This is a genomic window from Hazenella coriacea (assembly GCF_004341825.1).
In the GTDB taxonomy this organism is placed as follows: domain Bacteria; phylum Bacillota; class Bacilli; order Thermoactinomycetales; family Thermoactinomycetaceae; genus Hazenella; species Hazenella coriacea.
In genome coordinates this window covers 346,030-710,711 of sequence record NZ_SMAG01000001.1, presented here as the reverse complement: position 1 = coordinate 710,711, position 364,682 = coordinate 346,030, and the positions used below count along the sequence as shown (strand labels likewise).

Annotated in this window: 334 protein-coding genes, 8 tRNA genes, 1 rRNA gene, 1 pseudogene, 2 riboswitches and 1 other annotated feature (1 of these 347 running past the window's edge); of the genes and pseudogenes, 234 read left to right on the top strand and 110 right to left on the bottom strand. The window is 39.0% G+C overall.

What is annotated here, in order from left to right; genetic code table 11:
• Window positions 1-404 (top strand): 16S ribosomal RNA (locus EDD58_RS03330); the annotation flags it as partial.
• A 129-nt stretch (window positions 405-533) separates the two neighbouring features.
• Here the strand turns inward: EDD58_RS03330 and EDD58_RS03325 are convergent.
• From EDD58_RS03325 to EDD58_RS03315, 3 genes are read right to left on the bottom strand one after another with little or no spacing between them, the layout of a single operon-like run.
• Window positions 534-1,316, bottom strand: a complete 783-nt coding sequence (locus tag EDD58_RS03325) for an undecaprenyl-diphosphate phosphatase (protein ID WP_131923401.1) — start codon at window positions 1,314-1,316, stop codon at window positions 534-536.
• Window positions 1,317-1,345: 29 nt separating this feature from the next.
• Window positions 1,346-1,774: a TlpA disulfide reductase family protein gene (locus tag EDD58_RS03320; protein WP_131923400.1), complete on the bottom strand. Its 429-nt coding sequence runs from the start codon at window positions 1,772-1,774 to the stop codon at window positions 1,346-1,348.
• Between the two features lie 46 nt (window positions 1,775-1,820).
• Window positions 1,821-2,669, bottom strand: coding sequence for a DMT family transporter (locus EDD58_RS03315; protein ID WP_131923399.1), 849 nt, complete (start codon window positions 2,667-2,669; stop codon window positions 1,821-1,823).
• Window positions 2,670-2,885: 216 nt separating this feature from the next.
• Here EDD58_RS03315 and EDD58_RS03310 point away from each other — a divergent pair, with 216 nt between their 5' ends.
• Both EDD58_RS03310 and EDD58_RS03305 read left to right on the top strand, forming a co-directional pair.
• Window positions 2,886-3,581: a hypothetical protein gene (locus EDD58_RS03310; protein ID WP_165875771.1), complete on the top strand. Its 696-nt coding sequence runs from the start codon at window positions 2,886-2,888 to the stop codon at window positions 3,579-3,581.
• Window positions 3,582-3,599: 18 nt separating this feature from the next.
• A complete protein-coding gene (locus tag EDD58_RS03305; RefSeq protein WP_131923397.1) occupies window positions 3,600-4,184 on the top strand; it encodes a DUF1802 family protein in 585 nt (194 codons plus the stop codon).
• Between the two features lie 87 nt (window positions 4,185-4,271).
• On the opposite strand, the gene EDD58_RS03300 is transcribed toward EDD58_RS03305, so the two are convergent.
• The gene (locus EDD58_RS03300) at window positions 4,272-4,556 is read right to left on the bottom strand and encodes a hypothetical protein (protein ID WP_131923396.1); all 285 of its coding nucleotides are present in this window, start codon (window positions 4,554-4,556) and stop codon (window positions 4,272-4,274) included.
• Window positions 4,557-4,726: 170 nt separating this feature from the next.
• Here EDD58_RS03300 and EDD58_RS03295 point away from each other — a divergent pair, with 170 nt between their 5' ends.
• The 4 genes from EDD58_RS03295 (at window position 4,727) to EDD58_RS03280 (ending at window position 9,247) form a co-directional block, all read left to right on the top strand.
• Window positions 4,727-5,713, top strand: a complete 987-nt coding sequence (locus tag EDD58_RS03295; protein ID WP_131923395.1) for an NAD(P)H-quinone oxidoreductase — start codon at window positions 4,727-4,729, stop codon at window positions 5,711-5,713.
• Window positions 5,714-5,824: 111 nt separating this feature from the next.
• Window positions 5,825-6,184, top strand: coding sequence for a carboxymuconolactone decarboxylase family protein (locus EDD58_RS03290; protein WP_131923394.1), 360 nt, complete (start codon window positions 5,825-5,827; stop codon window positions 6,182-6,184).
• A gap of 409 nt (window positions 6,185-6,593) precedes the next feature.
• A complete protein-coding gene (locus EDD58_RS03285; protein WP_131923393.1) occupies window positions 6,594-8,387 on the top strand; it encodes a M3 family oligoendopeptidase in 1,794 nt (597 codons plus the stop codon).
• A gap of 133 nt (window positions 8,388-8,520) precedes the next feature.
• Window positions 8,521-8,658: riboswitch (cyclic di-AMP (ydaO/yuaA leader) on the top strand.
• 115 nt (window positions 8,659-8,773) lie between these two features.
• Window positions 8,774-9,247, top strand: a complete 474-nt coding sequence (locus tag EDD58_RS03280) for a CBS domain-containing protein (RefSeq protein WP_131923392.1) — start codon at window positions 8,774-8,776, stop codon at window positions 9,245-9,247.
• A gap of 322 nt (window positions 9,248-9,569) precedes the next feature.
• Here EDD58_RS03280 and EDD58_RS03275 read toward each other — a convergent pair whose 3' ends face one another.
• Window positions 9,570-10,121: a hypothetical protein gene (locus EDD58_RS03275; RefSeq protein WP_131923391.1), complete on the bottom strand. Its 552-nt coding sequence runs from the start codon at window positions 10,119-10,121 to the stop codon at window positions 9,570-9,572.
• A gap of 445 nt (window positions 10,122-10,566) precedes the next feature.
• Between EDD58_RS03275 and EDD58_RS03270 the strand changes: the two genes are divergently transcribed.
• A complete protein-coding gene (locus EDD58_RS03270) occupies window positions 10,567-11,397 on the top strand; it encodes a CPBP family intramembrane glutamic endopeptidase (RefSeq protein WP_131923390.1) in 831 nt (276 codons plus the stop codon).
• 100 nt (window positions 11,398-11,497) lie between these two features.
• On the opposite strand, the gene EDD58_RS03265 is transcribed toward EDD58_RS03270, so the two are convergent.
• Both EDD58_RS03265 and EDD58_RS03260 read right to left on the bottom strand, forming a co-directional pair.
• Window positions 11,498-12,454 carry an L-lactate dehydrogenase gene (locus EDD58_RS03265; RefSeq protein ID WP_131923389.1) on the bottom strand — a complete coding sequence of 319 codons (957 nt, stop codon included), beginning with the start codon at window positions 12,452-12,454 and terminating at the stop codon, window positions 11,498-11,500.
• A 325-nt stretch (window positions 12,455-12,779) separates the two neighbouring features.
• Window positions 12,780-12,968 carry a hypothetical protein gene (locus EDD58_RS03260; RefSeq protein ID WP_131923388.1) on the bottom strand — a complete coding sequence of 63 codons (189 nt, stop codon included), beginning with the start codon at window positions 12,966-12,968 and terminating at the stop codon, window positions 12,780-12,782.
• Between the two features lie 321 nt (window positions 12,969-13,289).
• Between EDD58_RS03260 and sufC the strand changes: the two genes are divergently transcribed.
• The 9 genes and pseudogenes from sufC to EDD58_RS03215 all read left to right on the top strand — a co-directional run bounded on the left by sufC (window position 13,290) and on the right by EDD58_RS03215 (window position 23,479).
• Window positions 13,290-14,078, top strand: a complete 789-nt coding sequence (gene sufC, locus EDD58_RS03255; RefSeq protein ID WP_131923387.1) for a Fe-S cluster assembly ATPase SufC — start codon at window positions 13,290-13,292, stop codon at window positions 14,076-14,078.
• Between the two features lie 17 nt (window positions 14,079-14,095).
• On the top strand, window positions 14,096-15,403 hold the full coding sequence (gene sufD / locus EDD58_RS03250; protein ID WP_131923386.1) for a Fe-S cluster assembly protein SufD: 1,308 nt from the start codon (window positions 14,096-14,098) through the stop codon (window positions 15,401-15,403).
• Complete coding sequence (locus tag EDD58_RS03245) at window positions 15,400-16,620, top strand: cysteine desulfurase (RefSeq protein ID WP_131923385.1); 1,221 nt, start codon at window positions 15,400-15,402, stop codon at window positions 16,618-16,620. Before sufD ends, EDD58_RS03245 begins: the two co-directional genes overlap by 4 nt.
• Window positions 16,607-17,035, top strand: a complete 429-nt coding sequence (gene sufU, locus EDD58_RS03240; protein WP_131923384.1) for a Fe-S cluster assembly sulfur transfer protein SufU — start codon at window positions 16,607-16,609, stop codon at window positions 17,033-17,035. The genes EDD58_RS03245 and sufU overlap by 14 nt, the downstream gene beginning before the upstream one ends.
• 25 nt (window positions 17,036-17,060) lie before the next feature.
• On the top strand, window positions 17,061-18,485 hold the full coding sequence (gene sufB, locus EDD58_RS03235; protein ID WP_131923383.1) for a Fe-S cluster assembly protein SufB: 1,425 nt from the start codon (window positions 17,061-17,063) through the stop codon (window positions 18,483-18,485).
• A gap of 216 nt (window positions 18,486-18,701) precedes the next feature.
• Entirely contained in the window at window positions 18,702-19,175 is a 474-nt protein-coding gene (locus EDD58_RS03230) for a hypothetical protein (RefSeq protein ID WP_207903238.1), read from the top strand.
• Window positions 19,176-19,290: 115 nt separating this feature from the next.
• Window positions 19,291-19,569 (top strand): annotated as a pseudogene (locus tag EDD58_RS03225) (SufD family Fe-S cluster assembly protein); the annotation flags it as partial.
• Between the two features lie 494 nt (window positions 19,570-20,063).
• A complete protein-coding gene (locus EDD58_RS03220) occupies window positions 20,064-21,197 on the top strand; it encodes an AAA family ATPase (protein WP_131923382.1) in 1,134 nt (377 codons plus the stop codon).
• A 32-nt stretch (window positions 21,198-21,229) separates the two neighbouring features.
• Complete coding sequence (locus EDD58_RS03215; RefSeq protein ID WP_207903237.1) at window positions 21,230-23,479, top strand: S8 family peptidase; 2,250 nt, start codon at window positions 21,230-21,232, stop codon at window positions 23,477-23,479.
• Window positions 23,480-23,698: 219 nt separating this feature from the next.
• Here EDD58_RS03215 and EDD58_RS03210 read toward each other — a convergent pair whose 3' ends face one another.
• Entirely contained in the window at window positions 23,699-23,902 is a 204-nt protein-coding gene (locus EDD58_RS03210) for a toprim domain-containing protein (protein WP_131923380.1), read from the bottom strand.
• A 448-nt stretch (window positions 23,903-24,350) separates the two neighbouring features.
• The gene (locus EDD58_RS03205; protein WP_131923379.1) at window positions 24,351-25,505 is read right to left on the bottom strand and encodes an iron-containing alcohol dehydrogenase; all 1,155 of its coding nucleotides are present in this window, start codon (window positions 25,503-25,505) and stop codon (window positions 24,351-24,353) included.
• A gap of 400 nt (window positions 25,506-25,905) precedes the next feature.
• On the opposite strand from EDD58_RS03205, the gene EDD58_RS03200 reads away from it, so the two are divergent.
• The 6 genes from EDD58_RS03200 to EDD58_RS03175 all read left to right on the top strand — a co-directional run bounded on the left by EDD58_RS03200 (window position 25,906) and on the right by EDD58_RS03175 (window position 57,441).
• On the top strand, window positions 25,906-26,925 hold the full coding sequence (locus tag EDD58_RS03200; protein WP_131923378.1) for a serine hydrolase domain-containing protein: 1,020 nt from the start codon (window positions 25,906-25,908) through the stop codon (window positions 26,923-26,925).
• Window positions 26,926-27,163: 238 nt separating this feature from the next.
• On the top strand, window positions 27,164-32,908 hold the full coding sequence (locus tag EDD58_RS03195) for a non-ribosomal peptide synthetase (protein ID WP_131923377.1): 5,745 nt from the start codon (window positions 27,164-27,166) through the stop codon (window positions 32,906-32,908).
• 1 nt (window position 32,909) lies between these two features.
• Window positions 32,910-37,163 carry a type I polyketide synthase gene (locus EDD58_RS03190; protein ID WP_131923376.1) on the top strand — a complete coding sequence of 1,418 codons (4,254 nt, stop codon included), beginning with the start codon at window positions 32,910-32,912 and terminating at the stop codon, window positions 37,161-37,163.
• Window positions 37,164-37,379: 216 nt separating this feature from the next.
• Entirely contained in the window at window positions 37,380-41,900 is a 4,521-nt protein-coding gene (locus tag EDD58_RS03185; protein ID WP_131923375.1) for a non-ribosomal peptide synthetase, read from the top strand.
• 134 nt (window positions 41,901-42,034) lie between these two features.
• Window positions 42,035-45,151 carry a cyclic peptide export ABC transporter gene (locus EDD58_RS03180; RefSeq protein WP_131923374.1) on the top strand — a complete coding sequence of 1,039 codons (3,117 nt, stop codon included), beginning with the start codon at window positions 42,035-42,037 and terminating at the stop codon, window positions 45,149-45,151.
• Window positions 45,152-45,177: 26 nt separating this feature from the next.
• Window positions 45,178-57,441, top strand: a complete 12,264-nt coding sequence (locus EDD58_RS03175; RefSeq protein WP_131923373.1) for a non-ribosomal peptide synthetase — start codon at window positions 45,178-45,180, stop codon at window positions 57,439-57,441.
• A gap of 129 nt (window positions 57,442-57,570) precedes the next feature.
• Here EDD58_RS03175 and EDD58_RS03170 read toward each other — a convergent pair whose 3' ends face one another.
• From EDD58_RS03170 to EDD58_RS03130, 9 genes are all read right to left on the bottom strand, one after another.
• Window positions 57,571-58,425, bottom strand: coding sequence for a dimethylarginine dimethylaminohydrolase family protein (locus EDD58_RS03170; RefSeq protein ID WP_243648631.1), 855 nt, complete (start codon window positions 58,423-58,425; stop codon window positions 57,571-57,573).
• A gap of 124 nt (window positions 58,426-58,549) precedes the next feature.
• Window positions 58,550-59,563, bottom strand: a complete 1,014-nt coding sequence (locus EDD58_RS03165; protein WP_131923372.1) for a fatty acid desaturase family protein — start codon at window positions 59,561-59,563, stop codon at window positions 58,550-58,552.
• A 415-nt stretch (window positions 59,564-59,978) separates the two neighbouring features.
• Window positions 59,979-60,668 carry a hypothetical protein gene (locus EDD58_RS03160; protein ID WP_131923371.1) on the bottom strand — a complete coding sequence of 230 codons (690 nt, stop codon included), beginning with the start codon at window positions 60,666-60,668 and terminating at the stop codon, window positions 59,979-59,981.
• A 140-nt stretch (window positions 60,669-60,808) separates the two neighbouring features.
• A complete protein-coding gene (locus EDD58_RS03155; RefSeq protein ID WP_131923370.1) occupies window positions 60,809-61,105 on the bottom strand; it encodes a hypothetical protein in 297 nt (98 codons plus the stop codon).
• Window positions 61,071-61,643, bottom strand: a complete 573-nt coding sequence (locus EDD58_RS03150; protein ID WP_131923369.1) for an RNA polymerase sigma factor — start codon at window positions 61,641-61,643, stop codon at window positions 61,071-61,073. Before EDD58_RS03150 ends, EDD58_RS03155 begins: the two co-directional genes overlap by 35 nt.
• A 188-nt stretch (window positions 61,644-61,831) precedes the next feature.
• On the bottom strand, window positions 61,832-62,959 hold the full coding sequence (locus tag EDD58_RS03145; protein WP_131923368.1) for an N-acetyldiaminopimelate deacetylase: 1,128 nt from the start codon (window positions 62,957-62,959) through the stop codon (window positions 61,832-61,834).
• A 12-nt stretch (window positions 62,960-62,971) separates the two neighbouring features.
• Window positions 62,972-64,180 (bottom strand): aspartate aminotransferase family protein, encoded by a 1,209-nt coding sequence (locus EDD58_RS03140; protein ID WP_131923367.1) that lies wholly within the window; start codon window positions 64,178-64,180, stop codon window positions 62,972-62,974.
• A 64-nt stretch (window positions 64,181-64,244) separates the two neighbouring features.
• Window positions 64,245-64,955: a 2,3,4,5-tetrahydropyridine-2,6-dicarboxylate N-acetyltransferase gene (gene dapD / locus EDD58_RS03135; RefSeq protein WP_131923366.1), complete on the bottom strand. Its 711-nt coding sequence runs from the start codon at window positions 64,953-64,955 to the stop codon at window positions 64,245-64,247.
• Window positions 64,956-65,200: 245 nt separating this feature from the next.
• Window positions 65,201-66,535, bottom strand: coding sequence for a tetratricopeptide repeat protein (locus tag EDD58_RS03130; protein WP_243648644.1), 1,335 nt, complete (start codon window positions 66,533-66,535; stop codon window positions 65,201-65,203).
• A gap of 215 nt (window positions 66,536-66,750) precedes the next feature.
• On the opposite strand from EDD58_RS03130, the gene EDD58_RS03125 reads away from it, so the two are divergent.
• Window positions 66,751-67,569, top strand: coding sequence for a YihY/virulence factor BrkB family protein (locus EDD58_RS03125; RefSeq protein ID WP_131923364.1), 819 nt, complete (start codon window positions 66,751-66,753; stop codon window positions 67,567-67,569).
• 134 nt (window positions 67,570-67,703) lie between these two features.
• Window positions 67,704-68,792: an AI-2E family transporter gene (locus EDD58_RS03120; protein WP_131923363.1), complete on the top strand. Its 1,089-nt coding sequence runs from the start codon at window positions 67,704-67,706 to the stop codon at window positions 68,790-68,792.
• A 203-nt stretch (window positions 68,793-68,995) separates the two neighbouring features.
• Here the strand turns inward: EDD58_RS03120 and EDD58_RS03115 are convergent, their stop codons facing one another.
• The 3 genes from EDD58_RS03115 to EDD58_RS03105 form a co-directional block, all read right to left on the bottom strand.
• A complete protein-coding gene (locus tag EDD58_RS03115; protein ID WP_131923362.1) occupies window positions 68,996-70,507 on the bottom strand; it encodes a solute symporter family protein in 1,512 nt (503 codons plus the stop codon).
• A complete protein-coding gene (locus EDD58_RS03110) occupies window positions 70,504-70,839 on the bottom strand; it encodes a DUF485 domain-containing protein (RefSeq protein WP_131923361.1) in 336 nt (111 codons plus the stop codon). Before EDD58_RS03110 ends, EDD58_RS03115 begins: the two co-directional genes overlap by 4 nt.
• 397 nt (window positions 70,840-71,236) lie before the next feature.
• Window positions 71,237-71,545 carry a monooxygenase gene (locus EDD58_RS03105; RefSeq protein ID WP_131923360.1) on the bottom strand — a complete coding sequence of 103 codons (309 nt, stop codon included), beginning with the start codon at window positions 71,543-71,545 and terminating at the stop codon, window positions 71,237-71,239.
• 928 nt (window positions 71,546-72,473) lie between these two features.
• On the opposite strand from EDD58_RS03105, the gene aceB reads away from it, so the two are divergent.
• Both aceB and aceA read left to right on the top strand, forming a co-directional pair.
• A complete protein-coding gene (gene aceB / locus EDD58_RS03100; RefSeq protein WP_131923359.1) occupies window positions 72,474-74,081 on the top strand; it encodes a malate synthase A in 1,608 nt (535 codons plus the stop codon).
• 125 nt (window positions 74,082-74,206) lie between these two features.
• Window positions 74,207-75,490, top strand: coding sequence for an isocitrate lyase (gene aceA / locus EDD58_RS03095; RefSeq protein ID WP_131923358.1), 1,284 nt, complete (start codon window positions 74,207-74,209; stop codon window positions 75,488-75,490).
• A gap of 91 nt (window positions 75,491-75,581) precedes the next feature.
• Here aceA and EDD58_RS03090 read toward each other — a convergent pair whose 3' ends face one another.
• Both EDD58_RS03090 and EDD58_RS03085 read right to left on the bottom strand, forming a co-directional pair.
• The gene (locus EDD58_RS03090) at window positions 75,582-77,066 is read right to left on the bottom strand and encodes a nicotinate phosphoribosyltransferase (RefSeq protein ID WP_131923357.1); all 1,485 of its coding nucleotides are present in this window, start codon (window positions 77,064-77,066) and stop codon (window positions 75,582-75,584) included.
• 4 nt (window positions 77,067-77,070) lie between these two features.
• On the bottom strand, window positions 77,071-77,502 hold the full coding sequence (locus tag EDD58_RS03085) for a M67 family metallopeptidase (RefSeq protein ID WP_131923356.1): 432 nt from the start codon (window positions 77,500-77,502) through the stop codon (window positions 77,071-77,073).
• A gap of 202 nt (window positions 77,503-77,704) precedes the next feature.
• Between EDD58_RS03085 and EDD58_RS03080 the strand changes: the two genes are divergently transcribed.
• The 3 genes from EDD58_RS03080 to EDD58_RS03070 are packed head-to-tail and all read left to right on the top strand — an operon-like array spanning window position 77,705 to window position 80,873.
• On the top strand, window positions 77,705-78,553 hold the full coding sequence (locus EDD58_RS03080; RefSeq protein ID WP_131923440.1) for a DUF72 domain-containing protein: 849 nt from the start codon (window positions 77,705-77,707) through the stop codon (window positions 78,551-78,553).
• 28 nt (window positions 78,554-78,581) lie between these two features.
• Window positions 78,582-79,412 (top strand): sulfite exporter TauE/SafE family protein, encoded by an 831-nt coding sequence (locus EDD58_RS03075; RefSeq protein ID WP_131923355.1) that lies wholly within the window; start codon window positions 78,582-78,584, stop codon window positions 79,410-79,412.
• A 15-nt stretch (window positions 79,413-79,427) separates the two neighbouring features.
• Entirely contained in the window at window positions 79,428-80,873 is a 1,446-nt protein-coding gene (locus EDD58_RS03070; protein ID WP_131923354.1) for a bifunctional metallophosphatase/5'-nucleotidase, read from the top strand.
• On the opposite strand, the gene EDD58_RS03065 is transcribed toward EDD58_RS03070, so the two are convergent.
• A complete protein-coding gene (locus EDD58_RS03065; protein ID WP_207903235.1) occupies window positions 80,870-81,340 on the bottom strand; it encodes a QueT transporter family protein in 471 nt (156 codons plus the stop codon). The genes EDD58_RS03070 and EDD58_RS03065 overlap by 4 nt on opposite strands.
• A 245-nt stretch (window positions 81,341-81,585) precedes the next feature.
• On the opposite strand from EDD58_RS03065, the gene EDD58_RS03060 reads away from it, so the two are divergent.
• Window positions 81,586-81,843 (top strand): DUF6154 family protein, encoded by a 258-nt coding sequence (locus EDD58_RS03060; protein ID WP_131923353.1) that lies wholly within the window; start codon window positions 81,586-81,588, stop codon window positions 81,841-81,843.
• A gap of 81 nt (window positions 81,844-81,924) precedes the next feature.
• The gene (locus tag EDD58_RS03055; RefSeq protein WP_131923352.1) at window positions 81,925-82,227 is read left to right on the top strand and encodes a YunC family protein; all 303 of its coding nucleotides are present in this window, start codon (window positions 81,925-81,927) and stop codon (window positions 82,225-82,227) included.
• 55 nt (window positions 82,228-82,282) lie between these two features.
• Here the strand turns inward: EDD58_RS03055 and EDD58_RS03050 are convergent, their stop codons facing one another.
• The 4 genes from EDD58_RS03050 to EDD58_RS03035 all read right to left on the bottom strand — a co-directional run bounded on the left by EDD58_RS03050 (window position 82,283) and on the right by EDD58_RS03035 (window position 84,860).
• Entirely contained in the window at window positions 82,283-83,188 is a 906-nt protein-coding gene (locus tag EDD58_RS03050; protein WP_131923351.1) for an RluA family pseudouridine synthase, read from the bottom strand.
• Between the two features lie 127 nt (window positions 83,189-83,315).
• Window positions 83,316-83,924 (bottom strand): methyltransferase domain-containing protein, encoded by a 609-nt coding sequence (locus tag EDD58_RS03045; RefSeq protein WP_165875770.1) that lies wholly within the window; start codon window positions 83,922-83,924, stop codon window positions 83,316-83,318.
• A 126-nt stretch (window positions 83,925-84,050) separates the two neighbouring features.
• The gene (locus EDD58_RS03040) at window positions 84,051-84,257 is read right to left on the bottom strand and encodes a cold shock domain-containing protein (RefSeq protein ID WP_044641027.1); all 207 of its coding nucleotides are present in this window, start codon (window positions 84,255-84,257) and stop codon (window positions 84,051-84,053) included.
• Between the two features lie 177 nt (window positions 84,258-84,434).
• Window positions 84,435-84,860 (bottom strand): DUF2621 family protein, encoded by a 426-nt coding sequence (locus tag EDD58_RS03035; RefSeq protein ID WP_131923349.1) that lies wholly within the window; start codon window positions 84,858-84,860, stop codon window positions 84,435-84,437.
• Between the two features lie 936 nt (window positions 84,861-85,796).
• On the opposite strand from EDD58_RS03035, the gene EDD58_RS03030 reads away from it, so the two are divergent.
• The 11 genes from EDD58_RS03030 (at window position 85,797) to EDD58_RS02980 (ending at window position 101,284) form a co-directional block, all read left to right on the top strand.
• A complete protein-coding gene (locus tag EDD58_RS03030) occupies window positions 85,797-87,386 on the top strand; it encodes an ABC-F family ATP-binding cassette domain-containing protein (protein WP_131923348.1) in 1,590 nt (529 codons plus the stop codon).
• Between the two features lie 230 nt (window positions 87,387-87,616).
• Window positions 87,617-89,881, top strand: a complete 2,265-nt coding sequence (locus EDD58_RS03025; RefSeq protein ID WP_131923347.1) for a DUF7408 domain-containing protein — start codon at window positions 87,617-87,619, stop codon at window positions 89,879-89,881.
• On the top strand, window positions 89,878-90,846 hold the full coding sequence (locus tag EDD58_RS03020) for an ABC transporter ATP-binding protein (protein ID WP_131923346.1): 969 nt from the start codon (window positions 89,878-89,880) through the stop codon (window positions 90,844-90,846). The genes EDD58_RS03025 and EDD58_RS03020 overlap by 4 nt, the downstream gene beginning before the upstream one ends.
• The gene (locus EDD58_RS03015; RefSeq protein WP_131923345.1) at window positions 90,815-91,729 is read left to right on the top strand and encodes an ABC transporter permease; all 915 of its coding nucleotides are present in this window, start codon (window positions 90,815-90,817) and stop codon (window positions 91,727-91,729) included. Before EDD58_RS03020 ends, EDD58_RS03015 begins: the two co-directional genes overlap by 32 nt.
• The gene (locus EDD58_RS14740) at window positions 91,726-93,366 is read left to right on the top strand and encodes a hypothetical protein (RefSeq protein ID WP_165875769.1); all 1,641 of its coding nucleotides are present in this window, start codon (window positions 91,726-91,728) and stop codon (window positions 93,364-93,366) included. Before EDD58_RS03015 ends, EDD58_RS14740 begins: the two co-directional genes overlap by 4 nt.
• 19 nt (window positions 93,367-93,385) lie before the next feature.
• Entirely contained in the window at window positions 93,386-94,390 is a 1,005-nt protein-coding gene (locus EDD58_RS03005; RefSeq protein WP_131923344.1) for an AAA family ATPase, read from the top strand.
• A 6-nt stretch (window positions 94,391-94,396) separates the two neighbouring features.
• Complete coding sequence (locus EDD58_RS03000; RefSeq protein ID WP_131923343.1) at window positions 94,397-95,305, top strand: DUF58 domain-containing protein; 909 nt, start codon at window positions 94,397-94,399, stop codon at window positions 95,303-95,305.
• Window positions 95,306-95,332: 27 nt separating this feature from the next.
• Window positions 95,333-97,135, top strand: a complete 1,803-nt coding sequence (locus EDD58_RS02995; protein WP_243648641.1) for a VWA domain-containing protein — start codon at window positions 95,333-95,335, stop codon at window positions 97,133-97,135.
• On the top strand, window positions 97,125-100,004 hold the full coding sequence (locus EDD58_RS02990; protein WP_131923341.1) for a VWA domain-containing protein: 2,880 nt from the start codon (window positions 97,125-97,127) through the stop codon (window positions 100,002-100,004). Before EDD58_RS02995 ends, EDD58_RS02990 begins: the two co-directional genes overlap by 11 nt.
• Before the next feature lie 126 nt (window positions 100,005-100,130).
• Entirely contained in the window at window positions 100,131-100,823 is a 693-nt protein-coding gene (locus EDD58_RS02985) for a DUF3891 family protein (RefSeq protein ID WP_131923340.1), read from the top strand.
• Window positions 100,824-100,891: 68 nt separating this feature from the next.
• Window positions 100,892-101,284 (top strand): VOC family protein, encoded by a 393-nt coding sequence (locus EDD58_RS02980; protein ID WP_131923339.1) that lies wholly within the window; start codon window positions 100,892-100,894, stop codon window positions 101,282-101,284.
• A gap of 305 nt (window positions 101,285-101,589) precedes the next feature.
• Here EDD58_RS02980 and EDD58_RS02975 read toward each other — a convergent pair whose 3' ends face one another.
• Window positions 101,590-102,084, bottom strand: a complete 495-nt coding sequence (locus EDD58_RS02975; protein WP_131923338.1) for a DnaD domain-containing protein — start codon at window positions 102,082-102,084, stop codon at window positions 101,590-101,592.
• Window positions 102,085-102,261: 177 nt separating this feature from the next.
• Here EDD58_RS02975 and EDD58_RS02970 point away from each other — a divergent pair, with 177 nt between their 5' ends.
• The 13 genes from EDD58_RS02970 to EDD58_RS02910 all read left to right on the top strand — a co-directional run bounded on the left by EDD58_RS02970 (window position 102,262) and on the right by EDD58_RS02910 (window position 116,604).
• Entirely contained in the window at window positions 102,262-102,528 is a 267-nt protein-coding gene (locus tag EDD58_RS02970; protein ID WP_131923337.1) for a DUF1731 domain-containing protein, read from the top strand.
• A 120-nt stretch (window positions 102,529-102,648) separates the two neighbouring features.
• The gene (locus tag EDD58_RS02965) at window positions 102,649-103,581 is read left to right on the top strand and encodes a YbgA family protein (protein WP_165875768.1); all 933 of its coding nucleotides are present in this window, start codon (window positions 102,649-102,651) and stop codon (window positions 103,579-103,581) included.
• Window positions 103,582-104,168: 587 nt separating this feature from the next.
• Entirely contained in the window at window positions 104,169-105,080 is a 912-nt protein-coding gene (locus tag EDD58_RS02960; RefSeq protein WP_131923335.1) for a hypothetical protein, read from the top strand.
• Window positions 105,077-105,721: a class D sortase gene (locus EDD58_RS02955; protein ID WP_243648630.1), complete on the top strand. Its 645-nt coding sequence runs from the start codon at window positions 105,077-105,079 to the stop codon at window positions 105,719-105,721. Before EDD58_RS02960 ends, EDD58_RS02955 begins: the two co-directional genes overlap by 4 nt.
• Before the next feature lie 2 nt (window positions 105,722-105,723).
• The gene (locus EDD58_RS02950) at window positions 105,724-106,629 is read left to right on the top strand and encodes a conjugal transfer protein (RefSeq protein ID WP_165875767.1); all 906 of its coding nucleotides are present in this window, start codon (window positions 105,724-105,726) and stop codon (window positions 106,627-106,629) included.
• A gap of 3 nt (window positions 106,630-106,632) precedes the next feature.
• Window positions 106,633-106,893, top strand: coding sequence for a hypothetical protein (locus tag EDD58_RS02945; protein WP_131923333.1), 261 nt, complete (start codon window positions 106,633-106,635; stop codon window positions 106,891-106,893).
• Window positions 106,890-107,282, top strand: coding sequence for a TcpE family conjugal transfer membrane protein (locus EDD58_RS02940; protein WP_131923332.1), 393 nt, complete (start codon window positions 106,890-106,892; stop codon window positions 107,280-107,282). The genes EDD58_RS02945 and EDD58_RS02940 overlap by 4 nt, the downstream gene beginning before the upstream one ends.
• The gene (locus tag EDD58_RS02935) at window positions 107,279-109,798 is read left to right on the top strand and encodes a helicase HerA-like domain-containing protein (protein ID WP_131923331.1); all 2,520 of its coding nucleotides are present in this window, start codon (window positions 107,279-107,281) and stop codon (window positions 109,796-109,798) included. Before EDD58_RS02940 ends, EDD58_RS02935 begins: the two co-directional genes overlap by 4 nt.
• Window positions 109,799-109,860: 62 nt before the next feature.
• Complete coding sequence (locus tag EDD58_RS02930; protein ID WP_131923330.1) at window positions 109,861-111,327, top strand: CD3337/EF1877 family mobilome membrane protein; 1,467 nt, start codon at window positions 109,861-109,863, stop codon at window positions 111,325-111,327.
• Window positions 111,328-111,352: 25 nt separating this feature from the next.
• On the top strand, window positions 111,353-111,922 hold the full coding sequence (locus EDD58_RS02925) for a hypothetical protein (RefSeq protein WP_131923329.1): 570 nt from the start codon (window positions 111,353-111,355) through the stop codon (window positions 111,920-111,922).
• Window positions 111,906-113,051 (top strand): peptidoglycan DD-metalloendopeptidase family protein, encoded by a 1,146-nt coding sequence (locus tag EDD58_RS02920; RefSeq protein ID WP_131923328.1) that lies wholly within the window; start codon window positions 111,906-111,908, stop codon window positions 113,049-113,051. The genes EDD58_RS02925 and EDD58_RS02920 overlap by 17 nt, the downstream gene beginning before the upstream one ends.
• Before the next feature lie 137 nt (window positions 113,052-113,188).
• Window positions 113,189-115,792: a type IV secretory system conjugative DNA transfer family protein gene (locus EDD58_RS02915; RefSeq protein WP_131923327.1), complete on the top strand. Its 2,604-nt coding sequence runs from the start codon at window positions 113,189-113,191 to the stop codon at window positions 115,790-115,792.
• A 494-nt stretch (window positions 115,793-116,286) separates the two neighbouring features.
• Complete coding sequence (locus EDD58_RS02910) at window positions 116,287-116,604, top strand: hypothetical protein (RefSeq protein WP_131923326.1); 318 nt, start codon at window positions 116,287-116,289, stop codon at window positions 116,602-116,604.
• A 6-nt stretch (window positions 116,605-116,610) separates the two neighbouring features.
• On the opposite strand, the gene EDD58_RS02905 is transcribed toward EDD58_RS02910, so the two are convergent.
• Together EDD58_RS02905 and EDD58_RS02900 are read right to left on the bottom strand one after the other, a co-directional pair.
• On the bottom strand, window positions 116,611-117,258 hold the full coding sequence (locus tag EDD58_RS02905; RefSeq protein WP_131923325.1) for an ABC transporter ATP-binding protein: 648 nt from the start codon (window positions 117,256-117,258) through the stop codon (window positions 116,611-116,613).
• Window position 117,259: 1 nt separating this feature from the next.
• On the bottom strand, window positions 117,260-117,934 hold the full coding sequence (locus EDD58_RS02900; RefSeq protein WP_131923324.1) for a hypothetical protein: 675 nt from the start codon (window positions 117,932-117,934) through the stop codon (window positions 117,260-117,262).
• Window positions 117,935-118,067: 133 nt separating this feature from the next.
• Here EDD58_RS02900 and EDD58_RS02895 point away from each other — a divergent pair, with 133 nt between their 5' ends.
• The 8 genes from EDD58_RS02895 (at window position 118,068) to EDD58_RS02860 (ending at window position 129,867) form a co-directional block, all read left to right on the top strand.
• Window positions 118,068-119,210, top strand: a complete 1,143-nt coding sequence (locus EDD58_RS02895; RefSeq protein ID WP_131923323.1) for a type III polyketide synthase — start codon at window positions 118,068-118,070, stop codon at window positions 119,208-119,210.
• Entirely contained in the window at window positions 119,210-119,776 is a 567-nt protein-coding gene (locus EDD58_RS02890; protein WP_243648629.1) for an isoprenylcysteine carboxyl methyltransferase family protein, read from the top strand. Before EDD58_RS02895 ends, EDD58_RS02890 begins: the two co-directional genes overlap by 1 nt.
• Before the next feature lie 126 nt (window positions 119,777-119,902).
• Window positions 119,903-120,931, top strand: coding sequence for a helix-turn-helix transcriptional regulator (locus tag EDD58_RS02885; RefSeq protein WP_165875766.1), 1,029 nt, complete (start codon window positions 119,903-119,905; stop codon window positions 120,929-120,931).
• A gap of 431 nt (window positions 120,932-121,362) precedes the next feature.
• A complete protein-coding gene (locus EDD58_RS02880) occupies window positions 121,363-123,753 on the top strand; it encodes an MBL fold metallo-hydrolase (RefSeq protein WP_131923321.1) in 2,391 nt (796 codons plus the stop codon).
• A complete protein-coding gene (locus EDD58_RS02875) occupies window positions 123,734-125,134 on the top strand; it encodes a hypothetical protein (RefSeq protein WP_131923320.1) in 1,401 nt (466 codons plus the stop codon). The genes EDD58_RS02880 and EDD58_RS02875 overlap by 20 nt, the downstream gene beginning before the upstream one ends.
• Window positions 125,135-125,169: 35 nt before the next feature.
• Window positions 125,170-126,924, top strand: a complete 1,755-nt coding sequence (locus EDD58_RS02870; RefSeq protein ID WP_131923319.1) for an Hsp70 family protein — start codon at window positions 125,170-125,172, stop codon at window positions 126,922-126,924.
• A gap of 13 nt (window positions 126,925-126,937) precedes the next feature.
• The gene (locus EDD58_RS02865) at window positions 126,938-128,635 is read left to right on the top strand and encodes a hypothetical protein (protein WP_131923318.1); all 1,698 of its coding nucleotides are present in this window, start codon (window positions 126,938-126,940) and stop codon (window positions 128,633-128,635) included.
• Between the two features lie 26 nt (window positions 128,636-128,661).
• The gene (locus EDD58_RS02860) at window positions 128,662-129,867 is read left to right on the top strand and encodes a hypothetical protein (RefSeq protein WP_131923317.1); all 1,206 of its coding nucleotides are present in this window, start codon (window positions 128,662-128,664) and stop codon (window positions 129,865-129,867) included.
• Between the two features lie 58 nt (window positions 129,868-129,925).
• Here EDD58_RS02860 and EDD58_RS02855 read toward each other — a convergent pair whose 3' ends face one another.
• A complete protein-coding gene (locus EDD58_RS02855; protein WP_165875765.1) occupies window positions 129,926-131,413 on the bottom strand; it encodes an FAD-dependent thymidylate synthase in 1,488 nt (495 codons plus the stop codon).
• A gap of 197 nt (window positions 131,414-131,610) precedes the next feature.
• Here EDD58_RS02855 and yunB point away from each other — a divergent pair, with 197 nt between their 5' ends.
• The 6 genes from yunB to EDD58_RS02825 all read left to right on the top strand — a co-directional run bounded on the left by yunB (window position 131,611) and on the right by EDD58_RS02825 (window position 138,269).
• Entirely contained in the window at window positions 131,611-132,360 is a 750-nt protein-coding gene (yunB, locus tag EDD58_RS02850) for a sporulation protein YunB (protein ID WP_165875764.1), read from the top strand.
• A 215-nt stretch (window positions 132,361-132,575) separates the two neighbouring features.
• Window positions 132,576-133,586, top strand: a complete 1,011-nt coding sequence (locus tag EDD58_RS02845; protein WP_131923314.1) for an ABC transporter ATP-binding protein — start codon at window positions 132,576-132,578, stop codon at window positions 133,584-133,586.
• The gene (locus EDD58_RS02840; protein WP_131923313.1) at window positions 133,555-134,517 is read left to right on the top strand and encodes an ABC transporter ATP-binding protein; all 963 of its coding nucleotides are present in this window, start codon (window positions 133,555-133,557) and stop codon (window positions 134,515-134,517) included. Before EDD58_RS02845 ends, EDD58_RS02840 begins: the two co-directional genes overlap by 32 nt.
• A 102-nt stretch (window positions 134,518-134,619) precedes the next feature.
• Complete coding sequence (locus tag EDD58_RS02835) at window positions 134,620-136,233, top strand: ABC transporter substrate-binding protein (RefSeq protein WP_131923312.1); 1,614 nt, start codon at window positions 134,620-134,622, stop codon at window positions 136,231-136,233.
• Between the two features lie 111 nt (window positions 136,234-136,344).
• Window positions 136,345-137,361: an ABC transporter permease gene (locus EDD58_RS02830; RefSeq protein ID WP_131923311.1), complete on the top strand. Its 1,017-nt coding sequence runs from the start codon at window positions 136,345-136,347 to the stop codon at window positions 137,359-137,361.
• A gap of 2 nt (window positions 137,362-137,363) precedes the next feature.
• The gene (locus EDD58_RS02825) at window positions 137,364-138,269 is read left to right on the top strand and encodes an ABC transporter permease (RefSeq protein ID WP_131923310.1); all 906 of its coding nucleotides are present in this window, start codon (window positions 137,364-137,366) and stop codon (window positions 138,267-138,269) included.
• 205 nt (window positions 138,270-138,474) lie between these two features.
• Here EDD58_RS02825 and EDD58_RS02820 read toward each other — a convergent pair whose 3' ends face one another.
• Window positions 138,475-140,247, bottom strand: a complete 1,773-nt coding sequence (locus EDD58_RS02820; protein ID WP_131923309.1) for a UbiD family decarboxylase — start codon at window positions 140,245-140,247, stop codon at window positions 138,475-138,477.
• Between the two features lie 264 nt (window positions 140,248-140,511).
• Here EDD58_RS02820 and EDD58_RS02815 point away from each other — a divergent pair, with 264 nt between their 5' ends.
• The 3 genes from EDD58_RS02815 (at window position 140,512) to EDD58_RS02805 (ending at window position 142,543) form a co-directional block, all read left to right on the top strand.
• On the top strand, window positions 140,512-142,032 hold the full coding sequence (locus EDD58_RS02815; RefSeq protein ID WP_131923308.1) for a sodium-dependent transporter: 1,521 nt from the start codon (window positions 140,512-140,514) through the stop codon (window positions 142,030-142,032).
• Window positions 142,011-142,127, top strand: coding sequence for a MetS family NSS transporter small subunit (locus EDD58_RS02810; RefSeq protein WP_131923307.1), 117 nt, complete (start codon window positions 142,011-142,013; stop codon window positions 142,125-142,127). Before EDD58_RS02815 ends, EDD58_RS02810 begins: the two co-directional genes overlap by 22 nt.
• Window positions 142,128-142,306: 179 nt before the next feature.
• Window positions 142,307-142,543 carry a glutaredoxin family protein gene (locus EDD58_RS02805; RefSeq protein WP_131923306.1) on the top strand — a complete coding sequence of 79 codons (237 nt, stop codon included), beginning with the start codon at window positions 142,307-142,309 and terminating at the stop codon, window positions 142,541-142,543.
• A 2-nt stretch (window positions 142,544-142,545) separates the two neighbouring features.
• On the opposite strand, the gene EDD58_RS02800 is transcribed toward EDD58_RS02805, so the two are convergent.
• On the bottom strand, window positions 142,546-143,568 hold the full coding sequence (locus EDD58_RS02800) for a M23 family metallopeptidase (protein WP_131923305.1): 1,023 nt from the start codon (window positions 143,566-143,568) through the stop codon (window positions 142,546-142,548).
• Window positions 143,569-143,878: 310 nt separating this feature from the next.
• Between EDD58_RS02800 and lipA the strand changes: the two genes are divergently transcribed.
• Together lipA and EDD58_RS02790 are read left to right on the top strand one after the other, a co-directional pair.
• Window positions 143,879-144,775 (top strand): lipoyl synthase, encoded by an 897-nt coding sequence (gene lipA / locus EDD58_RS02795; RefSeq protein WP_243648628.1) that lies wholly within the window; start codon window positions 143,879-143,881, stop codon window positions 144,773-144,775.
• A 254-nt stretch (window positions 144,776-145,029) separates the two neighbouring features.
• The gene (locus tag EDD58_RS02790; protein WP_131923303.1) at window positions 145,030-145,305 is read left to right on the top strand and encodes a YutD family protein; all 276 of its coding nucleotides are present in this window, start codon (window positions 145,030-145,032) and stop codon (window positions 145,303-145,305) included.
• A 189-nt stretch (window positions 145,306-145,494) separates the two neighbouring features.
• Here EDD58_RS02790 and EDD58_RS02785 read toward each other — a convergent pair whose 3' ends face one another.
• The 4 genes from EDD58_RS02785 to EDD58_RS02770 all read right to left on the bottom strand — a co-directional run bounded on the left by EDD58_RS02785 (window position 145,495) and on the right by EDD58_RS02770 (window position 147,219).
• Complete coding sequence (locus tag EDD58_RS02785) at window positions 145,495-145,767, bottom strand: DUF3055 domain-containing protein (protein WP_131923302.1); 273 nt, start codon at window positions 145,765-145,767, stop codon at window positions 145,495-145,497.
• A 64-nt stretch (window positions 145,768-145,831) separates the two neighbouring features.
• Window positions 145,832-146,467 carry a MerR family transcriptional regulator gene (locus EDD58_RS02780; protein ID WP_131923301.1) on the bottom strand — a complete coding sequence of 212 codons (636 nt, stop codon included), beginning with the start codon at window positions 146,465-146,467 and terminating at the stop codon, window positions 145,832-145,834.
• A 165-nt stretch (window positions 146,468-146,632) separates the two neighbouring features.
• Window positions 146,633-146,974 (bottom strand): spore coat protein, encoded by a 342-nt coding sequence (locus EDD58_RS02775; RefSeq protein ID WP_131923300.1) that lies wholly within the window; start codon window positions 146,972-146,974, stop codon window positions 146,633-146,635.
• 14 nt (window positions 146,975-146,988) lie between these two features.
• Window positions 146,989-147,219, bottom strand: a complete 231-nt coding sequence (locus tag EDD58_RS02770) for a hypothetical protein (protein ID WP_131923299.1) — start codon at window positions 147,217-147,219, stop codon at window positions 146,989-146,991.
• 301 nt (window positions 147,220-147,520) lie between these two features.
• On the opposite strand from EDD58_RS02770, the gene EDD58_RS02765 reads away from it, so the two are divergent.
• The 5 genes from EDD58_RS02765 to EDD58_RS02745 all read left to right on the top strand — a co-directional run bounded on the left by EDD58_RS02765 (window position 147,521) and on the right by EDD58_RS02745 (window position 151,346).
• Window positions 147,521-147,964: a DUF86 domain-containing protein gene (locus EDD58_RS02765; RefSeq protein WP_131923298.1), complete on the top strand. Its 444-nt coding sequence runs from the start codon at window positions 147,521-147,523 to the stop codon at window positions 147,962-147,964.
• Window positions 147,965-148,007: 43 nt separating this feature from the next.
• Entirely contained in the window at window positions 148,008-148,679 is a 672-nt protein-coding gene (locus EDD58_RS02760; RefSeq protein ID WP_131923297.1) for a helix-turn-helix transcriptional regulator, read from the top strand.
• A gap of 93 nt (window positions 148,680-148,772) precedes the next feature.
• Complete coding sequence (locus EDD58_RS02755) at window positions 148,773-149,021, top strand: hypothetical protein (protein ID WP_131923296.1); 249 nt, start codon at window positions 148,773-148,775, stop codon at window positions 149,019-149,021.
• 302 nt (window positions 149,022-149,323) lie between these two features.
• Window positions 149,324-150,055 (top strand): class I SAM-dependent methyltransferase, encoded by a 732-nt coding sequence (locus tag EDD58_RS02750; protein ID WP_131923295.1) that lies wholly within the window; start codon window positions 149,324-149,326, stop codon window positions 150,053-150,055.
• Between the two features lie 328 nt (window positions 150,056-150,383).
• Entirely contained in the window at window positions 150,384-151,346 is a 963-nt protein-coding gene (locus tag EDD58_RS02745) for an MBL fold metallo-hydrolase (RefSeq protein ID WP_131923294.1), read from the top strand.
• Window positions 151,347-151,647: 301 nt separating this feature from the next.
• Here EDD58_RS02745 and EDD58_RS02740 read toward each other — a convergent pair whose 3' ends face one another.
• A complete protein-coding gene (locus EDD58_RS02740; RefSeq protein ID WP_131923293.1) occupies window positions 151,648-152,163 on the bottom strand; it encodes a phosphatidylglycerophosphatase A family protein in 516 nt (171 codons plus the stop codon).
• 181 nt (window positions 152,164-152,344) lie between these two features.
• Between EDD58_RS02740 and EDD58_RS02735 the strand changes: the two genes are divergently transcribed.
• The 4 genes from EDD58_RS02735 (at window position 152,345) to EDD58_RS02720 (ending at window position 156,903) form a co-directional block, all read left to right on the top strand.
• Complete coding sequence (locus EDD58_RS02735) at window positions 152,345-153,124, top strand: SDR family oxidoreductase (RefSeq protein WP_131923292.1); 780 nt, start codon at window positions 152,345-152,347, stop codon at window positions 153,122-153,124.
• Window positions 153,125-153,413: 289 nt separating this feature from the next.
• Entirely contained in the window at window positions 153,414-154,502 is a 1,089-nt protein-coding gene (locus EDD58_RS02730; RefSeq protein WP_165875763.1) for a phosphotransferase, read from the top strand.
• A gap of 126 nt (window positions 154,503-154,628) precedes the next feature.
• Window positions 154,629-156,521, top strand: a complete 1,893-nt coding sequence (locus tag EDD58_RS02725) for an OPT family oligopeptide transporter (RefSeq protein ID WP_131923290.1) — start codon at window positions 154,629-154,631, stop codon at window positions 156,519-156,521.
• A gap of 16 nt (window positions 156,522-156,537) precedes the next feature.
• On the top strand, window positions 156,538-156,903 hold the full coding sequence (locus tag EDD58_RS02720; protein WP_243648626.1) for a PqqD family protein: 366 nt from the start codon (window positions 156,538-156,540) through the stop codon (window positions 156,901-156,903).
• A 94-nt stretch (window positions 156,904-156,997) separates the two neighbouring features.
• On the opposite strand, the gene EDD58_RS02715 is transcribed toward EDD58_RS02720, so the two are convergent.
• Complete coding sequence (locus EDD58_RS02715; RefSeq protein WP_131923289.1) at window positions 156,998-157,363, bottom strand: DUF3899 domain-containing protein; 366 nt, start codon at window positions 157,361-157,363, stop codon at window positions 156,998-157,000.
• A gap of 174 nt (window positions 157,364-157,537) precedes the next feature.
• Between EDD58_RS02715 and EDD58_RS02710 the strand changes: the two genes are divergently transcribed.
• The 6 genes from EDD58_RS02710 to EDD58_RS02685 all read left to right on the top strand — a co-directional run bounded on the left by EDD58_RS02710 (window position 157,538) and on the right by EDD58_RS02685 (window position 165,348).
• On the top strand, window positions 157,538-159,205 hold the full coding sequence (locus EDD58_RS02710) for a peptide ABC transporter substrate-binding protein (protein WP_131923288.1): 1,668 nt from the start codon (window positions 157,538-157,540) through the stop codon (window positions 159,203-159,205).
• 498 nt (window positions 159,206-159,703) lie between these two features.
• On the top strand, window positions 159,704-161,326 hold the full coding sequence (locus EDD58_RS02705; RefSeq protein ID WP_131923287.1) for a peptide ABC transporter substrate-binding protein: 1,623 nt from the start codon (window positions 159,704-159,706) through the stop codon (window positions 161,324-161,326).
• Between the two features lie 114 nt (window positions 161,327-161,440).
• A complete protein-coding gene (locus EDD58_RS02700; RefSeq protein WP_131923286.1) occupies window positions 161,441-162,370 on the top strand; it encodes an ABC transporter permease in 930 nt (309 codons plus the stop codon).
• Between the two features lie 7 nt (window positions 162,371-162,377).
• Complete coding sequence (locus EDD58_RS02695; protein WP_131923285.1) at window positions 162,378-163,304, top strand: ABC transporter permease; 927 nt, start codon at window positions 162,378-162,380, stop codon at window positions 163,302-163,304.
• A gap of 14 nt (window positions 163,305-163,318) precedes the next feature.
• Entirely contained in the window at window positions 163,319-164,338 is a 1,020-nt protein-coding gene (locus EDD58_RS02690; protein WP_131923284.1) for an ABC transporter ATP-binding protein, read from the top strand.
• Window positions 164,335-165,348, top strand: coding sequence for an ABC transporter ATP-binding protein (locus EDD58_RS02685; protein ID WP_131923283.1), 1,014 nt, complete (start codon window positions 164,335-164,337; stop codon window positions 165,346-165,348). The genes EDD58_RS02690 and EDD58_RS02685 overlap by 4 nt, the downstream gene beginning before the upstream one ends.
• Before the next feature lie 112 nt (window positions 165,349-165,460).
• Here EDD58_RS02685 and EDD58_RS02680 read toward each other — a convergent pair whose 3' ends face one another.
• Window positions 165,461-165,682, bottom strand: a complete 222-nt coding sequence (locus EDD58_RS02680) for a NifU family protein (RefSeq protein WP_424321642.1) — start codon at window positions 165,680-165,682, stop codon at window positions 165,461-165,463.
• A 308-nt stretch (window positions 165,683-165,990) separates the two neighbouring features.
• On the opposite strand from EDD58_RS02680, the gene cysK reads away from it, so the two are divergent.
• The 4 genes from cysK (at window position 165,991) to EDD58_RS02660 (ending at window position 168,907) form a co-directional block, all read left to right on the top strand.
• Window positions 165,991-166,917, top strand: a complete 927-nt coding sequence (gene cysK / locus EDD58_RS02675; protein WP_131923281.1) for a cysteine synthase A — start codon at window positions 165,991-165,993, stop codon at window positions 166,915-166,917.
• A gap of 6 nt (window positions 166,918-166,923) precedes the next feature.
• Window positions 166,924-168,057, top strand: coding sequence for a bifunctional cystathionine gamma-lyase/homocysteine desulfhydrase (locus EDD58_RS02670; RefSeq protein WP_131923280.1), 1,134 nt, complete (start codon window positions 166,924-166,926; stop codon window positions 168,055-168,057).
• A 118-nt stretch (window positions 168,058-168,175) separates the two neighbouring features.
• A complete protein-coding gene (locus EDD58_RS02665) occupies window positions 168,176-168,502 on the top strand; it encodes a DUF1462 family protein (RefSeq protein ID WP_341539259.1) in 327 nt (108 codons plus the stop codon).
• 165 nt (window positions 168,503-168,667) lie between these two features.
• Window positions 168,668-168,907: a YuzB family protein gene (locus EDD58_RS02660; RefSeq protein ID WP_131923279.1), complete on the top strand. Its 240-nt coding sequence runs from the start codon at window positions 168,668-168,670 to the stop codon at window positions 168,905-168,907.
• Window positions 168,908-169,008: 101 nt separating this feature from the next.
• Here the strand turns inward: EDD58_RS02660 and mqnE (EDD58_RS02655) are convergent, their stop codons facing one another.
• Together mqnE (EDD58_RS02655) and mqnE (EDD58_RS02650) are read right to left on the bottom strand one after the other, a co-directional pair.
• The gene (mqnE, locus tag EDD58_RS02655) at window positions 169,009-170,109 is read right to left on the bottom strand and encodes an aminofutalosine synthase MqnE (protein WP_131923278.1); all 1,101 of its coding nucleotides are present in this window, start codon (window positions 170,107-170,109) and stop codon (window positions 169,009-169,011) included.
• 21 nt (window positions 170,110-170,130) lie between these two features.
• The gene (gene mqnE / locus EDD58_RS02650) at window positions 170,131-171,222 is read right to left on the bottom strand and encodes an aminofutalosine synthase MqnE (protein WP_243648625.1); all 1,092 of its coding nucleotides are present in this window, start codon (window positions 171,220-171,222) and stop codon (window positions 170,131-170,133) included.
• 367 nt (window positions 171,223-171,589) lie between these two features.
• Between mqnE (EDD58_RS02650) and EDD58_RS02645 the strand changes: the two genes are divergently transcribed.
• Together EDD58_RS02645 and erpA are read left to right on the top strand one after the other, a co-directional pair.
• Entirely contained in the window at window positions 171,590-171,829 is a 240-nt protein-coding gene (locus EDD58_RS02645; protein ID WP_131923276.1) for an aspartyl-phosphate phosphatase Spo0E family protein, read from the top strand.
• Window positions 171,830-171,912: 83 nt separating this feature from the next.
• The gene (gene erpA / locus EDD58_RS02640; RefSeq protein ID WP_131923275.1) at window positions 171,913-172,269 is read left to right on the top strand and encodes an iron-sulfur cluster insertion protein ErpA; all 357 of its coding nucleotides are present in this window, start codon (window positions 171,913-171,915) and stop codon (window positions 172,267-172,269) included.
• A 43-nt stretch (window positions 172,270-172,312) separates the two neighbouring features.
• Here the strand turns inward: erpA and EDD58_RS02635 are convergent, their stop codons facing one another.
• Both EDD58_RS02635 and EDD58_RS02630 read right to left on the bottom strand, forming a co-directional pair.
• Entirely contained in the window at window positions 172,313-172,573 is a 261-nt protein-coding gene (locus EDD58_RS02635; protein WP_131923274.1) for a hypothetical protein, read from the bottom strand.
• Between the two features lie 115 nt (window positions 172,574-172,688).
• Complete coding sequence (locus EDD58_RS02630) at window positions 172,689-173,690, bottom strand: NAD(P)/FAD-dependent oxidoreductase (RefSeq protein WP_131923273.1); 1,002 nt, start codon at window positions 173,688-173,690, stop codon at window positions 172,689-172,691.
• A 301-nt stretch (window positions 173,691-173,991) separates the two neighbouring features.
• Here EDD58_RS02630 and EDD58_RS02625 point away from each other — a divergent pair, with 301 nt between their 5' ends.
• Window positions 173,992-175,182 (top strand): NAD(P)/FAD-dependent oxidoreductase, encoded by a 1,191-nt coding sequence (locus EDD58_RS02625; protein ID WP_131923272.1) that lies wholly within the window; start codon window positions 173,992-173,994, stop codon window positions 175,180-175,182.
• A 301-nt stretch (window positions 175,183-175,483) separates the two neighbouring features.
• A complete protein-coding gene (locus tag EDD58_RS15325; RefSeq protein ID WP_165875774.1) occupies window positions 175,484-175,657 on the top strand; it encodes a YuiA family protein in 174 nt (57 codons plus the stop codon).
• A 139-nt stretch (window positions 175,658-175,796) separates the two neighbouring features.
• Here the strand turns inward: EDD58_RS15325 and EDD58_RS02615 are convergent, their stop codons facing one another.
• Window positions 175,797-176,561, bottom strand: a complete 765-nt coding sequence (locus EDD58_RS02615) for a chlorite dismutase family protein (RefSeq protein ID WP_131923270.1) — start codon at window positions 176,559-176,561, stop codon at window positions 175,797-175,799.
• Between the two features lie 206 nt (window positions 176,562-176,767).
• On the opposite strand from EDD58_RS02615, the gene EDD58_RS02610 reads away from it, so the two are divergent.
• Window positions 176,768-177,028, top strand: coding sequence for a YuiB family protein (locus EDD58_RS02610; RefSeq protein ID WP_131923269.1), 261 nt, complete (start codon window positions 176,768-176,770; stop codon window positions 177,026-177,028).
• Between the two features lie 96 nt (window positions 177,029-177,124).
• Here the strand turns inward: EDD58_RS02610 and EDD58_RS02605 are convergent, their stop codons facing one another.
• The 3 genes from EDD58_RS02605 to EDD58_RS02595 form a co-directional block, all read right to left on the bottom strand.
• Window positions 177,125-177,952: a cobalamin-binding protein gene (locus tag EDD58_RS02605; protein ID WP_131923268.1), complete on the bottom strand. Its 828-nt coding sequence runs from the start codon at window positions 177,950-177,952 to the stop codon at window positions 177,125-177,127.
• A gap of 21 nt (window positions 177,953-177,973) precedes the next feature.
• Window positions 177,974-178,459 carry a divergent PAP2 family protein gene (locus tag EDD58_RS02600; protein ID WP_243648624.1) on the bottom strand — a complete coding sequence of 162 codons (486 nt, stop codon included), beginning with the start codon at window positions 178,457-178,459 and terminating at the stop codon, window positions 177,974-177,976.
• 256 nt (window positions 178,460-178,715) lie between these two features.
• Window positions 178,716-179,891 carry a PhoH family protein gene (locus EDD58_RS02595; RefSeq protein ID WP_165875762.1) on the bottom strand — a complete coding sequence of 392 codons (1,176 nt, stop codon included), beginning with the start codon at window positions 179,889-179,891 and terminating at the stop codon, window positions 178,716-178,718.
• Window positions 179,892-180,076: 185 nt separating this feature from the next.
• On the opposite strand from EDD58_RS02595, the gene EDD58_RS02590 reads away from it, so the two are divergent.
• Together EDD58_RS02590 and EDD58_RS02585 are read left to right on the top strand one after the other, a co-directional pair.
• Window positions 180,077-180,161 (top strand) — tRNA-Leu (locus EDD58_RS02590).
• A 5-nt stretch (window positions 180,162-180,166) separates the two neighbouring features.
• A tRNA-Leu gene (locus EDD58_RS02585) sits at window positions 180,167-180,255 on the top strand.
• A gap of 105 nt (window positions 180,256-180,360) precedes the next feature.
• Here EDD58_RS02585 and EDD58_RS02580 read toward each other — a convergent pair.
• The 3 genes from EDD58_RS02580 to EDD58_RS02570 all read right to left on the bottom strand — a co-directional run bounded on the left by EDD58_RS02580 (window position 180,361) and on the right by EDD58_RS02570 (window position 182,538).
• The gene (locus EDD58_RS02580) at window positions 180,361-180,696 is read right to left on the bottom strand and encodes a hypothetical protein (protein WP_131923266.1); all 336 of its coding nucleotides are present in this window, start codon (window positions 180,694-180,696) and stop codon (window positions 180,361-180,363) included.
• A gap of 124 nt (window positions 180,697-180,820) precedes the next feature.
• Window positions 180,821-182,008 carry a chromate transporter gene (locus EDD58_RS02575; protein ID WP_131923265.1) on the bottom strand — a complete coding sequence of 396 codons (1,188 nt, stop codon included), beginning with the start codon at window positions 182,006-182,008 and terminating at the stop codon, window positions 180,821-180,823.
• Between the two features lie 272 nt (window positions 182,009-182,280).
• Window positions 182,281-182,538 carry a MarR family transcriptional regulator gene (locus tag EDD58_RS02570; RefSeq protein ID WP_131923264.1) on the bottom strand — a complete coding sequence of 86 codons (258 nt, stop codon included), beginning with the start codon at window positions 182,536-182,538 and terminating at the stop codon, window positions 182,281-182,283.
• A 393-nt stretch (window positions 182,539-182,931) separates the two neighbouring features.
• Here EDD58_RS02570 and EDD58_RS02565 point away from each other — a divergent pair, with 393 nt between their 5' ends.
• From EDD58_RS02565 to EDD58_RS02535, 7 genes are all read left to right on the top strand, one after another.
• Window positions 182,932-183,279, top strand: coding sequence for a hypothetical protein (locus tag EDD58_RS02565; protein ID WP_131923263.1), 348 nt, complete (start codon window positions 182,932-182,934; stop codon window positions 183,277-183,279).
• Window positions 183,280-183,299: 20 nt separating this feature from the next.
• Window positions 183,300-183,638, top strand: coding sequence for a hypothetical protein (locus EDD58_RS02560; protein ID WP_131923262.1), 339 nt, complete (start codon window positions 183,300-183,302; stop codon window positions 183,636-183,638).
• 142 nt (window positions 183,639-183,780) lie between these two features.
• Entirely contained in the window at window positions 183,781-185,889 is a 2,109-nt protein-coding gene (locus tag EDD58_RS02555; protein WP_131923261.1) for a hypothetical protein, read from the top strand.
• Window positions 185,882-186,769, top strand: coding sequence for an ABC transporter ATP-binding protein (locus EDD58_RS02550; protein ID WP_131923260.1), 888 nt, complete (start codon window positions 185,882-185,884; stop codon window positions 186,767-186,769). The genes EDD58_RS02555 and EDD58_RS02550 overlap by 8 nt, the downstream gene beginning before the upstream one ends.
• The gene (locus tag EDD58_RS02545; protein WP_131923259.1) at window positions 186,747-187,388 is read left to right on the top strand and encodes a hypothetical protein; all 642 of its coding nucleotides are present in this window, start codon (window positions 186,747-186,749) and stop codon (window positions 187,386-187,388) included. The genes EDD58_RS02550 and EDD58_RS02545 overlap by 23 nt, the downstream gene beginning before the upstream one ends.
• 295 nt (window positions 187,389-187,683) lie before the next feature.
• Window positions 187,684-188,007: a cytochrome P450 gene (locus EDD58_RS02540; RefSeq protein ID WP_165875760.1), complete on the top strand. Its 324-nt coding sequence runs from the start codon at window positions 187,684-187,686 to the stop codon at window positions 188,005-188,007.
• 69 nt (window positions 188,008-188,076) lie between these two features.
• The gene (locus EDD58_RS02535; RefSeq protein WP_165875759.1) at window positions 188,077-188,616 is read left to right on the top strand and encodes a TetR/AcrR family transcriptional regulator; all 540 of its coding nucleotides are present in this window, start codon (window positions 188,077-188,079) and stop codon (window positions 188,614-188,616) included.
• A 92-nt stretch (window positions 188,617-188,708) separates the two neighbouring features.
• Here the strand turns inward: EDD58_RS02535 and EDD58_RS02530 are convergent, their stop codons facing one another.
• The 4 genes from EDD58_RS02530 to EDD58_RS02515 form a co-directional block, all read right to left on the bottom strand.
• Complete coding sequence (locus EDD58_RS02530) at window positions 188,709-189,434, bottom strand: class I SAM-dependent DNA methyltransferase (RefSeq protein WP_131923256.1); 726 nt, start codon at window positions 189,432-189,434, stop codon at window positions 188,709-188,711.
• 87 nt (window positions 189,435-189,521) lie between these two features.
• Complete coding sequence (locus tag EDD58_RS02525) at window positions 189,522-190,649, bottom strand: hypothetical protein (protein ID WP_131923255.1); 1,128 nt, start codon at window positions 190,647-190,649, stop codon at window positions 189,522-189,524.
• A gap of 15 nt (window positions 190,650-190,664) precedes the next feature.
• The gene (locus tag EDD58_RS02520) at window positions 190,665-191,060 is read right to left on the bottom strand and encodes a GNAT family N-acetyltransferase (protein WP_243648623.1); all 396 of its coding nucleotides are present in this window, start codon (window positions 191,058-191,060) and stop codon (window positions 190,665-190,667) included.
• Window positions 191,061-191,433: 373 nt separating this feature from the next.
• On the bottom strand, window positions 191,434-191,907 hold the full coding sequence (locus EDD58_RS02515; protein WP_131923253.1) for a GNAT family N-acetyltransferase: 474 nt from the start codon (window positions 191,905-191,907) through the stop codon (window positions 191,434-191,436).
• Window positions 191,908-192,225: 318 nt separating this feature from the next.
• Between EDD58_RS02515 and EDD58_RS02510 the strand changes: the two genes are divergently transcribed.
• Entirely contained in the window at window positions 192,226-193,215 is a 990-nt protein-coding gene (locus EDD58_RS02510; RefSeq protein WP_131923252.1) for a phosphotransferase, read from the top strand.
• Window positions 193,216-193,301: 86 nt separating this feature from the next.
• On the opposite strand, the gene EDD58_RS02505 is transcribed toward EDD58_RS02510, so the two are convergent.
• Window positions 193,302-193,727, bottom strand: coding sequence for a VOC family protein (locus EDD58_RS02505; RefSeq protein WP_131923251.1), 426 nt, complete (start codon window positions 193,725-193,727; stop codon window positions 193,302-193,304).
• Between the two features lie 204 nt (window positions 193,728-193,931).
• Between EDD58_RS02505 and EDD58_RS02500 the strand changes: the two genes are divergently transcribed.
• The 5 genes from EDD58_RS02500 to EDD58_RS02480 all read left to right on the top strand — a co-directional run bounded on the left by EDD58_RS02500 (window position 193,932) and on the right by EDD58_RS02480 (window position 200,061).
• Complete coding sequence (locus EDD58_RS02500) at window positions 193,932-196,007, top strand: thioredoxin domain-containing protein (RefSeq protein WP_131923433.1); 2,076 nt, start codon at window positions 193,932-193,934, stop codon at window positions 196,005-196,007.
• 517 nt (window positions 196,008-196,524) lie between these two features.
• Window positions 196,525-198,429, top strand: coding sequence for a heavy metal translocating P-type ATPase (locus EDD58_RS02495; protein ID WP_341539261.1), 1,905 nt, complete (start codon window positions 196,525-196,527; stop codon window positions 198,427-198,429).
• Window positions 198,430-198,704: 275 nt separating this feature from the next.
• A complete protein-coding gene (locus EDD58_RS02490; protein WP_131923250.1) occupies window positions 198,705-199,265 on the top strand; it encodes a hypothetical protein in 561 nt (186 codons plus the stop codon).
• On the top strand, window positions 199,252-199,683 hold the full coding sequence (locus EDD58_RS02485) for a hypothetical protein (RefSeq protein WP_131923249.1): 432 nt from the start codon (window positions 199,252-199,254) through the stop codon (window positions 199,681-199,683). Before EDD58_RS02490 ends, EDD58_RS02485 begins: the two co-directional genes overlap by 14 nt.
• A gap of 24 nt (window positions 199,684-199,707) precedes the next feature.
• Complete coding sequence (locus tag EDD58_RS02480) at window positions 199,708-200,061, top strand: hypothetical protein (RefSeq protein ID WP_131923248.1); 354 nt, start codon at window positions 199,708-199,710, stop codon at window positions 200,059-200,061.
• A 209-nt stretch (window positions 200,062-200,270) separates the two neighbouring features.
• On the opposite strand, the gene EDD58_RS02475 is transcribed toward EDD58_RS02480, so the two are convergent.
• The 3 genes from EDD58_RS02475 to EDD58_RS02465 form a co-directional block, all read right to left on the bottom strand.
• On the bottom strand, window positions 200,271-201,848 hold the full coding sequence (locus tag EDD58_RS02475) for an MFS transporter (protein WP_131923247.1): 1,578 nt from the start codon (window positions 201,846-201,848) through the stop codon (window positions 200,271-200,273).
• Window positions 201,849-201,983: 135 nt separating this feature from the next.
• Window positions 201,984-202,199, bottom strand: a complete 216-nt coding sequence (locus EDD58_RS02470; RefSeq protein ID WP_131923246.1) for a YhzD family protein — start codon at window positions 202,197-202,199, stop codon at window positions 201,984-201,986.
• A 74-nt stretch (window positions 202,200-202,273) separates the two neighbouring features.
• Window positions 202,274-203,062 (bottom strand): mechanosensitive ion channel family protein, encoded by a 789-nt coding sequence (locus EDD58_RS02465; protein ID WP_131923245.1) that lies wholly within the window; start codon window positions 203,060-203,062, stop codon window positions 202,274-202,276.
• A gap of 274 nt (window positions 203,063-203,336) precedes the next feature.
• On the opposite strand from EDD58_RS02465, the gene EDD58_RS02460 reads away from it, so the two are divergent.
• Window positions 203,337-204,536: an MFS transporter gene (locus tag EDD58_RS02460; protein ID WP_131923244.1), complete on the top strand. Its 1,200-nt coding sequence runs from the start codon at window positions 203,337-203,339 to the stop codon at window positions 204,534-204,536.
• A 3-nt stretch (window positions 204,537-204,539) separates the two neighbouring features.
• Here EDD58_RS02460 and rnz read toward each other — a convergent pair whose 3' ends face one another.
• Together rnz and recQ are read right to left on the bottom strand one after the other, a co-directional pair.
• Window positions 204,540-205,481 carry a ribonuclease Z gene (gene rnz, locus EDD58_RS02455; RefSeq protein WP_131923243.1) on the bottom strand — a complete coding sequence of 314 codons (942 nt, stop codon included), beginning with the start codon at window positions 205,479-205,481 and terminating at the stop codon, window positions 204,540-204,542.
• Window positions 205,482-205,848: 367 nt separating this feature from the next.
• Window positions 205,849-207,999 carry a DNA helicase RecQ gene (gene recQ, locus EDD58_RS02450; protein ID WP_243648622.1) on the bottom strand — a complete coding sequence of 717 codons (2,151 nt, stop codon included), beginning with the start codon at window positions 207,997-207,999 and terminating at the stop codon, window positions 205,849-205,851.
• Window positions 208,000-208,129: 130 nt separating this feature from the next.
• On the opposite strand from recQ, the gene lplA reads away from it, so the two are divergent.
• Window positions 208,130-209,122: a lipoate--protein ligase gene (lplA, locus tag EDD58_RS02445; RefSeq protein ID WP_131923241.1), complete on the top strand. Its 993-nt coding sequence runs from the start codon at window positions 208,130-208,132 to the stop codon at window positions 209,120-209,122.
• A 177-nt stretch (window positions 209,123-209,299) separates the two neighbouring features.
• Here the strand turns inward: lplA and EDD58_RS02440 are convergent, their stop codons facing one another.
• The 7 genes from EDD58_RS02440 to EDD58_RS02410 are packed head-to-tail and all read right to left on the bottom strand — an operon-like array spanning window position 209,300 to window position 216,105.
• Window positions 209,300-209,545 (bottom strand): hypothetical protein, encoded by a 246-nt coding sequence (locus tag EDD58_RS02440; protein WP_131923240.1) that lies wholly within the window; start codon window positions 209,543-209,545, stop codon window positions 209,300-209,302.
• Between the two features lie 53 nt (window positions 209,546-209,598).
• Window positions 209,599-210,747 (bottom strand): GNAT family N-acetyltransferase, encoded by a 1,149-nt coding sequence (locus EDD58_RS02435; protein WP_131923239.1) that lies wholly within the window; start codon window positions 210,745-210,747, stop codon window positions 209,599-209,601.
• A gap of 17 nt (window positions 210,748-210,764) precedes the next feature.
• Window positions 210,765-212,090 (bottom strand): F390 synthetase-related protein, encoded by a 1,326-nt coding sequence (locus EDD58_RS02430; RefSeq protein ID WP_131923238.1) that lies wholly within the window; start codon window positions 212,088-212,090, stop codon window positions 210,765-210,767.
• Window positions 212,087-212,935 carry an MBL fold metallo-hydrolase gene (locus EDD58_RS02425; RefSeq protein ID WP_131923237.1) on the bottom strand — a complete coding sequence of 283 codons (849 nt, stop codon included), beginning with the start codon at window positions 212,933-212,935 and terminating at the stop codon, window positions 212,087-212,089. Before EDD58_RS02425 ends, EDD58_RS02430 begins: the two co-directional genes overlap by 4 nt.
• A complete protein-coding gene (locus EDD58_RS02420; RefSeq protein WP_131923236.1) occupies window positions 212,932-213,921 on the bottom strand; it encodes an NAD-dependent epimerase/dehydratase family protein in 990 nt (329 codons plus the stop codon). The genes EDD58_RS02425 and EDD58_RS02420 overlap by 4 nt, the downstream gene beginning before the upstream one ends.
• Window positions 213,918-215,099: an ATP-grasp domain-containing protein gene (locus tag EDD58_RS02415; protein WP_131923235.1), complete on the bottom strand. Its 1,182-nt coding sequence runs from the start codon at window positions 215,097-215,099 to the stop codon at window positions 213,918-213,920. The genes EDD58_RS02420 and EDD58_RS02415 overlap by 4 nt, the downstream gene beginning before the upstream one ends.
• Window positions 215,089-216,105 carry a beta-ketoacyl-ACP synthase III gene (locus tag EDD58_RS02410; protein WP_131923234.1) on the bottom strand — a complete coding sequence of 339 codons (1,017 nt, stop codon included), beginning with the start codon at window positions 216,103-216,105 and terminating at the stop codon, window positions 215,089-215,091. The genes EDD58_RS02415 and EDD58_RS02410 overlap by 11 nt, the downstream gene beginning before the upstream one ends.
• Before the next feature lie 517 nt (window positions 216,106-216,622).
• On the opposite strand from EDD58_RS02410, the gene EDD58_RS02405 reads away from it, so the two are divergent.
• Complete coding sequence (locus EDD58_RS02405; protein ID WP_243648621.1) at window positions 216,623-218,032, top strand: GntP family permease; 1,410 nt, start codon at window positions 216,623-216,625, stop codon at window positions 218,030-218,032.
• A 94-nt stretch (window positions 218,033-218,126) separates the two neighbouring features.
• On the opposite strand, the gene EDD58_RS02400 is transcribed toward EDD58_RS02405, so the two are convergent.
• Window positions 218,127-218,978, bottom strand: coding sequence for a class I SAM-dependent methyltransferase (locus tag EDD58_RS02400; RefSeq protein ID WP_165875758.1), 852 nt, complete (start codon window positions 218,976-218,978; stop codon window positions 218,127-218,129).
• A gap of 191 nt (window positions 218,979-219,169) precedes the next feature.
• On the opposite strand from EDD58_RS02400, the gene EDD58_RS02395 reads away from it, so the two are divergent.
• The 14 genes from EDD58_RS02395 (at window position 219,170) to EDD58_RS02330 (ending at window position 230,586) form a co-directional block, all read left to right on the top strand.
• Window positions 219,170-219,757, top strand: coding sequence for a TetR/AcrR family transcriptional regulator (locus EDD58_RS02395; protein ID WP_131923232.1), 588 nt, complete (start codon window positions 219,170-219,172; stop codon window positions 219,755-219,757).
• A 5-nt stretch (window positions 219,758-219,762) separates the two neighbouring features.
• The gene (gene paaA, locus EDD58_RS02390; protein WP_131923231.1) at window positions 219,763-220,695 is read left to right on the top strand and encodes a 1,2-phenylacetyl-CoA epoxidase subunit PaaA; all 933 of its coding nucleotides are present in this window, start codon (window positions 219,763-219,765) and stop codon (window positions 220,693-220,695) included.
• A 17-nt stretch (window positions 220,696-220,712) separates the two neighbouring features.
• A complete protein-coding gene (locus tag EDD58_RS02385) occupies window positions 220,713-221,066 on the top strand; it encodes a phenylacetic acid degradation protein (protein ID WP_131923230.1) in 354 nt (117 codons plus the stop codon).
• Between the two features lie 31 nt (window positions 221,067-221,097).
• The gene (gene paaC, locus EDD58_RS02380; RefSeq protein ID WP_131923229.1) at window positions 221,098-221,874 is read left to right on the top strand and encodes a 1,2-phenylacetyl-CoA epoxidase subunit PaaC; all 777 of its coding nucleotides are present in this window, start codon (window positions 221,098-221,100) and stop codon (window positions 221,872-221,874) included.
• Window positions 221,875-221,879: 5 nt separating this feature from the next.
• Window positions 221,880-222,344 (top strand): 1,2-phenylacetyl-CoA epoxidase subunit PaaD, encoded by a 465-nt coding sequence (gene paaD, locus EDD58_RS02375; RefSeq protein WP_341539258.1) that lies wholly within the window; start codon window positions 221,880-221,882, stop codon window positions 222,342-222,344.
• A 19-nt stretch (window positions 222,345-222,363) separates the two neighbouring features.
• A complete protein-coding gene (locus EDD58_RS02370; protein WP_131923228.1) occupies window positions 222,364-223,686 on the top strand; it encodes a phenylacetate--CoA ligase family protein in 1,323 nt (440 codons plus the stop codon).
• Window positions 223,687-223,706: 20 nt separating this feature from the next.
• Entirely contained in the window at window positions 223,707-224,018 is a 312-nt protein-coding gene (locus EDD58_RS02365; protein WP_131923227.1) for an EthD family reductase, read from the top strand.
• Window positions 224,015-224,881, top strand: a complete 867-nt coding sequence (locus tag EDD58_RS02360; protein ID WP_243648620.1) for a 3-hydroxyacyl-CoA dehydrogenase NAD-binding domain-containing protein — start codon at window positions 224,015-224,017, stop codon at window positions 224,879-224,881. Before EDD58_RS02365 ends, EDD58_RS02360 begins: the two co-directional genes overlap by 4 nt.
• Window positions 224,871-225,605, top strand: a complete 735-nt coding sequence (locus EDD58_RS02355) for a 3-hydroxyacyl-CoA dehydrogenase family protein (protein ID WP_131923226.1) — start codon at window positions 224,871-224,873, stop codon at window positions 225,603-225,605. The genes EDD58_RS02360 and EDD58_RS02355 overlap by 11 nt, the downstream gene beginning before the upstream one ends.
• Complete coding sequence (locus EDD58_RS02350) at window positions 225,602-226,810, top strand: thiolase family protein (RefSeq protein ID WP_131923225.1); 1,209 nt, start codon at window positions 225,602-225,604, stop codon at window positions 226,808-226,810. Before EDD58_RS02355 ends, EDD58_RS02350 begins: the two co-directional genes overlap by 4 nt.
• Before the next feature lie 57 nt (window positions 226,811-226,867).
• The gene (locus EDD58_RS02345) at window positions 226,868-228,367 is read left to right on the top strand and encodes an aldehyde dehydrogenase family protein (protein WP_131923224.1); all 1,500 of its coding nucleotides are present in this window, start codon (window positions 226,868-226,870) and stop codon (window positions 228,365-228,367) included.
• Between the two features lie 10 nt (window positions 228,368-228,377).
• Window positions 228,378-228,770: a thioesterase family protein gene (locus EDD58_RS02340; RefSeq protein ID WP_131923223.1), complete on the top strand. Its 393-nt coding sequence runs from the start codon at window positions 228,378-228,380 to the stop codon at window positions 228,768-228,770.
• Between the two features lie 717 nt (window positions 228,771-229,487).
• On the top strand, window positions 229,488-230,207 hold the full coding sequence (locus EDD58_RS02335) for a hypothetical protein (RefSeq protein ID WP_131923222.1): 720 nt from the start codon (window positions 229,488-229,490) through the stop codon (window positions 230,205-230,207).
• Entirely contained in the window at window positions 230,197-230,586 is a 390-nt protein-coding gene (locus EDD58_RS02330) for a DUF7674 family protein (protein WP_131923221.1), read from the top strand. The genes EDD58_RS02335 and EDD58_RS02330 overlap by 11 nt, the downstream gene beginning before the upstream one ends.
• Before the next feature lie 515 nt (window positions 230,587-231,101).
• On the opposite strand, the gene EDD58_RS02325 is transcribed toward EDD58_RS02330, so the two are convergent.
• Complete coding sequence (locus EDD58_RS02325; RefSeq protein ID WP_131923220.1) at window positions 231,102-231,554, bottom strand: nucleoside deaminase; 453 nt, start codon at window positions 231,552-231,554, stop codon at window positions 231,102-231,104.
• A gap of 222 nt (window positions 231,555-231,776) precedes the next feature.
• Here EDD58_RS02325 and EDD58_RS02320 point away from each other — a divergent pair, with 222 nt between their 5' ends.
• The 7 genes from EDD58_RS02320 to EDD58_RS02290 all read left to right on the top strand — a co-directional run bounded on the left by EDD58_RS02320 (window position 231,777) and on the right by EDD58_RS02290 (window position 234,026).
• On the top strand, window positions 231,777-232,040 hold the full coding sequence (locus tag EDD58_RS02320) for a metal-sensitive transcriptional regulator (RefSeq protein ID WP_131923219.1): 264 nt from the start codon (window positions 231,777-231,779) through the stop codon (window positions 232,038-232,040).
• 131 nt (window positions 232,041-232,171) lie between these two features.
• Window positions 232,172-232,399, top strand: coding sequence for a sulfurtransferase TusA family protein (locus EDD58_RS02315; protein ID WP_131923218.1), 228 nt, complete (start codon window positions 232,172-232,174; stop codon window positions 232,397-232,399).
• 281 nt (window positions 232,400-232,680) lie between these two features.
• On the top strand, window positions 232,681-233,166 hold the full coding sequence (locus EDD58_RS02310; RefSeq protein WP_131923217.1) for a DsrE/DsrF/DrsH-like family protein: 486 nt from the start codon (window positions 232,681-232,683) through the stop codon (window positions 233,164-233,166).
• A gap of 235 nt (window positions 233,167-233,401) precedes the next feature.
• Window positions 233,402-233,614, top strand: a complete 213-nt coding sequence (locus tag EDD58_RS02305; protein WP_131923216.1) for a phage holin — start codon at window positions 233,402-233,404, stop codon at window positions 233,612-233,614.
• A gap of 89 nt (window positions 233,615-233,703) precedes the next feature.
• Window positions 233,704-233,780: transfer RNA gene (locus EDD58_RS02300), tRNA-Pro, on the top strand.
• A 47-nt stretch (window positions 233,781-233,827) separates the two neighbouring features.
• Window positions 233,828-233,904: transfer RNA gene (locus EDD58_RS02295), tRNA-Pro, on the top strand.
• A gap of 45 nt (window positions 233,905-233,949) precedes the next feature.
• A tRNA-Pro gene (locus EDD58_RS02290) sits at window positions 233,950-234,026 on the top strand.
• Window positions 234,027-234,074: 48 nt separating this feature from the next.
• Here the strand turns inward: EDD58_RS02290 and EDD58_RS02285 are convergent.
• Complete coding sequence (locus tag EDD58_RS02285; protein ID WP_131923215.1) at window positions 234,075-234,920, bottom strand: Cof-type HAD-IIB family hydrolase; 846 nt, start codon at window positions 234,918-234,920, stop codon at window positions 234,075-234,077.
• A gap of 139 nt (window positions 234,921-235,059) precedes the next feature.
• Here EDD58_RS02285 and rnhA point away from each other — a divergent pair, with 139 nt between their 5' ends.
• The 3 genes from rnhA to EDD58_RS02270 all read left to right on the top strand — a co-directional run bounded on the left by rnhA (window position 235,060) and on the right by EDD58_RS02270 (window position 237,338).
• Window positions 235,060-235,491 carry a ribonuclease HI gene (gene rnhA, locus EDD58_RS02280; protein WP_131923214.1) on the top strand — a complete coding sequence of 144 codons (432 nt, stop codon included), beginning with the start codon at window positions 235,060-235,062 and terminating at the stop codon, window positions 235,489-235,491.
• 37 nt (window positions 235,492-235,528) lie between these two features.
• Complete coding sequence (queG, locus tag EDD58_RS02275; protein ID WP_131923213.1) at window positions 235,529-236,677, top strand: tRNA epoxyqueuosine(34) reductase QueG; 1,149 nt, start codon at window positions 235,529-235,531, stop codon at window positions 236,675-236,677.
• A gap of 121 nt (window positions 236,678-236,798) precedes the next feature.
• Window positions 236,799-237,338 (top strand): GNAT family N-acetyltransferase, encoded by a 540-nt coding sequence (locus tag EDD58_RS02270; protein WP_165875757.1) that lies wholly within the window; start codon window positions 236,799-236,801, stop codon window positions 237,336-237,338.
• Window positions 237,339-237,469: 131 nt separating this feature from the next.
• On the opposite strand, the gene EDD58_RS02265 is transcribed toward EDD58_RS02270, so the two are convergent.
• Window positions 237,470-238,801 (bottom strand): APC family permease, encoded by a 1,332-nt coding sequence (locus tag EDD58_RS02265; protein WP_131923211.1) that lies wholly within the window; start codon window positions 238,799-238,801, stop codon window positions 237,470-237,472.
• A gap of 474 nt (window positions 238,802-239,275) precedes the next feature.
• On the opposite strand from EDD58_RS02265, the gene EDD58_RS02260 reads away from it, so the two are divergent.
• From EDD58_RS02260 to yhbH, 6 genes are all read left to right on the top strand, one after another.
• Window positions 239,276-239,815, top strand: coding sequence for a methylated-DNA--[protein]-cysteine S-methyltransferase (locus EDD58_RS02260; protein ID WP_131923210.1), 540 nt, complete (start codon window positions 239,276-239,278; stop codon window positions 239,813-239,815).
• Between the two features lie 118 nt (window positions 239,816-239,933).
• A complete protein-coding gene (locus tag EDD58_RS02255; protein ID WP_165875756.1) occupies window positions 239,934-240,476 on the top strand; it encodes an amidase domain-containing protein in 543 nt (180 codons plus the stop codon).
• A gap of 141 nt (window positions 240,477-240,617) precedes the next feature.
• Window positions 240,618-241,082: a tRNA (cytidine(34)-2'-O)-methyltransferase gene (locus EDD58_RS02250; protein WP_131923208.1), complete on the top strand. Its 465-nt coding sequence runs from the start codon at window positions 240,618-240,620 to the stop codon at window positions 241,080-241,082.
• Window positions 241,083-241,122: 40 nt separating this feature from the next.
• Entirely contained in the window at window positions 241,123-241,845 is a 723-nt protein-coding gene (locus tag EDD58_RS02245) for an HAD family hydrolase (protein ID WP_131923207.1), read from the top strand.
• A gap of 303 nt (window positions 241,846-242,148) precedes the next feature.
• A complete protein-coding gene (locus EDD58_RS02240; RefSeq protein ID WP_131923206.1) occupies window positions 242,149-244,047 on the top strand; it encodes a PrkA family serine protein kinase in 1,899 nt (632 codons plus the stop codon).
• A gap of 36 nt (window positions 244,048-244,083) precedes the next feature.
• Window positions 244,084-245,241 carry a sporulation protein YhbH gene (gene yhbH, locus EDD58_RS02235; RefSeq protein WP_243648619.1) on the top strand — a complete coding sequence of 386 codons (1,158 nt, stop codon included), beginning with the start codon at window positions 244,084-244,086 and terminating at the stop codon, window positions 245,239-245,241.
• Window positions 245,242-245,369: 128 nt separating this feature from the next.
• Here the strand turns inward: yhbH and EDD58_RS02230 are convergent, their stop codons facing one another.
• Window positions 245,370-245,771, bottom strand: coding sequence for a hypothetical protein (locus EDD58_RS02230; RefSeq protein WP_131923204.1), 402 nt, complete (start codon window positions 245,769-245,771; stop codon window positions 245,370-245,372).
• Between the two features lie 318 nt (window positions 245,772-246,089).
• Between EDD58_RS02230 and EDD58_RS14735 the strand changes: the two genes are divergently transcribed.
• The gene (locus EDD58_RS14735) at window positions 246,090-246,326 is read left to right on the top strand and encodes a hypothetical protein (RefSeq protein WP_165875755.1); all 237 of its coding nucleotides are present in this window, start codon (window positions 246,090-246,092) and stop codon (window positions 246,324-246,326) included.
• Here EDD58_RS14735 and EDD58_RS02225 read toward each other — a convergent pair.
• The gene (locus EDD58_RS02225; protein ID WP_165875754.1) at window positions 246,268-246,690 is read right to left on the bottom strand and encodes a helix-turn-helix domain-containing protein; all 423 of its coding nucleotides are present in this window, start codon (window positions 246,688-246,690) and stop codon (window positions 246,268-246,270) included. The genes EDD58_RS14735 and EDD58_RS02225 overlap by 59 nt on opposite strands.
• Before the next feature lie 31 nt (window positions 246,691-246,721).
• On the opposite strand from EDD58_RS02225, the gene EDD58_RS15320 reads away from it, so the two are divergent.
• From EDD58_RS15320 to EDD58_RS02210, 3 genes are read left to right on the top strand one after another with little or no spacing between them, the layout of a single operon-like run.
• Complete coding sequence (locus EDD58_RS15320; RefSeq protein WP_131923202.1) at window positions 246,722-247,045, top strand: multinuclear nonheme iron-dependent oxidase; 324 nt, start codon at window positions 246,722-246,724, stop codon at window positions 247,043-247,045.
• Between the two features lie 15 nt (window positions 247,046-247,060).
• On the top strand, window positions 247,061-248,047 hold the full coding sequence (locus tag EDD58_RS02215; protein WP_131923201.1) for an iron-containing redox enzyme family protein: 987 nt from the start codon (window positions 247,061-247,063) through the stop codon (window positions 248,045-248,047).
• A gap of 14 nt (window positions 248,048-248,061) precedes the next feature.
• Window positions 248,062-248,748, top strand: coding sequence for a thiaminase II/PqqC family protein (locus tag EDD58_RS02210; RefSeq protein WP_165875753.1), 687 nt, complete (start codon window positions 248,062-248,064; stop codon window positions 248,746-248,748).
• A gap of 55 nt (window positions 248,749-248,803) precedes the next feature.
• Here EDD58_RS02210 and def read toward each other — a convergent pair whose 3' ends face one another.
• The 5 genes from def to EDD58_RS02185 form a co-directional block, all read right to left on the bottom strand.
• Window positions 248,804-249,313 (bottom strand): peptide deformylase, encoded by a 510-nt coding sequence (gene def / locus EDD58_RS02205; RefSeq protein WP_131923199.1) that lies wholly within the window; start codon window positions 249,311-249,313, stop codon window positions 248,804-248,806.
• Between the two features lie 621 nt (window positions 249,314-249,934).
• Window positions 249,935-250,264 (bottom strand): hypothetical protein, encoded by a 330-nt coding sequence (locus EDD58_RS02200; RefSeq protein ID WP_131923198.1) that lies wholly within the window; start codon window positions 250,262-250,264, stop codon window positions 249,935-249,937.
• Window positions 250,265-250,283: 19 nt separating this feature from the next.
• The gene (locus EDD58_RS02195; RefSeq protein ID WP_131923197.1) at window positions 250,284-250,721 is read right to left on the bottom strand and encodes a competence protein CoiA family protein; all 438 of its coding nucleotides are present in this window, start codon (window positions 250,719-250,721) and stop codon (window positions 250,284-250,286) included.
• Between the two features lie 16 nt (window positions 250,722-250,737).
• On the bottom strand, window positions 250,738-251,277 hold the full coding sequence (locus EDD58_RS02190; protein WP_131923196.1) for a hypothetical protein: 540 nt from the start codon (window positions 251,275-251,277) through the stop codon (window positions 250,738-250,740).
• Window positions 251,278-251,347: 70 nt separating this feature from the next.
• Entirely contained in the window at window positions 251,348-251,761 is a 414-nt protein-coding gene (locus tag EDD58_RS02185) for a hypothetical protein (RefSeq protein WP_131923195.1), read from the bottom strand.
• A 581-nt stretch (window positions 251,762-252,342) separates the two neighbouring features.
• On the opposite strand from EDD58_RS02185, the gene EDD58_RS02180 reads away from it, so the two are divergent.
• Window positions 252,343-252,528, top strand: coding sequence for a hypothetical protein (locus tag EDD58_RS02180; RefSeq protein WP_131923194.1), 186 nt, complete (start codon window positions 252,343-252,345; stop codon window positions 252,526-252,528).
• Between the two features lie 86 nt (window positions 252,529-252,614).
• On the opposite strand, the gene EDD58_RS02175 is transcribed toward EDD58_RS02180, so the two are convergent.
• Both EDD58_RS02175 and EDD58_RS02170 read right to left on the bottom strand, forming a co-directional pair.
• Window positions 252,615-253,157, bottom strand: coding sequence for an endonuclease domain-containing protein (locus EDD58_RS02175; RefSeq protein ID WP_243648618.1), 543 nt, complete (start codon window positions 253,155-253,157; stop codon window positions 252,615-252,617).
• 38 nt (window positions 253,158-253,195) lie between these two features.
• Window positions 253,196-253,579, bottom strand: a complete 384-nt coding sequence (locus EDD58_RS02170) for a hypothetical protein (protein ID WP_165875751.1) — start codon at window positions 253,577-253,579, stop codon at window positions 253,196-253,198.
• 203 nt (window positions 253,580-253,782) lie between these two features.
• Here EDD58_RS02170 and EDD58_RS15210 point away from each other — a divergent pair, with 203 nt between their 5' ends.
• From EDD58_RS15210 to EDD58_RS02160, 3 genes are all read left to right on the top strand, one after another.
• The gene (locus EDD58_RS15210; RefSeq protein WP_279389084.1) at window positions 253,783-253,914 is read left to right on the top strand and encodes a hypothetical protein; all 132 of its coding nucleotides are present in this window, start codon (window positions 253,783-253,785) and stop codon (window positions 253,912-253,914) included.
• A gap of 476 nt (window positions 253,915-254,390) precedes the next feature.
• The gene (locus EDD58_RS02165) at window positions 254,391-254,972 is read left to right on the top strand and encodes a TetR/AcrR family transcriptional regulator (RefSeq protein ID WP_131923192.1); all 582 of its coding nucleotides are present in this window, start codon (window positions 254,391-254,393) and stop codon (window positions 254,970-254,972) included.
• Window positions 254,973-254,996: 24 nt separating this feature from the next.
• A complete protein-coding gene (locus EDD58_RS02160; protein WP_131923191.1) occupies window positions 254,997-256,199 on the top strand; it encodes an MFS transporter in 1,203 nt (400 codons plus the stop codon).
• Window positions 256,200-256,712: 513 nt separating this feature from the next.
• Here EDD58_RS02160 and EDD58_RS02155 read toward each other — a convergent pair.
• On the bottom strand, window positions 256,713-257,270 hold the full coding sequence (locus tag EDD58_RS02155; protein WP_131923190.1) for a hypothetical protein: 558 nt from the start codon (window positions 257,268-257,270) through the stop codon (window positions 256,713-256,715).
• 139 nt (window positions 257,271-257,409) lie between these two features.
• Between EDD58_RS02155 and EDD58_RS02150 the strand changes: the two genes are divergently transcribed.
• A complete protein-coding gene (locus tag EDD58_RS02150) occupies window positions 257,410-257,646 on the top strand; it encodes a hypothetical protein (protein WP_131923189.1) in 237 nt (78 codons plus the stop codon).
• Window positions 257,647-257,875: 229 nt separating this feature from the next.
• Here the strand turns inward: EDD58_RS02150 and EDD58_RS02145 are convergent, their stop codons facing one another.
• Window positions 257,876-258,832: a DNA-3-methyladenine glycosylase family protein gene (locus tag EDD58_RS02145; RefSeq protein WP_131923188.1), complete on the bottom strand. Its 957-nt coding sequence runs from the start codon at window positions 258,830-258,832 to the stop codon at window positions 257,876-257,878.
• 138 nt (window positions 258,833-258,970) lie between these two features.
• Here EDD58_RS02145 and EDD58_RS02140 point away from each other — a divergent pair, with 138 nt between their 5' ends.
• From EDD58_RS02140 to EDD58_RS02100, 9 genes are all read left to right on the top strand, one after another.
• Window positions 258,971-259,537 (top strand): bifunctional transcriptional activator/DNA repair enzyme AdaA, encoded by a 567-nt coding sequence (locus EDD58_RS02140; RefSeq protein WP_243648617.1) that lies wholly within the window; start codon window positions 258,971-258,973, stop codon window positions 259,535-259,537.
• A 108-nt stretch (window positions 259,538-259,645) separates the two neighbouring features.
• Window positions 259,646-260,182 (top strand): methylated-DNA--[protein]-cysteine S-methyltransferase, encoded by a 537-nt coding sequence (locus tag EDD58_RS02135; protein WP_131923186.1) that lies wholly within the window; start codon window positions 259,646-259,648, stop codon window positions 260,180-260,182.
• Between the two features lie 481 nt (window positions 260,183-260,663).
• Entirely contained in the window at window positions 260,664-261,626 is a 963-nt protein-coding gene (locus tag EDD58_RS14990; RefSeq protein WP_131923185.1) for a sporulation protein, read from the top strand.
• A 24-nt stretch (window positions 261,627-261,650) separates the two neighbouring features.
• Window positions 261,651-262,343 (top strand): thermonuclease family protein, encoded by a 693-nt coding sequence (locus EDD58_RS02125; RefSeq protein WP_131923184.1) that lies wholly within the window; start codon window positions 261,651-261,653, stop codon window positions 262,341-262,343.
• A gap of 300 nt (window positions 262,344-262,643) precedes the next feature.
• A complete protein-coding gene (locus EDD58_RS02120; protein WP_131923183.1) occupies window positions 262,644-263,540 on the top strand; it encodes a hypothetical protein in 897 nt (298 codons plus the stop codon).
• A gap of 392 nt (window positions 263,541-263,932) precedes the next feature.
• Window positions 263,933-264,448 carry a hypothetical protein gene (locus EDD58_RS02115; protein ID WP_131923182.1) on the top strand — a complete coding sequence of 172 codons (516 nt, stop codon included), beginning with the start codon at window positions 263,933-263,935 and terminating at the stop codon, window positions 264,446-264,448.
• A 32-nt stretch (window positions 264,449-264,480) separates the two neighbouring features.
• The gene (locus EDD58_RS02110) at window positions 264,481-265,359 is read left to right on the top strand and encodes a metallophosphoesterase family protein (RefSeq protein WP_131923181.1); all 879 of its coding nucleotides are present in this window, start codon (window positions 264,481-264,483) and stop codon (window positions 265,357-265,359) included.
• A gap of 598 nt (window positions 265,360-265,957) precedes the next feature.
• Window positions 265,958-267,718: an ABC transporter ATP-binding protein gene (locus EDD58_RS02105; protein ID WP_131923180.1), complete on the top strand. Its 1,761-nt coding sequence runs from the start codon at window positions 265,958-265,960 to the stop codon at window positions 267,716-267,718.
• The gene (locus EDD58_RS02100) at window positions 267,715-269,430 is read left to right on the top strand and encodes an ABC transporter ATP-binding protein (RefSeq protein ID WP_131923179.1); all 1,716 of its coding nucleotides are present in this window, start codon (window positions 267,715-267,717) and stop codon (window positions 269,428-269,430) included. Before EDD58_RS02105 ends, EDD58_RS02100 begins: the two co-directional genes overlap by 4 nt.
• Window positions 269,431-269,525: 95 nt before the next feature.
• Here the strand turns inward: EDD58_RS02100 and EDD58_RS02095 are convergent, their stop codons facing one another.
• A complete protein-coding gene (locus tag EDD58_RS02095; protein ID WP_131923178.1) occupies window positions 269,526-270,374 on the bottom strand; it encodes a DegV family protein in 849 nt (282 codons plus the stop codon).
• A gap of 123 nt (window positions 270,375-270,497) precedes the next feature.
• Complete coding sequence (gene mutT / locus EDD58_RS02090; protein WP_207903241.1) at window positions 270,498-270,896, bottom strand: 8-oxo-dGTP diphosphatase MutT; 399 nt, start codon at window positions 270,894-270,896, stop codon at window positions 270,498-270,500.
• A gap of 29 nt (window positions 270,897-270,925) precedes the next feature.
• On the opposite strand from mutT, the gene EDD58_RS02085 reads away from it, so the two are divergent.
• The 5 genes from EDD58_RS02085 to EDD58_RS02065 all read left to right on the top strand — a co-directional run bounded on the left by EDD58_RS02085 (window position 270,926) and on the right by EDD58_RS02065 (window position 274,816).
• Window positions 270,926-271,480, top strand: coding sequence for a GNAT family N-acetyltransferase (locus tag EDD58_RS02085; protein WP_131923176.1), 555 nt, complete (start codon window positions 270,926-270,928; stop codon window positions 271,478-271,480).
• A gap of 73 nt (window positions 271,481-271,553) precedes the next feature.
• Window positions 271,554-271,847, top strand: a complete 294-nt coding sequence (locus EDD58_RS02080; protein ID WP_131923175.1) for a YciI family protein — start codon at window positions 271,554-271,556, stop codon at window positions 271,845-271,847.
• 320 nt (window positions 271,848-272,167) lie between these two features.
• Window positions 272,168-272,659 carry a hypothetical protein gene (locus EDD58_RS02075; RefSeq protein WP_131923174.1) on the top strand — a complete coding sequence of 164 codons (492 nt, stop codon included), beginning with the start codon at window positions 272,168-272,170 and terminating at the stop codon, window positions 272,657-272,659.
• A gap of 105 nt (window positions 272,660-272,764) precedes the next feature.
• The gene (locus tag EDD58_RS02070; RefSeq protein ID WP_131923173.1) at window positions 272,765-273,337 is read left to right on the top strand and encodes a hypothetical protein; all 573 of its coding nucleotides are present in this window, start codon (window positions 272,765-272,767) and stop codon (window positions 273,335-273,337) included.
• 282 nt (window positions 273,338-273,619) lie between these two features.
• Window positions 273,620-274,816, top strand: coding sequence for a S8 family peptidase (locus tag EDD58_RS02065; RefSeq protein ID WP_165875750.1), 1,197 nt, complete (start codon window positions 273,620-273,622; stop codon window positions 274,814-274,816).
• A 275-nt stretch (window positions 274,817-275,091) separates the two neighbouring features.
• On the opposite strand, the gene EDD58_RS02060 is transcribed toward EDD58_RS02065, so the two are convergent.
• Together EDD58_RS02060 and mgtE are read right to left on the bottom strand one after the other, a co-directional pair.
• Window positions 275,092-276,375 (bottom strand): M14 family metallopeptidase, encoded by a 1,284-nt coding sequence (locus EDD58_RS02060; RefSeq protein ID WP_207903233.1) that lies wholly within the window; start codon window positions 276,373-276,375, stop codon window positions 275,092-275,094.
• 282 nt (window positions 276,376-276,657) lie between these two features.
• Entirely contained in the window at window positions 276,658-277,953 is a 1,296-nt protein-coding gene (mgtE, locus tag EDD58_RS02055; protein ID WP_424321648.1) for a magnesium transporter, read from the bottom strand.
• 165 nt (window positions 277,954-278,118) lie between these two features.
• Window positions 278,119-278,284, bottom strand: a riboswitch (M-box (ykoK) riboswitch).
• 379 nt (window positions 278,285-278,663) lie between these two features.
• Here mgtE and EDD58_RS02050 point away from each other — a divergent pair.
• From EDD58_RS02050 to EDD58_RS02015, 8 genes are all read left to right on the top strand, one after another.
• Window positions 278,664-280,073 carry a SpoVR family protein gene (locus tag EDD58_RS02050; protein ID WP_131923427.1) on the top strand — a complete coding sequence of 470 codons (1,410 nt, stop codon included), beginning with the start codon at window positions 278,664-278,666 and terminating at the stop codon, window positions 280,071-280,073.
• Between the two features lie 144 nt (window positions 280,074-280,217).
• Window positions 280,218-281,090: an ABC transporter ATP-binding protein gene (locus EDD58_RS02045; protein WP_131923170.1), complete on the top strand. Its 873-nt coding sequence runs from the start codon at window positions 280,218-280,220 to the stop codon at window positions 281,088-281,090.
• A complete protein-coding gene (locus EDD58_RS02040; RefSeq protein WP_131923169.1) occupies window positions 281,083-283,239 on the top strand; it encodes an ABC transporter permease in 2,157 nt (718 codons plus the stop codon). The genes EDD58_RS02045 and EDD58_RS02040 overlap by 8 nt, the downstream gene beginning before the upstream one ends.
• Window positions 283,236-283,928 carry a hypothetical protein gene (locus tag EDD58_RS02035; RefSeq protein ID WP_131923168.1) on the top strand — a complete coding sequence of 231 codons (693 nt, stop codon included), beginning with the start codon at window positions 283,236-283,238 and terminating at the stop codon, window positions 283,926-283,928. Before EDD58_RS02040 ends, EDD58_RS02035 begins: the two co-directional genes overlap by 4 nt.
• Window positions 283,929-283,958: 30 nt before the next feature.
• On the top strand, window positions 283,959-284,570 hold the full coding sequence (locus tag EDD58_RS02030; RefSeq protein ID WP_131923167.1) for an RNA polymerase sigma factor: 612 nt from the start codon (window positions 283,959-283,961) through the stop codon (window positions 284,568-284,570).
• Window positions 284,521-285,333: a hypothetical protein gene (locus EDD58_RS02025; protein WP_131923166.1), complete on the top strand. Its 813-nt coding sequence runs from the start codon at window positions 284,521-284,523 to the stop codon at window positions 285,331-285,333. Before EDD58_RS02030 ends, EDD58_RS02025 begins: the two co-directional genes overlap by 50 nt.
• 7 nt (window positions 285,334-285,340) lie before the next feature.
• Window positions 285,341-286,210 carry an ATP-binding cassette domain-containing protein gene (locus EDD58_RS02020; protein WP_131923165.1) on the top strand — a complete coding sequence of 290 codons (870 nt, stop codon included), beginning with the start codon at window positions 285,341-285,343 and terminating at the stop codon, window positions 286,208-286,210.
• A gap of 190 nt (window positions 286,211-286,400) precedes the next feature.
• Window positions 286,401-287,084 carry a C40 family peptidase gene (locus EDD58_RS02015; RefSeq protein ID WP_243648616.1) on the top strand — a complete coding sequence of 228 codons (684 nt, stop codon included), beginning with the start codon at window positions 286,401-286,403 and terminating at the stop codon, window positions 287,082-287,084.
• A gap of 74 nt (window positions 287,085-287,158) precedes the next feature.
• Here the strand turns inward: EDD58_RS02015 and EDD58_RS02010 are convergent, their stop codons facing one another.
• From EDD58_RS02010 to EDD58_RS01990, 5 genes are read right to left on the bottom strand one after another with little or no spacing between them, the layout of a single operon-like run.
• Window positions 287,159-287,632, bottom strand: a complete 474-nt coding sequence (locus EDD58_RS02010; RefSeq protein WP_165875749.1) for a GNAT family N-acetyltransferase — start codon at window positions 287,630-287,632, stop codon at window positions 287,159-287,161.
• 20 nt (window positions 287,633-287,652) lie between these two features.
• Window positions 287,653-288,864: a YheC/YheD family endospore coat-associated protein gene (locus EDD58_RS02005; protein ID WP_165875748.1), complete on the bottom strand. Its 1,212-nt coding sequence runs from the start codon at window positions 288,862-288,864 to the stop codon at window positions 287,653-287,655.
• Window positions 288,865-288,878: 14 nt separating this feature from the next.
• Window positions 288,879-290,261: a YheC/YheD family endospore coat-associated protein gene (locus tag EDD58_RS02000; RefSeq protein WP_165875747.1), complete on the bottom strand. Its 1,383-nt coding sequence runs from the start codon at window positions 290,259-290,261 to the stop codon at window positions 288,879-288,881.
• A gap of 10 nt (window positions 290,262-290,271) precedes the next feature.
• Entirely contained in the window at window positions 290,272-291,381 is a 1,110-nt protein-coding gene (locus tag EDD58_RS01995; RefSeq protein ID WP_131923160.1) for a YheC/YheD family endospore coat-associated protein, read from the bottom strand.
• Window positions 291,378-292,829 carry a YheC/YheD family endospore coat-associated protein gene (locus EDD58_RS01990; protein WP_131923159.1) on the bottom strand — a complete coding sequence of 484 codons (1,452 nt, stop codon included), beginning with the start codon at window positions 292,827-292,829 and terminating at the stop codon, window positions 291,378-291,380. Before EDD58_RS01990 ends, EDD58_RS01995 begins: the two co-directional genes overlap by 4 nt.
• Before the next feature lie 211 nt (window positions 292,830-293,040).
• Here EDD58_RS01990 and EDD58_RS01985 point away from each other — a divergent pair, with 211 nt between their 5' ends.
• On the top strand, window positions 293,041-293,730 hold the full coding sequence (locus EDD58_RS01985) for a metal-dependent hydrolase (protein ID WP_131923158.1): 690 nt from the start codon (window positions 293,041-293,043) through the stop codon (window positions 293,728-293,730).
• 125 nt (window positions 293,731-293,855) lie between these two features.
• On the opposite strand, the gene EDD58_RS01980 is transcribed toward EDD58_RS01985, so the two are convergent.
• The 3 genes from EDD58_RS01980 to EDD58_RS01970 form a co-directional block, all read right to left on the bottom strand.
• Window positions 293,856-294,605 (bottom strand): arylamine N-acetyltransferase family protein, encoded by a 750-nt coding sequence (locus EDD58_RS01980; RefSeq protein ID WP_131923157.1) that lies wholly within the window; start codon window positions 294,603-294,605, stop codon window positions 293,856-293,858.
• Window positions 294,606-294,842: 237 nt separating this feature from the next.
• On the bottom strand, window positions 294,843-295,046 hold the full coding sequence (locus tag EDD58_RS01975; protein ID WP_131923156.1) for a DUF4017 family protein: 204 nt from the start codon (window positions 295,044-295,046) through the stop codon (window positions 294,843-294,845).
• 725 nt (window positions 295,047-295,771) lie between these two features.
• Complete coding sequence (locus EDD58_RS01970; protein WP_165875746.1) at window positions 295,772-297,082, bottom strand: helix-turn-helix domain-containing protein; 1,311 nt, start codon at window positions 297,080-297,082, stop codon at window positions 295,772-295,774.
• Window positions 297,083-297,306: 224 nt separating this feature from the next.
• Here EDD58_RS01970 and EDD58_RS01965 point away from each other — a divergent pair, with 224 nt between their 5' ends.
• The 5 genes from EDD58_RS01965 to EDD58_RS01950 all read left to right on the top strand — a co-directional run bounded on the left by EDD58_RS01965 (window position 297,307) and on the right by EDD58_RS01950 (window position 299,722).
• Entirely contained in the window at window positions 297,307-297,606 is a 300-nt protein-coding gene (locus EDD58_RS01965; RefSeq protein WP_131923154.1) for a hypothetical protein, read from the top strand.
• 140 nt (window positions 297,607-297,746) lie between these two features.
• Window positions 297,747-297,899, top strand: a complete 153-nt coding sequence (locus tag EDD58_RS14725) for a hypothetical protein (RefSeq protein WP_165875745.1) — start codon at window positions 297,747-297,749, stop codon at window positions 297,897-297,899.
• A 282-nt stretch (window positions 297,900-298,181) separates the two neighbouring features.
• The gene (locus EDD58_RS01960; RefSeq protein WP_131923153.1) at window positions 298,182-298,727 is read left to right on the top strand and encodes a hypothetical protein; all 546 of its coding nucleotides are present in this window, start codon (window positions 298,182-298,184) and stop codon (window positions 298,725-298,727) included.
• A gap of 52 nt (window positions 298,728-298,779) precedes the next feature.
• Window positions 298,780-299,247, top strand: coding sequence for a hypothetical protein (locus EDD58_RS01955; RefSeq protein WP_243648615.1), 468 nt, complete (start codon window positions 298,780-298,782; stop codon window positions 299,245-299,247).
• Window positions 299,248-299,317: 70 nt separating this feature from the next.
• Complete coding sequence (locus tag EDD58_RS01950; protein ID WP_207903232.1) at window positions 299,318-299,722, top strand: contact-dependent growth inhibition system immunity protein; 405 nt, start codon at window positions 299,318-299,320, stop codon at window positions 299,720-299,722.
• Between the two features lie 83 nt (window positions 299,723-299,805).
• Here EDD58_RS01950 and EDD58_RS01945 read toward each other — a convergent pair whose 3' ends face one another.
• Together EDD58_RS01945 and EDD58_RS01940 are read right to left on the bottom strand one after the other, a co-directional pair.
• Window positions 299,806-300,498, bottom strand: coding sequence for a hypothetical protein (locus EDD58_RS01945; protein WP_131923152.1), 693 nt, complete (start codon window positions 300,496-300,498; stop codon window positions 299,806-299,808).
• Between the two features lie 12 nt (window positions 300,499-300,510).
• Window positions 300,511-301,095, bottom strand: a complete 585-nt coding sequence (locus tag EDD58_RS01940) for a matrixin family metalloprotease (RefSeq protein WP_131923151.1) — start codon at window positions 301,093-301,095, stop codon at window positions 300,511-300,513.
• A 616-nt stretch (window positions 301,096-301,711) separates the two neighbouring features.
• Here EDD58_RS01940 and EDD58_RS15085 point away from each other — a divergent pair.
• The 4 genes from EDD58_RS15085 (at window position 301,712) to EDD58_RS01920 (ending at window position 305,004) form a co-directional block, all read left to right on the top strand.
• On the top strand, window positions 301,712-302,569 hold the full coding sequence (locus EDD58_RS15085; RefSeq protein WP_243648614.1) for a hypothetical protein: 858 nt from the start codon (window positions 301,712-301,714) through the stop codon (window positions 302,567-302,569).
• Between the two features lie 55 nt (window positions 302,570-302,624).
• On the top strand, window positions 302,625-302,906 hold the full coding sequence (locus tag EDD58_RS01930) for a hypothetical protein (protein WP_131923150.1): 282 nt from the start codon (window positions 302,625-302,627) through the stop codon (window positions 302,904-302,906).
• A 360-nt stretch (window positions 302,907-303,266) separates the two neighbouring features.
• On the top strand, window positions 303,267-303,572 hold the full coding sequence (locus EDD58_RS01925; protein ID WP_131923149.1) for a hypothetical protein: 306 nt from the start codon (window positions 303,267-303,269) through the stop codon (window positions 303,570-303,572).
• A 121-nt stretch (window positions 303,573-303,693) separates the two neighbouring features.
• Window positions 303,694-305,004: a DRTGG domain-containing protein gene (locus EDD58_RS01920; RefSeq protein WP_131923148.1), complete on the top strand. Its 1,311-nt coding sequence runs from the start codon at window positions 303,694-303,696 to the stop codon at window positions 305,002-305,004.
• A 101-nt stretch (window positions 305,005-305,105) separates the two neighbouring features.
• On the opposite strand, the gene EDD58_RS01915 is transcribed toward EDD58_RS01920, so the two are convergent.
• The 4 genes from EDD58_RS01915 to EDD58_RS01900 all read right to left on the bottom strand — a co-directional run bounded on the left by EDD58_RS01915 (window position 305,106) and on the right by EDD58_RS01900 (window position 306,587).
• Window positions 305,106-305,405 carry a YtpI family protein gene (locus EDD58_RS01915; protein ID WP_131923147.1) on the bottom strand — a complete coding sequence of 100 codons (300 nt, stop codon included), beginning with the start codon at window positions 305,403-305,405 and terminating at the stop codon, window positions 305,106-305,108.
• 72 nt (window positions 305,406-305,477) lie between these two features.
• The gene (locus tag EDD58_RS01910; protein WP_131923146.1) at window positions 305,478-305,663 is read right to left on the bottom strand and encodes a YtzJ family protein; all 186 of its coding nucleotides are present in this window, start codon (window positions 305,661-305,663) and stop codon (window positions 305,478-305,480) included.
• 57 nt (window positions 305,664-305,720) lie between these two features.
• A complete protein-coding gene (locus EDD58_RS01905) occupies window positions 305,721-306,254 on the bottom strand; it encodes a hypothetical protein (RefSeq protein WP_131923145.1) in 534 nt (177 codons plus the stop codon).
• 3 nt (window positions 306,255-306,257) lie between these two features.
• Window positions 306,258-306,587 carry a YtrH family sporulation protein gene (locus EDD58_RS01900; RefSeq protein ID WP_131923144.1) on the bottom strand — a complete coding sequence of 110 codons (330 nt, stop codon included), beginning with the start codon at window positions 306,585-306,587 and terminating at the stop codon, window positions 306,258-306,260.
• 121 nt (window positions 306,588-306,708) lie between these two features.
• Between EDD58_RS01900 and EDD58_RS01895 the strand changes: the two genes are divergently transcribed.
• The 10 genes from EDD58_RS01895 to EDD58_RS01850 all read left to right on the top strand — a co-directional run bounded on the left by EDD58_RS01895 (window position 306,709) and on the right by EDD58_RS01850 (window position 319,412).
• Window positions 306,709-310,173, top strand: coding sequence for a DNA polymerase III subunit alpha (locus EDD58_RS01895; RefSeq protein ID WP_243648613.1), 3,465 nt, complete (start codon window positions 306,709-306,711; stop codon window positions 310,171-310,173).
• 253 nt (window positions 310,174-310,426) lie between these two features.
• Entirely contained in the window at window positions 310,427-310,948 is a 522-nt protein-coding gene (locus tag EDD58_RS01890; protein WP_131923143.1) for a phosphatidylglycerophosphatase A, read from the top strand.
• Window positions 310,949-311,120: 172 nt separating this feature from the next.
• On the top strand, window positions 311,121-312,362 hold the full coding sequence (ystJ, locus tag EDD58_RS01885) for an NADP-dependent malic enzyme (RefSeq protein ID WP_279389085.1): 1,242 nt from the start codon (window positions 311,121-311,123) through the stop codon (window positions 312,360-312,362).
• A 26-nt stretch (window positions 312,363-312,388) separates the two neighbouring features.
• Window positions 312,389-313,069 (top strand): FadR/GntR family transcriptional regulator, encoded by a 681-nt coding sequence (locus EDD58_RS01880; protein ID WP_131923141.1) that lies wholly within the window; start codon window positions 312,389-312,391, stop codon window positions 313,067-313,069.
• A 249-nt stretch (window positions 313,070-313,318) separates the two neighbouring features.
• Window positions 313,319-314,173, top strand: coding sequence for an acetyl-CoA carboxylase, carboxyltransferase subunit beta (gene accD / locus EDD58_RS01875; RefSeq protein ID WP_131923140.1), 855 nt, complete (start codon window positions 313,319-313,321; stop codon window positions 314,171-314,173).
• Window positions 314,174-314,212: 39 nt separating this feature from the next.
• On the top strand, window positions 314,213-315,145 hold the full coding sequence (locus EDD58_RS01870) for an acetyl-CoA carboxylase carboxyltransferase subunit alpha (RefSeq protein ID WP_131923423.1): 933 nt from the start codon (window positions 314,213-314,215) through the stop codon (window positions 315,143-315,145).
• A gap of 166 nt (window positions 315,146-315,311) precedes the next feature.
• Window positions 315,312-316,271, top strand: coding sequence for a 6-phosphofructokinase (gene pfkA, locus EDD58_RS01865; protein ID WP_131923139.1), 960 nt, complete (start codon window positions 315,312-315,314; stop codon window positions 316,269-316,271).
• Between the two features lie 24 nt (window positions 316,272-316,295).
• Window positions 316,296-318,050, top strand: coding sequence for a pyruvate kinase (gene pyk / locus EDD58_RS01860; RefSeq protein ID WP_131923138.1), 1,755 nt, complete (start codon window positions 316,296-316,298; stop codon window positions 318,048-318,050).
• 526 nt (window positions 318,051-318,576) lie between these two features.
• Complete coding sequence (locus EDD58_RS01855; RefSeq protein ID WP_131923137.1) at window positions 318,577-319,002, top strand: acyl-CoA thioesterase; 426 nt, start codon at window positions 318,577-318,579, stop codon at window positions 319,000-319,002.
• Window positions 319,003-319,034: 32 nt separating this feature from the next.
• Window positions 319,035-319,412: an FxsA family protein gene (locus EDD58_RS01850; RefSeq protein WP_243648612.1), complete on the top strand. Its 378-nt coding sequence runs from the start codon at window positions 319,035-319,037 to the stop codon at window positions 319,410-319,412.
• Between the two features lie 102 nt (window positions 319,413-319,514).
• On the opposite strand, the gene ytvI is transcribed toward EDD58_RS01850, so the two are convergent.
• A complete protein-coding gene (gene ytvI / locus EDD58_RS01845) occupies window positions 319,515-320,627 on the bottom strand; it encodes a sporulation integral membrane protein YtvI (protein ID WP_165875744.1) in 1,113 nt (370 codons plus the stop codon).
• 482 nt (window positions 320,628-321,109) lie between these two features.
• Between ytvI and citZ the strand changes: the two genes are divergently transcribed.
• The 6 genes from citZ to pnpS all read left to right on the top strand — a co-directional run bounded on the left by citZ (window position 321,110) and on the right by pnpS (window position 328,437).
• Window positions 321,110-322,225: a citrate synthase gene (citZ, locus tag EDD58_RS01840; RefSeq protein ID WP_131923134.1), complete on the top strand. Its 1,116-nt coding sequence runs from the start codon at window positions 321,110-321,112 to the stop codon at window positions 322,223-322,225.
• A gap of 134 nt (window positions 322,226-322,359) precedes the next feature.
• A complete protein-coding gene (gene icd, locus EDD58_RS01835) occupies window positions 322,360-323,655 on the top strand; it encodes an NADP-dependent isocitrate dehydrogenase (protein ID WP_131923133.1) in 1,296 nt (431 codons plus the stop codon).
• A gap of 160 nt (window positions 323,656-323,815) precedes the next feature.
• Entirely contained in the window at window positions 323,816-324,757 is a 942-nt protein-coding gene (mdh, locus tag EDD58_RS01830) for a malate dehydrogenase (RefSeq protein WP_131923132.1), read from the top strand.
• Window positions 324,758-324,898: 141 nt separating this feature from the next.
• Complete coding sequence (locus EDD58_RS01825) at window positions 324,899-325,435, top strand: hotdog family protein (RefSeq protein WP_131923131.1); 537 nt, start codon at window positions 324,899-324,901, stop codon at window positions 325,433-325,435.
• Between the two features lie 525 nt (window positions 325,436-325,960).
• Window positions 325,961-326,671, top strand: coding sequence for a response regulator transcription factor (locus tag EDD58_RS01820; RefSeq protein ID WP_131923422.1), 711 nt, complete (start codon window positions 325,961-325,963; stop codon window positions 326,669-326,671).
• A complete protein-coding gene (gene pnpS, locus EDD58_RS01815; RefSeq protein ID WP_131923130.1) occupies window positions 326,668-328,437 on the top strand; it encodes a two-component system histidine kinase PnpS in 1,770 nt (589 codons plus the stop codon). Before EDD58_RS01820 ends, pnpS begins: the two co-directional genes overlap by 4 nt.
• Window positions 328,438-328,519: 82 nt before the next feature.
• Here pnpS and EDD58_RS01810 read toward each other — a convergent pair whose 3' ends face one another.
• Both EDD58_RS01810 and EDD58_RS01805 read right to left on the bottom strand, forming a co-directional pair.
• Window positions 328,520-329,992 carry a flotillin family protein gene (locus EDD58_RS01810; protein ID WP_131923129.1) on the bottom strand — a complete coding sequence of 491 codons (1,473 nt, stop codon included), beginning with the start codon at window positions 329,990-329,992 and terminating at the stop codon, window positions 328,520-328,522.
• A gap of 15 nt (window positions 329,993-330,007) precedes the next feature.
• On the bottom strand, window positions 330,008-330,511 hold the full coding sequence (locus EDD58_RS01805; RefSeq protein WP_131923128.1) for an NfeD family protein: 504 nt from the start codon (window positions 330,509-330,511) through the stop codon (window positions 330,008-330,010).
• Between the two features lie 296 nt (window positions 330,512-330,807).
• On the opposite strand from EDD58_RS01805, the gene EDD58_RS01800 reads away from it, so the two are divergent.
• Window positions 330,808-331,422: a PH domain-containing protein gene (locus tag EDD58_RS01800; RefSeq protein WP_131923127.1), complete on the top strand. Its 615-nt coding sequence runs from the start codon at window positions 330,808-330,810 to the stop codon at window positions 331,420-331,422.
• 209 nt (window positions 331,423-331,631) lie between these two features.
• Here EDD58_RS01800 and EDD58_RS01795 read toward each other — a convergent pair whose 3' ends face one another.
• Entirely contained in the window at window positions 331,632-332,183 is a 552-nt protein-coding gene (locus EDD58_RS01795; protein WP_131923126.1) for an AAA family ATPase, read from the bottom strand.
• A 472-nt stretch (window positions 332,184-332,655) separates the two neighbouring features.
• Between EDD58_RS01795 and EDD58_RS01790 the strand changes: the two genes are divergently transcribed.
• The 13 genes from EDD58_RS01790 (at window position 332,656) to EDD58_RS01730 (ending at window position 346,443) form a co-directional block, all read left to right on the top strand.
• Window positions 332,656-333,600 carry a GNAT family N-acetyltransferase gene (locus EDD58_RS01790; RefSeq protein ID WP_131923125.1) on the top strand — a complete coding sequence of 315 codons (945 nt, stop codon included), beginning with the start codon at window positions 332,656-332,658 and terminating at the stop codon, window positions 333,598-333,600.
• A 334-nt stretch (window positions 333,601-333,934) separates the two neighbouring features.
• Window positions 333,935-334,873: a PstS family phosphate ABC transporter substrate-binding protein gene (locus tag EDD58_RS01785; RefSeq protein WP_131923124.1), complete on the top strand. Its 939-nt coding sequence runs from the start codon at window positions 333,935-333,937 to the stop codon at window positions 334,871-334,873.
• Between the two features lie 93 nt (window positions 334,874-334,966).
• Window positions 334,967-335,902 carry a phosphate ABC transporter permease subunit PstC gene (pstC, locus tag EDD58_RS01780; protein ID WP_131923123.1) on the top strand — a complete coding sequence of 312 codons (936 nt, stop codon included), beginning with the start codon at window positions 334,967-334,969 and terminating at the stop codon, window positions 335,900-335,902.
• A complete protein-coding gene (gene pstA / locus EDD58_RS01775) occupies window positions 335,902-336,825 on the top strand; it encodes a phosphate ABC transporter permease PstA (RefSeq protein ID WP_131923122.1) in 924 nt (307 codons plus the stop codon). Before pstC ends, pstA begins: the two co-directional genes overlap by 1 nt.
• Before the next feature lie 37 nt (window positions 336,826-336,862).
• Entirely contained in the window at window positions 336,863-337,621 is a 759-nt protein-coding gene (gene pstB, locus EDD58_RS01770) for a phosphate ABC transporter ATP-binding protein PstB (RefSeq protein ID WP_131923121.1), read from the top strand.
• Between the two features lie 13 nt (window positions 337,622-337,634).
• Entirely contained in the window at window positions 337,635-338,291 is a 657-nt protein-coding gene (phoU, locus tag EDD58_RS01765; protein ID WP_131923120.1) for a phosphate signaling complex protein PhoU, read from the top strand.
• 200 nt (window positions 338,292-338,491) lie between these two features.
• Entirely contained in the window at window positions 338,492-339,373 is an 882-nt protein-coding gene (locus EDD58_RS01760; protein ID WP_131923119.1) for a sulfite exporter TauE/SafE family protein, read from the top strand.
• Window positions 339,374-339,853: 480 nt separating this feature from the next.
• Window positions 339,854-342,511: a DNA polymerase I gene (polA, locus tag EDD58_RS01755; protein ID WP_131923118.1), complete on the top strand. Its 2,658-nt coding sequence runs from the start codon at window positions 339,854-339,856 to the stop codon at window positions 342,509-342,511.
• A 22-nt stretch (window positions 342,512-342,533) separates the two neighbouring features.
• Window positions 342,534-343,361, top strand: coding sequence for a DNA-formamidopyrimidine glycosylase (gene mutM, locus EDD58_RS01750; protein ID WP_131923117.1), 828 nt, complete (start codon window positions 342,534-342,536; stop codon window positions 343,359-343,361).
• 59 nt (window positions 343,362-343,420) lie between these two features.
• Window positions 343,421-344,089: a sporulation membrane protein YtaF gene (ytaF, locus tag EDD58_RS01745; protein WP_243648611.1), complete on the top strand. Its 669-nt coding sequence runs from the start codon at window positions 343,421-343,423 to the stop codon at window positions 344,087-344,089.
• 18 nt (window positions 344,090-344,107) lie between these two features.
• Window positions 344,108-344,722, top strand: coding sequence for a dephospho-CoA kinase (gene coaE / locus EDD58_RS01740; RefSeq protein WP_131923115.1), 615 nt, complete (start codon window positions 344,108-344,110; stop codon window positions 344,720-344,722).
• Window positions 344,723-344,766: 44 nt separating this feature from the next.
• Window positions 344,767-345,297: a lytic transglycosylase domain-containing protein gene (locus tag EDD58_RS01735; RefSeq protein WP_243648610.1), complete on the top strand. Its 531-nt coding sequence runs from the start codon at window positions 344,767-344,769 to the stop codon at window positions 345,295-345,297.
• Between the two features lie 120 nt (window positions 345,298-345,417).
• Window positions 345,418-346,443: a glyceraldehyde-3-phosphate dehydrogenase gene (locus EDD58_RS01730; protein ID WP_131923113.1), complete on the top strand. Its 1,026-nt coding sequence runs from the start codon at window positions 345,418-345,420 to the stop codon at window positions 346,441-346,443.
• 120 nt (window positions 346,444-346,563) lie between these two features.
• Here the strand turns inward: EDD58_RS01730 and EDD58_RS01725 are convergent, their stop codons facing one another.
• Complete coding sequence (locus EDD58_RS01725; RefSeq protein ID WP_131923112.1) at window positions 346,564-347,037, bottom strand: GyrI-like domain-containing protein; 474 nt, start codon at window positions 347,035-347,037, stop codon at window positions 346,564-346,566.
• Between the two features lie 291 nt (window positions 347,038-347,328).
• On the opposite strand from EDD58_RS01725, the gene EDD58_RS01720 reads away from it, so the two are divergent.
• Window positions 347,329-348,279 carry an EamA family transporter gene (locus EDD58_RS01720; protein ID WP_131923111.1) on the top strand — a complete coding sequence of 317 codons (951 nt, stop codon included), beginning with the start codon at window positions 347,329-347,331 and terminating at the stop codon, window positions 348,277-348,279.
• Between the two features lie 56 nt (window positions 348,280-348,335).
• Here the strand turns inward: EDD58_RS01720 and EDD58_RS01715 are convergent, their stop codons facing one another.
• Window positions 348,336-349,955, bottom strand: coding sequence for a peptide ABC transporter substrate-binding protein (locus EDD58_RS01715; RefSeq protein ID WP_165875742.1), 1,620 nt, complete (start codon window positions 349,953-349,955; stop codon window positions 348,336-348,338).
• Window positions 349,956-350,357: 402 nt separating this feature from the next.
• Between EDD58_RS01715 and nrdR the strand changes: the two genes are divergently transcribed.
• From nrdR to EDD58_RS01675, 8 genes are all read left to right on the top strand, one after another.
• Window positions 350,358-350,849 (top strand): transcriptional regulator NrdR, encoded by a 492-nt coding sequence (gene nrdR, locus EDD58_RS01710; protein WP_131923109.1) that lies wholly within the window; start codon window positions 350,358-350,360, stop codon window positions 350,847-350,849.
• A 102-nt stretch (window positions 350,850-350,951) separates the two neighbouring features.
• Window positions 350,952-352,424, top strand: coding sequence for a replication initiation and membrane attachment family protein (locus tag EDD58_RS01705; protein ID WP_131923108.1), 1,473 nt, complete (start codon window positions 350,952-350,954; stop codon window positions 352,422-352,424).
• Complete coding sequence (gene dnaI, locus EDD58_RS01700; protein ID WP_131923107.1) at window positions 352,421-353,356, top strand: primosomal protein DnaI; 936 nt, start codon at window positions 352,421-352,423, stop codon at window positions 353,354-353,356. The genes EDD58_RS01705 and dnaI overlap by 4 nt, the downstream gene beginning before the upstream one ends.
• An 84-nt stretch (window positions 353,357-353,440) precedes the next feature.
• Window positions 353,441-353,516: transfer RNA gene (locus tag EDD58_RS01695), tRNA-Phe, on the top strand.
• A gap of 5 nt (window positions 353,517-353,521) precedes the next feature.
• Window positions 353,522-353,596: transfer RNA gene (locus EDD58_RS01690), tRNA-Gly, on the top strand.
• A gap of 4 nt (window positions 353,597-353,600) precedes the next feature.
• Window positions 353,601-353,689: transfer RNA gene (locus EDD58_RS01685), tRNA-Leu, on the top strand.
• A 207-nt stretch (window positions 353,690-353,896) separates the two neighbouring features.
• A complete protein-coding gene (locus EDD58_RS01680) occupies window positions 353,897-355,069 on the top strand; it encodes a DUF819 family protein (RefSeq protein ID WP_131923106.1) in 1,173 nt (390 codons plus the stop codon).
• A 34-nt stretch (window positions 355,070-355,103) separates the two neighbouring features.
• Window positions 355,104-355,694: a nitroreductase family protein gene (locus EDD58_RS01675; protein ID WP_131923105.1), complete on the top strand. Its 591-nt coding sequence runs from the start codon at window positions 355,104-355,106 to the stop codon at window positions 355,692-355,694.
• A 94-nt stretch (window positions 355,695-355,788) separates the two neighbouring features.
• Here EDD58_RS01675 and EDD58_RS01670 read toward each other — a convergent pair whose 3' ends face one another.
• Entirely contained in the window at window positions 355,789-357,288 is a 1,500-nt protein-coding gene (locus EDD58_RS01670; protein WP_131923104.1) for a thioredoxin-like domain-containing protein, read from the bottom strand.
• Window positions 357,289-357,630: 342 nt separating this feature from the next.
• Between EDD58_RS01670 and mqnC the strand changes: the two genes are divergently transcribed.
• From mqnC to rplT, 7 genes are all read left to right on the top strand, one after another.
• A complete protein-coding gene (mqnC, locus tag EDD58_RS01665; RefSeq protein WP_131923103.1) occupies window positions 357,631-358,743 on the top strand; it encodes a cyclic dehypoxanthinyl futalosine synthase in 1,113 nt (370 codons plus the stop codon).
• 149 nt (window positions 358,744-358,892) lie between these two features.
• Complete coding sequence (locus EDD58_RS01660; protein ID WP_165875741.1) at window positions 358,893-359,528, top strand: metal-dependent hydrolase; 636 nt, start codon at window positions 358,893-358,895, stop codon at window positions 359,526-359,528.
• Window positions 359,529-359,652: 124 nt separating this feature from the next.
• Window positions 359,653-360,546: a putative sporulation protein YtxC gene (gene ytxC / locus EDD58_RS01655; RefSeq protein ID WP_131923101.1), complete on the top strand. Its 894-nt coding sequence runs from the start codon at window positions 359,653-359,655 to the stop codon at window positions 360,544-360,546.
• 344 nt (window positions 360,547-360,890) lie between these two features.
• Entirely contained in the window at window positions 360,891-362,801 is a 1,911-nt protein-coding gene (gene thrS / locus EDD58_RS01650; RefSeq protein ID WP_131923100.1) for a threonine--tRNA ligase, read from the top strand.
• Window positions 362,802-362,966: 165 nt separating this feature from the next.
• Window positions 362,967-363,102, top strand: a sequence feature (ribosomal protein L20 leader region).
• Between the two features lie 47 nt (window positions 363,103-363,149).
• Window positions 363,150-363,644: a translation initiation factor IF-3 gene (gene infC / locus EDD58_RS01645; RefSeq protein WP_131923099.1), complete on the top strand. Its 495-nt coding sequence runs from the start codon at window positions 363,150-363,152 to the stop codon at window positions 363,642-363,644.
• An 18-nt stretch (window positions 363,645-363,662) separates the two neighbouring features.
• Window positions 363,663-363,860: a 50S ribosomal protein L35 gene (gene rpmI, locus EDD58_RS01640; RefSeq protein WP_131923098.1), complete on the top strand. Its 198-nt coding sequence runs from the start codon at window positions 363,663-363,665 to the stop codon at window positions 363,858-363,860.
• Window positions 363,861-363,896: 36 nt separating this feature from the next.
• Entirely contained in the window at window positions 363,897-364,256 is a 360-nt protein-coding gene (gene rplT, locus EDD58_RS01635; RefSeq protein ID WP_131923097.1) for a 50S ribosomal protein L20, read from the top strand.
• Window positions 364,257-364,336: 80 nt separating this feature from the next.
• Here rplT and EDD58_RS01630 read toward each other — a convergent pair whose 3' ends face one another.
• Window positions 364,337-364,682, bottom strand: the 3' end of a protein-coding gene (locus EDD58_RS01630; RefSeq protein ID WP_131923096.1) for a S8 family peptidase. 3,956 nt of this gene lie beyond the right edge of the window; the window shows 346 of its 4,302 coding nt (coding positions 3,957-4,302); its start codon lies beyond the right edge, outside the window — the gene reads right to left on this strand; its stop codon occupies window positions 364,337-364,339.

The window sequence follows — 364,682 nt, the reverse complement described above, 5'->3', positions numbered from 1 at the left end:
AGTTGGGCACTCTAGAGAGACAGCCGGTGAAAGCCGGAGGAAGGTGGGGATGACGTCAAATCATCATGCCCCTTATGTCCTGGGCTACACACGTGCTACAATGGCTGGTACAATGGGTCGCTATCCCGCGAGGGGACGCTAATCCCATAAAACCAGTCTCAGTTCGGATCGCAGGCTGCAACTCGCCTGCGTGAAGCCGGAATCGCTAGTAATCGCGGATCAGCATGCCGCGGTGAATACGTTCCCGGGCCTTGTACACACCGCCCGTCACACCACGAGAGTTTGCAACACCCGAAGTCGGTGACGTAACCGCAAGGAACGAGCCGCCGAAGGTGGGGCAGATGATTGGGGTGAAGTCGTAACAAGGTATCCCTACCGGAAGGTGGGGATGGATCACCTCCTTTCTACGGAGTATCTTTATGATACATGACGAAACGAATTTTCTCTCTCAGGTCATGCTTTTACTCACTCTTTAGTTTTCAGGGAATACGTAAAAACCTCTAGTCTTTAAAAGGACTAGAGGTTTTTTTATTTCAAAAAATCCCTAACCATTGAGCGCCTAAAATAACTCCCCCTAATAGCCAAACATAGACGGCAAATCCCTTTAACGAGCCTTTCTGTAAGATGGAGATCATCCATTTGACAGCCATATAGCCAAATACTGCGGAAAGTGCTGTTCCGATTAGCAAGCTACTGAGTGGCAACATTTCTGATCCACCTTCAAACAATTTCTTTCCTTGTAACAGAAAGGCACCTGTAATAGAAGGGATGGAGAGAAGAAATGAAAAATAGGCAGCAGTCGCTTTATCAATATTACGAAAAAGGGCAGTAGCAATGGTAAGTCCTGATCGGGAAAGGGCTGGCATGATCGCAGCCCCTTGAAAGATTCCGATCCAAATGGCATCTTTGTACTGAATCTGCTCTAACTGTTTAAACCCACGATCTTTTCGTGCATCAGCAAACCATAATACAATTCCAGTTATAAGAAACTCCCACCCGATCGTGACTCCTGTTTGCGAGACTGCTTCAAAAAAATCCTTGAAGCAAAGACCGATGATGACGGTGGGGATGGTTCCAACGATGATTAAACGGCTGAGGCGACTCCAAGGATTGCGAATGATGGAGATGATTTCACGCCAGTAAACAGTTAAGACTGCAAGTAGAGTACCAAAGTGAAGCATCGTATCTAGAAAAAGCCCCGCTTCGTCTAGTCCAAAAAGATGACGTCCTAGGTATAAATGGCCTGTACTACTGATCGGTAAAAACTCAGTCAAGCCTTGAATAATTCCTAAAATAGCAGCTTCTAACCAATCCAATACTGATTCACCCTGTCTGCGTATAAAATTCAAACAGACGAGAGGAGTTTCCCCACTTGTTGAATGATATCTGTGATCGGAGTAGTCTCATCATAGATCCCATGAATTTCGCCTTGTTGATTAATTAATACACTAGCTGGAACAGAAGTAATTCCATAGGCATCGTATGTTTCACACCCTTGATCTTTGAGGATCGGAAACTGATATCCCATCTGTTGAGCAAACGTTTGGACACGCTCAGGTTCTGCTTCTCGACCTGTAACGTTAATCGTAAGAAAGCATAGAGAAGGATGATTGTAAGAACGATATAAGAGATTTTTCCGAGGTAAGGTTTGTTGACAAGCTGGACACCAAGTAACCCAAAATTCCAACCAGATTATTTTTCCGAGCATAGACTTCAAGGAATAATTTTTCCCATGGAGGTCTTGTAATTCAAACCTTGGAGCTGTTGGAAGCATAGTAAGATCTTCTCCTTTGATGATGAAATGTTATGATCGTCTTCGATTAAAGACGGATCGAAACTAATCCTATAAATAGGAGAATGAGTGAGATGGTTTGAACGAAAGAAAGTCTTTCACGATAGATCAGGATCGATAGAAGAGCTACAATCAGGCTGTTGGTAGCAAAGATTGGTGCAACGATACTTGCTGGTCCTTCTTCCAAGGCAATGGCATAAATTTGCATTCCTCCAAAGCTAAAGATCCCAGAAGCGAGTCCCCATCCAAGTCCAGTTTTTACTTGTGATCTAGTTCGTGCTTCTTTTTTGCGTAGGATGGCAAATGTAAACCAGACGAGTCCAAACAGATAACTGATAAATAAAATCGTGGCATTTGGTAGCTTCATCTCTTCTGTGATTTTAAGTCCACCATTTCGTAAAAAGAAGAGTAGCGTAGCTGTTAATACTAATACATACCATCGGATATTACGAATACGTAAATCTTCATTGGGATCAATGGGCAACAATACAACTGCACCAACTAGTAGAGCAACTCCCAATGTTTCAGATATGCTCAAGCGTTCCCCATATAAAAGAATGGATAACCCGATGGTGAGAACAATGTTACTGTTTACCAATGGTGAGGTTAAGCTGGCAGGGCCGTAGTCTAGTGCCTTCATAAACAATAGGTTCCCGATTGCAGAACCAAAACCAATCACGATGCCAGCGATCCAGATCGGTAACGAAAAAGTAACGACATTGGTTTGAAATATCCACCATAAAAAACAAAGCGTTCCTGAAAGATAAAGACCCCACAGCAAGTGATCCGTGGAACCGCGTTTCGCAGAGCTGACTTTCATCATAAAGCCAGCTAAGCCGAATGAAACAGAGCTAAGTAATGCGAAGATAAACCACATGATGAATGATCCTCTCTACATAATGAAGTCCATTTATTATAACTTGTGTTCTTTTTTTCATCCATCTTGAGGTTGTCTCTGTATATTCCATGTGTATGTAGTAATTGGACAAATATTATTTAAAGCAAACGGACTCATTCGGAAAGTTGACACCGTATGTAGTAAATGGGCATGCTACAATTGAAGCAAGGAATCTAACATGGAGGAAGAGAGTCCATGCATATGGAGACATTAAAACAAGAGTCAGAACAATTAGTAGGGCATCGTCTACCTAAAGAGACGTTTATGGATTTTACGCATCCTAATAACCGTATGCTAGTAGGTGTCACATGCTTAAGAGCCGGATTTGTGGATGTAGCCTATCATTTATTTTCATCCATTGCTCAAGAGGGCCCCAAAGAGAATCCCAACCACCAGTTTGCGTTTGTACGTAGCTTAGTTGAAATGGCAGAGATTGACGCAGAGCGGGAAAACTTTTCCCTTGCTGCTGAATCGATGAAGCGAGCTTTAGAAGAGTTTCCTGAATCGATGAGCTATATGATGAGTCGGGTTCATCTAGAAGTTTATCTTACCTATTATTTGTATCTATCTGGTGAAAAAGAAGTCGGGATGCAAAGGATTCAAGAAATTGTGGAGCGGGAAAAACAGCAGTTTGTTGAATTACCTAGAAAAGATGCGGTCAGCTTGATCGGACCGGGACTTTGTTATGCTATTCATCAATGGTCGCTTTTTCTGGCCCTTGAAGGAGAATGGGAACTAGCGATTGATCAGTTTAAAGAAATGGTGCCTTATACAGTTAATATAGACTCTGAGAAGTGGGATGAAGCAGAGCGAATCAGGCAGGTTGGTACCGCAGAAGAAGCTTATCATGCTTATGTCAGTGCAGTCCAATATAATGATAATCAAAGCTAGTGGAAAGGGGAATGAGTCATGAAAACTTCTACACAGATCGCTCTAAAAGATTGGGCAGTAGCAATTGAAGCATTAGGTTTAGGGAAACAGATTCTTTTGATGCGTAAGGGAGGAATTCGTGAAGAAACACGACATTTTGAGTTGCAAAGCGATGAATTTTTCTTATATCCAGCTTATGAACATCAAAAGGAAGAATTATTAAAACCTGAATTTCAAGGTGAAGTTGCAAAAACTCTTAAAAACTGGTCCAAAGATGACCAAACAACCACGATTAAGTACTATGCAAAATTATATGAGGACATTGAAGTGATGGATGAGAATGCTCTACGTCGTTTAGCACCTACTCATATTTGGACAGACAATTTTGCGACAGAGAGACTCAAGTGGAAAAAGACCCTTCCTCTCCATCTTCTATTAGTGCGAGTGTATCGGTTGGATCAACCTGTAGAAGTGGAAATTCGCCCGGAATATAATAGTTGTAAATCTTGGCATATGTTTCCCGAGAACTTACAATCTTTATCCGCAGAGCCAGTTCTGACAGACGAAGAATTTATGACCCAAGTAAATAAAGTTAAAGAACTTTTAGCCAAGGTTACACCTTAATTAGACCTAACTCTTCAAAAAAAGAGGATCTTAGCTTTCACGCAAGATCCTCTTTTCCCTTTAAACAGTGTTTATGTATGAGTTTACTTAGTCCTCATTTTTTACTGTTAATACTTGATTTTCAATTTCTAAAAGGATTTCATCGAGAGTCATTTGTTCTTCAACATAGACTTTCATTAACTTAAATAAAATATCTTGATTTTCTTCAGGGATTTCTAGAGCATTTAACATACTTTGAAAGGGGTCAAAATAACGGTGGATGATATGAATGCTACTTGAATCAAACATGCTTTCTAACTGAGTGGTTTTAGCATAAACATCCTTTAGCATGATAAGAATAATTGCAATCAATTGTCTTTTTTGTTGGTCCATTTGAGCACCTTCTATTCGGATTTTTAAATTATGATTATTTGATATTATAACAAACTCTTTGCAGTTTCTGTACTGTTTCAATTGGACCGTTTTTGTAGAGGTGTGAAAAAAGGCGAATTTCATAACTTTTATTAGTAAAAAAATATTTTTTTAATAGGGAGGGATCATTATTGAAAGCGGTTCTGATCAAACAACCTGGAGGAGTCGAACAGCTTTTGTTTGGAGAAGTTCCGACACCAAAACCTCAAAAAGATGAAATTTTGGTCAAAGTAAAAGCAACGGCATGTAACCGAGCAGATATCTTACAGAGAAAAGGAAAATATCCGCCTCCTTTGGGAGCGAGCCCCATTCTTGGTTTGGAAATGGCTGGAATCATTGAAGAAGTTGGGGAGAAGTGTCGAAGTGATTGGAAGGTGGGGGATCGTGTATTTGGATTGTTGCCAGGAGGTGGCTATGCTGAGTATGTAACGATCCCAGGAACCTTAGCGATGCCTATTCCTGATTCTCTTTCTTTTGAGCAAGCAGCTGCCATTCCAGAAGTTTATCTCACTGCATTTCAAGCTTTGTTCTGGGTAGGGCGTTTACAACGCAAAGAAAAGGTACTCATTCATGCAGGAGCTAGTGGAGTAGGAACTGCTGCCATTCAGCTGGTTAAACAGAATGGTTCTAAAGCGATCGTCACTACGGGTTCAGAAACAAAGTGTCGAGCATGTCTAAAGTTGGGGGCAAGTCACGCTTTTAACTATAAAAAAGAACCATTTTCCAAAAGAGTATTACAAGTGACTGAGGGAAAAGGTGTCGATCTCATTCTTGATTTTGTAGGAGCTGCCCATTGGGAACAAAATATAGATGTCTTACAAGTAGATGGGCGGCTAGTGTTAATTAGTACTCTGGGAGGAGCCAAAGTCCCAACGTTTAATCTCGCCAAAATAATATCCAAACGACTGCAAATTACAGGAACTACTTTACGAACTCGAGATCATGCCTATAAAGCAGAACTAACTCATCAATTTTCTTCTTATGCCTTACCTCTTTTTCAAACAGGAGAGCTGAAGCCAGTGATTGATCGTATTTTTTCTTGGGAGCATGTCAAAGAAGCTCATCAATATATGGAGCAAAATAAGAATATTGGGAAGCTCATCCTCCGTATGACTTAGATTAAAGGGAACTGCACCTTTTGTATAACCCTCCATCCTGATGAATGGTTCAAAAAACAACTGGGTAAGATAGCAAGGATGAATTTGAAGGTTAAGGAGGCATCGTACAAAATGGAAGGTTCAATGATTCAGCAATCTTTACAAGAATATAAAGAAGGTGTTGGGAAGTTAGTTAAACAACTTCCTGATGTAATTGGTAAGTATAATCAATTTACGGAAACTTGTTTTGCTGAAGGGGAGTTATCTACCAAGATGAAACATCTAATTGCTTTGTCGTTAGGTGTTTATAGTAATGATGAATATTGTATCATTTATCATACCAAGGGTGCTGTTGATCAAGGGGCTAGCGAACAGGAAATATTAGAAGCAGCCACCGTTAGTAGTGCATTTGCAGGTGGAATGGCCATGTCACAAACTGTTACACTTGTACAAGATGCATGTAACCAGTTTCAAAATAGAAATATCCACTAAGAATGAAGACCACCTATGGAAAATTAGGTGGTTTTTTGAACTTGTTTATTTTATTTACAGTATTATATATGCCGATTAAATACATATGATGAAAATAATAATAGTAGATCGTATATTTTATTGAAAAATTATATAAATATTTTTAAATAAAAAATGTTTGACTCCATGGGTGGTTTGTCTTTAATCTTATGATTTGAAAAAATGGATATAAGGTATATAAGAAAGGAAGAGATATTTTTATTACACGAGCACTAGTAAATGAATAACTATTTATTTCCTTTATTCGCCAAACTAATCTAGTTGGTTTGATAATAAATGAAATGTTCTCTTGAATGGTGAATGAAAGACCGAGTACAATGATTTTAGAGATATTTTATAATTAGAAAATTTTTTGTTAGGGTGATTATCATTGTCGCAAACATACTCGCAAGTTTGGGATCTAGATGTTATTTTTCCTGGAGGTAGTACCTCGAGCTCTTTAGACCAACATTTGAAAGCAATTAAAAGAGATTTTCCAGCTCTGAAGGAGAAAATTTTGGAATTAGATATCACAACGGATGATATTGATGCTTCTGAGTGGATTCATTGTATTAATGGATTTCAGGAAATAAGCGGGAGGATTTCAGAGGCTAGTGCATTTATCAGTTGTTTAAATGCACAAAATGCTCGAGATGAGCAAGCACAGTTATTAAGAGGGAAAAGTACACAGTTATTAGCTTGTTTACAATCAGTTCAAACTTCGTTAGAAAGTAAAATTACTAAGCTTACAGACCAAGCGTGGAATCGTTTAATTGATGATGAAAGGCTTCAGCCCATCTCTTATCAGCTGTCCGAGATTCGAACATTGGCTAGGAAGAAATTATCAGCTGAACAAGAAGCGTTGGTCAGTGATTTGTCTGTAGATGGTTATCACGCTTGGGGCCAAATGTACAATAAGATTGTTGGTCAAATTCAAATTCCTATAGAAGAAAATGGGGAGGTGGTTCACCTTTCAGCAGGTCAAGCGGCTAATAAAATGGATCACCCAGATCGCTCCGTTCGTCAAAAGGTTTTTAAAGCATGGGAAGCTGCTTGGCAACAGGAAGCACCCATTCTCTCTACGGTATTAAATCACCTTGCAGGTTATCGTCTTCAATTATACAAACATCGTGGTTGGGATTCCTTTTTAAAAGAGCCTTTAGATGATAATCGGATGAAGAAAGAAACTTTAGAGGTCATGTGGTCAGCGATTGAAGATGCTAAACATCAATTAATCCCTTATTTGGAGAGAAAAGCTGGGCTTTTAGGAGTTAAACGATTAAGTTTTTCAGATGTTTATGCTCCTCTTCCAGGTGATCAAACATCGTTTACTTATGAAGAAGCTGCTCAATTTATCTTCGAGCAATTTAAAACATTCCATCCAGATATGGCTCATTTTTCAAGAAAAGCATTTGAACAACGCTGGATTGAGGCAGAAGACCGCCCAGGAAAACGACCAGGAGGTTTTTGTACCAGTTTTCCATTGAAAAAACAAACGAGAATCTTTATGACGTTTGCAGGGACAAGTAATAATGTTTCTACACTTGCTCATGAATTAGGTCATGCTTATCATCAATATGTGATGACAGATTTGCCGTTGATGGCACAGAAATATGCGATGAATGTAGCTGAAACAGCTTCTACCTTTGCTGAGTTACTAGTAACAGATGCAGCGATTAAACAATCTCAATCGAAAGAAACAAAAATCACTCTTCTTGAAGAGAAACTCCAACGAGCTGTTGCTTTCTTCATGGATATTCATACACGCTTCTTATTTGAAACTCGTTTCCATGAAGCTAGAAAGCAAGGACCAGTCAGTGCTGATGACCTATGCTCATTGATGATTGATGCACAGAAGGAAGGATTTGCTGGCATCCTTGATGATTATCATCCTCACTTTTGGGCTTCCAAACTTCATTTCTTCAATACTTATGTTCCTTTTTACAATTTTCCATATACATTTGGGTTTTTATTTAGTATGGGGATCTATGCTCAAGCTTTATCTGAAGGTGATTCGTTTGCGGAGAAGTATGTTCAACTACTTAGAGATACAGGAAGTATGACAGTTGAAGATCTTGCTATGAAACATTTAGGAGTAGACCTTACTCAGAGACACTTTTGGGATCATGCAGTTCAATTAGTTCTTGCAGATGTTGAAGAGTTTCTTGCTTTGACAGAGTCATGAATTGAAAGTAGATTTTTGGTGAACCCCCAGGTAATTAGGTAGAACCTTGAAAAAATAATACCTTATAGGTTATTGACAACCCATGTTGACAGGGGTAACATGATGGAGGAAGTAAATATTACCTTTGAGCGCCATTCCAAATTCGCTGAGTCCATCTGGAGCGGGGGAACCATTTTTGGGGTGAATCCTGTGAACATGAGCAGGTAGGGTTATCTCTCAGTAAAGACCCGAATCCGTCAGCTAACCTCGTAAGCGTTTCGAGAGAAGAGTGGGGGTTATTTTTCGTGGCAAACAGCCAGCAGAGTTATTAACCACTCTGGTGGTTTTTTTATGCACAAAAATATAATGAACCCCTTTGGATAAGGGGGATTAAGGAGTTTTTGCGCATGCCAAGTCAACAAGCTGGTTACTTATTCTCAAGAGAAATTACCCCTCTGATTATCCCGAAAGAACAGGTGGTAGTCATCGATCCAGATTGGTCATTGGAACGAGCGTTATTGGTATTAACTCGGAAGGGGACCAACTCGGTTCCAGTGATTAATCAATTGGGTCAAGTAGAGGGATTAATCGGTAAAACGGAAATTCTTGACTTTATGCTTCGTTTGGGGACAGGTAATGATATCGACTTTTCTAGCTTAAGTAAACATAAAGTGTATGAAGCTATGGATTTAAACCATTCCGGGATTCTAGCCAATTCAATATTTTCATTCGCTTTTGAAGTGCTAGTTAACCGTTCTTATATTCCGATTATCGATATCAAAGGTCAATTTGTAGGAATTTTAACACGTAAAGTGATGATGGAAAAAGTGATTGAGTATTTTAAAGAAGAGTATATGGAAACCGTTGCAAATCGCTCATAAAGAGTTTGTGATTACCCATAAGGGTTAATGTTGTAGAGTAATATTATAAAGACCAACCCATTTGGTAGATGGGTTGGTCAAGAATATTAATATAAAGCAAGAAGCTTTTCTACTAAAAGAACAGAAAAGAATACATATATGTTATCGTTATAATTTTGTGTTGATCTATTATCGTTTAAAATGATTTTTGAAGAAATTTGATTCTAAAATCAAACATGGAAGGGGAATAGATAATTAGATAATAGATGAGGGCGTGGCGAAGCGCGAAGATGAAAAAAGGAAATGTATGAGAACGAAGCTTCGCAAACATGATGATGGTTGATTACTTGCTCATTTCTCCATTCAAGAGTTCTTCAAGCGATTGAAACTGAGAAAAGTGTTGAAAGTAATCCATGATCTCATCCCAATAAACCATATCCCAATGCTTATTTAGTGTTTGAGCGATCATCTTTGAATATTGAATCCAACTGAACAATGTAAATGGAATTAGTGGTGCATCGAAATCTTCTTCATAGGAGGTAATCATACACGATTGTAATTCCGTGTAGACGTTTCGATAGATGAGCTGTTCAATGAGCTCTGGAAGGTTTGGTGCTGCTTTGACGAGTGCTCGTTTGCTTTTCCAAATGGTTAATAGACGCTTTTTCATAAAACTTGCTAGGTATCGCTCTTGATCCTTTTTTTCTAAGGAAACACGAATTTTGGTCGTTCGATCTGCTACTCCCGAATGATGTGCAAATAGCGAAGAATACAAGGGTACAGTTGGTACAGAAAAATCATCTAAACAAACTAGATCATGTATTTCGATGGGAGAATGATGAATCTGGGGGGGAATCTGGGCTCTCCCGGACTTAGGAAATGAGTAGTTTTTCATTTTATACGCCTCCTACAAGAGCGGCTTCTAGGTCGGACAAAAACATTGGTTATAATAAATAAAATAAAGAGAGGAACAATGGATAAGTACAATTTGATTTTAAATTTTTCCTAAATTCAAAATCAAATACAAATAAATCATATACCCATATTTTGCAATAAAATTGGCAGAAGGGCAAGGGGACAAACTTTATTAAGTCAGTAAAATAGGAAGAAAAAATAAGGATATTTTGTGAACTTAAAAAGTACAGCGTTTTTATACATTCTCGAACATATGTTCTTGTATTATAATTAATAGTTGGATGTTTTTTGGGTGAAGAGTTCACCTTTCTAGTGTATCAGAGATCCACAGATAGTATTCATAAAAAAGTATGTCCTCCATCACATTTCATATATTAAAATAGAGGAAGGATTTGTTAAAACCAACAATATGATGGAGGAATTTCATGCTACTAAAAATAGGCGAAGTGATGGGGAAGATTCTTTTTCTAATCCTTTTATTTACCATCATTTTTGCATTACCTGTTAGCTTTTTTATGGATGAGCTATTGTTATCGGGGATTTGGCAAAATATTGCTTTTGTTATTGCAGTCCTCACGATGTACACTCTATTTGAAACAAAACGAGGTTGGTCTTTGGGATTACAACAGAGTCAGCCAATTCTCCATTTTTTTAAGGGAGCAGGACTGGGGATTCTGCTTATGAGTCTTGCTTTTGGATTTATCCTCCTTTTAGGTGGAGCTAAAATAGAAGGGTTTGATGGATCTTTAGTGTTTTGGAAGGCATCTAGTTCTTTCCTAGCTCTTTTTGTCATGGTGGCAATTGGTGAAGAGGTTGTTTCACGAGGTTATATACAGGGGTTGTTGCGCTATCGATTTTCCACAATGATAGCTTGGATTGTCTCTTCGCTCTTATTTGCTTTAATGCATTCACTTAATCCAGGAATTTGGGAAGCTGCATTTCCCATTATCAATCTTTTTTTGGCTGGGATTTTGTTTGCGGTCTATCGAGATGTATCTGGAGGAATTTGGGGACCCATTGGGCTTCATTTTACATGGAATTTCTTTCAAGGTCCCATTTTTGGTTTTCGTGTGTCTGGATTGGAAAATACTTCATTGATTCAGATGGAACCTCATGGTTCTGCTATAATTTCAGGGAGTAATTTTGGTGCAGAAGGTAGTTTACTGGTTACAGCGATTTTAATCGGAGCTATATTATGGTACAGAAGAAAGTTTTATTTAATGCAGAAAAAAGAAACGAATACAGCGGATTTATAATAACTTATGATATTTGCAGATGAATGATTTTTACTTGAGCTACTGTAAAATAATGAAATAACCCTTCTGTTAACGGAACAGAAGAGTTGGAAACTACTTTTTAACGAATGAGAATCTTACTCATAGATCTTTTAAGAATGTTTGCAGAGTAACGAAGTTTTTCCTTTTCTCTTAAAGGAAGATTTAATTCAATAATTTCTTGAACCCCCGTTCGATTTACAACTGCGGGTACACTGATATAGAGATTACGAAGATCATACTCACCTGATAATAAGCAGGAGACAGTAAGGACGGAGTGTTCATCGTGAAGAATGGCACGGGTGAGACGAACTAATCCCATAGCTTCTGAGTAAAAAGGAATTCCTTTTCTCTCTGTGATATGAAGTGCAGTATCTCGCACATTTTCGAATATTTGGTCCAGTTCTCTCTGAGATGGGCCTTTATCTGTTTTTAGATGATCAGCGATGGATCTTCTCCCTATATCAGCATGACTCCACACAGGAAATTCAGTCTCCCCTTGTTCTCCCATAATATAGGCATGTACATCGATTGGATTGACTTGGTATACTTGTCCCAGAAGATATTTTAATCGAGCGGTATCCAGAATCGTGCCCAAGCCTATAATCCGATTAGAGGGTAAGCCCGAGTATTTCCAACTGACATAGGAAAGAATATCGGTAGGATGGGTAGCGATTAGAAAGATACCATCAAAGCCGCTGGCCATGACGTGATCTACAATATCACGAATCATCTGGGCACTTTGTTCCAATGAATCATCTTGTGTTTCATCTAGTAACGGGTCAGCGCAAGTGGTTATGACAACAATGTCAGCATCTTGGCAATCCGTATAGTCACCAGCCCAGATTTTGATGGGATGGGCAAATGGGAGTCCGAAATTGAGATCCATGGCATAACCTTCTGCTTTTTCATGATTTTGATCAACTAGCACCAACTCTTCACAAAGTCCCTGATTCATCATCGTAAAAGCATAGCTAGTACCGATCAAACCTGTCCCGACAACGACAATTTTACTCCCCCTACTCCTGAACGTTAACATATCGAATCATCCCTTCACTCCTTGTTCAACTACGAACACGAATACTCATAAAAACAAAACTACTTTACGTATCTTTTAGCATGTTCTTAGTTAAAAACGGTCTATTTTCTTCGTTTCATTATATAACAGAACCGGTTAGGGTTGTTTTACCGATATGTGAAACTATTCACATTCGCAGGGCGGTTTCTTTAAATTGTTTAAACTCCTTCTTAAATACTTCACAATTGGCTTTATTTTGAGATGATGATACATAAAATAGCTAATCACTTTTGATGATGCGAAGCGATTAGCTATGGAGAAGGAAGGTCAAAGAAGGAAGTGTGATCTAATCGTTACTTTCTATTTCATTAGATTTCCCGTTCTTGTTGGAGGACAGATTAGATTCATCAACTTTTACAAACCAACCGTCACCGATCGAGCGATAATTAGGGCGGTTCTTTTTATGAAGGGGACAAAATTGGCATCTCCCTCCAGGTCGGTGTTTATAACACTCGATACAGCGAATCGGATTCATATGGAAGATCTCCTTTATGAGGATCATCGTTTTAATCATTAGGACTTTAATGTTAATTAGGCATGAAATTGGTGTTTTGTCAATAGGTGTAGGAAATAATACAAGCAACTGTACATTCTTCTCTTGATATAGGAATACATGTAGAGTAGAATGAAATGAGAATCATATGATAATCACTTTAAAAAGGGTCTATCATGTGGTTTTTGGTTTTACTTGTAGGGCCCTTTGTTCTTAGGGTTGACATCTGCTAGTCTCCGTTGATGTCTAAGGAATCATCGGTTTATGAATAAGACGTAAAACTTTGATGGAGGAATGAAAGGTATGCCAACAGCGCCAAAGTTAACAATAAAAGACTTACATGTCTCAATCGATGAAAAGGAAATTTTGAAAGGGGTTAACCTTGAAGTCAAAGGCGGCGAAGTCCATGCAATCATGGGACCGAATGGAACAGGAAAAAGTACACTCGCCTCAGCTTTGATGGGACATCCTCGTTATGAAGTAACAGGTGGTCAAGTCACAATCGATGAAGAAGATTTGCTTGAGATGGAAGTGGATGAAAGAGCACGTGCAGGACTGTTTCTTGCCATGCAATATCCAAGTGAGATTAGCGGAGTGACCAACTCTGACTTTATGCGGAGTGCGATCAATGCTAAACGTGGTGAAGGTAATGAAATTTCTTTGATGAAGTTTATTCGTGAGATGGATAAAAAGATGGCTACGCTAGAGATGGATGAAAAATTTGCAACTCGTTATTTGAACGAAGGATTCTCTGGTGGAGAGAAGAAACGAAATGAAATCTTGCAAATGATGATGATTCAGCCACGTATCGCTATTCTTGACGAGATTGACTCTGGTTTGGATATTGATGCTTTGAAGGTTGTAGCAAGTGGAGTTAATTCGATGTTAAGCCCTGAGTTTGGAGTCTTAATTATTACTCACTACCAACGTCTACTCAATTATATTAAGCCAGATCATGTTCACGTATTTATGCAAGGACGGATTGTTAAGTCAGGTGGCCCTGAGTTGGCAGAGCGGTTAGAAGCAGAAGGTTATGATTGGGTAAAAGAAGAGTTGGGTATTGAAGATGAAACTGTTGGTCAAAAGGCATAAGGGTGGTGTCATTGAAGATGAGTGTAGATGTAACGAAGATCCCATTTACCATTGATGAAGTCACACAACTCTCTCAATTGAACCAAGAACCTAAATGGCTTCTACAAAACCGCTTGGAAGCTTTAAAAGGTGCCACCAACTTACCTTTACCCAAGTTAGAAAAAACAAATATTGAACGATGGAACTTTACCAACTTTAAGGCTCTGAACCAAGAAACAAGTATTCAAAGTTTAGAAGGATTACCTAACACAATTCGTGAGTTTATCTTTGATGAAGCAACAGCTCAAGTATTAGTACAAAAAAACTCGAATGTTATTTTCCAACATATTTCCGAAGAGCTGTCCAAACAAGGTGTTATTTTTACAGATCTAGCAACAGCTGCTCGTGATCATGAAGATCTGGTTAAAAAGTATTTGAACCAAGGATTTAAGAAAGACGAACACCAACTAGCTGCTCTACATGCTGCATTACAATCGGGTGGAGCTTTTCTATATATCCCACGCAACATAGAATTGAAAGTACCGATCCAAGGCTTATTCTGGTTAGCTGGAGAACAAGCTGCGATCTTACCTCATATCCTCATCGTTGCTGAAGATCATAGTCGTTTAGACTTTGTGGCTAACTTTGTAGGAGAGCCCCATGACACTTCTACACTAAACAATAGTGTGGTTGAAGTATTTGTTGGTGCCAACGCACAGGTTCGGGTGGCTACAGTCAATCACTTGCCAAAATCAGTGGTCGATGTAACGTATCGTCGTTCCTATGTAGAGCGTGATGGTCACTTGGAATGGATTATTGCTGACTTAAGTGAGGGGCGAATCATCTCTGACAATACTACTCACTTGGATGGATCAGGTAGTACAGTCCATGTAAAAACTGTGGTGATGGGTGCTGACGAAATGCGTTCTAATGTAACCTCGTCGATTCAACATTGGGGTACTCATACAGCCAGTGATATTAATGCTCGTTCGGTGATGAAAGATGCTGCCTCTTGTATATTGAACAGTATTACCAAAATCGAAAGAGGTGCAACGAAATCAGATGGGCAACAATCTGGTAAAGTGCTGATGTTAAATAAACAAGCACGTGGTGATGCGAACCCGATTCTGCTCATTGATGAAAATGATGTAACCGCTGGACACGCAGCAAGTGTCGGACGGATTGATCCTTTACAAATGTATTACTTGATGTCTCGGGGAATTAGTCAAGCAGAAGCAGAAAAGTTAATTATCTATGGCTTCCTAGATGCTGTTATTTCTGAAATTCCTTCCGAATCTTTACAGAAACGGATTCACCAAGTGATTGAAAGGAAATTTCAATCATGAACGCGTTGAAAAAAGACTTCCCCATTCTTCATCAAGAAGTTCATGGACATCCGCTTGTTTATTTAGATAGTGCTGCTACGTCGCAAAAACCGTATCCAGTGATTGAGGCGATTGAAGCCTACTATAAAGGTTATAATTCCAACGTTCATCGTGGTGTTCATACGTTAGGAACCAAAGCAACAGATGCATACGAAGGTGCTAGAGAAAAGGTTAAAGATTTTATTCATGCACAATCAACCAAAGAGATCATTTTCACTCGTGGAACCACGACTGCAATTAATCTGATCGCTCAAAGTTATGCTCATCCCCGTCTTTCTGAGGGGGATGAGATCATCCTCACTCCCTCAGAACATCATAGTAATTTGATTCCATGGCAACAAGTAGCAAAGGCGACAGGAGCAACCCTGAAATATTTCCCACTTGAAGAAGATGGCGTGTTAGATATACAAAAAGTAAAAGAAACAATTACTCCGCATACTAAAATCGTCGCCATCCAACATATGTCGAATGTATTGGGAACCGTTCATCCGATTAAAGAGATTGCGTCCCTAGTTCATCAACAAGGTGGGATCATCGTTGTTGATGGTGCACAGAGTGTTCCACATATGAAAGTAGATGTTCAGGAACTAGATGTCGACTTCCTTGCTTTCTCGGGTCATAAAATGTGTGGACCTACCGGCATTGGTGTCTTATACGGGAAAGAAAAGTGGTTGGAACAGATGGATCCGATCGAGTTTGGTGGTGAAATGATCGACTTCGTTGACTTGTATGATTCAACGTGGAAGGAGCTCCCATGGAAGTTTGAGGGAGGAACTCCGATCATTGCAGGTGCCATCGGCTTAGGCGCGGCGATTGATTATTTGACTTCGATTGGGATGGATACAATTGAAAAACATGATCGTCATTTAGCAACATATGCATATGAGCGGTTGAGCGAGATCGAGGGAATTGCGATTTATGGATCTAAGCAAAATCGAACAGGATTAGTCACCTTTAATCTAGATAGTGTACATCCTCACGATGTAGCTACTGTACTTGATGCGGAGGGAATCGCCGTTCGAGCTGGACATCATTGTTGTCAACCTTTGATGCGGTGGTTAAATGTTTCAGCAACAGCAAGAGCTAGTTTTTATCTGTATAATGATGAATCGGATATTGATCAACTCGTCAAAGGTTTACTCAAGACAAAGGAGTATTTTGGACATGTCTTTAGATGATTTATATCGGCGTGTGATTATGGACCATTATCAACGTCCACGGAATCGAGGACAGCTTGAAGATGGTGCAATCACCATTGAGCTCAATAATCCTACTTGTGGTGATACGATTTCTCTACAATTACAAGTGGAAAATGGCAAGATCGAAGCAGCTAGGTTTACGGGAGAAGGTTGTTCGATTAGCCTCGCCTCTGCATCGATGATGACTGAGGCAGTAAAAGGCTTAAATGTAGATCAAGCCTTAGAGCTTGTAGATCTCTTTTCGAAGATGGTCCAAGGGGAAGAAGTGGATCTAGATAAATTTCCTCTTGAAGATATAGAAGCTTTAACCGGAGTTAGTAAATTTCCAGCACGGATCAAATGTGCAACTCTGGCATGGAAAGCATTAGAAAAGGGAGTACACTCCCATCAGTAATTTTAAATGATAAGGGGGATGAATCATGGCCAAGCAAATACCTGAACTCTCAGAGTATCAATATGGGTTCCATGATAAGGACGTTTCTGTTTTCCGCTCGAAACGTGGGTTGAGTCGTGAAGTCGTCGAAGAGATTTCACGGATGAAGGGCGAACCAGATTGGATGTTAGAGTTTCGCTTAAAATCATTAGAGCAATTTTACAAAATGCCGATGCCTAGCTCACTCAATAGTAAATGGTTTTCTCTTTTACCCGGGAAATTGGATGACTTGAACTTTGATGACATCACATACTATGTAAAACCATCTGAGCGTCAAGGGAAAACATGGGAAGAAGTACCTGAAGAGATCAAACAGACCTTCGATAAACTAGGGATTCCAGAAGCAGAGCAGAAGTTTTTAGCAGGTGTTTCAGCCCAGTATGAGTCGGAAGTTGTTTACCACAACATGCAAAAAGAGTTAGAGGATCAAGGGGTTATTTTCTGTGATACCGACACAGCCCTTCGCGAACATCCTGAACTTCTTAAAGAATACTTTGGAACAGTCATTCCTCCTGCTGATAACAAATTTGCAGCCTTGAACAGCGCGGTTTGGAGTGGCGGAAGCTTTATTTATGTCCCCAAAGGTGTGAAATGCGAAGTTCCATTACAAGCATATTTCCGGATTAACTCTGAAAACATGGGACAGTTTGAACGGACCCTGATCATTGCTGACGAAGGTAGCTTTGTCCATTACGTAGAAGGATGTACTGCTCCAATCTATAGTACAGACTCTTTGCATAGTGCGGTCGTAGAAATCATCGTAAAGGACAATGCTCGTTGTCGCTATACCACTATCCAAAACTGGGCTCCTAACATTTACAACCTAGTAACCAAACGTGCAGTCGCTGAACGTGGCGCTCATATGGAATGGGTAGACGGAAATATTGGTAGTAAATTAACGATGAAGTATCCAGCTGTTGTCATGACTGGAGAAGGAGCAAAAGCAGATATTCTATCGATCGCCGTTGCAGGTAAAGACCAACACCAAGATGCTGGGGCAAAAGTAACAGCACTCGCTCCTAATTGTACATCTACCATTATTTCTAAGTCGATCAGTAAACATGGTGGGAAAGTAACTTATCGTGGACTATCAAGCTTTGGTCGCAACTCAGCAGGCTCCAAAGCCAATATCAAATGTGACACCTTGATCTTAGATAATGAATCCACTTCAGATACCATTCCATACAATGAAATTAAAAATGATGACATTACCCTTGAGCATGAGGCTACCGTTTCTAAAGTGAGTGAGGAGCAACTATTCTATCTCATGAGTCGCGGACTTACTGAAGATGAAGCGACTCAGATGATCATCATGGGCTTTATCGAGCCATTTACCAAAGAATTGCCGATGGAGTATGCAGTAGAAATGAACCGTCTTATTAAGTTCGAAATGGAAGGTTCGATCGGATAATATACAATAACCCTTGTCACAACAGCGTTTGTGGCAAGGGTTATTTTTTGTTTTTGAGTCTGAGCTTCTTTTGTGGTGTTGTTGTCTCGTGTGTTGTTTGTATTATTACCATTAAACGGTTTTCTTTAATTAAAACAATAGTTTTTAGCTTTTAACCATAGTAATATATATATTGATATAATAAAATATTTCGACAAAGGTTTGGTGAATAACATTATGAAAAATCGCATTTGGTTGTACCTAGGTTTCATACTTATGTTGTCTGTCCTCCTAAGTGCATGTAGCCAACCAGCCTCAACTGATCAGAAAGAAACAACAACTGATATCAAAACATCCAACTCGGAGGCTCAAGAATCATCAAGCAATGAAAAAAAGCCAGAATATCTTCCTGATGATTTTCCACTTCCAACGGATGCTGAAATTACTACATCCCAATCCAATATGGAGGATGGGAAAAAATCCGCACTTCTCATCTTTAAAACTAAAGCAAGTATGACAGATGTAACAAAAATGTATAAGGAATATTTTAAAACCCAAAATCTATCGGATGACGCGCAAACATTCGATGATAAGAATATCATTATTCAAGGTATAAATGAGCATAAGAAGCACGATTGGTCCATAATTGGAGGTTCCCTGTCTAGCCAAGATGGTATCATTGAGTTTCAAGTTACTTGGGCTGAATTGTAATCCGACACTAATAGACAGTTAAGAGTTCGAAAAGGTGGATCTATCCACGTATTCTATCAGTCAACTGATCGTGGACTATCTAGATTTGATCGTAACTCTTCTGGTTCCAAAGCCAAAATGTGAGACTTTGATCTTAGATAATGAATCTACATCATTTTTGATTCCATACAATGAAATCAAAAATGATGATATTAGCCTTGAGCATGAGGCTACCGTTTCTAAAGTGAGTGAGGAGCAACTATTCTATCTCATGAGTCGCGGACTTACTGAAGATGAAGCGACTCAGATGATCATCATGGGCTTTATCGAGCCATTTACCAAAGAATTGCCGATGGAGTATGCAGTAGAAATGAACCGTCTCATTAAGTTCGAGATGGAAGGTAGTATCGGATAATATACAATAACCCTTGTTACAACAACATTTGTGGCAAGGGTTATTTTTTTTGAAAAATTATTTCCACCATGATAATTTAAAAATCACAGCTCTCTTTGCAGTTGTTTTACAATAAAAAACATTCTAGGAATCATCAGGGTATTTTCGATAAAGTAAATATTTTAATGGTTGTATTTTTTGGATCTAATAAATGTGTGAACTTTGGTAGCCAATTTCTAAAAACGGATAGGTTAGTTAAATTGAACGATTTGTAATAGATAGCTTTTTTTATGGAAAAATGTTAAAAAGAATAGTTGAAAATGAAAGATAAGCTCAGGCTTTAATTATCTCATATTGCAGAAAAAGAGTTTATTTTATAAAATGGTTATTCCAGAAATCGTTCTTTATTAAATGTCATTCGTTCGTAATTGATTGTGGTTTTTATTTATAAAAGTAATTGTCGTTCTTTACATTGTCATTTCGTTCGAATATAATGACTGTGGAGGTGCTTGTTTATGCGGTACTCAATTGAAATAGGTAAAATAGTTGAAGGTGCACTGAAATATAATCAAACAATGGTTTTGAATTATACAAAGCAGCTTATTCAGAAATTGCAGGAAGATGGAGAAACAAGAGCTGTAAATAAATTTTCTAAACTATTAAATGGTAAAAAAAAATCAACTTTAACAGCAATGGGAAACAATAAAGAAATGAGTGTACCTGTAGATTCTGAATCAAGAACGACACTTGCAGAAGTCATTTATCCAGATTTAAACGATGTAGACGTAATATTATCAAAGAATAATGTTGAAAAACTAGAATCGTTTATATTGAGTTATAAAAATGCAGACAAGTTGAATGAGATGGGTATAGGAGTTTCTAATACTTTGTTATTATATGGCCCTCCCGGTTGCGGTAAAACAAAAAGTGCTTACTTAATTGCAAAGGAATTAAATTTACCGCTTGTAGTAGCTAGATTAGATAGTATTATATCTTCCTATTTGGGGACAACTGCTAAGAATATTCGGACATTATTTGAGTTTGCACAGAAAACACCATGCGTTTTATTTTTGGATGAATTTGATGCTATTGCTAAAGCCCGAGATGATGGAAATGAATTAGGAGAACTGAAACGAGTTGTTAATAGTTTGCTACAAAATGTTGATTCTATGAGTAAGGATAGTTTATTATTAGCGGCAACTAATCACGAGAATCTTCTTGATTCAGCTGTTTGGAGAAGATTTGATTATAAATTAAAAATTGATTTACCAGATCAAGAATCTATTCTTAAAATGATTGAATTATTTATAAAAAGTGGTTCTCAATTTACAAAAAGAGACAAAAATGAGCTGTCAATCGCTTTTTTAGGTCTTAGTGGGTCTGAAATTGAAGAAATTATAATTAAAGCAATACGAAATTCTATAATTTTTGAGAAGGGATTTACAAAACAGTCAATATTTGATGAGTATTTTATTTTTAGAAATTTAACTTTACAAAATGCAAATACCGAAAGGGATTTGTTGAAAAAGAAAGCTAAATTTTTAAGGAGCTGCGATGGAAAAGTCTTTAGTTATTCAATTATTTCAAGGATATTGGGTGTTTCAAAGACTATGGTAGCTACTCTATTAGGAGAGGAGAATGATGATTAGTGAGTAGAAAGAATTTACCAATAAAATTGGTTATGCAGAAACAGACAGATATTAAAAGAAATACAGGGGGAGGTGGGAATAAGTTTTTTGGAGAAGTAACATCTGAGTTGCAAACTAAACTTATTGATAAATTTAATGATGTACTCGAATATTATGAAGATGTGTTTAGTGAGAACAAAAATATCCCTGCAGTAGGTAAAATAGTAATGAAACCGAATGCTATTGCTAAATCACATAAACCAGTGGATCTTTGTCGAAATTGCCCAATAATAGGTTCTGAAGATTTGGATGAAATATATATCAAACTAACAAAAACATCTATTGAAAAAACAGTGAGCTTGATACAAAATCCAACCTCTAAAAAAATCAGGGCAAATATGACTGCTATTTCAGATGTTAAACCAATCACAGTACAGGATAAAATATCTAAAGGGTTAAGTGGGATTTCAGAGCAACATCAATTCGAAGTTGTAAAGTCAAAGATTAAAATAAAGTGGTTTGACTTCGATGATGATTACGATAATGAACAAGTTATAAATTATATTAAAAATAAAATAGATTTACTTGGTTTTTCGAAAAACTTAAAAATAATCCAGTATGGTGAAGATATAAAGTATATTAAAGTTGAAGTTGAGAGTTATGATGATATATTAAAAATTGCTGATATAAATGGTATTAAGTCAATTGATTTTTTTCAAGAGTACTCATTGCCTTCAAATCGAAAAATTCCAACTGATCTAGATGGAATTTTGAATGAAGTTTCGATAGAAAATTCAGAAACTATTATAGGTATTATAGATAGCGGAATAAGTTCTGATAATGAATTTCTAGCTCCATATGTTTTGCATAGGGAAGAATATGTTGCTAAAGAATATCAAAATCCAAGTCATGGTACATTTGTTGCTTCGACTATTATATTTGGAAACGAGTTAAATAATATTTATACAGAAAATAACAAGAGATTTAAACTTGTAGATATTGTTGCTATACCTAATGGAAATGAAGAATATGGATTAACTGATTCGATTGGTGAAGAGGAGTTAATGGAGATAATTGAAGACGTTATGAATAAATACTCCGGAAATGTAAATATATGGAATTTATCATTAGGGATTGAACAACAAGTTTGCCAAGGAAGCATGTCAGATTTAGGAATATTTTTAGATTATATTCAAGATGAATACAAGGTACAGTTTTTTGTTTCAAGTGGAAACTTGAATGAACCACCATTAAGAAGTTGGCCCCCAAAAAGTAATATTGATGTTAGTGATAGAATAGTTGCACCTGCAGACTCAGTAAGAGCAATAACTGTAGGTTCTCTAGCACTAAAGGAGTCTAAAAATTCATTAGTGAAAAAACATGAGCCATCACCATTTAGTAGGAGAGGACCTGGTGCTAATTATATTGTGAAGCCAGACGTAGTTGATTTTGGAGGGAACATAGATAATAACCATAATATATCAGGGTTAGGAGTCGTGGGGCTAGATTCTCAAGGTAATATCGTGGAAGGAGTGGGAACAAGTTATTCCAATCCTAGAGTAGTTCAAAAGTTTGCTTCTGTATACGATGAAATGATAGAGAAAGATTTGTTACTTGCTAAAGCACTGACCATTCATTCAGCTAGAATGAATTCACGTGAATTGTTAGATGTAAGTCAAAATAATATAAATTATTATGGATTTGGTATGCCTTCAGAAAATGCTAACGACATTCTTCAATCTAGCGAGAATGAAATTACCTTAGTTTTTAAACAAAGACTTATCGAAGGCACATATTTAGAATTATTTGATTTCCCATACCCAACTTCTTTAATTAGAAATGGAAAGTATTTTGGCGAAATTTGTATGTCACTTGTTTATTCACCGAAGTTAAATAGAAATTATGGAACTGAATATTGTAGAAGTAACATCGATGTCAGTTTTGGAACATACGAACTCAGTGATGGCGAAAGTCCTAAGTTTAAAGGACAAGTCCCATTAGAGAGATCTTGGCATGATAAATTTGAGAAAGAAAGGGTTGAGAATGGATTTAAATGGAGTCCAGTGAAATCTTACTTTAGAAGAATTACTAATGGTCTCGATGTAAAAGATGGATGGAAGTTGCGTATTGACATGACATCTAGGAGTGGGGAGATTATCGAAGAACTTGAGTTTGTTTTAATTGTAACAATTAAAGATGTAGAAGGAAGTGATATTTATTCTGAAGTGTTGAATGGTTTAAGAGAAAAAGGTTATATTACTAACGATTTAGAAATTAAGCAACACATACGTTATCGTCAGTGATGGTGCACTGTTATGATTATTATATGTTGATTAAAAAGCGTGTCTCAATTTTAAGCGCGTTTTTTAATTTTGAAATAAAACTTTGAAAATGTTCAGGAGGAAATAATACTGAATATAGTAATTTTAGCAGAGAAACTGAGTCAGACAAGAGATTATGCGAAAACTTTAAGAAAACAAATAGTAAAGTTGAGTATATTGAAATTTATGGTGATGAACATTTTAATGGAAAAGCATAGAGCTAGCTCTTTCTATACGTATAATACTTCTTGCAATATTTTCTCCCTCACGATTTGGATCAGTTATAACAATAATTTCGGTTGCTTCATTCAATAATTTCTTCACCACGTTAAACTGCTTTCTCTTTGAAGGAGAAACAGTAAATTTAAATTTTTTGGTAACATCGGAAGGAGATTTATCGACCATTTCTCCCTTTCAGGGTTGCATTCTTTCGGTTGAACAAGTTCTACCAAATGCCCAACTCCGCAAGTTAAAAGGTTGCCAAAAGGCATAGATAGAATCTTAACAGTAAAAATGGGAAGGTTTTACTAATGCCTTGATCAAGGAATTTATCGCCTGGAGACACAAAGACTCTTGTGTTACACAAAAGAATTGAAGACCTAGAATTACCCTGGGTAGAAAACAGCTAGAAATTGAAATATTAATTGTTACATCTATGTTTGTGGCAAGGGCTATAGTGTTTTTATTTCCAGCGATTACTCATCGGATGTTGACATTGCAGTTATGTGAACTCGAGGAAAATCACTCAACATATAAAAACAAGCGAAGAGAATAATCATTTTCTTCGCTTGTTTCGTTTTAAGGGATATTTTAGACAGTCCCCTTATTAAATATTATCGTATGCAACAATTTCTTAGTATGCTGCTTTGAAAATATTAATAATATCTTGTTCTTTACCTTGAATTGGGTTGCTTATAGCATTACCATCTTCAAGAGAGAGTTTTGCCATTTTTTCGAAGTCTTCTTCTTTAACACCTAGATCACGTAGGCTAGATGGAATGTTAACATCTTCGGATAATTTACGGATCGCTGCAATTGCTTTATCTGCCGCTTCACGAACGGATAAGCCTTCAATATTTTCACCCATGAATTCTGCAATATCGGCAAACTTCTTAGGGTTTGAGATAATATTGAATTCTTCAACGTGCGGAAGCAAGACAGCGTTTGCAACACCGTGTGGAATATCATATAAACCACCTAATTGGTGTGCCATCGCATGAACATAACCCAAACCAGCGTTGTTAAACGCCATACCAGCTAATAGTGAAGCATGAGCCATGTTTTCACGTGCTTCGATATTTTTACCATAAGCGACTGCTTGACGTAAGTTGGTAGAAATTAATTTAATCGCTTGGATCGCCATTGAATCTGTTACTGGGTTTGCTCCTAAAGAAACATATGATTCTATCGCGTGTGTTAAAGCATCCATTCCTGTAGCTGCTGTTAAGCCAGCAGGTTTACCAACCATTAATTCAGGGTCATTAATAGATACGAGTGGTGTGTTTCTCCAGCTTACGATAACGAACTTGACTTTCTTTTCTGTATTTGTAATCACACAGTGACGCGTTACTTCACTTGCAGTACCAGCAGTTGTGTTCACACATACAATTGGAGGAAGTGGATTTGATAATGTTTCAATTCCTGCATAATTTTCATAAAGATCCCCTTCATGAGTCGCAGCAATTCCAATTCCTTTTCCACAGTCATGGGAACTTCCGCCACCAACAGTGACAATTAAATCACAATTTTCATCTTGAAATACTTTAAGTCCATCACGAACATTCGTGTCTTTTGGATTTGGCTCTACTTCATCATAAAATGCGTAGGAGATCCCAGCTTCATCTAATGATTCTGTTACTTTTTCTACGGGACCTCCAGGTAAGGAACGTAAGAAACCATCTGTTACGATTAGAGCTTTTTTACCTCCAAGAATTTTACAGCGTTCACCAGTCACTTTTACAGCACCACGACCGAAAAAGTTTACATTAGGCATAAAAAAGTCATACATATGTAGGTCCTTCTTTCTGTGGAGTTTATATTATTAGTCTTAACGCCATATTTTGTTAGTAGTATGGTGTCAATATAACCTTATTATACAGCTTAATATTACGAGTGACACATATGTTCCCTTATTAAAATAACTGTGACTGTTCACCGAATTGGGATATTCAAAAATTGCATTCTGAATTCTTTTTTTAGCGAAGGTCCCATTTAAAATGGAATGCATTATTTTAATCGTATAAGGTGATATAGTCATTTTATTCATTAAATAACGCCCTTTTCGCCCTTTTTTAAATATGGTAAAATAAAAGAATCTTCTTTAACGTAGAGGATAAATCTCAATGGGCTCTTTATTAAGAATCGTTTTTTCTCTGGCAATATATGTGAAGAAAGGAAGTTTCGGATAGATGGAAGCGATACAAATAGAGAAAATTGTTAAGGAACATTGTGAAAACTTCCCGTTTTCGGGTGCCATTCTGGTTCAAAATGATGAACATACGATTTTTGAACAGGGCTATGGTTATGCAAATCGAAGTGAACAAATCCCCAATACACCCCATACAAGATTTGGTATGGCATCTGGCTGTAAGATTTTTACCTCAGTAGCTATTTGTCAACTGGTTGAAAAAGGACTTTTAACCTTTGATACATATATTAAAGATTGCCTAGATATCTCTTTTCAAAACTTCGACCCCAACATTACGATTCATCATTTATTAACCCATACTTCAGGGATCCCAGATTATTTTGACGAAGAAGTCATGGACGATTTTGAAGAATTATGGAAAGAAGTACCTATGTACTCAATCCGTTGTCCTAAAGATTTTTTACCCATGTTTCAAAGTGATCGTATGAAATTTAAACCTGGAAGTGAATTTTCTTACAGTAATTCAGGATTTATTTTACTTGGATTGATTGTAGAGAAAATGACGGGAAAATCCTTTCCGAAGTATGTGGAAGAAAATATCTTCCGCGTTTGTGACATGAATGACTCTGGATATTTTCGTATGGATCAATTACCTGAACGAACAGCGCTAGGTTATATTGATAGTGAAGATGGTAGTAGTTGGCGAACGAATATCTATTCCGTTCCGGTTGTGGGGGGACCCGATGGTGGGGCTTTTACAACCGTTCATGATCTAGCAAAGTTTTGGAACGCTTTACTAAATACGAAACTATTGAACAAAGAGTATACAGATCAACTACTTACCCCACACATCCATAATGATGGTGATTTTTACTATGGATATGGTGTTTGGATTTTGAAACGTAATAATGAAGTATTTAAATGCTTTATAAGTGGAAGTGATCCTGGAGTAGGATTACAATCATCGGTATTTATTAAATCTAGAATACAGTCACATATAGTGGCAAATAACGATAGTAAACCAGGAATGATCGGAAGAGAAATTAATGGACTACTTTGAGTGAGCTATATGATCTGAATATGGAAGGCTGGGATGAGTATCTCTCAACAAGAGAAATACTCATCTTATTTATCCTGAGAGTGAATATAACATAACTACTTTATCATGCTATTCAAAGAGAAAAGATGTGCAGACAAATTATTTACCATTTACAACATTTTGTTTATACAAAGTATACTAAAAATGGTAGAATATTAATTAGATTTAGTAGCCAACAATCGCTATTAAGGAGGCTTTTATGAGTAAATCTAATTATGGTCTTGGTCAATTAACAGATGAAGAAAAGTATTGGTTAGACCAGTTGTCATCTGAGATCAATATGAGTAGTTTTGTTACTTGCAATCCGACATACTCCGAAAGAATAAATCAAGATTTCCGTTACATATTTCCTGAGGAAATATCCAGTAAGATCATTAGTATGAGTAATCGATCTGAACATGGGGTACTCATCATTTTATTGAGTGGAATTCAGTATTTGTTATCGATATATACAGGCCAAAAAGATGTTGCCATTGGTGTACCAGCAATTAAATCAAAGTCAGGTGTAGCTTTTCAAGATCATAACTTAATCATACGAAATAAATTTCGTGAAAAAATGTCTTTTAAAGAATTTTTGCTTGAAGTGAAACAAAAGATTTCAGAAGCAAATAAACATCAGCGAGTGTCCCAAGATCAGCTGGCAAAGCTTCTAGGTCTCGATTCATCTAGTGATGAACTGAAACCTAGAACGATTGTCTTATTAGAGAATATTCAAGAGAATAACAGTGATCATCATCGATATGCAGATACAATTTTTAGATTTCGCTTGAGTGGTGAACAAATTGAATGCTGTATCTCATACAAAGCAGATGCGATGGGGAACTTAGTCGAAAAGATTACAGAACAGTTAACCCATTTCTATAGTTCAGTTATAAGTAATCCTCGTATACTTCTTTCCGAAATCGATATTTTATCAGAAGATCGAAACCGCATTCTATTTGAGTTTAATCAGACCGCTTCAGATTATCCCCAGGAAAAATCAGTTGTAGAATTGTTTGAATCACAAGTAGAAAGAGTCCCCGATCATATAGCTGTAGTATATCAAGATCAACAATTAACCTATAAGGAATTGAACGCTAAAGCAAATCATATTGCCAAAACATTAGTCGATCATGGAATCAAAGAAAATAGTGTAGTAGGTGTTATGGTTGAAAGATCGCTTGAAATGCCAATCGGATTTTTGGGGGTTTTAAAATCTGGAGGAGCGTATCTACCTATTGATCCCAATTATCCAGAGGATCGCATTAAATATCTTTTGCGTAGTTCAAAAGCAAAAGTCCTTTTGAAATGTAGTCATTTACATAGTGATTTTTCTTATCCAGGAATTGAGATTATGGATATTGATACGATATTGAATGAGGGAATATCAGGCGAAACAGTGAATCTAGGTTTAAAGTATGACCCAGAAGGTTTAATGTATATTCTTTATACATCAGGAACTACAGGAGAACCCAAAGGGGTTATGGTGAAAAGGCATTCATTTGTAAATCTACTAAATTGGTATACGACTGAATTTAATATTAAAGAGACCGACCATGTAATGCTCATTGCCCCAATTAGTTTTGATACAGCCCACAAAAATGTATTTGCCCCTTTAATTAAGGGAGGACGATTATATTTATATACGGCTGGACGATACGATTATAATGAAATGTCAGATGCTATTGAGCTTAATGAAATTCATTTAATCAACTGTACACCTAGCGGATTTTATCCTTTAGTGGATTACAATAAAAATACTGATTTCCGAAAGTTAATGACACTTAAACAAGTGATCGTTGGTGGAGAATCAATGAATCTAAAAAAATTGAAACCATGGGTTGAATCACCTAATTTTAGAAGTGAAATTGTGAATACCTATGGGCCAACCGAGTGTACAGATCTCGTTTCTTTTTACAGGATACATCCTCAAGAAATGAAGCAGTTAAAGACAGTCCCGATTGGAAAGCCGCTTAATAATACTCAAATTTATATTGTTGATAAAGACATGAATCCAGTGCCTATTGGCGTTGCTGGTGAGTTGTGTATTGGTGGAGTAGGTTTGTCTCATGGTTATTTTAATGCACCAGATTTAACTGAAGCAAAATTTGTGGAATGTGAGCTTCCAGGGAAAAAGGTTTATAAAACTGGGGATCTGGCCAAGTGGATGCCTGACGGTAATATTGAATTTATCGGTCGAAAGGATCACCAAACAAAGATCAGAGGTTATCGGGTGGAGTTAGAAGAAATAGAAACTCTACTTCTAAAACATGATGATATAGAAGAAGCAGTAGTTATAGCTATGAATGACTCTGATGGCTCTATGATCTTAAGTGCCTACTTTGTATCACATGTGAAATTAAAAAATTCGCAATTGAGGGGTTTCCTTTCAAAAATCCTGCCTGACTTTATGATCCCTGCTTATTTTACACAGCTAGAGAAAATGCCACTAAGTCACAATGGAAAAATTGATCGGAAAGCTTTGCCGGTACCTGACTTGGAAACATCAACAAGCTCTGACTACATTGCACCCGAAAATCAAATAGAACAACAGATAGCAGAGATTTGGGAAGAAGTTCTAGGATTTAAGAAAATAGGAGTCTATGATAACTTTTTTGAGTTAGGTGGACACTCCTTAAAAGTTGCTGCCATCGTATTGAAAATGAATCTGGAATTACAAGTCGATTTGCTGTTGAGTGATGTATTTAGAAATCCAACGATTAAAGAGCTAGCTCTTTATGTAATGGAGAAGCAAAAACATGAAACTTCGCTGATTTTCCCTTCAGAAGATCAGAAATACTATCCTGTTTCATCTCAACAGAAAAGACTATTTATTTTGTGGCAATTTGATCGCAACTCTGTAGCCTACAATTTGCCTTCAGCAACAATGATAGAAGGAAGTCTGGATCAACAGAAATTGATTGAAACTTTTAAACAGCTTGTTGATCGTCATGAATCATTGCGGACATCATTTGCATTCGTAGACGACCAATTGGTGCAACGTGTTCATCAAAATATAGAATATACTGTCGACTTCATAGAGGCTAAAGAAGATGAATTAATGAAGACCTTGAATAGCTTTATAAAGCCATTCGACTTAGAAAGTTCCCCATTGTTTAGGATCAAGGTTATCAAATATGGGGCAGATCGGCATCTGCTATTCACTGACTTCCATCATATTATCTTTGATGGTACTTCGATCGATATTATCATGAAAGAGTTCTCGGACTTATATTCAGGGACAACTCTACCCAACCCATCGTTACAGTACAGGGATTATGCGGTATGGCAGACAAAATGGTTCGAGACGGATGACTTTAAGAAGAAGGAATCTTATTGGCTTGATAGATTTAAAGATGATATTCCAGTACTTAATATCAATACAGATTATCCACGTCGATCCGTTCAACAATTTGAGGGGAACTGTCTATCGGTTACAGTAGACCAAGATTTAAAGTCTCGCTTGGAAGCAATAGCTGTGGAGAATAGGACAACCTTGTACACAGTGTTGCTTGCCGCACTCAATGTACTCATGTCCAAATATACTGGGCAAGAGGATATACTGATTGGTTCACCAACCGTGGGAAGAACCCGCCCCGGACTTGAGCAGATGATCGGCATGTTTGCTAATACGGTTGTAATGAGAAACTTTCCTTGCAATGATAAAACTTTTTGCGAGTTTTTGGATGAAGTAAAAGAAAATACATTGAAAGCACTTGACTATGATGAGTACCCGTTTGAAGTATTAGTGGATCAGTTGGGGATTCAACGGAACACAGGAAGAAATCCACTGTTTGATATCATGTTCTCCTTGGAGAGTGAGGAGAACACATGGGTAAATACAGATGAGTTGTCTTTTCATAGATTCCCATTGGAAAGTAATGTGACACAATTCGATATCGCTATCGATGCATTTGTAAAGGAGAAAACTATTGATTTAACATTCAAATACTCCACCCAATTATTTGCTGAGGAAACAATAAAGAGAATGGCTGATCATTTTCTTCGCTTGCTTTCAGAAGTGGTACGAGATTCGGATCTACCATTACAAGCGATTCGTATTTTATCCGAGCGAGAAGAGCAAACCATGTTAGTTAACTTTAACCGTACCCAGACGGATTATCCTTCTCATTTGACCCTTCAAGAGCTATTCATGCAAAAGGTAAAGGAGACCCCTTTCGAAATTGCAATCGAATTTGAGGATAATAAGTTAACTTACTCTGAATTAGATGCGAAATCCAATCAACTGGCTAGGTTTTTGAGAAAAAAGAATGTTGGAAGAGGCGATTTGGTTGGAATTGTTACAGAGCCTTCCTTGGAAATGATTATCGGAGTTCTTGGTGTATTAAAAGCGGGAGGTGCATATTTTCCGATCGATCCCAACTTTCCAATAAGCAGGGTAGAATATATGTTGGAAGACAGTCAATGTTCGTTAATATTAGCACAGCAACATTTAAAGGAAAGATATATTTTTGAACAGGAAGTCATCAGTTTGGATGACGAAACCATTTACAATGAAGATGATCTGGAGCTTAAAAACCTTAATCAACCTGACGATTTGGCATATGTCATCTATACTTCAGGTACAACAGGAACACCGAAAGGGGTTATGATCGAACATCGCAATATTGTGAATCAGATGGTGGGATTGATCGAGACATTGGATTTTGATCAAGAAGATCGTCATTTGTTACTTGCTAAATTCACATTTGATGTATCTGTGCAACATATGTTGCTTCCGATCTTATCTGGTGGTAAATTGTTCATTCCTGGGGGAGATTTGGTTAAAGAGCCGAAAAAACTTTGGAATTTCATCGTACAAAACCAGATCGGTGTTTTGGGTACTGTACCGACTCATATGAGAGTTCTGTTGAATCATTTGGATAAAAGTCATCAACTTCGGTACGTCCTCTTGGCAGGAGAAGTTTTCACAAAGAACTTGTACAATGAATTACAAAGAGTTGCCAATATCGAAAAAATCGTAAATTTATATGGACCAACCGAAACAACCATTTATACTACCTATCATATTTGTGATGGAAATGAAAAAAGTACGATTCCTATAGGAAAGCCCTTAAATAACTATAAAGTTTATATCCTGGATCAACATCTTCGTCCTGTACCTGTTGGGGTAACAGGAGAGTTGTGCGTCTCGGGTGCAGGAGTAGGGAGAGGGTATCTGAACAAACCGAATTTAACCAATGAACAGTTTGTTCCAGTAACTTTCCTTGAAGGTGAACGAATGTATAAAACAGGTGATCTTGCCCGATGGCTTCCCGACGGAAGCATTGAATATATTGGAAGACTTGACTACCAGGTAAAGATTAAAGGAGTCCGGGTCGAGCTGGATGAAATAAAAAATATTATTTTGAGCCACGGAAATGTGATGGATGCTACTGTTGTTGCAAAACAGAGTGAGTCTAATGAAAATTACTTATGTGCATATATAGTATCAGAGAAAGATTTGACCGTAACTGAATTAAGAGCATTTTTGGAGAACCATTTACCCGAATATATGATCCCCTCGTATTTTGTGAAGCTAGAAAGTATGCCCTTAACCGCTAGCGGCAAAATGGACATCAAAGCTTTGCAAACGAGAAACGAAGAGCACTATCTGTTGCCAGGATCTGAGTATTCTGCTCCAACAACTCCTTTAGAAAAGAACATTGCGGAAATATGGAAACATGTACTTGGGATGGGGCGAGTGGGGATTCATGATCGTTTTTTCGAGCTCGGAGGTAATTCGCTTAACATTATTCAAGTCAATGAGCGGTTAAAAGAAGAGTTAAACATCGATCTGCCCGTAGTGGAGTTGTTTAAACACCCCACGATTTATTCTCTCACTCAACAATTAAAAGTGAAGGAGGATAAAACTGAATTGACAAAGGCGGTGTCAGACCGAAATCAGGTGATGGAGGAATCGAAAAGAAGGCTGAAACAGAGAAGGCAAAGAAAGAGGGATTAAAATGGATCGTGGGACAAAGTTACCAGATGGAAACGGGTTGGAGATCGCGATTATTGGTATGTCATGTAGGTTTCCAGGTGGAAATAATATAGATTCATTTTGGGAGCGTTTACAGAATGGAACGTGCTCAGTCTCTTTGTATACAGATGAAGAGTTACGGGAAGCAGGAGTTAACCAAGAGGATTTACAAAATCCCCATTACGTGAAGGCGGGTGGAGCGATCACTCATACGGAATGGTTCGATACTCATTTGTTTCATTACTCACCTCGGGAAGCAGAAGTGATGGACCCGCAGTTAAAAGTTTTACACGAATGTGCATGGGAAGCACTAGAAAATAGTGGTTATTGTTCGGATCGTCATAACGGGTTAGTAGGAACTTATATCGGAAGTTCGACCAATCTGTATTGGATGGACACCGTTTACAGAGAAGCGAGCGACTTTTTAAAAGAGGCTGAGTTATTGAATGGCTCGCAGTTCTTTAGTACTAGATTGTCACATCAGCTAAATTTGAAAGGACCTAGTTATACTGTTCAAACGGCCTGCTCCTCTTCATTAGTTGCAGTTCATCTGGCATGTCAGGCGCTTTTGAGTGGGGATTGTGATTTAGCTCTAGCAGGTGGCGTTTCTATTACTTTGCCAGAGAAGAGGGGTTATTTATATCAGGAAGGCATGATCCTCTCACCTGATGGGATCTGTAGACCTTTTGATTCGAATGCGAAAGGAACTGTAAATGGAAACGGTGCTGGGATCGTCGTCTTAAAACGGTTAGAGGATGCCCTTGCTGATGGAGATTTTATATATGCGATTGTAAAGGGGTCTGCGATAAATAACGATGGCTCTTATAAAGTGAGTTTTACTGCACCGAGTGTTGAAGGACAAGCCAGTGCGATCAAAGCTGCTCATATGATGGCGGAAGTAGAACCTGAAAGCATTACTTATGTTGAAGCTCATGGTACAGGAACTATACTTGGCGACCCGATTGAAATCGAAGGATTGAAATTAGCATTTAATACAGAGAAAAGAAAGTTTTGTGGTATTGGTTCTGTGAAAGCGAACATTGGTCATCTGGATAACGCGGCCGGTGTTGCCGGTTTAATTAAGACCGCTCTCTCTCTTCAAAACTGTATGATTCCACCAACTATTAATTACGAGACACCCAATGAAAAAATTGACTTTGAAAATAGCCCATTTTACGTTAACACCGAATTGAGGGAATGGAAAAATTCTGAGTTTCCTTTACGAGCGGGAGTCAGTTCATTTGGAATTGGTGGAACAAATGCCCATGTTGTATTGGAAGAAAGTATAGATAGAGGAGTTTCAGATCCTGGAAAAAAGAATCAGCTACTCTTTTTTTCAGCCCAAACAATGAAATCTCTTGATGAAATGACCCGAAAGTTAGTTAACTATATGGATCAAAATTCTCATGTGAATCTAGCAGATATCGCCTATACACTTCACGTGGGGAGAAAACATCTGAGATACCAGAGGATGTTGGTCGCTTCCGAGCTAGAAGAGGCAAAACGAGAACTATCTCAACTAAACCCAGCAAAAGTGCACACCGCAATGTCTGAACAGACTAGCCGTCCAGTGATCTTTATGTTTCCTGGACAAGGATCTCAATATATGAATATGGGATTAGACTTATACAGAGAAGAGAAGGTATTTCGTGATGAAGTAGATCGTTGTTGCCAGATTCTAGAAAAGATACGAGGAACCGATTTGAGACATGTATGGTATCCACAGGATCAAAAGGTAGAACTGATGGATGAGATCAACCAGACCTCAAATGCACAGCCTGCTATTTTTATATTCGAATATGCATTGGCAAAAATGTTCATGGAATGGGGAATCCATCCTGATGGCATGATCGGGCATAGTATAGGCGAATATGTGGCTGCTTGTTTGTCAGGGGTACTCTCTCTCGAACATGCATTGACGTTGGTTTCAGAGCGTGCTGATCTCATGCAACAATTACCGAAGGGTTGTATGTTGAGTGTGATGGCTCCAGAGAGTAGAATTTTTCCATATTTAACAGCCAATTTGTCGATCGCAGCTGTAAATGGTCCATCATTCTGTGTCGTTTCTGGTTCATTTGAAGAGATCGAAAGCTTGGAGGAAGTACTACATCGCGAAGGTCTTCGATATAAAAGATTACAAACTTCTCATGCCTTTCACTCTACAATGATGGAGCCGATTTTAGATTCTTTTGGAGAGAAAGTGCAGGAGATAGAACTTCACAAACCCTTAATTCCTTACATTTCTAATGTCTCAGGAACATGGATCACGGCGATCGAAGCTACAGATCCACAATATTGGGTGAAGCATTTACGACAAACAGTTAAGTTCTCTGATGGTATCAATCAACTTTTAACAGATGCTCCAGCGAATATTTTCATTGAAATGGGTCCAGGTAGAGCATTAAGTACCTTGGTTCGGCAGCAGATTCGGGAAGAATCAGACCATGTGATTGTAAACACTGTAAGATCTCATGTAGCAAATATTTCGGATGATAAATATTTGCTACAGAGTCTTGGTAAGTTACAAATCCAAGGAGTAGGGGTCGATTGGCAAGAATATTATGCACAAGAACGAAGGTTTCGTTTACCTTTACCCACATATTCTTTTGATCGTCAGCTTTTTAGTATTCGTTCGGATGATGAAAATCGAACCATCCAGATTGCAACAGATGAGTTTATTGTCGAAGATCAAGGAACCCAATATCATGCATCAATGGAAGTGAATCATGATGTTGCTCCACAGTTGGATAAAGAACAAAAACTTATTGAAGCATATGAGAAGGTTACAGGTGTCAGGGATGTTAACCCCTATGACGACTTTTTTGAACTGGGAGGCAATTCGTTAAGTGCAGTCAATGTAGTGGCAAGGTTGCAAGAAGAGTTTCATATATCAGTTAGCCAATTGTTCGAGTATCCAAGAGTAGCTGATTTGGCGCAACAGATCACCGATAAGAAAGATAAAAATAAAGTTCCTAAAGAGATGTTAAAAAACTATTTGGTTGCGATGAGAGAAAGGCATCAGATCAGTGAAAATGGTGGTCAAGAATTTGCAGAGACCCGTCAATCCTATGAAGTGAGAACCCAAACATATCATTCACTGGATCTTTCTCGCCGATTGAATTATACAGATATTCTGTTGACAGGAAGTACAGGGTATCTGGGTGTTTATTTGCTACGCGATTTATTACAAAAGACTGATAGCAATCTCCATCTTATTATTAGAGCAAGGAGCCGAACTGAGGCTGAAAATCGGATCAAAGGTCAGCTCAGCTTTTATTTTGGTCCAGCTTTCTATGATCAATGTAAATCGAGAATGTTCGTCTATAATGGGGATTTAACCAAAATCCAAATGGGTTTGGATGTAAATGTGTATCAAAAGTTATGTAAAACGATTCAATGTGTGGTACATTCAGCAGCTGATGTTAGTCATTATGGAAAATATGCTGAAATCCATGAAGCCAATTCTGTGGCAACAAATAATTTGATCGATTTTTCGTTGAGTGGTAATAGAAAAGATTTTAATCATATTTCCACGATGGCTGTAGCTTCTGGTAAGGTGGAAGACCAAAAGGAATTATTATATACAGAATATGATCATGATCTTGGACAAGTGATCACTAATCCTTACCCCAAAACAAAGCTAGAAGCAGAGAAGCTATTAGTCGAAGCAAGAAAAAAAGGAGTACATGTCAATATTTTTCGCGTGGGCAATGTGGTATTTGACTCACAAACGGGTAGGTTCCAGAAAAACATAGAACAAAATGCATTGTATTCGATGATTCAATCGTATGTAAAGATTGGTCTAGTTCCAGAAATAGAAAGAGATACTGATTTTTCATGTGTGGATGATGTAAGTCGGTCAATTGTTTGTCTCTTTGATCAAGCTGAGCTTGTCAATGAGACCTATCATATTTTTAATCCTAATTATGTTAGCTTATCAGAGCTTTTAACGATTCCAAACCTGGAATTAGGTGTAAAACAGACATCCATAGAGGATTTTTTGGATTACATCTATGATGAAAAGCAAGCAAAGAGATTTTCGACGGAAATTTACAACATACAGCTACATAGTTTAGGAGACGAATTGAATTTAGATGTGGATCATCCAACCATATTCCACGTCACCTCTGATAAAACGACTATGTTGTTAAAGAAAATGGGTTTTGGATGGAAAGAAATGAATGAACAACAAGCACGAAAAATGATTGAGTATTGTCAAAGCGTAAATTTTTTCTAGATGATTGATCGAGGGGAAAAAAAGCAACTCATGATGGAGATGCTTATATACTATTTGCCATTCCCCAAACCTAAGAGAGGGGAATGGACTTTTCCTCTTCCTCAAAGTTTATGCACATGAGGAGATGAGATGTTGAGCTATAGATTGACCTAAGTAGATCATTTACGCCTATAGCTACGATGGATCAGCGAAGAAGAGCAGAAAGGTGTCGATAAGATGAACAGAGCTCAGGATCTCAATCATAGAGAAAAATTCCCTTTAAGCCACCCGCAAAAAAGAATCTGGTACATGGAGAAAATTAACCCTGATCAGCCATTTCATAATGTTGGTGGTACAGTCAGAATCAAAGGTGAAGTAAATTTCAACTTCCTTGAGCAAGCGATTAATCAGTTTGTAAAAGAGAATGAAGGGTTTAGGCATCGACTTGTAGAGAGCAATGGGGAAGTTCAACAATATGTAGAGGAATATCAAAAGCTCCACCTACGTTTTTTTGACTTTAGTTCACAAGAGAATAGTGATGAAGCATTTAAAAATTGGGTTCAAGAAGAGGCTACCCAACCCTTTCAGATTTATAATCATGCTTTATTCCACTTTGCATTATTCAAAATAAATGATCATGATAGCGGTTATTTTGTTAAAGCCCACCATTTAATTGCTGATGGATGGTCTATGAATATTTTAACCGAACAGATTTGTAATTCATATGTGAAGCTTTTAAAAGGTGAAAGACTAACAGTACAGGATCATGAGCCTTATACCTATTATCTTACACAGGAGCAAAAATATTTGAAGTCTAGGAGGTTTTTGAAAAACAAGCAATTTTGGAATGAAAAATTTGAAACGATTCCAGAGATAATTCGCGAAGCAGGCCTGGAGTGTGCAGAGGGAATCAGAAAAACTTATCATCTATCTTCTGATCAATCAGAGCGTATCAAATCATTTGTCGCTAACCAAGAGTCTTCGGAATTTGCCTTTTTTGTTGCTCTCTATCTGATGTATCTTAATAAATTAACAGGGAAGGATGACATCGTTATTGGTTTGCCTCTCTACAATCGATCAGGGAAAAAGGAAAAAAATATTGTGGGGATGTTTACTAGTACCATGCCTTTTCGCTTTCAGATTGATGGTGAGATGTCTGGACAACAACTAATCAAAGAGGTAAATAGTGAACTAATCCGTTGTTATTACCATCAGAAGTATCCTTATGATCTTCTCGCTCAAGACTTGAAGTTGCAAGAAAGGGAAAATGGACAATTATTGAATACATGTATTAATTATTACAATACCAATCTAGTCAATGAAGTAGACGGAACTCCCATAGAAAATAAGGAGTTTTACAACGGAAAACAACTTTATTCTCTCCAGCTCATTATTAGGGAGTGGTCAAGTTCCAATGAGATGGATTTGGATTTTGATTATAAGATTCAAGATTATACAGATGAACAAATTGAACAAATGTATCATTGTCTGCTCCACTTAACGAATCAACTAATCGCAAATCCTGATCAAGAGCTGGATCAATTCACTCTGTTACCCGATGACGAATGGAATAAGCTGATTTACGAATTTAATGTGACAGATCAGGATTACCCCAAGGAGAAAACCATATACCAACTCTTTGAAGAACAAGTAGCAAAAACACCTGAGCACATTGCACTCTGCTTGGATGATAAAAAACTCACTTATCGTGAACTGAATGAGCGATCAAATCAATTGGCACGATTTCTTTTAAAGAGAAATCTAAAGAAAGGCTCAATCGTTGGTCTATGTACTACACACTCACTAGAAACTATCATTGGAATTTTAGGGATTCTCAAAGCAGGAAGTGCATACCTGCCGATTGATCCAAACTATCCACCTGAACGAATTAAATACATACTCAAAGACGCGTCGATCTCTACACTACTAATAAACAGTCCAGTCTCTAACCATACGGAGTTGTCATATTTTAAAGGGGATATTATTCAATTAGACTCCACAGATATTTATACAGAAGATACTTCAAATCTTGGGGCTCTTAATGGATCTTCTGATCTGGCTTATGTGATATATACATCAGGTTCTACTGGACTTCCCAAAGGAACGATGATTGAGCATCAAGGATTAGTAAACTATACATGTTGGGCTAAGCAGGTATATATGGGCTCCAGTAAAAATGAGGTTTTTCCTTTCTATTCTTCCCTAGCGTTTGATCTTACGGTCACATCCATCTTTACACCTTTGATTAGTGGCAATCAGATGAGGATTTATCCAGAAGATGAAGATGAATATGTATTATATAAGATATTTAGAGAAGGGAAAGCAAGCATCATTAAGTTGACACCTTCTCACTTGTCCTTACTGAAAGAGATTGATCTTGAAACGTGTTCAATCAAGAAAATGATCGTTGGTGGCGAGCAACTGAAAGTAAGTCTAGCTAAAGATATTGTGGATCGTTTTGCTGGAGAGATCACTATTTACAATGAATATGGTCCTACAGAGACGGTTGTAGGATGTATGATTCACCCATATGATGTGGGAAAGGATACAGGAATCTATGTTCCTATTGGGGTGCCAGTACAAAATACAAACATATATTTGTTGAATAAGGATCTGAATCCGGTCCCACTCGGAGAAGTTGGAGAAATTTATATTTCCGGAGATGGAGTTGCGAGAGGTTATCTAAATAAGCCTGATTTGACACAAGAAAGATTTATGGAAGACCCCTTCAGGAAAAAAACACCTATGTATAAAACGGGTGATTTGGCGAGATTTATCGATGGGACAAAGATAGAATATCTTGGTAGAGCCGATGATCAGGTGAAAATTCGTGGATATCGTATTGAACTAGGCGAGATTGAAAAATCCTTATTGCTATACCCTAGCATCAAAGAAGCGATTGTTGTAGATCAAGAGGATCAAAATGGAAGTCCATATCTTTGTGCTTATTATACCGGGAAAGATACGATTTCTTCGTCGGAATTGCGAAGCTTTTTGGCTAAGAATTTACCAGCATATATGATTCCTACACATTTTTTCCAGCTCCATCGTATCCCGTTGACAATCAATGGGAAAGTTGACAGAGGCCAGTTACCAGCACCTGAAATGATTAGAAATGATATACATGTTGATGAAGTAAGAAATAACAAAGAAGAGGTTTTGCTCCAAGTCACTAGGGATCTATTGAATGTTAAAGTCAATCTGGAAGATAACTTCTATCATTTGGGTGGAGACTCTATTAAAGCGATTCAGCTTTCCTCTAATTTGGTTAATCAAGGGTTTAAAATTAGAGTGAAGGATATTTTGGCTCATCCAGTGATTAAAGATATGACTTTATACGTAGAGGAAGTGAGTCGAGGATCTTCCGAAAATAATCGTCCTTGTGAAGGAACCATAAAGTCTCTTCCATCTACTTCATGGTTTTTCTCACGAAATCTGCCCAATGTTCATCATTATACACAATCCTTATTGCTAAACCTAAAAAAGGATGTTGATATAAGCCTAATTGAAACAGCCCTTTACATGTTAGTCAGTCATCACGACTCCTTCAGATTAAATTACAATGACAAAACAGACACTTTATATTTCAATGCAGAGAACCTTACGAAAAAGGTTGAAATGGAAACTTTTGATTTATCAGATGTTTCTGCTTCGGAACAGCAATCGCAAATAGCGAAAATGGGAGAAATGTTAAAATCAAGTTTTGATATTAGAAATGATGTCTTGATTAAAGCTTGCCTTTTCCACCTAAGAGATCATAGTTTCAAGCTATTGCTCACGGCTCATCATTTAGCCGTGGATGGGGTATCATGGCGAATTATTTTGGAGGACCTGAACCACATCTACGAACAGTTGCATAAAAGCGAAAATGTCTCATTGTTACCAAAAACGAATTCGATTCAGGATTGGGCTCATGAATTGGAACAATTTAGCCAACGAATTGACGAAAAGGATCGTCAATATTGGAAGCATGTTTATGAACATCGGATGGAATCATTGAATGATTTTGATTTGGGTACAGATGAGATGGAGCATTGTGAATCATTCGTTCAAACATTAACTGAAGAACAAACAGAACAGCTTTTACTCAAAGCAAACGATGCCTATCGTACAAAACCTGATGAGTTGATGATCATCGCATTAGCACTTCTGATGAAAGATTATACTCAAAAAGATGACATCGTTATTGAAGTTGAAGGACACGGTCGTGAAGAGATCACAGAATATATCGATGTTTCAAGAACAGTTGGATGGTTTACCAGCTTATATCCAATCCAGTTAACAGTTCAAAATGTGGATCTTTCAATGCAAATCAAGCTGTTGAAAGATCAGTTGAGAAGGATTCCTAATAAAGGACTTTGTCATGGTGTTTTAAAGTATATTTCAGGCGAGTTGCCTAGTAACCCGCAAAAGTTAGTGAGGTTTAACTACTTGGGTGACTTTAATACTACATTTTCAAACGGAATTTTTGAATTTGCGGAGGAATATTCAGGTCAAGAAATGAGTGATCAAAATGAGATGGATTGTCTCTTAGATCTTGTTGCATACTCTGTCAATCAAAAACTAAAGATAACCATTTCATACAGTCGAAACAAATTTAAGCGAGAGACCATTGAACAATTTGCTCATGCTTATATCAAACAATTGCAAAGTTTAATTAATCATTGCTGCGATAAGGAGATTACTGAATTTACACCCACTGATTTTGAAACTACGAATCTCTCAATGGAAGATCTTGATCAAATTTTTAATGACTAGTCATCAATTGAACTAGGTTTCAAGTAGAAGTCGTGTGAGTGATGTTATCGCGTAGGAAGGAGGATGATGAAGGTCATCCTCTCTAACATCCTCATTAAAGTCAGATCTTAACATAGGAGAGGAGCACATCAGTAATGATTAGAGTAAAAAATATTTTGCTCATTCTTATGGTGATTTTACAATTGCAGCTAATCCCCACAGGGGTTGAGGCATCTAGTAATACGAAAGGCTTACCAAGTAATTATGAAGAACAAGTAGAAGCTTTGATTCACAAGCAAATGGCTGATGGGAAAATTCCAGGTCTATCAGTAGTGATTGTTAAAGGGGATCAAGCCATTTATAAAAAGGGTTTTGGCTACTCTGACCTTGAGAGCAAAAAGCCCATGACAAATCAAACCTTATTTGAAATTGGTTCAAATAGTAAAGCATTTACAGCTGTTGCGGTTTACGATCTTGTCGAGAAAGGCTTCATTCAATTAAATGATCCAGTACATAAATATTTACCTTGGTTTCAGATGAAATATATTGGTGAGTATAGAGGCCAGAAAGTGAACGGACCTGTAGATATAACCATCGAACAACTTTTACATCATACAAGTGGAATTCCGTTCAACTCCATTGGAAAAATTCCTGCGGCGACTGATGATGGTGCACTTGAAAAAACGGTAAGGGCATTATTGAATCAAGAGTTAGCATCTTATCCAGGTGAAGAATTTAGTTATGCCACTATCAACTATGATATTTTAGGACTCGTTATACAAAAAGTATCGAATCAGTCATTTGAAAGCTATATGGAGGAACACATTTTAAAGCCATTGCAACTCCAGCATACTTATTTGTTCCGTTCAGAAGCTGCTCAGCATGATCTATCTAAAGGTTATAAAATTGGCTTCCTAAGACCGATGGAGTTTGATGCTCCTATGTATCGAGGCAATACTCCAGCTGGCTATTTTATTTCAAATGCTGAAGATATGGAAAAGTGGCTCCAGATCCAGCTGGGTACATATACATTGAAGGATGCTGAGCAAAAATCGATTGAAAACACACATGTGCCCAACCGTTTGGTAGCCCCATCCCCAGATGGCTCTTCCTATGCGGGAGGATGGCAAGTATATCAGAAAGGTACTGGTGAACTTTCTCATGAGGGAAGCAATCCAAACTTCTCCTCCTTTATTGCATTTCGACCCCAAGAAGAGTTAGGGGTTGCTGTTATGGCAAATTTGAATTCAACTCATACCACCACGATTGGTCAGGGAATCATTGATCTTATGCAAGGGGATCCTTTGGCTGAGAATACAGGTGATATGTATAAAAGTATAGATGCAGCTTCTTTTACCGTGATCTTACTATTGATTCCGTTCATCTGTATTACGCTGTATTTTATTATTCTAACTCTCGTACAGATCATTAAGAAAAAAAGAAGATTAGAGAAAAATCCAGCTAAATATATAAGTGTTTCCTTGGCGTCACTAGCTTTTCTTCTAGTATTGGGATATTGCCTTTATAAAGTGCCCTCAGTCTTCTTTGATGGACTTTCTTGGGATTTTGTCAACGTTTGGGCACCTATTAGTTTAATCATTGCAGTGGGAACAGTGTTCTTAGCAGCGGTGCTGTTCTGTTTCTATCTATCTTTAGTATTTATGTTTCCACATCACAAAGGAAGAGATTTATTTCTACTGATTTCGCTCAGTATTACCAGTGGTTTCGGAAATGCTTTTATCATTTTTATCATCAATGAAGCCCTAAACCGAACCGGACAATCAGGAGAGAGTTTGTTTTTATACTTTGCATTAGGAATCATTATTTATGTAGTGGCCCAGAAGTTGGTTCGTACCAAACTAATCACTCTGACAAACAATTTGATCTATGAGATCAGGATTGATCTACTAGACAAAATTCTCCATTCTCCATATGAGAAGGTTGAGCAAATGGAGACAGGGGTCGTACAAACAACTTTAAATAATGATACTGAAGCAATTAGCAATCACGCTGCTTCTCTGATTACTGGTTTAACCGATTCTATTACTTTATTGTGTTGCTTAGTTTATTTGGGAATTATTAATGTCTATGGATTGCTAGTCTCTATTGTAGTAATTTTAGTTGCAGCTGGATTGTATTATGTGGTGGGAAATTCGGCGGACAAGTTATGGGAACAAACGAGAAGTATTCAAAATGTCTTTTTCAAATATATCAACGATTTGATTGGTGGATATAAAGAATTAAGTATGAATCAATCCAAGCGAGACCACTTTCGAGCGGATATGAAAGAAAGTTGTCACTCATATAAGAGTAAGAGAATTCAGGGTGGTCTTAAATTTGCCAATGTATTTATTATTGGGGAACTATTATTTACACTGGTAATCGGAGCCGTTACATTTTTGTTTCCGATCCTGTTCCTAGAGGTTGAAAGTCAGTCTTTGAAAAGCTATGTCTTTGTATTTCTTTACATGACAGGACCAATCCACAGTATACTCAACTCTATTCCTCATGCGGTACAGATGAAAATTAGTTGGAAGAGGATCCAAGGATTTGTAAAGCATTTAACAGATTTTGAAGTCGATCATGAAAAAACAAAATCTACGCCCCATTGTAAGGATGAGTTAACAATAGAGCTCAAAGGTGTAGAGTATGCCTATCATAATGAACATGGTGAATCGTTTTCAGTTGGACCATTAGATTGTCAATTTCAATTGGGGGAGATTGTTTTTGTTACAGGTGGGAATGGAAGCGGAAAGTCCACGTTGGCTAAGTTGATCACTGGTCTTTATTCTTGTGGGAAAGGCGAGATATTAATTAATAACCAAAAGATTAGACCAGATGAATTGGGCGAATTATACTCTGTGATCTTTAGTGATTACTACCTCTTTCATAAAATATATGGAGTGGATTGTGATGCTAAAGCAGAAGAGATCGAACAATATTTAAAGATATTACGGATTGATCAAAAGTTACAAATAGAAAATGGAGAATTTAGTACAACGAAACTCTCGACAGGTCAAAGAAAAAGGTTAGCTTTATTGATCAGTTATTTAGAAGACAAACCGATTTATCTGTTTGACGAGTGGGCAGCAGACCAAGACCCAGAATACAGGGAATTTTTCTATATGAACTTATTACCTAGATTCAAGGAAAAAGGAAAATGTGTGATTGCCATCACTCATGATGACCGATATTTCCATCTTGCTGACCGGGTCATTAAGATGGAGAGAGGGAAAATTATTGAAGAAAAGCAAGCGAATATGATCTCGTAAATAAGTTCAATTGGAGGAGAACATGGATGGTGAAACTATCAAAAGAAAATGTGGAAGATATTCTTAGTTTAACACCTATACAAGAGGGAATTTTGTTCCATCACTTGAAAAATCCCCATAGTGATGAGTATTTTGAACAACTCTCGATCGAGATTACCGGGGAAGTAAATGAAGGTATCTTTCGGCAAGCATGGGAGTCAGTGATTAGAACCAATGAAATGTTACGCACACTGTTTCGATGGGAGAAAGTAACAGCTCCTGTGCAAATTATTTTGAAAGAATATCCATTACAGTTGGAAATCTATGATTTACAGATGAATGACGAGGAACAAAAGCGAGCTATTCTTGAGAAAATAAAAGTGAAAGATCGAGATAAGAAGTTTGATCTCAACGATGTTCCATTTAGGATTACCTTGTGTAAATTAGAAGAAGAAAAGTATGAAATGATGATTAGCAACCACCATATTTTATATGATGGTTGGAGTAATGGAATTCTACTGAAGGAATTTTTAAATGCCTACCATCGGTATAACCAGTCAGAATCTTATGTCCTCCCTATAAAGAAAAAATACAAGGAATTTGTCAAATACATGAAGGATTTGGATCGAGGGCAACAAAAAGCTTTTTGGCAGGAGTATTTAAAGGGGTTTGATTTACAAACTAGGCTGGTTTCTAAAAACGTAAAAGATTCAATGGTACGAAGAGATCGTCATTACAAGATTCAATTTCCTAAAGAACAACTAGAGGAGTTTGCTAGAAAAAATGAAATTACCCTAGCAGCATTGATCTATAGTGTGTGGGGAATTGCATTGCAAAAGGCTAATAACTGTGAAGATATTGTCTTTGGTACAACAGTCTCTGGTCGATCAGAAACCTTTAATGGGGTCGAAGATCTTGTTGGATTATTTATCAATACAATCCCTTTACGGGTGAAAAGAAGCACCGATGAATCAGTTATTGATCTGATAAAAAGAGTGAACCAGACATTACAAAAGAGGAAAGAGCATGAAAATACCCCTCTTGTAGATATCAAAAAATATAGTGAGTTAGACGATAAGTCCAATTTATTTGATACCATTGTTGTTTTGGAAAACTATCCATTGGATCAATCTGTTATTAATAAAAATGATGGTTTGACCTTTACTTCGTATTCTTCATTTGAAATGACCAACTATGATTTGACCATAGGCGTGACCGTTTTGGATGATATTGAGGTTTGTTTTAGTTACAATGAGCAATTATTTGATTCATCAACCATTGAACGCTTGGCACATAGTTTCTCTTTAATTATGGATGGAATGATGCATCATCCCGAGCAAAAGGTAGAACAGATTGAAATCATAACGAAAGAAGAGAAAGAGCAAATTCTTAATGATTTTAATCATACTCGAGTCGATTTCTCCGAAAATAAGACGGTATGTCAATTATTTGAACAACAAGTTAGAAAGACCCCTGAACAAATCAGTGTGGTGTGCAAGGAGAAATTCGTCACTTATAAAGAGTTAGATGAGATGTCTAACCGTTTGGCCAATGTGTTGATCAAAAAGGGAGTTCAAAAAGGTGAGGTTGTCGGCATCATGGTGGAGCGTTCCATCGAAATGCTTGCAGGGATTATTGCTATCTTAAAAGCAGGATGTGCTTATTTACCGGTTGATCCTACATATCCTGAATCTCGAAAAAGACATATGTTTCAGGATAGTCATGTCCATCTCTTGTTGACTCAAAAACATTTAATAGACAGCTCTATATCTAAAGAGTTTACGGATCAAACGATTTTATTTTTGGATGATAGTGAGTTGTTTTCGGGGAATTCGAACAGACCAAACGTTGACTCTGATCCCACTGACTTGTTTTCCATCTTCTATACTTCGGGTACAACTGGAAAGCCAAAAGGGGTTATGGTAGAAAACCGTAATGTGGTTAATATTATTCGTTGGTTTGGTCAGAATTTCCGTGTAACAGAAAACACTAATATCTTACAAATGACTGATTATATTTTTGATCCCAGTATCGAGGACTTTTTTGGAACCTTGGTACATGGAGGGACATTGCATATTGCTGAAAAGGATGTCATCCTTAACAAACAGCAATTTTGTGACTATGTAGATCAACATCAAATCCATCTTATTAACTTTATACCAACAGTTTTAAAAGAATTACTATGTCATGATCGGAAATTGGAAAGTTTGCGTACAGTCATATCGGGTGGAGAGCCAATGGAAGAGTCTTTAAAAGACGAACTGATCGATAAAGGATATGAATTATATAACATTTATGGACCAACCGAAACAACGATTGATGCTTTATGCTGGAAATGTTCAACGAGTGAAAAGGTACTCTTAGGAAAGCCAGTTTCAAATGTAAGATGTTATATCCTTGATCAAGACCAAAATCTAGCTCCGATTGGATTCCCTGGTGAGTTATATATTGCAGGAGCAGGTGTAACCCGTGGATATTTGAATATGCCTGAATCTACCGATGAGAAATTTTTAAGTGATCCTTATATGCCTGGTGAAAGAATGTATAAAACAGGTGATCTTGGAAGGTGGCTTCCTACTGGAGAGATTGAGATGATCGGGAGGATCGATCATCAGGTTAAAATCCGGGGATATCGAATTGAGCTTGGGGAAATTCAACAGCAATTGTTAAGAGATGAAAAGGTGAAAGAGGCTGTCGTCGTTGATCAAGAAAATAAAGATGGCAAAAAGGTTCTTTGTGCGTATATCGTTTCTGAGACTCAAGTGGATGTAAAAGAGCTAAAAGAGTTTCTGGCTGTAGAACTGCCAGAATACATGATCCCTTCATATTTTGTTCAATTGGATCAGTTACCTTTAACACCAATCGGAAAAATTGACCGGAAGGCATTACCCGCTCCCGATCTGAATCACAAAAATAGTACTGTAGCTCCTCGGAATCAAACGGAGGTAGAGTTAGTCGAAATATGGTCTTCGGTTTTAGGAATCGAGAAAGAAACGATAAGTATCTATGATAATTTTTTTGAGTTGGGTGGAGACTCTATTCTCAGTATTCAAGTTGCTGGTAAAGCGATGCAAGTAGGATTACAAGTGACCGTAAGCCAAATGTTCCAATACCAGACAATCATAGAACTTGCACGTGTGGTTGATCGAAAACAAATGAAGCAGGAAGAGACAAATACACCAGAAACAGGAGAAGTTCTACTTACACCAATCCAAAAATGGTTTTTTGAGCAGGATTTAGAAAATCCTCATCATTGGAATCAATCAGTCTTGCTTGAAACGGAGCACAATATGAACTCTGAGTGGTTGAAGCAAAGCTTTCAGATATTGGCACGTTATCATGATAGCTTGAGGCTTCGCTATCATCAGCGAAATGGGGAGTGGAGTCAAGTTTATTCAGACTCTGATCCACATGTGTTATTTGATATTTATGATTTGTCGGATACGCCAATCATGGAGCGTCATGACAAAATGAGTCAGATTTTATCTGATCTTCAGTGTAGATTGAATATTACCGAAGGTCCAATCATGAGAGCAGCATTTTTTGATTATGGAAAAGAGCAGCGCGGAAAGCTGTTTATGACTGCGCATCATCTTGTTGTAGATGGTTACTCATGGCGGATTATCATTGAAGACTTACAAGGTATATATGAACAACTGAAAAATAAGGAGACCGTACAGCTTCCTCCAAAGAGCCTTTCTTTTAAGAAATGGTCAGAGTATTTATATGAGTATGCCCATTCCACTTCACTCAAGGAGGAGCTAGGTTATTGGTTGGACAAGGCTTCATCTTCAATCCATTCGATCCCTGTGGATCTCAAGAAAGGATTAAATACAGAGAAGTCCGCCCGTACGATTTCCGTTAAGTTGAGGAAGGACGAAACCCAATACTTGTTGTCTGATATTCATTCCGCATTCAAAACGAGGATTGATGATATTCTGCTTACGGCACTCTCTTTTACCTTTTCTTCATGGAATGGAGCAACACTGATTGATTTAGAAGGGCATGGAAGGGTTCCATTATTGAAAGAACATGATGTCTCCCGTACGATCGGTTGGTTTACCTGTGTGTATCCAATGGTTCTACATGGAGTCAATCCCGAAGAGCCAATGGCTAATTTAATAAAACAAGTGAAAGAAGATCTTCGGAAAGTTCCTCATGGTGGAATTGGATATGAACTTTTATATTATTTAGCAGATCAAGAAATTCGTGAAAAAATTACATCTAAACCAAGGGCTCAAGTAACTTTTAATTACCTTGGACAGTTTGAGCAGATATTAGAAAAGAGTAAGCTATTTAAAATTTCAGATGTAAATACAGGTTCTGCACGCGATTTAAATGGGATCAGAAGCCATTTGATCGATATCGATTGTATGATTGTCGATGGTGAGCTGAACATCGAGTGGAAGTATAGCACTCATAAGCATTTGCCAGAAACGATTCAGCGTTTAGCAGATGATTTCGTGTACCACTTGAGAAATACCATCCAATACTGTAAGGCGCAAACAATCTGCCAATTTACCCCCTCAGATTTTCCGCTAGTCGAGGTTGGGCAAAAGAAATTGGATGATTGGGTCGTACAATATAAAAACATCGAAGATATTTATCCACTTTCACCTGTCCAACAGAGTATGGTTTTTCATCACATTTATTCACCGGATTCATCTGTAACGGTAGAGCAAACGGTCTTTACGATCCACTCTCACCTAAATATCGAAGCTTTTAAAAAGACTTGGCAGACTCTGTTGGATCGACACGAGAGTTTAAGAGCTTCATACCATTGGGATGGATTGAAAGAGCCGATACAAGTGATCCATAAAGATATAAAAGTTCCTTTTGAAGTGATCGATTGGAGTGACATTCCAGAAGATGAGAGTCAACAAAAGCTAGATCATTTGCTCGAGGAAGATCGTAGAAAAGGATTTGACTTATCATCCACTCCATTGATGAGAGTGTTGGTCGTGAAGCGGAAAGATTCTCTTTATGAAGTGGTTTGGACACACCATCATCTTCAATTTGACGGTTGGTCTTCAGGGATCCTCCTCAAAGAGATTGGTTTGCTTTATAAGGCTTATTGTGACGGGGATTCTCTTAACCTAAACGATGCACTCTCTTTGAGAGAATATGTGAAATGGCTGCAAAAACAAGACCTAGAAAAAGCAGAAGACTTTTGGAAGCAAGCATTAAAAGGGTTTCAAACACCGATCCGGTTTAACCATATTTTCCCGACAAAGGTAAAAACGCAAGCAATATCCGCTTACGGGGATGTTGTTTATGAAGTGTCTGATGAAATCCAAGAAAAAATGAAATCATTTGCGAAAAAACATCGCATTACATTAAATACAATCGTGCAAGGTGCTTGGGCAATCCTTTTAAACCGTTATTCTGGAATCAATGATGTGGTTTTTGGTACCACTTCATCAGGTCGACCCGTGGATTTAAATCAATCGGATTCTATCATTGGATGTTTGATGAATACACAGCCATTTAGAATCAATGTGGATGATCATTACAGCCTTAAAGATTGGCTACAGAATTTACAGTTGAAACAAGCTGAAATGCGCCAATTTGAATATACTTCTCTCGCCGACATTCGGAATTGGAGTGAAGTTCCGAGGGATACAGCTCTCTTTGATCTATATGAAAGCATCGTTATTTTCGAAAATTATCCTTTTGAACTAGCATTAAAAGAAGGATTAGGATCTTTAAATGTGGCATCGATGCGAGTAGAGGAACAAATGGACTATCCCTTAACTGTCTATTGTAATTTACATCCGAAATTACACGTAAAGATTTTATTTGATCACCATTATTTAGATGAAGCTGAGGCCAATCAAATTCTTGGTCATCTGGTTCATATCATTCAGCAGATTTTGGCGTGTGAATCAGGTACCTTGGGTCAGCTTTCGATGATGTCCGAGCAAGAGATCCATGAAATTTTAGTCGGACGCAATCATACCTTGATGTATTATCCCAAAGAACAATGCTTTAACGACTTGTTTGAAGCACAAGTAAAGCTACACCCGCACCATACAGCGGTTATGCAGGATGGTGAGCGCTTATCTTATAGGGAATTGGATGTCCTCTCCAATCAATTGGCTCACAAGCTCATAAAAATGGGGGTTGGTCCAGAAGTACCTGTTGGGGTGTATGTGGAACGTTCGCTAAAGATGATCGTCGGAATTCTTGGGATCTTGAAAGCAGGAGGAGCTTTCCTACCTATTGATGTGAATTATCCTACTGAACGGCTCAAAATGATGTTAGAAGATGCAGAGGTACCTGTCTTGCTAACTGAGAATGCTCTCAAGTCCAAAGTTCAAAATGATGCATGTCAAACGGTCTGTTTGGATACTGAGTGGGACTTAGTTGTTCGAGAGCCAGAGACTCATCCTAAATCCAAGGTTCGCCCTGATCATCTGGCATATATCATTTACACTTCAGGTTCATCTGGAAAACCGAAAGGTGTGATGATGCCACATGAAGCAGTGGTTAGCCATTCGATTGACATGATCCACCGTTACCAAATCACACCAGAGGATCGTATTCTCCAGTTTTCTTCGATCAGTTTTGATATATCACTCGAGCAAATTCTTACGACATTGGCTGGAGGAGCGACTCTTGTTCTACGGGATCATAGCATTTGGACACCTTATCAATTTGCGAAAAAATGTGTGGAACTAGGGCTTACTGTGACGAATCTTCCTACCTCTTATTGGAACGAGGTCGTGCAAGAGTGGCATAATCGCCCAGAAATTATTCCAACTAGCAAGTTACGGTTAGTTGTTGTTGGTGGGGAACAGATGCCGGCGGAGAAAGTGTCACTTTGGGAAGAGCTTCCTTTGGAGCATATTCTTCTTTTAAATGCTTATGGGCCAGCTGAAACGGCGATGACCAGTACCTTGTATCCTGTTTCAGGAAAAGGAAACAAGAGTGCACATTTGAAATTCATTCCAGTAGGGAAGCCGCTTGCCAATCGACGGATTTATATTTTGGATGAGAGCATGAAACCACTTCCTGTTGGAGTCAAAGGTGAAATTTTCATCGGCGGAATTCCTTTAGCGAGAGGTTATCTAAATCATCCAGAGTTAACGAAAGAAAAATTTATTGAAGATCCATTTTACGATGGCTACGGTCAACGACTTTACCAAACTGGGGATCTAGGAAGGATGCTTGAAGACGGTAGTATTGAGGTTTTAGGAAGAAAGGATGATCAGACAAAAATTAGAGGTCATCGCATTGACATTGGTGAAGTGGAAACCGTTTTGAACCGATGCGCTCTTGTAAAAGATGGAGTTATCGTTGTGAAAGAAGGTAGTACAAGAGATAACTATCTGGTGGCTTATTATGTTGCTATAGACCCTGAAGGAGATAAAACATCGGAAATAAGAGAATTTCTACAGAATAAGCTTCCAGAGTACATGGTGCCATCATTTTTTATCCAAGTAGATCAGTTTCCTCTCAATCCAAATGGGAAAATCGATCGCAAAGCACTTACTCATATGACCATCATCACGAAACCTGAGGAGGAATTAGAGGTTCCACAAACGGAAATACAGAAGAAATTGGTTCAAATGTGGGAGGAACTCCTTGAAGTTGATGAAGTAGGAATGAATCAACACTTTTTTGAAATTGGTGGTCAATCTTTAAAAGCGATTACGCTCATTTCTGAAATACACAGGAAGTTTGATGTGGAGCTTCCATTGGCTAAAGTCTTTGAAATGCCAACCATTAAAGAGTTATCTGTACTGATTGAAGAAGCTTTAAAAAAGAAAACCACATACATGTCGATTGATCCTGTTGCAGAGCAGGAATTTTATGAAGTGTCGGCCGCTCAAAGACGAATGTACTTCGTTCATCAGCTCGGCGGAATGAGTACTAATTATAACATGCCCAGTGCTGTTATCATTGAGGGTAAAGTGGATCAAGAGCGAATGGAAAAATCGTTTAAAGCGTTAATCAACCGACATGAAATACTGAGAACTTCTTTTGAGCAGGTCGAGGGACAAATATTTCAAAGAGTGCATCAGAACGTTGACTTTGAACTTCAACGTTTAGAGATGAATAAAAATGATATAGATCGTTGGATGGAATCGTTTATTCAACCTTTTGCGTTGGAACATCCTCCTTTGTTCCGTGCTGCTATTGTTGAATTGTCACCATCAAAGTTTTTACTGATGTATGATATGCATCATATTGTGTCGGATGGTTTATCCATTAGTATTTTGATTAGAGAGTTTTTCAGTTTGTATGAAGGAAGAGAGTTGCCAGAGCTAAACTTACAATATAAAGATTTTGCAGCTTGGCAGAATGACTTGATTCATTCAGGGATACAAAAGCAAGAGGAATATTGGTTAGATCAATTTTCTCAAGAAATTCCACTCTTAGATCTGCCTACAGACTATCCTAGATCCGATGAACAAACATTTGAAGGCGATGAAGTGAGACTGAAATTAAGTAGTCGCTTAACATCAGAATTAAATCGGATCACTGTGGAACAAGGTGTCACCCTGTACTCAGTCTTATTATCGGCGTTTAATGTATTGTTGCACCAGTATACTTCTCAAGAAGATATTGTTGTAGGAAGTCCAGTGGCAGGAAGACGACATGCTGATTTGGAAAATCTAGTAGGAATGTTTGTTAATACACTTGCACTTAGAAATGATCCTAAACCTGAAACTACCTTGAAAAGTTTTATCAAAGAGGTGGCGAAAAATTCATTTGAAGCTCTTGAAAATCAGGACTATCCATTTGAGATGCTTGTCGAAAAACTAAATTTAAACAGAGATTTGAGTCGTCATCCTTTATTTGATGTGATGTTTGCATTTGAGAATGTTGACCTAAATAAGGCGCAAGTGGATGATTTTGATGTGATCCCTTACGAACATAAAAATAGAACGGCAAAATTTGATTTAGAACTGAAAGTGACTGAACTAGATGGTGAACTCGATTTGGTGATGGAGTATAGAACAGGTCTATTTAGCAACAGTACTATTGAGCGAATGACCCAACATTTGATTCGTATTCTTGAAGCTATGGTAGAGGATCTCACGATACCTATTGGGGAAATCGACCTGTTAACAACAGCAGAAAGAGACTTGTTGCTATTTGATATAAATCGTACAACCGTTCCATATCCTACATCAAAAACAATCAAAGAGTTATTTGAAGAGCAAGTGGAGCGAGATCCAGACCGTATAGCCATCGTATCGGGAGCAAAGAAGATAACTTATAAGGAACTGAATGAAAAATCGAATCAATTGGCAAGACACCTGATCGAAAAGGGAGCAAAACCAAATACAGTGATCGGAGTATTGGCGGAGCCTTCCATTGAAATGATTGTTGGTGTATGGGGCGTTATTAAGAGTGGAGCTACTTATCTTCCGATTGATCCTGAGACTCCAGAAGAACGGATTTGCTTTATACTTGAGTCCAGTGAATCAATGGCTCTTCTGACTCAGGCGCATTTATTACCAACAGTTACTGATTATCCAGGTGAAAAAATAGTACTAGAGAATCCAAAGTGGTTCACTGGCGATTGCTCAAATCCTAAAGATGTTGGTCAATCACATGATCCGATTTATTTGATTTATACTTCTGGAACCACGGGTCTGCCAAAGGGAGTACCCGTAAAAAATCAAAGTTTGGTTAACTACATTTCTTGGTTTACTCGTCAAGTAGCGATTAAAAGTAGTGATCGAACCATGTTGTTATCCTCTTTTGCATTTGACTTAGGATATACAGGCTTGTATTCAGCTTTGCTAAATGGATGTGAATTACATGTAGCGCCCAAGGATTTTTATACTGTTCCAGAAAACTTGCTAAAGTATTTAACAGATAACAAGATCACGTATATCAAGCTGACTCCATCCTTGTTTAACCTGATGGTTCATAACCCAATGATTGGGAAAGATCACAATCATTACGCATTAAGATTAGTAGTATTGGGTGGAGAAGAGGCCAAATACACTGATATTGTAAAATTTAACAGCTTATATCCTGAAGTAGAAATCATAAATCATTATGGACCTTCAGAGGCTACTATTGGTTCAATTGCGCATAAAATAAATGTTGCTCAACTGGATTGGCTTCATCATCGAACTATCATTGGAAAGCCGATCGATAATGTGAAGGTGTTTATTTTGAATTCTTATCTAAAACCTGTTCCAATCGGAGTAGCTGGGGAAATCTGTATTGCGGGTGATGGTTTAACAGAAGGCTATCTAAACCAAAATGAGATGAATGATGACCTGTTTGTTGAAGTCTCTTTTGGGGGTTATGAAAAAATTAGACTCTATCGAACAGGTGATTTAGGTAGATTTAACTCTCACGGAGAGATTGAATTTTTAGGACGGATAGATAGACAGCTTAAAATACGTGGATTCAGAGTAGAGCCAGATGAAATTGCTTCGATCCTGGTGCAACATCAGGCTGTATTAGATGCAATTGTTGTTGGTAAAAAAGATGGACACAACTTCAATGATCGTCTATGTGCGTATCTCGTGTTGCAAGAGGATATTGATGGATTGGAATTAAGACAATTCCTTTTAAACAGGCTTCCTTACTATATGATGCCATCTTCATTTATCAAGGTGGATCAAATCCCTCTCACGCCAAATGGGAAAATTAATTATCGAGCTCTTTCTGAACAAGTCGATCAGAGTGTGATCACAGTAGAGTATGAGACACCTATAGATCCGATTGAACAAAAAATCGCAGAAATTTGGTCAGAAATACTTGAGGTTGAACGAGTGGGTGTGAATGATCATTTCTTTGAACTTGGTGGAAACTCTTTAAAGGCTATGTTGTTAACAGCGGAGGTTCATAAGCAACTTCATGTCAATATTCCAATGCGTAGAGTGTTTCAAGCACCCACAGTTAAAGGAATGGGAGAGTATATAAAAGAAGCAGCTAAAAGTATTTATGCATCTCTCAAGCCATTAAAGAATTGTAAGCAATGTGAGCTTTCATCAGCCCAAAAAAGGTTGTATATCCTTAATCAGCTTGAAGGGATTGGTACAACATACAATATGCCAAGGGCGATCTTACTTGAAGGAGAGATCGATCTAGAAAGATTGAAAAAAGTGTTTACCAAGCTTGTCAATAGACACGAAGCATTTCGGACATTCTTTGAAATTGTAGATGGTGAACCGAAACAACGAATCCAAGAACATGTGGAAGTAGAAGTTGAGTATACCCATTGGGAAGAGGAGCTGAAGATCCATCCTGATGAAGAGATGGATGATCAGTTAAGAAAAATGATTGACTCATTTGTGCGACCTTTTGATTTAAGTCAAGCTCCTTTGCTAAGAGTAGGGATCATACGACTCCGTCCGGATCTACACATTCTGTTAACAGATATGCACCATATCATATCTGATGGACATTCAGTTCATATTTTGACCCGTGAATTTATGAATCTCTATGAAGGTAAAGAGATACCTGAGCTACAATTGCAGTATAAGGATTTTGCAGTGTGGCAGAATGAGTTTTTGAAGACAGAAGCTGCAGATCAACAGGAGAAATACTGGTTGGATGTACTTTCTGGAGAACTACCTGTGTTAAATATGCCAACCAATTATCCTAGACCTGTTTTGCAAAGCTTTGAAGGAGATCATTTAAACTTTGTGATCGGTAAGGACTTAAAAGAGCGGTTGGATCAGTTGTGTATGGAAACGGATGCAACACTTAATATGACTCTACTTGCGGCTTATACTGTTCTATTGTCTAAGTATACTTCACAGCAGGACTTGATTATTGGCTTACCCATTCTGGGGCGAACCCATTCAGATTTACACAATATTATTGGTATGTTTGCTAACACATTAGCGATTAGAAGTTTCCCTGAAAAGAATAAATCTTTTCTTCAACTGCTGTTAGAGGTGAGGGAAAACTTACTCAAAGCAGTTGAAAATCAAGATTACCAATTTGATTTACTTGTAGATCAGTTAAATATCAAAAGAGACCCAAGTAGAAGTCCTATCTTTTCAACTATGTTTGCCTTCCAAGATGCTCAAAAGACTCAAAATGTTATGGGGGATATTAAATTAACACCGATCAGTTATCGAAACCCTATTTCAAAGTTTGATCTGTTACTTTATGCAGAAAGTAGAGAAGACAACATTCATTTTGAGCTGGAGTATTCAAGCAAGCTGTTTGAAAAAGAGACGATGAAGAGAATGTCACAAGACTTTATTTCTGTCTTAGAGATGATTAGTTTGAATCGAGAAGTAACCATCGATGAGATCGAGATTGAAGGATTGGCAATCGAAAACAATGAAATTGAAAATGTGATCTTTAACTTTTTAGACTAGAAGTCAACTGTTTCAATCCCCTGCTCTTGAGAAAAGATCAGGGGATTCTATATGTAATGAGTGTTGTTAGATCAAAGATAAGAGGCTACAGACCTAAATTTTGGTCAGCAGCCTCCATAATAAATTTATTTATCTTCTACGAACAAGAGGCATAGTAATACAGCGAAACCCTCCACCTGATTTTATAATTTCTGAAATATCAACATGGACTAAGTGGAAGCCTCTTTGTTCTAATTCACGATTTAATTCATGGTATAGGGGTTGAGTGACAACTTTTTTCTCCCCAAGGGCGATCAGATTCACACAAAGTTGGAATTGTTCTTTCTCTGTCACTTCAATCAAGTCGTAACTGTCAGAAAGTAAATCTAATGATTCTTGAGGAAAAGCAGGTGAAAATATTAGAGCTTCATGGGCCGATATGGGGTTAAACACACAATCTAAATGTAAATACCTAGGATTAAAGGGGACAGGGGTTATATGATAGTCAGGCAATAAATTTTGTAATTCCCGTAAAACGGGTTCGCTGCTTCGATTTCCAATGCCGATCCAGACTTTTTTATCATCAATAATGACATCTCCACCTTCAATGGTCCCAGACTTTAGAGTGTGGTAGGAGATTCCACGTTGATCCAACATGTTTTGAAATATTTTTTCTTCGCCATTACGAATAGTCGTTTGCATGTTGCCGATAAAAATATTTTCCCCAATCGTAAAGGCGATATCTCGTGTAAATACTTGTTCGGGTAATTGGGAATCTGGAGGTATTAAGATGACTTCTACTTGGGCTTCTTCTAATGTAGATACTAATTTTTGATGTTGTTCGATGGCTACGTTCACCTGTATATTTTCTTCCACATAAGATCGTTGAGTTTCATTGATAATGTCAACAATGCGCATATACTGAGGTGTACATAACACGACTTGCTCAAGTTGACCATATTCTGAAAAGCAACGAGGTGTTTCTGCGATTTTCTGATGATCCAAGTGATGACCTCCTTTGAATTCCTAGTATGTAATTGTGGTCATTGATTAGCCAATATTAACACAAAGAAGACAATTAAACATCTTTCAGCTATGGCTGAAATCTAACAAGGATAGAAGGTTCATCTTATGAAATAGATTGATCAACATGATGATGGATTGTTGATCCATTTCCCTTTTGAATATCTTCAATAACAGATGGAAATCCGGGACTGAAAGGCTTGAAAAAACCCATACAATGGTGAGCTTTCCGATACTCATCAAACTCCATAAGAATTAAGTGAGCTTTTTTGATATTGTAATGTGGAACGGCTGGATACAAGTGATGAACGAGATGATATGGATCGTTGTGTGGATGAAAAAGAAATCGGGAAAGAAAACCACCAAATGAGTTTCGTGAAGCAAACAGGGCATTTTGACTTTTTAAACCTGCATGTTCCCCCATTTCAACCCAATAGCTAATGACTTGGTAGGTCGTTAGTAATGGAACCAACCAAAACAAAATCAATTCTTTCCAAAAACCAAACAGAATAGAAGCACTTATAATTAAAAGCCAATATCCTATGCGAATGCATCGTTCACTGATCGTTTCATCTTGAGAGAAAAAGTTGGCACTGATCGCTCCTTTGATGTAACCAGGTACATGAATTAAGATGAGTGGTCGAATCACATGTTTGAGTATAAATCGCCATCCTTTTTCCACAGGTTGATCTAAACCATTTAATTTGTAACGAATAAAATCAGGGTCTTTTTCAGTCCATAAATGACGGTGGTGCATAAAATGGGATTTTCGATACGTAGAGAAAGACTTAAGTACAGGAAAAGTGGCAAAAAAAGAGGAAATCCATCTATTCAGAAACCTGTTTTTGAACAACATGGCATGACTGGCCTCATGTGTCATATTGTCTAAACCGCGCATTCGGCTACCGATTAGTACGATACTAATGAGATACATCCAAATCGTAGGTATGATGTGAGCTAAATAAATAGCTATAGCAATGATGAGCCAATCCATAGCAAGAGCAAAAAAACCATACCAATTATTTCGAGTCTGTAACTTTCGAACTCGTTGTTCAATATCTTTAGGTATGGGTGTATTTGCAAGATATTCTTCAGGTGTTGAATGCAAAGTTGTATTCATTCTGACCTCCAATAGTTAATCAAGTTTATAGTTTTCTAATCTAATGTCTGGTTATTCATTTTAAAACAAACCAACTGACAAAAGCATAACCTCCAATCTCTAATGAAAATTGTCTAGCAACTTCATACTCTTTTCATTAAGTATATATGGAAACGTTTTCAAATTATAAAAAGAGTAAAAAGAGTTACTCAATTTAAATGGTAATACTTTATTATTCCAAATTCAATAAAATATAGTACCGAAATTTGCTTTATTGTACAAAATTTATTCTCTATTAAATTAGACTTATATATTTATAAAATGTAATTTTTAAATTGTTATATCAGTATAATTTAAGTTGAACCACCTAGTGTGAAACTACATACTAGGTGGTGTGGAATTTTCGGACTACTTACTCCTCTTATTTACATCAAATCTAGTTGATTGACTTAGTATTTTTCTTTTTCCTATATTGATATTCAAAGATAGGTAAAAGGATGGATATGACTACAAATATCCCCATAACGACCAAGAATGAGGGGAGTCCCCATTGTTTCATGATAAAAAAGCTACTTACTCCTACAAGTGGTCCTAAGATACTAAGAGTTATTGTGGTAATGGGCATTGAGTTCTTTGTTGTTGATTTTTTATTCCAAGATATGGACTTCCTTATCATCCAGTTCGGAATTTGTATGGGTTGATCCTGATCTGATTGATGTAAGCGGATCACAAACCAGAAGCGCTGTAAGATTAAAATAGAGCTAATCAAAATTAAGATGAAACTTGTTAACAATAAGCCATAGTTGACAGGCACAACATCAACTCGGACAATTTCCGATGTGATCATCTCGATAAATGAAACAATGAGTCCACATAGGAGGAGGAGTAAACCATACAACAAAACACCTACATGGAGTGTATCAAGATTTGTCCAAGATCGGAGATAGGAACAACGTTTGATCAACATTTGATTACATTCTTGGGGGTCTTTGGGTAGCTGGTCGAGTCCTAGGTCATTCAGTACTTTCTTCTGAAATGATCTTTGAACAATGATTGAGATCGCTCCAATGACAGCACCGCTTGAACTCATAAAAATAATATATAGAATATCTAGGATACTTAACATTTGGTACTCCTTTCGAATTTAGGTAATGGAAATTTCGGTCTAGGGTAAGTTGTGAGTCGTCTTAGGTTTGGATTAGTGGTTATCCACATGCTAGCTGGCTTATTCTTTATCTCGCTGAAGTGAATCTTTTTTGTGGAGAGCTATAGGAACCATAGGATGAGTGCGGGACAAATAATCCCAGTCATTATTGCAGCTACTCCAATGGATAGTGGAAGTTGGGATATAAGGTTGGGAATAAGCGAGTTTGAGTGAGTTAACCAATCACCAAGCTGATCGAACCAGGATGGAGAGGAGCTAGGGGGTTGGAAAGATTCAGGCCAATCAATCTGATGTTGGATGAAGTCTAATTGTTGTTTTAGTTCTGGCTCCTCCTGCTTTAGTTGTTCAATCATACTTTGGATCTCATCGAGCTCTTTCGGGCTTGGGTTTTGGTTCATGGACAGAGCCCTCCCTGAATGAATTTTTCAAAAACTGAATGGAATAATGTAGCTTTGATTTCACAGTCCCTAGGGGGAGGTGAAGAATCTGTGCGATTTCTTTCCCCTTAAAACCTTGGAAATAAGCTAATATTAAGACTGAGCGATTGGGTTCGTCTAATAGATTTAAGCATTGTTGGATAATCATCTTCTGTTCAATCATTTCCTCAGTTTGAAAGGACTTCAACCTGTGTTCAACCTCTTGTAAAGAAACTCTTTTACTCTTTGCCTCTTTTCTCATTTCATCAATAAATAAATGATAGGCAATTCGATGAATCCATGTCCGAAACTGTGCTTTTTTTGGATCAAAAGTAGTTTTGTTCTTTAATACTCGTATAAAGGTTTCTTGGACAATCTCTTCAGCTAGGCTTCGATTGGGCATGAGTAGATAAATATATTGATAAACATCCCGAGCATACTTTTGATAAAGTATAGTAAAAGCTTCGGAAGAGCCCTCTTGCCAGCGTCTGATCCATTGTTGCTCAGTGAGCTGGTTCATTTTAGCCTCCTAATCAAGTTCTATAAACATATACGATTGTGGAGGTGAAAGGGTTCAAAAAGAAATAAAATTTAAGTTGTAGATACGATAAGAATTGTTGTGTTGAGCAAAAAAGGCGACTTCGATGTGAGAGTCGCCTTTTTAAATGATTTAATTTAATGGAATAAGTATTTTATATAGGTGAAAGATCATAAGGATTGAATGTATTGAGTCATGAGCTCGATGGCTATGGGGATGGCTTCTTCGTTGGGCTCGATTTTGGGATGGTGAAGACCATAGGGGGTTTCGACTCCGAGCCAAAACATGAACCCAGGAATTTCTTGTAGGAAATAACCAAAGTCCTCTCCAGTCATCGCTTCTTTACATTCGATCAGTTGGTAAGATGTATTTGTTTTCACCCAGTTCATAAAAGAGTGGGTCCATGTCTCTTCGTTGAAGACTTGACAGTAGTTAGCTCCCCAATCAATATTTGCTCGACAATTCAAACCTGTTTCGATCCCTTGAACGCATGAGGTAATTCTTTGTTTTACTTGTTCCATAGACTCCATGGAGCATGTTCGAATCGTCCCTTCGAGGCGAGCATGGTCCGCAATAATATTTTGTTTCGTACCTGCACTCATTTTTCCGATGGTAACGACTACTGAATCAAGTGGATCGATGTTACGCGAAACAATGGTTTGTAGTTGGATGGCTAATTGGGAAGCGGCAATCACCATATCATTTGCTTGATGGGGATAAGCGGCATGTCCACCTTTTCCATGTAAGTCAATAAAGAGTTCAGAGGTATTCGCAAATAAAATTCCTGGACGAGTAGCAATGGTTCCGACTGGGTACTCAGGAGCGATATGCAAGGCAAAAATGACATCAGGTTTCCAAGCGTGAAACTCTTTACTGGCTAACATAGGTAAGGCACCACCAGGACCTTCTTCAGCAGGTTCAAAAATAATAATCAGATCATCGTCGATCGGATGTTCAACAAAATAAGAGAGAACACCAAATGCGATGGCCATATGAAGGTCATGCCCACATGCATGCATATATTCCTCATGTTGAGATCGGAAGGGATAGTTGGTTTGTTCTACGATGGGTAAGCCATCCATGTCAGCACGATAACCGATCCGACGCTTTGGAGATTTACCACGTATTTTGACTAATATACCTGTCCGCCAAGTTTGAATCTCGATTCGATGGGTAGGGAGTCGCTTTAAATAAGTGAGTAATAGATTTTGAGTTTTTACCTCAGCAAATCCGGGTTCCGGAATTTGGTGTAGCTCTCTACGTAACTGAATACATGAATCGTTAATCGCTGATCGCATATGGAAACTCCTTTAGGACAACAAATATTCTTGGATATACTCTTCTAAAGAGTGAGTAAAGAAATGAATCTCATCTGTAGTAAGAGTGAGTGGAGGAAGAAGGCGAATCACTGTTTTAGCGGTCACATTGACTAATATTCCTTTTTTCATCAGTGTGTGTTGTAAATGAGCGACTTGTTCTTGTGTACAATGTGTGCGAATACCAATCATCATTCCACGCCCATCCATATCATCGATGACTTGAGGATAGGTTTCTTGTAAACGATTTAGATTCTTCCATAGTTCTTGTGCAATTTGGTTGCCTTGTTCCAAGACCCCATCATCAAGTAAGGCGTCTAATACAGCATTGCCCATCGCTGCACTTAATGGTGAAGGAGCAAATGTGGTTCCATGATCACCTGGTTGGAAGATGTGAGCTGTTTTTTCATTGGAAATGATACCTCCAAGTGGCAATCCTCCACCAACTCCTTTGGCAAAAAGAATGAGGTCTGGTTGTAATCCTAATCCTTGATAGGCAAAGAGCGTCCCTGTTCGTCCCATACCTGTTTGAATTTCGTCTACACAGAATAACATTTGATGCTGAGTGCAAAGGGTTTGGACTGTATGTAAAAACTCTTTACTAAGACTTACAACTCCTCCAGCCCCTAAGATCGGTTCAACCAGAACGGCTGCAGGTTGGTGTAGCTCACATACTTGTCTGAGTTCATCAGTTGAATAGGCATCAACTTCATAGACAGGGAAGTCCAATTGGGGATAATCTTGATAAACAGAGGGCTGTCTAGTTAAACGCATGGCACCAAGAGTACGACCATGAAAACTGTTTCTGATGACTACAATGCCACTTTTTCCATGATTCTCTTTAACGGTCCATTTGAAAATCAGTTTGATCGCGGCTTCGGTGGACTCTGCACCTGAATTACAAAAGTATACTTTCCCTTGACCCAATGAATTCTTAACCAAGCGCTCTGCAAGTTGAATAGCTGGAGGGTTTAAAAATAAATTGGAAATGTGTAAGAAACGATGACCTTGCTCATCAAGGGCTTTCATGACACGTGGATGAGAATGTCCAAGAACGTTGACAGCTAAACCCGTAAATAGATCTAAGTAACGAGTTCCATGGGTGTCATAAAGATAATTTCCTTTTGCTCGATCAATGGCAAGGGGTAAGCGTTTGACAGTAGACATGATATATTGTTGATCTAACTGATTCCAATGAGACATAATGACTCCTCCTCATACAAAAGAAGGCCCCAAAGGGCCAATAAATGAATATTTCCAATGAAACTTAGAGTTCACGTAAAGCTTGAATCACTTCTGTTTTTGAACGAGTCCGCTCATCGGCCTTTTTAATGACACGTGCGGGAGTGCCAGCTACAACAGAGTTTTCAGGAACGTCGTCAGTCACAATTGCACCAGCGGCAACGACGGAACCTTTTCCAACACGTACTCCCTCTAAAATCACAGCATTTGCTCCGATGACGACTTCGTCTTCAATGATCACAGGTGTTGCAGATGGAGGCTCAATCACTCCAGCAATGACAGCCCCTGCACCAATATGACAGTTGTTTCCGATCGTTCCCCGACCGCCAATGATCGCATTCATATCGATCATGGTGCCTTCACCGATTACAGCCCCAATATTAATGACTGCACCCATCATAATTACAGCGTTTTTACCAATTTCTACATGATCACGAATGAGTGCTCCAGGCTCGATTCGAGCATGAATGTGTTTGAGATCTAAAAGGGGGATTGCGGAATTTCGGCGGTCTTGTTCGATGACAAAGTCCTCAATCTTATCTTGGTTTTCAATTATTATGGGTTCTATCACTTTCCAATCACCAAAAATGATTCCTACATGACCATTGATAAATGTTTGTATTTCGTCGCCGAAATTAATTTCAGCTAATTGTCCTTTCATATGTACCTTAATAGGTGTTTTCTTTTCACTTTTTTGGATAAATTCAATAATTTGTTGTCCATCCATCCACTTCATATCATCAGGCATCCTCTCTGCACAAAGGTCATTCAGAAGTCAAGATGAGTATAGCATAATCAATCACTCATCAAAAGAAGCGAAAAATAGGTAAAAAAAAAAAGCAGCAATTAGCTGCTAATTATAGACCACCTGGTTCACTACTTGATGCATTGATGTAAGTATCTGATGCTACTTGATGAGAATCAACTTGTCCTAGAGAGGCAGCGAACACTGTAGAGAAAACCAGCGTTGCGATTACAAAACTAAATAGTTTCTTCACTAAATTCTACCTCCAAAGATTTTTTATATTCTTTTTTTACATTATACATGTTCCGTATGCAATTTTCAAATTGTTCTTCATCTTTTTCTTCCCAACAACGGGCAAGGCTGAACCAGATTTGAAATTCTTTATCTTTATAATCGTGTTTTTTGGCGATCTGTAGGGCTTTTTGATAGTAGGAGACAGCCTCATCAATTTTATAAATGATTTGACAAAGATCCCCCATGATGAGCAAGCTGGAGCTTAGTCGAGGTGCATCATCAAATTTTTCAGCATATTGGATGGCGGTAAGGAGAGATTGATACGCCTCTTCATTTCGACCTTGCTTCATATAAAGAATTCCAAGACGAGAATAGGCAGTGGTGAGACGTTGGTCATCAGGGAATTTTCCTTCTAGTTTTAAGGCCATTGAAAATGAAACTTCTGCGGTTGCCCATTCTTTCAATGAAGTATAGACACTTCCCAACACAACCCAAAGATCAAACATACTGTCATAAACTTTGTTGCGGCGAGAAATATCAATACCTTCTTCGGCGACTTGAATGGCTTCGTCTGACATGCCAGAAAGGCGTGAAAATTCAGCGCGTAACCAATAAAATCCTAAACGGGTTGTGATGTCATCGATGATTTTGATCTCACTCCAAATCTCTTGGATGAGACGCATGCCTTCTGTAATCCGACCTAAACGTTGTAGATAGACACCTTTGTTTCGATAAAGTAAGCTTTTGATATGTTGATTTTCACCGTTTTCAACGAAAGCATTGATTCCTTCATTAGTGTAATCTAATGCTTGCTCTAGATTGTTTTGATAATAGCTGACTAATCCAAGTAAAAGATAACTAGCAGATTCCATGTTATTCTCTTTATAAGGATTTTGCTGAGAAATTCTTAACGCATTATAGAGAGCACGTTCTCCCTGCTTCCATTTACGTTTTCCAAGGTAACATTTGCCTTTGAGATAAAAGGCTTGGGCGATGTAAGGATGGTTATCATCTAGTTCAAGTTCTTCTAATTTTTCAAGAGCCTCATTGATTTGACCAATTTTTCTGAGAGTTGAGACGGTAAGCAATTTAAACTTTACTTTTCTTAATTCTTCTTGTTCTTTTACCAACATTTCAGGAAGTTTATTCATGGGGAGGTCCAATTTTTCCAAAAGATATGTAATTTTCTCAGGGCTTACATGGGCCACCCCACGTTCGATGTTACTAACTGTTGCTGGAGAGATATTATCATCAGCTAGGTCTTCTAAACGTAAACCACGTTCTTTACGTACTTTACGAATGACCTCGCCCATTTCGTGTAGGGCTAGTTGTTTCATACCGATCACCTCGAAATAGAGTTCTGAATAATATTATAGTACACCTTTTTAAAATAATTGGGAATGGATATTTTTTAATTTTTTTAAAGCTAAACTTAAATAGGTCTAAATAAATGTTTATTTACCAGTCTATAGTCCCAGATGTTGATAATTTGTTTGAAAAAGGTAATAAAAATAGTAAGGGTTTTTTTGTTATTGACGGGAGGTATTCATGAATGATCAAGCCATTTTTTTTTGAGTTTATACGCCGGCTAAAAGAACAGCAGATTTTTGACCTTTCTGCGCAATTAGCATACTACTTTCTAATGTCTATATTCCCTTTTTTACTGTTAGCAGTCACCTTACTCGGTTATTTACCCATTTCTAGTAAAGATATTCTACAGTTTGTACGACCTTATGCACCTGAAGATACATACCTACTACTTGCCTCTAATCTGGCTACGATCTTAGATGAACAGCGTGGAGGGATTCTGTCCTTTAGTATTATTGCGACTACTTATCTGGCATCAGCAGGGTTTCAATCGATTGTTCGTATTATGGATACAGCATACGAAGTGGAAGAAGATCGTCCTTTTTGGAAGGAGGCGGTTCTTGGTTTTTTCTTGATGTTGGGGATTTTGCTTGCTTTAATTATTTCGCTGGTCCTCCCTGTGTTTGGAAAGATGATTGGGAGTTATTTATTTGCTTTATTAGGTCTGACAGATGGAACTTTTACTCTGCTCAACTGGATCCGTTGGATTTTAAGTAGTGGCGTTTTATTGATTGCCTTTATCAGTTTATACAAATTTTCTCCTAATATAAAAGTGAAATTTAGGCAGGTGCTCCCCGGTTCTTTATTTGCCACGATTGGTTGGCAGTTAAGTTCCCTAGGTTTTGCTTACTATGTTTCACCAACGAGATATTCTCATATCTATGGGAATCTTGGGGGGCTAATCGTCCTAATGATCTGGTTCTATTTGACAGCCATGATTTTAATTTTGGGAGCTCTGATCAATGCAACATTAAGTAAAGTAAGGTCTAAAAGTATGAGTTAGGTGATGATTATCAATCCGCATTCTACCGGTGCTCAATTTTCGCAAAATAAATGGATGAGATGAATGGTGATATATGGTATGTTTATCAGTATAAAAGAGGAAACAATCTCAAAAAAAGATAAATAGGTGATGAAATGCCACAGTCACGACCTTTTTTAATTGGATATGGAACGATCATAGCTTTAGTTATCATTTTTTTGGCCAATAAGGTCAGTTTTATTTTTCAACCGATTGTGATTCTTGTTCAAACCCTTTTCTTTCCTTTTTTAGTATCGGGAGTTCTATATTATTTGTTTCGACCGATTGTTAATTACTTATATTCACTTCAAGTACCTAGGTTAATCTCTATTTTATCTATTTACATATTGTTTATTGGGCTCTTGGTTTTGTTAGGTTTTCTTTTAGGTCCTCCTTTGAAAGAGCAATTGACTCGATTGATTGAAAATTTCCCTCATATTTTGGAAACGGCTCAAAAGAAATTTATTGAATTAAATCAACAACCGTGGGTCAGCCAGAATATTGATTGGAATGAGATATCTAAAAATGTAACCAACTATCTGAAAGATAGCTTTGTTTCCATAGGGGCTAATATCGCTGGTTTCTTTGGCTTGATTGCTAACATCGTTGTTGTGTTTGTAACGGTTCCCTTTATTTTGTACTACATGTTGAAAGAAGGAGAGAAAGCTCCTTCATATATGTTGCGAATTTTACCGAAGAAGGAAAGAGAAGAAGGATTAAAAATTTTATCTGCGATGGATAGTGCACTTAGCTCTTATATTAAAGGACAGATTTTAGTAAGTGTTTTTGTGGGAATCATTGTCTACATTGGTTATTTGATTATTGGCATTGATTACGCTTTGATCCTTGCCTTGGCTACGATGTTAACCAATGTCATCCCCTTTATTGGTCCGCTGATCGGAATGGTTCCCGCCTTGATCGTTGGCTTTATTGATTCACCCATTATGGTCGTAAAGGTTTTGATTGTTGCAGTAATTGCACAGCAATTAGAAGGGAATCTTGTCTCACCTTATGTGATGGGGAAGAGTCTAAACATCCACCCATTAACGATTATTGTGATTTTATTGGTTGCAGGTAGTTTGGGTGGCTTCCTAGGCTTATTGCTCGCTGTTCCAACTTATGCTGTTCTTAAAGTAGTTATCTATCATATTTATCGCTTATGGCGATTGCATCAGTGGAATAGACGTGGAGAAAAGTCTTTATAGTAAGTGGAGCGACCTATCGAGCAGGACATCATGGGGGAATAGCTCGCTAGATCTTTTAGAATGATCATTAAGTTGTTCAAATCCCCTATTTGAAGTCTACTCAAATCTAATTAAATGGTTTTCAACGAATTGGAGTTTTGTATACAGAGAGCCGATCACCACAAGTGAAAGTGGTGATCGGCTTTGTTTTTTAGATTTGTTGCCTATTTCTCTGCACCAATTCCAGTATTGGATCTAACATATAGTTCTGTAAACTTCTCTTCAGCTTCTTGATCACGTGCAAGAAGAGTTCCAATGATTGCTCCCAGAAATCCGATCGGGACAGAAAGAAGTGCTGGATTTTTCAAAGGGAAGATAGCGCTTTCAGGATCCATGATATTAGGACTGATCAGTACTAATATCAGAGAACTAAATAGACCTGTAAGGATTCCTGTAACGGCTCCAGTCGTATTGAAGCGCTTCCAAAATAGACTGAAGACAATGACGGGTAAATTTGCACTAGCAGCTACAGCGAAGGCGAGAGAGACTAAGAAAGCTACGTTTTGATCCTTAGAAAGTAGTGCTAATACGATTGAAGCAATTCCTACACCTACAGAGGCCCATTTGGCTACTTTCATTTGTTCGGCTTCAGTGGCTTTACCACCTCGAAGTACATTGGAGTAAAAGTCATGTGCAAAGGCTCCTGCCGCCGAAATGACGAGACCAGCCACTACAGCTAGGATGGTAGCGAAAGCGACAGCTGAAATTAAGGCTAAGAACAAGTCGCCACCGATCGCTTCTGCTAATAGAGGAGCAGCCATATTCCCTGCTTTATCAGCAGCAATAATATCACTTTGTCCAACCAATAAAGCAGCTCCAAAACCAAGGAAGGTGGTCATGATATAAAAGGCTCCTATGATAAACATGGCCCAAACAACAGAGATCCGTGCTTCTTTGGCTGTGGGAACCGTATAAAAGCGAATTAAGATGTGGGGAAGTCCAGCTGTTCCAGCAAGTAAGGCTAATCCAAGAGAGATGTTATCAAGTGGATTTTTGTAGAGAAGTCCAGGCTCTAAAAATTCTTGCCCAAATTGAGTTGAAATCTGATTAAACATGCCATTTAAGCTAAATCCAAATTTAGAAAGAACTAAGAGGCTTAGCAAGATCGTTCCAGCCATTAATAGGACTGCTTTTACAATCTGAACCCATGTGGTTGCAAGCATCCCACCAAAAACGACATATAGTATCATCAAAATTCCGATAATGATTATCGAAACTTCATAATTGATTCCAAGTAATAATTTGATAATTCCACCTGCACCTACTAATTGAGCGATCATATAAAAAGTAGAAATAGCCATGGTACTTAAAGCAGCAGCTGAGCGGACAGGCTTTGCTTTCATTCGATACGCAAGCATATCAGCTAATGTGTATCGACCTGAATTTCGTATCGGTTCAGCTACCACAATTAATACAACTAGATAGGCCACAAGCCAACCGACCGAGTATAAAAAACCATCAAATCCATATAAAGAGATCAGCCCCGCAATTCCAAGGAATGAAGCAGCAGACATATAATCTCCAGCGATAGCAATTCCATTTTGCCAACCGCTGATGGATCGACCTGCAGCATAGAAGTCAGTGGTGTTTTGGGTTCGTTTGGAAGCCCAGTAAGTGATGACTAATGTTGCCAATACAATTAATATAAAGAGACTAAATGCAAGTAAGTTATTCACGAGGCTTTCCTCCCTTGCTGTTCCACAAGCTCTTGTACAAGTAGATCAGTCTTATTGGCATGACGTACATACAGAATGGCCAAAATCCATGCCATGAAAAATTGGGAGAGTGCAAATAGATAAATACCATTGATGGATCCGATGATGGGAGTGTTTAAAAATGATGTGTAACCTGCGGAGACTGGTAAAGCAAAATAATAGAGAGAAAAAAAGATAGTAGAGAAGATGATAAAACGCTTTTTCTTTTTCATGAGCAGTTGAAACTGAGGAGAGTTTGCAATCTGCTCCCAGTCTGGGTGGGTGGGGTTCATTTTTTTGTTGGTTCCAGACATGAACATTCCTCCTAGGATTGAAAGATTGTACAATGATGATTTTGTCTATAAAGCTATTCATTTTATATTCATAAATATAACACAATTCTATTAATTATGGTTCACCTTTTTGTGATTTTTTAGCCAATTTAAAGTCAAAAAGTCCTACTTATTTTCGTTTCTTCTGTCGTGATTATAAAAAATTCTGATGTTTCTATAGTCATTTACTCTGTAGTAGATCAAAGCCATATTTTCTATTAGAAAAGCAGTGCAGATGGGACTATTGAAGTTTCTGTAAAATGTTTTAGAAGTCATTATCAATTAATAAGAGTTCCTTAAGAGGCATAGGTTTAATAAAGAGACCTTATGCCTGTTATGATCTCTAGGACTAAGGTCTCTTTCACACTAAGATACATCATTACTTTATGTTGAATTTTGTAATTTCCGACAGAGATGAGTTGATATCAAAGATTTTTGAACGGATATTTTGAATGCCAAAGGATTCTAAGCGAGCTGTATGTTCAGCAAGGTAACTTCTAGCACTTGCTTCATCTTCAAATAAATAAATTCCCCCAGCTTCACCTGTTTTCTTATTTTCAGTCCAGATCTTCCATAAAAGTCCAGGTGTTTTAGAAATATGAGTAGCTAAGTCTGCGTAAGCTTTACTCATCTCCTCACCCCAAGGCCCTTCTGTAGGAAAGTCAATTTGTAATAGTTTCACTGACATGAAATTCAACTCCTTTTTCAAGTTTGATACTTAGATCGTTAGAAGGGTATCAACTAATAGGATTTACCCGATTTTTATATTTCATAACAGCTAAGAGTTTTGCAAAAGACCAAAGTGGATGTTTACCATGTGTTGGTCTCTAACAAAATGATTATTACCTCCTTGATCGTATCGACTTCCCATAAGTTAGGAATCGAAATTTCGCCTGAAATGACATTGTGCCACAACTTAGCGGAACCCTGATGGAGGAGAAGAGGAGGCAATCTTTTATTGAGTTTCTTCTATGCCTTTTGCATCTCCTAGAATCGAAGGATGGAGCGGAAATTTCCTCTTCTTCGCAAGCTACAAGCTCATGGAAGGTGAAAATCGAGCTCCACGCTCTAAAGTTTTGGTTTATCACCTCATCAACAGTACTTTATGGACAAATCTCTAATGAATCTTAAAATAATTTTAAACTTCTTTTGAACGTTTCGTTAATTGTTGTTATATTTAAATTAGTTAATAATAAAGAAAAGAGGGAAAAATAAAAAAGGGGAAAGAATTAATTAATTGCTTTACAGAAAGGAGGGATTCATAGTGAACCAAAAGGACTTATTCGACTTAGATATCCATTCAGAAGAAATGGATTTAGATATCCAAGGCTTTGAAGTTGATCTAGAAGTAAATGAATCACAAATTGATTTGGAAATTTAGGCTTTTATAGGAGATTGATGATGGAAAGTCTCATAAATGATATGTAAGGATTCTTCAATGTTTTGTTATTATTATTTATAATCTGCGATGACCCCCAAACTACCATAGTAGTGAGAGTTGGGGTTTTTTATTTTACCTATTGTTATATAACAGCGTCTGTGTTAATATAGTCACTGAAAGGAACATCTGTTATATAATAATGGTAAGTTGAATTTAACAAAGGGGGACAGCGTCAGTGGGAGATCATGCACGTTTGTTACCCGCAGGAGTGGAAATTCTCGGATCTATTTCTGCCCAAGCGGAAGAAATTTTAACACCCGAAGCACTGCAATTGGTTGCAAAACTAACGAGGAAGTTTGCAAAAACAAGAGAAGAACTGATGTATAACAGGGGGCTTCGGCAGAAAGAAATTGACCAAGGGAAGTTGCCAACCTTTTTACCTGAAACAAAGGAAATTAGAGATCGTGAATGGTCGATTACTCCCTTGCCTAAAGATCTTCATGATCGAAGGGTAGAAATTACAGGACCTGCAGGGGATCGAAAAATGGTGATCAATGCACTTAATTCAGGTGCAAAGATCTTTATGGCAGACTTTGAGGATTCTAATTCACCCACATGGGAAAACACGATTCACGGACAATTAAATTTACGAGATGCGATTCGTAAAACCATATACTTTAAAAATGATAACAACGGAAAAGAATATCATCTAAATGATGAAGTTGCTGTTTTAATCGTTCGTCCGCGCGGCTGGCATTTAGAAGAGAAACATGTGCTTGTGGACCAAAAGCCAGTTCCGGCAGGAATTTTTGATTTTGCACTCTACTTTTATCATAATGTTCAAACTCTGTTGGAACAGGGATCTGGACCCTATTTTTATCTACCTAAGATGGAAAGCCATCTGGAAGCGAGACTGTGGAATGAGATTTTTATTATGGCTCAAGATGAATTAAGTATTCCACAAGGGTCCATTCGAGCCACTGTGCTGATCGAAACGATTATGGCGGCTTTTGAGATGGATGAAATTTTATTTGAGTTAAGAGAACACTCTGCCGGTTTGAATTGTGGACGATGGGATTATATTTTTAGTTATTTAAAACGGTTAAGAAATCAACCTGATGTTATTTTACCAGATCGTTCTTTAGTTACCATGACGGTGCCATTTATGCGAGCTTATACTCAGTTAGCGGTTAAAACTTGTCATAAACGGAATGCACCTGCGATTGGTGGGATGGCTGCTCAAATTCCAGTGAAACATGATCCTAAGGCTAATGAAGAAGCGATGGCTAAAGTACGAGCAGATAAAGAGCGAGAAGCTAGGGATGGACATGATGGTACATGGGTTGCACACCCAGGCTTGGTTCCCGTTGCGATGGAAGTATTTGATCGAATCATGCCACAACTCAATCAGATTGACAAAAAACGTGAGGATGTCCGTGTGACAGCAGAAGATCTCCTCCGTGTACCTGAGGGTCCGATTACGGAACAAGGCTTGAGAACAAATATTTCGGTAGGCATTCAGTATATTGCTGCTTGGCTGTGCGGATTTGGGGCTGTAGCCATTAATCATCTGATGGAGGATGCAGCAACCGCTGAAATTTCTCGTGCACAAGTATGGCAATGGATTCGTCATCCTAAAGGGGTCCTCGACGATGGTAGAAAGGTAACGATGCAGTTATTTCACGAAGTTTTAGAAGATGAAATGAATGTACTACAAAAGAAGCTAGGTTCCCAACGATTTGAACAAGAGAAGTATCCTGAAGCTCGCCAATTGTTTATTGACTTGACGGAAAATGACGAATATATCGAGTTCCTTACGATCCCAGGTTATCAGTATCTTTAATCTTTTCGCATAATCAAGGAAGGTAGTGTATTTGGAAAGTCGTCCGCCAGTGAAACATCTCCCCGCACAATGAATTGGATAAAAAATATTTTTTAATTACTTCAATCAATGAGGAGGAATTATCAATGACTTATCAACAAGAAGTAGCAGCTTTAAAAAAAGAGTGGGAATCTTCCTCACGTTGGCAAGGTGTTCAACGTCCATATACTGCTGAAGAAGTACTAAAGCTTAGAGGTTCACTAAAAATAGAATATACATTGGCACAAAAGGGTTCTGAGAGACTGTGGGAGCTTTTAAATCATGATCCATTTGTACGTGCTTTAGGGGCTTTAACTGGAAACCAAGCCGTACAGCAAGTAAAAGCAGGATTGAAAGCGATTTATTTAAGCGGATGGCAAGTAGCGGCTGATGCGAATCTATCTGGACATATGTATCCGGATCAAAGTTTATATCCAGCCAATAGTGTTCCTCATGTGGTAAAACGAATTAACCAAGCTTTACAGCGAGCAGATCAGATTGAGCATGCTGAGGGAAAGCATGATCGTCAATGGTTTGCACCGATTGTTGCTGATGCAGAAGCTGGATTTGGTGGACCGTTAAATGTTTTTGAATTGATGAAAAGCATGATCGAAGCTGGAGCAGCAGGTGTTCACTTTGAAGACCAATTAGCTTCAGAGAAAAAATGTGGTCACTTGGGTGGAAAAGTATTAATCCCGACCTCACAAGCTATTCGCAATTTAGTGTCCGCACGTCTGGCTGCCGATGTGATGGGCGTACCTACCATTCTCGTCGCTCGTACAGATGCAAATGCTGCTGAATTATTAACCAGTGATGTAGATCCCCGTGACCAAGAATTTGTAACTGGTGAGCGTACTCCAGAAGGTTTCTTCCGGATTCGGTCAGGATTGCAAACTGCGATTGCTCGTGGCTTGGCGTATGCACCTTATGCAGATTTGATCTGGTGTGAAACGTCTGAGCCTAATTTGGAAGAGGCTCGTCAATTTGCGGAAGCGATTCATGCTAAATATCCAGGCAAACTTCTTGCATACAACTGTTCCCCATCGTTTAATTGGAAAAAGAAATTGGATGATGCAACCATTGCTAGCTTCCAAGAGGAACTAGGTAAAATGGGCTATAAATTCCAATTTGTCACCTTAGCTGGTTTCCATGCGTTGAACCATAGCATGTTTCAATTGGCTAAAGGATATAGTGAAAAAGGAATGGCAGCATACTCTGAGCTACAACAAGAGGAGTTTGCTGCGGAAGTAGATGGATACAGTGCTACACGTCATCAACGGGAAGTGGGTACAGGTTACTTTGACGAGGTTTCCATGGTGATTACAGGTGGAACTTCTTCTACTACTGCTCTTGCTGGCTCTACTGAAGCAGAGCAATTTACTTCCAAATAGGTTTAATCCAAATCATTGATAAATATAAAGAGGGAAAACGCCAAGTATATGGTTGCTTGGCGTTTTTCTATGGTAAAAGAGCTTTGGTTGTTCATTCTGGGTGGTTATGGTTTTGCTTTGTATCTACTTTAATTTGCTGATAAATGGTTTGTAAGAGATCCTGTTTTTGTTGCCACAAGGGTTCTGATAGATTAACATAGTATTCTTCTGGATTTAAGGTGCGTAAATATTCTTCCCAGAATAATTTTAATTGCTCTTCATGATAGTCTCTAATTTGATTCAGAGTAGGAACATCATATACTAACTGTCCATTTTGGAAGATGTTTTTCAACAAAGGAACCGCTGTATAGTTGGTTACTTCTTTGCGACGGAAAGTATGAACGGGATGAAAAAGAACTAATGGCTTATTCTCATCGAGCGCTTCATCTACTTTGGTAATGTAGTCCGCACGTGCTTTTCCTGTCTGGTTATTAATGATACGAAAGACATTTTTTCTTCCGGGTGTGGTCACCTTTTCTGGATTTGAAGAGATTTTCAAAGTGGGAACCCAGTGGTCATGTTCATGTCGGGCAACCATTTTATAAACGGCTCCTAAAGCGGGTTTGTCGAAAGCAGTGATCAATTTGGTTCCTACTCCCCAAGACTCGATTTGGGCTCCTTGTGACTTGAGATTCAAGATTGTAAATTCATCTAAATCGCTAGAAGCAACTACCTTGGTATCTGTGAGACCTGCTTCATCTAGCATCTTTCTAGCTTTTTTTGATAAATAAGCCAAATCACCACTATCTAAGCGGATTCCGATTAAGCGTTTGCCTTTTTGTTTAAGCTCCAAACCAACTTTGATTGCATTGGGAATGCCACTTTTTAAAGTATCATACGTATCTACTAGTAAAATGGCGTTATCTGGGAAGGTTTCGGCATAAGCTCGAAATGCTTCTAGCTCGGAATCGAAATCCTGGACCCACGAATGAGAATGGGTTCCGCTTGTAGGAATATTGAACATTTTTCCAGCCAGTGTATTGGAGGTGGAATGAAAGCCAGAGATATAGGTAGCTCTTGCACCCCAAACAGCCGCGTCCATTTCTTGAGCGCGACGGGTTCCAAATTCCATCAGCATGTCTTCACCCGCGATATGACGGATTCTTGCCGCTTTTGTGGCGATCAAGGTTTGAAAGCCAATGAAGTTTAGTAAAGCCGTTTCGATGAGTTGCAGCTCCATAATATTTCCTTCAAGGCGAATGAGTGGCTCATTGGGGAAAACGATGGTTCCTTCAGGCATGGCATACACATCGCCCCTAAAACGGAAATTGCGTAACATGTTTAAAAACTCAGGGTCAAACGATTCATCGAGTGATTGAAGGTATTCAAGGTCTTCTTCAGTAAAATGAAGTCCTTCTAAATATTGAATGGCTCTCTCTAATCCAGCAAAAACCGCATAACCGTTCCCAAAGGGTAAGGAACGAAAATAAAGATCAAAGGCGCGCCGATGTAGATGAGTTCCTCGTTTCCAATGACTATACATCATTGTGATTTGATATTTGTCTGTATGCAAAGCAGATATGGTTGGTGTGATCATGACATTATAAACTCCTGTCTGTCAGGGTTTGTCCAGTTATCTGATAGATAATTGGAATGACTTGTTCTTGTTGAATAGAGTAGGCACATAAATCGTCTTCCCCATTTTTAAACGAATAGACCCAGAAGCTTTTATGATGGAAGCTCCATTGTTTTAGGTCACGTGGAGACGGATAAGCTGAGATGAATGGATGAGAGTGGATAACTCCGATCCATGTTAGCTGTTGAACTTTCATCTGTTTGATCGTTTCCAAATAGACTTTTGGATCGAATTCAAAAGAGCATGGACTTTGATCATGATTAGGAATTGGAAAAAAATGAGTGATCTCTGTGGTTGTTCCCGCTAGGATTCCGTATCCCTCATAAGGTAAGCAGTTATAACAATAATCCCGGATTTGCTCAATGACGGAGATCTGGATCGATAAAAAAAATTTCACTCACATCTCTCCTTATTGGAATTGGAAGATCATCCAAGGCTCTGATATCTTATTTTATATTTTATTACTGACCCCGTCTAATTTAATCAAAAATCAAAGGAAGAAGGAATAGAACTTCATATGATACAATGGTGTCAATTATAGAATGAGTTAAAGAGTGTATGGGCTCAATCTTTTAAAGAAAGGGGCGGATCTTGTGAACCTGATCCAGATTGGTGTATGTGGTTGGGGAGATCATCATGAACTCTATCCGCCAGGAACATCTGCAAAAAAGAAACTTGCTCTTTATGCAGGGCATTTCCCCGTTGTAGAAGTAGACAGTACCTACCATGCGATTGCATCGGCTGAGCGGATGGAAAAATGGGTTTTAGAAACACCTGATTCATTTCGTTTTGTTATTAAGGCATATCGGGAGTTGACTGGACATGGTCGCTTAGAACGTGCCCCCATCCGGACATGGCAAGAAAATGTAAATGAAATGATTCTTTCGATTCAGCCCATGATCCAATCAAATAAACTTTCTATGATGTTGTTTCAGTTTCCACCTTGGTATGATTGCACACAAAAACATGTAAAATATATTCGTCGGTTACGTGAAGCGTTCCGTGATATTCCGATGGCTATAGAATTCCGTAATCGGAGTTGGTTTCGAGCCGAATATCATGATCAAACGTTGCAATTTCTTGAACGAGAAGAGCTCATTCATGTGATTTGTGATGAACCCCAAGCAGGTGAAGGATCAGTTCCGATCGTGTTAGAGACAACTCACCCCGACCATACACTCGTGCGCTTCCATGGTCGGAATGTTCAAGGTTGGAATCATCAAGGACAACCCAACTGGCGGGATGTCAGATATGCTTATCGTTACTCTGAAGAGGAGTTAGCTGAATGGGTGCAGCGTGTGGAAGAGTTAAAGGAGAAAGTCAAACAAATCACTCTATTGTTTAATAATAACTCTCAAGGAGATGCTGTACATAGTGCCAAACAAATGAAGGAACTATGTGGAGTTTCTTTTGAAGGTCTTGCACCTAGACAATTGGAATTTTTTTAGCTTAATCTAAAAGACAGGGAGAGAATGAATGTTAGTTGAAGGACTCATTTTATTACTAGTGGGGTTGGCTGCTGGAACGATTGGTAGTTTAGCTGGTTTAGGCGGTGGTGTGATTATCGTTCCAGCCCTTCTTTTTTTGGCTTCTGTAAATCCACAATTCTCGATGATTACACCACCGATAGCGGTAGGAACTTCAATGTTGTTAATTGTTATCACTGCATTGTCTTCCACACTTTCTTATTCAAAGCAGAAACGAGTCGATTTTCGAAGCGGGATTGTTTTCTTCTTAGGTTGTGGACCTGGAGCCATGGTTGGTGCTTATTTAACTCGTTTCTTTCAAGAAACTGATGTTTTTTTTGCTACATTTGGCTTTGTTTTGATCTTGATCTCATTTATGTTAAATGTAAAAGAAAAAGGAAAGCCAAAGGCCATTCAGTGGGATGTGCTTCGTTCTTTTCAAGAGCCGAGTGGGGTAACATACGAGTATGGCTATCATCGTATTACTGCATTTATCCTCTCTTTTTTCATAGGAATTCTCTCAGGCTTATTTGGAGTTGGAGGGGGTTCCATGATGATGCCTATGATGCTCCTTTTATTTGGATTTCCACCTCATGTAGCCACAGCTACCTCGATGTTTGTTATTTTTTTAACTGCTATTATGGGAAGTTTTACCCATGTCATTCAAGATAATATTCATTGGCTCGCAGCCGTTTTTCTTGCTCCAGGAGCTTGGTTAGGGGGGCGTTTTGGAGCTTGGGTTTCCTTAAAGATGAACGGAAGAGCTCTCGTTATCGTATTTCGCTCTTTTTTATTCATCATTGCCATCCGTATGGTTTTGGATGGTCTTCACATTATATAAAGTGGGAGGTTTTTCATGAGCGTTATTCAACGATTTCATCTCCTACATACGAATGATATCCACAGCCATTTAGAGCAAACCTCTCAAGTATATACCTTAGTATCACGGTACAGGCATGAATGGGAATCGAATGGTGAACCTGTCTGGATGTTAGATATTGGAGATCATACAGATCGAGAAAGAATGGAAACAGAAGGCACAGATGGTCAAATTAACAACAGAATCTTGGAAGCTACTCAGTATGATTTGATTACTCTCGGTAATAACGAACTCCTCACCTTTTCAAAGCCACAACTAAATCAGTTGTATCAAGATGCAGGGTATCGAGTGATCAGTTCTAACGTAGTACATAAAGAGACAAGGCAGCCCCCTCTATGGATTCACCCGAGATGGATTGAAGAAAGAGGTGGAGTTCGTTTTGGATTCTTGGGAGCTACGGTTCCTTATCCTGTTGTATACGACTTGATGGGATGGCAAGTGATGGAACCAATCGAGGCATTAGAAAGGCAAGTGAAGCAATTAAAGGGTCAAGTCGATGTGTTAATCATTCTCTCCCATCTAGGGCTTCCCTCCGATCGGATGATGGCTGAAAAGATTGAGGGCATTGATCTGATTTTAGGTGCTCACACTCATCACTTATTAGAAGTACCTGAACAGATTGGAGATACTTGGATTGCAGGAGCCGGGAAGTTTGGTCGTTATGTAGGACATATATGGATTGATTATGATCAAACAAAGGGACAGATTGAACAGGTTCATGGGGAATGCTTTCCGACTGCTGAGGAGTTGCCATCGAGTCGAATTGACGAGTTGATCAGTGAAGAAAGAAGACGAGCCAAAAATGTGTTGTCTAAGCGTATTACAGAGTTGGCGATCCCTTTAGTGGTGAATTATTATGAAGAGTCACCACTTGGGAATTTGTTAGCAGATAGTCTTCGTCAATGGACAAAAGCTGATATCGCGATCGTAAATAGTGGACAACTTCTAGGTTCATTACCTATGGGTCCTGTGACTTTGGAACAACTTCATCAAATATGTCCTCATCCGATTAATCCTGTTTTGCTTCGTATTCAAGGAAGAGAAATTTATCATGCCTTGGAGGATTCTTGTCTTCAAGAGATCGTAGAGAAAGAAGTTTATGGATTTGGCTTTCGGGGAAAAAATCTTGGCTCGCTCTGTGTTTCAGGAATGACGATTGTTTATGATCCAGAGAGCAAGCCAAGAAGAAAAATCTGCTCTGTCCAGATTAATGGCAAGCATTTAGCTGAAGATGAAGAAATCATAATTGCAACCGTAGATATGTTTACGTTTGGAGCTGGTTACTCACAGTTTAAAAAGGGTCAAGTCATTCGATACTTTTTACCTGAATTTCTTAGAGATTTACTTGCGTGGCGTTTGCAACAAACGAATGCTATTTCTCAAGCAGTTCAAAATCGTTGGCAAACGGCAAAAGACGTTTAAAGTTTTGGAAAAAGATGGCGATACCGTTCTAGGATGAGCAAGAAGGGAAGACCAAGCCCATAACAGACACCTAATTGTCCTAAACCGACCCATAACATAGCCATCGGAATGCTTAACCCAGGTATGTCTGCAATGCCACCTAACATGGCTCCGATAATAACTGCATTGACAATCACAGGTGGTAGAGGTGCTAACCATCGATTCGGCATTTTGGAGGTTAACCAGGCAGCTAAAAATGAAGCGAGCCCTCCAAAAATTACATCAATGATACCAAATGAACTATACCAATTGGAGATCACTGCTCCAATAAATAATCCTGGGACAGCTAAGGGTGTAAAAAATGGAAGAACAGTTAGGACTTCTGAGATGCGAAACTGTAGATAATTAAATGACAAAGGTGCAAATAATAAGGTGAGAACCACATAAAGAGCTGCAATGAGAGCGATGATCGTCAATTTTCTAGCCAATGAATCATTCCTCCTACCAAGATATTCATAGACATTTTATTTTAACGGTAGTTACCTAAGTTGTACATAGAGCTTGATGTATTCATCGATCCAATGTTTGGCTATGACCGAGATATAGTGAAGTTTCTTCACTATACTAGTCACCATTTTTAAACATTTTTATCCGTATTGTACCGTAATCGCCTAGATTCTATCTCGTCAATTTGAAAGAACTGAGCTACAATAGCTGTTGAGGAGGATGACCGATGAGCTTTGTGGATGATGTATATTCCTTGTATAGAGATCAACTCAATGATGAAGAAGAAGATGCTGTAGCCATCGTATTAAGTATTTTAGAGGAGCAAAATAGGGATCATGTCATGCAGTTGATTACCGAGATGAGTGATGATGAGATTATTCAGATGATGGGTGTTTATCTTGTTGAAATGTTAAAAATGAAAATGATTCAAGATGGAAAGCTACCCCAATGGAAAACTACCGTAGTCCCTTCTCGTTTTCATTAAAAAACCATTAAATCAGCTTCACACTTTATAGGTCTAATTCATATGTTGTATTGTATGTGTGATGGCATGGGAGGAGATTTAATGGTTCAACTCAAACCTCTTGAAATCGATGGACAGACAGTTTTAGGCATAGAAGTTAAGTTACCGAAAACCACATTACTGGTGATTACTACAGATCAAGGCTATATCATGTGTGGAGCGCTCGATGTATCTTTACTCAATGAGCGCTTATCAGACCGCCATATTGTTGCCGCAAGGGCATTAGGGGTTCGTAGTCTAGATGATTTATTGGAGGCGCCGCTAGAATCGGTCACTGATACAGCGAAGATGATGGGGATCATGCCAGGAATGACAGGTAAAGAGGCATTAAAAAGAATGATGTGAAAAGACCTGTGGAGAATAAAGTCTCCACAGGTCTTTTTGATATACAGTTCAAAGTTTAATGAACCAATTGTCGATACACTCTTTCTAGGTCTTCGGGGAGATCAGCAGAAAAAGACATTTGTTGTTGGGACAAAGGATGGATCAATGATAGAGATGCAGAGTGAAGGGCTTGTCGTGTGATCCATGTTGAATCCCCACCATATAATCGATCTCCCAATAGTGGATGTCCAAGATGGGAAAAATGAACACGGATTTGGTGGGTACGACCTGTTTCTAACTCAACTTGAACGAAAGAAATATCATTCCGTTGCTTTAACAGACGGTAGTGAGTAATCGCATCATCACCACTTTGTTTCACCATTCTACGAGTTGGATGGTGGGGATCACGTCCAATGGGAAGTTGTATGACTCCTTCATTGTCTTGAAGTGATCCAGCTACAAAAGCTTGGTATTGGCGAGATATTCTATTTTCTCTTAGTTGTCGGTCTAAAAGTTGATGCATATAAGCATTCTTAGCAACAAGAATGAGACCTGAAGTATATTGGTCAAGTCGATGAACAGGGCGAGCAATCCCTGTTACTCCTTGTTGTTGCCAGTGATAAATAATTCCATGTGCCAGAGTGTGAGTATCTTTCTCACGGACAGGGTGAACGAGAATTCCCGCCGGCTTATTGACTACCATTAGATCTGTATCTTCAAAAATCACCTCAAAAGGAACGGATTGTGGAGGCAACTCACTTTGTTCTTTGGGGCGAATGGCGACTTGGATACGGTCACCTAATCTGACTTGTTTTTTTAAGAATGGAGTCCGTCCGTTTAGGCGAATTCCTTTTCGGCGAGTGAGTCGGTTGATCATTCGATTGGATACCATCAGTGGACCTTTAAGGACTTCTACCACAGTAGCCTGATCCCATTCGGGGGTGATTGTAAATGTAATCCACTCATCATAGCGTTTTTTCATAAGGTAATCTCCAATTCGTTCCTTTTGATAAGGTGTTTAATCAAAAAGACTTGATTTTCTTGCATTTTATTCCGACAAGGCAATGGCACGATGCTTATGTAAAATGACTTTGGAGCCTATGATCTGCTTAGTTAACCTCTTTTCTTGCTATCATTTCCTGTACAGCATGATCATGAGGGACACCACTAGAATGACATTCGAAAATGTATTCATTACAGTATAAAATGTTCCAATCCCAATAGTATTGGAGTAGCTCTCCACTTCGATACAAGTATTCATCGTTGGTTGCGTCAGGAGGAGGAGAGATCCAAGGTTTTACGATAAATACAAGAAAAGAATGTATTCCACCAAGATGGGTATTAATTTTGTAGTGTGAAAATAGATTTTGTCGTTGGTGAGGAGGTAGGTACTGTAATGTACCGGCAGAATAGATGAAATCAACAGGGTGCTCAAGTCGAAAGGATTGAATATCAGCTTGTATCGTTGAAATGCTTAGACTTTCTTCTTTCGCCCAACGTTCTGCTTTTACCAACCCTGTATGAGCAAGATCCATACCTGTTACAGATCCCCCTTGTTTTGCAAAGTAAATGGAATCCCTACCTTCTCCACAACCAAGGTCAATGAGTGTTTTCCCATTTATATTTCCAGCAACTTCAACGAAGCGTTTAGCTAGTTGATTGGGTTCCTTTCCCCAATAAAATGATGCTTGTCGATAGTTTTTTTCATATTGTGTCATCCAATCACCTCTAAAATAATATAAGGGGTGACGTAAGGGAAATGTAAAGGAGTTATGGGATTGGATCATACTAAAAAGCACTTCCCCATAAGAGGGAAGTGCTTTTAAAGCATATTTGGCTTAATATTAAGCGTGGTTTAGACGAACAACGTTAGCGGATTGAGGACCACGGTCACCTTCTACGATATCGAACTCAACTGGTTCGCCTTCTTCGAGGGTTTTGAAACCTTCAGTTTGGATTGCGGAGTAGTGTACGAATACGTCTCCACCATCTTCACGCTCGATGAAACCATAGCCTTTTTCTGCGTTGAACCATTTAACTTTACCCTTCATACTTGGGGCCTCCTTCTTCAATTAAAAAGCGGACGTACTTTCAAGCACCTGAACCTATTGTTAAAACAAGAGGCCACAAGATGAAACTTGACTTTCACAAACCCGCTTTTTAACGTTGTATTCGAATCATATCATAGTATGGGAAAAATTTCAACCGATAAATAAAACAATGGATGTTTAAAACAGATGTTGATAAGGGGATAGATCTATGTTTTTCTTTTTAAGGGTTTTAATTAAGAACTTATGATCTCGTTTAGGTGTAGCTTGAATATACCCTCTAATAATGAGTTCCTGAGTCATTTGTTTCGCTTGAGCATCTAAAGCTAATTGTCCGATCTTCCCAGCGATTGTTTGTTTGGCTGCATCACGGAATGGTGGAGGAACAGGTTGTACTAGATCATTTAACAAGGCTTTCTGTTCATCATTCCATAGGTGTAAGGTTTCCTTTATATAATAGTCTTGCCAGTCCAATGTGGATTTACCATCCGCTTGGGGAAGGGATTTTAAAAATTTCCGAAACATAAAAAATCCGCCAATAGCCATTAAACTTATGAGTGCAATCCAAAATAACAGGTAAAACCATTGTAACCAAATATCTGGCACGGTATTCACCTCTTTCCATGTGTATCAACTTATTATTATAAAAGAAGGGATCAGGTCAGGCAAGACTTGGCTGATCTACCAAGTAGAGTTTGACACTTGAGGAGTAGGAGAATAAAAAAACCCTCCATGTTGAAGGGTTAAACCATTTTCGTTGTGAAGTTAGATGAAGATACTGACCCCAAAGTAGATAATTCCCCACAATGGGATACTAAACAAAGTTGCATTTACAATACCTACCACTGGATTATTCATATGAAATTCCTCCTCGAATTATGTATGTCTTGCAATATATATAAACGATCATAAATGTCAAAATTTAGGATTAAGAAATCATTAAGTGAATGGTATAAGTTACGATTCCCCACATTGGGAGACTGAGTAAGGTTGCATGAAAGATTCCAATTGCTACGTTGTTCATCATTGTTACCTCCAAGTAACCTCTTATTGATTTTTATTATATTCAGTTGGTTACGGGTTGTCTTTGTTTTTTGTAAATTGTAATCTGAATGTAAAGTTGCAGTTATACAAGAGAAACAGTAAAACAGAAGTATGACACATCTTTTTTTCGAAAATTGCTGATGACACGTATATAAAATAGTGTTTCGCATTGATTTGATAGTTCAAGTATGTTTCAAATGCTTGAAGAAACTATCTAAAATCGCTTTTAGTGAGATGTATATCCCGCCTCTTGTGTAATGTTCGAAGTGGATGTAAACCCTCCTAAGGATCTGAAATCTAATTGTAACAATAAGAATTTAGTCATACTAGTTGACCCATCGATGGGGATCGATCAGTCATTGGGTTTTGTTCATGATCGACACCATGAAGTTAACTTGTCGTATGATGATAAAAGATTGACTTCTACACAATCTTGCTCGAAACATAAACCATGGTACAATAGACAAGGAAATAAGACGTAAACGGAGGAACAAAGGATTGATACATGTACAAGGTGTCGGTTTGAGATATGGTGGGCGTAAACTATTTGAAGATGTTCATATCAAGTTTACTCGTGGCAATTGTTATGGTGTCATAGGTGCAAATGGTGCTGGAAAATCCACCTTTTTGAAGATTTTATCAGGGGAAGTGGATCCAAATACAGGGGATGTCATCATGACTCCTGGAGAGCGGTTAGCAGTTTTAAAACAGGATCATTTCCAATATGAAGAAGAAGTTGTATTAAATACAGTTATTATGGGGCATAGCGCTTTGTATCAAATCATGGTAGAGAAGGAAGCGATCTATGCGAAGCCAGATTTCTCAGATGAGGATGGCATGCGTGCGGCTGAATTGGAAGGAGAATTCGCAGAGTTAAATGGTTGGGAAGCTGAATCGGAAGCAGCGATTTTGTTATCTGGCTTAGGAATTGCAGAAGATCTCCACCACAAAAAAATGAAAGAGTTGTCTGGAGCTGAAAAAGTGAAAGTCCTTTTAGCTCAAGCATTGTTTGGAAAACCAGACATATTGCTATTAGACGAACCTACGAACCACTTAGATATTCAAGCAATTCGTTGGCTAGAGAACTTTCTATTTGATTTTGAAAGTACAGTGATTGTGGTTTCGCATGATCGTCACTTTCTGAATCAAGTCTGTACACATATTGTAGATATTGACTTTGGTGAAGTAAAACTATATGTGGGTAACTATGACTTCTGGTATGAGTCTAGCCAGTTAGTGTCACAGTTAGCCAAAGAGAAAAATAAGAAGCTAGAGGAGAAGCGGAAAGAGTTAGAAACGTTTATTGCGCGTTTTAGCTCCAATGCCTCTAAAGCACGGCAAGCGACTTCGAGGAAAAAGCAATTAGAAAAACTCACACTAGAAGATATTAAGCCTTCTTCCCGTCGTTATCCCTATATTCACTTTGAACCAGAGCGCGAAGCTGGGAATGATTTATTACGTGTTGAAGGGATCAGTAAAACGATTGATGGTGAAAAAGTGTTAGATCGGGTTAGTTTTACAGTGAACAAGGGTGATAAAATCGCTTTTGTGGGAGAAAATGAATTAGCCCATACAACACTGTTTCAAATTGTCACAGGGGAATTGGAACCTGATGAAGGATCTTTTTCATGGGGAATTACAACATCTCAAGCTTATTTCCCCAAAGATCACAATGATTATTTCCAGGGAAATGAGTCGAACTTAGTCGATTGGTTGCGTCCTTTTTCCAAAGATCAGACAGAATCTTATTTGCGTGGCTTTTTAGGGCGGATGTTATTTTCTGGAGATGAAGTGTTGAAAAAGCCGTCTGTGTTATCTGGGGGAGAGAAAGTACGTTGTATGTTGTCCCGAATGATGATGAGTGGAGCCAATGTGCTTGTATTAGATGACCCGACGAACCATTTAGATTTAGAATCGATCACAGCGTTGAATAAAGGGTTGATCAAGTTTAATGGAACCATGTTATTTACTTCTCATGACCATGAGTTTGTGCAAACCATCGCTAATCGTATTATCGAGCTAGATCCATCAGGAATCACAGATAAGCAAATGACCTATGATGAATACCTTGCATATAAGGTTAAATAAGTAGATCAAAGCCTGTTCTTAGGAGCAGGCTTTTTATTTTTAAAATATAGTAAACTTTTTCATCTATTGGTTCGTTATATAAAGTAAAGTAGAATTTACAAGCTGTATGAGAAGAAGCCATCTATAACCTTCTTTTTATTTTGTTTTCTTTCCCATGATAAGCTTTATGGGATGAAAGGAGTAGAAAAATTGGAAAGTCTACGAATATATCTATGAAAGGGTGAACAAATATGAGATGGCTGAAGTACCTATTAATTTTCATCATAGGCAGTTTATGTGTCATGTCCAATCCAATTCAGGCTTCTGCTGAATCGAAGGTTCAATTGCAGGTAGAGCCAGGTTGGAATGGAGAATACAAAGGAGAATTTATTCCAGTCAAAGTTCGTGTCACCAGTCAAGGTGGAGAAGTTGAAGGACAACTGATGGTTCAACCACCCAAACTAGTTCAATCTGAACCATCACCAACTACACAACAAAAAGAAAGTATTAAAGTACCTTCAGGTTCAACGAAAGAAGTTGTCTTATACATTCCAAGGGCTGCGGCGTTCCCAACCACTCAGATTGTATGGGTGGAGAATGACAAGGTTGTTCAATCAGTAAAAATGGGGGGGCGTCAGCTAGGAGAGACAGATTTAGCTATTGGGTATTTGAGTGATAACCCAAATGATGCTTCTGTTTGGAATCAGATGTTTGCTTCAAGTAATAGTGATGTTCGTGTATATACATATCCAATCCAAGTAAAGGATTTACCCATTCAGTCTCGTGGGCTTTCTGGATTTGATACCATCGTAATTAACCGTTTAACTTCTGAAAGCATTTCCCCGAAACAGATGGAAGCACTTCAATTATGGGTGGCAAATGGTGGAAAGCTAGTGTTGAGTGGAAGTAACTCATCTGAATTGATTCGAGGGTTTTCCTCTATTCTTCCAGTTCAAGATATTCAATCTGGAACTCAACTAAAAAACCTTCAATCATTAAATCAATGGGGAGCTCCCCCAGCTGGACAAATAGAGGTAAAAGGGAGCCGTTTGAAAAAAGGGAGTAGCACTTTACTCCAAACTGAGGGGATTCCTCTCATCGCTCAAGGGAAATTCGATCAAGGTAAAGTATATTTTGCAAGCTATGATCTATTAGCAGAACCTATGAAACAATGGTCTGGTTATGAAAAAATCTGGTCTCACCAACTCATTTCACTAGATATGAAACAGGATGATTACGAGGGGCGAAACGAATTTATTCGAGGGGGAGCTGGTTTACTGAATCAGTCGTTTATAGAATTTGATAACTATCCAACTCCCTCCATCGGGGTCATTGTGATTGTTTTTGTTATTTATTTGATTTTAGGTCCAATCATCTATTGGGTGTTATCTCGAAAACGAAAACATGAATGGATGTGGGTAGCTGTTCCTATCGTCAGCATTATTTTTGCCACTGGCTTTCTGATCTATGGACAATGGATTCATGGTCAAGATGTGTTGATCAACACGATTGGCTATATAGAGGTAGAGAATGGAGAGCAAGCTACAGTAAGGGCAGCGTCGGCAATAGTTTCACAAGAAGAGGGAGATTATTCAGTTGTAGCTGATAATGGGTTTATCTGGAATCGAAACATTGGCGAATATGGACTTCGTAAAGAACTAGAAAGTACGGTTAGCTTTCAAAACAAGCCCAAGATTACATTTCAAAACGTTCCTCAATGGAGTACGAGAAACTTATATACTGAGTCCATTAAAAAGATGAATGGAACTTTGACAGGAAGTATACAAATCACGGATCAAGGAAGTAAAGGGACTGTGACCAACCAAACAGATTTATTGATGGAAGATGTTAAAGTTATGGTTGGTGATCAAACGTTACCGATTGGAAATCTTAAGCCTGGTGAATCAAAGCCTTTTTCATCTAATATACCAATTCAAATGGTAACTCCTAACTCTCAGCCTCCATTTGTGATGGGGGAAGAAATGTCATTAAAAAAGATAATGTTATATGATAAACAAGACGAACTCTCTACCATCTCGATGATTGATGTAGTTGGATTTACTAGAGAGAATTTAATCAAATTAGAAGTTGAGAATCAAACCATCGAGCAATCGAGTCTGTTTCTAGTCAATGGCAAGATGGATATTCAACCTATGTCAGATGGAACCTTAAAAGCTCCGTTTGGAGTGATTGACTCGTCAATTATTCATTCCACAGTTCCTTATCAAATGTTTACTGGAAGTGGAATTTATATAGAAAGCTCAGGAACATTTACTTTTGAATTTGATTTAAGTGAGTGGAATATCAAAGAGCTTTCGGAGTTAAGTATTCAACCTATACGTAGTGATCTAGAAGTTTATGATTGGGTACATCAACAATGGGTAGGTCTTAAAACCCCCAATCTAGAAAAAATCGCTCTTTCCCCTGACCAAAAAATTCAGATTCGAGTGAAAGGCGATGCAAATGTAGAAGTTGAAAAACCAACCATTCAAGTTCGAGGGAGGGTGAGCCAATGATTCGGACAGAGAATCTTTGTAAGTCGTATGGACAGATGAAAGCACTCAAAAATTTGAATTTAACCATTGAGTCTGGAACTGTTTTTGGCTTTATCGGTCCAAATGGTGCGGGAAAGTCAACAACGATGCAGATCTTATCCACTCTTCTTCAGCCTACTTCAGGAAAAGCTTGGGTAGGTGGTTATGATGTGATGAAAGAGCAAAAAGATGTTCGCAGGATTATTGGATATATGCCAGACTTCTTTGGAGTGTATGACAATTTGACTGCGTTGGAGTATTTGGACTTTTATGCCGGCTGTTATGGAGTTGAAAAAGAAGCTAGGAAAAAAATATCACTGGAACTGTTAGAGCTTGTCAATTTAGCTGACAAACGAGACTCTTATGTGGATGAATTATCACGGGGAATGAAACAGCGTTTAGGATTGGCGAGATCCCTTGTTCATGATCCGCAGCTTCTTATTTTAGATGAACCTGCATCAGGATTAGATCCACGTGCTCGGATTGAGTTCCGAGAGATATTAAAAGAGTTACGCAGTATGGGTAAAACAATCATGATCAGTTCGCATATTTTACCTGAACTCTCCGGCTTATGTGACACCATTGGGGTTATGGAACATGGCGAGTTGATCGCTTTCGGATCGGTCGATGAAATCGCAGATCAAGCAAGACAACAGGGTCGGGAAATAGAAATCAAGGTGTTGAAAGAGATTGATCAGGCAACAGAAGTACTCGAGAGCTTAGGAAAAGTTCTTTCAGTGAATGAAGAAACTGGTCAGATCTCTTTCCAAGTTAAAGGGAAAGAAGAGCAGCTTGCAGAGATTTTACAACAGTTAATTCAGCATCAAGTACCTGTGATTGGATTTCATGAAGTTCAAGTAGATATGGAAGATGTATTTTTACAAGTGACGAAAGGGTATCAGGAGGTGAGTCCAGATGAACAAGCTACTACTGAATTGGCTGAATAATCCAGTCCTATTAAAAGAATATCAATGGCGGATGAGAACCAGAAAAACACCTTGGATTTTGTTTTTCTATTTACTCATTACAGGTGGAATTCTTATATCCATGGTGGCATTATCACACTTTTTGGAGCGTGGGGTCAAAGGTCCTGAGGATTCACTAATTATGTTTATCGGATTATGTGTGGTACAAATTATTGTGGTTGCTTTTGTAGTGCCTGGAATTACCTCTGGATTGATCAGCGGCGAACGTGAACGACAAACATTACCTGTTTTATTAACAACGAATCTCACGTCTAGTCAAATTGTTGTTAGTAAATGGCTTGCTGCACTTAGTTTTATGTTACTGTTGTTTTTTTCTTCACTTCCCTTGTACATGGTCATTTATCAATATGGTGGAGTTTCTATGATCTATATCGTTAAGGTAGTTCTCCATCTGTTTGTTACAATGATTTTTTTGGGAAGCTTAGGGGTTTTCTACTCTGCTCTGTTTAAGAGATCAGGCTTGGCTACGATCCTTTCCTATATCACTGTTGCAGTTCTTGGGATTGGGATTATTATTGTTTATTTTATGATGGTGGAGTTTTCTAGATTATGGATAGACCCTAATCAAATGACTGTCATAGGGTTTGGTAAAACAATGGAAACCATTGGTGAAGTGATTGCTTCGCTCCATCCGGTTTTGTCCATTTCATATGTGTTTCCTAACACTCAATTTAATTTCTTAGGTAGAGAAAATGATATAAATATGTATTGGGTTTACATCTTGGTTTATACTCTTCTATCCAGCCTTTTAGTCATAGGAAGTGTCTATTTTATGGCTCCTAACCGTTTTCAATGGTTTAAAAAAAGAGGTAAACCAAAAACTCAAGAGGCGAAGGATTCATGAGAAAAGAACAATTACCAGACTGGGCTTCAATGATGAAGCCTGGTCGTCATCGCTACTGGTTACAGCGTTGTTGGCTATGGCTCAAAAGAGGAAGTTTATTAGGTTTGGGGTTAGCTTGTGGCGTGTTATTACTTGCCCGAGTGATTCCTTTGGCTACTCCTGAACAGATTGCGATGATTAGTTTAGGAGTTTGTTGCTTGTTAGGTGTGTTGATTGGTATCTATCATCGACCCACTTGGAAAGAAACAGCTCGTTTATTAGATGAACGTTTGGAGTTGCAGGATCGCCTTAGTACCTCCTGGGAGATGAAAGATCAGAGTGGTTCGATCATTTCCTTACAACGTGATGATGCACTAACCCGATTGAGAGCCAAAATGCCACAACTCCCTCAATATTTTCCGATCGATTGGGGTTCCAAAAAAGATTTAGTCTTGCTTAGTACTACAATCCCACTCATTTTGCTTTTGCTTTGGTTTCCTAATCCCTTAACAGAACAAGCAAAGCAACAAGCTATGGTGAAAAATCAGATTGATAAACAAAAGGAAGAAGTTGAAAAACAAGTAGAGGCATTGGATCAGACTAAAGAGGTAGATCCAGCACAAAAGGAAAAGTTGAAAAAGGAATTAAAGGAACTTGCTGACCAATTGAAAGAGGCAAAAACATTGGAAGATGCGGCAAGTGAAATTGCTAAAAGTGAAGAAAAGTTAAATCAATTAAAGCTGGCTTCGGAAAAAGAACAAGAATCGCTTACAAATATGATTGATGAGTGGGAGAAACAGCAGGCTTTGGCTCCACTCGCTAAAGCTGTAACTGAACAAGGGAATCAGTTATCACCTGAGCAAGTGGCAAAAGCGTTAGAAGCTCTTTCTCCAGAACAGCAGAATGAGTTAAGCAAACAGTTAGCCCAACAAAGTAAACAGTGGGGTCAATCCTCACAAGCTTCAACACAAAGTGTGGCTCAGCAACTTCAGCAAGCGGCTACTCAGTTGTCATCTCAATCTTCTGGAGCATCTCAATCGCTGAGTCAGGCTCTACAAGGGATGGCAAATGCAAATCAGCAAATGCTTGCAATGCAAGGTTCGATTACCCAGTCTCAAACAACCTTGCAAATGGCTAAACAGCGGTTAACCACTCCTACCCAAGTGGCTCAAGGTCAAGGCCAAGGACAAGGCCAAGGACAAGGCCAAGGTCAAGGACAAGGCCAAGGTCAAGGCCAAGGTCAAGGACAAGGCCAAGGACAAGGCCAAGGTCAAGGCCAAGGCCAAGGTCAAGGTCAAGGACAAGGTCAAGGCCAAGGACAAGGCCAAGGCCAAGGTCAAGGCCAAGGTCAAGGACAAGGTCAAGGACAAGGTTCTGGGATAGGTAAGGGGGTTGGTCAAGGTCAAGGAAGTAGAGATGTTTTAGTGCCTTGGGATCGATTGAATGGAAGTGGATCACAAGATGGCATAGGTGGACCAGTGGGAGATGTCAATGAGCAATGGGATCCTTCGATGAATGCCGTTCCCGGTGTGAGTCGTCCTTACGAGGAAGTGTTCGCTCAATATGAAGAAGATGTAAGAAAGGCCATGGATCGTGGGGAATTGTCTGTTAAATGGCAACAGTTGGTACGTGATTACTTTTCGTCGTTAGAACCGTAAAAGATGAGGGGGAATAGATGTGACAACAGAAGTAGAGTTCAAAGAGAAATGGGAAGAACAATTAGAGATCATTGATCAAGTTCGCTCCTCAATCTCACAGATCATGATAGGACAGAAAAATGTGATCGAGCAAGTATGGATTGCGATCTTGGCGGGCGGTCATGCTTTGCTAGAAGGGGTTCCAGGTCTTGGGAAAACATTGTTGGTACGAACCATTTCACAGAGTTTAGATTTAAGTTTTTCGCGAATTCAATTTACTCCTGACTTGATGCCAGCAGATATCGTGGGAACCCAGATGATCACCACTGATGAAAATGGGAGAAATACATTTCGTTTTCAACCAGGACCGATCTTTGGGAATTTAGTGCTTGCCGATGAGATTAATCGGGCTACTCCCAAAACACAGAGTGCTTTACTAGAAGCGATGCAGGAGCATACCGTTACAGTTGCAGGAGAAACGAGACCCTTGCCCAAGCCTTTTTTTGTTTTGGCAACCCAGAACCCATTGGAAATGGAAGGAACCTATGTACTTCCTGAAGCTCAATTAGACCGTTTTTTATTTAAAATTGTAGTTGATTTTCCCACTGAAGAGGAGTTAAAACTGATTGTCACAAGTACTTCGACCAATAAAAAGATAGAGCTAAAGCCGATCACAGATGGAACCATCTTATTAGAAATGCAAAAGATGATTCGTGATTTACTCGTTTCAGATGAAGTTGTTGAAGAGGCTGTCAAACTTTTAATGATGACTCATCCCACTCATTCAACTGCACCTGAATCGGTTCGCCAATATGTTCGAGCGGGTGCAGGTCCGCGTGGCGTACAGGCACTGATTCAGACTGCTAAAGCTAGAGCTTTTTTACATCGTCGTTTCAATGTATCTAGAGAAGACATTGAAGCAGTTGCTCCTTCTGTTTTCCGGCACCGAATTTTACGGAATTTTGAGGCGGAAGCTGTAGGGATGACGACGGATCAGTTGTTAAGTGAGATTCTCTCAGAGTGGAAAAAAGGGAGTCTACAATAACCAATGATGAAACAAAATGGGACAGGGCAGAATGGACTCTCCATTTTTGAACCTCAATTTTTAGCGCGGTTAGAGCGATTGAAGCTCGTGTCACGGCAAATGGTTCGTGGGGTTCGGACAGGTTCTCGTCGCTCTAATATGTTGGGAAGTTCCTTGGAATTTGCGGATTACCGTTCCTATTACCCAGGTGATGATTTAAGGCAATTGGATTGGCTTGCCTATGCACGATTAGGTAAATGGTTTTTAAAGACTTTTTTAGATGAGCGGGAGACTGATATTAGTCTCTATATTGATGTAAGTCGTTCCATGGGTTGGGGCGATGGAGAAAAAGGAAAAATGGCCGTTCAGTTAGCGGCTGCATTAGGTTATCTAGGTCTTCATCATGCGGATCGTGTAGGAGCCTATTCATTTGATCGGCAAATTAGAAGAAACTTGCCATCTCAACAAGGTCGTGGGGGAATGATGCGTTTATTCCAGTTTCTACAATCTCTTTCTTTTCAGGAGGAAGGGGATCTGAATGAAGCATTAGGAACAGCGAAGGCGATCCCAAGACGACCTGGAATGTCTATTATTTTTACAGATGGTCTCTCCCCCTCTGGATATGAACGAGGGCTTGCTTATTTACAAGGAGCCAGACAGCAAGTGAGTCTGGTTCATATCACTTCGAAAGAGGAACGATCTCCCAGTTTAAAGGGTGAACTGAGGCTGATTGATTGCGAAACACAGATGGAAAAGCAAGTTTCCATCTCTTCGTGGGTACTTCGTCGTTATGAGGAAACTGCAGAAGCATACGCTCGCCAAATGGAGGAGTGGTGCTTTCGTAGAGGGATAATCTATATTCCTGTTGCAGCTGAGGATTCCATAGAAACTGTAGTTTTTACTATTTTACAACGATCAGGGCTTGTACGCTCGTAGGATTAAGGGGGTGATCGATTGCAGTGGATGCAGCCTTTATTTTTCACCTTAGCAGCTTTAGTGATCCCAGCGATTATCATTTTGTATCTGTTAAAGCGCAAATATCAAGATCAGACCATCTCCAGTACACTTCTCTGGAATCAAGTGTTGGATCAGCTGGAAGCCAATCGTCCTTGGCAAAAGTTATGGCGACATTTGTTGTTGTGGTTGCAATTGTTAGCAGCCATACTGATGATATTTGCTTTAACCCGTCCATTCATTGTGACGGATGGTTTAAAAGCTCCTCATACAGTATTATTGATCGATGTATCAGGGAGTATGCAAACCATTGAACAAGATCCAAAGACGCGTTTGGATTTGGCAAAAGAAAAAGCCCTTCAATTCATCGACCAGATGAATGCTGAACAAGCAATGACTTTGGTTGCTCTTGGTGAACAACCCAATGTTCTGGTTTCTCAAAGTACAGATCAGTCTTTGTTAAAAAAGAAAATTAAGGAGATGGAGGGTGAATATAGGGAGAGTGATCTTCATGGTGGGCTTGCACTTTCCCAAGCACTCACCTCTAAACATCCTTCGTCAGAAATCATTTTAATTGGTGATGGAGCGAATGTTCCTGCTGAACTTACATTTCGTCCTCATCGATTCATTCAAGTGGGAACCCATAAAGAAAATATAGCGATCGGTTCATTTACTGTTACGGAAAAAGGAAATAAATATGATGCGTTTGCTCGGTTAGATCATTTAGGAGATAAAAAGAGTGAAGTAATGGTTTATTTATATAATGACAAAGAACAAATGTTGGATACACAACTTGTTCAACTGGCAGGAAGAGAAACGAAGGTGGTTCGATGGAATCAGCTTCCCCACTCGACCTATTATCGTGTATCGATCTCTTCCCCTAATGACCATTTAGCTTTAGACAATGAAAGATTTGCCTTTTCAAATCGAAATGAACAACGAGAAGCCATTGTGATCGGCAGTGAAAATCTCTTTTTATTCAAAGCTTTACAACTAGATGAAAGAACCCAGGTGACACGAGCAGAACAAGTTCCTACAAAAGGAAATCATGAAATGTCAACCTTAATGATAGAAGGAGCCCAGAAGCAATTACCTCCAAGCTATCCATTGGTCCTTCTAAATCCTCAATTGAAAGAATTTCAGCTCACTGGAAAAGCTTCGATTAGTGGGAACGTGCAATTAGATTCCACACATCCAATGATGAAAGAGGTTCCCTTGAAGCAGATGCATGCGTTAGAGGTGAAAAAGATGAAGCCACCTTCATGGGCCAAAGTCATTGTAAGGTCGGGTGATGTACCACTGATCCTAGCGGGTGAAGAACAGGGAAGACGAGTAGTTATTTTCACCTTTGATTTGCAAAAATCAGATTTACCCTTACAGCCAGGCTTTCCGATTCTCATCCAGCAAATGATGAGTTGGTTACAACCTACCACTGAGCACATGGGAATCCATGCAGAAGCAGGGGAAGTTGTTCAGTTACCTGTTTCACCAGGTAAGGGTGAAATCAAGCTGGTTCATAATGATCAATCGATTTCTTATTCCACCGAAGGAAAGAACAGTTCACTCACACTACCAAACCAAACTGGTTTATTTAAAGTAGAAGAGAAAGAAGCGATGACAGGGAAAAATCTTTGGATAGCAAGCTCTTTCCCACTCGCAGAATCGTCGATTCAACCACAGTCTATACCTACTCGCCCACTATCCGATGACTCTGTTCCAGAGAAGGGAATCACGGAGTTATGGTGGTGGATCGCTTGGTTAATCTTGATTGTGGTTGGATTGGAATGGATGGTGTATCGCCGTGGCTATTAGTTGGTCTCACCCATGGTTCCTCATTTTACTCTTGCCCCTTGGCTGGATCTTATGGACATGGTGGAAAACAGAACAACGGGTTGACCCTTTTAAGAAAAAAATGATTTTAATAGCTAGAGGCTTAATTTTTCTATTGATCGTTTCGATTATCGCTCAGACTAAGCTTGTTTTTCCGGTCCTTCATCCATCAACAGTATTTGTTGTTGACCGATCTGCATCGATTCAAGATCCTGATGGTTCGATTGCCTTGATGAATGAGGCGTTAAAGGAAAAACATCCTGATGAATCGATTGCGGTGATCTCTGTTGGAGCTTCTCCGATGGTTGAACAGACGCTTGATCCAACGATAAAGGTTGACCCCTTTTTATCAGTAGTGAATAAACATGCCACAGATCTTGCGGCGGGGTTACGTCTGGCGGGAGGGATCCTTCCTGATCATTCCCGGGGAAGAGTGGTTGTATTAACAGATGGACAAGAAACACAAGGATCTGCTGAAAAGGAAGCAAAAATTCTTAAAGACCGTGGAATTCAAGTCGATGTATTTTCCCTTGCTTCTCAGTCAGGACCTGAGGTTCTTATCAAAGAATTAGATGTTCCCAAGCGATTATTTGTTCAAGAGCAAGCAGATTTACAAGTACAAATTCAATCCAATGTTGAAACAAAGGGAAAATTGCGCCTATTTGAAAATGATCGGGTTCTTGAAGAGAAACAAGTGGAAATTCATAAGGGTGAAAATAGACACTCATTTACAGTACAAGTCAAAGAAAGTGGTTTTTTGCGTTACCGTGTTGAGTTAGAAGCTGAACAGGATACGATTTCCTATAATAATCAGGTCTTTGGCTTTAGCCAAGTGGAAGGGGCTCCCAAGGTATTAGTTGTTGAGGGACAACCAGGAGAAGGGAAAAATTTGATTCATGCTTTACAGACAACAGGTGTACAGGTAGATCTTTTGTCAGTTCAAGGACTTCCAGAAACCTTAGATGCTTATAAGCAGTATGCTTCCATCGTCTTGGTGAACACACCTGCTTTTTACTTTCCAGAAAATAAAATGGAGCTCATTCGAACCGCTGTCCAAGATCTTGGTGTAGGTCTTGTAGCTACTGGAGGAGAAGAAGGATATGCCTTAGGTGGGTGGTTTAAAACTCCAATTGAAGAAGCACTCCCTGTTCATTCGGAGCTCAAAGATAAAAAGCGAATCCCATCACTAGGGCTAATGATTGTCGTTGATAAATCTGGGAGCATGCATGGACAAAAGATCTCTCTATCCAAGGAAGCTGCGATCCGTGCTACTGAATTGCTCACTCCACAAGACCAGATTGGGGTTCTCGCATTTGATGGTGAAAATTCGTGGGTCGTTAAACCGCAACATGTTGAGAATTTAAATGAAATTCAAGGACTGATTGGATCCATTCCTGCAAATGGTGGAACCAATATCTATCCTGCACTTCAAGAAGGTTATCAACATTTAAAAAAGATGAATGTGAAACGGAAACACATGATTTTGCTCACAGATGGTCAATCACATGATGGACAGTATCAAGCATTGGCAGAACAGATGAAAAAGGAAGGAATCACTCTATCTACCATTGCTGTTGGAGCTGATGCCGATCAAAATTTATTAAAATCTCTTTCAACATGGGCAGATGGTAGATACTATTTTGCCTCTAATCCGAGTACGATTCCGACGATTTTTACCAAAGAAACCTCCGTTGCTACACGCGGTTATATTATGGATGAGCCATTTACACCTAAATGGACAGGTGGTTCCGACTGGTATCAACAGACCAAAGCAGTCCCACCTCTACGGGCTTATGTAGCTACTTCTCCAAAGCAAACGGCTGAAGTTGTCATGGCAAGCCCTTATCCAGACCCCATCTTGGCACGTTGGCAATATGGATTGGGTCGGACGGTTGCATGGACCAGCGACGTAAATGGTAAGTGGTCTAAACCGTGGGTTGAATGGGGGAACTTCCCAAGATTTTGGAACCAAGTGATCAGTTGGACGTTTCCCCAATATGAAACAAGTGGATTAACAGTAACGAATCAAAGGGAAGGGAATACTGTTCATGTTACCGCTGAAGGGAATCCTGAACAATTTGGTTCCTATGATGCGATCCAACTCACTCTTATTGATGAGAAGTTACAAAAGAAAGAGTTGGTGGCAAAAGCGATTTCGCCTGGGAAGTTTTCGACCCAATTTATCGCTGATCAACCTGGAACCTATTTATTACAAGCTAAACATAAAGAGAAACCTTTAGGTACCTATGGAATTGCCATTTCTTATTCACCTGAATATGGGCTTCATAGTGGAACCAAAGAGAAACTAGAAGGCATTGCTCAACAAGGCGGAGGGATTCTACTCTCTGATCTGAAAGATGTTTTTGCTCAAACACCTCCGAGTCGTTGGGATGATCAGGATATCTCTATTTATTTACTATTGCTTTTGACATTGATCTGGCCCATAGAGATTGCGATTCGAAGACTATCAATGAATCGAGAAGATTGGTTACGTGTTAAAGCATGGATCAATCGTTTCTTTCAGAGAGCAAAACCAGCAAAAGAAGAGAGCTATTCCGAGAATCTCTCCCAAATTCAAAACAGATCTCGATCAGCGATTCAACAGCGAATTCAACAAAAATCTTCACATAAAAATGTTTCTGTAGAAGCTTTGCGAGTACAAAAGCAAGAAAAAGGATTTTCGCCGAAGTCCAATCAAAAAACAACAAATGAAACAGTAAAAGAGAAAACTTCGACCTCGAAAAACAAACCAGTTGAAAAGAAAGAGGCATCTTCTACAGAAACACATCTTTCACGATTGTTGGCAGCAAAGAGGAAGCGTGATCGATTCGATTCAAATCACAAGGGTTAAAAAATTTGGAAAATATGATGTTTGAATGTGACTAGAACGTGCTAATAGAATAAAGATAGATGAGAAGGTCTCCGAAAAGGAGACTTTCTTTTATGGTTAATCTTACATCAAAGAGGGTATGAAAAAATGATCATACGGAAAAGAGAAAATGAATGGGTTTTAATTAAACAATATGATCACTCTTTATGCTCGGGAGCTTTTGCTTCCCATCTGTCCCTCCCTTTTCAACAAAGAGAGACAACGATCTGGGCGATTGCTGAACATGATCGATGCTGGACAGAGTTGGACGAGCACCCCAAATGGGACTTAGAGACCCATGAACCGTACTCTTTTATCAATTATCCACTAGAAGAAAAGTTAGTTGCGTACACAAAGGGAATTACACAAATGGCGAGCGCAGATTCTTTTGCTGGGTATATCGTCAGTAAACATTTTGCTACCTTTTTTAAAGATGCTACAGATGATCAGGGGATTCAATTTTTATTACAAGAACAACAACGACAACAACAGTTACGCCCCTTCATCGAGATGGATGATCAGGAACTCGTCAAATATTGTCAAATTCTCAAGTTATGTGATGATCTTTCTCTATTCCTTTGTCTAAATGAACCAGGTATCAATGAACATCCATGGTATCAGGAGGGGCTTCTATTTGCTGAGATGAAAATAAAGTGGCAATGGAAAAATCGGAATCATCTCCTTTTAAATGCACCATTACTTTCACAACCGTTTGAGGTTAGCATTCCCTATCAGGTTTTTGATTTGACTGGGTTGAAAAAGGATGAGGACGTATTTCAATTTACAATTGAAAATGGATGATAACTTTTCGATGAGGTTCTAAAGTATTCAAATATGGCGTTAAATACTATATTGGAAGGGGAACCGCAGTGAGAGTTACTGGTGTGAATCATATCACCCTTCGTGTGAGTTCACTTAAAAAAAGCCTTCCTTTTTATTGTGACATTTTAGGAATGAAATTGATCCATCAAGGGAAGAAAGATGTTTATCTTGAATGGGGGCATGTGTGGATCTGTTTATTGGAAAAAGAAAAAAGCATTTCTTTTCCACCAGAGAGTTGTGGAATTGATCATGTTGCATTTTCTATCTTAGAACCTGATTTTATGAAAGCGGTCAAAACACTTCAACAACATCAGATTTCTCTAGTTCGTGAACCCGTTTTGAGAGGAGGAGGTTGGTCCGTTCAGTTTAAGGACCCTGATGAGATCATGTTAGAGCTATTTACAGGAAGTTTAGCTGAACGAATGAAGGATTGGAAATAACATATGTAATTGATCAACCATGAAACGACTGCTTTTAATTTGCAGTCGTTTCATGGTTTTAGATTCATAGCTTCGAAATATTCACGATCGGGATTTAATGTTTCAGGCAAATAATGTTGTGCTATTCCTTGGCAGAACCCTTCGATGAATAAAAAGTTTAACTCTGTATAAGAAGTTTTTATGTTTTTACAGTTACGGAAATCGAAAGATGGATCAGACCTCGTAGATTTATCGTAGGCACAATCTCATGAAGGATCGGATCAGCTCTGATGACTTAGAGATTGGTTGTCATAAATGTTAGGATTTTATTTCAGCATGTATGTAATCTGTTTTAAATGTGATTCAATCCGATCAAGTTGTTGATGGATTTCATCGAATTTTGTATTCACTTCAAGACGCAGTTGGTGAAGTTGCCGAGCAATTAATGCGACATTTGTCTCCATGTATTCTTGGTTAAACCCTTCGGAATCGGATGGGGATGGAGCTTTGGGTCTAGGTGGCGTATGTTTCTTGGATAAGTTTTGGAAATAGAGAATGACATCTTGAGTATTTTGCACTTGTAGTTTTACCAATTCATTGGCATGAGTGAAGATAAACGAATAAGAAAGATTTTTTTTGCTTAAGAGACAGTATTCGAGCAAACTATTAACCATGCCATTTGAAAAATTAAAGTCTTCTTTTAACTCAGTAATGAGTTGTGCAATTTTCGGGGGAAGTGTTGACTGTTCTGTATAATGAGCAAGAAGTTGTTCAGGCTCAAGCTGTTCAAGTTGTTGGAGATGTTTATCAGACCCTTTCATGCCGTCAACTCCTTGGTGTGATGGTAATAAATATATTATATCTTATCTGGGGATGTAATTTTACAAAAACAGGAGTTTGGTTCATAGAAATATAGAACTCTCAACGAATTAGAGAATATCATAGTATTACTGAGAACAGACCTTTCTAATTGAGATCTTAAGTGATATTTTCAGTCGTTGATCGGCTCTAATGATTATGGTGTTCGGAAAAGACATTTTCGGGGTAGAGTAGTAACAGCAAAAGTTGGGGAGGTAGTATTACACCACCCCACTTTTTTACCTATTCCAGGATTTTTATTACGCTCCATATTTGGAGAGACAGCAGAAACTTTATTAATTGGTGGTGCAAAAGTGATGCCTACCCGTTTGATCGAGGCAGGATATTCATTTACTGATCCAGATTTATTAACAGTTCTTACAAAAATCCTTGCTAATAAAAATTAGTCGAGATTTTAGCAATAGTACTTTCTAGATCAATCGAGTTGTTTTATGGAAATAGACGCAGAAAGGAAGAGCCTCGATATGTACGTAAATCAAGAAAGGTCCCCTATAATCCGCATCGGGGTGAGTAGTTGTTTATTAGGAAATCCAGTTGGATCTAGTGGGGGGCATAAGCGTTGTCCATATCTAACAGGAGTTTTAGGGAAATATTTTGAATGGATCCCTATCTGTCCAGTAGTAGAGGTGGGGTTAGGAACTCCCAGGGATACGCTTCGTTTAGTGGAAGATGAAAAACAATCGGGAAAGATTCGTTTAGTGCTAGGGAAGTCACAGGAAGATTTGACCTCACATATGGTTGAATATGCCAGAAAAAGAGTCGAACAGATTATGGAGTTTCAGCTCCATGGCTTTATCCTGAAAAAGGATTCACCTTTATGCGAAATGGAAAGAGTCAAAATTTATAACACGCATGGAATGTCTGAGAGAAAAGGATATGGAATGTTTGCTAAAGAACTTATGGAGAGAGTTCCTGAGCTTCCGATTGAGGAAGAAGAGAGATTGACTGATCCAGGATTGCGGGAGAACTTTATTGAACGTGTTTTTGCGTATTATCGATGGAAATGTCTCATTCAATCCAATCCCAGCAAAAGAGATTTGGTTCGTTTCCATACTCAACACAAAATGGCGCTTTTATCTCATAGTAGAGACTATTATACACGTCTGGGTCAATGGATTTCACAAATTGGTAAAGTGAATAAGGATGAGTGGATGATTCGATATGGAAGATTATTTATGGAAGCTTTATCGTTTCCAGCGACGAGAAAGACACATACAAATGTCTTATATCACTTGATTGGTTTTCTCAAGAAAGAAATGACTAGTTTGGATCAAGAAGAGTTAGTCCAAGTCATTGAAGAATATCGACTTGGTTTGATTCCGTTGATTGTTCCCATTACATTACTCAATCATCATTTTCGTCATCATCCTTCTCCTTGGGTATCTGAACAAACTTATTTACATCCTAATCCGTTAGAGTTAAAGTTACGCAATCATTGATTAGAAAAACGATTTGGTGTATATTCGTTTCAATTTACATCTAGATAGAGAGGGCGAATCAATGGCAGAAGGGTTGGAAAAATAGGGTTTATGAGATAAATTCCCCAAGTGTTTAAGAGCAGCAAGTGAGTGGGAAATAGGGAATAGCACAATATTGTGATAATCTAAAATAAATATTGCATCATTGATTTGAATATGAATGAAGTCAGGATGGTTTCTTGTCTGCTTTTTATATTTTCTAAAAAAATAAATATAATCTTCTGCCGTTCGCTTCTCTTTTTATTAAAAAAGATGAGTGAATCCTTGATTAATGACGAATAGTTTCTTGGTTTTAATTGAGAAGTGTTTTGTATAGGATATATTTTTTTCATACATTTTGTAATATTGGTGAGGAAACGGAATCTATGAAAAATGTCAAATCTTATTGAAATGGGGCTGTTTTGTGTAATAATATAGGATGAAGAAACATAAAACGACACCACAAGATATCTGTCTGTTTCAATGATTTTGTATGAATGTGGTCTGTGGGTCACGCAGACTGAGTACAACAAATTGAAAAGGATGAAAAATAGAAGGAGGTTTCGAGAATGAGAGACCCCAAGCAGATCTTGGACTCTTTTCGTACAGATGTAAGTTCACGTAATATGTATACGGATCTGCTCAGACAGTTTGATCTAGAAGAGCCGAATCATGGAAAACCAAATCGGAAGAAGTCATCATTAAGTAGGAGCCCTATGAAAGGGACAGCCGCTGTATTATCTTTATGTTTGGTTACAGGCTTGACGGCTGGGATTGGAACAGCATCAGCAGAGAGTGAAATAGCTCCTGATCATGCACCGATTGACCAACCTGTTCAAAAGCCAAAAGTAGAAGTAGAACAACCCAAGCATGATATTCAAAGAGGAGAGACCCCCCCTTCTGATCAATCACCAAGAGAAGATTTTTCAAACAAACCCAAAGAAGTAGAAAAACCGAAAGTGGAAAAAGCGCAAGTGAAAGAAAACTCCGAACCTATTCCAACGGAAAAGCCAAAGGAGACCACTCAATCAACCCACTCGCCTTCATCTAGTACGCCAATGGAATCAGATCACTCCAAGTCTCCTCAGGCAGTGGAACAAACACCTAATCATGTCACTCCACCGAATGAGGCTTCTTCTAATGCTTCACAAGGACAAACAAAAGCTAATATCCAATACCAACCGAATAAGGAACAGAAAGAACAGGTTGGCAATCATTCAAGTCAATTAACTGAAAAAGCATCAGGAATCCACAAATCTGAACCTTCCAAAAATGTTTCATCCCAAGACTCTCTGCTAGTTGCTGAATCAAATAAACAGGCTAAACCAGAAGAAAATAAAAAGGAGCAACCTAAGACCGTTGAGGGAGGAGAGTTACCTAAGACAGCTGGCAATGATTTAAATGGAGTTCTCATGGGAAGTGGAATGGCACTACTAGGTTCGATCTATGCTTTTCGTAGAGGGAAGGCGAAGCGGTCTTGAAATGGGACCGAATCATTGCCTATCTATTTGTGACAGCTGGAATTGCCTATGCGAGCTATTCAGGAACTCAATACCTTCAGAAACTTCAAGTCGTAGAAGAGATTCCACCTTCAAAAGTAACAACATCAGAAGTCCAAAAGACACAACAACCGGTGTTGCCGAATGAATCTGCTAATAGTGTCGTCTTTAGCCAAGATCAGCGCCCTAAATTTGGGGAGCATTTCGCTGATTTGATCATCCCACGATTACAGGCCAAAATTCCTGTTGTGGAAGGGACGAACGAAGATGAACTCGCTCGAGGAGTGGGGCATTTTGCAGGTAGTGTATTACCAGGTGAGCCGGATAACAGTGTGTTGTCCGGACACCGGGATACTGTTTTTCGTCGCATGGGAGAGATGAAGGTAGGTGATGAGCTTCATGTAGAGACAAGTCAAGGAACCTTCATCTATGAAATCAAACGGATGTGGGTTACAGATGCAGATGATCGAACAGTAATTGTTCCTCATGATGAATCTGTGCTTACACTAACCACCTGTTACCCATTTTCCTACATTGGTCCTGCACCCCAAAGATATATTATCCAATCTTCATTGAAAAAACGGACCACTGAACCATTTTCTTTAAATGAGCAAGGAGGATGAGTATGGAACGATCTCCATTTCGCCGTAAACTACTCAAAATCGTCTTTTGGGGAATTATTCTATATACTGCTCTTACTAGTTCTATTGTCTTGGCGATTCAGTTCCACATCATCCCTGTGCCGAAACAACCTGAGATATCTGCTGCTCCTCAAGAAAAGCAAACTTCTTCTGAGGCAATAAAGGAAAGAGCTTTCGTTGAGAGATTTGTTCGTGAATATCTTTTTTGGACACAAGGATTGGAAGAGTCTAGAGCGGATCGCTTGAAGCCATTCTGGAAACCACAGATGGATCTTCAAGGTGGTATAGACTTTACTAAAACGGAGTGGAATTCCTATGTACGACATGCGGATGTTTGGGAAATCAAAGAGCGTCCTGATCAATCGGGAATCAAGGATATCACAGTGTTTGCTGAGACAGCACTGACTCATGTGAAAAAACCAAACGAACAAAAACGTGGAGAGAAGTACCTAGTCGTCTCCATTCAACAATCAGGAGACTCTTATGTAGTAGTAGATATCCCGCACTTTATCGCTCCACCTGTTGCTGTATATAAAGATGTTGCTAAGAAAACAGCAAAGAATAAGGGAGAGCAAGTCAGTTCAGAAGTTCATAATCAAGTTGAACAGTTTATGAAGTCCTTCTGGAAAGTATATACGACTGGCGAACCGCAAGAAATTGCCTATTACAAACACGATCATCAGCCACAATCTGGACTTACAGGTATTCTACGCCTAGTGGAAACTAAGAATTTAACAGTCACACAAGTAGAAAAGAATGTCATTGCTGAATGCGATGTCGTTTTAGAAGATTTAGATACAGGTGTGATTGTCAATTATCATTATACATTTACTTTAGCTGAACAAGGCGATCGCTGGTATGTAGTGAATATGAAACAAGGAGTGGAATAAAAGATGAATCCCTTACTCTTATGGATTTTAGCAGCTGGCCCTGGAGAAAAATTGAAAGAATCATTAGGAGGAGAAATTGGTTCTCTCTTTTTCCTTGCAGTCATTGCAATTAGTTTAGTTCTTTTCTGGAAACGGGCTTTTACAGCTTTTATCGGATTTGCTTTGTTTGCAATGCTTGTGAGTGTTTTTATTTTCCAACCTCAGATTATTCAATCCTTGGGTACAGATGGATTTAAGTGGTTATTTGAGGCTTATTTAAAATGAAACAAATTCGGGTTTACAATCAGGTGTTCCGAATTGAAAAAACGGTTTATTCGATCCAGGGTATTTCGCTACCTATTCCCGTCTCATACCGTCAAATGGCCTTTTTCGTCGGAACACTATTAATCATGGTTATTCTCAATTTATTTCCCCCTTTTAACTGGGTTGATTACTACCTTGTCAAGTTTGTGGGGATTCCTGCTATTGCTGCTTGGTTTTTTACAAGAAAAACATTAGATGGAAAGGCTCCGCATCGTTTTATCATCAGATATATTGAGCATAAGCTGAATGGACACCATTTCGCTCGATATCAAGAAATTGAGCGTCCGCGTGATCGGTGTTATCGGTATGAAGGCGAAGTCATATACCGTCATGGGGGTGATCAAACATGACACGCATTCCGTTTCCTATTAAATATTTTGAACGAAACTTAGTATTTGGAACAGATGGGTCTGTCTTTGCCTTTTACGAGCTACAACCGTTTAACTATGACTATCGGTCGATCGATGATCAGTTAAGCCTCCATGGGAACTTGGAGGCTTTTTATTGGAATATCAATGCAGAAACCCATGCATTAGTCGTCCCTGAATATCAAAGTTTAGAAGAACATCAACAGTCGATGAGTGAGAAAATTTGCGACTCGTTGAAGGAAGCTGGATTAGGTCATTTACAAGTGAGTATGGACCATCTAAAAGGAAAAGAAATTCACCAACATCGCTTTTTTATAGGTATTAAATTAAAACAAGCTCCTGTCAAAGGATTAAGTCTTCTACATGAGCTAGCTTACATTTTCAAAGATTTTAAACGGTATTTATCCAACCAGTCTGGAACGGATCTAACAGAGATTTTTGAAGAGGAATTGCAAGCGTATTTAATACAAGAAGAATTGATTTTCTCACGTGTTACGGGTTATTTACGTGCAACCCGTGTGAAAGAATCTGATCTGGAATGGTTAATCCGTCGAGGGTTTTACAGAGGAATTGGGGAGACACCCCGTCGACATAAATGGAAGCCCAAAACGATTCCGTTGGAAGTCAAAGGGAAGAAAGCTAAGCGACCCACACGAGATATTTTAACTCTTACTGAAGGGCGTTTTGATGATGCACATGGTCGGCGTCTTGTAGTAGAGCAATTTGTAAATGGAAAGATGAAAGAGGGGTATATGGCATTTTTAACGATTTCACACATCCCAGACAAAGCAATCTTTCCAGGAACTGAATGGATATATTCTTTACAAAAGCTATCGTTTCCTGTTGAGGCATCTGTTCGAACTGAGACGATTGAGTACGGAAAAGCGTTATCCCAAGTTTTAAATAAAAAGAAAGAGTTAAAAGCGGAAGATCAACATGCGTTGGAAAGTGGAGAAGAGACCTCTTATCATATTTTAAACAGTCGTCAAGAAGCGAATGAATTGGAAAATAATTTACGTACAGATAAATTTCCTTTACTCAAAACTTCAGTGATTTTGTGTGTTTCTGCATCAAGCTTAGAAGAGCTTCAAGTGCGAGTTCAACTAGTGAAAGATTTATATAGTGATTACATGGTTCAGATCGAAGTGCCATATGGAGATCAGTGGCGTGCTTTTAATGAGTTTATACCTGGTTCAAAGCAGTTGATCCCCGACTATATTCACTATATGGATCCTGCCGCGGTGGCGGCTAGTATGATTGGTGCAACTCGACAACTCGGGGATGGGCAAGGTCATTTAATTGGGATGTCTTATAATTTACCTGTCTTTTTTCAGCATGATCGTGGACCCAAAGATAAAAAATTGAGTACCACAGCTTCCGCAGCTTTTATTGGATCACTTGGGGCAGGGAAATCATTGGGGGCTAATCTACTCGCTTATCAGGCATTGCTTCACGGTTCCAAAGTGTTAATTTTTGACCCCAAGGATGAACGGGCTCACTGGCCACTCTATTTACCAGAATTGAGGGCGATGACGAGAGTGGTTACTTTACAAGCGAGCCATCAAGATAGAGGGAAATTAGATCCGTTGGTGGGTGCGACTCATCCATCAGAGCGCTTTGCAGCAGCTGAGACGGCCAAGCAAATTTTACAGTTTCTAGCACGTTCTGCTGATGGTACCTATGAAGCAATTGTGATCGGTAAAGCAGTTGACTATGTGATGCAACTTGAAAACCCATCCATGATGAAAGTGATCGAGTGTTTGCAAAATGGACTAAAAAATGCACCTGAGAAACGACAGGATAGTTTAGAAGAAATGGTTGATGTATTAAGCTATCTCGCTACCTCAGGTCAAGGACAGCTTTTGTTTGGCGATGGAAGTCAAAAAGCGATCGACTTATCTAAACAGTTGACCATTTTGCAAGTAGAAGATCTCAAGCTTCCTGAGGAAAGTCAAACCGACTATGGAAGGATGGCAATCGCTCTGCTCATGGCGATTTCTGATTTCTCCAGACGATTTTCCAATCAGTCAAGTGATGACTTTAAGATGGTATTATTTGATGAGGCTTGGCGACTTGCAAAAGTGAGAGAAGGACGGGCGATCTTAGAAGAATTAGTACGTACTGGTAGAAGTAAAAATGCGGCTATTTATTTAATTAGCCAAAATGCTAAAGATATGTTAGGCGAGGAAATTCGGTCGAATTTAGGTTGTCGCTTTGTTTTTCGTTGCCGAGATCAAAGAGAAGCTGAAGCAGCTTGTCAAATGCTAGGGATTGAACCGAATGAGGTTAATATTGATGCGATTCGAAATCTCCCCACAGGCACTTGCTTAATGTCCGATTTAGAAAAAAGAGTGAATGAAGTAGAGATTCGTGTGCTTGAAGAACGATTATTTAAGGCATTTGACACCCGCCCTGGCTCTAAAACAAAGAATGATATGGAGCATAGTCATAATAGCAACCATCCCTTCGAAAATGAACAGGTGCTACCGACCAATTGAATCGGTGACGAGGAGGTTTGCACTGTAAAATCAGACTGCTTATAGAAGGAGAAAAGGCGACGATGAACAAAAGAAGAACATGGATGATCTTCTTGACTCTTCTCATCTGGATAACTGTTATTCCAGGAACGCAAGCTGTTTATGCAGAGGAAAAAGCGGAACAAAGCTCAGAGGGCTTTAGCTTAATTGGTGATATCTTAACGATCTTTCCTGAAGATAAAATTAAGGAAGCTGAGAAGAAAGGTTATAATGTCAAATATAGTAAATATCCTCCCAGTCGGTATTATCTGGATATTAACCTTGAGACTGGATTATTAGAATGGGATAAAAAGGTTTCTAATCAAGGACATTCCATTATGAATGATCTGAACAACTTTGGTTGGCAGTCAATCCTGACATGGGATTTTACAGTGATCATGATTGTAGAAAATGCTTTTTCATTAGACATTGTAAATGAATTTGCGGACTCTATTGAAAAGTCTGTCCAACAATTAGCAGGCTTTAATGGTTCTGGTTATGGGAAAACAGGGCTAATGGGCAATTTTCTTACACTAATGATTATCTTAGCTGGGGCTTGGATTGCATATACAGGTATGATTCAGAAGAAAACAACTAAGGCTCTAACTGGTATGTTAAGTAGCTTACTCATCTTAGTACTAGGTCTCGCTTTTTTTGCTAATGTGGGTGGGGTCATGCGCTACGTTAACGATATCTCTAGCGGTCTTAATCAGGAAGTAATGGGGGTTGGTGTTGCTTTTCAACAGGAGATGAGTGGAGATGAGGCTAAATACCCAGCGGATGTCTCCTCCATGGTTGTCGCAGACCAACTATACACTATGCTTATTTATGAGCCTTATCTGATGTTGCAATATGGAAAAACAGCTAATGATCCTTCATTGACTCCAGAGCGAATACGTAAAATCTTAGATCATAAACCAGGCAGTACCTCTCGAGCTCAAGCGGTCTTGAATGAAAGAAATGGGGTTGGTCATGAACCAAATGTAATGGTTACTTCAGATGGCGTATTTCAACGATTAACCCTACTGATTATGTTATTTATTTCTCACGTCATTTTAGGCTTTCTTTTCTTACTGATTGCAGGAGCGATGTTAGTTTTTCAATTTATTTTTGTGTTAGCTACATTGTTTGCCCCGTTTGCTTTCTTAATGGGACTACACCCTACGTTAAACTCTGTGGCTACTGCTTGGTTTAAAAAATTTATTGGTTATCAATTGGTAAAGCTAATTATTGGTGTCTTTTTTAGTATGTTGTTAACCATCTCACAATTCCTCTACCAAATGAGTCCTCCTGAAAAAGTAGGTTATGTATGGACGATTGCTATGCAGGTCATTTTAGTTATGGGGGTTGTTTGGAAACGGGATGAGCTGTTTAGCATCCTAAAAGCACCTATGGGTAAAGTCGATGATTTTAAAGGGGAATTAAACATTAAGTTACCTGTCACCTATGTCACTAAGTATTCTGAGACCATGGCTGCACGGATGAAAAAGATTAATGCGAAGAGAAAATAAAGTGGGGTTGAAGGAGGCATGATCCATGTTTAACACCAATCTACCCAGTGATCGTCGTCGTTTATTACTATTGGTTCTGTTTTCCTTTATTGTGGTTGGTTTTTTGACCAAATATGTTCTTCTATCACTCGGTTGGGTAGATGGTTCAATTTCTGAGTCAAAGCCTCATCCAGTTGTATCTGATCCATCACCTGTAGCCCCCGTTGAACAAAATGAAACTCTTCCACCAGCTGAACTTTCAGCAGCTCAACAGGTTGCTGAGCAGTTTATTCAACCATATGCCAATCAAGTCAATAAGAGTGAATGGCTTAGCCAGCTAAAATCATTGATGACAGATGAGTTTTACGAAACGCTAAAAATGGAAGTTGAATTAGCTCGTCCTGTTCAAGGCGTACAAAGTAGTCAATTTCAAAAGATCACTAATAAAAGTTGTGAGGCAGTTGGGATCAAAGTGGATTGTTTATTAGAGACGGTTGTTATAGAGCAAGTAGACAATCAACAAAGACCAGTAGAAAAGGTTTATCAGGTGATTTTACAAAAGCAGGGGAGTGATTGGTTGGTGGAGGAGGTAAATCTGCATGCCAGCATCGACTAAACCGATGTCCCAGACTTCCAAAATCCATAAAAAATTCCGTTTGAGATCAAGACGAAGAAATGTTAATCCTACCACTAAAGTATTTGTCGGCTCGTTTATTGCTATCATTTCCATGGTTGGAATTGTAATTTGTATGGTGATAGGCGTTCTATTTATCAGTCTATTTTCAAGTAATCAACCTTCTGTGGGTGAAGGGTCTGAACAATGGGAAGTTGCTGAAGGCTTCCCTGTAGTAGCACAATCCTATCTACCTATCTATCAAGAAGCAGGGAAAAAATATGGAGTTCCTTGGCAAGTACTTGCTGGTATCCATAAAATTGAGACTGACTTTGGGAGGAACTTAAGTGTAAGTTCTGTCGGAGCACGGGGGCATACTCAGTTCATGCCTAAAACATGGGTAGGTTGGAGTCATCCAGGGGGAACTCGATTAGGAAATTTACCAGATCACGTAGATATTACGAATCCGGCTTTAATTGCGAAGTATGGAGGATATGGAGTGGATGCCAATGGTGATGGTAAAGCTGATCCCTATGATCCTGTAGATGCGATCCATTCAACGGCTAACTATTTATCTGCTAACTATACACCAGGTGAAGATTGGTTTGCACGTAAAGGACCTGTTTGGCACTATAATCACGACTATGAAAATTATGTACTTAAGGTGAAAGGATTTGCTGAATCCTTTGCGGTCCCTTCTCCAAAGAATGGAACAGGTTTACACCTTGTCAAAGGTGAATTTGCTTGGCCAGTACCTGGAGGCACTCTTACTGATGACTATGGCGACCGATTCCACCCCATAAAAAAAGTATATAAAAAACATGCTGGAATTGATATCGGAAAAGGGTATGGTACTCCGATTCTGGCGAGCGATGGTGGAATTGTTGTGGAATCAAGAAAGTCGAGTGGATATGGTTGGAAAATTGTGATTGATCATGGAAACGGATTTCGTACCCTTTATGCACATATGGAGCCACATGATGTAAAAGTACAGCTTGGGCAAGAAGTAGCTCAAGGTGATCTGATTGCTTTAATGGGAAGTAATGGTTGGAGTACAGGACCCCATCTACATTTTGAAATTCATAAGAACGGTCAAGCGATTAATCCAGAATTACTCGTTCAAAGACCTTAAAAATAGTGAATTCAACGAAAAGGAAAAAATATTTTTATAGAGAAATTTATCATACTATGGAATTTTCTACATCATTCGACTTTAGTGTAATCGATTAAGCTCTTCTTATCAAAGAGTACAAGAAAGGTGGGGTTTGTTTGTTTCCATGGAACAATGTTCCTAAAGGTAGTGATGATTTATTTCGTACGGTTGCTAAAGTGTTTTTCTTTGTCGTTGTATTTGGTGGTGTGGCTACTGGAGTTTGGTATTTGTGGGTACAACTGAGCAAATGGTTGGACGAACCTACTAAGGCAGAGAATACCGAAAAGACTATGGGGACTTGGTTAAGTTCAGCGGGAGATCTCCTGCTTACTTGGTTACCCGTTCTGATTTTACTTGCGATTATTGGTGGAGTTGTTTATTTTGTAGGGATCTATTTTTCCAAGTCTCATTATCGAAATGTAGCTAGAAATACAGTTAAGTATCTACGGATCTTACCTTCTACAGATGTTCGATTAGAGTTGGATAAAATTGCCGAATTAACTAGAACCTTTGGTGGAATGGCGAGGTTATGGCAAGTAAGATTAAAAATGGGGCAACCTTGGTTTCGCTTACGATTTGCGATTCCTCCTGACCGCAATGAAATTGGAATTTACCTTGCTTATCCGATCGATAAAGAAAATAGTGTAAAGGATACTTTACGAAGCGTTTTTCCTTCAGCGGAAATTCATGATATCGCTTCAGAAGATTTTCCACATCCCGAAAAAGGTGGATCAGGTGGTCATTTTACTTTCCAACTAGGGGGTCGAAAAGGATTACCTCTTGTTTCATTACAAGAGAAAAAGCAGAGTCAATTAGCTAGTATTCTCAATTGCTTACGGCCTGGAACTTATTTGGATTTACAGTTTTCTCCAGTTAGTTGGAAAGAGTTGGAGGAACGATCGGAAGATGTACTTGATAGTCTGAAAAACAAAAAGATGAAAGATATGGACCCTGAAGAGAAAGCTAGAAGGGTTAGCTTAACTCAGAGACTCACAGGTCGGGAACTTACCTTTCATGTCCGCCTTTCCTTATGGTCGAATCATCCTCAGGCAATTTCAGTTGTCCGGTCTACAGCTGAATCCATCGAAACAGCTGTTAATTATGATGGCGCGATCCGTTTTTGGAAGCATGACTTTTGGAATCCATTGGCAGATCGCAACCTTGTACCGATTCCGTTTCCTTTTACAATTATGACTTGGACATGTGATGAGATTGCTAACTTATTTCACTTACCTCCTGGAGACCATTGGATATATCAAGAACCTGATAAAGATGCAGGGGTTGATACCAGAGGCTATATTGTTCACTTAGAAGCCAACCAGCGTTCATTAGCCTATGGTGATTTAAGCGAAGGAGTACTCATTGGGAAAATTAAGCATCCGTTGGAAAATCGTGAAGTCCGTATTAGTACCGACCAATTGAGCAAGCATTTTCTGCTTACTGGAGCAAGTGGGATGGGGAAATCAAGTCTAGCGATCGATATGATCCAATCGTTTTTGGATGAGTGGTTTCAAAATCCAGATGAACATCCAGGTTTCACTATTGTCGATCCAGCTCGAGAGATTATCCCTATTATTGAAAATCGTTTACGAACGGCAGAACAGTATGGCATATCATTTCCGAAAGAGAAGATCCATCACTTTAACCTGTCCGATGATTCAACGAGTGTGCCAGCGTTGAACCTTTTGCATAAGAGACAAGGTTATACGACCAATCACTTGGCTAATCAAGTTGCTACTATTTTAGTTACACAGGATGAATCCGATGAGTCTTTATTAAGAACGAGACGGTTGATGAGTCTTGCAGTTCAAAGTTTACTGGAGGATCAAGAAACCCACACCATTCTCGGAGTTGATGATTTATTTCGTAGTCCAGACTTTCGTGAAAAGGTAGTTCAACATATTCAAGATCCGTATGTAAAGCGTTACTGGGCAAATGTTGACGAGCAAGAATTGAAGAATGAGATGGAACCGGTTCTCCAACGAGTCGATCGAATTTTACAAAACCCTACGTTGAGGCGTTTATTTTGTCAAAAAGAAATGACTCTAGATATTAGAAAGTATATGGATGAAGGACATATTGTTTTGATCGATACGAATGGAATGAAAGGCTATGATATTCGGGCAGTGGTTGGACATTTAATTAACCAATATCATCAAGCCGCGAAGAGACGACCATCGGGAGCTAAATTCCATCTAATGATGGTAGATGAAGCACAGCTTGTACAATTACCATTACTCACCGAAATCCTATCCGAAGACCGGAAGTATGCGTTTGGACTTGGACTGATCACCCGCGAAATTGATCAGTTTAAGGATGAAGACTTAGTTCATGCGATTCGCTCCAATATCGGAATGATTATTAGTTGTGGTCAAACAGAAGGTTCCACTCATGTGGAACATCTCACTCGTCAAACATTGAGTGCTAAATTTGTAGAAAGATTACCTGAGCGAAATGCAGCACTATATATTCGATCAAAAAGAAATCAACGGAGTAGTGTAACCACTTGTGTAGTGGAGAATGAACCTCCTCTTGTCTATTTGCCAGATGGGAAAGAAGCCAACCATTTAACCAATGAAAGAGATCAAGCAATGGAATGGGGTTCAGCGTGGGGCTTGGCCTTGATGCAAGAATCTACTGAAGTTCGTCCGATCTCAGAAGTGGATCGAGAAATTGCAGAATATATGAATCCAATTCAAACCGACTCCCAAGATTCCTAATGTGCCCTGATCCTGTAGGTATCCTATGGGATCAGGAAATGAATACATAGGAATTTATTCATCATTCGTGTCTCATCATCATGTTTATGAAAGGTGGTTCAACATTGGGAGGTTTGACCAGATCCTTATTTAGATTATTTCATAGCTTTTTACCCATTTTAGAAATATGTATATTGTCTTTTTTGCTCGGAGTGAGATTTCATTCACTTTCAGCAACGATCATCATTTTGGTTATACTTTTTATTTCGATGTTTTTTATTGATGTCGTAGGTAGAATGATTGGATGGGGACTACTGTTTTATCTACATTCTCTGACAGATGGTCAAGGAGACATTCTTTTTGGCATAGTATCAGCTTTAATTGTGGCTGGAATTAGATATTTAATATGGAAAATAATAAAGATTTAATTATGCTTTATTTCAAGCAAGGAACTTGCACCCCACCTCCTTCTGCTATACTGTTAAACAGATAGTACGTAGATGGGGGTTTTTTTGTTGCAACGGAAATGGATGATCTATAATGTGGTTCTGATTATGGTTTTTTTAATCGGGCGGTGGGTGATTCTTGATCAATTTGACTTTGCTTCTGGTCAACCCTCTGAATTAGGTAAAGATTGGCTGGTGGGTTGGGTAAACGGATTTAGTGTACTATTTCTGTTTCCTTTTTATTGGTGGGTGATTAAAAAGGTAACCCATAAGATTCGCACACAGATCCAAAAACGTTTTTTGCGTATTTTTACATATATATACAGTTATATGATCATGGTCTTATTATTTACAGTGATCTACTATGCTTTTATTTTGTCATTTTAGTTTGACTTATGTTGGATTCAATTCAAGTGAACGAATGGATCCATTTTCTAAAATACCCATTCGGGTACAGATCGACTCGCACTCTTCTCGATGGGAGGATGTTAAAAAGAGGGTAGTCCCTTGTTGAGCTAGATCTTGAAACAGAGAATAAACCATCGAAGTCGCTGAAGGATCTAAAGAAGTAGTTGGCTCATCGAATAATAATATTTGTGGCTGGGAAAGAAGGGCTAGGGCGATTCCAAGCCTTTTTTTCATTCCTTGAGAGAATTGCTGAACAGTTTTTTGATTCGTAGGGTCCAATTCTACTAAACGTAAGATTTCACGTAATTGTTGTCGTTTTTGTCTTTGTCCTTTTACTTTGTTAAAGAATAGCATGTGTTCGAGAGCGCTCATTTCATTAAAATATGATTGATTTTCTGTTACAATCCCTACATTTTGGAAAAAATAAGCTGAATGCCCAGGGGGTTCTTCTAATATCCGGATAGTACCTGTAGTGGAATGGATAATTCCAGCTAATAAATGAATGGTTGTGCTTTTCCCGGCACCGTTATTTCCTACCAACCCGAATAATTCACCTGATTTTACATGTAGTTGTACTTGATGAATGACTCGTCTTCCGTCGTACTGTTTACTTACATTTTCCATTCGGATCATCTTAGAGGTCCTTTCTCCTTAAGATAAAAATGGCTCCCCACAAAGCTAGTAATCCGATCTCAATCCAAATCCAAGGGAGCAAGCTTGTCCAATCAAAAATAAACGTTGCAAAGGAAAATACAGGTTGATCGGTGGTAATCATCACTGCTCCTTCGATGATGATCAGAGCGATTGCAGTTAGAAAGCCAACAAGTAGTATATAGGTTTGTTTTGTCCATAACGTAGAAAATAAAAGAGTGATTCCAACAGCCAAAAAAACGATACTCCATAAATGGAAGAGAATATAAAAGGAGAATGAACGGTCAAGATAGGAAAAAACAAGGTAGATCAATGTTACAGTGAATAACCAAAATGTTAGAACTCCTAAGTACTTTCCTAGAATTAGGTTTCCTCTGGTGACAGAAGTGATCCACAAACGAATTCGACCCGACTGAACTTCTTGGCTGATCGATCCATGAGATATGATAAATATAAGTAAAAAACCCATCAAGCGAAAAATGAGGTCGAAGCTCCAACTATATTGGGCGATATATAACGGCTCTCCAAAGAGAATCGAAGAGAACGATGGAAACCAGTGATAAAGTTGATATGAAATGAGGAACAAACTAAATAAAATCAACCATATACGAAATCCCCGAAATAATTCCCAAAACTCTTTTTGCCAAACGGCTAACAATCTTTCCACCTTCTTCTTGATCTATGAAAGATATGACTAGTATGAACGAATAAAAAGCGTCCTATGCCTTTGTATAATTTTACCTTCCAAAGAAATGATAAGAGATATATAGACAGTTGATTGGAGGGATTTCATGAGTCGAGTTATTTCGGTAGGAACTGCCGTTCCCCAATATGTGATTGCCCAAGATGAGGCACGTCAATTTGCTAAGCAGATTTTTGAAGGATCATTTTCAAATATTGATCGACTCCTTACTATTTTTGAGAATACAGCGATCCATAAACGTCGTTTTAGTCAGCCGATTAGTTGGTTTGAACAAGAGAGGACACTTTCTGAGCGCAATCAAGCATATATGGAAACTGCATGTCAATTGGGAGAAGAGGCGATTCAACAATGTTTGGATGCCGCTGGAATAGCCCCTCAAGAAATTGATCACATTATTTTTGTTTCCACCACAGGGATTGCGACTCCGAGTATTGATGCATATCTAATCAACCAATTGGAGATGAATTCCCATATCAAACGAACCCCTATTTGGGGATTAGGATGTGCGGGAGGAGTGGCTGGCTTATCACGAGCTTATGAGTTTACAAAAGCATTTCCTGACAGCAAAGTTCTTTTATTGGCAGTTGAATGTTGTGGGCTTACGTTTCGACGGAACGATAGCTCCAAAAGTAACCTAGTAGCTACTTCACTTTTCGCAGATGGTGCAGCAGCGGTGTTAGTGGTAGGAGATGAAGTAGATCTTTCTCAGTCTGTTAACGCTCCTCGTATTGTACAAAGCATGAGTACGATTTGGTCAGATTCGTTAGGTGTAATGGGTTGGGAGGTTATGGACGATGGATTGAAAGTATTGTTTTCAAAAGATATTCCTACCATTGTGAGATCACATGTGAAGCCAGTGGTGGATCAGCTTCTAACGAACAGACAGTTACATATCGAAGAGATTGAACATTTTATTACCCATCCCGGTGGGATGAAAGTGATTCAAGCCTATCAAGAGGCTTTACAAGTACCGATGGAAAAGTTTACACATGCTCATTCGGTTCTTAACGAGTATGGAAATATGTCATCAGCTACTGTCTTATTTGTCTTAAAAAGAGAGTTAGAGCAAGGGCATCGTGCAGGAAGTTATGGCTTGATGAACGCATTGGGTCCAGGATTTAGTTCGGAAATGATTTTATTAAAATGGGAAAAAGAGACTCCTCCCTTGACTCAATCATTTTCGAATGATCAGACGGAGCCGGAGCTAAGTGGAGTTCAGGAGGGAGTGTGATGCAGATGAGTGGATGGCTATTTCTTTGGTTGGCAGTTATTGTACAACGGGTGTATGAGTTATATCTTGCTAAGAAAAATGAGCGTTGGTTGAAGCTGAAGGGTGGATTTGAAGTTGGAAGAAAACATTACCCTATGATCTGGATCACTCATGTTTTATTTTTTGCAGGAATTTTACTTGAAGTGTTATTAGGTGCCCAAGTACCCGCGTGGGTTGGATTCCCACTTGCCCTTTTTTTATTGACCCAAGTTTTACGGATCTGGTGTATACGCTCCCTCGGGAGATATTGGAATACAAAGATTTGGATTGTACCTCAAAGCTCATTGCAAATGAAAGGTCCATATCGATATCTGCGTCACCCCAATTACTTGGTGGTGATGCTAGAGGTGCTAGTTTTTCCACTTATTTTTGGAGCCTATTGGACTGCTTTAAGTATATCGATCCTGAATACCTATGTTTTATTAGCCATCCGCATTCCTATAGAGGAAAAAGCGCTTTTAACGTATACTTCTTACCAAGAATCGATGGGAGAAAAGAAACGTTTCTTCCCTTTTCTATTAAGATAGCTATTAATGGATATAAAACACCTAAATTATGTAGAAATATTAGAATCCAATGTATAAAAAATTAGAAACTATTATAATGGACTTTATAGGGCGAGTAGAAGTAGTAGCCCTTGAGGAAGAAAGATGGTGGAGTGGTATAAGATGATAGAGGATACGAAAGATCGAGTGAGTAATGGATCGAGACTTTTAAAGCTTCGAGAGATTTTCGAACAAGAAACAGATGAAGAGAACGAATTAACTCTGAACCAATTAGTAGAGAAGCTAAAAATGTCATTTGGTCCAGATGACTCGATTGTACAGATTGGTACAAAGGCAGTTCGACGTGATATTCATACGTTGCGAGCCCAGGGATTTGAAATTATCGAAAATATCGGGGATAAAGGGAAAAAGTTATACAGTTATCAAAATCGATTGTTTGAAGCCCATGAATTACGAATGTTGATAGATGCTGTAGCGTCAGCTCGATTTGTTTCTTTGACAGATACCGAACGATTATTAGAAAAGCTAAAACGTCTTACTAGTGTACATATGGCTAAAACCTTAGATATCAGGTTCCGCATCAGCAGTTCCTATAAGGATGAAAATAGAGAGACACGGTTTACCATTGATCGAATTCAAAACGCGATGGCAGAGAGAAAGATCATTCGTTTCCACTATGGTCAATATAATGTGGAAAAAAAGTTTATTGCCAAGCGTAATGGAGAATGGTATTTTGTCAGACCGCTAGAACTTATATGGAACCAAGATAATTATTATTTAATAGGCTTCTTTCTACCTGAAGAGAAGATTAAACATTACCGAGTTGATCGAATGCGTGATGTTGAAATCACTGAGCAAAGCTATGATTATCAATTTTTCGATCTAAATAGTTACGCAAAAAATGTCTTTAATATGTACAATGGACCTGACCAATTGGTAACGATCCGTTTTTCTAATCATATGGCCACAGTGGTTATTGATCGATTTGGAATTCATGTTCCCATCAAAAAAGTAGATGATCACTGTTTTGAGATTACTACTGAGGCGAAAGTAAGTGATGGTTTTGTTCAATGGCTCCTTTCTTGTGGGAAGAATGCTAGGGTTATTTCCCCTGAACCTCTGGTTAAGCGAATGAAGGAAGAGATTGAACAAATATATATGAATTATGCTTTATGATACTCGATATGAGCCATGTTAGTCACATGATTGATCCAAATCCCGTCGGGTTGTTGCTTTGAAAACCTTGATTAGATTAAATCTATATAAATCGATTTTCATTAATAAGATCAGGGTTTTCTTCCTTTTTACATCTGTTTATATAAATTTCATAAGTTTTTGATATATGTATACAGGGAATTATAATACTGTAGTGAATAATATATGTATCTCAAGCTTGAGGTATATGTAAATCATATTGTTTGTGTTTGATTTTAAAAATAGAGGGAGAACAAAGTGATGACCATTTACCTATGTTAGAAGCCGATTTTTCGCCTGAAATGCCTTTGTGCATGAAAATCGAGCTCCGTCAACTTTGATGGTGGGTAGGAAAATAATACTTTCAAAAAGTTCCTCTATTTTGATATTATTTTCAAAAAGGAGATGATAGAGTGGACTTAGAGGATCGCTTTCAACGAGCGATTCATCATGAAAATCGACATTGCTTGGTAGAAGCTGAAATGGATTATCAATGGATCTATGAACAGATCATCAATGGTCATGTGGAAGTAAAAAGGATTCATCTCGTGCGCGTAGCAACTTTTTTTTATCGACAAAAGAAGAAGCAACAAGCTTACGAAATTGTAAAGAGATCGTTCCACGATTATCCATCAGATGAACAGTTAGGGAGTCTCTTTCTCCAGTGTTGGCGAGAGTTATCCCGACCTCTGGATGAACTGAAGTGGTTTCACAGTTGCATGACTTTTCATTCGTCTAGTTTGGCACATATCCAGCTTTTATGGGAATTAACTTATGCAGGAGTTGATGTTTATCAGCAAGTGTTATCTGTAGTTGAAGAGGTTGAGTTGCATTTTTTTGAGCAAAGTGAGTATTTTGCCACCCACTATGTGGATCTCCTTCGACTCCTCGTCCAATTGGAAGTGCAACAAAGTCAAATTCCCCAAGCTCGTTTTTTTCTCCGTAAATGGATGTGTCTAGAAAGCTCATTTCTCCAGTTTGAAAATGAAATGATGGTTTGGAGCATCTTTTTAGATGAAACCTCCATATTAAAGGAAAGAAAAGATAGTTGGAAGATCAAGAGTCGTTGTAACGAAGAGACACGACTTTTCCTATCATTCATTGAACAATTGGAAAATGATACAGAACGAGTGGACGATGACTGGATTCAAAGCTATCGCTTTGAACATCCGTTATTGGTAAAAAAGCAGCAGTCTTATAGACAGCTAGTCGATGCAATTAAGTGCTCAAAGCCGATTCCACAAGATGAAGTCATTCTGACGGATTGGACTTCATTACAAGCTTATATTCTTTCTGCGGGAATCCACGCTTACTCTTTTTTCTGTTCAGTTTTTCATCATCATGCCGATTTACCCAGTGCGATTCAAATGTATCAGATGTTGAATGATGTCCATAAACCCCTTTTTCAACAACCACAAGCCTCGGTAAAGGTTACGGTAATTGGGGGAGGAGATCAAGTGGGTGGCTCTTCGATCCTTTTATCAGTAAATCATCACCATTTGTTAATTGATTCAGGATTGGTGGTAAATGGTGAACTGGAAAGTCCTGATTTTTCAATCTTGGAGGAACGAGGGATTCACTTTGATCAGATTGATGCACTTATTGTCACTCATGCCCATTTAGATCATTGTGGAGCTGTTCCTGAGATTTATCATCAAAATCCTCATCTTCCTATTTACACAAGTAACGAGACGAAACAATTGATGCGAATGATGTTAAAGGCTACAGAGCGATCAAGAAGAGTTAAAAATGTTGATCTTGAAGCCATTCTTGCCCAGATCCAGGTGAAAGAAGGGACTTTTTTTATTCCATCCAAAGGGCAGTCTTGGAAGATTACTTTTTTGGAAGCAGGACATATTCTAGGAGCTATTAGTTTATTGATTGAAATCGAGGGTACCAGAATTTTTGTTACTGGTGACTATAGCTTAACTGATCAATTTACAGTCAAAGGATTACAACTACCTACAGATTTACGAGCAGATATTGTGATTACGGAGAGTACGTATGGATGGCAACCGATGAGATCGATCCCGCGCCAACAGCAGATTCACCTATTTATCCAGCAGATGAAACAGGTGATCAATCGTGGTGGCTCAGTACTGATTCCCGCTTTTGCACTGGGGAGAGCACAAGAAATCATTTGTTTATTTCGAGCTTGGTTTGATGAGATCCAATCGATTCCTTTCCCTGTGTACTTGGATGGGATGGTATCTGAAATCACGCAATTATATGAATCCCTACTTTTACAAAAGGGTCATGCACATAGACTCGTGGGAAGTGGAGTCCACTATGCCAAAGATCTGATCGATTCATTAGATAGTGAAGAGTTGTGGCTCCAATCGGTGGCTACAGGTGGATGTTGTGTAATCGCAAGCTCTGGAATGTTATTGGAGGGTAGTACTTCATTCAAATATGCCCAGGCATTGATGGATGATGCTCGACATGGGATTGCGTTTACTGGGTACCTGGATGAAGAGAGCCCTGGAAGGTATCTTCAGCAATCAAAGAAATTATGGGTAAATGGAAAGTGGCAGGAATGTCAAGCTGAGTGCTTTAACTATCGACTCTCCGCCCATGTAAGCATAGAGGAAATCTTGCAGACCGTTTTACATGTCAATCCTCATACTGTTTTACTTGTTCATGGTGATTCGAAGTCGATGGCTTCTTTTCCGAATACAGTTCTTTCACCTTTTCGCAATATTGAGGAATTATTAAAGATCACTGGAAAACAAGTAATTTCCACTAAAAATGGAGTGACATATCGCCTTTTTGGAGGGTATCGGAATGGAATTAAAAATGTTTGATTTAATGTTAAAACATCGAGGTTGGAGTCATGAGCTGTACATAAACAGTGACAAGATCGGTTATACAGAAAAAGAGCTGAAAGAGATGTTACAGTTGTTTGGTCTAACAACAAACAAGGACCGTGAGCACTTTTTCTGGGGATTAGAACGAATGTTAGAAGAGACGATCTTACTTCACCCTTATGAACAAAATGGGGATTTAGCTGAAATTTTAGCGAAATCTTGGAATCAAGAGAATCAGCCTGCGATTGATAAAACGATGGCACGTTTATTTATAGATAGTTTATCTTTGCGTCTTGACCATCGCAAACGTGCATTTTTTTCTCTATGTCATGGAGATGCAGAATCGACTTTTATGTATTTAAACCAAGATATCCTTCCCTTTGCAGAATGGTTTGTTCGTTTTGGATTGATGCTTGTGGAACGAGAGATGATGCTCGTTGATTTGGCGAAGGTGATGTTGCCGACTCTATTTAAAGATACAGATGGAAAGAAGCTTATTTTCCAGTCCTTTGATCGCCTCTATTATCGGGAAGCAGAAGGGAAGCTTTGTTTTCGAGGCATGAAGCAGTATAAACGTGTAACAGGTTTGGAACGTCTTCCATTTGCTCAAGGGATGGCAGATCTATTGCTATCACGATTTGAAAAAACTAGTCATCCTCTTGTTTTTGCTTTCTGCGAAAAAATTTCTCTGCATTTTACGGTTCAAAAGGAAATGGTAGAGAGACTAGATGAAAAAGTGACCATTCCATCGATCGAGCCTAGGGATGAAATAAAAAATCCGACCAAGTTATGTGTTGCAGTTACTACAGAGCCACAGAGTGATAGGATTAGTGTTCAGTCTCCAATCAAAGAAAAGCTGGAGAGTGTGAGACACGCGCTTGATCAATTAGAAGATACAGTTTCTGAAAAGATTCAATCATCCGCCAATGATTATGTAGATCAGGAAATCGAGTGGCTACGAAAAGAAAATGAACGACTCCATTGGCAATTGGATGAGCTACAGAAACAGCAGGAATCATTGATGTATCGAAAATTAATTGAGTTGATTCAGCAATTAGCTGGGGAATCAAGTCGGTTTGTATTACACGAACTTTATGAGGAAAGTATTGGTCACTTGGAGATTGAAGGTCTGAAAAGTAAAGGTCGTTTAATGAGGATGTTTAATGTACTTCATATGTCGGGAATTGAGCCTTATACTTATCAGCATCAGATTGGGGATGTTTTTACGATGGAAAAAGAGGAGTTGGCACAGAAGTATCTGATCAAAGCGCCCATTTGTACTGATGAGTCTAAGGTAACGGTTCGGATCGTGGGGCATGGTTGGAGTTTACATGGTAAGCCAATCTTTTTGCCCATCGTTGAAGAAATGTTTACGTAAAGGGGGGAGGCGCCCGTTATTGGGCGCCAGATATCATGGAAAGATATGTTGGCATTGATCTTGGTACAACGAATTCTGCGGTATCGATTGCTTATCGAAGTGTCAATCAAGAGATTCATACCAAGACCTTAGAAGTAAGACAATTAGATGAACATGGGATGAGTTTTGATAAGTTACTTCCTAGTGTTTTGTATGTGGACAAACAAGGACAACCTTTTGTGGGGAAATATGCAAAGAAAATGGCACGTATTTACCCCAAGCAAGTGATGGGAAAAGTGAAGCGACATATGGGGAATGAAGTGAGCTGGACCATTGCTGGTAACCAAGAATATCGTCCCGAGGAAGTTAGTTCCTTTGTGTTACGTGCTCTAAAAAATACTGTAGAGAATCATTATCTGAATCAGAAGATTGAGGGGGCGGTCATTACAGTTCCAGCCAATTTTGATTTCCAACAACAAGATGCCACGATTAAGGCGGCCCAGTTAGCTGGATTTAATCCTGAAAAAATTAGACTGATCCCTGAGCCCACTGCTGCCATTCTAGATTTTTTGAATGAAGAAAGCCATTTAGATGAGCAAAATAGACGGATTCAGCTGGATCAACCACAAAATATTATGGTATTTGATTTGGGAGGAGGAACTTGTGATGTCACCATTCATCGTGTGAGTCGTGGTGTGAATAGTCATATGGTAATCCAAGATCTCTCTATTTCCCAGTATACAGAATTAGGTGGGATCGACTTTGATGAGAGGATCATGAAATACTTATTAAACCAATTATTAACGAAAAAAGGGCTGCAACCGGCTGATTTACAACGTCGCTTCGATACTGACTTTATCCGTAAACTTCGTGAAAACCTACTTGATATGGCAGAAAAGGCGAAAAAGTGGATCGCTACTTCTGTTCAAAATCGGATTGATTTCCAAGGTGCTGATTGGCATGATTCGACAGGAGTTTTTGCATCTATTGCATATGAAGAGATTTTTGATTTGCATGAAGATTTATTAACGGAAATGGTGATTACCAAACGGGAGCTGGATGAAGCGATTCGACCCTTACTTTATCAGGGAGGGTATTCAGGGATCAATATTGAGGAGCCAATTAATCAAGCGATTGAGAGCTCCAATATTCCTATAACGAAGAGTGATATCAACCATATTTTTTTAGTAGGTGGTATGACAAGCTATCCTACCATCAAGGGTCGCATTTTTGAGATTTTTGATGGTCGAGTCGAACCATTATGTACCATCAATCCGATGGAATCTGTTTCGCGTGGAGCAGCTATTTATGCATACTATCAACATCAAATTAAATTGCAAGCGCGTGATGTAGACGATACAGATCAAATCGAAAAACAGGAATGGGTGGAAGATCGACTTATTTTTCCCCAGAACATTTTTATCAATGTAGCAAAAGGGAATCCAGTTACTTTAGTGAAAAAAGGAGAATCTATTCCATACTCTCATACATTTGAACAAGGATTTTTTGTAGCAGGAAGCCGTGAAGATGATTATGTCAACTATATGGAGCTGGAGCTGTTTACGGCTGAGGACCCCAAGGCGATGAATGTAAAATGGTTAAAAAACGCACGTTTTCATTTTGAAAGACCGGTTCGTGTAGGTACTCCTTTGGTAATTCAAGTACATGTAGATCAAAATCGAAGTGTTACGGTTCAGTCATGGATTCGTGATGACCAGACACAGATGGTTCATGTAGACTTAGGGATTCAAGAGATTTCAGATGAAAAAGTGAAGGATTTACGTCAGCAACATGAACGATTAAAAGTGTAGTGAGGGATTGAATATGGCAAATATACGTGACTTATTGCGTGATCGGATAAGACAACAACTAGATCAGCAATCTTTCCCCAAAGATGAAGCAAAGTTAGGAGTAGAGATTGATCCTGAAAAGGCAAAGTTATCACTCCAACAACAAGCAAAAGTGTATGTACAAGAACAAGAAAATGATTTAGACTTTCTCGACTCCTTGGATCAACCAACTTATCATGGAAGTCGACAAAAGAATGTGAAAGTAGATTATGAATTAGAAGAAGGAGATGGGGTGCTAGGTTATGTAGATCTTAGCTTTTCAACGTTGGATCCTTCATTAAACCAAGTGTATCAGGAAGCTTTACAATTGATAGAAGAAATGTCCCAAGCAAATGAGATCCAACAGGCACAAGCTGTAGCTAATCGCCTAGCAGACTTTGGTGAGCCAGTTATAGAATTATTGTTTCGAGAAGTACGTATGTTTAAGTATTCACACCCATTTATTCATGAATTATATATTCAATTATTAGCTCGATTCATTGCTTACAGCTTAAGAGGGAGAATGCTACTCAAAGCCATTCTCACCCATGGAACAAATAACGATCATATCGAATTGGCAATCCGGGTTGCAGGTTGCATTCAAGAAAAGCAAGTCATTCCAGAGATATTGGAACATAGTAAAAACGTGGACTTATTTATTCCTTCTATGCATTCTTTTATTCATTTGCGTGATACCAAAGCTGCGATTTCATTATTATCATCGATTGAGAGAATTGATCCAGCACGTAAAGATATCATTGATGAGGCTTTAAAACTCGCTAGACAGTTTTCTGTTTTTGATACTCAATTGCTTTCTCCTTTGTTTCAAGCGTATATATCTTGTACAAAGAGACAACTTCGTCCGATTTATTCTGTCTCACTCAAGTCATTTGGAAGTGAGTTGATCCCGTTTTTAGAGAAAACAATTTATAAAACAAATGATTCTTATGCGATTCGCTTAGCTGCACAGTTGATTGGTGGAACCAAAGAAGCCTCTGCGAGTCAAACTCTTAAAAAGATGTTACACAAGGTTCCTAACAAGCAGACACAAATCATTGAGGGGATGGCACATACCGAAGATCCACAGTTACTACCCATCATTGTCGAGACATTGCAAAAGTCACATCTAAAACAAACTAAACAGGCGTGTTTAAAAACATTGGGTTCATTGGCGGACAAACGGTATATCTCATTGGTTCAGAGCTATGTAGACCAGCCAGACTATCGCTGTGAAGCCATTTATTCGCTGATTCGCCTTCGAGCTCCTCATGCTTGGGATCTTTATTTTGATACATTTTTACATGGGAGCCCTGAAGAACAACATATTTTGGAGGGCTATACGAGTATGTTAACAGCACAACATCACTTACGAATGGCTCAACAAATGACGGATCTACCTGATCAACAAACGATTCGGTTGTTAGCAGCTCTACAGCGCCCCAATTTGTTACCCAAACAGGTAGGGAAGTATCTGAATGAGTTACTCAATCGAAATCCAAGTACTCCAGTTCGTCTAGAGATTTATCGTTTAATTGCGAAGTTTGCTAATACAAAACATGAGTTATTATCCCAACATGTCCTGTTTCATGCATTGACAACAGAAACGGAAGAGGCATTGAAACGCGAGATTGAAACACTCATTCATCGGATGAGGCAAAATAGGGCAGAAGTGGGAACTAATATAAGACAATAGAGGGAGTTATGATGAAAAGAAGAGAGATGAAACGTTATCCTTATATTCAAGTAAAGTCGATCCCTAATGCCATTTTAGATGCATGTTTATTAATGAGATTGGAATCGAAGCATTTGTTTCAACTTTTTAATAAGGAACCTGCCCTGTTGAGAAAGTCTAACTTAACTATGACTCAGATTCGGCAAAAGAAAGTGACAAAGCAGACGCTAATTAAAGAGATTTCCGAACAGCTTTCGCAACACTATTTGGTTTATAACTCGGTGGTTGCAGCTTCTTTGTCCCGATTAAGTGCTTTAGAGTTTGAATATCTAAATCGTGAAGAGGGAGAATTACTTACAGAGGAATGCGAGAAGAAAGAATGGTTAAAACAACAGTTTGAGCAAGCGATTGAAGAAGATAAAATGCCATTTGACCTGTTTGTGACTTGGTTGCGATTTCAAGAATCATTTCATTCCGAGATTCAAGGAGTTTTAGAGAAAAATGGAAACCAGTTTGAGCGCCTGACAAGTCTAACCTTACCAGATTCATTTCAATTTGATCGGAAAGAAATTGATTTGAATGTGTTTACAACACAGGAGAGAATTGATCTGGCTGTAAAAGTACTTCAATCGATTCAAATTGCACCAGAGTCAGAGATTCATTCCTTAATAGAAGATTCAAAAGAAAATATGGAAAGGTTAAAGAAACAGAATGAACATTGGAGAGAACAATCGGCAATTTATGGAGGACAAGTAAAAAAGAAAGAGAAAGAGTGGGTCCAATTAAAGAAAAAGTTAGACGAAGAACGGGTGAAAACGAAAACTCTAAAGCAAGAGGTAAAGACACAACAGAAAAAGATTCAGGATTCATATACTCGCGCACAATTTGCTGAACAAGAACGGGATCAAATGATTCAGCAAGTCACTCAATTAAAGGCAGAGAAACAGCAATGGTTAGCGGAACGTCAGCAATGGAGTGAAAGTCAATACAATTGGGAAATCCAGCTAGTAGAATGGACGAAAGAGCGTAATCAATATCAGCAGGAACTAGAACGATTGCAAGCAGAGAAACAAAAATTAAGAGAAGAACTACAAACAACGATTTGTGCCTATGAGCAAAAGTTAGAAGAACAGCAAAATCAGAGACATCAAGAAGAAGCTAAAATTAAACGAACTTCTACTGTTCCGATTGATGATGATGAGTTAGATGGTCTTTTCTCGGGTTTAGAAGAAAATCTTCCTCAACCATTATAAAAAAATCCCCTCTCACACTGTTGAGGGGGGATTTTTTTATAATGAAATGTACATGTGTTTAAGATTCGAGACGACGTTGTGCAAATGATATAAGTGCAGGGTGTTCTTTTTGTAGTTGTTTATATAGCTGTTCAAATGTGGCACGAATATCCCATTGAGCCTCAGGAGATGTTCGAAGATTGATTAAGTGGTACAGTTCCCAGAGACTAGCTGTAGCGATTACTTGTCGGTGATGAGCGTTGGTAACACAATATTGAGCGATGATCGGGTTCCACTCTTCAATGATTTGGTGAATAGTTTCTGCTTCTTCAATGAAGCTTGTCAGACACTTTTCCAGCCCGGCTGCTTGAATATGTGGAGGAATCGTAAAGCCTAAATGAATGGTAGGTTGTCCAAAGCTAAAGGCTGTGCGGCGATTATGTCGTAGCAATTGATGCCAATTGGCTTCTGAAACTTTTAACTCCATTCGGTAAATAAGATGTTGGAATTCATCCATAGGATTATCAAAAAATTGAAGATTGGATAAAGATTCCTGAGTGATTTTCTCCAGTTCTTCAAGTGTCAGAGAGTCTATGATGTCTTTTGCATGTTCATAGGTAAGTGAGCGGATCTGGATGAATAGTGTAAGGGCAATATCTTTTAAAGCCTGATCATAGTTAGGTAGGGTGATCCATCGAGCAGATGGACCCGTGACAGGTTGAGTCCGAACTTGTATATGTTTCCAACGGGATTCTAATCTTTGTCTGGTAGTAACCAAATACTTGTTGGGTTTCACATGACGGAGTAAGGTTGGAATCACTTGATTGATTTCTTGTTCTAAATCTTTGGCTAACTGTTGTGATTCATGATGAGGACTCGATAAAAGACGAACAAGTGTATCTCGCAAAGCTCTTCCATTCCCCGTCATACCTAAGTTCGTTAAGGTAGAGAGTGTTAGGACATACCGAGCGTCCTCAAAAGCTATTTTTTCGATTCTTGCTTGGTAACGTCGCTCAGTCTCATCCGGTTGTTTGGGAAGGGTTTGTTGTAAGTAGGGGATTAACCCTTCCATTAATTGCTCATAAGTATCATAAGCAAGATGATGAAGTCTTAGATAAGCTTCTTTTAACTTGGGTTTTTCCTCTAATAAAGTTGGAATGTAAAAGTCCCCTCGTTTGGGGCGTTGGTATCGCTGACTGTATTCAGTAAAGCTATTAAATGAGTTGGCTAATTCTAGTTCGGCAGAAGCTAGGCGGCTAATTTTTTCAATTCCGATATGAGCAACCGCGTGTTCAGCAACACTGCTATGTCCATAGCCAACCACCCATTTTTCATGAAAACGAGCAGCTTTTTCGGAGTTCGCAGTAGCTAACCCGTCATTCTGTTTCTGGACACCCAATTCATCATCTGCCAGTAATTTGGCGAGATTTTCACGAAAGCTAGCTGAACTGCGACTTACGTAAGCAAAAATAACTGCAATCACTTCTTCGGGAAGATTAAAAATCGTATATACATTTTTGTCTAGATTTGAAACATATTTGGTTAAGTCGATCTCTGTTGTGGACAAGAGGGACCAACCTCCAATCAGATTATTTTTATTAGAGGGATAGCGATTTACAGCCACCACTCATGGAATGTTTAACCTGCCTTATAATAACAACTTCTATCTTAACAGATCCCCCTTGCTTAAGAAAAATGTAGGAATAGGAAATGACAAAAGGACAAACTATCCTGCATACATTTGGGACGAGGGGAGGAGAGCCGATGTCGTTCCGTCATTCAAAATTTCGTAAGAAGTCTAGCTCTTTTCGGATTCGTCGGCGAGGAAGAGTTGGGTTTGTATTGTTTTTTTTCTTAATTGGAGTGGTTTTTTATTCTGTTTGGTCCATGGAAAGAAGCTTAGAGCCTATTTTATTAGTAATTGCCAAAGCGGAAGTGAAGAAGATTGCTCAGGATGCCATGTTAGAGGGGATTCGAGAAGTTGAACACTCTTTGGGAGGAGATTTAAATAAAACCATTAATATTGAGCGGGACAATCAGGGTAACATTACATTCGTTCAAGTCAACTCACAAGTACAAGCACAGATCTATGAGCGCATTACCACAAAGATTCAGGAGGAGTTGAAAAACTTACAAAATAAGCCGATTGATATTTCGGTTGGTCAAGTTCTACAAAGTAATGTTTTTGCGGAGTATGGTCCGGATATACCGATTGATATGTGGCCGAAAGGATCAGCAAAGGTCTCGATCATTCCAAAGATGGAGTCAAAGGGAATTAATATGGTGATGATTACCCTTCAATTGAAAGTGCAATTTGAAATGGGAGTAGTCATTCCATTTTCGGAAAATAGTTTACCGGTAGATATCGATTATCCAATCGCACAAGCGATGGTCGTGGGTGAAGTACCCCAATACTATTTTTACAATGATCACCAAGGAGCTATTCAAAAAGGAGTTCCTCCACTACCTCCTATACCGGCGATCCAACAACAAGAAAAAAAAGATCCTAACTAGTAGAAAACATTGGAGTAAAGAAATATTCCAAAGATCTCAACTCTAAAAAGGATTTTTAAATACTAAATCGAATATATTGAATTAAACTATTCTTGTTTATTATAAAATAATTCAATTTAACTGAAGGTTGCCTAAAGTAGAAAATATCCGTTTTATAAAGTATGGGTTAGTGAAGCGAACTCCATGCTTGATCGAATGAATGTCGAGGTGATCCAATGTCCCAATCTGTGTTAGAGATCTCGCAACTGAAGCTCCACTTTTTCACCGATAAAGGGATTGTACCAGCTGTCGACGGGGTGGATCTCGCTGTCAAAGAGGGAGAGATCGTCGGTTTAGTCGGTGAGTCAGGGTGTGGAAAAAGTGTTACTTCCCTCGCTGTAATGGGGTTAGTGCCTTCGCCACCGGGAAAAGTGGTGGATGGTCAGATTTTGTTTCGTGGGCAAGACTTAACTCGAATGAATCGCCGCCAAGTTCGTTCGATTCGCGGAAATGAAATGGCTATGATTTTTCAAGAACCTATGTCATCACTCAATCCGTTGTTTACCATTGGCAATCAGTTGGAAGAAGTGATTCATACTCATCGTTCTTGTACGAAGCAGGAAGCTACAGAGATCGTTGTTGAGATATTAAAGAAAGTAGGTATTCATCGAAAAGGAATTTTAGATGAATACCCACATCAACTATCAGGTGGTATGAGACAACGAGTGATGATTGCCATGGCAATGTTGTTAAAACCCAAGTTGATTATAGCTGATGAACCTACTACTGCTTTAGATGTAACGATTCAAGCGCAAATTTTAGATTTGATGCGAACACTTAATCAAGAGTTTGGAACAGCTATTCTTTTAATCACCCATGATTTAGGCGTGGTAGCGGAGATGTGTGATCGTGTGGTGGTGATGTATGCAGGTCAAGTGGTGGAAGAGACAAGTCGGAGACAGCTCTTTAGGAATCCAAGACATCCATATACCCAAGGGTTGTTAAAGTCGATTCCCAAATTGGAGGATCAATTAGATCGACTGTATTCGATTCCTGGTCAAGTTCCTAATCCCCTTCAGATGCCTCAAGGATGCCGATTTGCACCACGTTGTGAACATGCGAAGGAGATTTGTATCCAGAAAGGTCCTAACCTGCTACCTGTTGAACAAGGACACTTCAGCCGCTGTTGGTTACATCAAGAGGAGGAACAAGTTGATGCCACTACTTCAAGTCCAACATCTAAGTAAGTCATTTCCGATTCACAGTGGTTTGTTTGGCAAAAAAGTAGGAGAGATCAAAGCTGTGGATGATGTTAGCTTTGAAGTGAAAAAGGGAGAAACACTTGGTTTGGTTGGAGAAAGCGGGTGTGGAAAATCGACGACCGGACGAGCTATTATGCGATTGATTGAGCCTACAGCAGGTGAAGTGATTTTTGAAAAGACTCCTCTGCTAAACCTGTCTGCGGAAGAGATGCGAAAGGTGAGAAGAGAGATTCAGATGGTTTTTCAAGATCCTTTTGGTTCACTAAATCCAAGACAAAAGATTGGCTCGATCCTTGAGGAGCCTCTTAAAGTCCATCGCTTGGGAACAGCCAAAGACCGGAAGGAACAGGTGGAAGAGCTATTACAGGTAGTCGGTCTAAATCGAGCTCATATTCGAAGATATCCACATCAATTTAGTGGGGGTCAGCGTCAACGGATTGGGATTGCACGTGCTTTATCGACAAAACCCAAGTTGATCATTGCCGATGAACCTGTGTCCGCTTTGGATGTATCTGTCCAATCACAAGTGCTGAATTTGATGGCGGATCTCCAAGAGCGATTCGAGTTAACCTATATTTTTATCGCTCACGACTTAAGTGTAGTGAAACATATTAGTGATCGTGTTGGAGTGATGTATTTAGGGAGAATGGTTGAATTGGCTGATCGTAATGAGTTATATCAAAAGCCTTTACATCCATATACGCAGGCATTGCTCTCTGCTGTTCCTCTTCCTGACCCTGATGTGAAACGTGAACGAATTATCCTAGGTGGGGATGTTCCAAGTCCTGCTGATCCGCCAAAGGGTTGTGCGTTTCACCCTCGTTGCCCTCATGTGATGGATGTATGTAAGGAAGTAAGACCTGAGTTTAAAAATCACGGTCATGCACATGGGGTTGCTTGTCACCTTCATGAGTAAAGTTCTGTTTAAGAGAAGGAGGTGAATGAACCAGAGCTGATTTTATCGATTGACTAGCTGTAAGTATTTTTCATATCTCATTTTCGAGGGGGAACGAGCTAGATGAAAAAGAAATATTTAATACTTTCAATCGCTCTTTTATTTGTTTTTTCTTCGATTCTTGTAGCATGTGGTGGAAAGAAAGCATCTGGAGATCGGGCTAAAACGTTGGTTTTTGGTCGGGGTGCTGACTCGATCTTACTAGACCCGATTCAAGTGACAGATGGTGAATCGATCAAAGTAGCTTCGCAAGTGTTTGATACTTTAGTGGAGTATGACAAAGGTTCTACGAAAATTGTGCCAGAGCTTGCTGATAGTTGGGAAGCCAGTCAAGACGGATTAAGCTGGACATTTAAATTAAAGCAAGGTGTCAAGTTCCATGATGGAACTCCTTTTAATGCTGAAGCAGTGGTCTACAATTTCAATCGTTGGATGGACTCTAAACATCCAGAGCATAAGGGAGGCGAGTTTGCTTATTATGCCTATATGTTTGGAGGATTTAAAGGAGATTCAGGTCATGTCATTAAAAATGTGGTTGCAGAAGATGAATATACAGTTAAATTTGAGTTGAATTTCCCCCAAGGACCGTTTTTAAGTAATTTGGCTATGCCAGCGTTCTCGATCGCTTCCCCTACTGCGGTGAAAAAAGATCCTGTCAAATTTGCTCATAATCCTGCAGGTGGTGGCACGGGTCCATTTGAATTTGTCGAGTGGAAGAAAAACAACTCCATCACACTAAAGAAAAACAAGAATTATTGGAAACCAGGACTACCTAAGTTGGATAAAGTGATCTTTAAATCGATTCCTGATAACGGATCACGATTCTCCAATCTAAAATCAGGCGATATCGATATGATGGATGGATTGAATCCAGATGATGTTCAACTGATCAAAAGTGATTCCAATTACCAACTCTTTTTACAAGAAGGGATGAATGTTGGTTACTTAGCATTTAACGTTGAAAAAGAACCTTTTAACAATGTAAAAGTACGCCAAGCTTTAAATTACGCAACCAACAAACAAGGGATTATTAAGAGTTTCTTTGCTGATCTAGGAACACCAGCCGTTAACCCTATGCCTGAAATTATGTGGGGATCTAACAAAAATATTAAAGACTATGAGTACAACATTGACAAAGCGAAGCAACTCCTCGCTGAAGCGGGTTATAAAGATGGATTTGAAGTGGATTTTTACGCAATGACAGAGCCTCGTGGATATATGCCTAATGGTAAAAAAGTAGCTGAATACATGCAGGCTGACTTTGCCAAGATTGGTGTCAAAGCCAATATCGTCACCTCCGATTGGCAAACCTATAAGGAACGTGTTGGCAATGGTGAACATAAGATGGCTTTATTCGGTTGGATGGGGGATAACGGTGACCCTGACAACTTCCTCTATGTGTTGTTAGACAAAGATAATGCACGTAAACCAGATGCAGGTAATATTTCTTTCTATAAAAGTGAACCTCTTCATGACATCTTAATCCAAGCACAACGCTCAAGTGATCAAAAAGAGCGGGAGCAACTTTATATGAAGGCTCAGGAGATTATCAAACAAGATGCTCCTTGGATTCCGTTGGTTCATGCGAAGATCCCTATGGGAGCAGATGCCAAGCTAGTTGGCTTTGTGCCACATCCAACAGGTTCCCTCAACTTGCATGAAGTGGATTTCAAGTAATCAAATGTTTATGATGATTGAATCAATGATGGCATTGCGCTCTTTGGGGGCAATGCCTCTTCTTACATAAAGTACAAGCTTAGATCGGATTGGTGAGGTGGTGAGACAGAGATGATGGCGTATACAATTCGTCGTTTGCTTATGCTAATCCCTGTGTTAATTGGAATGACCATCATTACATTTGCGATTGTACATGCGATTCCAGGTGATCCTGCCCGGACTATTTTGGGAGATAAAGCAACTCCAGAGCAATTGGAAGAAGCTCGGGAAAATCTAGGTTTAAATAAACCTTGGTATGTACAGTATTTTATTTATTTAAGTGGACTATTACAAGGGGACTTGGGAACTTCATTGATTACCAAGACACCCATCATTGAAGAGATTGGCCCCTTTTTAGCTGCTACGGTTGAATTAGCACTAGTTAGTATGTGCATTGCTATTTTCTTTGGTGTGAACTTAGGGATTTTATCCGCATGGCGGCAAAATTCGTGGATGGATTATTCGGCGATGCTCATCGCACTGGTTGGCGTTTCGATGCCTGTTTTTTGGCTGGGTTTAATGGAACAATGGTTTTTTGCTCAATATCTTAATTGGTTACCTGGTAACGGACAGATTGACCCCAGATTGGAGTTTGAGTCTATCACTCATTTTTATGTGATCGATGCTTTATTAGCAGGTGACTTCTATGTACTGACAGACGTTTTAACGCATCTCATCTTGCCTGCAGTGGCTTTAGGGACGATTCCGATGGCGATTATCGCACGTATGACTCGTTCAAGTATGTTGGAAGTGATGCGGTCTGACTATATTCGTACAGCAAGAGCCAAAGGGTTATCAGAGTTTTGGGTGGTTTACAAACACACCTTAAAAAACGCCTTAATTCCAGTATTAACTGTAGTTGGATTACAACTAGGACTTTTGCTTGGTGGTGCTGTTTTGACAGAAACCATTTTTAGTTGGCCGGGTGTAGGACGATATATTTATGATGCGATTAATGCCCGTAATTATCCTGTTATCCAATCCGGGATTCTGGTGATTGCCACGATCTTTGTATTAATCAATTTGGTTGTAGACCTTCTCTATGCTTGGATCGACCCACGAATTAAGTACGGAAGGGGTGAAAGGTAATTATGCAGACACCCGCCGCTTCACCACAGTCATTACCTCCTACATCGACCGAGGAGAATGTAGGAATGAAAGATACACCTGTCAAAGACTTTATCCGCTCCTTTATTAAACATCGTTCTGCTCTTATTGGTGGAATCATCGTCTTGGTGTTTTTATTTATAGCGATTTTGGCACCGTTGATCGCTCCACATTTTTACACAGAACGTAGCGATGCCCGTTTGGAAGCTCCATCCGCTGAACATTGGTTTGGAACGGACGAAACAGGGCGTGACATTTTATCACGAGTGATTTTTGGAACAAGAATTTCACTGTGGATTGGATTTTTTTCTGTATCGGGGTCAATCCTTGTTGGAAGCTTGTTGGGATTAGTAGCAGGTTTTTATGGGGGATGGAGAGATACAATCATTTCCAGAGCTTTTGACATTCTACTTGCCTTTCCAGGGATCTTGTTAGCCATAGCGATCGTAGCTATCTTAGGTCCAGGTTTAATGAATGCTTTAATCGCGATTGCGATCATCAACATCCCTACCTTTGGACGTTTGATGCGATCTCGAGTATTAAGTGTCAAAGAAGAAGATTATATCCTAGCGGCAAGGGCAATCGGTATGAAAAATAGCCGGATCTTATTTCATCACATTCTTCCGAACTGCTGGACACCGATTATGGTTCAAGGAACACTTGGAATTGCCACAGCAGTCATTGAAGCCGCTGCATTAGGTTTTCTTGGCTTGGGAGCCCAACCCCCCGAGCCTGAATGGGGAACGATGTTATCTGACGCACGTCAGTATATACAATTGGCTCCATGGACGATGCTTTTCCCTGGCTTGGCGATTATGTTGACGGTATTAGGCTTTAATCTACTAGGAGATGGTTTACGAGATCTTTTTGACCCTCGGATGAAGCAATAGGACTTTCTTCAGATCAACCCGATCTGAAGAAAGTCACAATAAAAATCACTGATCCTAAGGGGAATCCTGTAACTACCCCATTTATATTAACCCAAAAAAGTAAGTCCCCTTGACCAACAATCAAGGGGACTTTTTGACTAGGCGAGTTTGTTCAGATGAGCAGACTTCTCCTTTTTGGATCTAGATGATTTCTTATCCAACCGATCTAGAATCCTTTTGGAAAATATTCTTTCCACCGTTCATCCACTAATTTTTTAATACTTGGTTCGGTTTCAACTTCGTCTGGATAACCAGGCTTCATCCGGGCATCAATGACAATCGGGAAGCGGTAGTTTGGATGATGATTGATCCACTCCGCTTGTGCATAGATATCATGGGCAGGGTCAAAACGAGTAAATACTGTCCATAAAAATGCCGCTTGTCCAGAAGCCGCATGGATGTCGTCCACCAGACAAATGATGGGCCAATCTTTTAGGTCACTTGCAAAATGATCCAATAGTTGGTTGGCTAATTCGGGTTGTTCTGTAAAAGTAGGTGCTTCAACGACAAGCACTCCTTTACAATAGACCTTAATATCGTGAATACCCAGTGACTGCATATCAGGACCATGATATTCCGCGGGCAGTTCACGTTTGGCTTCTCCAGTTCCGATTAAGATCGCTTTACTACCATGGTTAAGTCGACGACCTGTGTAGTCAAGGGTATCCATCGAAGTATGGTTCATAATAAAGAGGTCTGTCGCAGGATCAAAACGCTCTAGAACGGTTTCAAATAAGAGTGAGAACTGATCCAATGGAATTGATTGATCTGTTAGAATTAAGAATTTGGTTAAAGTGAGTTGCCCTTCACCTAAGATGCGGAAGGCATTCACCAAAGCTTCTCGTTTATAACTTTCTCTAACTACCGCAGATGCTAAAGCATGAACCCCTGTTTCAGGATAAGCCCATAGGCTACGAATTCCAGGCATCGCCATGGGGAAGGCAGGAGATAGTAGCTTTTGTAAAAACTCACCGAGATAATAATCTTCTTGTCTAGGCTTCCCAACAATCGTTGCTGGATAGATCGCATCCTTACGATGGAGAATCTCTTTGACATGGAAGATGGGAAACTCATGTTCTAAGGAATAGTATCCATAGTGATCTCCAAAGGGACCTTCCATTCTCCGTTCATGAGGTGGAACTACACCAGAGATGATAAATTCGGCTTCTGCTACATAAGGATGTCCACCATCATCAGGGCGAACCACAGGAAGCTTTTGGCCGATCATCAGTGAAGTGAGTAAGAGCTCTGGTAAAAACTCAGGTACAGGTGCAATGGCTGAGGCGATGAGTGCAGGAGGGCCTCCTAAATGAACCCGCACAGGAAGCGGTTGATTACGCTGTTCGGCTTCATAATGATGGAATCCACCCCCTTTATGAATTTGCCAGTGCATTCCTGTGGTTTGCTGATCATAGACTTGCATCCGATACATACCTAAGTTATGTTTGCCTGTTTCGGGATGCTGTGTGTAAACCAGTGGTAAAGTGAAAAAAGGACCGCCATCTTCATGCCAAGTTGTAATGACAGGAAGCTGAGTGAGATCAACAGGAGTTTGAACTTGCTCAAAGACAGGCGCTTGCGAAGCAGGAATATTTTTTAATCCTACTTTGAGTAAATCACCTAGTAACTTCCGTTCTCCCCAGATGGCTTTGGGAGTAGGAGGCATTAATTTGTGCATCAAATCAACCGTTTGTTGCATTAACTGTTCAGGACGGGGACCAAAAGCTAAATCGACGCGTCGGGAAGTCCCAAACATATTAGTAAATACGGGAAAAGAGCTACCTTTGACATTTGTAAAGAGAAGGGCTGGTCCTTCTTCGCTGATCACCCGACGGTGAATTTCAGCTAGCTCCAAATAAGGGTCAACAGGTGCATCTATTTCGATGATCTCATTTTCTTGACGTAGTTGTGTGATAAAAGAACGTAAATCGGTATGCAAGAATCATCCACTCTCCTCATTCATTTGTTTTCTATTATAGCAATCCCAGACTCTAAAAGGGGAGTGATCAAAGATCTAGAAAGTGAACGAAGTTTGAGCGGATGAATGTCAATTGGAGGTATTTACTAGCAACAAAAATATACATTTTTACTGAAATAGAATACATATCGAAGCTTAACTGTGGTAAAATAAATAATCAATAAATACACTTTATAATCATCCTAATTTTCAAAACAAATTGTATATTGAAGGAGGAATCGTTGGATGGAACCAAAACAGCAATGGGGTTCTAGGATGGGCTTTATTCTTGCCGCAGTTGGATCAGCGATCGGACTGGGTAATATATGGCGCTATCCGTATGTGGCTTATGAAAATGGGGGAGGAGCTTTCCTCATTCCGTATTTAGTTGCGCTTTTGACAACGGCTATTCCTATCTTATTGATGGAGTATGCGTTGGGTCACAAGTACAGAGGTTCATCACCTTGGTCTATGATGAAATTGTCAAAAAAATTTGAATGGCTTGGGTGGTTTCAAGTTCTGCTTTCGTTTATCATCGTAACCTATTATATGGTTATCATTGGTTGGGCGGCTAGTTATGCTTACTATTCTCTAGGGCTTCAATGGGGAACAGATACGCAATCATTTTTCTTAAATGATTATTTAGGTTTATCGGATAGTGTATGGAGCTTTGGAGGAATAGAATGGAAGGTATTTATTCCTGTTCTTTTACTGTGGATTATCACTTATTGGGTTATGAGACGTGGAGTCAGAAAAGGAATTGAATTAGCAAGCCGTATTTTATTGCCAATGTTAGTGATTATGATGTTGATGATTACTTTCCGTGCGATTACTCTTGAAGGTGCATCGACTGGACTGAATGTCCTCTTCACCCCTAACTTTGCCAAAATGATGGAGCCGGGTGTATGGGTCGCTGCCTATGGACAAGTCTTTTTCTCTCTAAGTATCGGTTTTGCGACGATGATCAGTTATGCGAGTTATTTAAATAAAAAAGAGGATTTATCCAATAGTGGATTTATCGCAGCTTTTGCCAATAGTGGTTTTGAGTTTCTAGCTTCCATTGCTGTATTTGGAGCACTTGGATTCTTAGCTACCCAGCAAAATGTACCCGTAGAAGAAGTTGTAGATAAAGGGATTCTATTAGCTTTTAGTGTTTTTCCTGAAATCATTAATTCATTTCCAGGTCTAAATGCTTTATTCGGGTTTATGTTTTTTGGGGCATTAGTCTTTGCTGGTTTTACATCTGCGGTCTCACTGATTGAACCAAGTGTCTTGGCACTCCAAAACAAACTGAATCTAAGTCGTAAAGCAGCCATTAACTGGATTTGTGGGGTTGCCTTCCTCATTAGCTCCATGTACACATTTAAAAATGGTCTCAACATTCTGGATATTGTGGATCACTTTGTAAATAACTATGGAATCTTGTTAGGATCATTGCTTCAAATCATTGTGATTGGGTGGGTATTTAAACAGTTGAAACCGTTACAACAGCACATTAACTCTGTATCAGATGTGAGAGTTGGTTCTTGGTGGATCATCATGCTTAAGTATGTAAGCCCAATTATGTTAACCATTATCCTAGCCTCTTATATTCGTGAAGAAGCAACTAAATTGTATGGAGATTTCCCGATTGATGCCTTATTCACTTTTGGATATGGATTAATCGCTGCACTTTTTGTAGCTGCTGTGATCTTAAATAAAGTAAAGTGGAAAGGAATGACTGAGGAGAAAAAGGAGGATGAAACATGGGACCAAGCGCATGGGTAATGTTTGTGATCGGTGCACTCCTTCTTTGGGGCGGATTTTCGTACTTCTTATGGTTCGCTTATCGAACTAAACAAAGAAAGAAACAAGAAAGCTAAAAGATATTGTTCTAAAAATTCATAAGAAACAAACAAAGGCATTGGTGGTATACCAATGCCTTTGTATTTCTAATTGATTCAAGTTGTTTTGCTCAAGTCGAGTAGGAGATTGTATAATCAAATGTAAGGTGACATATTTGTTGGTTTGTGGAATACAATTATTTAAGGAGTGACTCTAGATGGCTGTGGTTGTTTACTCAAAACCTCATTGTATTGAATGTAATGTATTAAAACGATTTTTAATGGATTATAAAATAGAATTCGTAGTCAAAGATTGTGGAGAAAACCCTGCTTTTTTAGAAGAAGTAACAGCCATGGGTTTTTTGGGAGTTCCAGTTACTGTAGTTGATGGAAAACCAATCTATGGATTACAACCTGAGGCGATCTTAGATGCGATTAAAGAGACGAACGGCTAAGTTTAATGTGCCGTTCGTTTTTGTTTTCGTTTCTCTTTTTGTTTTTGAACTGCCTCACGTTCCCATTTACGTAGCAACGGATAGGGATCAAAAGAATATGTGTTTTTTCCATTAAAGCGGTAAATGCCATAATGGAGATGAGGAGGAAATTTACCTGATGTTCCTGGTGGACCATATCCTGAAGAACCTACAGATCCAATGACATCTCCAGGTTTTACGACCTGTCCTGGTTTTAATCCTTTACGAAATCCATTTAAGTGACCAAAGTAATGATATCGATTTTTCAAATCGCGAATACCAACTCGCCAGCCTCCAAAACGATTCCAGCCCATCAGTTCCACATAACCATAGCAAGTACTTAAGACAGGTGTCCCATAACCTGCAAAAATATCGGTTCCTTCATGAATTCTTAGTCCTCCCCAACCACGCCGATCCCCCCAAGTACTGCGATAAGAATAGTTATAATTCAATGGTATAGGAAATGATTCATCAGATAATTTCAAAGTCCCAAATGTATGGTACACCTTTGCCATATGGGTAATTACATCGACAGCTGTTGGATGTTGATAATAACTCCATAACTGATTTCTAATCTGATCTTCTGCAATCCCATTTTGACTAAGGTATCGTGCGATCGTATACAGCACATCCAAATCATTGTGAACATCAGCTTTTCCGTCACCATCACCATCTATACCGATCCCTTGAAAGAGTTGAATGACAAAAGGTGACTGTTCATCAGGACTTGGATTTAATAATCCTGCCCATAGATAGGTAGGGACTTTTATAGCGATTAACTTCTTTTTTTCGTCTGGGTTCTTACTTTTTTTCAATGATTGGTTATTACGCTCATATTGATCCATCGCAGCGAGATAATACCAAGGGATGCCTGTGAAGGTTTCCATAGTTTCATAGAGGTTCTGTCTGGAGATATCTGTAGATATTTTGTTAGCACTAGCTTTTTGTATAGGTAGAGAGGTGAATAGCAAACAACTAACCAAAAGAGAAAGATAATATTTTTTCATCTGCTGTCACCGTTTTCTTTAAAAGATTTATCAAGTAGTGTTTTCTTTGTGGGGAAAATTATTGCTGGAAGTTGCAGGGGATTGGTGAAGTTGATGAAACAAGATGATGAATTTTAATGATACAGAATGATTTTATATGAAAATTAGTGAATATACATAGATTTCCTTTATTGATATCTAATTATCAATGGGTAATACAGCTGGTCATGTGGTAAGATATGTACAAAAGGTGAATGATATAAAGATCTGCTGTTCTGATTGTCTTATTGAGAAACCGCTTTCATTTTACAAAAGAGAAGAGGGATTGGCATTGTCTAACCAAACAGAGAGAAAACCAGAATGGTTAAAAGTAAAGTTAAGTACGAATGAAAATTATCAAGAAATTAAGCGAATGGTACGAAGTAAAACATTACATACGGTTTGTGAAGAAGCCCGTTGTCCAAACATTTTTGAATGCTGGGCCAATCGAACCGCGACTTTTATGATCCTAGGGGATATTTGTACTCGTGCCTGCCGATTTTGTGCTGTTAAAACAGGTCTACCTACGGAGTTAGATTGGGCTGAGCCTAAGCGAGTTGCAGAAGCTGTTGAACAGATGGGTGTGAGGCATGCAGTTGTCACTTCAGTTGCACGGGATGATTTAACAGATGGAGGAGCAGCCATTTTTGCCGCTACGATTCAAGAGATTCGTAAGCGTAATCCATTGACAAGTGTGGAAGTGCTGATCCCTGATTTTATGGGGAATTGGGATGCACTCCAGGTTGTGATGGATGCCAAACCAGATATATTAAATCATAATATTGAAACGGTTCGTCGCCGTTCAGATCGTGTTCGCTCCAAAGCTAAATATGATCGAACACTGGAGTTATTAAAAAGAGCCAAAGAGATGCAACCACAAATTCCTACCAAGTCAAGTATTATGGTTGGAGTGGGTGAAACTTATGACGAAGTTGTCGAAACGATGAAGGATTTACGAGACTATGCTGTGAATATTGTTACGATTGGTCAATATTTACAACCAACAAAAAAACATCTGAACATTGATCGCTATTATACGCCAGAGGAGTTTGAGCAGTTCAAACAGATCGGTCTAGGGATGGGATTCTCTCATGTAGAATCTGGACCACTGGTACGTAGTTCTTATCATGCACATAAACAAGTACAATCAGCCAAAGAAACTGAACAGCAAAAGGCTGTTTCAAGTTGAATGACTAAGTAATCAAACAGGAGAAGCCTTTTTACCAAAGGCTTCTCCTGTTTGATTGATTCACTTGGTTAATTAATTGTGGGAGAAGTATCATCTCCTATTTGCGTCAATAATCGCTCCATCTCTTTTTGAGAGTCATCTGTTCTGCATGTTGTTGTGAACGATATTTTGTTCAATCAGGTAAAAGATTGCAGATGTTGGAACAAGGATGTGGTAACATATAAATGTAAAACTGAATAGAGAAGGTTGATCTTATGGAACATATTCATATACAGGGATTGGACTATGAACTGTTAACTGATCAGCGGAATGGATGGAACCAAGAAGCATTTAGAAAAAGATATAGCGAGATTTTAAATAAATATGATTACATTGTGGGGGATTGGGGCTATGGTCAGTTAAGACTGAAAGGTTTTTTCTCAGATGACCATACTCGATCAACACCAGAAACGAAGATCAGTTATTTACAAGAATATCTAAATGAATTTTGCAACTTTGGCTGTGCTTATTTTGTCTTAAAAAAATTATAAAAAACTCTTGTTCTGTAGATGAAACGAGGGAAAAAAGGAGTAGGGGTTCTGATCATTATTTGGATCGAACTCCTACTCCTTTGCTATTAGAAATTCAGCTTGTTTCGAAAGCTATGTAAAAGCTGATTTTTTGTATGCGAAAATCGAACAAGATTTATGTGATCTTTCCTTGTAAAGGAAAAGGGATGTTTAAAATAAAGTGTAGATAAACTGCCTAAGTTCTTCTGCCTCTTCATCAGAAAGCTGATAAACATGTTCTAAATATCCGGGCTCTTCAAGATCATCAGTCCCAATAATGGCAAAGCGGTTCGATTGAAGATCTAATACTAAGAGCTTACCGTAAAAGCGATGGGTGGCAGTAATCGCTAAGTCAAACCGTTTGGCTTGTCCTATAAAACTAACAAAGCGGGTGCTTGTTTGCTCTGCTTCATCATATAAAAACATCATGTCTTCTGCACTCATGTAGGAACCTCATTTCTTTATTGATTCACTCCTATTATACATGAGTTTGGTATCAAGTCTCGGTTTAAAACATTCCAAGGAACCGAGCTTTTTTTTGTCTGCGAGGGAGTAATCCTTGTTCACTAGTAGCGGATGTAAGGCGTTGTGTGAAATTTACATTTCTTAACTCGATTCGGAGCTGATCTTGCTTTTTACGAATCTCATCAAACATTTGTTGTACATCATTGGAAGAGACCGATTCATAGCTAACAGCTACTAATTTATGCTCCATATCCTCGATGGATTCAAATAGCCCATACATATGATCTTCTAAGCGTTCCATACGATCAAATAGCTCCTCGATCATATCACCTACGTTTTCCATGGCTTCCATGACATGAGTAAGGGTTTTCTCTGTATCTGATAATGCGGCAGCGGCAGCTGACTCATCCATGTGATGAAATGATGGTTCGATAGCCATTTTACCTTCGCGGAGGAGGTCTTCTCTCACTTGCTTCATTGATTTATGGGGTTCCTGCAATCGATTTTTGATTTCCACCAGTTTTTCAAAGCTATCTTCTGTTAGGATATAGTGCCCACGTTCATTCCAATCAGGGCAAATATATTCTTCAAATGTATCAATCCATTTCCTAACTGTTCGTGCGTGAACTTGTAAACGCTCTGCCGCCTCCCGGGTAGAGATACATACAGCTTGGTTCATCTCAACACTTCCTCCTAATTTTTGGTTTTTTAACGTTTTCGAGAATATTAAATAGATTCCTTCTTGGTTGACAAAGGAAGCCAGCAGTTGACAAAAGTTGTGACTTATTTACAACAAACCCCCTTCCGATTAACTGAACCGGAAAGGGGTCGTTTTTTAAAGTCATTACGAATAAGGAAACTGTGTACGGTAGTTGGCGAATTGTTGTGCTTTTTGGCTGATTTTATTTACATCTTCTGCTTCAATTTTGTACCAGCCTTTTTGATGCATAAGGTTAAAAAGATTCCGTTGTGCATCATGAATTTCAGTAAGTAATTGCAACTGTACACGATATAAATCTTCAGAACTTGCTTCGTTACAGGCAGTATTATATCCACTAGCTAGGTATTTTTCAGTGGATAAAATCTCATTCAGACGATCTCGATCATTAATCTCCGGTGTTTTTACTTGGGGAAGCGTAGATGCTTGTTGTGCACTGGACATTTGTTGATTATTTAATTGGTTCATTTTTTTCACCTCTCTTATTGCATCATTGTGGATGTTGGGTTGGCTCCTGTTTGATGGCTAGCTGTTTGTACTTGAGAAAGGAGCGTTTCATAGTGTCGCTGATGCATAGCTCCCATTTGATTAATGATTTGTGCAATCTGAGGATCTTGGCATTCCTGAGCAAAGTGGTGACATTTTTTCATGGCAAGAAGTTCCCATGACATCTCATCAGTCAAATAAAGTAGATCTTTGCTTGAAAGTTGCATCTTTACCCCTCCTTTAAAAGGAATTCATTCCATAATTTTTGCAAATAGAACGTAGATTATTCATGGTCCTCTACCATAGATGAAAGGAATTGAGTAGTGTCGATTAGTAATATTCATCGTTCTATAGCACCAATGAAAGGATCATTTGGTTGAAATGATCAGAATGTCAAAGAATACTTACACGAAATAAAGCAAGTTGTTGTTGGAATAGCTTATAATAGTAGTGATATGACAAAACACTAAAGAATGTATTAAAAATCAAAACACTAAAGAGAGTACAATAGGTTGGGGGTAGGATTCCATGATTTATGAAGTAAATGTCGAGCGGATTAGACGACAATTAAATGTATTACAGACATGTGCGGACCTCATCGAGGAGATTGACCCAAATAAAAAAAGTCGGGTTGATCGTTTCGCCTTAGAAAGAGCCTATCATTTAGCTGTAGAATCTATGATAGATGTTGGAACTGTCATGATTGATGGATTTATCATGAGAGATCCAGGAGGATATTTAGACATTGTTGATATTTTAGAAGATGAGCAAGTGATTCCTTCAAAACTTTCACAACGTCTTAAAAAACAGGTGAACCTACGGGAGCGTCTAGTAAGGTATTATGATGAAGTAGATGAAATAGAGCTATACAACTATATGCAAGAGATCGATTTGTACCGAGAGTTTATTAATCATGTAAAAACATACATTTTAAAAGAATTAGGTGAAAAAATCGAGCTAAAACGGGTATAGGACTATACAGGCTTCCTCAGATTAAAAGGTGGTGAAATAGGAGATGAATCATACACAATCAACGAGAAAGCAAATCATGTTACTTTTGAAAACAGAAGGACCTCTTACCGTCAGTGAACTGGCAGTTAAGCTAGGTGTCACTGAAATGGCTGTTAGACGTCATTTAAATACCCTTGAACGCGATAATCTCATTCATGCTAAGCTATTGCGACAATCGATGGGACGACCAACCAATCAATATTTTCTAACGGATCAGTCGGATGAGCATTTTCCCAAAAGTTATCATTCATTTACATTAGAACTGTTAACTGACCTTGAGGACCAATACGGCCCTAAGTTGATTGATGATCTGTTTGAACGCAGGGAGAAACGATTGGTAGATACTTACCAAAATCAGTTTCAAGAGTCGGATTTGCGTGACCGGGTAAAAAAGTTGGCTGATTTGCAAGACTCCAAAGGATATATGGTTAACTGGGTAGAACATGAAGATGGTACTTACCATATTACGGAGCACAACTGTCCAATTGCCCAGGTTGCCAATCAGTATAACCAGGCATGCAGTTGTGAACTGAACTGGTTTCGTCAATTGCTCAAAGCAGATGTGGAGCAATTGGAGTGTAAAGCCAAAGGTGGTCAAAACTGTATTTATTTTGTAAAGGGAAAGAAGAGCCTTTCAACCTCTAATGGTACAATTGCGTGTGAATCGGTCAATTAGAAGCTCCTACGATAGGCGTGCCATTTTTGGTACACCTATTTTTTTATAATATGTTTCAGATGGGAAAACCGCTTTGATAAAGGGGAATCTTCATTGGGCCATATGAATCGAGAAATTCTTAAAAATCAGATGCAACTTGAAGAAGTGAATCAGGAGCTATTAACCACAGATGATCCGACGACTCAAAAAGTACTGCAACTTTTAGCCGAGTGTCTGTGGGAGGAGAGTAAGGAATTGTTATTACAAAAGAAACGTTTACAGAGAGAGCCTTGGATGAACAGCGAAGCTTATAACGAGTATCTTTTATCCCATCAGTTAAAATTGCTTCGTTCAAGACCTTAGGATTAAATGAGTACTTTTTTCGTAGCATCATGAACTTATTTATATTTTTTTATTTTATTTCATTTAGGTGGATATTTATTATTGATTTTTATCTGATTCATCCACACTGCAAAAAAGAGCACTAAAAATAGGTTGAGAAATGATACCCGTTAATCCAAGAGCTTTTATCCCCACCTTTATTGGGTGGGGATTTTATTTTTTTCATCAGCTCATCCGAATTTTCACACAGAAATTTTTAGTATTGGAACGACATATGGTACAATTTTTGTACGAAGAATTACTTTTAAAGAGGGAGAGATTGGATGCATTGGTATGAGGAAAGCTTTGGAGAAGATTATTTGCTTGTTTATCGACATCGCACAAGTCAAAGTGCATCTTTGGAAGTGGAGCAGATCATCGATTGGTTAAATCTTTCAAGTGATGATTTGATTTTAGATTTATGTTGTGGAACAGGACGTCATAGTAGAGCGTTGGTGAAGAAGCACTTACATGTAGTGGGTTTAGACTTATCAACTACTTTATTAACGCATGCTGTACAGGAAACAAAACAAGCGGGGCTTTCTATTCCTTTTATACACGGAGATATGAGGCAATTACCTTTTGTGAACCAATCCTTTGATGTGGTTGTCAATCTTTTTACCTCTTTTGGATACTTTACCAAAGACGAGGATAATCTCAAGGTATTAACTGAAATAGCTCGGATTTTAAAGCCGACAGGGAGATTGATTATCGACTACATGAATCATCAAGCAGTGAAAGAGAATTTAGTTCCACAAAGTGAGCGAAAGGAGAATGGAGTTCAAATTTTGGAACAGCGCGAGGTACAAGGAGATTATGTGTTTAAACGAATTACGATTAGTGACTCTCATGGAGAGCGAAAATATGTCGAGCGGGTAAAAATGTATACATTAGAGCAAATGATGGATTTATTTAAACAAGCAGGTTTGAACATTACTCATACTTATGGTGATTTTAAAGGAAGTCCATATCATCAGCAGAGTGATCGTATGATTTTTCAAGGGTGTGTAGAATAATTTGATTCTCGACTTGAGCTAAACAGCTTGAACCAATTAGAAATTAGGTAACTTGATTCAATGAACTTAGGAGGGGAGTTAATTTTCTGACGAGCGCCTTTGGCTGATCCGCTACGAGAGGGAGACAGAGAAATAGCGACCCGACGGGATCTGGATCCATAGGTGACTAAAAATGCTGATATAGAGTTGATTTAATATTTGATCAGTCTACATAGATCACTAAAGGTTGGATGATCTTGAGGCAATTATTATTTTCACCTCTGAAATTTGAGTTGCACTAAAACGTAAACGCTTACTTTATTAGAATATAGATGAGGAGAAATTAAATATGAAGCAATGGGAAGATATTTATGAGATCGGATTGCCTTTACCATTTGCATTGAAAGAAATAAAAGTTTACCTTATTAAGGGTTCTACAGGATATACGATTATTGATGCTGGTCTTCATACTGATGATTCTATTTCAACTTGGAAGCGAGCCCAAGAAGTGTATCATTGGAATTGGGATGAAGTAGAAAAGATTGTTCTGACTCACTATCACCCTGACCATTATGGGTTGGCTGGATCGATTCAACAATGGACACAAGCACCTGTCTATATTTCACAAACAGATCAAGAACAAGCGAAGCTTTTTTTAGATCCAGAAAGTGATATGCCTGAATTGATGTCAAGCTTTTTCCGGAAACACGGATTAGCTGAGTCTCTTGTCGCTGAAATTCCTAATCATCTGAGAAGTTTTCACTCATGGGTTGAACCCCATCCTACATCTACATTTATACAGGGAGGAGATTCTATTCAGCTGGGGGATCGAACCTATCAGATTTTCCATACTCCTGGACATGCCGATGGGCATTTAAGTTTTTTTGATCCTGAAAGAGGCTGGTTAATTGGTGGTGACTTTTTATTACCTCGTATTACACCGAATATTAGCTTATGGCCAGGTTGTAATGATAACCCATTAGAAACATATCTCCTGACCTTAGAGAAAATGAAAGAACTTCCTGTACAACGAGTATTTCCTTCACATGGCTCCGTATTTGATCATTACCATGAGCGAATTGATCAAATTCGAGAACACCATGAGATTCGACTCGGTAAAATGAAGGAAATGGTTGAACAGTCGGACGGGCTTACAGCTTTCGACGTCTGTCAGAAGCTATTCGGCACAGAATTATCGATCCATAACTTGCGATTCGCTTTATCTGAAACGCTAGCCCATTTAGAGTATTTGAAGAGTAAGGATGCAATAAATGTAGTAGGTTCTGAACTCATTCGCTATGTAGGAAGATAAACTTTATTCATCAAGCTGATCCCATGACCTGAAAAGGATGGATGGTCTTGGGGCAGCTTGTCTTGTAAATCTGAATTTATGTAGATCGATCTCATTAAGAATTTAAATCACTCAACTGGAGTAAAACTACTTGAATGAATTAGAAATAGTTTTTTCTATCCAATTCACCTAGGAGGGGAGATGTTTCTCTGGCAAACGACTCGACTTTTGCGAACACGATCCGAGAGAGAGGCAGAGAAACAACGACCCCAGGGGATTTGAATTAATATGTGACTAAAGGTTTATAGAGAGTAAATGATGATTAGTCTTCTCCCTGACGGTTGTGAGCCAGACGGGAAGCAGCAGCGGCAGCAATCGCACCAGCAATATCATCTAAAAATGTATGAACTTCTCCTGAGCTTTGATCATTTAACCTTCCCAATACCCCAGGCTTAATTCGGTCAATATATCCATAGTTGGTTAGACCAATACTTCCATAAACGTTTAAGATGGCAACAGATAAAACTTCATCAATTCCATATAAGCTTTCATCACGGAAAATCATGTCTTGTAAAGGTTCTGAGAGTATTTTTTTCTCTGCAAGAATATCTAATTGAATTCCTGTTAAAACAGCGTTTTGTACTTCTCTTTTTTTTAGTACCTGTTTTACATGCTCCAAGCATTCTTCGATGGTAAGATCAGTGTAAAAGTCCTTTTGTAGATAATAAGTGAGGTCAGCAATTTCTTCTAAAGAAACTCCTCTTTTTTTGATCCACTCCTGTGTAGTTTGATATACTTCCATGTCAGAGCTAGATAATTCTTTCCTCTTTATCTCCATTTTTACTTACTCCTTTCATTTCATTTTTTCATGACCTAATGTTATCTTTGCCTAATCGGACAGGAGATTATGAATAAGGGGAATAACTGTTTTTGAACCAACAACTTTCGATTACCACCATACAAAGTAGTAAAATAGGTAACTTACCCATGAAGAATATATGGAGAGGATGGTTAATACGATGAAGCAAAATCAGGTAGCTTTGGTCACAGGTTGTTCAAGCGGTTTAGGGAAGATGGCAGCCCTTCTTTTAGCTGAAAAAAAATGGGATATTGTTTGTAATAGTCGCCATTTAGATGATCGGCTTGAACAAGTCATAGAGGAGATTCAAAACTTAGGGGGTCAAGCCATTCCAATCCCTGCAGATGTAAGTCATCCAGATGAGGCGAAGAGACTAGTTGAAGAAACGATTCATCGCTGGGGGCGGATTGATGTCCTGATTCATGCGGTAGGCCCTTTTATTAGACAAAGAAAATGGTTTGTAGATCATTCACTTGAAGAATTGCAACAGATGGTTCAAGGGAACTTATTGAGTGCTATGTGGATGTGTCATCAAGTCATTCCACAGATGAGAAAACAGAAGTCAGGGCGTGTCATCTTATTTGGTTTTGGAAGGATTGGAGAAGCGCCAGCGTGGCCAGATCGATCTGCTTATGCGGCTGCAAAAACAGGTCTAGCCTCTCTAACCAAAACATTGGCAGTAGAAGAAGCTCCATTTGGAATTTCAGTCAATATGGTTTGTCCTGGAGATATTGTAGGTGAACATAAAGAAATGAGGATTCAGGACGTCATTCATGTAAAAGATGAGGAAACTCCGCGTGGTCGACCTGGTTCAGGTGAAGATATAGCGAGAGTCATTCAATTTTTATGTCAGGAAGACTCCGATTTTGTTACCGGAAACTTGATTCATGTGACAGGTGGATTAGACGTGATTCATCCTGTTTCGAAAGTAAAAGCTTAGAGTAGCTCCGGAGCTAGATTTAGTTAATACCTGATGAAAAAGGTTAGATAGCAAAAGAAGAACGATTTGATCAGTCGTGTCGATTTCTCTATAGTCAGGAATCGATCTTTCGCACGAAATGACTTTGTCCTACACCTTAACAGCACTCTTCGATGAAGGAAAAGGAGGCAACTTTTCTTTGAGAGACTTGAATCAAAGGGGAGAGTGGACTTCTCCTCTTCCTTTTTGAAATATAGGCACCTTTCCTTAGCTCTTACATACGATGAAGAAGAGTAGAGGTGAGGGAATTATGTCAAATTTAAAAAGAGATATTTCAAATTGGACTGGGGAATCGAGACTAGTTGAATGGCTTGAACACCACTTTGGAGTGCGTATGACCTCTGCGGAACCTTGCAAAGGAGTTCTCAAATGTACAACGGACTTGGGCACAGTTGCTCTGAAACGGGTTCGCGATGGTGAAAAAAAGAGGTGGTATTTCGTTACTGATGTCGCTGAACATGTAGGTAAAGTAAAGCCGCAACACCCTCGAATCCCTTCTCCGATCTTAACACGTTCACATAAGCCTTACTTTGATGGATTTTGTCATAGCTATGTCTTGTTGCCTTGGATTGAAGCGAATCCGATTTCTTTGAAAAGTGCTGATGATTGGAAACAGGCCTCTAAAGGAATTGCACACTTTCATCAATATACACGTGGGTTTGTTCCACATCAAAGAGATCGAATGTTTGAGCGAATAGGGAAATGGTCCAATGATTGGAATCGTTTTTATCAAAGGGCAGAAGTATTTCGCCTTGCTGCCCAATGGACAGACACTCCTTCCGAAGTAGACCAACTATGGCTTGATTCATCAGCGTATATTACGGGTTTGATGGAAAATGTCCTTCAGTATTATGAACAATTGGATGGAGATACCCTTTGTTTACAAGTAGCTGAACACGGAAAAGTATGTCATAACAATCTGAGTCGACATCATTTACTTTTAGATGAACATGAGCATATTCATTTAATTGATTGGAATGAATGCAACTCAGATGTACGAGCGAAGGACTTAGCATCATGGCTTCTTTATGCCTATGGTCAGACAGGAAGTCGCTCTGTGTTGGAAGCTGTCTTGAAAGGTTATCAGGATATATCTCCTTTAGATGAATCTGAATATGCTTTAATATATGCGTCGCTCTTATTTCCCGAGAAATTATATCAAGTTTTATCAGCTATATATGATCAAGAAGCGATCTCTCTTCATACAGCGACTCAACCCATTCAATGGGCAACGATGATCGAGGAGAAGAAAGTTAAGTTAATTGGGTTATTTTCTGATATTGCTAGAGATTGTTTTGCAAAAACAATACCAGAAATAGATTGGATGACAGCTAGATAAGCTGTCATTTTTTATGTGAATGATGAGAAAAATAATACAATTTATCCCAAAATTAATATGTGTTATGATAGAAAAGTGTTCTACTTATAGATAAAATTTTCAATAAATTTTTAAGAGGCGGTGTCATTGGTGAATCAAAAATCTAAGCCATTTGTCCCCTATGTGCCGGCCGCCAAATCACTACCAGAATTGACGGTTTTTGCTGTTATTTTAGGAATTGTTTTGGCGATCGTTTTTGGGGCTGCAAATGCTTATTTAGGGTTAAAAATCGGTTTAACAGTTAGTGCATCGATTCCTGCTGCGGTTATATCATTAGCCATTTTGCGTGGGATTTTTCGACGTAAATCGATTTTAGAGAATAACATTGTACAAACGATGACTACAGCGGGGGAAGCAGTTGCAGCAGGAGCGATCTTTACGATTCCTGCTCTTTATTTGTGGGACTTATCTCCTAGTCAGTCGATGATTGCTTTTATAGCCTTAACAGGTGGATTACTAGGGGTGTTTATGATGGTTCCCCTTCGTAGACTCCTGATCGTTAATGAACATGAAACCTTACCTTATCCTGAAGGAACCGCTTGTGCTGAAGTATTAAAGTCAGGAGAAAAAGGTGGGACGAGCGCTCGTCTCATTTTTTCAGGATTTATCGTGGGTGGGTTATTTAAAGCTCTTGGAGATGGTTTAAAATTATTTAAAACATCGGTGGAGACCAAAATCATTGGATATAAAAACGCTTTTCTAGGATTGGATGCAATGCCAGCTCTGTTAGGTGTAGGTTATATTATTGGTCCACGAATCGCCGGACAGATGATTGCTGGGGGATTATTAGCATCGCTCGTTTTTATTCCTATGATTTCGTTCTTTGTTTCAGGGAGTCCTACTACCTTTTATCCTGCGGAACAACCAATTAGTCAATTAAGTGCAGGGGATATTTACGCAAACTATATTCGTTATATTGGTGCGGGTGCAGTTGCAATGGCTGGTTTAATTACACTAGCAAAAACACTTCCTATGCTGTTTACATCGATTCGAGATACAGTATCTGCGATGCGGAAAAAGGGTCAAGCAGGTATTAGTTATGAACGAACAGATCGCGATATTCCAACCCCTTATTTGATCATAGGGATTACAAGTTTAATTCTTGTCATTGCATTTACTCCTATCACCGATGTGGGGATCATTGGAGCGCTTGCCATTGCGATCTTTGGTTTCTTGTTTGTAGCTGTTGCCTCCCGAATCGTTGGGATTGTAGGTAGCTCATCCATGCCTGTTTCGGGGATGACTATTGCCACTTTATTAATTGTGACAATCATCTTTAAAGCCTCTGGAATGAGTGGACAAGCGGGTATGGTGGCATCCATTATCGTAGCTGCGATTGTCTGTGTAGCATTAGCAGTTGCAGGAGATATCTCTCAAGACTTAAAAACGGGTTATCTCGTAGGAGGTACTCCTTGGAAACAGCAAATTGCGATGATGATCGGAGTAGTCGCAAGTGGACTGCTAATTGGTTACTTTTTGGTCTTGTTTGATACGGCTTATGGGATTGGTGGAAATGAGTTACCTGCGCCTAAAGCTGTTTTGATGAAAATCATTGCTGAAGGTTTGATGTCTGGGAACTTACCATGGGAGCTAATTTTGATTGGGGCAGCGTTAGCGATCTCCCTTGAATTCTTGGGGATTAATTCACTAACCATTGCCGTTGGCTTCTATCTCCCACTTTCGGTAAGCGCTCCGATTATGATTGGTGGTATCGTACGTTGGGTAACTCAGTCATGGATTAAAAATGATGGCTTAAGAAAGCTACGTGAAGAAACTGGAACGTTATTTGCTTCTGGTTTAATTGCTGGAGAAGCTTTGATTAGTGTCATTATTGCGATGATGATTGTTCCAGGATGGATTAATCCAGATGCACCGGTCAAAATAGATAATGATATCCTACCATTCTCACTCTTTTTAGGTTTGACAGCTTTACTTTGGTTTGTAACAGTTAAATTTGTAAAAAAGCCTGAACAAGGGTGACCAGAGGAAGTGTATGGTGTTTTCCAAAAAAAAATCAAAGCAAAACATCTTTGACATGATTCCAGTGTTAAAGAGTGAGTATATTCTCCAACCGCTTCCCCAAGCTCCTGAAAAGCTAAAAATCTTGCTTCCTAGAAAGAATTGGATCGAGAAGTTATCGATTCGTTTTTTAAAACAACCCAAATATCGAACGGTTCATTTGGATTCGTTGGGTAGTTTTGTATTAAAGAATTGTGAGGGTCGGTATACAGTAGCTGAATTAGGAGAAGAAATCAAAAAGAATTTTAGTGGAGATGCTGAGCCTATTTTCCCTAGATTGATTAAGTTCTTGGAGATTGTGGAGGCAAATGGTTGGATTTATTGGATTGAGCGTAGTGAGTGAACTACGCTCTTTCTATTTTTAAAAATGGTGAACGTCGAGTATGGACACAACTATCGTCCTCACCGATTCTACGGCATTTGAAAGACCCATTTGTCTACGAATAGATGATAAAAGCAGACAAACTTAACACAAGTCCAGAAATAAAAGTAACCCATTTCACTTGTTTTAGGATCTGTGCTAGCTTCTTCTTGTCAAATTGATCTTCATCATCATTAAAAAGTTCATCTGAAGAATGTACTTGTCCAGGTTTTATCAATTTTTTATATCCTGCGGTAAAGTTTTCAAAAAATCCGCCTTGGATCACATAAATGGAACCAGCGATCACAAGTTGAAGTCCTCCAATAATAAAGACTTGGTTACTCCAGTCAAAAGGATTCATCCCAGATGCAAAAAATGTGATTCCGAAAGATAAGGTTAAATTAGCCAGAATAATTCCTATTAATTTATACAGTAGACTCACTCCTTTTTTTGGATTTTATATGAAATTACGTCCTACCTCTGACATATTTTTGTTATACTCTTTTATATTAGAACCGATTCATTTATACTTAACAAGTCAAATGTTTTATATCAAGAAAAAAATAATTGTCAGAAAAGCGTGTAACTATTGGAGCAGAATAGGGGGTCCTGCAACATGAAAGGGAAGTGGAAATCCCTGATTGGGCTTGTTCTTTCCACAAGTTTAGTCATTACTGGTTGTAGTGTTAGTAGTTCGGGTGATAAAGAAGCTTCACTTGCTGAAAATCAAGTACTTCGGTTGTCGATCCCCGCAAGTATTCCTACGTTGGATAGTGGTATAGCTATTGATACTGCTTCCATGGATGTGTTAAACAATATCCAAGAAGGACTTATGCGGTCAGGGAAGACGAATCAACCGGAAAATGGAATCGCTGAAGATGTGGAAATTAGTGAAGATAAGATGACTTATACTTTTAAATTACGAGAAGATGCTAAATGGAGCGACGGAAAGTCTGTAACAGCCAAAGACTTTGAATATGCTTGGAAGCGGGTCCTTGATCCTAAGACAGCATCCCAGTATGCACATCTATTCTACCCGATTAAAAATGCACAAGAATATCATATTGGACAAGATGAGAATGGAAAACCTACAAAAGCAACAGTCAATCAAGTGGGGATCAAAGCTAAAGATGACCAAACTCTTACAGTAACATTGAAGCGACCCATGTTTAATTTTCTCAGCGTAATCACACTGCCTACATTTCTTCCGATCAGAGAAGACATCCATAAAAAATTCGGCGATCAATATGCACTACAGCCTGAAAATATGCTTTACAATGGACCATTTGTACTCAAAAGCCAATCCCAGAGTAAATGGGTCTTAACTAAAAATGAACAGTACTGGGACAAAAATTCCGTTTACTTAAACACGGTTGAATTGTACACAGTGAAAGATGTAGCTTTAGGGATCAACTTATATAATGCAGGACAAGTAGATACGGCTATGTTGGATCAAGCTTTTGTTGATGCCTTTAAACAAAGTCCCGATTATGTAAAAGTGGATCATGCCTCAACTTTTTATGTTCAAATGAATCATAGCAAATCATTTACTAATAATGCTAATATTCGAAAGGCAATTTCTCTTGCTATTGATCGACAAGATATTACTCAAGGGATCTTAAAAGATGGCTCAGCTCCAGCTTTATCCATGGTTCCACCCTCTCTGAATGGGGCAGGTAATAAATCCTTTCGTAGTCATGGAGAAGTGATTTCACCGAATACCGAATTGGCTCAACAATACTTTAAAACAGGATTAAAAGAACTAGGTCTAACCAAGGCACCAGATCGAGTCGTGTTAGTTTGTACTGATACAACTACTTCTAAAAATGTTGCGCTTACGATCAAAGATCAATTGCAAAAGATTCTGGGATTGGATGTCAAATTAGATTCACCTCCTTTGAAAGTGAGATTAGAGAAAGCAACTAAAGGTGAGTTTGATTTAATGTTAAGTGGCTGGGGTGCTGACTATAACGATCCAATGAGCTTTTTAGATATTTGGACGAGTGATAACTCGATGAACCATACTCGGTATAAAAATCCACAATATGATCAACTCATTCAACAAGCAAAAATGGCTAAAACCCAAGAGGAACAGTTTAAATATTTATTACAAGCGGAGCAGAAGTTAGTGGGTGTCCAAAATGGTGATACTACCATTGCACCTCTCTACTATATGTCCGAATCTATACTACAAAAGACGAAAGTCAAAGAAGTTTATCGTCATCCGTATGGAGCTACTCTCAGTCTAAAATGGGCGTATATAGCAAAACAACAAGATAAGTAAGGTAATTTTTGAACGAACTTTCGATTTTGTGCATGGCGAAAGTTCGTTTTTTTATTGGAAAGGGAAAATTTTTTAACTTTCGTGATCTCGAACGGAAAAGATATTTTTTATTGTAAATTGATGAAAAAACTATGATTTTAGCAGAGCGAAAGAGATTGGCTGTCTTTTCTGAATCTTTTCATCTATATTTCCAAAACATTACACTTTACAAATGATTCAATTATGAGTTTAATATAAATATGCGATACGAAATACCCCTAACGACTAAAGATAAAATTGTTTGAAATTTACGCTGATTTACACGTTTTGTTCACAAGTTGTTTACTTCTCCCCAACATTTTTTCTTTTGGAATGGGAGTAAGCGAAATTTTTTTTAATATCATTGAAAATGGTAGTGTAATTTTTCTAAAAAAGGGGAAATAACCTACACATTCAAAATTGGGTTTAAGACCATTTGGGTCTAAACTATATATTCATTTTATCTAAGGGGGTAAACCAATGAGCAAGAGATTAAGATTCTCGTCCTTGTTAGCTATTTTATTAGTAGCTGTACTAGTATTATCCGCTTGCGGAGGTGGTTCCGATAGCGCGAGTAACGAGCAAGTTCTAAACATGCTTGAGGCACAAGAACCACCAGGTCTTGATAGTGCCAAAACCACAGACTCGGTATCATTTAATATTCTGAACAACACCATGGAAGGTCTTTACCGGATCGGACAAGATGGAAATCCTACATTGGGAATAGCGGCTGAAGAGCCACAAGAAAGTGAAGATAAATTAACTTATACTTTCAAACTTCGTGATGCACAATGGAGCGATGGAAAACCTGTAACTGCTCATGACTTTGAATATGCTTGGAAACGTGCACTAGATCCAGCAACCGCTTCTGAGTATGCATACATTCTTTACCCAGTGAAAAACGCTGAGAAATATAATACACAAAATGGAACTGCTGATGAAGTAGGAGTTAAAGCGAAAGACGAAAAAACGTTGGAAGTAACCTTGGAAAGCCCAATTCCTTACTTCAAAGACTTACTCGGTTTTCCAACATACTTACCACAACGGAAAGATATTGTTGAGAAATATGGTGACAAATATTCTTTAGAAGCTGGTAACTTAGTTTACAATGGTCCATTTGTTCTGTCTGAATGGAAACATAACCAAAACTTCGTGTTAAAGAAAAACACTGGTTACTGGGATGTAAAAACTGTTAAGTTAGAACAGATCAACTTTGATATTGTAAAGGATGGCCCAACTGGAATCAACCTTTATACAACTAATAAAGTTGATGTGGCACCAATTCCAGGTGAGTTTGTAGATAAATACAAAGATCACAAAGAAAAAATTAATGTGGAGCAATCTTCTTCTTGGTATCTAGAAATGAACCAAACGAAGCCTGCTTTCCAAAATAAGAAAATCCGCCAAGCAATCACACTTGGTATTGATAGAGATAAATATGTAAATGAAATCTTGAAAAACGGTTCAATCCCTGCAACGGGTCTTGTTCCTGTAGATATTAAGTTAAATGACACTCAAAAATACCGTGATGTAGCCAAATTTGATGCAGTTAGATTTGATCCAGCTGAAGCGAAAAAGCTTTGGGCAGAAGGTATGAAAGAGCTTAACATGGATCCAAATCAAGCTTTTGAGCTTGTAGGTGATGACACCACGGGTGCTAAGCGTAACCTAGAGTATGTTAAAGAACAATTACGTGTGAATGTAGGTGCGAACGTCAAAATCACCTCTGTACCATTTAAAGAGCGTCTACAACGTGGTAAAGACGGCAAATTTGACATCTTACTATCTGGTTGGGGTGCAGACTTCAACGACCCAATGACTTATGTTGATCTTTTCACCACTGGAAACAGCTTTAACCGTGGTAAGTGGAGTAACCCAGAATTTGATGCATTAGTGAAAAAATCGAAAAACAATGCAAACTTTGAAGAGCGTGGCCAAGACCTCATCAAAGCAGAAAAAATCTTCTTAGAAGATTACGGTGTTGCTCCAATCTACTTTAGAGGTTTAATCTTCCTTGAAAAACCTCATGTCAAAGGCTTAGTAAGACACGCGATTGGACCAGATTATTCTTATAAGTGGGCTTATGTGGAAGGGAAGAAATAAAAAACTTTCCATTGAGTAATTCTTATATTCATGGTTACATGAAGGTATATGTCCACGTGACATATACCTTCCTTATTCATACGTTAATTGTTTAAAGAAAGGGTGTGAAGTAGTGTGTTAAGGTTCACTTTAAAGCGTTTTTCCTACATGATTATTACTCTCTGGGTTATCGCAACAGCAACCTTCTTCTTGATGCATTCTTTACCAGGAACTCCCCTTCAAAATGAAGAGAAACTTCCAGAAGCCATTAAAGAGCAGATTATCGCAAGCTATGGTTTAGATCAGCCGCTTCATATTCAATACGTTAAATTTTTAGGTCAATTAGTTCAAGGTGATTTGGGTAAATCACTTCAATATGATGGACGACCCGTCGCTGAAATGTTGATGGATGGATTTGGTCCGTCTGCAATCGTTGGTGCACAAGGTATTATTCTTGGTGTGATGGTTGGATTACTACTTGGAGTTGTAGCTGGATTAAAACGAGGAACAATTATAGACAACTTTGCTACCATGTTTTCTGTCGCTGGGGTATCGATCCCTAGCTTCGTTGTCGGAGCGCTACTTTCTTTCTGGATTGGTGTAGAGTTCGGATGGCTACCACCCGCTTTATGGGGGACTTATGAACATACGATCCTCCCTTCGATCGCCTTATCATTAGGGGTTATCGCTCAGATTTCCCGTTATGTTCGGACAGAGATGGTAGAGGTATTAGATCAAGATTATATGAAAACCGCAAAGGCTAAAGGATTAGGGAAATCTTCAATTGTGTTTAATCATGCTTTACGAAATGCATTGATCCCAGCGATTACGATCTTAGGACCATTAACTGCTGGTATTATTACAGGTTCCTTTATTATTGAGCTTATTTTTGCAATCCCAGGTATGGGTAAATACTTTATTGAAGCGATTGGTGTTCGTGATTATACGATGATTATGGGTGCTACCATTTTATATAGTGCACTGATTGTTTTTATGATTTTTATCGTAGATATTTTGTATGGCATCATCGACCCCCGCATTCGCGTAGCAGCAGGAAAGGAGTGAGAGTAAAATGCAAAATACGAATAACTTATCACCAGATCTATTTCAACCGGCTAATATTAGCGAATCAGAACAGCAGCATCTCGGTCGTGAACGGATAGGATTTTGGAAAGATGCTCGGCGTCGTTTTCGCAGAAATATTGGAGCGATGGTTGGTTTATCTTTAATTATTCTGATTCTTGTGATGGCAGTCTTTGTACCTATTTTTAGTAAATACGATTACCAAACACAAGATATTCCGATTCAAAACCAAAGTTATAGTTCAGAGCATTATTTTGGTACAGATAGTTTTGGGCGCGACCTATGGACTCGTACTTGGTATGGTGTACGTATTTCACTTCTCATTGCCTTTTTGGCTGCCTTTATTGACTTGGTGATTGGTGTGACCTATGGAAGTATTTCAGGTTACTTCGGGGGTCGTTTGGATACTATCATGCAGCGGATTATTGAAGTGTTGTATGGAATTCCGAATCTAATCGTCATTATTTTAATGTTATTGATTTTTGAACCTGGAATTGTACCGATTGCTCTAGCGATTTCGATCACAGGTTGGATCGGGATGGCTCGGATCGTGCGTGCACAAGTTTTAAAGTTAAAATCACAAGAATATGTGTTAGCTGCTCGCACTTTAGGAGCATCCAATGCTAGAATCATGGCTAAACACTTAATCCCTAATGTGATGGGATCCATTATCATTGCAGTCACATTTACAATTCCGTCGGCTATATTCTTTGAAGCATTTCTAAGCTTCATCGGATTAGGAATTCAAGTACCAGAGGCCAGCTTAGGCTCATTGGTGAACGATGGAAGTAAATACTTGCAGATTTTCCCTTATCAGCTCGCTTTTCCAGCTACAATTCTAAGTGTAATTATGTTGTCATTTAACTTGGTGGGGGATGGCTTACGTGACGCCCTTGATCCAAGAATGCGTAAATAAAAAGGGGGATCAGGATGAGTAAAATATTAGATGTACAAGATCTTCACGTTTCTTTTAAAACATATAATGGTGAAGTAAAAGCAGTACGTGGAGTTAGCTTTGATGTGAATAAAGGGGAAACTGTTGCGATCGTAGGAGAGTCTGGTTGCGGAAAAAGTGTTACTTCTCAAACGATTATGCGCCTGATCCCCAATCCGCCAGGGATGATTAAAGGCGGCGAGATAATTTTTGAAGGTAAAGATCTAGCTAAATTAAGTGAAGATGAAATGCAATCGATTCGTGGTGCGGAAATTGCGATGATTTTCCAAGATCCGATGACTTCATTAAATCCAACATTGACCGTAGGACGACAAATTACAGAAGGTCTCATGAAGCACCAAAAAATGAATGCGAATGATGCCAAAGTAAAAGCGATTGAAATGTTACGTCTTGTTGGGATTCCAAGCCCAGAATCACGAATTAAACAATATCCACACCAATTTAGTGGTGGGATGAGACAACGTGCCATGATTGCGATTGCACTCTCATGTGCTCCGAAGTTATTAATTGCAGACGAACCAACAACAGCTTTAGACGTTACTATTCAGGCACAAATTATTGACCTGATGAAGGATTTACAAGAGAAAATCGAGACATCCATTATTTTGATTACCCATGATCTCGGTGTTGTTGCTGATATTGCAGATCGTGTTGTGGTGATGTACGCAGGAAAAGTAGTTGAGACAGGAACATTGGAAGAGGTTTTCTATAGTCCAAAACATCCATACACATGGGGTCTTCTTGCTTCCATGCCTCGTTTAGATCAATCAAGTGACCAGGAGTTGTTGCCGATCCCAGGTTCTCCTCCCGACTTGCTTTCTCCACCGACAGGATGCGCATTTGCTGCACGCTGTAAACATGCGATGAAAATTTGTCAGCAACAAATGCCTGAAGCCACTTCGGTGTCAGATTCTCACCGAGTTACCTGTTGGTTAGAGCATCCAATGGCTCCTGATGTGAAACCGCCAATTGAGATCGGAGGGGAAGCTAAATGAGTGATGTAAGTACGAAGAATCAGACGGCTAACAATACGGATGTAGAACAAGACCTTATTTTAGAAGTCAAAGATTTAAAAAAGCATTTCAATGTAGGTCGTAATCAGATTGTACAAGCGGTAGATGGAGTTACATTTAATGTGCGTCGTGGTGAAACGTTAGGTCTTGTTGGAGAGTCTGGATGTGGAAAATCGACGGTAGGGCGTACCTTGATTCGTCTTTATGAGGCAACCAGCGGCTCTGTTAATTTTAATGGAGAAAACATTTATAGTCTTAAAGGTAAAAAGCTCAAGGAATTTAATCGGAAAATGCAAATGATTTTCCAAGATCCTTACGCATCCCTAAATCCTCGGATGACAGTGATGGATATTATTGCTGAGGGGATCGACATCCATGGCTTAGCTACAGGTGAAGAACGGAAAAAACGTGTGATTGAATTACTGGAAACAGTAGGGTTAAATGCGGAACACGCTGATCGTTTTCCCCATGAATTTAGTGGTGGACAACGTCAACGGATTGGAATCGCTCGGGCACTTGCAGTGAAGCCTGACTTTATTATCGCTGACGAACCAATCTCAGCCCTAGACGTATCGATTCAGGCTCAAGTCGTAAACCTACTGAAAAAATTGCAAGAAGAAAGAGGACTTACCTATCTCTTTATTGCGCATGACTTGTCTATGGTTAAATATATTTCAGATCGTGTTGGGGTTATGTATTTAGGGAACTTGGTGGAGCTATCTGATAGTAATGAGCTATATGATCATCCTCTACACCCTTATACAGAAGCTCTCTTGTCCGCAGTGCCCATTCCTGACCCCGATTTGGCTAAAACGAGAGAACGCATTATTCTCGAGGGGGATGTGCCAAGTCCAATTAATCCTCCAAGTGGTTGTCGTTTTCGTACCCGTTGTCCGAAGGCTATGGAAATTTGTTCTCAAGTACAACCTACTTGGACCGAAGCACGTCCAAATCACTGGGTCGCTTGTCACTTATATGAGGGTGAGAAATAAAAACTATTTAAATATAAAACTAAACAGCCTAGAATTCCAATTACCATGGAATCTAGGCTGTTTGTTTGTCAGCAGAATAAAACGCCCCCAGATTTGAAGGCGTTTTGAGGTCTTATAATACTTGCTCTACTTCTTTCACTTCTGGAATTTCTTCCATTAGGGCACGTTCAATCCCTGCTTTTAAAGTGATTGTAGAACTTGGGCAACTGCCACAAGCGCCTAAAAGGCGAACACGGACAACCCCATCTTCGATTTCTACTAACTCTACATCGCCGCCATCACGTTGAATGAACGGGCGTAATTTATCCAATACTTCTTGTACGCGCTCTTCCATGAATTCCATCCCCTTTCGTTCAAATGGGCATCATCAAAGAAACGCTTTCATAAACATGAAAACGCTTCATTTTGAGACTATACCATGTTCATTGTATTTTTTTTTACTGTGAAAATCAATGATAAATTAGACATGGAGAAGTTTGGTACATAAGATCAAGTGTGTGTGGTGATTTCTCTAGAGATTGTTGCAATAACTTTTATCCCTGAAAATTCATCTTTTTTCTAGAAGGTAAAATTGATAAGATGAGAATGAGTATCATCTATTTATGAAAGACACTATAGCATGTCGTTAGAAAGGGAGAATATATGAAGTATTTAGCTAATGATATAAAGGAACTAATTGGTTACACACCAATGCTTCATTTAAAAAGGATCAATAAGAACAAAAAAGTTGAGCTGTATGGAAAGCTAGAGTATTTTAATCCTGGTGGTAGTATTAAGGATCGCCTTGGAGTTGCACTGATTCGTGAGGGAGAGCGATCAGGTTTGTTGCAGCCGGGTGGTACTATTATTGAACCAACTGCAGGGAATACAGGGATTGGGCTAGCTTTAGCTGCGATTGGAACCGATTATCGTGTCATCTTTGTGGTACCAGAAAAGTTTTCTGAAGAAAAACAAGAGTTGATGCGTGCATTGGGAGCGGAAGTGGTTCAAACTCCCACGGATCAAGGAATGAAAGGGGCGATCCAAAAGGCGAAGGAATTAACCGAGGAGATTCCTAATGCTTATTGTCCCCAACAGTTTACGAACCCTGCTAACCCACTTGCCCATTATGAAACGACAGGACCGGAGATTTGGGAGCAATTGTCGGAGAATATTGATATATTTATTGCAGGTGCAGGGTCTAGTGGTACTTTTATGGGAGTGGCTCGTTACCTGAAAGAAAAAAATCCCAAGATAAAAACAGTCATTGTTGAGCCTGAAGGTTCTATTATCGGTGGTGGAGAGGCTGGACCTCATAAAACGGAAGGAATCGGAATGGAGTTTTTCCCTGATTATTTTGATCGGTCATTCATTGATGAAGTCTATACTGTGAACGACGATGATGCTTTTGCTTTAGTTAAACAGTTGGCAAAAAGTGAAGGTCTACTAGTGGGAAGCTCCTCAGGGGCAGCTTGCTATGCGGCTTTAAAAGAAGCCGAAAAGGCACAACCTGGAGCACGAATTGTTGTAATTTTTCCAGATGGTAGTGAACGGTATCTAAGTAAAAAAATTTATCAGGGTGGAGAGTGAGAAGATATGAAAATAGATACAAAGCTGATCCATGGTGGTGTCTTTGGTGACCCTCATACAGGTGCAGTAAGCGTTCCCATATACCAAGTTTCTACTTATCAGCAACAACGAGTGGGCGAGCATGCAGGGTATGAATATTCTCGTACAGGGAATCCAACTCGTGACGCATTAGAAAAATTGATGGCTGAACTAGAAAATGGTGTAAGGGGCTTGGCATTTGCTTCCGGAATGGCAGCCATGTCCACTGTTCTTTCTTTGTTTAATCAAGGAGATCATCTGGTGGTTGGCGATGATGTGTACGGAGGAACATTTCGTGTCTTGACCCGAGTATTTTCCCGACTAGGCTTGAAAGCCACATTTGTAGATACCAGTGATATTCAAGCAGTTGAGAATGCCGTTCAAGAAAATACGAAAGCTATTTTTATGGAAACACCTAGCAATCCATTACTAACGGTCAGTGATTTGAAAAAAATCTCTACTCTCACTAAACAAAAAGGGCTTTATTTAGTGGTTGATAATACTTTTTTAACCCCTTATTGGCAAAATCCGCTTGATCTTGGTGCGGACATCGTCGTTCATAGTGGTACCAAATATTTGGGAGGACACAGTGATGTCGTTGCCGGAATAGTTGTCGTTAAATCAGAGGAATTAGGCGATCAACTGCACTTTATTCAAAACTCAATGGGTGGAATTCTCGGTCCTCATGACTCCTGGCTTTTAATGCGTGGAATCAAGACACTGGGTTTGCGGATGAGACAGCATGAACAAAATGCAAGGCAGATTGCCCAATGGTTACAGGATCATCCGAAGGTGAATAAAGTATTTTATCCTGGGCTTTCTCAACATCCAGGGCATCAAACTGCACTTGAACAGTCACGTGGTTTTGGAGGAATGATTTCGTTTGATGTAGGAGATGGAGAACTTGCCGATCAGATCGTGGAAAAGGTAAAGTATTTTATCTTAGCTGAAAGCCTAGGTGCTGTGGAAAGTCTGATCTCGATCCCTGCTCGCATGACCCATGCCTCTATTCCTGCGGAACGTCGTGCTCAATTAGGTATCACGGATGGGTTAATTCGTATTTCAGTGGGTGTCGAAGATCTAGAAGATTTAATCGCTGACTTAGAGCAAGCGATGAGCTAAGTGGTGATTAGATTGAAAGTAAGGCCACTCATAGTGAATGCCAGTGAAGAGTGCCTAAGTAATGGAATGGAACGAAGTTAGATGTTTGCAGTATATTAATCGCCCAAAGGAGAACGATATGTCAGAAATGAAAGCGCTTGAGGTTTGTGTGTATGGGACCGATCAGCTATGCCCGAGCTGTATCCATGCGCCTTCATCTCGAGAAACAGCCTCATGGCTTGAAGCCGCATTAATAAGGAAATATGGATCAAACGTGCATATCCGTTATATTGATCTGGAGAAACCAGAGAGTCCCGAAGAATTGGCATTTAGTAAGAAAGTGATAGAGGAAGACCTATGGTATCCAGTTGTCGTTATCAATAAAGAGATAGTAGCTGAAGGAGTTCCAAAGTTGAAGGATATTATCTCGGCGATTGAACGCCAAGGGATCATTCATACCAGTTAAATATTTGTTCATTGAATCGTTCCAGTTGTGATGAATAAACTGGAACTTTTTTTATTTTCGAATGGGTACTAATTCTAATGAAGGGATTTTGAGATCAATGATTCTTTCGTTGTATAATATAATGGGGTCTAGATATGATTTAAGTAGAATGGTGGGGAAGGAATAATGAGACCACTCATTGAATTTTGCGTAAACAATTTAACTAGTGATGTTCTTGAGGTGAAGAAGAAGTTAGAAAAAGATCCTTCTCTGGATGTCTTAGAGTATGGTTGCCTTGGGCATTGTGGAATCTGCGCACAACAACCTTATGCGTTGGTGGATGGGGACTTGGTGATGGCTGATTCTGCTGACGAGTTACTTGAGAAAATCTATCAAAAAATCGAAGAGATGGAGATTCGATTTTAAATATAATATGAGACTGTTATATTCGATTCCTTTTATTATAAAAAATAAAGCCTATATCTTAATCTAGTTAAGATATAGGCTTTATCTATGCTGTTTTAGTTTTATTCATAAACTTTGATTTCGTTATAGAATGTATCACGTTCTACAGGGATTCGGTTAGCACCTTGGATTAACCAAATTAGTTCATCACGGGTTAAAGCAGTTTGACTTAAAGCCCCTACGGCATGACTAATCCGTTCTTCAACGAGTGTTCCGTGAAGATCAGAAGAACCATAATGAGTAGCCAGTTGGGCAAGTTGAGTTCCAATATTAATAAAGTAAGCTTTCACATGTGGGAAATTGTCCAACATTAAGCGACTAATTGCTATTGTTTTAAGGTCATCCATCGCAGAAGTCCGCCGTTTGATCGATGCATTGATACTTTTGGGTTGCATGGCTAGTGGAATAAATACCATAAATCCATGCGTTTCATCTTGTAATTCTCGAAGACGAAGCATATGAATTAATCGTTCTTCTTTCGTTTCGATCGAGCCATATAACATCGTGGCATGGGTTTTCAAACCAAGTTGGTGAGCGATTCGATGAGCTTCAAGCCATTGATCTGTACTTGCTTTATCAGGGCTCATTTTTTCACGATAACGCTCAGTTAAGATTTCTGCTCCGCCTCCTGGTAATGTATCTAGACCTGCGGAGATTAAATCTTTAAGTACATCTTCCATGGTTCGACCTGTGATTCGGGCAAAAAACTCAATCTCAGCTCCTGTATATGCCTTAATGGTTACATCAGGATAATGTTTTTTTAGAATAGAGATGGTGTCTAAGTAATAATCAAACGGAACCATATGGTTATGTCCACCAACGATGTGAAATTCACGAATTCCGCTAGTGAAACGCTTTCCTACATACTCTAAAAGTTCATCAGGAGACATGGTGTAGGCTCCATCTTCTCCAGGATCACGACGATATCCACAAAAAGCACATTTAGCCTCACATACGTTGGTGGGATTGATATACATGTTTTGAATAAAATAGACTTTATTTCCATTTTTCTTCAAGTTAGATTGATTGGCAAGTTGAGCAATCGTTAATAGGTCAGGCGAATGGTATAAAGTCAAACCATCTTCCAAAGTTAAACGCTCGCCATTTTGTACCTTTTCAACGATTACAGCCAAATCATGATCAGTTGCTATTAGGTTTGCCATGGTAGGGCCCCCTCCCAGAAATCATTCAAATCTCTGAATCTCTTTATAAAAAGTATCTCTCTCGATCGGAATCCGACCCATCTCTTTGATGATATCAATAAATTCTTGCTTAGACGTCATTCCACTAGTTTTGTGACCACCTGAATAAGCGATGGCTTCTTCCTTAACAATTCCACCAAGATCATCTACACCAAACTGTAAAGACACTTGTGCTAGCTTCAAACCAATCATCCCCCAAAGAGCATGAATATGAGGAAAGTTGTCTAGCATTAACCGTGCCACTGCTAATATTTTTAAATCATACAATCCTGTAGTCTGTTTTCCCTGCAGATTAAATATTTCTGAGAGTTTGGTGTTATCCGGTTGAAAAGCGTAAGCAGAAAATGCTTGGAATCCTTGAGTTCGATCTTGGTGATCTCGTATTCGAATGAGATGATCGATGACATGCTCAGGCTTTTCAATATGTCCATATAAGATCGATGCATTAGATTTTATACCTAGGTTGTGAGTGACTTCATGGATTTCAAACCACCGGTCAGAATTGGTTTTGTGTCCAGAAATCACTTTACGAACATCTGGATCAAAGATCTCTGCACCTCCACCGAGGATGGAATCAAGTCCTGCATCTCGGAGTCGAAGGATCGTTTCTTGGACACTCATTCTAGAGGTACGTGCTAAGTAATCTAGTTCAACAGCTGTGAAAGCTTGCACATGAATATCTGGATTATACCTTTTAACGGTACGTACCATTTTCTCATAATAAGAAAATGGTAACTTAGCATTGACTCCACCAACGATTTGAAGTTCGGTGAATGGTTGTTCAGAAATTTGTTTAGAGTGCTCTTCAATTTTCTCTAAAGAAAGTGTATAGGAATGAGGGTGATCGGGCTTGAGTCCAAAAGCACAAAGATTACAATTGAGATAGCAAACATTGGTATAATGAAGATGTGTATTTACAATGAAGTGTACACGTTCTCCATTTTTGCGCTTTCGAATGGTATCTGCCATTTTTCCGATCGTAAGCAGATCATTCGACTTCATCAGACGAATTCCGTCGTTGTAGGAAAGTCGATCACCCTGTGTTACTTTCTCTTGAATGTCATTGAGGGGCACAGATAATTGTGTGGTTGAGATCTCACTGGCTCCCCTTTCATCTGGGGTACAATTGAGTTATTACGCAACTCTAAATAACAGGAAATGATCCTCTACATTCTAACATACATAGGGTTTGAATTGAACACTTCACCCATCTCCACGAGCTTAGGGATTGGAAAAGTCAAATATAAGGATCGACAATCCTTGAAGTAGTAAAAGACGAGTTTTGTCAAAGTTCAGTGTCTAAAAAGATGATTCAATTGAAAAAATTGTAAAAAAAGCTTTCCTTATTCTAGGAGTATGTGTATACTTAAGGTGAGATAGATACTCGAACAAATGTGCTTGTTTTTGCTTAGAAGCGTGGAGCAAAAAGGAGGGGAGTCCGTTGTGGCTACGGACTTTAGAAGAGAGAATGGAAGCGGTCAGAAAAAAGATGGAGAATACTGCGATGGTTTTAGGGATTGGTCACCCCAAAGTCTACCAACTCAGTCGTGAACTCGATCAGCTTCATAATCAATGGGAACGAGAAAAAGCCAAAACAAAGCAAGAGAAAATTTACCGTTTACATTCAAATCATTCCAAAACGAAAGAAAATTCATTGATTAGTGTTTACAATGTTGTTTAAATGGGAAGTGTCCCAATGTCGATGAGTCAGTTGTATCATGCTTTAGTCCCCTTGTATACTAGAGAGAGAAGGAGGGTGATCAAATGATTACACTGACTGAGCAAGCAGCTCTTAAAGTTAAGGAAATGATTGCAGAACAGGAACAACCCGAGAAATTATACCTTCGTGTAGGTGTTCAGCATGGAGGATGCAGTGGTTTTTCATATGGAATGGGATTTGATGAAGAGAAGAAAGAATCAGATCTATTATTAGAGATCCATGGGATTAAAGTATTGATCGACCAAGAAAGCAAGCCTCTACTTGAAGGAACCATTATTGATTATAAAGAATCGATGATGGGTGGCGGCTTTAGCATAAATAATCCAAATGCAATTGCAACTTGTGGCTGTGGTTCTTCATTTCGAACCGCTACTGAAGCAGGTACACCTGGCGATTGCTAATGACTTTGAAAATCTTCCTTTCTTATTTGAAAGGAAGATTTTTTCATAGGCTAATTTCAGTAATAAGCTTTACATCCATATAATTACATTGCTCACAATAGATCAGATGAGGGCATTGATGGGTAGTCATATCTATATACCCATCAGTCATTTTTAGATCATCAATAGGGCGATAGGGGCTATATTGCATATAAAAGTCACTCAAGCGCCCTTCATCGTTTAAATGGTTTCCACATTGAGGGCATTGTTCATGATAATGGTGAAAACCATTACAGATTGGGCATGCAAAGGATCCAGATTTCATTGGCTCTTTCCTCCTTACTAGTAGAATCTCAAAGTAAAGAGGGAACATTCATGATTTATATATAAAGAATCCCTTTTTCTGTGATCAATTATTGGAAAAAGGGATTTTTGTGTAGCTAAAGTTTTAAGTTAGAGCTGTGTCCAGGCTGTAAACGAGCTTGTGGGTCTATGTATTGTTTGGCATTGTTAACTGCTGTAGGAGCTTCACCAAATCCTACAGCGATCAGCTTCACTTTTCCTGGATAAGTAGCAATATCTCCAGCGGCAAAAATACCTGGTATATTTGATTCCATTTTAGTATTTACTCGAATACTCCCGTCCTCAATTTCCAATCCCCATTCTTGGATGGGACCTAAAGAAGAGACAAATCCAAAGCTAACAATCACTTCATCTACATGTAACTCTTCACAAGTTTCCTTTTTTGGATCACAAATGATTGCTTTTTCAATGTGGGTTTCTCCGATCAATTCTGAAATCTCTCGTGGTGTAATCACTTGAACACTAGATTTCTGTAAAAGTTCTACACTATGTTCATGTGCACGAAACTTTTCACGGCGATGAATCAAAGTTACGCTCTTGGCGATTGGCTCAAGCATTAATGCCCAGTCAACGGCAGAATCGCCTCCACCTGCGATTAACACATCTTTTCCGGCAAACTTTTGCTTATCGCTTACAAAATAGTGGAGATTGGTTGACTCAAAGCGATCTGCATCAGGTACAGCCAATTTGCGAGGCTCAAAAGCTCCACATCCAGCTGTGATGATCACAGACTTGCTCCGATGAGTCTGTTTATTTGTGATGATTTCGAAAAAACGTTCTTCTTTTTTCGTTACTTTAATCACTTTTTCTTCTAAATAAACTTTTGGTTGAAATAGCTGACATTGTTCGATTAGGTTGTTTACAAGGTCTTGGGCTGTAACTTTGGGAAAACCAGCAATATCATAAATATACTTCTCAGGATATAAAGCTGAAAGTTGTCCTCCCAATTGTGGCATACTTTCGATGAGTGTTACGGATGCTTTTCGCATCCCGGCGTAGAAGGCTGCAAATAAGCCAGCTGGACCGCCTCCGATCACGGTTATATCGCTCCATTGATCATCATGTAAGTGTTCGGTCATCGTGATCGCACCTCCGGAGAGTTCCTAAATTTATAGTGCTACCTCTATCATAACCTATAAATTAGGATTAGAATGTGAAGAGAAATGAAAAAATTCCCTTGCTATGATTTAGAGCAAAATCGGATAGATTAGTAAGAAGTGGATACAATGTGAACAAAAAGCCCTTGCCAAAAGATCGTGAAAATCATATCATAATCATTGGTATGATTCAATAAGTACGACTGAATACTGTTCGTTTAGTTTGTGAGATAGTAATCATAATTTTATTTTTAGTAAATTTGCAGATGGATGTGATTAAAGGATGAGTGTACCAAAAATTGTAATCCTCGGCGGAGGATATGGCGGCCTAATGACAGCAAAAGGGTTGCAAAAAGAGCTTAACTATAATGAAGCTGAAGTAACCTTAGTAAATCAAAATTCTTATCACTATATCACGACAAAATTACATGAACCAGCAGCTGGTACGGCACATCATGATCATGCTCGTCTAGCGATTTCCTCCGTAATCAACACCGATAAAGTACGTTTTGTACAAGATAAAGTAACAGCGATTAAGCTTGAAGAAAAAGAAATCCAGCTAGAAAACCATGAGCCCCTCCAATATGATTATCTAGTGATTGGTCTTGGAAGTGCTCCAGAGACCTTTGGAATCAGAGGTCTTTTGGAAAACGCTTTCTTTATTCGGAATATTAATGGGGTACGTATGATTCGCGAGCATATGGAATATATGTTTTCCCGTTATCAAAATGAGAAAAAAGAAGAATTAATCACCATTGTTGTAGGTGGAGCTGGATTTACAGGGATCGAATATGTGGGCGAATTGGTTGATCGTATGCCTGAGCTATGTCGTGAATACGATATTCCATTGGAAAAAGTACGGATCATCAACGTGGAAGCAGCGCCAACCGTTTTACCAGGCTTTGACACTGAATTAGTTGATTATGCAGTGAAGTATTTAGAAAGCAAAGGTGTCGAATTCCTCATTAGCACTCCGATTGAAGAATGTATGGAAGATGGCGTTATTCTTAAAGGCGGAAGAGAGATTAAAGCCGCTACGGTTGTTTGGACAGGCGGGGTAAGAGGAAATAAACTAGTGGAAGACTCTGGCATTGAAACGATGCGTGGACGAGTAAAAGTGGATGAATTTTTACATGCACCTGGTCACGATGATGTATTTGTTCTTGGGGACAGTGCTCTTGTCATCAATGAGGAGATTAACCGCCCATATCCTCCAACGGCACAGATTTCAACACAACAAGGACAATTACTTGGTAAAAACCTTGTGGCTAAAATTCGCGGTGGAGAAATGAAATCATTTAAATACATGCCAAAAGGAACCGTGGCTTCGCTTGGACGTAAGGAAGCAATTGGTTTTGTAGGTACGAAAAAGTATTACGGCGCAAAAGCTGCTCTGTTGAAAAAGTTGATTGACCTTCGTTGGCTATATCTGTTAGGTGGAGTTTCTCTAGTATTACGTAAAGGGAAACTATAAGCCGTTTCAGTTCTCTGCTAAAGACTTCTATGGACGGACAATGTGGAGATCACAACTTCCAAAGCAGTTTGCAACTCAATAATATATAGCAAAAGCCAGAAATTTGTCATAAGAAATTCTGGCTTTTTGCTGTGATTTTGAGAAATTAGATGATAAACAATGCTTTTTTGATATGATAACGCTTACATAGAGGGTGATGTTATTTGATAGAGGTTTTTATAGTTTTACAAAATGAATCTTTTTCGATAGTATATTCTGAAAATAGAATAAAATAAGAAAAAGGGGCGTGGTTGGGTTGGCTATGAGACAAAATGCATCCACATGTAACTATTGTAATGGTTCAGGATATGTTCAACTTCTGTTGGGAGGATCAGAAACATGCTATGCTTGTAAGGGAAGCGGTAAAAAAGATAACCTTAACCAATATATTCAACAAAATAATAGCAGTAAATGGTCTTGGGCTGAAAATTCATAATTTTTAAATTGGATATAATCTAATCTAGAAACTGATTTTTGTCCTCGAAGGTCGGGATCTTAGGTGTCTGTATGAAGTTATCTCAGACTAAAATCGACCTCTTATAAGAAAATCCCGCTCACCATCGAGCGGGATTTTCTTATAAGGTATTGAGGGCATCCATAATGTCTGAATAAGAGACACAAGTAAACATTGGCACATCACGTAACGTATAGCGACTTGCTTCAGTTTCACGTAGCTCTTGAACAAGGTTTAAGAAGTCTTTAGCTTCATCTGTTTCAAAAGCAACTACAAACTCTTGATCATCGATCCCGAAGCTGTAAGTGGTATTTAATTTAACTGAAGGATATTTGCTTCCCACTTGGATATGTTCATCCATCATCCCTTGACGAGCAGGGAAGGAAAGTTGATACCAATCCCGGGTTTTGATAAATGGATAAATGAACAAATATTTACTACGACCCGGAATAATATGGGTGCGTGGATTTTGATGTTCAGGGTCCATTTTATCTACATAGATGCTACGTTTGGTAATAGAAAGATAAGAATACGTAATGGTTAAGTATTTTCCTAATCCAGTTTTCATCAACTGGGTGGTCATTTCTTGGAATACTTCTATTTCATTTGCGATTCTCCATAGCATAAATTCAGCATCAGCACGAATCCCTACTAAAGAGTATGAAAGAACGAACATTCCTGGACGACCTTGATATTCTTTGACCACAGCAGCGAATTCTTGCTTGCCTTGCTCCTGTTCCTCTTCAGATAGACGCCGCCATGCAGGATCTACTTTAAAAAATGAAAAATTAACAAATTGTGTTGGCAAACTTGGACGAGCTGCAGTTTCTCCGCTCGATTGTGCCCCTGGTCTGCCTACAAATGATGGTTTACCTTGTGGACGCATCAATCGTTCCTCCTTTATTTCAATCCAAGTCTTATTGTAACGTTAGATTTCATCTAGAAGCAAATCAGGGTCTCATTTTGTCGTAAATTCGACCGAAAGTAAGAAAGTTCATCGTTTTGTCGGGAGAGATTCATTGACCCTCTCTTTATTTTTCAGTAAAATGAAAGCGGATTAATATGTACTCTACTTTCATGGAGGCGGTAGCTATGAGTATACCCCAGCTAATCATCTCCGTCCCACTCCTGTTTGTTCTGTTCTTTGGGATTGGCTTTATACTTAATATGATTTTAAAGACGACTTGGTTGCCCTTAATTCTGTTCTTAGGGGTTGTCATATATATTGGTTATGATTTAACCACGTTGTTTACTTTAGTCAATGTTGTATTATTCCTATCTGGTCTAGCTGGAGCAGTTGGCGGAGTTTGGACGATCAAGGTCTTACGGGAAAAAGGTTACAAGATGTTTTGATCGTGTTTATATCTAGAATGGAAGCCCTTTTTCCAGAAACTTCATGAAGTTGAAGAAGTTGTAGCTGAGAAAAGGGCTTTTTTGTTTGTGCTCCCTTTACTCAGAGGAAAGTGGGATGTAAAAAGGAGCATCAGGGTTGGGTGTTGTAAAGCGATCTGGATAAAGGAGATGAGCTAAGTACTCGATCCCTGTTAATAGTCGTGGCGAAGGACGACAAAACCATCCTTCCTCTAAAATGTGAATGCGATCTTCACGGAAGAAGGGCTCACCTTTCCATGCCTCTCGTGAAAGAATAAGTTCTTTTTTTACACGGTGAATGGGGACGCCTGTCCAAACAATGAGAATGAGTTCAGGATGTCGTTGAGCCACCTCGATCCAATCTGTTTGGAAACTATCATTATCAATATCTTCAAAAATATTTACCGCTTTTACAAACCGACTCATCTCCGTCAACCAATTTCGCTGACCAGGTGTGAAGACAGGTTTTGGCCACCATTCCCAATAGAGACGACGAGGAGAACCAACACTGGGAATCCGTTGTTGAATCCAGTTTAATTTCTTATTATATTGTTGAACCACTTGTTCTGCTTGTGTCTCTATATGGAATAAACGACCTAGAGTACGAAAGTCATCAGTGATTTGACTTAATGTTTTCGGATTGAGGATGATATAAGGAATTTTTTCTTTTTCCAAACGATCAATATTTTTTTCCATTCCAGGGACACTTAAGGAAGCGACCACCATATCAGGTTCTAATGACTTTACTTTTTCAATATCAATATGTAAATCAGGACCGACTTGAGGAAGATGACTCATTTCGATAGGCCAATCCGAATAGTTATCCACCCCAACGATCCAGTCTTTGATTCCAAGAAAGTAGAGAAGTTCTGTATTACTTGGACAGATCGAGACAATTCTTTTCATTGGATTCACTTCCCTCCTTAATTAAAACCAAATGTAATACATGACTAGGGAGATGATTACCCCGAACCAAGCTCCTGTAAACACTTCGATGGGTTGATGACCTAGTATTTCTTTTAACTTAATTCGTGTTTCTGCAGCAGGTTTTTCATTTAGATTTCTTAATTCAATTAACAAGCTAGTGAAGTCATCGACGAGACGATTTAACACTTGAGCTTGCATCCCTGCTTGTCTTCTCACACCAGTGGCATCATACATCACAATAATCCCAATAATCGTGGCGATCGCAAAAGCTGAGGAGTTCCATCCTTGAGTCAACCCGATAGAAGTGGCTAGGGAAGTAACTGCAGAGGTGTGACCACTAGGCATTCCCCCAGAGTTGATTAACCAATTCCAGTCCCATTTACGTGTTATCGTATAATTCCAAGGTACTTTTGAAAGCTGTGCTAGAAAAATCGCTGTCAGTGAAGCCCAAAGCGGAAAGTTAGAAAATAGATCATAAAATATCACAAAAGTGCCATCCTTTCATCTCGCATCTACATATAAGGTGAAGTTTGTAAATAAGGAATGGTAGAAGTTTAAGTATGAGTTTTGTAGTCATTTTTACTATCTGATATTATAGCTTAAACTATTTATTATGTTAAACGATCTTGTCTGAATGAAAAAGTGATTTGTCTGTAGTTTGCATAAAAAATCCAATCCTTTTTAGTGAAGGATTGGAAAAAACAATTATGACAGGAAATAGGATGTGTTAGACGAAGTCATCTCATTCCAATTCAGCAAACACTTTGGATGCTTCTGAACGTACATCATCATTTAAGACCACGATTCCTACAAGGGGATGTCCTTGAAGTGCATCGATCATTCTTAAAAGACCATTATTTCGTATATATTTTCCTTCGGCTTGTTTATAGTCCCCACTGAAAATGATACAAGAGTCTTTACCTACCCGTGTACCAATCAGTTTGAGCGTTTTTAAGTCTAAGTCTTCAGCTTCATCGACTAACACATAATACCCATGGTCTAAGGTGAGACCTTTCATATAGTAGGGAATTTCAGCGATCAAGTCTTCACGTTGAATCATTTGATGGGCTTGGAACTCTCCGCCATCTAGATGTTGAATGACAGGCTTAAAGAAGTCATAGATTTTATCCATTTTATCACCTGGTAAGTACCCCACTTCTTCACCACTGCCCACAGGGTTTCTTACAACCATCATTTTTGCGTAATTCCCTTTATCGTACATATGCCATAATCCCATTTTTACACTTAACATAGTCTTTCCTGAGCCATAAGTTCCGGCGATGACTTTGATTGGGATATTTTTATTATAGAGAAGGTCGATCGCACAGCGTTGAAGGTCATTGAAGGGATTTAATATCTTTTTAGGAGGTTGTTTGAGATCAACTAGTTTTTCCCCAGACCAGCGTTTGATATCTACTGTTTTTCCACTTTCATCTTGGATCAATAGATACTGATTGGGATGAAGTTCATAACTATTTTTATCTAGATTTTCATACAAGTAAGCCATTTCTTCTTTGCCCATCATGATTTCACGATAGCCTGTGTATAAATCATCAGGTTGATTTTCGATCGACTTTACATCAATCGTCAGAGACTTTGCTTTTAAACGAAGTAACAGGTCATTGGTTAGTAATCCATAATGGTTGTCTAAACAGCACTGAATGATCTGATTATCTACGTAGTTGGGATCGAACTGTTCACTAAAGGTAACTTGATAATCTTTGTAATCAAATTCGATCACTGATTCATGCTTACGGATATAGCGAGTTGCCCGTCTAGCTTTATAGGCAAGATCATGATTGTGGCTATTTTTATGCTTCTCAAGCTCCCGTAATACCATCGCTGTGATGACAAGATTGTACTGAGATAATACATCAGGCGAATGAAGTAAAAGATTGGTATCCACGACGTACTTCATAAGGGAAGCACCTCTCTTCATTTGTTTGCAGATCAGGGTGTTCTGTTATCATTTAAGAAAATAATCATGAATATACATATCAAGAAAAATTATTTTTTATTTTGGACTTGCACTTATTTAGATGATGTGGTATATTTATTTTTGTCATCAGCGATTACACTTTATATAAAAGTGAATAGCGATTTGCCGAAGTGGCGGAACTGGCAGACGCGCACGACTCAAAATCGTGTTCCTTTAGGAGTGTGGGTTCGATTCCCACCTTCGGCACCACTCTTGCTGGGGTGGCGGAATAGGCAGACGCACAGGACTTAAAATCCTGCGGTAGGTTTCTACCGTGTCGGTTCAAGTCCGACCCTCAGCACCAGCGCAAGAACCCATGAGAAAAGGGTTCTTTTTTTATATTCATATCAAGTAGTTTGGTGAGTTTGGATAAAAAAAGTCTCGGATGGAGACTTTTCGAATTAGCTGTTCATGTTTGTCCAACGGTAAAAGGGTTGGAGTGTTGGTTGGAATTGAGCTGGAGAATGTCTCGAAGAGAGGGGGATTCATAGATTTCTTCCAAAATATTTTGTATGACAATGAATGCTGACAATGGTTGTTGCAAATAATTTTCAGTAAAGTATTGGTGAGTCTCTTTGCAAAGGATCATTGCTTTTACTTTTTCTAATTGTTGCACTCTTGTTTGAATGATTTCGAGAATTTCAGGATGATCTCCAAATAGTTTTCCATTCTTCCAAGTTAATGTAATGTGGTCATACAACCAACCTTTGATGGTAAATTCCATCTGGGTTTGCTTGTTTGCCATAAGTCCCTCCTTGAAAGTGGTAAAAATAATTGACCACTTTTTACTATACGACAAACCGCTCTTGATTCCCTTTTTTTCTGTTAAAAATAAAGAATGTTTTCACGAAATATAATCTGTTTTTGCATCACCCTAATAAACTACTGCCTAAAGCACCGATCAGAACAATTGTCCATGCGGGTAATTTCCAAATGGAATGAAGTCCAAATAAAAATAATGCGAGTGAGAAATCCATAGGAGTATGAATCGTTTGAGTGAATAAAGGATCATACAATGCGGCTAATAAGATCCCAACGACTGCAGCATTGACTCCATGAAGAGCTCCCTGGAACTTAGGGTGTTTTCGCCATGAATTCCAAAAAGGCAGGACTCCCATCAGTAGAAGAAAGCCGGGTAAAAATATAGAAATAGTAGCGACAAGTGCTCCAGTCCAACCTCCAGTAAGAGCTCCTAGATAAGAGGCAAATGTAAACATGGGTCCAGGAATCGCCTGTGCAGCTCCATAACCAGCGAGAAAGTCTTGAGGATTGATCCAACCTAAAGAAGTTATTTCATTTTCAAGTAGTGGTAGAACGACATGCCCACCTCCAAAAACGAAAGAACCCACCCGATAGAATAGATCGATCATGATCGTCCACATATGGGGATTCAGATAGCGAATCAGTGGAAGAAGAAATAGTAACAATAGAAATGCAATTAGAAAGCTGATCGAAGTGGTGCGACGAATAGGAATGTGTAGGTTTGTTTGTGTCGATGGATTTGATGTTGTTGGTTGTTTGAGGAAAAACATCCCCCATATACCTGCTAACAAGATGATGACCACTTGGCTCCACGGATGTTGCCACAACAGAGTGAAAAGAGTTGCAAGAAAGGCAATCGTTGCTCGCTTTTGGTCAGAGGCAAGCTTCTTTCCTAGTCCCCATACGGCTTGGGCGACGATCGCGACAGCAACTACCTTCAATCCATGAATCCACCCTGCCTCTTGTAGATTCCACGTATGGAATATCTTAGCAAACAGCACTAAGATCACAAATGAGGGAAGTGTAAAGCCGATCCAAGAAACAAGCCCACCCAATAATCCAGCCCGAATTACACCAATTCCCATTCCCACCTGACTACTTGCAGGCCCAGGGAGGAATTGGCTAAGTGCAACTAGATCTGTATAAGTCCGCTCGTCAAGCCATTTTCTCCGACGAGAGTATTCATCATAAAAGTATCCTAAATGGGCGATTGGACCGCCAAATGATGTGAACCCTAGTTTCAGAGAGACTGCAAATACTTCTATCAAGGATACCCATCGTTTGTTCAAAATCATTCACCTCGCTCATCTTCTATCTTTATTATGATCTTAACCAGTCGTGTTGATAATGAATGATAGCAATCCAGAGCAGGGGCTTTTGTTCACCCTCCATTCTTAAATCGACACGATGTTATCTCCATATATTAAACGATTTATTGTAAATAGAGTGTAAAAATATGCATAAGAAAAAGCCACACCCTCATGATTAGTTGGTGTGACTTTTTTTAAATCGGATGCATGTATTCACCTTCTTCAAGGTTAATCTTTACGATGAATGACATGGTACCCTATACTTTTTTCGATTGAATCCGGTATAAGGAAGCTTCCTCAGGGTGTTCAGTCTCGGTTAAGTACCCTTTTTGAGAGAGACGTTGTAGTAATAAAGAAACTCGTTTCCGACGCACTCCCAATGTCTGGGCGATCTCTCCTTGACTGACAGGTCCTTTTTGTTCTTCTAATGATTGTATAAGCATTAACAAGCAGCATTCGGTCATGTTCAACTCATTTTGCTGCATGGCTTGGAAATAAGGTTTAGGTACAAACATGAATGATACATCTCCTTTCGAAATGGTCTACATATGTATATTTCGGAAAGGTTGTCCATTTTGGGTACGATTTTAGTAGATTTTTTGATTTTTTCTTTTACGAAATTTTTGTGACAGGGTTTGAATGATTATCTAAGGAGGGATATTACTCCAAAATAAAATCTTTACTCAAATAAAATTTTAATACTAAATTATATTGTTATTATACTAATAAAGTATGATGTTTTATTGGATGATATATTTTATATATTAAAATAGCATGTATATTTCATTGGATAAAATCGATATGAAGTTGTTTGTGTATTTTTATATTAAAATTTAACTTTAATCATATTAATTTAATTGATATGATTTGATTGGTAAGTACAAATCATATTATTAGGAGGGTTCCATTTGTTCAGAAAAGTGATTATGCTTTCTTTAGCCTCGATTACATTGTTGGGAGGAACAGCTTCAGCGGTTACAGTATCTGCTACTTCGGGTGCAAGCACAAATACAGTTACTTCGGGATTAGTAGCGTTTAGTCCTGGTCATGCTACTGTAAGTGGATATAATAGAGGCTCTCATAAGTCATCCCACAGTGTATATATGCAAGTTAATTATTTTCCAGATACAACGGTGTCTCATTTCAGTTTAAGTCCTACTGCTACTTATTCTGTCCCAGTAAATCTCAGTGGAAAAGGACGTTATTATGCTATTGTTACAAATAGTGCATATTCTCAAACGAAAATGGTTCAATAAAAAGTTTTGGAGGGATCGAAATGTTAAAAAGAATATGGGGACTATCTGTTGCTTCAATGGTGCTCTTAACAGGTGCAGCTTCAGCTGCAACAGCATTCTGTGAAACGACAGGTTCCCAAGGAAGCGCTGAATCAGGCTTAGTTTCAATGAATGGACAAGTCATTGTTTCTGGAAGTAATAATGGCTCAGGAACAGCCTACCATTACTTTAAACGTCAAATTAATTATTTCCCTGATGAAACAATTGCTAATTTTTCTACAGCCCCTAAAGGTTCATATTCAAGAACACTTTCTGTGAATACTGGAAGATATTATGTTAATGTTAGTGGAAGAACTTCATGGACTAAAGCTGTTAACTAAATACTGACCAAAGATTCCTCATTAACTTTTTTTCAATTCCTCCTATTACTCTTTGTAATAGGGGGGAATTGATATTAAAATTTTCCCTTTTTAGAGTGTTCATTTGCAATATATTAAAATCTTAAGGATAAGGAGGGGAAGAATGATAAACCAAATTTGGAGTGTGTGGAAAGTAGAAATGCTTCTACTTTGGAGGAAGAGATGGATTCTACTTGTTTTTGGGGTTTGCTGGCTCTACATCGTTCTAGGGTTCCCCGAACATATTATTTCTATTGATCCTGGTAGAGCTTTGATGGGATCAGTCTATTTAGTGGTAGCAGGCATGTTGGCTAGTCTCATCTATGGATGGCATCAAATTCAGCATGAGAAGGATGTCTTTGTAGACGAAGTGATTCATAGTCTTCCCCAAGGTTGGAAGATGAAGTTGATCGGAAAAGTGCTTTCACTGATTACAGTGATTACGCTTTTTCTAATAGGTGCTTATTTGATCCTACTATTTCGCTTTGCGTATGCAGGTGTCCCAGAAGTATTTTGGGAAAAGGCATTACTCTATATATTGTTATATTGGTTTTTACCGTTTCTAGTTGCTGGTTTATGGGGTATGGTAGTCGGAATTTATAGTCAGACCAAGTTAGCTTATGTGTATCTCCTGATTCTATGTTTTTTCATAAGCCCATTAGTTAGCTCGGCGGTTTTTACCTTTAGTCAGGGAAGTGGTATCGGGAAGCAAGTGGCGACAGCTCTAACTTCCTTCAATATTGGTCAATCTTATCTGGGAACACCTTTTGACCCTATTTATGGGTTGCCGATGGAATGGTATCGTTGGAGCAAAGCTTTCTTACTGGCAATGATGGCTATTTTATTGCTTACTCTTCGGTACATCAAACAACAGAGAGCAACTGGTTGGATTTTGTGGACTTGGAGCGGAGCAATTCTCTCAATTAGTCTCCTGCTTAGTCTCTTCTTATTTCAATCTGATCAAACACGACCTGAAGAGGGGAAATTAGATCTCTTATTTGAAGAGAACGAATACTATCTACAGAATCCCTCTTTACAAATAAAAGATCAAACTCCTTTTATTATTCCTTCTTATCATTTAAAGGTGAAGAGTTTCCGCCAACTGGTTGTTGAAGCCCAGTTGGAAATCAAACCAACTAAAAAGGGGGAAGATTTTGTATTTACTCTTTATCATGGATTTCGTATCAGAGAAGTGCTTGGAAAAGAGGACCAAGTTCTTCCTTTTATCCAAAAGGGCGACCAAATACAGATTACAGTTCCTCATTCTGTCCAAGCAGATGAGATATATCCAGTAAAGTTGACTTATGAAGGAACAGGACCTTTTCTATTCTTTGCAAATGAACAAGCAGTATATTTACCAAATTATTTCCCTTGGACTCCAGTCGCTGGTGCCCACAATGTATTTTTGGCTAAAGATGGGTATGCCGGGAATTACCTCCCTGTAATTTCTAACGAAAAAGCAACGTACAAAGTTGAGTATCAAGGACCTAGTCCCTTGTTTACACATCTGCCTCAGACCGAAGATGGAATCTGGAGTGGGGAATCTATCGAGGGAATTACTTTGCTTTCGGGGATGGTAGAACAGAGTAAAATAGGCAAAACAACTGTTTATTACCCTCAATCGATGTATCGTATGGCTGGATTGGATCAATATTTAAAAGATTTAGAAGGGATGAGAGCTCAGATTGAACAGGATTTTGGTTCATCTCAGTTAAGTAAAGAGTTCCCTGAGCACTTGTTTATGGTATCTATACCGAACGGTGAAGAAAGACCTATTTTTTCATTTTCACAACAATGGCATATGGGTTTAAATAACCAATATTTTAGTAATACACCAGATTTTTTAAGTGGGAAAAATGCTTGGTGGGGCCCCATTCTTAGAGCCGCTCATCGAGAAGAGAGAATCGCTAAGCAACCTGAATATCTCACTGACTTTTATTACAACTCCTATCTCTATTGGGATGCGATTCGTAATAATGATCAGTTGAAAAAACAAGAAGCAAATAGGATTTTTCAGATTTACATAAATAGCTCTGAAGACTTCATTCAACAAGATTCTTCTAGGACTCAGAAGCAATTAGAACAACTTCGTTCTTTTATAGAAAAAAACAGTAAACTGGAATCAGAAATGAAACAATTTTTCCGAACCTGGAGACAACGTTTACGAGAAGAGAAACCGATGAACATGAAAGAATTAGAACAAATGGTAAAGGAGGGTGTACAACATGGATAGAAGATTGAAAATCGATCAGGTTACCAAACAATACAAGTCACTTAAAGCATTAGATCAGGTAACTATGGAGATTACGCCTGGGATTTTTGGGTTGTTAGGTCCTAACGGTGCAGGAAAGACGACGCTGATGCGTATCTTAACAACAGTGTTATCTTATGATTCTGGGTCTATCTCTTATGACGGGATCAGTTGGGAGCAGAAAAAGCAGATTCGCCAGAAAATTGGTTATTTACCGCAAAAGTTTTCCTTGTATAAACAGCTCAAAGTGTGTGAAGCGTTGCATCATTTAGCAGATCTCAAAGGGATGAAAAAGAAAGAGCGAACGGAGCAAGTGGAGGCCATTCTTTCACAAGTCAACCTTGTCGAACATTCTTCAAAAAAAGTAAGTGAGCTTTCTGGAGGAATGGTAAGACGATTAGGGATTGCTCAAGCATTACTTGGAAATCCGGAAATCATTATCGTGGATGAACCAACCACTGGGCTTGACCCCGAAGAACGGATTCGCTTTCGACAGTTGTTAAGAAAAGTAGCCCAAGATGCAATAGTCTTACTCTCTACACATATTGTGGACGATATTGAGGTAATCTGTGATCAAGTGGGAATTTTAAACCGTGGTAAAGTACTTCAAACAGGATCACTGATGGAGATTCAACAGGCTGCACAAGGTAAAGTGTGGGAGCTTTTGATCTCTCCTCGTGAATTTGACCAGTATGCTTTGGAATGGAATCTGATTGCCAATCAACGGGAAGGAGAACATTATCGGCTACGTCTTTTAGCGGAAACACCTCCTACAGGTGCGACTCCTGTTGTGCCATCTTTAGAGGATAGTTATTTGTACCTGATTGGAGAGAAGATAGATGGTCAGACGAATGAGCTTTGATTGGAAAGCGATGGGAGCAGCTGCTTATGTACCTGTTGTAACCCTCTTGGGTTTAATCGCTTTTTTCTTTATCTCTCCGTATCGCGGTGAGACAGTGAGTGCGATTACTTTTGTTGAAATTTTAGTTCCTATTCAAATGAGCTGGTGGAGTATTTTTCTTTTACAAGAATATTTACAAGAGGAAGGGGGCGAAACATTATTTAGCTACCCGATGAGTCGAATGAAGATTGGCTTTCTCAGGATTTTTACCTTTTGGATTTTATTTATGTTGATGCTTACGTTGTTTTTGGGAGGGATGTCATATATATATGGAGAAAACTATTTCTTATCCATGTTTGTACAGATCAGTTACCAATCATTTTTTTATACTTGGTTTGCTTTTCTGGTGATGGTTTTTCTTAAGAATACTACTTGGGCGATCGGAATTGTCTTTGCCTATGCAACTACACAAATTCTTACGAATGGGAATCTCATTTCATTTATTAATGTGTATGAATTTAATATGAAGTTAATACCAGTTAATCAACTGGTTGATCCTGCTATTCATGCCATTCTATTAGGAGTCGTATGTCTTATTTTTGCTCAGTGGGAGTTAAATCGATTGGAGAGATATTCATAGATTAGTAGTGCTAATATAGAGCAAAAAAACACAGTCAAGCTATATGAGGCTGTGTTTTTAGTATAGTGGCTCGTCTTCCAATTAGACATGCGAAATGTGTTACATGGAGTTTTGAATTTATTTAATCGAAACAGTCACGTCACAGCTAATAAATATACCAATCAATAGAATCTACGGGAAGTTTACACTATCACTTTAAATAAAATAACGACTGACTGTCAGTCATTTAAAACATAACCACAACCTTAGAGACCGAAAGGCTTCATGTTTCTTGGTAATATGATAGAGTTTGCGAATGATCCCAGCAGGTTCTGAAGTAGCCATGAGTCAATGGGTCATGCATCGTAATCCTCAGTTTTTCCCAGAGTCGTTGACATTCAAACCTGAGCGATGGGAAAATAGTACTGACAATCTTCCGAAATATGCTTATCTTCCTTTTGGAGGAGGACCTAGAATATGCATCGGTAACCATTTCGCAATGATGGAAGCGAAGCTGTTATTGGCAACCATCGCGAGACAGTACCGAATGGAGAGAGTGGATGATCGTGAGGTGGAATTAGAGCCTTCCATCACTCTCAGACCGAAACACGGGATACAAGTGAAGCTATTGAGGAGATAAATTCTGATATGGAATGCGAGGTGGTTTGCTATTATAAAAGACAAAAAAATAGATCGAAGAAAACAAATCTTGTCTGCTGCCCGCAAAGTATTAGCGAAAAAAGGTTTGGATGCAACCAGAGTCTCTGAGATCGTAAAGGAAGCTGGTGTTTCTCAAGGAACCTTTTACTTGTATTTTGACTCTAAAAATTCCATTATCAAAGCACTTACAGAAGAAATGATGAAGAATGTACTAGTAGATGTACGGAATCAAATTAGAGGTATCCAAACATGTGAAGAAGAACTAGCGAAGGGAATTGAAGCAGCCTTTCATCAAATGTCAACCTATCGTGATATTTTCGCTATATTGAACAATGGTTGTGGGATTGCGGTGAATCCATCCGACTGGGGGGAGTTGTTCCAACCTTATTATGACTTGTTGGAACTACACATCGAAAAATGGCAGGCCGCCGGGCAAGTAGATCCTTCCTTCGATCCAAGTATGATTGCAAGAGTCATTGTCTCTGTTACGGAACAGGCAGTAGAAGATTGTTTTATTTATCGTTCAGAGCTTCCAGTGGATGCTTATATCGACAATGTGACCCGATTTGTTATTAAGGCACTGAAGTAGGGAAACATCCCTTTTCCAATGATTTTTATTAAGTTGAATATATGGTTTTAATAAAAAGACACATAATGATGGTGTCTTTTTATTTTTAGTCCTTATTTTCTAGCAGAAAAAAATAAGAATAGGGGAACTCGTAAACGTCGTTGATAGGTTTCTTCATGAATAAAATATTTAGGGTTAGGACGAGATTCTCTCAGTGTTTTAATCTTGAATCCGACTATTTGTAAAGTGGAGAAATAGTCTTCAATTGTTCGATGATATTTTTGTACTGTGGAACCTAGCCATTCTTGTTCTCGAAAGCCATTAATAAAATATTGATCCACAGTCCAAGAAGTTCTAAGACCTGTTTTTTGCAAGGTAGAAGTAATCACAGGGTGCTCAACCGAAAATATAAATCTTCCCCCTTGAACTATTGAATGATAGATATTTCGAAATACAGATTCAATCTCTTCAAGGTAATGAAGAACTAATCTGGAGGTGACTAGATCAAAAGCATTAGTTGGAAAGTCCCAATCTTCAATGGTTTGGTTAATCACCTGCGCATCTTTATGCTCGTTAAGATTTTTCAGGGCGCACTGATACATATTGGTAGAGCCTTCTACCCCCACATAACGATGACATCCTTTTTCAAGAAGTTCAAGTCCAAATCGTCCATCTCCACAGCCTAAGTCCAAGACATTTAAGTTAGAAACATCGTCGACTAGGTTATAAAAAATGGGTTTCTCAATCGTATCATTAGCATTTTCTTTTGTGGATCTTTTGACGTTGTAATTGTGAAAGAATTCGTCATGATCATAGTATCTAGAACCTCTGAAGTTCAAGTTTTCACTCCCCTTATTCAAATATTCATTCTATTTTATAGTAGGCATTGCACCTCTATTCGCAAGAAAAGGTGCAATGAATGAACTTTATCTAGAGAGATAATCAAAATAGATATCATCCACTGTTTTGATTTGACGGAAATCTTTTATTTTGACTGTTGTAGAAAAAAAGTGTAGATGTTCTTGTTCTTTTAATTCTTTTTCTGGAATGCTCTGTTTCTCCATTTTCTCAGGGACATAAACAAGATTAACTTCTAACTTTTTGATGGGAAGATCCACTTTTTGCAGTGATTGAATCGCTTTGAGTAACTTTGCTTTGGCAACAGGATCATCGTAGCGAAGTGGTGTTCGAACTGGTTTTTGATCACCCGTATGTATTTCAAACGAATAGGCGTCACACCGTTCATAAGTTGTCATCTCATAACATTTTAAACGAAATCTGTTTTTGTTTCCGTCGTTAAATCCATTGGCTTGAAGGATCGGGAGAATAGACTGAATCTGACTAAAATCCTTTTCAAATAGAAATGACGAAAATACGTCTATATTTTGTTGAGCGAATTGGTTTCTCAGATGTTCAGGTGAAGAATAAGTTTGATTGAGATCCAAATTTGCTCCATTGATTGCAAATGTACCCGAGTTGGTAACGATATAAATTTCATCAATCGAATAATTGGATTTATGTAGCTCTTTTTTTAGCTTATAAAATGAGGGTAAGGAACGAAATATATGATTAAACATTTGTTGATCTGCGAACGACATCCCTTCAATTTCAGCCTTAAAATCGAAATCTTTTTTGGACTTTCCAAAAGTCAGATTTTTATATCCAAGATTCTCTAATTCATGAAATATAGCTGAACCCTTATATTTTCTATTTAAATCCAATTTTTGTTTGGCTTCTTTATAGTTATCACCCGTGATCCTTCCCAGAAAAGGACCGATTCCACTGATATAGATGTCAAAGTGAATCTCTTCTCCATCTTCCGTAACCACCTTGGCATCTTTATAAATTAATTCACCTCCAGGAACACCAGGGTTTTCAATGACTCGAATCGGGATATTATGTTCTTTCTTTGCATATGCAATTAAAGCCTCGTCAGATGTATCAAAAGAATTTGTGAAATCTTCTATTTCATTAAACAGGATTGTAAGTCCGATGGCTAAACAGATGAAAATAATAATGATGATTGCAGCCAGCGACAAAAGTACCTTTTTCATATACACGCCCTCAAATTAAAGATTTTTTTCTAGAATGATTTTGGGTTCTCCTTTTTGATCCGTGTATGTCCCAATGACATTGAATCCAAACTTTAAATTCAATATTAGCATATTTCTCCATTCATTTTTTGTTTTCGTTTGCACAGTGGTATAACCTTTATCTCTCAAAAATGAATGTTGAATTTCCATTAGCTGCGAGGCAATCCCTTGGTTTCTATAGTGTTTTGAAACCCCGCCCAGCCAGCTATAAAATGTATCTAAGTCTAATTCATAGCCCATTTTATACCCAACAACTTTTGTTTGATCTAATGCTACATGGATCACTAAGTTAGGTTTGCTTTTCATTTTTTGAATTACATTGCTTGCATCTCCAAAAATACTTTCATGTAATTGTAAAATACCATGTAACATTTCTTGATCTGGGAGGGAAGTAAAGCTTTTAAACTTCATACTTACACCTTCTTTTTTGGGTGGATTCGATGATGATTGTAAACTAATCTAGCTCAATTTTTAATATATCTAGATTTAGTGTGTCAATGATACAATGACTACTAATTTTATCCTGGAACCGGAGTTCGATTTTCACCTTCCATGAGCTTGTGCCTTGCGAAGAAGAGGAGAAGTCCGCTCCACCCTTCAATTTCGGGAGGAGGCAAAAGACATAAGAGGCATCTCAAGGGAAGAGTTGCCTCCTCTTTTCCTCCATTGAAGGGTGGAGCTAAGTGTCGGCACAAAGTCATTTTAGGCGAAATATCGACTCCTCAATGATGGTGAATCTATGGTTCTATACTAGTTTATACATTAAAATATCATCTACATATCTACCATTGATAAAAAACTCCTCAACTAATCTGCCTTGTTCGGTGAAACCATTTTTTTTATAAAACGAGATGGCAGAGTGGTTCGTGGAAAGAACTCTTAACGAGAGTTTACGAATCTGTTGTTTTTGGGCTACTTCATAAACATAGTTTAATAGTGCGCTGCCAATTCCTTTTCCTTGGAAATGTGGATGAATCCCAATATCTAGCTCTAAAACATGTTGATTCGATAATGCTTTCAACGGATGATGAAATCGAATACAACCTGCTACTTGTTGATCCACGATCGCCACATGCTGGCTTCCAGCTGGAAAAGCTTTTTCATACTTTTCAACTGATTCCCAATGCGGAATTTGCGGTGTATTGGTTTCATTCCAAATGAGGTGGTTTAAGTCCATTAATGATTTCATATCTTCAGATCGAGAGGCGCGAATTTCCATATGATCACTACCTTCTTTATATAGATATAGAAATTTTATCTTAATGAGTATAGAGATTCTACTTTTTTGGAGTTTTTAGTGTTTTTGAGATTAAGTTGATCAAACAGAGTAAATTAAACAAAGTACCCCCTACGTTTAGCACAATTCTTTTTCTAAACAATAGATGAAAAGAATTTCCCAGTATAGAACATAGAGCCATCACAATTAGTTACTACTTTGGGTCACTGAATGCTGATTAACTAAATTTGCCTCACACAAAAGCATTTAGGGACTGGATGTCGAAGAGGTATCGAAGAATAGAAACAGGAGTGACCTTCTATGATTGCCGAAGTTGAACAAGTCAGACAAGAGATATTTGAAAGCGTAGAACGAACCTTTCATCTACAAATTTATTCTTCTAAGCAAATCAATCGTGGATGGAGAAATTTGAAATGGAAGATTGAAACCAACAAAGGAATTTTATTTGTTAAACAATATCATCTAAAGAGGTATCCAAAAGAGAAATTAGTTCATGTCAGAAAGGCACTACAACTTCAAGCGATATTAGCTGAACAAGGGGTTCCTTGCCCTAAACCTTATCAGGATCAAGATTCTTATCTTATTTATACTGACTCTTGTATACCTTATGTACTCACTGATTATTGTGAGGGTTCATTGATTCTACCAGGAGAAGCCAATCTACAACAAATGGATCACTTAGGACAAATGACAGGGAAAATGCACAAAATTCTAAGTCAATTCCCTCAAGATCCCATCGATTGGCAACCAATTCTTACAGTCATGGTGAATCAGTGGAAAAATAATTGGAAACGTGCCCGTGATGAGAAGCGTTCAGAGAACGTTTTAACTGCCATTGATCGCCAACAAACGATCTTAGATCGAATGGAGATGGACGTCTTTCAAGATTGCCGAATTGGATGGACACATTGGGATTTATGGGTGGACAATATTTTGTTCATTCATGACAGTGTAGCAGCCATTCTTGACTTTGATCGCATGAAAGTGGTTTATCCTGAATTGGACGTAGCTAGAGCTATTCTTTCTTGCTCTTTAAAGGAAAATCGGTTGAATCTTGATTTAACCTCTGCATTCCTTCAAGGGTATAACCAGTTTGTTTCTTTCACATCTAAGGAATTAGTACGTTCTTTCAGATTGATCTGGTGTCAAGAATCAGCGAAATGGGTGAGACCTGAAATGGAAGAAAGACCAGGAACAGCGAAAAGATTTGCAGAAGAAGTTTTATGGATTACGAAGTATTGGGATGAGTTAGAAGAGATTTTGCAAGATGTCTTTGATAAAAGAAATTAGCTTTCAAAAATCAAAAAGGATACAAACCTTCCCTTTGATGGAAAAGCTCACATCCCTTTTCAAAGCTAAAAGTCATCCCTGAACCATCACATCCCCATCGTCCCACTTTCATGATTCAGTTGCCATCCAATGCCGAACTTGTCTGTTAAATTGCCATAACATTTACTCCAGAATGTTTCTTGAAGATCCATGATGACAGTTCCATCTTCTTTTAATTTGTGAAATAACGATTGAATCTCATCCATGTCTTCACTACTGATGGAAAGACTAATATTATTTCCTGCAACAAAAGGCATATCAGGTAAAACATCGGAAAACATAATATTGCTTCCACGGATGTTAAGCCGTGCATGCATGACGAAGTCTTTCACTTCTTCAGGGAGAGTAAATTCTGGATTGGGTGGTGCATCGTTGAAGGTCATGATTTGTGGTTCTGTTTCAAAAACTTGTGCATAGTACTCTACAGCTTCACGACAGTTCCCATTAAAATTAATATAAACATCAATAGCCATTTGCTTTCACTCCTAGTTATCGTTTTCCTATAATTGGTAATCGATCTGTTTTTATATTGTACCATTCAGTTGTACATAATCAAAGGATTTGAAAAATAATTAATGGGAATCTCTCGCTTGGCACTCATTCTTGAGTGTCTTTTTTCTTAATCATTGGGTAATATTAACAAAGATATATGTGGAAAAGGAAGGTGTATGATGAACATGAGTGAAGCTCGAAAGTCCAACCGATTAATCCATGAGAAATCACCCTATTTATTACAACACGCTTATAATCCAGTTGAATGGTATCCATGGAGTGAAGACGCATTTGAGAAAGCGAAGCAGGAACAAAAGCTAGTTTTCTTGAGTATCGGTTATAGTACTTGTCATTGGTGTCATGTCATGGAACGAGAAAGCTTTGAGGATGAAGAAGTAGCAGCACTTCTCAATCAAGATTATGTATCCATTAAGGTGGATCGAGAAGAGCGACCCGATGTGGATCATCTCTATATGACGGTTTGTCAAGCGATGACGGGACATGGCGGGTGGCCACTAACAGTGATCTTAACACCCAATCAGAAACCACTATTTGCAGGGACTTACTTTCCCAAAGAAGATCGTTTTGGGCATACGGGTCTGATGAGTTTACTTCAAAAAGTGACGAATGCTTGGAAACAAGATCCAGAGAGAGCGAAGCAGATGGGGAATCGTGTGATTGAAGCGGTTCAATCTTATTTAAATCCTGTGGATCCAGGAAAGTTGGAAGTAGCTATTTTTGATCATGCTTTTGAACAGTTCGCTCGACAGTTTGATGATCAGTATGGGGGTTTTGGAGACTCTCCGAAGTTTCCACGACCTCATGACTTGCTGTTTTTATTGCGTTATTGGAAGCAGACAGGGGAAGAAGAAGCGTTACATATGGTAACTCATACGTTGGAAGCGATGAGACGTGGGGGCATTTATGACCACTTAGGCTCAGGATTTGCTCGTTATTCAGTGGATCGGGAGTGGTTAGTTCCCCACTTTGAGAAGATGCTTTATGACCAGGCGCTTTTGGCCATTGCTTATCTGGAAGCATATCAGGCAACGAGAGATGAGCAGTTTGCTGAGGTGGCGAAGGGTATTTTCTCATATGTGTTACGAGACATGCGATCCCCAGAAGGTGGCTTTTACTCGGCAGAGGATGCCGATTCGGAAGGAGAAGAAGGTAAGTTTTATGTTTGGAAGCCAGCAGAGATTTTAGAGCTTTTAGGAGATGAAGATGGACAGTTATATTTACAAAGTTATGGTGTGACCGAAGAAGGTAACTTTGAACATGGGACGAGTATTTTAAATCAGATTCATGTTCGATTGGAGGAAGTGGCAAAGCAGGTTGGGATTTCACTAGAGCAACTTCAAGAGCGACTTTCCCAAGCCAATGAAAAGCTATGGATTGCCAGAGAGAAGCGGATTCATCCCCACAAAGATGATAAAATTTTGACTGCTTGGAATGGATTGATGATCGCTGCTTTGGCAAGAGGTGCACGGGTATTGGGTGAGGTGGAGTATGCAGATGCGGCCATTGTTGCGACCCGCTTTATTTACGATCATCTGATGAGAGAAGATGGTCGCCTTTTGGCGCGTTACCGGGATGGCGAGGCGAAATACTTAGCTTATCTGGATGATTATGCGTTTCTAGCATGGGGTCTAATGGAGTTATATGAAGCGACCTTCCATGGTGAGTATGTGAGTCAAGCGGTTAATTTGACCAATGAGATGCTTCAGCTGTTTGGGGATCAGGAACATGGGGGATTGTTTTTCTACGGAAAAGATGGAGAGCAGTTGTTAGCACGTCCTAAAGAGATTTATGATGGAGCGATTCCATCTGGTAATTCGGTAGCCGCATACAATTTGATCCGTCTAGGAAAGTTGACCTCAGATGAGACATTGCTAAAAGAGGCAGACCAACAATTAAGTGCTTTTGTACAATCTGTAGGTGCTTCACCTATTTCTTATTCTTTCTTTCTTATTGCGATGCAATTTGCTTTGTATCCATCCAAAGAGATTGTCATATCGGGTCCTCCTACACATGTACAGACCAAAAAGATGATCATGACTACTCATCACGCTTATCTTCCTGATGCTGTTCTTGCCTTACAACCTGTAGGAGAAGCCTCCAATAAAATGAAGTTTTGGGTTCCACAACAGGTGGATGCCGCAGATGATCAACAAGAATCCACTGTTTATATTTGTGAAAATTATGCTTGTCAATCACCGATCAACGATGTGGAACAATTGAAAAAGGCTCTTAAAAAATAGAAGAGTCAATACGATTAAATACCCGACATGAGTAAAACTTGAGATACTTGGTGAAATGAGCAACAACTTTTCTTGATCCAACAAACCTAGGAGGGGAGATGTTTCTCTGACGAACGACATTTGCAAATATGCTATGGGAGTGAGGCAGAGAAAAAACGACCTGACAGGGCTTGGAACACTAAAATGGCTTATATCTTTTGTAAGGCACAAGCTTGTGGAGGATGAAAATCGAGCCTTCGAGTTGTAGTTGCCTGATCAATACCTTGCTGTGGACTAGCTTTTTTGTGTTAAATCACGTTGGAAAATTAGGCGGGAAAGGGGTTCCATTTTATTGATTACTATATTATAATGATTATTGAAATGTTCCCTTAAACCAAATATGTTGTACAAAATCAACAATAAGAATCATTATCAATTGGGCGCGACTCCTTCAAATGGAGTCGCTTCCGTCGTTTTATGGGAGTTAAAAATGATTCTCAATGGGAGAAGGATGGTGATCTGGGTGCAAGTGATGAATATGAAATCACAAATGAAAACAAGTGAACCTAAGAAAAAAGGGTCAAACTTAGTTGGTAAACTGCAACAGCATGGGGAGATGATCGCCGCTCTCAGTTCGGGATTATTGATATTGCTTGGCTGGTTGTTAGAAAAAACTGTGCCTGAAATGGCTGTTGCGCTTTTTTTACTTGCATATGTTGTGGGGGGGTACGTAAAGGCGAAAGAAGGAATCTTGACACTAGTAAAAGAGAAAGAGTTAGATGTCAATCTCCTTATGTTTTTAGCGGCGATTGGTGCCGCTAGTATTGGTTATTGGCTGGAGGGAGGTATGCTGATATTCATTTTCTCCCTCAGTGGAGCCTTAGAGTCATATACACTGGCTAAAAGTGAGCGAGATCTTTCTTCGTTGATGGAGTTAAAACCTGAAACAGCCCGGATCTATTTGCCAAATGGCGAAGAAAAGATGGTTGCGGTTGAAGAGTTAGAAGTTGGTAATTGGATTATCGTCAAACCAGGCGAACGGATTCCAGCGGATGGGAAAGTGAAAGAAGGGATTTCTGCTGTCAATGAGGCGACAATTACGGGTGAACCGTATCCGATCGATAAAGAGAAAGATAGTGAAGTATTTGCAGGAACGTTAAATGGAGAAGGTTCTCTTGTCATTGAAGTGACAAAGGCTGGAGAAAATACATTATTCGCCAAGATTATTCAACTGATTGGGGAAGCAAAGACAGAAGTTCCACAGTCTCAAGAGCGGATTGAACGACTGGAAAAATGGTACGTCAAGGTCATTTTATTAGCTACCGTAGTGTTATGTATGGCTCCTCATTTTGTGTTGGGTTGGACTTGGCAAGAGACTTTATATCGGGCGATGGTGTTTTTGGTGGTGGCTTCTCCTTGTGCTTTAGTCGCTTCGATCATGCCAGCAGTTTTATCGGCTATATCCAATGGTGCACGGCAAGGTGTTCTTTTTAAAAGCGGTGTACAACTCGAAAAGCTGTCGAACATTCGAGTAGTTACCTTTGATAAAACAGGAACATTGACTGAAGGTAAACCGAAAGTGACCGATGTACGAGTCTTTGGTTCGCTTTCGACTGAACAGTTTTTACAAGCAGCTGCTTCGATTGAAATGATGTCTGAACATCCGTTAGCAAAAGCGATTGTCAACAAAGCAAAGGAAGCATCACTGGTCTTACAACGTCCTTCCCAATTAAGAGCCATCACTGGTTGGGGAGTAGAGGCTGAATTAGATGGACAATCGTGGCGCATTGGTAAGCCCAATATGTTTTCCAATGTGGATGATGATATTTTGCAACAAGTAGAACAAGTAAAAGCAGAAGGGAAAACCGTTGTCTTAGCAGAACGAGAGGGAGAATTGATGGGAATGGTCGCTCTCCAAGATACGATTCGACCCGAAGCGATTCAAGCGATCCACTTGCTTCACCAATATGGGATTCAAACAGTGATGCTGACAGGTGACCAGAAGACAACGGCGTTAGCGATTGCCAAAGAAGCAGGAATCGACCATGTGTATAGTGAGCTATTACCAGAAGATAAAGTAAATATGATTAAAAAACTAAGTCGAGAAGTAGGACCTGTTGCGATGGTAGGAGATGGTGTTAATGATGCTCCTGCGTTAGCCACTGCACAAGTGGGAATCGCTGTGGGAGGTGGTAGTGACGTAGCGCTAGAAACGGCTGATGTGGTGTTAATGAAAAATGAGTTAACCAAAGTCCCTTATGCCATCCAATTAGGGCAACGGATGACGAAGATCGTGAAGCAGAATATCATCTTCGCTTTAAGTGTGATTGTCCTACTAATGATCGCCAACTTTGCCCAAGTGATGACCCTCCCATTCGGTGTCGTCGGTCATGAAGGAAGTACCATTCTCGTTATCCTAAACGGATTGCGCTTACTTCGTTAATAGATCAAAGCCTTGAGAAGTGAATTTTTCTCAAGGCTTTTGTTTGTAAAAATTTTCTAGAATCAGTTGGTTTTAATTTACACGTTTATCAAGCGATACGAAGGCTTAAACTTCAACTTGACTTGTACATATTAGAAAAAGATAATATGTGTAAGAATTAATTCACTAAATAAAAAATATTCTTATATATTTTATTCCCCTTAATAATGCAGGTGTTAACTTCAAAATTAATTGCCTAATCAAAATTTAATAATTTTATATAGGAGGTGACATTCTTGGATGCAAATGTAAATCTTCAGTCATTGGGGAGATTCAAGAAAACACTAACTAGTTTTAATTCATCGATGAATGAAGAATCTCATAAAACTAAATTGTATTTGAAAAGAGTACATGCTCAGATGGAGCAAAAACATTATGAGTTAAAAAGAAATCTCCAAATGTGTCGAGATCAAACTTCATATGATAGGATGAAACAGCAATTAATTGAATTTGAGCGTTTATTTGCGAGATTTTGTGAAGCTGCCAGTGAATGTATCAAAGCCTTTAACCATCAAGAACAAATCTTAGGAAGTAACGAAAAAAGTATTGTCATTATTGACCAAAAAACTGAGGTGCTAAGGCAATACCTTAGTAATGTGTCTATTAATGATGGATCTTTATCAGAATATAAGCCTTCTAATACCAAGATAGATATTCAAAAGTTGGGAACTGGAGAAGTGGGGAATTTTAGAAATGTTAGAGATGTAAATGATTTACTCTCTAGAATACCGATTAATGCAAAACGAATCCCTTGGAGAGAAATTGAAGGTGGGGCTAAAGTTATTGAAACTAAATAAAATTAAGGAAGTATTAATGGGTACTGACCATGAAGTGAAGGTAGAGATTTTAAGCCATCTTAGTGATGTGTTTGAATCATATAATGAATCTATAGAGGATTTCGAGGAAATAGTCATGTTCCTATTAGAATATGGTCTCAATGAAACAGAAATAGAGATGAAAGAGGAGATTTTTAATACACTGTTAGATGCGGCAACGAATCAAGATATCGGAAAAATTAATTTCGATGTTTTAGAGAAAAGCTTAGATGATCTACCTATAGAATGTCTACACTCTGCTATTACAATATTAAGTTTTACTTATAATCGAGAGTATCTTCCCACCCTTTTAAAGTACACTGAACATGGAAATAAACAGATAAGATCTGATGCTTTGTATGCTGTAAACGAAATTGAAACTTATTGGAAATTGAAATAATATACCCTCTCGAAGGTGTTTTTTATGAAGAAAATCATTGAAAATTATGGAATCGATTTGGAAGATGACTTAGAAGATGTGAGTCCGTTTGAATATAATTATACATTTCATACTAGAGACTTTTTAGCTAAAGAATACTGTAAATTAGATGACAGGGGAAAGGAACAATTACTCAACTATGACCAAGTTTTATTGGAACGTGCACAAGATTTATATCAATTGATGAGTCTGGTTATGAATTGGGAAGATAATGTTGCACCGATCAACTATTGGTGGTGGCATTTAGACAAAGTGATTACTGGAAAGATGAAGGTTTTGGTTGAAAAAAATCATGTTCAGTATCAAGGTGAAACCTATACGATTAACACCATAAGCTAGGAGTCGAAATTTCACTCGAAATGATATTGTACTGTTACATAGCGGAATCCTTTGATGTAGGAAAAGAGGGGGCAACTCTTCATTGAGAAGATCTATGCCTTTGCCTCCTTCTGAAATCAAAGGGTGAAGCGGATCTTAATTGCTTTTAAAAAACTAACACCATCCTCCCATTTTGGAAGATGGTGTTAGTTGTAATCCTACTACTTCCTCTATGATTTAGCCTCGGAGATCGTGGATGATGATTGAACTCGTTTTCGCATCTGACTTAAAGTAACAACTGAAATCAAAGTCAGACCAGCAATGATTGCTCCTGAATAGAACAAAGCATCGTAACCCATTTTAATCGTCTCGTGGATCGTAGTCAGGATCAAGTCTCGCACTTGTGGAACTGGAATCTGATGGACCGCAGATAAGAGGTTTTGAAAATCCGTAAACTCGGATAACTTACTCATCTCATCAGAAGCTTGCGGGAGTTGCAGGTTGGTATTTTTAAAGCTCTCTTGGATATTTCCTCCAATACTTGAAAAGGAACGAGCGATGTAGCCAGCGTAAATCGTTGGTGCGAGTGTCATCGCTACTTGTCTAAATAAGGAAAGAGTTCCTAAAGCGGTCCCTTTGTCTGAAGTACTTTCTGTAGCAAGGACATTGATCGGAGCACCTAACATCATACCGAAACCAATTCCTACAAAGGAGCTAGCAATTGCCATTTGCCAAGTGGCATCTACCCAGAGAGGGAATAGTAGAAAGCCTGTGGCAGCCAATAGACTACCAATGACTATAGTGAAGATGGGTCCACGACGGTCTACGAGTGCCCCGCCTCCACCTGCTCCCAGTCCAGAAGCTAAAGCGAGTGGAGTGACCCAGTAACCTGCTCGGTCAGCGGCTACGCCTAAATATTGTTCGACATAGGATGGAATAAATATGACGGACGCCAAGATAGCTCCTGAAAAGAAACCAATGACTAAAGTCCATAGATAGCTAGCATTTCCAAGCAATTTCATGGGTAGAATCGGATCTTTTTTTCTTGTTGTTGTTACACGCTTCTCTACAAAGAGAAGAATGAGTAAACAAAGAAGCCCGAATCCTACGAAGCCAAAGAATTGGGGTTGTTGGATGCTATCTAAGACATGAACTCCATTTAATTGGGTAAATCCGTACATCAGACTTAAAACAGAGATCATCAGTAAGCCTATTCCAGCCCAGTCAAGTCCTAAGGTATTTGGTTCTTTGGTTTCTTCGATAAAAATAGACCCTAAAATAACTAAGGTAATGGCGATCGGGATGTTAATTAAAAACAGCCAATGCCAATTGCCGGTCAAGTCTAAGATCACAGAGCCAAAGTTAGGACCTAAAATAGCCGCAATCCCATTCAGTCCTCCAAGCATACCGAGTGCTTTCCCTTGTTTCTCTTGTGGAAACGTGCTAAGAACATAGGAGCTAGCGATGATGAAAATTCCACCCCCACCTAGCGATTGGAGAAAGCGTGAAGCTAATAACATGGGGAAAGAAGTGCTTAAAGCAACAAGTAAGGAACCAATCCCAAAGAGTATGACCTCGATGAGAAATAATCTTTTTCTCCCGTAACGGTCTGACAATTTGCCGATGATGGGGACGCTAACAGCGATTCCTAATGTATAAATGGTCACCGTCCAAGCTCCCCAGTTGGGGGTGACTCCAAAAGAATAATAAATAGTCGTAAGAGCTGAGCTGATAATCCCATTGTCTAGGGCAGCCATAAAGACTCCTATGGACAATAAGACGATCGCCCATGTGGGTGAACGTTTCATCATAATCCCTTCTAGCTTCTTTTTTATTTATTATATACTAATGAGTAGATTAATTTACTTGTCTATATATAAAAATTAATAAAAAACACACAGATATGTCGATAAAAATCTCTTCGTATCTGTGTGTGTTAGGGATTAAAGAGTAGCTTTCCCTGTTTTGCTATTTACTTGGTGAGGTTGAAATGAGACCAAACGTCCCGTTGTTTGGAAAATTCGATGTGGTTTGTCTGCATGCCCTAGTTCTGCTAATCGTGCATAGCTGATTTGTTTGGCTTCTGCATCATTCTTAGCTTTCAAAGCATCGTCGATGAGGACTTTTCCATTTTCATCATAGACAGTCATATGATACATGATTTCCCACCTCTCCTTGTTATATAAGTGAATCCATATTCATTTTACATGATTCATGTGGTTAAAAGGAAGAATTACAATGATTTGACGAGTTCTGCTTGATCTAAAGCTCGCTTTAACTCTCTTCGTAGTTCTCTCTCCACTAAAGCTTGATACCCATTTTCAGTTCTGGCAATGATGCGAATCACGATTTCACTCATACTGACAGTCTGTACTCCGAGTAGATGAGGTCCTTCAATGAGGTGATCCATATGATGCTCGATTTGTTTACACTTTTTTTCTAAGAGTTGTATGACATCATCGATATTTAATTCACTCGATACAGGTAGGTCTACAATGGCTGACTGTTCTCCACGAGAGTGATTGGTAAGGGCTTTAATATCGCGATTAGGAATAAAATGAAGATCTCCGTTATCAGAGCGAATCTTGATAATTCTCATACCTACATTCTCAACAATTCCAGAATATCCATTGACAGTAACATGCTCACCTACATTGATCTGGTCTTCTAAAAGGACAAAGAATCCTGTCACAACATCACTGACTAAATCTTTAGCACCAAAGCCGATCGCTAAACCAATAATTCCGGCGCTTGCAACCATCCCGGTCGCATCAATATTAAATTGACCTAGAATCGCAACCAGAGCAATAAAAAAGATGGTGTAACCGATGATATTAGATAATAGGCTTTGTAGTGTATCAATGCGGTGTTTTTGTCCATTTCCTAATTTTTTTCCTTGAGTAAGAAGACGAATCAGTACTCGTTTGGCGATCCAAAAGATTGCCCATGCCACGATGATAATAATCACTGTTGTTACTAGTTTTTGTAAAAGAAGAGTTCCTTCCAGTTTCCATGCGATCATATACGATTCTCCTCATTTTTTATGATCTTTTGCGCGAAATGATTTGGGGTTGTTCGTCAAAGACTAGCTTTGTCCGCTAAGGGAGAGGGTCAAGCTCAGACTTTGATAGATTATTGGTAAATATCACCTTATCGACGCTATGGTATAAACTTAGACTTTGATAGATCGTTTATCAATCTCTAATATTATTATCCCCAAATAATTCGTATTGCTAACTATAGGAAGAACAGTCTATAATTTTTCTGAGATTCATTTTTATTAGGAGATAATAGTCATGGTTCATTCATGGTCGCTACAGCGTTTTCGTTTGCTTGTCATTATTGTAGGTGTTGCTGGTTTATCACAAGGCTTATTAATTCCACTCCTTGCTACAATGCTAGAGGAGCAAGGAATAAGTCCAAGTATGAACGGGATTAGTGCATCCGCGTTGTACATAGGGATTTTATGTACGGCTCCTTTTTGTGAGCCTGCCGTGAAGCGATTTGGATACAAATCTGTCATTCTAACAGGATTACTGGTAGTAGCTGGAGCAATTGCACTCTTCCCTGTTTGGACAGGGTTTTGGGCCTGGACGTTATTACGTTTTATTGTAGGGATTGGAGATAGTTTTTTACATTATGCGACTCAGCTATGGATTACTTCCACAGCATTGAAGAGTGAGCGTGGGAAAAGAATCTCCCAGTATGGTTTCTGTTACGGACTTGGATTTGGACTGGGACCATTGGGTTTAAACTTACTTTATTTTGGCACCACAGTCCCTTTTATTGTGATGTTGGTTATTCTGGGTTTAGTTTTCGTTTTTGCTTTTAAATTAGATTCTGGCTATACAGAGAGTTCCCAGTATGCTAAACAGAAAAAAGGCAACCTAGTCAAACTTACGACGATTTATAAGCTAGGGTTGATCGCTCTTTGTCCAGCATTACTGTATGGTTTTTTGGAGGCGGCGATCGCTGGAAACTTCCCGATTTACGGTTTGCAAGAAGGGATTTCCAAAGGGTGGATTTCCATATTGATTTCTACTTTTGTATGGGGAAGTCTACTATTTCAAGTGCCTTTGGGAATGATTGGTGATCGCTGGGGGCGTAAGCGATTGTTGATCAGTGTTTGTGCGATGGGTGCGGTTGGGATGGCGATCATTCCTTTCCTCGTCCCCCATGTCTATCTACTGTTGATTGCTTTTGTCCTTGTGGGCGGCTTATTAGGTTCTTTATTTTCCTTAGGTTTAGCTTATATGACAGATATTCTCCCTGTGAGTTATTTAGCAAAGGGAAACATGATCTCCTCCGTTCATTTCAGCATCGGAAGTATATGTGGTCCATTTATGGGCGGGGTTTTTATTCAGCATTTTGGTGGAGGATTCTTATTTAGCTTCATTGCTGGTTTGTTAGTCTTGTTTGTCCTATTATCTGTACTTTATCGTAAGCCTTCCATCCAAGAGGAAGAAGCAGAGCCACCCCAATATGTTGTTAGTTAATGTTTATTTGGTGTTATCACCACTTTTAATAGGAATCTCATAGGACCATCCGTCAGTGGACAAGTGTGTATTCGAAAAAAGCTGTTGGGCTTCAACTAAAATTTGGTTCCATTCGCCAGGAAGATGACGGGAACTGATATGGTTGAGAATCAACTGTTGGACATGAGATTCCATGGCTACTTGAGCGGCTTGGAGACAGGTGGAATGGAAGTATTTAGTGGCCCGTTCTTCTTGCCCGCTCCTATAGGTAGCTTCATGCACCAAAACATCTACATCAGCAGCTAGCTCGATCGATACTGGAGTGAACTTCGTATCTCCAAGGATGGCTAGACGTATTCCAGGTTTAGGAGGACCTACATAGTCGGAGCCATTAATGGTCTGTCCATTTGGCAGTTGTATTAATTTTCCTTGTTTAATCTCCTGATAGAGGGGTCCAGGTTGAATACCAAGTGCTTTTAAGCGTTTGACATCCAAGGAGCCTGAGATCTCTTTTTCTTCAATTCGATATCCGTAGCTAGGGATCCCATGTTCCAATAGACGGATTTGAATGGAGAAATTCTCCTCTGTTAAGGACATTCTGTCTTCTACTTCGATGAATTCGATAGGATATTTCAAGTAGGTTTTACTAACTTCTAAGCTGACTTCAATAAATGAGCGTAATCCTTGGGGACCAATCACTGTAAGGGGGGCTTCACAGCCCTGAAAGGAACGGCTTCCCAGTAAACCAGGTAAGCCGAAGATATGATCCCCATGTAGATGCGTAATAAAGATTTTGCTGATTTTACTTAGTTTTATGGGGGAAGATAAGATTTGGTGTTGAGTAGCTTCTCCACAATCAAAAAGCCACGTTTCACCATGATATTCAGGCATCATCAAAGCAAGAGAGGAGACATTACGATCTCTAGACGGAATGCCTGCCCCTGTTCCGAGAAAATAAAGTTTCATGTTATGCATTCCTTTTCTTTCTGAGATGAGTTGTTTTAATCATTGATTGATTAGATCCAGTTACATGATTGTGTTGTTTTACTCATATCGATTTTATATAGTTTTTCAGTAGTGTTGATTTACTATAAGTTAGGAGTCGGTATTTCTTCTGAAATGACTTTGTGTCTTCACTTAGCAGAACCCTTCATTGAGCTTCTTCTACCTTTTGCCACCTCCAGGAATCGAAGGGTGGAGCGAACTTCATGTGTGCTTAAAAAGAGTTCTTCCTCAGACTCTCATTGAGGAATGGAACAGAGTCTTTTTGTGTGGAATCATAGACTCCTAGCTAAAAGTGAATGATCCAGCTAGGAGTCTATGAGTTAGTTGATTAGTTTGAGGTGACCAACTCACGTTTAGCAATCACAGCTTTGATCGCCATATAATCTACTTCATCAGGTAATTCTTCCTTGAGTGGGCGTAATTTGTGTGCCCCTAATGCCTCGATTTTTTGGATGATTAATGCCTCATATTCCTTCGGGATAAATAAATCCCAATTAATTGCAAACCCTTCCATTCCACAACGGAACAGATGATCTTCAATGGTTGCACGGTGTAAACTACGTACTTCTGCAATCTCTTCGATTGATTTTCCTTCCTCATACATGTGAAATGTGGTGAGATGACTCGGTTCTTTATCGTTGGTGGTTGGTGTTGTAGATAACTCATGAACAGGTTGAAGTTGATGATTTTCTACATACGTACGGATTACTTGTATAAAGGCGTCGCCATATTTTTGGTATTTTTTCTCTCCAACACCTGTGATTTGTAGAAAGGAATGTGAATCAACTGGTAACTTTCTACTCATTTCTTTCAATGTACTATCCTGAAAAATCATGTAAGGAGGAAGTTGTTCTTGTTCCGATAGCGTGCGACGTACAAGGCGAAGCTCCTCAAATAGTTCATTGATTTTTGAGGTGGTTGGTAAGGATTCCAGTACGGATCGTTGTTGGTATGTAACTCGTCGTTCTCCTTTAAGTACCTCCACAGCTTTAGCTGTAAGGGTTGCCAGTGGACGAGATTGGTCAGAGAGGACGATGGCGATGTACCCTTCAGCTGCGAGCCACTGACTCAGGGCAAGGATCTCTTTCTCCGATTTATCCTTCATAATTCCGTAAGTAGAAAGCTGATCGAGTTTCCATTGAAGCAGTCGTTTACTATTAGATCCTCGTAATACTTTTACTACAGTGGTTAAGCCAAATCGTTCTTTCATTCTCTTGATACAGGAAAAAATCTTCTGGGCATCGACGGTGGCATCAATCTCTGTTCGCTCTTGATCTAGTTGGAGACAATTACTACATTTCCCACACGAAAAGTCATGGTCGTCACCAAAATATTGGACAATCGTCTTTTGTAGACATTGTTGGGTGTAACAATAATTTTTCATTTCTTGTAGCTTATGAAATTCTAGCTTTTTTAGATCAGGTGGCAACTCGGATTGCTGGATGAGGAATCGGGGAGTCTGGATATCTTCAGGACTATAAAGCAGAATACACTCACTTTCGTCCCCATCTCGCCCCGCACGTCCAGCTTCTTGGTAGTAGGATTCAAGGTTTTTCGGCAGATTAAAATGGATAACAAAACGAACATTTGATTTATCGATTCCCATTCCAAATGCATTGGTCGCCACGATGGTCTGAATTTGATCATAGGAAAATTGTTCTTGGGCACGAATTCGATCTTGATCACTCAAACCGGCATGATAGGCGGCTGCGGAAAATCCTTTGTGAACAAGAAATTCATGGATCTTTTCTACGTCTTTGCGAGTGGAGCAGTAGATAATGCCAGTTTGACCTGGATGGCTTCTTAGATACGATTCAATAAAGGTAGCTTTATCTACTTCATGTTGCACAGAAAAAGATAGATTTGCACGTTGCAGCTTACTGGTAAATATATGATGATCAGAGATTCCTAGCAAATGAGCGATATCCTCTTTGACCGCTGGGGTTGCCGTAGCGGTCAAAGAGGCGATGATTGGTTTTCGTGGTAATTGACGAATTTTTTGTACCATGGACCGATAACTGGGGCGAAAATCATGTCCCCATTGAGAGATACAATGAGCTTCGTCAATGGTTACCAGATAAACAGGTAATCGCTCAAATATTCCTTGAAAATGCTCAGAATCGATGCGTTCTGGAGCCAAATAAAGCAGTTTATATTTACCATCTACCGTCTCTTGAATCCGTTGATGAATCTCCTGTGATGTAAGTGAAGAATTGATAAAAGTAGCAGGAATCCCAATCTGTTGGAGTCCATCTACTTGGTCTTTCATCAAAGAGATGAGCGGAGAGATGACGATTGTCACACCAGGTAACATCAATGCTGGAATCTGATAACAGATTGATTTCCCGCCCCCTGTGGGCATAATGCCTAATGTATGATGACCATTTAGAATACTTTCAACGATTTGACGTTGTCCGAGTCGAAACGAAGAAAAACCGAAGTGTGATTGTAATAGATCTTCGGCGTGTTTCAATGACAATGTCATTTCCCCCTTTTTCTTCCGTTCTATGTCTTTCTCCTATGATACACGAACATAGATCGAAGTGGGGATGTTATTTTTCACATTTTCATCTACAATAGGGGAGCAAAGTTGATAAGGAGGAGTCTCTATGTTATTTATTGATAATCAGAATATAACGGATCCACGCATAAACTTAGCGATTGAGGAGTATGCGTTAAAGCATCTAAATATAGATGAGACATACTTGCTGTTTTATATTAATGAACCTTCGATTATTATTGGAAAACACCAAAATACAGTTGAAGAGATTCATGTAGATGTCGTCCGTGAAAAGGAGATCCATGTGGTTCGTCGGCTTTCTGGTGGGGGCGCTGTTTATCATGATTTAGGTAATCTTAACTTTAGTTTTATCACTAAAGATGATGGGAAAAGCTTTGCTAACTTTCGTAAGTTTACTGAGCCAGTGATCCAAGCATTACAGAAGTTAGGGGTTCAAGCAGAACTAAGCGGGAGAAACGATATTTTAGTAGATGGTAAAAAGATTTCGGGTAATGCTCAATTCTCAACTCGTGGGCGGATGTTTAGTCACGGGACACTGATGTTTGATGTTCAGTTGGATCATGTCGCAGAAGCCCTTAATGTAAAACAAGAAAAAATTCAGTCTAAAGGAATTAAATCGGTTCGTAGCCGGGTGGCTAATATTACGGATTATTTAAAAGAACCGATGGACATTCAGCAATTTAGACAGGTTCTTCTCACACATATTTTTGAAGGTCAACAACCGATTCCAGAGTATGTATTAACAGAGGGGGATTGGGAAAAAATTCACCAGATTTCTGAGGAGCGTTATCAAAATTGGGATTGGAATTTCGGAGAATCTCCTGAGTTTAATCTACAACAAAGTAAGCGCTTTCCAATTGGATCGATTGATGTACGTCTCTATGTAGGAGAAAAAGGGGTGATCCAGTCTTGTAAAATCTATGGTGACTTCTTTGGAGTTGGAGATGTCATCGATATCGAAAACCGTCTATCCGGTGTTCGATATGATCGTGAGGCGATTGGACAAGCATTGGCCGATGTGGATGTCAAACATTACTTTGGTAATGTGAGTAAAGAGGAGTTTATTGATTTATTGTATTAGGTTAATTAAAAATGATTTCTATATCATTCGAGTTCATGTGCTCAAGTTGAGTTATAAAACCTTTGGCTCCTATATTAACAAAGAGCTTAGATCTGGAGCACGATTTTCGTTCTGAAAACCGGCTCCTAACTTCTAAGGGATACATGAATCAGCTTGTTAATAAAAAATAAATGATCGCTAAAAATTTGCTTCTTGATCTCGGAGTTGGTTCAGTGCATGCTTCACAATTTTTTGCACAACAGCAGCAGGCTGGACTTGATGCTTAAGAGCCATTTCCTCGATTTGCCGGACTTCTTCGTTGGTTAACCAAAAATTATAGGACATAAAGGCATCTTCGCTGAAATCTTGACGTTTTTTTCTAGTTAACACGGTGATTCCCCCTAAATCCTTTTTACAATGAACACTACGGACAATCTCACTCATTAATACATTTTCATTAAAAAGCCAAAAACCTCCTTTTTTATGGGGGTTTTTTCTTATAACTTATGTTTTTCAAGAAGCGGAACGGCGATCTGATGTAGGATGCGATGAAGGAGTTTCCAAATGAATTGTCGATCTCGTGGAAGATGGTTCACATAAGCCATCGTATATTCCAAATGAGGTATTGCACCACGACAACGTTTAAATTCAGCGGCTCCCGAACTTTGATGTAGCAGATTTCCAGACTGATGTGATTCACGAATGAGTTGAGCCGATAAGAGTCGGTAAAGTCCAGCTTGTAAAGGAACCTGGGTATCGTAACCGAAAACAGGTGTGGTCATAGCCTGATGACGAACGAAATAGCCAAGTACAGCATCGATTTTTCCCTCTTTACGAAAAGCACGTAGGTGTAATAAGCGATGTTTGAGTGCCAAAGAAATAAATCGTTCATTAAATTGAGGGTTATGTTTTGAATATTTGTCGAGATACAGTTGGTTATATAGGTCAACGAAGCGTGGGATATCTTTGGCAGTAATCTGTTCTGGATGAAGGACTTCATAGTCAGATTGGGCTAGAAACTTTAAATCCTTTTTTAGAATCCATCTTTTTTTGCTGGCAATTTTCTGAAATTGGTTTGGGTAGTAGAGATAGACCTGACGGCTGGGAATGGGTAGAAATCCATTTGTAATAAAATGATCCTGTAATGAGACCGGATAAGAGCTAATGGATCGAAAGCAGATCGCATGATTTGGATAGGATTTTGTTAAAGTCTCAATAATCGTATGAATCTCTTGTTCTGAAAGTGGTAGATAGAGATTGGTAGAAAGAAGCCAATTGTTGACAATCAGGACCTTGTTCATTTGCCCCCAGCGGAGAATCATCTCTAAAGATTGTAATACTCTTTTCAGGATTCCTTCTAATCGGGGCTTTTTTAGATTGTAAAGCTCTTCGATCGCGTAGGTAATGTAGTGTGTAATGGGCGAACAAACATAGGAATTGTCATATTCAGCTTGGTTTACAGTGACAGGCATTACCTTAGAGTGAAGCTGAAGAGCTAATAGCTGGGTATTGACATTATTGATATAGGTTTGAGTCCCCTCTGTCATCAGAGGGGTCAGGTATGCTCGGGCGTATTGACCATCTATATCTTCTGGCCAATCCAGCTGATGAAGCTGTGTAGCATCATAAAGTTGGACGTTGTTCATCATTCAGTTCCTCCACTTCAAGAGTGTGGTTTCCACTTTTGTTCGACTCGGCGTAATTTAGTCGTTCCAGGTGTGTATTGATAAGGCACAAATTGAAGTGTAGGCATTTGCACATTCATTTCTTGTGTCATGCGATCGAAGGATTGAATAATTAGCTGTTTGGCTTGTTCTTCGACATGTTCCTCAGTTTTGATCGCAATTTCAATCTGTTGAGATCCGATCTGGATTACTTTGTATTCTTCAATCTCTGCATCGACCGTAATAATAGCACGGCGGATAAAATCAGGGAAAATTGGCACCTGCTTTGACCCATCAGTCGATAAGAAATAAAAGAGATCATCACAACGTCCTTCAATCTGCTCAAGTGCCAGATGGATGGAACCACAGGGACAAGGTGCCGATCGCTCCGTTAAAATATCATTGAGGCGGTAACGGATGATTGGTTGGGTGATTCGTGAAAAGTCTGTAAGGATGGGGGAGAATTTTCGTTTCTCCTCATCCAAATATTCTTTTTGTACCACCAGTAAATCTTCGTTGATATGTAGGGTCCCATGCTCACAGGTGGTGGCTAGTAAGCCTTCTGTACATTGATAGACTTGATGGATCACCTGTCCAAAAGCTTCTGTCATGACAGTTTGATCAAGGGGGTCTAACACTTCAGCAACAGAGATGATTTTCTGTGGTTGGATTGCAAGCTGATTTTGCAACTGTTGATCAGCCAAATAACGTAGCATCGAAGGCGGTGCTACTAATAGTGTAGGCTGAAAAAGTTGTAGACGTTCTACATGCTCTTCAGGAGGCAACATCAGATCAAAAAAGCAGAACTGGATATTTCCTCGCTCCACACTTGTATAAAGGTTGCTATTGGCTCTTAAGAAAAAAGCAATCCGATGGGTGGACAACAAAGACCTAGGAAGTAATTTAGCAATCACATAACCCGCCCAACGAAAACGTTCTTGATCACTTACGACAAAAAGCCCACGGTGTCCAGAGGTTCCTGATGATAAACCGATCGTATACTTTCCGATGGTAGGACTAAAATCACGCGACTCTTCCGCTTGAAGGGCTACACGATATGCTTCTTCTTTATGTAGCCCAGCAAGATTAAATGTGTCAAAATGATCCATCATGATCTTTTTATCGATCGTTGGGAAACTCCTCCATTCACTAAGGGGACGATTTCCAATGTATTGTTGATAAAAAGGAGAACGAGGAATGATCCATTTTAAATGCTTGTGTACTTGTTGATCTTGCCAATGTTCTAGCTCCTCCCTCGATGAGAAGGAGCGACCCCATTTGGTTTTTATATATTGATTTAATGTAGTAAAGATCGCTTGTATCATTTGGTTTTCTCCTGCATTTCCCGATAAGTTGTCCAAGTTTCTAAACAATGAGAGGGAATAATTTCGATGTCGGGATGATGTTTGGATAGTTGATGAACTTGGGTTAAGCTCGTTTGGTAAGCTTGTGGATCATCATTAATTAGATTAGCAATCCGATGTGGAAACATCAATTCTTGATAGGCTTGACTCGTCCAACAGCTATCAGCCGCAAGAAAAGTTATTTTTCCTTGTTGATTTTGTAAAAAAAGACCGATTTGCCCCGCTGCATGTCCAGGAAGATCAACAGCAATGAGTGATTGATCTCCAAAAAGATCGTATCCGATCTCAAAAGGAGTAAAGGGCTGAGACAAGGTTGCACAATTATCTATCCATAAAAGACGTTCAGAAAAGTTATCGGGTAATAACTGTGGAACCATTCCTTTTTTTAAGGCAGCGATCCCACTTTTATTTTTCACCGAATTCCAAGCACGGGATGTGCATAAAATTTGCGCTTGTGGAAAGTCACGAACCCCTGCAATATGATCTGCATGTAAATGGGATAGGATGATCCATTTGATCTCTTCAGGTTGATATCCCAATTGTTTCACTTGCTGAACGGCTTCATCTTCAGGCTGAACCATCACAGGGGTGATCATCCGATAGATTCGATAAGGAAAAGGATTTGTTTCTGTAAAAAATCGCGATGCATAACCTGTATCGAATAAAACGGGACCATAGTCAGGATGCTCAATCAAGGCAAAAAGTGCGGGAAATACTCTGTTTTTAAATGAACTTGTTGGATTGACTACTTTTTCAGGATGGGTACAAGCTCCACCATATAAAAGATGCCATGTTACAGGTTTCATGATTGCGTCCTCCACCAACGAATAAATTCTTCTAATCCTTCCTCGATGCTAATCCGTGGCTGGTAGCCTAATTCAGTTTTCGCCGCAGAAATATCTAGGGTTTGACTCATTCCAAGTAAACCAACTGTGTATTTAGTTAATGTCGGCTCTTTTCCGAAACCAATAGTTTTAGCTAGAAATTCTAACATAGATGCTAAGCGATAAGCGGTTGGAAAAGAAATCTTTTTGGTTCGCATGGGTTGATCTAGCTGAGCAAAGACTTTCTCTAGAAGCTCAATCAAGAGCATCGGTTCCCCATTGGTAATATTATATTTTTTGCCTAAGGTGGATGTGGGAGACTCTACACAAAGTAGACAAGCATCTACGACATTTTCTACATATGTGACATCCAACCACACTTGACCTCCGTTGATCAATGGGATAAATCGTTGTTCATTGGCCTTGAGCAATCGTGGAATAATTGCTTGATCTCGGGGACCAAATAAGGCACGTGGGCGAATGGTTACCACAGATAAGCCATCTTGAAAAGCTTGATCCATTTCTTGTTCGGCAAGCCACTTGGTTTCAGCATATGCATTTACTTTTTGTGCAGGTAAAGGATCCTGTTCAGAAATATTTAATTGATCTTTAAAACGAAAATAAATACTAGGTGTCGACACATGTACTAACCGCTTCACTTGTTGTTCTTGACAGCCCTGAATAATGTGGCGAGTTCCTAGTACATTCGCTTCATAGAATCGCTGATAAGGTCCCCATGGAGAAGATAAAGCCGCACAGTGAAAAACAACCTCTTGCCCCTGACAGAGATTCATGACAGATGGCTGATCATTCAGGTCAGCGGGAACAAATGAAATCCCCTGTTGAACAAGTTCCTCTCCAATAGATTGATTTCTTCCTGTGGCTGTCACCTGCCAGCCCATTTGGTGGAGGCGAGTGGCTAAGGCATAACCTAAAAAACCAGTAGTTCCTGTAACGAGTGCTTTCATTCATCACCATTCCATTCAATATCATAGGTTGAAGATTCGAGCATAGAGATTCCTAACTTACGAGTTTGTTTCCAAAAATAGAATAGAGTAGAGAGTTGACCCCAAGATGGTAAGGGGTCCTTCCAACGAAATAGTACATCTTGGGATGAACAAACTGTGCGCAACCAGTTTTTGAACTGGACAAATGACCGGATTGAAGAGAGCCCATAACTGTACATGGCTAGAGCCAACATCTGTCTTCGATCCTGTTGTGGAATAACCGTTTTACCCTCATATGTGGGATCAAAAGCATAATCGATCCGATCTTCAGGAGAAAAGAGATGAATCCCGCTCGTCAATCGTGGGTTGCACTCAATGGGGACGAGCTCTCCCGATGGTGTTTCAATCCAATCAAAAGCGATTTGTCCTGTAAAAGAAAAATGATGAATCCACTTTTCCACTTCTTTTTGTAAATGATTATGATGACTGTGACGAAAACAAATACTTGAGCCGATTCCTGCTGTGAAGGTGGTACGATAAGCCGTGTGTGCGGTCATCATCCCTTGGTTGGCGAGACTATAGGTACAGATTTGAGATCCTTCAATCCATTCTTGAACCAGCCACGGTTCTTGTTTAGAGATCGGGATGTCAGGGAGAGGATCATTCACATCAGTCACGAAAAACATTTTCGAAGCGAATCGTGAATAAACAGGTTTGATCACCCACTTGGACTCCTCCCCATGTTGCTGGAGGTAGAACTTCAATTCTTCGATCGACTCCACTTGAAATGTCTCTGGGACTCGAAACCCCAGTTGTTTGGCAGTTTGAATAAATAACCACTTATTATGTAACTGGTTTAATACGGATAAAGGTTCCGTCCAAACATGGCAAAGTGGAGAAAGTTTCGCTAATCCAGAAGCAACGGTAAATACCTCTTCACATGTAGGGATGAGTATATCTACCTGTTCCTCTTGGATTACTTTTTCCAATGTAGATAAAAACTGTTTACGATGGGTACGTGGTGCTGGCAAAAGAACCATTCGTGAAACTGCATTTGAATAACGGCTGACTGGAGTCGGGATGCTATCGGCAACAATGACTCGATGTCCAGCATCATGAATGAGACGAGCCAACTCGAGGGTAGCTGGAGCACGTCCACCGGTCAGTAAAATAGTCATTTTCTTTACATTAATAGACAAAGACGAGCCCTCCAAGAGATAAACCTGCTGAAGTTCCTAGCAACATGACTGTATCACCACGTTGAATCTGTCCTTGTTCAATGGCTTCATAAATGCCTATAGGAATCGAAGAGGCGATCGTGTTACCATGATTCTGAGCAAAAATAAACATCTGCTTTTTGGAAATGCCTAAGCGTCGTTGCATGAGACGCATTGCCATCATACTCGCTTGATGGGGAATGACTAAATCGACTTCATTTAAAGATAATCTGGGTGTGCCGATCGCATCTTTAGACAACAAGCGCTTAATAAACTCTGGTAAATACCGGGCGGAAAGTCGGAAAATAGCCTCTCCATCCATATCAAATAAGAAATCACTCATGTCGAGTTCGGCGCCATATTTTCGTGGATGGTGTTTGGTTCCTCCTCCACGAATTTCCGAAAGATGAGCCCCTTGGCTATAGGTCTCCATACGAGATGATAAAATGGCTGATTTTTCACCTTGAGGAGTAGGACCTAACACGACAGCCGCAGCCCCATCACCAAATAGAGCACTGCTTTCTTTTTGAGTCCAATCTAAACCGACTGAAGCAATCTCTGTAGAGACAATGAGGATCTGGCGGTATCGACCAGCAGTAATCAGATAAGACAGATGGTCGAAGGCGGTGACAAAACTGAGGCAGGTGGAGTTAATATCAAAGGCGGGAATCCCCGTATGGGTGGGGTCAAGTTCACTATAAATGAGTGAGGCTGTACAAGGAATGGCTTGCTCCATGGTTCCACTAGCACAGACAATACAATCAATGTCAGATAAACTCAATCCTGCTTTGGTGAGCGCTTCTCGAGCAGCTGCAGCTCCCATTTGTGAAGCTGTCTCTCCGTCGGCAAAATGACGAGTGAGAACACCTGCCTTTTTGGCGACCCATCCTTTTCGAGTACCTAGTTTTTCATCGATCTCTTCGGCTGTAACTACGCTTCGAGGCAGGTATTTACCTACCCCCATAATCTGAACTCTTCTCATTTCCATAAAAAGGCACCTCGATTTTACTCATATTTATCAAATATTTTAACAGAGATGGTAATCTTAAATCTATGATTAGTTTTAAATGTAATAAAATGGTTTTATACTCGTAATATATAATCTCTTATGTATATTCCGTTAATATTCCTAAAATAAAAGTTGAGTGCTATTCCTTGTTAAAGGAAAGCACCCTATGAACTGTTGGAATGATCTAAGTCCGAAGACAAAGGTTTTACATTGTACAATGATGACTGATTCTTGTTAATAAAATGAAATCCCTTTTTAATCATGAGTCTATGTTCATCAAAGAACAGTAGCTAATTTACAAGCTGTCTGGTTCAAAGATCAGTTTTTTTCTATAAGTTAAGTAACTAAAAATAATCCTCAACCCATATTTAATGTAAAATATGAATATAGAAAATCCTTCATGTGTTAGAAAGCATTTAATAATATAAGTGATTGCTTTTCATCATGAAAGATTGTCAGTTAATTGAAAAAACATGGATTGAATGGGGGAATGTGATTGGACGTTTTGGCTATATTTTTGGCTTTAGGATTACTAATCCTAGTGGCGTATCGTGGTTATCCTGTTATTTTATTTGCCCCGGTTTTTGCATTATTAGCGGCTGTGTTGTCTGGTTTGCCGTTGCTACCGACTTATACAGAAGTATTTATGGTGAAAGCGGTCAATTATATTAAGTTATACTTCCCGATTTTTCTCTTAGGGGCGGTATTTGGAAAAGTGATGGAATACTCGGGGGCAGCCCATTCGATTGCAAAAGGGATCACTAGGTCTATCGGGAAAAACCAAGCGATGTTAGCCATTGTTCTTACTTGTGGAATTCTTACATATGGTGGAGTTAGTTTATTTGTGGTTGCTTTTGCTGTCTATCCATTTGCCGCTGCCTTATTTAGAGAAGCGGATATTCCCAAGCGGTTAATCCCAGCAACGATTGCTCTTGGCGCTTTTACTTTTACGATGGATTCATTACCAGGGACTCCGCAGATTCAGAATATTATTCCTACCTCTTATTACCAGACAACGGCTTTTGCAGCTCCTGTGATCGGCTCGATTGGTGGTGGCTTGATTGTCATTGCTGGATTATGGTGGCTAAATCGACGTAAAAATAAGTTGATTCATAAAGGGGAAGGATATGGTGAGCATTCACTGAATGAACCAGAGCCCATGAATGAAGGAGCCCTTCCACCTGTATGGCTTTCCTTCGTTCCACTTTTGTTGGTTTTAGTAGGGAATGCTGTTTTTACTTATTGGGTGTTACCCGATTGGTATCCAGAGTCATTATTGGAACAGTATGAAGGCTTAAATATCAAAACTGTATTGGGCATTTGGTCTTTAATTATCGCTTTGGTACTTGGAATCGTAAGTGCGATCTTTATTCGCCTTGTTTATCATCGAAAAGAAGATCATGAAGAGAAATCGACTCACAAACAAACATTATCTACAGTGATTACATCAGGAGTAGCAGGTTCACTGTTAGCAATTATGAATACAGCCTCTGAAGTAGGATTTGGTAATGTGATTGCTACCATGCCTGGTTTTAAAACTGTTGCTGACTTTCTGCTCACCATGAAAACAAGCCCATTAATTTCTGAAGCTCTTTCCATTAATATTCTCGCTGGAATCACTGGATCTGCTTCTGGAGGAATGAGTATCGCCTTAGATACGATGGGATCTAAATATCTAGAATGGGCGATGGCTACAGGTCTCAACCCTGAATTGTTACACCGAATTGCATCGATGTCAGCCGGAGGAATGGATACGCTCCCACACAACGGAGCTGTGATCACCTTACTTGCTATTTGTGGATTGACTCATCGTGAATCCTATCCTGATATTTTTGCGATTACTGTTATTAAAACATTGGTCATTCCTCTCGTAATTGTAATTACCCTCTTAACTGGATGGGTCTAAATCTGAAGTTGTTATATCTAAATAAAACCAAGGGATAAATGAAAGAGTGAGCATCCCTTGGTTTTATTTCAATACTATTATATTCATAGACAAATTATTTGGTTGCAATAAAAAAACCAGCTTGTTTTTGCATGCGGAAAACCCCTTCTCGGTCAATCACTTTTTCGATCTTTTTGCGAACGACTTGGTATAAATCTTCTATCATTTCCTCAGTGATTTCTTCTCGAAGTTCAGTTCCAGATTCGATTCCCAACTCCATCATACCAGAGGCATAATATTCTAAAACGGGTTCAACTTGATCCACCATTATTTGATCATATTGAGTATGAAGTTCAAACCAAGGAAAATGAGGGCGTAACCAGATGGCTCCATTTTCTAAGGAGAAGCGAGTATATGGGTTTCGATGATGAATGGCTTCGGAAGGAAAGGCAAGTATTTTCTTAGCTTCGATATGTATTTGTTCTAGTTCATAAAAGTTTTTTTGACTTCCTGTTCCAACAATCATTCGCCCTCCGGGCTTTAACACTCTTTTCAGCTCTTGGATGGTGTGATTGATGTGTTCGACATGATAAACGACGAAGTTGGCCATGACAATGTCAAAGGTTTCATCGGGAAAGGGGAGCGTTTGTTGTAAATCTCCTTGAATTAACTCAATGTTTGGATAATCAACTACTTTTTCTTGTAACTCTTCCAACAGGCCAGATGAAAGATCCATACCAACAATGGAGCCGCCTTTTTCGCGTAAAAGATTGGCGATTGGAAAGAGGTAAACGCCTGTCCCACAACCTGCATCTAAGACATGTTCGTCGCCGCGATAGTTAACTTGTTGAATCGCCCACTCCAAAAAAGGTTCAGGGGCTTGGCTATATTGAACATGAAATTGGACTCGAGTATTTAAACGGCGACTATTTTTATATTCTTGCAACACCAGATCTTTTTGGAACATCGAAAAACCTCCCTTATATTGGTGTGATTTTATCATAGCGAATAAATAGGACTCTTGACAAATATTCAAATTTTCTATTAAGATAAAAACAAACAAGCGCTTGTTTTCATGGAGGCTGAGTCGTGATTAAATAGACATACAGATTGGCTATGCACAATATAGATACTTTTGTCAGAGAGGAACCAGAGCAGATGTCACGGTCGATGAAGCGTAAGGAAGAGATTTTACAAATAGCTTGTCAATTATTTAGCAAAAAAGGATACCATGCTACTACCATTCGTGATATCTCGGAAGCTTGTGGTATTTTAGCAGGTAGTTTATATGCACATATCAATAGTAAAGAAGATTTACTTTTTGAGATTACTGATCGAGGCGCAGAAGCTTTTCTGCAATCCATTCAACAAATTGTTGACTCCAAGGCGACGGCTACTGAAAAATTGAGCCAAGCCCTGACTGCACATATCCGAGTCATTGAACAAAACTTGGAGGCAGCCACTGTTTTTTTTCATGAATGGAAAGCGCTTTCGACAGATCGGTTACAGCAAATCCAAGATAAGCGCGATCAATATGAAGAGATGTGGGCACAGATCATCCGTGAGGGGGTGAACAGCGGAGAATTTAGACAGTTGGATGAAAAATTTGCTCGTCTGTTAATTTTATCGGTAGGAAACTGGCTTTATCAATGGTTTCAGCCAGATCAAGAATGCTCAGCAGAAGAAATTGCGGAGCGTTTTATCCACATGATGATGATGGGCTTCCATCACAACGTAAAGGAGTGAAGAAGATGGGAGATGTAAGAGAGCAAGCCTTTATGGAACGAATCCATCGAGGCGAGAAGATTGAAGCAACGGATTGGATGCCTGATGAGTATCGGAAATTATTAATTAAATTAATCCATATGCATGGGGTTAGCGAAATCATGGGAGCTTATCCCGAAAAAGAATGGGTTCCCAAAGCCCCGAATCTGAAAAGAAAATTAGCGATTATGGCCAAAGTACAAGATGAAGTTGGACATGGACAATTGTTGCTTCGAGTTGTGGAAGATTTAGCCACTCCGTTTGGGAAAACGAGAGATAGTCTAATTGAGGATATCTATCTGGGAAAGGTCAAATTTCATAATGTATTTCATATGGAAGCGAAGACATGGGCGGATGCAGGAGTGATTGGGTGGTTAGTAGATGGAGCGGCGATTATTAATCAAGCAGCTCTACTCGAGACATCTTATGCTCCTTATGCCAGAGTGTTAAAACGGATTTGTGCAGAAGAAAGCTTTCACATGCAACATGGAGAAAATATTGTTCTAGCTTTGGCGATGGGCACTGAGAAGCAAAAACAAATGTTACAGGAATCTCTTAATTACTGGTGGGAGTCACTCTTATTCTTCTTCGGTCCTCAAGAAGTCACACCAGCAGCCGAACGAATGCTCTATTATCGGATTCGTACAAAGACGAACGAAGAGTTACGCCAAAAATTCTTGGATAAATATATTCCACGAATTCGCTCACTGGGTCTGACAATCCCTGATCCTGATCTTCATTATGATGAAGTAGAAAATCGGTGGCATTATCGCACTCCAGATTGGAATCAATTTAGTCTAATCGTGACGAAAAATCAAGGACCCAAATCACAGGAGCGGATCGAGTTTCGCCGCCAAGCTCATGAAGGACAAAGTTGGGTGCGGGAAGCGATGAGACAGACTTCAGTGACCACAGGCTAAAAGGGAGGTGAGGAGCGATGGAAGAGTTTCATGGTGAACAAATCTTTGAAGTATTCATACAGAGGAGTTCGACTGAACATCACACCCATGTAGGAAGTCTACTTTCACCATCTGCAGATCTGGCGATCCTACTGGCAAGAGAAAATTTTCTGCGACGTGAGAATGCGATAAGCGTCTGGGTTGTGCCACGCAGCCAAGTGACGGAAACTTCTAACCCCGATGAATTATCAAAAGAGATGGATAAGTCTTACCGAGAAGTCCGAGGTTATACCGAGAATGGCCGCTTATGGCGGATGTTTAAAGAAAAGGCCATTTCCTTAGAAGAGATTGTAGCTTATGTGGAAGGAAAAGAAAAAGCGAATCGAATGTAAAAGCAGGTGGAATAGAGAGGAGGGAGTGGAAATGGTACAAAACCATGAATCGAACGAGCAACAAGTTCTTCGTGATTGGCTTTTTCAATTAGCGGATGATGAATTTACAATTGGGCATCGTGACTCGGAGTGGTTAGGGCTTTGTCCAGATATTGAAGGGGATGTTGCCTTTAGCTCTATTGCTCAAGATGAAATCGGACATGCCTTATTCTATTACGAACTGCTACACCAATGTGGTGAAAAAGACCCAGATCAACTTGCTTTTGCTCGTTCCATAGAAGAGAGACGAAATGCTATATTGCTAGAACGTACCAATGGGGATTGGGCTTATTCGATTGCTCGACATTTTTTCTATGATTTGTTTGATCATCTCCGTTTGGAAGCGATGCTCTCATCGACACATACCCCATTAGCGCAAGGGGTAGCCAAAATGAAGCGAGAAGAGACCTACCATTTACAGCATATGAAGCTATGTTTTGTTCGACTAGGACAAGCAGGTGGTGAAGCAAGAGAGCGTTTGGAAAAAGCGATTGAATCGATTTGGCCCGATGTGAAAGGACTGTTTTGCTTTGGTCCTCATGAGCAACAGTTACTAGAGATGGGAATCATCAGCGAAAGCTCAGACCAGATTCAAGACAAATGGCAGGGGCAGATTCGTCAAACATTTGTTGAAGCGAATTTAACTTATCCAGGAGATTTCCCCGTTCCTCAACAAGAAGGTCGTCTTGGGGAACATTCACAAGATCTATCTGACTTACTCGATACAGTGACTGAAGTATATCGATTAGAACCGCTAACTCGCTGGTAAAGGAGGTGATTGCATCGACACAGAGCGTAGAGAAGTGGTTTCATTGCTTAAATGATGTAAAAGATCCCGAGATCCCCACCGTCAGTATTGTAGAGATGGGGATGGTTCATCAAATATTTAGTGAATCACATAGATTAGTGGTAGAGGTGATTCCCACTTTTATGGGATGCCCCGCCCTAGATCTGATCGAAAAGAATATCAAGGAGCGTTTACAACAAGAAACTGGGGTTGAGCAAGTAGAGGTTCGGTTTGTATATGATCCGCCTTGGACAAGTGATCGAATCACCGAGCAGGGACGTATACAGCTGCGTGAATTTGGCATTGCTCCTCCCGCAGAGCCCCATCCATCTTGCCCGTATTGTGATCATTCTCAGGGTGAAGTGATCAGTCTATTTGGTCCAACAGCATGTCGTTCTGTCTATTATTGTCGCTCTTGTCGCCAACCATTTGAAGCCATGAAAATAGTATAGCCAAGGAGGTGTCCACTACTTGTTTCAAGCGAATATAGAGGGATTAACTCGACCAGACTTAGAGTCTCTCCAAAGTAAAAGGTTACTGCAAACGATTGAACGTGCTTACCATTGTGTGCCATTTTACCAACAACAATTACAAGCAGTGGGAATCACTCCTGAAAAATTCAATGGTTTGAAAGCGCTTTCTGAATTACCATTCACTATGAAATCTGATTTGCGAAACCATTATCCGTTTGGCTTATTTGCGGCTGAGATGGATGAAGTGGTTCGCCTTCATGCTTCATCGGGAACCAAAGGGAAACCTACAGTGGTTGGCTATACTCGACGCGATTTGGAGAATTGGTCGGAAGTATGTGGAAGGGCGATTCTAACCGCTGGTGGCAGAATGGGTGATGTGTTTCATAATGCCTATGGGTATGGACTATTTACTGGTGGTTTAGGCATGCATTATGGTGCAGAGCGCTTAGGTCTAACTACGGTTCCTGTATCAGGAGGCAATCGGGTTCGCCAAGCGATGATTATCGAAGATTTTCGCCCTCGTGGGATTGCGGCAACGCCTTCTTTTGTCTTAAGTCTCGGGGAAGTGATGATCCAGGAAGGAAAAGACCCACGTGCGAGTTCATTAGAATATGGAATATTTGGTGCAGAACCATGGACGGAGGAAATGAGGAACGCGATCGAGGAGATGTGGGGGATTCATGCTGTCGATATTTATGGATTATCCGAAGTGATTGGGCCTGGTGTGGCAATTGAGTGTTGGCAAGAGAAAAAGGGTCTACACATTGCGGAGGATCACTTCTTAGTCGAAGTTGTACATCCACAAACAGGTGAATCTGTACCTGATGGTGTCGTAGGAGAGTTAGTATTTACTACTTTAACTAAAGAGGCGATGCCAGTCATCCGTTATCGAACAGGAGACTTAGCCTCCATCAATCGGGAACCCTGCACATGTGGTCGCACCCATACACGGATGTCCAGAATCAAAGGACGGATTGACGATATGTTAATCATTCGTGGTGTCAATCTGTTTCCTTCAGAGATCGAAGAGGTTCTATTCACTTATAAGGAGTTTGCTCCCCATTATCAGTTGCGTGTGGAGAGAGAGGGAGTGATGGATCAACTGACGGTGGAAGTGGAGATGGCTACCGAGTATTGGAATGCTTGTCAACTTACTGAGTCGACAGAGGGAGCTCACCAATTGAGCACGATCCAACAACAAGTGTCTACACGTCTTCGTGATCTCTTGGGCATTTCCGCTCACATCCAGATTCAAGAACCTGGAAAGCTCCCGCGGAGTGAAGGCAAAGCAGTGCGTGTGATGGATTTACGAATCAAATAAATTCGATAGGAGTGATTTGCATGGTTAAGTTAGTAGCTATTTACAAACAACCAGAAGATCAGAAAGCTTTTGATGAGCGTTATTTTCAAAAACATATTCCCATCAATAATCAAATGCCAGGACTACTAGACGTAAAAGTGACTCGTTTTATTGGTACTCCGATGGGAACCGCACCAGATCTTTACTTACAAGCTGATATGTACTTTGAATCGATGGAGACTTTACAAAAAGCGATGACCTCCCCTGAAGGAAAAGCTTCTGCCAAAGATGTCTTTTCTTTTGCGAAAAACCTTGTCTCGATGTATATCGCTGAAGAGGTATCTGATCTGTGAGCGAAAAAGCTTCATTCCATCAACTTGCTGTGATTGGTGCAGGGACGATGGGGATCGGGATCGCTGAGTTTTTTGCCCGAGCTGGTTATTCGGTTCAAGTGTATGAAAAAAAAGCAGAAGTATTTGAACAATCTTACCAGACGATGACACATAGATTGAAGCGCCAAGTGGAAAAAGGAAAACTGAAAGCTGAAGTGTGTCAAGAGATTTTGAATCGGATTTATCCTGTCTCCACCCTTGAAGACTTGGCGACATCAGACTTGATTGTAGAAGCCATCGTCGAGCAACTCAAGGTTAAGCAAGAGTTATTTTCACAACTAGATCAAATCATTTCGCCTCAAACCATTTTAGCGACCAATACATCCTCTTTATCGATTACGGCGATTGCGGCTGAGACGGTTCACCCCGAACGGGTTGTGGGACTTCACTTTTTTAACCCTGCCCCGATCATGCCTTTAGTAGAAGTGGTCGTTGGAGCAGAAACGAATCCCACCGTGGTCGAGACTTGTATCGATTGGATGCGGAAAATAGGAAAATCGCCTGTTCGGGTTAGTGACTCACCTGGATTTTTGGTCAATCGTGTCGCTCGACCCTTTCATCTGGAGGCGTATCGACTCGTGGGTGAAGGAACCGCTACTAAAGAACAGGTAGATCGAATCATAAGAGCTGCTGGGTTTAAAATGGGACCGTTTCAACTGCAAGACTTGATAGGGATTGATATCAATTATGCGGCATCCCTTTCTGTCTATGAAGGCTATTTTCATGAATCTCGCTTTCGTCCACATTATTTGCAAAAGTCTCTGGTAGATCAAGGAGCATTAGGGCGAAAAACGGGAAAGGGGCACTTCGATTATGACAGTTAAAGTGATACTCATCGGTGACGAGGCTCTCGATTCGGAAGTTGCCGTCTATTTACAGGATAAAGAGATCGAAGTGATTCCACTTGCAGAACCAATTCCAGATGATGTAGATGTTGTTATTGATTTGGAACTGGGAATGGATGAACAGAAAAGATTCTATTTATTGCAGGTGGAAAAGGTAGTTTCAAAAAAGGTTCCTATTTTTACATCTACCTTACATCGAACGGCTACTGAAGTGGCCTCTTGGGTTCAATATCCTGAGCGGATCATTGGCTTTTCTCCTCTTCTTCTACATGAAATGGATGTGATTGAAGTGAGTCGCCCCTTGCAAGTTGAGGAAAATGAGGATTGGTATCACTTCCTTTCTTGTTGGGAGAGCTGGGGGAAGAGAGTAGAAATAGTGAATGATCTCCCAGGATTGGTTTTCCCACGAATTCTTTCTTTACTCGTCAATGAGGGCACTTTTGCCTTGAATGAAGGAGTGGCAACTGTTGCTGATATAGATCTAGCAATGAAGAAAGGAACCAACTTTCCCTATGGTCCGCTGGAATGGGCGGATCGAGTGGGGGTGGGTCAAGTGGTGGCGGTTTTGACAGGTCTACAACGAGAATTGGGAGAAGAACGATACCGCCCAGCTCCATTACTTAGAAAAATGATCTATGCGAATCATTTAGGTAGACGAATGGGGAGAGGCTTTTATCGGTATGAGGGGGGGCTGATGAAATGAAACGAGAAGTTGTAATCGTTGATGCTGTACGTACCCCGATCGGACGATACCAAGGAAGTTTACGCCAGACCCGTCCCGATGATCTAGCCGCTCATGTCATTCGTTCCTTATTAGCAAGAAACCCCTCTTTGGATCGAGATCGTATTGAGGATGTGTTTCTAGGATGTGCGAACCAAGCGGGTGAAGATAATCGCAATGTAGCTCGCATGGCTAGTCTGCTTGCTGATCTTCCAGAAACAGTGGGTGGATGTACAGTCAATCGGCTTTGTGGATCAGGACTTGAGGCGATCCATCAAGCTGCGGCTGCGATTATGATGGGTTGTGGGGATGTGATGATCGCTGGTGGAGTGGAAAACATGACAAGGGCTCCCCTCGTCATGCTGAAACCTGAAGAGTCCTATGTAAGAGGAAATCAAACACTTGTCGATACGACATTGGGATGGCGTTTCGTCAATCCCGAACTAGCGACGAGATATGATCCACTTAGTATGGGGGAGACGGCTGAAGAAGTGGCTACTCGATACAACATCTCCCGTGAAGACCAAGACGCTTTTGCAATTTCAAGCCAACAGAAAACGAATGAGGCATGGGAAGCAGGTAGATTTCATAGCGAGATCATTCCGATTTCAGTGAAAAAGGGAAAGGAAACAGTCCTTTTTACCCGGGATGAACATCCTCGCCCTGAGACAACATTAGAAAAACTGTCCCAACTTCGACCGGCTTTTCGTCCTTCTGGAACTGTAACCGCTGGAAATGCTTCGGGGATCAATGATGGAGCTGCCACCCTATTACTGATGGAAAAGTCACTGGCACATAAGCTCAATATCCAACCCTTAGCTAAAATTGTGACCTTTGCCGTTGCTGGTGTTCATCCCGATGTGATGGGAATTGGTCCCGTCTACGCAACCCAAAAAGTATTGAAACGAGCCCAGATCTCTGTTTCCGATCTAGACCTCATTGAGTTAAATGAAGCATTTGCTGCTCAATCGTTGGCCTGTATTCGTGAATTGGATCTTCCCATTGAGCGAGTCAATGTCAATGGTGGGGCGATCGCATTAGGACACCCATTGGGAGCAAGTGGTGCCAGAATCATGACGACTTTGGTTCATGAATTAAATCGTAGAGGAGCCCGATTTGGACTGGCAACCATGTGTATTGGAGTCGGACAAGGGATTGCCACATTGATCGAGAGAGAGCAAGAATAACCTTGATGCCCAAGCCAAACAACCTGAGAAAATATAAAAAATAAGGGGAGACGGATCATGTTAAAAGAAAAAAACACACTTTTACAAGAGAAATATCCTTTACTGATTAACGGAGAGCATGTCAACAGTGAGACAGAACAATTCTTTAATGTCTATAATCCTGCTACGGGTGAAAAGTTAGCTGAAGTAGCCAAAGCGACGCGTGCTGATGTGGATCGTGCTGTTGCTTCGGCTCGAGAAGCCTTAGAAAATGGAAAATGGGGACGCTGGCCTGCTTCACGTAGAGGACAAATTTTAAATAAAATAGCTCAGTTAATGCGTGAGCGTTTTGATGCCATTGTGGAATTAGAAATACTCAACAGTGGTAAATCTCTAGCAGCCGCTAAAGGGCAAGTGATGCAAGCGATTGAAGATTTCGAGCTGTATGCGGGAGCAGTCACAACCATCGCTGGAAGTACCAAACCTGTTCCCAACGGATTTTTGCACTATACAACCAAAGAACCGGTTGGTGTCTGCGCGCAAATCGTTCCTTGGAACTACCCATTGATGATGGCCGCATGGAAAGTGGCTCCAGCTTTAGCTGCAGGATGTACGATTATCTTAAAGCCAGCTAGCTTAACTCCTTTGACTGCTTTAGTGCTCGCGGATCTTTGTGAAGAAGCAGGGGTTCCCGCTGGTGTGATTAACGTGATTACGGGTAGCGGTGCTGATGTGGGGGCGTATCTCGTTGAACATCCAGGCGTAGATAAAGTAGCTTTTACAGGTGAGACAACGACCGGAAAAGATATTATGGCGAAAGCATCTGATACCTTAAAACGTGTGACTCTAGAGCTTGGAGGAAAATCCCCCAATATCGTTTTCCCAGATGTAGATCTCGAAGCGGCTGTGAATGGGTCAGTGTTTGGCATCTACTATAATACAGGTCAATCTTGTGAAGCGCGCTCCCGTCTATTCGTCCATGAAGATATCTATGATGAGTTCCTAGAACTGTTTGTAGAAAAAACGAAAAAGTTGAAATTAGGGGATCCTTTACAAAAAGATACCCATGTAGGAGCGCTAATCTCTCAATCTCAGTGGGATACGGTCGACTCTTATGTACAGCTTGCAAAAGAAGAAGGAGCCAAAGTCCTCTATGGTGGGAAACGTCCAGAGGGAGCTAATTTTGAGCAAGGCCATTGGTATGAGCCAACCGTGATCGTTGATGTAACCAACAATATGCGTGTAGCACAAGAAGAAATTTTTGGTCCCGTAGTTGTGGTCATCAAATTTAAAGATGAAAAAGAAGTGATCCAACTGGCCAATGATAGTATTTATGGCTTAGCCGCGGCAGTCTGGACTCAGGACTTTGCTCGTGCGCACCGTGTCACTTCCCAACTAAAAGCGGGCATTGTCATGATTAACAATCCGATCTCCGCTTTCCCAGGTTTGCCTTTTGGTGGATATAAGCAATCAGGTTTTGGGCGTGAACTAGCGATTGAATCCCTCGATCTCTATATGGAAACCAAAAGCGTGATCTCTTATGTCGGTCAGAAACCGATCAACCCTTTTGGAATCTAAAGGAGCTTTTATGAAATCCACACTACAGATCGGTGACTCCCAAGCGATGACAGTTATCATTACAGACGAAATGGCCGCTTCGTTTGGTGGAGAAATGGTTCATCCTACCCTATCTACAGTGTCTATGATTTATTACATGGAATGGGTGGGTAGAAAGGTAATCTTACCTGTGCTAGAAGAAGGCGAAGAAGGGGTGGGAGCTTCCATCGAAGTGAAGCACCTTTCCCCCGCACCAATCGGGAAACAGGTAACCTTTACGGCAACCATCATTCAACTAATTGGCAACCGAGTTATTTGTGAGGTAACTGCTACTCATAACCGTGGAGTCGTAGGAATGGGAACCTTTACTCAAGTCATTTTACCCAAACAATCGCTTGCCCAAAAGATTGAACAGATGCGTTAATTGGAAAAAAATGCGCTTTCCTTGAAATCGTATTTCGCAATTTGTTAATATGAGTTCGTACTGAACAACTTAGTATGACAATGAAGTTCGCCAAATCGAACCTGCTCATCCATGTAAGAGGGATGGAGCAGGTCTTTTTTTGGGAAGATAGAAGTCTAAATTAGGAATTTATATTTAGACTGAGGAAGTTTGGTGATCATTAATTAACTAATTACTGATCTTAGAAAAGGGGGTGCTCCATATTTAGTTTTTATAATAGGTGAGTGATACTAACATACTAATATTGAATTAGAATAATGATTGATTTGTAAATTAATATAGAAATGTCTTGTGTTTATAACTGTTTTTTGAAAACATCGAAAATTATAAAATAATGTGACGTATTATAAGTTCTAATTCAGATATAGAAAGAACAGTATCATCGATTAGAAAATAATTACCTGTTCGATCATGCGTCGGAGCTCGATTTTCCTCTACCATGAGTTTGTATCTTGTAAAGAAGCTCCACCTTTAGATCCTAGGAATAGGAAAAATCGGCTAAGTTACTCTAGAAAGAGTTGCTTTTTCTTTTCCTTCATCGAAGGGTTCGATAAGGTGCGGTACGAAGTCATTTCATGTGTAAGATCGATTTCTAACTTGTGGTCGACACTACTGAGAGGAGAAAAGTTTTTTCTCAAAATTATCTTTATTTCATACTTTTATTTTGTAGGTGAGACGATGGACGCAAATGTTTCCCTTGAAGCATTAGAAAAATTTAAAAAATCACTAACCCAATTTAGTAAAGACATGAGCGAAGAAGCACAAAAGACAAAATTACTTTTAAAGAAAGTTCATAATCAGTTAGAGAATAAACATTTAGAGTTTAGAAGAAAGCTTCAGATGACTCAAGATCCGGTTTTGTATCATAGAGCCAAACAACAATTGGATGAGTTTGAACGACTGTACTTCATGTTTTGTGAGGTTGCAAATGAATGTATAAAAGGGTTTAATCACCAAGAGTTGATGGTAGGGAATCGAGAGAAAACGGTAGTTAATATTAACAGGAAAGTTGAAGTGTTGGCTCAGTATCTTAGTATAGTGTCTACGAAGAATGGAATGGACAATCATTTAAGTAAGGAAGAATTTACAACAAAGGCTACTAATAATACTATAAAAAGAGATGAACTGTTAAATGCAGTTTCAAATAAGAAGTTAAAAAATACAATCAATGAAATGTACCGTCGAGGTGCAACAACTGGTGATGGCGGTCTTGCAGACGCAATTCGAGTAGAAACTAGATATGGGGTATTAGTTGGTGGTAAGTCGCATATTAAGAAAGGTTTAGAACGTGTACGTAACCTTGAAAATATTATGAGGAATGAAAAGTTGAGCGAGTCTGATTGGAAACATGCTAATGAATTAATCAATGATTTAAAAAGGGCGTTAAATGGCAAATAAAGAGAGGGCGATTCATTTGAATTATGAAAATATCATATTTGAACTTTTGAAAAAGTTTCCCGAATACAATGAAGCTTATAAAGAGCATATTCGATATAATGGGGAACTTTTACCATCCGTTTTTGTAGGAGAAACACTTAATGAGGATTTAGTTGTTTGGTTAGAAGAACACATAGAACATAATAAACTTAAAAAAGTATTTGAGTTTTTGGAGATAATGGCTACAGAAGGAGATATGGAGGTAAAAGAGTTATTATCAACTACGATCCTTGAAAGACTAGGTGATAACCCAAAATTATTAAAAGAGGCATATATATATATGGGAGAAAACACAAAGAAGGAATCAGAAGAAATAGAAAGATTTTGGGGAAGAGATTAAAATAGTGAATCAATACTATTGCATTTTCCCACCTGATTTCTAGAAATTCGGAGTACTCTAAAGGGGGACTGGTTTCCTGAATTTGAGTACTCCCATCATCTGCGCTTACGCTAAAAGGTGTTGGATTCTTAGCAACTCCCATCTACTGACAGGACCTTAACTAAGATTTAACCGTAGTTCCTATCGATTTGGTTAAACTTTCGTTACCCTTTTTCGTTGTTTCATATGATTCGTTCCATTCATCCTTCTTGCGTAACATCATACATGTACACAAGGAGAAATTTCATATAGTACGAAAAAGATTTTACACCCTGCTATATGCAGAATTGATTCTACAGCTAAAATTGTAGAGAGAACACCGATGCTAGTAAGATGATTGAACCTTTCCTGAAACAATACTTTAAAGAGTTGTCTGACTTGTGAGAGGGTAAGAGCCCTCTCTCGTCCGAAGCACCGATTCATCTTCCCATAGAAGATGAATCGGTGCTTTATGATAAAACCCACAGTTTTTCAGGCTATGATCGCTCCTTCCAAAGCTTCATCGGATTTTCTTGCCCTTCATTCAAAGGTATTTGTACCATTGAAAGTGTGCGATCTGCTTTATTTTTTTGTAAGTCCTCATAGATCACTTTCGCTTGCCCCAATCCCGCTTCAACCGCATTCTCAACTGATGCACAATAAATAACCTTTTCGATCCCCGCAAAGTATATTGCTGATAGACACATTGGACAAGGCTCCCCACTTGCATACATTGTATAACCTGACAGATCATTCGTTTGTAATTGTTCTTGTGCACGCCGGATCGCCAGTAATTCCGCATGTCCACTAACATCATACGTTTTGTGCAACTCATTCACACCTTCAGTTACAACAGTGTTATTTTTCACAAGTACTGCACCAAACGGTTGCCCACCGTCACGAACATTTTCTACCGCTAGTTCTACGGCTCGTTTCATGAATTGATCCATTTCAAAACCTCCATATATTATTTTACTTAATAAATTACTGATTACTCTAATTCTAAAACGTTAACAATATCTTCTCCAATTAAAAGGACGCCTTATTATTTAAGGTTAGTAGTCACATATATAAAATACAATCATTTAATATTAAAAATCTTGCTACATTTGACATCTGTATCTATATATATTACTATTCCTATACTGGTATAAGTAGGGGGGGGAGTAGAGATGGAATATACTCCAGAGATGAAAAATAGATTAAAACGGATTGAAGGACAAATTCGTGGCGTTCTACGGATGATTGAGGAAGAAAAAGGTTGTAAAGACGTTGTTTCTCAACTTTCTGCTGCCCGAACAGCTTTAGACCGTACGATGGGATTGATTGTAGGTACCAACTTAGAACATTGCATCCGTGCCCAGATCGATGAAGGTGAACTCGATCATAGTAAGATGGTAAAAGAAGCTGTTGACCTCTTAGTGAAAAGTAGATAAAGCTTTTCGACTAGGAGTTGACAGCTTTTTTTATATGAGTATAATATACCTATACGGGTATAAGTAGATAGTGGATGTATTTAAAAGTCTACTCGATTTTATATTACAGTCAAATACTTGGAGGGATTAAGATGCAAGCAACAAAAGTTTTAGATGCAAGAGGATTATCCTGCCCCATGCCAATTGTAAGAACTAAAAAAGCGATGGATACCTTACAATCAGGTGATATTCTAGAAGTTCAAACGACAGATAGTGGTTCAGTCAATGACTTAACCTCATGGACCAAATCAACAGGACATCAAATGTTGGATAGCAAAGAGAACGATGGTGTTTATGTATTCTGGATTCAAAAAGCGTAAACCTTTACTAAAGGAAATGAGGAGGAAATCCTTCTTAGATAAGGCTTCGCTCCTTGTTGCCTCCTTCTAGAATCAAAGAGGGGAGCGGAGTTAAGGAATTTTAATCTTTACTGAACTTGAACAAAACAACTTGAATGAATTAGAAATTAAGTGGCTTGATTCAATGAACCTTGGAGGGGCGGTGTTTCTCTGACGAACGACTTTTGCGTATACGCTATGGGAGTGAGACAGAGAAGCAGCGACCCAACGGGATCATATAAAGTTCGAAAGGAGTGATTAGGATGAGTCAAAGCCTTTCAGATAAATCTACTTTAGTCGTTTTTAGTGGTGATTTAGATAAAGCGATTGCTAGTTTTATTATCGGAACAGGTGCAGCGGCAATGGGTAAAGAAGTGACGATGTTTTTTACTTTTTGGGGATTAAATATTCTGCGGAAAGAAAATGCTGAACCTGTAAAAAAACCTTTTGTAGAGAAGATGTTCGGTTGGATTCTACCTAAAGGTCCTGAGCGTCTTGGTATTTCCAAACTGAATATGGGTGGTTTGGGTGCCAAGATGATGAAAGGGATCATGAAGAAAAAGAACATTGTATCATTACAAGAGCTGATGGAGTTAGCGAAGGAACTAGATATTAAGATCGTTGCCTGTACCATGTCGATGGACGTGTTGGGTATTACCAAAGAAGAGTTAATCGATGGGATTGAGTACGCTGGCGTGGCTTCTTATCTAGCGGATGCAGAGCAATCGAATATCAACTTATTTGTATAAATGAAGTGAATTAAAAATCGAAAACAGTCATCTATGAACAAGCTCTTATTGTATCTATTAAATAAAGTTTGCTAAAACCAACCTGTTAGGAACATGTTTTCTAACAGGTCATTTTTCATTGTTATTGTTAGAACATGGTTTTTATGTGAAAAATGTTAGTGCCCCCATTGGACATAGTTTCACGCTTTTTTTCATAGAATGGTATAGATCTGAAAGAAGTGTTGAGGTGTGCTAGATGGATTGGTTCAATCGTTTTCGAAACTATGGATTTTGGGTCTCCTTTTCTGCATATGTATTTATCTTACTTCAAGCACTTGGATTTGAGATTATTGAGCAACAATATCTACAAATTGTGAATGCAGGGTTAGGGATTTTGGTTTTATTAGGAATTGTAAACAATCCAACGACTGATAACAAAGGATTTTTTGATGATGATGAAGGATTTTGATTAATCTTATACGATTTTTAAAATTACCATTGACATATAGATTAAACCATGATAAATTATAACTTGTCGCTTGGGTAATTCATAGAGATCGGGACGTGGCTCAGCTTGGTAGAGCACCTGGTTTGGGACCAGGGGGTCGCAGGTTCGAATCCTGTCGTCCCGACCATTTCATCATCATGAATCGCTTACTCCAAATGACTCGCATAGTATGATCGGGACGTGGCTCAGCTTGGTAGAGCACCTGGTTTGGGACCAGGGGGTCGCAGGTTCGAATCCTGTCGTCCCGACCACTTTATCATCATGAATCTTGTACTTCAAAAACTCACATATTTTATCGGGATGTGGCTCAGCTTGGTAGAGCACCTGGTTTGGGACCAGGGGGTCGCAGGTTCGAATCCTGTCATCCCGACCAACACACAGAAAAGAGACCTCTATGTATAGACGGTCTCTTTTCTCATTACTAGAAAATATTTTTAGATTGAATGGTTATGAGATGATTATGGACAAGATGAGAGACTCCATGCTCATTATTTGAAGGAACCGTAATTTTTGCTTGCTGGATCACTGAAGGATGAGCATTTGAAACGGCCGCAGATAAGCCCACAGATCCTAACATCGACAAATCGTTACAGTGATCACCAATCGCAGCTGTTTGCTCAGGGGTTAAATCAATCTGATCAATGAGTTGTAATAGAGCATTCCCTTTCGATACCCCTTGAGGAAGGATTTCAAAATAATTGTCAGACGAAGGGACGAATTCAAGTGGGAGTTCTTTTTTAGTCTCTGCCCATTGGATCAGCTGTTCCATCTCTTCATCTCCACCTATACAAACCACTTTGATCCAAATGGCATCATGGGGCAATTGATCGAAAGTGGAGATCATCTCTAAGCGAAAGTGGGAATCATCACCTTCTAAAGCGGATGTTGTAATCTCCCCGACTTGAGTTGCATAAACAAGATCTTTACTATAAGCAAAAATATCCATCGATGAAGGTAAATGAGTTTGTAGCTCATGAATAATATCCATCAAAAGATTACGTGATAGTGTATGAACAGGAATATGTTGATGATGTGCAGGATCATAGATCATAGCACCATTACAAAGGATCACTGGGAGTTGCACATTCATTTGTTGAATAAATCGAGCCGCTTCAAAATAGGTCCGACCCGTTGCGATCGTAAACTGGCCTCCCAAACTTTGAAATTGAGTGAGGCTTGTCTGGTTTACTTTTGATATTTGTTTGGAGCTACTCAATAAGGTGCCGTCTAAGTCAGAGACAAGAAAAGGGATCTGTAAAATTCCCATCCAGGTTCAACTCCTTTAATTAAAACATACGAAATAGAATTCAATGTGGGATGGAGGGTTTGTAAAGATTTATCAAATAAATATATCATAACAGAAAGCTTTTGTGGATGTGGAGTCTATCTAAATAGGAGGAATTGAGATGAAACAAGTGGTGATCTATACGGATGGAGCTTGTTCGAATAACCCTGGACCCGGTGGTTGGGCTGCTGTTCTTCTTTATGGTTCCCATCGTAAGGAGATTTCAGGCGGTGAAGCAAACACAACGAATAATCGAATGGAGTTAACCGCCGTGATTGAATCTTTACGAGGATTAAAAGAGTCTTGTGTGGTTAAACTTCATTCAGATAGTGCATATATCGTAAATTGTTTCAAACAAAAATGGTACGTGAACTGGGAAAAAAACGGCTGGAAAACATCATCCAAGAAGCCTGTTGAAAATAAAGATCTCTGGCAAGAACTTCTCCGTCAAGTGGAACGACATCAAGTCGAGTTCATCAAAGTAAAAGGTCATAGCGATGTGGAACTTAATAATCGCTGTGATGAACTAGCACGAGCGGCTGTACCTAGATAATTTCTATGGATATAGAAACTTTAAGGAGGTGGGAGAGGTGCAACTCATAGAGTTAAAGAACAAGATTATCACTAAAGCGAAAGAACTAGGGATCGACAAGATCGGTTTTGCTAGTGCAGACCCTTTTATCGAACTTAGAGAACGACTGATAGAGAGTCAAGAAAAAGGGTATGCGTCCGGTTTTGAAGAACCAGACATTGAAAAAAGAGTCCAACCATCCTTATCACTTCCTGAAGCGAAGACGATTATTGCTATTGCCCTCGCCTATCCTTCTAAATTAAAAAATCCGCCTCGTTCGGAAGCTGGAGCGTATCGGGGTATTTTTTGTCGTGCTTCATGGGGACAAGATTACCATCATGTATTACGCCAAAAACTACATGCACTTGAAACAGCCATTCATCAATGGGTTCCAGATGTACGAACCCAAGTGATGGTCGATACAGGTGCGCTTTCCGATCGAGCTGTTGCGGAACGGGCTGGGATCGGCTTCACCGGAAAAAACACATCACTGATCACAGACGAGTTCGGCTCATGGGTTTACCTAGGGGAGATGATTCTTGATGTCTACATTCCTCCAGACGAACCTGTTACAGAAAGTTGTGGGGAATGTACCCGCTGTATGGATGCTTGTCCGACTGGAGCCCTTGTCCAACCAGGTCAACTTAATGCCCAAGCCTGTATCGCTTATCTTACACAAACCAAGGGGTTCCTTGCTGAGATTTATCGAGAAAAGTTAGGAAATCGTCTCTATGGTTGTGATACTTGCCAAACGGTTTGTCCAAAAAATCGTCGGCTTCACTTTGATCACCATGTTGAATTTACCCCTGATCCGGAACGAGTCAAACCGCTTCTCAAACCCTTATTATCGATGAGCAATCGTGAATTTAAGGAGCATTTTGGAGAAATGTCCGGTTCATGGCGCGGGAAAAAGCCGATCCAGCGAAATGCCATCATTGCGTTAGCCCATTTCAAAGACCAGTCGGCGATTCCTGACTTAGTCTCGTTACTTCAGCAAGATGTTCGTCCCGTCATTCGTGGAACTGCTGCTTGGGCTTTAGGTAAAATCGGTGGGGATGATGCGAAAGAGGCATTACGAAAGGCGTTGGAGAAAGAGACAAAACAAGAAGTGATCCAAGAAATCCACCATGCATTTGAATTGATCGAGGAATCAACTGTAAAGCCGTAATAGTGATTTGTTCCACTTTGATTTATCCAAAGTCCTCAAAGGGCTGTGAACGGCAATAGAAGAGATTCAAAGTATAATATTATTTCTTTTCTGCGAAACTATGGGGATAGGGAGAAAAATAGTGTCTTTAAAATTTGTGTCGTTTCAACCCAATCATTTAGACGAACTGATTTCTTTTCTTACCACTGAACGTTGGGAGTTTCATGGTCAGCCAATCGTTAGCCAACAAATGGTTGTCAACGCCTTTGAACGAGGGTTTTATACTGGTATTGACACAAAATCCTTTCTAATTCGTGAGGGTGATCAAACGGTAGGTTTTATGCGGTTATTTGACCTTGAAGATCCAATTGCACTTTTTGATCTCCGAATTAGTTCAGACTTTCGAGGAAAGGGTTTTGGAAAGCAAGCAGTCAATTGGCTAACTACCTATCTATTTCAAACATGTATGAATCTTATTCGAGTCGAAGCCCATACAAGAGTTGACAACCACCCCATGCGTCGAACATTAGCATCGTGTAAATATGTCATGGAGGGTTATCATCGACAAGCATGGAGACAAGCAAACCAACTTTACGATTCTGTATCTTATGCTACCTTGCGGTCTGATTGGGAATCAGGGAACGTAACGCCAATTCCAATAGAAGAATTTATCAGATCTTAGTGGGTACAGTAAAATTTCTTGCGCGATGAGTTCAAAAGGATCAAGAATCAAAAAATAAGGCTCTTACTTTATGTTATGTACTCAAAGTAAGAGCCTTTACGTTTGGCTTGATTGAGAGACTCTTTTTTGCCCTATTCTCCGGCTAGAAAGGTATATTCAGGGAGTGGACGGGTGAAAAAACGGGTAATAACAAGGAGATAAATCGAACCAATCAATGTCCAGCTTAGTCCTAACAATATGGAGTGCATGTGTAAGCTAAACCAAAAGATCGCGACAAAGCTAAATCCAATGAGTGGAAGTACTAGATACTGAAAGAAAGAACTTACTGTGCGAGCCGGTTTAGATCGAAAGTAATAGGCGATGACAGAGAGATTAACAAATGTAAAAGCGATTAAGGCGCCATAGTTGATAAAAGAAGTGGCTAAGAGCAAGTCTAGACCTACCGCCGAGAGTGAAATCAAACCAACTAGAAAGACGTTAAATAAAGGTGTTCCTAAACGTGGATGAACATAGCCAAAGTATTTCTTAGGTAATACTTGGTCACGTCCCATGGCATATAACAAGCGGGAAGAACTAATCATGGAAGCGATTCCACTCGCTAAAGTGGAAGAGATCGCTGCTGCTAGAAAGATCGATTGAAAAAGGATTCCACCAATGTGATAAGCAATTTCGGCTGATGCACCTTCAGGATCTTGAAAAACGGATGCATCGGGATAGAGAGATTGGGCAAAGTAGGATACGCTGGTAAATAAACACCCACCAAAGAGAGCAATTAACAAGATACCACGAGGGATGGTCTTCGTAGGATTCTTGGTTTCCTCAGATAAAGTAGTCACCGCATCAAAGCCTAAGAATGAGAAACAAAGAATCGAGGCTCCAGCAAGTAAAGTATTGAGCTGAATCTCTTCAGTATAAAAGGGTTGAATGGTAAACTCGCCACCCTCTTGAATCAGCCCTCTTACGGATAGAAGAATAAAAAAGAGTGCTACCAATACTTGAAATACAACAAGAAAAAGGTTAAAAGAAACACTGATATTAATTTTCCAAATGTTAATAACAGTGATCAACATAACAAATGAAATAATCCAAACCGCTTGGGGGAGCTCTGGAAAAACGGCTGACATATAGATTCCAGTGAGAAGCGCATTAATCATTGGTAAAAATAAATAATCTAACAAGGCTGACCAGCCAACCAAAAAACCAAGCGGTCGATTTATCGTTCGTTGGGTATATGTATAAGCAGAGCCAGCATAAGGATAGGCCTGTACCATTTTTCCATAACTGAACGCAGTAAATAATATGGCTGCTACGGTTAATAAATAAGCAGTCGGAACATGACCTTTTGTTACATTGGAGACAATTCCAAATGTATCAAAAACAGCCATGGGAGCCATATATCCCACTCCAATGACAAAGATATGCCAGAGTTGGAGGGAACGAATTAAGGTAGGTTGTTTTGTCAATCGAATCTTCCTTTTCCAATAGAATGTTTCAAATATGATCCTCTAGATGAGTCAAGTCACAAACTCAGTCGGGTCGTTGTTTATCTGCTTCACTCTTGTATGTGTTCGCAAAGTCGTTCACCATAGAAACATCTCTCCACCTCAATCAATTGGATCAAATATAGTGATTTTTAGTGACTGCTAGTCGTTTTACTCGAGTTGAGTGATCTATTTTTCTACAATAAAATACATTTAATAGTATAAAAATACATGCATGTCATTGAAATAGCAAGAAAAAAATTTATCCTTGTTACTGTTTTATTTGTCCTTTTCACCCTTTTTATTTCATTTGTTGTTAAAATATGATTGGTAATTCTCATCTTTGATCCAAGTCCATGTCTGTAATCAGTTAACAAAATGGTTGAAGATTTACACTCGCAAACATCATAAAATCGTTGTAAAATAGAAAGAATTGCAGGTAGGGAGGTTCCTAATATGTCCGCGGCAACACAAAGAATCGTTTGGAGTCAGATGGATAGCCCAGTAGGCACATTAGTCTTGGCAGTCAGTGACAAAGGATTGTGTCAGCTAACATTTTGTAAGAAATGTGATCCAGCGGTAAGTCTCCAAGTGTGGTGTAAACAATGGTTTACGAAACCTAAAGTGGAGCGGAATGATCATGAGGTACTTCCTTATAAAGAGCAGTTACATGAATATTTTCAAAAAAAACGACGAGAATTTGATTTACCTGTTGATTTACATGGAACACCTTTTCAAAAGCTTGTTTGGAAACAATTACAACAGATCCCATATGGTGAGGTACGTTCCTATAAGGAAGTGGCTCAGGCGATGGGAGCTCCAAAGGCAGTACGTGCTGTTGGGGGAGCCAATAATCGTAATCCGATCTCGATCGTGGTTCCCTGTCACCGAGTCATTGGATCAAATGGTTCTCTAGTGGGATATGGTGGAGGTCTTCACATTAAAGAGTATTTATTAAATCTTGAGGGTTGGCGTTCCCCTGATCAGAAGAAATAATGCAATTATTATACAAGCAGAGGTAAGCGATCTAAGCTTATCTCTTTTTATATTCTAATGAAGAGGGCTCCAATGATTAGCCAATTGCATATGTTGGTTAAAATTGGAGGAGATGCATATGGATCAGAAAAAAAGGTTGAACCAGACAATCACTCTTGTAGGAAGTCATTACAATCGGCAAAAAGCAGTCCAATATGCTGATACCTACTGGAATTCGTACAATCCGCAGTATCAACGCTTTGAGGATGACTGCACCAGCTTTATCTCGCAGTGTTTATTTGCTGGTGGAATTCCAATGGTGTTTACCAAAAATCGAAATACAGGTTGGTGGTATCGTCGAGTCGATGGGAAACGGGATTCTTGGAGTTTTAGTTGGAGTGTAGCCAATAGTTTATACAATTATCTCCTAGCTAAAAGATCAACAGGTTTACAAACAGTCAAAGTAGAGGATGCAAAACAATTGGAATTAGGAGATGTCATTTGTTACGATTGGGAAGGAGATGGACGATGGAATCATAACGTGATTGTCACCCGTTTTGATGATCAAGGTGATCCCCTCGTGAATGCTCATACCTTTAACAGCCGTCATCGTCACTGGTACTATCAAGATTCCCCTGCTTGGACGACACAGACGAGATATGCTTTTTTTCATATTGTATAGATGATATCTGTAGTGTTGATTTACCAGGGGGAACATCGAGCTCTGATGCTCTATAGTGAAGTTAAATATTACCTCATCGACACTGCTACACAGCTTTAGGTACAATTAAAAGAAAGTTTCCATGAGGGAAGGAATGAAACTGTGCCAATTCATATTGTACTAGTAGAACCAGAAATCCCCCAAAATACTGGGAATATAGCTCGAACCTGTGCAGTTACAGGAGCCACTCTACATCTAGTCAAACCACTGGGTTTTGAAATTGATGATACCAAGTTGAAGCGGGCAGGACTTGACTATTGGCATGAATTGAATATTGAGTATCATGATTCATTTACTCAATTAAAAGCGAAATACCCAACTGGGCGCTTTTTTTGCGCTACCACAAAAGCAAAACAGTCTTACACAGATGTTCGTTATCTGGCAGATGATTTTTTAGTCTTTGGGAAAGAGACTCAAGGGTTAGCCCCTGAGATTTTACAGGCCCATGCAGAGACATTGATTCGAATCCCCATGCGGCCTGTTACTCGTTCCCTTAATTTATCTAATTCAGTAGCAATTGTAGCCTTTGAAGCACTAAGACAGTTGGGTTTTCCAGAACTCCAATAGACTACATGTGAAATAAAAAAGAGAAGAGTGAGGAACAGAGATGATAAAAGCTTGTTTGTTTGACCTCGATGGAACGTTGTTACCTATGGATACACATGCTTTTGTAGAAACATATATGAAAGCGATCGCCCCATATGTGAAAGAGATCATCCCACCAGACAAGCTCATCCCAATGATTTGGAAAGCTACCCTAGCTATGATTGAAAGTGATCAACCCGAATTGACCAATGAGCAAGTATTTAAGAGTACATTTGAGTCTGAATCTCGAATGAAATTGGAGAAGATCTGGCCACTCTTTGAAAAATTTTATGAAGAAGATTTTCCAAAGTTGCAAAAGCATACAGGGCATGACCCTGTCGCTCGTCAAGTCGTCGAAGTGATTTTGGAAAAAGGATATCATGTAGCAGTAGCTACTAACCCTGTTTTCCCAAGAGCTGCGATTGTCGAACGAATGCGGTGGGCTGGAGTTCATGACTTACCCTTTAAACATATAACCGTTTATGAAGATACCTATCACTGTAAACCCCGAGAGGAGTACTATTTAGAAGTTGCTGATCGCTTAGGTGTTCACCCTGAAGAGTGTGTGATGGTGGGGAATGATATGCAAGAAGATATGGTTGCATCCAGTGTAGGGATGAAGACCTACTATGTTAATCAATATCGCATTGATCGTGGGAAGCCTATCTATACAGTGGATCAAGAAGGTAGCTTAAAAGACTTACTGGATTCTGTGCGAGAAGGTAAAGGTATTTTTGCAAGATAGAAACTCTGTTTAAGTATGTTGAGCAATTATTTACATAAAAGCTTTGCTTCCTTCGTCATAGTGAAAAACCTTGGCAAATTGCTCAAGGTTTTCTCTATCTATTTTCCCTATTTTCTGATAAAATAGAAGTAACACCCTTCTAGCTATTGCATATATATGGTATAAAATATCGCCTTGCACTCGCTAGCTTTAGATGACTGGTTTTCATACAAGATTAATAAGTGAAACAAGTATGAAATGGAATATTCATCTATACGTCGCCATGTTAAGGTGTATTTTTTGATTAAGGGAAAGGAGGCTACTATGGATATCTTAAAGCGGATTGCAGAGTTTCGTAACCGTGAGCAAGAGTTGAAGTGGGAAGGTTCATTTGCCGACTATCTCGAGATCGTTAAAAAGAATCCTCAAGTAGCTCAAACAGCCCATTCAAGAGTTTATCATATGATTGCAAAAGCTGGGATGGAAACCGACGGACAAGGCAATAAGAAATATCCCTTTTTTAGTAAAGAGTTATTTGGACTCGATCGATCAATTGAGCGTTTAGTGGAAGAGTATTTCCACTCGGCAGCCCGGCGATTAGATGTTAGAAAACGTGTCCTCTTATTGATGGGACCGGTCAGTGGTGGGAAGTCAACCATCGTCTCCATGTTGAAAAAAGGTCTGGAGGAGTACTCCCGAACCGATGAGGGCGCGGTCTATGCGATTAAAGGTTGTCCAATGCAAGAAGAACCTTTAAATCTAATTCCCCCTGAACTTCGACCTGAATTTGAGAAGGAATTTGGAATTCGAGTGGAAGGCAATCTGTGCCCCTCTTGTCGTTTTCGTCTGAAGGAACAATATGGGAATCGGATTGAAGAGATGACCATCGAGCGTATCTTGTTATCCGAAGATGAGCGAGTAGGAATTGGGACATTTAGCCCTTCAGACCCCAAATCTCAGGACATTGCCGATCTGACGGGTAGTATTGACTTTGCCACGATTACAGAATACGGTTCCGAATCAGATCCTCGTGCCTATCGATTTGATGGCGAATTGAATAAAGCCAACCGAGGATTAATGGAATTCCAAGAGATGTTAAAATGTGATGAAAAGTTTTTGTGGAATTTACTATCACTGACTCAGGAAGGGAACTTTAAAGCAGGTCGATTTGCCTTGATCTCCGCAGATGAATTGATCGTTGCTCATACCAACGAGTCCGAATACAAATCCTTTATCGCCAATAAGAAGAATGAAGCGTTACAATCACGGATGATTGTGATGCCGATCCCATATAACTTAAAAGTATCTGAAGAAGAAAGAATATATCAAAAATTAATTTCCCAATCTGATCTCGCCCATGTCCACATCGCTCCCCACTCATTACGTGCTGCCGCGATCTTTACGATCTTGACCCGACTGAAAGAATCTAAAAAACAAGGTGTCGATCTACTCAAGAAAATGCGTCTCTACGATGGTGAAGTGGTCGAGGGAATGAAAGAGATCGATGTCGAAGAATTACAAAATGAGTTTTTGGATGAAGGGATGGCTGGAATTGATCCTCGTTATGTGATCAACCGAATCTCCAGCGCTCTGATTCGTACAGATACTCAATTTATCAACGCCTTAGACATCTTACGTTCCCTCAAAGATGGTCTGGATCAACATCCATCGATTACCCCAGAACAACGTGAAAAATACCTCCATTTCATTTCCATTGCTCGCAAAGAATATGATGAATTAGCAAAAAAAGAAGTACAGAAGGCTTTTGTTTATTCATATGAGGAATCTGCCAAAACGTTAATGGAAAACTACTTGGATAATGTTGAAGCCTATTGCAACTGGCAGAAAATGCGCGACCCAATCACAGGTGAGGAGTTAGAACCAGACGAAAAATTGATGCGTTCCATCGAAGAGCAGATTGGTATTTCAGAAAATGCTAAAAAAGCATTCCGTGAGGAAATCTTGATCCGGATCTCTGCGTATGCTCGAAAAGGAAGACGATTTGACTATAACAGTCACGAGCGACTTAGAGAAGCAATTCAGAAAAAACTATTTGCTGATCTCAAGGATGTTGTCAAAATTACTACCTCCACCAAAACTCCTGATGAAAACCAGCTTAAAAAAGTAAATGAAGTGATCGCCCGTTTGGTCGAAGAGTATGGATACACACCAGCCAGTGCCAATGAGTTGTTGCGGTATGTGGGTAGCTTACTCAACCGCTAAAGGTGATCCATGTTGGAAACGGGAGGTGAGAAAAAGTTGAAGAAGAACCCTCTTTTTATTGTTTCCCAAGAGGATTGGTCTCTACATCGCAAAGGATACCAAGACCAGATGCGACATCAGGAAAAAGTGAAAGAGGCGATTCGCAAAAACCTCCCCGATTTAGTCAGTGAAGAAAGTATCATCATGTCTGATGGCAAACAGATCATAAAAATTCCCATCCGCTCCATGGAGGAATACCGATTCCGTTACAACTACAATAAAAGTAAACACGCAGGTCAAGGAAGCGGAGATAGCCAAGTAGGGGACACTCTCGCCCGCGAACCCAAGAAACAACAACCAGGTCCTGGGAAAGGTCAAGGAGCGGGTGATCAGGCAGGCGAAGATTATTATGAAACAGAAATATCCGTTGCCGAACTAGAAAACCTACTCTTCTCCGAGTTGGAACTTCCGAACCTTGAACGGAAAGAGCAAGATGAAATGACGATCGATGACATCCGGTTTAATGATGTCCGTAAAAAAGGACTCATGGGCAATATTGATAAAAAGAGAACCTTACTTTCCTCCATCAAGCGGAACGCCTTACGAGGTAGCAAGAAAAAGCCTCGAATTTCGACTGATGACCTACGCTTCAAAACGTGGGAAGATGTCGTCATTCCCCACTCCAATGCAGTCGTCATCGCCATGATGGATACCAGCGGCTCTATGGGGATTTTCGAAAAATATATCGCCCGTAGCTTCTTTTTCTGGATGGTTCGATTCCTACGTACCAAATACCAAAAAGTCGAGATCGTCTTCCTCGCCCATCATACTGAAGCTAAAGAAGTTAATGAAGACTCATTTTTTAACAAAGGTGAAAGTGGCGGAACCATCTGCTCCTCCGCCTACCGCAAAGCCCTAGAAATCATCGATACCCGCTACCCACCACACCGTTACAACATCTATCCCTTTCACTTTTCCGATGGAGATAATCTAACTTCAGATAATCCACGTTGTCTCTCGCTCGTCAAGGAAATGATGCAACGCGCCAATATCTTTGGTTATGGTGAGGTCAATCAGTATAATCGTCATTCAACACTTATGACTGCCTATCGCCATATCCATGATCCGAAATTTAAACACTTTGTCATCCGTGAAAAGAGTCAAGTCTATGCAGCATTAAAGCATTTTTTTGGGAAGCAGGTGAGTAATTCATAGTTAAGGGGAAATATGTCGCTTTCTCAAGGATGACTTGAGGGGGCGATTTTTCTTTTTAATTTCACTTGTGAATAATATATATCTGCTTGAAAAGTGACTCGGTTTGTTTCTTAGAATGCCATTAGAAGCTACTCATATGAGATATAGACGGCTTCCTGTAAATCCCTTGCTTTTGTCAGATGAATAACTATTTCCTTTATTACCTCTGGGAGTACTTTAATAACATCTCCCAGTGTCTGTTGTACTTCTTGCTCCAAATCTTCAATTCTAACCTTACTAAAATGTTCGATAGCTTCACTTGAATTCGGGATTTGCCATGGGCTTTCATCGTACCAACCTTCATGCAAACTATAATAATATACTAAACCAGTCAGTTCTCCTTCACCCGTGATCATTGCATCCATGATGGTTTCAAAATACCCAATCCATATCTTGAGTATAGATTTTTTTTCGTTATCCAAAGTATAAATGAATTGAATTTCTGGTTCGCCTTCAAAACCTTTATAATATCTATCATTTATCTCATCCATTTATTTACCTCCTATGGAGCGGGCCAATGTCCTTGATCCAAGATATTTATTTGCTGAGGAGTAGCAGTGCCTGATCTTCTTGCACTAACTGCAGCATACCATTTATAACCTTCAATCCATTCATTTTTACCAACTAAAAAATAACTTGCGGGCTTTCTAGCCCCTTGCCCTGGAATTGTCTTTTGTATAACCCAAGTATTCCCTTGCTCTTTAGGAGCTCCTGGAGTACGAGTATGCCATCTTGCCTCATACTTATAAATTGTATCAGACCATCTATAACTTATTTGTTCATAACTAAAAGAAGTCTATCAAAATAGGATGGATGGAGTAGAAGAAGATACATATGATTATCATTATATTGTAGGTACTAATTTGGGGTTTCCTGAGCAGTCGGTCGATGTCTACTCGCAAATGAGAGTACTTGAGGAACAGACAGGAGTTTATCCTGAAGAAGAAGAGAGATCCAAGATTGGTGTGGAGTGGGCTGGCTTTTATTTTACTTTTTTTTCATTTCAATCGGATCTACTTTTCCAGCGGCTAAATCTTGAGGGATGATCTGAAAATCCATCTCTAAAGCCTGAAGAACTTGTAACATTTTATTATGAGATACATTATGGTATTCGTTGCGTTCATCTTTTGAAACTTGAGCTTGTGAAACACCTAATCGTTTGGCAAGTTCAGATTGTGTACATCTTTTATAAATTCGGAGTGCAACAAGAAGTCTTCCAATACCAGCTGCATGACTGATATTAGAAAAATCCCCCTTTTGATACCGCTCATATTCTTCAATTTCCCATTTTACTTGTTCATGGTGATGACGCGATGGAGACAAAACAAAGTTAATTTGTTCTTCAGTCAATCCCTTTTCTTTGAGTGCATGAATTTGGTTCTTTTCATTCTCTTCATATTGAGTTACCAACTTTTTTGAGTTTTTATACTCCTGTTCGGTTATGATCACGTGGATACTCTTAGATGTAACAAATCTTCTAATTAATGCTACAAACTTTTCTTATGATCCTTATTATTATTTGAACAACATCCCTAGGGATCGTATTAAACAATTACACATTGCAGGATATAAAAAAATATATAATCAGTTATTTGATTCTCATTCCGGTGGTATTGATGAGTATTTAATCCAATTAACCGAATGGATATTGAGTAAAACTTCTTGCAAAGCAATAGTTATTGAACGAGACTCTGACTATAATACATTTAATGATTTATTAGATGATATTACTATTTGTAGAAATTTATTAAAAAAATATTTGTAAGGAGGAAAGAAAATTATGTCTTATGAGTTTTTATTTAAGAAGCCTAAATTTAGGAATAGCTGTAAATTTTATGAGGTGGAGAATGGGGTTCATATTAAATCTTTTGGTGATGAATTTGCTATTGCAAATGAGGAATTAAATAAAAAAGATGTATTAGAATTTATCGAGCTAGTAAATGGTGAAAATTCAGTAGATGAAATTATAAATGGAGTCTGTTCCTGGGATTCTGATGACGTTTTTGATTTACTAATTTCATTAGACCAAATATCCTTGTTAACTGAAGGTAATGATCCTTATTTTAAAAACTCAGGATTAGAGCTTATGACATTATGTGAAGATTTATATCGCTATTTAGTTAATCAACATGAACCTACAAGATTAACTAAAGCTATCAGCTCAGGTAAAGCTGACTTAAGATTATTATACGGCTTTGCATTTGAATATTATCATGTGACCTTTAGAGCTCAAGATAGTATTACCCCATCTATGATGCATAGTCTTAATACTAAAGCTAAAGAACTAATCTACGAGTTCTTTGTAGAAGAATATAAACATGATGAGTTTTTAAAGAAAGCCTTACTATCTGCTGGCTTTAAAGAGGAAGATATTATACAATCAGTACCTCTTCCTTGCACTGCCGCACTAAATAATATGTTGACAGCATACTCTCTTAATGATCCTTTGTCCTATATGGCAGTTCTTTTTATGTTTGAAGGAAGTCCTTATATAGAAGATGCCTATATTATTGACTTGAGAAAATATTCAGATAGAATTCCTGAGGACTTTATTAAATACCAAAAGATTCACTCTGATATTAACATTCAAGAAGAGCATGGTTTGATGTCTAGAAACCTATTTAACACAATAGAATATATAACAAAAGAAGAACGTCATCGTGTTCTAAAAAGTGTTAGAAATTCTTTTTATTGTTTACGTAACTGGGGAGAGCAAATCTTTGAATATTACAGTAACGAAACTAACCCATTTCCCCGTTTTTTATAAAAGGAGGAATTTCAGTGACAAAAGATATATTATTAAGCTTAAATAAATATGAAAATATACATATAGATAAACTAAATGAACATCCATTTTTTCTTAAATTGTTACAAGGTGATTTACCCATAGTAACGGTTAAACGTTTTGCAGTAGAAACAATACTGTTTTATGTTAATATGTTTGATTTTATTGTACCAATATTATCTTGGCAGGATAACCCTGAACGAAAATATTTTTTAACAGAATGCTATATGAGGATGTTAAAAGTTAGACCAGAGACCTTAGAAAGTAATCTAGCTAAACTTAATATAAATGAAACAGAATTAAAAAATATTATGCCTCTTCCAGCCAATACAGCTATTAAACATCATATGTTATTTCTTAGTTTAAATGATCCTACTTCTTTTCTCATTTGTTTAAAATTATGTTTCTATGATTGTTGGAGAATTGATTCTGTATTGAATAGTCTACTGCAATTCAAACAATATAAGGAGTTTCATAATATATTTGATCAGATTTTCTATAACTTTCAACTAATTGGTGATCCAGCAAGTAATTTCCCAATTGAATTTAATTCTTATTCAAAAAGAAATGGGATGTTGGCCTTGAGAAATCTAATAGATACTTTTGTGTTATTTTATGATGAATTGCTACAGGCAGATAAAGAAGCAGATAGAATCGATTTTAGTGTACTATACAACCAATAATTAAATAGAAGGATAAATAAGCTCAATCCCTCTTAAGGAATTGAGCTTTGAATATTTAGAGAGTATTACTTGTTTTAATTGCTGATAGTAAATCTGCAGGTTGATTGTTAAAATAAAAATTACCACTTTCTACATGATCTATAAATAAAACTCCATTGAGATGATCTATTTCATGTTGTAAACATCTTGCAATAAAACTCTCTGCTTGAATTTCTTTATCACTTCCAAACCGATCTTGATATTTAACAGAAACAAAATTTGCTCTCTTAACATTACCCCAAAAACCAGGATATGAGAGACAAGCTTCTGGACCTATTTGCTCCCCATCTTTTTGTAAAATTACTGGGTTAATAAGTTCAATTAATCCATCACCACAATCCATTACTACAACTCGTTTAAGGATACCTATTTGTACTGCTGCTAATCCAGCACCTGATTCTGATGCATATAATGTATCACGCATATCATCTAGCAATGTTAATATTTTAGGTGTAATATCCATTACTTCTTTCGAGACTTTTCTTAATCTCGGATCTCCGAATTGAATAATTTCTCTAATTGACATTTACAATAAACCGTTACGAAAAAACATATAAAACTCTTCCGTTAGTGAGGATTTTCTCCTTTACTCCTAATTGTCTGCAGCACCATTAACCAGATATACAATTGAATAATGAATTATTAGATAAGCTATAAACACCAACTTAGTCATTATTAGAGTTTTATTACATTTTTAGTTTTTTCGTAACGATCCCCCTTTCATATCTCCAATTTCATAAATTCGTATCGAGTTAATAATAATCAGAAATAAGTGGATTTGTATACATTAATTATCTGATCCTAATGTCCTATAACTAAAAACAAAGGTAGAGATGGCATAGTGTTATTTATTATTCTCGAGGAATGGAATATAATTCTGTATCCTTTATTTTTTGCGAATATGACTATAACCTTTCTCACCAATATGATGATTCGAGATCCATTTATAAATAGTTACTATATTCGCTACTAATTTCTTGTACCAATTGTCTAGAATGAATTCTACCTATTTGCTTTCCGTTCCATTTGGACATATTCTCCTTTTTTGATTGTAAAGATTTAACTAAGGTGTGTCCACAAAACTATACTGATTGTTTCTATCAAAATCCTTTGTTTTAAGTTACCGGATTGTTAAAAATAGTATAGTTTAAAGATAAGTCTCAGTTCTCAATTTCTGTTTGGCAGAGAGTTTTTCTTCAGCTTCTTTTACTTTTTCAGAGGACAATTCTTCATCGTGATTAGCTTTCACAAAAACCAAAATTTTGGATACATATACTCGAAGACTCCTAGACAAATAATATTTATTTTCTTGATATAGTTGATCTAGATGAGATACTGTATCGTTCCAATCATCTGTATGTAAAAAATCAGGATAAAGAATTCCTATATCTTCAATTATTTGTTCCACTTCGGGGTAAAGAATCATTCGTTTCTCAATCACTCGTTCCTTTAAATTGGCACGAGACTGTTCAATCATAGCCAGTTGAGTTTGGCGATTAAAATAAAAGGTGACTATTAGGGGTAACGGTATCAATTTGAGAAAAATACACGCTAAGAGGTCGGACTAGCAATGAAGGCTTATTCCAGAGATTTTCACGACACTTTTTACTAGGGGTGATTTTAGTTAACTGTTTTGCGGCTTCTTCGGTTTCTCCTTTTTCTAATGCTCGTATGTATGCCATCCATTCTGGGAAATGCTGATGAATTCCATCAGCTGGACCTGTTGAATTATTATCAAAGCTTGAACTACCTTCAAAAGTAAGTAGAGGGCATAGTTTTTGTGATTGAAAGTGTGCAAAGTACTTTGGCATAATCAATCCATCTCGAACGATCAAAGGCTGTCCACATTCAATACAAGTGTATTGATCCTTTTTGGTCGCGTGATCAATATGAACTTTTTCTCCCCTTTGATTAAATCCAAATGGTATTCTCAACAAAAACACCTCCTTATTAGTTATTTTTCTTAAACATTCCTTTTAAACGTTTTTTCATTTCATTAGTATAGTTCTTATAAATCATATATAAGATCCAGAAGGAAAGGGCGCCAATCAGTGCAATTAAGATATTATAGACTGTTTTACTGAAAACAACACCATAATAAAAGTTAGTCCAGTAGTCCCAAACTTCACTTAAACCGGAAAACTTAGATAATAGTAATAAGTTTACACTCCACCAAAAACCATTCCTGACGAAAGTGCCTATTGTTTTTCCGAAAAGCGGTCCTTCATCATTTTTGTAATCAACATCAATCCTTTTAAGAATGAAAAGAAAAAACATAGTAATGATAATTAGACAAACTCCAACAGTAAACATTACAGTAAAAATACTCATCAAAACGTTTATCCATTCTATATATAGGTTTCGATGTGATTCTATAACTCTTCTTATTGTCTCTTGAGCAGGAGGATAAACATAAGTTGTTCCATACAAAATTAAAATAAAAATAAAGATCTCGAAGTAATCAAAAAAACGTCTTAAATAGCTAAACAATCAATTTCACTCCTTTGTTTTTTTATTAATAGATGCTACAAAAATCTATTTTTTCCTGCTTTTCTAAGTCCTATTTGCCGCTTTTGAAAAAATACTTAGCTATATGAGAGTGAGCAAAAACGAAGTAGACAATTAATATAATGCCTATAAAAACGAAAGTCAGATCAGAACTTAGATCGAATGCTGGCCATATTTTATAGTCAACAATAAAAGCTAAAGCACAGGGGATAAACAAAAGGAGTGTTAGTCCAGCCATAAATAATGGACGATCTGGATTAAGGAAATGTAATTTGGTAAGTCCTTTTTGTTTACAAAGCCATTTACGATAGTTAAAACTACAGAGTGTAGCTACTAACGACAGTATTATTAATGGAAAAGCAACGTACATGAGCAAACAAACCAATACCTTTATTCCGATAATTACCAAAACAAAGGTTAATATGATAATTTCTAAATTATTGTCTTTATCCGTTTTATTTTCCAAAAGATTACCTACTTTCTAGTGGAATTTTTCTTGCTTTTATTGGAATAGAGGTAGCACAGAGCGATTTTTCCACCATTTGAAAAGATTTCAGCTTTCGCTACCTCTGTATATAAAAGACCATTAAAGCATCTTAAAAGCTAATATCTATTCTATACCATTGATTATAACTAGGACAAAAACAACTCCTATTAAGTTACTATCTTTATAGTTTTTCGACTATACTAAATCATTTTGTTAATCTGACTAAAATAATTCATCCAGGGAATGATAGATAAAAGAATATTAAAAGAGGGGTGTCAATGGATCCAAATTGGTCAAAATTCATTTGAAAAAAAGACGGGAACAAGTGTAGAGTATGTGATAGTATTAAGGAACTTACTGCCCATCATCTATACTCTCAAAGTAAATACCCTGAGCTTAAGTATCATAAATGGAATGGTCTAACCCTTTGCGAAAGTTGTCACAGAAAGTTCCACATAGGTTGTGGTTCAGACAATACACCACAACAATTCATTTTGTGGTGTTTATATCTCGAACTTCCAAAAAAAAGATTACAAAAAATAATGAATTTGTGCGTTCAAATGGCAATAGCCAAAGGAGTAAGCACAGGTGTCACAAAAAATGAAATTGCTGCGGCAAAGGATAATTCTGAGAAGTCAGGGGACTCCTCAGAATTTGACCAGCGTATTCATGACTCTCGGAAAGTTGTGATAAAGGTGCCTGGCTCTCTCATTCAACACATTCAGATTGAAGTCATCAGCAACTAGAGGTAATTAAACCGCCTTAACTGGGAAAAATTTTAGTTAAAGCGGTTTAATCTATTGCTGTACACAAATAAAGATAATCCCGCTGACTATAAACGAAATAGGGCTTTTCGTAATTTCTTACCTAATCGTTTGTAGAGTGGTGGTTTGTATGCTAATACGGCTTTTTCTATTTGAAATATCACCAATCCCATCTTTCCATTCACTTGTGATCCACTAAAACGCAATACTGTCCACCCCAACCCTTCGAGATATTGGGTTTTACCTCGATTATGTTTCTTTTGCTTATAGGATGAATGATAAGCTTTACCATCTGTTTCAATTGCGATTTTATATTTTGGAATTGCAATATCGATAGAATACCTTCCACATTTTACTTGTGTTTTAGGTCTGTATTTGTTTTTTAGAGCATTGTATAGTTTACGTTCGATAGGGCTATGAGTCTTGGTATATTGATAGTCCCATTTCGCTTTTTCGCCTAAGATCCATGATTCAATCACCATTGATCCAGCACGAAAAAATGCCCTGATCGATGAGATTACTTTGATTTGTCTATACCGTTTTTTCCTACGAATGATAATTCGTTTTTTGAGATATGAATGTAACTTATGTAAATGATAAATTACTTTCATCACTTCCTAAAGGGATATAGTACCATGCTAGGACCTTTTTAAGCATATTCATTAGATTTCACAGGAATTTTAAGCTGATACCAACGTTCTAAAAGTAACTTTTTTACTTCTTTAGTAGTAGGCCAACTTCCATGCATGCCTGCTAAGTCTAATAGTGCACTTTCTGTATAATCAATTGGATTAACTTGATGTCCATCTTTATAGTTGGTTAATATAATATTTTGAGATTTTTGTATGGCTGAATGTAACCAATCAGGACAATCTAAAGGATATGCATTATTTGTTTCTTTTATTTTTTTGATATATTCCAAGCCGGTTAAATCGTAGTTTTTAAATAGATTTTCATAATATTGTACAATCCAATCATTTTGATTTAAGAAATCCCATTTGAGATATAAAAACTGGTTGTCTTCCAGCTTCATTTTGACATCCATGAAGTAATGATCTGAATAATCTTTTTCTTGTGCTTCGATAAATCGGATCTGATCATCTTGAATAGTTGCGTCTGGAATATGAGCGAAAATGTCATTGTATATAAAACTTCTAGCTCTAAAAAAAATGTCCTCAACAAAGTTGCTATACCCATATCAAATGGTTATGGGAAACTTATCTTCATCCACAAGCTATGAACCATCCTGTATATTTGTGGACAAAAGAGAGCGAGATTGAGATTCCTTACAGTAATTTTAATCAACTTGAAGCGATTCATAACTCAATCGAAGGTCAACGAGATTTACTCAAGCTGGATACTTATTAGATAAGTGATGAATCAAAAAATACCTAACTAGGTGTTTTTTGACGTTTATGGATGTGGTTTATGGTTATTTATATCAGTAAAACAGACGATCATCTATACTGCAAGCGTTTATTAATTCTAATTTGGTAACTGATCCAAAATTCAAATCCTTTGTGCTCCATGAGAAGAATCAAGTTTATGTAGCGTTAAAGCACTTTTTTGGGAAACAGCTGAGTAGTTCATAGTTAAGGGGAAATATGTCGCTTTTTCTAGGATGACTTGAGGGGGCGATTTTTCTTTTCTATATATTTGTAGATCTCGAAAAGTTGGTTAACCATTCGAATTCTGCTGGAATTAATTGTGTATGGAACATAGATGATCCTCTTTTATTGCCTTCATGACTCAAAGCGTCTGATCTAAATAATTTTTCACTTGCCTATCTTTAACCCGTTTGATAATATGACTTACGAACGTTCGTTAAATTTGAGGTGATGAGATTGAAGAGCAATGAAATTAAAGAAGCAGCTTTAAAATATTTCACACTCCATGGTTATGAAGGAGCATCCCTTTCTTTAATAGCTGAAGAAGTCGGCATGAAAAAGCAATCTATTTACGCTCATTTTAAAGGAAAGGATGATCTTTTTCTGCAAGTTTTACGTGATGCGAAAGAGACTGAGTTATCTTCGACACTTCAATATTTCCATAATATTGATTCACAAAATCCTGAAAAAGATTTATACGGATTTCTACAATTGGTGATCGATCTGTTCCAAAAAAATGAGCAGTTAAAGTTTTGGTTGCGTATGTCTTTTTTTCCGCCAGCACATCTTGCCAAAGAAATCGAAAAGGAAGTCATCGATCTTGAGGAGAAGGTGCAGGTGATACTGAAAAGTAAATTTCAGGATTGGATCGATGCGAAAGTAATCGTCGAAGATGTAGCACAAACGCCGACCTTCGCCTTCTTAGGAGTAGTCGATTCCATTATGATAGAGCTTGTATATGGCAATGATGAGAAACGACTCAAGGATCGATTAAAAGCCTCTTGGACAGTATTTTGGAGAGGGATTTCACATCAATAGTATTTATAAGAGAGGTGTTGAGACATGAAGAAAACAATAAAAGAACAAAAGACGGTATTAATGATTCTTCTATGCAATATATTCATTGTATTTCTAGGAATTGGTCTCATCATCCCCGTGATGCCGTCTTTTATGGATATCATGCATTTATCAGGAAAAACGATGGGATATCTTGTAGCCGTTTTTGCGCTGTCACAGCTGCTAATGTCACCATTCGGGGGACGTTGGGTAGACCGATACGGCAGAAAGAAAATCATCATCATCGGCTTATTCCTTTTTGGTGTTTCAGAGCTTATCTTTGGTTTAGGCACAAATGTATCAGTGCTTTATTTAGCAAGGATTTTAGGGGGAATTAGTGCCGCCTTTATTATGCCAGGTGTGACTGCATATATTGCGGATATTACTACCATTCAGGAAAGGCCAAAAGCGATGGGCTATTTGTCTGCAGCCATTAGTATGGGTTTTATTATCGGACCTGGGATCGGTGGCTTTATTGCAGAATATGGTGTACGTATGCCCTTCTTCTTTGCGGCAGCTATTGCCCTTTTAGCATGCCTTTCATCTATATTTATTTTAAAAGAGCCGCTAACAAGGGAACAGCTTGCGGAAATTTCTGCTAATACAAAGCAAGTAAATTTTATACGTGATTTCAAAAGATCATTTAATCCGCTTTACTTTATTGCATTTATCATTGTATTTGTACTCGCTTTCGGTTTATCAGCATACGAAATTGTTTTTAGCCTATTTTTTTCACATAAATTCGGATTTACGCCAAAGGACATTGCAGTCATTATTACAATAAGTTCAATCTTCGGTGTTATTGTCCAAGTATTTATGTTTGGAAAAATGGTAGATCGACTTGGTGAAAAAAAATTAATCCAATTATGTTTAATTACAAGTACGATATTAGCGGTGGCATCTACTGTGATCTCTGGCTTTTTAGCAGTACTGGCGGTGGCTTGCCTGATCTTCCTTGCATTTGACTTGCTTCGTCCAGCTTTGACGACATTTTTATCAAAGGCTGCTGGGAAAGAGCAAGGGTTTGTTGCCGGAATGAACTCGACCTATACGAGCTTAGGTAATATCGTTGGGCCAGCGATTGGCGGAATCCTATTTGACGTAAATATCCATTATCCTTATCTCTTCGCGGCTGTTATTATGGTCATTGGCCTGGGTATTACAGTCATGTGGAAAGAACATCAATTGATCGAAACATTAGCGGAATAGTTGTGAAATTAACTACGAACCAAACATGAGGCTGTCTTTTAGGGAGCTGTCGACAGCCCCATGATCCTCTATTTACATCCATGAAAGTGATCTCTTCTATCAAATTCTTTAATAAATGCATTATTCTTATCCTTTAGGTGACGGGTTAGCAAAATGATTGATGTAAATAAAAAAACTCCCACCTTACTAGATGGAAGTTTTGTGCTTTCATAGCAGCCTGTACCTCAAACCCTAACAGCTGCGAACTGTCCTCGGTCAGGAAAGTCAGTACCGGGTTTTGTCGATCACTGAGCAAATAAGCTCTAAACACTAGTAAATAAGAACACTAAGCACTCAAACACTAAACGTTTCACAACTATCTTGAAAGGGATAGAGGAAACTCACTGAGCACTGAAATCTGTTAAGAGAGTCCATGAATTGGAATCTATCTTGGCAGGATAGTCAATTCAACGGACCCAACATATAAAGCATTTCTTAGGGTTTACTGCGCTATGAAAGCAAAGGTTGGGTCACTTAATCTTCTATTCCAATTAATGAAGTCGTTGCATTTGCAATCTGGAGAGCTGCATCGACTTGCTCCATAAATTCGATATTAAATTGATTCACCTTTTCGATCTCTTGGCGTGGGAAGAGATACAGTAGATCAGCATTGTCTACAGAATCACGATCTTTTTTATTGTTATACCGTTCGACTTCCATTTCAGCGCGCCGAATAGCGACATCACAGGCATCCACTAGATTTTTATTCATTTCGATCAAGTGGTTTTTATATAGGAGAGCTTCATGTAAAGTGAATGTTTTACCAGCGACAGTCACTTTTGTCTCCAAATTGGTACGGTCAATCGCAGATTTAATCAAAAAGAAACGTTGTGACAAGTCATGATAAGCTTGAATCTTTGCCTGCACTTCTTTCTCTGCTTGTTTGACAGTATACTCTTGGTTTGCTCCTTTGATTCCCCAAGGATGCTTCTTTTTCGAAGACCAAGCCGAATAAGTGCTTAACTCTTCCTTAATCTTTGCCATGCGCTTTTTAATCAGTTTCAACTCGGAGAGGCCTTGTTGAATGAGCATGGATGTCTCCCCTTCCGTACAATCCTTAATTAGATAATTCTTAGTATAGCTAAGCTGTTATTATTTTTCAATAAATATAATGATTTTAAATTAAAAAGTAAGTATGATGATGAAAAAGGATATAGGAAGAGGGTTAGTTATGGAGAATAAATCAACAGTATGGGAGAAATGGGAAAAAACAATCTTTAAGTTGATTTTTGTTTATTTCTTCTTTGTCTTCTTTGGATATTTTAAGTGTTGGTTTTCCTCGATCATTATGATCGAAACCATTTGCCTACCTACTGTAGCAAAATGGACTTTACCGATCCTTTATTGTTTGGTCTATTTGATTGTATCTCGTCCATGGAAAAAGAGGATCAAAAATAAAGAAAGATGATTTCAAGTTGAAACTAAAGGATTGGTTATTAAAGCGTTGGGATTCACTGGGTGAAATGAGAAGTGAATCGTTTGTAACTAATATAAACCTTGATGGAGATCTAACCCCATCAAGGTTTTTTCAAGGTACAAGCTCATGGAGGGGGAAAATCGAGCTCCGACGTTCAATCAGATAGGTAAATAATCTCTTCTCGACACTACTAAATGTTTCTATACTAATTCAAGTCGAGTTAATAAAGCATTCTCCACAAGTAAAATGTTGCATAGGCTTCCCAATCAGTCCATGATGCAGAGTATTGAAGAATTTCTTCTTTACTTGGTTTTTCTTTTGCACCTGTTATATGTTTAATGGAATTGTGTAATCCTACGTCGTCGATGGGAAAGGCAGAAGGATAGCGTAAACAACGCATACATACATAATTAGCTGTCCATGGTCCGATTCCCCTGATCCGGGTCAGCATTTTCTCGGCAGTTTTTATATCTTTAGCCTCTAATAAGGTTTCTTTGGAGAGTTCACCACGAACCATCTGCTGTGCAGCACCAATGACATACTCACTTTTCTTTCGAGTCATTTTCAGGTCTGCTAGATCCTCGATTGTGAGATCAGCAATCTTCTCAGGCTTAGGAAACAGCCAATATTTCTTTCCTTGATGTACAAGGTAGTTCCCGAATGTCTCGACAAATCGCCGTTTCAATGTATAAGCAAAGCTCAGGTTAATTTGCTGTCCAAGAATCGCCCAAACGATCGCTTCGAATAAATCGGGAATTCCCATATTTCTAAGACCAAAAAACTGATGGACAGGCTTTTGTAATATAGGGTCGTTTTTGGCAAGCTCATAAAAGGGATGGAGGTTTCTGTCTAAATCAAACCATTCATAGATATAGTGGGCAACAGCTACTCGATCTTGCCATTCTTTTGGAGACGAACCATCTAAAAATCGAATGATTAGTTTGGTTTCAGTTTCAGCTCGGATTTCTATTAAAGAGGTGTGATTGTTCAATTCGAGGGCTCTGACAATTTGGACATTAGTCACTTCAAATAGACATTCTTGGTCCGACCGTGATAAATAGCTTAGGTTCTCCGAAAAACTAAATTCTTGAGGAGTATGGATCATCAATTGACTTTCGTGATCTTCCCATTTTCTTGGATGGGGTGTATAGGCATGTAAATGATTGGGTACTTTCATGTTTACCTCCTTAAATCATACGGTCTCTATATTTTAAACAAATGATCAAGGGATACAATTACTTTATCTTGCTCTTATATTGAACAAATGTTGGTTTATACATGGGTTCTGTGTATTCTAAGAGAGGAGGTGAGCTTGGTGAAAGGGAGAAAGACACATATTTCGGATGAGTACTGGAATGCAATAATTGAATGTGACCCGACTTATGATAACCTGTTTTTTTACGGAGTCCAAACCACAGGAATTTTTTGCCGACCTTCCTGTAAATCTAAAGTTCCCAATAAGGAAAACGTACGCATTTTCAAAAATGCTTATATAGCCTTAGCGGAACAATTTAGACCCTGTAAACGATGCAAACCAGATGGTTTATATTTTCCGATCGAGGAGTGGATTGAGCAAATCGTGGCATGGATCGATCAACACTATTATGAATCTATCACTCTGCAAACATTGGCGGATCTGTTCCATGGAAGTCCCTATCACTTACAACGGTTATTTAAGCGTGTGAAAGGTCAATCACCTACAGAATATCTTCAGCAAGTCCGTCTGGAAAAAGCCATTCATCAGCTTGTAACCACTAACCAATCCATTGCTAACATAGGGACGTCTGTGGGGTTCTCAAGTACACCCTATTTTACTGCATTATTTAAAAAGAAAACGGGGACTACACCGTCAAGTTATCGAAAATCATTTCTTGAAACTTAAAAAAGAACGAACCAACTTGTTATAGAGATCATCATTGAGCCAACATTCTAGGATTTAGGCAATGACTGCTTCACCCATATACAGAAACAAAGGAGAGAGAAAATCCTGATGGGTACAAAAGAACAAAGGATTGAGTGGACGATTTTCCAATATGACCAATGGCACTTGTATGTCGCTCAAACCAAGAAGGGATTATGTTATGTTGGTTCACCTGGGCAGACATTTGAGGAATTTGAAGGTTGGATCCAAAGACATTATGCCCCCATAAGCTTGGTGGAAAATGAAGAATCTCTAATGAGAGTCACTCAAGAGTTAAGGGAATATTTCGAAGGTAAGCGAAAATCTTTCTCAATCCCTGTAGATATAAAAGGAACGCCATTTCAAGAAGAGATCTGGAAGGCCTTAAAGCAGATTCCTTATGGTCAAACAGCTTCTTATTCGGATCTAGCCCAATGGATTCATAGACCTAAAGCGGTTCGTGCGGTTGGAACAGCGATTGGTGCCAATCCAGTGTTAATCACGATTCCATGTCATCGAGTCATTGGAAAAAGTGGTAATCTAACTGGGTATCGAGGAGGTTTGGAGATGAAGCGATTTTTGCTTCAAATGGAGGCCTCAATCACTATAGTTATACCAAACATCTGACAATTCCATATCCTCCTAATATGGGAAATGGTTCAATAAATTATAATAATTGTTCGTTTTTTTGTAATATTTTAAAGAAGAAGAAGCAAATTCCAAGTTTTAGAAGGATTTATTTAAAAAAGTAGTCTTGATCTTATTTAAACTTTAGATTAATCCTATGCATAGGGTCATTAGTCTATAATTGTTAAAAAATTATGTTGGAATCATATATTTTAATGATTATTTTTGTGGATATGATATTTAATAAAAAGAAATAATCATCCAAAGGTGGATCGTGTAAGCGATTTATATATAAAAAAGATATTTTTCGGTAAGAAAAAGATTAATTATCCAATTAAATGAATCTATTGGAGTGAAAGGCATAATAACACATTATAAAATTTAAATCGTTGTTTTTAACAAACGTTATAAAAAAATATAGATTTTTGATTATTGTTTGTCGTATAATCAGGACGACGCATATTATAGGAGGGTTGTAATTTTGTTTAAAAACATAATGGCCTCGTTAGGTCATGGTGGAGCAAAGGTGGATTTAGTTTTAGAAAAGACTGAATATCAGCTTGGAGAAATGGTCGAAGGAAAGTTAGTGATCCAAGGTGGTAAAGTGGAGCAGCAAATTAATAAGATTGATGTGAACTTTGTTGCTAGTTTTTATGTAAAGGAACATCCTTATACACAAGTGGTTCAATCCTTCCCGTTCCATGCCTCTTTTCAGATTCAACCATCTGAAGTAAGAGAGTTTCCTTTTTCATATCTGTTACCCACGAACTTATTATTATCTTCTCATACGGTTTCCTACTATTTTGACACCAACTTAGATATTGCAAGTGCAGTAGATCACAAAGATAAAGATTATATTTCGATTGTTCCAGAAGCACGCTTGCAGAATGTGATCTTTGCTCTTGAGCAATTGGGATTTCGTGAACAACATGATTCACGTTCTTTTAACGGAACTGTTCAAGAATTTGAATTTACGCCAACTTCTTTCTTGAGTGGTCAAGCTGAAGAGATTGAATTTGTAGCTATGATTGAACCAGAAGGAATTCGTTTATTGCTCGAGGTGGATATGTATACTTTTATTGGTGAAAAAGAGATTAAGAGAGAGATTTGGTTAGATAATGGGCTTTTGAGTGATCCCTCATCCTTAGCTTATTATCTACAACAACAAATTGAGGAAATGGTACATAACCCTCATTCTTTTCAGGGTTATCATGGGGGATATTTCTATCCACAAGCTGGTCATAGCAGTAGTGGTGGTGGCTCTGGTGTTGGTACAGCTGCCGTTGCAGCGATTGGCGGTTTTGCAGCAGGTGTAGTTGCAGCTGGGATCATTGATCACTTGACAGATGACAGCGATGACGATGACGACGATGATGAGGAAGAAGTAGATGATAGCTTCGATGATGATGACTTTGATGATTTCTTTGGAGATGACGAAGATTAATAAAAAAGGAGTAGAGAAATAATTATGTTTTCAAAATGGAGTGCAAGACTCGGATTGTTGTTAGCGTTGGTGTTGATATTTGTAACTGCTTGTGGGGATAAAGAAGAGAAAGAAGAGCTCACGATTACTCCAAAAAATGTAGCTGTGATTGATGGCGAAACGATCAAAGTTGTTAGTGATAAAGGGAAAGAAGAAACGGTGAAGCTTATTTTGATCGATGCCCCTGATCTAATGAAAAAGGAACCATTTAGTCAAGAAGCGAAAACAATGTTAGAAAGCACCTTAAAAAACGCCAAAAAAATAACTCTTAAGAAAGACACGAACCCACGAGATAAAGATAAAAACTTCTTAGCTTATATCATTGCGGATGGAAAAGACGTTCAAGAAACATTGTTAATGAATGGTTTAGTTCGCGTGGAAGCGGTACCACCCAATGTGAAAAAGGAAAAAGATTATAAAGCTCTCCAAAGTGAAGCTCAAACGAAAAAGGTAGGAATCTGGTCCATCCCGGATTATGTTCAAGATGACGGATTTCACCCAGAAGTAACGACACAAAAAGGTCCTATTGTGGCTTCTAAAAATAGTGACGTGTATCATAAAGTTTCTTGTAGCGATGTAAGTAAGATTTTAGAAGAGAATCGTGTCTACTTCCAAACTGAAGATGAAGCAAAAGCAAGTGGTAGAAAGCGTAGCGAAACCCCTGGTTGTTGGAAGTAAATTTGATTTAGCAATAATCAGATAGTAGGTATATACATGGACTCTTTCATTCGTTGTAGATCTCACGATTAATGTTGATCAATGATATAGACTTTCTGTGTAAACAGGAACGCTTCGATTAGAGGAGGCGTTCCTGTTTTACATAATGAAGATGAGTATCAAGTTTCAGATGGCTTACCCTATAGGGAAAAACCATTTGAAATATAAAGATAAAGGGTCATGTATTCTTAATATTAGTTCAAGAGGAGATATAGTAAAATGTAATTGTTAGTTGAAAAATTTGCATAGGAGTGTGTCTACATGAAACGAGTGATTTTAGCAGTTGTAACAAGTTTTGCGCTGGTACTTTCGATGGGACCTGCGAGCTTAGCTCAAGTAGATCAGTCGTTAAGCAAAGTAGAGAAATTGGTAGAGACTCCTGAAGAGGCTATAGCCAAAGCCAAAAGTGAAAAAGTAAAGCCTCGCTCTTTGGATGCTTTACAGTCAAACTCTCCCAACGCAAAGACGGTTCCTCTTTCGATGAGCACAACTGCTGCTCCTGATGTACAGTTTGATGGCACATTCTATAATTATGTAGATTTGAATGGTGGAGCTCCCATATACTTAGATGGAAGTACGATCATTAATGGAAATGTTAAGCAAATTGCAGGTAGTTCTGCTAACGTCGATATTCAACTCCTTGATCCAACGAATAACTCAGTGGTGTTCTCTATTGGTTGGGATGGCGAGGGGTGGCATGGTTGGTATTTTGATCAAAAGGGAAACTACAAAATTCGTTTAAAAAACCCAAATTACAATGGAACGACTAATCGTGTTCAAGCGGTTGGTGGGATTTACATAAGTTCAGTGAATCCTCCGGCTACTGAGCAAGGGGATGGATCTATTGATGTGTTATTTAAAAATTATGTTGATACCAATGGTGGAAAAACCTATCACTTTGATGGCACTGTTCTAGTAAATGTGAATCAGCGCTTAGTCCAAGGCTCCCATACCCGAGTCGATTATCAACTGATTTATCCTGTTAATGGAGCAGTTGTACAGTCGAACTATGTATATACGACTACAGCAGGAATGCCGTTATATTATACTGCTGCAGGTGATTATAAATTAAGAGTTCGCAATAGTAATCCAGATGGCACAACTCAAGTAAGTGCCAGAGGTGACATACATATCACTGACTTTAATGGAATTCAGTGATATGAAGAAAGAAAAGAATAAGATATAAGACTGATTGAGAGACCTGTCTATAGGTAAGACAGGTCTCTTTTTTTTGTTCAATCGCACAATTTAGTAATGAATTGAATCCAGTCCACACTCTTCTATGAACTTCTAAATATATTAAATTAGATCAACAGTATCAGTTTATCAAAGGCTAAGAGTCGATTTTTTACCTACCATAAATGATTTTGTGCAACTTCTGATTAGAACCCTTTGATTAAGGAAAGGAGACAACTCTTCGGAGTTTTTTCTAATGCTATTTGTCATCTTTCGGAATCAAAGGAGGGAGTGGATTTTCTATCCACTTCACATGGCACAAGCTCACGGGTGGTGAAAGTCGAGTAGGACATTTATAGAAGGGAGAATCGTTCATGGCAACTTTAAAAAAGGGAACCTGTGTGGGGATTTTATATTATCGTCATCCGGGTTTTGCTGACTGGCAGGTGGGAGTTCACAACGGAAGATTGTTAACGGACTTTAACGAAGCTACATCTCCCCGTTTACGAATTAATCATAAGCCTGAAAAGCTTACTTTTAACGCCAATAGAGACAAAGATCGTAATAAAAAAGGAGCGTTTGGTGTAGCGATTAAAGTGTTTCGAAACCCCGTAGGGACTTGTTTCTGGTGGATCTCTTCCAAAGGAGGAAAGACAACCACTCACAACGGTTCTTTCGAAAGGTTTGTATCGAAGGATGGAAAGGTTGTATTTACCGATATTAATAAGTTTATTGATTGGGCAAAGAAACCACAGAATATTACCACTTTATTTAATGGAACGGTTTTTTTCACTCATTGGAATCTAGTTTCAGTAGGTGCAGGACGTTTCAAGATGACCTTGCAAAAAAATCAAAAGGCAAAAAATGTGATTTCTACTGGTAAATTATAAAAGTTCATTACAGGGAGAAAGGGGGAACTATTTTGGCAACATTGTTGCCTAGAACGTTTCGATTGCATGAGATTTCTTTGAATTTACTCAATCAAAAGGTCAAAGAGAAGAAAAATAAAGGAACCTATAATTTTGTTTTTATGGGAGATAGTCGCTTTGCCCAAAAAGGACATCCTATCAATGATCGAATTTTTGCTGCTGTACTCAAAAAAGCAGCAACTATGAAGCCTCTCTTTATACTCCATGGTGGGGATTTGGTCTTTACTGGTGCCACCGCAGATCTGATGAAAGCAAAAGATTTTCTTTATAACTTTATGAAAAAAAACGAAATTCCTATTTTTATCGTACCCGGTAACCATGAACGAAATGGTACTACAGGCTCTTTAGATAATTATATTAAGCTGATTGCTCCTGAGCATTATAAAGTGAACGTTCCAAATCTGAGAGTGATCGGTATTAATAATATCGGACCTGTTGGAAAACTAAGTAACAAAGATTATACAAGCGTCTATGGTTTTGGAGGAAAACATGGAACAGCCGAACTGAATAGAATTAAGGCAGATTTAAAAAATGCTCCCTCCAATGTGGTTCTTTTGATGCATGTTCCTCCACAAAAAGGAGAATTTGTTAAAAAACATCCAAACAAAAGTAAAACACAGGAGCAACCGGATCTCTTTTTTAAGGGGCTTACACCATTTTGTGATCTTGTAAAAGGAAATAATAAGATTAAAAAAGTGTTGGTCAGTCACATTCATGCTGATAATGTAGTGGATCGAATATGTGGTGCTCAATTTATTTTAGCTGGAAAGGCAGGTGCAGAAGGACTTCAACCAGGATCATTTTATTGGTTCCATGTGGCTAACAAAAAAATTGGTCCACCAATGAAAGTAAAGGCTCCCATTGTGAAGTGATGGGGCTGTAAGTAAACAACGACTGCGGGGTCATAGGCAGTCGTTGTTTACATTGGCGCTTAAAATCGAAAATTAATTTTATCTTCAAATACAAATATCACGATGACAAAAAGAACATAAGCAATAAGATTTAGGAAGTAAAGCCAACGATATAAACGGTACCCAAAGTAAGGCCTGATCCCCCCCTTCTGACCATTTAAAATATATAATTAATAGAGAGTTTCCTGTCATTAAAAAATCTTTTAATAGTACATAATCATTTGTTGTTGATTTAAAAGGATCAAGCGGACTTCCCCTCTTCCTTGCAAGGTACAAGCTTATGGAGGGTGAAAATCGAGCTCCGATTCTCTATCTTAGAACTATATTGTATAACTGTCACTGCCATTTTTCATATATTTTTGTAATTATATACCAATGGAACTATATTGACAAATATGTGTCTTCTATTTTTGAAAATGAAGCTTTCTGCCAAAAAAGTATTGGATTTTGTATAATCATTTTTATAATGATTGAGCTTAATGGATCAATCAAATAGAATACTTGGTATCATCAATAATAAGGGAAGCTGTTTCTTTAGCGGATTTAGAAAGAGGTGAGAATGATTGAAACACAATCTAAAAAATGGTTCAAAAACTGGCAGCTGTATCGACAAATTTTAAAAGGTGAAAAAAGGTCAGTTTTTGTTCTATTATTTACACTTATTTTTGGAGGGATCGCTCTCCAAATTGTGATTCCACAGTTTATACGTAACTACATTGATTATGTCGAAAGTGGAAGTTCTGTTTCAACTCTGATCGGAGTGGCTGTTGCTATTCTATGTTTTACTTTCATACATCAAGGGATGAAACTGTTATTGACGATCGTGAGTGAGAATGTTGGTTGGCGGGCAACGAATCGACTTCGAATGGAACTGATCGAACATTGCTTACGACTGGATCTCTCTTTTTTTAAAGATCGCTCTTCAGGAGAAATGATTGAACGAGTGGATGGAGATGTAACAGCTTTAGCTAGATTCTTTTCTCGGTTCATTCTTTTAGTCATTGGTAACGGATTATTACTTATAGGAATTTTAATAGTACTCTTCATAGAAGATTGGCGTTTAGGTATTGGATTTACCTTATTTTCGTTGATTAGCTTCGTTTCTTTAAACTTTCTTCGAAAAATTTCAATTCCCTTTTGGATTCAAGCAAGGCAAAAAAGTGCTGATTTTTACGGTTTCTTATTAGAACGTCTCTCTGGAATGGAAGAAATACGTACCCAGGGTTCCATTTCTTACACCGTAAAACGTTTCCTAGATTCACATCAAGAAGCTATGTTTGCTGAGCGGAAAGCGTATGTATTTACCCGTTACTTTTGGCCAGCCATATCAGGATTATTTTCTATTGGGTTTGCCATTTTATTTTTTGTTGGGAGTGATCTGTACCAACAGGGTTGGATGACCGTTGGTACACTTTTTATGATCTATACCTATCTAGAGTTATTAAAAACTCCCATATGGGCTATTGTCGAAGAAATTCAAGATTTTCAAAAAGCAGGTGCTGGCTTAGAACGAATTCAGTCATTATTTGCGATCAAGAGTGAGATGATTGATGGAGATCAAGAGGTAGCCATTTCAGGAGGGGCATCAATCCAATTTCGCAATGTAACATTTGCCTATGATGAAGGAAAAGAAGTCTTACATCATCTCTCATTCCGATTACTTCCGGGTCAGTCTCTAGCATTGTTAGGCAGAACAGGGAGTGGAAAAACAACGATTACTCGCTTGTTACTCCGTTTGTATGATGTAACTACTGGTTCCATTCAAGTAGCTGGGATTGATGTTCGAAACTGGAACGTAGATGCACTTCGGAATGAGATTGGAATCGTCACTCAAGAGGTAAGGCTTTTCCAAGAAAGTGTAAGGGAAAATATTCGTTTATTTAATGAGTCCATTTCGGATGAACAGATTTGGGAAGTTATAGATGAACTAGGTCTTCGCCCATGGGCAGAACAGTTGCCACAAGGGCTTGATACGTTGGTGGGTGATGGAGGAACGGGCTTATCAGCTGGTGAAGGGCAACTAATCTCTCTAGCTCGTATTTTTGTCCGTAACCCTAGTATCATTATTTTGGATGAACCTTCATCTCGACTAGACCCCTTGACAGAACAGTGGGTGAAACAGGCGATCTCACACCTCATCAAGGGAAGAACGGCAATCTTTATTGCTCATCGCTTAGAAACGGTGAAAGAAGTAGACCAAATTCTCATATTAGAAGATGGGAAAATTGTTGAATATGGGGAGCAAACGCACCTCATCCAAGATCCGAATTCTCGATTTTCTAAACTGCTACGGACAGGTGAGAAGGAGGTGTTCAGTTGAAAACTTTGGCTTATGTTAATCGGTTGGTGGGTCCACAACGAAAACTGTATGTGTTGTCATTAGTGATCTGGGGCACTGTTTTTGCAGTCCCTTTAATGATGGGTTTAGTGATTCGGGAGTTTTTTGATGCCCTAGCAGATCCACAGGCATCTTTGTTTAGTCCATATGGGTGGATTGCTTTATTGATTGGTGTTTCTTTGGTTGAAGTGGTTTCTTTAGTTCTCGGTTTTTTCTATGATTTTACTATCCGCATTCAAGTCGCAACCTTGCTGCGAAAAAATTTATTTGCTTATCTTCTCAATCATCCTAATGATCGGATTCATGCTGGGGAAGCGTTGAGTCGGTTTCGCGATGATGTAAACGAAATCTCAAATTTCGTTAGTTTTACGACAGATCTCTTTTTTAAACCTGTTTATGTTTTCATTTCGCTTGCCATTATGTTTTTTATCCATGCCAAACTTACACTTGTAGTAGTGATTCCTCTATTGATCGTTTTCTTAATGGCCAATAAGTTGAAAAGAAAAGTGGAAGGTACACGGCAAAAAAGTAGCCAAGCGACAAGTCAAGTCACTCGTTTTCTAGGGGATGTCTTTAATTCTGTTCAAGTGATTAAGGCAAACCAAGCAGAAAATAAGATGGTTGAGCGATTACAACAATTAAGTGAAGAAAGAAGAAAGTGGATGGTTAAGGACCGTTATATGGGTGAATTGTTAACCTCTCTTTTCAGTTACACAGTGAGTCTGGTTACAGCACTCATTTTGTTATTTGGAGCTGAATCCATTCAAGACGGTACGTTTTCACTAGGAGATTTGTCCTTATTTATTTTTTATTTAGGGATGTTAACAAACTTGATGAGCTTTCTCGGAAGAATGATGGCATGGCAAAAACAAGCTGATGTTTCTTTTCGACGATTAGAAGCTCTTTTGGGAGATCAAAGTGTTGAGGTGTTAATGGAGGAACAGGAGAAGAAAATAAGTGAAGGAGCCCCAGTGCCAACCTTGGACAACAAGCCATTAGAACATTTAGAAGTTCGAGGTCTTACTTATCGGCATCCTGAAACAGGTAAAGGGATTGAGGGAATTGATTGTACAGTGAAAAAAGGTACTTTAGTTGCGATCACAGGTAAGATTGGCTCTGGGAAATCAACACTTTTACGTACCTTATTAGGTCAGTTACCTAAAGAGTCTGGAGAGATTCTTTGGAATGGGGAGCGTGTAGAAGAACCGCATCGATTTTTAGTTCCTCCCCGTTGTGCGTATACACCTCAAGTGCCACAACTATTTAGTGATCCATTAAAGGAGAATATTTTACTAGGTGTACCTGAGGATGAAGCAAACTTAAACCAATCTGTAGAGATGGCTGTACTTCAACATGATGTAGAGCAATTAGATCACGGCTTGGAAACATGGGTTGGAACTCAGGGTGTTCGTCTCTCGGGTGGTCAAATCCAGAGGGCTGCAGCTGCACGAATGTTTATGCGAGAGGCTGAGATCTGGGTGATTGATGATTTATCTAGCGCGTTGGATGTGAAAACAGAGCAGCAATTATGGGAGCGATTGTTTCAGACGGAGGGAGCTACTTGTCTGGTTGTCTCACACCGACCAGCTGTCCTTCAACGAGCCGATGAAATCCTTATTCTAGAAGAAGGAAAAGTGATTGCAAGAGGAGATTATGAGACATTAAGCTTGACCTATCAAGAGTTATTAAAATAACTGCGCCTAAATTGTTAAATGGGAACCTTATATTTCTACTCGGTTTATAAAGAGCAGAAAAGGGTTCCCTTTTTTTAAAAATAGAAAGTATGAAATTAATCATTGTCTACAGGATTTACTACTAAACCGACAAGACCAGGCCCCGTGTGTACGACAAGTGCTGGGCTGATGTTACTTAAATATAATTCAACTACATTTTCTAAACCTTGGAAACGTTCAAGGATTGCTTCTGCTTCTTTTTCAGCGCGACCATGTAAGACTGCAATACTTGCTTTTGTTGATTCAATCTGTTTTAATACAGGTTCCACCATTTTTTTTATGGCTTGCTTTTTACCTCTTCCGACAGCAGTTGGGAAGTACTTCCCTTCATTATCAATAGAGATAATTGGCTTTAGATTTAGAAGAGAACCAAGAGTGGCAGTTACTTTTCCAATTCGCCCACCCTCTTTTAAATAGTCTAAGGTATCAACAATAAAGTATCCTTTGACACGTTCTTTGGCTTGTTCAATTTTCTGCACAATATCTTGGTAATCAATTTTATCCTGAATCATTTTAGCAGCTTCTAGAACAAGAAAACCTAAAACCCATGAAAGCCCTTTGGAATCAATGATGTCAATTTTCATATCAAAATCTTGAGCAATAAGACGGAACGCATTATAAGTGCCACTTAAGCCAGATGAAAGAGTGATTACTAAGCAATGAGTATATCCTTCGTCTTGTAATTGTTGAAAAGTTTGAATCATATCTTCAGGTGCGGGCATCGATGTTTTGGGGATTTCTTCTTCTAATCGGTTGTAAACCTCTTCAGGTGTGATGTCAAATCTGTCACGATATTCTTGATCTCGATAGTTAATACGCAGTGGAACCACTTTTATATTAAACCGATCAATGAGATCTGATGGTAAGTCACAAGAACTGTCAGTAATAATTGCGATCTTAAACATGAATGATATCCCCCTTTGATGTACCCTAAGTATACGTTGCTTTGTAAAGTGTTACAAGGAGGATTTCTAGTTAATCCGTTCCACATTCCTACTCATTTTACCATGAGGTTTTCCTGCCATTTTCTAAACTTTCGTTTCTATTAGTTTGTCTACGGTTGGAAGATCTGCAGGCGACCAGTTCAGATTTAGTAAGTCATTACTATTAACCCAACGGATTTCTGAATGTTCTTTAGGCTTAGGAGTCCCCTTGATGATGGATGTCTCAAAGGTGTATAGAAGTACTTCTGATTCTGGATACCTATATTTTGTTTCTGTAATCAGTTGGTATACCTCGATTTTACAGCCAAGTTCTTCTTGAATTTCACGTACCAATGCTTCTTGAGGTGTCTCACCTTGCTTGATTTTACCACCTGGAAATTCCCAATGATTAGGTAAGGACATCTTTGGAGATCGCTGTGCACACAATATTTGATTGGATGCATTACGAATCACAGCCCCAACTACATCTATTTTTTTCATGATGATCACCTTTTCTTTAGAGGAGAGTTGGAATGAATCCATTATTTAAAGGTAAACAGGTACGGTTAAGCTCTGTCACAGAAGAGGATCTATCCTTGATTGCCAAGTGGTATGAGAATGATCAGTTTTTGCGAATTTATAATGCAGAAATAGCAGTGCCGAAAACAAAAAAGCAATTAGAGAAATGGTTAGAAAACGCTCAAAATAACCCTCACGGGGTTTTATTGGCGATTCGTTTACTACAGGATGATCGGTGTATAGGATTTTTAGAGATTGACGGGATTTTATGGCCACATCAGGTAGGTTGGTTGTCTATTGCGATTGGAGATCAAGATGACCGTGGTAAAGGATTTGGGAAAGAGGCAATGATATTGGCCTTACAGTATGCTTTTTCTGAGTTGAACTTATATCGGATTCAATTAACAGTATTCTCCTATAATCGACCAGCCATTCGCTTATATGAACGTTTAGGATTTCGAAAGGAAGGTGTTTTTAGGCAATTTTTGCAAAGAGATGGAGAACGGTATGATATGGTTTTATATGGATTGTTACGGTCTGAATGGCAACCATTACAGTTGGAAAGGTAGAAAAATTATAAAAGTGGGTTAAGATAAGAAAGGTAATCATGTAATATATAGAGGTTTAAAGGAGAGAAAAATAATGTTTTTGGTTCTTATTCACTATAAGCTTCCATATGAAGAAGTTCAAAATTATGTACAAGCACATCGTGATTATTTAGAGGGATTGTACCAACAGAAAAAGCTCATTGTTTCAGGGCCTATGAAGGATCTAACAGGTGGAGTAATATTGATGAATGTACAGACAGAGGAAGAGGCACAGGAAATTATCACTCATGATCCATACTACATCAATCAAGTAGGTGAGTATGAAGTGATTCCTTTTTCTCCTGTGAAAAGCGATATTAAGTTTAAAGAGTATTTTATCCAAGAATGATTAAATGATGTTTGATCCATGGATGTTAAGAAAATCATAGATCAAACATCAGTGTGCACTGACCACCGTATATTTCCTGGGGAATAACGGCCATGGGATGGAGTGTTTGGGTTGAAGAGAATAATGCCACTATCAATTATTTTTATTGTGATATTGCTAATTAGCATAGGGAAATTGTTGAAGTTAAGCCTTGTGTTGCTTTTTTGGTTTGTAATCATCACCCTCGTGCTTATTCTTATTTTAAAAAAGAGACTGAAATAAGTAGTAAAATTGAGCTTCACTACGAATGATAAATCATCAGATAAAGGATTGGTGATGGAATGGAGCATTTCCAAAATCCCCCACCACAAACATCCACTTCAAATGCTTTACCATGGCTCGTAGGAGGTGGTTGTGGCTGTTTGAGTGTGGTGGGATTTATTGTGTTCATTTTTACTTTAGTGCCTATTCTCCTTATAGGATCCTTACTATTCTTTGCTGAAGGTGAAGGAGTTAAGATGTATAATGAATTGGATTTAGAAACCATTCAGTATTTAAAGGATGGGAAACTCCTCTCTGAAGAGGAACAACTACACTTATATTATAGTAGAGGTTTGGATGAAACATTAGTTGTTACTGATCAACGGATTGTTTACGAATCGTTTGGGGGGCTAACGGAATTCCCTCTTGAGCAAATTAAAGAGTTTCGTGTGCAATCTGAAATGGTAACGATCCTAGGAACGAAAGGAGAAGTGATAGAGGTCGAGGTATCATTAGAAGAAGGACGAGATGTGTTAGAGGGAGAAATCAAAGGACTCATCAACAAACCATAGAGTGAAGGGATCGAGAGTTATTTGAATACGAATATACCTTTTCAAAATTCACCCCCTGCTTCACCAGAACCCCCTAAAAAGAGTTATACACCGGTATGGATTATAGTGGGGTTATTTGTCTTTTTATTTCTTGTAGCCGTAATTATTGGACTTGTATTCCTATTTGAGGAATTAACCTCTGATCCTAGTGCTCTTTTTAGTACTGAAGCGACACTTGAAGGGGATGAGACAAATTATGAAGAAGAAGGGATTATTACAAATGTTAAAATGGAAAATGAATTAGAACAAAGTGAGCTTGATCACATCCAAAAGAAGAAGTACTTAAATGGCTCAGAAAGTCTAATCATTTATTATGATAAATGGGATGACCAATCAGAAATCTGTATTCTCACGAATGAACGACTCATTTATGATACAAGAGGAAATATCACTTCAATTCCCTTAAGTCAAATCGAAACCATCAAAAAATATAAAGTTCATTATGATGAAGGTCTGATGGCAGATGTATTTGTGATCATCAGCAAGGATGGAAGCCGTTCAAAGGTCGAAATTGTTGAACATGAGGGATCTGCTGTTTTTGAACGTGAACTGAATGATGCACAGAAAAATAAAAACGGAGAAAACACGAGTTGGATAAAGAAAACTCGTGTTTGTTTTTTGATCAATGGAACTGATTAATAATTATTTTTCTAAGTTGAGCAAAAATGATTGAAATAACTAGGAATATTTTTCAATCAAATTGACTAAGAAGAAGAGATGTTTCTCTAGTGTACGACTTTTGCAAACATGACCCGAGAGAGGCACAGAAACATCAACTCGATGAGTTTGATCAATATATGTTTAATATAGAATATTTTATATAAAAAGTAAGAAATCATGCAGGATTTAATTTATATTAATCTAATTAATAATATGTTCCGAAATTTAGTCAATTATAAAATCTGTAAATGGAGTGTGTATATGAAGAAAATTATCTCAATGTTGACTGTGTTTTCTCTCTCGTTATCACTTCTGCTGTTCAATGTATTAAAAGTTGAAGCAACACCACAAACTATTTCATCAATCGTTGAAGGCGGTGAAATTATTGTAAAATTCAAAGATCATATCACTTTAGCCGAAAAACAAAAAGTATATGCTGATAAAAAAGCTGAAGTGGTTTTTCAAAATGATGAACTTGGGTTTGATGTGATCAGCATGAAAGGTTTGTCGGCTGAAAAAGCTCTAGGAGAGTTTCAATATCTTCCTGATGTAGAGTATGTTGAACCCAATATAAAAGTAGAAGGAGCATGGATTCCCAATGATCCTTTTTTCTTACCCTATCAGTATGGTCCCCAAAAAATAAAAGCTCCTGAGGCTTGGGATCATGTTAGAGGGAAAGATGTGATTGTTGCAGTCATTGATACTGGTATTCAGGCTGATCATCCAGATTTAGCTGGAAAAGTTTTACCAGGGTTTGACTTTGTGGATGGGGATTTTGATCCTAATGATGAACCAGGTCCTTCTGGTGGACATGGAACACATGTGGCTGGAATCATTGCTGCAACTACAAACAATGGAATCGGTATCGCTGGAGTAGCTCCTGAAGCTAAAATCTTGCCGATCCGTGTGTTAGATCCGACGGAGAAAGGCAAGAACTATCATGTTGCCGCAGCGATTGTTTTAGCTGTACACAAAGGAGCTAAAGTGATCAACTTAAGCTTGGGTGTAGAGAAGCCATCCCTAGTCATGGAGGCAGCTGTGAATTATGCTTGGAAACATGGAGTAGTTGTAGTCGCTTCTGCTGGAAACTTAGGGTGGAGTCAACCCCACTATCCTGCTTATTATCCGAAAGCGATTGCAGTTGGTGCAACAGACCCCAATGATATCAAAGCAGACTTTTCTAATCATGGATCTTGGGTAGATCTTGCAGCACCTGGAGTGGAGATTGGATCTACAGTAATCGGAAGTCAATACTATCCAATCAGTGGAACCTCTATGGCGGCTCCGCATGTTTCTGGTGTAGCTGCACTTCTCTCTTCACTAGGTCTTAACAATAAAGAAATTCGTCAAACAATGGAAAGTACTGCTGACCCGATCGAGGGAACCGGTACATATTGGACAAAAGGAAGAGTAAATGCTGATCAAGCTGTTAAGAAAGTTTTAGGATTACAAGAGTAGTTGTATTAAACGAGCTCCAATGAATGATGAGTCGATTGGTTCAAGTAAAAAGGTAAGCCCATTTAGATCTCTTTAGATGGGCTTACCTTTTAGTTTAGCTACTTGATTTGAGCAAAGTCACGTGATTTAAGTCACATATGAATCCGAATCCCGTCGGATCGTTGTTCCGGAGGGGATCCTTCGATGAGGGGAAGAAGAGGCAACTCTTCATAGAGCTTCTTTGATAGCTTTTGCCTCTTCCATCGAAGGGGGGAGCGGACTTCTCTTCTTCTTTGCTAATTATTTGGACTACAGTAAATGCCTTCTTTTCCGATGGAACGATATGGACAGTCAGCTTGTTCAGCTAGATATAGGACTGCTTCACGGTTACGTGCGGTTTCAGTAGCAATCCGGCTGGCAGGTGGGTAAAAACCAGGATTTGATGTTTTGGGATACATTTCGAAGGTGAAAGCGAATATTTTGTGTGCACCATAAGCCCAGTCCATCATATCCCCATCTGTGATATAGAGATCACTCGATTGTTGGGGGGTATAGTTATTGGTTTGAGCCATACGTTGAGCCATAGTTTTAAAGACTTGGTTATCGTCAACGCTCATATCACTGGGGGTATCTGCATAAGTGTATCCGTAGGGCCAAAGGATTAATTCGCTGTAGGTGTGGAAGGAGATTAAAGCTTTAATTTGTTGCTTTCCATTGACGACACGACTATTGATAAAGTCTCGCATCCGTGCAGTTTCAGGTGCAGAGAATGCAGAAGCCCCTCGATAGGTTTCACTGGATGGACTTCCACTTGAGCCGCCACAACATCCCCATTTATAACCATAGTTTCGATTGAGATCTGTACCAATATAGCTAGATCCACTATTTTGCTGACGATTTTTTCTCCAATATTTGTAACTGCCTGTAGAGATATCATACTCACCACCGTCAGGATTGATGTTGAATACGATAAATATTTCACGGTTATTCACAATATTAGTGATTCGGGTATCCGACCCGTATTGGCTTGTTAGAGTGTTGAGGAGGTATAGTGCCATTTCTACTGTTAGGTGTTCACGAGCGTGATGGAGGGAGACATAGAGAACTTCAGGTTCATTTTCATCTACTTGCACATTATCACTGATCTTTACTGCCCATAGTTCGCGATTTTCATGGGACTTTCCGATACTAAACTTTTTAGCAATTGAGGGATATGCAGCTACAACTTGATCAATCTTTGCGACCATTTCATTGTAGTTATGGTAGTCTGAGTCATAACCTGGAAAGTCTTGAGGACGCATAGATAGGTCAGCTTGAGGATTGAAACCTAGTTTCTTTAGATGGAGCATTTCTGAGGGAGAAGCTGTGATCATGACATAATCGGATCCAACTTCTTCAATCGAGACCCCTGTACGTGCAATTTCTGAGCGAACTTCCTTTGTTTTGACATTTGGAATTCGGTACAGTGTTAGTGGATCTTGCGTTTGTTTAGCATTGGGTTGAGCGAATACGGCAAAGGGGATTAATCCCAAGACGAGCAGTGAGATCAGACTGCCGATGAACCATTTATTTTTTCGCAAGAACGAAAACCCCTTTCTGATGTTATGTTATACGGTGATCTAGCAGATGTTCCTCCTTTCGATCGATAAGGTAACGCCTCAATTGGTCGACTGTTTTGTCTGTTCTGAAAATATATTATAAAAGAGGTTTTAGAAAATGAGGGAAAGGGAATAAATAGGCGTTACTCAATTATTCTACTTTTTGCATATGAAATCCTTTAATTATGAAGAAAGAGTGAAGAAAATTCTCCACTCTTTTGCAAAAATAATTGATGAATTGTTATTGCCTCAAGACCATTAATGTCAAATGTGTAGAATCATTTGTGCAATCGAAAAATAGATGATTAATCCAGTTCCATCGACCAAAGTTGTGATTAAGGGACCAGAAACAACAGCAGGATCAATATTGAGACGATGTAGAAGCAAGGGTAAGATTGCGGAGACGAGGGATGCCCATAGGACAATAAATAAGGCAGAAAGGCTGACGATATAGCCGATTTCTACTTCTACTCCCATCATCACTGCCCGAATGTAGCCAATAGCACCTAGTGAGACTCCGAGCAAACAACCTGTTAAGACTTCTTTCCCCATCACTCGAAACATATCTTGAAATTTAACTTCGCCGACACCTAATGCCCGAACTAAGGTAGTCACGATTTGTGAACCAGTATTTCCTCCAGTTCCAATCAAAAGGGGGATAAAGAAGGAAAGTGCTACTACTTTCTCAGTTGCATCTTGAAATCCTTCTAATACATTGGCGGTATAAGCTCCCCCTATAAACAAAATGAGTAGCCAGACGATTCGTTTTTTAAATAAGCTCCACACAGAGGTCTTAAAGTAGGGTTCGGATAAAGGTTGACTACCACCTAATTTTTGAAAGTCTTCAGTGGTCTCTTCTTGGATTACATCGACAAGATCATCATAGGTGATAATTCCAATCAGTCGATGTTGATGATCAACGACGGGGACAGAAACAAAACTGTAACGAGACATGATGTTGGCCACTTCTTCTTGTTCCAAATCAGCCGGTACGGCAATCACATCAGTAGTGGCGATCTCGGATAGATGGGTTTTCGGATCAGCTAAGATGATTTCCTTCAGGGAAACAACGCCTACAAGCTCGCCACGGACACTTGTCACATAAATATAAGAGATAATCTCAGCCTCGAGTCCAACTTTACGAATATGTTGAATGGTTCTTTCTCCTGACCAGTGGGCACGTGCAGAAATATAATCAACAGTCATCAGGCTGCCCGCTGTCTCCTCCGGATAGGTCATCATATTGTTAATCTGTTTTCGATAATCTTCAGGTAGTAAGCGGAGCATTTGTTCTGCTTGCAACGGATGAATGGCAAGCAGCATATCGACGACTGTATCACTTGACATCTGCTTTAATAGAGGGGAAGCCTCAGAATCATGCATATGATGTAAAATTTGATACTGGATCTCCGGCTCTAAATATTCCAGTGTTTCTGCCGCTTCCGGGATAGATAATGAACCGATTAGTTCTAACCGTTCTCGATGCTCCATCTCCCGCAGAATCTCAGATATATCATAAGGCTGTAGTTGTTGTAATAACTCTGACAGCTTTTTAGTCATATTGGTCTTCACTTGTAAAGCAGATTTAATCTCCTCTTGAACCAATGCATAACTCATGAGTTTCCCCTCCTTTATATGAACATAATAAAAAACCCACTCTGCAAGGAGAGAGGGTTTATATACGCAAATAAAAGCTCCATTTTTCGAAACGAAAATGAGCCAACTTACTATCTCCCTCATCGAGCTTTGGCACTGAATGGCATAGGTCAAATGACCAGCTACATTAGAAAAGACCTTCGATCCGACCTTTCCAGCTGACCCATTGGCGTCTCTCGACATTTTTGGGCAGTAGCGTCTCTCCAAACAGGAACCTCACCTAACAGAGATAATGAAAGTATTCAATTGACACGGTAAGTATACTCCTTCCAGTGGCACATGTCAAATTATTCATCCAAAACTTAGAAGTTAATTCAAAAAGTTTAATGGGCTGGAGAAAAGAGAGGCCACGGTTCATTGAAATGCTGATATGCTTAGGCTTCTTGTTTCTTATATGAAAATTCTGTATAATGGATATAAAACATTTTAAGCTTTGTGATAGACTTCTTGCACATGGCTTCTAGTTAAGAGTAGTTACCAATATATTAAAATAAGCATTTACTAGAATAAGATGCTGTGATGAGTGAGAAAGGTTGTTGGGACCTTGTAACTGTATGTTTAGTTAGCTTTACACTCCTTCGCTAAGAATGAATCCAAGTGCGGAAAGGATGCTTGTGATGAGTGATGAGCTAAAAGCGCTAGAACGTGCGATTGATGAAATTACAGAGATCGCTGTTGGCTTGGGTCTTGATTTTTATCCCATGAGATACGAAATATGTCCTGCTGATATTATATATACATTTGGAGCTTATGGGATGCCAACCCGATTTTCTCATTGGAGTTTCGGAAAGACATTTCATAAAATGAAGCTCCAATATGATCTGAACCTCAGTAAGATTTATGAGTTAGTGATCAACTCTAATCCATGCTACGCCTTTTTATTAAAAGGAAATAGTTTGATCCAGAATAAATTGATTGTCGCCCATGTACTTGCGCATTGTGACTTTTTTAAAAATAATGCTCGTTTTTCCAATACTTCACGCGATATGGTTGAAAGTATGTCAGCCAGTGCGGAGCGAATCCGTTCTTATGAAATCGCTTATGGAAAAGAAGAAGTGGAAACTTTTCTAGATCATGTCTTAGCGATTCAAGAACATATTAACCCCAGTTTGTTGGATGCCCGCAGTCGACTTAGACCGGAATCCCCTCCTACCCAGTCTAAACGAACTACCCCTTATGATGACTTATGGCGGCTTGACCAACTCAAATCGGAGAGAATCACTCCCCCTAAACCTAAGCAATCATTTCCCAGACACCCTGAAAAAGATTTATTACTCTTTATCATGGAACATAGCCGCATTTTAGAAGGCTGGCATCAAGATATTTTGACGATCCTCCGAGATGAGATGCTCTATTTTTGGCCACAGTTAGAAACAAAGATTATGAACGAGGGATGGGCTTCATACTGGCATATCCGTATTCTGAGAGAATTGGATCTCACTGAAGAAGAAGCGATCGAATTTGCCAAGTTGAATGCTTCAGTTTTACAACCTTCTACAACTTCGATTAACCCTTATTATTTGGGATTGAAACTATTCGAGGATATTGAGCAGAGATGGGATCATCCCACTGAGAAAGAACAACAGGAATGGGGACGAATTCCGGGACAAGGACGAAAGAAAATATTTGAGGTTCGTGAATTAGACTCAGATCAATCCTTTATTCGCAACTATTTAACCAAGGAGCTTACAGAAAAACTAGATCTCTATCTGTTTGAACGTCAAGGAAACGAGTGGAATATTACCGAGAAAAATTGGGAACAAGTCCGAGATCAATTGGTACAAAGTCGTGTCAACGGTGGGCATCCATTTATATTAGTGCAAGATGGAGATTATCAACAAAACGGAGAACTATATTTAAAGCACCAATATGAGGGGATGGAACTAGATCTTAAATACCTCGAAAAAACACTCCCTCATGTCTACGCTCTCTGGGGGCGTACGGTTTATCTTGAAACCACTTTTGAAGAGAGAACCGTCATCTTCTGCTATAACGGAAAAAAATGCACCCGACGCTTTCTTTGACGACTCCCCCATACGGGAGTTATTTTTTTGTCACAATAAACTGAACCCAAATGAAAAATAGTAATAAATTACCTCAACTTTTTTTACTAGATAATCGTTTTATGAGTACATACCGGTATGAATTTGCAATAAAGGATGACACATATGATTCAAATCCAAGGAGTTAGCAAGCAGTACAGAAGAAATGAATGGGCGCTTCGTAACATTAAACTTACAATAGACAAAGGCATGTTCGGCTTATTAGGTCCTAATGGTGCGGGAAAAACAACCTTGATGCGCATCATGGCTACCTTATTGAAACCCACATCTGGAAATATTCAATATGACCAGTACTCTTTAAACGAAGCGGATCAAATCAGAAAAATGATTGGCTATTTACCTCAATCATTTCAAGTTTATCCACAACTAACAGGGTATGAATTCTTAGACTATGTAGCTGTAATGAAAGGGTTAGAAACAGGACGAAAACGAAAACAAGTGATTGAACTCATGTTGGAAGAAGTGAACTTGACTGATCAAGCAAATAAAAAAGTAAAAACGTATTCTGGTGGAATGAGGCGTCGTTTAGGGATTGCTCAAGCTCTACTAGGAGGTCCACAAGTCTTAATCGTTGATGAACCGACCGCTGGATTAGACCCTGAGGAGCGAGTGCGCTTCCGAAATCTACTTAGTCGCTTTAGTTTACAGCGTACTGTGATTTTATCAACACATATTGTTGGGGATATTGAGAGTACTTGTGAACAAATGGCTGTACTAAAAAATGGACAAGTGGTTATAAAAGGTCATCTTGATCTGTTACAAGAAGAGGCTGTAGGAAAAGTATGGGAAGTTGTTGTGAGTGAACGGGAGTTTGCTACGATTCCAGGAAACAAAATTATTACTTCCCGGAAAATGTCTGAAGGTATTTACTGTAAAGTGATTTCCGATCATCCTCTCACGAAAGATGCTGTACTTGTTCAGGAGCCTACTCTTGAAGATGGATATCTCGCTCTACTAGGGGGTGGGAGTCATGGATAAATGGTTCGGCCAATTACGTTTGGAGTCGAAATTGATTTTTAGCAATTATGTTTATCTTGCCCTTCCCTTTTTATTTGCGGGCTGGATGGTATTTGTGATTCTTGATGTTAGACCTGAGCAATCACAGGATTTATATATGTATGTATACAATTATCATAAGATCCAACATATCTTAAGTTTGTCTGTAGCGATCCTACTAGGAATTCAGTTGATCCGACGTGAATGGATGAGAGCTTCCCATGATTGGGTTCTTAGTTATCCAATATCAGGGTTTAAACTGGTCAGTGCCAAATGGACAGCAGCGATGCTTTATCTCTCTCTCTTTTCATTGACCATGCTAATTGTCTATGTATCTTTTGCCTTTAGACAAGGGTTGTTAGTAGAGGAGATTTTGGATCGATCTCTGTTATTTTTGTTAGTCTATGAGTGGGATTTCATGTATACCTTAACATTATCCATGCTACTTGCGATGGTAATTCGTAATCGAATAGTCTACTTGATCGGTTTCTCTGGTTGGGTTTTCTTCACTTTCTTTATGGATGTCTTTATCAAACGAATGTTGGGTCTATACTATTTGGGTGGATTTCAACTGAGTCAATTTAGCTTAGATTCCATCTTAGAAAATGAAGCGTGGGGACCCTGGATGAGTTCTTTCGAAATCTGGGCAACACGATTGATGGTTTTAGGCATGTGTCTATGGTTCGTTAGTATAATGATTACCTTGATTGAGACAAGACGCCCGTCTAATCAAGGATCACGTTGGAAAATCATCAGTTTCATCATGGTCTTTGTTTGTGCAGTGATGGCTTTCCCTTATAGTTGGCTGTGGGCAGAGAAGTATCAAGGATTTGCTGCTATTGAAAACTATACACCAGTGGCGGATAGAGATGTCCAATGGGTGGTATTTGATGTTAATCAAGTTCGGGTCAATGTGCATAAGCAAACCAATGATAATGTAAAGGTAAAAGCGGAGTTAACGATTCCCACTTCTAGTTTACCAGAGGAAAAAGTTCCATTTACCCTCAATCATTCCTTACAAGTCAAAAAAATATCTGTGGATGGAAAAGAGTTATCTTTTGAACGTGAAGGAGAAATTTTAAGTATCGATCGTTCCCAATTTAATCTTGGAAAGACAGAACAAGTACTTCTATTTGAATATGAAGGACAAATCATGAATTGGTACTACAATAATTTCGCAGATGTTACGTCTTCTTTTGTGAAGGATGACTATGTATTGTTACCTGCCTATGTCGCTTGGTATCCAATTCCAGGAAATCAGCCTTTATTTGTGAAACAAAACGGGGTTAATGAGAATTTTCACATTCAGCTCCTTAATCCCGCCGACTTTGAAGTAACCCTTCAAGGATTTCCGAAAGAGACCTATGTGACGCTTCCACTAGTCAGTCAGCAGGGAGATTTAAAGACATATGCGATGAAACAGACATCAGGAGTTAGCTTGTTAGCAGGAAATATGATCAAAGTGAATATGCCTGATGACCCCTTTACGATTATTACCACATCGAGCAATCGCAAAGAAGCAGAGACATTTCTGAAAACGGTGGTTGAAGCTAAACATTATTTCAACAGCTGGTTAAACCCACAAGAAAGCCCAAAGCTAGAGACGATTATCTACCTACCCTATGTGTCGGTATCTGAGAGAACCCATAATGTAAAGTATTTCCAAGGAAACTCTCTAATGGTTTATGAAAATATGCATAACAACTTAGATGCTAATTTATGGAGAATAGTAGTTAACATTATGTTGTTTGGTGACTTAGAATCTAATTTGACAGAGCCTGGATGGAAGGAAGATGCAGGGGCGCCATATAAAATTCGACATAAAATTCGCGCCGCGTTCTATTATCTATACGCTCGTGATCATCAAAAATTAACGGATGAACAAATATTGATGGATGAGCGAATGTTCTTTTATAACGAACTGGATGTTAAGGATCCATTTACTAAACAGATTAGCACAGCGATTAATGAAGGGAAGATCAGCGAAGTAAAGCAAGTACTCAACCATTTTTATCAAAAAGGACTCTTCATTGAAGATAATATTAATGGAGAAGGACCTAAACCCGACCCAAGCAAAATCATTTCTGTTAAAGATTGGATGAATGAGTGGAATCGGGTGATGAAAAAGTGAGTAAATGGCGAATTGATTTGGCTAATCTAAAAAGTTGGTTCACCTTGGTTCCTATCATCTACGTTTCTTTTTTAATTCTAGTTATTTTATTGGACGAAAGCATTTTACTCGCAAGTTATAACGAAACAGCGATATTCCCATTAATCGTTATCCTGTCAGTCCTTTTTTTTCAAAAAGAATTTGGAGGTAGCAGTATGGAAGTTATTGCTACCTTTCCGATTTCCATGACGGGTATGTGGTTGCGGAAAATGTTTCTAACCTTATTTACCTTTGTGTGTTTTCACTGGATGGTTGTACAAGTATTTATGTTGATGTATCCGAAGACTGTTTCAAGCTACTTTCCTTATGATGGAGGAGAAAGCAAGACTATTATCATGGATTATGGACAACTTCTTTTTCAAATATTTCCAGCTGCCTTGTTGCTCTCCACTTGTACGATTTGTGCCATGATTCTTTCTAAGCGATTATATGTGGGGTTAATTTTTGGATTTGGAGTTTGGATGATAGATGTTTTATCCAGTGGGAGCATTTTTACCCTGTTTACACTACACACTGTTTATTTGCCCAAAGGTTCTTTTTTTCTCTATAATCGGCTGGCTCTATTAAGTATAAGTGGAATTTTCATTGGTCTATCTCTTTATATGATCAGAAAACGGAGTTATTGGATTGTTTCAGATGAATTTGAATAAGGAGTATTTAGATTAAAGGAGAAAGACTAGATGTTATCAGATGAACAATTAGTGGAGGCGATGGCTGAAGGCAACCAGGCGGCATTTGAAGCATTTGTACACCGCTATCATCGGTTGTTGGTGGGATCAGTGGAAAGAATGTTACAAGATCCCAATAAAGCGGAAGATGTAGTTCAAGAGGTTTTTATACGTTTGATTCGCCAACTTCAACAAGGAAAAATCCCTCATCGCGTGAAGCCTTGGATGTACCGAGTTGCTATAAATCTTTGTCGTGATTATTGGAAGAGTGCTAGTTATCGTTCTGAACAACAACGGCTGGACTTACCTGAACGGAGAGAACAGTCACCATCTGTAATTGAAATCTATGAACATCAAGAAACACGGAAAGAAGTGTTAAGCTCTTTAAGTAAGTTAACTCAAAGAGAGCGAGAGATCATCATCTTACGATTCTATCAAGAGTTAAAGTTACAAGAGATCGCAGAAGTACTCTCTTTAACTTTAAGTACAACTAAAACTCATTTATATAAGGCATTGAAAAAATTAAAAGTCGATTTAGTAGATCATAGTAAACAAAGAAAGGAGGAATCTAAAATTGAATCAACATTCCCCCGATTGGGAAGAAATCGAGGCGCTAGAAGATGAACTCCAGGATTCTCTTTCGCAATATCTAGTTAAACAACCAAGCTCTACAGATACAGCTCAGTTGATCAGTCAGTTGCAAGTACACTTTGATCCACTTCGTGAAAAGTCGATGAAGTCACAGCCAGTTTTTTCCCGCCCCCGTCCTAGTTTGCTTCAACTATGTCGTTTTCAATTAAATCTCTTTCAACCGTGGTTTTGGGTGGTCAGTCTTATTTTTTTAGCCATGACGATAATGATAGGTTTATTCTGGAACGGTTCACCACGACCCGAAGTAAATCTTTTATATAGTAGCTTGATCCCGCTTTTTTATCTAGGAGCGTTATTGGCTCATGAACGAATAGGGAATCAAGGGATGAGGATGATTGAATCGATCACTCCATTTCCTCCGATGCTCATTGTACTCAGTCGTATTTTCATTCTATTACTTTTAACATTGGTATTTGGTTTATTTACCATGGGGAATCTCGTTCTATGGGGTAGCACATTGTCAATAGGTGGATTCTTACTGAGTTGGTTGTCGATCGTGTTATTCATGACTGGTTTCTTAGCAATGATGCTTTTTTACAAGGGAGTACGGACTGCTTTATTATCAACGACTTTAAGTATAATTATCGTGTTTATGATTGAGCAATGGCTGATGAATTCAGTTATGATCCAAGAATGGCTCGTTTTCTTCCAATGGGGGTTGTTGGTAGTTGGGGTGATTCTAATCGGGATTTCTTATCGCCAAAGTAAAAAAATTTACCATATGCATTTGAGGTGAGACTCCATTGATTGTATGTAGGGAAGTGTGTCATTCGTTGGCCGATTCTACTTTTCAACTGAGGATTCAACAACTTCAATTTCAACAGGGGCTCACCTTAGTCGTGGGAAAAAATGGAGCGGGTAAATCAACGCTCCTTCGTTTATTAGCGACTGTTGAACCACCTAATGAAGGGGAAATGATTTATCAAGAAGGGGTCTTAGCACAACATTTGCCAGAGATCAGAAGCCAAATTGGATATCTACCTAGTGAATTAGAAGCCCCATTTGAAATGACGGGTTTGCAGTTTTTGAAATATATGGCTTTATTAAAAGGTATTTTTGATGATAGGGAGATTCAGCATTGGGTGGATAAGCTGGGCTTAGAAAAAATTCAACATCAAAAAATCGGTCGTTTATCGACAGGAAATCAGCAGATGTTAGGGATTTGCCAAGCTTTTTTAGGGTCACCACACTATCTTATGTTGGATGAACCTTTAACTCATCTTGATCTTTGGCAACAAAAAAAAGTAGTTGATGCATTAACGACTTATGCAGATAAACACCTAGTTGTGGTTGTGACTCATCAGCTTCAAGAGTGGGAGAAGATTGACCAGATTTTACAACTGAATCAAGGGCAAGTAGCATTTTACGGTTCTTCTTCCGAATGGACAAACGATTTGCCAGTCTATGTATGGGAGGGAATGATTTCTAATAAAATCCCTTCCTTGCAGTTACCTACAAAGCAAATCATTGCTTATAAAAAGGAAAGTGATGGGCTTCGAATGATGATATTCGCTTCAGAAAAACCCGTGGAAGGTTTTACCTTCATACCAACAACGATCGAATACGCCTATTTGATTCGAGCCTATCTACTAGGCGAAAACCCCAGTGGGTGACTGGGGTTTTCTGTTGTCAATAGGTTGAAAGATGATCTTTGTGACTTGTAGGTGAATATATCAATTCTATTTGGTGGAAGTTTTTACATAAAAGATAAAAGTTTTTTTATGTTACCATGTAACCATCTTGGACAGGCAGTCACAGACAAGCCATCCAAAATATAAAATTAGTTTTTTCAAGGAGGACATGATGCTTAGAACAAATAAGATCAAAAAGGTAACTATACTTGCTGCTACGTTGGCTGTCACTGTTATAATTCCAACCGGGTTAACTCATGCTTCACCCTTAAATTCTTCAGGAATGATAAACTCGATCTTTGATCGTGTAGGTCTTGAAAGAAACACATCTGTATCAAACAATCAAAACCAATCTACGAATGGACAACAAGTTCAACAAAAACCACCTGTTCAAGAAAATACAAAACCAGAATCTTCTACGAATACAAAACCAGAATCATCCAATAATTCACAACAAGTTAAACAAGCAAATACAAGTCTTGCCAATAAAATTATTCAAACTGGCGAGAAATATCTTGGAACCCCTTATCGATTTGGTTCTCCATCTGGAGTCACCAGTACATTTGATTGCTCTTCTTTTGTACAACATGTATATAAGAAAAATGGCATCAATTTACCTCGAAATTCCCGTCAACAATCAACAGTAGGAACCACAGTACCAAAATCCCAACTACAAAAAGGTGACCTCTTATTCTTTAAGACAAAGAAATCCAATGGTCGAGTCGCTCATGTAGGAATTTATGCAGGAAATAATAAAGTTCTTCATACATGGGGACCTGGTGGAGTTAAATATGATAGCTTAAGTACACCTTGGTTAAAACAAGGCTACCTTCATGCAAAACGTGTAATCAAATAATCATATAAACAAATAAAACCAGTCTCCGTCTTCTGTTGGAGCTGGTTTTATTTGTTTGTAGCATAACTCTTCCATTATTGACGTAGGAGCTTTTCCTCAAGATCCCGCCGACTCCAAGCTCCACCGCCTAACCAAAGGGTGGGTTTTTTAGTAGGTCCATAGGTAAGCTGAAAAGCAGTTAATCCGCAAGCGAAGCATAATTTAAGGCTAGGGGTATTATCACAAGCTACTCGAGTATATATTTTTCCAAGTCGATGTAGCGCATGCTGAAGGAGTGTCTCCCCGATTTTTTGCTTTCGATAGGAGGGATGGACAGCGATAAATGATTCATCGAGTCCATAGTTCCCTAAAACAATGAGACCTGTAATGATGTTTTTATCTAAGGTAGCGGCCACAATCATTCCTTCATTCCAAGATTCTTGGATTAATTGTTGAAACCACCGAATAGCTCGATGAGTGATACGACCATCCCCATGACGGCGTATAAATCTGATTAATTGCGGACGAACGCGCTTCATTTCATGAAAGGAGAGTGTTCGAATTTTCATGATCATACTTCCTTGATTTTTTAGTATCCACACAGAAAGCAGGCATATTCGATGATTCGGCGCAGAGAAAGGGAACGAATATGAGGTTCATCAAATTTCATCGGTTTTGCGTTCGCCTCGAAGAACCAACAATGTCCTTGAGGTTCAACTCCTAGATCCATTGACATTTCACCTAAAGGAGAGGATTGTTTATTGTCAATGGATTGAGCGAGTTGGAGCCCCATTTCTTCAACCTTCTTTAACATGTCATTTTTACGTTTACCGAACACAGATTGAAAGACCCGTTGAACATTCTCGATTCGTCCTCCCATAGGAACATGTGTAGAAATAGCTGATTTGCCAGCTACACGGATCCCTATACCCGTTAAAGCCCAAGATCCTTTTCGGTTTTTTTGTAAAAGTATTCGTACATCAAAAGGCTTGCCCTGATAAGTTGCTAAGGAGATACCTTGTTGGATTAGATAAGGTTGTTGTTTACATAATTGCTGAATAGTAGGCCACAGATCAGTGAAAGTAGTAAACTGTTTTTTTTCCTTTCTTTTTGCCGTTTGATGGATTAATTTTATTTCTTCAGGTTCTTGAGTAATCTGAATCATTCCTATTCCTGCTTTTCCATCAATCGGTTTTAAATAGAGAATGGGATAGCGAAACAGCATTTGCTTAAATGTTTGTGGTTGATCTAAGAGTGAGGTTTCAGGGAGATAAGAGTGGAGTTTTGTAGTATTTAAATCTTGATAGAGAGTCCATTTATCAAAAAAGCTTGGATTATAAAAGTGGAGATGGGGAATCTTCTTCAAGTTTTCGATGGTCTCTTGCATAGATGGTCTGCGTTCTTCAACTCGATTTGGAACTCGATTGTAGATCACAGGGGGTAAAGTGGTCAGCTTACGCACCCATTTTACTTTTGTAGAGTTCGATAGGAAATATCCATAGACCTGTTTGTAGTCGCTCGAAATACATTGAGGGGTAATGACAAACACGGGAACCCCCATTCGTTTACCAGTTCGGATAATATCGATAAAATTTTGGTGATTCCCACGAAAGGGATTTCCTCCATCTGCAGTTAAAATGCCTATTCGTGGTCGGGGAGAACCCCCATTGGTGGAATTTTGCTGAGTAATTCTGGCTGGACGTTTCGACTTTTGGGAATGTCTGTGAGTGACTTGGTTGGAAGCGAGATGGATATTCATCTCTGGAAATGAGTGGGTAGAGCTTTGAAATAGTGTATTCATCCAAGTACCTCCTTTCATAAAAAGTCAGCTAAGCTTAAGCTGTAATCAGTAATGTATTTAGCGGACTGGCGGCCTGCTTCACGCAAACTTGGATGGTGAAAGATATGTCGTCCCGGTTTTGCATTGATTTCGAATAGCCATACCTGTTTGTTGTGATCTACACCGATATCTAAACCCAATTCACCCAAAAGACCATCAATTTGTTGTTCGAGTACTTGTGCCATGAGGATGGACGAATGACTAATCGCTTCTTTCACTTCTGTAGCATCATCTTTAAAGACTTTCTTGAGAAGTTGATCTGTTGGAATAATAGAGCCACCTGTACGTATATGTGTAGTAATACTTCCATTTCCAGCTGCTTTTGAACCGATCGCGACGACTCTCCATTCCTTTTGGCTATCTTTATGCAGATGAACTCGGAAATCGACAGGTCTACCCCCATGCTTGATTAAACGAATCCCCTGTTGGGCTAAATATTTTTTGAACCGCTCTGATTGGATACTACCAAAGTAATGCTTAATGAGCTTTTCCAAGGAATAGAAACGGTGGAGAACATTTTTTTCGTTATTGTGGAAACGACAAAAATAACCCTCTTTTGGATGTTGGGTAATTCGGTAAATGCCCAATCCAAGACTTCCACCACTTGGTTTTAAATAAATCATCTGATGCTGATCCAGCATTTGTTGCAGTCTTGCAATCGTCGGAGATAAGTCTGTTTCAGGAATGTAGGATGCTGTCAAAGGATGGTTACTCAATAATTGGTGGATGGACCATTTGTTAAAGAATCCTTGATTAAAAATATAACAGGGTGTATTTTTCTTCAGTCGAGAAACCGTACTTTGTACACTAGCCAATTGTTCGGCTTTTCGGTTGGGGATTCGCTCATAAATGACATCAGGGAAAGGTGATTTTGCTTTGACCCAACGAAATTGGTTTCCTCCCATGTTTTTATAATACCAGGCCATAATCGTTTTACTTTGCCAATCCACCATTTCAGGTGTAAACACATAAATTAATGGATGTTCAGGTTCACCAGCTTGGATAAAGCTGCGGAACAACAAAGAGCGTTGCCCAAAAGGAGATGTTGAATTACCTGTAAATCCAGTGGTAAGAATTCCAATGACGGGACCAAACCGTAAGCATTTATTTTTAAGAGTTGCCCGGGTTTTTCCAACGAATGGAAGGTTTAATTGGCGTGCCATAGCAGGAGAAATGATGATTTTCTGATCTTTTGTTTTGACAGGAACGACCCGAGCGATCAGTGATTTATTTCCAGCTTTTACTTCGATGGATTGACTATCAGTACATCCCCATTGCTTCATTAATGGCTGGCTTAGCATGATCGCCTTATCTGGTGTACGAGTATAAAGTTTTACTTGACATATGATCGAATTCATACTTCCCCTCCTATGTTCCCATGAGCAGAGAACGAGCATATTGCATGGGAAGCTGAACTGCCCTTTGTCGAACTCCCAATTCGCCTGTCTTAATAAAAATGGTTCGTCCGGGCTTTGAGTTTACTTCAAGGATCCATACATTTGCTTCACGGTCAATGCCAACATCTATTCCCAGCTCAACCAATGGACCATGTTCTTTTTCAATAAATGGTGGGACATTCTTACTGATCCATGTAATTTTTTGCAAGATGTCGAATCGACTTTCTTGGGGAAAGTTTTTCTCTAGGAAAGGATGTAGCATGGCTGCTTCTCCTCCCCCATGTAAATTAGAAGTAATGGTGTGAGGTTGACCCATGCGTACGGCGATCCCTGTCGTTTCCCATTCTCTGCGATTGTTTTTCTGGACTAAAATACGAAGGTCAAAGGGTTTATGATCTAGAGTAGTTAATTGTAAAAAAGGTTGGATTAGATAGCGTGACCCTTGAGTGAATTGTCCGATCCACTGTTGCAATTTGGTGTTGGAGCGGACGAGGATTTTAAAGGATTGGTTGTTTTTTGAACGACCTTGAATCAAAAAACCTTTGGGAACTTTGGATATAGCAACGACCCCTCTACCATGACTCCCACCGTTGGGTTTTAATAGAACAGTTGTTTGATGATTAAGAATGTGACTAACATCTGAGGGCTTCTGATAACGGGTAGTTTCGGGTAAATAGGGGAGGATCTCTGGGTTCTTTTTTAAGATCTCAAAGGTCTGGTATTTTCCTTTTAAAGCCCGCCCAAGGAGTCGTGTGTTTGGATCATCGGCGATCCGTTGTACGAAGGGTTTCAGCTCTTGATAATGTTTTTGATCCAAATAGTAACATCGGTCATAGATCAGATAGGGAACGGGAAAAACATCTTTCTCCCAACTCCCTTTCTTATCAACTGTCCAACCAGGTACCTTTCGGTTAGACCAGCGAACCTCTTTGGGATTAAACACGATGATATCGATCCCCAATTCTTTTCCTACGATTGCTAGTTGGTGGAAATAAGATGCTTCTAAGAATGGAGGTCTCTTTTTGTGATTATGGTAACTAGTAATAATTCCTAAAAAATGTGGGTACTGTTGCTGGATCATTTGCTCTTCCTCCCCCGAGTTTTATATAAAATAGGAGTTGGTGTAGATGTAGGAGGAGAATGACTCTTTTGTTGATCCTTATGGAAGAGATAGGAAACGTAGTTCATTAATTGGGTGACAGATGGACGAATCAGGATTGTGGGACTAATGACTGAGTCATCAGTTTTTGAAGGTTTTGAATTGATTTCGATAAGCCAAATCTTCCCTGTTTGGTCGATGGCTAGGTCAATGCCCAATTCAGCATAATGTTGTCCTTCAGTTAACTTTTCAAAAGCATTACAAATATCTAATGCAGTTTTTCGTAGTTGTTGGACTGTTGGCTTGTTAGGAATGTTTTTGAGATCATTGAGCACATCATTAGCTTTTCGAACTGTTCCCCCACTAGCAAGATTAGAGACAATATGTTGGTCATTGGCAATCCGACCTACACTTGAGGTGATATGCCATCTACCATGTCTGTTTTTTTGCGCCAATACACGAAAGTCAACTTGTCGTTGATCATATCGAATCAATTGTAATCCCTGTTGAATGAGATAAGTTTGTTTGCCAATCCGTTTTTTTAACAATTGAGTGAGCTCTGTTAAATTCTTGGTGGTTCGAGTTAATGTTCCATTGGGTGTGGCTGATTGCATAATCCATTTCGCTGGAGCTTTTGTGATTCGGATGATTCCACTTCCCAGACTTCCGTTATTAGGTTTCACATAGAGGACAGGATGTTTTTTTACCATTTTCTTGAGATCAAGGATTGAAAAAGGAACTGTGTCAGGTAGCATCTTACTTACATATTCATCTTGAAGAAGAATTTTATGAACTTGGTATTTATTGAGAAATTTTTCATTAAAGATAGGAATGTGATACACGCGTTTGAGGTGATCCAACTTTTGCTGAAGTATTGCCTGTTGTTCAACTCTTCGTGATGTAATTCGATTGTAAATAACATCGGGGAACGGAATGATTTGTTGTACCCATTTCCCTTTTTCTTTCACCCAACAGCGAATGGATTGGGTATTGAGGTGAATGTGATCCGGTTCAAAAACAGCGATCCGAACACCTTGGGATTGCCCTGCTACTGCACATTCATCAAGGAATTTGGTCATGATTCCAAAGTTGTGATCTTGATTTCCCTTAATTTGAAGATCTGTATTGATTAAAACGCCAAGTAGAGGGCCCAATCGCAAACGGGGGAGATAGGGGTCAAAATGAGCATAGATGGAAGTTTGGTTGGTCATTAGTAAGTGAGAGGCTAATTGATTGCTCATGCGGATCAGACTGCTCTGATTAGAGTGAAGGGCAAGGACTCCCGTACTCGTAGCGGAGCCATAAGTAACCCAAAATGGTTGGGTACGAATCCCTAATTTTTGTGCTAGTGACTTACTCATCACCAGATTGACCTTCTCAGGAAAATGGCGTTCAGGTAATATTTGAATTTGAATTCGTGACCGCCCCATAATAATCCCCTTCCGCCAGAAATGCTACTTCATGGTATGTAGGCATGTTTGACTAGGTGATAAAAAAGGGCTAGGCAACAGCGGATTTGCGATGCTTCTAATTTTAACTTTTGGTATAATTGTCTCTAAGAATCGGAAAACATCGAAAGTATGTAAATGGTAACTAAGGACAATAGAGCTTGATTCTACCTATGATCTGGAGGTTTTAAAGATGAAAATTACATATCATGGTCATTCATGTTTTGAACTTAAACATAAAGGGACACGTCTGATCATTGACCCTTTTCTCTCTGGCAATCCTGTCGCTATCAGCAAACCAGAGGATATCAAAGTTGATTATATTCTTGTCACTCATGGTCATGGGGATCATGTCGGCGATACAGAGGAGATCGCAAAACAAAATGATGCAACAGTCATCGCTCCACACGAACTATCCGTTTGGCTAGGGGGGAGAGGTGTCTCTAAAGTCCATGGAATGGGAGTTGGAGGAGGTTATTCCTTTGACTTTGGGCATGTGAAAATGACACTTGCTTATCATGGAAGTGGCTATGAAGCAGAGGGGAATCAAATCGTTTACATGGGACATCCCGCAGGTTATTTGCTAACCATCGATGGCAAGACCATTTATCATGCAGGCGATACAGCTCTATTTTCTGATATGAAATGGATCAACTTAAATAAACCCATTGATTTGGCATTGCTTCCAATCGGAGATAATTACACCATGGGGCCTGAAGAAGCTCTACTTGCCGCTGAATGGTTACAAGCCAAACATGTTATTCCAATGCATTTTAATACGTTCCCACTGATCCGCCAAGATGGAAAGGCTTTTGTCCAAGCTGTACAGGAAAAAGGAATCAAAGGCACTTACATGAAAGTTGGAGAAAAGTTAACTTTCTAGTAATCAGAACAGGTGATCATGGTTCCAATCAAGACCGGAAGGAAACATAATAAGGCTCTTACTTTGTGTATATACCACAAGGTAGGAGCTTTTTTATAAGTGGACCGGCTGATTTAACACACTAGTTACAATGTGATCCCAAAAAGGTGCTGAAGCTCTTCGTGAAATTGTGACTCAGATAAGATGGGTGATTTTTGTTTTTGTTCGCCTCGAGTGATCGTCATAAAATCTTGAGTGAGTGTGACTCTACCCTCTGGGGTGGCGATCGTGCAGACCTTTCTCTGTGTAAAGGAAGATGCTGGAGATGTTTGGTGGTATTCACACATAGGGGTGAATGCTTGCAACTCATAGGGATGTGTAGTAAAGCGAAGTTCTGAAATCCAATCCCCCTCTATTTGTTTTTGTAAAACATATTCTTCTGGAACATGGTCCGAGATGACTCGATAACGACCACTGATGTCTTCTATTTCTTCCCCTGTCAACGGTAGTGGATGGCGACAACTATCACCAAAACCCACGTCTACCAAATAGGGTTGATCCAAATGAACCAACAAAGCTAAATGATCGAATTCTGGACCGAATGAACTGTCCTTTCTTCGTACACGTGCAGAGATCAGTGATGTAATAAAGCCACTTTCTCGAAGAAGCCAGTCGAACAACCCGTTCAATTCATAGCAAAAACCCCCACGACGTTGCCCAACGATTTTTTCATATAAATCAGGCAACGACAAACGAATCGGTCGTTGGAGGGAGATATCCAAGTTTTCAAATGGAACATGAAGCAAATGATTTTCTTGAAGGAGAGACAGTACTGATTGATCAGGACGCCCCACCGATTGGATCCCAATCAGGTTAAGATAGGTAGACACATTCATGGTGTTTAACTCCTTCCTTCATAATGAAAAACCTACTAGATTCAAAAGAATACCCTTTCATGGTTTAATTGTAATTCAATTGAAAACTCATTGACAATACAGTTGGAATTTTCAAGTTTTATGTTCCGGTGATTGAAGAAGATCATGAAGTCAGTTGGAAGAAAATTGAGGAATGTAAAATGAAGAAACTGATCGGTAAAATGTTGATACTTCACACTAAAGTAGGGGGTCCAGTTATTAGGAGCTCCCGATCTTATTTCTCGATATCTTCTTATTAATATAATATGAAATCAGAGTAACAATTAATAAAGTTGGTATAGCATAGATTTGCCCAACTAATAATTTCCAAACTATTGTATTATAACCTTCAGAACTAGGAACTAAGACTGCTATTACACAAACAATCAAATAGGCTAATAAAGACGGAAGCATTATCTTCATATTTTAACTCCTTCCCAACATCATTGTAACATTTTATTCCTTTTTTGATTTTCATTTGATTAGCTTTCTGGCTGAGGATCGCTTACTTGAACTTTTTGATTTGGAAGGAATGATAACATGGTGAACACCTCCCTAGATTCATCGTCCAACCCGATCTTGATGTAATTGTAATTCAGTCTCAAACAAATTTGCAACAGACTTTGAAAACTAAGTCCATATGTTCTCAATATTTATTCAACCCAAAACATACTCATAGTAAAATCGCCCAAGTTAAAGTAAATGGAAATGCATTTTTCCTCTGTAATGATGGGAACTCTGTTAACTTTATCCATGGTGGAGTGGTTGGTCCATTTATTAAATTAGTTCAAGCTGAGATGATTTATGCTTTATCGCAATTTCGTAATGTTCCGAATGATAGGGTAGCCCAGTTAACTGATGACTCTAAATCCTTTATATCCAATTTGTGGATTGAATATTTTGCTTCATCATAGAGAGTGTGTTTGACAAAACTTAACTGAGAACTAAGTGATAGAAAACTTAGAAGGGTGCTACAGATATCAAACCGTGTAGCACCCCTTTTCTCGCATATTGAATAATAAAACTAGTCTATCAATATGGACTAGTTTTATTTTGGTTTTCATTTGATTAGCTTTCTGGTGGAGGATCGCTGACATAAATTTGTTGATTTGGATGGAATGATATCATGATGAACACCTCCTTAAAATTCAAGGAATAATCCTTTCATGATGTAATTGTAATTCAATCTCAAACAAATTTGCAACAGACTTCGAAAATTCCACCTCATCAATCTGTTTCCAACATCTACTCAATTCAAATAAAGATTCATACTGTTGTTTCTTAAAGTCATGTCTTCTAGCTAGTTCCAAAGCTTTTTGGTAAGTCTGAACAGCTTCTGAATACTGCTCTCTCAATCGGTACCAATCGCCAAGTACGATTAGGGCGAGGACATGCCGTTTGGCATCATTGGTTTTGGCTCCTAGTCGAACCGCTTTATCCAAGGTTTGAAAAGCTTCTTCCCATTGTTCTTGCTTCATATACAATAGTCCCAACTGTGTATGAGGTCGGATAAATAGATACTCATTATCGATCTTGTTATCTAGTGCTAGGGCAGTAAGTAAACAATTTTCTGCTTCATCCAAATCATTGGTTCGCATATGAATCACACCGAGGATTGTCCATAATTCAAATATTCGCTCATGGAACCGGTTAATTCTTGCAATCTCAATCCCATCCGTTGCGATTTGGATCGCTTCTGTATACATTTTTTTATTCATTAAGATTTTTGCTTTTACTTCATGCATGTTGAGGATCACAAACAAATTTTTAATATCATTTAAATCTACCCAAAGTTCATCTAAGGTATTTAAGGCCTCATCATACCGCTCTAGATTTTCTAAATAAATTGCTTTACTAACCTTTAAAGAGTGGATTAAATAACTTCTCTCACCGTTCGATACAAATGAGTCAATTCCCTTCAAACAAGTGTGTAGAGCATTCTCCATCTCGTTTTGATAATAAAAAACTCTAGCCAATTCATAGTAGCATGCTGCTTTAATATTGGTCTTTGTCATGGTTGAAAATCTATCTATAGTACGAATCGCTTCTAAGAAAAGATTGTGTGCCGTTTCTAGGTCTTTTTCTGCAATCTGATGATAACGGCCTAATAAATAAAGTTTAGTACAGTGACTAGGAGATGACGGGCTAATCGTAAGTGAATTTAGTCTTTTTAATACTTCATCAGGATTAGAAACTAATAAGCTTTGAACTGAATGTAAGATTGAATCTACCTTTTGGGCCTCTTTCCGAGACTCGTTAACCAGATTCGGTAAATCTTCTAGCTCTACATTTAGTTTCTCCGCATAATAAGTGACTTTGTTGGGGTTCACATTGGGAAGCCCTCTTTCAATATTGCTAATGGTAGAGGTCGAAATGTGACCATCTGCTAAGTCCTCCATCTTCTTACGTAAATCTTTTCTACGTTTTCGAAGAAGCTGACCAATTGTGATTAAATCCATGATCGTCATTCCTTTCCCTTAGTTCATGTTTTTTGTAAAAATGTTATAAGAAAAAATATCTGTATAGTCAGATAACGATTTATTTAGGCATATCTTATAATCTGATCTTAGAAAAGTCCATAATAAAATAAAAATTCCTATTCGTTGAAAAAATGGTCATCTAGGTTATACAATATAACTACAAAGCTTCTTGAAATTTTACTGAGAGAGGGGATTCATTCAAATTGATTCGAATAGAGGTAACGGGTGAAGAACATCATGTTCGACGTTTCTTGTATGAGATCCAATGTAATCCAAGTATTCAACTAGATCAACAAGAAACTGACAGTCTGAAGAATAATGGACAAGCTGATTGTCATGTTACTTACAAAGTTGTTCTTCAACCCGAACAAAGGACTCGTCTAGTAGAGATCCAAACTACAGAGGGGAAGAAGATTCAAATCCCCATACTTGATTTGATTCAAGTGGAGATCGACGAGGGAGTTAAGGTTTTAGCAGGCAAAACAATTGATATTTTTACTTAGATCAGAGGAGAAAATATGTAGATAAAAGGAGATACTCAAATGGAGAGAAGAGTCGCGTTTTCTTTATCTAGAAAGAAAATGAAAGATCAACTTCTTTGTTGTTGCGGGAATATTATGAATATAAATATGTCCTATCTTCAATGTCCAGAATGTTTGAAGCGCTCGTTACCAACCATCATTTTACCAAAGCAGAAGAGAAACAAATTGGAATAAAACAGACCTTTGGTGATTACAAAGGATATAAGGATTTGACCTCCTATACTTTATCAATGCAATTTACAGTTAGTTCATAATTGTAAGCCAATAATGGATATGTCTAAGTGTTTTTTCTGGTATCAAAGATGAGAAGCTATTTTGGGTAGTACTTACTTAGAATAGCTTCTAAAAACATGACTCTAAACAATCAACAGCCACAGTAGATAATTCAGAGTGGTTCCTTTATCTCTTTTCAGGTATGACTATATTTATTTATGAAAAAATCAAATCGTGTTTTAAATGGTGAACCTTTATCTAGATGGTATAAAATCAATAACTCTACGAATTTAGGTATAAAGAAAGTTTCGGAGGTTAGGTTGATGATTATGTTAGAAAATTTAGGTTCTTATCGTAAAGGAAGGTTATGGGTCAAAAACATGCCAAGGATCAATTACACTGTTATTGATCAGATTTACTCAACTTTACCAGTGGAAAAAGGATTGGTATTAAGTCCTTGTAATCTAGCATTGGAAACTTTATTTTCCCCCCGCCAAGTGAGCAATTACGCATTTCTTGGAGTTAACTTTACTCCTAATGATGGAGAAATTATAGAAATAACTATAAATACTAGTCTGGATGAAGGGAGAATCTTGGAAGATCATATTGCATTCCAATCAGATGAAGTTTATATGGGGATCCCTTATGAATATGGAGAAGCGATTTTAAGTAGTGTCCAAGAAACTTTACTAGACATTCAAACTTTTTCAGGTGGTAAGCTGAATTTTCACATGGGTGCCTATGGGCAAGTAGGCACTAGTCAACGATCATTCTCGAAAACTACAGAAATCATGATTAGACTACTAACTATAAATCCTTACATTGCTGATGAAAAGCAGTTAGAAGAAATGATACTAGAGAGTTTGTAATAAATGAAGTCACTTCTGAACCAAAAAATGAGTTTTTCAAATTTGTTGGTAGGTGATCGTATTGTTTGATGATCAGTTGATTAAGGAATTTACTGAATGGAGCCGTGTAAATGAAGAACATTTCTCTTGGTGGAGCTATGTCAATATGAAAGCGGATATACAAACTGCACTTGGATTTGCAAAATTTTTTAGTCCAGCAATCGTTGAATTAGAAGGTTGTTTATTTTTAAAAGATCAATTTTCTCAAAGACGTTTTGAAGGTTGGAAGAGAAGTTGTAATGGAGATTCAACGTGTATGGAAAAAATGATGAATTTGTATCAGTTGCGGGATTTTTTTCATTTAAATGTTCAAAATGAAGATGATCAACAAGACGAATTGTTAATCACGTTAGGCAGAGTTCTAGAACATTTTTGGTCTTTGAAATTTAAACATCAGTACCCCGATCGCGAAGTGATTGTAGAGGTTTTTGAAGAAGATGATGGAGAACTGTTAATTACTGTTTTTCAGAAGAGAGATTAAGAGTGTGATGTACATACAGTTAGTAGTTGCTTTTTTATAATGATTCTATGTTCGCTGGAGGGATTAAATAGTGAAGTCTATAAAAGATATTTATAAAATAGCTCTTGAAGATCGAGAGCCAAAGTACGCATTGGAACAATGGTATAGTAGATTGGCGGAGAAAAGCGTTGATGAAATTGATATTAATGATATTTGCAGAATGTTAGGACAGGATATTCTTGTTGAGATCGCTGTAGAAAAAGCCATAGAGATGTTAAAAGTAGACCCTTTGGCTGGATGGAGTTATGATGGGCAGTTAATAGAGTTGCTCTATTCTTTAGATGACACTAAATTAGGTAAAAGTAAAAAAACAATAGAAGATTTATTGCATAAAATCAATGAAAATCTGGATGAAAATGAATTTATATGTCCGCAGGATTATGAGGAGTATATGGTTTTACTGAGAAGGTTTCAAGATAAGCTGAAAAGTAATTAGAGGGAATCCATTCGGAATCATGTAAAACCTTGAGAATATTTTTCTCTCAAGGCTTTACATGAATATAGATAATAAACTATTAGTTACTTGCTCATACTTCTAACCTTACTCTCTAGTTCACTTTTCTTAAACGTTTCTGTAACTACTTCCACTTGATCACCATGATCATTTTTCACCTTATCAATTTTACGAGATGCGGAGTCGTCATGGATCATAAACTTTCCTTCATGCATACCAACAGGGAAATAATAAACTTGATCGAGAAGCTTACGATTTGGTGCATCTTCGCCAAAAAGAAGTACTTTATCTCCTTTTTTCATGGTTTTGACACCGTTGAAAACAACTTCTACTGGTTGCGCTTTTTCATTTTTCGATAGTTGAAGACCTGTTTTTTCTTTGGTTACTTCGCCTCTTGTAGTCAGTCCACCAAGTTCAACGAAGGTAACCATGTCTCCTGTTTTGACATCACCTTTAATGACTCGACTGATTATTACTTCTGATTTTGTAAAAGTTGTGTTGGAGTCTGATTGAAAGGAATCTTCGTTTACTACCTTTCCTTCAATGACGATCGTTGCCTTTTTTGCTAGGTCTTCAACAGTTTCATATCGTTCCACTACATCAAAACTACCTTCGATGATAGGCACTTCTGTACTTACTTCAGTCTTTGCTTGTTTCTCCAAAGGAACACTTGCCTGTTCTTTGTCAGAATGCGACGAACAGGCACTGGTGATGATGATTGCTGTACCAAGCATGGATAAGAGAACCCTTTTTTTCATGCGATCATCTCCCTAGTATAAAAAGTTGATACCAGCTAGGTCATTCCCCATGGGTTGATTTACTGTACGACCACTACCTAATTGAGTCATGATGAATGTAGAAGCCGTGGTGTGAGCTAGCCCCATTGCATGACCAATCTCATGACCGATAGTACCTCGGCGATTAAAGTCGGAAAGTGTACTGTATCCAGGGGTATTTAAAACAATTCTGCCGTAGTCCCAATTTTGTTTATAAGGATCAATGGTTCCACTACCTATAAGTTTCATTTCTGTATAAGCAAGATAATTGGATGGAAGATCATTATATTGGTAAATATCTATTACAGGACTACTCAAACCTGCTTGTCTACGGAAGGAAATCGGAGTAGTTATACCTAATCGGGATGTGGTATGACAGCTATTAAATGACCAATTAATACGCTCTTCTTGGCTGCCTGCTGTGGAATCAATATAATAGTATTGTGTGTCTTTACCATAGGCACCTACCCCTCCTTTGAGTTTGTGTTGATTGAATGTGTTATAAGCAAAAGATTCAAACGGAATAAGGAAGCAGAATATAATTGTAATTGTGAAAATAACAGCAACCAATTTTCTCATTTAATATCTCGCTCCTGTACTGTTATTCTAAGGTTGTCACTATTTTCTATATATTACTCTTATTTTAAATAATAAATCAATATAAAATAAAAGTAATGGTCATCCAAAATGAATATCACAGTGACTATTAAAACTTTGTACACACCTTATAGGTACTCATGGACAAGTAGGTTTAAGTAAACTCTCATTCTCGAAGAAAACAGAATAACAGTTAGACCATTTGCCGAATTTAAATGACCATACTTTGACTGATACATATTTAGAGAACCCCTTCGATGGAGGAAAAGTGGGGGCAACCCTTCCTTGAGATGCTTCTATACCGTTTGCAACCTCCCGGAATCGAAGGATGGAGAGGACTTCTTTTCTTCTTTGCAATGCACAAGCACATGGAGAGTGAACATCAAGCTCCTAAGCTCTAGAATATATCAATACTACTGATTAATGAGAAGAAGGCTCAAATTATTGATTAAATCGATAAAAAACTTGTAAATCCCTAATACGGTTGCCAATATTACATAATATATGAAAATTTAAATATATAACTTTTCAAACTGATCAACAAAAAAGTCGCTTACAAATACCACTTCTAAGTAACCTTACAAAAGTAGGTGAGGCGATGGATGCCCATGTTTCATTGGAGGCATTAGAAAAATTTAAGCGCACGCTCACTCAATTTAGTCAAAATATGAGTGTAGAAGCACAGAAAATGCAATTGCACTTAAAGAAAACCCATGAACAATTACAACAAAAACACTTTAAACTCAAAAGACAACTCCAGATGTATCAAGATCCAGTATCGTATGAACGAGCAAAACAACAACTTGTAGAGTTTGAACGATTGTTTGCGGGGTTTTGTCAAGCCGCTCAAGAATGTATCAAAGGTTTCCAACAACAAGAGTTGATGGCAGCGAATCGGCAAAAGGCTGTTGTTACGATTGATCGGAAAGTTGGAGTGTTAAAGGAATATTTAGGTTCAGGGGCTAGAGAGCATGGAAAGAATCAAATGAGTCTAGAAGAAAATACATCTAAGGGTATAGATAATGTTTCTGTAAACAGAAACAATAATCTATATAGAGGTGATAGCTTACTCCATTCTCCTACAAGACCAAATGGAATCGGTAAGCCTCATATATCAAGTTCAGGCAATTTAGTTCCAGCTAATAAGGATGGACTATATAAAGGTCGACAAGTGACTGTTACTGAGCATATTTTGGGAGGTTATAGAAAAGGGGCTAAGTCTAATAGTCCTTTTACTAGTTTTACTAATAACAAAAATGTGATTGGTAATTATGGAGACAATGCTATTGAATTAGATATTTCTACTTTAAGGAAAGCGATACAATCTGGAGAAGTAAAGGATGTTGTTATACTTTCCCCAAAACAAGTACAAAAGTTAATAGAAAGAGATGTTATTTCCTCTGATTTTTGGAAAAAAGAGCCATTAGTTGGACTAAGAGGGATAATGAATATTTGATTAAAGGGGAAGTTCCTAGCCAATATATTAAGGTTTTGCCTAAGGAGTGAGAGTGTTGAAGCTTTACTTTTTAAATGAATGTTTAGGAGAAATAGTAGATATTAGTGTCGAAGGTTTGTGGACGAATGGAAAGATAATACCTACTAAAAAGCTGGAGAAATTCAAGGATTTTTTTGAGGGTCTTATTGACGAGGAAAACGAATTTGTAGAAGAGAAGTATAATGAGGAATGGCTGGATGATCACAATTGGTTTATTGTTGATGATGAAAACAGGAAAAAGGGGATTTACTTACCCGCAGTTTATTTTGATGGCGATATTAACTGGAGATGGAGGTGAATAGAGAATATATAGACTCGATTAAAGCGCTATATACTTAGATGAACGACTTTTGCGGATCCGTTACGAGTCTGAGACAGAGAAACAGCGACTCGAGGGGATTTGAATTCATATGTGACTAAAGATGTTCAAGTAGAGTAATCAACCTTTCCTCAAACAAACGATGAAATCATCAATATAATAATGTAATTGTAAATATTCTGTAACCTGGTTGTAATGGTTATCTTTTAATATATATACAGGATGAAAACCCCCTTTGGTGGAGACGGCTCCGGAAACCGTCTCTTTTTTTTGCATGTCTAGACTTGCTTGTACATAAAGATAAGTAAGGCTTAGACTGCCGCCGGGGAGGTTTCGGGAATGTTTAAAAATAAATATGGTATTTTAGTAGTTTCGGGAATTGGATTGTTGGCTGTTGGTGGGCCCCAAATACCTTTGGAGATGAGCTTGGATTCCCGTGCTATTTTTTCAATGGTTTGGTTGCTACTTGTTCATTTGACGATTGTTGCCAATTGGAGACGGTTGACGCAATCCGATCTTAGAGAACAGCATCGTGAAGAAGCGCAGCGCCGAAGACAGTGGCTAGAAGTTGAACAGCAGAGTCGGCATGTACGAAGTCGACAACGACAATCTAAAACTCCGATAAAGCTGTATAAACAAATATAAAAGGTCTGTATAATAAAAACGAGAGGGTACTTTGAAAGAAGTATGCTCTTTTCTTTTTTCTGTATCTTTATTTGGTATATAATGACGTATAACAGATGCTGCAAGAAAGAAGGGAAATGTGTTGACCACTAAGCATGAGCAAATCCTCCAGTATATTGAAGGTTTGGATGTGGGATATAAAATTTCTGTTCGTCAGATTGCTAAAGATTTGGGAGTGAGTGATGGTACGGCGTATCGTGCCATTAAAGAAGCCGAAGTTCAAGGGTTGGTAAATACGATTGAGCGGGTAGGAACGGTTCGGATCGAAAAGAAACAACGTTCAGATATAGAGCGATTAACTTTTGCAGAGGTAGTTAATATCGTAGATGGTCATGTCTTAGGAGGAAAAGGAGGGCTTCACAAAACGCTGAATCGTTTTATTATTGGTGCGATGAAGTTGGAGGCGATGATGCGTTATGTGGAACCGAGTAATTTGTTGATCGTCGGGAATAGGGATAATGCCCAACTAATTGCGATTGAACATGGAGCAGCTGTTTTAATTACGGGTGGGTTTGATGCTACTGATCAAGTCAAAGAATTAGCAGATCAGTTAGAGCTTCCTGTGATCTCTAGTAGTTATGATACTTTTACCGTTGCCTCTATGATTAACCGTGCCATCTATGATCGGTTAATTAAAAAAGAGATTTTGATGGTGGAAGATATGGTCACTAAGGAACACACTCCTACATATCTGACGATTCATGATAAGATCGAACATTTTCATCAGTTGGTTCATCATACAGAGCATAGTCGTTATCCTGTTGTGGATGATCAAGATCGAGTGGTGGGAATGATTACGACCAAAGATGTGATGGGATATCATCCAGAAGAAAAAGTAGAGAAAGCAATGACACGCAATCCGATTGTAGTGACACCCAAAACGTCCCTAGCTTCGGCCGCTCATGAGATGGTCTGGGAAGGGATTGAGTTGCTACCTGTAGTGAATGATCAACGGCGTTTATTAGGGGTGATTAGCCGACAGGATGTGATTAAGTCATTACAATACATGCAAAAACAGCCACAAGTAGGGGAAACGATTCAGGAGCTTAGCTTCCGGGGATTTGAAGAGTATCAGCGTTCAGGAGAAACTGTATTTCGAGGAAAGATTAATCCCCAGATGACAGATGCGATGGGGACCCTTAGTACAGGGGTATTAACATCTTTGATGACTGAAACATCGCTACGTATGTTGCGTCGCTTGCGAAGAGATGATTTGGCTGTACAGAACTTTACTCTATTTAGCTTAAAGCCGATCCAATTAGAGAGTGAAGTGGAGATCATCCCTCGTTTACTTGACTTAGGAAGAAAGCTGGTCAAAATCGATGTCGAAATATTGATCGATTCGCAAGTAGTGGCGAAAGCGTTGTTAACTGCACAAACCATTGAACGATAAAAAACGCCGACTTGATCTTCTTACTCAAGTCGGCGTTTCATCTGTCTTGGAATCGTTTACAAGACAGAAGCAGGTAGAGATCGGATTTTTGACGCAAAAGCCTACTGTTTTTCAGACGTTTGCCGGAAGTAACGCCAGTTCTTAAAGCCGTAATATACATTGATTAAACCAAGAGCAAAGATCAAAAAGATGAGAGTCAGCCGTAACCATGAAGAACCAGGTAGACTCCATTGGATCACAGCAATGCAGACAAATAAAGTTCCCATGCTCATATTCATATAGGAGCGGTAAAGTTGTTTTGTCGTACCGGTCGTTCTTCTAGACATAATGCTATAGAATAAAGTGCCAAACAATGTGAGACCGGTGATGACAAGGATCAGAATCCCAACAAAATTCATCATATAAAAGTCCTCCTAAAAAAAGAGCGCCTCCTCGAATGATAGGCGCAAATCACAAAATAAGTGAAATGGTTGCTACGATTTAGATTTGGGGATAAACCAACAACCTTGAGGTGTTTGGTCTATATGGACCACCATGTTGAGTTCGCTAATTTGTTTTTTGATTAATTGGGCTACTTCCTCTGAATCAGCAAAGGTAGAGTAACCATTTTTAAGCATTTCTATTTTTTCTCTGGCGATAGCTCGACGATTGATAATCATGGAGGTTCCCCCTTTCAGTCATGTTTTTATTTTATCTCAAAAAAAAGTTGGATGATACTATTGGCTTAAATCTGACACACCATCGTTAGAAATATCTTTGGCAAAAATCCACACTTTTAATGTAGAACGGTAAAAAGAAAGGTATTTAACCCTTACTTCATAGACGATTTTTTTCTCCTCATCGACAGCGATTCGCTGTTGTTTTAAGACAAGGTCGATTAAATCCGGATTGCTACTTACCCATTCCCCAGTCTTCTCCAAAAAAGGTTCTAACATTTTCTCTGTTTTAGCACGCAAGGTTTCCGTTCCGAAATTACTGTCACTGGAAACGATGATATCGATTTTTTGAATGTGATCTTCTTTGGACTGGGCTCCTCGCTGGGTATATTTGGTTAGTTCTTCTTGGAGTTTTTGGATTTCTTTATACTTTTGATTATTGGCATAGTAAATGGCTTCTCGTTCAAGGTACAGACTATCCAGCTTTTGAGCGAATAGAAACAAGAATAGGGCACCTCCGACACACAAACCGATCAGAAACATGACTAGAGAACGCCCATTTTGTTTTAGAATCTGAATCCGTCTGCGGTGCATGGTTTAAATCTCACCTTTAATGAGCCAATGGACTAAGATTGTACCTGTATGTGCACCAATAAATGCACTAAGGACAAAGATCATTTGTTGAAAAGCTTGATTGATTTGCCCTCCAAGAATATTTACTTCTAGTGCTTTAATCATATCAATCGTTCCGCCGATCGCTGCAACCATCGCCCATATTTTCAAATGCTCAGCTAGACGCATCATTCGCTCCATCGGGTAATCACCCGTTAGAAATGCTCCTAATCCACCAAAGACAACTCCACCAATCACCACACCTAATGCGATCAGAAAATCTAAAATCGCTGTTGTCCAAAAATGTTGTTCCATCAATTGACCCGCCTTTATATCGATCTTCACTCTTAAAACTATATGAGGCTTGGCCAAAGAATATGAGGTCAGAAGACATGTTCGCATTCAAAAGTGCTTTCGGTATAATAAGAGGGAGAAGATGGGAGGAGAGCCAGAAATGGATCAGCATTCATTTGTTCATTTACATGTCCATACGGAATATAGTTTATTAGATGGAGCTGCCCGCATCGAAGATTTGGTGCGTAAAGCAAAAGAACAAGGGATGAAAGCACTGGCGATTACCGACCATGGTGCGATGTACGGAGTCATCCCTTTTTATAAAGCTTGTTTAAAAGAGGGGATTAAGCCAATTATCGGCTGTGAAGTTTATCTGACGAGTGGGGATTATCGTGACCGACCTTCCCTTAAAGAACAGAAGAATTATCATTTATTGTTATTAGCAGAAACGAATGAAGGTTATCAAAACCTAATGAAACTGGCGACGGAAGCTCAACTTCACGGGTTTCATTATCGTCCGCGTATTGATAAACAATTGTTACGTCGTTATGCCAAAGGTTTAATTGCCACAAGCTCCTGCTTATCTGGTGAAATTCCACAAGCTCTGTTACGAGATGAATGGATGGAAGCGAAACGATTGGTAGAGGAATATATTGATATATTTGGGAAAGACCATTTTTTCTTTGAGTTGCAAGACCATCAACTTCAGGAACAACAGAAGGTGAATCGACAATTAGTTGCTTGGTCTCAAGAGATGGATATTCCACTTATTGCAACGAATGATGTTCATTATACAGAGTCATCCGATCATGAGGTTCACGATTGTCTCCTATGTATTGGAACTGGTCAAAAGCTGTCTGATGATCATCGGCTTCGCTTTGATAGTGATCAGTTTTACCTGAAATCGATTGAGGAGATGAATGCTCAGTTTGCCTATGTGCCTGAGGCTCTTGCCAATACAGTTAAGATTGCTGAACGATGTCAGGTAGATCTTCCATTGGGAGGACGTTTACTCCCGTATTTTCCAGTGCCGGATGGTTACACTTCTGAGACCTATTTACGGGAACAGTGTCAGAAGGGAGCTACAAAACGGTATGGAGTCCTCACAGAGGAAGTACAACAACGCTTGGATTATGAGTTGTCTGTGATTGATCGTATGGGTTTTAACGATTATTTTCTTGTTGTTTGGGATTTTGTCCGTTTTGCTCATGAACAAGGTATTGCTGTGGGACCGGGACGGGGGTCTGCGGCTGGGAGTTTAGTCTCTTATGTATTACGAATTACAGATGTAGACCCGATTCGATATCATTTGTTATTTGAGCGTTTTTTAAACCCTGAGCGAGTGAGTATGCCAGATATAGATATCGACTTCAACTATGAGCGTCGGGATGAAGTGATTCAATATGTGAGCGAAAAATATGGAGAAGATCGAGTGGCCCAAATCATTACATTTGGAACAATGGCTCCACGAGCAGCAGTTCGTGATGTGGGACGGGTGATGGGACTTCCTTATAAGGATGTTGATCGAGTGGCTAAAATGATCCCCGCAAGTCCGGGGATGACATTGAAGCGTGCTTTTGAAATGGAGCCAGAGTTGAAGAAGTTAGAAGCTCATCCGCAGTTCGCTCAGTTGTTAACAACAGTTCGCAAAGTGGAAGGAATGCCTCGTCATGCATCTACGCATGCGGCTGGGGTGGTGATCTCACAGGAGCCATTGACGGATGTCGTTCCTCTACAAGAAGGAAGTGGCGGAATCGCATTAACCCAATATCCGATGGAAGTATTAGAAGAGATTGGGCTTCTTAAAGCAGACTTTCTCGGTTTGCGTAACTTGACGGTGATTGAACGAGCTATTCAGATGATTGAACAGCGAAAAGGTTTTCGTGTTTCATTTGAGGGGCATGCATATGAGGATGCCAAAACATATGATTTATTGAGTAAAGGAGAAACAACAGGCGTTTTTCAGATGGAATCAGCTGGCATGCGAAGAGTATTGCGAGAGCTTAAACCGTCTGTATTTGAGGATATTATTGCTGTGTTAGCATTGTACCGGCCCGGTCCTATGGAACAAATCCCTAGGTTTATTCGGGCCAAACACGGTTTAGAGAAAGTATCCTTTCCTCATCCCGATTTAGAGGAGATCTTAAAAAATACGTACGGAATTATTGTATATCAAGAGCAAATTATGCAAATTGCTGCGAAGATGGCTGGTTTTAGCTTAGGAGAAGCTGACTTGTTACGTCGAGCCGTGGGCAAAAAGAAAAAAGAGTTGTTGCTTGAACAGCGTGAAGCCTTTGTGAATGGTTGTATTCGTCGAGGATATGAAGAAAGAATGGGTCACCAGATCTATGATTTAATCGTTCGATTTGCTGATTATGGCTTTAATCGGAGTCATTCTGCTGCCTATGGTGTATTGGCTTATCAAACGGCTTATTTAAAAGCTAACTATCCTCTTGAATTCATGGCGGCATTGCTGGGAACGGTGACAGGCAATCAAAACAAGTTAGCGGAGTATGTTGAAGAAGCGAAACAGATGGGGATTCGCATTTTACCTCCCAATATCCAACGGAGTGAGATGAACTTTACGGTGGATGATAGTGCGATTCGCTTCGGCTTGGCTGCTATCAAAAATGTAGGTACCTCAGCGATCCAATCAATCTTGTTAGCAAGACGAGAGGGGGAATTTCAAGACCTCCTTGATTTTTGTCAGCGGATCGATCTGAGACTTTGCCATCGACGAGTTTTGGAATCTTTGATTCAATGTGGGGCTTTGGATTCTTTACCCGGTCATCGAACACAGTTACTAGCTGTATTAGATGAAGTATTAGAGAGAGTTACTTCGCAGCATCGTTTCACTTCCCGTCACCAACTCCATCTGGCACTAGATTCTTCACTCGATCTGGATGAGGAGCTTGATCTGATCCCAGTTAGTCCTTACACGCAAAAAGAAAAACTGGAGCTTGAAAAAGATTTATTGGGGATCTATATCTCTGGACATCCGCTAGATGAATTCCGTGAAGTAATCTTATCGCAAACAACACATCGATTGGGCCAATTGGAAGAGCTACGAGAGCGTGAAACTGTTTCGTTAGCAGGGGTTATTACTCGTGTAAAAGCGATTCAAACAAAAAAAGGAGATCCTATGGCATTTGCGGAAATAGAAGACCAGACCAGTTTGTTAGAAGTGGTTATATTTCCAAAGGTTTACGCTCGGGTCAGAACACTTTTACACATGGATACCCCTGTTTGGATGAAAGGGCATGTCAACCATCATGAGGATGGGATCAAGCTGATTGTTGATGAAGTCATTGAGTTATCGCAACTGCCGATCAAGGCTCCTCCCAAGTCATTTAGATCGAATATGGATCAACAAGTTGCTTATATACGAATTCCCCCCGACAAAGAAACGCCAGCAGTTTTAGAAGGGTTAAAAAAATATTTATTGTCATACAAAGGAAGTACACTGGTTTATCTTTATTATGAGCGAACACATCAAGTATTAGCTTTACCCACAGAAAAATATGGGATTCAACCCACCGAAGAGTGTTTAAAGCAGTTAGAAAAGATGGTGGGAACAGGTGGAATTCGCTTTAAAACAAAGACTTGATGAAGTGACTCCACTTAGTCAAAATATTTTTGTTCCATTCCATCCACTTAGGAGGGGAGATGTTTCTCTGACGAATGAATTTTGCGAACACGTTACGAGAGTGGGGCAGAGAAATAACGACCCGAAGGGATTTGGATAGAGTATGTTCGTTGAGCATTGGAAACAGTCATTGATTCGCTTTGAGAAAAGCTTAAAGTACAGAGCAAAGAACTTTACTAGACTGTGATGAAGGAATGGAAAGAAGGAGATCAAATTGTTTTATCTACATTCGATCCAGTTGCTAGCCCAGCGAGGGGTCAGCATAGAGTCGATGGCTGAAGTCGTATATCAATTACAAAAGCCGTATAACCATGACCTGAAAATGGAAACCTGTGTAGAGAGTGTACATGCGGTTCTAAAAAAGAGAGAAGTACAACATGCGATTATTACTGGGGTTTCTCTTGATCTATTAGCAGAAGAAAAAAAGCTTCCTGAGCCTCTACAAACGATGATGGAAATCGATGAGCCACTATATGGAATTGATGAAATCCTGGCTTTAAGTATTATCAATGTGTATGGAACGATCGGTTTAACTAGTTTTGGATATTTGGATAAAAGTAAATTAGGAGTTATGAAGGATCTAAATAACCATGATCAATTAATTCATGTTTTTTTAGACGATATTGTTGCAGGAATCGCTGCGGCGGCTTCATCTCGAATCGCTCACCAGTACCCTGATACGGATCGTTATATCGCAGATCGACAGCTCCACCGATTGATAGATCCTGATCAATAACATACAATAAACATCATCTTTATAGGAGCCCGTCAAAAAAGGTGACGGGAATTTTTTTATTGATCTTTGGGGAGAGAGAACATTTCAATTTCATCTCTGCCCCCTTTTTGGTATAATGATAGCTATTGGTGGTCAGACCACTGGAGAAGAAGCCAAAAAAGGAGCGATATCCTTGTCAACCATGCGCGAAGAGGCCTTGAATATGCATCGTCATCATCAAGGTAAACTGACGGTACAATCAAAAGTACCTGTAAATAGTCCTTATGATCTTAGCTTGGCTTACTCTCCAGGAGTAGCTGAGCCTTGTCGTGAGATTTATTCTGAACCAGATATGATCTATGATTACACGATGAAAGGAAACCTCGTAGGAGTTATCTCTGATGGAACAGCTGTATTGGGATTAGGGAATATTGGTCCTCATGCGGCGATGCCTGTAATGGAAGGAAAAGCTGTCTTGTTTAAGGCATTTGCGGGAGTGGATGCTTTTCCACTCTGTTTAGATACGAGTGAGATTGACAAAGTTGTTGAGACTGTGAAATTACTTTCCCCAACATTTGGTGGGATTAATTTGGAAGATATCTCAGCGCCTAACTGTTTTTTGATCGAAGAGAGACTGAAGCAAGAGCTAGACATCCCCGTTTTTCATGATGACCAACATGGGACCGCTATTGTTACCTTAGCTGGTTTAATTAACGCTTTGAAAGTAGTAGGCAAAAAATTAGAGGAAATTCGTGTTGTCGCTAGTGGAGCGGGAGCGGCAGGAATTGCTATCATCAAACTCCTGATGCGTATGGGGGTTCGTGATGTGATTATGTGCGACAGCCGCGGGGCGATCTATGAAGGACGCGAATTTGGAATGAATCCAGTAAAAGAAAAAATCGCTCAAGTTACTAATCCGGATCGACTTCAAGGTGAACTGGCTGATGTGATTCAAGGTGCAGATGTATTTATTGGTGTTTCTGTCGCTGGAGCTGTTACTCCACAGATGGTAAAATCTATGAATAATGATCCAATTATCTTTGCTATGGCTAATCCTATTCCAGAGATTATGCCTGAAGAAGCCATTGCAGCAGGTGCAAAAGTTGTAGGAACGGGTCGTTCTGATTTTCCCAATCAAGTGAATAATGTGTTGGCGTTTCCAGGGATCTTCCGTGGAGCTCTTGATGTTCGAGCACGTCAGATTAATGAAGAAATGAAGATCGCTGCTACTTACGCGATCGCCAATCTTATTCAGGAAGATGAGTTGTCTCCAGATTATGTTATTCCAGCACCTTTTGATCCAAGGGTGGCTTCACATGTAGCCGCAGAAGTGGCAAAGTCTGCGATGGAAACAGGTGAAGCTCGTCTCCATGTTAGCCCTGAAGAGGTTTATGAAAAAACCATGCGCTTAACATCTACGGTGTCAACAACCTAAAGATCGTATAAAGGTGGAGCTAATCAGTGACGGTTACGGAAGCCAGTGCAAGCAAATTTCAATTTCTTTTGCGAAAAATTAATCGTTTGATCGAAGAAGATGGTTTGCGACCTGGAGATAAAATCCCTTCAGAGAGAGAGCTTTCAGAGAGATTACAGGCAGGTCGTTCATCCATTCGTGAGGTGCTTCGATCACTTGAGCTATTAGGAATTATTACGACAAGACGAGGAGAAGGTACTTTTTTACAACCACATCATAAAAATCATCTTGTAGATCTCCTCGCTGGGTATATTCTACGAGATATCAAGTCTAGACAAGATTTATTAGAGATGCGTGAACTTCTTGAAGTAGGTTCTATTCAACTAGCTGTACAACGAAGAGAAGAAGAAGAGCTAATGGAACTAAAAAAATTGTTGGATGAAATGAAGCAAATGGTTATCAAAGGAATTCAACCCAACAAAGCTTTACAGGAATTTCATGCGCTTCTGATCAAAATGGCAAATAATTATTTATTAACTCGCATTTGGTATCCAATTGTTCATTATGTTAAAACGATTGAAACGGAAGGGTATGAAAATATCGTTAAGATTAGTGAGGATACGATTCGATTATACGAGCAGTTGGTAGAAGCAGTTTCAAATCAAGAAGGACAGTTGGCTATCGATGTTATGGAACGACTATGTGAAAATAGATTGTTACATAAATAACTGTTTCTACAGTTGCATCTCAATGGGTTGATGCATAATGAAACTCTCTAGATCCGTTTATCTTTTACTGCATTCTTCTTTTTCTCATACGAACAACTCTATAAATGGATAACTAGACTTTTTAAAGAATAGAGTGTAATTTGTGGACGAGTCATCAAGAGTGAAGTTGAATATGTGGAATCTCTATAACCACTTGGAACTGAACTGACTTGTGTTCACAATCCAATTGCACTCGGATGGGGTGTTATTGTGTTAAAGAATTTGTTTCGTAAACAGCGTAAGTATGCAACCATTCCTTCTGAACAAGCTAAAAAGGATATTCCTGAAGGAATCATGCAAAAGTGTCCAAAGTGTGGAACCATTTGTATCTCTAAAGAGTTAGAGAAAAACCTAAAGGTATGTAAATCTTGTGGTTATCATCATACAATGTCTGCGCCTGAGCGTATTCTATCACTTGTTGATCAGAATCATTTTTTTGAATATGATTCTGAACTTATATCCCTTGATCCCTTGGAATTTCCTGACTATACGAAAAAACTAGAAGCTGATAAAAGGAAAACGAACTTAAAAGAGGCTGTAGTGACCGGAGAGGGAACGATGGGAGGATACCCTGTTGTGATCGGGGTTATGGACTCTCGATTCCGTATGGGAAGTATGGGTTCAGTGGTCGGTGAAAAAATCGCACGAGCAGCTGAACAGGCTGTCACCAAAAAGTATCCTTTTATTCTCTTTTCTGCTTCGGGCGGGGCACGGATGCAAGAAGGGGTTCTTTCACTGATGCAAATGGCTAAGACAAGTGCAGCGCTGGAAAAAATGAATCGAAACAAAGTCTTATTTGTATCGGTTTTAACTAACCCAACAACGGGTGGTGTTTCAGCCAGCTTTTCCTCTTTAGGGGATATTAATATTGCCGAACCGGGTGCTTTGATTGGATTTGCTGGTAGACGAGTGATTGAACAAACGGTACGCCAAAAGCTTCCAGATGATTTTCAAACAGCGGAGTTTCTACTGAAACATGGACAACTTGATCAAGTGGTTCCACGCCTCGAATTGCGTGATACGCTGATCCAGATTTTAGAGTTTCACGCTTACGGGAGGGACTAAAAAGTGAAAAACGGGTATTTATCATTTGAAAAACCGCTGATGGAATTACGTGAAAAAATTGATGAGCTTAGAGCTTTTACCAAGGAAAAGTCCATTGACTTATCTAGTGAAATTGCAACTCTCGAAGCAAAAGCCGCTCGCTTGGAAGAAGAGATCTATGGGAACCTTTCTACTTGGCAAAAAGTGCAAATTACCCGGCATTTAAGTCGTCCTACAACTATGCACTATATTCGTACGATTTTTACTGACTTTATGGAGCTTCATGGAGATCGTTTATATGGAGATGATCCCGCAATTGTGGGGGGAATTGCCAAACTAGATGGTCGACCCGTAACTGTGATTGGACATGAGCGCGGAGAAGATACTAAAGACAAAATAGCACGGAACTTTGGACTCCCTCATCCTGAAGGATATCGAAAAGCACTTCGTCTGATGCAACAAGCAAATAAGTTTCAGCGACCCATTATCTGCTTCATTGATACACAAGGCGCTCACCCTGGAGTGGAGGCTGAAGAGCGGGGTCAAAGTGAAGCGATTGCTCGAAACTTACGTGAAATGGCAGGTTTTTCTGTTCCAATCATTTGTGTGGTGACGGGTGAAGGTGGAAGTGGGGGTGCACTGGCCATTAGTGTAGGAAATCGGTTACTCATGTTGGAGCATGCTTACTACTCAGTAATCACACCAGAAGGAGCGGCAGCCATTTTATGGAGAGATGCTGCCAAAGCACAGGAGGCTGCAGAAGCGCTTAAGATTACTTCAGCTGACTTAAAAAGCTTGGGTGTGGTTGATCAAATCATTAACGAAGCAAAAGGTGGCGCCCATCGTGATCCACAACTTCAATCAACACTGATTAAAAAGGCGATTGTGGATCATTTAAATCAACTGTTACCTCTAACACCTGAAGAATTAATTGAAGACCGCTATAAAAAGTTTGCTAAAATTGGGCAGTATACCACTGCTGCTTTTGTATAAATCAGCATAAAATAAGTGGCGATCGTTCAAAAGTTTGCTTAAACAGAAGAAAAAAGTTGTATGCAATGATTTTTTGGAAACCGCCTCATCGGTTTCTATCTTTTTGTTCATATTGGACGTGTTTTGTCCCTATGGGTTGGGTTACTCTTCATAAGAGGTGGTAGTCATGAAACGGATCGCAGTCCTAACCAGTGGTGGAGATGCACCGGGAATGAATGCAGCTATTCGTGCTGTTGTAAGAAGTGGTGTTTACCAAGGGATCGACATTTATGGTGTTTACCGTGGTTTCACGGGTCTTATTCAAGGGGATTTAAAACGCCTATCTTTAGGTTCAGTGGGAGATATTATTCATCGAGGGGGAACGGTTTTATATAGTGCTCGTTGCCCGGAATTTCTCACAGAAGAAGGAAGAAAGCAGGCAGTAAATCAACTTCAAAAGAACCAAATAGATGGGTTAGTGGTTATTGGTGGAGATGGTTCATTTCGAGGGGCGGAGAAGTTAACGGCTTTAGGTTTTCCTACCGTAGGTGTACCTGGTACGATTGATAATGACATCTTGGGGACTGACTTTACCATTGGATTTGATACGGCAATCAATACTGTCATTGAATCAATTGACAAAATCAGAGACACTGCTACATCTCATGAGAGAACCTATGTAGTTGAAGTCATGGGACGTGATTCAGGGGATATTGCTCTTTGGGCTGGTTTAGCTGGTGGAGCTGAAACGATTCTTATTCCCGAGTCACCTTATGATGGACAGGACTTGATTCACCGACTTCAGCGAGGCTATGAACGGGGGAAAAAACATAGTATTATTTTAATCGCTGAAGGTGTGGGAAGTGCTCAAGAGATCAGTAGTTTTATCAAGAAAGAAACCGGTTGGGAAACAAGAGTAACGGTTCTTGGACATGTACAGCGTGGTGGATCACCTTCTGCTTTTGATCGAGTTTTGGCTAGCCGAATGGGAGCAAAGGCTGTAGAATTATTAATCAATGGTGGAAAGGATCAAATGGTTGTCATTCGTCAAGGTGAAGTGATGGGAGTTGATTTTGCTGAGGCTTTTACAGGAACACATCAGCCCAATATGTCCCTGTATCATCTGGCGAGAATATTGTCGATCTAGTCAAGTTGGAGGTTTGGAAAACGGATGTTACAAAAAACAAAAATAGTTTGTACAATTGGACCAGCTAGTGAAGACATAGAAATTCTAAGAAAATTAATTCAAAACGGAATGGATGTAGCTAGGCTTAATTTTTCTCATGGTTCACATGAAGAGCATGGAAAACGAATCGAAAATATTCGAGAAGCAGCTCGTTTGGAAGAGAAAACAGTTGCAATCCTTTTGGATACAAAAGGTCCTGAGATCCGGACAGGGGAGTTAAGCATTGATTCGGTTGATTTAGTCACAGGGGACGAGATCATTTTAACCACTCAACCTATCGAGGGAGATCGTCATCGAATCTCTGTGAGTTATGAGGGACTCCCTCATGATGTTGATGCGGGTTCAACGATTTTGATTGATGATGGATTGATTGGATTAACGGTTGATCGCGTGGAAGATACTGAAATTTACTGTACGATTGCCAATGGAGGAACTCTTAAAAGCCGTAAGGGAGTCAATATACCAGGAGTAAAAATTAATCTACCTGGCATTACTGAAAAGGATGCTGAAGATATCCACTTTGGCATTCAACAACAGGTAGACTTTATCGCTGCTTCATTCGTAAGGAAGCCACAAGATGTATTGGATATAAGAAAAATTCTTGAAGAAAATCAAGCTGACATCCATATCATCTCTAAAATTGAAAATCGTGAGGGAATTGAACAGGTTGAGCCCATCTTAGAAGTGTCGGATGGTCTGATGGTGGCTCGTGGTGACCTTGGTGTAGAAATCCCTGTTGAAGAAGTCCCCCTTGTGCAAAAAGAGATGATTCGTAAGTGTAATCGATTGGGGAAACCAGTGATTACAGCAACACAGATGTTGGACTCGATGCAACGAAACCCACGCCCCACCCGTGCGGAAGCGAGTGATGTAGCCAATGCGATTATGGATGGAACAGATGCGATTATGCTCTCGGGAGAAACCGCTGCGGGTAAATATCCTGTTGAAGCAGTTCATACCATGTCCCGAATTGCTCTACAGACAGAAACAGCTCTTCGTTACCGAGAGCTTTTGAAACAACAAGCAAGAGAGATTGGAGCAAGTATTACCGATTCCATTAGCCAAGCGGTTGTCTATATGTCTCATAGTATGGATTGTTCAGCCATCTTGACATCGACCGAGAGTGGATTTACAGCCCGTATGGTCTCTAAGTATCATCCTAAAGCTCCTATAATTGCTGTCACTCCCAACGAGGCAGTGATGAGAAAGTTAAGCCTTGTTCGGGGGGTTTATCCCGTTCTAGGTACAGTTGCCGAGACGACGGATGAAATGTTCCAAATAGCAATTACAACTGCAATGGCTCATGAATTTGTGAGTCAAGGAGATCTAGTGATTATTACAGCAGGTGTCCCTGTAGGGAAATCTGGAACAACTAACTTATTAAAAGCACATGTGATTGGTGGAGCGCTTGCGGAAGGACAAGGCATTGGAAAAAAAGTGATCACAGGTCCCGTTGTTATGGGGTTAACTGCTGATGAAATTCGTGAGAATATGGTTGAAGGTGGAATCATTGTCACCCATCGCACAGATAAAGATATGATCGACTGTTTCCAACAAGCAGGAGCGGTGATTACTGAAGAAGCGGGTCTTACTTCTCATGCAGCAGTAGTGGGCGTAAGCTTAGGAATTCCCGTAATTGTAGGAGTAGAAAATGCCATGTCCATCTTAAAAAGTGAGACGATGATTACCATTGATAGCAGTCGGGGTCAGATCTACTCAGGTAAGGCTAATGTACTGTAGGTTTAGCTTTTATACTCTAAAGGAATAATTATTTCTATAACGATTAGAAAAAAGGGTGCTGGATCGATATTTTCCAGCACCCTTTACTCAATATATGAAATTGTTGGGAAAAATTAAAACAGTCCGAGTCGTGGGAAAATCCACCAACGCAATTTTTTTCTTCGCTGTCTACGTTTTCGAAGTGACATAGGGAACCCTCCTTTGTGTAGATTGAGATTACATGAAGTATTATGGGGAAACCTGAGAACAACAAATCACCCGATAATCTGATTTGCTTTTATTTTACCTTGAGACGAGGAGTTTGGCTATTCACATTATGTGAGGACTTCTTCTAAAATATGTATACTCTAAGCAAAAGGTCTTATTTGCTATAATAAACTTAAGAGTGGAAATGTGGTTTCTCCTGTCAATGCCCATTTTTTCATGAAGTTAATGCGGAAAATGAGGATGAACATTCAGTAGCTCTTTGCCTGCTGGTGGATGAACAACCTCTTAAAGAAATATTTAGTGGAGGATTCAGATTCATATGTCTAATTATCATGAAACAACTTTACGGGTAAGATATCAAGAAACTGACCAGATGGGAGTTGTCTATCATAGTAACTATTTGATCTGGTTTGAAGTGGGGCGTAATGGTTTTATTCGGCAACAAGGCTATTCATACCAGGACTTTGAAAATAAGGGTTTGTTATTACCTGTGGTTGAAGCTCAGTGTAAATACCGATCGCCTGCAAAATATGACGAAGAAGTGCTTGTTCGTACCAAACTAAGCGAGCTTTCTGGAAGCAAAATGTACTTTGAATATGAAGTCGTACGTAACAATGATCAAACTCTTCTTGCCACTGGATTGACCAAACATTTGTGGGTTTCTAAAGAGATGAAACGAACAAATATGAAGAAGTACTTTCCAGAATTATATGAGCGATTGGCAAGTTTCGTTACTCTGAAATAAGAGGATGGGATACCATGTTTTGGCTAATAGTCGTGCTAATTATCTTGGTACCAACAATTGAACTATGGGGATTAATCACTGTAGGAGGTTGGATCGGAGCAGGTCCTACCATTTTACTTGTTCTTGCTACTGGTGTGTTGGGTGGATATTTAGCAAAAAGAGAAGGTTTACATACTTATCGTTTAGCGATGATTCAACTGCGTAATGGTGAAACTCCTGGCGATACTTTGATTGATGGTCTTCTCATTTTAGTTGGTGGTCTTTTGCTACTCACCCCTGGTTTTTTTTCGGATGTCATTGGATTTCTCATGATTTTCCCTTGGACTAGAGGAATGGTGAAGCTCCTTGTCATTAAATGGGTTAGTAAAAAAATAAATGAAGGTAGCGTCATTTGGATTCGCCGTAAATAAAAAAATCCAACCGATTGAATCAGTAGAATTTTGCTCACTCCTAGATGTGGGATTCATTCAGTTGGAAAAGAGGAGGCGATTCGCCTCCTCACAAAGTAAGACTTATTCATGTGGGATGTCTGTCTTTTTTTTGTCAGTGATAAATCTCCATATATCTTTAAAAACGTGTGCACGATGGAGAGCTAGTAGAATCACTGCTGTAACAGGACCGATGATTAATCCAAATACTCCAAACAACTTCAATCCCACAAATAAAGCAATGAGAGTTAACAATGGATCCAATCCCACATTGCTAGCAACTAATTTAGGCTCTAAAAATTGTCTGACAATAATAATCACGCCATAAACAATGGAAAGTCCAATGGCCAACTGATAGTTCCCTACAATCACTAAATAAATGATCCAAGGAACTAAGACTGCACCTACACCTAAGTAAGGCATAAGATCGACCAATCCAATGATTAAAGCGATCGAAAAGGCATAGGGGACCTGTATAATTAATAGTCCTGCAAACATGATCACAGCAGTGATTGAGATGAGTGTGAGTTGTGCACGAATAAAGCCGAATAAAGCTTTTTTCATGTCCAAATAGACTAAACCAGTCGTATGTATTAATCGACGTGGAAGGAGCTTTTTTATTTCTTGTTTGAGACGGGGCCAATCTAGGGAAATAAAAAAAGCAGCAAGCATGATAAAAACAAGTACTGTCAAAAAGGAAGGGAGGTTACTGATAAAGCTTCCAATCCAACTTAATATACTGGTGATGACTTCAGTACCTTTGTTGGCAATGACCCCAATATTACTTTGGATACTTGCAGAGATTCGTTGTTCTTGTTGTGGGTTTTTCTCAAGATAGGTTTGTATGGTATCTATAATCCGTTTAATACTTGTGTTCTCTTTTGTGAAAGTGTCAACAAAAATCTTTCCGACTTGGTTGAGCACAGTAGGTAGAAACTCTGCGAGTTTGGCTAGCTCTACAACAATCTCAGCGATAACAAAAATGAGAAGAGTAAATAGCATACTAACTAGTAAGACAAGGATGATCGTTACACTTAGCCATCGTGGGAAACGTCCTCGCTTTTCCAATTTAAGGACTAGAGGCTCAATCAACATAGCGATTACCCATCCAATAATGAACGGATATAGTAAAGGGAGTAGAAAATCAATTAAATAATAAGCGACGAGAATCGTCAGTAAAACAATGATTGAACGCACAATTGGTCCAATCCAATACTTAGTCGGGTAAATGATTGAATCCTCCTTTCAAGAAAAGCAGATGGGCTGAGGATTATTATACCATTCTTCATGTAAAATCTTCATGTTAATCTTTTCACGAATTGTGACTATAAATAAATGAATGAAAATACATTTAATACAAGATTTTTCTTGATGAAATATATTCAAACCATTGGTAGAATAAGATTGTATACAATGATGGAGTTGTTTTATTTTTCTGTCTCATTTTATAAATATGCATAAAAAAATGTGAGCTCACGTCGGACAACTTTCAAAAATTTGTGTAAAAGCGAACAAACACTGTCTTTTCTAGTGCATTCATTTTATAATAAATATTGAAGATTAATTGTCCATTTTATTATCTTTTTGTTATCACATGTATAAATCCATACAAACACTCGTGTATATCAACGAGTGTGATATTGCCTAAATAGGTATACTTTGGTAAAGGAGCGATCTTTATGACGATTGCAAAAGGTTTAGAAGGTGTTGTAGCACTTACATCGGAGATTAGCTCAATCGTAGATGGAGTACTAACATATCGCGGATATAATATTGACGATTTAGCTAACCAGTCTTCATTTGAAGAAGTAGCTTTTCTTTTGTGGAATGGACGTCTTCCAGTTAAAGCTGAATTGGATCAGTTAAAAAAAGAATTAGAAGAACATACAGCTATACCAGATGCTTTACTCCAACAAATGAAAGCGTATCCGAAAACGGTTCATCCGATGTCAGCACTTCGTACAGCCGTATCTTCCCTCGCTTTATTTGATGAAGATGCAGAAAACCAAAGTGAGGAAGCCAACCGTAAAAAGGCGATCAAATTAACAGCCAAAATACCAACGATTATTACAGCTTTTGCTCGTATTCGTCAAGGATTAGAGCCTGTAAGTCCAAAAGCTGGCATGGGATTTGCTGAGAACTTCCTCTATATGTTAAATGGAGAAGAACCTTCAGAAGTTGCCGTGAAAGCGTTTGATAAAGCACTCGTACTTCATGCAGACCATGAGTTAAATGCATCCACATTTGCAGCTCGGGTCACATCAGGTACATTGTCAGATATGTACTCATCAATTACGACTGCAATTGGAGCACTCAAAGGACCTCTTCATGGTGGGGCAAACGAGCAAGTAATGGCTACTCTTGAAGAAATTGGTTCGATGGATCATGTAGAATCATATATTCAACAGAAACTAGATAATAAAGAAAAAATTATGGGCTTTGGTCACCGGGTTTATAAAGATGGAGATCCACGTGCCAAACATTTACGCGAGATGTCTCGTCGTCTCGGAGAACAAAAAGGGGATACAGCCTGGTATGATATGTCTATTGTCATCGACAAATTGGTGTATGATAAGAAAGGATTAAAGCCAAATGTCGATTTTTACTCTGCCTCTGTATACACTTATCTAGGTATTCCTAGAGACTTATTTACACCTATTTTTGCAATGAGCCGTGTAACTGGCTGGACTGCGCATGTGTTGGAACAATACTCAAACAACCGACTCATTCGTCCGCGTGCAGATTATGTTGGACTGACCAATCAGTCATATGTACCAATCGACCAACGCAACTAGATCGTTTACAATAGTATGGGACGGGGTTCATCCCTGTCCCTGTTGAGCGTCTAAGACTCATCAAGAGCTTGTTGCATAAACGGAATGAAAGCTTATACAATGCAGCAACCTCCATCAAACAAAGGGGTGTTTCCATGGCACGTTTTGACAAACTTCAATCACCTACTGTTGGTGAAAAGATTACGGTTGAAAATGGGAAACTAAATGTTCCTAATCAACCCATCATCCCATTTATTGAAGGAGATGGAATTGGTCCAGATATTTGGGCTGCCGCACAACGTGTTCTCGATGCAGCTGTCGAAAAAGCGTATGCTGGAGAAAAGAAAATTGCTTGGTTTGAAATCTTTGCGGGTGAAAAAGCAAATGAAAAATATGGTGAATGGTTACCGAATGATACCTTAGAAGCGATTCGTGAATACCTCGTAGGTATTAAAGGTCCGCTAACAACTCCAGTTGGTGGTGGGATGCGTTCGCTTAACGTGGCGTTACGTCAAGAATTAGATCTTTATGTATGTTTGCGCCCTGTTCGTTACTTTGAAGGAGTTCCATCACCAGTGAAACGTCCACAAGATGTGGATATGGTTATTTTCCGTGAAAACTCTGAAGATATCTATGCTGGGATCGAATGGGAAGCAGAAACAGATGAAGCAAAAAAAGTGATCCGTTTCTTACAAGAAGAAATGGGCGTGAAGAAAATTCGTTTCCCAGAAAGCTCTGGAATTGGGATTAAGCCAGTTTCTAAAGATGGTACAGAGCGATTAGTTAAAGCGGCCATCGAGTATGCCATTGAGCATAAGCAGAAAAGTGTAACCTTAGTACATAAAGGAAACATCATGAAATTTACTGAAGGTGCTTTCAAGAACTGGGGTTATGCAGTTGCAGAACGTGACTATGCAGATTTAGTGTTTACATGGGCACAATATGATCGTATTAAAGCTGAACAAGGTAGTGCTGCTGCCAATGAAGCTCAAGCGAAAGCAGAAGCAGAAGGCAAAATTATTGTTAAAGATGTGATTGCTGATGCTTTCTTACAGCAGATCTTAACCCGTCCTGCTGAATATGATGTAATTGCAACCTTAAACCTCAATGGAGATTATGTCTCTGATGCTTTAGCTGCTCAAGTAGGTGGAATCGGTATTGCACCGGGAGCAAATATCAACTATAAAACAGGTCATGCTATTTTTGAAGCTACCCACGGTACTGCTCCTAAATATGCAGGATTAGATAAAGTAAATCCAGGTTCTGTAATTCTGTCTGGTGTATTGATGTTAGAACACCTAGGTTGGCAAGAAGCTGCGGATCTGATCTATGGTGCGATGAGTAAAACCATCACGCAAAAAACGGTCACCTATGACTTCGCTCGTCTCATGGAAGGGGCAACAGAAGTGAAGTGTTCCGAATTTGGGGACCATCTAATCAGCAACCTATAAGTGGATTTTCGATTGATGCATAAATAGTTCATAATAGCCATCCATGATTCTACGAATCGTGGTATAGGTAGGTCATGGATGGTATACATCTATCTATGTAAGTTAAATCCATTAAAGTGAGGTGAACTCCTGTTCCGAATTTACAGGAAACAGGATGACTATGTCTATTCGTCGTAAAAAAATCTCCGTTATTGGAGGCGGCTTCACAGGATCCACAACTGCCTTTCTATTAGCTCAAAAAGAATTAGGCGACGTTGTACTGGTTGACATTCCTCAAGCAGAAAATCCAACCAAAGGAAAAGCCCTTGATATGTTGGAAGCAAGCCCTGTTCAAGGTTTTGATGCACAAATCACAGGAACAGCCAACTATGAGGATACAGCTGATTCGGATGTAGTGATCATCACCGCTGGTATTGCTCGTAAACCAGGTATGAGTCGTGACGACCTAGTCAGCACCAATGCGAAAGTAATGCGTTCTGTAACTGAACAAATCGTTAAATACTCCCCTAACTGTATCATCCTTGTATTAACCAACCCAGTAGATGCTATGACCTATGAAGTGTATCGTACTTCTGGTTTCCCTAAACATCGTGTCATTGGACAATCTGGAGTCCTCGATACTGCTCGTTTCCGCACATTTGTCGCCCAAGAACTAAATGTATCTGTAGAAGATGTGACAGGGTTTGTACTTGGTGGACATGGCGATGATATGGTTCCACTCGTTCGCTACTCCTATGCAGGTGGAATTCCACTTGAAAAATTAATCCCAACTGATCGTTTAGAGGCTATTGTTGAACGTACCCGTAAAGGGGGCGGAGAAATCGTTGGTTTGCTTGGAAATGGTAGTGCCTACTATGCACCAGCAGCTTCACTCGTACAAATGGCTGAAGCAATCTTAAAAGACAAAAAACGGATCTTACCTGCTATTGCTTTACTAGAAGGTGAGTATGGTTACGAAAACTTATACTTAGGTGTTCCAACTATTCTAGGTGGAAATGGACTCGAAAAAATTGTTGAATTAGATTTAACCGATGAAGAAAAAGCAGCTTTAGATCAATCTGCTGATTCTGTACGCAAAGTTATGGCAGTATTAGGAGAATAAAATAGTATCAAGCCTTCCATGATTCGGTAGCGAAGATTTCATCCAACGTTACTGAACCATGGGTGGCAGGATTAGTGAATATTAAAAATGACTGAAGAATGACTTATTTCTTCAGTCATTTTTTTGCCAAGGGGTTTTTTATTGATTTATGTATTTGGCTCAAGTAAGATAAATGAAAGCGTATACATTATTGGGGTGATCAGCTTGCTATTTAACAGAAAATTCACAGAGAAGGATCAAGATAAATCGGTTCAAATTGGAGACTATATAGAAGTAAACAAAACAGTAACTTCCCGAGATATCTTTACCTATTTAGGGTTAACGGATGAACAGAACCCCTTATTTTTCGATGAAAATGTAGCGGCTCAAACTCCATATCAACAGTGTCTCATTCCACCTGGATTGCTGATTAATTGGCTAGGGACAATTGCTACTACCCAATTAGTGGGATCGGGGAGCATTATGAAAGGACTGACTATTCATTCTTCCGACTCCTGTATTCAAGAAAAGCCCGTCCAGTTATCCGCTCAAGTCCTTCGATTTCAAGAAGAGTTGTCTTCGATCATCTGTCATGTGGAAGTGAGCCAATCTTCTCAAATCAAACTATCAGGTGAAATGGAAATTGCAGTGGCTCCTCCTTTACGTTTACCTTTTGATGATGCCTATAATAATTTTTAATAAAACCCCGATCTCCTTGTTATCAAAGATGACAGGGGAGCGGGGTTCTTGTTGGTTTTATTTATTATTTTCTCTAGGGATATGGGTCATCAGTACTCCAAATCCCTATACATTAAATTACCGTGCAATATTAATGCGAGTAGTTTATATAGAAGATTCTTCATCTAGGAACATCTAGGAATTTATTACCTCTGATTCCCCTCAAAAAAGCATTCCAAACCATCCGCTTTTTTAACTATTTCTTAACTTGGTTATGCTATGATTTCATTTGTAAAGGAAAGATAAATAGTAACCTGACTTGAGTAAACAATATGAAGTGAATGAGGAATTACTTTGCTCAATTGATCCAATCCATCTAGGAGGGGAGAATGTTTCTCTGGCGAACGACTTTTGCGAATTCGCTACGAGAGTGAGCTAGAGACACATCGACCCGACGGGGTCTGGATCGATGTGTTACTCAAAGTACTAATTAAAAAGCACTTGGTTAATCTAAAAAATGTGTATGAACGAAAGCGAGGCAGGATGATGAGTAAAAAAATCTTAGTGGTGGATGATGAACCTTCGATTGTCAAACTCGTTCAGTTTAACTTAGAAAAAGAAGGCTTTACTGTTGAAATTGCCTATGATGGTCAAATGGCATTAGACATGTTGAAGGAACAAGCTCCTGACTTGTTAGTGCTTGACTGGATGTTGCCTAAAATGGATGGGTTGGAGGTTTGTCGGAAAGTAAGACAAGAAAAGAAACATGTACCGATTTTGATGCTAACAGCAAAAACTGATGAATTTGATAAAGTGTTAGGTCTAGAATTAGGTGCTGATGATTATATGACAAAGCCTTTTAGTCCTCGAGAATTAACTGCACGAGTCAAAGCGATCTTACGTCGTGTCGAAGCATTACAAGGTTCAGAAATAGGGGAAAATGAAAGCTTAATCAAGATCGGTGATTTGACCATAGACCCTGAAGGATATGTGGTCACAAGAGGAGATGCAGAGATCGACTTAACCCCTAAGGAATTTGAATTACTCGTTTATATGGCAAATTATCGTGGTAAGGTTTTATCCCGAGATCAACTTCTCAATGCAGTTTGGAATTATGATTATGTGGGTGACTCTCGAATTGTCGATGTGCATGTAAGCCATTTGCGGGATAAAATTGAAGGTGATTCTCGTAATCCTGTCTATATCAAAACCGTCCGTGGAATTGGATATAAATTTGAAGGTCCGAAGCAAAAATGAATTCGATCCGTGCTAAAATCACATGGTCTTTTATCATATTAATTGGCTGTTCTGTCTTAGGGACAGGCATTTTTGTTGCACTTCTTTTAAAATCTTCTCATCTCGATTCCTTGTCGGGTCGACTCATTAAAGAAGGGGAAATGTTAGCAAGAACGGTTGAATGGGAAAAACACCTGAAGTACCCCAGTTATTTTCAGCGTGAAGCAGAAGTTTATGGGCAAACTCTTGATGCTAGAGTTACCATATTCGACCGTAATGGGGAGACATTGGGTGATTCATTTCGTGATCATCACATTTTAAATGGAAAGGAATATCCCGAGGTAAAAAGGGCTTTAACAGGTGAGCAAGAAAACCTCACAGAAATTAGGGAGGATTTTGTTCATGCTGCCTTTCCAGTCATCCGAAAAGGAGAGATTGAAGGAGTCATTCGTCTCTCATTACAAGTACAGAATGTTAATCAGTCGTTAAGTCAAGTGTGGTTATCTCTCATAGGTGGATTGATTATTGCATTTTCGTTGGCTGCATTTGCTTCATCACGGATTGCATTGAGTGTAACTCGTCCATTAGAAGAGATCATTCAAGTAGCGGTCGACATTGCTCAGAAAAACATTCATCGGAGAGTTCAACAATCTGGTAAAGATGAAGTGGCACGCTTGGGGCAAGCAATTAATCGGATGGCTCATAGCTTACAAAAGCAGATGGAAGCGATTCGAAAAAGTGAACGGCGTTTAAATAGTGTGATTGAAACGATGGAAAGTGGATTAATTATGGTTGATTCCACAGGTAAAGTGAGTGTTGCTAATCGTGCTTTTGAGCGGATGTTTTCTCTTGGTGAAGGGGATATTATTGGAGGTTCCTATCAACGACTTACTTACCCCTATGACTTAAGTTCTTTGATCCAAGAATGTGCTGAATCTCATACACGCCTTCAACGGGAAATTCATTTGTTCTATCCTGTTGAGAAGGTTCTTGAAGTGAATCTAACTCCAATGTGGGTTGAAAAAAATGGTGTAGGTGTTGTCGCTGTCTTTCATGATTTAACAGCGATTCGTCGATTAGAGCAGTTACGTAAAGATTTTGTAGCCAATGTTTCACATGAATTGAAGACACCCATTACTTCGATTCGTGGTTTTTCAGAAACGCTTTTAGATGGAGCACTTAATGATCCAGATACGTGCCGTGAGTTTTTAAAAATCATTCATGAAGAAAGCTTACGATTGCAAAGGCTGATCGGAGATATTCTTGATTTGTCAGGGATTGAATCTAAACAATTACAGGTAAAAAAAGAACTCATTTCGATTAATTCATTAGTCTCATTTGTGGTTAAAACCCTTGAAGATCAAATCAAGTCTAAACAATTAACTTTACAAGTAGATATACCTGAATCATTTACGATTGAGGCAGATCCCGATCGGTTTAGGCAAATCTTCTTAAATTTACTTACGAATGCCATGACCTACACACCTGCAGGAGGATCCATCTGTTTATCGATCAAAAATGAAAAAGATTTTTGGACCTTACAAGTTTCTGATACAGGAATCGGCATTCCTGAAGCTGACTTGCCGCGAATTTTTGAACGCTTTTATCGAGTAGATAAAGCGAGATCACGTAACTCAGGGGGAACAGGGCTAGGGCTAGCAATAGTCAAACACCTCGTTGAGGGACATCAAGGGACCATTGATGTTGAAAGTCGAATCGGAAAAGGAACCACGTTTACCTTGCGCTTTCCACACGAACCTACTTTTATAGATGAGACCAATAAGTAGTGTGTTGAAGAGTCGATATTTGGGTCAAAAGAAACTAAAAGGAAAACCACCTCATTGATCGAAAATGAGGTGGTTACTATTCTTAAATGTCTTTTTTCTCTTGAGTTGGGCTGGTGATTCCTTGGATGATCTCATTAAGATCAACCCCTGAAACTTGTTTCACCATTTCGGGAGCTTGTGCCATCAATTTGGTGACATAGTTACTTACACGAGCAGCTCCGTCTCCTTCTCCGCCACCAGCATCTACCACAGTAATTTTATCAATGTTACCTAGTGGTTGAGCGATTTCTTTGGCGAGTTCTGGGAGCATGCGGGCAATGAGATCGAGTACGGCTGCTTGACCATAGCGTTCAAAAGCTTCTGCTAGTTTCTCTCGCGCTTCTGCTTCTGCTAAACCTTTGGCACGGATGACATCTGCTTCTGCAAATCCTTCGAGCTTCTCTACCTCTGCTTTAGCTGCTCCACGAGCTTTTTGAGCTTCGGCGTCTGCGAATCCTTTTGCTTTGATGGTGGTAGCTTCAGCTTGGGCGCGAGCTTCTTGTTCGAAACGTAAGGCGGATGCCGATTGCTCTTTAGCATAACGATCTGCATCTGCTTTTTTGCGGACTTCTGCATCGTATTGTTTCTCGCGGCGAATGATCTCTTTTTCCTCTAATTCAATATGTTTTTGTTTTCGGACTAGTTCAATCTTCATTTCTTCTTCTACTACTTCTTGGCGTTTTCGGTTCTCTTGGAGCTGATAGGATTGATCCGCTTCCGCCTTACGCATATCTTGTTCAATTTTGAAATCGGCGACGCGAATTTGCATATCTTTCTCCGCTTCCGCGATATTTGTTTGTGCGACTAAGTTCGCTTTAGTTCCTTCTTCGGTTGCTTTGGCGGTCTGGATTTGGGTATCACGCTTCGCATTTGCTTCTGCGATGTCAGCGTCTTTTCGAACAACTGCGATTCGGGGTCTTCCGAGTGCTTCAAGATAACCGTTTTTATCTCGTACATCTTTAATTGTAAAGGACACGATCTGTAATCCCATTTTCTTTAGGTCTATAGCGGCTACTGCTTGAACTGCTTGAGCAAATTTATCTCGGTTCTTATAAACTTCTTCCACGGTTAATGTACCTAAAATAGCGCGAAGATGTCCTTCTAGTACCTCTCGGGCTTCATCGTTCAATACTTCGTTGCTTTTGCCCATAAATTGCTCCGCAGCAGTCCCGATTTCCTCTAGTGAACTACCTATTTTAATAATGGCAACCCCATCGACAATGATCGGTACACCTTGTTCAGTGTAAACTTCTGGTGTAGTGACTGTTAATTTATGAGAGAGTAAGCTTAACTTTTCTGCTCTTTGGAAGATCGGTACGATGAATGTACCACCTCCACGGATGATTTTGATCCGTTTTCCAGCATCATCAGTTAGTACATTTTTGGATCCAAGCATGCTTCCAGTTACAATCATGGCACTTTCTGCACCAACAGTTTTATAACGTGCCCAGAAAGAAACAGCTAAGACAACTAATACCCCTAAGACAAGGAGAGAGATTTGTAAATAGGTTAGCATATAATCACCTTTCTTCTAAGAAGAGATGGAACTAACATAAAAAATTTGGTCTTGAACCTTTTGTACTTTGACTTGAGTCCCCTGAGGGATTGAGCTTCCATCTTCACTTGCTGCGATTTGTGCTGTTCGCCCCCCACTTGTAACTAGGAGGATCTCTCCATATCCATCAGATGGAATAGGAGTAATAACTTCAGCAGTTTTCCCGATGAGATCTTGATACTGGAAGCCAGTGGAGTTCTCTGCTGTTTCAGTCGTTCGTACAAAAAGTACGTATAGCAATATAAAAGAAAGAATGGCGACCCCTGAAGCGATTAGCAAAGTGTTGATGGGTGTGAGTTGATAGATTTGACTGGCAATAATTCCAGAGGCCCCAAATAAGGTGAGAGCTCCCATGATAGTAACTGGTTGAAGCATAGGGAGATCGAAGGAAAAGAGTCCGTGAAATATCTCCCCTACAAGTACAAGTAACAAAACATAACCAATTCCTATGAGAAAACAAATCCAAAACAAGGTAAGCATAATACCCTCACACCTTAGAAGTTAATAAAAAGAGTTACCAATAAGTGATTCCCCGTTTATTTGTGGGAATAGAGTTTACTCCACTATTCTTACAATAATATTCATAACTGAGAAACTTTTTACTATGGAAATTATACCATTATTTTGATGCATAAGTGCTAACTTGTTTTTGTCTATTCTCGCAAAAATAGGGCAAATCCACGAAACGAGTGCAAAAAGATTAGCCTTGAATTATGTAAAACAGAAAGGTAGCCTTAAGAAAGAAACAAAAATTATATAAAGGGGGATGAATATGTATGTTCGGAAAAGTTGCTGCTGACGTATTAGGATTAAGTGATATAGGATCAGTGATTAAACCAGTCGATTACGATAAGGTTGATGTAGACGATTATGTGTTACATGAAGATGGTGAGAAAATCTATTTCCTGATCAAGTCCAAATCTGATGAATATTGCTTTACCAATCAAGCATTTATTCATTTAGATGGTCAAAGTGCGACTAGCAAAAAACGTACCTTATACCGTTATGATTACTTTGCTCATCAGATTTCTAATGTGTCTTTAGAAACAGCTGGTAATATTGATCTGGATGTTGAAATCAAGTTTACATTAGGTTCTACTCATTTCTCCATTGATGTACACAAGAAACATCTTGAAGAACTTAAAGATTTATATAAAGCGTTATTAAAGATTGGACAAATCGCTCGAGATAATTCAACTGTTCTCGAATTTGCTAAACAAAGTTTACAAATGGCATCTTCCACATTAAGTCGTAATCATAGTGCTGAAGTCAATTTAGTGACTGAATTTAAAGGGATTAATGAAGTTGCTTTCAACTGGCTTCTCGAAAATCAAAAGAAATATAACATTAGGGACTTTGGTCATGTTTTTGAGCTTTATATAAATAATTAGAACCTGTTGCTAATATTCAAAAGGATCGTCCATGAACAAGGTTAGACACTACTTAAACAAGGCAATCAATCTTTATACAACATGCTTTTTAAAACTTATTTAAATAGTGACTAGCCTTGGACTATCAGAACGAATATGGGGATACTCGTGAATGGATTAAAGCGTCCTATTATTGGTAACAGCGAGGAGTTGTTTGCTCATTGATATTATTAAATCCTAGCTTCTGTAAAAGCTCTTCTTAATATTTCATCAACTGTCTCTTCGGGTGTTAAGTTAGATGAATCAATCCACATGCCGATCTTGGGAGTTTCAAACTGTAAGACATTTTCAAGAGAAGTAAGATCCACAGCACCATACCCTTTTTTCGAACGTGATGCTTCTCGATCAGCCACAACATCAGGACGGGGTGTTAAGACAATGACGAATAGAGGACGATGTTGAATATATTCAACCATGTCTTGGAGCATGGAGCCTATAATGACATCTTGCAAAACTACATTGAATCCTGCTTGATAATACTCATCTGATACTTTAGCCGCCAGTTTATAACGAAGTCTTAATTGCTCCAACGCTTCCATTGAAGGAGTTCCAGACATCTCAACTCGACCATTTACGATCATTTTTCTAAACAAATCTCCACGAACATGGACACTTTTTTCCATCCGTTCTGATAAGAGCTGAGCAATGGTAGACTTACCGGCCGCCATGATCCCCGTGATTAAAAAGATACCCTTCTCTTTTTTTAGGTTATTATTTGTCATAATGATCCCCTACTTTTTTATTGGACGTACAGTCACTTTTAACTCTCTATGTATATTCTATTTACTAAAATAATTTAGTTCTCTTCAGGTAGGTAGTAACCCTTTATTATTGTAAGTTTCAATTTACTTGACAATTTATTTGTGTTGATTTAATCTAGAATTCAAATAAATGAGCGGAAATTAACTTGGAAAACAGAGAAAGGAGAGTATTCAAATGAAGAAAAGATCTTTAAAGTCTTTAGCAAAGGGAATCGGATACTCAACTGCTGTTTTCTTTAATTTTTCTAATCACGGGAGAAGTGTGTCTAAAATTGGAAATGAGCGACCTTAATTCTTCTGATTAGAATGATCCAACAAGGATTCAGTGGAAAAAACACTACAGGTCGCTTTCCTGTGGTTACATATTTTAAATGATGTACACTACAGGATTTCTGTGGTGTTTTTTATTTTGTTAAAAAGGGAGAGGAAGAAGATGCAATTAACAGGTGAGAACATTTATGTAAGACCCGTTAAAGAAGAGGATGTCGATGCACTTTTAAAACTTGAATTGAAAAATAAGGACCTTTTTCAACTGTTCACCGAATTAAGAGACGAATCATTTTATACGGATCAAGGACAATTAGACCGAATAAACAATGCTGTCAAATCCATGAAAAAAGACCAGTCATATCTATTTCTAATTTACTTAAAGGGATCGAATGAAGTGATTGGAGAAGTTATGCTTTTTGAAGTTGCGAGACAAAACTTACAAAGCTGTTGGATCGGCTATTCTATAGATAAAGATCATAACGGCAAAGGATACATGACCGAAGCAGTAAAACTGGTAGTGAATTATGCTTTTAAAGAATTGGATCTCCATCGGATCGAGGCTGGTGTGATGCCACATAATACAGGTTCGATTAAGGTCCTCTTAAAAGCCGGTTTTCATAAAGAAGGCCTTGCCAAAAAGAGCGTAAAAATTAATGGACATTGGGAAGATCATGTAATGTTAGCGATTGTAAATGAAGAAACACAGGATGAAGTCAATAAAAAAGTGAAGCGTCATAATCCTAGGAGTATCGCTCCTCCAATGGGTCCCTATACTCATCTTACTACTGTTCCTAAAGGGGCGGATTTATTGGTTTTCTCTGGGCAAGTTGGGATGGACGTACATGGAAATTTGCCATCTGAAATGAATGAGCAAATTAGAAACACGTTACAAAATATAAAATGCGTTTTAGAGGAAGAGTCTGTATCCGCGGATCATATTATTAAAATCAATATCTGGGCAACAGAAGAAGTGGATTGGGATTATTTTGATAACGTTTGGGAGGAATTTCATGGAGGAACCCCACCTGCAATGACCATGTCATATGTCCCTGCGTTGGCGGTCTCTACTTTAAAAATAGAGATTGAAGCATGGGCTGCCAAATGGTAATTTAATAACTTTGATTTAAAAAGGTTGCTGATGAGGGCGATGTTACTCCCTCATCGGCAACCTTTTAATTTGACCCACTATTGGTTATTTCATTTAGGAGGCGAGATGTTTCTTGGGTAAATGACTTTTTCACATAGTCGAGAGTGAGCCAGAGAAACTCTTGTTGACTGGCTTTGAATCAAGAAGAAAATCAAGATTATTCCTCGAGATTTACATAACCTTTACAATGCATTCAATCAGCTCTAAAAGTAAAAGCTTATAGTATGAAGTGTCGAAAGGATTTATACGTAAAATTTATTCACTTAAACTTCTACCTTAGGGGGAAATGTTGATTATGTTGAAGAAAGGTCTCGTCCTAGGAAGTATCTTCACACTTGCTTTTGGGGCACTTGTGGGTTGTTCTACAGGACAAAAAGCGGACGGAAACAAAGATGAAGCCAAACTGACTGGTGAAGTGAAAATCGATGGATCAAGCACCGTTTTTCCAGTGACTCAAGCCGTTGCAGAAGAGTTCATGAAAGCAAATCCTGGTGTAAAAGTAACCTTGGCTGAATCAGGTACGGGTGGCGGATTTAAAAAATGGGCTGCTGGAGATATTGATATCAACGACGCTTCCCGGCCAATTAAGGATGAAGAGAAAGCATTAGCAGCTGAAAAGAAAATTGAACCCGTTGAGATTTCAGTCGCTTACGATGGAATCGCATTGGTTGTAAATAAAGATAATAACTTCGTTGATTCACTTACCGTTGACGAATTGAAAAAAATCTGGGAACCCAACAGCAAAGTAAAAACTTGGAAAGATGTACGCCCTAATTTCCCAGCTGAGCCGATCAAGTTGTACGGTCCAGGAACAGCTTCTGGTACTTTTGATTACTTCACGGATGAAATCGTGGGAGAAGAAGGAAAATCACGTACCGATTATACACAAAGTGAAGATGACAACGTTCTTGTTAAAGGCGTACAAAACGATAAAAGTAGCTTAGGTTATTTCGGATTCGCTTACTACCTTGAGAACCAAGATAAATTGAAAATCGTAAAGGTAGATGCCGGTAAAGGTGCGATTGAACCTACTGAGGAAACGATCAATAATGGAACCTATGCACCACTTTCTCGCCCAATCTTTATCTATCCGAGCAAACAAAGCTTAGAAAAACCAGAAGTAAAAGCATTTGTGAAATTCTACCTTGAGAATGCTAAAGACTTGGTTAAAGAAATCGGTTATGTGCCATTGCCAGATGCTGACTATCAAAAATCTCTGGAACTAGTGAAATAAAACAATCAATGATTGGAAAAAGGCTGGCCCTCTTCCTCACGGGAAGGGAGTGCCACCTTTTTCCCGTGTTTATTGAAAGGAGGAGCTTTAGCCATGGCACAGCCTACAAATTCGATCGAGTCTCATCGATTTCGCAAAAAAAACAGTTGGAGAACAACAGTTGAAAAGTTAATCCCTAAAATCCTTCTCATCTGTGCATTAATCTCTGTGCTTACGACCGTAGGAATTATTTTTACATTAATATTTGAAACGGTCTCCTTTTTTCAGGAGGTTTCATTTATAGATTTTATTACTGGAACCAAATGGACAGCTTTATTTAGTGAAGATCAACGTGCATTTGGGATTTTACCACTGATTGCGGGTACATTGCTCGTTACAGTGGGAGCTGCGATTGTGGCGATCCCAATTGGACTAGCAAGTGCGATCTACCTGAGCGAGTACGCACCCAATCGAGTACGTAAAGTGATCAAGCCGATTCTTGAAGTATTAGCAGGAATCCCTACGATTGTGTACGGATATTTTGCGATTACTTTCGTCACACCATTGTTACAGAAAATCATTCCTAACCTTAGTTTTTTCAATGCTTTAAGTGCAAGTATTGTGGTGGGAATTATGATTATTCCGATGATCGCTTCTCTAAGTGAAGATGCGATGAGCTCAGTACCTAAAAGTATGCGGGAAGCTGCTTATGGGCTAGGTTCAACCAAGCTAGAAGTAGCTTTGAAAGTCGTTGTTCCTGCTGCGTTGTCTGGAATTATTGCCTCTTTTGTTCTCGGTTTATCACGAGCGATTGGGGAAACGATGATCGTTACGATTGCTGCTGGTTCGACCCCAAACTTAACGGTAAACCCAACAGAGTCCATCCAGACAATGACTGCATTTATGGTTCAAGCAGCTACAGGGGATATCTCTTATCAAAGTTTAGTTTATAAATCCATCTATGCGGTGGGGATGAGCTTGTTTATGTTCACCTTTGTGATGAACTTATTGGCGCAATACATTTCCCGTCGGTTTAAGGAGGAGTATTGATGGCGGCAGAAGATCTATTGGCACAAAAAAAAGGTGCCATTCAACCTACATCTGGGTCCAAACAAAGTTTCTCCTCCACACCTCGGGTGACTTATCGTAGATGGAAAAATAAATTGGCCCATGCATTATTTTTTATGGCTACTACGATTGGAATCATTGTTCTTGCCTTATTACTCATCGATATTGTTCAACAGGGTTGGACTTGGATTACACCAGAATTTTTTGAGAACTTTGCTTCGCGTTTTCCAGCTCGATCAGGGATCAAAGCAGCCTTATGGGGTTCCATTTGGGTGATTGGTCTGGTTGCACCACTTACTTTTATTGTGGGAGTAGCGGCTGCGATCTATCTAGAAGAATATGCGAAGAAAAATTGGTTAAGTCGTTTAATTCAGTTGAATATTAGCAACTTGGCAGGGGTTCCATCCATTGTTTTTGGAATGCTAGGATTAACTCTTTTTGTACGGGGACTTTTATTAGGTAAAAGTGTGTTAGCTGGTGCGTTAACGATGACTTTATTAGTTCTTCCAATTGTGATTGTATCTTCTCGTGAGGCTGTCGCTAGCGTCCCTCAATCTCTTCGTCAAGCTTCTTATGCGATGGGGGCTACTCGTTGGCAAACGATTCGTCAAGTTGTTCTTCCTTACTCTTTACCTGGTATTTTAACTGGAACGATCTTAGCACTTTCCCGTGCGATTGGCGAAACAGCCCCTTTAATTATGGTGGGTGCAGCTACGTATTTAGCTTTCACTCCAGGCTCTGTGTTGGATGAATTTTCAGTTCTCCCGATTCAGATTTACAACTGGATCGGACAACCTAAAGTAGAATTCCAAGAACTTGCTGCGGCCGGAATTATGGTATTGTTAGCGGTATTGCTTTCAATGAATGCGATCGCGATCTATTTACGAAATAAGTTTCAACGTTAAACAATGATTCAGTTCTCTTTGAGAAAGGGAGATTAAGTTGAATTCACATGCCATTTCCGTTTCTAAGTTAAATTTATATTATGGTGAGAAACAAGCACTTAAAGAGATTGAGATGAATATTGAAGAAAAATCAGTGACTGCATTGATCGGTCCTTCTGGTTGTGGAAAATCAACTTTTTTACGGACGATCAATCGGATGAATGACTTGATTCCAATTGTACGGATTGATGGAACCATTTGTATTCATGATCAAGATATTTACGATCCCAATGTGGATGTGGAGATGCTTCGTAAACAGGTAGGAATGGTGTTCCAAGCACCTAATCCATTTCCAAAGAGTATCTATGACAACATTGCGTATGGTCCTCGAATCCATGGAATAAGGAGTAAAAGTCAGCTAGATGAGATTGTAGAAAAAAGCTTGCGTGGTGCAGCGCTTTGGGATGAAGTCAAAGATCGTCTCAAAGATAAAGCCACTGGATTATCGGGTGGTCAGCAACAACGTTTATGTATCGCCCGTGCCCTTGCAGTTGAACCGGAAATCCTATTAATGGACGAACCTACTTCTGCTTTGGACCCGATCTCTACATTGAAAGTAGAAGAGTTAGTTCAGGAGTTAAAGCAGAATTACACCATTGTGATTGTTACCCACAACATGCAACAAGCGGCTCGCATTTCGGATAAGACAGCTTTCTTCTTGAATGGGGATATGGTGGAGTTTAACGATACCGAAAAGCTGTTTTCTAATCCATCCAATAAACAAACGGAAGATTATATTACCGGTCGCTTCGGTTAAGGGGGAGTTACTCGTGGTGCGTCAATTTGATCAGTCTTTAAAAGATGTCAAGCAGTTGCTTTTACAAATGGGGGAGCAACTGGAGATTGCGATCGACAAAGCAGTCAAATCGATTATTCAACAAAATGCAATTCTAGCACAGGTCGTTATTGAGGATGACCAAAAAATCAATGACTTAGAAGAAAGAATCGATGATGTGGTAACCAAGTTAATTGCAACACAACAACCAGTCGCTAAAGATTTACGTAAATTGATTGCAGCGATGAAGATTGCTTCTGATATGGAAAGGATGGCAGACCTAGCTTTAAATATTGCCAAAGTAACCATTCAAATGAAGCAAAGTAACCAGAATTTATTTAAAGAGTTAGAACAAATCCCTGAAATGGCGAAAATCACTCAAAAAATGGTGAATGATGGGATCAACAGTTATATCGATGGCAACATTGAACTGGCTAAAAACTTAGCTAAAACAGATGATCAAGTGGATCAGCTATATAATGAAATCATTAAAGACATGAAGGATTATCTGCCACGTAGCAATCAATATGCAGAAGTCGCTTTACAGCTCTGCTTTGTGGCTAGATATTTAGAACGTATCGCCGATCATAGTACCAATATCGCTGAAAGTATTGTTTATATTGAAACGGGTCGCCGAGCGGATTTGAACTAATTTTGCTTGAAAAAATGATAAAGGTAGAAGCACATTTTCCCTCTAAGTGAATATATATTTGAAAAGAGTTGTTCTTGAAATCAGTTTGATGATAAAACCAAGAACAGCTCTTTTTTTACCTTGAAGAACTTCTATGGATCTTCACTTTTCTATTCATTTTAATCTGAATCATCTGATTTATCGAAAAGGGAGTGGTTCCCATGCGAAAGTTATTGCTTTTATCCTTGATTGGATTTGCAGCCCAACTCATTGATGGATCACTAGGAATGGCCTATGGCGTGACCTCTACTTCGCTGTTACTGATCTTCGGAATTGCTCCTGCTGTTGCTTCTGCTTCGGTTCATTTTGCTGAAGTCGTGACTACTGCGGCTTCGGGTGCTTCTCATATTCGCTTCGGAAATGTAGATAAAGAAACAGTTTTACGTCTGATTGTGCCTGGGTCTATTGGTGCTTTTTTGGGAGCATGTTTTTTAAGTCTGATACCAGGTGAGCTAATTAAACCATTTATCTCTATTTTTTTGTTTGGATTAGGTGTATATATTCTTTTTCGATTTGTTTTCCAGATCAAGCCAAGAGTGAATCCGTCACAGGGAAAACGAAAAAAAATATTAACTCCACTGGGCTTTGTAGCTGGCTTTCTAGATGCTACAGGTGGGGGAGGGTGGGGACCATTAGCCACCCCAGTACTCTTATCGAGGAACGACTTAGAAGCGAGAAAAGTGATTGGTTCTGTAGATACAAGCGAATTTGCCATTGCTGTTTCCGCTACACTAGGATTTATGATCTCTTTGGGTTGGGCAGAGGTTAATTGGTATTGGGTAGGAGCCCTAATGATTGGAGGGGTATTTGCGGCTCCGATCGCAGCGTGGATTGTTCGGATCATTCCACAAGTTTTATTAGGTTCTCTCGTTGGTGGCATGATTTTAGTTACGAATGCTACCAATGTGATGGAATCCGTACATGTGACAGATCGAATTCAAACTATGATCTATGTGTTTCTGATTTTGGTCTGGATCATCAGTATTTACTATGCGATTCGAAAATATAGGAAGAACCTACCAGAGCAAGGGGCAGATCACTAGTCTTAACTGAAAAGACTCCACAGGCTTTGTCATTTGCAAAGCCTTTTTAATATGATTATTAAAGTGGACAGAATACCTGTTCGTATCTTAGTTTTGATAAACTAGAAGCCACATTTTACTCGTGTTACAATAAGCATAGCTTGTATCCGTAGAGTCAATTAGGTAATATTCACCTTTTCGATCAGGCGGCTAACCTGATTTTCTCCCCTCTCTGAGCTTGTACCTAACATGGATAGAGGATTTCGTCTTTTTACATCTAATTGTAGGGTAATGTAAAAAGTATGATATAAACTCAACTTGAGTAAAAATGGAAATCAAGTAGTTTGATCCAATGAAACTAGGAGGGAGATGTTTCTCTGACGAACGACATTTGCGAATATGCTATGGGAGTGAGACAGAGAAACAGCGATCTGACGGCTTGGATCAATATGTTGCTGAATTTGCTCATTTGGAGATATAAATTTAAAAGGATGACGACTTTTGGACAAAAAACTCGTGTTGATTGATGGGAATAGTATTGCGTATCGAGCGTTTTATGCTTTACCTTTATTATCAAATTCAAATCAAGTATTCACCAATGCTGTGTATGGATTTACCTTAATGCTTTTAAAAGTGTTAGAAGAAGAAAAGCCAACACATGTCTTGGTTGCTTTTGATGCAGGGAAACAAACGTTTCGACATAAACAATATACTGAGTATAAAGGAACGAGGGATAAAACACCTGGAGAGCTCTCTGAGCAGATCCCACTCATTAAAGAGTTACTTGATGCATTTCAAATTCCATACCATGAATTATACGAATTTGAAGCAGATGATATTATTGGCACGGTCGCCAAATCTGAAATATCGAAGGGTATGGAGACCTTAATCGTAACGGGAGATAAAGACTTACTCCAGTTGGTTGAGGATCAGGTTCAGGTACTTTTGACTCGTAAAGGGGTTACAGATGCAGACCGTTATGACCTGAAAGCGATTCAAGACAAATATGGTTTAACCCCACAACAAATTATTGATTTAAAAGGATTAATGGGTGATCCTTCCGATAATATTCCTGGAATCCCAGGCGTTGGTGAAAAAACAGCCTTAAAATTGTTACATCAGTTCCCATCTGTGGAAGAAGTACTAGATCACATTGATGAGCTTCCAGGAAAAAAATTAAAGGAAAAAGTAGAAGAGCATCAAGAACAAGCCTTATTAAGTAAACAATTGGCGACGATTCGGACGGATGTTCCCCTTAACTATCGTTTGGACGAGCTGGCATTTCCTTCGATGGATCTAGATAAGGTTATCCCGTTATTTAAAAAGCTGGAGTTTAAAAGTCTGATCCAACGATTTAGTAAAGAGCAAGTGGATCAAGAAGAAGCACCCGAAAAGAAATTAGAATCTATCTCCTACGAGAGTGTAGAAGTAAGTCGGGTTAATGATTACGCTAATCTATTAACTTGTGGAGAGTTAGCTCTATTTGTGGAAACCACTGCTCCCAACCCCCATCGATCAAAGATGATTGGACTTTGCCTTTCTGATGGTGAGAAACATCTATACGTTCCAACTGAGGTAGTGAAAGAGTGGAGTGCACTCCAAGAATGGTTGGCTGATCCCCATAGGCAAAAAGTTGTCTACGACATGAAGAAAACAAAAATTGTTTTAAAAAATGAAGGGTTTTCTTGTGAGGGCATCCAGTTTGATGTATTATTAGCTGCCTATTTAATTAATCCGTCAGAATCTCAGCTGGAATTAAGTGAGATTGCTGATCGTTACCCAACTGTAAGTGCTTTGCCTTCAGATGAGCAAGTATATGGAAAAGGAGCAAAGCGCCGTTTATTGGAAGGGGAAGAGCTTGCCGAACATTTAGCAAGGAAGACGCAAGCAATTTTGGAATTACAACCTCTTTTAAAGGAGGATTTAAAAGAGGCTGAGATGGAAAAGCTGCTATTTGATTTGGAAATGCCTCTTTCAACTGTCTTAGCTAAGATGGAAAGACAGGGCGTACTGGTTGACCCTCACCGATTGGATCAGATGGGTGAAGATTTAAAGCTGAGTATGAACCAATTAACGAAAGAGATTTATCAGTTGGCTGGGGTAGAATTTAATATTAACTCGCCGAAACAGCTTGGAGAAATCCTATTTGATAAGCTAGGATTACCTGTGTTGAAGAAAACAAAAACAGGGTACTCAACCAGTGCGGATGTATTGGAAAAATTAGCTCCTCAGCATGAAATTGTCGATAAGATTCTCCATTATCGTCAAGTAGGGAAATTATATTCTACTTATGTTGAAGGCTTAATCAAAGAAATCGGTCCTGACCAAAAGATCCATACACATTTTAATCAAACGATTACAGCCACTGGACGATTGAGCAGTACCGAACCTAACCTGCAAAATATCCCCATCCGTTTGGAAGAGGGAAGACGAATTCGCCAAGTATTTATTCCCTCTCAAGAGGACTGGTATATGCTATCCGCAGACTATTCACAAGTAGAATTACGGGTGTTAGCTCATCTCTCCCAAGATCAAGCCCTTCAAGCAGCTTTTATTAAAGAGGCTGATATTCATACGCAAACAGCGATGGATGTCTTTCAAGTGGCTGAAGAGGATGTCACTCCGTTAATGAGACGACAAGCGAAAGCAGTCAACTTTGGGATTGTCTATGGGATTAGTGATTTTGGGTTAGCGCAAAACCTAAATATTACAACGAAAGAAGCGAAATATTTTATTGAACGATATTTTGAAACCTACCCAGGTGTGAAAGATTATATGGATCAAATCGTACAACAAGCGAAAAAAGATGGCTTTGTCACCACACTTCTCCATCGTCGTCGATACTTACCAGATATCAACTCTCGTTCGTTTCATGTCAGAGGGTTTGCCGAGAGAACAGCGATGAACACTCCGATTCAAGGAACCGCAGCTGATATCATTAAATTTGCGATGGTGAAACTGGATCAACAGATGATGGACAGGAATCTAAAAAGTCGTATGCTACTCCAAGTTCATGATGAACTCATCTTTGAAGTGCCTGAAGATGAATTAACAGAGATGCAACAATTAGTCCGGAAAGTGATGGAGGAAGCATTACGTCTGTCTGTACCTCTTAAAGTAGACATTAATTATGGGAAGAGTTGGTATGAAGCAAAGTAAATAAATACTGGGGGAAACATCATTGCCAGAACTACCAGAAGTAGAAACCGTGAGGCGAACATTAAAACAACTGATTCTGGGAAAAACGATTGAAGAGGTTACCATTCATCTCCCTCGTATAATCAAGCATCCAGATGATGTCGATCTTTTTCGTCAACAACTACTTGGATTAACCATTACAGATGTTCAAAGACGGGGAAAGTTTTTAAAGATTGTTTGTGACCCATTGGTCTTAGTTTCTCACCTCCGAATGGAGGGAAAATATCGAGTGGTGGATCATGGAGAACCATTGGAAAAACATACACATGTTATTTTTCATTTTACCGATGGTACTGAGCTAAGGTATCGGGACGTGCGTCAATTTGGTACGATGCACTTGTTTTCGTGGGGGAAAGAAGAAGAGGTTTTGCCACTAAAAAAATTGGGTCCTGAACCTCTATCCGATCAGTTTACGATTGATTGGTTTCAGCAAACGTTACCTAAGAGAAAAACGAGAATTAAAGCCTTGCTATTAAACCAAGAATATTTGGTAGGCTTGGGGAATATTTATGTGGACGAGGCTCTCTATTCTGCAAGGATTCACCCAGAGCGATCGGCTTCATCTTTAACAGATGAAGAGATTCAGCGACTGTATCAAGGTATAAGGCAAACACTACAAAAAGCGATTGAGCTAGGTGGTTCATCTGTTCGCTCCTATTTGGATGGACAAGGAGAGATGGGGATGTTCCAGCTCCAAATTCAAGTGTATGGAAGAAAAAATGAACCATGTAACGAGTGCGGACGACCGATTGAGCGGATTGTCGTGGCTGGACGTGGAACACATATTTGCTCTCATTGTCAACCTGTATAGGTATCACCGATTGGCCAGCTCCTCCATAAGATATAGTTACTAACTGAATCGATTGGGGAGTGGCTGCGGTGTGGCATGGATTATCCATTTTCTGGTTAGCTTTTGCAGTTAGTTTAGACAGTTTCGGTGTAGGAACTACTTATGGTTTGCGGAAAATGAAAATTCCCTTGTTGTCTACCCTCATTATCGGTATTTGTTCAGGGATTGTTATTGGGGCTTCGATGCTCTTAGGAGGATGGCTAACTCAATGGCTATCACCTAAGTTTGCGAATCAGCTTGGAGCAATGATTTTAATTGGATTAGGGATTTGGACCATAGTGAATGGAGTTCTTCATAAAAGAAACGAAGGAACTACCCATATAGAGTTGAAAAAGAGTCAACCACCCACCCAAGTATGGGCATGGGAATTTCGTTCATTAGGCTTAGTCATTTCCGTCTTACGGACTCCAATGGTAGCCGATGTGGATCGATCAGGGTCCATCTCTTCAATGGAAGCTTGTCTACTTGGAGTGGCTCTTTCCTTAGATGCTTTTGGTGCAGGACTGGGAGCTGCATTCATTGGGCTTTCACCTATGTATGTAGCTTGTACGATTACAGTCACAAGTGCACTATTTCTTCGATTGGGCATGTGGTTTGGTTTACGATGGGGTCATAAGCTTTGGGGCTTCATGCTCCCTTATCTACCAGGAATTTGTATGATACTTATAGGTGTTGTTCGCTTTTTTTAAAAGGAGTTGACCCCTTCCATGATACTAGGTTTAACAGGTGGGATCGCAACAGGGAAAAGTACTGTTTCAGCTATGTTTCGACAACAAGGGGCGATTCTGATCGATGCGGACCAAATCGCAAGAGATGTTGTTGAGCCAGGTTCCATAGGATTGGAAAGAGTGCGCCAACACTTTGGAGATCAGGTGATTGACTCTCAAGGAAGAATGGATCGCACTCAGGTTGGACAAATTATATTTAGTTCGACAAAAGCACGTGAAGAGCTGAATCAAATCCTGCATCCGTTAATCATCGCTGAAATGAATAGTAGGACCGAGCAAGCCATTGACCAAAATGCTGAGGCGATCATTATTTGGGATGTACCTTTACTGATTGAACAAGGTTTGACACACTATGTCGAAAAGGTTATCGTGGTATATGTACCCGAAGTTGTACAATTGGAACGATTAATAAAAAGAGATCAACTAACAGAAGAAGAAGCACTCCAAAGGATGAAAGCGCAACTAAGTATTGAAGAAAAGAGAAAGTTTGCAGATTTCGTCATCGATAATCGTGGACCTTTAGAGGTGACAGAAAGACAGGTTAAACAACTATGGAACTTTCTAACATTAAAAAATGGATCAAACCAGCCATAGTTGCATTGCCCTCCAAAAGGGTTCTCCTTGTTGCTTTTGTACTAGTGTTAGTGTTTATTGTATTAGCCAATACCCTTATCAATCGCTTGATGTATCCATTAGAGTATGAAGATTATATCGTTGACAGTGCGAAAGAAACAGGAGCCGATCCTTATATGATTATGGCGATCATCCGGGTAGAGACCAAGTTTGATCCCGATAAAGAGTCGCACAGGGGCGCCAGAGGTCTAATGCAATTAATGCCAGGGACTGTAGATGATGTAATCCAACGTGGTGGATTCTCCCCTGCTTCAAAAAATATGGTTGATGATCCAGCTATGAACATTCGAATGGGTAGTTGGTATATTGCTTCATTAACAAAGGAATTCAAAGGGAATAAATTTGCTGTTGCAGCGGCATATAATGCCGGCCCTGGCAACGTAAAGAAATGGTTAAGAGAAGGAGTTTGGGACGGAACTCTTCAAAATTCGAGTAAAATCCCATTTGGTGAAACCCGCCATTATGTACAGCGAGTAAACTTTTATTATGAGCAATATAAACAAATATATGGCGATTTACCTGAAATTGAACAGTAATCCGTTACCCTGTTTCGGTGAAAAACAGGGTTTTCGTTTGTTTTGGTTGCAAAATGTGCCATACTGATTATAATAAGATAAGAATAATAGTATGTACTAAATTGGAAGGAGACCATCACTATGACACTTCGTATCGCTATCAACGGATTTGGACGCATTGGGCGGATGGTTTTTAGAAAAGCAATTTTGGATCCAAGTATGGAAGTGGTGGCTGTAAATGCAAGTTATCCTGCCGAAACATTAGCTCATTTAATCAAATATGATACAATTCATGGATTCTTTGATGCTGAAGTAATACCTAATGAGAATGGTTTTACAGTGAACGGAAAGCAAGTCAAATTACTTTCCAATCGTAACCCTCAAGAGTTGCCTTGGAAGGATTTAAATGTAGATATCGTGGTTGAAGCCACTGGTAAATTCCGTGATCGGAAAGGTGCTTCTTTACACCTTGAAGCAGGTGCAAAGAAGGTTGTGATTACTGCACCTGGTCAAGATGAGGATGCGACTGTGGTAATGGGGGTTAATGAAAGCGTTTACGATCCAGCTAATCACCACATTATTTCTAATGCTTCCTGTACCACCAACTGTTTAGCTCCAGTAGTAAAAGTGCTTCATGATCAATTTGGTATTGAACATGGCTTGATGACAACCGTACATGCCTATACCAATGATCAGAAGAACCTTGATAACCCACATAAAGATTTACGCCGTGCGCGTGCTTGTGCACAGTCAATTATTCCAACTAAAACAGGTGCTGCAAAAGCATTGGGAATTGTGATTCCAGAGTTAAAAGGAAAATTAAATGGTTTTGCACTACGTGTTCCGACACCTAATGTGTCTGTAGTAGATTTAGTTGTTGATTTGAAAAAAGATGTAACAGCTGAAGAAGTAAATCAAGCACTTAAAGTAGCTTCCGAAACAGACATGAAAGGAATTCTTGGATACTGCGATGAGCCATTAGTATCTTCCGATTTTAATGGGAATGAAAATTCCTCCATTGTAGATGCACTTTCCACGATGGTGATTGGAGACCGTCAAGTGAAAGTACTTGCATGGTATGATAATGAATGGGGTTACTCTTGCCGTGTGGTTGATCTTGTAAAATTAGTCGGGAATAAACTGTTAGAAGAAGTTAGTGTATCTTAATCTGATCATAGAACAATTGTTTTTATAGACAAAGAACCGAGAGCAACTTCTTCTCTCGGTTCTTTGTGATTTGTCGAAATAAACTATTAGGAGTCGATCTTTCGCACGAAATGACTGAATCTATTTCTTTTTAATCGGAATATAAATCTCATACATATTATCAGGAGATCCAGGATCATCAATCGAAGGAATATATCGTTTGTCGAATACTTCCAAGCCGAGAGTGCTATGGTCTTTGATATATCCCATTCTCTCAATCCAAGTCCATGCTTTTCGGTAGGTTTCGGGTGTAGTCTTTATAGGCCCTTTATGAACGAAGACTGCATAGCGTTGGGTGGGAACGGTTAGAGTAAGCATTCCTTTGGGAACTTGGTTTGCCGAGTCCACTTCAACACCAATATAGCAGGTGAAATCTGTGACACGATCATGACAAGGGCTAACAAAGACACCTGGTTGCACTTGATTGGGAATCTCTTTGATCCTGCTAATGAAGTTTTCCCAAATATGTGGTATTTCACGTGACATGGTATAAGGACCCGTCCAACCGATCCCCATAAATTGAAATGATTCTTTTGTAAGAATTCGACCTTGCATAGATGACACCTCGCTATTTATGATCGGTCTATCTTTACAACAGGGGAGTAATGGCTAAAATTTTAAGATTAATAAAGGATGTTGTCCCTTTTACTACTTTTTATTTTAAGCTTCTTCCCACTATTCAATAAATATTTCTTGATATGTGAGCAATCTTCCTTCAAAACCTTCTGTTAAATTATTTTTTACCATTATTTTTTTTTGTAAAGATCTATTGCAAGGACTCCAAAAGTAAATGATGATAGAGGAAAAGAGTAGTTATTTTAAGATAGGATTTAGGAGAGAACGTCTATGCAAAAGTGGAATCGTTTAAAAGGGATTACCATGGTGATCTCTGGTGCTGCTTTATGGGGAATTTCAGGTACAGTGGCACAACAATTGTTCCAACTACAGGAGTTTTCAGTTTCCTGGATGGTTACAGTAAGGTTACTTTGCAGTGGGATTTTATTGTTAGGCTTTTCACTTTTAAGTCGTAAACAAGGTTCCATTTTTGCTATTTGGAAGCATCCCAAGGATCGAATTCGGATTATTATTTATGGAGTTGTTGGACTATTAGGAGTTCAATACACTTATCTCGCCGCTATCGAGGCTGGAAATGCAACAACGGCAACTTTATTACAATTCTTGGGACCTGCCTTGATTACTGTATATGTGACATTACAATTAAAGCGACTCCCACAGTGGAGTGAGTCTATCGCTCTCTTACTTGCTTTGATTGGAACGTTTTTTCTCGTCACTAATGGTTCAACGACAGAGCTTTCAGTGTCTACGCAAGCAATTATTTGGGGACTTGCTTCAGCTTTAGCGGCTGCCTTTTACACTCTTTATCCAACGGAATTAATCCCACGATGGGGCTCATTAGTGGTTGTGGGATGGGGGATGCTTATTGGGGGATTAGTCATGAGCTTGATCCATCCACCATGGCAGCTGGACCCGATTGATTGGAATGGGGAGATCATTTTTTATATCTGTTTTGTTATTATCTGCGGAACATTACTATCTTTTTTTCTATATATCAGTAGTTTGCGTTATCTGAAACCTGCGGAAGTAGGAATCTTAGGAAGTGCTGAACCTTTATCCGCTGCGTTTATGTCAGTACTCTGGTTGAAAGAAATATTGGGAGCTTTTGAAGTTCTTGGTGGAATACTTATTATTGTAGCAGTGGTTCTTCTTTCTTCTCGCAAACAGAAAAAGGTACAACCAGCCAAATCTTATAAAGAAGAGCTTCCCCTAGATCACTGAGGGGGAAGCTCTTCTTTATGTAAATCATCATCTGCTGGGAGAGGATATTCCGTTTCTTACTGTTCCACGATTTGAACATAGCGCAAAGAGTTAGGTATACCAAAAGGGTGACGAACGAACTTTTTAATATGAGATTTTAATAAATAGGTTTCGTTTACATAATATAATGGGATAAAAGCTTGGTCATCAACAAGTAAAAAGCGTTCTGCTTGCCGCAGATAGTTCATCTGCTGACTCACAGAGGACGAATTAATGGCTCGTTTGATAGTCTCATCGTAAGGTGAATCGCTATATTTCCCAGTGTTTTGTGGATGATGAGTTGTAAATGTTTCTAACATCGTGATTGGATCAGGATAGGTTGCTGCCCAATCGGATAATGTCATATCGAATTTTCCAGACTCTTCAAGTGTCAGCTTTTCAGAACGGGATGTCGTATTTAATAGTACGTTTAAGCCAAGGTGCTCCTTCAATTGCTTTTTTAACTCAATTGCCAGTTGTTTTCTTTCGTCTTCATAGCTGAGTAAAACTAATCGTTCGGGTGCTTTTTGTAAGCCTAACTCTGTTAGACCTTCTTGAAAGAGTTGTTTGGCTCGTTGAATATCCATAGAAGGAGCAGGCAAGGGATGCTCTTCCCGAAATGATTGATTTTCTCCCTTCATGGTGGGAGGAATCAATCCCCCTGCTGGTTCTGCCTCATTATGAATCTGTTGAACAAGGCGATGACGATCGATTGCAAGATTAATGGCTTGGCGTATTTTTTTGTTTTGTAAAAAATGATTTTGCTCATTGAAGCGTATATATTGGGTAGCGGAAGTTTGAATCCGATGAAATTCAGGCGATTGATGATAAGCTTTTGTGAATTCATCATGGATTCTCGTCATATCGATTTGATTGGCATTATACAGATTTAGGTTTCGTACTGCATTGTTAGAAACATAAAAGTAGGTCTTTTCTAGTGTGACATTTTTCTGATCCCAATAACTTCGGTTTTTATTGAGAACGATTGTTCCAGTTTCAGAAATACCACTAATGACAAAAGGCCCATTGTATACCATCTGTGTAGGATCAGTTCCAAAAGTAGCTCCATGTTTGTTTAAATGATCGGCTTTTTGTGGTAAAAAGGGTGTACAGGTAATGAGATTTAGAAATTGACGCATGGGTTGTTTCAATCGCACTTCAAATGTTTTTTCATCAATTGCATGAATTCCTACTTTGCTCTCGTCTACTTCACCATGGTGATAACTTTCCGCATTAATGATTGAAAAGAAAAGATATGCATTTGGAGATTGGGTGGACTTAGCTAGAGTTCTTTTCCATGTTTTCTCAAAATCTTGAGCAGTTACTGATGAACCGTCACTCCATTTAGCTTCACGCAGGTGAAATGTGTAGACAGTTTGATCAGAGCTCACAGTGATCTGACTTGCAATCCCTAGAACCGGTTGATGATTTTCATTTAAACGCATTAATCCTTCACCAGTATTACTTAGGATATTCATTGAAAAGGAGTCATTAGCTATAGCGCTATCGAACCGTTTAATGTGATAGGGAATCGTTAAGCGGAGTGCTTGCTGATTTCCAAATAGTGATTGACTATTCATTGTCGATGCAGTTTGACATCCATTCAAAGAGATTAGTAGTAGACAAGTACTTAGTAAAAGGAGAATCGATTTTTTCATATAGAAATACCCCCTTATCGATTCATCTTTCATATCATTGATGATAGAGAGTTTCCATTAACCTAAGATTGGCAAGTAGTAATGTTTGTTAAGAAGAAATGAAGTTTTGATAAAGCGGCGTTGATTTTAGGATAAAAAGATAGAAAATCTTCTAGATGGTTATATATCTAGGCTTGAATAAATTAGGAATCATTGAATGGGCCTAGGAGAGGAGATGTTTCTCTGATGAGAAACTTTTGTGGATCCGTTACGAGAGTGAGATAGAGAAACAGCAACCTGATGGGATCTGGATCATCATGTTACTAAAAATGCTCATTTAAAGAGACATGATAAGATGGGTTAAATATGATTAAATAGAGATTGTTGCTTGAGAGAAGAAAGATTTTAAAGGAGGTTTTTCTATTGAAATGCCCTGTATGTGGACATAACGGTAGTCGTGTTCTTGATTCGAGACCCGTTCATGATGGACGAGCTATTCGTCGTCGTCGAGAATGTGAAGAGTGCGAACAGCGTTTTACGACTTTTGAAATGATAGAGGTACAGCCATTAGTTGTCATTAAAAAAGAAGGAAGCCGTGAAGAGTTTAGTCGGGAAAAGTTGCTACGTGGTTTAATACGGGCTTGTGAAAAACGTCCTGTCCCTTTGGATCAATTAGATAGCGTGGTTATGGAGATCGAGAGATCTTTACGGCAAGGAGGAATCGCAGAGGTTCCATCCAAACAAATCGGGGAAATGGTCATGGAGCGGTTGGTTGATATTGATGAGGTTGCCTATGTCCGCTTTGCATCTGTGTATCGTCAGTTTAAAGACATTAATGTTTTTGTCAATGAGCTGGAAGATTTGTTGAATCGATCCAGAAGAGCGCTTGTTCATGAAGAAAGACCCGATTCATAGAGTGGAATGGATGAATATGAGGTTTGTCTGAGAATAGGGTTCATGTGTTACAATGAAGAAATCATAAATGAGAAGTGCGAGCAGATGTAAGGAGGCTCTGTGATGACGATGTTTAGGAAAGATCTAGGGTGGCGTTGCCGAACCCGAAGACCGATTCATAGCGCCGATTTATATGGTTTAACTCATCTATATCAGCCCATTGTAGGAGCAACTTCAGTGGCACTTTATATGACATTGATGTACCAAGCTCCATTACATCGAGCAGGGATGTCTGAGATTCACCGCCACACTTATCTTCTCAAACTGTGTTCACTTAGTTTTGAGCAGCTAGTGGAAGCGCGCCATCTTTTAGAAGGTGTAGGTTTGATTAATACATACGAGAAAAAAGATCCTGAATTAGGTCGTTTTTATGAGTATGAACTGATTCCTCCTTTATCACCGACTAAATTTTTTCACAGTGATGTTTTAAGTATCACCCTATATCATCTCTTGGGAAAAGAACGATATTTGGCAGTTCGAAATTCACTATTTGAAACGACGAGTGAAGATTTGTCGATTCAAACCCAGACGAAGAACGTGACCAAAACTTTTAAAGAGATCTTTGGTAGTTTCAAACCACAGGACTTAACTAAGGCAGAAGAATTGGTGAAAGAAATCGATTGGAATAAAGAAGAACTGGATGATAAGTTTGTGGAAGGTCAAGCTCCACAATGGTCCGATGATGATGATCTTTCGATGGTTCGTATGAGACTTGGTTCCCTTGTCGAAGATCATGTCTGGACTAAGAAACTCATCGCTGAGCTCAAAGAGATTTGTTTTCTTTATCAACTTAATGAATGGGACTTATCCACGGCACTCCTGAACCCATATGTAACTCGAAACGGGATGATTGATTTAGAGCGTCTTCGCTCCTTTGTCAAAAGTGAATACCGTTTGCGCTTTGGTGGACCCCCTGTGGTTTCCAAGCGACAACGATCTTCAGAACGAGCAACCAACCCTTCCACTCCTTCACCAAAGCCAGACCAAAAAGCTTTAACTGAAGAGGAACGACATTTTCAACAACTCGCCGAAATTTCACCAATCGAATTATTGTCTTATTATCAAAAGGGTTCGAGAATTCCTGATAGTGATATTAAATTAGTTGAATCATTGGTTCATCACTACAAATTACCGTATGGTGTCATCAATGTATTATTGGAGTATGTTCTATTAAAATATGATTATAAACTATCTCGTTCACTTGTAGAGAAAATAGCTGGTCATTGGAAGCGATCAGGGATCAAAACAGTTGAAGATGCTTTAGAACAGGCACGTAAAGAAGATTGGGATCATAAAAATCGAACAAACTCTAAATATAATCCGAATCGAAAGTACCGCTCTATAAAAAGAGAGGAAAAGCTTCCACGAGCCGTTTTAAGTCAAATTCAATCTGCACCCACTGATGAAAATTTGATCGAAGAGAAAGCAACTGCGGCGGAAGATTTAGCTGAAAAACAAGCTAGAATTAAGGCTAAGCTTCAATTGATGAATGAACGTTTTGTTTCAAATAAGCAAGAGAAGGAGAATACAACGTGAAACCTTTGGGGGAAATTGTTAGCGTTCCATTAAAAAATCAAATATCCCTGTCCCAACGTGAAAAACAGTTAAATGTTCTGTTCACTTATCCGGCTATTAGGGAGTTTGTCCGCGCTCACCCTGAAATCCCTCGATATCAGTATCTCCGTTCTTTAGGACAGTTAAATGAGTTTGTATTAGAACATGAGCGGTGTCGTCGATGTCCTGGACTTGATCAATGTCCTAATCGTATGAAAGGACATACTCCTGAGTTAGTAGAATTTGCAAGCTACTTTGATGTAGCTATGCAGCCATGTGATAAGTTGAAAGCTGTTACGGAACAACAGAAACGAAGCACTTTAATTCGTAGCCATCATATTCCTAGAGATATTTTAGAATCTTCGTTTGCTACGATTGAAGCAGATCCTGCACGGATTGATGTCTTAGAAGTTGCGATTGACTTTTGTACGAAGTTTGCCGAGGATCGCCCTGAGACAGGACTTTATTTATATGGATCATTTGGTGTAGGAAAAAGTCGTATTGCGGGTGCAATTGTGAATGAGCTAGTCAAATATGATGTGGATTCGTATATGGTTTATGTACCTGAATTTATTCGTGAGGTATTTGAATCGATCGGAGATAAAAGCTCCATTCAGCAAAAAATGAATGCTTTAAAAAAAGCTTCACTTTTAGTGCTTGATGATATAGGTGCCGAATCTGTCTCCCCATGGATTCGTGATGATGTGATTGGAGCTATTCTTCATTACAGAGCGGCCGAACGTTTACCAACGATTTTTACCTCAAATTTTGATTTGGATGAACTCGAAGAGCATCTTGCCTATTCACAAAAAGGACAGCTTGAACGAACAAAAGCGAAACGGATCATGGAGCGGATTCGTCATTATGTTCGTCCAATCCTAGTCCGGGGAGTCAATCGTCGTGTTTCACGTTAGAATTCAAAATTAAAATAAAAAAGTTGTTGCAGGCATCTGCTTATCCGTGTTATAATGTTTTTTGTCAGCAGATAATGCCTAAAAGGTTCGGTAGCTCAGTCGGTAGAGCAGAGGACTGAAAATCCTCGTGTCGGCGGTTCGATTCCGTCCCGAACCACCAGGATTGCGGAAGTGGCTCAGGGGTAGAGCATCGCCTTGCCAAGGCGAGGGTCGCGGGTTCGAATCCCGTCTTCCGCTCCATTTTGCCGGGGTGGCGGAATAGGCAGACGCACAGGACTTAAAATCCTGCGGTAGGTTTCTACCGTGTCGGTTCAAGTCCGACCCTCGGCACCATACCTAAAAACTTGATCATTACGATCAGGTTTTTTTATTTTCCAAATCAATTTGAATCCAGCTCTCGTTATTTTATAATAAAATAAACTATTGTGTGATCAAGATAAGTTGAATCTAAGAGGTACTGCTAACTGTATTGTAAGCGCTAACAATATAGTTATTTTTCGAAGATTCCTATATATTATCCAGCGATTAGGAGGGATATCGATGCCAGATGTTTGGATTACTAGTACTTTCGGAGTAGGAGCAGTCATCACTGTTTTAATAGCAATCTCTTTCTGGCTAGAGCGCCGATTTCAAGCTTTTTCATTTTTGGGGACAGCTCTTTTAGTGATTACAGGAAGTGCAGTTTTAGTGAATCTAGGAGTGATTCCATCCTCTTTAGGGGAAGAAATCCACCCTTTATATACGTTTGCTAACGATTACGGGGTGCCGATGGCCATTGTATTATTATTGTTATCAACAGATTTAAAAAATGTACTTTCGTTAGGTAAATCTGCTATGATCGCTTTTACTTTAGGGGCGATCGGGACTGCGATCGGAGCGATGATTGCTGTCAACCTTACAGCTGATGGAATCGGTCCAGAAGCTTGGAAAGTGGCTGGTCAGTTTGCGGCTAGTTACATTGGTGGGGGAATCAACTATGCGGCTGTAGGAAATGCACTACAAACTTCAGAGACGATGTTTGCAACAGGTGCAGCCGCTGATAATATTATGACCAATCTGTGGATGGTAATGACTGCTGTGATCCCTGCCCTGTTGTGGAAATATTACCCCACAATAAGGAAGAATGAAGGATCAGAGCCATCAGAGTCCAAGGAATCCTTTTGGAAACGTAAAAACATCTCCATTTATGATATGGTTACTCTATTGTCAGTCACATTTGTCATTATAGCGATCTCTGACTTTATCACGCCTTATATCGATAGTTGGATCGGTTTTTCAATCCCAACCGTCATTGTATATACATCATTGGCATTACTAGTGAGTTGGTTTACACCCATTCGCCGATTTCATGGTGGGGAAGAGATGGGTAATATTTTGCTCCACTTCTTTTTTGCTACGATGGGGGCAGGAACGATTGTTAGTACGCTGATTGATCGAGGTCCGATTGTGTTTATTTTCCTACTGATTGTGGTAACGATTCATGCACTCATCGTATTTGGAATCGGGCGTTGGTTTAAGATAGAGATTGAAATGTTAGCTGTAGCAAGTCAAGCTTGTGTGGGAGGTCCTTCAACAGCTTTAGCTTTAGCCACTTCCAAAGGATGGGTACAACTTGTAACACCCGCAGTTTTAATGGGGATCCTTGGATATGCGGTTGGGAATTATGTGGGTATTAGTTTGGGTTATCTCATGAAAACATGGATTGGTGGATGACCGATGTGTATAGATCGAGAGGAGACATAAAGTGATGGAACTTTTTGAAGCGATTACAACTCGCCGTAGTATAGGGAAAGTAAAAGAAGATCAAGTTCCGCTACCATTGATCGAGAAAGTATTAGAAGCCGCTACTTGGGCTCCTAATCATCATCGTACAGAACCTTGGCGGTTTGTAGTACTCCAAGATGATGGGAGACAGGGATTAGGTAGGGTTTATGCGGAGATTGCTTTGGAAAAGGACTCCATGCTCACTGACGAAGAACGGGACTCTATTTATGAAAAACAGATGGCAAAAGCCTTCCGTGCCCCAGTGATCATTGCGGTTATTGTCACTCCTGGCGACCAAGCTAATGTTATCAAACAAGAGGAAGTAGCAGCTGGAAATGCAGCTGTCCAAAATATGCTTTTGGCAGCACATGCACTCGGCTTAGGTGCGATTTGGCGTACAGGTAAACCCGCTTATCATAACAAAATGAAAAGTTTTTTCGGATGTCAAGAAAAAGATGAGATCGTTGGTTTGATTTATTTAGGATATTCAGATCTAAAAGTTGTTCCACCCCCACGCATCTCTTTCAGAGAAAAAACCATTTGGGTTTCTGAAGATCACAAATCGATTCGTTAAAAAATGGATCAATCAATATAAAGCGTTTAGCCCAGTATTTTCTAAAATTAACTGGGCTTTTTTATGCATTCAGGAGGCTCATTATTTACTTGAATCAACAAGGAAAACAAGCACTTTCCTTATCCATATAGATCTCAACAGTAGAAAAATCTTTGGTTGTGAGATCGAAAATGCGGATCAAATGGTTGTTGGTATCTGCAATATAAAGTTTACCCTGATGAACAGTTACATCAGAGGGTTCATATAAGGGAAGGATTAAGCAATCCTCGTCTTCGATCTGGCAAACATCGGACTGTTTTCGACTGATTAATGTATGGACTTCTTTTGACTGCAAATTGACTACACGAATGGAATGATTATAAGTGTCAGCAATATAAATTTCATGATCTACGAGATCAATCCCCACAGGATGTTGCATTAAAGAGTTAGAAAAAGGTCCATCCACTAAGCCAAATGAAAATAAGCCTGTTCCAATTAAAGTAGATAGTTCTTTCGTTTTGAATGAGTATCTTCTTAAAGCTGAACTTTCGCTATCCACAAAATAAAGGTGCTTAGCATCTATAGAAATCCCGCTTGGCTGTGCAAGGTGTGCTTCTAATGAAGGACCATCTGTTAAACCTTCCCAACCACTTCCAGTTAGTGCATGGAGCTCCTGGTTTTCTAAGTTCAAATCCCAAACTTGGTGGGAGCCTGCCATAGCGATATAGCAATGATTTCCTGAAATAGCAAGATCCCAAGGAGAGCTAAGAGGTGTTTGTAAGGCATTTCCACCTTTTTCTCCAAATGGTGCTTTTGTTCCTGTACCTGCAATCGTATGTACCTGTTGATGAATGAGATCAATTTGGCGGATGAGATGATTTCCCGTATCGCAAACATAGAGATACTGGTCTGTGGCTTCTAGTCCATGAGGGCGGTTGAAGGTAGACATTTGAAAAGAGCTGTCTCTTCGTCCTTTTTTTCCTTTCCCAATTACTTGAACGACTTGTGCTTTATCCTTGTCCAAAAATTCAAGTTCCAAAATTCGATGATGGTTGGTATCAGAAACAAATAGATGTTCATTGTTTGGATGAAAAGTGATTTTTCCTGGAAATGATAAAGTACTTCTCGGAGGGAATGTACGAGTAATTTTTACTTTTTGACGTGACAAACGATTTTGTTGACGTGCTTCTTTGAGTGATTGGGCAATAGCTTGGTCTATGTCATGTTGATGTCCTTCTCCGACCCACTGGTCGATGATCTTACCATCAGCTCCAAGTAGATATAAGGTTGGCCATGCTTTAACTGTATATTCATCCCGAATCCGATTGCTTGAGTCTACAATGATGGGGTGTTTGATCTCATAACGGGCTATGGCTTGTGCAATATTGGCCGGATCTTGCTCGTTAGTAAATTTAGCGGTGTGAACACCAATGACAATAAATGGCTCACCTCGATATTTCTCTAGATCTGAAAGCTCCTGTAAGACATGAACGCAATTAATACAGCAGTAAGTCCAAAAGTCAATTAAGACGATATGACCACGTAATTTTTTTAATGATAATGATTCCTTTGTATTTAACCATATAGCATCAGTTGGAAATTCTGGAGCTCTCACGATAACCCTTCCCTTTTACTTTTGATTTCGTATCAATAGTGTCAAAATATCCATGAATAGGAGTCGAACTTTCACTTTCGTGTGAAATGATTTTGTTATCTTTAAGTGTTACCTTGTTAAATAATATGAACCTTAATGAACATTTTCATCAGGGAGAGCTGATCATTTATTGATTCCTATTGATGATCAATCGTATTTTTCAACATCTATATCTAGTTTGTTTAAACATTTCATGGATCCTGATTGATCATTCACTATACAAGACAAGAATGAGAGATTGTGATACCATTAACATGATATTTAGCATTTGATCCGAGCGGTGTTAGTTGGGGGTAGATAGGCATGAGTAAGATTGATACGTTGCTAAAAAAAGCACTTGATGGAGAACGGCTTGGGTTGGAAGATGGAGTTGCTCTATGGGAGAGCAATGAGATTGAAAAGCTAGGATGGGCTGCTAATCAGTTAATGGAACAACGCCATCCAGAACCCATCACGACTTTTGTTATTGGTCGTAATGTAAATTATACCAATATTTGCGACACCTATTGTCGCTTTTGTGCTTTTTATCGGGCTCCAGGTTCTAAAGAAGGATATGTTTTACCTAATGAAAAAGTTTTTGAGAAAATCCAAGAGACGGTTGATGTGGGTGGAACCGAGATTTTAATGCAAGGTGGGACTAATCCAGATCTTCCATTAAGTTATTATCTAGACTTGTTACGGGAAATCAAAAAAAGATTCCCGTCAATTCATATGCATTCTTTTTCTCCTGCTGAAGTGATGAAGATCAAGGAAGTATCAGGTCTCCCACTTGAAGACGTGATTCGCCAATTAAGAGATGCAGGGCTTGATTCGATTCCAGGTGGGGGTGCTGAGATCTTAGATGATCGCATTCGAACTAAGATTAGTAAGTTAAAAGGGTCTTGGCGTGATTGGATGAATGTGATGCAAACAGCTCATCGAGTTGGAATGTCAACAACAGCCACGATGGTCATTGGCTTTGGCGAAACTCTAGAAGAGCGGGTTACACATTTATTGCGGATTCGTGAAGCTCAGGACGAAACAAAAGGATTCCTTGCCTTTATAGTTTGGACTTTCCAACCTGATAATACAAACTTAAAGAGAGAGAAACTTTCTGCAGAAGAATATCTAAAAGCAGTTGCGATTAGTCGTATTATGTTAGATAACATCCCCAATGTGCAGTCTTCTTGGGTTACCATGGGACCTGAAGTTGGTAAACAGTCACTTAGTTACGGATGTAATGACTTTGGTAGTACAATGATGGAAGAAAATGTAGTTTCTGCTGCGGGCACTACACATAAGGTCAACAATAATTTAGCGATTCGTTTGATTCGCGAGGCTGGTAAAATTCCTGCTCAGCGAAACACCAAATATGAAATCTTACGTATTTTTAAAGATGGCGAGTTTACTGAACGCGATTTTGTCATGCAGAATTAAATAAGATGATTAATTGAAAGCTGATCTCTCCACGAAAGTGGGTATGATCAGCTTTTTTTATGTTGATATTTGTTTATATCATGTAAAGATTATTATACTATTAATATACGAAATCATTTATTTATTTTAAACGAATGGGGGATTTCAAGATGCAAGGTAAAACCCATATCGCGATTGGCATTGCCACAGGTGTAGGCGTTGCTTGTACGATGGGAGAGACTGGAGATGTCTTAAATTTAAGTTTGACAATTGTAACAGCAGCTATTGCTTCGATCTTACCTGATATTGATGAAGATGGTAGTTTAATTAACAATATTATTTTTCCTTCATTAAATCGAAAGTATCGATCTTTTGCATTAGCTTTTATTGGCGTGGTTATGGTTTTAATGTATTTTGTGAAAGCTTTACCGGAATGGGTGTTACTGACTGGAATTTTTGCTGCTGGAGTAGCATATGTTCCTCATCGATCAGTGAGTCACTCATTAGCTGCATGTGCATATGTGACTGGAACGGTCTTTTTAGCTGCACCCGCTTATGCCATCCCTGTCATGGCAGGTTATCTATCTCATTTAGTGGCTGATACGTTTACTAGTGCCGGAGTCCCATACTTATGGCCTTATAAAAAAAGAATGAATTTGAAGAAACTAGGGATCAAAGTGAAAACGGGTGGCATCGGTGACCAATGGACTGGAAAAGTAGCGATTCTGATCGCAGCACTTGGTTTTGTTTATTTAATTGGGCAAGTTTTTTATGATGAAGCCGTCGCCTCTGGTTGGATTGCTTGAGTGAATACATAGGTTCTTTCTTATTTGTGATTTTCGACCCTCCATCTGTTAAAAGCTTTTCTACGTATACAGGGCTTTTATCACCCATATACTAAAAATAATCCAGCGGAAGGGAGGGGCGTAAATGGTCTTTCAAATTTCCATAGCTGAAGAAAACCGTGTTCAGGTGATTCGCTTGAGAGCAGCTTTGGAGGACGGATTTACTCAGCTACAATCAGAGGGCATCACATGGACTGTCGAGGAATTCGTGCAGGGAGATCAATATATTTTCTCATGCCAGGTTCATGCACAGAATTATGATGAAGAACGAGAAGCTAGATATCAGCTTGGTAAAGGACTTTCCATGTTTATCTGTGAATGTAAAGACCCAGAGTTGATCCGAGGGATCATCAACCGAGAGTATTCCTTTTTAAGAGAGAATGATATTATTAAAATTGAAAATCAAGTACTGAGACAGTTAGAAACCAGTGTATGGGAATATGCTCGCATCCTATTTGCCAATCGACGTGAGAAATTAGCGAAACAAATCGCCTTATTCTTGAAAGAGTTCCCGTTTTTTTCTGTCGAAGGGTTTGTTCGGTTTCGGATGAAAGCGTATCGAAAAACATTATCTAAGTGTGTGCAAGATGCTGTAGACGACTTTTTGCTTGATCAGGAGTATCAAGAGTTTATTCAGCTACTGCGCTACTTTATTTCGGTTCAGCCGTCCCGGATCTCCATCGCTCAAGTCATTCATGACCACCAAGGTCGATATCGGTTGGTTCAAGATGATGGGACACCAATCCAGTTAGATGAGATTGATCAATCTCTGTTAGAAATCCTAGAACATACCTTTTCTGATGAGGATTTTTTAGTTAGTTCATTATTATCCTTAGCACCAGAACGGGTTATTTTACACACCCAAGATCCTGAGGAAAATTTAGTTCGTACCTTGGTTCAAATTTTTGAAGGTCGGATTATGCTCTGCCACGGATGTTCACAATGTGGGTACCCGCTTAATTTTCAAGGGGATGCTTGACTAAAATCGAAAAAAGTGGTTATAATACATACAAATTTTTATTTTAAAGCGTTGACGAGGATATGACTCAAATATCATGGTTACAGAGAATGGGGATCACGGGCTGAGAATCCCTATACCCACTGGTATTTGATTTACCACCTCCGAGCTGTGCCAGAGAACCCCTTTCAATAGGCTAGTAACGGCTACCGGCTGCACACCGATACATGTGCTTGAGGATCTTTGTGGATGAATCTGACTCATGATCAATCAACAAAGGTTAAATAAGGGTGGAACCACGACACAAACACTCGTCCCTTTCGGATGGAGTGTTTTTTTATTGTCTAAAAAAGGAGAGAGTTTGAATGAGTGTAGCTGTCAAGTTACCAGACGGGTCAGTAAGAGAGTTTGATCAAGCTGTTGTTTCTGTCAATGATGTTGCTGCATCAATTAGTAAAGGTTTGGCTAAAAAAGCGGTTGCAGGCCAGATTAACGGTCAAGTTGTTGATATGTCAGCAGAGGTTCCTGATCAAGCAGAAGTTAAAATTATTACACTTGAAGATGAGCAAGGATTGGAAGTTTACCGTCATAGTACGGCTCACTTAATGGCACAAGCGATTAAGCGGTTGTACCCAGATGTAAAATTGGGGATTGGACCTGTGATTGAAGATGGTTTCTACTATGATATTGACTTACCTGTACGACTTACTCCTGAAGATCTTCCTAAGATTGAAGAAGAGATGAAAAAAATTGTAAAAGAAGATCATTCCATCACTCGAAAAGTAGTGAGTCGTGAAGAGGCGATTGCTATTTATGAAGAGGTCGGTGATTCCCTCAAGCTGGAATTAATTCGTGACCTACCTGAAGATGCTGTGATTACGATTTATGAACAAGGCGAGTTTTTCGATCTTTGTCGTGGACCCCATCTTCCATCAACAGGAAAAATTAAGGCTTTTCAACTGTTAAGTATAGCCGGCGCATATTGGCGTGGTAACTCTGATAATCAGATGTTGCAACGAATCTATGGAACTGCTTGGCCTAAGAAATCACAGTTGGATGAGTATCTTCACTTTTTAGAAGAAGCAAAAAAACGGGATCATCGTAAAATTGGTCGTGAATTAGAATTATTCATGTTTTCCGAAGAAGCACCAGGGATGCCGTTCTATCTCCCCAATGGGATGACCATTCGTAATGAATTAGAGCAATTTTCCCGTGATTTACAATTGAAAGCAGGTTATCAAGAGGTTCGAACCCCTTTAATGATGAATCAGCGTTTATGGGAACAGTCTGGGCATTGGGATCATTATCGTGATAACATGTATTTTACCGAAGTAGATGACACCAATTTTGCGATTAAACCGATGAACTGTCCAGGACACATGTTAATCTTTAAAAATGATATCCGTTCCTATCGGGATTTACCATTACGATATGCCGAGTTTGGGCAAGTTCATCGCCATGAGTTATCAGGTGCATTAAATGGAATGTTACGTGTTCGTACCTTTACACAAGACGATGCTCACATCTTTGTTCGTCCAGATCAGATTGAAGATGAGATTACGAAAGCGATTCAATTAGTGGATCAAATCTATTCTGTATTTGGATTCCCTTATACCATTGAACTTTCTACCCGCCCAGAAGATTCTATGGGATCAGATGAATTATGGGAGCAAGCGGAGAAAGCTCTACAAAATGTACTTGAACGTTCAGGTGTTTCTTATCGGATCAATGAAGGTGATGGCGCTTTTTATGGTCCGAAAATCGACTTTCACATTCAAGATGCATTGAAAAGAAGTCACCAATGTGCAACCATTCAGTTAGACTTCCAGATGCCAGAGAAGTTTGATCTATCCTATATTGGTGAAGACAATGAAAAACACCGTCCAGTCGTTATTCACCGGGCAATTTTTGGTTCTGTGGATCGTTTTATTGGGATCTTAGTCGAGCATTATGCAGGAAACTTCCCACTTTGGCTAGCTCCAGTTCAGGCAAAAGTGATCCCTATTTCGCGCTCATTTAATGAATATGCCAAACAAATGGTAGATCAGTTAAGACAAGCGGGGATTCGGGTAGAGTTGGATGCTCGTGATGAAAAAGTAGGTTACAAAATTCGTGAAGCAGAAGTGCAAAAAGTTCCTTATATGCTTGTGATTGGAGAAAAAGAAATAGAAGCCCAAGTGGTTAATGTTCGGAAAAAAGGATCGAAGAGTCAAGAAACTCTATCCTTGAATGATTTGATCTCTATGATGAAGAAAGAAATAGAAACCAAAGCGTAATGTTTCTTGGTAAAGTCCAATCCAAATGGATATTTCCTAACGAACCGTTTCCACATGGTGACAGTTGACATTGTATGTTCGATCCGATACATTTAACAAGGTACAGAACACGAACTAACAGCATCCCTTGACAGGATCTGTATCTATATGGTATTTTGTTAATATCATTGAAAGCAGGAGCGCCCGCTTCTCACCTGATTGACGCAATGGGTTGTTGTCAGGTTACCATGACCGGATCAAGCATATCTATTTGCTTAGGTTACGAAGTGTGGGCGCAATGCGCTCACACTTTATTTTTTTAACATTTTCTGGAGGTGGCAGGTTATCAGCAAGGATCAACAACAACATCTGGTCAACGAAGCAATTCGTGTCCGAGAGGTTCGTCTAATTGGTAAAGATGGGGATCAGCTTGGAATTGTTCCAACACGTGATGCTCTGAGAATGGCTCAAGAGGCTAATCTGGATCTCGTAAATGTAGCTCCGCAAGCGAAACCACCTGTTTGTCGTATTATGGACTACGGTAAATATCGCTATGAGCAAAGTAAGCGAGAGAAAGAATCTCGTAAGAATCAAAAGGTTATTCAAGTTAAAGAAGTACGTCTCAGTCCATCCATCGAAGAAAATGACATCAAGACCAAGTTGAAAAATGTGCAAAAGTTCTTAGACAAAGGCGATAAAGTTAAGTTATCGATTCGCTTCCGCGGTCGGGAAATTACTCACCAAGATCTAGGACGTAAGATTCTAAATCGCATGGCTGAAGAAGTCAAAGAGATTTCGGACATTGAACGCCAACCTCGATTAGAAGGTCGCCAGATGATCATGATTTTATCACCGAAACAGTAGTTGTAAGGAGGAACTATCATGCCAAAAATGAAAACAAAAAGGGCTGCCGCTAAGCGTTTCAAAAAGACAGGTACAGGTAAAGTGAAACGTCAACATGCATTTACCAACCATATCTTAGAAAAGAAATCAGCCAAACGTAAACGTAATCTTCGCAAAGGGGCCATTATGGCAAAAGGCGATCAAACTCGTATTAAACAGCTCATCACTTATCTATAAGATATCGAACCGTTTTAAGCTCAGGAGGGATTTTCAGTGGCAAGAGTAAAAGGCAGTACCGTCACTCGCGCACGTCGCAAAAAGGTACTTAAATTAGCAAAAGGTTACTTTGGTTCTAAACATCGACTATTCCGTACTGCAAAACAACAAGTAATGAAATCCTTGATGTACTCCTACCGTGATCGTCGTCAACGTAAACGTGATTTCCGTAGACTTTGGATCACTCGGATCAATGCAGCAGCTCGGATCAACGGTCTTTCTTACAATAAATTTATGCATGGCTTAAAAGTAGCTGGTGTCGATATTAACCGTAAAATGCTTGCAGAACTTGCTGTTTCTGATGAAAAAGCATTTGCAGACCTAGCTAATTTGGCAAAAAAACAACTAGTAAAATAAGCTTTGTTTGAATAAAGTATCCATAAAAGCCGACTTTCTTTATTAAAGAAAGTCGGCTTTTTGTAGTTTGATAAAAGTTCTTATCTCAGATTGATATTTAGTTTACCTATTGCAGTCTGTTGCGCTTGATTTCCAAAGCTATCTTTTAAGGTTACTTCAACAACGGCTCCCTCAACCTCCTTTAAGTTTGAGGGAACCGTCCAATAACCCACATAATGTCCGCTTCCAACCTCTACGAGAGGGAATTCAGTCACAGAATTAGGCGATTTGACTGGATTAACCAGAGGCATACGCACTTTAAAACTACCTTGAACCTTCTCATCACTGTCAAGCTCAATCTTTAAAGTTTGTCCAGTTTTAAGAGAAAGGTCTTGGTTAGGTTTTAGATTTTGGATCTGGGGAGGTGCGAATTTTGTATATACTGTT

What these genes read in the sequence shown, in the direction of transcription:
- mqnE (WP_131923278.1), bottom strand. Translation starts at nt 170,109, where the DNA reads ATGGCAAACCTAATAGCAACTGATCATGATTTGGCTGTAATCGTTGAA.
- sufC (WP_131923387.1), top strand. Translation starts at nt 13,290, where the DNA reads ATGCCAACAGCGCCAAAGTTAACAATAAAAGACTTACATGTCTCAATC.
- EDD58_RS02460 (WP_131923244.1), top strand. Translation starts at nt 203,337, where the DNA reads ATGGTTCATTCATGGTCGCTACAGCGTTTTCGTTTGCTTGTCATTATT.
- EDD58_RS02570 (WP_131923264.1), bottom strand. Translation starts at nt 182,538, where the DNA reads ATGTTTGTACCTAAACCTTATTTCCAAGCCATGCAGCAAAATGAGTTG.
- EDD58_RS02435 (WP_131923239.1), bottom strand. Translation starts at nt 210,747, where the DNA reads ATGAACAACGTCCAACTTTATGATGCTACACAGCTTCATCAGCTGGAT.
- EDD58_RS02525 (WP_131923255.1), bottom strand. Translation starts at nt 190,649, where the DNA reads ATGAAAAAGGTACTTTTGTCGCTGGCTGCAATCATCATTATTATTTTC.
- pfkA (WP_131923139.1), top strand. Translation starts at nt 315,312, where the DNA reads ATGAAACGGATCGCAGTCCTAACCAGTGGTGGAGATGCACCGGGAATG.
- EDD58_RS03275 (WP_131923391.1), bottom strand. Translation starts at nt 10,121, where the DNA reads ATGAAAAACTACTCATTTCCTAAGTCCGGGAGAGCCCAGATTCCCCCC.
- EDD58_RS02595 (WP_165875762.1), bottom strand. Translation starts at nt 179,891, where the DNA reads ATGAAGTACGTCGTGGATACCAATCTTTTACTTCATTCGCCTGATGTA.
- EDD58_RS02840 (WP_131923313.1), top strand. Translation starts at nt 133,555, where the DNA reads ATGCCACTACTTCAAGTCCAACATCTAAGTAAGTCATTTCCGATTCAC.
- cysK (WP_131923281.1), top strand. Translation starts at nt 165,991, where the DNA reads ATGAAGTATTTAGCTAATGATATAAAGGAACTAATTGGTTACACACCA.
- EDD58_RS02635 (WP_131923274.1), bottom strand. Translation starts at nt 172,573, where the DNA reads ATGAAATCTGGATCCTTTGCATGCCCAATCTGTAATGGTTTTCACCAT.
- EDD58_RS03050 (WP_131923351.1), bottom strand. Translation starts at nt 83,188, where the DNA reads ATGAAAAAACGCTATGATGAGTGGATTACATTTACAATCACCCCCGAA.
- EDD58_RS02810 (WP_131923307.1), top strand. Translation starts at nt 142,011, where the DNA reads ATGGGACCAAGCGCATGGGTAATGTTTGTGATCGGTGCACTCCTTCTT.
- lplA (WP_131923241.1), top strand. Translation starts at nt 208,130, where the DNA reads ATGTTATTTATTGATAATCAGAATATAACGGATCCACGCATAAACTTA.
- EDD58_RS02340 (WP_131923223.1), top strand. Translation starts at nt 228,378, where the DNA reads ATGAAATCCACACTACAGATCGGTGACTCCCAAGCGATGACAGTTATC.
- EDD58_RS02865 (WP_131923318.1), top strand. Translation starts at nt 126,938, where the DNA reads ATGGCAAATATACGTGACTTATTGCGTGATCGGATAAGACAACAACTA.
- EDD58_RS03055 (WP_131923352.1), top strand. Translation starts at nt 81,925, where the DNA reads ATGGTTCAACTCAAACCTCTTGAAATCGATGGACAGACAGTTTTAGGC.
- EDD58_RS01895 (WP_243648613.1), top strand. Translation starts at nt 306,709, where the DNA reads ATGGGAGGAGAGCCAGAAATGGATCAGCATTCATTTGTTCATTTACAT.
- EDD58_RS03315 (WP_131923399.1), bottom strand. Translation starts at nt 2,669, where the DNA reads ATGTGGTTTATCTTCGCATTACTTAGCTCTGTTTCATTCGGCTTAGCT.
- EDD58_RS03215 (WP_207903237.1), top strand. Translation starts at nt 21,230, where the DNA reads ATGCAGAAACAGACAGATATTAAAAGAAATACAGGGGGAGGTGGGAAT.
- EDD58_RS02905 (WP_131923325.1), bottom strand. Translation starts at nt 117,258, where the DNA reads ATGATCCGAATGGAAAATGTAAGTAAACAGTACGACGGAAGACGAGTC.
- EDD58_RS03190 (WP_131923376.1), top strand. Translation starts at nt 32,910, where the DNA reads ATGGATCGTGGGACAAAGTTACCAGATGGAAACGGGTTGGAGATCGCG.
- EDD58_RS03260 (WP_131923388.1), bottom strand. Translation starts at nt 12,968, where the DNA reads ATGAATCCGATTCGCTGTATCGAGTGTTATAAACACCGACCTGGAGGG.
- aceA (WP_131923358.1), top strand. Translation starts at nt 74,207, where the DNA reads ATGACTTATCAACAAGAAGTAGCAGCTTTAAAAAAAGAGTGGGAATCT.
- EDD58_RS03165 (WP_131923372.1), bottom strand. Translation starts at nt 59,563, where the DNA reads ATGAATACAACTTTGCATTCAACACCTGAAGAATATCTTGCAAATACA.
- citZ (WP_131923134.1), top strand. Translation starts at nt 321,110, where the DNA reads ATGACGATTGCAAAAGGTTTAGAAGGTGTTGTAGCACTTACATCGGAG.
- EDD58_RS01985 (WP_131923158.1), top strand. Translation starts at nt 293,041, where the DNA reads ATGAAAATTACATATCATGGTCATTCATGTTTTGAACTTAAACATAAA.
- EDD58_RS01980 (WP_131923157.1), bottom strand. Translation starts at nt 294,605, where the DNA reads ATGAATGTGTCTACCTATCTTAACCTGATTGGGATCCAATCGGTGGGG.
- EDD58_RS02815 (WP_131923308.1), top strand. Translation starts at nt 140,512, where the DNA reads ATGGAACCAAAACAGCAATGGGGTTCTAGGATGGGCTTTATTCTTGCC.
- EDD58_RS01715 (WP_165875742.1), bottom strand. Translation starts at nt 349,955, where the DNA reads ATGAAAAAATCGATTCTCCTTTTACTAAGTACTTGTCTACTACTAATC.
- thrS (WP_131923100.1), top strand. Translation starts at nt 360,891, where the DNA reads ATGAGTGTAGCTGTCAAGTTACCAGACGGGTCAGTAAGAGAGTTTGAT.
- EDD58_RS01820 (WP_131923422.1), top strand. Translation starts at nt 325,961, where the DNA reads ATGAGTAAAAAAATCTTAGTGGTGGATGATGAACCTTCGATTGTCAAA.
- EDD58_RS02230 (WP_131923204.1), bottom strand. Translation starts at nt 245,771, where the DNA reads ATGGATGAGATAAATGATAGATATTATAAAGGTTTTGAAGGCGAACCA.
- EDD58_RS02145 (WP_131923188.1), bottom strand. Translation starts at nt 258,832, where the DNA reads ATGAAAGTACCCAATCATTTACATGCCTATACACCCCATCCAAGAAAA.
- EDD58_RS02920 (WP_131923328.1), top strand. Translation starts at nt 111,906, where the DNA reads ATGCCAGCATCGACTAAACCGATGTCCCAGACTTCCAAAATCCATAAA.
- EDD58_RS03120 (WP_131923363.1), top strand. Translation starts at nt 67,704, where the DNA reads ATGCCACAGTCACGACCTTTTTTAATTGGATATGGAACGATCATAGCT.
- EDD58_RS02395 (WP_131923232.1), top strand. Translation starts at nt 219,170, where the DNA reads ATGTCACGGTCGATGAAGCGTAAGGAAGAGATTTTACAAATAGCTTGT.
- ytxC (WP_131923101.1), top strand. Translation starts at nt 359,653, where the DNA reads ATGGTCTTTCAAATTTCCATAGCTGAAGAAAACCGTGTTCAGGTGATT.
- EDD58_RS03015 (WP_131923345.1), top strand. Translation starts at nt 90,815, where the DNA reads ATGAACAAGCTACTACTGAATTGGCTGAATAATCCAGTCCTATTAAAA.
- EDD58_RS02930 (WP_131923330.1), top strand. Translation starts at nt 109,861, where the DNA reads ATGAACAAAAGAAGAACATGGATGATCTTCTTGACTCTTCTCATCTGG.
- EDD58_RS03220 (WP_131923382.1), top strand. Translation starts at nt 20,064, where the DNA reads ATGCGGTACTCAATTGAAATAGGTAAAATAGTTGAAGGTGCACTGAAA.
- EDD58_RS02730 (WP_165875763.1), top strand. Translation starts at nt 153,414, where the DNA reads ATGTCAAATTTAAAAAGAGATATTTCAAATTGGACTGGGGAATCGAGA.
- sufU (WP_131923384.1), top strand. Translation starts at nt 16,607, where the DNA reads ATGTCTTTAGATGATTTATATCGGCGTGTGATTATGGACCATTATCAA.
- EDD58_RS02080 (WP_131923175.1), top strand. Translation starts at nt 271,554, where the DNA reads ATGTTTTTGGTTCTTATTCACTATAAGCTTCCATATGAAGAAGTTCAA.
- EDD58_RS02775 (WP_131923300.1), bottom strand. Translation starts at nt 146,974, where the DNA reads ATGAACCAATTAAATAATCAACAAATGTCCAGTGCACAACAAGCATCT.
- EDD58_RS03145 (WP_131923368.1), bottom strand. Translation starts at nt 62,959, where the DNA reads ATGCGATCAGCGATTAACGATTCATGTATTCAGTTACGTAGAGAGCTA.
- EDD58_RS02510 (WP_131923252.1), top strand. Translation starts at nt 192,226, where the DNA reads ATGATTGCCGAAGTTGAACAAGTCAGACAAGAGATATTTGAAAGCGTA.
- EDD58_RS01915 (WP_131923147.1), bottom strand. Translation starts at nt 305,405, where the DNA reads ATGATGAATTTTGTTGGGATTCTGATCCTTGTCATCACCGGTCTCACA.
- pstA (WP_131923122.1), top strand. Translation starts at nt 335,902, where the DNA reads ATGGCGGCAGAAGATCTATTGGCACAAAAAAAAGGTGCCATTCAACCT.
- EDD58_RS02780 (WP_131923301.1), bottom strand. Translation starts at nt 146,467, where the DNA reads ATGAACCAAGCTGTATGTATCTCTACCCGGGAGGCGGCAGAGCGTTTA.
- EDD58_RS02325 (WP_131923220.1), bottom strand. Translation starts at nt 231,554, where the DNA reads ATGGATCAATTCATGAAACGAGCCGTAGAACTAGCGGTAGAAAATGTT.
- EDD58_RS01810 (WP_131923129.1), bottom strand. Translation starts at nt 329,992, where the DNA reads ATGCTAACCTATTTACAAATCTCTCTCCTTGTCTTAGGGGTATTAGTT.
- EDD58_RS02470 (WP_131923246.1), bottom strand. Translation starts at nt 202,199, where the DNA reads ATGTATCATATGACTGTCTATGATGAAAATGGAAAAGTCCTCATCGAC.
- mgtE (WP_424321648.1), bottom strand. Translation starts at nt 277,953, where the DNA reads ATGACTAAAAAGCTGTCAGAGTTATTACAACAACTACAGCCTTATGAT.
- EDD58_RS01790 (WP_131923125.1), top strand. Translation starts at nt 332,656, where the DNA reads ATGCAATTAACAGGTGAGAACATTTATGTAAGACCCGTTAAAGAAGAG.
- EDD58_RS01970 (WP_165875746.1), bottom strand. Translation starts at nt 297,082, where the DNA reads ATGGATTTAATCACAATTGGTCAGCTTCTTCGAAAACGTAGAAAAGAT.
- EDD58_RS02950 (WP_165875767.1), top strand. Translation starts at nt 105,724, where the DNA reads ATGGAACGATCTCCATTTCGCCGTAAACTACTCAAAATCGTCTTTTGG.
- EDD58_RS02000 (WP_165875747.1), bottom strand. Translation starts at nt 290,261, where the DNA reads ATGAATTCGATCATATGTCAAGTAAAACTTTATACTCGTACACCAGAT.
- EDD58_RS01870 (WP_131923423.1), top strand. Translation starts at nt 314,213, where the DNA reads ATGGAATTACGTGAAAAAATTGATGAGCTTAGAGCTTTTACCAAGGAA.
- EDD58_RS02870 (WP_131923319.1), top strand. Translation starts at nt 125,170, where the DNA reads ATGGAAAGATATGTTGGCATTGATCTTGGTACAACGAATTCTGCGGTA.
- EDD58_RS02215 (WP_131923201.1), top strand. Translation starts at nt 247,061, where the DNA reads ATGTCTTATGAGTTTTTATTTAAGAAGCCTAAATTTAGGAATAGCTGT.
- EDD58_RS01795 (WP_131923126.1), bottom strand. Translation starts at nt 332,183, where the DNA reads ATGACAAATAATAACCTAAAAAAAGAGAAGGGTATCTTTTTAATCACG.
- EDD58_RS02560 (WP_131923262.1), top strand. Translation starts at nt 183,300, where the DNA reads ATGTTAAAAAGAATATGGGGACTATCTGTTGCTTCAATGGTGCTCTTA.
- EDD58_RS02120 (WP_131923183.1), top strand. Translation starts at nt 262,644, where the DNA reads ATGAAACGAGTGATTTTAGCAGTTGTAACAAGTTTTGCGCTGGTACTT.
- EDD58_RS01940 (WP_131923151.1), bottom strand. Translation starts at nt 301,095, where the DNA reads ATGAGAAAATTGGTTGCTGTTATTTTCACAATTACAATTATATTCTGC.
- EDD58_RS02500 (WP_131923433.1), top strand. Translation starts at nt 193,932, where the DNA reads ATGAGTGAAGCTCGAAAGTCCAACCGATTAATCCATGAGAAATCACCC.
- EDD58_RS01855 (WP_131923137.1), top strand. Translation starts at nt 318,577, where the DNA reads ATGTCTAATTATCATGAAACAACTTTACGGGTAAGATATCAAGAAACT.
- EDD58_RS03105 (WP_131923360.1), bottom strand. Translation starts at nt 71,545, where the DNA reads ATGTCAGTGAAACTATTACAAATTGACTTTCCTACAGAAGGGCCTTGG.
- EDD58_RS02105 (WP_131923180.1), top strand. Translation starts at nt 265,958, where the DNA reads ATGATTGAAACACAATCTAAAAAATGGTTCAAAAACTGGCAGCTGTAT.
- EDD58_RS01730 (WP_131923113.1), top strand. Translation starts at nt 345,418, where the DNA reads ATGACACTTCGTATCGCTATCAACGGATTTGGACGCATTGGGCGGATG.
- EDD58_RS02345 (WP_131923224.1), top strand. Translation starts at nt 226,868, where the DNA reads ATGTTAAAAGAAAAAAACACACTTTTACAAGAGAAATATCCTTTACTG.
- EDD58_RS03265 (WP_131923389.1), bottom strand. Translation starts at nt 12,454, where the DNA reads ATGTTAACGTTCAGGAGTAGGGGGAGTAAAATTGTCGTTGTCGGGACA.
- EDD58_RS02355 (WP_131923226.1), top strand. Translation starts at nt 224,871, where the DNA reads ATGACAGTTAAAGTGATACTCATCGGTGACGAGGCTCTCGATTCGGAA.
- EDD58_RS02465 (WP_131923245.1), bottom strand. Translation starts at nt 203,062, where the DNA reads ATGATCGCATGGAAACTGGAAGGAACTCTTCTTTTACAAAAACTAGTA.
- EDD58_RS02785 (WP_131923302.1), bottom strand. Translation starts at nt 145,767, where the DNA reads ATGAGTGCAGAAGACATGATGTTTTTATATGATGAAGCAGAGCAAACA.
- EDD58_RS02425 (WP_131923237.1), bottom strand. Translation starts at nt 212,935, where the DNA reads ATGAAACCTGTAACATGGCATCTTTTATATGGTGGAGCTTGTACCCAT.
- EDD58_RS02160 (WP_131923191.1), top strand. Translation starts at nt 254,997, where the DNA reads ATGAAGAAAACAATAAAAGAACAAAAGACGGTATTAATGATTCTTCTA.
- EDD58_RS02175 (WP_243648618.1), bottom strand. Translation starts at nt 253,157, where the DNA reads ATGAAAGTAATTTATCATTTACATAAGTTACATTCATATCTCAAAAAA.
- dapD (WP_131923366.1), bottom strand. Translation starts at nt 64,955, where the DNA reads ATGAAGTGGATGGATGGACAACAAATTATTGAATTTATCCAAAAAAGT.
- EDD58_RS02125 (WP_131923184.1), top strand. Translation starts at nt 261,651, where the DNA reads ATGTTTTCAAAATGGAGTGCAAGACTCGGATTGTTGTTAGCGTTGGTG.
- EDD58_RS02075 (WP_131923174.1), top strand. Translation starts at nt 272,168, where the DNA reads ATGGAGCATTTCCAAAATCCCCCACCACAAACATCCACTTCAAATGCT.
- EDD58_RS01910 (WP_131923146.1), bottom strand. Translation starts at nt 305,663, where the DNA reads ATGATTATCAATCGTCGAGCTATCGCCAGAGAAAAAATAGAAATGCTT.
- EDD58_RS01960 (WP_131923153.1), top strand. Translation starts at nt 298,182, where the DNA reads ATGATTATGTTAGAAAATTTAGGTTCTTATCGTAAAGGAAGGTTATGG.
- EDD58_RS02745 (WP_131923294.1), top strand. Translation starts at nt 150,384, where the DNA reads ATGAAGCAATGGGAAGATATTTATGAGATCGGATTGCCTTTACCATTT.
- EDD58_RS02800 (WP_131923305.1), bottom strand. Translation starts at nt 143,568, where the DNA reads ATGAAAAAATATTATCTTTCTCTTTTGGTTAGTTGTTTGCTATTCACC.
- EDD58_RS01725 (WP_131923112.1), bottom strand. Translation starts at nt 347,037, where the DNA reads ATGCAAGGTCGAATTCTTACAAAAGAATCATTTCAATTTATGGGGATC.
- def (WP_131923199.1), bottom strand. Translation starts at nt 249,313, where the DNA reads ATGTCAATTAGAGAAATTATTCAATTCGGAGATCCGAGATTAAGAAAA.
- EDD58_RS02925 (WP_131923329.1), top strand. Translation starts at nt 111,353, where the DNA reads ATGTTTAACACCAATCTACCCAGTGATCGTCGTCGTTTATTACTATTG.
- EDD58_RS03075 (WP_131923355.1), top strand. Translation starts at nt 78,582, where the DNA reads ATGTTAGTTGAAGGACTCATTTTATTACTAGTGGGGTTGGCTGCTGGA.
- EDD58_RS01800 (WP_131923127.1), top strand. Translation starts at nt 330,808, where the DNA reads ATGTTCGGAAAAGTTGCTGCTGACGTATTAGGATTAAGTGATATAGGA.
- EDD58_RS02030 (WP_131923167.1), top strand. Translation starts at nt 283,959, where the DNA reads ATGTTATCAGATGAACAATTAGTGGAGGCGATGGCTGAAGGCAACCAG.
- EDD58_RS03185 (WP_131923375.1), top strand. Translation starts at nt 37,380, where the DNA reads ATGAACAGAGCTCAGGATCTCAATCATAGAGAAAAATTCCCTTTAAGC.
- EDD58_RS02365 (WP_131923227.1), top strand. Translation starts at nt 223,707, where the DNA reads ATGGTTAAGTTAGTAGCTATTTACAAACAACCAGAAGATCAGAAAGCT.
- EDD58_RS02540 (WP_165875760.1), top strand. Translation starts at nt 187,684, where the DNA reads ATGATCCCAGCAGGTTCTGAAGTAGCCATGAGTCAATGGGTCATGCAT.
- EDD58_RS02945 (WP_131923333.1), top strand. Translation starts at nt 106,633, where the DNA reads ATGAATCCCTTACTCTTATGGATTTTAGCAGCTGGCCCTGGAGAAAAA.
- EDD58_RS02895 (WP_131923323.1), top strand. Translation starts at nt 118,068, where the DNA reads ATGAGTCGAGTTATTTCGGTAGGAACTGCCGTTCCCCAATATGTGATT.
- EDD58_RS02320 (WP_131923219.1), top strand. Translation starts at nt 231,777, where the DNA reads ATGGAATATACTCCAGAGATGAAAAATAGATTAAAACGGATTGAAGGA.
- EDD58_RS02330 (WP_131923221.1), top strand. Translation starts at nt 230,197, where the DNA reads ATGGCAAATAAAGAGAGGGCGATTCATTTGAATTATGAAAATATCATA.
- EDD58_RS02255 (WP_165875756.1), top strand. Translation starts at nt 239,934, where the DNA reads ATGGATCAGAAAAAAAGGTTGAACCAGACAATCACTCTTGTAGGAAGT.
- EDD58_RS03205 (WP_131923379.1), bottom strand. Translation starts at nt 25,505, where the DNA reads ATGTATGACTTTTTTATGCCTAATGTAAACTTTTTCGGTCGTGGTGCT.
- EDD58_RS02845 (WP_131923314.1), top strand. Translation starts at nt 132,576, where the DNA reads ATGTCCCAATCTGTGTTAGAGATCTCGCAACTGAAGCTCCACTTTTTC.
- EDD58_RS14725 (WP_165875745.1), top strand. Translation starts at nt 297,747, where the DNA reads ATGTCCAGAATGTTTGAAGCGCTCGTTACCAACCATCATTTTACCAAA.
- EDD58_RS03210 (WP_131923380.1), bottom strand. Translation starts at nt 23,902, where the DNA reads ATGGTCGATAAATCTCCTTCCGATGTTACCAAAAAATTTAAATTTACT.
- EDD58_RS03110 (WP_131923361.1), bottom strand. Translation starts at nt 70,839, where the DNA reads ATGTCTGGAACCAACAAAAAAATGAACCCCACCCACCCAGACTGGGAG.
- EDD58_RS02735 (WP_131923292.1), top strand. Translation starts at nt 152,345, where the DNA reads ATGAAGCAAAATCAGGTAGCTTTGGTCACAGGTTGTTCAAGCGGTTTA.
- EDD58_RS02825 (WP_131923310.1), top strand. Translation starts at nt 137,364, where the DNA reads ATGCAGACACCCGCCGCTTCACCACAGTCATTACCTCCTACATCGACC.
- EDD58_RS03320 (WP_131923400.1), bottom strand. Translation starts at nt 1,774, where the DNA reads ATGCTTCCAACAGCTCCAAGGTTTGAATTACAAGACCTCCATGGGAAA.
- EDD58_RS01705 (WP_131923108.1), top strand. Translation starts at nt 350,952, where the DNA reads ATGACGATGTTTAGGAAAGATCTAGGGTGGCGTTGCCGAACCCGAAGA.
- EDD58_RS03160 (WP_131923371.1), bottom strand. Translation starts at nt 60,668, where the DNA reads ATGTTAAGTATCCTAGATATTCTATATATTATTTTTATGAGTTCAAGC.
- EDD58_RS03180 (WP_131923374.1), top strand. Translation starts at nt 42,035, where the DNA reads ATGATTAGAGTAAAAAATATTTTGCTCATTCTTATGGTGATTTTACAA.
- EDD58_RS03090 (WP_131923357.1), bottom strand. Translation starts at nt 77,066, where the DNA reads ATGATCACACCAACCATATCTGCTTTGCATACAGACAAATATCAAATC.
- EDD58_RS03070 (WP_131923354.1), top strand. Translation starts at nt 79,428, where the DNA reads ATGAGCGTTATTCAACGATTTCATCTCCTACATACGAATGATATCCAC.
- coaE (WP_131923115.1), top strand. Translation starts at nt 344,108, where the DNA reads ATGATACTAGGTTTAACAGGTGGGATCGCAACAGGGAAAAGTACTGTT.
- EDD58_RS02670 (WP_131923280.1), top strand. Translation starts at nt 166,924, where the DNA reads ATGAAAATAGATACAAAGCTGATCCATGGTGGTGTCTTTGGTGACCCT.
- EDD58_RS02995 (WP_243648641.1), top strand. Translation starts at nt 95,333, where the DNA reads ATGCAGCCTTTATTTTTCACCTTAGCAGCTTTAGTGATCCCAGCGATT.
- EDD58_RS02605 (WP_131923268.1), bottom strand. Translation starts at nt 177,952, where the DNA reads ATGAAAAGAATTGTCTCGATCTGTCCAAGTAATACAGAACTTCTCTAC.
- EDD58_RS03290 (WP_131923394.1), top strand. Translation starts at nt 5,825, where the DNA reads ATGGAAGGTTCAATGATTCAGCAATCTTTACAAGAATATAAAGAAGGT.
- EDD58_RS03200 (WP_131923378.1), top strand. Translation starts at nt 25,906, where the DNA reads ATGGAAGCGATACAAATAGAGAAAATTGTTAAGGAACATTGTGAAAAC.
- EDD58_RS02480 (WP_131923248.1), top strand. Translation starts at nt 199,708, where the DNA reads ATGAAGAAAATCATTGAAAATTATGGAATCGATTTGGAAGATGACTTA.
- EDD58_RS14735 (WP_165875755.1), top strand. Translation starts at nt 246,090, where the DNA reads ATGGATGGAGTAGAAGAAGATACATATGATTATCATTATATTGTAGGT.
- EDD58_RS02335 (WP_131923222.1), top strand. Translation starts at nt 229,488, where the DNA reads ATGGACGCAAATGTTTCCCTTGAAGCATTAGAAAAATTTAAAAAATCA.
- icd (WP_131923133.1), top strand. Translation starts at nt 322,360, where the DNA reads ATGGCACGTTTTGACAAACTTCAATCACCTACTGTTGGTGAAAAGATT.
- EDD58_RS02045 (WP_131923170.1), top strand. Translation starts at nt 280,218, where the DNA reads ATGATTCAAATCCAAGGAGTTAGCAAGCAGTACAGAAGAAATGAATGG.
- EDD58_RS02520 (WP_243648623.1), bottom strand. Translation starts at nt 191,060, where the DNA reads ATGTTACATGGTATTTTACAATTACATGAAAGTATTTTTGGAGATGCA.
- EDD58_RS02095 (WP_131923178.1), bottom strand. Translation starts at nt 270,374, where the DNA reads ATGTTTAAGATCGCAATTATTACTGACAGTTCTTGTGACTTACCATCA.
- EDD58_RS03300 (WP_131923396.1), bottom strand. Translation starts at nt 4,556, where the DNA reads ATGGACCAACAAAAAAGACAATTGATTGCAATTATTCTTATCATGCTA.
- EDD58_RS02350 (WP_131923225.1), top strand. Translation starts at nt 225,602, where the DNA reads ATGAAACGAGAAGTTGTAATCGTTGATGCTGTACGTACCCCGATCGGA.
- sufD (WP_131923386.1), top strand. Translation starts at nt 14,096, where the DNA reads ATGAGTGTAGATGTAACGAAGATCCCATTTACCATTGATGAAGTCACA.
- EDD58_RS03040 (WP_044641027.1), bottom strand. Translation starts at nt 84,257, where the DNA reads ATGAAGGGTAAAGTTAAATGGTTCAACGCAGAAAAAGGCTATGGTTTC.
- EDD58_RS02665 (WP_341539259.1), top strand. Translation starts at nt 168,176, where the DNA reads ATGTCAGAAATGAAAGCGCTTGAGGTTTGTGTGTATGGGACCGATCAG.
- EDD58_RS02690 (WP_131923284.1), top strand. Translation starts at nt 163,319, where the DNA reads ATGAGTAAAATATTAGATGTACAAGATCTTCACGTTTCTTTTAAAACA.
- EDD58_RS02260 (WP_131923210.1), top strand. Translation starts at nt 239,276, where the DNA reads ATGTCCGCGGCAACACAAAGAATCGTTTGGAGTCAGATGGATAGCCCA.
- EDD58_RS02625 (WP_131923272.1), top strand. Translation starts at nt 173,992, where the DNA reads ATGAGTGTACCAAAAATTGTAATCCTCGGCGGAGGATATGGCGGCCTA.
- EDD58_RS02040 (WP_131923169.1), top strand. Translation starts at nt 281,083, where the DNA reads ATGGATAAATGGTTCGGCCAATTACGTTTGGAGTCGAAATTGATTTTT.
- EDD58_RS02400 (WP_165875758.1), bottom strand. Translation starts at nt 218,978, where the DNA reads ATGTTCCAAAAAGATCTGGTGTTGCAAGAATATAAAAATAGTCGCCGT.
- EDD58_RS02555 (WP_131923261.1), top strand. Translation starts at nt 183,781, where the DNA reads ATGATAAACCAAATTTGGAGTGTGTGGAAAGTAGAAATGCTTCTACTT.
- EDD58_RS02860 (WP_131923317.1), top strand. Translation starts at nt 128,662, where the DNA reads ATGAAACGTTATCCTTATATTCAAGTAAAGTCGATCCCTAATGCCATT.
- sufB (WP_131923383.1), top strand. Translation starts at nt 17,061, where the DNA reads ATGGCCAAGCAAATACCTGAACTCTCAGAGTATCAATATGGGTTCCAT.
- EDD58_RS14740 (WP_165875769.1), top strand. Translation starts at nt 91,726, where the DNA reads ATGAGAAAAGAACAATTACCAGACTGGGCTTCAATGATGAAGCCTGGT.
- EDD58_RS02315 (WP_131923218.1), top strand. Translation starts at nt 232,172, where the DNA reads ATGCAAGCAACAAAAGTTTTAGATGCAAGAGGATTATCCTGCCCCATG.
- EDD58_RS02200 (WP_131923198.1), bottom strand. Translation starts at nt 250,264, where the DNA reads ATGATTGAACAGTCTCGTGCCAATTTAAAGGAACGAGTGATTGAGAAA.
- mqnC (WP_131923103.1), top strand. Translation starts at nt 357,631, where the DNA reads ATGAGTAAGATTGATACGTTGCTAAAAAAAGCACTTGATGGAGAACGG.
- rnhA (WP_131923214.1), top strand. Translation starts at nt 235,060, where the DNA reads ATGAAACAAGTGGTGATCTATACGGATGGAGCTTGTTCGAATAACCCT.
- EDD58_RS02065 (WP_165875750.1), top strand. Translation starts at nt 273,620, where the DNA reads ATGAAGAAAATTATCTCAATGTTGACTGTGTTTTCTCTCTCGTTATCA.
- EDD58_RS02180 (WP_131923194.1), top strand. Translation starts at nt 252,343, where the DNA reads ATGGCAATAGCCAAAGGAGTAAGCACAGGTGTCACAAAAAATGAAATT.
- EDD58_RS02680 (WP_424321642.1), bottom strand. Translation starts at nt 165,682, where the DNA reads ATGGAAGAGCGCGTACAAGAAGTATTGGATAAATTACGCCCGTTCATT.
- EDD58_RS02695 (WP_131923285.1), top strand. Translation starts at nt 162,378, where the DNA reads ATGCAAAATACGAATAACTTATCACCAGATCTATTTCAACCGGCTAAT.
- paaC (WP_131923229.1), top strand. Translation starts at nt 221,098, where the DNA reads ATGGTACAAAACCATGAATCGAACGAGCAACAAGTTCTTCGTGATTGG.
- EDD58_RS02770 (WP_131923299.1), bottom strand. Translation starts at nt 147,219, where the DNA reads ATGCAACTTTCAAGCAAAGATCTACTTTATTTGACTGATGAGATGTCA.
- EDD58_RS02940 (WP_131923332.1), top strand. Translation starts at nt 106,890, where the DNA reads ATGAAACAAATTCGGGTTTACAATCAGGTGTTCCGAATTGAAAAAACG.
- EDD58_RS03195 (WP_131923377.1), top strand. Translation starts at nt 27,164, where the DNA reads ATGAGTAAATCTAATTATGGTCTTGGTCAATTAACAGATGAAGAAAAG.
- EDD58_RS03020 (WP_131923346.1), top strand. Translation starts at nt 89,878, where the DNA reads ATGATTCGGACAGAGAATCTTTGTAAGTCGTATGGACAGATGAAAGCA.
- EDD58_RS03000 (WP_131923343.1), top strand. Translation starts at nt 94,397, where the DNA reads ATGAAACAAAATGGGACAGGGCAGAATGGACTCTCCATTTTTGAACCT.
- EDD58_RS02240 (WP_131923206.1), top strand. Translation starts at nt 242,149, where the DNA reads ATGGATATCTTAAAGCGGATTGCAGAGTTTCGTAACCGTGAGCAAGAG.
- pstC (WP_131923123.1), top strand. Translation starts at nt 334,967, where the DNA reads ATGGCACAGCCTACAAATTCGATCGAGTCTCATCGATTTCGCAAAAAA.
- EDD58_RS01975 (WP_131923156.1), bottom strand. Translation starts at nt 295,046, where the DNA reads ATGAAGATAATGCTTCCGTCTTTATTAGCCTATTTGATTGTTTGTGTA.
- EDD58_RS02475 (WP_131923247.1), bottom strand. Translation starts at nt 201,848, where the DNA reads ATGAAACGTTCACCCACATGGGCGATCGTCTTATTGTCCATAGGAGTC.
- EDD58_RS01900 (WP_131923144.1), bottom strand. Translation starts at nt 306,587, where the DNA reads ATGGAACAACATTTTTGGACAACAGCGATTTTAGATTTTCTGATCGCA.
- EDD58_RS03305 (WP_131923397.1), top strand. Translation starts at nt 3,600, where the DNA reads ATGAAAACTTCTACACAGATCGCTCTAAAAGATTGGGCAGTAGCAATT.
- EDD58_RS15320 (WP_131923202.1), top strand. Translation starts at nt 246,722, where the DNA reads ATGATCACGTGGATACTCTTAGATGTAACAAATCTTCTAATTAATGCT.
- EDD58_RS03310 (WP_165875771.1), top strand. Translation starts at nt 2,886, where the DNA reads ATGCATATGGAGACATTAAAACAAGAGTCAGAACAATTAGTAGGGCAT.
- EDD58_RS02430 (WP_131923238.1), bottom strand. Translation starts at nt 212,090, where the DNA reads ATGATACAAGCGATCTTTACTACATTAAATCAATATATAAAAACCAAA.
- EDD58_RS03150 (WP_131923369.1), bottom strand. Translation starts at nt 61,643, where the DNA reads ATGAACCAGCTCACTGAGCAACAATGGATCAGACGCTGGCAAGAGGGC.
- EDD58_RS03270 (WP_131923390.1), top strand. Translation starts at nt 10,567, where the DNA reads ATGCTACTAAAAATAGGCGAAGTGATGGGGAAGATTCTTTTTCTAATC.
- EDD58_RS02310 (WP_131923217.1), top strand. Translation starts at nt 232,681, where the DNA reads ATGAGTCAAAGCCTTTCAGATAAATCTACTTTAGTCGTTTTTAGTGGT.
- EDD58_RS02830 (WP_131923311.1), top strand. Translation starts at nt 136,345, where the DNA reads ATGATGGCGTATACAATTCGTCGTTTGCTTATGCTAATCCCTGTGTTA.
- EDD58_RS02305 (WP_131923216.1), top strand. Translation starts at nt 233,402, where the DNA reads ATGGATTGGTTCAATCGTTTTCGAAACTATGGATTTTGGGTCTCCTTT.
- EDD58_RS02580 (WP_131923266.1), bottom strand. Translation starts at nt 180,696, where the DNA reads ATGGCAAACAAGCAAACCCAGATGGAATTTACCATCAAAGGTTGGTTG.
- EDD58_RS02710 (WP_131923288.1), top strand. Translation starts at nt 157,538, where the DNA reads ATGAAAGGGAAGTGGAAATCCCTGATTGGGCTTGTTCTTTCCACAAGT.
- EDD58_RS01760 (WP_131923119.1), top strand. Translation starts at nt 338,492, where the DNA reads ATGCGAAAGTTATTGCTTTTATCCTTGATTGGATTTGCAGCCCAACTC.
- EDD58_RS01675 (WP_131923105.1), top strand. Translation starts at nt 355,104, where the DNA reads ATGGAACTTTTTGAAGCGATTACAACTCGCCGTAGTATAGGGAAAGTA.
- EDD58_RS01785 (WP_131923124.1), top strand. Translation starts at nt 333,935, where the DNA reads ATGTTGAAGAAAGGTCTCGTCCTAGGAAGTATCTTCACACTTGCTTTT.
- EDD58_RS03175 (WP_131923373.1), top strand. Translation starts at nt 45,178, where the DNA reads ATGGTGAAACTATCAAAAGAAAATGTGGAAGATATTCTTAGTTTAACA.
- EDD58_RS02245 (WP_131923207.1), top strand. Translation starts at nt 241,123, where the DNA reads ATGATAAAAGCTTGTTTGTTTGACCTCGATGGAACGTTGTTACCTATG.
- EDD58_RS02420 (WP_131923236.1), bottom strand. Translation starts at nt 213,921, where the DNA reads ATGAAAGCACTCGTTACAGGAACTACTGGTTTTTTAGGTTATGCCTTA.
- EDD58_RS02705 (WP_131923287.1), top strand. Translation starts at nt 159,704, where the DNA reads ATGAGCAAGAGATTAAGATTCTCGTCCTTGTTAGCTATTTTATTAGTA.
- EDD58_RS02660 (WP_131923279.1), top strand. Translation starts at nt 168,668, where the DNA reads ATGAGACCACTCATTGAATTTTGCGTAAACAATTTAACTAGTGATGTT.
- EDD58_RS01720 (WP_131923111.1), top strand. Translation starts at nt 347,329, where the DNA reads ATGCAAAAGTGGAATCGTTTAAAAGGGATTACCATGGTGATCTCTGGT.
- EDD58_RS02495 (WP_341539261.1), top strand. Translation starts at nt 196,525, where the DNA reads ATGAAATCACAAATGAAAACAAGTGAACCTAAGAAAAAAGGGTCAAAC.
- EDD58_RS02975 (WP_131923338.1), bottom strand. Translation starts at nt 102,084, where the DNA reads ATGAAAGGGTCTGATAAACATCTCCAACAACTTGAACAGCTTGAGCCT.
- EDD58_RS02440 (WP_131923240.1), bottom strand. Translation starts at nt 209,545, where the DNA reads ATGAGTGAGATTGTCCGTAGTGTTCATTGTAAAAAGGATTTAGGGGGA.
- EDD58_RS02170 (WP_165875751.1), bottom strand. Translation starts at nt 253,579, where the DNA reads ATGAAGCTGGAAGACAACCAGTTTTTATATCTCAAATGGGATTTCTTA.
- EDD58_RS03245 (WP_131923385.1), top strand. Translation starts at nt 15,400, where the DNA reads ATGAACGCGTTGAAAAAAGACTTCCCCATTCTTCATCAAGAAGTTCAT.
- EDD58_RS01990 (WP_131923159.1), bottom strand. Translation starts at nt 292,829, where the DNA reads ATGGGGCGGTCACGAATTCAAATTCAAATATTACCTGAACGCCATTTT.
- rnz (WP_131923243.1), bottom strand. Translation starts at nt 205,481, where the DNA reads ATGAAACTTTATTTTCTCGGAACAGGGGCAGGCATTCCGTCTAGAGAT.
- EDD58_RS03280 (WP_131923392.1), top strand. Translation starts at nt 8,774, where the DNA reads ATGCCAAGTCAACAAGCTGGTTACTTATTCTCAAGAGAAATTACCCCT.
- EDD58_RS02835 (WP_131923312.1), top strand. Translation starts at nt 134,620, where the DNA reads ATGAAAAAGAAATATTTAATACTTTCAATCGCTCTTTTATTTGTTTTT.
- EDD58_RS02010 (WP_165875749.1), bottom strand. Translation starts at nt 287,632, where the DNA reads ATGAAAATTCGAACACTCTCCTTTCATGAAATGAAGCGCGTTCGTCCG.
- EDD58_RS15325 (WP_165875774.1), top strand. Translation starts at nt 175,484, where the DNA reads ATGAGACAAAATGCATCCACATGTAACTATTGTAATGGTTCAGGATAT.
- EDD58_RS01905 (WP_131923145.1), bottom strand. Translation starts at nt 306,254, where the DNA reads ATGCACCGCAGACGGATTCAGATTCTAAAACAAAATGGGCGTTCTCTA.
- EDD58_RS02385 (WP_131923230.1), top strand. Translation starts at nt 220,713, where the DNA reads ATGGAAGAGTTTCATGGTGAACAAATCTTTGAAGTATTCATACAGAGG.
- EDD58_RS02615 (WP_131923270.1), bottom strand. Translation starts at nt 176,561, where the DNA reads ATGCGTCCACAAGGTAAACCATCATTTGTAGGCAGACCAGGGGCACAA.
- EDD58_RS02685 (WP_131923283.1), top strand. Translation starts at nt 164,335, where the DNA reads ATGAGTGATGTAAGTACGAAGAATCAGACGGCTAACAATACGGATGTA.
- EDD58_RS02790 (WP_131923303.1), top strand. Translation starts at nt 145,030, where the DNA reads ATGGAACATATTCATATACAGGGATTGGACTATGAACTGTTAACTGAT.
- EDD58_RS02115 (WP_131923182.1), top strand. Translation starts at nt 263,933, where the DNA reads ATGGCAACTTTAAAAAAGGGAACCTGTGTGGGGATTTTATATTATCGT.
- EDD58_RS02575 (WP_131923265.1), bottom strand. Translation starts at nt 182,008, where the DNA reads ATGATTTTGAACAAACGATGGGTATCCTTGATAGAAGTATTTGCAGTC.
- EDD58_RS01805 (WP_131923128.1), bottom strand. Translation starts at nt 330,511, where the DNA reads ATGCTTACCTTGTTTTGGATTTGTTTTCTCATAGGAATTGGTTATGTT.
- erpA (WP_131923275.1), top strand. Translation starts at nt 171,913, where the DNA reads ATGATTACACTGACTGAGCAAGCAGCTCTTAAAGTTAAGGAAATGATT.
- EDD58_RS02155 (WP_131923190.1), bottom strand. Translation starts at nt 257,270, where the DNA reads ATGCTCATTCAACAAGGCCTCTCCGAGTTGAAACTGATTAAAAAGCGC.
- EDD58_RS01945 (WP_131923152.1), bottom strand. Translation starts at nt 300,498, where the DNA reads ATGAAAAAAAGGGTTCTCTTATCCATGCTTGGTACAGCAATCATCATC.
- EDD58_RS02630 (WP_131923273.1), bottom strand. Translation starts at nt 173,690, where the DNA reads ATGACCGAACACTTACATGATGATCAATGGAGCGATATAACCGTGATC.
- EDD58_RS03230 (WP_207903238.1), top strand. Translation starts at nt 18,702, where the DNA reads ATGAAAAATCGCATTTGGTTGTACCTAGGTTTCATACTTATGTTGTCT.
- EDD58_RS02505 (WP_131923251.1), bottom strand. Translation starts at nt 193,727, where the DNA reads ATGGCTATTGATGTTTATATTAATTTTAATGGGAACTGTCGTGAAGCT.
- EDD58_RS02760 (WP_131923297.1), top strand. Translation starts at nt 148,008, where the DNA reads ATGAATCATACACAATCAACGAGAAAGCAAATCATGTTACTTTTGAAA.
- EDD58_RS03140 (WP_131923367.1), bottom strand. Translation starts at nt 64,180, where the DNA reads ATGTCTCATTGGAATCAGTTAGATCAACAATATATCATGTCTACTGTC.
- EDD58_RS03045 (WP_165875770.1), bottom strand. Translation starts at nt 83,924, where the DNA reads ATGACACAATATGAAAAAAACTATCGACAAGCATCATTTTATTGGGGA.
- mdh (WP_131923132.1), top strand. Translation starts at nt 323,816, where the DNA reads ATGTCTATTCGTCGTAAAAAAATCTCCGTTATTGGAGGCGGCTTCACA.
- EDD58_RS02960 (WP_131923335.1), top strand. Translation starts at nt 104,169, where the DNA reads ATGAGAGACCCCAAGCAGATCTTGGACTCTTTTCGTACAGATGTAAGT.
- rpmI (WP_131923098.1), top strand. Translation starts at nt 363,663, where the DNA reads ATGCCAAAAATGAAAACAAAAAGGGCTGCCGCTAAGCGTTTCAAAAAG.
- EDD58_RS02740 (WP_131923293.1), bottom strand. Translation starts at nt 152,163, where the DNA reads ATGGAGATAAAGAGGAAAGAATTATCTAGCTCTGACATGGAAGTATAT.
- paaA (WP_131923231.1), top strand. Translation starts at nt 219,763, where the DNA reads ATGGGAGATGTAAGAGAGCAAGCCTTTATGGAACGAATCCATCGAGGC.
- EDD58_RS02985 (WP_131923340.1), top strand. Translation starts at nt 100,131, where the DNA reads ATGATCATACGGAAAAGAGAAAATGAATGGGTTTTAATTAAACAATAT.
- EDD58_RS02750 (WP_131923295.1), top strand. Translation starts at nt 149,324, where the DNA reads ATGCATTGGTATGAGGAAAGCTTTGGAGAAGATTATTTGCTTGTTTAT.
- EDD58_RS02890 (WP_243648629.1), top strand. Translation starts at nt 119,210, where the DNA reads ATGCAGATGAGTGGATGGCTATTTCTTTGGTTGGCAGTTATTGTACAA.
- pnpS (WP_131923130.1), top strand. Translation starts at nt 326,668, where the DNA reads ATGAATTCGATCCGTGCTAAAATCACATGGTCTTTTATCATATTAATT.
- EDD58_RS02935 (WP_131923331.1), top strand. Translation starts at nt 107,279, where the DNA reads ATGACACGCATTCCGTTTCCTATTAAATATTTTGAACGAAACTTAGTA.
- EDD58_RS01925 (WP_131923149.1), top strand. Translation starts at nt 303,267, where the DNA reads ATGTTTAAAAATAAATATGGTATTTTAGTAGTTTCGGGAATTGGATTG.
- EDD58_RS02135 (WP_131923186.1), top strand. Translation starts at nt 259,646, where the DNA reads ATGGGTACAAAAGAACAAAGGATTGAGTGGACGATTTTCCAATATGAC.
- yunB (WP_165875764.1), top strand. Translation starts at nt 131,611, where the DNA reads ATGTCGTTCCGTCATTCAAAATTTCGTAAGAAGTCTAGCTCTTTTCGG.
- EDD58_RS03155 (WP_131923370.1), bottom strand. Translation starts at nt 61,105, where the DNA reads ATGAACCAAAACCCAAGCCCGAAAGAGCTCGATGAGATCCAAAGTATG.
- EDD58_RS03025 (WP_131923347.1), top strand. Translation starts at nt 87,617, where the DNA reads ATGAGATGGCTGAAGTACCTATTAATTTTCATCATAGGCAGTTTATGT.
- EDD58_RS02150 (WP_131923189.1), top strand. Translation starts at nt 257,410, where the DNA reads ATGGAGAATAAATCAACAGTATGGGAGAAATGGGAAAAAACAATCTTT.
- EDD58_RS02610 (WP_131923269.1), top strand. Translation starts at nt 176,768, where the DNA reads ATGAGTATACCCCAGCTAATCATCTCCGTCCCACTCCTGTTTGTTCTG.
- EDD58_RS02085 (WP_131923176.1), top strand. Translation starts at nt 270,926, where the DNA reads ATGAATCCATTATTTAAAGGTAAACAGGTACGGTTAAGCTCTGTCACA.
- EDD58_RS02410 (WP_131923234.1), bottom strand. Translation starts at nt 216,105, where the DNA reads ATGGAAATGAGAAGAGTTCAGATTATGGGGGTAGGTAAATACCTGCCT.
- pyk (WP_131923138.1), top strand. Translation starts at nt 316,296, where the DNA reads ATGTTACAAAAAACAAAAATAGTTTGTACAATTGGACCAGCTAGTGAA.
- EDD58_RS01995 (WP_131923160.1), bottom strand. Translation starts at nt 291,381, where the DNA reads ATGATCCAGCAACAGTACCCACATTTTTTAGGAATTATTACTAGTTAC.
- EDD58_RS02545 (WP_131923259.1), top strand. Translation starts at nt 186,747, where the DNA reads ATGGTCAGACGAATGAGCTTTGATTGGAAAGCGATGGGAGCAGCTGCT.
- EDD58_RS15085 (WP_243648614.1), top strand. Translation starts at nt 301,712, where the DNA reads ATGGATGCCCATGTTTCATTGGAGGCATTAGAAAAATTTAAGCGCACG.
- EDD58_RS02550 (WP_131923260.1), top strand. Translation starts at nt 185,882, where the DNA reads ATGGATAGAAGATTGAAAATCGATCAGGTTACCAAACAATACAAGTCA.
- EDD58_RS03130 (WP_243648644.1), bottom strand. Translation starts at nt 66,535, where the DNA reads ATGAAACAACTAGCCCTACACGAAATGGGCGAGGTCATTCGTAAAGTA.
- EDD58_RS02005 (WP_165875748.1), bottom strand. Translation starts at nt 288,864, where the DNA reads ATGAATACACTATTTCAAAGCTCTACCCACTCATTTCCAGAGATGAAT.
- EDD58_RS02015 (WP_243648616.1), top strand. Translation starts at nt 286,401, where the DNA reads ATGCTTAGAACAAATAAGATCAAAAAGGTAACTATACTTGCTGCTACG.
- EDD58_RS01660 (WP_165875741.1), top strand. Translation starts at nt 358,893, where the DNA reads ATGCAAGGTAAAACCCATATCGCGATTGGCATTGCCACAGGTGTAGGC.
- EDD58_RS01680 (WP_131923106.1), top strand. Translation starts at nt 353,897, where the DNA reads ATGCCAGATGTTTGGATTACTAGTACTTTCGGAGTAGGAGCAGTCATC.
- EDD58_RS02805 (WP_131923306.1), top strand. Translation starts at nt 142,307, where the DNA reads ATGGCTGTGGTTGTTTACTCAAAACCTCATTGTATTGAATGTAATGTA.
- EDD58_RS02515 (WP_131923253.1), bottom strand. Translation starts at nt 191,907, where the DNA reads ATGGAAATTCGCGCCTCTCGATCTGAAGATATGAAATCATTAATGGAC.
- EDD58_RS02765 (WP_131923298.1), top strand. Translation starts at nt 147,521, where the DNA reads ATGATTTATGAAGTAAATGTCGAGCGGATTAGACGACAATTAAATGTA.
- EDD58_RS03060 (WP_131923353.1), top strand. Translation starts at nt 81,586, where the DNA reads ATGAGCTTTGTGGATGATGTATATTCCTTGTATAGAGATCAACTCAAT.
- EDD58_RS15210 (WP_279389084.1), top strand. Translation starts at nt 253,783, where the DNA reads ATGAACCATCCTGTATATTTGTGGACAAAAGAGAGCGAGATTGAGATT.
- EDD58_RS02285 (WP_131923215.1), bottom strand. Translation starts at nt 234,920, where the DNA reads ATGGGAATTTTACAGATCCCTTTTCTTGTCTCTGACTTAGACGGCACC.
- EDD58_RS02875 (WP_131923320.1), top strand. Translation starts at nt 123,734, where the DNA reads ATGGAATTAAAAATGTTTGATTTAATGTTAAAACATCGAGGTTGGAGT.
- EDD58_RS03125 (WP_131923364.1), top strand. Translation starts at nt 66,751, where the DNA reads ATGATCAAGCCATTTTTTTTTGAGTTTATACGCCGGCTAAAAGAACAG.